Annotated in this window: 404 protein-coding genes, 3 tRNA genes, 3 rRNA genes, 1 other RNA gene, 10 pseudogenes and 1 riboswitch (1 of these 422 cut by a window edge); of the genes and pseudogenes, 180 read left to right on the top strand and 241 right to left on the bottom strand. The window is 67.8% G+C overall.

Annotated features, from left to right (window positions below; genetic code table 11):
• Positions 1-479 precede the first annotated feature (479 nt).
• The 5 genes from BJQ95_RS03745 (at position 480) to tyrS (ending at position 5,062) form a co-directional block, all read left to right on the top strand.
• On the top strand, positions 480-716 hold the full coding sequence (locus BJQ95_RS03745) for a hypothetical protein (RefSeq protein ID WP_130177565.1): 237 nt from the start codon (positions 480-482) through the stop codon (positions 714-716).
• 272 nt (positions 717-988) lie between these two features.
• Positions 989-1,879, top strand: a complete 891-nt coding sequence (locus BJQ95_RS03740) for a dienelactone hydrolase family protein (RefSeq protein WP_130177564.1) — start codon at positions 989-991, stop codon at positions 1,877-1,879.
• 332 nt (positions 1,880-2,211) lie between these two features.
• Entirely contained in the window at positions 2,212-2,787 is a 576-nt protein-coding gene (locus tag BJQ95_RS03735) for a helix-turn-helix domain-containing protein (protein ID WP_205750104.1), read from the top strand.
• The gene (locus tag BJQ95_RS03730) at positions 2,787-3,407 is read left to right on the top strand and encodes a DUF6036 family nucleotidyltransferase (RefSeq protein ID WP_130177562.1); all 621 of its coding nucleotides are present in this window, start codon (positions 2,787-2,789) and stop codon (positions 3,405-3,407) included. The genes BJQ95_RS03735 and BJQ95_RS03730 overlap by 1 nt, the downstream gene beginning before the upstream one ends.
• A 440-nt stretch (positions 3,408-3,847) precedes the next feature.
• The gene (gene tyrS, locus BJQ95_RS03725) at positions 3,848-5,062 is read left to right on the top strand and encodes a tyrosine--tRNA ligase (RefSeq protein ID WP_130177561.1); all 1,215 of its coding nucleotides are present in this window, start codon (positions 3,848-3,850) and stop codon (positions 5,060-5,062) included.
• Between the two features lie 234 nt (positions 5,063-5,296).
• On the opposite strand, the gene BJQ95_RS03720 is transcribed toward tyrS, so the two are convergent.
• Positions 5,297-6,541 carry an IS256 family transposase gene (locus tag BJQ95_RS03720; protein WP_256041350.1) on the bottom strand — a complete coding sequence of 415 codons (1,245 nt, stop codon included), beginning with the start codon at positions 6,539-6,541 and terminating at the stop codon, positions 5,297-5,299.
• A gap of 1,345 nt (positions 6,542-7,886) precedes the next feature.
• Here BJQ95_RS03720 and BJQ95_RS03715 point away from each other — a divergent pair.
• From BJQ95_RS03715 to BJQ95_RS03695, 5 genes are all read left to right on the top strand, one after another.
• Positions 7,887-8,363 (top strand): hypothetical protein, encoded by a 477-nt coding sequence (locus BJQ95_RS03715; RefSeq protein ID WP_205750046.1) that lies wholly within the window; start codon positions 7,887-7,889, stop codon positions 8,361-8,363.
• Between the two features lie 148 nt (positions 8,364-8,511).
• Positions 8,512-9,924 (top strand): DDE-type integrase/transposase/recombinase, encoded by a 1,413-nt coding sequence (locus BJQ95_RS03710; protein ID WP_165384866.1) that lies wholly within the window; start codon positions 8,512-8,514, stop codon positions 9,922-9,924.
• A complete protein-coding gene (locus BJQ95_RS03705) occupies positions 9,921-10,733 on the top strand; it encodes an ExeA family protein (protein WP_130176659.1) in 813 nt (270 codons plus the stop codon). The genes BJQ95_RS03710 and BJQ95_RS03705 overlap by 4 nt, the downstream gene beginning before the upstream one ends.
• 213 nt (positions 10,734-10,946) lie before the next feature.
• Positions 10,947-11,645: an alpha/beta fold hydrolase gene (locus BJQ95_RS03700; protein WP_130177184.1), complete on the top strand. Its 699-nt coding sequence runs from the start codon at positions 10,947-10,949 to the stop codon at positions 11,643-11,645.
• 781 nt (positions 11,646-12,426) lie between these two features.
• Entirely contained in the window at positions 12,427-12,906 is a 480-nt protein-coding gene (locus BJQ95_RS03695; RefSeq protein ID WP_130177185.1) for a hypothetical protein, read from the top strand.
• 812 nt (positions 12,907-13,718) lie between these two features.
• Here the strand turns inward: BJQ95_RS03695 and BJQ95_RS03690 are convergent.
• The 3 genes from BJQ95_RS03690 to istA form a co-directional block, all read right to left on the bottom strand.
• Positions 13,719-14,318: a hypothetical protein gene (locus tag BJQ95_RS03690; protein WP_130177186.1), complete on the bottom strand. Its 600-nt coding sequence runs from the start codon at positions 14,316-14,318 to the stop codon at positions 13,719-13,721.
• Between the two features lie 494 nt (positions 14,319-14,812).
• Positions 14,813-15,565: an ATP-binding protein gene (locus BJQ95_RS03685; RefSeq protein WP_256041514.1), complete on the bottom strand. Its 753-nt coding sequence runs from the start codon at positions 15,563-15,565 to the stop codon at positions 14,813-14,815.
• Positions 15,562-17,133: an IS21 family transposase gene (gene istA, locus BJQ95_RS03680; protein ID WP_256041513.1), complete on the bottom strand. Its 1,572-nt coding sequence runs from the start codon at positions 17,131-17,133 to the stop codon at positions 15,562-15,564. The genes BJQ95_RS03685 and istA overlap by 4 nt, the downstream gene beginning before the upstream one ends.
• Positions 17,134-17,720: 587 nt before the next feature.
• Here istA and BJQ95_RS03675 point away from each other — a divergent pair.
• On the top strand, positions 17,721-18,161 hold the full coding sequence (locus BJQ95_RS03675; protein WP_130177843.1) for a hypothetical protein: 441 nt from the start codon (positions 17,721-17,723) through the stop codon (positions 18,159-18,161).
• A gap of 349 nt (positions 18,162-18,510) precedes the next feature.
• Positions 18,511-19,320, top strand: a complete 810-nt coding sequence (locus BJQ95_RS03670; protein WP_130177842.1) for a hypothetical protein — start codon at positions 18,511-18,513, stop codon at positions 19,318-19,320.
• 143 nt (positions 19,321-19,463) lie between these two features.
• Here the strand turns inward: BJQ95_RS03670 and BJQ95_RS03665 are convergent, their stop codons facing one another.
• Both BJQ95_RS03665 and BJQ95_RS03660 read right to left on the bottom strand, forming a co-directional pair.
• Complete coding sequence (locus BJQ95_RS03665; RefSeq protein ID WP_130177841.1) at positions 19,464-20,339, bottom strand: nucleotidyltransferase; 876 nt, start codon at positions 20,337-20,339, stop codon at positions 19,464-19,466.
• Entirely contained in the window at positions 20,332-20,856 is a 525-nt protein-coding gene (locus BJQ95_RS03660) for an SLATT domain-containing protein (protein ID WP_130177840.1), read from the bottom strand. Before BJQ95_RS03660 ends, BJQ95_RS03665 begins: the two co-directional genes overlap by 8 nt.
• Before the next feature lie 276 nt (positions 20,857-21,132).
• Here BJQ95_RS03660 and BJQ95_RS03655 point away from each other — a divergent pair, with 276 nt between their 5' ends.
• The 7 genes from BJQ95_RS03655 (at position 21,133) to BJQ95_RS03625 (ending at position 28,777) form a co-directional block, all read left to right on the top strand.
• Positions 21,133-21,702 (top strand): RNA polymerase sigma factor, encoded by a 570-nt coding sequence (locus tag BJQ95_RS03655; RefSeq protein ID WP_130177839.1) that lies wholly within the window; start codon positions 21,133-21,135, stop codon positions 21,700-21,702.
• Positions 21,699-22,481 carry a hypothetical protein gene (locus BJQ95_RS03650; protein ID WP_130177838.1) on the top strand — a complete coding sequence of 261 codons (783 nt, stop codon included), beginning with the start codon at positions 21,699-21,701 and terminating at the stop codon, positions 22,479-22,481. The genes BJQ95_RS03655 and BJQ95_RS03650 overlap by 4 nt, the downstream gene beginning before the upstream one ends.
• A 170-nt stretch (positions 22,482-22,651) precedes the next feature.
• Positions 22,652-23,059 (top strand): hypothetical protein, encoded by a 408-nt coding sequence (locus BJQ95_RS03645; protein WP_130177837.1) that lies wholly within the window; start codon positions 22,652-22,654, stop codon positions 23,057-23,059.
• 741 nt (positions 23,060-23,800) lie between these two features.
• Positions 23,801-25,045 (top strand): IS256 family transposase, encoded by a 1,245-nt coding sequence (locus tag BJQ95_RS03640; protein ID WP_256041348.1) that lies wholly within the window; start codon positions 23,801-23,803, stop codon positions 25,043-25,045.
• Between the two features lie 841 nt (positions 25,046-25,886).
• Positions 25,887-26,330: a MarR family transcriptional regulator gene (locus BJQ95_RS03635; protein ID WP_130176908.1), complete on the top strand. Its 444-nt coding sequence runs from the start codon at positions 25,887-25,889 to the stop codon at positions 26,328-26,330.
• Positions 26,331-26,340: 10 nt separating this feature from the next.
• On the top strand, positions 26,341-27,579 hold the full coding sequence (locus tag BJQ95_RS03630) for an epoxide hydrolase family protein (RefSeq protein ID WP_130176909.1): 1,239 nt from the start codon (positions 26,341-26,343) through the stop codon (positions 27,577-27,579).
• A gap of 403 nt (positions 27,580-27,982) precedes the next feature.
• Positions 27,983-28,777 (top strand): putative protein N(5)-glutamine methyltransferase, encoded by a 795-nt coding sequence (locus tag BJQ95_RS03625; protein ID WP_130176910.1) that lies wholly within the window; start codon positions 27,983-27,985, stop codon positions 28,775-28,777.
• A 361-nt stretch (positions 28,778-29,138) separates the two neighbouring features.
• On the opposite strand, the gene BJQ95_RS03620 is transcribed toward BJQ95_RS03625, so the two are convergent.
• Positions 29,139-30,272, bottom strand: a complete 1,134-nt coding sequence (locus BJQ95_RS03620; RefSeq protein ID WP_256041512.1) for a hypothetical protein — start codon at positions 30,270-30,272, stop codon at positions 29,139-29,141.
• 186 nt (positions 30,273-30,458) lie between these two features.
• Positions 30,459-31,848, bottom strand: a pseudogene (locus tag BJQ95_RS03615) (IS1380 family transposase).
• 565 nt (positions 31,849-32,413) lie between these two features.
• Between BJQ95_RS03615 and BJQ95_RS03610 the strand changes: the two are divergent.
• Complete coding sequence (locus BJQ95_RS03610; protein WP_130177986.1) at positions 32,414-32,770, top strand: hypothetical protein; 357 nt, start codon at positions 32,414-32,416, stop codon at positions 32,768-32,770.
• Between the two features lie 237 nt (positions 32,771-33,007).
• On the opposite strand, the gene BJQ95_RS03605 is transcribed toward BJQ95_RS03610, so the two are convergent.
• Complete coding sequence (locus BJQ95_RS03605) at positions 33,008-34,159, bottom strand: epoxide hydrolase family protein (RefSeq protein ID WP_130177987.1); 1,152 nt, start codon at positions 34,157-34,159, stop codon at positions 33,008-33,010.
• Between the two features lie 114 nt (positions 34,160-34,273).
• Between BJQ95_RS03605 and BJQ95_RS03600 the strand changes: the two genes are divergently transcribed.
• Entirely contained in the window at positions 34,274-34,873 is a 600-nt protein-coding gene (locus tag BJQ95_RS03600; protein WP_130177988.1) for a TetR/AcrR family transcriptional regulator, read from the top strand.
• 199 nt (positions 34,874-35,072) lie between these two features.
• Here BJQ95_RS03600 and BJQ95_RS03595 read toward each other — a convergent pair whose 3' ends face one another.
• From BJQ95_RS03595 to pgi, 7 genes and pseudogenes are all read right to left on the bottom strand, one after another.
• Entirely contained in the window at positions 35,073-35,471 is a 399-nt protein-coding gene (locus BJQ95_RS03595) for a hypothetical protein (RefSeq protein ID WP_130177989.1), read from the bottom strand.
• A gap of 287 nt (positions 35,472-35,758) precedes the next feature.
• Positions 35,759-35,923, bottom strand: a complete 165-nt coding sequence (locus BJQ95_RS03590) for a hypothetical protein (RefSeq protein ID WP_165384947.1) — start codon at positions 35,921-35,923, stop codon at positions 35,759-35,761.
• 134 nt (positions 35,924-36,057) lie between these two features.
• Entirely contained in the window at positions 36,058-36,252 is a 195-nt protein-coding gene (locus BJQ95_RS03585; protein WP_130177990.1) for a hypothetical protein, read from the bottom strand.
• Between the two features lie 576 nt (positions 36,253-36,828).
• Entirely contained in the window at positions 36,829-37,626 is a 798-nt protein-coding gene (locus BJQ95_RS03580) for an MIP/aquaporin family protein (RefSeq protein ID WP_130177991.1), read from the bottom strand.
• On the bottom strand, positions 37,623-37,937 hold the full coding sequence (locus BJQ95_RS03575; RefSeq protein WP_130177992.1) for a hypothetical protein: 315 nt from the start codon (positions 37,935-37,937) through the stop codon (positions 37,623-37,625). The genes BJQ95_RS03580 and BJQ95_RS03575 overlap by 4 nt, the downstream gene beginning before the upstream one ends.
• A gap of 446 nt (positions 37,938-38,383) precedes the next feature.
• Positions 38,384-38,914, bottom strand: a pseudogene (locus BJQ95_RS03570) (DNA polymerase IV); the annotation flags it as partial.
• 71 nt (positions 38,915-38,985) lie between these two features.
• The gene (pgi, locus tag BJQ95_RS03565; protein WP_130177993.1) at positions 38,986-40,701 is read right to left on the bottom strand and encodes a glucose-6-phosphate isomerase; all 1,716 of its coding nucleotides are present in this window, start codon (positions 40,699-40,701) and stop codon (positions 38,986-38,988) included.
• A 169-nt stretch (positions 40,702-40,870) separates the two neighbouring features.
• Between pgi and BJQ95_RS03560 the strand changes: the two genes are divergently transcribed.
• From BJQ95_RS03560 to BJQ95_RS03545, 4 genes are all read left to right on the top strand, one after another.
• A complete protein-coding gene (locus BJQ95_RS03560) occupies positions 40,871-41,593 on the top strand; it encodes a GAF and ANTAR domain-containing protein (protein ID WP_240694776.1) in 723 nt (240 codons plus the stop codon).
• Positions 41,586-42,317: a GAF and ANTAR domain-containing protein gene (locus tag BJQ95_RS03555; RefSeq protein ID WP_240694771.1), complete on the top strand. Its 732-nt coding sequence runs from the start codon at positions 41,586-41,588 to the stop codon at positions 42,315-42,317. The genes BJQ95_RS03560 and BJQ95_RS03555 overlap by 8 nt, the downstream gene beginning before the upstream one ends.
• A gap of 37 nt (positions 42,318-42,354) precedes the next feature.
• The gene (locus BJQ95_RS03550) at positions 42,355-43,011 is read left to right on the top strand and encodes a YigZ family protein (RefSeq protein WP_130177996.1); all 657 of its coding nucleotides are present in this window, start codon (positions 42,355-42,357) and stop codon (positions 43,009-43,011) included.
• A gap of 104 nt (positions 43,012-43,115) precedes the next feature.
• Positions 43,116-44,138: an NYN domain-containing protein gene (locus BJQ95_RS03545; RefSeq protein WP_130177997.1), complete on the top strand. Its 1,023-nt coding sequence runs from the start codon at positions 43,116-43,118 to the stop codon at positions 44,136-44,138.
• Here the strand turns inward: BJQ95_RS03545 and BJQ95_RS03540 are convergent.
• The gene (locus BJQ95_RS03540) at positions 44,101-44,505 is read right to left on the bottom strand and encodes a hypothetical protein (protein WP_240694772.1); all 405 of its coding nucleotides are present in this window, start codon (positions 44,503-44,505) and stop codon (positions 44,101-44,103) included. The two genes, BJQ95_RS03545 and BJQ95_RS03540, sit on opposite strands and share 38 nt — an antisense overlap.
• Before the next feature lie 72 nt (positions 44,506-44,577).
• The gene (locus BJQ95_RS03535; RefSeq protein ID WP_240694773.1) at positions 44,578-45,063 is read right to left on the bottom strand and encodes an SDR family NAD(P)-dependent oxidoreductase; all 486 of its coding nucleotides are present in this window, start codon (positions 45,061-45,063) and stop codon (positions 44,578-44,580) included.
• Between the two features lie 87 nt (positions 45,064-45,150).
• Between BJQ95_RS03535 and BJQ95_RS03530 the strand changes: the two genes are divergently transcribed.
• From BJQ95_RS03530 to trxA, 3 genes are all read left to right on the top strand, one after another.
• On the top strand, positions 45,151-45,705 hold the full coding sequence (locus tag BJQ95_RS03530; protein ID WP_130177998.1) for a TetR/AcrR family transcriptional regulator: 555 nt from the start codon (positions 45,151-45,153) through the stop codon (positions 45,703-45,705).
• A 185-nt stretch (positions 45,706-45,890) separates the two neighbouring features.
• Entirely contained in the window at positions 45,891-47,936 is a 2,046-nt protein-coding gene (locus tag BJQ95_RS03525; RefSeq protein ID WP_130177999.1) for a glucose PTS transporter subunit IIA, read from the top strand.
• Positions 47,937-48,103: 167 nt separating this feature from the next.
• Positions 48,104-48,478 carry a thioredoxin gene (gene trxA, locus BJQ95_RS03520; protein WP_130178000.1) on the top strand — a complete coding sequence of 125 codons (375 nt, stop codon included), beginning with the start codon at positions 48,104-48,106 and terminating at the stop codon, positions 48,476-48,478.
• A gap of 93 nt (positions 48,479-48,571) precedes the next feature.
• On the opposite strand, the gene BJQ95_RS03515 is transcribed toward trxA, so the two are convergent.
• The 3 genes from BJQ95_RS03515 to BJQ95_RS03505 all read right to left on the bottom strand — a co-directional run bounded on the left by BJQ95_RS03515 (position 48,572) and on the right by BJQ95_RS03505 (position 50,266).
• Entirely contained in the window at positions 48,572-48,754 is a 183-nt protein-coding gene (locus tag BJQ95_RS03515; protein ID WP_130178001.1) for a hypothetical protein, read from the bottom strand.
• Between the two features lie 144 nt (positions 48,755-48,898).
• On the bottom strand, positions 48,899-49,570 hold the full coding sequence (locus BJQ95_RS03510; protein WP_130178002.1) for a hypothetical protein: 672 nt from the start codon (positions 49,568-49,570) through the stop codon (positions 48,899-48,901).
• Between the two features lie 24 nt (positions 49,571-49,594).
• Complete coding sequence (locus BJQ95_RS03505; protein ID WP_130178003.1) at positions 49,595-50,266, bottom strand: hypothetical protein; 672 nt, start codon at positions 50,264-50,266, stop codon at positions 49,595-49,597.
• 53 nt (positions 50,267-50,319) lie between these two features.
• Here BJQ95_RS03505 and BJQ95_RS03500 point away from each other — a divergent pair, with 53 nt between their 5' ends.
• On the top strand, positions 50,320-51,204 hold the full coding sequence (locus BJQ95_RS03500) for a neutral zinc metallopeptidase (protein WP_256041511.1): 885 nt from the start codon (positions 50,320-50,322) through the stop codon (positions 51,202-51,204).
• Between the two features lie 38 nt (positions 51,205-51,242).
• Here BJQ95_RS03500 and BJQ95_RS03495 read toward each other — a convergent pair whose 3' ends face one another.
• The 3 genes from BJQ95_RS03495 to BJQ95_RS03485 form a co-directional block, all read right to left on the bottom strand.
• Positions 51,243-51,428: a DUF1508 domain-containing protein gene (locus BJQ95_RS03495; protein ID WP_130178004.1), complete on the bottom strand. Its 186-nt coding sequence runs from the start codon at positions 51,426-51,428 to the stop codon at positions 51,243-51,245.
• A gap of 57 nt (positions 51,429-51,485) precedes the next feature.
• Complete coding sequence (locus BJQ95_RS03490; protein ID WP_130178005.1) at positions 51,486-51,686, bottom strand: TetR/AcrR family transcriptional regulator C-terminal ligand-binding domain-containing protein; 201 nt, start codon at positions 51,684-51,686, stop codon at positions 51,486-51,488.
• 163 nt (positions 51,687-51,849) lie between these two features.
• On the bottom strand, positions 51,850-53,847 hold the full coding sequence (locus BJQ95_RS03485) for an AarF/ABC1/UbiB kinase family protein (RefSeq protein WP_130178006.1): 1,998 nt from the start codon (positions 53,845-53,847) through the stop codon (positions 51,850-51,852).
• A 264-nt stretch (positions 53,848-54,111) separates the two neighbouring features.
• Between BJQ95_RS03485 and BJQ95_RS03480 the strand changes: the two genes are divergently transcribed.
• Positions 54,112-55,752, top strand: a complete 1,641-nt coding sequence (locus BJQ95_RS03480) for an ATP-binding cassette domain-containing protein (protein ID WP_130178007.1) — start codon at positions 54,112-54,114, stop codon at positions 55,750-55,752.
• A gap of 27 nt (positions 55,753-55,779) precedes the next feature.
• Here the strand turns inward: BJQ95_RS03480 and BJQ95_RS03475 are convergent, their stop codons facing one another.
• The 3 genes from BJQ95_RS03475 to BJQ95_RS03465 form a co-directional block, all read right to left on the bottom strand.
• Positions 55,780-56,157: a hypothetical protein gene (locus tag BJQ95_RS03475; protein WP_256041510.1), complete on the bottom strand. Its 378-nt coding sequence runs from the start codon at positions 56,155-56,157 to the stop codon at positions 55,780-55,782.
• Positions 56,158-56,265: 108 nt separating this feature from the next.
• On the bottom strand, positions 56,266-57,048 hold the full coding sequence (locus tag BJQ95_RS03470; protein WP_130177202.1) for a hypothetical protein: 783 nt from the start codon (positions 57,046-57,048) through the stop codon (positions 56,266-56,268).
• Between the two features lie 10 nt (positions 57,049-57,058).
• Positions 57,059-58,045 carry a DMT family transporter gene (locus BJQ95_RS03465; protein ID WP_240694682.1) on the bottom strand — a complete coding sequence of 329 codons (987 nt, stop codon included), beginning with the start codon at positions 58,043-58,045 and terminating at the stop codon, positions 57,059-57,061.
• A gap of 84 nt (positions 58,046-58,129) precedes the next feature.
• Between BJQ95_RS03465 and BJQ95_RS03460 the strand changes: the two genes are divergently transcribed.
• Positions 58,130-58,729, top strand: coding sequence for a hypothetical protein (locus BJQ95_RS03460; RefSeq protein ID WP_130177203.1), 600 nt, complete (start codon positions 58,130-58,132; stop codon positions 58,727-58,729).
• 4 nt (positions 58,730-58,733) lie between these two features.
• Here the strand turns inward: BJQ95_RS03460 and BJQ95_RS03455 are convergent, their stop codons facing one another.
• The gene (locus BJQ95_RS03455) at positions 58,734-59,069 is read right to left on the bottom strand and encodes a metal-sensitive transcriptional regulator (protein WP_130177204.1); all 336 of its coding nucleotides are present in this window, start codon (positions 59,067-59,069) and stop codon (positions 58,734-58,736) included.
• Positions 59,070-59,186: 117 nt separating this feature from the next.
• Here BJQ95_RS03455 and BJQ95_RS03450 point away from each other — a divergent pair, with 117 nt between their 5' ends.
• Positions 59,187-59,429: a heavy-metal-associated domain-containing protein gene (locus tag BJQ95_RS03450; RefSeq protein WP_130177205.1), complete on the top strand. Its 243-nt coding sequence runs from the start codon at positions 59,187-59,189 to the stop codon at positions 59,427-59,429.
• Between the two features lie 29 nt (positions 59,430-59,458).
• Positions 59,459-61,678, top strand: a complete 2,220-nt coding sequence (locus BJQ95_RS03445) for a cation-translocating P-type ATPase (RefSeq protein WP_256041606.1) — start codon at positions 59,459-59,461, stop codon at positions 61,676-61,678.
• Here the strand turns inward: BJQ95_RS03445 and BJQ95_RS03440 are convergent.
• Complete coding sequence (locus BJQ95_RS03440; protein WP_130177206.1) at positions 61,619-62,134, bottom strand: hypothetical protein; 516 nt, start codon at positions 62,132-62,134, stop codon at positions 61,619-61,621. The genes BJQ95_RS03445 and BJQ95_RS03440 overlap by 60 nt on opposite strands.
• Positions 62,135-62,160: 26 nt before the next feature.
• On the bottom strand, positions 62,161-63,717 hold the full coding sequence (locus BJQ95_RS03435) for an MFS transporter (RefSeq protein ID WP_130177207.1): 1,557 nt from the start codon (positions 63,715-63,717) through the stop codon (positions 62,161-62,163).
• A 104-nt stretch (positions 63,718-63,821) separates the two neighbouring features.
• Here BJQ95_RS03435 and BJQ95_RS03430 point away from each other — a divergent pair, with 104 nt between their 5' ends.
• The gene (locus BJQ95_RS03430) at positions 63,822-64,355 is read left to right on the top strand and encodes a TetR/AcrR family transcriptional regulator (protein WP_130177208.1); all 534 of its coding nucleotides are present in this window, start codon (positions 63,822-63,824) and stop codon (positions 64,353-64,355) included.
• Positions 64,356-64,416: 61 nt separating this feature from the next.
• Here BJQ95_RS03430 and BJQ95_RS03425 read toward each other — a convergent pair whose 3' ends face one another.
• Positions 64,417-65,205: a gamma-glutamyl-gamma-aminobutyrate hydrolase family protein gene (locus BJQ95_RS03425; protein WP_240694684.1), complete on the bottom strand. Its 789-nt coding sequence runs from the start codon at positions 65,203-65,205 to the stop codon at positions 64,417-64,419.
• Positions 65,206-65,353: 148 nt separating this feature from the next.
• Here BJQ95_RS03425 and BJQ95_RS03420 point away from each other — a divergent pair, with 148 nt between their 5' ends.
• Positions 65,354-67,507, top strand: a complete 2,154-nt coding sequence (locus BJQ95_RS03420; protein WP_256041509.1) for a YgcG family protein — start codon at positions 65,354-65,356, stop codon at positions 67,505-67,507.
• Between the two features lie 278 nt (positions 67,508-67,785).
• Positions 67,786-68,883: a type I restriction endonuclease gene (locus BJQ95_RS03415; protein ID WP_130177338.1), complete on the top strand. Its 1,098-nt coding sequence runs from the start codon at positions 67,786-67,788 to the stop codon at positions 68,881-68,883.
• Positions 68,884-68,938: 55 nt separating this feature from the next.
• Here BJQ95_RS03415 and BJQ95_RS03410 read toward each other — a convergent pair whose 3' ends face one another.
• From BJQ95_RS03410 to BJQ95_RS03395, 4 genes are read right to left on the bottom strand one after another with little or no spacing between them, the layout of a single operon-like run.
• Positions 68,939-70,048 carry an FAD-dependent oxidoreductase gene (locus BJQ95_RS03410; protein WP_130177337.1) on the bottom strand — a complete coding sequence of 370 codons (1,110 nt, stop codon included), beginning with the start codon at positions 70,046-70,048 and terminating at the stop codon, positions 68,939-68,941.
• Positions 70,045-70,380: a hypothetical protein gene (locus BJQ95_RS03405; RefSeq protein ID WP_130177336.1), complete on the bottom strand. Its 336-nt coding sequence runs from the start codon at positions 70,378-70,380 to the stop codon at positions 70,045-70,047. Before BJQ95_RS03405 ends, BJQ95_RS03410 begins: the two co-directional genes overlap by 4 nt.
• On the bottom strand, positions 70,377-71,708 hold the full coding sequence (locus tag BJQ95_RS03400) for a M20/M25/M40 family metallo-hydrolase (RefSeq protein WP_130177335.1): 1,332 nt from the start codon (positions 71,706-71,708) through the stop codon (positions 70,377-70,379). The genes BJQ95_RS03405 and BJQ95_RS03400 overlap by 4 nt, the downstream gene beginning before the upstream one ends.
• A complete protein-coding gene (locus tag BJQ95_RS03395) occupies positions 71,708-72,259 on the bottom strand; it encodes an alpha/beta hydrolase (RefSeq protein ID WP_130177334.1) in 552 nt (183 codons plus the stop codon). Before BJQ95_RS03395 ends, BJQ95_RS03400 begins: the two co-directional genes overlap by 1 nt.
• A 158-nt stretch (positions 72,260-72,417) precedes the next feature.
• Between BJQ95_RS03395 and BJQ95_RS03390 the strand changes: the two genes are divergently transcribed.
• From BJQ95_RS03390 to BJQ95_RS03365, 6 genes are all read left to right on the top strand, one after another.
• Positions 72,418-73,149 (top strand): PspA/IM30 family protein, encoded by a 732-nt coding sequence (locus BJQ95_RS03390; RefSeq protein WP_130177333.1) that lies wholly within the window; start codon positions 72,418-72,420, stop codon positions 73,147-73,149.
• Between the two features lie 70 nt (positions 73,150-73,219).
• Positions 73,220-73,879 carry an NADPH-dependent F420 reductase gene (locus tag BJQ95_RS03385; RefSeq protein ID WP_130177332.1) on the top strand — a complete coding sequence of 220 codons (660 nt, stop codon included), beginning with the start codon at positions 73,220-73,222 and terminating at the stop codon, positions 73,877-73,879.
• 74 nt (positions 73,880-73,953) lie between these two features.
• Positions 73,954-74,787: an arginase family protein gene (locus BJQ95_RS03380; protein ID WP_130177331.1), complete on the top strand. Its 834-nt coding sequence runs from the start codon at positions 73,954-73,956 to the stop codon at positions 74,785-74,787.
• A 96-nt stretch (positions 74,788-74,883) separates the two neighbouring features.
• On the top strand, positions 74,884-75,669 hold the full coding sequence (locus BJQ95_RS03375; RefSeq protein WP_130177330.1) for a crotonase/enoyl-CoA hydratase family protein: 786 nt from the start codon (positions 74,884-74,886) through the stop codon (positions 75,667-75,669).
• A gap of 171 nt (positions 75,670-75,840) precedes the next feature.
• Positions 75,841-77,334, top strand: coding sequence for an NAD(P)/FAD-dependent oxidoreductase (locus BJQ95_RS03370; protein WP_130177329.1), 1,494 nt, complete (start codon positions 75,841-75,843; stop codon positions 77,332-77,334).
• Entirely contained in the window at positions 77,334-77,744 is a 411-nt protein-coding gene (locus tag BJQ95_RS03365; RefSeq protein WP_130177328.1) for a Fe-S oxidoreductase, read from the top strand. The genes BJQ95_RS03370 and BJQ95_RS03365 overlap by 1 nt, the downstream gene beginning before the upstream one ends.
• On the opposite strand, the gene BJQ95_RS03360 is transcribed toward BJQ95_RS03365, so the two are convergent.
• The 4 genes from BJQ95_RS03360 to BJQ95_RS03345 form a co-directional block, all read right to left on the bottom strand.
• Positions 77,704-78,657, bottom strand: coding sequence for a siderophore-interacting protein (locus tag BJQ95_RS03360; RefSeq protein WP_130177327.1), 954 nt, complete (start codon positions 78,655-78,657; stop codon positions 77,704-77,706). The two genes, BJQ95_RS03365 and BJQ95_RS03360, sit on opposite strands and share 41 nt — an antisense overlap.
• Positions 78,658-78,934: 277 nt before the next feature.
• On the bottom strand, positions 78,935-80,440 hold the full coding sequence (locus tag BJQ95_RS03355) for a catalase (protein WP_130177326.1): 1,506 nt from the start codon (positions 80,438-80,440) through the stop codon (positions 78,935-78,937).
• Positions 80,441-80,454: 14 nt separating this feature from the next.
• On the bottom strand, positions 80,455-80,928 hold the full coding sequence (locus BJQ95_RS03350; RefSeq protein WP_130177325.1) for a Fur family transcriptional regulator: 474 nt from the start codon (positions 80,926-80,928) through the stop codon (positions 80,455-80,457).
• Between the two features lie 78 nt (positions 80,929-81,006).
• Complete coding sequence (locus tag BJQ95_RS03345) at positions 81,007-81,498, bottom strand: MarR family winged helix-turn-helix transcriptional regulator (RefSeq protein ID WP_130177324.1); 492 nt, start codon at positions 81,496-81,498, stop codon at positions 81,007-81,009.
• 61 nt (positions 81,499-81,559) lie between these two features.
• Here BJQ95_RS03345 and BJQ95_RS03340 point away from each other — a divergent pair, with 61 nt between their 5' ends.
• The gene (locus BJQ95_RS03340) at positions 81,560-83,626 is read left to right on the top strand and encodes an MMPL family transporter (RefSeq protein WP_130177323.1); all 2,067 of its coding nucleotides are present in this window, start codon (positions 81,560-81,562) and stop codon (positions 83,624-83,626) included.
• Here BJQ95_RS03340 and BJQ95_RS03335 read toward each other — a convergent pair.
• Positions 83,623-85,053, bottom strand: coding sequence for an amidase (locus tag BJQ95_RS03335; protein WP_130177322.1), 1,431 nt, complete (start codon positions 85,051-85,053; stop codon positions 83,623-83,625). The genes BJQ95_RS03340 and BJQ95_RS03335 overlap by 4 nt on opposite strands.
• Positions 85,054-85,265: 212 nt before the next feature.
• Between BJQ95_RS03335 and BJQ95_RS03330 the strand changes: the two genes are divergently transcribed.
• Complete coding sequence (locus BJQ95_RS03330; protein ID WP_240694697.1) at positions 85,266-86,090, top strand: SDR family oxidoreductase; 825 nt, start codon at positions 85,266-85,268, stop codon at positions 86,088-86,090.
• A gap of 9 nt (positions 86,091-86,099) precedes the next feature.
• Here the strand turns inward: BJQ95_RS03330 and BJQ95_RS03325 are convergent, their stop codons facing one another.
• The 4 genes from BJQ95_RS03325 to BJQ95_RS03310 are packed head-to-tail and all read right to left on the bottom strand — an operon-like array spanning position 86,100 to position 88,773.
• On the bottom strand, positions 86,100-86,678 hold the full coding sequence (locus BJQ95_RS03325; protein ID WP_130177321.1) for a GNAT family N-acetyltransferase: 579 nt from the start codon (positions 86,676-86,678) through the stop codon (positions 86,100-86,102).
• A 25-nt stretch (positions 86,679-86,703) separates the two neighbouring features.
• Positions 86,704-87,471 (bottom strand): uracil-DNA glycosylase, encoded by a 768-nt coding sequence (locus BJQ95_RS03320; RefSeq protein ID WP_130177320.1) that lies wholly within the window; start codon positions 87,469-87,471, stop codon positions 86,704-86,706.
• Between the two features lie 25 nt (positions 87,472-87,496).
• On the bottom strand, positions 87,497-88,228 hold the full coding sequence (locus BJQ95_RS03315; RefSeq protein WP_130177319.1) for a Type 1 glutamine amidotransferase-like domain-containing protein: 732 nt from the start codon (positions 88,226-88,228) through the stop codon (positions 87,497-87,499).
• Entirely contained in the window at positions 88,225-88,773 is a 549-nt protein-coding gene (locus BJQ95_RS03310) for a phosphoribosyltransferase (protein ID WP_130177318.1), read from the bottom strand. Before BJQ95_RS03310 ends, BJQ95_RS03315 begins: the two co-directional genes overlap by 4 nt.
• Positions 88,774-88,861: 88 nt before the next feature.
• Between BJQ95_RS03310 and BJQ95_RS03305 the strand changes: the two genes are divergently transcribed.
• The 3 genes from BJQ95_RS03305 to BJQ95_RS03295 all read left to right on the top strand — a co-directional run bounded on the left by BJQ95_RS03305 (position 88,862) and on the right by BJQ95_RS03295 (position 91,582).
• Complete coding sequence (locus tag BJQ95_RS03305) at positions 88,862-89,128, top strand: hypothetical protein (RefSeq protein WP_130177317.1); 267 nt, start codon at positions 88,862-88,864, stop codon at positions 89,126-89,128.
• A gap of 87 nt (positions 89,129-89,215) precedes the next feature.
• Positions 89,216-90,772, top strand: a complete 1,557-nt coding sequence (locus tag BJQ95_RS03300; RefSeq protein ID WP_256041428.1) for an IS1182 family transposase — start codon at positions 89,216-89,218, stop codon at positions 90,770-90,772.
• Positions 90,773-90,982: 210 nt separating this feature from the next.
• Positions 90,983-91,582 carry a molybdenum cofactor biosysynthesis protein gene (locus BJQ95_RS03295; protein WP_240694680.1) on the top strand — a complete coding sequence of 200 codons (600 nt, stop codon included), beginning with the start codon at positions 90,983-90,985 and terminating at the stop codon, positions 91,580-91,582.
• Here BJQ95_RS03295 and BJQ95_RS03290 read toward each other — a convergent pair.
• The 5 genes from BJQ95_RS03290 to BJQ95_RS03270 all read right to left on the bottom strand — a co-directional run bounded on the left by BJQ95_RS03290 (position 91,515) and on the right by BJQ95_RS03270 (position 96,802).
• Positions 91,515-92,360: an NAD(P)H-binding protein gene (locus BJQ95_RS03290; RefSeq protein WP_130177199.1), complete on the bottom strand. Its 846-nt coding sequence runs from the start codon at positions 92,358-92,360 to the stop codon at positions 91,515-91,517. The genes BJQ95_RS03295 and BJQ95_RS03290 overlap by 68 nt on opposite strands.
• Before the next feature lie 28 nt (positions 92,361-92,388).
• Positions 92,389-93,579 carry a bifunctional 2-methylcitrate synthase/citrate synthase gene (locus tag BJQ95_RS03285; RefSeq protein ID WP_130177198.1) on the bottom strand — a complete coding sequence of 397 codons (1,191 nt, stop codon included), beginning with the start codon at positions 93,577-93,579 and terminating at the stop codon, positions 92,389-92,391.
• A gap of 69 nt (positions 93,580-93,648) precedes the next feature.
• On the bottom strand, positions 93,649-94,557 hold the full coding sequence (prpB, locus tag BJQ95_RS03280) for a methylisocitrate lyase (RefSeq protein WP_130177197.1): 909 nt from the start codon (positions 94,555-94,557) through the stop codon (positions 93,649-93,651).
• The gene (locus BJQ95_RS03275; protein WP_130177196.1) at positions 94,557-96,092 is read right to left on the bottom strand and encodes an MmgE/PrpD family protein; all 1,536 of its coding nucleotides are present in this window, start codon (positions 96,090-96,092) and stop codon (positions 94,557-94,559) included. The genes prpB and BJQ95_RS03275 overlap by 1 nt, the downstream gene beginning before the upstream one ends.
• Before the next feature lie 26 nt (positions 96,093-96,118).
• On the bottom strand, positions 96,119-96,802 hold the full coding sequence (locus BJQ95_RS03270) for a GntR family transcriptional regulator (RefSeq protein ID WP_256041508.1): 684 nt from the start codon (positions 96,800-96,802) through the stop codon (positions 96,119-96,121).
• Between the two features lie 89 nt (positions 96,803-96,891).
• Between BJQ95_RS03270 and BJQ95_RS03265 the strand changes: the two genes are divergently transcribed.
• The 3 genes from BJQ95_RS03265 to BJQ95_RS03255 all read left to right on the top strand — a co-directional run bounded on the left by BJQ95_RS03265 (position 96,892) and on the right by BJQ95_RS03255 (position 100,967).
• Positions 96,892-98,862, top strand: a complete 1,971-nt coding sequence (locus BJQ95_RS03265; RefSeq protein WP_256041507.1) for an AMP-binding protein — start codon at positions 96,892-96,894, stop codon at positions 98,860-98,862.
• Between the two features lie 111 nt (positions 98,863-98,973).
• Positions 98,974-99,321 (top strand): DUF485 domain-containing protein, encoded by a 348-nt coding sequence (locus BJQ95_RS03260; protein WP_130178607.1) that lies wholly within the window; start codon positions 98,974-98,976, stop codon positions 99,319-99,321.
• Complete coding sequence (locus BJQ95_RS03255; protein ID WP_130178608.1) at positions 99,318-100,967, top strand: cation acetate symporter; 1,650 nt, start codon at positions 99,318-99,320, stop codon at positions 100,965-100,967. Before BJQ95_RS03260 ends, BJQ95_RS03255 begins: the two co-directional genes overlap by 4 nt.
• A gap of 94 nt (positions 100,968-101,061) precedes the next feature.
• On the opposite strand, the gene BJQ95_RS03250 is transcribed toward BJQ95_RS03255, so the two are convergent.
• Positions 101,062-101,874 (bottom strand): SDR family NAD(P)-dependent oxidoreductase, encoded by an 813-nt coding sequence (locus BJQ95_RS03250; RefSeq protein ID WP_130178609.1) that lies wholly within the window; start codon positions 101,872-101,874, stop codon positions 101,062-101,064.
• A 29-nt stretch (positions 101,875-101,903) separates the two neighbouring features.
• Between BJQ95_RS03250 and BJQ95_RS03245 the strand changes: the two genes are divergently transcribed.
• The 8 genes from BJQ95_RS03245 (at position 101,904) to BJQ95_RS03210 (ending at position 111,171) form a co-directional block, all read left to right on the top strand.
• Positions 101,904-103,010: an acyltransferase family protein gene (locus BJQ95_RS03245; RefSeq protein WP_130178610.1), complete on the top strand. Its 1,107-nt coding sequence runs from the start codon at positions 101,904-101,906 to the stop codon at positions 103,008-103,010.
• Between the two features lie 132 nt (positions 103,011-103,142).
• On the top strand, positions 103,143-104,471 hold the full coding sequence (locus tag BJQ95_RS03240) for a bifunctional o-acetylhomoserine/o-acetylserine sulfhydrylase (RefSeq protein WP_130178611.1): 1,329 nt from the start codon (positions 103,143-103,145) through the stop codon (positions 104,469-104,471).
• 66 nt (positions 104,472-104,537) lie between these two features.
• Entirely contained in the window at positions 104,538-105,731 is a 1,194-nt protein-coding gene (locus tag BJQ95_RS03235) for a homoserine O-acetyltransferase (RefSeq protein WP_130178612.1), read from the top strand.
• Positions 105,732-105,776: 45 nt separating this feature from the next.
• A complete protein-coding gene (locus BJQ95_RS03230) occupies positions 105,777-107,264 on the top strand; it encodes a DUF4389 domain-containing protein (RefSeq protein WP_256041506.1) in 1,488 nt (495 codons plus the stop codon).
• Positions 107,251-107,925: a hypothetical protein gene (locus tag BJQ95_RS03225; protein WP_130178613.1), complete on the top strand. Its 675-nt coding sequence runs from the start codon at positions 107,251-107,253 to the stop codon at positions 107,923-107,925. The genes BJQ95_RS03230 and BJQ95_RS03225 overlap by 14 nt, the downstream gene beginning before the upstream one ends.
• 57 nt (positions 107,926-107,982) lie before the next feature.
• The gene (locus BJQ95_RS03220) at positions 107,983-109,152 is read left to right on the top strand and encodes a sensor histidine kinase (protein ID WP_130178614.1); all 1,170 of its coding nucleotides are present in this window, start codon (positions 107,983-107,985) and stop codon (positions 109,150-109,152) included.
• On the top strand, positions 109,149-110,444 hold the full coding sequence (locus BJQ95_RS03215; RefSeq protein WP_130178615.1) for a hypothetical protein: 1,296 nt from the start codon (positions 109,149-109,151) through the stop codon (positions 110,442-110,444). Before BJQ95_RS03220 ends, BJQ95_RS03215 begins: the two co-directional genes overlap by 4 nt.
• Before the next feature lie 121 nt (positions 110,445-110,565).
• Positions 110,566-111,171 carry a DNA-binding response regulator gene (locus tag BJQ95_RS03210; protein WP_130178648.1) on the top strand — a complete coding sequence of 202 codons (606 nt, stop codon included), beginning with the start codon at positions 110,566-110,568 and terminating at the stop codon, positions 111,169-111,171.
• A 49-nt stretch (positions 111,172-111,220) separates the two neighbouring features.
• Here BJQ95_RS03210 and BJQ95_RS03205 read toward each other — a convergent pair whose 3' ends face one another.
• The 4 genes from BJQ95_RS03205 to BJQ95_RS03190 all read right to left on the bottom strand — a co-directional run bounded on the left by BJQ95_RS03205 (position 111,221) and on the right by BJQ95_RS03190 (position 115,061).
• Positions 111,221-112,498: an MFS transporter gene (locus BJQ95_RS03205; protein ID WP_130178616.1), complete on the bottom strand. Its 1,278-nt coding sequence runs from the start codon at positions 112,496-112,498 to the stop codon at positions 111,221-111,223.
• Between the two features lie 57 nt (positions 112,499-112,555).
• Positions 112,556-112,867, bottom strand: a complete 312-nt coding sequence (locus BJQ95_RS03200; RefSeq protein ID WP_130178617.1) for a thiamine-binding protein — start codon at positions 112,865-112,867, stop codon at positions 112,556-112,558.
• 2 nt (positions 112,868-112,869) lie between these two features.
• Positions 112,870-114,084: a glycosyltransferase 87 family protein gene (locus BJQ95_RS03195; RefSeq protein ID WP_205750194.1), complete on the bottom strand. Its 1,215-nt coding sequence runs from the start codon at positions 114,082-114,084 to the stop codon at positions 112,870-112,872.
• 134 nt (positions 114,085-114,218) lie between these two features.
• A complete protein-coding gene (locus tag BJQ95_RS03190; protein WP_130178618.1) occupies positions 114,219-115,061 on the bottom strand; it encodes an ADP/ATP-dependent (S)-NAD(P)H-hydrate dehydratase in 843 nt (280 codons plus the stop codon).
• Positions 115,062-115,083: 22 nt separating this feature from the next.
• Here BJQ95_RS03190 and BJQ95_RS03185 point away from each other — a divergent pair, with 22 nt between their 5' ends.
• On the top strand, positions 115,084-116,220 hold the full coding sequence (locus BJQ95_RS03185; protein ID WP_240694868.1) for an NADH:flavin oxidoreductase/NADH oxidase: 1,137 nt from the start codon (positions 115,084-115,086) through the stop codon (positions 116,218-116,220).
• A 25-nt stretch (positions 116,221-116,245) separates the two neighbouring features.
• Here the strand turns inward: BJQ95_RS03185 and BJQ95_RS03180 are convergent, their stop codons facing one another.
• A complete protein-coding gene (locus tag BJQ95_RS03180) occupies positions 116,246-116,623 on the bottom strand; it encodes a VOC family protein (protein WP_130178619.1) in 378 nt (125 codons plus the stop codon).
• A gap of 143 nt (positions 116,624-116,766) precedes the next feature.
• Between BJQ95_RS03180 and BJQ95_RS03175 the strand changes: the two genes are divergently transcribed.
• Entirely contained in the window at positions 116,767-117,609 is an 843-nt protein-coding gene (locus BJQ95_RS03175) for a Cof-type HAD-IIB family hydrolase (protein WP_130178620.1), read from the top strand.
• Here the strand turns inward: BJQ95_RS03175 and BJQ95_RS03170 are convergent.
• The 3 genes from BJQ95_RS03170 to BJQ95_RS03160 form a co-directional block, all read right to left on the bottom strand.
• Positions 117,606-118,664 carry a hemolysin family protein gene (locus BJQ95_RS03170; RefSeq protein WP_130178621.1) on the bottom strand — a complete coding sequence of 353 codons (1,059 nt, stop codon included), beginning with the start codon at positions 118,662-118,664 and terminating at the stop codon, positions 117,606-117,608. The two genes, BJQ95_RS03175 and BJQ95_RS03170, sit on opposite strands and share 4 nt — an antisense overlap.
• The gene (locus tag BJQ95_RS03165; protein WP_130178651.1) at positions 118,661-120,031 is read right to left on the bottom strand and encodes a hemolysin family protein; all 1,371 of its coding nucleotides are present in this window, start codon (positions 120,029-120,031) and stop codon (positions 118,661-118,663) included. The genes BJQ95_RS03170 and BJQ95_RS03165 overlap by 4 nt, the downstream gene beginning before the upstream one ends.
• A 132-nt stretch (positions 120,032-120,163) precedes the next feature.
• Complete coding sequence (locus tag BJQ95_RS03160; RefSeq protein WP_130178622.1) at positions 120,164-121,603, bottom strand: GuaB1 family IMP dehydrogenase-related protein; 1,440 nt, start codon at positions 121,601-121,603, stop codon at positions 120,164-120,166.
• 135 nt (positions 121,604-121,738) lie between these two features.
• Between BJQ95_RS03160 and BJQ95_RS03155 the strand changes: the two genes are divergently transcribed.
• Complete coding sequence (locus BJQ95_RS03155) at positions 121,739-125,488, top strand: multifunctional oxoglutarate decarboxylase/oxoglutarate dehydrogenase thiamine pyrophosphate-binding subunit/dihydrolipoyllysine-residue succinyltransferase subunit (RefSeq protein ID WP_130178623.1); 3,750 nt, start codon at positions 121,739-121,741, stop codon at positions 125,486-125,488.
• A 132-nt stretch (positions 125,489-125,620) separates the two neighbouring features.
• Here BJQ95_RS03155 and BJQ95_RS03150 read toward each other — a convergent pair whose 3' ends face one another.
• The 3 genes from BJQ95_RS03150 to BJQ95_RS03140 form a co-directional block, all read right to left on the bottom strand.
• A complete protein-coding gene (locus BJQ95_RS03150) occupies positions 125,621-127,843 on the bottom strand; it encodes an MMPL family transporter (RefSeq protein ID WP_130178652.1) in 2,223 nt (740 codons plus the stop codon).
• Between the two features lie 129 nt (positions 127,844-127,972).
• Positions 127,973-128,236, bottom strand: coding sequence for a GlsB/YeaQ/YmgE family stress response membrane protein (locus BJQ95_RS03145; protein ID WP_088455336.1), 264 nt, complete (start codon positions 128,234-128,236; stop codon positions 127,973-127,975).
• A 104-nt stretch (positions 128,237-128,340) separates the two neighbouring features.
• Positions 128,341-128,796, bottom strand: a complete 456-nt coding sequence (locus tag BJQ95_RS03140) for an Asp23/Gls24 family envelope stress response protein (RefSeq protein ID WP_130178624.1) — start codon at positions 128,794-128,796, stop codon at positions 128,341-128,343.
• A 159-nt stretch (positions 128,797-128,955) separates the two neighbouring features.
• Here BJQ95_RS03140 and BJQ95_RS03135 point away from each other — a divergent pair, with 159 nt between their 5' ends.
• On the top strand, positions 128,956-129,285 hold the full coding sequence (locus BJQ95_RS03135; protein ID WP_130178625.1) for a hypothetical protein: 330 nt from the start codon (positions 128,956-128,958) through the stop codon (positions 129,283-129,285).
• Here BJQ95_RS03135 and BJQ95_RS03130 read toward each other — a convergent pair.
• Positions 129,282-129,524 (bottom strand): zf-HC2 domain-containing protein, encoded by a 243-nt coding sequence (locus BJQ95_RS03130; protein WP_130178626.1) that lies wholly within the window; start codon positions 129,522-129,524, stop codon positions 129,282-129,284. The genes BJQ95_RS03135 and BJQ95_RS03130 overlap by 4 nt on opposite strands.
• Positions 129,521-130,135 carry a sigma-70 family RNA polymerase sigma factor gene (locus BJQ95_RS03125; protein ID WP_205750195.1) on the bottom strand — a complete coding sequence of 205 codons (615 nt, stop codon included), beginning with the start codon at positions 130,133-130,135 and terminating at the stop codon, positions 129,521-129,523. Before BJQ95_RS03125 ends, BJQ95_RS03130 begins: the two co-directional genes overlap by 4 nt.
• Before the next feature lie 160 nt (positions 130,136-130,295).
• Here BJQ95_RS03125 and aroA point away from each other — a divergent pair, with 160 nt between their 5' ends.
• From aroA to bcp, 3 genes are read left to right on the top strand one after another with little or no spacing between them, the layout of a single operon-like run.
• Positions 130,296-131,657 carry a 3-phosphoshikimate 1-carboxyvinyltransferase gene (gene aroA, locus BJQ95_RS03120; RefSeq protein WP_130178627.1) on the top strand — a complete coding sequence of 454 codons (1,362 nt, stop codon included), beginning with the start codon at positions 130,296-130,298 and terminating at the stop codon, positions 131,655-131,657.
• A gap of 10 nt (positions 131,658-131,667) precedes the next feature.
• The gene (rsgA, locus tag BJQ95_RS03115; protein WP_130178628.1) at positions 131,668-132,732 is read left to right on the top strand and encodes a ribosome small subunit-dependent GTPase A; all 1,065 of its coding nucleotides are present in this window, start codon (positions 131,668-131,670) and stop codon (positions 132,730-132,732) included.
• Between the two features lie 17 nt (positions 132,733-132,749).
• On the top strand, positions 132,750-133,223 hold the full coding sequence (gene bcp / locus BJQ95_RS03110) for a thioredoxin-dependent thiol peroxidase (RefSeq protein WP_130178629.1): 474 nt from the start codon (positions 132,750-132,752) through the stop codon (positions 133,221-133,223).
• Between the two features lie 385 nt (positions 133,224-133,608).
• Here bcp and BJQ95_RS03105 read toward each other — a convergent pair whose 3' ends face one another.
• Positions 133,609-134,049 (bottom strand): hypothetical protein, encoded by a 441-nt coding sequence (locus BJQ95_RS03105; RefSeq protein ID WP_240694869.1) that lies wholly within the window; start codon positions 134,047-134,049, stop codon positions 133,609-133,611.
• Positions 134,050-134,231: 182 nt separating this feature from the next.
• Here BJQ95_RS03105 and BJQ95_RS03100 point away from each other — a divergent pair, with 182 nt between their 5' ends.
• Positions 134,232-134,480, top strand: a complete 249-nt coding sequence (locus BJQ95_RS03100) for a WhiB family transcriptional regulator (RefSeq protein ID WP_035837005.1) — start codon at positions 134,232-134,234, stop codon at positions 134,478-134,480.
• Positions 134,481-134,567: 87 nt separating this feature from the next.
• Here BJQ95_RS03100 and BJQ95_RS03095 read toward each other — a convergent pair whose 3' ends face one another.
• Positions 134,568-136,061, bottom strand: a complete 1,494-nt coding sequence (locus BJQ95_RS03095; protein WP_130178630.1) for a sensor histidine kinase — start codon at positions 136,059-136,061, stop codon at positions 134,568-134,570.
• 99 nt (positions 136,062-136,160) lie between these two features.
• Here BJQ95_RS03095 and BJQ95_RS03090 point away from each other — a divergent pair, with 99 nt between their 5' ends.
• Positions 136,161-136,667: a hypothetical protein gene (locus BJQ95_RS03090; RefSeq protein ID WP_240694870.1), complete on the top strand. Its 507-nt coding sequence runs from the start codon at positions 136,161-136,163 to the stop codon at positions 136,665-136,667.
• Positions 136,664-138,367: a DUF5671 domain-containing protein gene (locus BJQ95_RS03085; protein ID WP_130178631.1), complete on the top strand. Its 1,704-nt coding sequence runs from the start codon at positions 136,664-136,666 to the stop codon at positions 138,365-138,367. Before BJQ95_RS03090 ends, BJQ95_RS03085 begins: the two co-directional genes overlap by 4 nt.
• On the opposite strand, the gene BJQ95_RS03080 is transcribed toward BJQ95_RS03085, so the two are convergent.
• Both BJQ95_RS03080 and BJQ95_RS03075 read right to left on the bottom strand, forming a co-directional pair.
• On the bottom strand, positions 138,355-139,755 hold the full coding sequence (locus tag BJQ95_RS03080; RefSeq protein ID WP_130178632.1) for a regulator: 1,401 nt from the start codon (positions 139,753-139,755) through the stop codon (positions 138,355-138,357). The two genes, BJQ95_RS03085 and BJQ95_RS03080, sit on opposite strands and share 13 nt — an antisense overlap.
• Positions 139,756-139,757: 2 nt before the next feature.
• A complete protein-coding gene (locus BJQ95_RS03075) occupies positions 139,758-140,414 on the bottom strand; it encodes a hypothetical protein (RefSeq protein ID WP_130178633.1) in 657 nt (218 codons plus the stop codon).
• Positions 140,415-140,551: 137 nt separating this feature from the next.
• Here BJQ95_RS03075 and BJQ95_RS03070 point away from each other — a divergent pair, with 137 nt between their 5' ends.
• On the top strand, positions 140,552-140,875 hold the full coding sequence (locus BJQ95_RS03070; protein WP_370688366.1) for a helix-turn-helix domain-containing protein: 324 nt from the start codon (positions 140,552-140,554) through the stop codon (positions 140,873-140,875).
• 19 nt (positions 140,876-140,894) lie between these two features.
• Here the strand turns inward: BJQ95_RS03070 and BJQ95_RS03065 are convergent, their stop codons facing one another.
• A complete protein-coding gene (locus BJQ95_RS03065) occupies positions 140,895-141,488 on the bottom strand; it encodes a hypothetical protein (protein WP_130178634.1) in 594 nt (197 codons plus the stop codon).
• Positions 141,489-141,693: 205 nt separating this feature from the next.
• Between BJQ95_RS03065 and BJQ95_RS03060 the strand changes: the two genes are divergently transcribed.
• Positions 141,694-142,191, top strand: a complete 498-nt coding sequence (locus BJQ95_RS03060; RefSeq protein WP_240694871.1) for an Rv3235 family protein — start codon at positions 141,694-141,696, stop codon at positions 142,189-142,191.
• A 52-nt stretch (positions 142,192-142,243) separates the two neighbouring features.
• Here BJQ95_RS03060 and secA read toward each other — a convergent pair whose 3' ends face one another.
• From secA to mtrA, 6 genes are all read right to left on the bottom strand, one after another.
• Positions 142,244-145,060, bottom strand: coding sequence for a preprotein translocase subunit SecA (secA, locus tag BJQ95_RS03055; protein WP_130178635.1), 2,817 nt, complete (start codon positions 145,058-145,060; stop codon positions 142,244-142,246).
• 102 nt (positions 145,061-145,162) lie between these two features.
• Positions 145,163-145,867: a ribosome hibernation-promoting factor, HPF/YfiA family gene (gene hpf / locus BJQ95_RS03050; RefSeq protein WP_130178636.1), complete on the bottom strand. Its 705-nt coding sequence runs from the start codon at positions 145,865-145,867 to the stop codon at positions 145,163-145,165.
• Between the two features lie 100 nt (positions 145,868-145,967).
• On the bottom strand, positions 145,968-146,693 hold the full coding sequence (locus BJQ95_RS03045) for a ComF family protein (protein ID WP_130178637.1): 726 nt from the start codon (positions 146,691-146,693) through the stop codon (positions 145,968-145,970).
• Between the two features lie 92 nt (positions 146,694-146,785).
• Positions 146,786-148,468 (bottom strand): LpqB family beta-propeller domain-containing protein, encoded by a 1,683-nt coding sequence (locus BJQ95_RS03040; RefSeq protein ID WP_165384995.1) that lies wholly within the window; start codon positions 148,466-148,468, stop codon positions 146,786-146,788.
• Positions 148,461-150,104 carry an MtrAB system histidine kinase MtrB gene (mtrB, locus tag BJQ95_RS03035; RefSeq protein WP_130178639.1) on the bottom strand — a complete coding sequence of 548 codons (1,644 nt, stop codon included), beginning with the start codon at positions 150,102-150,104 and terminating at the stop codon, positions 148,461-148,463. The genes BJQ95_RS03040 and mtrB overlap by 8 nt, the downstream gene beginning before the upstream one ends.
• A 25-nt stretch (positions 150,105-150,129) precedes the next feature.
• The gene (gene mtrA, locus BJQ95_RS03030; RefSeq protein ID WP_130178640.1) at positions 150,130-150,810 is read right to left on the bottom strand and encodes an MtrAB system response regulator MtrA; all 681 of its coding nucleotides are present in this window, start codon (positions 150,808-150,810) and stop codon (positions 150,130-150,132) included.
• A gap of 132 nt (positions 150,811-150,942) precedes the next feature.
• Between mtrA and BJQ95_RS03025 the strand changes: the two genes are divergently transcribed.
• Genes BJQ95_RS03025 through BJQ95_RS03005 form a run of 5 tightly spaced genes read left to right on the top strand, consistent with a single transcriptional unit; the run spans position 150,943 to position 156,345 of the window.
• Positions 150,943-152,136, top strand: a complete 1,194-nt coding sequence (locus BJQ95_RS03025; RefSeq protein ID WP_130178641.1) for a hypothetical protein — start codon at positions 150,943-150,945, stop codon at positions 152,134-152,136.
• A 41-nt stretch (positions 152,137-152,177) separates the two neighbouring features.
• Positions 152,178-152,795 (top strand): DUF4129 domain-containing protein, encoded by a 618-nt coding sequence (locus tag BJQ95_RS03020; protein ID WP_240694872.1) that lies wholly within the window; start codon positions 152,178-152,180, stop codon positions 152,793-152,795.
• On the top strand, positions 152,792-154,021 hold the full coding sequence (locus tag BJQ95_RS03015) for a DUF4350 domain-containing protein (protein WP_130178643.1): 1,230 nt from the start codon (positions 152,792-152,794) through the stop codon (positions 154,019-154,021). The genes BJQ95_RS03020 and BJQ95_RS03015 overlap by 4 nt, the downstream gene beginning before the upstream one ends.
• Entirely contained in the window at positions 154,018-155,019 is a 1,002-nt protein-coding gene (locus BJQ95_RS03010) for a MoxR family ATPase (RefSeq protein ID WP_130178644.1), read from the top strand. The genes BJQ95_RS03015 and BJQ95_RS03010 overlap by 4 nt, the downstream gene beginning before the upstream one ends.
• Positions 155,020-155,037: 18 nt before the next feature.
• Entirely contained in the window at positions 155,038-156,345 is a 1,308-nt protein-coding gene (locus BJQ95_RS03005) for a DUF58 domain-containing protein (protein ID WP_130178645.1), read from the top strand.
• A gap of 34 nt (positions 156,346-156,379) precedes the next feature.
• Here the strand turns inward: BJQ95_RS03005 and BJQ95_RS03000 are convergent, their stop codons facing one another.
• Positions 156,380-157,375: a stage II sporulation protein M gene (locus BJQ95_RS03000; RefSeq protein ID WP_130178646.1), complete on the bottom strand. Its 996-nt coding sequence runs from the start codon at positions 157,373-157,375 to the stop codon at positions 156,380-156,382.
• Between the two features lie 17 nt (positions 157,376-157,392).
• Between BJQ95_RS03000 and BJQ95_RS02995 the strand changes: the two genes are divergently transcribed.
• On the top strand, positions 157,393-158,247 hold the full coding sequence (locus BJQ95_RS02995; protein ID WP_256041505.1) for an RDD family protein: 855 nt from the start codon (positions 157,393-157,395) through the stop codon (positions 158,245-158,247).
• 363 nt (positions 158,248-158,610) lie between these two features.
• On the opposite strand, the gene rrf is transcribed toward BJQ95_RS02995, so the two are convergent.
• From rrf to BJQ95_RS02975, 4 genes are all read right to left on the bottom strand, one after another.
• Positions 158,611-158,727: ribosomal RNA gene (gene rrf, locus BJQ95_RS02990) — 5S ribosomal RNA — on the bottom strand.
• Positions 158,728-158,850: 123 nt separating this feature from the next.
• Positions 158,851-161,979 (bottom strand): 23S ribosomal RNA (locus BJQ95_RS02985).
• Positions 161,980-162,451: 472 nt separating this feature from the next.
• A 16S ribosomal RNA gene (locus tag BJQ95_RS02980) occupies positions 162,452-163,974 on the bottom strand.
• Together the 16S, 23S and 5S rRNA genes form the textbook arrangement of a ribosomal RNA operon.
• A 603-nt stretch (positions 163,975-164,577) precedes the next feature.
• Positions 164,578-164,817, bottom strand: coding sequence for a DUF3499 family protein (locus BJQ95_RS02975; RefSeq protein ID WP_130176692.1), 240 nt, complete (start codon positions 164,815-164,817; stop codon positions 164,578-164,580).
• Positions 164,818-165,000: 183 nt separating this feature from the next.
• Here BJQ95_RS02975 and BJQ95_RS02970 point away from each other — a divergent pair, with 183 nt between their 5' ends.
• The 3 genes from BJQ95_RS02970 (at position 165,001) to BJQ95_RS02960 (ending at position 168,009) form a co-directional block, all read left to right on the top strand.
• Complete coding sequence (locus BJQ95_RS02970) at positions 165,001-165,309, top strand: hypothetical protein (protein ID WP_370688365.1); 309 nt, start codon at positions 165,001-165,003, stop codon at positions 165,307-165,309.
• A gap of 180 nt (positions 165,310-165,489) precedes the next feature.
• Positions 165,490-166,176 (top strand): hypothetical protein, encoded by a 687-nt coding sequence (locus BJQ95_RS02965; protein ID WP_130176999.1) that lies wholly within the window; start codon positions 165,490-165,492, stop codon positions 166,174-166,176.
• A gap of 246 nt (positions 166,177-166,422) precedes the next feature.
• On the top strand, positions 166,423-168,009 hold the full coding sequence (locus BJQ95_RS02960) for a glycosyltransferase family 39 protein (RefSeq protein WP_165384958.1): 1,587 nt from the start codon (positions 166,423-166,425) through the stop codon (positions 168,007-168,009).
• Here BJQ95_RS02960 and BJQ95_RS02955 read toward each other — a convergent pair.
• Positions 167,997-169,400, bottom strand: a complete 1,404-nt coding sequence (locus BJQ95_RS02955) for a glycosyltransferase family 87 protein (RefSeq protein ID WP_130178153.1) — start codon at positions 169,398-169,400, stop codon at positions 167,997-167,999. The genes BJQ95_RS02960 and BJQ95_RS02955 overlap by 13 nt on opposite strands.
• A 109-nt stretch (positions 169,401-169,509) precedes the next feature.
• Between BJQ95_RS02955 and BJQ95_RS02950 the strand changes: the two genes are divergently transcribed.
• Together BJQ95_RS02950 and BJQ95_RS02945 are read left to right on the top strand one after the other, a co-directional pair.
• On the top strand, positions 169,510-170,790 hold the full coding sequence (locus tag BJQ95_RS02950; RefSeq protein WP_130178154.1) for a molybdopterin-dependent oxidoreductase: 1,281 nt from the start codon (positions 169,510-169,512) through the stop codon (positions 170,788-170,790).
• The gene (locus BJQ95_RS02945) at positions 170,787-171,275 is read left to right on the top strand and encodes a hypothetical protein (RefSeq protein ID WP_130178155.1); all 489 of its coding nucleotides are present in this window, start codon (positions 170,787-170,789) and stop codon (positions 171,273-171,275) included. The genes BJQ95_RS02950 and BJQ95_RS02945 overlap by 4 nt, the downstream gene beginning before the upstream one ends.
• On the opposite strand, the gene BJQ95_RS02940 is transcribed toward BJQ95_RS02945, so the two are convergent.
• From BJQ95_RS02940 to BJQ95_RS02930, 3 genes are read right to left on the bottom strand one after another with little or no spacing between them, the layout of a single operon-like run.
• A complete protein-coding gene (locus BJQ95_RS02940) occupies positions 171,224-171,907 on the bottom strand; it encodes a bifunctional 2-polyprenyl-6-hydroxyphenol methylase/3-demethylubiquinol 3-O-methyltransferase UbiG (RefSeq protein WP_130178156.1) in 684 nt (227 codons plus the stop codon). The two genes, BJQ95_RS02945 and BJQ95_RS02940, sit on opposite strands and share 52 nt — an antisense overlap.
• Positions 171,904-172,545 carry a DUF2064 domain-containing protein gene (locus tag BJQ95_RS02935; RefSeq protein ID WP_130178157.1) on the bottom strand — a complete coding sequence of 214 codons (642 nt, stop codon included), beginning with the start codon at positions 172,543-172,545 and terminating at the stop codon, positions 171,904-171,906. Before BJQ95_RS02935 ends, BJQ95_RS02940 begins: the two co-directional genes overlap by 4 nt.
• A complete protein-coding gene (locus BJQ95_RS02930; RefSeq protein ID WP_240694791.1) occupies positions 172,542-173,210 on the bottom strand; it encodes a glycosyltransferase family 2 protein in 669 nt (222 codons plus the stop codon). Before BJQ95_RS02930 ends, BJQ95_RS02935 begins: the two co-directional genes overlap by 4 nt.
• 109 nt (positions 173,211-173,319) lie before the next feature.
• Between BJQ95_RS02930 and BJQ95_RS02925 the strand changes: the two genes are divergently transcribed.
• Entirely contained in the window at positions 173,320-174,081 is a 762-nt protein-coding gene (locus BJQ95_RS02925) for a response regulator transcription factor (RefSeq protein WP_130178158.1), read from the top strand.
• Complete coding sequence (locus tag BJQ95_RS02920) at positions 174,078-175,229, top strand: cell wall metabolism sensor histidine kinase WalK (RefSeq protein WP_130178159.1); 1,152 nt, start codon at positions 174,078-174,080, stop codon at positions 175,227-175,229. The genes BJQ95_RS02925 and BJQ95_RS02920 overlap by 4 nt, the downstream gene beginning before the upstream one ends.
• A gap of 18 nt (positions 175,230-175,247) precedes the next feature.
• Here BJQ95_RS02920 and BJQ95_RS02915 read toward each other — a convergent pair whose 3' ends face one another.
• The 6 genes from BJQ95_RS02915 to BJQ95_RS02890 form a co-directional block, all read right to left on the bottom strand.
• A complete protein-coding gene (locus BJQ95_RS02915) occupies positions 175,248-176,348 on the bottom strand; it encodes an NAD(P)-dependent oxidoreductase (protein WP_240694792.1) in 1,101 nt (366 codons plus the stop codon).
• 23 nt (positions 176,349-176,371) lie between these two features.
• Positions 176,372-177,829, bottom strand: a complete 1,458-nt coding sequence (locus BJQ95_RS02910) for a DUF5719 family protein (protein ID WP_130178160.1) — start codon at positions 177,827-177,829, stop codon at positions 176,372-176,374.
• On the bottom strand, positions 177,819-180,905 hold the full coding sequence (locus BJQ95_RS02905; protein ID WP_130178161.1) for a glycosyltransferase family 2 protein: 3,087 nt from the start codon (positions 180,903-180,905) through the stop codon (positions 177,819-177,821). The genes BJQ95_RS02910 and BJQ95_RS02905 overlap by 11 nt, the downstream gene beginning before the upstream one ends.
• A 112-nt stretch (positions 180,906-181,017) precedes the next feature.
• Positions 181,018-181,353, bottom strand: a complete 336-nt coding sequence (locus BJQ95_RS02900) for a WhiB family transcriptional regulator (protein WP_130178162.1) — start codon at positions 181,351-181,353, stop codon at positions 181,018-181,020.
• Positions 181,354-181,501: 148 nt separating this feature from the next.
• A complete protein-coding gene (galE, locus tag BJQ95_RS02895; protein ID WP_130178163.1) occupies positions 181,502-182,467 on the bottom strand; it encodes a UDP-glucose 4-epimerase GalE in 966 nt (321 codons plus the stop codon).
• Positions 182,468-182,517: 50 nt separating this feature from the next.
• Positions 182,518-182,661 carry a hypothetical protein gene (locus BJQ95_RS02890; RefSeq protein WP_165384959.1) on the bottom strand — a complete coding sequence of 48 codons (144 nt, stop codon included), beginning with the start codon at positions 182,659-182,661 and terminating at the stop codon, positions 182,518-182,520.
• An 87-nt stretch (positions 182,662-182,748) separates the two neighbouring features.
• On the opposite strand from BJQ95_RS02890, the gene BJQ95_RS02885 reads away from it, so the two are divergent.
• Positions 182,749-183,825 carry a GlxA family transcriptional regulator gene (locus BJQ95_RS02885; RefSeq protein ID WP_130178164.1) on the top strand — a complete coding sequence of 359 codons (1,077 nt, stop codon included), beginning with the start codon at positions 182,749-182,751 and terminating at the stop codon, positions 183,823-183,825.
• Here BJQ95_RS02885 and manA read toward each other — a convergent pair.
• Positions 183,753-185,036 (bottom strand): mannose-6-phosphate isomerase, class I, encoded by a 1,284-nt coding sequence (manA, locus tag BJQ95_RS02880; RefSeq protein WP_130178165.1) that lies wholly within the window; start codon positions 185,034-185,036, stop codon positions 183,753-183,755. The two genes, BJQ95_RS02885 and manA, sit on opposite strands and share 73 nt — an antisense overlap.
• Before the next feature lie 125 nt (positions 185,037-185,161).
• Between manA and BJQ95_RS02875 the strand changes: the two genes are divergently transcribed.
• The 5 genes from BJQ95_RS02875 to BJQ95_RS02855 all read left to right on the top strand — a co-directional run bounded on the left by BJQ95_RS02875 (position 185,162) and on the right by BJQ95_RS02855 (position 191,392).
• The gene (locus tag BJQ95_RS02875; protein WP_130178166.1) at positions 185,162-186,340 is read left to right on the top strand and encodes an acyl-CoA dehydrogenase family protein; all 1,179 of its coding nucleotides are present in this window, start codon (positions 185,162-185,164) and stop codon (positions 186,338-186,340) included.
• A 60-nt stretch (positions 186,341-186,400) separates the two neighbouring features.
• Positions 186,401-187,189: a polyprenol monophosphomannose synthase gene (locus tag BJQ95_RS02870; RefSeq protein WP_130178167.1), complete on the top strand. Its 789-nt coding sequence runs from the start codon at positions 186,401-186,403 to the stop codon at positions 187,187-187,189.
• Positions 187,190-187,276: 87 nt separating this feature from the next.
• Positions 187,277-188,758, top strand: a complete 1,482-nt coding sequence (locus BJQ95_RS02865) for an NAD(P)/FAD-dependent oxidoreductase (RefSeq protein WP_240694793.1) — start codon at positions 187,277-187,279, stop codon at positions 188,756-188,758.
• Between the two features lie 4 nt (positions 188,759-188,762).
• Positions 188,763-189,206 carry an SRPBCC family protein gene (locus BJQ95_RS02860; RefSeq protein ID WP_205750145.1) on the top strand — a complete coding sequence of 148 codons (444 nt, stop codon included), beginning with the start codon at positions 188,763-188,765 and terminating at the stop codon, positions 189,204-189,206.
• Positions 189,207-189,466: 260 nt separating this feature from the next.
• On the top strand, positions 189,467-191,392 hold the full coding sequence (locus BJQ95_RS02855; protein WP_256041504.1) for an HNH endonuclease signature motif containing protein: 1,926 nt from the start codon (positions 189,467-189,469) through the stop codon (positions 191,390-191,392).
• 48 nt (positions 191,393-191,440) lie between these two features.
• On the opposite strand, the gene BJQ95_RS02850 is transcribed toward BJQ95_RS02855, so the two are convergent.
• On the bottom strand, positions 191,441-191,740 hold the full coding sequence (locus tag BJQ95_RS02850; protein WP_130178670.1) for a metal-sensitive transcriptional regulator: 300 nt from the start codon (positions 191,738-191,740) through the stop codon (positions 191,441-191,443).
• Positions 191,737-192,048: a rhodanese-like domain-containing protein gene (locus tag BJQ95_RS02845; RefSeq protein WP_130178669.1), complete on the bottom strand. Its 312-nt coding sequence runs from the start codon at positions 192,046-192,048 to the stop codon at positions 191,737-191,739. The genes BJQ95_RS02850 and BJQ95_RS02845 overlap by 4 nt, the downstream gene beginning before the upstream one ends.
• Positions 192,049-192,153: 105 nt before the next feature.
• On the opposite strand from BJQ95_RS02845, the gene BJQ95_RS02840 reads away from it, so the two are divergent.
• Complete coding sequence (locus BJQ95_RS02840; RefSeq protein ID WP_130178668.1) at positions 192,154-193,467, top strand: O-antigen ligase; 1,314 nt, start codon at positions 192,154-192,156, stop codon at positions 193,465-193,467.
• Entirely contained in the window at positions 193,464-194,765 is a 1,302-nt protein-coding gene (locus tag BJQ95_RS02835) for an O-antigen ligase (RefSeq protein ID WP_256041503.1), read from the top strand. Before BJQ95_RS02840 ends, BJQ95_RS02835 begins: the two co-directional genes overlap by 4 nt.
• Before the next feature lie 22 nt (positions 194,766-194,787).
• On the opposite strand, the gene BJQ95_RS02830 is transcribed toward BJQ95_RS02835, so the two are convergent.
• On the bottom strand, positions 194,788-196,467 hold the full coding sequence (locus BJQ95_RS02830) for a hypothetical protein (RefSeq protein ID WP_130175982.1): 1,680 nt from the start codon (positions 196,465-196,467) through the stop codon (positions 194,788-194,790).
• 379 nt (positions 196,468-196,846) lie between these two features.
• On the opposite strand from BJQ95_RS02830, the gene BJQ95_RS02825 reads away from it, so the two are divergent.
• The 4 genes from BJQ95_RS02825 to BJQ95_RS02810 are packed head-to-tail and all read left to right on the top strand — an operon-like array spanning position 196,847 to position 201,974.
• Positions 196,847-197,716, top strand: coding sequence for an ABC transporter permease (locus tag BJQ95_RS02825; RefSeq protein WP_130175983.1), 870 nt, complete (start codon positions 196,847-196,849; stop codon positions 197,714-197,716).
• Positions 197,700-198,449, top strand: coding sequence for an ABC transporter ATP-binding protein (locus BJQ95_RS02820; protein ID WP_130175984.1), 750 nt, complete (start codon positions 197,700-197,702; stop codon positions 198,447-198,449). The genes BJQ95_RS02825 and BJQ95_RS02820 overlap by 17 nt, the downstream gene beginning before the upstream one ends.
• Positions 198,450-198,453: 4 nt before the next feature.
• Complete coding sequence (locus BJQ95_RS02815; RefSeq protein ID WP_130175985.1) at positions 198,454-199,737, top strand: hypothetical protein; 1,284 nt, start codon at positions 198,454-198,456, stop codon at positions 199,735-199,737.
• Entirely contained in the window at positions 199,737-201,974 is a 2,238-nt protein-coding gene (locus tag BJQ95_RS02810; RefSeq protein WP_130175986.1) for a YfhO family protein, read from the top strand. The genes BJQ95_RS02815 and BJQ95_RS02810 overlap by 1 nt, the downstream gene beginning before the upstream one ends.
• Positions 201,975-202,156: 182 nt before the next feature.
• Here the strand turns inward: BJQ95_RS02810 and BJQ95_RS02805 are convergent, their stop codons facing one another.
• From BJQ95_RS02805 to BJQ95_RS02770, 8 genes are all read right to left on the bottom strand, one after another.
• Complete coding sequence (locus BJQ95_RS02805) at positions 202,157-204,478, bottom strand: hypothetical protein (RefSeq protein WP_130175987.1); 2,322 nt, start codon at positions 204,476-204,478, stop codon at positions 202,157-202,159.
• Between the two features lie 176 nt (positions 204,479-204,654).
• Positions 204,655-205,563: a glycosyltransferase family 2 protein gene (locus BJQ95_RS02800; protein WP_130175988.1), complete on the bottom strand. Its 909-nt coding sequence runs from the start codon at positions 205,561-205,563 to the stop codon at positions 204,655-204,657.
• Positions 205,551-207,233 carry a glycosyltransferase gene (locus BJQ95_RS02795; RefSeq protein ID WP_130175989.1) on the bottom strand — a complete coding sequence of 561 codons (1,683 nt, stop codon included), beginning with the start codon at positions 207,231-207,233 and terminating at the stop codon, positions 205,551-205,553. Before BJQ95_RS02795 ends, BJQ95_RS02800 begins: the two co-directional genes overlap by 13 nt.
• Before the next feature lie 83 nt (positions 207,234-207,316).
• Positions 207,317-208,540, bottom strand: coding sequence for an acyltransferase (locus BJQ95_RS02790; protein ID WP_130175990.1), 1,224 nt, complete (start codon positions 208,538-208,540; stop codon positions 207,317-207,319).
• Between the two features lie 27 nt (positions 208,541-208,567).
• Positions 208,568-209,734, bottom strand: coding sequence for a UDP-galactopyranose mutase (gene glf, locus BJQ95_RS02785; protein WP_130175991.1), 1,167 nt, complete (start codon positions 209,732-209,734; stop codon positions 208,568-208,570).
• Between the two features lie 48 nt (positions 209,735-209,782).
• Positions 209,783-210,628 carry a glycosyltransferase gene (locus tag BJQ95_RS02780; RefSeq protein ID WP_205750007.1) on the bottom strand — a complete coding sequence of 282 codons (846 nt, stop codon included), beginning with the start codon at positions 210,626-210,628 and terminating at the stop codon, positions 209,783-209,785.
• Positions 210,625-211,596, bottom strand: coding sequence for a glycosyltransferase (locus BJQ95_RS02775; RefSeq protein WP_130175992.1), 972 nt, complete (start codon positions 211,594-211,596; stop codon positions 210,625-210,627). The genes BJQ95_RS02780 and BJQ95_RS02775 overlap by 4 nt, the downstream gene beginning before the upstream one ends.
• On the bottom strand, positions 211,593-213,812 hold the full coding sequence (locus BJQ95_RS02770) for a hypothetical protein (RefSeq protein WP_130175993.1): 2,220 nt from the start codon (positions 213,810-213,812) through the stop codon (positions 211,593-211,595). Before BJQ95_RS02770 ends, BJQ95_RS02775 begins: the two co-directional genes overlap by 4 nt.
• A gap of 232 nt (positions 213,813-214,044) precedes the next feature.
• On the opposite strand from BJQ95_RS02770, the gene BJQ95_RS02765 reads away from it, so the two are divergent.
• The 3 genes from BJQ95_RS02765 to BJQ95_RS02755 are packed head-to-tail and all read left to right on the top strand — an operon-like array spanning position 214,045 to position 216,936.
• Entirely contained in the window at positions 214,045-214,917 is an 873-nt protein-coding gene (locus tag BJQ95_RS02765; protein ID WP_130175994.1) for a glycosyltransferase family A protein, read from the top strand.
• 40 nt (positions 214,918-214,957) lie between these two features.
• Positions 214,958-215,971 (top strand): glycosyltransferase, encoded by a 1,014-nt coding sequence (locus tag BJQ95_RS02760; protein WP_240694548.1) that lies wholly within the window; start codon positions 214,958-214,960, stop codon positions 215,969-215,971.
• Positions 215,968-216,936 carry an NAD(P)-dependent oxidoreductase gene (locus BJQ95_RS02755; protein ID WP_130175995.1) on the top strand — a complete coding sequence of 323 codons (969 nt, stop codon included), beginning with the start codon at positions 215,968-215,970 and terminating at the stop codon, positions 216,934-216,936. Before BJQ95_RS02760 ends, BJQ95_RS02755 begins: the two co-directional genes overlap by 4 nt.
• Here the strand turns inward: BJQ95_RS02755 and rfbA are convergent.
• Both rfbA and BJQ95_RS02745 read right to left on the bottom strand, forming a co-directional pair.
• On the bottom strand, positions 216,933-217,799 hold the full coding sequence (gene rfbA, locus BJQ95_RS02750; RefSeq protein WP_130175996.1) for a glucose-1-phosphate thymidylyltransferase RfbA: 867 nt from the start codon (positions 217,797-217,799) through the stop codon (positions 216,933-216,935). The genes BJQ95_RS02755 and rfbA overlap by 4 nt on opposite strands.
• Positions 217,800-217,802: 3 nt before the next feature.
• The gene (locus BJQ95_RS02745; RefSeq protein WP_130175997.1) at positions 217,803-218,411 is read right to left on the bottom strand and encodes a dTDP-4-dehydrorhamnose 3,5-epimerase family protein; all 609 of its coding nucleotides are present in this window, start codon (positions 218,409-218,411) and stop codon (positions 217,803-217,805) included.
• A gap of 74 nt (positions 218,412-218,485) precedes the next feature.
• Here BJQ95_RS02745 and rfbB point away from each other — a divergent pair, with 74 nt between their 5' ends.
• The 3 genes from rfbB to BJQ95_RS02730 are packed head-to-tail and all read left to right on the top strand — an operon-like array spanning position 218,486 to position 221,471.
• Positions 218,486-219,472, top strand: a complete 987-nt coding sequence (gene rfbB / locus BJQ95_RS02740; protein WP_130175998.1) for a dTDP-glucose 4,6-dehydratase — start codon at positions 218,486-218,488, stop codon at positions 219,470-219,472.
• Positions 219,473-219,474: 2 nt separating this feature from the next.
• Positions 219,475-220,329, top strand: coding sequence for a dTDP-4-dehydrorhamnose reductase (rfbD, locus tag BJQ95_RS02735; RefSeq protein ID WP_130175999.1), 855 nt, complete (start codon positions 219,475-219,477; stop codon positions 220,327-220,329).
• A complete protein-coding gene (locus tag BJQ95_RS02730) occupies positions 220,326-221,471 on the top strand; it encodes a glycosyltransferase family 1 protein (protein ID WP_130176000.1) in 1,146 nt (381 codons plus the stop codon). Before rfbD ends, BJQ95_RS02730 begins: the two co-directional genes overlap by 4 nt.
• Before the next feature lie 23 nt (positions 221,472-221,494).
• On the opposite strand, the gene BJQ95_RS02725 is transcribed toward BJQ95_RS02730, so the two are convergent.
• From BJQ95_RS02725 to BJQ95_RS02715, 3 genes are all read right to left on the bottom strand, one after another.
• Complete coding sequence (locus tag BJQ95_RS02725; RefSeq protein WP_130176001.1) at positions 221,495-222,859, bottom strand: LCP family protein; 1,365 nt, start codon at positions 222,857-222,859, stop codon at positions 221,495-221,497.
• On the bottom strand, positions 222,856-223,323 hold the full coding sequence (gene purE / locus BJQ95_RS02720) for a 5-(carboxyamino)imidazole ribonucleotide mutase (protein WP_130176028.1): 468 nt from the start codon (positions 223,321-223,323) through the stop codon (positions 222,856-222,858). The genes BJQ95_RS02725 and purE overlap by 4 nt, the downstream gene beginning before the upstream one ends.
• An 86-nt stretch (positions 223,324-223,409) precedes the next feature.
• Complete coding sequence (locus BJQ95_RS02715) at positions 223,410-224,546, bottom strand: 5-(carboxyamino)imidazole ribonucleotide synthase (protein ID WP_240694549.1); 1,137 nt, start codon at positions 224,544-224,546, stop codon at positions 223,410-223,412.
• A 139-nt stretch (positions 224,547-224,685) separates the two neighbouring features.
• Here BJQ95_RS02715 and BJQ95_RS02710 point away from each other — a divergent pair, with 139 nt between their 5' ends.
• Positions 224,686-225,240: a GtrA family protein gene (locus BJQ95_RS02710; RefSeq protein WP_205750010.1), complete on the top strand. Its 555-nt coding sequence runs from the start codon at positions 224,686-224,688 to the stop codon at positions 225,238-225,240.
• Here the strand turns inward: BJQ95_RS02710 and BJQ95_RS02705 are convergent.
• A pseudogene (locus tag BJQ95_RS02705) lies at positions 225,239-225,631 on the bottom strand (PH domain-containing protein); the annotation flags it as partial. The gene BJQ95_RS02710 and the pseudogene BJQ95_RS02705 overlap by 2 nt on opposite strands.
• Positions 225,632-225,638: 7 nt before the next feature.
• Positions 225,639-226,466 (bottom strand): biotin--[acetyl-CoA-carboxylase] ligase, encoded by an 828-nt coding sequence (locus tag BJQ95_RS02700; protein WP_130176003.1) that lies wholly within the window; start codon positions 226,464-226,466, stop codon positions 225,639-225,641.
• A gap of 177 nt (positions 226,467-226,643) precedes the next feature.
• On the opposite strand from BJQ95_RS02700, the gene BJQ95_RS02695 reads away from it, so the two are divergent.
• The gene (locus BJQ95_RS02695) at positions 226,644-228,242 is read left to right on the top strand and encodes an acyl-CoA carboxylase subunit beta (protein WP_130176004.1); all 1,599 of its coding nucleotides are present in this window, start codon (positions 226,644-226,646) and stop codon (positions 228,240-228,242) included.
• 11 nt (positions 228,243-228,253) lie between these two features.
• Positions 228,254-228,493, top strand: a complete 240-nt coding sequence (locus BJQ95_RS02690) for an acyl-CoA carboxylase epsilon subunit (RefSeq protein ID WP_130176005.1) — start codon at positions 228,254-228,256, stop codon at positions 228,491-228,493.
• Between the two features lie 240 nt (positions 228,494-228,733).
• Here the strand turns inward: BJQ95_RS02690 and BJQ95_RS02685 are convergent, their stop codons facing one another.
• The 4 genes from BJQ95_RS02685 to BJQ95_RS02670 are packed head-to-tail and all read right to left on the bottom strand — an operon-like array spanning position 228,734 to position 233,144.
• Entirely contained in the window at positions 228,734-229,795 is a 1,062-nt protein-coding gene (locus tag BJQ95_RS02685; RefSeq protein ID WP_130176006.1) for a hypothetical protein, read from the bottom strand.
• On the bottom strand, positions 229,792-231,105 hold the full coding sequence (locus BJQ95_RS02680; protein ID WP_130176007.1) for a sensor histidine kinase: 1,314 nt from the start codon (positions 231,103-231,105) through the stop codon (positions 229,792-229,794). Before BJQ95_RS02680 ends, BJQ95_RS02685 begins: the two co-directional genes overlap by 4 nt.
• On the bottom strand, positions 231,092-231,799 hold the full coding sequence (locus BJQ95_RS02675) for a response regulator transcription factor (protein WP_130176008.1): 708 nt from the start codon (positions 231,797-231,799) through the stop codon (positions 231,092-231,094). Before BJQ95_RS02675 ends, BJQ95_RS02680 begins: the two co-directional genes overlap by 14 nt.
• 31 nt (positions 231,800-231,830) lie before the next feature.
• Positions 231,831-233,144, bottom strand: coding sequence for a class I SAM-dependent RNA methyltransferase (locus tag BJQ95_RS02670; protein WP_130176009.1), 1,314 nt, complete (start codon positions 233,142-233,144; stop codon positions 231,831-231,833).
• Positions 233,145-233,185: 41 nt separating this feature from the next.
• Between BJQ95_RS02670 and BJQ95_RS02665 the strand changes: the two genes are divergently transcribed.
• Positions 233,186-233,845, top strand: a complete 660-nt coding sequence (locus BJQ95_RS02665; protein ID WP_130176010.1) for a nucleoside triphosphate pyrophosphatase — start codon at positions 233,186-233,188, stop codon at positions 233,843-233,845.
• A 102-nt stretch (positions 233,846-233,947) separates the two neighbouring features.
• Positions 233,948-235,711 carry a biotin carboxylase N-terminal domain-containing protein gene (locus tag BJQ95_RS02660; RefSeq protein ID WP_130176011.1) on the top strand — a complete coding sequence of 588 codons (1,764 nt, stop codon included), beginning with the start codon at positions 233,948-233,950 and terminating at the stop codon, positions 235,709-235,711.
• A 148-nt stretch (positions 235,712-235,859) separates the two neighbouring features.
• Here BJQ95_RS02660 and BJQ95_RS02655 read toward each other — a convergent pair whose 3' ends face one another.
• Positions 235,860-237,299 (bottom strand): NAD(P)H-quinone dehydrogenase, encoded by a 1,440-nt coding sequence (locus BJQ95_RS02655; RefSeq protein ID WP_130176012.1) that lies wholly within the window; start codon positions 237,297-237,299, stop codon positions 235,860-235,862.
• A 70-nt stretch (positions 237,300-237,369) separates the two neighbouring features.
• On the opposite strand from BJQ95_RS02655, the gene BJQ95_RS02650 reads away from it, so the two are divergent.
• Both BJQ95_RS02650 and BJQ95_RS02645 read left to right on the top strand, forming a co-directional pair.
• Complete coding sequence (locus tag BJQ95_RS02650; protein ID WP_130176013.1) at positions 237,370-238,203, top strand: purine-nucleoside phosphorylase; 834 nt, start codon at positions 237,370-237,372, stop codon at positions 238,201-238,203.
• 194 nt (positions 238,204-238,397) lie between these two features.
• Positions 238,398-240,131, top strand: coding sequence for a phospho-sugar mutase (locus BJQ95_RS02645; RefSeq protein WP_370688386.1), 1,734 nt, complete (start codon positions 238,398-238,400; stop codon positions 240,129-240,131).
• Positions 240,132-240,178: 47 nt separating this feature from the next.
• Here the strand turns inward: BJQ95_RS02645 and BJQ95_RS02640 are convergent, their stop codons facing one another.
• Genes BJQ95_RS02640 through BJQ95_RS02630 form a run of 3 tightly spaced genes read right to left on the bottom strand, consistent with a single transcriptional unit; the run spans position 240,179 to position 242,081 of the window.
• Positions 240,179-240,451: a PTS sugar transporter subunit IIB gene (locus BJQ95_RS02640; protein WP_066593010.1), complete on the bottom strand. Its 273-nt coding sequence runs from the start codon at positions 240,449-240,451 to the stop codon at positions 240,179-240,181.
• A complete protein-coding gene (locus tag BJQ95_RS02635; protein ID WP_130176014.1) occupies positions 240,448-240,930 on the bottom strand; it encodes a PTS sugar transporter subunit IIA in 483 nt (160 codons plus the stop codon). The genes BJQ95_RS02640 and BJQ95_RS02635 overlap by 4 nt, the downstream gene beginning before the upstream one ends.
• A gap of 29 nt (positions 240,931-240,959) precedes the next feature.
• On the bottom strand, positions 240,960-242,081 hold the full coding sequence (locus BJQ95_RS02630) for an adenosine deaminase (protein ID WP_130176015.1): 1,122 nt from the start codon (positions 242,079-242,081) through the stop codon (positions 240,960-240,962).
• 184 nt (positions 242,082-242,265) lie between these two features.
• Here BJQ95_RS02630 and BJQ95_RS02625 point away from each other — a divergent pair, with 184 nt between their 5' ends.
• Positions 242,266-243,168: a DUF559 domain-containing protein gene (locus BJQ95_RS02625; RefSeq protein ID WP_240694551.1), complete on the top strand. Its 903-nt coding sequence runs from the start codon at positions 242,266-242,268 to the stop codon at positions 243,166-243,168.
• 169 nt (positions 243,169-243,337) lie between these two features.
• On the opposite strand, the gene BJQ95_RS02620 is transcribed toward BJQ95_RS02625, so the two are convergent.
• From BJQ95_RS02620 to BJQ95_RS02590, 7 genes are all read right to left on the bottom strand, one after another.
• Positions 243,338-244,654, bottom strand: a complete 1,317-nt coding sequence (locus BJQ95_RS02620; protein ID WP_130176016.1) for a thymidine phosphorylase — start codon at positions 244,652-244,654, stop codon at positions 243,338-243,340.
• Positions 244,651-245,040, bottom strand: a complete 390-nt coding sequence (locus BJQ95_RS02615) for a cytidine deaminase (protein WP_240694553.1) — start codon at positions 245,038-245,040, stop codon at positions 244,651-244,653. The genes BJQ95_RS02620 and BJQ95_RS02615 overlap by 4 nt, the downstream gene beginning before the upstream one ends.
• Before the next feature lie 59 nt (positions 245,041-245,099).
• Positions 245,100-246,398, bottom strand: coding sequence for an ABC transporter permease (locus BJQ95_RS02610; RefSeq protein ID WP_130176018.1), 1,299 nt, complete (start codon positions 246,396-246,398; stop codon positions 245,100-245,102).
• A complete protein-coding gene (locus BJQ95_RS02605; RefSeq protein ID WP_130176019.1) occupies positions 246,395-247,657 on the bottom strand; it encodes an ABC transporter permease in 1,263 nt (420 codons plus the stop codon). Before BJQ95_RS02605 ends, BJQ95_RS02610 begins: the two co-directional genes overlap by 4 nt.
• Positions 247,654-249,171, bottom strand: a complete 1,518-nt coding sequence (locus BJQ95_RS02600) for an ABC transporter ATP-binding protein (RefSeq protein ID WP_130176020.1) — start codon at positions 249,169-249,171, stop codon at positions 247,654-247,656. Before BJQ95_RS02600 ends, BJQ95_RS02605 begins: the two co-directional genes overlap by 4 nt.
• A 175-nt stretch (positions 249,172-249,346) precedes the next feature.
• Entirely contained in the window at positions 249,347-250,447 is a 1,101-nt protein-coding gene (locus tag BJQ95_RS02595; RefSeq protein WP_130176021.1) for a BMP family protein, read from the bottom strand.
• A gap of 208 nt (positions 250,448-250,655) precedes the next feature.
• Entirely contained in the window at positions 250,656-251,777 is a 1,122-nt protein-coding gene (locus BJQ95_RS02590; RefSeq protein WP_130176022.1) for a mannose-1-phosphate guanylyltransferase, read from the bottom strand.
• A 78-nt stretch (positions 251,778-251,855) separates the two neighbouring features.
• Between BJQ95_RS02590 and BJQ95_RS02585 the strand changes: the two genes are divergently transcribed.
• The 10 genes from BJQ95_RS02585 (at position 251,856) to BJQ95_RS02540 (ending at position 261,364) form a co-directional block, all read left to right on the top strand.
• Positions 251,856-253,010 carry a glycosyltransferase family 1 protein gene (locus BJQ95_RS02585; RefSeq protein ID WP_130176023.1) on the top strand — a complete coding sequence of 385 codons (1,155 nt, stop codon included), beginning with the start codon at positions 251,856-251,858 and terminating at the stop codon, positions 253,008-253,010.
• Between the two features lie 178 nt (positions 253,011-253,188).
• The gene (gene sdhC, locus BJQ95_RS02580) at positions 253,189-253,605 is read left to right on the top strand and encodes a succinate dehydrogenase, cytochrome b556 subunit (protein WP_130176024.1); all 417 of its coding nucleotides are present in this window, start codon (positions 253,189-253,191) and stop codon (positions 253,603-253,605) included.
• A 12-nt stretch (positions 253,606-253,617) separates the two neighbouring features.
• Positions 253,618-254,070 (top strand): succinate dehydrogenase hydrophobic membrane anchor subunit, encoded by a 453-nt coding sequence (locus BJQ95_RS02575; protein ID WP_130176025.1) that lies wholly within the window; start codon positions 253,618-253,620, stop codon positions 254,068-254,070.
• 41 nt (positions 254,071-254,111) lie between these two features.
• Positions 254,112-255,911: a succinate dehydrogenase flavoprotein subunit gene (gene sdhA, locus BJQ95_RS02570; RefSeq protein WP_256041501.1), complete on the top strand. Its 1,800-nt coding sequence runs from the start codon at positions 254,112-254,114 to the stop codon at positions 255,909-255,911.
• Positions 255,911-256,672 (top strand): succinate dehydrogenase iron-sulfur subunit, encoded by a 762-nt coding sequence (locus BJQ95_RS02565; RefSeq protein ID WP_130177064.1) that lies wholly within the window; start codon positions 255,911-255,913, stop codon positions 256,670-256,672. Before sdhA ends, BJQ95_RS02565 begins: the two co-directional genes overlap by 1 nt.
• Positions 256,673-256,763: 91 nt before the next feature.
• Complete coding sequence (locus BJQ95_RS02560) at positions 256,764-257,840, top strand: YihY/virulence factor BrkB family protein (protein WP_130177065.1); 1,077 nt, start codon at positions 256,764-256,766, stop codon at positions 257,838-257,840.
• A gap of 44 nt (positions 257,841-257,884) precedes the next feature.
• A complete protein-coding gene (locus tag BJQ95_RS02555) occupies positions 257,885-258,742 on the top strand; it encodes an exodeoxyribonuclease III (RefSeq protein ID WP_130177066.1) in 858 nt (285 codons plus the stop codon).
• Positions 258,743-258,794: 52 nt separating this feature from the next.
• Positions 258,795-259,799, top strand: coding sequence for a tryptophan--tRNA ligase (trpS, locus tag BJQ95_RS02550; protein ID WP_130177067.1), 1,005 nt, complete (start codon positions 258,795-258,797; stop codon positions 259,797-259,799).
• A gap of 52 nt (positions 259,800-259,851) precedes the next feature.
• Complete coding sequence (locus tag BJQ95_RS02545) at positions 259,852-260,544, top strand: GNAT family N-acetyltransferase (RefSeq protein WP_256041500.1); 693 nt, start codon at positions 259,852-259,854, stop codon at positions 260,542-260,544.
• 73 nt (positions 260,545-260,617) lie between these two features.
• Positions 260,618-261,364 carry an HAD family hydrolase gene (locus tag BJQ95_RS02540; RefSeq protein ID WP_130178888.1) on the top strand — a complete coding sequence of 249 codons (747 nt, stop codon included), beginning with the start codon at positions 260,618-260,620 and terminating at the stop codon, positions 261,362-261,364.
• Between the two features lie 327 nt (positions 261,365-261,691).
• Here BJQ95_RS02540 and glpK read toward each other — a convergent pair whose 3' ends face one another.
• The 3 genes from glpK to BJQ95_RS02525 all read right to left on the bottom strand — a co-directional run bounded on the left by glpK (position 261,692) and on the right by BJQ95_RS02525 (position 265,938).
• The gene (glpK, locus tag BJQ95_RS02535; RefSeq protein ID WP_130178889.1) at positions 261,692-263,209 is read right to left on the bottom strand and encodes a glycerol kinase GlpK; all 1,518 of its coding nucleotides are present in this window, start codon (positions 263,207-263,209) and stop codon (positions 261,692-261,694) included.
• Between the two features lie 88 nt (positions 263,210-263,297).
• Positions 263,298-264,062, bottom strand: coding sequence for an MIP/aquaporin family protein (locus BJQ95_RS02530; protein ID WP_130178890.1), 765 nt, complete (start codon positions 264,060-264,062; stop codon positions 263,298-263,300).
• Between the two features lie 142 nt (positions 264,063-264,204).
• Entirely contained in the window at positions 264,205-265,938 is a 1,734-nt protein-coding gene (locus BJQ95_RS02525; protein WP_240694895.1) for a glycerol-3-phosphate dehydrogenase/oxidase, read from the bottom strand.
• Between the two features lie 246 nt (positions 265,939-266,184).
• Here BJQ95_RS02525 and BJQ95_RS02520 point away from each other — a divergent pair, with 246 nt between their 5' ends.
• The 5 genes from BJQ95_RS02520 to ribH all read left to right on the top strand — a co-directional run bounded on the left by BJQ95_RS02520 (position 266,185) and on the right by ribH (position 270,878).
• Complete coding sequence (locus BJQ95_RS02520; RefSeq protein WP_130178923.1) at positions 266,185-267,087, top strand: sugar-binding transcriptional regulator; 903 nt, start codon at positions 266,185-266,187, stop codon at positions 267,085-267,087.
• A 74-nt stretch (positions 267,088-267,161) separates the two neighbouring features.
• A riboswitch (FMN riboswitch) is annotated at positions 267,162-267,293 on the top strand.
• Between the two features lie 81 nt (positions 267,294-267,374).
• A complete protein-coding gene (gene ribD, locus BJQ95_RS02515) occupies positions 267,375-268,463 on the top strand; it encodes a bifunctional diaminohydroxyphosphoribosylaminopyrimidine deaminase/5-amino-6-(5-phosphoribosylamino)uracil reductase RibD (protein ID WP_240694896.1) in 1,089 nt (362 codons plus the stop codon).
• An 8-nt stretch (positions 268,464-268,471) separates the two neighbouring features.
• Positions 268,472-269,149 (top strand): riboflavin synthase, encoded by a 678-nt coding sequence (locus BJQ95_RS02510; protein ID WP_130178891.1) that lies wholly within the window; start codon positions 268,472-268,474, stop codon positions 269,147-269,149.
• Complete coding sequence (ribA, locus tag BJQ95_RS02505) at positions 269,146-270,408, top strand: GTP cyclohydrolase II (RefSeq protein WP_130178892.1); 1,263 nt, start codon at positions 269,146-269,148, stop codon at positions 270,406-270,408. The genes BJQ95_RS02510 and ribA overlap by 4 nt, the downstream gene beginning before the upstream one ends.
• Complete coding sequence (gene ribH / locus BJQ95_RS02500) at positions 270,405-270,878, top strand: 6,7-dimethyl-8-ribityllumazine synthase (RefSeq protein ID WP_130178893.1); 474 nt, start codon at positions 270,405-270,407, stop codon at positions 270,876-270,878. The genes ribA and ribH overlap by 4 nt, the downstream gene beginning before the upstream one ends.
• A gap of 31 nt (positions 270,879-270,909) precedes the next feature.
• Here the strand turns inward: ribH and BJQ95_RS02495 are convergent, their stop codons facing one another.
• A complete protein-coding gene (locus tag BJQ95_RS02495) occupies positions 270,910-271,485 on the bottom strand; it encodes a glycerol-3-phosphate responsive antiterminator (protein WP_130178894.1) in 576 nt (191 codons plus the stop codon).
• A 275-nt stretch (positions 271,486-271,760) separates the two neighbouring features.
• Here BJQ95_RS02495 and BJQ95_RS02490 point away from each other — a divergent pair, with 275 nt between their 5' ends.
• The 4 genes from BJQ95_RS02490 (at position 271,761) to BJQ95_RS02475 (ending at position 276,885) form a co-directional block, all read left to right on the top strand.
• Positions 271,761-273,206, top strand: coding sequence for an FAD-binding oxidoreductase (locus BJQ95_RS02490; protein ID WP_130178895.1), 1,446 nt, complete (start codon positions 271,761-271,763; stop codon positions 273,204-273,206).
• Positions 273,207-273,300: 94 nt separating this feature from the next.
• Positions 273,301-274,089 (top strand): SDR family oxidoreductase, encoded by a 789-nt coding sequence (locus BJQ95_RS02485; protein ID WP_130178896.1) that lies wholly within the window; start codon positions 273,301-273,303, stop codon positions 274,087-274,089.
• A 28-nt stretch (positions 274,090-274,117) separates the two neighbouring features.
• Positions 274,118-275,572 (top strand): FGGY-family carbohydrate kinase, encoded by a 1,455-nt coding sequence (locus BJQ95_RS02480; protein ID WP_130178897.1) that lies wholly within the window; start codon positions 274,118-274,120, stop codon positions 275,570-275,572.
• Positions 275,569-276,885 (top strand): nitrate/nitrite transporter, encoded by a 1,317-nt coding sequence (locus BJQ95_RS02475; protein WP_130178898.1) that lies wholly within the window; start codon positions 275,569-275,571, stop codon positions 276,883-276,885. Before BJQ95_RS02480 ends, BJQ95_RS02475 begins: the two co-directional genes overlap by 4 nt.
• Before the next feature lie 50 nt (positions 276,886-276,935).
• Here BJQ95_RS02475 and BJQ95_RS02470 read toward each other — a convergent pair whose 3' ends face one another.
• Positions 276,936-277,310, bottom strand: a complete 375-nt coding sequence (locus BJQ95_RS02470) for a response regulator transcription factor (RefSeq protein WP_130178899.1) — start codon at positions 277,308-277,310, stop codon at positions 276,936-276,938.
• A gap of 126 nt (positions 277,311-277,436) precedes the next feature.
• Here BJQ95_RS02470 and BJQ95_RS02465 point away from each other — a divergent pair, with 126 nt between their 5' ends.
• From BJQ95_RS02465 to BJQ95_RS02455, 3 genes are all read left to right on the top strand, one after another.
• Entirely contained in the window at positions 277,437-279,140 is a 1,704-nt protein-coding gene (locus BJQ95_RS02465; RefSeq protein WP_130178900.1) for an ATP-binding protein, read from the top strand.
• Positions 279,141-279,262: 122 nt separating this feature from the next.
• Entirely contained in the window at positions 279,263-280,624 is a 1,362-nt protein-coding gene (locus BJQ95_RS02460; RefSeq protein ID WP_130178901.1) for an MFS transporter, read from the top strand.
• Between the two features lie 304 nt (positions 280,625-280,928).
• Positions 280,929-282,890 carry an ABC transporter ATP-binding protein gene (locus BJQ95_RS02455; protein WP_130178925.1) on the top strand — a complete coding sequence of 654 codons (1,962 nt, stop codon included), beginning with the start codon at positions 280,929-280,931 and terminating at the stop codon, positions 282,888-282,890.
• Positions 282,891-282,929: 39 nt separating this feature from the next.
• On the opposite strand, the gene BJQ95_RS19470 is transcribed toward BJQ95_RS02455, so the two are convergent.
• Together BJQ95_RS19470 and BJQ95_RS02440 are read right to left on the bottom strand one after the other, a co-directional pair.
• On the bottom strand, positions 282,930-283,598 hold the full coding sequence (locus BJQ95_RS19470; RefSeq protein ID WP_370688364.1) for a glycosyl hydrolase-related protein: 669 nt from the start codon (positions 283,596-283,598) through the stop codon (positions 282,930-282,932).
• Positions 283,599-283,832: 234 nt separating this feature from the next.
• Entirely contained in the window at positions 283,833-285,719 is a 1,887-nt protein-coding gene (locus tag BJQ95_RS02440; RefSeq protein ID WP_130178903.1) for a phosphoenolpyruvate carboxykinase (GTP), read from the bottom strand.
• 181 nt (positions 285,720-285,900) lie between these two features.
• Between BJQ95_RS02440 and BJQ95_RS02435 the strand changes: the two genes are divergently transcribed.
• The 4 genes from BJQ95_RS02435 to BJQ95_RS02420 all read left to right on the top strand — a co-directional run bounded on the left by BJQ95_RS02435 (position 285,901) and on the right by BJQ95_RS02420 (position 291,036).
• Complete coding sequence (locus BJQ95_RS02435; RefSeq protein WP_130178904.1) at positions 285,901-287,343, top strand: helix-turn-helix domain-containing protein; 1,443 nt, start codon at positions 285,901-285,903, stop codon at positions 287,341-287,343.
• A 66-nt stretch (positions 287,344-287,409) separates the two neighbouring features.
• Positions 287,410-289,707 carry a bifunctional diguanylate cyclase/phosphodiesterase gene (locus tag BJQ95_RS02430; RefSeq protein WP_130178905.1) on the top strand — a complete coding sequence of 766 codons (2,298 nt, stop codon included), beginning with the start codon at positions 287,410-287,412 and terminating at the stop codon, positions 289,705-289,707.
• 85 nt (positions 289,708-289,792) lie between these two features.
• A complete protein-coding gene (locus tag BJQ95_RS02425) occupies positions 289,793-290,728 on the top strand; it encodes a hypothetical protein (RefSeq protein ID WP_130178906.1) in 936 nt (311 codons plus the stop codon).
• Positions 290,728-291,036, top strand: a complete 309-nt coding sequence (locus BJQ95_RS02420; RefSeq protein ID WP_130178907.1) for a transcriptional regulator — start codon at positions 290,728-290,730, stop codon at positions 291,034-291,036. Before BJQ95_RS02425 ends, BJQ95_RS02420 begins: the two co-directional genes overlap by 1 nt.
• 88 nt (positions 291,037-291,124) lie before the next feature.
• Here the strand turns inward: BJQ95_RS02420 and BJQ95_RS02415 are convergent, their stop codons facing one another.
• From BJQ95_RS02415 to BJQ95_RS02345, 15 genes are all read right to left on the bottom strand, one after another.
• Positions 291,125-291,415: a hypothetical protein gene (locus tag BJQ95_RS02415; protein ID WP_130178908.1), complete on the bottom strand. Its 291-nt coding sequence runs from the start codon at positions 291,413-291,415 to the stop codon at positions 291,125-291,127.
• Between the two features lie 372 nt (positions 291,416-291,787).
• The gene (locus BJQ95_RS02410) at positions 291,788-292,771 is read right to left on the bottom strand and encodes a nucleoside hydrolase (RefSeq protein WP_205750222.1); all 984 of its coding nucleotides are present in this window, start codon (positions 292,769-292,771) and stop codon (positions 291,788-291,790) included.
• Between the two features lie 266 nt (positions 292,772-293,037).
• Positions 293,038-293,823, bottom strand: coding sequence for an SDR family NAD(P)-dependent oxidoreductase (locus tag BJQ95_RS02405; RefSeq protein ID WP_130178910.1), 786 nt, complete (start codon positions 293,821-293,823; stop codon positions 293,038-293,040).
• Positions 293,823-295,085, bottom strand: a complete 1,263-nt coding sequence (locus BJQ95_RS02400) for a thiolase family protein (RefSeq protein ID WP_130178911.1) — start codon at positions 295,083-295,085, stop codon at positions 293,823-293,825. Before BJQ95_RS02400 ends, BJQ95_RS02405 begins: the two co-directional genes overlap by 1 nt.
• A 9-nt stretch (positions 295,086-295,094) precedes the next feature.
• The gene (locus tag BJQ95_RS02395) at positions 295,095-295,709 is read right to left on the bottom strand and encodes a hypothetical protein (RefSeq protein ID WP_130178912.1); all 615 of its coding nucleotides are present in this window, start codon (positions 295,707-295,709) and stop codon (positions 295,095-295,097) included.
• Positions 295,710-295,808: 99 nt separating this feature from the next.
• A complete protein-coding gene (locus BJQ95_RS02390) occupies positions 295,809-297,077 on the bottom strand; it encodes an ammonium transporter (protein ID WP_130178913.1) in 1,269 nt (422 codons plus the stop codon).
• Positions 297,078-297,235: 158 nt separating this feature from the next.
• Complete coding sequence (locus BJQ95_RS02385) at positions 297,236-298,033, bottom strand: RNA methyltransferase (RefSeq protein WP_130178914.1); 798 nt, start codon at positions 298,031-298,033, stop codon at positions 297,236-297,238.
• Positions 298,034-298,136: 103 nt separating this feature from the next.
• Positions 298,137-299,618: an NAD-dependent succinate-semialdehyde dehydrogenase gene (locus BJQ95_RS02380; RefSeq protein WP_130178915.1), complete on the bottom strand. Its 1,482-nt coding sequence runs from the start codon at positions 299,616-299,618 to the stop codon at positions 298,137-298,139.
• Positions 299,619-299,845: 227 nt separating this feature from the next.
• Positions 299,846-300,694 (bottom strand): anti-sigma factor domain-containing protein, encoded by an 849-nt coding sequence (locus tag BJQ95_RS02375; RefSeq protein ID WP_130178916.1) that lies wholly within the window; start codon positions 300,692-300,694, stop codon positions 299,846-299,848.
• Positions 300,681-301,256: a sigma-70 family RNA polymerase sigma factor gene (locus BJQ95_RS02370; RefSeq protein ID WP_240694897.1), complete on the bottom strand. Its 576-nt coding sequence runs from the start codon at positions 301,254-301,256 to the stop codon at positions 300,681-300,683. The genes BJQ95_RS02375 and BJQ95_RS02370 overlap by 14 nt, the downstream gene beginning before the upstream one ends.
• A gap of 162 nt (positions 301,257-301,418) precedes the next feature.
• Positions 301,419-302,309 carry a class F sortase gene (locus BJQ95_RS02365; protein WP_165385012.1) on the bottom strand — a complete coding sequence of 297 codons (891 nt, stop codon included), beginning with the start codon at positions 302,307-302,309 and terminating at the stop codon, positions 301,419-301,421.
• Between the two features lie 28 nt (positions 302,310-302,337).
• Positions 302,338-303,168, bottom strand: a complete 831-nt coding sequence (locus BJQ95_RS02360; protein ID WP_130178919.1) for a DUF4397 domain-containing protein — start codon at positions 303,166-303,168, stop codon at positions 302,338-302,340.
• Between the two features lie 372 nt (positions 303,169-303,540).
• Positions 303,541-304,137, bottom strand: a complete 597-nt coding sequence (locus tag BJQ95_RS02355; protein ID WP_130178920.1) for an isochorismatase family protein — start codon at positions 304,135-304,137, stop codon at positions 303,541-303,543.
• Positions 304,138-304,161: 24 nt separating this feature from the next.
• Positions 304,162-305,877, bottom strand: coding sequence for a D-alanyl-D-alanine carboxypeptidase/D-alanyl-D-alanine-endopeptidase (locus BJQ95_RS02350; protein WP_256041499.1), 1,716 nt, complete (start codon positions 305,875-305,877; stop codon positions 304,162-304,164).
• A gap of 396 nt (positions 305,878-306,273) precedes the next feature.
• A complete protein-coding gene (locus tag BJQ95_RS02345) occupies positions 306,274-307,260 on the bottom strand; it encodes a Gfo/Idh/MocA family protein (RefSeq protein ID WP_130179277.1) in 987 nt (328 codons plus the stop codon).
• Positions 307,261-307,320: 60 nt separating this feature from the next.
• Between BJQ95_RS02345 and BJQ95_RS02340 the strand changes: the two genes are divergently transcribed.
• Together BJQ95_RS02340 and BJQ95_RS02335 are read left to right on the top strand one after the other, a co-directional pair.
• Positions 307,321-307,491 carry a multidrug transporter gene (locus BJQ95_RS02340; protein ID WP_130179276.1) on the top strand — a complete coding sequence of 57 codons (171 nt, stop codon included), beginning with the start codon at positions 307,321-307,323 and terminating at the stop codon, positions 307,489-307,491.
• 53 nt (positions 307,492-307,544) lie between these two features.
• Positions 307,545-307,790 (top strand): hypothetical protein, encoded by a 246-nt coding sequence (locus BJQ95_RS02335; RefSeq protein ID WP_130179275.1) that lies wholly within the window; start codon positions 307,545-307,547, stop codon positions 307,788-307,790.
• Positions 307,791-307,799: 9 nt separating this feature from the next.
• Here BJQ95_RS02335 and BJQ95_RS02330 read toward each other — a convergent pair whose 3' ends face one another.
• Both BJQ95_RS02330 and BJQ95_RS19465 read right to left on the bottom strand, forming a co-directional pair.
• Positions 307,800-308,366 (bottom strand): SGNH/GDSL hydrolase family protein, encoded by a 567-nt coding sequence (locus tag BJQ95_RS02330; protein WP_370688385.1) that lies wholly within the window; start codon positions 308,364-308,366, stop codon positions 307,800-307,802.
• A 25-nt stretch (positions 308,367-308,391) separates the two neighbouring features.
• Positions 308,392-308,709: pseudogene (locus tag BJQ95_RS19465) on the bottom strand (hypothetical protein); the annotation flags it as partial.
• 140 nt (positions 308,710-308,849) lie between these two features.
• Between BJQ95_RS19465 and BJQ95_RS02325 the strand changes: the two are divergent.
• The 6 genes from BJQ95_RS02325 to BJQ95_RS02300 all read left to right on the top strand — a co-directional run bounded on the left by BJQ95_RS02325 (position 308,850) and on the right by BJQ95_RS02300 (position 315,198).
• Complete coding sequence (locus tag BJQ95_RS02325) at positions 308,850-309,704, top strand: MurR/RpiR family transcriptional regulator (protein WP_130176302.1); 855 nt, start codon at positions 308,850-308,852, stop codon at positions 309,702-309,704.
• A 143-nt stretch (positions 309,705-309,847) separates the two neighbouring features.
• A complete protein-coding gene (locus BJQ95_RS02320; protein WP_130176303.1) occupies positions 309,848-310,546 on the top strand; it encodes a tyrosine-protein phosphatase in 699 nt (232 codons plus the stop codon).
• Positions 310,539-311,345 (top strand): metallophosphoesterase, encoded by an 807-nt coding sequence (locus tag BJQ95_RS02315; protein ID WP_130176304.1) that lies wholly within the window; start codon positions 310,539-310,541, stop codon positions 311,343-311,345. The genes BJQ95_RS02320 and BJQ95_RS02315 overlap by 8 nt, the downstream gene beginning before the upstream one ends.
• Before the next feature lie 7 nt (positions 311,346-311,352).
• The gene (locus BJQ95_RS02310) at positions 311,353-312,393 is read left to right on the top strand and encodes an ABC transporter substrate-binding protein (protein ID WP_130176305.1); all 1,041 of its coding nucleotides are present in this window, start codon (positions 311,353-311,355) and stop codon (positions 312,391-312,393) included.
• Complete coding sequence (locus BJQ95_RS02305) at positions 312,377-314,095, top strand: iron ABC transporter permease (RefSeq protein ID WP_130176306.1); 1,719 nt, start codon at positions 312,377-312,379, stop codon at positions 314,093-314,095. Before BJQ95_RS02310 ends, BJQ95_RS02305 begins: the two co-directional genes overlap by 17 nt.
• Before the next feature lie 14 nt (positions 314,096-314,109).
• Entirely contained in the window at positions 314,110-315,198 is a 1,089-nt protein-coding gene (locus tag BJQ95_RS02300) for an ABC transporter ATP-binding protein (RefSeq protein ID WP_130176307.1), read from the top strand.
• A gap of 37 nt (positions 315,199-315,235) precedes the next feature.
• On the opposite strand, the gene BJQ95_RS02295 is transcribed toward BJQ95_RS02300, so the two are convergent.
• The 14 genes from BJQ95_RS02295 to topA all read right to left on the bottom strand — a co-directional run bounded on the left by BJQ95_RS02295 (position 315,236) and on the right by topA (position 333,115).
• Complete coding sequence (locus tag BJQ95_RS02295) at positions 315,236-316,435, bottom strand: acyltransferase (RefSeq protein ID WP_256041497.1); 1,200 nt, start codon at positions 316,433-316,435, stop codon at positions 315,236-315,238.
• 150 nt (positions 316,436-316,585) lie between these two features.
• Positions 316,586-317,776 carry an acyltransferase gene (locus BJQ95_RS02290; RefSeq protein WP_256041496.1) on the bottom strand — a complete coding sequence of 397 codons (1,191 nt, stop codon included), beginning with the start codon at positions 317,774-317,776 and terminating at the stop codon, positions 316,586-316,588.
• A 56-nt stretch (positions 317,777-317,832) separates the two neighbouring features.
• On the bottom strand, positions 317,833-319,344 hold the full coding sequence (locus tag BJQ95_RS02285) for an O-antigen polymerase (RefSeq protein ID WP_130176309.1): 1,512 nt from the start codon (positions 319,342-319,344) through the stop codon (positions 317,833-317,835).
• Positions 319,345-319,363: 19 nt separating this feature from the next.
• The gene (locus BJQ95_RS02280; protein WP_130176310.1) at positions 319,364-321,568 is read right to left on the bottom strand and encodes an acyltransferase family protein; all 2,205 of its coding nucleotides are present in this window, start codon (positions 321,566-321,568) and stop codon (positions 319,364-319,366) included.
• Between the two features lie 184 nt (positions 321,569-321,752).
• A complete protein-coding gene (locus BJQ95_RS02275) occupies positions 321,753-322,238 on the bottom strand; it encodes an aminoacyl-tRNA deacylase (RefSeq protein WP_130176311.1) in 486 nt (161 codons plus the stop codon).
• A 47-nt stretch (positions 322,239-322,285) separates the two neighbouring features.
• Positions 322,286-323,575 (bottom strand): alpha-amylase family glycosyl hydrolase, encoded by a 1,290-nt coding sequence (locus BJQ95_RS02270; RefSeq protein ID WP_130176312.1) that lies wholly within the window; start codon positions 323,573-323,575, stop codon positions 322,286-322,288.
• 182 nt (positions 323,576-323,757) lie between these two features.
• Positions 323,758-324,831, bottom strand: coding sequence for an acyltransferase family protein (locus BJQ95_RS02265; RefSeq protein ID WP_130176313.1), 1,074 nt, complete (start codon positions 324,829-324,831; stop codon positions 323,758-323,760).
• A 278-nt stretch (positions 324,832-325,109) separates the two neighbouring features.
• Positions 325,110-325,182 (bottom strand) — tRNA-Thr (locus tag BJQ95_RS02260).
• A gap of 52 nt (positions 325,183-325,234) precedes the next feature.
• Positions 325,235-325,873 carry a TetR/AcrR family transcriptional regulator gene (locus BJQ95_RS02255; protein WP_130176314.1) on the bottom strand — a complete coding sequence of 213 codons (639 nt, stop codon included), beginning with the start codon at positions 325,871-325,873 and terminating at the stop codon, positions 325,235-325,237.
• A 3-nt stretch (positions 325,874-325,876) separates the two neighbouring features.
• A complete protein-coding gene (locus tag BJQ95_RS02250) occupies positions 325,877-327,379 on the bottom strand; it encodes an alpha/beta hydrolase (RefSeq protein WP_130176348.1) in 1,503 nt (500 codons plus the stop codon).
• Positions 327,380-327,453: 74 nt separating this feature from the next.
• A complete protein-coding gene (locus BJQ95_RS02245; protein ID WP_130176315.1) occupies positions 327,454-328,701 on the bottom strand; it encodes a DNA polymerase III subunit delta' in 1,248 nt (415 codons plus the stop codon).
• A 307-nt stretch (positions 328,702-329,008) separates the two neighbouring features.
• Positions 329,009-329,440 (bottom strand): VOC family protein, encoded by a 432-nt coding sequence (locus tag BJQ95_RS02240; RefSeq protein WP_130176316.1) that lies wholly within the window; start codon positions 329,438-329,440, stop codon positions 329,009-329,011.
• Between the two features lie 13 nt (positions 329,441-329,453).
• On the bottom strand, positions 329,454-330,077 hold the full coding sequence (gene tmk / locus BJQ95_RS02235; RefSeq protein ID WP_130176349.1) for a dTMP kinase: 624 nt from the start codon (positions 330,075-330,077) through the stop codon (positions 329,454-329,456).
• An 8-nt stretch (positions 330,078-330,085) separates the two neighbouring features.
• A complete protein-coding gene (gene topA, locus BJQ95_RS02230; RefSeq protein WP_130176317.1) occupies positions 330,086-333,115 on the bottom strand; it encodes a type I DNA topoisomerase in 3,030 nt (1,009 codons plus the stop codon).
• Between the two features lie 263 nt (positions 333,116-333,378).
• On the opposite strand from topA, the gene BJQ95_RS02225 reads away from it, so the two are divergent.
• Positions 333,379-333,639 (top strand): hypothetical protein, encoded by a 261-nt coding sequence (locus BJQ95_RS02225; protein ID WP_130176318.1) that lies wholly within the window; start codon positions 333,379-333,381, stop codon positions 333,637-333,639.
• Here BJQ95_RS02225 and BJQ95_RS02220 read toward each other — a convergent pair.
• From BJQ95_RS02220 to BJQ95_RS02200, 5 genes are all read right to left on the bottom strand, one after another.
• Positions 333,636-333,974: an Rv3654c family TadE-like protein gene (locus BJQ95_RS02220; RefSeq protein ID WP_240694585.1), complete on the bottom strand. Its 339-nt coding sequence runs from the start codon at positions 333,972-333,974 to the stop codon at positions 333,636-333,638. The two genes, BJQ95_RS02225 and BJQ95_RS02220, sit on opposite strands and share 4 nt — an antisense overlap.
• 127 nt (positions 333,975-334,101) lie before the next feature.
• The gene (locus BJQ95_RS02215; protein ID WP_130176319.1) at positions 334,102-334,515 is read right to left on the bottom strand and encodes a TadE family protein; all 414 of its coding nucleotides are present in this window, start codon (positions 334,513-334,515) and stop codon (positions 334,102-334,104) included.
• The gene (locus tag BJQ95_RS02210; protein ID WP_130176351.1) at positions 334,496-334,648 is read right to left on the bottom strand and encodes a DUF4244 domain-containing protein; all 153 of its coding nucleotides are present in this window, start codon (positions 334,646-334,648) and stop codon (positions 334,496-334,498) included. The genes BJQ95_RS02215 and BJQ95_RS02210 overlap by 20 nt, the downstream gene beginning before the upstream one ends.
• 447 nt (positions 334,649-335,095) lie before the next feature.
• On the bottom strand, positions 335,096-336,202 hold the full coding sequence (locus BJQ95_RS02205; RefSeq protein ID WP_130176320.1) for a type II secretion system F family protein: 1,107 nt from the start codon (positions 336,200-336,202) through the stop codon (positions 335,096-335,098).
• Complete coding sequence (locus BJQ95_RS02200) at positions 336,199-337,356, bottom strand: TadA family conjugal transfer-associated ATPase (protein ID WP_130176321.1); 1,158 nt, start codon at positions 337,354-337,356, stop codon at positions 336,199-336,201. Before BJQ95_RS02200 ends, BJQ95_RS02205 begins: the two co-directional genes overlap by 4 nt.
• Before the next feature lie 729 nt (positions 337,357-338,085).
• Here BJQ95_RS02200 and acs point away from each other — a divergent pair.
• Both acs and BJQ95_RS02190 read left to right on the top strand, forming a co-directional pair.
• A complete protein-coding gene (gene acs / locus BJQ95_RS02195) occupies positions 338,086-340,047 on the top strand; it encodes an acetate--CoA ligase (protein ID WP_130176322.1) in 1,962 nt (653 codons plus the stop codon).
• A gap of 119 nt (positions 340,048-340,166) precedes the next feature.
• The gene (locus BJQ95_RS02190; RefSeq protein ID WP_130176323.1) at positions 340,167-341,489 is read left to right on the top strand and encodes an acyltransferase; all 1,323 of its coding nucleotides are present in this window, start codon (positions 340,167-340,169) and stop codon (positions 341,487-341,489) included.
• 85 nt (positions 341,490-341,574) lie between these two features.
• Here BJQ95_RS02190 and BJQ95_RS02185 read toward each other — a convergent pair whose 3' ends face one another.
• The gene (locus tag BJQ95_RS02185) at positions 341,575-342,045 is read right to left on the bottom strand and encodes a RidA family protein (RefSeq protein ID WP_256041495.1); all 471 of its coding nucleotides are present in this window, start codon (positions 342,043-342,045) and stop codon (positions 341,575-341,577) included.
• Between the two features lie 2 nt (positions 342,046-342,047).
• Positions 342,048-342,215: a hypothetical protein gene (locus tag BJQ95_RS02180; protein ID WP_165384846.1), complete on the bottom strand. Its 168-nt coding sequence runs from the start codon at positions 342,213-342,215 to the stop codon at positions 342,048-342,050.
• A 51-nt stretch (positions 342,216-342,266) separates the two neighbouring features.
• On the opposite strand from BJQ95_RS02180, the gene BJQ95_RS02175 reads away from it, so the two are divergent.
• The 6 genes from BJQ95_RS02175 to BJQ95_RS02150 all read left to right on the top strand — a co-directional run bounded on the left by BJQ95_RS02175 (position 342,267) and on the right by BJQ95_RS02150 (position 350,673).
• The gene (locus tag BJQ95_RS02175) at positions 342,267-344,816 is read left to right on the top strand and encodes a transglycosylase domain-containing protein (RefSeq protein ID WP_130176324.1); all 2,550 of its coding nucleotides are present in this window, start codon (positions 342,267-342,269) and stop codon (positions 344,814-344,816) included.
• Positions 344,813-345,781, top strand: a complete 969-nt coding sequence (locus BJQ95_RS02170; protein ID WP_130176325.1) for a metallophosphoesterase — start codon at positions 344,813-344,815, stop codon at positions 345,779-345,781. The genes BJQ95_RS02175 and BJQ95_RS02170 overlap by 4 nt, the downstream gene beginning before the upstream one ends.
• Positions 345,782-345,856: 75 nt before the next feature.
• A complete protein-coding gene (locus BJQ95_RS02165) occupies positions 345,857-348,385 on the top strand; it encodes a transglycosylase domain-containing protein (RefSeq protein ID WP_130176326.1) in 2,529 nt (842 codons plus the stop codon).
• 75 nt (positions 348,386-348,460) lie between these two features.
• Positions 348,461-348,534 (top strand) — tRNA-Pro (locus BJQ95_RS02160).
• A 67-nt stretch (positions 348,535-348,601) separates the two neighbouring features.
• On the top strand, positions 348,602-350,083 hold the full coding sequence (locus tag BJQ95_RS02155; protein WP_130176327.1) for an MFS transporter: 1,482 nt from the start codon (positions 348,602-348,604) through the stop codon (positions 350,081-350,083).
• Positions 350,084-350,202: 119 nt separating this feature from the next.
• On the top strand, positions 350,203-350,673 hold the full coding sequence (locus BJQ95_RS02150) for a VanZ family protein (RefSeq protein ID WP_165384847.1): 471 nt from the start codon (positions 350,203-350,205) through the stop codon (positions 350,671-350,673).
• 3 nt (positions 350,674-350,676) lie between these two features.
• Here the strand turns inward: BJQ95_RS02150 and BJQ95_RS02145 are convergent, their stop codons facing one another.
• Positions 350,677-351,720, bottom strand: a complete 1,044-nt coding sequence (locus BJQ95_RS02145) for an LCP family protein (RefSeq protein WP_165384848.1) — start codon at positions 351,718-351,720, stop codon at positions 350,677-350,679.
• Between the two features lie 165 nt (positions 351,721-351,885).
• On the opposite strand from BJQ95_RS02145, the gene BJQ95_RS02140 reads away from it, so the two are divergent.
• Positions 351,886-352,290 carry a hypothetical protein gene (locus BJQ95_RS02140; protein ID WP_130176330.1) on the top strand — a complete coding sequence of 135 codons (405 nt, stop codon included), beginning with the start codon at positions 351,886-351,888 and terminating at the stop codon, positions 352,288-352,290.
• A gap of 390 nt (positions 352,291-352,680) precedes the next feature.
• Here BJQ95_RS02140 and BJQ95_RS02135 read toward each other — a convergent pair whose 3' ends face one another.
• From BJQ95_RS02135 to BJQ95_RS02110, 6 genes are all read right to left on the bottom strand, one after another.
• Positions 352,681-353,451 (bottom strand): HAD-IIB family hydrolase, encoded by a 771-nt coding sequence (locus BJQ95_RS02135; RefSeq protein ID WP_130176331.1) that lies wholly within the window; start codon positions 353,449-353,451, stop codon positions 352,681-352,683.
• Positions 353,452-353,456: 5 nt separating this feature from the next.
• Entirely contained in the window at positions 353,457-354,770 is a 1,314-nt protein-coding gene (locus tag BJQ95_RS02130; RefSeq protein WP_130176332.1) for a UDP-glucose/GDP-mannose dehydrogenase family protein, read from the bottom strand.
• A 128-nt stretch (positions 354,771-354,898) separates the two neighbouring features.
• Positions 354,899-355,468, bottom strand: a complete 570-nt coding sequence (locus BJQ95_RS02125) for a hypothetical protein (protein WP_130176333.1) — start codon at positions 355,466-355,468, stop codon at positions 354,899-354,901.
• A 218-nt stretch (positions 355,469-355,686) separates the two neighbouring features.
• Positions 355,687-356,682: a GDP-L-fucose synthase gene (locus BJQ95_RS02120; RefSeq protein ID WP_130176334.1), complete on the bottom strand. Its 996-nt coding sequence runs from the start codon at positions 356,680-356,682 to the stop codon at positions 355,687-355,689.
• Positions 356,679-357,737, bottom strand: a complete 1,059-nt coding sequence (gene gmd, locus BJQ95_RS02115) for a GDP-mannose 4,6-dehydratase (protein WP_130176335.1) — start codon at positions 357,735-357,737, stop codon at positions 356,679-356,681. Before gmd ends, BJQ95_RS02120 begins: the two co-directional genes overlap by 4 nt.
• 129 nt (positions 357,738-357,866) lie before the next feature.
• Positions 357,867-359,156: a glycosyltransferase family 4 protein gene (locus tag BJQ95_RS02110; RefSeq protein ID WP_240694587.1), complete on the bottom strand. Its 1,290-nt coding sequence runs from the start codon at positions 359,154-359,156 to the stop codon at positions 357,867-357,869.
• A gap of 294 nt (positions 359,157-359,450) precedes the next feature.
• Between BJQ95_RS02110 and BJQ95_RS02105 the strand changes: the two genes are divergently transcribed.
• Together BJQ95_RS02105 and BJQ95_RS02100 are read left to right on the top strand one after the other, a co-directional pair.
• The gene (locus BJQ95_RS02105; protein ID WP_370688363.1) at positions 359,451-360,056 is read left to right on the top strand and encodes an acetyltransferase; all 606 of its coding nucleotides are present in this window, start codon (positions 359,451-359,453) and stop codon (positions 360,054-360,056) included.
• 40 nt (positions 360,057-360,096) lie between these two features.
• Complete coding sequence (locus BJQ95_RS02100; RefSeq protein ID WP_130176336.1) at positions 360,097-361,230, top strand: glycosyltransferase; 1,134 nt, start codon at positions 360,097-360,099, stop codon at positions 361,228-361,230.
• A gap of 88 nt (positions 361,231-361,318) precedes the next feature.
• On the opposite strand, the gene BJQ95_RS02095 is transcribed toward BJQ95_RS02100, so the two are convergent.
• The 10 genes from BJQ95_RS02095 to BJQ95_RS02050 form a co-directional block, all read right to left on the bottom strand.
• A complete protein-coding gene (locus tag BJQ95_RS02095) occupies positions 361,319-361,693 on the bottom strand; it encodes a hypothetical protein (RefSeq protein ID WP_130176337.1) in 375 nt (124 codons plus the stop codon).
• Complete coding sequence (locus BJQ95_RS02090) at positions 361,690-362,625, bottom strand: polysaccharide pyruvyl transferase family protein (protein WP_130176338.1); 936 nt, start codon at positions 362,623-362,625, stop codon at positions 361,690-361,692. Before BJQ95_RS02090 ends, BJQ95_RS02095 begins: the two co-directional genes overlap by 4 nt.
• Complete coding sequence (locus tag BJQ95_RS02085) at positions 362,622-363,752, bottom strand: glycosyltransferase family 4 protein (protein ID WP_130176339.1); 1,131 nt, start codon at positions 363,750-363,752, stop codon at positions 362,622-362,624. Before BJQ95_RS02085 ends, BJQ95_RS02090 begins: the two co-directional genes overlap by 4 nt.
• Positions 363,749-364,879: a glycosyltransferase gene (locus BJQ95_RS02080; RefSeq protein ID WP_130176340.1), complete on the bottom strand. Its 1,131-nt coding sequence runs from the start codon at positions 364,877-364,879 to the stop codon at positions 363,749-363,751. The genes BJQ95_RS02085 and BJQ95_RS02080 overlap by 4 nt, the downstream gene beginning before the upstream one ends.
• Positions 364,876-366,000 (bottom strand): polysaccharide pyruvyl transferase family protein, encoded by a 1,125-nt coding sequence (locus tag BJQ95_RS02075; RefSeq protein WP_130176341.1) that lies wholly within the window; start codon positions 365,998-366,000, stop codon positions 364,876-364,878. Before BJQ95_RS02075 ends, BJQ95_RS02080 begins: the two co-directional genes overlap by 4 nt.
• Positions 365,997-367,226 (bottom strand): oligosaccharide flippase family protein, encoded by a 1,230-nt coding sequence (locus tag BJQ95_RS02070; RefSeq protein ID WP_165384849.1) that lies wholly within the window; start codon positions 367,224-367,226, stop codon positions 365,997-365,999. Before BJQ95_RS02070 ends, BJQ95_RS02075 begins: the two co-directional genes overlap by 4 nt.
• Before the next feature lie 88 nt (positions 367,227-367,314).
• Entirely contained in the window at positions 367,315-368,706 is a 1,392-nt protein-coding gene (locus tag BJQ95_RS02065; protein WP_240694588.1) for a sugar transferase, read from the bottom strand.
• Between the two features lie 349 nt (positions 368,707-369,055).
• Positions 369,056-369,730: a hypothetical protein gene (locus BJQ95_RS02060; RefSeq protein WP_165384850.1), complete on the bottom strand. Its 675-nt coding sequence runs from the start codon at positions 369,728-369,730 to the stop codon at positions 369,056-369,058.
• Positions 369,727-371,148 (bottom strand): polysaccharide biosynthesis tyrosine autokinase, encoded by a 1,422-nt coding sequence (locus BJQ95_RS02055; RefSeq protein WP_130176345.1) that lies wholly within the window; start codon positions 371,146-371,148, stop codon positions 369,727-369,729. The genes BJQ95_RS02060 and BJQ95_RS02055 overlap by 4 nt, the downstream gene beginning before the upstream one ends.
• Positions 371,149-371,429: 281 nt before the next feature.
• Positions 371,430-371,648: a hypothetical protein gene (locus BJQ95_RS02050; RefSeq protein WP_130176346.1), complete on the bottom strand. Its 219-nt coding sequence runs from the start codon at positions 371,646-371,648 to the stop codon at positions 371,430-371,432.
• A 184-nt stretch (positions 371,649-371,832) separates the two neighbouring features.
• Here BJQ95_RS02050 and BJQ95_RS02045 point away from each other — a divergent pair.
• Positions 371,833-373,090, top strand: a pseudogene (locus BJQ95_RS02045) (IS110 family transposase).
• Positions 373,091-375,369: 2,279 nt separating this feature from the next.
• On the opposite strand, the gene BJQ95_RS02040 reads toward BJQ95_RS02045, so the two are convergent.
• From BJQ95_RS02040 to BJQ95_RS02015, 6 genes and pseudogenes are all read right to left on the bottom strand, one after another.
• Positions 375,370-376,020, bottom strand: a complete 651-nt coding sequence (locus BJQ95_RS02040; protein WP_130176938.1) for a response regulator transcription factor — start codon at positions 376,018-376,020, stop codon at positions 375,370-375,372.
• A gap of 221 nt (positions 376,021-376,241) precedes the next feature.
• Positions 376,242-376,844, bottom strand: a pseudogene (locus BJQ95_RS02035) (thymidine kinase); the annotation flags it as partial.
• Between the two features lie 34 nt (positions 376,845-376,878).
• Complete coding sequence (locus tag BJQ95_RS02030) at positions 376,879-378,267, bottom strand: hypothetical protein (RefSeq protein WP_130176936.1); 1,389 nt, start codon at positions 378,265-378,267, stop codon at positions 376,879-376,881.
• The gene (locus BJQ95_RS02025) at positions 378,264-379,595 is read right to left on the bottom strand and encodes a sensor histidine kinase (RefSeq protein ID WP_256041494.1); all 1,332 of its coding nucleotides are present in this window, start codon (positions 379,593-379,595) and stop codon (positions 378,264-378,266) included. The genes BJQ95_RS02030 and BJQ95_RS02025 overlap by 4 nt, the downstream gene beginning before the upstream one ends.
• A 173-nt stretch (positions 379,596-379,768) precedes the next feature.
• The gene (locus BJQ95_RS02020) at positions 379,769-380,863 is read right to left on the bottom strand and encodes an Rv2578c family radical SAM protein (RefSeq protein WP_130178306.1); all 1,095 of its coding nucleotides are present in this window, start codon (positions 380,861-380,863) and stop codon (positions 379,769-379,771) included.
• Between the two features lie 328 nt (positions 380,864-381,191).
• Positions 381,192-382,622: a malate:quinone oxidoreductase gene (locus BJQ95_RS02015; RefSeq protein WP_240694817.1), complete on the bottom strand. Its 1,431-nt coding sequence runs from the start codon at positions 382,620-382,622 to the stop codon at positions 381,192-381,194.
• Positions 382,623-382,843: 221 nt separating this feature from the next.
• Here BJQ95_RS02015 and BJQ95_RS02010 point away from each other — a divergent pair, with 221 nt between their 5' ends.
• From BJQ95_RS02010 to BJQ95_RS02000, 3 genes are all read left to right on the top strand, one after another.
• The gene (locus BJQ95_RS02010; RefSeq protein WP_130178304.1) at positions 382,844-383,839 is read left to right on the top strand and encodes a glycoside hydrolase family 6 protein; all 996 of its coding nucleotides are present in this window, start codon (positions 382,844-382,846) and stop codon (positions 383,837-383,839) included.
• A gap of 95 nt (positions 383,840-383,934) precedes the next feature.
• Entirely contained in the window at positions 383,935-384,894 is a 960-nt protein-coding gene (locus tag BJQ95_RS02005) for a response regulator transcription factor (RefSeq protein ID WP_370688362.1), read from the top strand.
• 146 nt (positions 384,895-385,040) lie between these two features.
• Positions 385,041-386,597 (top strand): IS1182 family transposase, encoded by a 1,557-nt coding sequence (locus BJQ95_RS02000; RefSeq protein WP_256041428.1) that lies wholly within the window; start codon positions 385,041-385,043, stop codon positions 386,595-386,597.
• Positions 386,598-386,871: 274 nt separating this feature from the next.
• Here the strand turns inward: BJQ95_RS02000 and BJQ95_RS01995 are convergent, their stop codons facing one another.
• Together BJQ95_RS01995 and BJQ95_RS01990 are read right to left on the bottom strand one after the other, a co-directional pair.
• Positions 386,872-387,234, bottom strand: a complete 363-nt coding sequence (locus tag BJQ95_RS01995) for a hypothetical protein (protein WP_130178779.1) — start codon at positions 387,232-387,234, stop codon at positions 386,872-386,874.
• Positions 387,231-388,676 carry a glycosyltransferase family 2 protein gene (locus BJQ95_RS01990; RefSeq protein ID WP_240694881.1) on the bottom strand — a complete coding sequence of 482 codons (1,446 nt, stop codon included), beginning with the start codon at positions 388,674-388,676 and terminating at the stop codon, positions 387,231-387,233. Before BJQ95_RS01990 ends, BJQ95_RS01995 begins: the two co-directional genes overlap by 4 nt.
• A 116-nt stretch (positions 388,677-388,792) precedes the next feature.
• Here BJQ95_RS01990 and BJQ95_RS01985 point away from each other — a divergent pair, with 116 nt between their 5' ends.
• Positions 388,793-389,392, top strand: coding sequence for a hypothetical protein (locus BJQ95_RS01985; protein WP_130178780.1), 600 nt, complete (start codon positions 388,793-388,795; stop codon positions 389,390-389,392).
• A 102-nt stretch (positions 389,393-389,494) separates the two neighbouring features.
• Here the strand turns inward: BJQ95_RS01985 and BJQ95_RS01980 are convergent, their stop codons facing one another.
• The 11 genes from BJQ95_RS01980 to BJQ95_RS01930 all read right to left on the bottom strand — a co-directional run bounded on the left by BJQ95_RS01980 (position 389,495) and on the right by BJQ95_RS01930 (position 405,268).
• The gene (locus BJQ95_RS01980) at positions 389,495-390,673 is read right to left on the bottom strand and encodes a GGDEF domain-containing protein (protein ID WP_256041493.1); all 1,179 of its coding nucleotides are present in this window, start codon (positions 390,671-390,673) and stop codon (positions 389,495-389,497) included.
• A gap of 31 nt (positions 390,674-390,704) precedes the next feature.
• The gene (locus BJQ95_RS01975) at positions 390,705-392,366 is read right to left on the bottom strand and encodes a cell wall metabolism sensor histidine kinase WalK (RefSeq protein WP_130178174.1); all 1,662 of its coding nucleotides are present in this window, start codon (positions 392,364-392,366) and stop codon (positions 390,705-390,707) included.
• Between the two features lie 16 nt (positions 392,367-392,382).
• Positions 392,383-394,803, bottom strand: a complete 2,421-nt coding sequence (locus BJQ95_RS01970; RefSeq protein ID WP_130178175.1) for a bifunctional diguanylate cyclase/phosphodiesterase — start codon at positions 394,801-394,803, stop codon at positions 392,383-392,385.
• A 36-nt stretch (positions 394,804-394,839) separates the two neighbouring features.
• Positions 394,840-395,937, bottom strand: a complete 1,098-nt coding sequence (locus BJQ95_RS01965; RefSeq protein ID WP_370688361.1) for an aspartate-semialdehyde dehydrogenase — start codon at positions 395,935-395,937, stop codon at positions 394,840-394,842.
• Positions 395,938-396,243: 306 nt separating this feature from the next.
• Entirely contained in the window at positions 396,244-397,539 is a 1,296-nt protein-coding gene (locus BJQ95_RS01960) for an aspartate kinase (protein ID WP_130178150.1), read from the bottom strand.
• Positions 397,540-397,777: 238 nt separating this feature from the next.
• Positions 397,778-398,377 carry a recombination mediator RecR gene (gene recR, locus BJQ95_RS01955; RefSeq protein WP_088455142.1) on the bottom strand — a complete coding sequence of 200 codons (600 nt, stop codon included), beginning with the start codon at positions 398,375-398,377 and terminating at the stop codon, positions 397,778-397,780.
• Positions 398,378-401,191, bottom strand: a complete 2,814-nt coding sequence (locus tag BJQ95_RS01950) for a DNA polymerase III subunit gamma and tau (RefSeq protein WP_240694720.1) — start codon at positions 401,189-401,191, stop codon at positions 398,378-398,380.
• A 254-nt stretch (positions 401,192-401,445) separates the two neighbouring features.
• A complete protein-coding gene (locus BJQ95_RS01945; RefSeq protein ID WP_130177569.1) occupies positions 401,446-402,204 on the bottom strand; it encodes an ABC transporter ATP-binding protein in 759 nt (252 codons plus the stop codon).
• Positions 402,201-403,214, bottom strand: a complete 1,014-nt coding sequence (locus BJQ95_RS01940; protein ID WP_240694721.1) for an iron chelate uptake ABC transporter family permease subunit — start codon at positions 403,212-403,214, stop codon at positions 402,201-402,203. Before BJQ95_RS01940 ends, BJQ95_RS01945 begins: the two co-directional genes overlap by 4 nt.
• Positions 403,204-404,223: an ABC transporter permease gene (locus BJQ95_RS01935; RefSeq protein ID WP_256041492.1), complete on the bottom strand. Its 1,020-nt coding sequence runs from the start codon at positions 404,221-404,223 to the stop codon at positions 403,204-403,206. The genes BJQ95_RS01940 and BJQ95_RS01935 overlap by 11 nt, the downstream gene beginning before the upstream one ends.
• 28 nt (positions 404,224-404,251) lie before the next feature.
• Positions 404,252-405,268 carry a siderophore ABC transporter substrate-binding protein gene (locus BJQ95_RS01930; RefSeq protein ID WP_130176870.1) on the bottom strand — a complete coding sequence of 339 codons (1,017 nt, stop codon included), beginning with the start codon at positions 405,266-405,268 and terminating at the stop codon, positions 404,252-404,254.
• 67 nt (positions 405,269-405,335) lie between these two features.
• Here BJQ95_RS01930 and BJQ95_RS19460 point away from each other — a divergent pair.
• A pseudogene (locus tag BJQ95_RS19460) lies at positions 405,336-405,482 on the top strand (substrate-binding domain-containing protein); the annotation flags it as partial.
• On the opposite strand, the gene BJQ95_RS01920 reads toward BJQ95_RS19460, so the two are convergent.
• Positions 405,436-406,518, bottom strand: a complete 1,083-nt coding sequence (locus BJQ95_RS01920; RefSeq protein WP_370688360.1) for a DUF2382 domain-containing protein — start codon at positions 406,516-406,518, stop codon at positions 405,436-405,438. The pseudogene BJQ95_RS19460 and the gene BJQ95_RS01920 sit on opposite strands and share 47 nt — an antisense overlap.
• A 108-nt stretch (positions 406,519-406,626) precedes the next feature.
• Complete coding sequence (locus tag BJQ95_RS01915) at positions 406,627-407,205, bottom strand: hypothetical protein (protein ID WP_130176871.1); 579 nt, start codon at positions 407,203-407,205, stop codon at positions 406,627-406,629.
• 390 nt (positions 407,206-407,595) lie between these two features.
• On the opposite strand from BJQ95_RS01915, the gene BJQ95_RS01910 reads away from it, so the two are divergent.
• From BJQ95_RS01910 to BJQ95_RS01890, 5 genes and pseudogenes are all read left to right on the top strand, one after another.
• Positions 407,596-408,315: a hypothetical protein gene (locus BJQ95_RS01910; RefSeq protein WP_130176872.1), complete on the top strand. Its 720-nt coding sequence runs from the start codon at positions 407,596-407,598 to the stop codon at positions 408,313-408,315.
• Entirely contained in the window at positions 408,308-408,724 is a 417-nt protein-coding gene (locus tag BJQ95_RS01905; protein ID WP_130176873.1) for a phage holin family protein, read from the top strand. Before BJQ95_RS01910 ends, BJQ95_RS01905 begins: the two co-directional genes overlap by 8 nt.
• Positions 408,721-409,296: a DUF3618 domain-containing protein gene (locus BJQ95_RS01900; protein ID WP_130176874.1), complete on the top strand. Its 576-nt coding sequence runs from the start codon at positions 408,721-408,723 to the stop codon at positions 409,294-409,296. The genes BJQ95_RS01905 and BJQ95_RS01900 overlap by 4 nt, the downstream gene beginning before the upstream one ends.
• A 47-nt stretch (positions 409,297-409,343) precedes the next feature.
• Entirely contained in the window at positions 409,344-410,411 is a 1,068-nt protein-coding gene (locus BJQ95_RS01895; protein WP_130176875.1) for a YihY/virulence factor BrkB family protein, read from the top strand.
• A 68-nt stretch (positions 410,412-410,479) separates the two neighbouring features.
• Positions 410,480-410,667 (top strand): annotated as a pseudogene (locus tag BJQ95_RS01890) (manganese catalase family protein); the annotation flags it as partial.
• Between the two features lie 34 nt (positions 410,668-410,701).
• Here the strand turns inward: BJQ95_RS01890 and BJQ95_RS01885 are convergent.
• From BJQ95_RS01885 to ffs, 11 genes and pseudogenes are all read right to left on the bottom strand, one after another.
• On the bottom strand, positions 410,702-411,028 hold the full coding sequence (locus BJQ95_RS01885) for an ATP-dependent DNA ligase (protein WP_130176876.1): 327 nt from the start codon (positions 411,026-411,028) through the stop codon (positions 410,702-410,704).
• Between the two features lie 44 nt (positions 411,029-411,072).
• Positions 411,073-411,246: pseudogene (locus BJQ95_RS01880) on the bottom strand (SDR family oxidoreductase); the annotation flags it as partial.
• Between the two features lie 205 nt (positions 411,247-411,451).
• Entirely contained in the window at positions 411,452-412,333 is an 882-nt protein-coding gene (locus tag BJQ95_RS01875; protein WP_370688359.1) for a DUF2382 domain-containing protein, read from the bottom strand.
• Between the two features lie 96 nt (positions 412,334-412,429).
• Complete coding sequence (locus BJQ95_RS01870; protein WP_205750063.1) at positions 412,430-413,083, bottom strand: hypothetical protein; 654 nt, start codon at positions 413,081-413,083, stop codon at positions 412,430-412,432.
• A 343-nt stretch (positions 413,084-413,426) separates the two neighbouring features.
• On the bottom strand, positions 413,427-413,834 hold the full coding sequence (locus BJQ95_RS01865) for a YccF domain-containing protein (protein ID WP_130177191.1): 408 nt from the start codon (positions 413,832-413,834) through the stop codon (positions 413,427-413,429).
• A gap of 189 nt (positions 413,835-414,023) precedes the next feature.
• Positions 414,024-415,217 (bottom strand): acetate/propionate family kinase, encoded by a 1,194-nt coding sequence (locus BJQ95_RS01860; RefSeq protein ID WP_130177190.1) that lies wholly within the window; start codon positions 415,215-415,217, stop codon positions 414,024-414,026.
• Positions 415,214-417,430 (bottom strand): phosphate acetyltransferase, encoded by a 2,217-nt coding sequence (pta, locus tag BJQ95_RS01855; RefSeq protein ID WP_130177189.1) that lies wholly within the window; start codon positions 417,428-417,430, stop codon positions 415,214-415,216. The genes BJQ95_RS01860 and pta overlap by 4 nt, the downstream gene beginning before the upstream one ends.
• 2 nt (positions 417,431-417,432) lie before the next feature.
• The gene (locus BJQ95_RS01850) at positions 417,433-419,913 is read right to left on the bottom strand and encodes a phosphoketolase (RefSeq protein ID WP_130177188.1); all 2,481 of its coding nucleotides are present in this window, start codon (positions 419,911-419,913) and stop codon (positions 417,433-417,435) included.
• A 70-nt stretch (positions 419,914-419,983) separates the two neighbouring features.
• Positions 419,984-421,537, bottom strand: coding sequence for an MFS transporter (locus BJQ95_RS01845; protein WP_256041491.1), 1,554 nt, complete (start codon positions 421,535-421,537; stop codon positions 419,984-419,986).
• Positions 421,534-422,121 carry a transcriptional regulator gene (locus tag BJQ95_RS01840; protein WP_130177595.1) on the bottom strand — a complete coding sequence of 196 codons (588 nt, stop codon included), beginning with the start codon at positions 422,119-422,121 and terminating at the stop codon, positions 421,534-421,536. Before BJQ95_RS01840 ends, BJQ95_RS01845 begins: the two co-directional genes overlap by 4 nt.
• A 62-nt stretch (positions 422,122-422,183) precedes the next feature.
• Positions 422,184-422,280: signal recognition particle sRNA small type (gene ffs, locus BJQ95_RS01835), an RNA gene on the bottom strand.
• Positions 422,281-422,400: 120 nt separating this feature from the next.
• Between ffs and BJQ95_RS01830 the strand changes: the two genes are divergently transcribed.
• Positions 422,401-422,488 (top strand) — tRNA-Ser (locus BJQ95_RS01830).
• Positions 422,489-423,770: 1,282 nt separating this feature from the next.
• Here the strand turns inward: BJQ95_RS01830 and BJQ95_RS01825 are convergent.
• From BJQ95_RS01825 to BJQ95_RS01815, 3 genes are read right to left on the bottom strand one after another with little or no spacing between them, the layout of a single operon-like run.
• The gene (locus BJQ95_RS01825; protein WP_256041490.1) at positions 423,771-424,007 is read right to left on the bottom strand and encodes a hypothetical protein; all 237 of its coding nucleotides are present in this window, start codon (positions 424,005-424,007) and stop codon (positions 423,771-423,773) included.
• Entirely contained in the window at positions 424,004-424,717 is a 714-nt protein-coding gene (locus BJQ95_RS01820) for a TrkA family potassium uptake protein (RefSeq protein WP_240694674.1), read from the bottom strand. Before BJQ95_RS01820 ends, BJQ95_RS01825 begins: the two co-directional genes overlap by 4 nt.
• A complete protein-coding gene (locus tag BJQ95_RS01815; RefSeq protein WP_130177122.1) occupies positions 424,710-426,077 on the bottom strand; it encodes a TrkH family potassium uptake protein in 1,368 nt (455 codons plus the stop codon). Before BJQ95_RS01815 ends, BJQ95_RS01820 begins: the two co-directional genes overlap by 8 nt.
• Before the next feature lie 140 nt (positions 426,078-426,217).
• Here BJQ95_RS01815 and BJQ95_RS01810 point away from each other — a divergent pair, with 140 nt between their 5' ends.
• Positions 426,218-426,808: a hypothetical protein gene (locus tag BJQ95_RS01810; RefSeq protein WP_130177121.1), complete on the top strand. Its 591-nt coding sequence runs from the start codon at positions 426,218-426,220 to the stop codon at positions 426,806-426,808.
• Between the two features lie 15 nt (positions 426,809-426,823).
• On the opposite strand, the gene BJQ95_RS01805 is transcribed toward BJQ95_RS01810, so the two are convergent.
• Both BJQ95_RS01805 and BJQ95_RS01800 read right to left on the bottom strand, forming a co-directional pair.
• Positions 426,824-427,606 (bottom strand): GNAT family N-acetyltransferase, encoded by a 783-nt coding sequence (locus BJQ95_RS01805; protein WP_130177120.1) that lies wholly within the window; start codon positions 427,604-427,606, stop codon positions 426,824-426,826.
• Positions 427,607-427,792: 186 nt separating this feature from the next.
• Complete coding sequence (locus BJQ95_RS01800; protein ID WP_130177125.1) at positions 427,793-429,166, bottom strand: FAD-binding oxidoreductase; 1,374 nt, start codon at positions 429,164-429,166, stop codon at positions 427,793-427,795.
• Between the two features lie 181 nt (positions 429,167-429,347).
• Between BJQ95_RS01800 and BJQ95_RS01795 the strand changes: the two genes are divergently transcribed.
• Positions 429,348-429,638 (top strand): hypothetical protein, encoded by a 291-nt coding sequence (locus BJQ95_RS01795; RefSeq protein WP_130177119.1) that lies wholly within the window; start codon positions 429,348-429,350, stop codon positions 429,636-429,638.
• A 113-nt stretch (positions 429,639-429,751) separates the two neighbouring features.
• Here BJQ95_RS01795 and BJQ95_RS01790 read toward each other — a convergent pair whose 3' ends face one another.
• On the bottom strand, positions 429,752-429,892 hold the full coding sequence (locus BJQ95_RS01790) for a hypothetical protein (RefSeq protein WP_165384890.1): 141 nt from the start codon (positions 429,890-429,892) through the stop codon (positions 429,752-429,754).
• Positions 429,893-430,213: 321 nt separating this feature from the next.
• Between BJQ95_RS01790 and BJQ95_RS01785 the strand changes: the two genes are divergently transcribed.
• Entirely contained in the window at positions 430,214-430,606 is a 393-nt protein-coding gene (locus BJQ95_RS01785) for a hypothetical protein (RefSeq protein ID WP_130177118.1), read from the top strand.
• 72 nt (positions 430,607-430,678) lie between these two features.
• Entirely contained in the window at positions 430,679-432,331 is a 1,653-nt protein-coding gene (locus BJQ95_RS01780) for a DUF222 domain-containing protein (protein ID WP_130177117.1), read from the top strand.
• 167 nt (positions 432,332-432,498) lie between these two features.
• On the opposite strand, the gene BJQ95_RS01775 is transcribed toward BJQ95_RS01780, so the two are convergent.
• The 4 genes from BJQ95_RS01775 to BJQ95_RS01760 form a co-directional block, all read right to left on the bottom strand.
• Positions 432,499-433,773 carry a saccharopine dehydrogenase family protein gene (locus tag BJQ95_RS01775; RefSeq protein WP_130177116.1) on the bottom strand — a complete coding sequence of 425 codons (1,275 nt, stop codon included), beginning with the start codon at positions 433,771-433,773 and terminating at the stop codon, positions 432,499-432,501.
• Positions 433,774-433,913: 140 nt separating this feature from the next.
• Positions 433,914-434,669 carry a phosphatase PAP2 family protein gene (locus BJQ95_RS01770; RefSeq protein ID WP_130177115.1) on the bottom strand — a complete coding sequence of 252 codons (756 nt, stop codon included), beginning with the start codon at positions 434,667-434,669 and terminating at the stop codon, positions 433,914-433,916.
• A gap of 91 nt (positions 434,670-434,760) precedes the next feature.
• A complete protein-coding gene (locus BJQ95_RS01765; RefSeq protein WP_370688384.1) occupies positions 434,761-435,999 on the bottom strand; it encodes a multidrug effflux MFS transporter in 1,239 nt (412 codons plus the stop codon).
• Positions 436,000-436,270: 271 nt separating this feature from the next.
• The gene (locus BJQ95_RS01760) at positions 436,271-437,458 is read right to left on the bottom strand and encodes an ROK family transcriptional regulator (RefSeq protein ID WP_130177113.1); all 1,188 of its coding nucleotides are present in this window, start codon (positions 437,456-437,458) and stop codon (positions 436,271-436,273) included.
• A gap of 166 nt (positions 437,459-437,624) precedes the next feature.
• Between BJQ95_RS01760 and BJQ95_RS01755 the strand changes: the two genes are divergently transcribed.
• Positions 437,625-438,470, top strand: coding sequence for an NAD(P)-dependent oxidoreductase (locus BJQ95_RS01755; protein WP_130177124.1), 846 nt, complete (start codon positions 437,625-437,627; stop codon positions 438,468-438,470).
• 73 nt (positions 438,471-438,543) lie between these two features.
• Here BJQ95_RS01755 and BJQ95_RS01750 read toward each other — a convergent pair whose 3' ends face one another.
• The 3 genes from BJQ95_RS01750 to BJQ95_RS01740 all read right to left on the bottom strand — a co-directional run bounded on the left by BJQ95_RS01750 (position 438,544) and on the right by BJQ95_RS01740 (position 439,991).
• Positions 438,544-439,221 carry a glycoside hydrolase family 1 protein gene (locus BJQ95_RS01750; RefSeq protein WP_130177112.1) on the bottom strand — a complete coding sequence of 226 codons (678 nt, stop codon included), beginning with the start codon at positions 439,219-439,221 and terminating at the stop codon, positions 438,544-438,546.
• Positions 439,221-439,484 (bottom strand): LacI family DNA-binding transcriptional regulator, encoded by a 264-nt coding sequence (locus tag BJQ95_RS19455; RefSeq protein WP_130177111.1) that lies wholly within the window; start codon positions 439,482-439,484, stop codon positions 439,221-439,223. Before BJQ95_RS19455 ends, BJQ95_RS01750 begins: the two co-directional genes overlap by 1 nt.
• Before the next feature lie 267 nt (positions 439,485-439,751).
• On the bottom strand, positions 439,752-439,991 hold the full coding sequence (locus tag BJQ95_RS01740; RefSeq protein WP_130177110.1) for a hypothetical protein: 240 nt from the start codon (positions 439,989-439,991) through the stop codon (positions 439,752-439,754).
• Between the two features lie 242 nt (positions 439,992-440,233).
• On the opposite strand from BJQ95_RS01740, the gene xylA reads away from it, so the two are divergent.
• Together xylA and xylB are read left to right on the top strand one after the other, a co-directional pair.
• Entirely contained in the window at positions 440,234-441,424 is a 1,191-nt protein-coding gene (gene xylA, locus BJQ95_RS01735) for a xylose isomerase (protein ID WP_256041489.1), read from the top strand.
• A gap of 1,120 nt (positions 441,425-442,544) precedes the next feature.
• On the top strand, positions 442,545-443,960 hold the full coding sequence (xylB, locus tag BJQ95_RS01730; RefSeq protein ID WP_130177900.1) for a xylulokinase: 1,416 nt from the start codon (positions 442,545-442,547) through the stop codon (positions 443,958-443,960).
• A 364-nt stretch (positions 443,961-444,324) separates the two neighbouring features.
• Here xylB and BJQ95_RS01725 read toward each other — a convergent pair whose 3' ends face one another.
• Positions 444,325-445,431 carry a glycerate kinase gene (locus BJQ95_RS01725; protein WP_130177899.1) on the bottom strand — a complete coding sequence of 369 codons (1,107 nt, stop codon included), beginning with the start codon at positions 445,429-445,431 and terminating at the stop codon, positions 444,325-444,327.
• A gap of 146 nt (positions 445,432-445,577) precedes the next feature.
• On the opposite strand from BJQ95_RS01725, the gene BJQ95_RS01720 reads away from it, so the two are divergent.
• The 3 genes from BJQ95_RS01720 (at position 445,578) to BJQ95_RS01710 (ending at position 448,449) form a co-directional block, all read left to right on the top strand.
• Positions 445,578-446,900, top strand: a complete 1,323-nt coding sequence (locus BJQ95_RS01720) for a GNAT family N-acetyltransferase (protein ID WP_130177898.1) — start codon at positions 445,578-445,580, stop codon at positions 446,898-446,900.
• Positions 446,901-447,060: 160 nt separating this feature from the next.
• Complete coding sequence (locus tag BJQ95_RS01715; RefSeq protein ID WP_130177897.1) at positions 447,061-447,966, top strand: thioredoxin domain-containing protein; 906 nt, start codon at positions 447,061-447,063, stop codon at positions 447,964-447,966.
• Between the two features lie 129 nt (positions 447,967-448,095).
• Entirely contained in the window at positions 448,096-448,449 is a 354-nt protein-coding gene (locus BJQ95_RS01710; RefSeq protein ID WP_130177896.1) for a CHY zinc finger protein, read from the top strand.
• 21 nt (positions 448,450-448,470) lie between these two features.
• Here the strand turns inward: BJQ95_RS01710 and BJQ95_RS01705 are convergent, their stop codons facing one another.
• From BJQ95_RS01705 to BJQ95_RS01695, 3 genes are all read right to left on the bottom strand, one after another.
• A complete protein-coding gene (locus BJQ95_RS01705; RefSeq protein ID WP_130177895.1) occupies positions 448,471-449,262 on the bottom strand; it encodes a M23 family metallopeptidase in 792 nt (263 codons plus the stop codon).
• Positions 449,263-449,557: 295 nt separating this feature from the next.
• Entirely contained in the window at positions 449,558-449,812 is a 255-nt protein-coding gene (locus tag BJQ95_RS01700) for a hypothetical protein (RefSeq protein WP_165384938.1), read from the bottom strand.
• Positions 449,802-450,161, bottom strand: a complete 360-nt coding sequence (locus tag BJQ95_RS01695) for a metalloregulator ArsR/SmtB family transcription factor (RefSeq protein ID WP_130177893.1) — start codon at positions 450,159-450,161, stop codon at positions 449,802-449,804. The genes BJQ95_RS01700 and BJQ95_RS01695 overlap by 11 nt, the downstream gene beginning before the upstream one ends.
• Positions 450,162-450,257: 96 nt before the next feature.
• On the opposite strand from BJQ95_RS01695, the gene arsB reads away from it, so the two are divergent.
• Positions 450,258-451,340 (top strand): ACR3 family arsenite efflux transporter, encoded by a 1,083-nt coding sequence (arsB, locus tag BJQ95_RS01690; RefSeq protein ID WP_130177892.1) that lies wholly within the window; start codon positions 450,258-450,260, stop codon positions 451,338-451,340.
• Between the two features lie 55 nt (positions 451,341-451,395).
• Here arsB and BJQ95_RS01685 read toward each other — a convergent pair whose 3' ends face one another.
• From BJQ95_RS01685 to BJQ95_RS01675, 3 genes are all read right to left on the bottom strand, one after another.
• Positions 451,396-451,596 (bottom strand): Hsp20/alpha crystallin family protein, encoded by a 201-nt coding sequence (locus BJQ95_RS01685; RefSeq protein ID WP_130177891.1) that lies wholly within the window; start codon positions 451,594-451,596, stop codon positions 451,396-451,398.
• An 84-nt stretch (positions 451,597-451,680) separates the two neighbouring features.
• The gene (locus BJQ95_RS01680; protein ID WP_130177890.1) at positions 451,681-452,049 is read right to left on the bottom strand and encodes a GNAT family N-acetyltransferase; all 369 of its coding nucleotides are present in this window, start codon (positions 452,047-452,049) and stop codon (positions 451,681-451,683) included.
• A gap of 43 nt (positions 452,050-452,092) precedes the next feature.
• Positions 452,093-452,665 (bottom strand): MarR family winged helix-turn-helix transcriptional regulator, encoded by a 573-nt coding sequence (locus BJQ95_RS01675; protein WP_130177889.1) that lies wholly within the window; start codon positions 452,663-452,665, stop codon positions 452,093-452,095.
• 128 nt (positions 452,666-452,793) lie between these two features.
• Between BJQ95_RS01675 and BJQ95_RS01670 the strand changes: the two genes are divergently transcribed.
• Positions 452,794-453,225, top strand: coding sequence for an Ohr family peroxiredoxin (locus BJQ95_RS01670; RefSeq protein ID WP_130177888.1), 432 nt, complete (start codon positions 452,794-452,796; stop codon positions 453,223-453,225).
• A gap of 158 nt (positions 453,226-453,383) precedes the next feature.
• On the opposite strand, the pseudogene BJQ95_RS01665 reads toward BJQ95_RS01670, so the two are convergent.
• Both BJQ95_RS01665 and BJQ95_RS01660 read right to left on the bottom strand, forming a co-directional pair.
• A pseudogene (locus BJQ95_RS01665) lies at positions 453,384-454,641 on the bottom strand (IS110 family transposase).
• A 230-nt stretch (positions 454,642-454,871) separates the two neighbouring features.
• Complete coding sequence (locus BJQ95_RS01660) at positions 454,872-455,513, bottom strand: ScbR family autoregulator-binding transcription factor (protein WP_130177950.1); 642 nt, start codon at positions 455,511-455,513, stop codon at positions 454,872-454,874.
• Positions 455,514-455,731: 218 nt separating this feature from the next.
• On the opposite strand from BJQ95_RS01660, the gene BJQ95_RS01655 reads away from it, so the two are divergent.
• A complete protein-coding gene (locus BJQ95_RS01655; protein ID WP_130177951.1) occupies positions 455,732-456,025 on the top strand; it encodes a PLDc N-terminal domain-containing protein in 294 nt (97 codons plus the stop codon).
• A 70-nt stretch (positions 456,026-456,095) separates the two neighbouring features.
• On the opposite strand, the gene BJQ95_RS01650 is transcribed toward BJQ95_RS01655, so the two are convergent.
• A complete protein-coding gene (locus BJQ95_RS01650) occupies positions 456,096-456,641 on the bottom strand; it encodes a universal stress protein (protein WP_130177952.1) in 546 nt (181 codons plus the stop codon).
• A gap of 138 nt (positions 456,642-456,779) precedes the next feature.
• Positions 456,780-457,600, bottom strand: partial view of a protein kinase gene (locus BJQ95_RS01645; protein ID WP_240694766.1) — the 3' portion only. Its footprint extends 619 nt past the window's final position; the window shows 821 of its 1,440 coding nt (coding positions 620-1,440); the start codon falls outside the window, past its right edge; it ends in the stop codon at positions 456,780-456,782.

Below are 457,600 nucleotides of genomic sequence, written 5' to 3'. Positions count from 1 at the left end.
AGGAGTAGATCGCCGTGGGGACAGCTCCTGAACGGGTGAGCTCGCTCAACAGTCGTCGCCCCGGGTGGTAGAACCCCCACAGAAGTATCACGCAGAGCACTACTCCACCGACCAAGCCGCCCAACACCGCCGGCAACCTAGATCCCGCTACTGACGGTGAGTGGTTCAAGATCGCCGTGATGACCTGCAGCAATGGCACAGTGATGAGAGCTGCAAGCAGCCCCATAACAGCCCACGATCGTCTGCGAGCGGGGATTCGCGCGTTGTCACCCATTTGCTCACTGTAGCCGCGCACGTCCCCTACCCAAGGAAAGGCGCCTCGCAAGCCTCGCGGGACGCTGACAGTGGACAGACTAGATGCGCATGGTCTCGTATCCCATGTGTTGGAAGACCATCACCGCAGTAGCGGACCATGTGGACGCAAAATTTGATCGGCCGATCCTGCCCCTGAGGGCGATTGTGCGTAGGGTTACTCGAATATGGACATAGTTCAGCTTCTATCAAGTGCGTTCGCGCTCCTCCTGGTCGTGGTGGGAGTGGCAGTGGTGTGGGCCGTCATCTGGCAGCTCCTGAAGATCAGACGAGCCGCCCGCACCGCGCGCAAAGAACTAGACATCGAAAACCGCATTCGGTTGAACATGAAGGCACAAGGATTCAACGAGAACGAAATTCGCGACGCAGTCCAACACTTGGGGTCCGGCCACCAAAGTAAGTGAAAGCAGCTCGACCTCCGTCCTTCAGAACGGGCACTGACCTGAGGTGTCTCATAAGTTCGATGCCTCGAAACCCATGGGATACGAGACACGGAACCCGCCCTGGATCGACCCGGGAAATCAGCTCGATGCGCCCGATCCAGAATGTCGCTACAAAGCGGGAAGGTCACATCAGTACATCAAAGGCCGTCGGCCTGGGCAGAGCTCAAAAACGGGCAGGATTCGGCGGCGAAGGGCCAGCGCGCTAAATGCTCCCTAGTGGGTAGGTTATTTCCATGGCCGAATTACCGCATGATCGCCGCGCCATCCGGGACCTGTTGGAATTTGATGAGCCTGAACAGTACCGACCGCTGTCAGTCCAACGGCGGCCAATTGCTGGCCCCGCCGGCATGTATTGGGAACGCGTCGAGATTGTCAGCGCCGACGGTGACGTGATCCCGTGTTTTTTGCTCATACCGGAGGAGCCAACAGGCTCAAACGTGATCGCGCTGCACCAGCACGCCGGGTCTTTCGCGCTCGGAAAGAGCGAGGCCGCGGGACTGAACGGTGATCGGATGCTTGCCTACGGACCTCGACTCTGCAAGCAAGGAGCGCGGGTTCTGATCCCTGATCTCCTCGGATTCGAGGAACGACAGCGGGCGTGGTCATCGGACCCTGCCGCAGACGAGAGTCTCGACGCTCTTCTGCGGATCTCGAACGGAGGCAGTCTCCAGGCAAAGCACACCCGCGACATCGCAACCATCACAACCTGGATGATCGAATCTTTCGGTGACGATCAAGGAATTGGCGTTATGGGACACTCGCTCGGTGGCCAGGTCGCACTCTTCAACCTCGCCGTGGATCCGCGTCTCACCATTGGCGTAGTGAGTTGCGGTCTCGGCACTCTCGCGTCGTTCGAAGCCCACCACATCAAGCACAATCCAGCGTGGTTCGTCCCTGGACTCGCTACCGCCGGCGACGTTCCGTGCGTTGCCGCGGCCCTCCACCAGCAGCAGGTGTTGGTCACGGCGGGAATCGACGATCCGTTGTTCCCGCTCGAGGGGGTGCATGCTGTTCTCGCAGCTTTCGAAGCAGGAGTCTGCACCGCTGAATTGTTCGTTGGTGGGCATGAACTACCGCCCCGGTTAGAGGCGCTCGCGATCCGACATCTGACTGCTGAATGCTGATTGCTACAGACGTCGCAAGCCCATGGAGGTCGGAGAGATGTCCGCACAGCAGAGCCACTCTCTCTACGGCGTGCCGCGCAGCACGCTTGAAGGTTGTCTCATAACCGATTTGTATCAAGACCTATGGGATACGAGACAGTGCGATCGGCGATCGCGAGAGGCGACGGGTGAGGCATCGCATATCGCAGGGTTGCGAGACCGCAGAAGACGTGCTCGAACTCGTGCGTATGGAACCCCTGACCATCGACACCACCGAACAGCGAGCCCTGCCTGCCCGGAGCTGAACTTCACATGGTAGGCTTTTTACTAATTAGTAAAAGGTGGTGGGTGTTGTGACGGCAACGATCCTCGCGCGCTCCGCACGAGCGGCCAGCGGTCTCAGCCAGAGCGAACTCGCTCAGCGCTCCGGGATTGCCGGATCCTCCCTGTCCCTCATCGAGCACGGCAAACGCGAACCAACGGTCGCAACGCTGGAATTGCTCCTGCGCGCCACGCGTCACACCGTGGTCACGATTCCCACCGTGCGAAGCGACGCGGCCCACATCGCATCAGACATCAGCATTGCCCTCGCCGGCGCCAGCGAAGCCTCGGCATTCCGGCGCTTCCTGCAGCTCGCCGATAACCTCACCGCCGAGAGCGGCGCCACACGCGTCGGCCTCACCCTAACCGAGCCCTCTCCGACGGGATCGGAGCAGTGGGACACCGCTATTGCCGCGCTTTGCGAGTACCGTCTCAACGCGAACTCTCTCCCGGTCCCTGACTGGGTAGGCACCAGGACGGGGAACCCGAATGCGCGCTGGGCGCCACGGACCAGTGACTACGACATTCCGGCCGACCCGGCACAGGTTCCGATCGAGTTCCTCAGCCGCGGCATCCTGATCGAGGCCGCAACTCTGGAGAGCATCTAATGCCCGGAGATCAACTTGACCGCGACGATCTCATTAGCGGCATCAACGCGGTCATTGCAAAGCTCCGTGCGGCCAGCCAGCCGGCAGGGATCCGCATTGTCGGGGGTGCAGCGCTCGCGCTGCGCTACTTCGATCGCCCTACTACTGCCGACATAGACGCACAGCTACACCCCGAACCACCCATCCTCGCAGCAGCCATGGAAGTCGCGACCGAAAACGGTTGGCCACACGATTGGCTCAACAGCAACGCCACCATCTTCATCCCCGCCTACGGTGCCGACCCCGAATGGGAAGTTCTCTACGCCAGCGAGGACATCACCGTGGAAGTCGCCTCGCCACGCGCCCTGCTCGCCATGAAACTGAACGCCTCACGCCCCGGCCGCGATGTGCAAGACATTTCCAACCTCCTCGCCATCTGCCACATTCCCGATCTCGACGCGGCTGAAGAGCTCCTCAACGAGTTCTACCCCGGCGACGGACTCCCCGACAAAGCCCTCCGGCTCCTGAAACCCATTTTCGCCCATGGTCTCCCCGACATCCCCGACGTGCCACCCGCACCCTCGCTTGGCGGGCCACACCCGCCGCACTGCGAACCGTCTCGTAACCGAAGTGTGTCATAACCCGTGGCTTACGAGACAAAGAAGATCGCCTGTTCAGCGACGAGCGGCGGGTGACTTGTCGCGCATCTGGACCTGTCTCGCATCGGTAGGGTTTCGAGACAGCAAGATGACGATCTCGAGCGCATGACGCCCGCCATCGGGCCTAGTGTCGGGATTGTCAAATGGGTACCGTCACAATTGGGCGGTGCCGGAACCACGAGTCTCCGCGCGAGTACCCGTTGGCGGTCCGGCTTGCGGGCGGGCCGCGGACAGGGTCTGCTAGGTTTGCATTGTGATCTCGCGACGCTTCACCTATTTGCCGGCTCTGGTAGAGCCGGTGTCGCATAGCGCCTGATCACTTCTAGCCAGAGCCCCGAGCCAAGGACAACCGTCCTTGGCTTTCTTGTTCCCGGGAGGCTTCTGGCACGGAATCGCCCTCCGGATGTCCGTGAGGAAAGACGATGACCAGCCCGCTTGAGATCCTGAGACCGTTGCGCCGAAACATTGACTCGATCATCGGCGAGGACGAACTCCTTGCCCAGCTTTCTAGTGGAAAATCCCTGCGAATCAAGTACGGTGTCGATTGCACGGCACCTGATTTGCACTTGGGGCACGCCGTCAATCTATGGATGATGCGGCATCTGCAAGAGCACGGGCACCGTGTGGTATTCCTGCTGGGAGATACGACAACGCAGATCGGCGACCCCACCGGGAAGAGCGAGACACGGCCGGTTCTATCGCGGGACGAGATAGACAGGAATGCGCTCGCGTTCATCGAACAAGTAGGTCTTGTGCTGCGCACTGAACCTGCCCTGTTCGAGGTGCGTCGGAACTCGGAATGGTTCGATGCTATGCCGGTGACGGAGCTGTTGTCGCTGTTCAGCATGACCACCCATGCACGGTTGATGAGCCGTGACATGTTCCGCGAGCGGATGGCAGCGGGACGGGAGATCGCTCTTCATGAGCTGACATACCCGGTGTTGCAGGGTTACGACAGTTTCGCCATGGCCAGCGACCTGACAATCGTCGGATCCGACCAGCTATTCAACGAGATGATGGGGCGCCATTACCAGCAGCGTCTGGGTGCGGTCCCGCAGACGCTGATCACTACCCGGATCACGCCCGGCCTAGACGGTGGGCCAAAGCAGTCGAAGTCGCTGGGCAACTACGTGGCGCTCCTCGACGATCCAGCGGAGAAATTCGGAAAGCTGATGAGCTTGCCGGACACCCTTGTCGAGGAGTGGGCTGCCGCATACACCGATATGACGGAGGAGCAGATCGAGCGTCTCTCCGCAGCAGTCGCGATGCGTGGCGCCAACGCACGGGACGCGAAGCTGCAACTCGCTGAACAGATCGTCTGCCGTTACCACGGCCGCGAGGAGGCGATCCGAAGCCGGGAAGCATTCCTGTCGACGTTCTCAGACCGCAATGAACCCGATCAGATGCCTGTGCTCACCCTTCCGACGCGCTCGGTGCGCCTCCTCGACCTACTCTGTCTCGCCCGTCCTGATCTCAGCAAAAATTCCCTCCGCCGGCTCGTTTTGCAACGTGCGGTTCGCGTCAATGGGAACGTCATGCTTGAAGAGGGCGGCAAAATCGTCCTTGAACCCGGGTCCGTGCTCAAGATAGGTCCCCGAACCTGGTGGCGGATCAGCACAAGAGCGAACGAGAACTAAGGGTTCGGCTTGCGGGCACCGATGCCGCCACTCTTCAGCAAAAGCCACACGGTTGAACTGTCTATTAACCTCAGTGTGTCGAAACAGATGGGATACGAGACCCGGAAACCTCTCCCGTTTACGAGCAAGTGAAGGGCGACTTGTCTCGCATCCAGACCTGTCTCATATCCGTAGGGGGTCACGTCCCGCTGAGTGGTGGAATTTCTCAACACCGTGCGGGTCAGTGGTTCTAGTCTAGGCGGCGGCGAGTTCTGGGAGGATCACCGCCTCGTCTATGACCTCGATGGGATTGTTCATGGTGGCCAGCTCGAGCATCGAGGCCTCGGAGAAGTAGCGTCTTTCGCCGGCTTCCCACTCGTCGTGCTGCTCGATCAACACCGACCCCGCCAAGCGCAGCAGCGCGGCGGCGTTGGGGAACACGCCGACGACGTCGGTGCGGCGTTTGATCTCCTTGTTCACCCGTTCCAACGGATTAGTGGACCAGATCTGGCGCCAGTGCCGCCGCGGGAACGCGGCGAAGGCGAGCAGGTCGGGTTGCGCGTCGACGAGCATCGCGGCGACCTTCGGGTGCGACCGACTGAGCATCGTGGTGACCTCGCGGAACTGCTTCTCGATGTGCTCACGGTCGGGTTGGGCGAAGATGGTGCGGATGATCGAGGCCACCATGTCCTGGGATCCTTTCGGGATCACGGCGAGGACGTTGCGCATGAAATGGACTCGGCATCTCTGCCACCCGGCGCCTTGGAACACGGTGCTGATGGCCTTCTTGAGCCCGGTGTGGGCGTCAGACATGACCAGCTTGACCCCGTCGAGACCGCGGGTCTTGAGCGACCGTAGAAACGACGTCCAGAAGCCCTCATTCTCGCTGTCACCCACGTCGAAGCCCAGTACTTCCCGGCGGCCGTCGGCGGCGACCCCGACCGCGACGACGATGGCTTGGGACACGATCCGGTGGCCGACCCGGGCTTTGCAGTAGGTGGCATCGAGGAACACGTAGGGGAAGTCCTGGGCGGCCAAGGTGCGGTCGCGGAACTCGGCCACCTCCGCGTCCAGGCCCGCGCAAATCCGAGACACCTCGGACTTGGAGATCCCGGTGTCCGCGCCGAGGGCCTTGACCAGGTCGTCGACTTTGCGGGTTGAGACGCCGTGGACGTAGGCCTCCATCACGACCGCGAACAACGCCTGGTCGACCCGTCGGCGCCGCTCGAGCAGGGCAGGGAAGAACGACCCGGCACGGAGCTTCGGGATCTTCAGGTCGAGGTCGCCGGCGGTGGTCGTCAACGTCCTGGATCGGGTGCCGTTGCGGTGGGTGGTGCGGTCGCCGGAGCGCTCGAACGGGGCGGCGCCGATGAACGCGGTCGCTTCCGCATCGATCAGTTCCTGGTAGAGCTTTTCGGTCGCGGATCGGATGCGATCGGTGACATCGGTGAGTTTGAGTTCTCCCAGCAGGTCGAGCAGGGCAGACTGGTCTAGAGCCATCGTGGTTTGTGTCTTTCTGTGAGTAGCTTTGATCGGTTCTCACTGACCATCCCACGGTGGCTCTTCACGTTGACGAAGCAACACTCAAGAGCGGGAAACCACACCACTCACGGGGACGTAACCCCGTAGGGTTACGAGACACGAGGATGACATCTGCAACATTCTCGGCGACACATTGCGCGCTGAGGCTTCATTCCGAGGGAGTTCCAACGTTCTTACACGGCCGGTACTCTGTCCCTAATTCCGGAGGCGAACATGAAGTTCAAAGTAGTCAGCGTGCTAGCAGCCCTCAGCGTTGCTCTCGTCGTACTCAACGGTTGCGCGGGAACACCCGGAGACGATACCTCGAGCGCTCCGGACTGCGGAGGTTCGCGTTGGTCAGCTGCCGTCACTGAAGACGCGGTTGGCGAGTCGAGTGCTCGCGAGGCATTACAGGAGTGGGTGGAGCGAGCCGAGGGACTTTCTACGAATCTGCCCGCCCCGGACTGGGTCGAAACGAGCTCATCGGACAACCGTGTGCGCTTCCAAGGAGAACAAGATTGGGCCGCCGCTACTCATCTCCCGGGTGGATGGTTGGTGATCGAAGGGGGTACGTGCGGTTAGTGGGCCATCCTATGAGCGCCATAGTGCGAGATACGGGCAGTGTCTCGCAACCGATCCGTCTCGGATGGCATGGGTTATGAGGCGGATTAGTCGTTGTCCAACCTCAGCAGGGAACCACCATTTAGTACGCGTTTGACGACTTCCATCGACAAAGAGGTCTGCACCGCAATTTCGTCGCTTGTCATTCCGGTCCCTGCGCAGTCTCGGAGCGCCGCCTCCACCTGCGTCGCCGCCGTGTCCACAGCGATCAATTGGGACTGCATTTCGACGAGCACCGCCCGAGCGTCGTCTAGTCGGTTATCCCTCATGGGCTGACGAACGGGGCGGCTCAGACCACAGGCTAGCCGAATCCCTGGGGGTGTTGTACGTCTCGCGGGGTGACGATGTAGGCGTCGTCGCCGGTGACGATGTGTTTTAGCGCGACCGGATTTGGTGTCTGCTCGTCGGCGGCGTCAGGCTGACGATGTCCGGATAGACGAAGGGCCCGGCGTGCGATCTTTGCGGATCACGCCGGGCCATTCTGACGCGTAAAGGCGCGCTGATGCTCACGGTAAGTCATGATTCTGTTGTTGTCGAGTTGGACCTGCGGGTCGGGCGCGTGGTCTGCCCGGATTGTGGTGGCCGATTACGTCCGTGGGGGTGGGCCCGGGCGCGTGTGATCCGCGATGGCCTCGTCACGGATTGGGCTTGTCGTCGCCTTCGCCCGCGCAGGTCGAGGTGCGCGGTCTGCGGCGGCACGCATGTGCTGCTCGAGGTGCGGTTGGCCGTGCGGCGGGCCGATGCGGCCGAGGTGATCGCGGCGGCGGTCGAGGCGAGGACAGTGCTGGGTTGGGGCCACCGGAAGATTGCCGCGGGCTGCGGCAGGCCGGTCTCGACGGTCCGTGGTTGGTTGCGCGCTTTCGCCGCCTCGGCCGGTGCGATCGGCGAGCGGTTCACGGGGTTGTTGGTGCGGGACGCTCCCGATTCGGTGGTGCTGTGGCCCAAACCGGCCGGCACCGCTCGGGGTGAGGCGTTGTCGGTGTTGATGGCGTATGCGGAGGGACTGGGGCGTCGGTTTGCCGCGACCGTCACGGTGACGTGGATCCAGGCGGGTATCGCTACGACGAACGGGCGGCTGTTTTGCTCGAGCTGGTGGGCTGGCGCTCCCAACACCAACAGGCCCTTATGCCAGACCGGGGCGGCGGGAAGGGTGGCAGGAGCGCCTGCCATATCCCTGTGATGGGCGTCTTCACTGTTTGAGAGGACCTTTCATGCCCGCAACACCGCCGACCCTCCCTCCGACGCTGCCACCGGCAGTGCCGCGGGTTTCCCCGGCACGCCCTGCCGTGTCTTTGCTCGTGCCGGCCGGGTCACCGTCGGAAACGGCAGTGCGCCGCGACCGGACGGAGAAGATCGCCCTGTTCCGGTATCAGCTCATCCGCGCTGCCGCCGATGCCAGCGTCACGACGCGGCAGCGCGGTCCGATGGTGCGGGACCTCGCGGCGATGGTGCATCCGGGGCCGTTTGGCGGCACGGTGACGGTTTCTAAAGACACCATCGACCGGTGGATTCGGGCCTGGCGGGCCGGCGGGTTCGACGCGTTGAAACCCCGCGGCCGCGCCCAGGGCGCCGTGACGCCGGCGCAGATCCTGTCCTTGGCCGCGACCCTGAAACGCGAGCGGCCCGCCCGCACCTCAGCGCAGGTGCGCCGCATCATGATCGATACCCTCGGCGACGCACCTTCCGAGTCGACGTTGCTGCGGCACTTCCGCACGCTGGAACTCCCGACCGGAGTCCGCGAGGTCTTCGGCCGGTTCGAAGCGGACTACCCCAACGAAATGTGGGTCGGTGACGGCCTCCACGGCCCCCGGATCAACGGGCGGAAAACGTATCTGTTCGCGTTCCTCGATGACCACACCCGCCTCGTCACCGCGGCCCGGTGGGCCTACGCCGAAGACTCCGTCCGCCTCACGGCGGCCCTCCGCCCGGCGTTGGAATCCCGCGGTATTCCGGGCACGATCTATGTCGACAACGGGAGCGCTTTTGTTGATGAGTCCCTCTCTCGGACCTGCGCACGCCTGGGAATACGGTTGACGCATTCGAAGCCGTATCGTCCGCAGGGCCGCGGGAAGATCGAGCGGTTCTTCAACACCGTCAACTCGCAGTTCCTCACCGAGATCACCGTCGTCGACACCGCGACCGGCGTCGTCGATGCCGGGGTGGGCAGCATGGTGACGTCATTGGATGAGTTGAATGCGTTGTTCAGCTCGTGGGTGGAGATGGTTTACCACCAGGCCACACACTCCACGACGGGGCAAACACCTTTGCAACGCTGGGACGCCAGCTGGGCCGGCCGCAAACCGGTGCGGAAATCGCGGGACGAGATCGCGGAAGCGTTCCGGTGGTCGACGATCCGCACCGTGACGAAGTCCGCGACGGTGTCGTTGCAATCCAACACTTACCAGGTTGATCAGCTCCTCGTCGGCAAACGGGTGGAGCTGGTCTATGACCCCTTCGACCTCGCCGGGCTGATCACCGTCTCCGCCGGCAACGGCGTCCCGGCCGGCATCGCCGTCTTGAGCGAGATCCGGCGGCACGTGCATAAAAAGGCCGCCACGGCCGCTGCCGACAGCATCGAGACCGGTGCGAAGAACGCCGTCTCCGGCATTGACTACCTCCGCCTGGTCGAGACCCGTCACAAGGGCACCATGGCGGGCGAGCCGATCAGTTTCGTCAAAGCGTCCACCTCGAAACGGGCCGCGGTCGTCTTCGTGCCGAGCGTCCAGGAGGCCGTCCGATGAGTATTGACACCCTGCAATCGCACTACGGTTTCACCCGCATGCCCTTCGCCCGGGACATTCCGCCGCAAGCCTTGCACCCGCACCCTTCGCACCGGGAAGCGATTGCCCGCATCGATTGGTGCGTCAGTCAACGCCAACTCGGCGTGATCAGCGGTGAAGTCGGCGCCGGGAAAACCATCGCCGTTCGCGCTGCCCTCGCTCAACTGGAGCCCTCCCGGCACCAGGTGATCTACATTCCCGATCCGACGATCACGATGCGCGGCATTCATACTCGCATCGTCACCGCGCTCGGCGGCACCCCCGCGTTCTTCTCCGGAGTGCTCGCCTCGCAAACTGCGGCGCTGCTCGCCGGGGAGCTCGACGAACGCGCCCGCCTGCCCGTGGTCGTGATCGATGAAGCACACCTGCTCACCAACACCGATTTGGAAGCCCTTCGCATGCTCACCAACAGCGATATGGACACGGGCTCGCACTTCGCGATGCTGCTCATCGGCCAGCCGACGCTGCGGCGCAGGCTCAAGCTCGCGGTGCTCTCGGCGCTGGATCAACGCATCTCCACGCGCTACACAATCACCGGGATGAACGCAGGCGACACCACGGATTACGTCCGTCAGCACTTGAAGTTCGCGGGCCGGTCCGACCCGCTCTTCTCCGACGACGCGATCCATGCCATCCACCTCGCATCGCGCGGTTATCCGCGGGCGGTGAACAACCTCGCCGTTGCCGCTTTGATCGCGACCTACGCCGCCGATAAAGCGATCGTCGACCTGGCCGCCGCGCAATCGGCGATCACCGAGAACAGCGAGTGAGCCCGCGTCACGGCTGACGACCACCACGTCACCATCCTGACGAAAGCCCTGCCGGAATCCTCCGGCGGGGCTTTTTCATGACCCGGCATCGTCACCAGAGATGACGCCGACATCGTCAAATAACGCGACGGGCGACAACAGTTTCGGCGAATGACGGCGTGACCATCTCCTACTCGGTTTGCGACGGGACTAGCCCCGCCGTTGTGATTTTGCATGGCCCCGCCGGGAGCAGTCGGGAATTCGTACCAACGGCGCGCGCTGTCGGGTCGGAAGGTCGTTCTGATTGATCAGCGCGGCCACGGGCTCGGCACGCAACTCCCTGCGGACACCTCCCGAGAGGCGTTCGTTGATGATGTAGTCCGAGTCCTCAAGGCCGAACAGTCCGATGCCGTCGACCTTGTAGGTCAGTCAATGGGAGCGCATACCGCGATGCTCGTCGCGTCCGCTCGCCCAGACTTGGTGCGCCGCCTGGTGCTCTTGGAAGCGAACGAGGGCGGAGGATTCCCCGAAGACCACGCTGCATTGGGCGACTTCTTCCGCTCGTGGGAGGTGCCTTTCACGACTCGTGAATCGGCTTCCTCAGCGCTGGGTGTTGGTCCCCTTACTCAAGCATGGGCGGCAGATCTGCAGGAACGTCAGGACGGTTTCTACCCACGCTTCGACCCCGACGCCATGGTCGCAGCCATTTCCGCGGTAGCGGACCCACGCTGGGAGGAATGGCAAGCGGTGGCCGCGCCGACACTCGTCGTTTGCGCCGACCAGGGCATGTTCACGGACGAGCAGAAAAGCACCTTTGTGTCACGCGGCGCGAACGTCTTGCGTGTGGACCTTGCCGATGCCTCGCACGATGCACACCTTGATGCATTCGACCAATGGATCGTCGCGCTGCGCGACTTCGTCAACGCACGCTAAGGATTCCTGCCCTCCCCTGGCCGGGGGCGGCTACAGACGACAGCGTCGCGTATCTTACGTGTCTCATATCCCATGGGATACGAGACACAGAGAGTCGACTGCTGACGCCCGCCGATATCGTCGACGAGCTCCTCCCTGATACGTGTGGGGATGGGCCCGCATGGATAGTTGGAGTTGACGGTTACCCTGACTGAAAAGTGAGACCCGTGTCAGGCTTGGAAAGATGTTTCTCGTAACATAAGCGCCTCAAAACCCGCGGGATGTGAGGCAGCAAGCCCACTCCGCCGTCTCGGCAGTTGGCAACGATTTGCTGGCACGCGAAAGGGTGACAGTCCGTTCCCTATCCCGCGGTACCTGATGCGTAGAATGCCGTCAACGACTTGCATCCGGCTGGCAGGTCGCCGGCAACGTCAGCTTCTCCCCCGGAAAGAGCAATAATGTCTCCCAACACGTAACCCACCCCCTCCCAATTCAGTGTGGTGCCGTCCCAACTCGCAGTGCTTGGGAAGACTGGGACGGAAGTCCTGTTGATCGTCACGCACCCATCTGTGATGGTCAGTTCGCCCTTCAGGAGCGCCTCGTTACCTGCGCCGGCCGGACCAGAACCAGTCGTTGCAATCATGGTGGTGACTGTTCCGTCGGGGGTTACGGTGTCCCCTGAAGTAACGGCGCAACCCGCCAACGCGAATGCAACCCAGCTGCCTCGTATCCCATGGGCTGCGAGCCTGTTAGGTTCAGGTCCATGCGCAGCGGAGGTGGCTTAGTGTTCTACCGTGACGGGATGAGGGTGTCAGAGCGTTGGGGAGCCGGGATATTGCTTGCGACCACGATTCTGCTTGCGGGATGCGTGGAGTCAACGGATAGCGATTCGGCCACCGTCACGGACGCTAGCCCCACAACGTTCAGTGATGCGCGCATCATTACAGGCAGCATTCCTGGAGAGTACGAGTACAAGGATGTTGCTGGCACGGTCGCGGTGGTAGATGGCTGCGTAGCCCTGGAGCTGTCAGACGGTGCGGTTCACCCGATAATTTGGCCGCTCGGTTACCAGTATCTGCCCGACGAAGCTTCTGTCATTAGCGTGCATGGAACCGTCGCTCTCGGCGAAAAACTGACTGAGAGTAGGGGCTACCTCATTGATCGCGAGGTAATCGACGAGTTCCCAGATCCTGCGCGGTTAACGGGTTTCGATGAGTGCGACTCGAATGCGCCGACATTCCTTGTGCTGGTAAATGTAGAAGACTTTGACACCCCTGAGTAGCGCGCCCGGCGCTTGCCAATCGGCTACACGGCGAGATTTCTTGCAGCCCGCTGTTGTCCCATAACCGAACTGCCTCGAAACCCATGGGATATGAGACGTAAGGGATCACCTGTCACACGACGAGCCGCTAGCTGATTTGTCTCGCATCCTCACCTGTCTCGTATCGGTAGGGTTTCGAGACAACACGATGACGTCTGCAACCGTCCCTGCGAGGCATTGCGCAATCAGGCTTCGTGCCGAGGAAGTTCCAAAGTCCTTGGACGACCGGTACTCTGTCCCTAATTCCGGAGGTGACATGAAATCCGAAGTCGTCAAAGTGCTGTCAGTCCTCAGCGTTGCTCTTGTGGTGCTCAACGGTTGCGCGCGAACCCCCGGAAACGACACGCCAAGCGGTCAGGACTGCGGAGGCTCGAGGTGGTCAGCTGCCGTCACTGAAGACGCGGTCGGCGAGGTTAGTGCTCGCGAGGCATTGCGGGAATGGGTGGAGCGGGCCGAAGGACTCTCTACTGATCTGTCCGCCCCTGATTGGGTCGAAACAAGCTCATCGGATAGCCGTGTGCGCTTCCAGGGAGAACAAGATTGGGTCGCTGCCACTCATCTCACGGGTGGATGGTTGGTGATCGAAGGGGGTACATGCGGTTAGTGGCGCAGCCTATGAGAGCCCTGGTTCTAAAAGCGGGCTGTGTCTCGCAACCCATCTGTCTCGGATGGCATGGGATACGAGACACCGAGTGTGGTCATCGGAGCCGCGAGAGGCTCGGCGTGAGATGTCTCGCATCTGTGGCGGTTCGGGACATCCAAGCTGAGGATAGTCAGTTGAAAGTGTTCAATGCGCGCCGGTAGCTGTCACTGTTCGCACGCGTTCCATCAGTCATGAGAAGCGCGTTGTCGCTGATCCTGTGCGTGAACTCACCCGAACATGGGATGGTCACGATCTTCGTCAGGCCCGCATGCCACGCGGAGATCAGCGGCGGTAGATCGCGTCGCTCCGGGGAGTCTTCGATTCGCGTCGACATCGCTGCCAGTTGAGCATCCATCCCAACTTGTGACCAGGCGCTGTACGAGTCATTCTCGAACGCGCTGTCTCCGAACTCGTCGCGCCAGCTGGGTCCGACAATTCGATGCAGAAGACTGGCACGTTCGGACGAACCGTTTGCAGTGGCTTGAAGCTCAACGAATAGTCGTGAATCAATGTCTCGACCCGCGTGCGCCACGACAGCATGCCAGATGCGGGGCCAGGCGCTCGCCCACTCATCGCGAGTATCGGTACTCAACGCAGCATCCTGAACGGGTGCGGGCGTGTTCAACAGGAGCGGAGGGAGGTCTTCATCTTGAAGTTGAAGCGCATGCGCTTCCCTGATCCATAGCATTTCCAGGAGGGCGTGAGGACGATCCTCAACGGTGAGCAACATGTCGTGCGGCCACGGGTCTCCAGGTATCGGTGCGTTTGATCGCATAGGCCTCACTCTCGGTTGCGTCCATCTTGGCCGTCCCGCGTGAGCGAAACAACGACTTTCGTGCCCCCGGAAGATGCACACGTGTCTCGTAAGCTGCACGTCTCGAAATCCATGCAACACGAGACAGAGTCACGTGGAATGACCGTCGGCAGCGGCTTCTATCCATCAGAGCGAGCCGCGTCCTATTGTTGGCGAGTGAGCGATGATTCGCGGGTCATTGATCCGGTTACGCAGGTTGAACTACTGGTGCCTGCCTACGGCACTCCGGGAAGAGCAATTCGCCGGGCCGCTCTAAAAAGAGACGGACTTCTGCGGGCGATTCGGTTCTATCCTGAGTATTTGCGGGTTTGGGGGCCAGTGAATATTGCCTTCGGGGGCCACCGGTATTGCCTTTGGGGGCCACGCAGTCGCGCGGTCGGGGGCCAGTGGCGCCCGACCGCGCGAGTGTTTTATGCCGTGAGCTGGCCGGCGGTGTGTTCTCTCATGTTGTGGCCGCCGGTCTCGACCCAGATGGTGTTGTGCACGATGCGGTCCATGATCGCGTCGGCGTGAACCCCGGAACCGAGACGCTGATGCCAATCCTTCTGGGCGTACTGGGTGCAGAACACCGTTGAGGCCTGGTCGTAGCGCCGCTCCAGGAGCTCCAACAGCATGCTCCTGGTGCTCTCGTCGGGCTCGTCCAGGAGCCACTCATCGATCACCAACAGCGAGAACGCGGCGTACTTGTTCAGGAACTTCGTCGACCCGGACGGCTTATCGCGGGCCAGCTGCCAAGCCTCTTCGAGCTCTGGCATCCGGATGTAGTGCGCTCGCACCCGGTGCCGGCAGGCCGCTTTCGCCAGCGCGCAGCCCAGATACGATTTCCCCGACCCGGTGAAGCCCTGGAACACGACGTTCTGCTGCCGGTCGATGAACGAGCACGTGCCCAGGCCGGCGATCATCGACCGGTCGAGGCCGCGTTCCTCGACGAGGTCCAGGCGACGCAGGTCCGCGTTCGGGTAGCGTAGGTTCGCCCGGCGGATCAGGCCCTCGACCTTGGTTTGGGTGAAGACGGAGTGGGCGTCATCGACGGCCAGTTTGATCTTTTCCTCGAACGCCAAACCCAGCGTCAGGACATCGTCCTGGGCGTTGAACGCGTCCAACAGAGTGGTCACGCCCATCTCGCGGAGTTTCCGTTTGGTCTCGATATCGAGCCGGCTCATCGTGCACCGCCTCCGGCGTAGTAGTCGGCCCCGCGGACATATCCGCCCGGTTCGGGCTCGGTGGGCTCGAAACGGGGAATCCTGCGGGTGCCTGTCTTGTCTTGCCCGGTCTCCAAGATCGGCTGCAAGTGCGCATACCGGGGCGAGCGAACACGACCCTCCAGGGCGATCTGACACGCTCTTTCCACTCGCTCGCTGGAGTAGCGCCGGCTCAGCCGCAGCACGGCCAGGGCGGCGTCGAAGCCTTGCTCCTCCACCGGCACGGCCTCGAAGATCCTGTTCACCACGGTCACCATGTTCGGGCCGACCCGCTCCGCCCAGGCCCGGATCCTGACAGTGTCCCACTCCCGATATTTCTCGCCCTGGGGCTGGTCGGCATCGTTGGTGCGGTATTCGTTCACGACATGATCGCCGAACAACAGATGGCTGGTGAGCCGCTCGTGATTCCGGTAAACCTCCAGCACTTGGGCGGTGATGCGCAGGTCGACGGCCTGTCCGATATGCGCGTAGGGGGCGGAGTAGAAGTTCTTCTCCCAAACCACATGCCCGTTCTTCTGCACCCGGCGCCCGATGATCCACCGGCTGATCTCATACGGAGCCGCCGGCAACGGCCGCAGCAACGCTTTTTCCTCGCTTTCGAACACACTCAGGCGCGAACCAGCACGCTTCTGGAACGGCTCCCGGTTGTAAGCATCAATGCGTTCGCGGATCGCGGCCCTCAACTCGGGAAGGGTTCCGAAGCTCTGGTTCCGCAACCCGGCGATGACCCAGGTCGCAACATGAGAGACGGTGTTTTCCACGGACGGTTTGTCTTTTGGTGACCGGGGGCGTCCCGGCAGCACCGCGGCCGAGTAATGCGCGGCCATCTGACGGTAGGCCTCGTTCAACACGACCTCACCCTCGCGAGGGTGCTTGATCACGCCAGTCTTCAGATTGTCGGGCACGATCCTAGGAACCGTTCCACCGAACCACTCAAACATCGCCACGTTCGCCAGCAGCCAGGTGTCTTGGCGCATATCCAGCGCTGGCTCGACGAACGCATACCTCGAGAACGGCAGGCACGCGACGAACAAATACACCCGCGACGTCTCGCCCGTGACCGGGTTGACGAGCTGCATCGTGGGCCCCGACCAGTCGACCTCGACCGTCCGCCCGGCCTTGTGGCCCACCCGGGACGCCGCCCCAGTGACCAGAGCATGGGCCGCGTAGGACTTGCAGAACCGGTCGTAACCCATCGCCGGCTGCCCCGTCGCTTTGCACCGGTCGACGTACTCGCCATGGAGCAGCTTCAGCGTCACCCCGACCTTGGCGAGCTCTCTATGCACCCCGTCCCAATCAGGCTGCACGAACACACTCTCGTGCTCGCCCCGACCAGGGAACAGCAGCGCATACACCTCGGCCTCGCTGCGGCCGGCATGGCCGTCATTGCCAATGCCAGCCTTCTCGGCGGCATCGAACACCGCCAAGACACTCTTGCGCGACATGCCCTGCGCGATCGCGATCGCCCGCCCCGTCATACCTTCGGCTCTGAGCTGAAGCACGAGCTTCGCGTTGATCCTTCGTACCATTGTTGATTACTCCTTCTGCCGGGTGCCTATACACGCGGCGGAAGGAGCTAAGCAGATGGCCCCCAACAGCAATATTCAGTGGCCCCCAAGCACGCTACCGGCCACACCGTCCGGTGGCCCCCAACGTCAATAACGGTGGCCCCCAGAAGCGCTAATACTCACTATCCCGATTACACGCATCCATGGCCGTTGTGGGACGAAAGCCGTGACGTTTCCGCGGAGGATCTCGGGCTAAGCGATGCACTTCGGGAAGACCTACTTCGCTGGGGCGACGAGTGGGAGACGACGTACCGGCATGACACCGGCTGGCCGAGCGTCGCTGCACGAGATGTGTGGATGAACGAAGGGGATGACCTTGCCGAACGCGTCCAGCGTGAGGTCTGGGACATCGCCGATGTGAGAGCCGAACACCGGGGATTTGAGGAATTTCGACCTTGACGAGAAAGCCACCTACCGCGGTGAAGCTCTAATCCGGCCTCGTGCGGACCGTCGGTGTCTCGATACCGTTGTGGCTCATACTCCATGGGATACGAGACGCTGGGATCCCGGATATCCTTCAAGCGCAGGCTCCGTCAGGAAGGCCCATCATGGCCAACGACAACACCCTTCTGAAGACCCGTTCTGGAATTGAAGCGCTCCTCACGCTATTCCGGACCGAAACGACGCTTTTCCCGTCCAACACGGCGATTGTGCTCGAAGCTACGGCTATCCCTTCCACCGGGACACAGGACTTCGATGCTATCTACGAGCAGGCACTAGAGAGCCATCTCGATGCAGCGGCCCGCCTGGGGATTCGCTACGCCGGGGCGCCTCCTATGTCGGGAGCTCACGTAATGCTGGGCGAGATTCGAGTGGAACCCCCAAACGCGATGCGGACGATCGGGCGATCGATCCAGTCCCTGGGTGGCACCGGTACGGAATGGACAGCTCGGTGGACGTGGGACCTCTCCGGTATCGAATCTATAGACGGGGAATTGCTGGTTCAGACAGAGGTTGACGCAGTCACGTTGCCCTTGCCCCGAAAGTGACCGGATGGATCCCGCCCGCTTGCCAGTGGATCTGTGCCGCGTCTTGCAACGAGCGCGGAACGGCAGGAAGAACGGTGCAAGCGCGAAAGGTCTGAAACCTAAGCGACTTGAATCAATTAGGCTACGAGACGTAGGAGATCGCCTTTGCAGGCGCCGAACGGCAGGTGACTTGTCTCGTATGTGGCGATGTCTCGAATCTGTAGGGTTTCGAGACACTGAATTGCGTTGCGAGCAACGCGCCCCTTGGAATTTATGCAGGACGGGCCAAACGGGCATCGGGCGTCGGTGGCTGGGTGGTGGGCGAGCCGCGGAGACCACTAGCTTGGTCTTCAGACTCTGGATGGGGATCATGGACGCCGAACGGCCAAAGATGACGACTATAAATGGGAAATTTCGTCCGCCAACCGACGGAACGGCGCTTCCTACGCTGACATTTGCGTTGTCCGATGAAGCCGCGCGGGCGACCGCGCCCTCTGAAGCTCTTGGCGATTTCATGAGGGCTTGGGCGCCACCCGGGACAGATACTTGGTATGTACTGAAGATCGATCAGGCGCAGGACAGCGGACGCCAGAGCATCGAAGCTTCCTTGGTCGTTCCAAGTGTCAATGCCTGGCAGTTGGGCGAGGCGCGGCTTTCTCGAATTGGCGGGCGGTCGCCGGAAGACGTCAATTTCCGCCATCAGCTCTATATGCGTATCGGTGCGGCAGCGGTAGCGGGCGGGCGCATCGAGGCAGCTATGAAGCGGCTGCTTCTACACATGTCGGGCAGTTTAGAACCCACCTTCGCCGACTCGGATGACCCGTGGAAGACGCTCGATAGGAAACTACGGAACGCAGCCACAGCGTTGGGGGAACGCGCAGCAGACGTTGTCAAAGTCCTGGACTGGGGACAAGCGAATAACATTCGTGACATCCGGAACGACATCATTCACGCCTACTGGTGGGATTACTCCGATGTTGGTATTACTCGCGGTCGTGTCTATCAGGACGGCACGAGCGAACTAATTCAGATAACGCCGGAGCAGCTTGACGAGGACTGTCAGAAGCTTCACGACTACGCTGAAACGCTTGACTCCGCGATGGATGGACTTTGGCTCAACATCTACCTACCCCGACTCAACGAGGAAGCTGCGGAAACCCTTGAGCAGGGCGGGAAATAGCTTCGCTGACGCAGAGTCTGCACGAACGCCGCAGTAGACCATCCGCATTGCGACTCAGACGCTGGCGCTTGGCGACCCCCGTACGGCACGAGGCGCGCAGCGCGCTTCGTGGTGACTGATCGGGCGACCACGTCGCTGGCGCGTCAGTAGAACTGCGACGGGAAGGTCGTACCGACGAAGACGTAGGCGAGCTTCGTGAACGCCGCCGAGCGTCTGCCGGCCTTCTCTAGCTCGATGGCATCCTCAACGCGCTTTGCATCGGAAGTCAGCGTCGTTACGGCTGTCGAGCGGTAGGTCTCCGTTGATGCCGCACGGAACCGGCCCGTGAGCCCGGTGGGGTCATTCATATCAGCCAGGCCGTTATTGGCGAGGCCGCGGATCAAATACGCAAAGTCGAGGTAGGGAATGAACGACGACTCTCCGGCCATTCGTTGTGCGGCTCGCATCTCCAGGTAGAACGACGAGACCTTGGCGCCGCTCGGATTGGCGTACTTCCAGGTCTTCATCAACCGGGCAAGGCCCTTTGCGCCGCCGGAGGGGGATCTGTTTATGTCCGTCACATACGAGAGATGCGCGGACGGTGCGGTCTCCATCCACCCGCCGCCCGGAGCGGGAATGCTGTAGACGACGTGGTCGCCGCTCGCGCGCAGATAGTAGCCGGGAATGACCTCCCAACGCTCGTCGCCGCTCGCGAAGTTCACGACAACAGCGGGACGGCTGACGCGCACTGGTGTCAGCGGAAACGACTGCGCAAGAGTACTTCGCACGCGTTCGAGCGCGGTGTCGGAGCTTGCAGGTCGGCCTCCTCCGAGGCTCACGAGGACATCAACATCCGAGTGCCCTCGTACCGCTGTTCCGTGGCGGAAGGACCCTGTTTCTCGCAGTCCGAAGTTCTCCAGTTGGGAGAGGGATTTCTCGATGGATGCGCGGTGCTGAACGGCGGCTGACCGCTCGCCATCCGTCGGCACCTTCCTCGACAGCAAAGCCTCGAATGCAGTCGCAACCGTCCGCTCAGGCATTGGCGGCGATTTCCTCGAAAGACGCCGTCTGTCCGCCTGCTTTGATGTTGCGCCCTGCCTTTCGGTAAGCCCGCGGGGAGATGGGCTCGGCGGACCTGTTCTGCTCATCCATGCGCTCCGTCAGGCCCTGCAGGATGGCTCGACCTTCCTCGATGTCCATCCACGGGGTGTCGACCAAACGCGCCCGGCGGGCAGCATTCTGAATCTCGAGGTATGCGTTTGCGGCGGCGGTGGCCGCCGTCGCGCGTTGAGAGGCATTCACGACAGTGAGCACTGCGCCCCCGGCAGCTGCGAACAGCGCGAGCACTCCGCCGAGGACGTCCAGTCCGGACCCAGAGAGAACCAACGCTCCCGACACAGCAGCTGATCCTGCCGCGAGCGACCCGAGCCAGAGGTTGAGTTTTTGCCAGCCTTTCGCCTGCTCGAACTGGCCCTGCGCGCTCCACATCGTGCGGTCCTCGACCTCTGAGAGCTCACGCAGTAGAGCCTTGCGTCGTACGCTCTCGTCGGTCTCCATAGCGAGAGCGTATCGGCATCGCCCACGTACTCCCGCGTCGCCACACTTGAATCCGTCCGCTCGCAAGGAAGTCGACATGTCTCGCAACCCATGTGCCTCGAAACCCATGGGATATGAGAGGCAGGAAGCCGCCTCTAACGTGACGAGCGGCACGTGACGTGTCGCGCATCTGGACCTGTCTCGCATCGGTAGGGTTTCGAGACACCGGATAGAGTTCTGCCCGCTAATGCGATCTCCGGTCCGGAACCAATACGCGAGTGCTGGACACTACAGAGTATGAGCAACACCGACGCCGATGAATGGGCACGAGCCCTTGGCGGCAACGCTGAGGCGTTCGGTCGGGTTTTCGACCGGCATCAGGATCGTGTGCTGCGACACAGCTTGCGGTTGGTGCCACAGAGGACTGACGCCGACGACGTTGTGGCGATCGTGTTTCTCGAGGCGTGGAGGAAACGCCGCACGGTGCGCTTCATCGACGGATCACTACTTCCGTGGCTTCTCGTCACCGCAACGAATGCAGCCCGAAACGTCGAAAGGGGGCACCGGCGCTACCGCATCCTTCTTCAACGATTGCCACAAGTAACGGCGATCAGCGATCACCTCGCCATCGGCGACACCGAAGTTGAGGTGGCGCTGCGCAGCATGTCCCTCTCAGACCGGCAAATCATCACTCTGTGCGTTTTGGAGGGCTTCACGGAGCCGGAAGCGGCCCAAGCGTTGGGAGTCGCCCGGGGCACCGTCAAGTCCCGCCTCTCCCGCGCTAAGAAACGACTCGCGGCAATGATTGCTCCGCCCACCAGCGCAACTCGCCACCCCGCCCCACCATCGGAAAAGGTGCTTCCATGAACACACTCGCCGATCAGGAACTGGCCCGAAAAGCCGCAGTGCGTCGATCTCTGCTCGAAGCTGTCGAAGCCACCACCGCTCCTGGCCGTTCAACTCGCCTTCGTACAGGACTTATTGCGGCCGGCTCGGTTGCCGCCGCAGGGCTCCTCGCTGTAGGTGTTCTGGCGATCGCATTGCCAAGCGTGACCGCTGCACCAACCGTCGTAGCCGCGCCCAGCTTCGACTTGGATGCGCTCCCAGCCGCAACAGGCGGCGGCACGTCGGACTTCGTCGTGTTCACCTCCCCAGCCGAACTTGCAGCTGTCTCATCACTGATCGTTCAAGGGACAGTTCGCGAAGTCATCGAAGCTGATATTCCAGCCGAGATTACGGACCCGTGGGGATCCGCAAGCACGATCGTCCTCGTCCTGGACGTGACATCGGTCCTCAAAGGAAGCCTCGATCTTCGCTCCGATGGCACTTTCCAGCTCGCGATACCGGGCTACTACGCCAACGCCAATGGCACATCACTGGCGGAATGGAACGCGTTGTTCCCTGCCGGAACCGAAGTTGTTGCGTATCCAGAGCGAGCCTGGGCCCATTCTTGGGGCTTCGGCAACGTCCCACCCGCAGAGGTGGATCCAACCGAAGAACCGATGTACCTGCAATGGCACCCTCAGGGCTTCGCCGTTCACATCCCCGGAAGCAATGAAGTCGCGTGGCCCCTTCTGCACGACGAAAAGGTCGGGAGATTCGAGGACGCCCTCCCCGGCGGCACCCTCATTGGCACGGTCAGGTGAAACTCCCGGATCCGTTTACGGACGCCTCCGCGACTTAACCAGGAGTCTCGAAACCGAAGCGTCTCCAAATCCATGGGATACGCGACAGAGCCGCGTGGAATGACCGTCGGCAGGTGTCCCTTGTCAGCGGCTTCTAGCCATCAGAGCGGGCCGCGTCCTATTGTTGGCGAGTGAGCGATGATTCGCGGGTCATTGATCCGGTTACGCAGGTTGAACTGCTGGTGCCTGCCTACGGCACTCCGGAAAGAGCAATTCGCCGGGCCGCTCTAAGAAGAGACGGACTTCTGCGGGCGATTCAGTTCTATCCCGATTGGCCGCATCCATGGCCGTTGTGGGACGAGAGCGGTGAGGTTTCCGCGGAGGATCTCGGGCTAAGCGATGCACTTCGGGAAGACCTACGTCGCTGGGGCGACGAGTGGAATACGACGTACCGGTATGACACCGGCTGGCCGAGTGTCGCTGCGCGGGATGTGTGGATGAACGAAGGGGATGCCCTTGCCGAACGCGTCCAGCGTGAGGTCTGGGACATCGCCGATGTGAGAGCCGAACACCGGGGATTTCAGGAATTTCGACCTTGACGCGAAAGCCACTTACCGCGGTTGAAGCTTTCATCCGCCTATCCCGGACCGTCGGTGTCTCGAAACCGTTGTGACTCATATCCCATTGGATACGAGACGTCGGAGGTCGCCCGTTCCCGCGACGCGCGGCACGTTGACTTGTCGCGTATCTGGACCTGTCTCGCATCCGTAGGGTTACGAGACAACCATTCGCAATTGTCGGCTTGTGGTTTTCCAGTGGTTGTTTGACTCGTCGGCACCGTCCAGTCGGGCCGGGTAGCGCGAGCTATTACTGAAACACCGTCTCCAACAGCGGCTCCGATCTGGCCTGGCTGGAGCCGAAGCTGGTGAGGAGCTGGTGCGCACTACCGGCGATTGCGATGGCCAACCCCGAGATTGCGATTTCCCTGATGACAGGACCAGCGAAGGGCTTTCGTCCGCGAACACTCCTATGCCGTGATGAGACCAAAATCGAGCTACTTGTTGTTGCGAGCGAGCCGTAGCATGAGGGTTCCTGGATCGAATTCTGATCCGGCAGGAGCGAATCCAACTCGTTCGTAGAGGGCTCGCGCTGGATTCCCTTGCTCCACGCTGAGGCTTACTCCAGGCAGGTCTCTGACGCGTGCCTCCTCGAGGAGGGGTTACGTCCCCGTGAGTGGTGTGGTTTCCCGCTCTTGAGTGTTGCTTCGTCAACGTGAAGAGCCACCGTGGGATGGTCAGTGAGAACCGATCAAAGCTACTCACAGAAAGACACAAACCACGATGGCTCTAGACCAGTCTGCCCTGCTCGACCTGCTGGGAGAACTCAAACTCACCGATGTCACCGATCGCATCCGATCCGCGACCGAAAAGCTCTACCAGGAACTGATCGATGCGGAAGCGACCGCGTTCATCGGCGCCGCCCCGTTCGAGCGCTCCGGCGACCGCACCACCCACCGCAACGGCACCCGATCCAGGACGTTGACGACCACCGCCGGCGACCTCGACCTGAAGATCCCGAAGCTCCGTGCCGGGTCGTTCTTCCCTGCCCTGCTCGAGCGGCGCCGACGGGTCGACCAGGCGTTGTTCGCGGTCGTGATGGAGGCCTACGTCCACGGCGTCTCAACCCGCAAAGTCGACGACCTGGTCAAGGCCCTCGGCGCGGACACCGGGATCTCCAAGTCCGAGGTGTCTCGGATTTGCGCGGGCCTGGACGCGGAGGTGGCCGAGTTCCGCGACCGCACCTTGGCCGCCCAGGACTTCCCCTACGTGTTCCTCGATGCCACCTACTGCAAAGCCCGGGTCGGCCACCGGATCGTGTCCCAAGCCATCGTCGTCGCGGTCGGGGTCGCCGCCGACGGCCGCCGGGAAGTACTGGGCTTCGACGTGGGTGACAGCGAGAATGAGGGCTTCTGGACGTCGTTTCTACGGTCGCTCAAGACCCGCGGTCTCGACGGGGTCAAGCTGGTCATGTCTGACGCCCACACCGGGCTCAAGAAGGCCATCAGCACCGTGTTCCAAGGCGCCGGGTGGCAGAGATGCCGAGTCCATTTCATGCGCAACGTCCTCGCCGTGATCCCGAAAGGATCCCAGGACATGGTGGCCTCGATCATCCGCACCATCTTCGCCCAACCCGACCGTGAGCACATCGAGAAGCAGTTCCGCGAGGTCACCACCATGCTCGCCCGGTCACACCCGAAGGTCGCCGCGATGCTCGTCGACGCGCAACCCGACCTGCTCGCCTTCGCCGCGTTCCCGCGGCGGCACTGGCGCCAGATCTGGTCCACTAATCCGTTGGAACGGGTGAACAAGGAGATCAAACGCCGCACCGACGTCGTCGGCGTGTTCCCCAACGCCGCCGCGCTGCTGCGCTTGGCGGGGTCGGTGTTGATCGAGCAGCACGACGAGTGGGAAGCCGGCGAAAGACGCTACTTCTCCGAGGCCTCGATGCTCGAGCTGGCCACCATGAACAATCCCATCGAGGTCATCGACGAGGCGGTGATCCTCCCAGAACTCGCCGCCGCCTAGACTAGAACCACTGACCCGCACGGTGTTGAGAAATTCCACCACTCAGCGGGACGTGACCCGAGGAGGCTGATGAGGAGCAACGTGCCGACACCGACGCCACGTTGGCTGGCTGAAACCCAAATGCTTAGCTCTGGGAACGCTGCGTCTACGAATCCGTACCCGGGGTCTGTGGCGGTGAAGCACCGAAGCCACGCCACACCAACTGGCAATTGTTCTGCGGTCTCCGCGACGAAGCCGAAATCCCCGGCCCCCGGCCATGGGGAGAAATAGTGAGTGAAGTCAGGCGTATGCATGACCTGGTCGAGGGTGAACCGGTCGCCCGACCAGTTCACGTTCCCGTGGGTGGCCGACGCGAGCAAATTCTCCTCATCGGCTCGGAGTGAGCGAACAGAAACTCGATCGTCTTGCCTAGCCGTCATGCGAGCCACCCTATCGGCACTCTGGCAACCCGCGTCGATGACCGCGTCACCACGCGGCCCCCTCTCGACTCCAGCCCGTGAAGGCTCTCCACTCTGTGCGACCGTCCCCGTCAAGCGTAGGTCCTTGCAGTTATAGCGCCGTGGTCGCGTTCCTTGTGAACTAAGCGGAACCTCGATAGAGGGCGCCAGGTGACTTGTCTCGGATCTAGACCTGTATCGAATCCGATGGGATATGAGACGTAAGGGATCACCTGTCCCACGACGAGCGGCTAGCTGATTTGTCTCGCATCCTAACCTGTCTCGCATCGGTAGGGATGCGAGAGGTCGCGCTCACCGCGATTCTCAGAACGCTGAGTCCGATGGGTGCCCCGAAGGAGACGACCGCCTACCGGAATTGCATCAAACATTGATATAATGCCGCGGTGGGTGAACAAGACGTCGGTGTGCTGGCGACCTCGATCGCGGACTTCAACTCTGTGTTCATTCGGCTGCCTTTGCAGGGGCAGCTGAGCTTCTCGTCCCTGTCGGTGCTGCACACGCTCTCGCGCCGTGGGCCGAGCCGGTTGAGCGATCTGGTCGAGAGCGAGCAGATCAAGCAACCCGCACTGACCGCCGCGACGGCGAAACTCGAGCGGGAGGGTCTCGTCGCCCGGTCGCCGGACCCTGTGGATCGCCGGGCCGTTCTGATTTCTCTCACTCCCGAGGGCGCCGCGATCGTTGCCGAACGACGCGCGGGACGTGTCGAACGGCTCGAACAGCTTGTCGCGCGCCTGCAACCCACAGAGCGGGCGCAGTTGCTGTCGATCGCCCCGGTACTGGACGAGGTTGTGCGGCTCTCCCAGCTCACCCCCACCACGAACGATTGAGGAGAAGACGATGAGCGCAGCAATTGCCCGCCTCGCACAAGATCCGATCGCCGTCACAGACGATGTCCTGGACGATCTGCGGTCACGCATCCGATCCACCAGGTGGCTGACCGATGACGGCAACGAGGACGGGCATTACGGCGTGCCCCGAACGACACTGCAGGAGCTTGCCGAGTACTGGGCCGACGGGTACGACTGGCGCGCAGCAGAACGAGCCATGAACGCCTACGAGCACTACCGCGTCGACGTCTCCGGGGTTCCCATCCACTTCATGCGCAAAGCCGGGGTGGGTCCAGCGCCCACACCCCTAATCCTGAGCCACGGGTGGCCGTGGACGTTCTGGCACTGGTCGAAAGTCATCGACCGACTCGCAGACCCCGGCGCGTTCGGCGGCGACCCGGCCGACGCGTTCGAGGTCATCGTGCCCTCCCTGCCAGGGTTCGGATACTCCACGCCAACCGCTCCTGACATGAACTTCTGGAAGATCGCGGACGTCTGGCACAACCTCATGACTGAAGTGCTCGGTCACCAGAAGTACGCCGCCGGCGGCTGCGACGTCGGCGCACTCATCACCGGCCAGCTCGGCCACAAGTACGCCGACGAGCTCTACGGAATCCACATCGGTTCCGCCCTCAAACTCGACTTCTTCAACGGCGACCGCGCGTGGGATCTCTCGGGTGGACGGCCCATTCCCGAGGACATGCCCGCTCCGCTTCGAGCGCGTCAAGTTGCGATCGAGCGACGAAACGCCGTTCACCTCGCCGCCCAAGTCCTCGCCCCCAGCACCCTCGCCTACGGGCTCTCAGACTCTCCTGTCGGGATGCTCGCCTGGATACTCGAACGGTGGGACAAGTGGTCGGATGACGACGGCGACGTCCTCACCGTCTTCGATCGAGATGACATCCTCACTCACGCCACCATCTACTGGACCGGGCAGAGCATCGGCAGCTCGATGCGCACCTACGCGAACAACAACCGCTACCCGTGGACTCCCTCGCACGACCGCGTCCCCGTCATCGAAGCACCCACCGGTATCACCTTCGTCGACTACGAAAACCCGCCCGGAATCACGACCTCCGAAGAACGCATCGACTCATTCCTCGCCAGCGATCGAGCCGCCTGGTACAACCACACCAGCATCACCGGCCACCCCAAGGGAGGACACTTCACACCTTGGGAGATCCCCGAAGACTGGGCCAACGATCTAGTGAAGACGTTCCGAGCGCTACGGACCGACCGGCCCTCCTGAGACTCTGCGGGCGTAGTCACTCACGCCGACCAACGCGAGGACCAACAGTGCAGACGGCCTTGATGATGTGTGCAGGGGACCTCGAGAACTGACAACAAGTGGTGTCAATAAATGCGGATTGAACTTCAACTAGACGGGTTTCGCGGCACCATCTGACGTCAAGCTGGCGTGTACCTCAGAAATACAGTTCGCAATTTCGCGGCGGAGGACCGACCTGCCGTTGCTCCAAACCCGTCTTGTTTTGCTCGAACCTGCTATCGTGACGGAATCCACAACACACACCGAGGAGGTGAGACCCATCAACGCTTCAAACCAGGTCGGGTGCTCTCTTCTCGCGGCCGAGCGGATGACTCGGCAGACGTGACACACAGAGCGCCCATAGGCATTCCGAAAGGCGCTCTTCATGTCAACTTCTCAATCAACTACCTCTGAGTCAGCTGTCGTTTCCAGGCTTCGAGCCGCAGGCTGCGTATTCGCTGAAGACGAAGCCAGACTTCTCCTCTCTGCCGCCGCTACTCCTGTCGAACTGGCAAGAATGCTCGACAAACGAGTGGCCGGGTTTCCACTCGAACACATCCTTGGTTGGGTGGAGTTCTGCGGCCTTCGGATAGCTGTGGATACTGACGTCTTCGTGCCCCGACGTCGCACCGAATTTCTCGTCCATGAGGCCAGAGCGCTCACTGCGCCGGGGTCCGTCGTGCTCGACCTTTGCTGCGGCGCTGGCGCGCTGGGTGTCGCGCTGAGCGCAGCGGTAGGCGAGATTGAGTTGCATGCTGCGGATATCGAGCCGGCCGCTGTCGCGTGTGCCCGCCGGAACCTAGCCGCCCAAGGCGGGCGGGTGTATGGAGGGGACCTCTTTGAGCCACTGCCCCATGTGTTGCGGGGAAGTGTCGACATCTTGCTCTGCAATACGCCCTACGTGCCCACCGAGATGATCGAGCTGATGCCTCCGGAGGCACGGCTGCATGAGCCTCTTGTGACGCTCGATGGCGGCGCGGACGGACTTGACGTTCAGCGGCGCGTGGCGGCGGACGCGGCGCAGTGGCTCGCGCCGGGCGGCCACCTCTTCATCGAGACAAGCGAAGATCAAGCAGCTCGTACCGCCGAACTGCTCGAACGCAGCGGGCTGGTGCCGCGGATAGCTACTTCCGACGAGCTATATGCCACAGTCGTGATCGGGACGAGGCCACGCTTTTAGGGCGGATGAGTCGCCCGCTATGGACTCTTCAGGAGAGTTCCTTCCGGTGAGCGCGGCGTGGTGCCCTGTGGGGGCTGGGGCTTAGCGACAGACACGGATGCGAAATGGCCGGCATCTATCGCTCCGACTAACAGGCGCGCTCACTCACCGACGACTTCGGACACTGACAAACAGGGTGAATTCGACGCGCAGACAACCTTGCGCATTGGTGCAGGCGGACACGAGAACTGACACCAATGTTGATGGGGCCTAAGTGACGGTCGTGAGACGTCTCATATCCCTAGGGATACGAGACTGGGACACACGTCAGAGTCCGTAATCCACCAAGTGGCGATCGCGAGAATACCGCCAGCCGTTTCTTTCACCGGTGGGAGCTGCGCGTGCCAGGGCTTACGAGCCAGCCGCAGGCAGCCATCACAAGCGGTGTGGCCACCACGAGGGTAGTCAGCGCCCACCATGGCGCGGAGAACACGCTCCCGGATCCAGGTAGATTCATCGAAAATGCCGTGAGCACGCCGATCACCGCACCAGCCCAAGTGCCGGTGGCCACCACGGTCGTTCCTTGCCATGCTGCTGTCGCGCGCAGCGTTTTGGTCGATGCGCCAACCGCGTGCAGGGTCAAAGCGTCACGTTTCCCTTCTGTCCGCGAGAGCGTCAGCGCGACGATGGACGCCGCCAAGACGATGCTTCCGCTCAGTGCGAGGGTCAGCCACCCCATTGCCGGATCGGCGGTCGGACCCGTCTCGAGGTGAACCAACAGCCCGCGGGTTCCCGCGAGGTCAGCGAGCTTACGATCAATCGCAGCCAGTTCGAGTTCCGTAGGTTCGCGAGTTGTCATGGCCACAACCTGGCTGGACTCTGTTTGCAGCCCTAGGCGGGATGCCGTCTCGTGGGTGACGATGACGCCGAACGGGAGGACCTCCGCAGCTTTTTCGACAACCGCCTTGATGTGCACCGTCGTTGACTCGCCAGAAGCGGAGGGGTTCAGGTTCAGCTTGACCGTGCCGGTGGCATCGACGAACTGCGAGTGCAGCGAAACCGCCTCGCCATTGGCCAAGGCTGTCTGGGCGGCCTGACTGGGTTCGGCATCGAGGATGGTGGCGAGTGTCAACGCGTCACCGATGATGACGGGAGCCGGTATGGCACCCAAATCGGCTCCCTCCGTGTACCAATCACGGCAAAGCGGGTCGGGCGCCAAGGGCGTGAAGCGGTCATTTCCGGGCAGGTTGCTGACGCAGCGGTTGGCTTCCGGTGTGACCACCGGCGACGCTGGTGTCGTTGTGTTCCCGGTGGTCGCGAGGACCTGGGGAGTCTCGATGATCGACAGCCGGTCTATCGGCAGCCCGTCCGTGAACACCGCTGCGACTGACTCCGCCAGCGCCTCGCGATCCGTACCCGGGTCGATCGTGGGGCCAAGCGTGGTGCCTTGGTCGCCCGGGTACGAGATCAACGCTGTCTGGACGCCACCGGGCATCATCAGGTAGGGATATGTCATCCGGCTGGTGGTGTCGGATGAGCTTTGGGAACACATCACTAAGCCTCATTCCACCGACCGGGTGAGGTTGGGAGTCGTTTTCTGATTTGAGTTGCGGCGGCGTGCTGGGGCGTGGTTGTGCGCTGAGCCTCGCTGCTCGTGGTGTTCCACTTGGGTTCCAGGTTGGGCCGGGTCGGGGCGGGCGGGTCAGGTCGGGGTGGGGCTCGGTGGTGCGAAGGCGTGGTCGAAGAGGTGGGTCCAACCGGTTTCCCAGGGCCAGTTTTCGGGCAGGTGCAGTGTGATGCGCCGGGCTGAGGAGGCGATCCTCGCGGGGATGTTGATCAGTTTCCGGCGGATGGTCGCCGTCCTCGCCCGGGCGAGGCCGGTGCCGGCGGTTACCGCGGTGGCGCGGGTGAGGTTGAAGGCGATGACGGCCAGGACCAGCCAGGCTGCGTTGGCGGCGAATACACCGGAGGGCAGGTGGGCCAGGGCGCCGCTCTTCAGGTCGGAATTCACGAGCTCGATGGCCGCGTGGGCGCGGTGGGTTTTATCGGCGGTGACGGTGTCCAGGGTGCTGGTGGTGAAGAACGCGTGGAAGCGGTGCAGGTCGAAGAGAGTGGCCTGGCCGGCGAGTTTGTGCTTGTTCAGTTCCGGGATCCGGCGCACGACCAGCCGGCCGCTGATGTGGTCCGCTTTCTTCCGTGAGCTGAATGCAGTGTAGGGAATCTCGGCGACTTCAGCGTCGGAGATCCAGGTTCGGGTGTCCTCGTCGAAGATCGCATGGGTGGACTTGATCGGCGTCCACCCGGTCGCCGGGATGGCCGCGATGCGCTTCCTGACGGCGGAATCCAGGCGGGCGGTGACGGAGACGTCCGCGCCGCCGGCCAGGGCGGCGTGGATGGCCGCGAAGGTGTAGAACGCGGAATCGGCGCGGAACAGGATCCGGGCGGTGTTCATCCCAGGCAGGCGGCGGAGAGCGGCGAGGGCGTCCCGGATCAACCGGGTCGCGCCGTGCGGGGACGAACAGGCACCCCGACGCAGACGCTGGGCGAGGATGATCGGGGCGCCGGTGACTGTTTTCAGTGTCGCGAGGATCGCGTTGAGCCCGCGGACCCCTGAGTAGCCGAAGCTGGCGCCCTGTTTCTGGTGCCCGTGGACCTCGATTGGAGCCCACATCCAGAAACACGTAGTTGTCAGGTTCCGGGATGATCAGCGGGCTCAGGGCCGCGAGGCTAATCAGGAACCGAGACGCGATCGCATCAAGCTGACGCACATGGCCAAACGTGAACGCGCGCAGGAACGACCCGAGCGTTGACGGGGCGTAGAGGTGGGCGAAGAGTTTCCGCATCCCGCCGTGGCGCAACACGGCGATATCGTCGATGGAGTCCGCGCCAGCCACCATCCCGGCAACCAGCGAGGCGACCTTCAGGCCGGCGTTCGCGCCCTTGTCGGTGGGCACGCTCAACCACTTGTCGGCCAGGCGCCGCAGGCCTGCTTTCTCGGCCAGTTTCATCGCGGGCACCAAACCCGCAGAAGACACGAGATTGGAATCGTCAAAGGACGCGGACACGGCCCGGGTAGTGTGCGAAACTTGCATCTACGAGATGCCCTTCTGAATCAGTCGAATTGCTCTGTAGTAAGTACAATTTACCCTGATAATACGGGCATTCTCTGTTTAACGCGCCGCTAGATCCCGATCCCGATCGGTGGATTCAGGCTAAGGAACCGGCCGTTTCAGCACGTCCTTCCGGCCGTTTCATCACCTCCAGCCTGCCGTTTCAGCACCGGCCCGTGGCGGCCCGTGCGACTCGGAACAGTGATGGTCGTGTGCACCTGCCGCAGCAGCTAGTTCGGCGCGAGAGCAGGGCTGGATGGAGCGGCGGCCACGCTTGGGGCGTCCAAGGAGACGCCGTTAGAGATCGCTACTGACGTTCAGCTCAGCAGATTCCCGGTCGCTCAGATGGCAGGAAAGTTATCGCGCATTTGGCCGGTTTCCAACTGACGAAACACAACTTCATACGGGGGTGTGGTCAGGACCGGTTGGCGTCACAGTCGAGAGTCGGTCAGGTCGGCCGGAAGAAGTCGATGAGTCGTGGGAGGACATTGCGGAATTCTCGGCCATCGTCGACGACGGCCCACTCGTTCTCTGCGGGTTCTCTGAGATGCCGATGCCGGACTGGCCACGGCTTGACGGCTTCGGCCCCGGCACCTACCGGATCCGTGTGCATGCTCGCGGTCGAGACATTGCCGACGACGCTGCGGTATTGGAGGCGACCGAAGAGTACATGATCGTCACCTGGCTGGAAAATGAGAGCCCTGCTTCGCTGATCGCGCTCGCGTCGCGGGTCGGCAAGTCGTGGATCGTCGCCGCAGAGGCACGCCCATTTAGCTCGTTCGCCGGCGGAATGCATGCAGGGACTGTGCCATCGTCACCAGCTCCCACCGGGATTCAGCCTCCGACCCCATTAGCCATCAGGTCTAACCCTGAGCAAGATCCCGGCCAAACGGGCGGCAGCTGAGCCACCGGCAAGATCCGCACATGCAGTTCAAGGGTTTCTGTCGGGCGGTCAGGTCTTGTTCGTTGTGGCGCGGTGTGAGACGTCTCGCATCCGTAGCGTTTCAAGCCAGCTGCTCAGCATCAGGAACTCGGCGACTTTCCGGCGCCAACGATGGATGTGCAGGATTTTGTGGTGACGGGTCCAGTTGATACACGTTCCCCGCGCGCGACTCGACCGACGATTCGGGGTCGGCGCACGCTACGAGCGGAGGCTTCTAAGTCCGATGCGTATTTCGTTGACCATGATCTCGGGCTGTTCGAAGGCTGCGAAGTGCCCGCCCGCATCGGCTTCGCCGTAGTGGATCAGGTCGCTGCAGGTATCTTCGATCCAGGTTCGGGGCAGGCGTGGGATGTCCGCCGGGAAAACTGTAACTGCGACCGGCAGCGACAGTTTGGGGCCGGCCATGCTGCCACCCTTGTTCTCCCAGTAAATGCGTGCAGATGACGCGGCACTGTTGGTAAACCAGTAGAGCGAAATCGCGTCCAGGATCTCATCAGTGGTGAGGGCATCCTCGGCGAGGCCGTTGTTGTCGGTCTTGGATTGGAACTTGTCGTATATCCAGGCCGCCTGACCCGCCGGCGAGTCCGCGAGAGCGATTCCGATGGTCTCCGGCTTCGTGCCCTGTAGGTGATTTGCACCACCCATATCGCCCGTGTACAGGGCGAGGGTGTCCACGGCGTATTGCTCTTCCGGCGATAATTTCTCGGGGATTACGGCCGGAAACGCATACGGGCTGTTCAAGTGAATCCCGAGCAGACCTACGGGCCGCATGGCCCCGAGGGCGGAGGTGACAACTGCACCCCAGTCGCCGCCCTGGGCGGACCACTTCTCATAACCGAGACGCTTCATAAGTTCTACCCACGCGGTTGCGATGCGCGTGACATTCCACCCTGTTTCAGTCGGCTTCCCGGAGAATCCGAATCCGGGCAGCGACGGGATGACGACGTCAAAGGAGTCTTCGATGTTTCCGCCGAATGCGACCGGGTCGGAGAGCGGGCCAATCAGTTTCAGGAACTCGACGATCGAGCCTGGCCACCCGTGCGTCAGGATGAGCGGCATAGCATTCGGATTCTTAGACTTGACGTGAATGAAGTGGATGTCCAATCCGTCGATCTCTGTGAGGAACTGCGGAAAAGCGTTGAGCTCCGATTCGAATCGGCGCCAGTCGTACCCTTGCTCCCAGTAGTTGATGAGCGCTTTCATGTTGTTCAGACGGACTCCCTGCGACCAGTCAGCGACAGTTTCCTGATTGGGCCAGCGACTTCTCGCCAGCCGCAGCTTCAGATCCTCGACCTCCGAGTCCGGGATCGCGACGGCGAAGGAGCGGACGAGTGTTGACGATGCGGTCATGATCTGGTCTCCTATGGCGGGTGATTCACTGTGCCGCGATCGGCTGCACAGGGGTGTGCAATACCACCGCTTTGCAATCTACTTCATTGCACACCACCGTGCAATGATTGAGCTATGCAGATTGAGTCCACCCGTGCGCGCTCCATGAACGAAACACGCAACCGCATCCTTGACGTCGCGCTCGACGTCTTGGGACAGAATCCAGACGCCGGAATGGGCGACATCGCCACCGCTGCCGGCGTCGTCCGCCGCACCGTGTACGGTCACTTTCCCACTCGCGCGGATCTCGTACGGACCCTCACGCAACGGGCAGTGAGCGAGATGACCGCCATGCTCACCGAGGTCAACGCCTCCGACGCCGCAACCGACGCAGCGTGGGCCGATTTTGTGACCCGCCTCTGGCCACTCGCGCATCGATACCGCGTTTTGGTGGCGCTTCGACGCGGAGAGTACGGCGCGGAGATCCACGCACTCCTCGGCCCATTGGACGAGACCCTTGCCGAGCTTGTGCAACGAGGCCAGGACAGCCAGGTATTCGGACGGCACCAGCCCGCGGACATCCTCAGCCAGATCGCCTACACCGCCGTGTTCTCCATCGCGGCCAACGATCGCTCGAGCGGGACACTCGGCGCCCGCGCGGCAACCATTACGAGTCTGCTCGTGCTTGGAGTGCCCGAAGCGCGCGCCACAACACTCGCTGATCGCCGACCGTGACGCACAGCATTCGACCAGCACCGTCGAGGAGGCCCCAACAGAACTGTAAAAGTTCCGCTCGTAGGCGCTCTGCGGCTTCACTCATTGTCTCGTAACCGAAGCGTCTTGAAACCCATGCGATGTGAGACAACAAGCGCACTCCGCCGTCTCGGCAGTCGGTATCGATTTGCTGGCACGCGAAGGGGTGACGGCCCGTTCCCTATCCCGCGCCACCTGATACGTAGAATGCCGTCAGCGACTTGCATCCGGCTGGCAGGTCGCCGGCAACGTCAGTTTCTCCTCCGGAAAGAGCAATAATGTCTCCCAGCACGTAGTCCGCCCCCTCCCAATTCAGCGTGGTGCCGTCCCAACTCGCAGTGTTTGGGAAGACTGGGACGGAAGACGTGTTGATCGTCACGCACCCATCTGTGATGGTCAGCTCGCCCTTCAGGAGCGCCTCGTTACCTGCGCCGGCCGGACCAGAACCAGTCGTTGCAATCATGGTGGTGGCCGTTCCGTCGGGGGTTACGGTGTCCCCTGAAGTAACGGCGCAACCTGCCAACGCGAATGACGCGATTGCAAGCACAAGAAGAGACCTGACCAGTTCGTACTTCATCACGTCGTTGCTCCTTCTCTGTACACGCGCTTTGAGGCCGGCGCGGCTCGCCCTGGGCGAAGCTAACAAGCCCGCATATCAGCCAGGTAAATCTGATCTGAACGTTGCTCGAAGATGCTGACCGAGGAGTCCTGTGGCGGAGATGCCTTGGAGCAAGATGTCTCGTAACCGGGCTGCCTCACATCCCATGGGTTGTAAGACTCAGGCAACGCCCCTTGGCGCTGCCGGCCACTGCTGTCACGCCTCATATCCAAAGGGATTCGGGACCTAAGCAGAGTCCTCCATCGCGCTCAGCTTTCGTCGCCCGTGATGAATGCTGATACTAGGCCGCCGAGAACAAGAACCGCGCCTAGACCACCGATGACGAACGGGAGCACGAAGGACGGTGGCGAGGTCTCGAGCCTGCCGGCCTCGTCCAGCCATGTGCCGTACTCCGTGCCAAAGAGAATAAGCACGACGAGTATGACTAGTCCGATTGCCGCGCTTACCAAACTCCAGGGTCGCGCCCCTGTGTCGCCCGTCGTGTTTTTCCCGATGGCACGGACATGCCCGGTGACGAGGGCTCCCGCATCAACCGTCCCTCGGGGGGTTACTTATGCGGATGAGCGCTCATGGTTCTCTTCTTACGCAACACAACGACAAGCGCTCCCCCGATGACGAGCAGGCCACCAACTGCGCCAAGTAGTCCAAGCGGCACGCTGGTCGACAGATACGCAGCACCTGCGATGACGAATGCGACGCCGATCAAGGCCAGGACACCCTGGAAGACTAATGTTTCGCGCATGAGCTATCCCCTGAATCGCGCGGTTGAGGTGCACATAAGTGACAGCCTCGCACAAGCTCATCCCGCCAGGCTACCGTCTACCGAGCCGTTACTCGAGCAAGGAATGCCGTCGCCGCCCCAGTCGGGGCGTAGCGCGGTCGCATCCGCTGGCAGCCTGACAGTGCAGCCCCATTACTTTCTTCGTAGCCCTTGATCGTGTCGTTCTGTGAGGGTGTTGGCCTGTCAGGCCCGGCATGGTTCTTGCCCCCAGTCGTCCATGATCCGGGGGGTGTGTTGTCACCGGGCCTGACTGGCATCAGGTGATCGCTGATAGGGGCTGGACCGGGAGCGGTTCCGGTCAACTTTGTGGAACCTGAGACGGAGGATTCGTGATCGAGAACTACGACAGCGTCGACGTCTTCATCGGCGTGGGCATCGGCAAGGGAGAGTACCACGCGGTCGCCCAGATGACTTGTCTCGTATCTGGACCTGTCTCGCATGGGTAGGGTTGCGAGCCATCGTGCGTGGTATGGATGTAACGCTGCGCGGCTAGCTGGCGGGGTCAAGGCGAGTCCTGCCTGAGAACAACGCGGCAAGCTAGTCGGTCTTGCTGACTTCGGTGAACAGGGCGCCCTGGGCAGCGCCGGAACCGGAGGCCCCGCCGCCCTTGCCCCGCAGCACGAAGGCCACACCGACCGCGACGATAGCGCCGACGATCGGGCCGGCTACGTAGACCCAGAAGTCGGTGAAGTTGCCACTGGCGAGGTCAGGGCCGAACGTGCGGGCTGGGTTCATCGACGTTCCCGAGATGGGGCTGCCCCACAGCCCGGCGAGGGCGATGTAGGCGCCGACCCCGAACGCGCCGAAGAGGCCGACGTTCTGCGCGCCGGAGGCGGTGCCAAGGATGACGCTGACGAGGCCGAGCGTCAGAAGGGCCTCCATCCAGAACGCCGCTCCGGCCGAGTAGTTCGAGGCCGGGTAGTTCGAGCCGAAGCTCGACGACACCCCGATGACGGCGGTCAGGAGCAGGCTGGCGAGCGTCGCGCCGATGAGCTGGACGAGTATGTAGCCCGGAAGGCGGCGCCACGGGAAGTCGCCGCGCAACGCGAACGCGATGCTGACGGCCGGGTTCAGGTGGGCGCCCGAGACCTTGCCCATGAACAGAATGACGCCGAGCACCATCAGCCCAGGCGCCACGACAGCGGCCTGCCGGCTGATCACCCCGGGGAACGCCTCACTCATCATGCCGCCACCGGCGGCGACGATCACGAGCAGGAAGGTGCCGTACAGCTCAGAGAACAGCCGACGCCACTCCTGTTTGGGGTCGGAGAAGTTCTGAATCCGGTCCAGGACACTCTCGGGCGCTACCTGCCCAACTGTGGTATTTGGCGTCATCGCAGCGTCCCGTCGGTGTGCGAGGTGAGTGCCCAGTGCTTGAGGAGTTCGTGCGCCAGCAGTCCCTTGTACGGCTGGACTTGGGCGAGGGCGGGATGCGCCTTGACCTGTTCGCCCCACTTTCGGAACACGATGTCGAACTTCGGCGGCAGAGGCTGCTCCAACCACAACGCGTCATCGTTGTCGAACGCAGCGATACAGTCAACGACCTTGACGAAATCGTCACCCGGCGTGATTGCCCCATCAACGAAATCCAGAATCGCCTTCTTCGCAGGACCCTGGTTCGAACTTGCCAACACAGATTCAGCCATATCGGCACTCCTCAATGCGTCCACTTGGCGCGTCCAGTTGGCACTCAGATAGGGCCAGACCACATCATTTCCGCCTGGAAGCGCCCCTGCATCACCCACCAAGGATGATTGGTGACCGGATCATGAGAATGCGTCTCGAGCCGTAGAGCAGAAATAGGGGGGCCTAATTAAGTAGCCGAGGTTCATACGGATCTAGGCCGACTCGGCTACGAAGCGAATAATTGCAGTTTCTGGCTCACTGACGCTGAGTTATTCGGCCTTACCGAGATCGAGATTCCCGACGGCTCCCCTGCGCCGGCTGGCGCATGGAGCCGCCCGGTCACCCGACGAGCGGTAGGCGACGTGTCTCGTATCTGGACCTGTCTGAAGTGGCTTCGTTCGTGGGACCGTACCCTCGGCACTGAATATCGACACTCTTCAAAGCGACGACTGTCCGTTCTGTTCTCGCCTATCCGTCTCGCTCTCTTCGTCGGGTCTGTGTCCAGCCAGTTCTCCGCCGTGAGACGGAAGACGCCGGCCGGCTTACCGAATCCGGTGGCGACCTTGGCCCGGACCAGGGTGTCGCCGATGCCCACACTGCAGTGCAGGCGAGTGCGTTCCAGGACAGCTGCCTGCACCTGTCGGGCGTAGGCTTCCGGATCCTCTGTTTCGGTGCCGAGGAAGGCCTCGTCCCATCCCAGCACCTGCACGGTGACGCCGGGCTGCGCGCGCAGCGTGGCCATGACCGTTTCCGACGCTGCGAGGTAAGCCTCTGCATCGACGGGCAGGATCACGGCGTCGGGCACCTTCCGGGCCGCAATGCGCAAGGGCATCCCGGACCCCACCCCGAAGGCCCGGGCCTCGTAGGAGGCGGTCGACACCACGGCTCGCTCCGTGGGATCGCCCCGCCCGCCGACAATGATCGGCTTGCCCGCCAGCTCAGGTCGACGGAGCACTTCGACAGCCGCGATGAACTGGTCAAGATCGACGTGCAGCACCCACCGGATTCCGCTCACGACACCAGTGTGCCCCGAACGCCCCAGGCGGGCACGGGTCAGTCGAGTACGGGTCAGTCGCGCAGCTCGAGGTACTTGGCGATCAGCGACTTAGTCGACGAGTCCTGGGACGCCAGAGTCTCGGCGTCGCCCTCGACTGCGGGGGCAATCTGCACGGCCAGCTGCTTGCCGAGCTCGACTCCCCACTGGTCGAACGAATCGATGCCCCAGATGGTGCCTTCCACGAACACGATGTGCTCGTAGAGCGCGATCAGCTGTCCCAGCACGCTCGGCGTGAGGGCCGGTGCCAGGATCGACGTGGTCGGCCGGTTGCCGGCGAAGGCACGAGCCGGCACGACGGACTCCGTGGTGCCCTCCGCACGCACCTCGTCAGCGGTCTTGCCGAAGGCGAGCGCCTTGGTCTGAGCGAAGAAGTTCGCCATGAACAGCGCGTGCACGTCCTGGCCGGGCTTGTCGGCAGCCGCGTCCTTCAGGGGATGAGCGGGGTTGGCGACCGCGATGAAGTCCGCCGGAACCAGTCGGGTGCCCTGGTGGATGAGCTGGTAGAACGCGTGCTGACCGTTGGTGCCCGGTTCGCCCCAGAAGATCTCGCCGGTGTCGGTCGTGACGGGCGTGCCGTCCCACCGCACGCTCTTGCCGTTCGACTCCATCGTGAGCTGCTGCAGGTAGGCCGGGAAACGGTGCAGGTACTGGGCGTACGGGAGTACCGCGTGGCTCTGCGCCTTGAGGAAGTTGGTGTACCAGACGTTCAGGAGGCCCATCAGCACGGGCACGTTCTGCTCGAGGGGCGCGGTGCGCATGTGCTCGTCGAGCGCGTGGAATCCGGACAGGAATTCGCGCCAGTTGTCGGGGCCGATGGCGATGACCACGGAGGTGCCGATGGCGGAGTCGACGGAGAACCGGCCACCCACCCAGTCCCAGAAGCCGAAGGCGTTTTCGGGGTCGATGCCGAACGCCGCGACCTTGTCCAGAGCGGTCGACACGGCGACGAAGTGCTTGGCGACGGCGTCGGAGCGGGCGGCGTCGGTGTCGTCGATCGCGCCAGCATCCAGAAGCTGGTTCCACAGCCACTCCCGGGCCAGCCGGGCGTTCGTGAGCGTCTCGAGGGTGCCGAAGGTCTTCGAGGCAACGATGAACAGCGTGGTCTCGGGGTCCAGACCCGCGGTCTTCTCGTAGACGTCGGTGGGGTCGATGTTCGACACGAACCGCACCTCGAGGCCGGCCTGCACGTAAGGCTTCAGCGCTTCGTAGACCATAACGGGGCCGAGGTCGGAACCGCCGATCCCGATGTTGACGACAGTGCGAATGGGCTTGCCGGTGACGCCGGTCCACTGACCGGACCGCACCTTCTCGGCGAAGGCGTACACCTTGTCGAGCGTGGCGTGAACATCAGCGTCAACGTCCTGGCCGCCGACCTGGAAGCCCTGTGCGGGCACCAGGCCGGCACCGTCCTTGGGACGTCGGAGGGCGGTGTGCAGAACCGCGCGGTCTTCGGTGACGTTGATGTGTTCGCCGGCGATCATGGCCTGGAACCGGCCCGTGACGTCGGTCTCCTTCGCGAGCTGCAGGAGCGGGGCGAGGATCTCGTCGGTTAGGAGGTTCTTGGACAGGTCGACGGTGAGGTCGCCCGCCTGCAGGGTGAATCGATCGGCTCGCCCCGGGTCTGTGGCAAACCAGCCGCGAAGATCGGGCGAAAAGCCGTCGGCGATGCTGGAGAGCTGCTTCCAGGCGTCGGTTGACGTCGGATCAACGGGGGCAGATGCGGTCATGAGTTCTCCTGAATGCCGAAACGATGAAGCTGAAGAGTGCCCGCGGCTCCCGCAGCGCAGCGAGGCGGACCGCTCTCAAGCCTATTGCGCGGCGCCATGATCGGAACGCACCGTCGCGCTCCTCACGGGTCGCGCGTACTGTGGCGACAAACGGGAGGAGTTGAGTGCGATGACCCACGATCTATTCCAAGTTGCGTCGGATTCCCTTTCCGACAGCCGGGGGCAGATCTCTGACTTGGCGCGGCCGTTTTTGGGGTTCCTTCCTGTCTCGGGCGCCTCGATCTCGACCTTTGGATCGTTCCTTGGCGCCGAAACGATCTCGGCCACGGACGCCAGGGCCGGGCGCGTGGACGAACTGCAATTCGACCTGGGTGAAGGTCCGTGTTGGGACGCCCTGGTCAATCGGCGGCCCGTGCTCGAACCCGACATTGCTCAGACGAGCAGCACCTCATGGCCGGCATTCCTGACCGCGATTCGTCAGGAGGAGATCGGGGCGATCTTCGCTTTCCCGCTTTTCTTCGGACCGCTCGAAATCGGTGCTCTGGACCTCTACTCCTTGGCGCCTGTCTCGCTCAGCCCACAGCAGCAAGGGCAGACGCTGGTTCTCTCCGCCATCGTCAGCCGGATCGTCCTGCGCCACGCCATCACCGGTGACGACCTGCCGGCTGAGACAACGACGTACTCCCGACGATTGATCCACCAGGCGACCGGCATGGTCCTCGCCCAGCTCGGAACGACCGCCGAAGACGCCCACCTGATCCTCCAGGCCCGGGCGTTCGCGGAGAATCGCCCGATGCGCGAAATCGCCCAGGACGTCATCGAGCGGCGGATTCGGTTCGCCGCGCTCTCCGAGCCGGGTGAGGCACCCCTGAATGAGGCACCCCGTGAATGAGACCACACACCTGGACGAAACCGTTCGCCTGGAACGGCTCTTCGACGCTTTTGCGACGTTTGCGGACACCCTGGTGGCCGGCTATGACGTGCTCGACCTGTTGCAGACCCTTGTGGAGACCTGCCACGACCTCCTCGATGTCGACTCGGCCGGAATTCTCCTGGCAAACGCCCACAACAAGTTGGAGGTCGTCGCCTCCACCAGCGAGGCCAACACCCTCGTGGAGATCATGCAGCTGGACGCCGACGCCGGGCCCTGCCTGGAGTGCTTCCGCACCCGGGCCGTCGTCTCGGTGCCCGACATCAACGTCGGGTCCTCCCGCTGGGCCGACTTCTGCGCCACTGCCCGCGCCCAGGGCATCCACTCGGTCTATGCGATCCCGCTGCGCCTGCGGGAAACTACCATCGGCACCCTGAACCTGATGCGGAACGAGCGTGGGGAGCTCAACCAGCGGGACATTCGAGCCGCCCAGGCCCTGGCCGACGTGGCGACCATCGGCATCCTGCAGGAGCGCACGATTCGGGATGCCTCGAAACTGCGCGACCAGCTGCAGGAGGCGCTCTCGAGCCGCATCATCCTCGAGCAGGCCAAGGGCGTCGTCGCCGAAACCGCCAACGTGTCCGTCGAGGCGGCGTTCGCTCTCATCCGCAGCCACGCCCGCTCGCACCAGACCTCGCTGACCCTGGTCGCCCGGCAAATAGTCACCCGAGATCTTCGCTTCTGAGCCGGGGCCGACCCGACAACTAGGCGAGACTGGGCAGATGGGCGATCTCACTGTGCGCGGCGGCGCGGGTAGCGTCGTCGAAGCCGAGATCACCGTCAAACGATCCAGATTCCTCTGCCGCCTGATCAGGGTTGAGACGGAGGATGCCGCGCGTGCGGCCATCGACAGCGCACGCAAGGAACACTGGGGTGCGCGCCATCACTGCTCCGCACTGGTGATCGGGCCAAGCGGCACTCCCGAGCAGGTGCGCCGCGCACACGACGACGGCGAACCCTCAGGGACCGCGGGGCGCCCCATGCTGGAGGCGCTGTCCGGGCGAGGAATCATCGACGCTGTAGCCGTGGTCACTCGCTACTTCGGCGGCACGCTCCTCGGTGCCGGCGGTCTCGTGCGCGCCTACTCGGATGCGGTGCTCACCACGATCGACCGCGCCCAGTCCCTGGGGATGCTCGTGGAACGCGAACGGCGAGAGTTGTTCACGCTCACCCTCCCCCATGCCGAGGCCGGCCGCATCGAGGCCGAGTTGCGCCAGCGCGGTGTGCTGATCCTGGGCACGGACTATGGACAGAGCGCCCTGCTGCACATCAGCGACGATGACGCCGAACGGCTCACTGAGATCGTCGCCCACGTCACGGCGGGAAGCGCAGAACTGCAGAGCGTCGGCCGCGAGTGGGTCGACGTCGAACAGGCCTGACGCACCCGGTACCCGGTTCCGAGTTGCCCTCGCCGCACCGCTCGCACCAGACTGGAACCATCGGATCGCTATTGAGTTTTCCGCCTGTGGCTAAGGAGATCACCATGACCGAACCGAACGACGCCCGCGTCGGCCTGTACATCGACTTCGACAACATCGTCATTTCGCGCTACCAGCAGCTGCACGGCCGCAACGCCTTCCAGCGCGACGGCATCCGCAACTTCGACAAGACCAACCGGGATGCCGACCCCGAGGTCGCCGCCCGCCTCGCCGCCGCCACGGTGGACTTCAACGCCATCATCGACTTCGCCGCGTCGTTCGGCACCCTCGTAGTCAACCGCGCCTACGCCGACTGGTCCGTGCCCGTGAACGCGAGCTATCAGCGCCAGCTGATGTCCCGCGCGGTGGACCTCACCCAACTGTTCACCACCACGACGCGGGGCACGAAGAACGGTGCCGACATCCGTCTGGCTGTCGACGTGGTGGAAGACCTCTTCAGGCTGCCCGACCTCACCCACGTGATCATCATCGCCGGCGACTCGGACTACATCGCCCTCGCCCAGAAGTCGAAGCGACTGGGCCGTTTCGTCGTCGGCATCGGTGTGGCCGGGTCGACCAGCACGTCGCTCGCTGCCGCGTGCGACGAGTTCGAGGACTACGACTCGCTGCCTGGAATCGTGAAGGTCACCGCGAGCGCCGACGCCGAGACTCCCCGTGCCGGCAAGGCTAAGGGCAGCCGCCGGGCAGCCGAGCCCGTGGAGGTGGAACCCACCCCGGCGGCCGGTACGACCCGCAAGCTCACGACGATCCCGATGTTCTCGCACACTGATGACTCCCCCTACGACGAGCCGGAACCGGCCGAGGACATCGACCCGCAGTCGCTGGCGACGGAGCTCCTGGTTCGCGCACTGCAGATCGGGCACGCCAAGGGCGACGACGACGAATGGCTGAACACGGGCACGGTCAAGAACCAGATGCGCCGGATGGATCCGTCCTTCAACGAAAAGCCGCTCGGGTTCCGCTCCTTCACGGACTTCCTCTCCTCTCGCAGCGACCTGGCCGAGCTGGCCGAGGACGGCTCGCAGCGACTTATCCGGCTGCGGCCCGAGGCGAACTCGCCGCGCTGAGCGGGATCGCGGTGCCGGCGAGCTCCTCGAGTTGCCGCCAGACCCGCGCGGCGAGATCGCTGGGCGGTGTGGCCGTGCGGGCAAATGGCGGCACCATCATGGGAACACCACGGAGACGACCGCTCGGCGCGTAGTACTCGCCGCCGTGTACAGCCGGGTCGGTGAGCGCCCGCACCGAAGCCCATGCCGCGGTGTCCTTGCCCTGAGCCCACGGGGTGTACGGATTGCGCTGGTACGGCGTTGTCGTGTCCCGGATCCCGGGCCTCAGCGGGGTCTTCGCATCGACGCCGACACCCGGTCGGGTGACCACCGAGACGACGGGCAGGCCGGCCGCGCGCAGCCGCCGGTCCAGTTCGAAGGCAAACACCTCGGTGGCCGTCTTCGCCTTCGTGTACGCCCCGATCCCGGTCCAGGGGACGCGGACGAGATCGTCCAGGTCCTAGCGGACGAGGCCGACGAACCCGGTGGAGGCGTGCACCACCCGGCCGACCTCGCCGTGGGCCGTCGCACTTGCCACGAGCGCGGGCAGCACTCCGGCGAGCAGCCGAACGTTGGCGGCGACATGGGTACCCAGCAGGATGGGCAGGCCGTCTGCTGTGCGGCTAGCGCGACTCATGGTCATGGCGCCGCCGTTCAGCAGGATGCCGTCCAGTCGGGGTAGTGCAGCCAGTTCGGCCGCGGCCCCGTCGACGGAGGCGAGCGAGCCCAGCTCGATCACGACGGAGTCCACCGATGCATCCGGGACCTGGCCGAGGATCGCATCCCTGGCGACCCGAAGTTTCGAGGCGGAACGTGAGGCGAGCACAACGTTCGCACCGGCCGCGGCCAGCTGCTCCGCGGCGAAGTAGCCGATACCGGCGGTCGCGCCGGTGACCACGATGGTGCGGCCGGTTTGGGTGGGCAGATGGGTTGGGTTCCAGTTCATTCGGTCCTCGTCTCTAAACGGATTCGCTATCCGATTGGACGCTAGCACATAGACGGATGACTCATCCGTTTCGGTTACACTCGATGCATGACCGCTCTTCGCTCCGATGCCGCCCGCAGCCGCGCACGCATCCTGGAGGTCGCCAGACGACACGATGCCAACACCCTTCGGCTGAACGACGTCGCCCGGGAGGCCGGCGTGGGCGTCGGAACGGTCTACCGGCACTTCCGCAATGTGAGCGCCCTCGCAGAGGCCTTGTCTGCCGACACCATCGACCGGATGCTCGAGATCTCGCGCCGCGCTGCAGCCGAACCGAATCCCGGCGAGGCCTTCTCGCTTTTCGTCCGCTCGGCGCTCACCCTGCAATTGGAGGACGACGGTCTGCAAACAGTGCTGCTCTCCGTTGAGGACGAAACCGAGGCGGTGCGCTCGGCGAAACAGGAGATCTTCGGCACCTTCTCCACGCTGCTGGATCGGGCCAAAACTGTCGGAGCGGTTCGGGGAGATCTCACACTTGACCAGCTGTCGCACCTGGTTTGCGGTATCGAGCACGCGGTGCGCCTTGGCACCCCGGCCGATCGCGCCCCGCTTCTTGATATCGTTCTGACCGGCCTCCGCCCGGCCACTGAGTACTCCGTCTGAGAACACCCAGGCGGGCCCGAACCCCCACTACACGGGACCTATGGCCCTGCGAACTCGATCCCGACCGTGTAAATTCAACTGGTGTGTGAAATTTAACAGGATATTCTCAGTCGGCTAACCCGGTTCGACTGAGCTGTACCAAGCGGGAACCACGCGTTTGGCATCCACACTATAAGGAGATTCTGGTGGCGTTCTCACCCGCTAAAGACATTATTGAGAGCATCGGAGGAGCCGCGAACGTCGTCGCGCTCACTCACTGTGCAACCCGGCTGCGCTTCACCCTGAAGGACGCATCGGGAATCGATCTGGCGACTGTGGAGGGTATCCCCGCAGTCCTGGGAGCCGTTCCCCAGTCCGGAGATCGATTCCAGGTCGTCATCGGCGGCGCGGTCGAGACCGTGTACAACGAGATCCTGGCGCTGCCCGAGATGAAGAAGATCGGCACCGGCGAAAGCGCCGACGACATCAAGGCCGCCGAGCGCGCCAAGGGCCCCCGCGGCAAGTTCGCCGGGCTCGACACCTTCTTCGAGGTCCTCTCCGACTCCTTCCGGCCGATCCTGGGCGCACTGCTGGGCGCGTCGCTGTTCATCACGTTCATGGCACTGATGGCCACGCTCGGCGTCATCCCCGCGTGGAACGCTCCGGGCGTAACCCTCGAACCGGGCTGGGCCTTCATCAACCTGATGTGGCAGGGCGTCTTTGTCTTCCTGCCGCTCATGGTGGCCTACAACGCCTCCAAGCGCCTCGGCGCCGACCCGTGGGTCGGCTTCGGCATCATGGCCGTCGTCATGCTCCCAGGCTTCTCCGCCCTGGCCGCCACCGATGGTGCCCAGACCGTCTTCGACGGCAAGGCTGCCATCGTGTCGGTCTTCGGCCTGCCGCTGACGGTCACCGACTACAGCTCGCAGGTCTTCCCGCCGCTCTTGATGGCGGTCGTTCTCGGCCTGCTCACCAAGGGCCTGAAGAAGATCATCCCCTCCAGCGTCCAGCTGATCTTCGTGCCGTTCCTCAGCATGCTCGTGATGATCCCCGTCACGGCCTTCCTCATCGGCCCGATCGGTGTCTTCGGCGGAGCGGCCATCGGCGAGTTCCTCAAGTCCATCAACGACTTCTCCCCTCTGATCTTCGCGATCGTCATCCCGCTGGCCTACCCGTTCATGGTTCCGCTGGGCCTGCACTGGCCGTTGAACGCGGTCATGCTGCTGAACATCCAGTCCCTCGGCTATGACTTCATCCAGGGCCCGATGGGCGCCTGGAACTTCGCCTGCTTCGGTGCCACCGCCGGTGTACTCTTCCTCGCCATCCGCGCCAAGAACAGCCAGATGAAGCAGACCGCGACGGGTGCTCTTGCAGCCGGGCTCCTCGGTGGCATCTCCGAACCGTCCCTGTACGGCATCCACCTGCGGTTCAAGCGCATCTACCCGCGTATGCTCGTCGGTTGCCTCGTCGGCGGTGTCATCATCGGCCTCGGCGGTGGCGTCACGACCAACGCGTTCGTGTTCACGTCGCTCCTGACCATCCCGGCGTTCAACAACATCCCGCTGTACGCACTCGCCGTTGCCGCGTCGTTCTTCACCGCGATGATCCTCGTGATCCTCTCCGGCTACCTCTCGCCCGAGCAGAAGGCCGAAGCGGCCGCTCAGCTCGCAGCCGACACCGCCATGGAAGAAGCCAAGCACGCTCCTGTCGCTCCCGTCGCGACTCCGGTTGCCGTCGCATCCAGCACCGCTACGGCACCTGCCGCCGGAGGCACGGCGACCATGGTCGCCACCGTCCTGGCCACGATCGGTTCGCCGGTCGCCGGCATCGTCGTGCCGCTGGCCGACGTTCCCGACCCGGTGTTCAGCAAGGGCATCGTCGGACTCGGCGTTGGTGTCGACCCGACCGGAGACACCGTCTTCGCGCCGGCCGCGGGCAAGGTCCTGGTCGCTCAGCCGACCGGCCACGCCTTCGGCCTGATGCTGGACGGCGGCATCGAAATGCTCATTCACGTGGGCATCGACACCGTCAACCTCGCCGGCAAGGGCTTCGACGTCAAGGTCAAGGCCGGCGACAGGGTTGAGGCGGGTACCCCGCTGGTGACCTTCGATCGTGCCGTGATCGAGGAAGCCGGCTACTCGCTGGTGACCCCGGTGCTGGTGACCAACCCGAAGAAGTTCGGCTCGATCGACCAGGCCGCAACCGGCCAGGTCGCCGTCGGAGACGCTCTGATCACGGTGACTGCCAAGTAACACCTCGCACGCAACACCCCGCATGCCACTCCAGGTGGGCAGAGATTCTTCTGCCCACCTTTTGTGTTGCCTGCTGCCAGCCATGTTGCACCTCGCCATGGAATACGAGGGAGGCGGCAACCGTTGTTACGAGTTAGTCCTCGACAAACTTCAGCAAGGAGACCCCTATGAGCACCATTGACGTGACCGAGGCCACCTTCGGTGAAACCCTGTCAGCCAACGACATCGTTCTGGTGGACTTCTGGGCCGACTGGTGCGGCCCGTGCAAGCAGTTCGCGCCCACCTATGCGGCCTCCTCCGAGCAGCACCAGGACGTGGTGTTCGCCAAGGTCGACACCGAAGCCGAGCAGCAGCTCTCCGCAGCGGCCGGCATCCAGTCCATCCCCACCCTGATGGCCTTCCGTGAGGGCGTCCTCGTGTTCTCCCAGCCCGGGGCCCTGCCGCCCGCGGCCCTCGAGCAGGTTGTCACCGGGGTCAAGGCGCTGGACATGGCCGAAGTGCACCGGCAGGTGGCGGAGCAGAAGGCCGCCAAGCAGGCCTAACCGGGCGATGTCGCACAGGCGCGGCCCCGGCGAACACCTGTCGAAGTCGATGGCCACCACGATGGCACCGCGCGCGAACCGTCGTCACGGCGCTCATTTCGCCTCGTCGGTCCAGAGCCCGGGCACCACGATCGCGAGCTTGCACCGCGGGCAGCGGTGGCAGGATTCCAGGCCCTCGGCGGTGTCCACACCGTCCTCGGTCATTTCGGTGCCGCAGGCCGGGCAGAGCGGGCCGGGCTCGTCGAGGTCGATGTCGGTTAAGGCGTCCACGTCCATCGGTCCAGTGTGCCGTGCTGCGTCGCGGTGTGACAATCGAACGTTGATAAGGACATCGGTCGAAAATAAGGACCCAATGTCCGATCCCGTCCTTATAAACTCACTTCTTCCTTACTTCGAGGCGCCCAATGACGCGAGCCTGGACTAGTCCGCCAGCACCGCGACCAGCACCAGCGCCCGCAGCGTCGGCTGCTCCGCCCAGGTTCCGGCGAGCACCTCGTGGGTGGCCGCGTCGGCAGCCAGGTTCGCCAGCACGTCCGCGTCGCCGAGCACCCGGGCCACGACGATCCGCAGCGATCCCGCGGTCACGGTCGTCGCGCCGGGTTCCTGGTGGATGCTGATCTCGGCGACAGCGGGCGGCGTCACGCCGGTGCTGCCCAGTGTGCCGCTGCCGGCGACGACGGCGGTGGGCTCGCGCACGACCAGCTGTCCGTCGATCTCGACGTTCAGCTCGGCCTGTCGGCCGCCGGTGAGGGCGGCGTTCGCGACAGCGGCGAGGTAGGCCGGGTCACCGGTGGCGTCGTAGACCCACCGTTCCCCCAGCACCGAGTGCTGCATGGTGGTGATGAGTGATGTCTCCGCGCCGGCCAGCGGGGCATCCCGGTAGGTCACCGGCACCTGCAGCACCGGGCCGTCGCCGGCCGTGATGAGGAGGGTCTCGATGCCGACCTGTCCCTCCGGGTCGTCAAACCTGTAGGCGGCGAGGTTCGTCACGTTCACGCCGGCCTCGCCGACGAACCAGGGCTGAGTGGGCGCCCAGCTCGTGAGTAGATCGATCTTCGTCGGAGTGATGTCAGCTTTATGAAGGAGGGCCATGACTCCGATCCTACGGCGACCGGATCAGCCGGCGTCCTGCAGGGCAGAGCGCAGGGCGGACTGCACCGCGAGGACACCCTGACCGAACTGCTCGTCGAAGAACCGTTGGATCGACCCGTCGTCGTAGATGACCGAGACCCAGAGGTAACCGTTCTGAGTCCAGTTGGAGAGGATCGGCATCTCGGACCAGTCCGAGGCTGTGGCCGGGCTGTAGTCGGCGGCGTTCAGCTCATCCTGCAGGCGCAGAAGGGTGCTCTCCTCGCTCGGGCCGGGGGTGGCCTCATCGAGCCGGGGGTCCACCTGGGCGAGCGGGTCGTAGAGCGACAGCGGGATGGGCGGTTGGGTCACGGTGAACGCGGCGGCGTCCCAGGTCCCCGTGATGGCGTAGCTGCCCCAGGTGACGCCGGATGCCGTCTCGGATTGGTCTGCAACAGCCCAGTCCCAGCCGAGGATGGGCGGTCCGCCGCACTGGGGTGGGTAGGAGTCCGCGACTCCGCCCAGGCACAGCTGGGGCTCCTCGCCGTCTTTCTGCAACACCGTGGCCTGCGCGAGGACCTCTCCGGCGGCGGCGGGGCGGGGAAACTTCCCCGGGGTGGCCGCGGAGCCGGCTCCTGGCGTGTCGCTGCCGGCGCATCCGCCCAGGGTGAGCAGGGTGGCGGTGACGCCGGCGAGCAGGAGGAGCCCGGAGATTCTCATGACCGAAGTGTGACAGGCGGGCGCGGCCGGCGGCAATCATTTATTGTCGAGGAATGACTTTCAACGACGACGCCACGTACTCCGGAAAAGGGGTGCGCAAATCCGGCCGCCGCACCGGCCTCGCTGTCGGTGGCGGAGGCCTGGGCCTCGTGGCCATCGTGCTGCTCTCCCAGCTGCTCGGCGTCGACCTGTCCGGCCTGCTCGGGGGCGGCACGGCCGGCGGCAGCAGCGAGGGCGAAACCACCGCGCTCACCGGCTGTTACACCGGGGCGGACGCCAACGACGACGTGGAGTGCCGGGTGGGCCTCACCCGCGACTCGCTGGAAGACTACTGGTCCGAGCAGGCGCCGGCCTTGGGCGTCGGCTACGTCTCCCCCAACATCCAGCTGTTCAGCGAAGGGGTCGACACCGCTTGCGGCGCGGCCACCAGCGCCGTGGGGCCGTTCTACTGCCCCGCCGACCAGCTGATCTACCTGGACACCGCGTTCTACGACACGCTGCGCACCGAGTTCGACGCATCGGCGGGGCCGCTTTCGCAGCTTTACGTAGTGGGCCACGAGTGGGGCCACCACATCCAGAACCTGGCCGGCACCTTCGCCACCGCCGATACCTCGCAGGCCGGCCCCGCCTCCGACGCCGTGCGCGTCGAGGTGCAGGCCGACTGCTTCGCCGGGGCGTGGCTCGGCTCCGCGGCGGAGACCACGGATGCCGACGGCGTGCGCCTGCTCGAACCGATCACCGAGGCTCAGATCGCGGATGCGCTCAACGCGGCGTCCGCCATCGGCGACGACCGCATCCAGGAGAAGACCCAGGGCCAGGTGAACCCGGAGACCTGGACCCACGGCTCGGGCGAGATGCGCCAGAGGTGGTTCCAGACGGGGTACACGAACGGGGCCGAGGCCTGCGACACCTTCTCAGTGGCTGACGCCGAACTCTAAGCCGAGCTGGGCCCTAAGCCGAGCTGGGCGGCACGCCGCTACTTGGGTTCGGTCAGGTCGATGACCCGGCCCTTGGCATCCGCCTTGACGATCTCGATGCCCTTGAGGGCGTCCGCCTTGGTCTGGTAGCTCTCCGAGGTCATCAGCACCTGGCCGTTGTGGGCTTTGAGCTTGAAGACATAGCCACCGGATCGGTCTGCAGTCAATTCATACTTGCCGGACATGACACACTCTCTTCGTCGAGATAGAACTCTGCCGGCTAAAGGGCCGGTGGCGCAACCTTACCGCGCGGCGGGGTTGTCCCCGGCGCGCAGGCTGAGCGCGGGCAGCAGGCACAGGGTGTCGATGTCGCAGCCGGGGGCGACCTCGCCGCGATCGATGGCCGGCTGAATGATGAACCGGTTGGCCGCGGCCCGCGGCTTGATGAGGGCATCGTTGGCCGCGTCGGCGAGATCGGGCGTCGCGAAATTTTCCGTCGCCACGGCAGACTCCCGGATGATTCCGGGCATCCGCCGGGACCGGACGGCAAAATTGCAGGAGTTATGCGCTCCGAGCGCACGAAAGCGATGCCGACGCGGCCGCACCCCGCCCAGCGGTTGGGTCACGACAAGCCGCTCGCCCAGCAGTAGCCAAGCCAGGCGATGCTCACACATGCGGGCCGCGCAGGAACAACTGGCGCAAGGCCCTGACGAGCAGGATGAAGCCGACCAGCCCGATCGAGGCGCCGAGGAACGCGAACAGCCGCACCCCCGTGACAAGGTCGGGCCCGGTGTCGGAGACCACGAGCACGATCCCCAGGCTGACGGCGGCGATGCCGATCAGGACTCCCACGGCTTCGGTGACCACCGAACCGATCCACCACCTGTCGTCCGCCTCGGCGAAGGCGCGGATCCGCACGCTGAAGGTGCCCTTGGCCAGGGACGAGCTGATGGTTTCCAGCCGGCGCGGAAGCCGGCGCGCCGTGGCCTGCAGCACGGCCGCCTGCGACTGCAGCGAACCGAGCAGGGACCGGGGCGTGACCAAGCGCCGCAGGAAATGCGGCACCCTGGCCAGCGCCGTCTCCACCATGTCGAAGTCGGGGTCGAGGATGTCCAGACAGCGCTCCAGGGTGATCAGGGAACGCAACGCCAGACCCAGCGAGGTCGGCACGGCCAGGTGGTGGTCGCGGATCGTGTCGAGCATCGCGGCGAAGATGGAGCCCTCCGCGCTGTGCCGGGTCAACGTGAGCATCCGGCCCAGGTCGCGTTGCAGCGACAGGATGTCGGCATCCGCCGGCGCTTCCACCACCAGGAGCAAGGCGTCCGTCGTGGCGATGTCGTCGTCGTTCGCCGCCGCCAGCAGCAGCGTCACCAGGCCCTCGCGCATGCTGCGCTCCAGCACACCGACATTGCCGAAGTCGATCATCCCCAGCATGCCGTCCGCCCGGAGCATCAGGTTGCCGGGGTGCAGGTCGGCGTGGAAGATCCCCGTCACGATCACCTGCTCGAGCACCGCGTCCAGGAGCGCCGAAGCGAGCGCGCCACGGTCCTCAGGGTCCATCCGGGCCAGCCGCTCCCCCGCGGCATTCAACGGAACACCGTCGATGAGATCCATGGTGAGCAGCCGGCGAGAGCTGGCCTCCGGGTACACCCGGGGCACGACGAGTACATCCTGGGCCGCCGATGACGCGACCACACTGCCGATCTGCCGGGTGCTGCTGAATTCGATGCGATAGTCGAGCTCATCGCGGAGCGACCGTCCGAAGCCCTCGGCCAGGGTGACCGCCCCGAAGTCCCGCCCCCAGCTGGTCTGGTTCTCGATGCGCTGAGCGAGCCTGACGATGATGTCGATGTCGGCGGCGACCTGGGCCGCTGCCGCCGGCCGCTGCACCTTGAGCACCACCCGGGTACCGTCGAGCAGGGTTCCGGCGTGCACCTGGGCGACGGATGCCGCCGCGAGCGGCTGTTCGTCCACCTGCGCGAACACGCTCTCCAGCGGGCCGCGGATCTCGGCCTCGATGACTCTGCGGATCGCGGGCCACGGCAGCGTCGCCGCGCCGGACTGCAGCGAGGCCAGTGCCTGGGTGTAGCTGGCCGGCAACAGGTCGCGCCGGGTGGAGAGCAGCTGGCCGAGCTTGACGAAGGTGACGCCGGCCTCGTTGATCGCCGAGACCAGGGCATCCTGCGTGCGCCCGCCCTTCTTGGCCGCGCGGGGCGCGCCGCCGGGGCGTTCACTGAGGATCCAGCCGATGCCGTGTTTGGAGAGCAGGGTGAGGATCTGCAGGTACCGTTTGGTGCGCCGGCGCCGGTGCAGGGCCGCCCGGAACGCGTCGATCGGGTTGGCGGCGGTGGTGGGCCAGAGCGCCTCGGTGGCCACCAGGATCGCCATACCGAACGCGAATACCCAGCCGAACGCGAGCGCGATGAAGAGCAGCACGACCAGGATCGGCACCCTGGGGGTGCCGTCGTCGGTGATGACACGGGCCTGGGACGAGACGAAATAGGCGAACGGCCAGCACCCGACGAAGACCAGCAGCCCCACCAGGAAGGTGCGCAACCACCCCACGGTGGTGCCGAGTAGCGAGCGGGTGGCAAAACCGATGGCAACGGAAAAGACGAGGGCGATCGGGATGATGACTACCCACGCCCAGAACGATTCCAACAACCCGTGCCCCGCAATCTCTCGCTGTTGGCGCTCAGGCTACCGCGCTGTGCCGGGAGAGTCGTGGGCCGGCGAGAATCGGCCCATCCGCTTGCACATCGTCGACCGCGGGTGCCAGACTGAACGGGCTCCACCCCGTGCCCTCCCCCAGAGTCAGGTTCGACCCGTGAAGATCATCGTCGGTTTCGCGCTCACGCGCTGACACCCGTTGATCTGCCGCGCCCGCGGCTTGCGGAGTCAGTGCCCACACTGACGACGGGGAGCACCATGGCTACGGCCCACAATTCACCTATCCTTCTGACGGATGTCGGCCTTGACTGGCCCGACGGATCCATCGCCCTGACCGGCATCACCGCCGCCTTCGGCCGCGGCCGCACTGGACTGGTCGGCGCCAACGGCTCGGGCAAGTCCACCCTGCTGCGGCTGATCACCGGCGACCTGCAGCCCTCCACGGGCAGCGTCCGGCGCTCTGGGGACGTCGGCCACCTGCCGCAAACCCTCACCCTGGGCGTCGCGGTGACCGCGGCCGACCTGCTCGGGGTGCGCCCGAAACTCGATGCCTTGCGTGCCATCGAGGCGGGCGATGTGGCCGAACGGCATTTCGACGTGCTCGGCGACGACTGGGACATCACCACCACAGCCGGTGAGGCGCTGCGCTCGGCAGGTCTCGGGGAGGCCGACCTGGAGAGACCGGTCGGGGAGATGTCCGGCGGGGAGGCGATCCTGGTCGCCATCGCGGGACTGCGCCTGGGGGCCGCACCGATCACGGTGCTCGACGAGCCCACCAACAACCTCGACGGCGCTGCCCGGCAGCGGCTGGCCACCCTGGTGCGCTCGTGGCCGGGCACTCTGATCGTGGTGAGCCACGACATCGCCCTGCTCGAGCTGATGGACGACACCGCCGAGTTGCACGGCGGCGCCCTCACGGTATTCGGCGGCCCGTACAGTCTGTTCCTCGACCACCTCGACAGGCAGCAGGCCGCCGCGCAGCAGGCGCAGCGTTCGGCCGACCAGGTGGTCAAGAAAGAGAAGCAGCAACGCGTCGAGGCCGAGACCAAGCTTGCCCACCGCAGTCGGTTCGCGCGCACCGAGTTCGAGAACAAACGGGTTCCCAAGATTGTGATGGGGCTGCGCAAGTCCGCCGCGCAGGTGTCAGCGGGCAAACTGCGAACCGAGTCCGACGGCAAGGTACAGGATGCCCGGGCAGTTGCCGCCGAAGCCGCGGCCGTGGTGCGCTCCGACGACGCCATCCACGTTGACCTGCCCGACCCGCAGGTACCCAACAGCAGACGCCTGGCCGAACTGCACGGCATCGACCGCGTTTTTCTGCTGCACGGCCCGGCCCGGGTGGCGCTGACCGGCCCGAACGGCGTGGGCAAGACCAGCCTGCTCGAGTCCCTGGTGCACCCGGGGACCGCCAGGGCCGGGCTGGCCACGGCGATCGCGCACACACGCCGCATCGGCTACCTCAGCCAGCGCCTGGACGGGCTCGACGACACCGCCAGCGCACTGGAGAACCTCGCCGCGGCCGCCCCGGCGGTGCCGGCCGGGGAGCTGCGCAATCGGTTGGCCCGGTTCCTGTTGCGGGGGGATGCCGTGGCCAGGCCGGTGCGGAGCCTCTCTGGTGGGGAACGGTTCCGGGTGTCGCTGGCGCGGCTGCTGCTGGCCGACCCGCCCGCGCAGCTGATTGTGCTGGACGAACCGACGAACAACCTCGACCGCCAGAGTGTCGACCAGGTGGTCGGCGCCCTCGGCGGCTACCGGGGCGGCTTGCTGGTGGTCAGCCACGACGAGGCCTTCCTGGCCAGGCTCGGTATCACCGACTGGCTCAGCCTGGATGCGAGGGGGCGGCTGGCCGAGAGGGCGGCTGGCCGAGGGGGCCCGGGAGGTGTAGGCGGGGCGGTGTAGGCGGGGCGGTGTAGGCAGGTCGCCGGCTTACGCGGCGGTCCGGGCGAGCACTGCGAACGCCGAGGTGGCACGCGGGTTGTCGGCCGGGCACTCGCTGCGGAACCGGCGGGTAGCCACACCGGCCTCGTAGGAGGCGAACTCGATGTCGAAACCGGACCCCAGCTGCACGGCCAGCCGCATCGCCAGCCGGACACCGGTGGCCGTGAACTCGCTGGCCAGCTCGGCGCTGTGCCAACCGAAGTCATCGGTGAGCGCGTCGTAGTAGCCGATCTCCCAGCGGATCAGGTCGTCGACCAGGGCAGGGTCAAGGTGGGTGGCAGCGTACGCGACAGGATGGGGGCACCAGAGCACGGTGCCGGCGTAGTCGGGCAGCAGTCGCACAACCATCGCTGACGCAGCGTGCATGATCGCGCTCCCCCCGGCTACTACACTCTCGACTTCCCCGTCCCTACAATTTCAGGTGCAAGCCGCAGACGCAATTCCGGGAATCCGCACAGCTGGATTGCGGCGAGGTCAGCGTCCGCTGGTGCTGACCACAGCGGCATCGCCGCACGACGAGGTCTGCGCCTCGGCCACCCGGGGGTCGTCTGCCGCAAGCGAGGCCGATACGGCGGTGTAACCGTTGATGGCGGTCAGCCCGTCGGCCGACACCGAGATTCCGGTGGCCAGCAGGGAGTAGCTGTCGTCGCGGTTCTGGGTGACCTGCAGGCCGTTCAGCTCGAGTCCGTCATCCACTTCGAGGCAGCCCACCCCGGTGCCGTTGTTGTGGCTGTTCTGCATGTCAAAGGTGTACGGGCGGGCGTCCACACCGATGGGGGTGACGAACCCGCACTCCACGATGGCGTGCAGGGTGGCCCCGCGGCTGTCGTCAAGCACGGTCACCACAACACCGTTGTGCAGGGCCGCGGTCCAGCCGCTGTGCCGTCCAGGGCCGGCGAGGTCGTCGGGCAGGGTGAAAGTGGCGCCGGAAGCTGTGGTGATGCCGTAGGTGAACGGCGAGGTCGTCTCGTCAAACCAGGCGGTGTCGTTCTCGCCGTCGTCGTCGATGTCGGCGATCTGCGCGCTGGTCGCACCGGCCGGCATCGCCTCGGCCGTGGCCGGGCAGCCGGTCGGTTCGGCGACGGCGGGGTCGGCCGAGGATTCGGGCAGCTCGGCGGAGTTGCCGGCGTCGCTCGGTGTCACGACGCCGCTCTGCGCCACGCCGGAGGACGCACACCCGGTGAGAGTGAGCGCCAGGAAACCGGCGACGACGAAAAACCGACCGACGATCTTGGTTTTCGAGTGAACGGTTGACATCAGCACGATGCTACCGACGTTGTCTGGGCGGCCTCCGTGTTTCGGGCGTGCTTTCGGAGGCGATTGCCAGCGTGGACTCCGGCCGGTGCCTGGAGAGCCCCAGGACACCGTAGGCGGCGATGGCGCCGGCGATGACGAATGCGATCAGGGCGTAGAGCGGGGCCTCCGACGCCTCACCGAGTACGACGATGCCGATGCCGACCGCTACCAGGGGGTCCACCACCGTCAGTCCGGCGATCACGAGGTTGGGCGGACCCGTGGAGTACGCCACCTGCACGAACACGCCGCCCACGATCGCGGCGGTGAGCACGCCGCCCACACAGAGCAGAGTGAGCAGCGACAGGTCACCGGCCACCAACTGGGTGATGGTGAGCTTGGCCAGGGTGGCGACGAAGGCGTAAAGCACGCCGGCGCCGAGAACGTAGGCCACGGCGGTGAGGCGGGCGTGCAGCAGCGTGAAAATGAGCCCGCAGGCGATCAGCACAGCACCGAGCAGGATCAGGATGATCACCACCTGCGGCGGCTGGATGGGCCGGTCGGTGGCGTACACGGCGGCGATGGAGACGAAGATCACGATGCCGCCCACCGACAGGGCCACCGAGCGCAACACGGTACCGTCCAGCCGGGTGTGCGCGAGCCGGGAATCCACCACGGTGGACAGCACCAGTGCCGCCACGCCGAGCGGCTGCACGACGAGCAGCGGGGCCAGGCCGAGGCTGGTCAGCTGCAGCAGGATGGCGAAGCCGAGCAGCAGGGTGCCGAGCAACCAGGACGGCCGCCGCAGCAGGGCCAGCAGCTGGCCGAGGCTCATCTTCTGCTGGTCGCCGGGGCGCATCCTGGAGGCCTTGCCCACCCCGCGGTGTTGCAGCTGCGCGCCCAGGGCCAGGAAGACGGTGCCCGCCAGAGCGACGGCGATGCCGAGGTTCTTGCGGGCGACCGGGTCGAGAAACTGCGCCATCGTATCGGTGACTTCGGTGGGCATAAGGGGGACGGGCACATCCAGACCCTATTTCAGTGCGGCCACCGGCGACAATTCGGTCGGGGCTATCTCGCGGTCGGCGGCAGGTGTTAGCGTGCCGGCATGAAGCAGAAAGAGCTCTTTCTCCAGGCGGATGCCGCGTTGCGCTCCGTCATCGACCGGATCACCGCCGACCAACTGAACGAGCCGGCCCCGACCGACTGGGCGGTGACGCCGAACCCCACCCTGCGGGACGTTCTGGCCGCGCACGCCCGCGACGAGGCCTGGCTGCCCGATGTGCTGCGCGGCCGCACCATCGAAGAGACCGGCGACAGCTACGACGGCGACCTGCTCGGCGACGACCCGATCGGCGTCTACGACCGGCTGAACGACCTGGCCACCGCCGCGGTCAGAACAGAGCTCGACCCGGAAAAGGTCGTTCACCTGAGTTACGGGGACTTCTCGGTGCGCGAATACCTCGAGCACGTCAGCATCTACCGGGCGTTCCAGGCCTGGTCCATCGCCCGGCAGCTGGGCTGTGACTACGAACTGCCGGCGGGATTGGTGGTGAGTCTCGAGGAGATCATCGGCCCGCAGATCGACGGGTTCCGCGCGATGGGCGTGTTCCCGGCCGAGGTGCCGGTGCCCGACGGCGCCGACCGGGAGACCCGGCTGCTGGGCCGGGTGGGCTATTGGGTGCCCCCGCGCGACGGCGCGAAATGAATCCTTAGGAACGCACCAGCCGAGCGATCGCGTCGCCGGCTTCCTTCAGCTTGAGTTCGGCTTCGTCGCCGCCGACCGCGACGGCGTCGACGACGCAATGGCTGAGGTGGTCGTTCAGCAGGCCAAGGGCCACCGACTGCAGGGCGCTGGTCATGGCCGAGACCTGGGTGAGGATGTCGATGCAGTACTTGTCGTCGGTGACCATACCCTGCAGGCCGCGAGCCTGGCCCTCGATGCGGCGCAGGCGCTTGAGGTAGTCGTCCTTGTTGGAGATGTAGCCGTGCGGGCCGTCGTGCGTGTGGTCTGCGGTCTGGTCGGCGGGGTGGTCTGCGGTCGTCATGGTGCGCTCCTGGCTGTCGGGACCTTATACCCCCTCACGGTATCACGATTATGCGCTAGAGTACCCGGAGGGGGTATCCCCGTTCGCTCCAGCACCACAGCAGGGAAGGTTCGCATCATGGCTCCCATCAGCACCGACTACCTCGTCACCGGAATGACCTGCGGTCACTGCGTCGCCAGCGTCATCGAGGAGGTGTCCCTACTGCCGGGGGTCAGCGCCGTCACCGTGGACCTGGTCGTCGGCGCCGCCAGCACCGTGCACGTCACCAGCGCCGCCGAGCCCGCTCAGAGCGATATCCGGGCCGCCATCGACGAAGCCGGCTACCAGTTGCAGGACACCACCGACGGCGCCGCCGCGTGAGCGAGCCCGTCGACCTCGTGGTCGGCGGCATGACCTGCGCATCCTGCGCAGCCCGCATCGAGAAGAAGCTCAACCGCCTGCCCGGCGTCGAGGCCACCGTGAATTACGCCACCGACAAGGCCACCGTGCGCCTGCCGGAGGGCACCAGCATCGACGACGCCATCGCCACCATCGAGGCCACCGGTTACACCGCACACCTGCCCGCGCCGCCGGTCGCCGTGCCGCCCGCCGAGACGCCCGCCCTGGATGCGGACACCCTGGCCCTCCGCCAGCGCCTGCTGATCTCGAGCCTGCTGGCGATCCCGGTGGCCCTGCTCTCGATGGTGCCCGCCCTGCAGTTCACCAATTGGCAGTGGCTCGCCCTCACCCTTGCCGCGCCCGTGGCGGTCTGGGGGGCCTGGCCGTTCCACCGCGCCGCCGCCCTGAACGCCCGGCACGGCGCCGCGAGCATGGACACCCTGATCAGCGTCGGTGTCCTCGCCGCGTTCGGTTGGTCGCTCTATGCCCTGTTCCTCGGCGATGCGGGCCAAGCCGGCATGACCATGCAGATGGACCTGAGCATGACGGCAGCCGGCTCCGCCGAGATCTACCTCGAGGTCGCGGCCGCCGTCACGGTCTTCATCCTCGCCGGTCGCTACGTCGAGGCCCGCGCCAAGACCCGCTCCGGCGCGGCGCTCACCGCGCTGGTGAACCTGGGCGCCAAGGATGTCGCGGTGCTCCGTGGGGCCCGGGAAGAGCGCATCCCGATCACTGAGCTCAGTGTGGGCGACGTGTTCGTGGTGCGGCCCGGCGAGAAGGTCGCCACCGACGGGGTCGTCGTCGACGGCGCCTCGGCCATCGACACCAGCCTCCTGACCGGCGAGACTGTGCCCGTAGAGGTGGGGCCGGGCGGCACCGTGGTGGGCGCCACCGTCAACTCCGGCGGCCGGCTCACCGTGCGGGCCACCCGGGTGGGCGCCGACACCGAGCTGGCCCGCATCGGCCGACTGGTGGAGCAGGCCCAGACCGGCAAGGCGCCCGTGCAGCGGCTCGCCGACCGGGTATCGGCGGTGTTCGTGCCCGTCGTCTTTGTCATCGCTCTGGGCACCCTGGCCACCTGGCTGGCGGTCGGCGCCAGCGCCGAGCAGGCCTTCACGGCCGCCGTGGCCACCCTGATCATCGCCTGCCCGTGCGCGCTGGGCCTGGCCACCCCCACCGCGCTGCTGGTGGGCACCGGCCGCGGCGCCCAGCTGGGCATCCTCATCCGCGGGCCGCAGATCCTGGAGTCCACGCGCAGGGTGGACACCATCGTGCTCGACAAGACCGGCACCGTCACGACCGGGCGGATGGCGCTGGTCGGGGTGCACCCGGGCGCGAGCCCGGCCGCCGCGACCGAGGCGGCGGTGACCGAGGCCGAACTGTTGAGGTTCGCGGGAGCGGCCGAGGCCGGCTCCGAGCATCCGATCGGCGTCGCCGTCGTGAACGGGGCCGTTCAGCAGGTCGGTCTGCTGCCGGCCGCGACGGAATTCATGTCAGCGCAGGGTTTCGGCGTGCGCGCCGTCGTCGACGGGCACCCGGTGCTCGTGGGGCGGCCGCGCTGGCTTGCCGACGAGTGGCAGGTGACCCTGACGGGCGAGCTGCGGGCCGTGCTGGACGGGGTCGAGGGCGCCGGCCAGACCGCCGTCGCCGTGGCCTGGGACGGGGTGGCCCGGGGCATCCTGGCCGTCGCGGACGAGGTGAAGCCGTCCAGTGCCGCGGCCGTGGCGCAGCTGGTGGCCCTGGGGCTCACCCCGGTGCTGCTCACCGGCGACAACCCCGCCGCGGCCGGTTCGGTGGCCGCCAAGGTTGGCATCAGCGAGGTCTTCGCCGGGGTGCTGCCCGCCGAGAAGGTGGCGCGGGTGCGTGCCCTGCAGGCCGCGGGGCACGTCGTGGCGATGGTCGGTGACGGTGTGAACGACGCGGCGGCGCTGGCCGCCGCCGACCTCGGCATCGCGATGGGCACCGGCACCGATGTGGCCATCGAGGCCAGCGACATCACCCTGGTGCGGGCCGATCTGCCGGCCGTGGCCGACGCCATCCGGTTGTCCAGGCGAACGCTGGGCACCATCAAGGCCAACCTGTTCTGGGCGTTCGCCTACAACGTGGCCGCGATCCCGCTCGCCGCGCTGGGCCTGCTCAACCCGTTGATCGCCGGCGCGGCGATGGCGCTGTCATCGGTCTTCGTGGTGAGCAACAGCCTGCGCCTGCGCGGGTTCCGCGCGTCGAACTAGCGCGCCGCCGGTCGCGCCGTGCCTGGCGCCCGGCAGCCGCCAGGCCAGCACGGCGGTGACCGCGCCGACGATACCGAACACCGCCTGCAGCGGCTGGAAGCCGATCAGCGAGAACTGCACGATCTCGAACAGCACCAGGCCGATGCCGGCGGCCAGCGACAGGTAGCGGGCGTAGGGGCCGCGGCGCCACTGCCAGACCGCGGTGACCGCGAACCCGAGGCCCACGAAGAGCGCCAGCGCGGCGCCGGGCAGCAGCCAGTCGCCGAACCCGGTGCCGTCCAGGGCCGCCGGATCGGCCGTCAGCAGCGAACCGTCCGGGGCCAGCATCAGCAGCAGCCCGCCGCCCAGAGCGGTCGCGCTCGTGACGGACTGGAGGGTGATCAGCGTTTTCTCTGACGCAGAGCGGGTCAGGGGTCGACCGGAGGCCTGGATGCGGTGGGTGCCGGGTGCCGTCATGCCCCGAGTATCGCCCGGCGGGGCGGTTAGCGCGAGGGGCGGCGGGGCCGCATGCTCCGCTGCACCACCACGGCGGCGACGAGCATCAGCACCACAGCGATGATCGAGGTGACCCCCACTCCGCTGTCGAACGCGGCCCTGGCCGACTCGGTGAGCGCGAGGGCGTCGGCTGTGGGAAGTTCGCCGGCCACGCCCAGCGCACCACCGAGGGTCTCGCCGGCCTGCGCGGCAGCTCCGCGGCCGAGGCCGTCCGGCAGCACCACGCTGGCGCGGTAGGACGCCGCCAGGATCGCGCCGAGCACGGCGGTGCCGAGCACGGCGCCGAGCTCGTAGGCGGTCTCGGAGACCCCGGCCGCGGCACCGGCCTTGTCCGGCGGCACCGAGCTGAGGATGGTGTCGTTGGAGATGGTCTCCGCGGCGCCGACGCCCACCGAGAGGATGCCGAAGGCGAGCGTCAGGACGCCCGCGGTGAGGTTCTCCCGCAGCAGCACGATCAGGCCGAAGCCGGCCGCGGAGAGCAGGATGCCGCCCACGATCACCAGGCGCGGCGGGACCCGCCGCACCACGTAGGCCGCGGCCAAGCCGGCCACGACCGACAACACCGCGCCGGGCAAGAGCAGCAGGCCGGCATCGAGCGGGTCGAGGCCGAGCACCAGCTGCAGGTGCTGCGAGACGAAGAACAGGAAGCCGACCAGGCTGAACACGGCGAGGAAGTTCGCCAGCACCGACCCGGCGAACGGGGCGTGGTGGAACAGGGTCAGGTCGAGCAGGGGGTTGTCGATCCGCAGCTGCCGGCGCAGGAACAGCGCCCCGGCCACCAGCGCCAGGACCAACGCGGCGACACCGACCAGGGTGACGCCGTCGTGGGTGAGGGTCTTGATCGCGAACACCAGCGGGGCGAGGGTGAGCAGCGACAGGGCCACGCTGACCACGTCGATGCGAAGCGGCGCCGGGTCCTTCGACTCGGGGATGAGAACGCCCGCGAATGCCACGAGCGGCAGCAGGAACGGCACCGCGATGAGGAACACCGCACCCCAGCTGAAGTGCTGCAGCACGATGCCCCCGACGATGGGGCCGAGGCTGGACCCAGCCGCGAACGCGCCGGCCCACACCGCGATGGCCAGGGTGCGTTGGCGGGCATCCAGGAAGAGGCTGCGCAACAGCGACAGGGTGGAGGGCATGATCATCGCGCCGAAGAAACCCATCACCGCCCGAGCCGCGATAAGCAGCTCGGCGGTGGGCGCGAACGCGGCGGCCACCGAGACCGCTCCGAAGCCGGTGGCCCCGATCAGGAGCAGTTTGCGGCGGCCGACGCGGTCGCCCAGGGTGCCCATGGCCACGAGCAGGCCGGCGAGCACGAGTGGGTAGATGTCCACGATCCAGAGCAGCGTGGTGCTGCTGGGGCGCAGATCGAGGCTGATGGCCGGCAGCGCAAAGCTGAGCACGGTGTTGTCCACCGAGATCAGCAGCACCGGCAGCATCAGCAGCACCAGGCCCAACCATTCGCGGCGGCCGGCGCGGGGTGTTCTCGCCTCGGCGATGGCGGGCTGGTTAGAGGTGGGGATGCTGTTTGTGATGCTCATGTTGACCTGGCTGAAGAACGGGGTTCCGAAGAACGGCGAGTTTTACTGCACCACTGGGTACAGCAGAATATGACTATACCACCAAGTACAGTAAAGTCGCGGTCATGGCCCTACACCGCGACAGCGCCCGTGAGAGCATCCTCACCGCGTTCCAGGAACTGCTCCTCGACAGGAGTGGCTCCGGCTCCTCGCTGGACGCTGTCGCTCGGGCGGCCGGCGTCACCAAGGGCGGGCTGCTCTACCACTTCGGCTCCCGCGAGGGCCTCGAGACGGCGCTCATCGACCGGCTCGAAACCCTGGCCGCCGCCGAGTACGACCGGATGCGCGCGGCCCCGCAGGGTGCCGCCGCGTACTACGTGAGCCTGGCGGAGTACGTCAACAGCCCGCTGGACCGCGCGACCCTGGCCGGCGGGGCGCTGGCTCGCGGCAACCCGCGCGCCCGCGCGGTGATCGTGGAGATGCGCCGGCGCTATTTCGGCATCCTGAACGACGACCTGCGCGACCCAGACCTCGCCCGCGCGACGATGCTCCTGGCCGACGGCCTGTACTACGACGCGACGACGATCGGCGAACCCTTCGAACACGAGCTGGACCTCCCCGCGTTCCTGGCCCGCCTCACCCCGCGAACTGTGAGTTAAGCACCTCAAACTCGAGGTTTTCGGGGCTTAACTCACGGTTCGCGAAAGGGCGTGGGTGGGGTTAGGCGGCCCGGGCGAGCTCGGTGGCCTGGGTCTGAGCGGTGACCGCGCGGTAGAGGGACGCTAGGAGGAGGGGCAACTGGGTGGCGGGCGCATCCGGGGCCTCCGGGTGCCACTGCACGCCGGTGATCGGCAGGGTGTCGTGCTCCACGGCCTCGACGAGACCGTCGGGGGCGGTGGCCACCGGCGTGAGGCCCGCTCCGAGCCGGCCGACGCTCTGGTGGTGGGCGCTCTGCACCGAGATGCGGGTGTCGCCGAGCGCTGCGGCGAGCGTGCTGGTGGCGCTCAGGGCGACGTCGTGGGTGGAGAGGATCTCGTCGATGGGCACGCCCACGTTGCGGTGGATGCCGTCGTCGAGGTGCTGCACCAGGTCGCCGCCGAGGGCGACGTTGATGATCTGCAGTCCGCGGCAGATGCCCAGCACCGGGGTGCCCCGGTCGGCGGCGCGCTGCACGAGGGCGATCTGGCCTTCGTCGGCGTCGCTGAAGTGGGTGGTTTCCCCCTCGTAGCCGGCCTGGCCGCCATAGAAGCGCGGGTCGATGTCTTCGCCGCCGACGATCACGAGGGCGTCGGCCGAGTCGGTGAGGTCCAGCAGTGCCGCGGGGTCGAGGTCCGCGGCGGCCAGTCGCACGACGGTCCAGCCTTCGGCGGTTCCGGCATCCACGACGGTGGCATTGAGGGTCTGCACCTTGGCGTGGTATGCGGGGCGATCGGGCCGGCTGCGGGTGACCTCGACGACGGCGAGGGTGGGGCGCCGGGCCGTCATGGTGGCGAGCTTCGGGGTGGTCATGACTCGCCTTTCGTGACGGGATCGTGTGGTGGGGTGCGGGTTCCAGTGTGCCGGAGCGGGGGCTCCGGCATCCGTTGGGCGGTAACAGAGCGCAACAGAGCACCGCGTTCTATGCTCGACAGGTCACAGCATCCGAGGAAGTGGACCAATGCAGCCCAGCCGCACGCGCAGACGACCGACTCTCACCCGGATGGGCGCGGGTGTGCTGCTCGCGGCGGTCGTCGCTGTGTTGGGCGCGGGGCTCGGCGCCGGGCTCGGCGGGGCGGCACCCGCCCGGGCGGATGATCCGGTGACGTTCGAGGAGAGCCACATCGTGGACACCGTCGGCGCGCTCGGCGACCGGGAACCCGAGGTGGTCGCCGCCCTCGACGCCCTGTTCGCCGGCACCCAGATCGACCTGTTCGTCGCCTATGTGTCCAGCTTCGACGGCGTAGGCGACACGTCGACGTGGGCCGACCAGACCGCGGTGGACAACGGGTTGGGCGACAACGACGTGCTGCTGGCCGTGGCGACGGATGACCGGCAGTATCAGTTGTCGGTCGCCACGGACTTCGCGCTCGACGAAGCCCAGCTCGCCGAGGTGCAGAACACCGCCATCGAACCTTCGCTGCGGGAAAACGACTGGGCCGGCGCCGCCATCAACGGCGCCACGGCCATGCAGCAGAGCGTGGCGGGTGAGCCGTTGTCGGCCCCGGTCATCACGCCGGGTGACGCCAGCCCGAGCTCCGGCGGCGGATTTCCGCTCTGGATCGCGGTGCTGCTGGTGCTCGCCGTGGTCGCGGCGGTTGTCACGGTCGTGATCCTGGTGCTGCGCCGGCGGGGCACCTCGCCCGGGATCGGCCAGGGGCAGGCGGCCGCCGAGGTGCCGACGGCCGAGCTGAAACGGGAGGCGTCGAGCGCGCTGATCGAGACCGACGATGCGATCAAGACCAGCGGGCAGGAGGTCGGTTTTGCACTCGCCCAGTACGGTGCGGCGGCCGCCGAGCCGTTCCAGGCCGCCGTGAGCGGCGCGGCCGGCAAACTCGGCCAGGCGTTCTCCCTGCAGCAGCGCCTCGACGACGCCGAACCCGACACCGAGGAACAGGTGCGCGCCTGGTACCGCCAGATCATCGCCCTGTGCGCCGAGGCCAACCGGGCCCTCGACGAGCAGGCCGCCGCGTTCGACGAGTTGCGGCAACTGGAGGCCAATGCCCCGGCAGCCGCGGCAGCGCTCGAGACCGAGTTGGCTGCGATCGACGTCAGACTGGACCAGGCCGAGACCAGGGTGGCCGACCTCGCCGTCCGGTACACCGCCGCCGCCATCGACACCGTCGCCGACAACCCCGACCAGGCGGCCGAACGGCTCACCTTCGCCACCAACGCGCTGGCCGAAGCCCGCACCGGGATCACCGCCGGCGACGCGAGCGCCGCGGCCGTGGACATCCGTGCGGCGGAGGAGGCCATCGACCAGGCGAAACTGCTGGTCGACGCCGTCGACAGGCTCGCGGCCGACCTGCAGCGGGCCGAGTCCGGCATCCCGGCAATGCTCGCCGACCTCGACACCGACCTGGTCACGGCGCGGGCTCTGCCCGCGGCGGGCGACGCCTCGGCCGCCGCGGTGCCCGGTGTGATCGCGCGGACCGAGCAGACGATGGCAGAGGTGCGCGCCGGCCTGAGCGCGCCGCCGGTGAATCCTCTCGAACTGCTGCGGACTCTCGAGGCCACGAACGCCACCATGGATGCCACGCTGCAGGGCGTGCGGAACGCCCAGGTGCAGGCCCAACGTCTGCAGGCGGCGCTGGCCCAGAGCCTGCAGGCCGCCCAGAGCCAGGTGTCGGCGGCGGAGGACTTCATCACCGCGCGGCGGGGCGCTGTCGGCGCGGAGGCGCGCACCCGGCTCGCCGAGGCCGGCCGGTTGACCGCGCAGGCCGACTCGCTGGTGGCGAGCGACCCGGCCGCCGCGTTGGCGGTCTCCCAGCGGGCCGGTTCGCTGGCCGCGGAGGCGACGGCCATGGCCCGGCGGGACGTCGACAGCTTTTCCAACAACGACGACGACTTCGGCGATTTCTTCGGCGGCGGTGGGGCCAGCCGCCGCGGCGGCAGCAACGGGTCGATGGGCGCCGTGCTCGGCGGCATTCTGATCGGGCAGGTGCTCGGTGGCGGGGGCGGCTTGTTCGGTGGCGGTGGTGGCGGCGGCTTCGGCGGGATGGGCGGCGGCGGCCGGCGCAGCAGTGGCGGCGGCTTCGGCGGGGGCGGCCGGAGCCCCGGCAGCTTCGGCGGCAGCGGCACCCGCGGCCGGCGCGGCGGTGGCGGGCGGTTCTAGCCCGCCCCGCGCCTACGCGGGTGGTGACTTGCCAGTTGGCGCCCCTTGCTGGGCACTGACGGGACCGTAAATGGCAACTCAGCGGCGTCTGCCCCGGTGAGATACCACTTGGCGCCCTCTCCAGAGCCCGCAATCGGCATCAAGTGGCAACTCGATATTCAGCAGCCCCCATCCCCCTGACTGGGCATCCCACTTCGGGGGGAAGCACCGGGAAACTGGGCAGCCCGCCGACGGCCGGCCGCTATCGTCGGAATAACTTGGACCACACGGGGAGAACCATGGAATTTGCAGAGTTGCTTGCGGCACTGGCGCTGAAAGTCCGGAACCAGCGAGAAGCGATCCAGACAGAAGAAGCCACCAAGAACGCCTTCATCATGCCGTTCATCAGCACCATCCTCGGCTATGACGTATTCAACCCTCTCGAAGTCGTCCCGGAGTTCACCGCGGACGTCGGGGTGAAGAAGGGCGAGAAGGTCGACTACGCGATCATGCGTGATGGTGAAGTGCAGATCCTCATTGAGTGCAAGAAGTCCAAGGAAGCGCTGAAGATCGAGCATGCTTCCCAGCTGTTCCGCTACTTCGCCGTCACCAACGCGCGCATCGCCGTGCTCACCAATGGTGAGACCTACCAGTTCTACACCGACCTGGATGCGCCGAACCGAATGGACGACAAGCCCTTCTTGGTTCTGGACCTGCTCGATATCGACGAAACACTGCTCCCCGAGCTGCGCAAGCTCACCAAGGATGTTTTCGACCTCGACTCGATCATCAACGCCGCCGAAGAACTCAAGTACATCGGCCAGATCAAGCGAACAATCGCAGCCCAGTTCAAGGAGCCGCAGGACGAGTGGATCCGATTCTTCACCACGCGCGTGTATGACGGAGCATTCACCCAGAAGGTGCGGGAACAGTTCACGACCCTGGTCACCAAGGCGACCAAGCAGTTCCTGAACGACCAGGTCAACGACCGGCTCAAGACCGCACTCGGCTCGTCAGCGTTCTCTCCCCTTCCCGTATCCGCTGAGGCCACAGGGCTTACCAGCCAGCCCGTCGCCACCGACGACCTCGACAGGGACACCGAGATCGACACCACCCTCGAAGAACTCGAGGGCTACCAGATCGTCAAGGCCATCGCTTGCAGCGAAGTCAAGCCCCAGCGGGTCATGCACCGGGACGCGAAGTCCTACTTCGCCGTGCTGCTCGATGACAACAACCGCAAGCCGATCGCTCGTCTGCATTTCAACGGACAGAAGCAGAAGTACCTCGGCGTTTTCGACAAGGACAAGGTGGAAACGCGTCACGCGATCAGCACGCTGGACGAGATCTACCTGCACGCCGGAACCATCCGCGAATCGGTGAAGAACTACAACGCATAGCCAACAAAGGTGACCGAGAGCACCGCATACCGACGGACGCCCATTGCGCGGGCGGCTACCGGCCGAGGGCGAAGAAGGGCGGGGCGGGCACGTCGACCGTGAGGTCGGCGAGGATGCGCCCGACGGTGGGGGTGAACTTGAAGCCATGGCCGGAGAAGCCGGCGCCGACGATCAGCGGGCCGCGCCGGTCGAGCACGAAGTGGGAATCCGGGGTGGTCGTGTAGGTGCAGCTGATCTCGGCGAAGCTGTCGGGATCGGCGCCGGGCAGCCACTCGCGGGCGTAGCGGCGGAGGGCCAGCAGCTGCTCGGGCTCGGCGGTGAAGTCGCGGTGGTCGGGGTCGACGACGGGGCCGACACCGTGCCAACCTGCCTTGATGCCCTCGCCGGGAGTGTGCATCCCGTAGACCGGTGAGCGCCAGTACTCGTAGCCGAGCGCGCCGGGCCGGTAGCCGTGGTTGAAGCCCGGCCAGGTGAAGCTGGTGTCGATCGCCGCGAAGTGCGCCGGCTGCTCCTGGGTGACGACCAGACGCGGCAACGGCAGCAGGCCGCCCAGCAGCGAGGTGGTCCAGGCGCCGACGGTGAGGATCACCCGGCGGGCCCGGAACTGTTCGGTGTCGGTGTCGACGAGCACGCTGTCATCACCCTGCACCGTGAGCCGGGTGACGGGCATGCCGTGCTCGACGCGCGCACCGTGCGCGGCAGCGGCCTGCTGCAGCGCGTCGAGAGACGCGTTCGCGTTCAGCCGGCCGGACTCCGGCGTGTACAGCACCTCGGTGTCAAAACGGATGCCCGGCCAGCGCTCCCGCGCGGCCTCGACGTTCAGCAGCTCGGGGTCGAATCCCACCCCGGACAGGGCCGCGTGAACCTCGGCGAATGGTTGACCCTCGCCGTGGTTGACCAGGCCCACCTGCTCGAGCAGCCGGGTGTCGGTGTCGTCCTCGAGCTCCCGCCAGAGGCGCAGCGCCTCGACGAGCATGGCCACGTAGGTGGGGTCCGAGTAGCTGAGGTTGAAGTTGCGGGAGGCGCCGTGCGAGGCGCCGTTGGTGTGCCCGCGCTCGAAACGCTCGAGCAGGGTCACGTCGCGCCCCCGGCGGGCCAGCTCCCAGGCGGCCGCCGAGCCCATGGCGCCGCCGCCGATGACGAGGGTGTCGACGCGGGTGCTCACGGCAGCATCCGTTCGGAGCAGAGCGAGAACCAGATCGTCTCGTAGGGCGGATAAATCGGGATGGGATTGCTGAGGCCACGGCCGCGGTACTCGGCCCGGGTGACGAGCCGTTTGAGTTCATATTCCGTTCCGAGCATGCGCAGGGCGGCGTGGGCGGCGTGGGCGGCGGGTACGTCGTCGACGGTGGCGATCAGGGTGACGCCCATGGTGGCGTACCGGGGCATGATCTCGTCGTCCATGGCGCCGCGGAGAGCGACAGCCCGCGGGTCGGCCCAGTCGACGACGCGCAGCCGCACGGTTCCGGTTGCCACGGTCTTTGCGGGCACGGTCATCCGAGCACCTCGCGCACCGTGAAGTCGAGGGCGGCGACGGTGAGGGCGATCGAGGCCACGTCGATGCGTTCGTCGTTGCCGTGGAAGAGCATCCGGAAGGTGCCGTAATCCCAGCGCGGGCTGAGCAGGCCGAAGCCGTACGCGGGGATGCCGCGGCGCCGGTAGAACCGGGCGTCGGAGCCGCCGACGCTGAGCACCGGTAGCAGATCGGCGTTGGGGTAGGCGCGGGCGACCGCGGCGCTGAGCGCGGCGAACAGCGGGGTGTCCACGGGCGAGCGGGTGGCCGCTTCGAACCTGTCGCCGACGATCTCGATGTCGACCATCAGCTCGCCGAGCGCGTGGCGCAGGTAGCCATCAACGTGGCCGGCGTCGATGCCGGGCAGCACCCGGATGTCGAGGTCCACGGTGGCCAGCGACGGGATGACGTTCTCCTTGTTGCCGGCGCGGATGATGTTGGGCGAGATGGTGGTGTGGCTGGAGGCGTGCGCGAAGCCGGCCAGGGTGCCCAGCTCGTGCACGGCGTCGTCGATGCGGGCCGGGTCGGTGAGCCTCTCGGCCAGCTCGACGGGCACCCCCAACACCTCTACGTAGTGCCGCCAGTCGGCGGTGATCTGCACGGGCGCCTCGAAACGGGCCAACCGGCTCACGGCCTCGGCGGCGATCACGGCCGCGTTTCGGGCGCCCCACGGCGCCGAACCGTGACCTGGCGTGCCGTGCACCACCAGCCGGCGGCCGGCGATGCCCTTCTCCCCCACGGTGGTGGTGATCGACGGCCGCACACCGACGGGCGCCCCGCCGGATTCGGTGAGCACGAAGTCGGCGTCGATGAGGTCGAGCCGGTGCTCGGTGAGCCAGCCCACCCCGTACCGGCTGCCGCTTTCCTCGTCGGCGACGGCCGCGAAGATCAGGTCGCCGCGCGGCCGGAACGGGCCCATGGCGATGTCGCGGATCACGACGGCGTAGCTGGCCGTGAGGTAGAGCATGTCGAGGGCGCCGCGCCCCCAGATCTCCCCGTCGATCAGCTCGGCGGTGAACGGGTCCCGGCTCCACCCGGCCAGGTCCACCGGCACGACGTCGGTGTGGCCCACCAGCGCCAACGACGGGGCCGCGGTGTCGGTGCCGCGGAGGCGCGCGATCAGCGACGCCCGCCCCGGATGCGGCTCCACCACCTCGAGTTCGAGCCCGGAGCCGGCGAAGAAACCCTCCAGCGTGCGCACGCTGCGTGTTTCCCCGCCGGAGTCCGCGGTGCCGTCGTTCACGCAGGCGTTGCGAATGAGGTCGCGCAGCAGGTCGACGGTCTGGCGGGTGAGCACCTCCGGGTCGGTCATCAGCGCACCATCCCGGCCAGGCTCTCGGCGAACTCGTCGAGCAGGGCCCGACCGGCCGGCCAGTCGCCGAGCTTGCTGGCGATGTTGATGTGGCCCCGGCTGCCCACCTCGACGAATCCGGCGCCCCACACCGCGGCCAGGGTGCGCGCGGTGCCGAGGGCGCAGAACGGGTCATCGGCGCTGGCGACCACCAAGGCCGGGGTGCCGAGCGTCTCGGGTTCGGCGGCCTGGAAGGTGGGGGCGGCCGGCGGGAACCGTGGCCCGGACCGGTCGGGCGGCGCCACCAGCAGGGCGCCGCGCACCCGGCCGGGGTTCTGGGCCAGCCAGGTCGCAGCAGCCAGGCACCCCAGGCTGTGCGCCACGATGATCGTGTCCGGCGTGGTCACGGCCGCATCCACCGCGCCGACCCAGTCCTGAAGGTCCGGTTCGTCCCACGAGACCGGGCGGATGCGCACCGCATCCGTCTGCGTCGCCTGCCAGCGGCTCTGCCAGTGCTTCGCGGTGGAGTCGTTGATGCCCGGCACAATCGTCAGGCTCAGGGGGGTCGGCATGGTGATGATCCTCGACAGTTGTTCGGCTGGGCGTTTCGGCTTGTGAACACACACTATCCGGCGGATATCCTTGCCGGCCGGACTGGTGCTCACACAGGCACATGTGGAGGTGAACGCGGTAGTTTCTAAGCGTTGACACCCTTCGAAAGGACACTCATATGACCAAGCAGTCGATCTTCGGCCGCATCGCCCAGCTCACCCGGGCGAACATCAACGCCCTGCTGGACTCCGCGGAAGACCCCGAGAAGATGCTCGACCAGATGGTACGGGACTTCACCAACAGCATCGCCGACGCCGAGAGCGCCATCGCCGAGACCATCGGCAACCTGCGCCTTCTCGAAGACGATCACCGCGAAGACGTGCAGGCCGCCGGCGAGTGGGGCCGGAAGGCGCTGGCCGCCAGCCGCAAGGCCGATGAGCTGCGCACAGCGGGCAACACCGTCGACGCCGACAAGTTCGACAACCTCGCCAAGGTGGCCCTCGGCCGTCAGCTGCAGTCCGAGAAAGAGGCGAAGGACGCCGAACCGCAGATCCAGAGCCAGACCGCAGTGGTGGAGCAGCTCAAGACCGGCCTGAACACCATGAAGACCAAGCTGGGCCAGCTCACCGCCAAGCGCAGCGAGCTCATCGCCCGCTCCAAGACCGCGGCCGCGCAGTCGCAGGTGATGGACGCCGTGAAGAGCATCGACATGATGGACCCGACCAGCGAGGTCAGCCGGTTCGAGGACAAGATCCGCCGCGAAGAGGCCAAGGTGCGCGGCGCCAGCGAGCTCGCCGCCTCCAGCCTCGACGCGCAGTTCGAGAGCCTCGACGACCTCGGCGAACTCACCGAGGTGGATGCCCGCCTCGCCGCGCTCAAGGCCGGCTCGCCCTCCTCGATCGAGCAGTAACAGTTCGCACATCCTCACCATCCGGAACGGCCTCGGGAACATCCCGGGGCCGTTTCAGGTTGCCACCAGCATGACTACTCTCGGAATCATCGGTGCCGGTAATATCGGCAGCCAACTCGCCCGCCTCGGTGTGGCCAATGGATACGACGTCGTGGTGAGCAATTCCCGCGGCCCCGCCACGCTTGAGACGCTGATCGACGAGCTGGGCCCGCGCGCCCGCGCCGCCCGGCCCGCGGAGACCGCCACCGCCGGTGACCTGGTCATTGTGACCATCCCGCTGCACGCCATCAACACCCTGCCGCTGCCCGAACTGGCCGGCAAGCTCGTGATCGACACCAACAACTACTATCCCCAGCGGGACGGCAACATCGCCGCCCTCGACGAAGAGACCACGACCACCGCCGAGCTGCTACAGGCGCTGCTGCCGGACTCCAGGGTCGTCAAGGCGTTCAACCACATCTATGCCACCGACCTCACCACGGATGGCCTGCCCACCGGTACCGAGAACCGGCGCGCCCTGGTCATCGCCGGCAACGACCCCGACGCCCGCGAAACTGTCACCGCGCTGCTGGACACGTTCGGCTTCGACACCGTCGACCTCGGCCCGCTCACCGAGAGCTGGCGCATCCAGCGCGACACCCCCGGCTACGGCCCGCGGATGGACGCGTTCGAGCTGCGCGAAGCGGTGAGCGCGGCCATCCGCTACCGGGACATGCCTCAGGCCGACTAGCCGGATCGGCCCGGCCCCGCACCCGCGCGACCTGGCAGATGCGCCGGGGCGGGGCCGAGGAGCATACTGGGGTGGTGTCCCCCAACTACGTGGTCGTCCCGCAGTGGCAAGGTTCAGTTTCCCCGCGCGCAATGCGCCTCGTCGACGGGGCCGAGGCGATCCAGGGTGACCTGCCGTTCTCGGTCACCTATCCCGTCGAGGTGCCCGCCGAGGCGGGTGATGCGTTGGACACCGGCATCCACCGGTTCTCGTCGTTGCTGACCGTGCACGACCGGCAGCTGGCGGTGCTGCGCGCCAGCTCGGAGCCGGTGCTCACGATCGGCGGCGACTGCGGGGTGTCCTTCGGCGCCGTCGAACACGCGTCCCGCCGGCACCCCGGCGACGTGGCGCTGGTCTGGTTCGACGCGCACCCCGACCTGCACACCAGCGTGTCGTCGCAGTCCGGCGGCTTCGGCGGCATGGTGCTGCGGGCCATCCTCGGCGACGGCGTCGACGGTCTTGCGCTCGACCCGGATGCCCGCCTCACGCCGGACAGGGTGGTGCTGGCCGGGGTGCGCGACATCGACCCCGCCGAAGACGTTTTCATCACCGAACAGGCCATCCCGCTGGTGTCGGTGGAGAATCTCGGCACCCCGGAGGCCCTGGTGGCCGCCGTGAAGCGCACCAATGCTGCCCACATCTACCTGCACATCGACCTGGACGTACTCGACCCGGCCACCATCGTAGGGCTGTCGAACATCTACCCGTTCGGCCTGGCCGTGGAGTCGCTCACCGCGGCGATCACGGCGCTCCGCGCCGAGTTCGCCCTGGCCGGAGCCACCATCGCCGGCTTCGCGCCGTCCTCCCCCGAGGCCGCCACCGACGACCTGCCCAGCATCCTGCGCATCATCGGCGCCCTCACCCGCTGACTGCCCCCTCGCGAACTGTGAGCTAAGCCCCGAAAACTCGCGTTTTTGGGTGCTTTTCTCACGGTTCGCGGGCCAATCGATCGAAGGAGAACATCCATGGACGAAGCACGCGTCGTGACCGAACGACGGGGGCACCTGCTGTTGATTGGGCTGAACCGAGCCGAGAAGCGCAACGCGGCGGATTTCGCCATGCTGCAGCAGCTGGCGCTGGCCTACGGCGAGCTTGAGCGGGACCCCGAGTTGCGCGTGGGCGTGGTGCATGCCATCGGCGAGCACTTCACGGCCGGGCTCGATCTGGCCGATGTGGGCCCACGGCTCGGGCCGCACGGCATCAACATCGTGCCGGAGGGCGGCATCAACCCCTGGCAGGTCGACGGCACCGCGCTGAGCAAACCCGTCGTGATCGCCGTGCAGGGCACCTGCCTCACGCTGGGCATCGAGCTGATGCTGGCCAGCGACATCGTCGTCGCCGCGGAGTCCACCCGGTTCGGCCAGATCGAGGTGAGCCGGGGCATCCTGCCGTTCGGCGGCGCCACCCTGCGCTTCCCCCGGACCGCCGGCTGGGGCAACGCCATGCGCTGGCTGCTCACCGGCGACCTGTTCGACGCCCGCGAGGCGCACCGGATGGGCCTGGTGCAGGAGATCGTGCCGAACGGCCGTGAACTGCACCGGGCCATCGAACTCGCCGAGCGCATCGCCGCCCAGGCCCCGCTGGCAGTGCAGGCCACCCTGGCCAACGCCCGCCTGGCACTCCGCGACGGGCCGGCGGCGGCCGAGGCCGAACTGCAGCCCGCCCTGGCCCGCCTGGCCGCCAGCACGGATGCCCGGATCGGCATGGAGGCGTTCCTCTCCCGCACCCCCGCCGAGTTCCAGGGCCGCTGACGGCCACTCCTCCCTCGTCGCCGGGCGCATAACTCCTGCAATTCTTCTACCCGGCCGACAGCGCATCCCGGAATGACGCGGATGCGCGCAGCGGCGCCGAAATTCTGCAGGAGTTCTGCTCACCCGGCCTTGGTCTGGATTCTTTGGAGGTGCGGTCGGTAGGCTGCGACGATGAGCGACACGACCTCGACAGCACCCACTCCAAGCACCACCCGCAGCTATGACGTCATCGTGATCGGCGCCGGCGCCGTGGGCGAGAACGTGGCCGACCGCACCGTGCAGGGCGGCCTGAGCACCCTCATCGTGGAGGCCGAGCTGGTGGGCGGCGAGTGCTCCTACTGGGCCTGCATGCCGTCCAAGGTGCTGCTGCGCAGCGGCGCCGCCCTCGCCGCGGCCCGCCGGGTGGCCGGCGCGGCCGAGGCAATCACCGGCCGGCTCGACGTGGCGGCGGTACTGAAGCGCCGCACCTCGTTCACCCACGACTGGAACGACGACAGCCAGGCCGACTGGCTCGACTCCGCCGGCATCGACCTGCTGCGCGGGCACGCCAGGCTCAGCGGCATCCGCGAGGTCACCGTCGACACCGCGGAGGGCCCGGTGATAGTCACCGCGAAACACGCCGTCGTGCTCAGCACCGGCTCGAGCGCCCTGCTGCCCGACATCGACGGCCTGGCCGACGTGTCTCCGTGGACCAGCCGGGACGCCACCTCGGTGAGCGACGTCCCCGGCCATCTCGCCATCATCGGCGGCGGGGTGGTGGCCGTGGAGATGGCGGCCGCGTACCGGTCCCTGGGCGCGAAGGTCACCCTGCTGGTGCGCAGCTCCCTGCTGCGCGATCAGGAGCCCTTCGCCGGCGAGATGGTGGCCACGGCCCTCGCCGACGAGGGCGTGGACGTGGTCACCGGCGCGAGCCCCATCGCCGCCCGGCGCACCGAGACCGGCGAGGTGGCCCTGGTGCTCGCCGACGGCCGCACGATCACCGCCGACGAGGTGCTCGTGGCCACCGGCCGGGTGCCGCGCAGCCAGGACCTCGGTCTGGCAACCGTGGGTCTCATCCCGGGCGAGTGGGTGGCTGTGGACGACACCCTGCTCGTCACGGGCGACTCCCCCGCCCTGGCGGGCGACTGGTTGTACGCCACCGGCGACCTCAACCACCGGGCCCTGCTCACCCACCAGGGCAAGTACCAGGCCCGCGCCGCGGGCGACGTCATCGCGGCGCGCGCCGCCGGCCACATCGTCGACGACGCCCCGTGGGGCACCCACGTGGCCACGGCCGACCACGCCGCTGTGCCACAGGTCACCTTCACCGACCCCGAGGTGGCCTCGGTCGGCCTCACCGCGGCGGCGGCGGAGAAGGCGGGTTTCCACATCCGGGTGCTCGACTACGACCTGGCCGGGGTCGCCGGCGCGAGCGTGCTGGCCGACGGGTACACCGGTCGGGCGCGCGCCGTCGTGGACCTCGACAGCGAAAAGCTGCTGGGGGTCACGTTCGTGGGCGCCGGCGTCGGCGAGCTGCTGCACGCGGCCACCATCGCCGTGGTGGGCGAGGTGCCGATCAGCCGGCTGTGGCACGCCGTGCCCAGCTACCCCACGCTCAGCGAGGTCTGGTTGCGCCTGCTCGAGGCCTACGGCCGTCCGCCGGCGGTCGACAACCGGGGCGTGTGATGCGGCGGCTGTTGTTCGACTCCCCGCTCAGCCGGGCGGGGTACCTCTACGCCACGGCGGTCGGCCTGGTCTGGGGCGCCGTCTGGAGCACCGGCCGCATCGAACGCGTCAACGGCCTGTTCGTATTCCGCGGCCTGCCCGCCTGGGCGTTCGGCCGCGGCGGCGCCTGCGTGGGCGGCGTGTACCTCACGAACCAGAACGTCACCGCGGATGTGCTCGAGCACGAGGCCGTGCACAAGGCACAGTGGCAGCGCTACGGCATGCTCTTCCCGGTGCTGTACTTCATCGCCGGGCGCGACCCACTGAAGAACCGGTTCGAGATCGATGCCGGGCTGGAGAAGGGCGGCTACTTGCGCCCCACGCGTGCGGTCACGCGTGCTCCGCGCGACCGTCGCGCCAGTACCCCATGAAGGCCACCTGGCGGCGGTCGATGCCGACCTCGGAGACCAGGAACCGGCGCAGGCGCTTGATCACGCCGGCCTCGCCGGCCAGCCAGGCGTAGAGCTCCCCGCCCAGCGCGGCACCGTCCAGGGCCGACCCGTCGGGCACCTCCCAGAGGATCGACTCGTCGATGTCGATGTCGGGCAGCTCGGTGCCACTGTGGTGCGCGGTCATGAACCGGGCGGTCCAGCCTTTCACCGCGGCCTCGAGCGCTGCGCCGTGCCCGGCGCCGTTGCGGGGCAGCCAGGTGACCGTGACGCCATCCGGAGCGTTGGTGTCGTGGGCGTCGCCGGCCTCGGGTACCTCGATGTAGGCGCAGCCGCGCGCGGTGCGGGGCAGCGCGGAGAGGATCGCACAGATGGCCGGGGCGGCGGTCTCGTCGCCGGCGATCAGCACGGTGTTGGCGTTGCCCGGCGCCCATTCGATGCCGACCACCGGGTTGTCACCGTCGGCGACCGGTCCCACGATGGCGACCTCGTCGCCGACGATCGCAGCGCGCACCCAGCGCGAGGCGGGGCCGGCGTCACCGTGGGTGACGAAGTCGATGTCCACCTCGCGGTGCTCGGGGCGGGCGTGCCGCACCGTGTAGGTGCGGATCGGGTTGCGGCGCTCGTCGGGCAGGTCGCGCCAGGTCTCGTACCAGGAGTCGTTCCGCGGGAACGGTGAGACGCCCACACCGGGCAGCGGCAGCACGATCTTGATGCGCTGGTCGAGGCCTGCGGTGCCGAATTCGTGCAGATCGGGCCCCGTGAAGGTCACCCGGGTGAAGTTGGTCGACAGCCGTTGCAGCCGGGCGACCGAGACAGCGAACGGGCGGTAGCTGGGGCGCGGGGCCCGCACGCGTGCGGCGGCCGGCGCGGGAGCGACTGTCGAAGTAAGCATGGCCTAAGTATGGCATGCCTAACCTCATTTGCACCCGGGGGGGCGATCGAGCCTCCCGCCCCCGTTGATCGAGCTTGTCGAGATCCCGTGAGCCATCCTCTGAACGCAGACAGGCTCACCGGGTCTCGACAAGCTCGACCAGCGAACGGGGGCTCGACCAGCGAACGGGGGCTCGACCATTGAACGGGGGCTCGTCCGATGATCGGGGTGCGAAACGCGAATGGGTCGCGCGGCCGACCAGAGTCGACCGCACGGCCCAGGAGCGCAGTAGCGCTTGCTACTCGCCGACGCCGACGGGTTCGGCGGCCACGTTGGCCGAGGTGGCCTCGGCGTCGCCGTCGGCCAGGTTCAGCCTGAGGCTCGCGCCGAGGGTGGCGTCCACGCTGGTCCAGTACGCGATGGCGCGTTCCTTGACCTCGGGGCGGGTGACGCCGCCGACGGCACCGGTGATGGTCTCCAGGAACCGGGCCTTGGCCGCGTCGTCGAAGACGTCGCGGTAAAGGGTGCCGGCCTGGCCGAAGTCGTCGTCCTCGGAGCGGAGTGTGGCGGCGCTCCGCACCAGCGCACCATCGTTCTCCCAGCTGCCGTCGCCCGCGAGGGCCTCGTCGGCGACGGGGCCACCGAGCGAGTTGGGCGCGTAGTTCGGGGCGCTGGCCTCGCTGAAGTGGTACCGGGCGGCGCCATCCTGCGAGTAGTTGTTGACCGGGGCCTGCGGGGCGTTGATCGGCAGCTGGTTGTAGTTGGTGCCCACGCGGTAGCGCTGGGCATCCGGGTAGGAGAAGATGCGCGCCATCAGCATCTTGTCGGGGCTGGCTGCGATGCCGGGTACGAAGTTGGCCGGCGAGAACGCGGCCTGCTCGATCTCGGCGAAGAAGTTGCCCGGGTTGCGGTTGAGGGTGTGCGTGCCCACCTTGATCAGCGGGAAGTCACTGTGCGGCCAGACCTTGGTGAGGTCGAACGGGTTGAACCGGTAGGTCTTTCCCTCGTCGTACGGCATGACCTGCACGTGCACGTCCCAGGACGGGAAGTCGCCGGCGTCGATGGCCTCGTAGAGGTCGCGGCGGTAGTAGTCGGCGTCGGCGCCGGCGATGAGCTCGGCCTCGGCGCCTTCCATCTCGATGTTGCCCTGGTTGGAGGTGAAGTGGTACTTCACCCAGAAGCGCTCACCGGCGGCATTGATCCACTGATAGGTGTGCGAGCCGAAGCCGGGCATGGTGCGCCAGGAGCGCGGCAGGCCGCGGTCGCCCATCAGGTAGGTCACCTGGTGAGCGGACTCGGGCGAGAGGGTCCAGAAGTCCCACTGCATGTCGGCGTCGCGGAGGCCGGAGCCCGGCAGGCGCTTCTGCGAGTGGATGAAGTCGGGGAACTTGATGCCATCACGGATGAAGAACACCGGGGTGTTGTTGCCGACGATGTCGTAGTTGCCCTCGGTCGTGTAGAACTTCACCGAGAAGCCGCGCACGTCGCGCCAGGTGTCGGGCGAGCCCTGCTCGCCGGCGACGCTGGAGAAGCGCTGCAGGGTGTCGGTACGGGCGCCGGGCTGGAACAGGGCGGCACGGGTATAGGCGGATACGTCGCCGGTGACCTCGAAGACGCCGTGCGCCCCGCCGCCCTTGGCGTGCACGATGCGCTCCGGGATGCGCTCGCGGTTGAACTGGGCGAGCTTCTCGAGCAGGTAGCGGTCGTGCAGGGCGGTGACGCCGTCGGCGCCGGCGGTGAGGGAGTGCTCGTCGCTGGGAACCGGGGTCCCGGTTTGGGTGGTGGTGGGGGGCAGTGTCGTCATGGTGCTCCTTTGTTCTACAGCGGGGAAGGTGAGGAAGATGTGGCCGCCTGGCAGTCGGGGCACAGGCCCCAGTACGTGACCTCGGCGGTATGCACGGTGAACCCGGAGGTGCTGGACGGCGTCAGGCAGGGGGCCTCGCCCACGACGCAGCCGACATCGCGCACGGCACCGCAGCGCGTGCAGACGATGTGGTGATGGTTGTCGCCGACCTGACGTTCGAAAAGCGCCGGCGAGCCGGCTGGCTCGATCTTGCGAGCGATCCCGGCGCCGGTGAAGGCCGCGAGCACGCCGTAGACGGCCTGCAGCGATGTTCCCGGCAGCTCTGCCCGAACCGTGGCGAAGAGGCGCTCCGCGGTCGAGTGCGGAGCCTGGTCGAGAACCCGCAGCACCGCCAGCCGGGGAGCGGTGACCTTCAGACCGGAGGCACGGATGCTGTCGGCGAGCGGCCCCGGCGGCTCTGCCGCTCGCGTCCGTTCGTTGTCACCCATTCGCCCACGCTACCAATTGTTTTGATTGAATCAAAACATTGTGCTTGTGTCGGCGTGGCCGGGTGCCGAGGTCGACCCTCAGGATGGCGAGTCGAGGGACGACCGGTAGACGCCGATGACCCGGGTCAAATAGGCCCCGACGATCTGTCGCTCATCGTCGGAGAGCTCCTGGGTGAGAGCCGCAACGCCCCCGATCACCGGGTGCAGTTGCTGGAAGGCGCGCGCGACCGACTCCTGGGCGGGAACCACGACAACCTTGCGCCGGTCTGACGTGTGCGGATGACGCTGTGCGTGACCGAGTGCAACCAGCCGGTCGATGACCAGGGTGGTCGCCGCCGTGGAAATGTCCAGACGGCGAGAGAGCTCCCCCGGGGTCAGCTCCCCCTCCTGGATGAGGTGTTCCATCGCGGCCAGGTCGGTGGTGTTCACCTCGAGTGCCTGCCCGACCTGGCGCTCGAAGGCGCGCGACAGCTGCACAATCTGGTGCAGGGCGGCACCGATCGCATCCGAATCCGGCTGGCCGGAGACCCCGGAGGCCACGCCGGGAGCGAGGTTGCGACGCTCTTCCATAGAGGAGATACTATTACGCAGATCACTAGGAAACCTAGCAATCAATACTATTGGAGGAATTGTGCTCGCGATTCAGCGCTTCATCACAGGCCGGCGCACCGCCTGGGTCGTGCTCGTTGCGACGATCGTCGCGGTCGGACTGCTTTTCACCCTCCTCCCGTCGGACGATTCCGAGGAATTCCCCACCTCGGGGCTCCCCACCTCCAGCCAGGCGGCCCAAGTGGACGCTCTCCTCGCCGACTTCCCGTCCGCCGAGCAGACCTCCGCAATCGTGGTGTGGAGCAGGGACGGCGGCGAGCTCTCCGAAGCCGACCTTGCGGCCATCACCGCTCAGGGCGCTGCTTTGGCCGAGCAGTCGATCGCCCCGCAGGCCACCACACCGCGGTTCAGCGACGACGGAAAAGCTGCCATCAGCATCGTTCCGCTGAATGCGGACGAGGCCAACGCCGATATCGGCCAGACCGCCACCGACATCCGTGACACCGCATCCGCCGATTTGCCGGACGGCCTGGACACCTACGTCACCGGGGCTGTCGGATTCCAATCCGACATCACGAACGCCTTCGCCGGTGCCGACCTGCGACTCCTGCTCGTCACCGTGATCGTCGTGGCCGTGCTCCTGATCGTCACGTACCGCAGCCCGGTGCTCTGGATCGTCCCCCTCGTCGTCGTCGGCGTGGCGGACGGTCTCTCCACCGTCGTCGTGGGTGCCCTCGCCGAGCCGTTCGGCATCACCCTCGACCCCTCCGTCGCCGGCATCCAATCCGTGCTGGTCTTCGGCGCGGGCACGAACTATGCCCTGCTGCTCGTGGCGCGCTATCGGGAGGAACTTCTGCGCACCGAGAACCGCAACGCCGCCATGCTCGCCGCCGTGCGCGGTGCCGGCCCGGCCATCGCCGCCAGCGGCGGCACTGTCGCGCTCAGCCTGCTCACCCTGCTGTTCGCCGAATTGTCGGGCAACCGGGCGCTCGGCTTCGCCTGCGCCATCGGCGTCGTCATCGCCATCATCTTCGCCCTGGTCGTGCTGCCCGCCGCCCTTGTGGTCTGCGGCCGCGGCCTGTTCTGGCCGTTCATCCCCCGCTACGTACCCGGCGCCGAGGCCGAGGCGCGCACCGGCTTCTGGACCCGCCTCGGCCGCGGCGTGCAGCGTCGTCCGCTCGTGGTCACCGCCGCATCCGTCGCCGGTATCGCGGCCCTCAGCCTGGGCCTGATCGGTGCGTCCGTTGGGCTGTCGCAGGCCGACCAGCTGCTCGGCAAGCCCGAGTCGGTGCAGGCGCAGGCCATCGTGGAGGAGTCATTCTCCGCCGGCCTGACCAGCCAGACCATCGTGCTGGTTCCGGATGCCGCGGCCACCGAGGCCAGCGCGCTCGCCACCGAGACGTCCGGGATCGAGTCCGTGCTGCCCGGCGAGAGCGCGAACGGCCTCACCCGACTGAACCTGTCCCTGGCCAGCGAACCGGGCAGCGACGAGACCTTCGCCATCATCGACACCCTGCGCGGCACCTACGCCGACGCGTCGGGCGACGTGTCCGAGGCGCTGGTCGGCGGCAGCGATGCCACGGCGTTCGACAACAAGACGAGCGCCCAGAACGACCAGGCGCTGATCATCCCGATGATCCTGGCGATCGTGTTCGCCATCCTTGCCCTGCTGTTGCGGTCGCTGGTGGCGCCGGTCCTGCTGATCCTGAGCGTGCTGGCGACGTTCTTCGCCAGCCTCGGCGCCTCCAACTGGATCTTCCAGAACCTGATGGGGTTCCCGGCTTTCAACACCAACGTGGTGCTGTTCGCGTTCTTGTTCCTGGTGGCCCTGGGTGTGGACTACAACATCTTCCTCACCACTCGGGCCAGGGAAGAGAGCATCCGCTTCGGCACCAGTGAGGGCATGGTGCGGGCGCTGTCGTCGACGGGCGCGGTCATCACGAGCGCCGGCATCCTGATCGCGGCGGTGTTCGCCGTGCTGGGTGTTCTCCCCGTCGTGGCCCTGACCCAGATCGGTGTCATCGTCTGCATCGGTGTGCTTCTGGACACCCTCGTGGTGCGCACCCTGGTGGTGCCCGCGCTGGTCTTCCTCACCGGCGACCGGTTCTGGTGGCCGTCGCGTCCGGCCGCGAAGGCGCCGCGGGTCTAACGGGCCGCCGGCGGCACCCGGTCCTGCCAACGTAGCCGGCGCTCCAGTTGCGCGCCGAGAGCGAGCAGGGTGGCCTCCCCGCCGGGGCGTCCGATGAGTTGCACACCCATCGGCAGGCCGTCCGTGGTCTGTGCAACGGGCAGGGTGATGGCCGGCAGGCCCGCGACGTTCACCATCGAGGTGAACGGGGTGTACTGCACCTGCTGGGCGAAGTTGCGTTCGCCGTCCTCGGCGTCGTACCAGCCCACGGGCCGCGGGGGGAGCGCCAGCGCCGGAGTGAGGACGGCGTCGAACCGGGCCAGCTGGCGGATGAGTGAGCGCTCGTACGCCGCGAGGGTGGCCAGCGCCTCGGCGACGTCGCGGCCGGTGAGCGCCCGGCCGCGGTGCATCAGCCACCGGGTCAGGGGTTCGAGCAGCGCCTCCTGATCGGCGGTCTCGGCGGGGATCCGAGCGGCGCTCAGCTGCCAGAGCGCCCGGAACGCGGGCGCATAGCTCGGATCGGGGGTGAGGGCGGTCTGTTCGATACCGTGCCCCATGGCGGCGAAACCGTCCACGGCCGCGGTGAGCGCGGCCAGAGCCTCAGGGGCCAGGCTGATCTCGTACGCGTCATCCCAGGCCGAGGTGGTCATCACGCCCAGTTGGTAACGACCCTCGCCGCGGACGGCGGCGCCGAGCAGCTGCTCGTCTTCGCCGGGCGCTCGTACCGCGAACGGATGCTCGGCCCGGCCGCCGCCCGGCGCGATCATGGCGTCCAGCAGAAGGGCGGCATCCGCCACGGTGCGCGCCAGCGGGCCGGCCACCGGCAGGCCACCGGGCACCTCGAGGCCGCTGGCCGCGGGGATCCGGCCGCGGGACGGCTTGAGGCCGACGAGCCCGCACGCGGCGGCGGGGATGCGCACCGAACCGCCGCCGTCGCTGCCGGGGGCGAACGGCAGCATCCGGGCGGCCACGGCCACGGCGGCGCCGCCGCTGGAGCCGCCGGCGCCGAGCGCGGGGTTCCACGGGTTGCGGGCGGGGGCGCCGGCCACCGGCTCGGTGTAGGAGGGAAGGCCGAATTCGGGGGTGGCGGTCTTGCCCAGGCTCACGCCGCCGGCGGTGTCCAGGGCCTGCACGAGCAGGTCACTGGTCTCGGGGACGTTGTGCAGCATCAGCCGGGAGCCGAGCCGGGCGGGCACGCCGGCGCGCAGCTGTAGGTCCTTGTCGCCGAACGGCAACCCCCACAGCGGTGCGGTCTTGGGCACCTGCGTCTGAACGAACCGGGCCCTGGCCCTGGCGTTTTCCGCGGTCACCGTGACGAAGGCGCCCAGGCCGGGGTTCAGCCGGTCGATCCGGGCCAGGTAGTGCTCGGTGAGCTCGGTGGGGCTGATCTCACCCTGCTGCAGCGAGCGCCACTGGTCGAGGGCGGTCAGTTCGAAGAGGTCGGCCATCCCCCGAGCCTAACCACGCCCCTGCCCCGCCGGCCCGGGTTGTCCGCCCGGTCGCCCGCCTAACTGGTCCCGCTCCGGACATCTGCGTCCGGTGTGCCGGGCCCAGATGTCCGTTTCGGGAGCAGTTGGTACGGCGGATGCAGCAGCACGGCGGGTGCCGGGACGACGGACTGACTCTGGCCGCCCCGGCCCGGCCCGGGTAGCCTCGAAGAATGACCCGCACCACCGTTGCCACGCAGTACAACCCGATGGGCACGACGGCCCTGATCACCGGGGCATCCAGCGGGCTCGGTGTGGGGTTCGCTCACGAGCTCGCCCGTCGCGGCGCCGACCTCGTGCTCACGGCCCGGCGGCTCGAGCGACTCGAAGCCCTCGCGGTGGACCTGGCCGAGAAATACGGCACCGTGTCCACGGTGATCCCGCTCGACCTGGCCGAATCCGGTGCCGTCCCCGAGCTGGTGCGCGACCTGACCGACCGCGAGATCCGGGTGGCCACCCTGATCAACAACGCCGGCTTCGGCCACTTCGGCACCCTGGTGGATGCGCCGGCCGACCGGGTGCACGACCAGGTCGCCGTGAACGTGGCGGCGCTGACCGATCTCACCCACGCCCTGCTGCCGGGTCTGCTATCCGCGGCGCTCGCGCATCCGCACGGCGCGGCGCTGGTGAACGTGGCCAGCACGGCGGCGTTCCAGCCGGTGCCGCGGCTGGCGGTGTACGCCGCCGCCAAGGCCTACGTGCTCAGCCTCACCGAGGCGCTCTGGTACGAGACCAGGGCCACCGGTCTCAAGGTCACCGCGCTGTGCCCCGGCCCCACCGAAACCGAGTTCTACGCCGTCGCCCGGCGGTCGCCTGGCGGACCGCGCCGACTGATGAGCGTGGACGAGGTGATGGGTGCGGCGTTCGCGGCGCTCGACATGCCCCGCACTCCCCCGCACGTGGTCGCGGGCACCCAGAACCGGATCACGGCCTGGCTGGCCGGTTCGGCGCCGCGGCGCGCCGTCGTGACCGTGACCGGACGGCTGTCGCAGCGCTGAGCCGGAGGGCTACTTCAGACTCTTCTGCAGCAGCACGGTGCCAAGCCAGCGCTCGAACTTGAAGCCGACCTTGCCCATCCGGCCGATCTCCTCGAAGCCGAAGTCCTGGTGCAGCTTGATCGAGGCCTCCGCACCCTGGTCGGCGATCACGGCGATGATCTCCTTGAGGCCGGCGGCCTGTGAGCGTTCGATCAGTTCGGCCAGCAGCACCCGGCCCAGGCCCTTGCCCGTGGATGCCGCGCCGAGGTAGATCGAGTTCTCCACCGTGAACCTGTACGCCTTCTTCTGCTTCCACGGGCTCACCAGGGCGTAGCCGAGCAGCTGGCCGGCCGGCGATTCGGCCACGATGAACGGCATGCCGAGCTTGGCCAGATAGTGGAACTTGTCGCGCCACTCGGCCAGCGTCATGGCATCCTCGTCGAAGGTGACGGTGCTGTTGGCGACGTAGTAGTTGTAGATCTCGCGAATGTCAGGCAGGTCGGTTTCCACGGCGTCCCGGAGTGCGAACTCGAACGGAGCCTCGGGGGCCGTCGCCGGCGTCAGGTGACGCGGCAGCCGTCGACGCGGCTGGTATTCCTCTTCAAGCACCGGTGGTGTCCTCTCGTAACCCTGTTCAGATTACCGTCAGTGACCAGTCAACGGGGGCAGCGCCCTGCTCCGCCAGCAGGGCATTCGCCCGGCTGAACGGGCGCGAACCGGTGAAGCCGCGCCGGGCCGACAGCGGGCTCGGATGCGCCGACACGATGGTGGGTGTTCGGCCGAGCAGCGGGCTCAGGGTCTCGGCGTCCTTGCCCCAGAGGATGGCGACGAGCGGGGTGCCGCGGGCGGCGAGTGCCCGGATGGCTTGGTCGGTCACGGCCTCCCAGCCGTGCCGCCGGTGCGAGCCGGCCGCGCCGGCCCGCACGGTGAGCACCCGGTTGAGCAGCAGCACGCCGTGCCGGGTCCAGGGGCTGAGGTCGCCGTCCGGCGGTGTCGGCAGGCCGAGGTCGGCCTGAAGTTCGGTGAAGATGTTGGCGAGGCTCCGCGGCACCGGGCGCACATCCGTCGCCACCGAGAACGCCAGGCCCACCGGATGCCCGGGGGTCGGGTACGGGTCCTGGCCCACGATGAGCACCCGCACGTCGTCGAACGGTTGCCGGAACGCGCGCAGGATGTTCTCCGGCGCGGGCAGCACCTGCTCACCGGCCGCGGCCGCCGCTCGCGCGAAGGCGAGCGGGGCCGCGAACGGGGCGACGGTGCTGACATCGACCGCGCTGAAATCGGCAGCGCTGACATCGGCCGCGCTGACATCGGCCGCGCTGACATCGGCCGCGGCAGAGCCGGTCACGGGCAGGCCGAACGCTCGCGCCCAGCCGGGCTCGATCAGTGCCGGTTCGGTCATTCGGCGTGTGGGGGCGGTTCGTCGTTCAGGAGCCGAAGGTGCTCACCAGCACCCCGCCCTCTGACTCGCTGACGGTCCAGACGCTGCCGGAGCCGGCCACACCCAGGGTGCCCTGCCCCACGATCAGCACGGTGCCCTCGTCCACGGCGAGACCGCCGCGGATCAGGCCGGCCTCGGTGGCGGCGACCATGCGGCCCAGCGTGCCCCACTGGGCGGCGTGCACGTCCACGGTCACGTCGAGCAGGCCGATGCCGTTCTCGATGCTGATCTCGTCGAGCTCCTCCGAGGCGTCCTGGGGGCTGACCGGCACGCCGCCGATCTGCCAGCCGCCGAGGACCGCGCGTTCTGCGGCGATCATGGCGCCGGCGGAGTAGCCGAGGTAGGGGATGCCGGCGGCCACCTGACGGCGGATCTCCCCGGCGATGGGGGCGACGGCCGTGAGGTAGGCGGGGGTCAGGCCGCCGCCGATCACGATGCCGTCGACATCCGCCACCGCGAGCATGGGGGCCTCGTCGGCCAGGCCGAGCACGGTCAGATGCGGGTCGATGGGCCCCGCGGCGCCCAGGGCCGCGACCAGTTTGGCGGCGTGGTCGTCGCCGTCGCCGTTCCGCACCACGATGATCGCCAGGCGCGGCTCGTCCCGGCCTGCCGCCGTTCCGCGCAGCGCGGCCTCGGCCAGGAACGGGCCGTAGACCACGGCGTCGCTGTCGGTGTCGTTCTCGGCAGCCCAGCCGCCGCCGACGAGGTGGATGCTCATGCGTCCACCACCGAGGTCAGCGGGGTGGCCGTCACGGGCGGCAGCGACGACCAGGGGAAGACGATCCAGCCGTCGGTCTCGCGCCAGGTGAAGTCGGGCACGTGCACGGTGCGTGGCTTGGTGTACAGGGTTGCGGAGCGCACCTCACCGGCCGATTCCTTGAGGATGCCGACAACAAGGGCCAGGGTGTGGCCGGAGTCGGAGACGTCGTCGACGAGCAGCACGCGCAGGCCGGCGAGCGCCGGGGCGTCGAGCATCGGCCCGCTCAGCACGGGCTCCGGCAGGCGCTCGTCGATGCCGGTGTAGAACTCCACGTTGATCGAGCCGCAGTTCTTGGTGCCGAGGGCGTAGGAGATCGCCCCGGCCAGCAGCAGGCCGCCGCGAGCGATGGCGATGACAACGTCGGGCTGGAAGCCACTGGCCAGCACGGTGGAGGCCAGCGACCTGGACGCGTCAGCGAATTCGGTCCACTCCAGCACCTCGCGGGGCGGATCGACGGGCGGATCGATGGTGGCGGGGGTCTCGGTGTGCTGGTCCAGTTGCATTTGTCAATGGTAGAACCTCGAGCGCCCGACGTGCGCGGACCAAGGACCCGGTTCAGCGACGGGCCCCCGGGTAGCGCAGAATTGACTCATGATCACACTGCAGCAGGATGCCGACGGCTTCGTCCGCATGAACCGGCACTTCCCCAGCAAGACCCCCCTCGCGATTCTCTTCACCGACGGCAGCACCGGCGAGTACACCGGCGCCCGGCTGAACGAGCTGTACGACGCGGCCCTGGCCACCTTCCGCGCCGAGAACCGTCTCGACGCCAAGGGATTCTCCCGCAGCCCGGCGAAGACCGTGCACCCCACCAACAATGTGGGGTTCGTGCCGGTCACCGCCGGGATGGCCCCCTAGGAGGCCGCTGAACAACTTTGGGTGCGGGTGTCGCTTATTTAAGGCGCGCCTGCGGCGGGTCGGCTCTTGGTCGTTAAGACTGGGGTGATGCAGGGTTGTGATGATGGTCAGCGTGAGATTTACGATGTCGATGCCGTAGCGGGGCACTTGCTTCCGCCTGGATCGGTGTTCGCTTTCCTCGCAGCGCACCGTCGGGAGCTGTTTCCCGATGATGCGTTTGCGGACTTGTTTTCCTCGCAGAACGGCCGCCCGTCAATACCGGCGGACGTGATCGCGTCGGTGATGGTGTTGCAAACACTGCACAACCTTTCCGACAGGGAAGCGGCCGAGGCGTTGACGTATGACCTGCGGTGGAAAGCCGCCTGCGGGTTCGCGCTGACTGAAACCTCTTTCCACCCGACCGTGCTGGTCTATTGGCGCAAACGCTTGGCTGCCAGTGACCGGCCGCACCGCATTTTTGAGGCCGTGACCGCGGTCATTGCCCAGTCCGGAGCATTGTCGGGGCGCAAACGCCGGGCGTTGGACTCAACAATTTTGGAGGATGCGGTTGCCCGGCAGGACACCGTCACGCAGCTGGTCGGACAGATCCGCCGTGTTGGCCGGGAGATCCCCGGCGCGGACGTGAGCGTCGCCGGCTTGACCGGCCATGATTACTCCCAGCCGGGCAAGCCCGACATTGCGTGGGACGACCGCGACGCCCGCGACGAGCTCGTCTCCCGCCTGGTCACCGATGCTCTCGCTCTGCTGGGCAGCATCAACGTCCATATCCTCAACAAGAAGCAGCAGGAAACCGTCGCGCTGCTTGCCTTGGTCGCCGGCCAAGACGTGGAACCCGCCGACGGGTCCGACGGGACCGACGGGCGGTGGCGGATCGCCCGCCGGGTCGCTCCCGACCGGGTGATTTCCACCGTCGATCCTGATGCCCGCCATGCGCACAAGAGCCGCCAGAAAAAGATCGACGGCTATAAAGCCCACGTCAACGCGGAGCCCGACACCGGGTTGGTGACGGCGGCAATGCTCACGAAAGCCTCTGGTTCGCAAAACAGCGACGCGGCTCGCGGCGGCGAGCTGCTCGCGGCCGACGTCAGCATCGGTGAGCAAAACATTGACGTGCTGGGTGATTCGGCCTATGGCAGCGGCGGGCTCCTGACCGAGATTCATGCCGCTGGGCACCGGCCGATCATCAAGCCGATGCCGCTGGGCCGAGCCGTTCCGGGCGGATTCACCATCGATGACTTCACCGTGGATGAAACCCTGCAGACCGTGACCTGCCCGGCCGGGAACGTCCGGTCGCTCAGCCCGAAACGACGGGCCAGTTTTGGTAGTTCGTGCAAGGCCTGCCCGCTGATGGCGCAGTGCACCACCGCGAAGTCCGGCAAGAAGATGCAGATTCATCCGCTGGATCAGGTTCGCCGGGAGCACCGCGTCACCGCTCAGGACCCGGACTTTCAAGCCCTTTATCGCCAGCACCGTCCAATGATTGAACGGACGCTGGCGTGGATGACGCGCGGGGCCCGGCGGGTCCGCTACCGCGGCGTTGCCAAGAACAATGCGGGGTGGGTGATCCGTGCTGCCGCGATCAATCTCAAACGGCTCCTCAACCTCGGTTTGACCAGCCAGAACGGGGTTTGGGCCCTTGGATAACACCCCGACGCACAAGGACCACCTCGGCGCACGGTCCCAGGCGGCAGAGCCGCCCACTACGGCCCCATCGATCAGCCCCGACGCGAGATCCCACCATCGTGGCCGATCGCTCAGTCGACCGCACAAAGCCCCACAGCGGAGCAAAAAAACACTCGAAGAACTCGCCGAGGCAACTGGACCCCTAATATTCAGCGCCCTCCTAGCGAGCTGATGAGCGTCCTGCCGTACAGCGCCGAGGTGGAGATCGTGCTGCTGTTGGCGTCCCCCGTGCACCGGTACGAGGGGCGCCCGGCCGACGGGCCGCTGCCGGTGGTGGGCGAGGAGAGCCGCGCACGTCTCGAGGTGCGGGCGGGCCTGGGCATCGTGGGCGACCGGCACTTCGGCCGGCGGGCGCACGTGCAGGCGTCGGTCACGGTGATGAACGCCGAGGTACTCGACCTGGTCGCCGCCGAGCTGGCGCTGCCGCACCCGCTGGATCCGGTTGCCACCCGGCGCAACATCCTGCTGCGCGGCGTCGAGATCGACGCTCTGCGCGGGGCGACATTCTCGCTCGACAGCGGCGACGGTCCCGTTCAGTTTCGGGCGCACCGGCCGGCGAACCCCTGCGCGTGGATGGATGTGGTGCTGGCCCCCGGCGCCCACCGTGCCCTGCGTGGGCGCGGGGGCCTCCGCTCTGAACCGCTGACCGACGGGATGCTGCGGCTCGGCCCGGCAACGATGCGGTGCAGCGTGCCGCTGGTGGCTACGGGTGCCGCACGCCCTGCCCGGCCAGAACGGCCCGGTAGCCCTCCCGGTAGCTCGGGTAGCTGAAGCTGAAGCCGGTCTCGAGGATGCGCCGGTTGCTCACCCTCTTGTCGCCGCCACGCCTGCTGCCGGTCTCGACGATCTCGGGCACGGGCAGACCGAGTTCGCCGGCGAGGAAGGCCAGCACCTCCACGACGGGTACCGGTGTCGAGTCGACGCCGAGATAGAGCCGGTCCGGCCCCGTGGCGCGACAGACCAGGTGCACGATCATCGCGGCGGCGTCGTCACGGTGGATCCGGTTGCTCAGCCGGCCGCGCTCGGCCACGCTCGCGCGGCCCGAACGCACCTGATCGATCAGGCGTTCCCGGCCGGGGCCGTAGATGCCGCCCAGGCGCAGCACGACCGCCGACGGGATCCGGCTGCGCAGCAGTTGCTCGGCCTCGGCCAGGATCGAGTCGGTGCCGGGCCCCGGGTTCGCGGGGGTGTCCTCGTCGACGGTACTGCCGTCGTCCACGTCGTAGACCGCCGTGGAGGACACCATCAGGAACCGTCGCGGGGACACCCGCGCGGCGTCCAGCGCGTCGAGCAGGTTGGCCAGGCCGGTCACATAGGCGGCCCGGTAGATGGCCGGGTCCGGGTTGCCCGCGGCCACGGTCACGATCACGACGTCGGTGTCCGGCGGCACGTCGGGCTGCTCACGGCTCAGGTCGACGGACTGCCCGTTCAGCGCGGCCGGGAGCACTCTGGCGTTGCGGCGGAGGCCCACCACGTGCTGGCCGAGCGCGACCAGGCGCAGGCCCACCTCGGTGCCGAGGTCGCCGCATCCGGCAATCAGTACTGTCATGCCTCCAGTATGGAGCTGCCGGCGCGGCTCAGAGCACCTCGCCCGCCGCGGCCGGCGGAACGTGTCGCTCCGGCGTTCCGGTGTAGAACGACAGCGGTCGGATCAGCGCGTTCGCGGCCAGCTGTTCCATGATGTGCGCGGTCCAGCCGGTCACCCGGGCCGCGACGAAGATCGGTGTGAAGGTGGCGGTGTCGAACCCCATCAGGTGGTACGCCGGGCCGGCCGGGTAGTCCAGGTTGGGCAGGATGCCGGTGCGCGCGCTCATGCCGTCGGCCAGCGCGTCGTACAGGGCAAGCAGGTCGGGCCGGTCGTAGTGCTCGATCAGGGTGAGCAGGGCCGCGTGCATGGTGGGCACCCGGGAATCGCCGTGCTTGTAGACCCGGTGGCCGAAGCCCATCACCTTGCGCTTGTGCGCGAGGGTGTCGTCGAGCCAGAGCCCGGCGCGCTCGGCCGACCCGTCGCCCAGGCCGATCTCGCCGAAGATGTGCATCACGGCCTCGTTAGCGCCGCCGTGCAGCGGACCCTTGAGCGCCCCGACCGCCCCGGTCACGGCCGAGTAGAGGTCGGAGAGGGTGGAGGTGATCACTCGGGCCGTGAAGGTGGACGCGTTGAAGGAATGCTCGGCGTACATGATCATCGACACGTCGAAGGCCTCGACGACCTCGACCTCCTGCACCTCGCCGAAGGTCATGTAGAGGAAGTTCGCCGAGTAGCCCAGGTCGTCGCGCGGTTCGACGAGGTCGAGGCCGTGCCGGCGACGCTGGTCGTAGGAGACGATGGCGGGCAGCTGCGCGAACAACCGCAGCGACTTGGCCAGGTTCGCCTCCACCGACGAGTCCGGGGTGCTGAGGTCGTTGGCGCCGATCACGCTCACCGCGGTGCGCACCACGTCCATCGGGTCGGCGGAGGTCGGGATTTCATCGATCACCCGGCGCACCGAGTGGTCCAGGCGCCGCAGCGACCGCTCAGCGCTCTCGAATTCGGCCAGTTGCGCGTCGCCCGGCAGTTCCCCATACCAGAGCAGGTAGGCGACTTCCTCGAAGCTCCTCTGCGCGGCCAGTTCCTGCACCGGATAACCGCGGTAGAGCAGCGAGTTGGAGTCGGGGTTGACCCTGGACACCGCCGTCGTGTCGGCCACCACCCCGGCCAGGCCGCGGTGGATCTCCGGCCCGGCCTGCTGGTGCACCGCGGGCGGGTTGATGGGCTGGTTGATGGTCATTTCGCTCCTTTGCGTCCTGAAGTAGCCGTGCTGGTTCTGCTGGTGTGGTGTTGCTGGTGTGGTGCTGGGCTAGCCGTCGTGACCGCCCAGAGTGAAGTTGAAGATCCCCGAATCGAAGCGATTGTAAGCCTCGTAGTCCAGCAGCTGATAGAGCTCCGCACGGGTTTGCATCGCAGGCAGGGCACTGGTCAGGGAGCCTTCGGCGATGATGGTGTCCAGACCCCGCTCGGCCGCGCCCATCGCCAGGCGCAGCAGCGACACCGGGAAGATCACCAGGTTGATGCCGACGCTTTCGAGCTGGTCCACCCGGAACAGTTCGCTCTTGCCGAACTCAGTCATGTTGGCCAAGATCGGCACGTCCACCGCGGCCCGGATGGCTTCGAACTCGGCCAGGGTGCCCAGGGCCTCGGGGAAGATCGCGTCGGCGCCGGCATCCGCCAAGGCCTTCGCCCGGTCGATCGCCGCGTCCAGTCCGTCGACGGCGCGGATGTCGGTGCGCGCCATCACGAGCAGGTTCGCATCCCGCCGGGCGTCCACGGCAGCACGGATGCGCTTGAGGGCTGTGTCGGTGTCCACGACCTGCTTGCCGTCCAGGTGCCCGCAGCGCTTGGGGTTGACCTGGTCCTCGATGTGCAGACCCGCCACGCCGGCGTCCTCGAGGGTCTGCACGGTGCGGGCCACGTTCATCGGCTCGCCGAAGCCGGTGTCGGCGTCCACCAGGGTGGGAAGGTCGGTCATCCGGGAGATCTGCTGGCTGCGCCCGGCGACCTCGGTGAGGGCGGTCAGGCCGATGTCGGGCAGGCCGAGGTCGGCGGCGAGTACGGCGCCGGAAATGTAGACGCCCTCGAAGCCCTTGGCCTGGATCAGCTTGGCGGAGAGCGGGTTGAACGCGCCGGGGAAGCGCAGCAGGCTGCCGCCGGCGAGGTCGGCGCGGAGCTGAGCGCGCTTGGCCGCGGGGGTGAGTCCGGAGTAGAGCATCAGAAGATTCCGTTCAGGCTGGGCAGCGGGTCGAAGAGGCCGGGTCTGGCCACCAGGGTGAGCGTGCCGAGTTCGGTGCCGGTGAGCTCGGGCAACCGCTGGGCGAGGCCGAGGAACCGTTCAATCTCGGGTTCGGCCAGGGCAGCACCGGCGAGCAGCCGGAACTTGGCGACGTAGTCCTCCCGCACGAACGGGCGGGCGCCGAGCGGATGCGCATCCGCCACGGCCAGTTCGTCGACCAGGCGGGTGCCGTCGACCAGCAGGATCTCCACCCGGCCGCCGAACGCCTTCTCGGCGGGGTCGGTGGAGTGGTAGCGGCGGGTCCACTCGGCGTCTTCGCTGGTGGTCACGGTGTTCCACAGGGCCACGGTGTCGGCCCGTCTGGCCCGCTGGGGCCGGTAGGAGTCTTCGTGGTGCCAAGCGCCGTCCTGCAGGGCCACGGTGAAGATGTACGGCACCGAATGGTCCAGGGTCTCCCGGCTGGCCCGCGGGTCGTACTTCTGCGGGTCGTTGGCGCCGGAACCGATCACGTTGTGGGTGTGGTGCGAGGTGTGGATCACGATCGACCGGATCGCGCCGGGCGCCAGGATCTCGGGATGCTCACGGTGGAGCTTCCGGGCCAGGTCGATGAGCGCCTGGGCCTGGTACTCGGCGGAGTGTTCCTTGGTGAAGCTGTCCAGGATCGCGCGCTTGGGCTCGCCGCCGGCCGGCAGTGACACGTCGTAGCCGGCATCCGGCCCGTCGAGCAGCCAGGCGATCACGCCGTCCTCGCCCTCGTAGATCGGGGTGGGGCTGGTCTGGCCGCGCATGGCCCGGTCCACGGCCTCAACCGCCATCTTGCCGGCGAAGGCCGGCGCGTACGCCTTCCAGCTGGAGATCTCGCCCTTGCGGGACTGCCGGGTGGCTGTGGTGGTGTGCAGGGCCTGGCCGATGGCCTGGAAGATCGTGTCGGGATCGAGCCCGAGCAGGGTGCCGATGCCGGCGGCGGCCGATGGGCCCAGGTGGGCGACGTGGTCGATCTTGTGCTTGTGCAGGCTGATCGAGCGGGCCAGGTCGATCTGCACCTCGTAGCCGGTGGCGATGCCGCGCACCAGGTCGCGCCCGGTGAGGCCGCGCCCCGCGGCCAGGTGTTGGGCCACGGCCACGATCGGCGGGATGTTGTCACCGGGGTGGGAGTACTCGGCGGCGAGGAAGGTGTCGTGGTAGTCGAGCTCCCGTACGGCCACGCCGTTGGCCCAGGCCGCCCACTCCGGTGAGACCTTGCGGCCGCTGACTGGTCCGAACACCGTGGCGCCGTCGCCGCCGGCCGAGCGGGGATGCGCCAGCGCCTGCGAGCGGGCCGCCGCGACGGGGTCGCGGGTGAGCGAGGCGGCGGCCACGGCGGCGTTGTCGATCACCCGGTTGATGATCATCTCGGTGACGGCGTCGTCGATGGGAACCGGGTCCGCCGCGCAGGCGGCGATCTTCCACGCCAATTGCTCGGTCCGGGCGGGGCTGCTCTCGCTGGGGTGCACGCGCACGTGGGTTGTCTGCACAGGATGGTCCTTTCGAATCGGGGAGGTCAGGAAGTCGTCTCGGTCGCCGCGAGCACCGCGAGCACACTCGCGAGGCTGAGGTGCAGGTGCACGTGGGTGGCGTGCGCGGCGAGCGCCGCATCCCCGCCGATGATCGCGTCGAGGATCAACAGGTGTTCGGCCGCGGCGGCCCGCAACCGCACCGGGTTGCCCCTGGCCACCCGGCGGATGCGGGCGAGGTGGGTGCGCACGGTGTCGAGGGCGCCGACGAGGAAGGAGTTGTCGACGGCGGTGTCGATGGCGGCGTCGAACTCGTCGATCAGGGCGTAATACTCGTGGATCCCGTTCTCACCGGCCTCGAGCAGGGCGGGAGCTGCGACGAACCGCTCGCGCATCGCGGCGAATGCGGAGCGGTCAGCACTGCGGGCGGCCAGGGTCGCTGCGCGCTCCTCCAGGGCCTCGCGCAGCTCGTAGAGATCGTTGATGGACTCGACCGACATCTCGGTCACCGAGAAGCCCCTGCCCCTGCGGCCGGCGACGAGGCCGTCCGCCACGAGCCGCGCCACCGCCGAGCGGAGCGGAGTGCGGGACACGCCGAGCCTGGCGGCCTGTTCCACCTCGAGCAGCACGGTGCCGGCCGGCAGTGTGCCGTCCAGGATCTCATCGCGCAGCATCCGGTAGGCCCGGTCGCTCGCCCGCTCCGGGGCGGACTTCACGGTCTCTGTATACACAAGCGCATTCTATTCCCCTATTGGACAGTTTGTGCAAGACTTACCGCACCTTGTGTATACATGAGAGCTTCAATGGAGAGGTTCGCACCATGACCGAACGCACTGGCACCACTCTCTACCGCGATGTCTGGCGGCGCAGCATCGACGAGCGCGAAGGCTTCTGGCTGGATGCCGCCCGCCAGATCGACTGGGTCAGTCCGCCGTCCGCGGCGCTGACGCAACGCTCCCCCACCGATTACAGCTGGTTCGCCGACGGCACCCTCAACACCAGCTACAACGCCCTCGACCGGCACGTGCTCGCGGGTCGCGGCGACCACACCGCGCTGATCTACGACTCGGCGATGACCGGCACCAAGGCCCGGATCAGCTACAGCCAGCTCCTCGACCGGGTGGCCAGGTTCGCCGGGGTGCTGCGGGCCAACGGCGTGGGCCGGGGCGACCGGGTGGTGGTCTACCTGCCGATGATCCCCGAAGCCGTCGTGGCCATGCTCGCCTGCGCCAGGATCGGGGCCGTGCACTCGGTGGTCTTCGGCGGCTTCGCGGCCAGCGAGCTCGCCGTGCGGATCGACGATGCGCGACCCACGGTGATCGTGACCGCGTCCGGCGGCCTGGAACCGGGTAAGACGGTGCCGTACCTCCCGCTCGTGAACAAGGCCCTCCAGCTGAGCGCCGGCTCGGTCCACACGGTGATCGTGCGGCACCGGGACGCGATCCCCGGCTCGGCCGCTGACTACGCCGACGACACGTCCGTGCGCTGGCTGGACTGGGCGGCGGCCGAGGCCACGGCGACCCCGGCAGAGCCGGTCACCGTGCGCAGCTCAGACCCGCTCTACATCCTCTACACCTCCGGCACCACCGGAAACCCGAAGGGCATCATCCGCGACAACGGCGGCCATGCCGTGGCGTTGACCTGGTCGATGCGCGGGATCTACGACATCGGCCCCGACGACGTGTTCTGGGCCGCGTCAGACGTGGGCTGGGTGGTCGGCCACTCCTACATCGTCTACGCGCCGCTGCTCGCCGGGGCCACCACGGTCATCTACGAGGGCAAGCCGATCGGCACCCCGGATGCCGGCGCCTTCTGGCGGGTGGTGTCGGAGTACCGGGTGAACGCGTTGTTCACCGCGCCCACGGCGATCCGGGCGATCCGACGGGTCGACCCCGAACTGACCGAGCTGGACCGCTACGACGTGTCCAGCCTCACCGCCCTGTTCCTGGCCGGGGAGCGCCTGGACCCGGAGACCTTCCACTGGATCAACGACGGCCTGCACTGCCCGGTCGTGGACCACTGGTGGCAGACCGAGACCGGCTGGGCGATCTGCGCAAATCCGCGCGGCATCCAGGAGCTGCCCACCAAACCCGGCTCCACCGCTGTGCCGGTGCCCGGGTACGACATCGCCATCCTGGACTCGAAGGGGCAGCCGATCACGAAGCTCGGCAAGGACGGCAACATCGCCATCCGGCTGCCGCTGCCACCGGGCTCCCTGCTGGGCATCTGGGGCGGCGCGGAGCGGTTCGCCGACGCCTACCTCACGGCCTTCCCCGGCTACTACGCCACCGGCGACTCCGGGCACCTCGATGCGGACGGGTACCTCTACGTGATGGGACGCACCGACGACGTGATCAACGTCGCCGGCCACCGGCTCTCCACCGGCTCCCTCGAGGAGGTGCTCACCCGGCATCCGGCCGTCGCGGAGTGCGCGGTGCTCGGCGTGCACGACGCGCTGAAGGGCCAGCGGGCCGCCGGTTTCGTCACCCTCAAGGCCGGCTGGGTCGTCGAGCACGACCTGCTCACGGCCGAGCTGGTCAACCTGGTGCGGGAGCACATCGGCCCGGTTGCGGCGTTCCGGGACGTCACCATTCTGGACCGGCTGCCGAAGACCCGTTCGGGCAAGATCCTGCGCAAAACCATCCGCCAGATCGTCGATGGCGAGCCGTACAAGATCCCGCCGACCATCGAAGACCCCACCGTGCTCGACGCCCTCGTGCGCGCCGTCCACCCGGCGCCCGCCGTCCCCGCCGTCCCCCTGATCCCCCTGATCCCCCTGATCCCCGACTAACTGTTCCCCGTGCGGACAATTGCACCCGGCACACCGGGACCAGTTGTCCGCATCGGGAACAGTCTCGCCCGTTTCATCAGCAATCCCCATTCACCGGAGCAAAGGAGCCCCATGAAGGAATCACTGAAAGACACCAGGCCGGAGGGTTCGATCGACTATGTCGCCTTCGAGACCTCCGACCGCTTCGTCAACCTGCAGCGCCGGCGCCGGAGGTTCGTGGTTCCGCTGGCGGTGTTCTTCCTGGTCTGGTACTTCGCGTTCGTGCTGGTGGCCGCGTACCTGCCCGACGTGATGGCGATCAAGGTCGCCGGAAGCATCAACCTGGGCCTGGTGCTAGGCCTGGGCCAGTTCGTCACGACGTTCGCCATCACCATCTGGTACGTCGCATTCTCCAACCGCGTTCTCGACCCGCTGGGCGCTGAGCTGCGCGCCGAGCTCGAGCAGGAGGCCGCCGCATGAGCGCCCTGGGCGTCACCGCTGCCGGCGTCGCGGCCGCGGTCGAACAGGCCACGACCGACCAGGCCGAGACCAATCCGGTCCTGAACATCTCGATCTTCCTGGCCTTCGTGGCCGTCACCCTGGTGATCGTGATCCGGGCGGGCCGCAACAACCGCACCGCCGCCGACTACTACACCGGCGGCCGGTCCTTCACCGGGCCGCAGAACGGGTTCGCGATCGCCGGCGACTACCTCTCGGCGGCGTCGTTCCTCGGCATCGTCGGCGCCATCGCCGTGAACGGCTACGACGGGTTCCTCTACTCGATCGGCTTCCTGGTGGCCTGGCTGGTGGCCCTGCTGCTGGTGGCCGAGCTGATGCGCAACACCGGCAAATTCACCATGGCGGATGTGCTGTCCTTCCGGCTGGCCCAACGGCCGGTGCGCGTCGCCGCGGCCACCACCACGCTGGCGGTGTGCTTCTTCTACCTGCTCGCCCAGATGGCCGGCGCCGGCGGGCTCGTCTCGCTGCTGCTGGGCATCAACGACAAGCTCGGCCAGTCCATCGTCGTCACAGTCGTCGGCGGCCTGATGATCATGTATGTGCTGATCGGCGGCATGAAGGGCACCACATGGGTGCAGATCGTCAAGGCGTTCCTGCTCATCATCGGCGCGGGCGCCATGACGGTGTGGGTCCTGGTGATCAACGGGTTCAACCTGTCCACGCTGCTCGATGCGGCCGTCGCCAACGCCGCGGTCACCCCGGCCGATTCGATCCTGGCGCCCGGCCTGCAATACGGCGGCAACCCGCTGGACTTCATCTCCCTGGCGATCGCGCTGGTGCTCGGCACCGCGGGCCTTCCGCACGTGCTGATGCGTTTCTATACGGTGCCCAGCGCCAAGGAGGCCCGCCGTTCCGTGGTCTGGGCGATCTTCCTGATCGGGGCGTTCTACCTGTTCACCCTGGTGCTCGGCTTCGGTGCCGCGGCCCTCGTGGGCGCCGACACCATCCTCGCCTCCCCCGGCGGGGTCAATTCGGCGGCGCCGCTGCTGTCGCTGGCGCTCGGTGGCCCGCTGCTGCTCGGCTTCATCTCGGCGATCGCGTTCGCGACCATCCTCGCCGTGGTGGCCGGCCTCACCATCACCGCGGCCACCTCGTTCGCGCACGACATCTACGCGAGCGTCATCAAGAAGGGCAAGGGCAACCCCGACGGCGAAGTCAAGATCGCCCGGCGCACCGTCGTGGTGATCGGCATCCTCGCGATTGCCGGCGGCATCGGCGTGCAGGGGCAGAACATCGCGTTCCTGGTGGCCCTGGCATTCGCCGTCGCGGCGAGCGCCAACCTGCCCACGATCCTGTACTCGCTGTTCTGGCGCGGCTTCACCACCCGCGGCGCACTGTGGAGCATGTACGGCGGCCTGGGGTCGGCGATCCTGCTGATCGTGTTCTCGCCGGTGTTCTCCGGCACGCCCACGTCGATGTTCGGTGAGGGTGTGGACTTCGCGATCTACCCGCTGAACAACCCGGGCATCGTCTCGATCCCGCTGGGCTTCTTCCTCGGCTGGCTCGGTTCGGTCACCAGCACCCGCAGGGAGGACCCGAAGCTGGCCGCCGAGATGGCGGTGCGCTCCCTCACCGGGTTCGGGGCCGAGAAGGCCAGCGAGCACTGACCCTCACCAACTGTTCCCCGTACGGACAAGTGCGCCCGGTGTGCCGGGACCATTAGTCCGGACGGGGAACAGTTGCAGCCGGGCCGGGCCGGGGCTAGGCGCGCGGCGCCAGCGGTCCGCGGGCAACCAAGGTCGTTGAGGCCTGGGCGATGGGCTTGACCACCACGAGGTCCAGGTTCACGTGCGCGGGCAGCCCGACGGCGGCCACGACGGTGGCGGCGACGTCGTCGGCCAGCAGCGGGTTCACCACGTCGGTGTACGCCGCGGCCGCCTTGTCGGGGTCGCCGCCGAAACGCACCAGGCCGAATTCCTCGGTCTGCACCATGCCGGGCGCGATCTCGATCACCCGGATCGGCTCACCGTTCAGCTCGAGCCGCAGCACCTCGGTCATGGCGTGCGCGGCGAACTTGGCGGCGTTGTAGCCGCCGCCGCCGAGGTACGCCGTGTGCCCGGCGGTGGAGGTGATGTTGACGATGTCAGCGGATGCCGCGGCCGAGCTTCCCGCGGCGGCGGCGGCATCCGTTTCGGCGGCGATCGAGGCGCGTAGCAACGGCAGCAGGGCGCTGGTGACCCGCTTCACGGCGAGCACGTTGATCTCGAACATCCAGGCCCAGTCGTCGATCGAGCCGGCCTCGACCGAGTCGAGTCCCTTGGCGCCGCCGGCGTTGTTGACCAGGGCGTTCACCGGGCCGGATGCGGCGAGGTAGTCCCGCAGAGCGTCCACCTCGGCCTGCACGGTGAGGTCGGCGGCGAACACGGCCGCGCCGGTCTCCGCGGCGAGGGCGGCGAGCCGGTCGGCGCGGCGGGCCACGCCCACCACATCCCAGCCGTGCTCGCGGAACAGCCGCACGGTGGCCGCTCCGATTCCGCTGCTCGCACCGGTGACCACGACTCTTTTTTTGCCCATTGCCCCATTCTGCCCGGAGAATGGACCCGATGAGTTCGCCGACGAAGACCCCCGCCCCACCTGGCCCGCGCAAGCACAAGCGCCGCGTGCCGTTGTGGGACAACGCCCGCTGGATCGCGATCACCCTGATGGTGATCGGCCACGCCATCCTCAAGCTGATCGGAGAATCCGACCCGGCCTACGGTGTCTATCTCTTCATCTACGCCTTCCACGTTCCGGTGTTCGTCGCCGTCAGCGGCTATTTCGCCAAGTCCGGTCCGCCGGGTCCGCGCCAGATGCACCGGCTGATCACCGACGTGGTCTTCCCGTACCTGATCTTCCAGACCATCTGGACGCTGGTCAGCTGGGCGCTCAGCGGCACCCTCAAGGTGGACTACGCCGCCCCGGCCTGGACGCTGTGGTTCCTGATCGCCCTGACGATCTGGCGCGTGGTGCTGCCGTACCTGGTGCTGATGCGTTACCCGCTGCTGATCAGCATCGCGATCTCGGTGGGCGCCGGGTACGTCGGCGACATCGACAGCACCTTCTCGCTCTCGCGCACATTGGGGCTGCTGCCGTTCTTCGTCTTCGGCTGGAAGCTGCGCCAGTGGCCGCTCACGGCCAGGTGGATGCACCTGCACCCGGCCGCGGTGTGGCGTTGGCGCTCCGGCGCGATCGCTCTGTTCGGCGCCCTCGCCCTCGCCATCACGGTGAACATCGGCGGGGTGCGGGACCTTCGACTGCGCAGCTTCACCCTGTACGACGAGGCTTACTGGCAGTTCGGCTACGACCAGTTCTGGGCCGGGGTCATCCGGCTGGGCCTGATGATGGCGTCCTTCGCCTTCATCCTGGCCTTCCTCATGCTGATGCCGCGCCGGGCCACCTGGTTCACGCCGCTGGGCGCCGCCACCATGTACATCTACCTGCTGCACTCCTTCCTGCTCTACCCGCTGCGCGAGACCGGGGTGCTCGACGGTCCCCAACCGCCGTGGATGCTGCCGGCCGTGATCCTGCTGGCCATCGGCATCTCGGTGCTGCTGTCGCTGCCCGTGGTGAAACGCGTCTTCAGGCCGCTGGTGGAGCCGAGGCTGCGCTGGTTGTTCAGGCAGGAGCCGTCCACCCACACGGGCACCATCGTGCTGCCGCACGACAGATGACGTTGTGTTTCACGGATCGTTGTCGCCGGGACGCGCCGGTCTATGGTTGCAGCAGAGCAGCGGGGCATCTGATTCCGCGCACCGTCGATTCCTCGGGCTTGCCGGCTCGAGCACGAACAGGGAGACCGACCCATGAGCGATTCCGCCGACTGGAAGTTCGAAACCAAGCAGGTCCACTCCGGGGCCCGCCCTGACCCCGTGACCAACGCCAGGGCCACACCGATCTACCAGACCACCTCGTACGTCTTCAACAACGCCGAACACGCCCAGAACCTGTTCGCGCTGGCCGAATTCGGCAACATCTACACCCGCATCCAGAACCCGACCCAGGCCGTGGTCGAGGAACGCGTCGCCGCCCTCGAAGGCGGCACCGGCGCCCTGCTGGTGGCCTCGGGCCAGGCGGCCTCGACCTTCGCGGTGCTCAACATCGCCCAGGCCGGCGACCACATCGTGTCGTCCAGCTCGATCTACGGCGGCACCTACAACCTCTTCAAGTACACCCTGGCGAAGCTCGGCATCGAAACCACCTTCGTCGAAGACCAGGACGACGCCGCCGCGTGGGCCCGGGCGGTGCGACCGAACACCAAGTTGTTCTTCGCCGAGACCATCGGCAACCCCAAGATCAACGTGCTCGACATCGCGCTGGTCGCCGACGTGGCGCACGCCAACGGGGTGCCGTTGATCGTGGACAACACCATCGCCACGCCGTACCTGATCCGCCCGTTCGAGCACGGCGCCGACATCGTCGTACACTCGGCCACCAAGTTCCTCGGCGGCCACGGCACCATCATCGGCGGCGTCGTCGTCGACGGCGGCCTGTTCGAATGGTCGGCCAACGTGGAGAAATTCCCCGGGCTCACCGAACCCGACCCGTCCTACCACGGCGCCAGCTACACCGCCGCGGTCGGCGACGCCCTCGCCTTCATCATCAAGGCCCGGGTGCAGTTGCTGCGCGACCTGGGCAGCGCGATCGCCCCGGCGAGCGCCTGGCAACTCATCCAGGGCATTGAGACGCTGAGCCTCCGCATCGAACGGCACGTGTCCAACGCACAGACCATCGCGGAGTTCCTCGAGAACCACCCCGACATCGCCTCGGTCAACTACGCCGGGCTGCCGTCCAGCCCCTGGTACGCGACCGCGAACAAGTACGCCCCGCTGGGCGTCGGCGCGGTGCTCTCGTTCGAACTCAAGGGCGGGGTGGATGCCGGACGGGCGCTGGTGGACAACCTCAGCCTGTTCAGCCACCTGGCGAACATCGGCGATGTGCGCTCGCTGGTGATCCACCCGGCGTCGACCACGCACGCCCAGCTCACCCCGGAGCAGCAGCTCACCGCGGGTGTGACGCCGGGCCTGGTGCGCCTGTCGCTGGGCATCGAGAACGTCGTCGACCTGCAGGCCGACCTGGAAGCCGGCCTGGCCGCCGCCCGCGCCGTGGTCACGGCGTCCCGCTCGAACGCCTAGGCCGCTCCCGGCCCGCATGACGTAACATTCGGCGGCCACGGCCGAACCTGGCCACAATGGAGCCGTATGGAATGGCAATACTCCGCGGACTCCGTCCCGTCCAGCCTCGTCACCGACGCGCAGGCGCGCTCCGTGCTGGGCAAGCCGCCCGTGACGGGTGCCTGGCGCGACGGCGACCCGGTGGGCGGCCGCCGGTTCGTCGACATCGGCGCCCTCGACCTCGAGGTCGGCGGGCGCCTGCCCGCGGTGCGAATCGCCTACGAATCCTGGGGCGAATTGAACGCAGCCGGGGACAACGCGGTACTGGTGTTGCACGCGCTCACCGGGGACAGCCATGTCGTCGGCGCGCCGGGGCCCGGGCATCCGACAGCCGGCTGGTGGAGCGGCATCGTGGGCCGGGGCCTCGCGATCGACACCGACCGCTGGTTCGTGGTGGCGCCGAACATGCTCGGCGGCTGCCAGGGCAGCACCGGGCCCGCCTCCTTCGCGCCGGACGGCTCGGAGTGGGGACCCCGGTTCCCCTACCTGACCATCCGCGACCAGGTGGCGGCGCAGGTGGCCTTCAGCGACCGCTTGGGCATCACCACCTGGGCTGCCGTCATCGGCGGTTCCATGGGCGGCATGCACGTGCTGGAGTGGGGCATCGACCACCCCGGCCGGGTCGCCCGGCTCGGTATCCTCGCCGCGCCGCCGATCACGACGGCCGACCAGATCGCACTGAACTCGGTGCAGATCGAGGCGATCCGCACTGACCCGCTGTTCCGCGCCGGCGACTACTACGACGCCGAGGCCGGTGACGGCCCGAGCCGGGGCCTCGCCCTGGCCAGACGGATGGCACTGCTCAATTACCGCAGCCCGTCCGAGCTCAATGTCCGCTTCGAGCGCACCTGGCAGAGCGACATCACCCCGCTGGGCGCCCACGGCCGGTTCGCCGTGGAGTCCTACCTGGACTTCCACGGCAACAAGTTCACCCGCCGGTTCGACGCGAACAGTTACATCACCCTGGTCGAGGCGATGAACTCGCACGACATCGGCCGCGGCCGGGGCGGCGTGACGGCTGCCCTGGCCCGGATCACAGCACGTACCCTCGTCGTGGGCATCGACAGCGACAGGCTGTTCCCGCTCGACGGCCAGCGGATCATCGCGGCCGGCCTCGGCCGCGGCGGCGAACCCGTCGTCCTCGAGTCCGGCTACGGCCACGACGGGTTCCTGATCGAGAACGCGGCCGTCGGCGCGACACTGAGGAGCCTGCTGGGCTGAGCCGGAGGGTTGACAGTCCCCTGGTTCGGGAGAACTCTGACTGCCATGAAACCAGGACCGCTCATCATGCTGCTGATCGGCACAATCCTTGCGCTGATCGGCCTCGGAATGACGATCACCGGCACCGTCGCTGCCGTCGCCGCCGGCGTGCAGGGCGAGAACGGATACTTCTCGACCCGCACCGTCCCCCTGGTCGCGGACTCCTACGCGCTGACCAGTCCCCCGGTCGGACCGGTCACAACCACGGGAACGCCCCCGCCGTTGAACCTCGACGTCGCCCGCATCCGCTTGGTCGCGACGGGCGCCAACGACGACCCCGTGTTCCTCGGGATCGCTCCGCAGGCCGATGTCGACGACTACCTGGCCAACGTGGCACACACCGAGGTGCGCGGCGTCGAGTCCACACCGTTCCGCGCGCGTTACGGCGAGATCGCCGGGACCGATCGCCCCGAACCGCCCACGGATCAGGATTTCTGGACCGTCAGCGCGTCAGGGCCGGGCAGCCAGGAGATCACCTGGCCGGTGCAGCCGGGGTCCTGGGCCATCGTGGTGATGAACGAAGACGGCAGCCGCCCCGTCGCCGTGCAGGTCAGCGCGGGTGTGCGCTCCGGGCTCCTGGCGCCGGCGGCTCTCACCCTGCTGGTGATCGGTATCCTGGCGTTGGTGATCGGCCTGGTCCTGGTGATCCTCGGCGTGATCGGCCTCGGCCGGAACGGGCCGGCGCCGTCCAGTCGCGCCGACGCGGCAATGCCCCCCGGCGCATCCACCGGCCAGCCCGCCGCCGATCCCGACCGGCCGGGCGCGGACTATCCGGCCCGCCTGAACGGGTGGCTCGACCCCGGCGTCTCCCGGGCGCTCTGGCTGGTGAAGTGGATCCTGGTCATCCCGCACCTCATCGTGCTCTTCTTCCTCTGGTTCGGGCTGTGGATCGGCACCATCGTGGCCGGGTTCGCGATCCTCTTCACCGGGCGGTACCCGCGGTCGATCTTCAACTACAGCGTGGGCGTGCTGCGCTGGAACTGGCGGGTGGGTTTCTACTCGTACTCCGCTCTCGGCACCGACAGGTACCCGCCGTTCACCCTCGCGGCCACCGACTACCCGGCCGACCTCGAGGTGGACTATCCAGAGCGCCTGTCGCGCGGTCTGGTGCTGGTGAAGTGGTGGCTGCTCGTGATCCCGCACCTGTTCATCCTGGCGATCATCGCCGGCGGAAGCTGGGGCTGGACCGCGAACGGGATGAACGGCTGGGGCGCCGACGCCGGCACCGGCTTTTCGCTCCTGGGCATCCTGGTGCTCATCGCCGCCGTGATCCTGCTCTTCAGCGGACGCTACCGGCGTGGAATCTTCGACCTCATCCTCGGCCTCAACCGCTGGCTGTACCGGGTGATCGTCTACATCACCCTGATGCGTGACGAGTACCCGCCGTTCCGGCTCGACCAGGGCCCGATCGACCCGGGCTCAGTTCCCCTGCGCACCGTGACATCCGGCCCCGGCCCATCCGGTTTCCCCGTCGCTCGCGATGACGGTCGATAGGGCGTTCCCCGGCCCCCGGCCCCCGGGCGGCCCCGACCGGGCCGACAGGTTCCTACGCAGCTGGCTGCTCTGGGTCAGCCTCGGCGAGACCGTTGGTTTCCTCGCCCCGGTCCTGGCGCAGCTGGCCTTCGGCGGCTCAGCCGTGGTGGCACCCGCGCTGATCCTGGCCGGCGCGATCGAGGGCACAGTGCTCGGGTGGACCCAGTCGACGGTGCTCCGCAGCCGGCTGCCGGCGCTGTCCAGGCAGCGCTGGGTGGGCGTAACGGCGATCGGCGCTGCGGCGGCCTGGTTCGTCGGGCTGTTGCCGGCCGAGTGGGCCGATGTCTGGCAGCGCTGGCCGGCGGCCGGGCAGGCCGCCGCCGCCGCCGTGGTCGCCACCGTCCTGCTCTGTGCTCTCGGCTACGCCCAGTGGTTCGAGTTGCGCCGGCACCTCAAGGGCGCCGGGTGGTGGATCCTCGGCAGCGCCGCCGCCTGGTGCGCCGGCCTGGCCGTCTTCTTCGCCGTCGCCACCCCGCTATGGCAGCCGGGCCAATCCGAGGGCCTTATCCTGTTCATCGGGGTGCTCGCGGGCGCCCTGATGGCGCTCACCATGGCCCTGGTGAGCGGCCTGGTTTTGCATTTGCTTCTGCGTCAGAAAGAAAGTCCTAGTCAACCGGCGTAAACCGGCACCCGGGCCGATAGGGTGACCTGTAGAGCACTCATGAGGAGCACTGCATCCATGCCACGCATTGCCAGAGAGCGCGATCGAGTCCTTCGGCGGTCCGCCCGGGCGACCGGGCTGACCGCTTCGGTGATGTCGCTGGCCTACCTGGCCGTGCCGGGCGGGCTCGATGCCCCGGTGATCCTGTTCTCCGCGACCCTGATCCTCCTGATGATCGGCTGCCAGTATGTTCTCGGCCAGAGCGGCGCCCTGCGCTGGGTGCTGTGCATCGTGCTGCTCGGCAACGCCGTGATCCTCGTCATCGGGCTGACCACGCGGGTGGATGTGGGCCTTACCGCCGTCGGGGAGTCGCTGATCGGCACCATCGCCGCCGCCGCGATCAGCTGCGTCGCCCCGGTGCTCGTGGTCGGTCCGCAGCGCCAGCTGGTGCTCTTCGGGTCGTTCGGCGTGACCGTAGCCGCGGTCGCGCTGGTCACCATCACCGCCGGCGGCTCGGTACTCCCCCTCGCCCTGACCGTGTGCGGGTGGACCGCCCTGTCGCTGGGCGGCTGGTGGATCGCACAAAGCGTGCCTCGAGTGCTGCAGCGGGTCGCGGCGATCGGGCGGGCGCACCAGGCCGAACGACACGCGAGCGAACTCGAGGCGCAACGCCGGCAGGGCGCCAGACTGCTGCACGACACCGTGCTGGCCACCCTCACCCTCCTCGCGCATTCGGGCGTCGGGGTCAGTCCAGCCGCCCTCCGCCAGCAGTCGGGCGACGACGCCCGCCTGCTCCGCCAGCTGCGCCTGGGCGCTCTGCCCACCCCCAGCCGGTCCGGGGTGTACACCCTTGAGCCGGCCAACACCTCGATGCTCGGCAGCACCCTCGAGTCGGTGAAGCAACGGTTCGGCCGGATGGGACTCGAGGTCGACTGGCACGGCAGCGGCCAGGTACTGCTGCCCAGTGACGTGCTCGATTCATTCCTCCTCGCTCTCGGCGAGTGCCTCGAAAACGTGCGCAGGCACTCCGGCGTCACCCGCGCCGACGTTACGATCTCCGACGACGACACCACGGTGCGCGCCATGGTGACGGATGCCGGCCGGGGGTTCGACCTCAGTGCCGTCGGCACCGAACGGCTCGGTTTCGCCGAATCCGTCGTCGCGCGGCTGCGGGATGTCGGCGGCAACGCCCGGCTGTTCTCCTCCCCGGGCTCCGGCACCACTGTCGTCCTCGAGGTGCCCAAATGACCACGCCGCCCGCCCCCGCGACCGCGGGCCCCACGGGCCCCGCAGGCGGATCCTCGTCGGCCAAGGCCTACCGACAGCTGCTCGAAGAGCAGCGCGACGAACGCCGCCGCACCTTCCGCCGCCCGCAACGCACCGTCGACACCACCAGGGCCAACCGCACCGACCTCGGCAGCCGGCACCTCGGATTCGGCATTTCCCTCGGCGGCGGCGTCGTGGCCATGTTCCTGCTCTGGCGGTTCGCGATGCAGTGGGACGGCTACCCGGACCCGTTGCCGACGCTGGCGGCCTGGATCGTCTTGCTGCTCGCCACCGTCGCCACCCTGGTCGTGGTCAACCGGCTGCCGGACCGGATGCCGACCTGGCTGTTCCTGGCCGCCCTCGCCGCCGGCGAGGTCGTCGTCGGGCTCGACCTGGCCGGCTACGGCCACGGCGGCGCCGGCGGCACCTACCCCACCGCGGCGGCCGCGGTCGGTGCGCTCTTCGCCGTCCTGGTGTCGGTGCGGCGCGGCCGCGAGATCGTGGCTGCCACCCTCGTCCTCGGCGCCGTGATCGCGGCAGGTTCGGTCACCGCGGCACGCACCGATCCCGAGGTCGTGGCCACCGCCATCCTCACCATCGGCCTGTGCATGTTCCCCCCATTGCTGGGGGTGTCGATCGTGCGAGGCTTCCGCCGCATGGTGCAGCGTGAGCTGGACCTGGTGCTCGTGCAGAGCACGATCAGCCAGCCGTCCTCCGCGGTCGGCATGCTCGCCTCGGAGGAGCTGGCCCGCATCGACCTGGACGCCGAGACGCTGCTCGACGACGTTGCGACGGGGCGCACGGCTCTGCCGCTGAGCGCGGCGAAGTCTGCGGCGGCGACCTCCCTGGCCACCCAGTTGCGCCTGCACCTGATCGAGGGCCGCCGGGAGACCTGGCTACACCACGCGCTGACGGAGTCGGAGTTCCTCGGTCCCGCAGTCAACCTGGACGACCCCGCCGGGCTGGCCGGCCAGCTCTCCCCTATGCAACGGGATGCCCTGCTCCTGGCGATTTGGCTTCTGATCAGCGACACCGAGGGCGCTGAGCCGACGGTTTCGCTCGTTTTCGGGCCCTTTGGCCGTACTCATGGCCACATTATCGGCGAGATGCTTCGATTTCCGATCAAAATGATCATCGAGGGGGTCCCCCGGCGACGGGTGGACCCGGAGACGTGGCAAGCTATCCGAGTAGTGGGCCCTCACATCGATTCCGTGCGAAGTGGGCAACTCCACGTCGACATCGAATGCAGTATCGACAATCCTGCGGACGCGTAGCCGTGCACTATGCACGGAAGCGCCCCGACAGGGCAACACGCAACAGGAGGCAGCAGTGACGAACGCAGCAGTGACGCTCATCGAAAACCCCATCCGGTTGGCCCTGGTCGACGACCACCGGATGCTGCTGGGGGCGCTGACCGAATGGATCAGAGGCGCGGCAGACGACATCAACATGGTGGCCGCCGTGACCACCTGGCCGGAGCTCCTCACCCACCCGGAGTTCCCCGTGGATGTGGTCCTTCTCGACCTGGACCTCAAGGACAACATTCCGGTCTCGCTCAAGATTTCCACCCTGAAGACGGCCGGGGTGAAGACCGTGTTGATGAGCACCTACTCCGAACCTGCCCTGGTGCGCGAGGCCCTCGCCGCCGGCGCCCTGGGCTACCTCGTCAAAACCGAGGAAGCCAGTACCATCGTCGAGGCCATCCACGCCGCTCACGTCGGGGAGTCCTATATCTCGGCCGAACTCGACCTCGCCCTGCACGCGGGGTCCGCCGGCAGCTCGCCGCGGCTGAGCGCGCAGGAACGCCGGGTGATGGCGCTGTACGGCGCCGGCGAGCCTGTGAAGGCCGTCGCTCACCAGCTCGGCATCTCTGAGGAGACCGCGAAGTCGTACCTCAAGCGGATCCGCGAGAAGTACCGTCTGGCCGGGTTCGATGTCGGCACGAAGGTGGCGCTGCGCAAGCGCGCCATCCACGACGGCATCCTGCTGCAGTCCGACTGAGACAGCACTGCCGGGTCACCGCACAATCACGGCCGGGTCGGCGCAACGCTCAGTCCGTGCCGACCACCGTGATCAGCGAGGTGCCGTACGGCACGTGCAGGCCACGCTGCCGACGTGACCGGTCGATCGCGAAGGTGACCACGGCGAGCGCCAGGCCCACCAGGCTCAGGCCGAAGCCGACCCAGATCGGGGCGAGGTAGCCCAGGCCGCCGGCGATGACGATGCCGCCCAGGAACGCGCCGAGCGCGTTGCCGAGGTTGAGCGCCGAATGGTTGAGGGCCGCGGCAATCGACTGGCTGTCGTGGGCCACATCCATCAGCCGGGTCTGGATGGTCGGCGATAGCGCCGACGCCGACGCGCCGACCAGGAACACGCCGATCAGCAGGCCGGCCAGGTGCTGGGCCGAGAACGCCAGCAGCAGCAACGCTGCGAGCATCACGGCGAAGAACGTGTACATGCTGCGCCGCACACTGCGGTCGGCGAACACGCCGCCGGCGAAGTTGCCCACCGTCATGCCCAACCCCACCACCACGAGCACGAGCGGCACCGCGAGCGCCGGCAGCCCGGTGACCTCGATCACCAGCGGCGCCACGTAGGTGTACACGGCGAACAGGCCGCCGAACCCGACGGCTCCGATCAGCAGTGCGAACCAGACCTGCAACCGGCCGAAGGCGCGCAGTTCGTTGCGCATGGTGGCACCGGGATTGCCGGCCTGGAACGGCACGGCGACGATCACGGCGACGAAGGTCAGCGCGAAGAGCGCAGCCACGGCGATGTAGGCGACCCGCCAGCCGGCAACCTGGCCGAGCCAGGTGATCGACGGCACCCCGATGACGTTGGCGATGGTGAGGCCGGACAGCACGATCGCGACCCCGCGGGCCCGCTTGCCCGGGCCCATCAGCTCGGCTGCGACCAGGGACGCGATACCGAAATAGGCGCCGTGCGGCAGCGCGGCGACGAACCTGGCCAGGAGCACCAGGCCGAAGGTGGGCAGCAGTGCCGAGGCGATCGTGGCGAGAGTGAAACAGGCCAGCAGTACCAGCAGCAGCTGCTTGCGCGGCCACCGGGCCGCGGCCGCCGCGATCGTGGGCGCCCCGACGACGACGCCGAGCGCGTACGCGGAGATGAGCCAGCCTGCCTGGGCGTTGGCGGCATCCGGCGACGAGGCGTAGAGACCGGGCAGCAGGTCGGCGGCCAGGTTGGGCAGCAGCCCCATGGCCACGAACTCGGTGGCGCCGATCGCGAAGCCGCCGAGGGCCAGGGCCAGGAGGGCGAGGCGAACGCGAGCCGGCGACAGGCGCGTCGCATCGTCGGTGAGTGAGGGCATCCCCTCAGAATACGGGCCGGTCGTGTCGGCGGCGTTACGCACCGGCCGGTCGGGATGTCACGCCGCTCCGCCGGCCTCACCCATGGCCGCTTCGAGGCGGTCCAGCTTGGCGGTCAGCTCACCCGAGTAACCGGGCCGGATGTCGGCCTTGAGCACCAGCGACACCCGGGAGCCGAACGCTCCCACGGCATCCGTCGCCGCTTTGACCACGGCGAAGACCTCGTCCCAGTCGCCTTCGATCGTGGTGAACATCGAGTCGGTGTGGTTGGGCAGGCCGGACTCCCGCACCACGCGCACGGCGGCGGCGACGGCGTCGTGCACCGAATCGGTCGGGCCGCCGGAGGGGGCGACGGAGAAGGCGACAAGCATGGTTACTCCTTGAGGATCGAACGGTGCGTGAGCGCACCGGGTGCGGCGTGAGGGGTCTCTGACAGTGTTGCCGCTGACCTGCCGAGCCGCCAGATACGGCGCACCATCCAGCCCAGCAGAACCAGCTCCAGCAGGTTCCGCAGCGACAGGATCAGCACCATCACCGGGGTGGTGGCGAGCAGGTCGTTGTAGAAGTACGGGTAGACGATCTGGGTGAGCGCGACCATCCCGAGGGCCACCAGCGCCGGGCCCCGCCAGTCTCGCGGGGCGGCGACCAGGCCGAGGATCAGCGGCGCGGCCAACCAGATCATGAACTGCGGCGAACCCACCTTGTTGACCGCGATCAGGGTGAGCACCAGGGCGAGCAGCAGCGGGGGGAAGAGCAGGTCGGCCGCGGCGCCGGCCCGTTGGGCGCGCCAGCCGAGCAGCAGCACCGCGGCGACGCAGAGGGCCAGCAGCGGGGTCAGCACCGCGGCAACGACGTCGGTGCCTGTTCCGATCACCTGGTAGGTCAGGATCTGCTGGTCGTAATAGACGAGGGTGCCGGGGATGCCCAGGGCCGACTGCCACAACCACCAGGACGCCACCGGCGCTTCGATCTGGATGCCCCGGTTGGTCTGCTCGGAGATGAAACTGAGAATGGTGAGCCCGCTGCCGGCGGCGAGGGCCACCCCGATGATCAGCGCGGAGGTGCCGGCGAAGGCCGCCAGCACCTGCCAGCGCCGCTTCGAGGCCACCACCAGCGCGATGATCGCCGCGACCGGCCAGACCTTGACCCAGGTGGCCACCGTCAGCAACACCGCGCCCCAGACCGGCCGGCTGCGGAGCCACAGCAGCCCCAGGATGGCCAGCGGCGCGGTGACCGAGTCGATCCTGGCCAGCGCGACCGGGCCGAGCAGCAGCAGGAACAGCAGCCACCACCAGGCGGCCGTGGCCGCCGCATAACTGGGCCGGCGTCCGATCAGCACACCGAAGGCGACCCCGTTGACGAGGCTCACCAGTCCGAGCCAGGTGAGCGCGTAGAGCGGGGCACCGAAGAGAAGTGCCGCGAGGATCGGGGCCAGGGCCAGGATCGGGTAGACGAAGTCGGTGTCGATGCCCAGCCTGACGGCGCCGGAGGCAGTGGACTCGGCCCAGCCCAGGTACACCCGTTCCACATCGCCGAGCGGCCAGCCGATGCCGCTGAGGTTGAGCAGGATGAGAATCGCGTGCACCACGGCGAAGCCGCACCACAGTGCTACCGGGCGCAGTGCTACCGGGCGTGGTGCTACCGGCCGTGGTGCGACGGGGCGACGCGGGGATTCGGGCACGCTCCACTGTGGCACAACGTCCCGGCTCCTCGGCACGCCGGTCAGGCCAGCAGCGCCGCGATGGTCGCCGGAACGGCCGCGGCGATGTCCAGCGCAAGAATCGGGCCACCGCCGGACGCCCGGTCCGCGGCCGCGCCGTGCACGAACGCGGCCGTGGCGGCGAGCGCGGCGAGCGCGTCAGCATCCGCGTCGATGCGGGCGGCGTTGGTGGCCAGCAGGGCGCCGAGGATGCCGCCCAACACATCGCCGGAGCCCGCCGTCGCCAGCCAAGCCGGCGCGCCGGACACCGTCAGCCGAATACCGGATGCCGAGGCGACGTGGGTTGTGCTGCCCTTCAGCAGCACCGTGACACCGAGCAGGCCGGCGGCACGGACCGCCCACTCGCCCGGCTCAGCCGCGATGTCCGCCACGGCAACGGTCTCCCCCGAGCGGGCCAGCAGCCCGGCCAGCTCCCGGTAGTGCGGGGTGATCACCCTGGCTCCGGTGCCGGCACCGACAAGGTCCAGCGCGCCGGCGTCCAGGAGCGTCGGCAGACCCTGCCTGAGGGCCTTCTGCAGCTGCTTGGTAGTCTCGGCGCTGCGGCTGTCGGCGTCCATTCCGGAGCCGAGCAGCCAGGCCTGCACCCGGCCGTCGGCCGTCACGGCCTCGGGGCGGCGCTGCAGCACCAGGGCGCCGACCCGGCGGGGCCCCAGGTAACGCAGCATGCCCACCCCGGTGCGGCTCGCGGCCTCGACGCCGAGCACCGCGGCACCTGGATACTCGGTGGACCCGGTGCGCACGCCCAAGACCCCCCGGCTGTACTTGTCATCGGTCGCCTGCGGCACCGCGATCCAGTCGCGGGCCTGGGCGGCCTCCCATTCCAGCCATCGTCGCGGTTTCGCCATGCCCTCACGATAGGTTGTTTCGGTGTCCGATATCAGAGCAGCCCTCTCCCCCGCCGCACCCGGTTCCGCCCAGGCGGTTTCACTCTTCGACCCGATCAGCCTGCGTGAGGTCACCATCCGCAACCGGCTCTGGGTCGCGCCGATGTGCCAGTACTCGGTCGACGGCCGTGACGGCGTGCCCACCGATTGGCACCTCGTGCACCTGGGTTCGATGGCCGCAGGCGGCGCCGGCCTGATCGTCACCGAGGCCACCGCGGTCAGCCCGGAGGGCCGCATCACCGACCGGGACACCGGCATCTGGAACGACGCTCAGACCACAGCGTGGGCTCGCATCGTCGACTACCTGCACCGTCAGGGCGCCACCGCGGGCATCCAGCTCGCCCACGCGGGCCGCAAGGCATCCACCTGGCCGGCCTGGGGAACACCCCGGCGCGGCAGTGTGCCCGCCGACCAGGGCGGCTGGCCGGCGCTGGCGCCGTCGGCCATCCCCTTCCCCGGCTACGCGGAGCCGGTTGCGCTGGATGCGGCCGGGATCGAGGGCGTCATCGCCGAATTCGCCGCCGCCGCCCGCCGTGCCCTGACCGCGGGCTTCGACGTGCTGGAACTGCACGCGGCCCACGGCTACCTGCTGCACCAGTTCCTCTCGCCGCTGAGCAACCTGCGCACCGACGAGTTCGGCGGGTCGCTTCAGAACCGCGCCCGACTGTTGCTGCGTGTCGTCGAGGCCGTGCGGGCCGAGGTCGGCGAGAGCGTTCCGTTGCTGGTGCGCTTCTCCGCCACCGACTACGCGGTTGACGGCTGGACCGTTGACGAGACCGCGGTCGTCGCCGGATGGGCCGCCCAGGCCGGTGCCGACTTCTTCGACGTGTCCTCAGGCGGCAACGTCACCGGTGTGCAGATTCCGCTCGCACCCGGCTACCAGGTGCCGTTGGCACGGTTCGTGAAAGACCACGCCGCCGTGCCGGTCAACGCCGTCGGCCTGATCACAACGGCCGGGCAGGCGAACGACATCATCGCCTCGGGGGCGGCGGATGCGGTGATGCTCGGCAGGGAGTTCCTGCGCGACCCGCACTTCGCTCTGCGTGCCGCCCACGAGCTGGGGGTGCACCTGGACTATTGGCCCGGCCCGTATCTGCGGGCCACCTGGCCGGAGGCCTAAGCGACCCCCGGCCCGGCGCGCTCGTCTAACCGTCCTGCGCGACGCAGAGGATGTTGCCCTCCGAATCCTTGAACCAGGCCGCGCGTTCCGCACCGGTGGTGGCGATCCCGTCTTCGGTCTTCAGCCCGGGCATATCGTACTCCTCGAACACCACCCCGGCCTGGCGCAGCTTGGCGACCTCGGCCTGCACATCGGGGGTCACCCAGAGCAGCACGGTGTTCTTGGCCGTTCCGGCGTTCTCGGTTTCATACAGCAGCACGGCCGCGCCGGCTGGGGTGCGGTAGCGCAATTCACCCTCGCGCTCCTCGGCCGGCTCGAGGCCCAACTTGTCCTTGTAGAAGGACTTCGCCCGCTTCAGATCCTTGGCCGGAAGAACCGCGGCGGCTTCCAATTGACTCAACATGAGACACCTCATTCCCTTTCTGCCGATCAGGGTACGCCGCCCGTCCCCCGCCAGCGAGGGCTGCGGTCACGGCGTAGCATGCAAGAGGAGCCCGTCGCCCGGTGTCTTCCCCACCGAAGACCACCAAGAGGACTGCTCCCCCAATGATCCACCCGACGGAACCGGCCGACATCCGCCTGATCGCCTCCGACATGGATGGCACCCTGCTCGACGCCGACGGGGCCGTCCCGGCGAACTTCTGGCCGCTGCTGGAGCGCATCCTGGCGGCCGGGATCCTGTTCTCCCCGGCGAGCGGGCGGCAGTACCAGACCCTGCAGGCCGTCTTCGGCGACCGGGACGGCCTGGTCTATATCGCGGAGAACGGCACGAACGTCGTGCGCGACGGCGTCAGCATCGCCCGGCAACCCGTGGTCGGCTCGATCATCCTGCCGATCGTCGAGTGGGTGCGGGCCCAGGCGGCCGCGGGGGCCGACCTCGGCATCGTCGTGTGCGGCGCCCGAAGCGCCTACATCGAACGCACCGACGAGGACTTCGTGGCCCAGGTGCGCCCGTACTACGCGGCGTTGACCACGGTCGCCGACGTCACGATCGCCGCCGACGGTGACGACGTGCTCAAGCTGGCGATCTTCGACGCCGGCCGCGCCGAAGCCCGCACCGGACCGGCCGTTCTCGCTCTGGGCCTGCCCGCCGACGTCGTCAGCTCCGGCGCCGACTGGGTCGACATCATGCGTCCGGGCGCGAACAAGGGCCAGGCGCTCATCCACCTGCAGCAGCACCTGGGCATCAGCCGGGAGCAGACCATGGCCTTCGGCGATTTCCTGAACGACGCCGAGATGCTCGACGCCGCCGGGCACTCGTACGCCGTCGCCAACGCCCACCCGAGCATCCGCGCCCGGGCCAGGCACCAGGCCCCGTCGAACCTGGACGAGGGTGTCATCACCAGCATCCTCGCGGCGCTGCCGACGCTGGCACCGGCGCCGTCCTAGAGCCGCCGGGTGGCGTCCTGCACTTCGCCGACGAGCTCCTCGATGATGTCTTCAAGGAAAAGCACCCCGGTGGCGTCACCGGTCGCGGTGAACGTGCGGGCCAGGTGCGCTCCGGAGCGCCGCATGGTGGCGAGGGCATCCTCCAGGTCGGTGTCTTCGAAGATCGACACCAGTTGGCGGATGAGCTTGGCCGGGATCGGGTCCGTGTAGCCGTTGGTGCCGCTCTCGACGGGGTCCACGTTGAGGCCCAGCACGTCTTTCAGGTGGATGTACCCGGCCGGTTCGCCGCCGGCATTGTCGAGGACGTATCGGGAGAAGCCGTGCCGGGTGACGGCCTTCTCCACGTCGGCGGGCGTGGCCGACTCGGGCAGACTGACCAGCTGGTCAAGCGGCACCGCGATGTCCCTGGCCTTGCGGGTGGTGAATTCGAACGCCGCGGTGAGGGCCCCCGAATCGTCGGTGAGCACACCCTCCCTGGTGGACTGCGTGACGATGGTCGCCACCTCGTCGAGCGTGTAAGTGCTCGTCGCCTCGCTCTTGGGCGCCACGCCGAACAGGCGCAGCACCCCGTTCGCCGTGGCGTTCAAGGCCACGATGACCGGCTTGACCAGGCGGCCGAAGAACACCAGCGGCGGGGCCAGGATCAGCACGGCCTGGTCGGGGACCGAGAACGAGAGGTTCTTGGGCACCATCTCGCCGAACACGACGTGCAGGTACGACACGATCAGCAGCGCGATGACGAACGCGATCGTGCCGATCACCTCCTCGGGGAGCCCGGTGAGCTCCAACGGGATCTCCAACAGGTGGTGGATCGCCGGCTCCGACACGTTCAGGATCAGCAGCGAACACACGGTGATGCCCAACTGCGAGGTCGCCAGCATCAGGGTGGCATGCTCCATCGCCCACAGCGCGGTCTTGGCGCTGCGCTTGCCGGCCTCAGCGAGGGGCTCGATCTGGGAGCGCCGTGCGGAGATCACCGCGAATTCCGCCGCCACGAAGAACGCGTTGCCGAGCAGCAGCACGAACAGCCAGCCGAGTCCGGCCCAGTCGCTCATCGGCCGCCCTCCCTGGTGGTCTGGGTCGAAGTGGTCACTGCTGCCTTCTGGATGGTGCGCACGGCGCCGGTCGCGGGTGCGCCGGGCTCGACGGGGTCTGGGGTGTAGCGCAGGCGGTCGATGCGGCGGCCGTCCAGCCGCTCCACCCGCAGCTCGCCGGTGCTGATGCGCACGATGTCCCCCACGACGGGCAGTCGGCCGAGTTCGCTCATCACGAAGCCGGCGACGGTCTCGTACGGGCCGTCCTCCGGCACGATCAGCCCGGCGCGCTCGTGGAGTTCGTCCGGCCGCAACATGCCGGGGAAGGTCAGGGAGCCGGTCCCGCGCACGATGCCGGCCCTGGTACGGTCGTGCTCGTCGGCCACCTCGCCGACGAGTTCCTCGACCAGGTCCTCCAGGGTCACGACACCGGCGGTTCCGCCGTACTCGTCGACCACGACCGCCATCTGGAACCCGCGGCCGCGCAGCTCGCCGAGCAAACCGTCCAGTTTCATGGTCTCCGGCACCCGCAGGGCCTCAGACTGCAGGGCCGACACCGGCACATCCGAGCGTCGTTTGCGGGGCACGGCCACGGCCTGCTTGACGTGCACGATGCCCACGACGTCGTCGGCGCTCTCGTCGATGACGGGGAAGCGGGAGTAACCGGTCTGGCGGGTGAGGTCGATGACGGCCTGGGCGCTGGCGTTGCGCTGGATACTGGCCAGGCGGGGTCTGGGCGTCATGACGTCGGAGGCGGTGTGCCCGGCGAACAGCAGGGTGCGGTGCAGCAGGGTGGCGGTGTCTTCTTCAAGGAGGCCCGCGCTGGCGGACCGGCGGACCAGTGAGGAGAGTTCCTCGGCGGTGCGGGCCCCGGAGATCTCTTCCTTGGGCTCGATGCCCACCGCTCGGAGCAGCCCGTTGGCGCTCTCGTTCAGCACCGTCACCGCGGGCCTGAACACCGTGGTGAACACGGTCTGGAACGGGATGACGACTTTGGCGGTGTGGATCGGCAGGGCCAGGGCGAAGTTCTTGGGCACCAGCTCACCGATGATCATCGAGATCAGGGTGGCGAGCACGATGGCGACGGTGGATCCCACCACCGGAACCACGGCGGCAGGGAGGCCGGCCAGGCCCAGCGCCGGCGCGAGCAGGGAGCTGATCGCCGGCTCCATGGCATAGCCGGTGAGCAGCGTCGTCAGGGTGATGCCCAGCTGGGCGCTGGAGAGGTGTGTCGAGGTGATCTTGAGCGCGGCGATGGTCATCGCCAGGCGGGTCTCGCCGCGGCTCTGGCGCGCCTCGAGTTCGGAGCGGTCGAGGTTGACCAGCGCGAATTCGCTGGCCACGAACAAGCCCGTGCCCAGGGTCAGGATCAGGCCGATCCCGAGCATGACCCACTCAGACACGGGCAGCACCGCCGCGGGTCACGGGCGAGGGTTTATGGTCGGGTGAATTCGCAGAAGGGGGGTCGTCCATTAGAGGATCAACTATACCGGCAGTGCCTGTGCGGTTTCACGGGAGTGTCACCAGGAAACCACTAGCGCCTTCCCCTCTTCGTAGCCTGCTGCGGACTGGATTCCGACCTTCGCCCGGTCGTGGAATTCGGCCACGCTGGCCGCCCCCGCGTAGGTGAACGAACTGCGCACGCCCGACGTGATCATGTCGAGCAGGTCTTCAACCGAGGGGCGCAGCGGGTCGAGGTAGATCTTCGACGACGAGATGCCCTCGGCGAACAGGGTCTTGCGGGCCAGTTCGTAGGCGTCCAGGCGGTCGAACCGTTCGCGCACGGCCTTCGTCGATGCCATCCCCCAGCTTTCCTTGTAGAGGGCGCCGGAGGCGTCGGTGTCCAGCCTGCCCGGCGCTTCGATGGTGCCGGCGAACCAGGAGCCGATCATCACCGAGGCGGCCCCAGCGGCGAGCGCCAGCGCCACGTCGCGCGGGTAGCGCACCCCGCCATCCGCCCAGACGTGCGCGCCGAGTTTGCCGGCGACCTCGGCGGTCTCGATCACGGCGGAGAACTGCGGACGGCCGACGGCCGTCATCATGCGGGTGGTGCACATGGCACCGGGACCCACGCCCACCTTGATGATGTTCGCGCCGGCGCCCACGAGGTGCTCGACGGCGTCGGCGGTGACCACGTTGCCGGCCACGATCGGGATGCCGAGATTGAGTGCCGAGACGGTCTTCAGGGCGCGGAGCATGCCGTCCTGGTGGCCGTGCGCGGTGTCGAGCACCAGAACGTCCACCCCGGCGGCGGCCAGGGCGCGGGCCTTGGCGGCGACGTCGCCGTTGATGCCGACGGCGGCCGCGACCAGAAGCCGGCCCGAGCTGTCGACCGCGGGCTGGTACAGGGTGGCGCGCAGGGCGCTTTTGCGGCTCAGGGTGCCGATCAGCTTGCCGCGGCGGAGCACGGGCGCGAAGTCGAGGTCGGCGGCGGTCATCACATCGAACGCCCGACGGGGCCCGTCGATGTCCTCGGCGTCGAGCGACGCGAGCGGACCGTGCAGGAGGTCGCCCAATCGCGCATCCGGCAGCGCAGAGCCGAGCCTGGCCGCGTCGATGCAGCCCAGGTAGGCGTCGTGCCCGTCGTTGATGACCAGGCCCTGGCCCTCCACCGGCGGAACCTGGCGCAGCGCATCGGCCACCGTGGCGTCCGGCGCGAACACGAACGGGGTGTCGAACTGTACGGGCTGGGACTTCACCCAGCGGATGGCCGCGTCCAGATCCTGCAGGTGCATGTCCTGCGGCAACACGCCGAGGCCGCCGCGCCGGGCAAGCGATGCCGCCAAGCGGGGTCCGGTCACCGAGTTCATGTTCGCCGAGACGATCGGGATGGTGGCCGCGGTGCCGTCGCCCGGTGCGAGTGATACGTCCAGGCGGCTGTTGATCGCCGACTGGCTGGGCACCAGGAAGACATCGGAATAGGTCAAGTCGTGGCGGGGTACCGCTCCATAGAACTGCATGTTTTTAACGCTAGTCCCCGCAAAGCCGTACCGGTGCAGCACCTCGATGGGATTAGTCTTGATATCAACACACTGACCCGGCGGTTGTGATCGCCATGGACAATCAGAATCAACGAAGAGAGTGGGCGATCAGCTGTGTCGAACCAGTTGACCGGCGGTGGGTCCGAAGAAACGGCCTCTGCTGAATTCGGAGCCAACGAATGGCTCGTAGACGAATTTTACGAACGTTACCTCATCGACAAGAACTCGGTGGATCAGTCGTGGTGGCCGATCCTGGACAGCTACCACCAGACGGCGACGGCGTTGAAGCAGGCTGAGGGCGCCGCCCCGGCGTCCGATGGTGCCGCGGCGCCGGCCGCCGAAGCGCACCCGATCACCGCGCCGATCCCGGTCCTTGGCGGCCCGCGCACGGCCCGCACCACGTCGATCGCCCCGAAGCCTGAACCCGTTCCGGCCGACGCGCCGATCACCACCCCGCAGCCCGTGATCTCCGATGCGGCCCCCGTGGTGCCGCAGGACGTCGTCACTCCCCTGCGCGGCATGGCCAAGAGCCTGGCGGCCAACATGGCCACCAGCCTCACCGTGCCCACCGCCACGAGCGTGCGCACCATCCCGGCCAAGCTGCTGATCGACAACCGCATCGTGATCAACAACCACATGAAGCGGGCCCGCGGCGGCAAGGTGTCGTTCACCCACCTGATCGGCTGGGCGCTGATCCGGGCGCTGAAGATGTTCCCCAGCCAGAACGTCTACTACGACGAGGTCGAGGGCAAGCCGTCGGTGATCGCCCCGGCCCACGTAGGCCTGGGCATCGCGATCGACCTGCCCAAGCCCGATGGCACCCGGTCGCTGATGGTCCCGGCCATCAAGCGGGCCGACACCATGACCTTCGGCGAGTACCTCACCTCCTACGAGGACCTGGTCGGCCGTGCCCGCAAGGGCAAGCTCACCGCCGACGACTTCTCCGGCGCCACGGTGTCGCTGACCAACCCCGGCGGCATCGGCACCGTGCACTCGGTACCGAGGCTGATGAAGGGCCAGGGGTGCATCATCGGCGCCGGCGCGCTGGACTACCCGGCCGAGTTCATGGGCGCGAGCGTCAAGACCCTCACCGGCCTGGCCATCTCCAAGACCATCACCCTGACCAGCACCTATGACCACCGGGTCATCCAGGGCGCCGGCTCGGGCGAGTTCCTCAAGATCGTGCACGAGCTGCTCATCGGCCAGTACAACTTCTACGAAGACATCTTCGCGGCGATGCGCATCCCGTACGACCCCATCCACTGGGCCCCCGACATCAGCGTCGACCTGGCCAGCGCCGTGGACAAGACCGCCCGCGTGCAGGAACTGATCAACGCCTACCGGGTGCGGGGCCACCTGATGGCCGACATCGACCCGCTCGAGTACCAGCAGCGCACCCACCCGGACCTCGACATCGCCAGCCACGGCCTCACCTTCTGGGACCTGGACCGTGAATTCATCACCGGCGGCTTCGGCACCAAGCGCACCATGCTGCTGCGCGACATCCTGGGGGTGCTCCGCGACTCGTACTGCCGCACGACGGGCATCGAGTACATGCACATCCAGGACCCGGCCCAACGCAAGTGGGTGCAGGAGAAGATGGAGAAGACCTACGTCAAGCCCACCCACGATGAGCAGATGCGCATCCTCGGCAAGCTCAACGAGGCCGAGGCGTTCGAAACGTTCCTGCAGACCAAGTACGTCGGCCAGAAGCGCTTCAGCCTGGAGGGCGGCGAGTCCACCATTGCCCTGCTCGACCAGATCCTGCAAGGGTCGGCGGACGCCGGCCTGGACGAGGTCTGCATCGGCATGGCCCACCGCGGCCGGTTGAACGTGCTCACCAACATCGCCGGCAAGACTTACGGCCAGATCTTCCGTGAGTTCGAGGGCACCCAGGACCCCCGCAGCGTGCAGGGCTCCGGCGACGTGAAGTACCACCTCGGCACCGAGGGCACCTTCCGCGGCACGAACGGCGAGGAGGTGGCCGTATACCTGGCCGCCAACCCGTCTCACCTCGAGGCCGTCGACGGTGTGCTCGAGGGCATCGTGCGCGCCAAGCAGGACCGCAAACCCATCGGCACCTTCTCGACCCTGCCCGTCCTGGTGCACGGCGACGCCGCCATGGCCGGCCAGGGCGTGGTCCTGGAGACCCTGCAGATGTCGCAGTTGCGCGGCTACCGCACCGGCGGCACCATCCACCTCGTGGTCAACAACCAGGTCGGCTTCACCACGCCTCCCGGTGAGGGCCGCACCTCGGTGTATTCCACCGACGTGGCAAAGACCATCCAGGCGCCGATCTTCCACGTGAACGGCGACGACCCCGAGGCCGTCGTGCGGGTCGCCGAGCTGGCGTTCGCGTACCGGCAGGAGTTCAAGCGCGACGTCGTGATCGACCTCGTCTGCTACCGCCGGCGCGGCCACAACGAGGGCGACGACCCCTCGATGACGCAGCCGTTGATGTACAACCTGATCGAGGCCAAGCGCAGCGTCCGCAAGCTCTACACCGAGGCGCTGGTCGGACGCGGCGACATCACCCAGGCGGAGTTCGAAGCGGCCCACGCCGACTTCCAGGACCGCCTGGAGCGGGCGTTCCTGGAAACACACGCCGCCCAGACCTCCTCGATCCCGATCATCACTCCCGGTGAAGCGGCCGCGGCGGCGCGGGGGCTCTCCGGCAACGGCGCGCCGGACGACGCCGTCGGCGAACCCGAGACCACCGGGGTTCCCGAAAGCACCGTGCACCTCATCGGCGACACCTTCAACAACAAGCCCGCCGGATTCACCGTGCACAACAAGCTGCAGCAGTTGCTGCAGAAGCGCCTGGACATGAGCCGGAACGGCAACATCGACTGGAGCTTCGGCGAACTGCTCGCGCTCGGGTCGGTGCTGCTGGAGGGCACCCCGGTTCGTTTCGCCGGCCAGGATGCCCGCCGCGGCACCTTCGTGCAGCGCCACGCGGTACTGCACGACCGGATGAACGGCCAGGAGTGGTTGCCGCTGGCGAACCTGAGCGAGAACCAGGCCAGGTTCTGGATCTACGACACCCTGCTCAGCGAATACGCGGCTATGGGCTTCGAATACGGCTATTCCGTGGAGCGGGCCGACGCGCTGGTGCTCTGGGAGGCCCAGTTCGGCGACTTCGCCAACGGCGCCCAGACCATCATCGACGAGTTCATCTCCTCGGCCGAGCAGAAGTGGGGTCAGCGCTCCAGCGTCGTGCTCCTGCTTCCGCACGGCTATGAGGGCCAGGGCCCCGACCATTCGTCCGCCCGGATCGAGCGATACCTGCAGATGTGCGCCGAGAACAACATGACCGTCGCCCGCCCGTCCACGCCCGCGTCGTACTTCCACCTGCTGCGCCGCCAGGCGTACATGCGCCCGCGGCGTCCGCTGATCGTCTTCACACCCAAGTCGATGCTGCGCCTGCGCGGGGCGACCAGCCCGGTCGCTGACTTCACCAGCGGCAGGTTCGAACCGGTCATCGACGACGCGCGGATCCAGGACAAGGCCGCCGTGAAGCGGGTGCTGTTCATGGCCGGCAAGCTCTACTACGACCTGTTGGCCGACCTCGAGAAGAACCCGAACCCCGAGATCGCGCTGGTCCGCCTCGAGCAGTTCTATCCGCTGCCCGGTGCCGAACTCAAGCAGGTCACCGAGCAGTACCCGAACGCCGAACTGGCCTGGGTGCAGGACGAGCCGGAGAACCAGGGCGCCTGGCCGTTCTTCTACCTGCAGACCAACAAGCTCGGCACCCGGCCGATCCGGCTGTTCTCCAGGGCCGCGTCGGCCTCCCCCGCCGCGGGTTCGGCCAAACGGCACGCCGCCGAGCAGACCCAGCTGATCGCGAACGCCCTCACCCTCTAGCGACACCGCGCAAGGGGAAGGGCCGCTCCCCACGGAGCGGCCCTTCCTCTTTCTCGTTCCCACCTCTGACTCGCCCTTTTTGGCTAGTGCGGGAGGCTCCCCGCTAGCAAATATGGGCGAGTCATGGGGTGGTTAGACGCGCTCGCGCGGGGCCGCGGTGGCGAGCTTGCTCGGCCACCAGATCTTCGGGCCGATGTCGTGGGCCAGCGCCGGGACCAGCAGCGACCGCACCACAAAGGTGTCCAGCAGCACCCCGAACGCCACGATGAACGCCAGCTGGGCCAGGAACAGGATCGGCAGCACCCCGAGCGCGGCGAACGTCGCGGCCAGGACCAGGCCGGCCGAGGTGATCACCCCCCCGGTCGCGACGAGTCCGCGCAGGATGCCGGTGCGGGTGCCGAACCGGATCGATTCCTCCCGCACCCTGGTCATCAGGAAGATGTTGTAGTCGATGCCGAGCGCGACCAGGAAGACGAACCCGTAGAGCGGGACCACCGGGTCGGCGCCCGGGAAGCCCAGCACCCCGTCGAACACCCAGGAGGACACTCCCAGCGCGGCGGCGAACGAGAGCACAACGGTGGCCACCAGCAGCACCGGGGCCAGGATCGACCGCAGCAGCAGCATCAGGATGACCAGGATGACCCCGAGGATGATCGGGATGATCAGGTTGCGGTCGTGGATGGCGGTGTCGGTGGTGTCAACGGCGATGGCCGTCGTACCGCCGACCAGGACGGTTCCGGGGACGTCGTCGAGGGAGACCCTGAGCTCACGTACCGTCGCCTCGGCGGGGGCGGAGTCGCCCGCGTCGGTGAGGGTGGCCTGCAGCAGGATGTCGCCGTCGATCACGGTCGGCTCGCCCGCCGGGGTCCCGGGAGGGCCGAAGGCCTGCACGCCGTCGGTGGTGACCGGCAACGAACCGCTGACCGAGTCCGTGGAGAGCACCGTGACGGAGTCGACCCCGTCGTTGGCCAGCAGCACATCGGTCATCGCCTGCAGTTCGGACTCCGGTCCGATCACGACAGCCGGGGTGCCGGAGCCGCCGGGGAAGTGCTCCCCGACCACGGCCTGGCCGTCCCTGGCCTCGGAGGCGCCGAGCACGAATTCGCTCTGCGAGACGCCGTCGGCCTTGAACTGCAGCGCCCCGATCGACGCGATCGCCAGCAGCACGGTGCAGGCGATCCAGATGAGCCTGGCCCGCCGGTTTACCAGCCGTGCCAGCCACGGCCAGACGCCCTTGGCGTTGGCGCCGTCCAGGCCGGGGTGGGCGGAGCCGAGCTTCGGGCGCACCGGCCAGAAGGCGGCACGACCGGCCCACAGCATCAGCGCAGGCAGCAGGGTCAGCGCGGCGAGGAGCGCGAAAGCGATCCCGATCGCCGCAACGGGTCCGAGCGCCTTGTTCGAGTTGAGGTCGCTGAAGAGCAGGCAGAGCAGGCCCACGATCACGGTGCCACCGGCGGCGAGGATCGGTTCGAAGGAGCCGCGCAGGGCGACGAGGGTCGCATCCCACTTCCTGGCGTTGTCGCGCAACGCCTCGCGGAACCTGGCCACGTAGAGCAACGAGTAGTCCGTCGCGGCGCCGATCACCAGGATGAACAGGATGCCCTGAGTCTGCCCGGTCAGGATCAGCACGTCGGCGCCGGCCAGGGCCACCACCACGAGAACGGACGCGCAGAGGGCGGCGAGGCTGGTGAACAGTACGATCAGGGGCAACAGGGGCGACCGGTAGAGGATCACCAGGATCACCAGGACGGCCGCGAGCGCGGTGAGCAGCAGGATGCCGTCGATGCCGGCGAACGCACCGGTCAGGTCCGCGATCAACCCGGCGGGCCCGGTCACGTAGGTGTCGATGCCGTCGATCGGGTTGTCGGCCAGATAGGCGCGGATCGACTCGACGGTGTCGGCGGGTTTGATCTGAGTGTCCAGGGTGAGAATGGCCTCGGCGGCCTCGCCGTCCTCCGAGAAGGTCGCCGGCGACGCACTGTCGGTCACAACCCCGTCCAGCTGGGCCAGGTCGGCGATCTGAGCGCTGATGGCGCTCTGGTCGGCCTCGGTGAGCCCACCGACACGCTCATAGACCAGCACCCCGGGCAGTACATCGTCGCCGCGGAATTCGGCCTGCAACGACTGGACCTTGGTCGCGTCGGCGCTGGCGGGCAACTGCTGCACCTGGTCGTTGGTCGACACGTCGCTGATCCGGCCGAACGAGGCGCCGCCGGCACCGAACATGACGAACCAGACCAGGATCAGAATCGTGGGAATCAGGATGCGCAACCACAGCGGCACCCGGCTTCCGGAGCCGGATCGGGCCGGCGGGAGTCCGGTGTCTGGGCGCGGTCCGGGGTCAGTGGTCTTCATCACAGTGCCGAGACTAGGCCGGTCCGGGCGGCGCAGTCGTCGTCCGAAAGTTTGAAGATACGCCGACAGGCGGCACCCGCACCCGAAGGTGCGGCGTGCCGCCTTTCGCGGACGGGAATCCCGGTGGGATTACGCCTTGCGACGGCCTACGGCGAAGCCGTAGATCAGGAGAACGATGATGGATCCACCGATGGCAAGAAGCCAGGTCTGGATGGAGAAGAAGTCTTCCAGCGGTGCGCCGAAGAGCGCGCTACCGAGGAACCCGCCGAGCAGTGCGCCGACAACGCCGAGCAGAAGCGTGATGAACCATCCGCCGCCCTGGTTGCCCGGGAGGATCAGCTTGGCGATGGCGCCCGCAAGGAGGCCGAGAAGAAGGAATCCGAAGAACCCCATGGAGTGTCTCATTTCTGTTGGTGTGGGTACTGCTGGTGTTTCGAAACTGGCTGTGCAGTCCGACCTGGCTCTGGCGAGCCGGGCTTGATTACGCGGCCGGGAGCCTAGGCGACGTCAGTGTCGTCCGGCTCCTCGGCCACGTAAATGTCTGTGATGGTCACGTTCACTGTCGATACCGCGATTCCCACCAGGCCTTCGATGGCACCGGTCACGGTGGCGCGGATCTGATCGGCCAGGGCCGTCAGGGGCACCGGGTAGCCGGCGACGAGGGTGATGTCGACGGCGACGTCGGTGTCGCCCATCGTCACGGAGATGCCGGGGTTGACGTCGGCGTTGCCGACGGCATCGAGGATCGCCCCGAGTGCCCTGGTCGGCGCGGTGCCCAAGGAGTGCACACCGGGGATCTCCCGCACGGCGAGGGCGGCGACCTTGGCGATGACGCCGTCCTTGATGGTCGTGACTCCCTCACCCACCCGGTCCCCGGCGCCGTCGCTGACCTCTGGGGCGTTCGCCGGCAGGGCGGTCGCCGCGTTCGGCTGTGCGGGGGTGTTGCTGGACATCCGGGGGGCTCCTTGATCGACGGCGATGAGGGCAGAATCTGCATCGTCTTAGTTACGACGCGACCAACCGCGGATTCGTCACGAAATTGGCAGGAAAGTTTTTCGCCGCCGAAGATCTACAATAATCTGGTCCCCCCCGTTCCCGAGACTGGAGACGCCATGAGCACCACCACGAAGCCCACCGAGGAACTGGCCGCCGTTGTCGAACAGGTTCCCGGCGTCGACGAGTTGTACCCGGCAGCGCCCATCCTGACCACCCTCGTTCACCAGGTGGTCGGTGCGCTCACTGCCAGGCCCACGAGTCCAGAGCTGATCACGCTCACCGAAACCGCCGAGGGCCTCACAGCATCCGTCGCCATCGGGATCTCGGACGCTGACGCGGCGACGGAAGTCTGCCGTAGGGTCTACGACACCATCGAGGAGTACTTCGTCGCGTCCGGCGACCCTGCCGTGACGTCGATCGAAGTGAAAGTGGCGCGAATCGGCTAGTGGGCCGACTGGATGGCGCGCAACCGCTGCAGGACTTGGTCGCGCAGGTCTTCCGGTGCGGTCTCCTTGCAGGCGCGCTGCATCACGTCGGTGAGGGTGCGGCCCACGTGGTGCTCGCTCCGGCAGTCCTGGCAGTGCTCGAGGTGCTCCCGGATGTCGAGGGCGTCCTCCTTGCGGAGTTCGTTGTGCAAATACTCTTCGAGTTCGGCTTTGGCCTTCTCGCAACCGCAATCGGTCATTTTCCTGTGCTCCCGGATGTCTTCTTGATCGGTGCGCTCTGACCCGTGCCGAGGCCGCGCTCCTGGGCATACCCGGCCAGGAGCTCGCGCAACAGTCGGCGGCCGCGGTGGAGGCGGCTCATCACGGTACCGATGGGTGTTTTCATGATTTCGGCGATCTCCTGGTAAGAGAAGCCTTCGACGTCGGCGAAGTACACCGCCAGCCGGAAGTCCTCCGGGATCGATTGGAGGGCGTCCTTGACGGCGCTGTCAGGCAGGTGGTCGATCGCTTCGGCTTCGGCGGAGCGGCTCGACGTCGCCGTCGTGGATTCCGCGCCGCCGAGTTGCCAGTCCTCGAGGTCGTCGATGGTGCCCTGGTAGGGCTCGCGCTGCTTCTTGCGATAGGTGTTGATGAAGGTGTTCGTGAGGATCCGGTACAGCCACGCCTTGAGGTTGGTGCCCTGCTCGAACTGCTTGAACGACGCGAACGCCTTGACGAAGGTTTCCTGCACGAGGTCCTGGGCGTCTGAGGGGTTTCGCGTCATGCGCATCGCCGCTGCGTACAGCTGGTCGATGAACGGCATGGCCTGTGCTTCGAACAGGTCCCGCATGTCAGTCGTATCTGTTGTCATCACGGACAATTCTAAGCGATCGACCTCCACGGCTGCCGCGAGGGCGGGTGCTGCGAGAACGGGGGCTGCAAGGTTGCGCTCCATGAGCATGGCTGCTGCCATCTGCTGACCTCCTGGGTGCGATCCTGTAAATCGGTATTCCCGACTATTCTGATAACCGATGTTGATCTCGAGATATTCCAAGCCGGAGTTCGATCCCTACGGCGACAGCTCGCCCGAAGAGACGGATGTCCTCTGGGCGGCTCCCGTCGCGCCCGGGGCGCTGACCGCCACCCTGTCGCTGCCCGGCTCCAAGTCGCTGACCAACCGCGAACTCGTCCTGGCGGCCCTGGCCGACTCTCCCTCAGTGCTCCGCTTCCCGCTGCACTCGCGTGACAGCGACCTCATGGTCGCAGCACTCCAGCAGCTCGGCACGACAATCGAGTCCGTCGACGGCGACGGCGAATACGGCTCCGACCTGCGCATCACACCGGGTGAGCTGTTCGGGTCCACCACCATCGACTGCGGCCTGGCCGGCACGGTGATGCGATTCCTGCCGCCCGTCGCCGCGCTGGCGCTGGGCCCGACCACCTTCGACGGCGATGCCGGCGCAAGGCGCCGCCCGATGGCGACCACCATCAGCTCGCTCAGGGCCCTCGGCGCCGACATCAACGACGACGGCCGCGGAGCGCTGCCGTTCACCGTGCACGGCACCGGCGGCCTGGACGGCGGCGAGATCACCATCGACGCGTCCTCCTCCAGCCAGTTCGTCTCCGGGCTGCTGCTCGTCGCGCCCCGCTTCGCGAACGGCCTGCGACTGCGCAACTCCGGCGAGCGCCTGCCGAGCCTGCCGCACATCGAGATGACGATCCACACCCTCGCCCGGCGCGGCGTCAGAGTCACCAGCCCCGAGGTCGGCGTCTGGAACGTTGCGCCCGGCCCGATCCGCGGCACCGAGGTCGACATCGAACCCGACCTCTCCAATGCCGCACCGTTTCTCGCCGCGGCGCTGGTCGCCGGCGGCAGCGTGACCATCACGGGCTGGCCCGCCGTGACCACCCAGGTCGGTGCGCACCTGGCCGAGCTGCTGCCGCTCTTCGGCGCCACCGTCACCCTCGACGGCGACAGGCTCACCGTCACGGGCACCGGCCGCATCAGCGGCGTCGACCTCGACCTGTCCACGGGAGGTGAACTGGCCCCCACCCTGGTCGGCCTGGCCGCCCTGGCCGACTCGCCGAGTACCATCACCGGCATCGGTCATATCCGCCACCACGAGACCGATCGGCTCGCTGCCCTGGCCACGGAGATCAACAACCTCGGCGGCCACGTCACCGAACTGCCGGACGGCCTGGCCATCGAGCCGCGACCGCTGCACGGCGGCACCTGGCACAGCTACGACGACCACCGGATGGCCACCACCGGCGCCCTGCTGGGGCTGGTCGTGCCCGGCGTCGAGGTGGAGAACATCGGCACGACCGCCAAGACCCTCCCCCAGTTCGCCGAGCTGTGGCACTCTCTGGTGTCCGGCGCGGGCACTCAGTGATGGGCACCGCGTGACGTGGTGGTCGAGCCCGGACGACGACGAGCCGGAGTTCGACGAGTCCAGTGTGCGCATCCGCCCGGGCCGCAAGGGCACCAAGCCGCGCACCAAAACCCGCCCGGAACACGGCGACGCTCTGACCGGACGCATCCTGTCGGTCGACCGCGGCCGGTACACGGTGATGCTCGACGAGAACCAGCCCACCGAACGCCGGGTCACCGCCGCGCGCGCCAGCGAGCTGCGTAAACACGCCGTCGTCACCGGCGACCGCGTCGACATCGTCGGTGACACCACGGGCGCCGAGGGCAGCCTGTCCCGCATCGTGCGCATCGTGCGCCGCGAGACCCTGCTCCGCCGCAGCGCCGACGACACGGATGCCGTGGAGCGCGTGATCGTCGCCAACGCCGATCAGATGCTCATCGTTGTGGCCGCCGCGAACCCGGAGCCACGCATCCGCCTCGTCGACCGCTACCTCGTTGCCGCCTACGACGCCGGGGTCTCCCCCATCCTCTGCATGACCAAGACCGACCTGGCCGACCCGGCCGAGTTCCTGAGCAACTTCGCCGGTCTGGACCTGCCGGTGTTCCAGAGCCGCGACGACGCCATGCCGCTCGAGGCCATCTCCGCCGCGCTGGTCGGTCACGACACCGTCTTCGTCGGCCACTCCGGGGTCGGCAAGTCCACCCTGGTGAACGCTCTGGTGCCCGACGCGCACCGCGCCGTCGGTGTGGTGAACACCGTCACCGGGCGCGGCCGGCACACGTCGTCGTCGACGATCTCGCTGCGGCTCGAAACGGATGCCGGCCGAGGCTGGGTGATCGACACCCCCGGCGTGCGCTCCTTCGGCCTGGGCCACATCAACACCGACAACATCCTGCGCGCCTTCACCGACCTGGCCGTCATCGCCGAGAAATGCCCGCGCGGGTGCACCCACCTGCCCTCCTCGCCCGATTGCGCCATCAACGAGGCCGTTGCCGCCGGAACCCTGGGCGACACCGGGAAGGCGCGCCTGGACTCCCTCCAGCGCCTCCTGGCGACCTTCGCCGCCGCGCCGGCGCACCGGCCGGGTGAGAACTGACCGGGTAGCGTGGTGGAATGACTGATTCCACCCGGCTCGCAGCCGGCGACACAGCCCCCGACTTCACCCTCACCGACCAGAACGGCAACTCGGTCAGTCTGGCCTCCGTGCGCGGCCAGAAGGTTGTGATGTACTTCTACCCCGCCGCCATGACGCCCGGCTGCACCACCCAGGCCTGCGACTTCCGGGACAACCTCGGCTTGCTCGGGGCGGCCGGCTACCAGGTGCTCGGCCTGTCGAAGGACACCCAGGCCCAGCTCGCCCAGTTCGCCGAGAACGACCACCTCACTTTCCCGCTGCTCAGCGACGAGGACCTCGCCGTGCACCGCGCCTACGGCGCCTGGGGTGAGAAGAACCTGTACGGCAAGATCGTCACGGGCGTGCTGCGCTCGACCTTCGTGCTCGACGAGGCCGGCCAGGTCGCCCTGGCCCTGTACAACGTGAAGGCCACCGGGCACGTGGCCAGCCTGCGCAAGAAGCTCGGGATCTAGCTCGCCGCCGGCGCCCAGACCGCCCGCACCCGCAGCATCCCCTTCGCCGTCCGACTGGTTCACAACTCCTGCAATTTCTCCCACACCCCGTCGGCCAGCCCCGTGATTCGGCGGGTGCCGCGTCCGGCTCGGCAGAAATTGCAGGAGTTGCGCTCGTCGCCACCCGGTTTGGCCGACCGATCCAGAAGTGCGTCGGATACGTCCGATCGGATCCCAGGTGCGCGACCGTAGGTGCCGCGCATCCATAACTCCTGCAATTCGACCCGCCTACGGCCAGCAGATGCCGGGATCACGGGCCCGTGGGCGGGTGAAGCGAAATTCTGCAGGAGTGGTGCGCGCCGCCGCGATTCTGGCGGGGCGGCTGCCTCTCGGCGGGGCTCGGGATCTAGCGGGGTTCGCCGGGCCGGGTGGCCTCGAGCACGCTGCGGGTGAAGAGCAGCACGATCACGAGCACCGACGGGATCAGGAGCGCCCAGCCAAGGTCCGGCCTGGCGTAGAAGCCCTGGAAGCAGCCGATGGCGATGAAAACCTGTACCAGTTGCCAGGTCACCGCGGCGGCCCTGATCCAGGACCGTCCCCGGAGGGTCGCCACCGTTATGGTGGACACCCAAGCGGCCGCGACAACGGTGAGCACGAGAATGGCCACGGCGCTCGCGAACGACGTCGGCTGGTCGGTCAGAAGCTCCATGATCAGCCAGACGACGGCCCCCCAGAGGAGGGCAGCTTCGGCGGCCAGGAGCAGCACCAGGGTGATGAGCGCGCGGGACCGGCGGGCGGGCCGGGGCTCGTCCAGGCCGTCCTGGCTGGGGTCGAACGGTTGTCTCACAGCGATATCCCATACAAAACTATTGATTTGACCTCCCTATTATGCGACCATATTTAAGGCCCGGTTGACGCTCACAGGGTGGTGAGCAGATCTCTTCGCAGATCCGACCTTCCTGAAACCTGGCCTTCCCCGCATCTTCGGCCGATCGGCCAGGCATCCCCCCGCAATAAAGGAGCACCCCTATGGATTGGCGCGACAAAGCAGCCTGCCTTACCGCCGACCCGGAACTTTTCTTCCCGGTTGGCAACACTGGCCCCGCAGTAGACCAGATCGAGAAGGCCAAGTCCGTGTGCGCCCGCTGCAACGTCACGGAAGTGTGCCTTCAGTACGCGCTCGAAACCGGGCAGGACTCCGGAGTCTGGGGCGGCCTGAGCGAAGACGAGCGCCGCGCCCTCAAGCGCCGCGCCGCCCGCGCCCGCCGCGCTTCCTAGAGACCGTCTCCCCCACTTCGAAACGGGCGAGCAGCCGTAGCTGCTCGCCCGTTTCGCTGCGTGCGGGGCGGATCAGTCCGGGGCGGATCAGTCGAATTCCATGAAACGCAGCGGAATCTCGATGGTGACCTCTGTGCCGCTGTCCATCATGGTGTGCCAGTCGATCGTGCCGCTGAGCTCACCCTGAATCAGGGTACGCACGATCTGGGTGCCCAGCCCCGACCCGACCTTGCCCTCCGGCATGCCCGACCCGTTGTCGCGGACCCGCACCGTGAGGGTCTCTTCGTTGCGCTCGGCCTCGATGGCGACCTCGCCCTCCCGGCCGGCGAGCCCGTGCTCGACGGCGTTCGTGACGAGCTCGGTCAGCGCCAAGGCCAGCGGCGTCGCGTAGGCACTGGGAAGGATGCCGAAACTCCCGGATGACGTGGGGTGGGCGGTGGTGTTGTGCGCGGATGCCACCTCGGCGATCAGCAGCAGCACCCGGTCGAACACGGTGTCGAAGTCCACGTTCTGGCTGAGGCCTGAAGACAGCGTGTCGTGCACCACGGCGATGGCCGCGACGCGGCGCATGGCCTGATTGAGGGCCTCACGGGCGGTGTCGGAGTGGGTGCGCCGCGCCTGGATCCGCAGCAGCGACGCCACGGTTTGCAGGTTGTTCTTCACCCGGTGGTGGATCTCCCGGATGGTGGCATCCTTGGTGATCAGTTCGCGCTCCTGGTGCCGCAGCTCGGTGACGTCGCGGGAGAGCACGATGGCACCGATGCGTTCACCGCGGTTGCGGATGGGGATCGCGCGCAGCGACACCGTCACTCCGCGCGCCTCGATGTCGGTGCGCCACGGTGCCCGGCCGGTCACGACGAGGGGCAGCGACTCGTCGACGACGGCCTTGCCGCTGAGCAGGCTCGTGGTCACCTCGGCGAGCGACTCGCCCTCGAGTTCGTCGGCGAAGCCCATCCGGTTGAACGCCGACAACGCGTTGGGGCTGGCGAAGGTGGTGACCCCGTCCAGGTCCAGGCGGATCAGGCCGTCCGAGGCGCGGGGTGCGCCGCGCCGCGGACCGGTCGGGGCACCCAGGTCGGGGAAGTCGCCGGAGGCGATCATGGCGAACAGGTCGTTCGCGCAGTCATTGAAGGTCAGCTCCTGCCGGCCGGGGGTGCGCGTCTCGCTGAGGTTGGTGTGCCGGGTGAGCACGGCGATGGGTTCGGGGGTGATCTCGGCGCCGCTGGAGCTGATGCGCCGGCGCACCGGGATGGCCCGAACCCGGGTGGGGGTCTCTTCGTACCAGTCCGGCGCCGTGGTGTCGATGATCTTGGCGGTGTCGAAGGCCTCGGTGACCTGCTTGCGCCATTCGGCCTTGATCTCGTGGCCCACGAAGTCGCGGTAGAACAGGGTCGCGGCGCTGGACGGCCTGGCGTGGGCGACGGCGACGAAGCTGCCGCCGAGGGTGGGCACCCAGACCACGATGTCGGCGAAGGCGAGATCGGCCAGCAGCTGGCCGTCGGCGACGAGCATGTGCAGCCAGTCGACGTCCTCCGCACTATTGCGGCCCTGGGCAAGTACGAGATCACTGAGCGTCGACACGTGACCAGCCTACGGCCGCGGCGGGCCCACTGCTGCCGTGGCTACGGCAAAGCCGGGCGGATGCTGGTGCCGCGGCCGCGGATGCGCCATGCTCGCGATATGACCACCGCAGATCCCGCCCAAGAACCCGGTCCGGCACCGAAGCCGGCCGCCCGGCGCGACCCGGCACTGTTGGTGGTCCTCGGCCTGATCGCCCTGCTCGTGGTGGTCGCGCTGATCGTGGTCTTCACTCGGGGCCAACCCGTTCCGCTCGACGTCGCCACGCCGGGCGGGGTCGTGCAGGCCTACTCCACCGCCGTGCTGGACGGCGATGAGACGACGGCATTGCGCTACCTCACCGTCGGCGCGCGGGCGGACTGCGACCGTACCTCGACGCCGGCGACCGACGACATCCGCATCACCCTCGTCGACACCGTCGAGCGGGAGTCGAGCGCCGATGTGCGGGTGCTGATCGTCACCTCGTACGAGAGCGGCCCGTTCGGGGCGTCGGAGTACGAGTCCGAGGAGGCCTTCGACCTCGTCGAAACCAACGGGGATTGGCTCATCGACCAGGCGCCGTGGCAGCTCACCGTCTGCCAACCCACCAGCCGGGGAGACGACACGTGACCGAGACAGCACACCAGCGGCCCGCACGGCCATCCGCAGCACCGATCGTGCGCCGGGTCGTGGTGTACACGATCCTGTTCGTGCTGGTCGCGCTCACCGCGAGCGGGCTCGGCGACCTGCTCAGCCGGCTGTTCGACGTGGTCACCGGCGAGCTGCTCGCCGGCTCTGACACCACGGGCCTCGCCGTCTCGCTGACCTTCACCTTGATCGGAGGACCCCTGGCCGCGGTCCTGGGCTGGTTCGCCTGGCGGCGCCTGGCCGATCCGGCCGAGCGGGATTCCCTGGCCTGGGCGCTGTATTTGGTCGGCGTCACCACGGTTGCCCTGGTCGTCTCGGCCACGGCGCTGCTCTCAGCCGTCGCCGCCACCGTGACCGGCGATCTGTTCACCGCCGAGGCCGCGACCGGACTGGTCTGGGCCGCAGTGTGGGCCGGGCACAGATTCGTACTGCGCCGAACCCACCGGCGGCCCACCCGGCTACCCGGCACCGCCGCGGTGCTCGGCGGCACCTTCGGGCTGCTGATCGGGGCCGGCGGTGCGATCACCGCGCTCACGATCCTCCTCGACTACGCCATCACCAGCGGCCTAAGTACCGCCGGCGCCGCCGCGTCTGCGGGAGATCCGTGGTGGACCGGCGCCGTGCAGGCGCTGGTCTGGGCGGCCGGCGGCGCGCTGGTGTGGTGGTGGCATTGGCTGCGCGAGGGCGGACGCAGCACCGGAACCGCCCTCGCCGCGGTGGCCCTGGTCGGCGTGGGTATCTTAGGCGGGGCCCTGCTGGCGCTGGCCGGCACCGGCACCGTGCTCTTTGTGCTGTTGCGCCTGGCCTTCGACCGGTCCGACTCGCTGCCAGGGCTCTTCGAACCCCTCGGCGTGGCGTTCGCCGCCGCCCTCGTCGGCAGCCTGATCTGGGTCTACCACCGCGGAGTCGTGTCCCGGCGCACGACCGCCGTCAGGGAGGCGAGCACCCTTGTGACCAGCGGGGTCTCCCTGGTCGCCGCGGCCACCGGGGTCGGCGTCATCGTGAACGCGCTGCTGGCCACGGTGACCAGCCCGCTGGCCGGGCCCGATCCCCGCACCCTGCTGCTCGGCGGAATCAGCTCCCTGCTGGTCGGCGGACCGCTCTGGTGGTTCACCTGGCGCCCGGCCACCGCGACCGCGCCGGAACGGCGCGGCTCCCCCGGCCGTAGCGTGTACCTCGTCGTGGTGTTCGGTATCAGCGCCGTCGTCGCCCTGGTCACGCTCCTGGTGATCGGTTTCCGGCTCTTCGACACGGTTCTCGCCGGCAACCCCGGGCTTCTGGACCGCATCCGCGCGTCCCTGGGGTTACTCGTGGCCACCGGGCTGGTGGCGGCCTACCACTTCAGCGTCTGGCGGCGGGACCGGGCGGAGCTCGCCGCGGCCGCGCCCGCCGCCGCACCCGCCGCTGTGCCCGCCGCTGCCCGGCCCGCCGGCGCAGCGCGGGCGATCGGCGAGGTGGTGCTGGTCATGGGCCCGGGGGCGGCGCCGGTGGTTGACCACCTGCGCCGGCTCACCGGGGCACCCGTCGAGTACTGGCAGCGTTCCGGTGCGGCGACCGTGTTGCCGGATCCCGGCCAGGTCGAACAGGTCATGACCGGCGTCAGCGGCGACCGGATGCTGATCATCGTCGGCGAGAACGGCGCCGTCACCGTGATCGAGCTCGTTCCGGCTCAGGTGGCCTGAACCGGTCGTCGCCAGTCAAACGCGCGTCGCCACTGACGGCGGGGGTGCGCATCCGGAACCGGAAGCAGCTCGTCTCGCACAAAACCGAGGATGCCCAGCCGGGCCGGCGACCGCGGGGCCGCATCCCGCAGGGTGCGGCCCGTCAGCACCGCGGAATCGACGCCGGCCTGGTCGTGCGGCACGAGGACGGCCGCGTCGATGCCACCGAACCTGCGCAGCGCACTGCTCACCTGGCCGGCCGGCGCCGGGCCGACGGCGCTGGCGCGGACCCGGTTCATCACGACGTGCACCCGATCGGTGGTGATCACCTCGGTGAGGTCACCCCAGGCCCGCAGGAACCTGGCCAGGCCGACCGGGTCGGCCAGTCCGCAGGCCACGACCCGGTCGGCGATTCCCAGCGCGGCCAGGGTTGCCGCATTGCGGCGGGGCGCGAACAGATCGCTGGAGATCTCCTCGTCGCTCTCCAGGCTGAATCCGGTGTCGAGCACCACGTAGTCGACCCACCGCTGCAGGGCCGTGATCGTGTCGCTGACCCGCTCGGCCGACAACTCCGGCCACCTCGACGGGCGCCCGATTCCGGTCAACACCCAGAACGCACCCCGCGGCGAGTTGTAACGGTGGGCGATCCGCTCAAGCTCCACCGTGGTCAGGGTGCCGGAGCCGCTCAACCGGCAGGCCGCGGCGAAGCCCGGCGCTTCGTCCAGGAGGCCGAGGCTCGGCGCGATCGAACCGCTGTAAGTGTCAACGTCAGCGAGCACCACGGTGTGTCCCGCGGCCGCTATCTCCGCGGCGATGTTGATCGCCAGGGTGGTGCGGCCCGGCGCCCCAGCCGGACCCCAGACCGCAATGACCGTGCCCGTTCCGGTGAGCCCGGCTCCGGGCTCGTCCGGTGCGGACGCGGCTGCGTCGGTCTCGAACGCCTCGGCCTCGGCGGGCTGCCGCCGGCCCGCCCGCCGCGGCTCCTTCGCCCGTCGCCCAGGCCGTGACCGCCTGGCCGCGACGGGAGGCGCGGCGTCGGCCGGCGGGTCGTCGTCGATGCGCAGGGGAATGTCACCGCCCAACGTCAACACCCTGTCGATGTCGGTCCAGGGGGCGTTGGCGTCGACGACCTCGTGCAGACCCAGCTCGGCCGCGTAGCGGCGTTCGGCATCGGTCGCGGCGAGGGCGACCACGCGGATGCCGTTCGCGTCGCTGACCGCGAGCAGCTCAGCGGTCAGGGTGCCGGCAGTCGCTCCCACGACCAGGGCGTCGGGGGAATGCCGCTCGATCGCGGCGAGCAGTTCGCGCACCGTCGCCGGACGGGCGACGATGACATGCCCGTGCTCGATGATATCGGCGAGCAGCCGGTCTTCGGTGTCCCGGTCCAGGGCGAGAGCGATGAGCGACACCGTCAGCCTCCGATCGGGGCGTTCACGGCCACGAGCGAGAGCGCGTCTTCGTTGGCGATCGCTTCGAGAACGGCCGCGACCTTGTCTTTGGGCACCAGAACCTCCACAGCCCGGCCGCCGCCGGACTGGATCAAACCGGTCGGCTCCAGGATCCGGACGATGGCGGCGCGACCGACGAGCACGGCCGGAGGGCCGAACACCCCGCTGTCGATCTCGCCCGCTGACCACACATCCACGACCGAGCCGGCCTCAAGCCCGGTCGAGAGCCTCCCCCGCAGTTCGAGGACCAGACTCGTCACGCCCTCGCCCGCCCGGGAGCCGACGGCAGCCGCCGGGACCAGCTCACCGGCCGTGACGGTGCGGGTCACCAGCAGTCCGTCGGCCGGAAGCCGGGCGGGGGTGAGGTAGAGTTCCCCGGCGGCCCCGAGCCGCACGTCGGTCTCGACCAGGTCGGCGGCATCCAGACGGTCTCCGACGGCCAGCGACACCCGCGCCGCGTACACCGCGACGGTCCGGTCGCTGCCGGCCACGACGACCCCCACCCCGACGATGGAGGCCACGACGAGGATCAGGCCCAATCCGAACCGCGGGTCGAACCAGAACCGGGTTCTCGTGGGGGTCGTGGGCCTGCCGGGGCCGGCCGGCTGTCCTCGTCTCATGCGCACCTCGTCCGCTGTCCGTCTCGTCTATTCGGGCTGGCTACCATCGTGGCGGGCACGGCCGGTGCGCGCTGAAGTTATCCACAGGTCGTCCGGTGGCCGGGCGGGAATCCCCAACACGACGGATAATCGTTCGCATGAGCGATCCCGTCTCCTCCGCATCCGTGGGCCGATTCCTGACCCTCGCCGACACTGCCCAGATCCTGAACCTCTCCGTCCCCGCCGCGCTGGATCTGGTGCGCTCCGGCGAGTTGCCCGCCATCCGCATCGGCGCCACGGGCGCCTGGCGGGTGGAACGGGTCGTCCTCGAGTCCTACATCGAGGCGAAATACGAGGAGGCCCGCCGGCTGTCGCTCTGGGAGCAATCCGACTTCGCGAACATCCCGGAGCTGTCGGCCGGCCGGATCCTGCGTCCGGATGCGGCGGCAGACCCCACCGGGCCGGACGACGGCCAGCCCTGAACCGCCAGCCCTGACCCGCTCAGTCCAGGCGCACCAGGTGGATCTGGTTCAGTGGCACGATCCGGTACTGCTGCACCTCACCGGCCCGTCTGAGGGTGCCTGCCGCGTGCACCGCCAAGTCCACGTGATCGCGACCCACCCGGTCGATGGTCCCCGTGACCGGCCCCACCCCGGTCCAGATCTCGAGGCTCTTCCGCCGACGGCAGAGGTCGCGCAGCACAAACGGCAGGCCGATGCGGTCCACGAGCCTGGCCTGCACCCCGCTCTCCGGCGCCAGCGACTCCGCTACCTGGTCGGGGTGCAGGACTATCGCGCCGATGGCCGCCAACGGGAGGATGCACTGGGGGGTGCCGGTGCCGGCCTCGAGCAGGTCAGCGGCCAGCCAGTCCCGGCCGAACGTCGTCGGTCGCACCGTGAGCGCCTGGCCGTCGACCATCACCACCCGGAGTACCCGTGAGGACGCCGGGCCGTTCGCCACGCCCGTGAGCCGCTGCCGGAGCGCCAGCCGGCCCAGCCGCAACCGTTCCTCCTCGGCGCGCAGCTCGAGGTCCTCGGCGTTCAACTCGTTCTCGAGTTGACCTTCGAGGTCGTCGAACAGATTGTCCCAGCGCACACCCCGAAGGTAGTCGGCCGCCGAGCCCGACGCTGACGTTATCCACAGCCGCCAAGACAAGCCTAGACAGACCGGTTTTCGGGTGGTTGAGTGTCGGCCAAGACCTCGGCATCCTCGGGGTCCGGTCCGCTGTTCCACCCGCTCGACAGCCACGCCAGCCCGCTCTCTTCGCCGACACCACGGATCCATGCATCTGGAGCAACCCATGAGCGATCCACTTGCCGTGCCAGACCCGCGCCGCTCACCGCCCGCGCACGGGCCGAATCACCACGGGACCCCGCCGGGCGCCGCCGACGGTGTCGACCCCGCCGAGGGGTACCAGGCCGACGACTTCTTCGACCACCAGCCGAGTTCCCGCGCCACGCTGCCCGATCCGGAGCCATTGCTGATCAACCTGACCCGTTGTGTCATCGAGGTTCTGGCCGGCGCCCGGGAGCTGGACCAGCTGGCCCGGTGGGTCAGCGACGACGTCTACCGGCACCTGCTCAAACGGGTGGTGCTGTCGGCCAGGGCCCGCGCGGTGAAGGGACAGCGCGCCCAGCGACCTGCCATCACGATCGGCCGGGTGAGCATCAACGAGCCCAGGGACGGAATCATCGAGGCCGTCGTGATCGTGCACAGCAAGGTGCGGGTGCGCGCCGTCGCCGTGCGCCTGGAGGGACTGGACAACCGCTGGCGGGCCAGCGCCATCAACGTGCTCTGATCGGATGTCCAGAGCAGGTCAACGACGCCGGCCCGCAGGTTCGCTCGGCTGTCTACTTCTTCTTGCCCTGGGTGCGTCGCTCGGCGCGGTTGTTGGCCGCCGGCTTGTCGGACTCGGGGCGCTGGCCGAAGGCGCCGCGCTGCGGCGGGCCGGTGGGTGCGGCCGGTTCGGCGTCGGCGGGTGCGGCGGTGACGGCCGCACGGCGGGCACGGTCGGTCGCGGCCTGCTGGATCTGGCCGCGCTGGTTGCGAACCTCGACCCCGCCGGAGTCGCTCGGGGCGGTGAAGCTCAGCTTCTCCTCCGAGGACTCGGCCGGCGGGGTCAGCCCCTTGGCCGCGACGATCGGCGCGTCGACGGTGCCGGCCGGCTGGGAGACCTCGACCTCGAGGTTGAACAGGAAGCCGACGGTTTCCTCGCGGATCTGGCCCATCATCTGCTGGAACATGGCGAAGCCCTCACGCTGGTACTCGACCAGCGGGTCACGCTGCGCCATCGCGCGCAGGCCGATGCCGTCCTTGAGGTAGTCCATCTCGTAGAGGTGCTCGCGCCAGCGACGGTCGATGACCGACAGCACGACGCGGCGTTCCAGCTCGCGCATCGCGGGTGAGCCGAGCGATTCCTCGCGGCGGGAGTAGGCGACCTTGGCGTCGGAGATAATCTCCCGGCGCATGAAGTCCCGGTTGATCTTGCCCTTGTTGCCCACCTCCGAGATGACCTCGTCGATGGTGAGACCCACCGGGTAGAGCGTCTTCAGTTCGGTCCACAGGGCGTCGAAGTCCCAGTCGTCGCCGTTGCCCTCACCGGTGTGCACATCCAGCACCTCGTCGATGACGTCTTCGAGGAACCGTTGGGTGCGTTCGTGCAGGTCGTCACCCTCGAGGATGTGCCGGCGGTCGCCGTAGATCGCCTCGCGCTGGCGGTTGAGCACGTCGTCGTACTTGAGCACGTTCTTGCGGATCTCGGCGTTGCGACCCTCGACCTGCGACTGGGCGCTGCGAATGGCGCGGCTGACCACCTTGGATTCGATGGCCATGTCGTCGGGGACGCCCTGGCGGCCCATCAGGCTCTCGGCAGCGCCGGCGTTGAACAGGCGCATCAGGTCGTCGGTGAGCGAGAGGTAGAACCGGCTTTCGCCCGGGTCGCCCTGGCGGCCGCTGCGGCCGCGCAGCTGGTTGTCGATGCGTCGCGACTCGTGGCGTTCGGTGCCGAGCACGTACAGTCCGCCGGCGGCGATGACCTTGTCGGCTTCCTCCGACACCTCGGCCTTGACTGCGGCGAAAACGTCGTCCCATTCCTTCTCGTACTCGTCGGGGGTCTCCACCGGGCTCAGGCCCTTGGCGTTCATCGCGGCGACGGCGAGGAACTCGGCGTTGCCGCCGAGCATCACATCGGTGCCACGGCCGGCCATGTTGGTGGCAACGGTGACCGAGCCCAGGCGCCCGGCCTGGGCGACGATGGCAGCCTCACGGGCGTGGTTCTTGGCGTTCAGGACCTCGTGGCGAACACCCTTCTTCGCCAGCAGGCGGGAGAGGTACTCGCTTTTCTCGACGCTGGTGGTGCCCACCAGGACCGGCTGGCCGTTGGCGTGGCGTTCGACGATGTCTTCGACGACCTGGCCGAACTTGGCCTCTTCGTTCTTGTAGATCAGGTCGGACTGGTCGATGCGCTGCATCGGCTTGTTCGTGGGGATGGCGACGACGCCGAGCTTGTAGGTGCTCATGAATTCGGCGGCTTCGGTCTCGGCGGTTCCGGTCATGCCGGAGATCTTCGAGTACAGGCGGAAGTAGTTCTGCAGGGTCACCGTGGCCAGGGTCTGGTTCTCGGCCTTGACCGCCACGCCCTCCTTGGCCTCGATCGCCTGGTGGATGCCCTCGTTGTAGCGGCGGCCCATCAGGATCCGGCCGGTGTGCTCGTCGACGATGAGCACCTCGCCGTTCATGACGACGTAGTCCTTGTCCTTCTTGAACAGGGCGTTGGCCTTGATGGCGTTGTTCAGGAACGAGATCAGCGGGGTGTTCGCCGACTCGTAGAGGTTGTCGATGCCGAGGTAGTCCTCGACCTTTTCGATGCCGGGTTCGAGCACACCGACGGTGCGCTTCTTCTCGTCGACCTCGAAGTCCTCGTCGACGACGAGGCGCTTGGCGAGGCTGGCGAACTCGGTGAACCAGCGGTTCGCCTCCCCCGACGCGGGGCCGGAGATGATCAGCGGGGTGCGTGCCTCGTCGATGAGGATCGAGTCGACCTCGTCGACGATGGCGTAGTAGTGACCCCGCTGCACCATGTCGGTGGCCTGCCACGCCATGTTGTCGCGCAGGTAGTCGAAGCCGAACTCGTTGTTCGTGCCGTAAGTGATGTCGCAGGCGTACATCTCGCGACGCTGCGCCGGGGTCTGGCCGGAGACGATGCATCCGGTGGTCATGCCCAGGGCGCGGAACACGCGGCCCATCAGCTCACTCTGGTAGCTGGCCAGGTAGTCGTTCACCGTGATCACGTGCACACCACGGCTGGTGATGGCGTTCAGGTAGGCGGCGGTGGTGGCGACCAGGGTCTTGCCCTCACCGGTTTTCATCTCGGCGATGTTGCCGAGGTGCAGGGCGGCGCCGCCCATGAGCTGCACGTCGAAGTGGCGCAGACCCAGGGTGCGGGTCGAGGCCTCACGCACCGCGGCGAACGCCTCGGGCAGCAAATCGTCCAGCGACTCACCGCCCGAGTAGCGCTCACGCAATTGCACGGTTTCGTTCTTCAGCTCCTCATCGCTGAGGGTGCTGAAGTCGTCTTCCAGCGCATTGATGGCCTTTGCGTAGCTCTCGAGCCGACGCAGAATGCGCCCCTCGCCAACACGAAGAACTTTTTCCAGTATTCCGGCCACGAATGCACTCCACTAGTCGTCACGGCGTGGGTGAACACGCCTGTCGTCCGGTCGGACGCACGTAGCGCCGACCTAGCCGGCAACTATAGCAATGCTAGTTGGTCAGGAGCTGGACTGGCTGGACACCGCGGCCAGCACCCCGGCCTGCTCGGAGTTCGGATCCAGTTCGATGACGCCGTAGTCCCAGCCCTTGCGCCGGTAGACGACGCTGGGCCGGTGGGATTCGGCGTCCTGGAACAGGTAGAAGTCGTGGCCGACCAGTTCCATGAAGTACAGGGCGTCGTCCACCGTCATCGGGGCAGCGGAGAAGACCTTGCGCCGGATGACCACCGGGCTGTAGACCTCGTCGACCTCGTCGGCCACCTCGGCCTCGTCGGACACCACCTGGATCGCCCCGGTCCGCACCCGCTCCAGGGTCTCACCGTCGGCTGGGACGATGTCGATCACGGCAAAGCCGGTGGACGAGGCATCGTGCAGCGACGTGGGGCGGTGGGCCCCTCCGCGGTGCACCTTGCGGCGGTCCTTGGCCCGGCGCACCCGCTCGAGGAGTCGGCCGAGTGCGATGTCGAAGGCTGCGTACTTGTCGCCTCCTTCGGCTTCGGCCCGAACGACGGGCCCTTTGCCGATGAGCGTGAGTTCCACGCGGTCGTTACCGGCGGCGCCGCTCTTTTCGGTGTGACGACTGACCTTGATTTCCAGGGCGAGGGCCTTATCGGCGAGGCCGGCGATCTTCTCGGCCTTCTCCGTCGCATATTCCCGGAAGCGATCAGTGATCCCCAGGTTCCGTCCAACAATGTTAGTTTCCATGACGACCTCCAGATCTGGCGAACCGCCCCTGATCCGGGCGATTGGTACGCGCCTTTGGCACCAACCGTAGTCGCGCCGACCGGATATGTCACAGCTTTTGTCAATCAGTTTCCCGTGAACGGTAGATGTCGGGATGGCGCCGGCGGGTTTGGGCGACTGTGGCCGCCCCGACCACCTCGCCGCCGGCCTGCCGAATGGCTCGCCGCGCCTCCAGCAGAGTGGCCCCGGTTGTGACGATGTCATCAACGAGCACGATCCGGCTCCCCACGAGAGACCGGGTGGCCCGCAACGAGCCGCTGCGGTTGTCCAGCCGCTGCTGCCGGCCCAGCCCGACCTGGTCCGCCACGGTACCGCACGGCCGAAGGGCCGCTGTCGCTCGCAGGCCTGCCCGGCGCAGCAGCAGGTCGACGGGATTGAAACCACGCGCCCGCCAGGCGCGGCGGGAGGACGGCACCGTGACCAGCAGGATGCCGCCGTCGGCCGGTTCAGGAGGTGCGGCCGGCTGGGCGGCCCGCACGGCCGCCGCCACCGCCAGGCGGAGTGCCGCGGCGAGCGCCGGCGCGGCATCCGTTCGCCCCCCGTCCTTGTACGCGACCAACACCCGGCCGACCACGTCGGAATAGTCCAGTGCCGACCAGACCGTGAGGTCCTCACGGTACGCGGCCGTCGGCGTGCCCGTGAGGGCGCCCGAGCAGGCGGTGCAGAGCGCCCGGTCTGCTCGGCCGCAGCCGCTGCACTCGGTGGGCATGAGTACCGCCCAGGCATCGAGGATGGCGTCGCGGGCGAACGCGCGCACCGCCTCCAGCACCGGTTGGCCACTGATCATCCCGCCAGCGTCGCGCGCTCGCGCCATCCAGCCGGCCCGGCCGGCACTCCTGTGCGTCGGCACGGACGGGACCTTGGTGTGGAGGAGCGCTGTCAGCCGCCGGTGCCCTGCTGGGTCGCCACGAGCGTGACCGCGTCGATGCGTTCCTGCCAGCCGATTCCGCGCTGCACCAGAAGCGAGCCGTCCACCGACAGTGCCCTCAGGTCGCGCAGCAGATTGCTCCCCGTGATGGTGCTGATTCCCGCCGACGATTCGAGCTGCACACTGGCGCCACCGATCTCGTGTGCGGTAATGCGGTTTTCGCCGTCCGGCTGCAGGCTCAGGTACGCCACCGTGGCCTGGTCGATCCAGGTGGCGTCGACCGGGGTCCCGGTGTCTGCGGCCAGCTGCACGGGGTCGCCCAGGCCGACCGGGGCGCCGTTCTCCCGCAGCACCGCGGCCATCACCAGGCGCAGTTCGCCGGCTGCGCGGAGCAGCGCGATCACCCGGGTGCCGTCTCGGGAGACCTTCAGCGCCGTGATCGCCGACGCATCCTGCCAGGGTGTCGGAACGGCCTGCGCGGCGCCCTGGGTGTTGTACACGAAGAGTTCGTTCGGCCGGTCCGTCGGAACCGACCAGACGTACCCGGAGCCGTCGATGGACGGTGCGAGGAGGTTCAGCCGGGGATCCAGTTGCCTGGCGTCCTCGCCCACCCTGACCCCGTAGACCCCGGATCCGGTGAGGACCGCCGCCGCTGTCTGCGAGGGTGACAGGGTGACCGCGCTGGGGGTGAGGGCGGCGATGGACTCCGACAGCCCGGAGAGCAGGCTGATGGTCTTCCCGGTCGCGGCGAGGAAGCCGAATTCACCGTCCCGCAGCACCAGGGCCCGCGCATCCACCCGGGGATTCACCTGGGGTTCGTTGCCCCCGAGCGCGGCGATGTCCTGAGAGTTGCGGTTGATCGTGATCGTGACGGTGAGACCGGCCGGCAGGCTGTTCTCCAGTTGGCTCTTCATCCGCTGCAGGGCCACCGCGTCGGCGTTCAACGCTTCGCTGTTCAGGTCCACCTTGGCGTCCCTGGCCACGACGGTGACGGCGTCCGCGGTGAGGGCAGTGCCCTCGGGGAAGGCCGACGTCACCGCGCCGGCGAGCCATTCGCTGGGTCCGCTGAGCACACCATTGACGATTTTGGTCGGCATGGAAGCCCCGCGCGGGTACCAGCGCACGTCGGGCACCAGGAACTGGTAGTCCGGGTCGAAGAAGTACAGCGACTGCGCACTGAAGACGTCCTCGAAGGTGCTCTGGTCGAGCACGGTGCCGTTGGGGGCCGCGCTGATCCGCCACTCGCCGTCCACCTGCGCGAATTCATAGCGGAGCTGCACATTCGCCGACGCGACATCCTCGTGGTACTCGCCGATCGAGTTGACCTCGGCCACCGGCCGTACCGACACGAGCATCGCGGTCTCGTCGACGGGGGCGATGATGCGGCCGGAGCCGTCCTCCACGGTGACACCGCTGTCGGACTTCCAGGTGTCGCTGAAATCGGCTGTCAGGAATTCCCTGGCGATCTCGTAGTTGTTGTCAGGGCTCGTGGCGGCGCCGATGAATCCGGTCAGGATCTCTTCCATCGACGCCCCGTCGCGTGGCCGGTCGGGGAGGAAGACCGGGGCCGGGTTCTCGCCGGCCACCACGTCCTGCCCGGCCTGCACGACGCCGTTGCGAGGGATGCTCGAGCACCCGCCGAGCAGCAGGGTCAGCGCGGTGACGACGGCGAGGAGCCTGCCCGGGCTACGCATGGTGGTCTCTCCTCGGTTCGGCGTGCGGCGACACGAACCCTGTCGTCTCGGCATCCGCCGGCGGCAGGGGGTTGGGCGAAACGGTCAACGTGGCGCCGGCGGTGCGGGGCAGGGTCAACCGGAAGCAGGACCCGGCGCCGGGGCTTGACCAGACCTGCAGCCAGCCGCGGTGCACTGCGGCGTCCTCGAGGGAGATCGCCAGGCCGAGCCCGGTGCCGCCGATGGTGCGCTTGCGGGACGGGTCCGCACGCCAGAACCTGTCGAACACGTGACTGATCTCGGCCTGGGTCATGCCCATCCCGTGGTCCCGCACCGACAGCGCCACCGCGGATTCGTTGCTGTCCACCGACACGACGATCGGTTTGCCCTCGCCGTGTTCGATGGCGTTCCCGATGAGGTTGTTGACGATTCGGCGCACCCGGCGGGGATCCATCTCGGCGGCCAGGTGCCCGCCTGGCGCGACCAGCCTGAGGTCGCTGCCCTTGGAGTCACCGAGCGAGCGCATACTGTCGATGACGTCCTCCGCCAGGTGGACGAGGTTGGTGGGTTCGGACTCGAGCTGGACGGAGCCGGCGTCGTAGCGGCTGATCTCGAGCAGGTCGGCGAGGAGCAGCTCGAAGCGCTCCACCTGGGCGTGCAGCAGCTCCGCGGTGCGTTCGGTGGCCGGCGGGAACGTGGCCCGCTGGTCGTAGAGGAGATCACCGGCCAGTCGGATGGTGGTCAGGGGGGTGCGGAGCTCGTGGGAGACGTCGGAAACGAAACGCTGCTGCACCTCGGACAGGTCGGCGAGTTCCTTGATCTGGCTTTGCAGGCTGTCGGCCATGCCGTTGAACGACCGGGCCAGAGTCGCGATCACGTCCTCGCCCTTTTCTGGGATACGAACGCCCAGGTCACCGGAAGCCAGCTTCTGACTGGTCTCCGCCGCGACCTGGATCGGCGAGACGACGAAGCGCACGACGATCCAGGTGACCGCGCCGATCAGAACGATCAGGGCCAGCCCGGCACCGCCCAAGGTGCGCTGGACGAAGAGCAGGGTCGATTCGGCGTCGGCGAGACTGTAGCCGATGTATAGCTCGTACCGGCCGGCAACGGGGACGGTGATCTGTGAGCCGACGACGATGCCGGGGATGGATGAGCCGTCGTCGGAGGCCAGCGTCACCGACTGCCAGAACTGCCCGTCCACGTCGTCTTGCACGGTATCCCGCAGATCCGATGAGATGACGGCAGTGTTGGTCCCGAACGTGGACGAGTCCTGGGGTGCGACGGTAGACGATTCCTGCCCCGGCACCCTGAAGACGGCGACCAGCCGGCTCGATGACGCCGCGGAGATCGACGTGCGTGCGGACTCCAGCAGGGTCTGCACCTGCACCCTGTCCGCGGCATCCGAGGAGTCCAGGATGCCCTGGGCGGCCCCGGTGGCCCGGTTGGAATCGACCAGGACCTGGGTCAACCGGGACTGGAACAGGTCGTTTCCCACGCTCACCGACATGTAGACGCCCACCAGCCCGATGGCGGCACCGGACGCCGCCACCGTGATGGCGACGGTGCGGAACTGCAGGGAGGACCGCCAGCTGCGCCGCAGTCGCCGGGTCAGGCGACGCCACGATCCCCAGGACCGCCAGTCCACCCTGTCCATATCGAACCGCGCCGCCACCGTGTCCCTAGCCGGCCGCGCCGGCGCGGTAGCCGACACCGCGCACCGTCATCACGATGCGGGGGTTGTCAGGGTCGTCCTCGACCTTGGCGCGCAAACGCTGCACGTGCACATTGACCAGCCGGGTGTCGGCCTTGTAGTGATAGCCCCACACCTGTTCGAGGAGCATCTCGCGGGTGAAGACCTGCGCGGGCTTGGAGGCCAGCGCCAGCAGCAGGTCGAACTCCAGCGGGGTGAGGTTGATGCTCTGGTCGCCGCGCTTCACCTCGTGACCGGCCGCGTCGACGACGAGGTCGCCGATCTGCAGGTTGGCGGGAGTCTCCACCGGAACCGGACGCAGCCTCGTGCGAATCCGGGCCACCAGTTCCTTGGGGTTGAACGGCTTGACCATGTAGTCGTCCGCGCCGGACTCCAGCCCCTTGACCACATCGGTCGTGTCTGACTTCGCCGTCAGCATGATGATGGGGGTGCCCGATTCGGCCCGGATCAAGCTGCAGACCTCGATGCCGTCCAGGCCGGGCAGCATGAGATCCAGGAGGACCAGGTCGGGCACGACGCTGTGGAACGCGTCGAGCGCCTGCGCCCCATCCGCGCAGAAGTGCGGCTCGAAGCCTTCACCCTGCAGCACGATGCCGATCATCTCAGCGAGTGCGGGGTCATCGTCGACAACCAGAATGCGTGAGTTCATTGATCCGTTTTCCGCCCGGTCACCGGCAATAACGCGCACGACACGGGCAATCTCTGGCACAAGAGTAGTCGACACGGCTCCGAGATGGCGCACAGGCCACACAGCGCAGTCCGGGTATGCCAGCATGGAGGCGTGACGGACCCTGACTGGCACCCCCCGACCAACTCCCCCGACGTGCCTCGCTACGGCGAATACGCCCAGGGGGGCACACCCGGCGCTGCCCAGCCGGCCCCGGTCGGCGGCTATCGGCCCGGCACGCCGCCCGCCTGGACCCCGCCGCCCAAGCCCGGCCTGATCCCGCTGCGCCCGCTCGGTTTCGGCACCCTACTGGGGGCGCCCTTCCAGGTCTTGCGGCGCAACCCCAAGGCCACCTTCGGCAGTGCGCTGATCGTGCAGGGCGCCACGCTCCTGGTCACCCTCCTGGTCGTCGGCGTAGTGAGCTTCTTCGCCCTCAGCCGGGTCGCGTCGGCGCCGATCGACGAACAGGATGCCGTCGAGGCCGGCGCGATGCTCACCATCGTGCTGTCCGCCCTCGTGCCGGTCGCCCTGGCCATCGTCGCATCCGCGCTTCTGCAGGGTGTGATTGTGCTCGAGGTTGCCCGGGCCACGCTGGGCGAGAAACTGCGCCTCGGCACGCTGTGGCGCCGGGTGGGCCGGCGGGTGTGGCCGCTGGTCGGTTGGACCCTGCTGCTCAGCGGGGCACTGCTGGTCGGCGTGCTGCTCATCGGCGGGCTGGTGTTCGTGTGCGTGCTCCTCGGCGGCGGCTGGATCGCTTTGGCCGTGATCGTCGGAGTCTTCGGCGGGCTGGGGCTCGTCGCACTTGGAGCCTGGGTCAGCACCAAGACGGCCGTCGTACCGAGCCTGATCGTGCTGGAACAGCTGAGCATCCGGCAGTCGATCCGGCGCTCGTGGTCGCTGACCGGCGGATTCTTCTGGCGCACCCTGGGCGTGTTGCTGCTCATCTCGGTCATCGTGAACGTGGTCGCACAGGTGGTCACCACCCCGCTGTCGCTCCTGTTCGGCGTGGTGCTCAGCCTGATCGACCCGAACGCCGCCTTCGAGTCCTACATCCCGGCCGGCGTGCTCTACATCCTCACGTTGCTGATCGGTCTGGTCATTGGCGCCGTCACCGCGGTCGTGCAATCGGCCGCCGTCGCCCTTATCTACATCGACCTGCGGATGCGTAAGGAAGGCCTCGACCTTGAACTGCAGCGTTTCGTCGAGGCGGCACCGGGCACCGAGGCAACCGATCCCTACCTCGCCCACACCGCGCCAGCTGCCGCCGACGCTGCAACCCGCCCCGGCCCGGGGTCGCCCTGGGCATGATCGCGGGGTGGGGGCTGGTCCGGCCGGGAATGGATATCCCGGTGGAACCCAGCGCGCCCGACGCGCAGCAATGGCTGCGCGACGAACTCGCCAAGGCGCCGTACCAGGCAGCCCAGCCGACCTGGTTCGACCGGCTTTCCCAGGCCATCCTGGACTGGTTCTCCTCCCTCACCTTCGGCGGCGACGGCAGCAACGGCTGGATCCCGCTGATCGCCACAGTGCTCGGCATCGCCCTGCTGGTCGCCGCGATCCTCGTGTTCGGGCTGCCCCGGCGAGCCCGCCGCCGCAAGAGCGCCGCCGGATTGTTCACCTCCGACGATCGCCGCACCGCAGACCAGCTCCGCAAATCCGCCGCTGCGGCGGCATCGGCCGGCGACTGGACCCTCGCCAGCGAGGAAGCCTTCCGGGCCATCGCGCAGGGTCTGGCGGAACGCACGGTCCTGCGGCCGACGCCGGGAACGACGGCGCACAGCGTCGCCGAACTCGCTGCCGCGGCGTTCCCGGATGAACGGGCCCGGCTGCGCAACGGCGCGAACGTGTTCGAAAGCGTGCGCTACCTCGGCGGCACGGGAACCGAGCAGGGCTACACCGACCTGGTCGCCCTTGACGCCGCTCTGCGGGCCGCCCGGCCGCGTGCGGTGACTCCGGTGGCCCCGTGAGCCGGGTGTCGAGCACGCCCACGATTCGCGGGGCGCTGCGTCGTTCCTCGTTCTGGGTCATCGCCGGAGCCGGCGCCCTGCTGGTCGCCGTCATCGGTTTCGTCGTCGCCGGGGCAGGGGGCACCGCCGGTCCGCGGCTCGGGGCCGAGAACCCCGCCCCGGCCGGCGCGATGGCCGTCGTCGAAGTGCTCCGGCAGCAGGGCGTGACCGTCGTACCCGTCGACACCCTCGACGAGGCCGACGCCGCGACCGCCGCGGCGGGGACGGCCACCCTGTTCGTCTCCGACGAGTCCGGCTACCTCAGCTCGGACCAGCTCGGCCGGCTGGGCACCCTGGCCTCCCAGACCGTCATCGCCGACCCCGACTTCCTCGCCCTGCAGGCCCTGGCTCCCGAGGTCGGCTTCGGCGGCGTGTCAACGGCGGATGCGCCCGCTGCCCAGTGCACGGTTGCCGCCGCCGAGCGAGCCGGAACGATCTCACCAGGCGGCAAGACCCTCGGACTGCCCGCCGACACGGCCGGCTACGAGGGCTGCTTCCCCGGCGACAACAACACCTACTCGGTGATCGAACGGGTCACCGATGCGGGCACCATCACCCTGGTCGCCGACACCGCGGTGTTCGCCAACGACGAGATCGCCACCTACGGCAACGCCGCCCTGGCGCTCAATCTCCTCGGCAGCACCGACACCCTGGTCTGGTACCTGCCGACCCTGGCGGACGTGCCCGTCACCGGCCCGCCCTCCCTCGGCGCGCTCACCCCGGGCTGGGTCACGCCGGTGATACTCCTGCTGGCGGCCGTGACCATCGCCGCCATGGTCTGGCGCGGCCGCCGGTTCGGGCCACTGGTCGCGGAGAACCTGCCCGTCGTCGTGCGGGCCAACGAAACCATGGAGGGCCGCGCCCGGCTCTACGCCAGGGCCAACGCGCGGCTGCGCGCCGTTGACGCTATCCGGATCGGTGCGGTGGGCCGGATGGCCCAGACCGCCGGATTGCCCAGGACCGCCCCGGTCGACCTGGTGATCCGTACCGTCGCCGCGCTCACTGCCCGACCGCCGGACCAGGTGCACGCCGTGCTTCTCGGAGAGGTTCCGGGCAGCGACGCCGCCATGATGGACCTCTCCGACGCCGTCGACGAGTTGGAACGCGCCACCACCCTCGCTGCGCGCCCGCCAGGTGCCGGGCCCTCCCCCACAGCTCCCCCGTCAACTGGAAGAATGGAACCATGACCAGTCACGCCTCGACATCCGCCGAGATCAGCCCCGCCGACGGCTCGACCGACAGCCTGCGCCGGGCCCTCACCCAGGTGCGCACCGAGGTGGGCAAGGCCGTCGTCGGGCAGGACGGCGCCGTCACCGGGCTGATCATCGCCCTCCTCTCCCGCGGCCATGTGCTCCTGGAGGGTGTCCCCGGGGTGGCCAAGACCCTGCTGGTGCGGTCCCTGAGCCACGCCCTGAGCCTGGACACCAAACGGGTTCAGTTCACCCCGGACCTGATGCCGGGCGACGTGACCGGGTCGCTCATCTACGACGCGAAGGCCGGGGAGTTCGAGTTCCGCAACGGGCCTGTCTTCACCAATATCCTGCTCGCCGACGAGATCAACCGCACCCCACCCAAGACCCAGTCCGCCCTGCTGGAGGCCATGGAGGAACGCCAGGTCAGCGTGGACGGGCTGTCCCTACCGCTGCCGGAACCCTTCATCGTGGCCGCGACGATGAACCCGATCGAATACGAGGGCACCTACACTCTCCCGGAGGCTCAGCTGGACCGGTTCCTGCTGAAGCTTGTGCTCGACATTCCCGAGCGCGACGTCGAGCTCGAGGTGCTTCGCCGGCACGCGACCGGTTTCAGCCCGCGCGACCTCACCGCAGCCGGGGTCACCCCGGTGCTCGGCGCCGCCGAACTCGCCGCCGCCCAGGCCTCCGTCGCTGCCGTCGGTGCGAGCCCCGACGTCCTGGCATACATCGTCGACCTGGCCAGGGCCACCAGGCATAGCCCGTCGGCCAAGCTGGGGGTGAGCCCCCGGGGCACCACCGCCCTGCTCGCCGCGGCCAAGGCCTGGGCCTGGCTCAGCGGCTACGAGTCGATCACGCCCGACCACGTGCAGGCCATGGTGCTCCCGGTCTGGCGGCACCGCATCCAGCTGCGCCCGGAGGCAGAGCTCGAGGGGATCACCGTCGCCACGATCCTGCACGGCGTGCTGCAGCAGGTCCAGGTTCCGATCTAATCCGATGACTCGCACCCGATGACACTGACCGGCCGGTTTGTCCTCCTCGTCGCCCTCGGCGTCGTGCCCATTGTGCTGCTCGGCGGGACCACCGCCACCGCTGCGGCCGTCCTGGCCGGCTGGCTGCTGCTCGCCCTGACGCTCGGGAGCATCGACTTGGCCCTGGCCGCGTCACCGCGGAGGCTGTCCCTGGAGCGCGTGTTGCCGGCCAGGGTCCGGTTGGGTGAGGCGGTGACAAGCGAGCTCTACCTCAGCAACGAGGGTTCCCGCCGGCTGCGCGGCGTCGTGCGGGATGCGTGGCAGCCGTCGGCCGGCGCGGGCAACAACCGCACCGCGGTGCTCCTGCCCCCGGGGGAACGGCGCCTGGTCGAGTTGACGCTGGTGCCCACCCGGCGCGGCGAACGCACCGCGTCCCATGTGACGGTGCGCTCGACGGGCCCGCTGGGCCTGTGGGCCAGGCAGGCCACCCTCATCGCGCCCGCACGCATCAGGGTGCTGCCGCCGTTCCACTCCCGCAAGCACCTGCCGAGCCGAATCAGCCGACTCAAGGAGCTTGACGGCAGAACCAGCGTGCTGGTGCGCGGACAGGGCACCGAGTTCGACTCCCTGCGCGAGTACGTACGCGGCGACGACGTCCGGTCCATCGACTGGCGTGCCACGGCCCGCCGCAACGACGTCGTGGTGCGCACCTGGCGACCCGAACGCGACCGCCGCATCGTCATCGTCATCGACACCGGCCGCACCTCTGCCGCCCGGGTCGCCGACGAGCCGCGCCTGGACACCGCGTTCGAAGCTGCGTTGCTCCTGGCCGCGCTGGCCTCCAGGGCCGGCGACCGGGTTGACTTCCTGGCCTGGGACCGCCGGGTGCGGGCCAGGGTGCAGGGCGCGTCGGGAGCGGAGCTGCTGAGCCGCATGGTGGACGGCATGGCGCTGATCGAGCCGGAGCTCATCGAGATGGACTGGACGGCGTTGCCCGGGCAGATCCGAGCGGTCACCGGCCAGCACGCCCTGGTGGTCCTGCTCACCCCGATGGATGCGCCCGGAGCGTCCACCGGGCTGCTGTCGGTATTGGGTCAGCTGACCGCCAGGCACACGGTGCTGGTGGCGTCGGTGACGGACCCGACGGTCGTTGGGCTGACCCGCAGCCGCAGCACCCGCGAAGACGTCTACCGCGCCGCGTCGGCCGAACGCACCCTGTTGGACCAGAAGAGGGTGGCGGCCGCGGTGCGCCAGCTCGGCGCCGACGTTGTCACCGGCGCCCCCGACGAGTTGCCACCGGCGTTGGCCGATCGGTACATCGCGCTCAAGGCGGCGGGCCGGCTCTAGCCGGATCGCCAGGGTCAGCCGGGGTCAGATGGACTCAGCCGGCGAAAACCCGGGCGCTGCCCGCTTCGAACTCCGCCAGGTCGCCGGTCTCGCCCGCGCGCACGGCTCGTCCGCCGAGCACCAGCATGTAGGCGAGGAAAGCGAGCAGGGCCGCGGCGCCGATGCCGATCTTCACCGGCCAGGGCCAGGGCGCCGGGGTCACGAACCCCTCGAGGATGCCGGATACCAGCAGCACGAACACCAACCCGATGGCCACCGTGAACAGGGCCCTGGCATCCTCGGCCAACGCCTGGCCGCGGGTCCGGGCGCCCGGCGCGATCCAGGCCCAGAAGATCCGAAGCCCAGCGGCCGCCGCCACGAAGATCGCCGTCAACTCGAGCAGGCCGTGCGGGGCGATGTAGAGGAAGAAGGTGTCACCCTGGTCGTACGCGAACATGACAGCCGCGGTGACGCCGAGGTTCTGGGCGTTCTGCAGCACGATATAGGGCACGTAGACGCCCAGGATGCCGAAGGCCACACACTGCGCCGCGATCCAGGCGTTGTTGGTCCACACCCGCCCCGCGAATGAGGCAGCCGGATTCTCGGAGTAGTACGACACGAAGCTCTGGTTGGCCAGCTGCTCGAGCTCGGCGGGGGACCCGAAATTGGCCAGCACGTCGGGAGTGTTCGTGGCCCAGATCGCATACAGCGACGCGACGACGACGGTGACCACGGCCACCGCCAGGGTCAGCCAGCGCAGCCGGTACAGCGCGGCCGGCAGCTGGATGAGGAAAAACCGCGGTATCTGGGCGAGCACGTTCGTGCCCGCCCCGGTGAAGCGGAGCCTGGCGCGCGACAGGATCACGGAGAGCCGGTCGCCGTGCATCGTCGACCCGGCCGCCGTCTTGATGACAGACAGCTGGGTGGCCCCGGCCTGATAGGCCTGGATCAGTTCGTCCGACTGGGCTCCGCTGAGCTGCCGCCGGTGGCCGAGCTCGGCCAGGCGGTCCCATTCGGCGCGGTGCGCCGCTGAATACGCGTCAAGATCCATCTGCTTCAATAGTAGACATGGCGGAGCCTTGGAAAGCAGCCGATCACGGTGAAGATTCCCTGATCGAGCGCGAACTGGTGACCGGTGAGGCCGTCGCCCTCGATGTGCGGCCGGCCAGCGTGATCCTGCGCAGCGCCGGGACGATGATCGACTGGGTCGCCTATGTCGGCTTCTTCCTCCTGATGGCCCTCCTGGTTTCAGTGCTGTTCGGCGACGGCGTCGACGAGGCCCTGGCCCAGGCGCTGGCCATTTCCGGCCTGGTCTTCTCGCTGCTGATCGTGCCGATGCTGGTCGAGACCCTGTCGCACGGACGTTCGTTGGGACGCTGGGCCGTCGGCGCACGCATCGTCCGCGACGACGGCGGGGCCACCGGGCTGCGGCATTCTTTCATCCGCGCTCTGATGGGCGTGATCGAGATCTTCCTCACCTTCGGCGGCCTCGCGGTCACCTGTGCGCTGCTCAACTCCCGCTCCAAACGGCTCGGTGACCTCCTGGCGGGCACCTACAGCCAGCACGAACGCGTGCCCAGGTTCAGCGAGCCCAGCTTCGTGCTGCCTCCGGTCCTGGCGTCCTGGGCCGGGACCGTGGACGTCGCCCGGCTGCCCGACCGCCTGTCCCGACGGGTGGCGCAATTCCTCAGACAGGCGCACCAGCTCTCCCCGGACACCCGGGTGCGGTTGGCGGAGAGTCTCGCCGCCGAGGTGGCACCGTTCGTGTCCCCGGTGCCGGCCGTGCCGCCGGAGTACCTGCTCATCGGGGTCGCGGAGGTGCGGCGCAACCGTGAGTACACCGGTCACCTCCTCGAACGCGGACGCCTCGACAAGCTGGCCCCGGTCCTGACCGGCCGTCCCCACGACTTCCCCGACCGCTGACCCGCCGGATCCCCCGCCTTCCCCCACCCAAGCCCGCCTCCCCTCCCGCGAGCTGTGAGTTAAGCCCCGAAAACGAGCGTGGTGTGGTGCTTTTCTCACGGTTCGCGGATGCCCCGTCTCGCGTCGACCTCGGTGGTCGAGCTCGTCGAGACCAGGTGACGGGAGTGCGGGGCCGGAGCCGGCGGCGTGCGTGTGCGCGGGTCGCCTCGCGGGGTCTCGACGAGCTCGACCAGCGGGAGGGGTGCGTGTGCGCGGGTCGTGTCGCGGGGTCTGGACGAGCTCGACCAGCGGGGGTGGGTGCGGGTGGGGGTTAAACGCAGGAAAGCCACCCCGGTGGGGTGGCTTTCCTGTTTTCTAAGTTAAGTCCGGCGGTGTCCTACTCTCCCACAGGGTCCCCCCTGCAGTACCATCGGCGCAAAGAGTCTTAGCTTCCGGGTTCGGAATGTGACCGGGCGTTTCCCTCTTGCTATAGCCGCCGAAACACCTGGTGATGGTGAATCGATTCTATATTCTTCAGTTATAGAGCCCTCCGTGGAGGGCGTTGTTCTCGACCGTACATCGAGAACCACATAGTGGACGCAGAACAGCTTATTCAAACTGTGTGTTATCAAATTATCGGCTTATTAGTACCGGTCAGCTCCAAGAGTCTTTAGTCCTCTCTTCCACATCCGGCCTATCAACGCAGTAGTCTAGCTGCGAGCCTCTCCCCCTAAGGGATGGAAATCTCATCTCGAAGCCGGCTTCCCGCTTAGATGCTTTCAGCGGTTATCCGTTCCGAACGTAGCTAATCAGCGGTGCTCCTGGCGGAACAACTGACACACCAGAGGTTCGTCCATCCCGGTCCTCTCGTACTAGGGATAGATCTTCTCAAATTTCCTGCGCGCGCAGCGGATAGGGACCGAACTGTCTCACGACGTTCTAAACCCAGCTCGCGTACCGCTTTAATGGGCGAACAGCCCAACCCTTGGGACCTACTCCAGCCCCAGGATGCGACGAGCCGACATCGAGGTGCCAAACCATGCCGTCGATATGGACTCTTGGGCAAGATCAGCCTGTTATCCCCGAGGTACCTTTTATCCGTTGAGCGACAGCGCTTCCACAAGCCACTGCCGGATCACTAGTCCCGACTTTCGTCCCTGCTCGACTTGTCAGTCTTACAGTCAAGCTCCCTTGTGCACTTACACTCGACACCTGATTGCCAACCAGGTTGAGGGAACCTTTGGGCGCCTCCGTTACTTTTTAGGAGGCAACCGCCCCAGTTAAACTACCCACCAGGCACTGTCCCTGAACCGGATCACGGTTCGAAGTTAGGTATCCAATATGACCAGAGTGGTATTTCAACGTTGACTCCACCTGAACTAGCGTCCAAGCTTCACAGTCTCCCACCTATCCTACACAAGCCACACCGAACACCAATACCAAGCTGTAGTAAAGGTCACGGGGTCTTTCCGTCCTGCTGCGCGTAACGAGCATCTTTACTCGTAATGCAATTTCGCCGAGTTCGCGGTTGAGACAGCTGGGAAGTCGTTACGCCATTCGTGCAGGTCGGAACTTACCCGACAAGGAATTTCGCTACCTTAGGATGGTTATAGTTACCACCGCCGTTTACTGGGGCTTAAATTCTCAGCTTCGCCTTGCGGCTAACCGTTCCTCTTAACCTTCCAGCACCGGGCAGGCGTCAGTCCGTATACATCGTCTTGCGACTTGGCACGGACCTGTGTTTTTAGTAAACAGTCGCTTCCCACTGGTCTCTGCGGCCTTCGAACGCTCCAGGAGTAAATCCCTTCACGCCTCAGGCCCCCCTTCTCCCGAAGTTACGGGGGCATTTTGCCGAGTTCCTTAACCACGATTCTCTCGATCTCCTTAGTATTCTCTACCTGATCACCTGAGTCGGTTTGGGGTACGGGTGACTAGAACCTCGCGTCGATGCTTTTCTTGGCAGCATAGGATCACTGATTTCACCCTCACGGGCTACCCATCGGGTCTCAGCCTTATATGAGAGACGGATTTGCCTATCTCTCGGCCTACATCCTTAGACCGGGACAACCATCGCCCGGCTCAGCTACCTTCCTGCGTCACACCTGTTAATACGCTAACCGCACCAGCATAGGGTCGCACGCTAGGCCTCACGCTTCACCCCGAAGGGATCCATCTAGAGGATTCAGATGCTTAGCATTACTGGATTAGCTTGGACGGTTCTTCGTCAGTACGGGAATATCAACCCGTTGTCCATCGACTACGCCTGTCGGCCTCGCCTTAGGTCCCGACTTACCCAGGGCGGATTAGCCTGGCCCTGGAAACCTTGATCTTTCGGAGGACGGGTTTCTCACCCGTCTTTCGCTACTCATGCCTGCATTCTCACTCGTGTAGCCTCCACGGCTGGTTTACACCGCCGCTTCGCTGGCCACACGACGCTCTCCTACCCATCAACACGGCTGAACCAACACCCCTTGGGTGCGGCTTACCAAAAATATCAATGCCACAACTTCGGTGGCGTGCTTGAGCCCCGTTACATTGTCGGCGCGGAATCACTTGACCAGTGAGCTATTACGCACTCTTTCAAGGGTGGCTGCTTCTAAGCCAACCTCCTGGTTGTCTATGCAACTCCACATCCTTTCCCACTTAGCACGCGCTTGGGGACCTTAGATGGTGGTCTGGGTTGTTTCCCTCTCGACGATGAAGCTTATCCCCCACCGTCTCACTGCTGCGCTCTCACTTACCGGCATTCGGAGTTTGGCTAACGTCAGTAACCTTTTAGGGCCCATCGGCTATCCAGTAGCTCTACCTCCGGCAAGAAACACGCAACGCTGCACCTAAATGCATTTCGGAGAGAACCAGCTATCACGAAGTTTGATTGGCCTTTCACCCCTATCCACAGCTCATCCCCTCCATTTTCAACTGAAGTGGGTTCGGTCCTCCACGACGTCTTACCGTCGCTTCAACCTGGCCATGGATAGATCACTTCGCTTCGGGTCTAGGACATGCGACTGAATCGCCCTATTCAGACTCGCTTTCGCTACGCATTCCCCTCTCGGGTTAAGCTCGCCACATATCACTAACTCGCAGGCTCATTCTTCAAAAGGCACGCTGTCACCAGAATCAGACTGGCTCCAACGGTTTGTAAGCAAACGGTTTCAGGTACTATTTCACTCCCCTCCCGGGGTACTTTTCACCTTTCCCTCACGGTACTTGTTCACTATCGGTCATGTAGGAGTATTTAGGCTTATCAGGTGGTCCTGACAGATTCACACGGGATTTCTCGGGCCCCGTGCTACTTGGGATACTCTTCGGGCGATTGCTGCATTTCGACTACGGGGTTCGCACCCTCTATGACCAGGCTTTCAATCCTGTTCGTCTATACAACGTTCTAACCCTCACGCTTCGGCAGAAGCAGCAGAAAAGTCCCGCAACCCCGACCATGCAACACCTGCCGGCTATCACACATGATCGGTTTAGCCTCTTCCGGGTTCGCTCGCCACTACTAACGGAATCACTATTGTTTTCTCTTCCTGTGGGTACTGAGATGTTTCACTTCCCCACGTTCCCTCTACCCGCCCTATATATTCAGGCGGGAGTCACCAGGTCACCTCACGGGCCTGGCGGGGTTTCCCCATTCGGACATCCTCGGATCACAGTTCGTTTATCAACTCCCCGAGGCTTATCGCAGATTACTACGTCCTTCTTCGGCTCTACATGCCAAGGCATTCACCGTTTGCTCTTGAAAATTTGAAATCACATGAGTTTGAATCGATTAAGTGCCACGAACAAAGTTCGTGACCGAAATTGACCAATGATCACACACTCAAAAAGTGTGTTGATCTTTGTAATTTGACCCCGAAGGGTTCAAATTTAAGATGCTCGCGTCCACTGTGTAGTTCTCAAAGTACGGGCGGTACCCCTCCAAGCCAGCGACCCCGAAGGATACGACTGCTGACAAGAAAAGGTCCAGAGGAAAAGTCCAACCGTGATCTCGACAAGCTCGATCAACGATTGTTCCGGTCCCTCAGGACCCAACAGCGTGCATATGCAAACCCGCCTGACCCAACCCTTTCCATTCACCGAAGTGAAGTACTGAGATCGAACCGATTGGTTCTGCATCAATGTCAATGTTCCACCCATGAGCGCCATCGAAGAACATTCGTCTTCGTATGACTTGGCACCGTGAATCTCCCTGTATACAGAGGAGAGGTGCTGTGCTCCTTAGAAAGGAGGTGATCCAGCCGCACCTTCCGGTACGGCTACCTTGTTACGACTTAGTCCTAATCACCGATCCCACCTTCGACAGCTCCATCCCTTACGGGTTTGGCCACTGGCTTCGGGTGTTACCGACTTTCATGACTTGACGGGCGGTGTGTACAAGGCCCGGGAACGTATTCACCGCAGCGTTGCTGATCTGCGATTACTAGCGACTCCGACTTCATGAGGTCGAGTTGCAGACCTCAATCCGAACTGAGACCGGCTTTTTGGGATTCGCTCCACCTTGCGGTATTGCAGCCCTTTGTACCGGCCATTGTAGCATGCGTGAAGCCCAAGACATAAGGGGCATGATGATTTGACGTCATCCCCACCTTCCTCCGAGTTGACCCCGGCAGTATCCCATGAGTTCCCACCATTACGTGCTGGCAACATAGGACGAGGGTTGCGCTCGTTGCGGGACTTAACCCAACATCTCACGACACGAGCTGACGACAACCATGCACCACCTGTATAGAGACCTTGCGGGGCAACTGTTTCCAGCCGTTTCCTCTATATGTCAAGCCTTGGTAAGGTTCTTCGCGTTGCATCGAATTAATCCGCATGCTCCGCCGCTTGTGCGGGCCCCCGTCAATTCCTTTGAGTTTTAGCCTTGCGGCCGTACTCCCCAGGCGGGGAACTTAATGCGTTAGCTGCGACACGGAGACCGTGGAATGGTCCCCACATCTAGTTCCCAACGTTTACGGCATGGACTACCAGGGTATCTAATCCTGTTCGCTCCCCATGCTTTCGCTCCTCAGCGTCAGTTACGGCCCAGAGATCTGCCTTCGCCATTGGTGTTCCTCCTGATATCTGCGCATTCCACCGCTACACCAGGAATTCCAATCTCCCCTACCGCACTCTAGTCTGCCCGTACCCACTGCAGACCCGAGGTTGAGCCTCGGGATTTCACAGCAGACGCGACAAACCGCCTACGAGCTCTTTACGCCCAATAATTCCGGACAACGCTTGCACCCTACGTATTACCGCGGCTGCTGGCACGTAGTTAGCCGGTGCTTTTTCTGCAGGTACCGTCACTTTCGCTTCTTCCCTACTAAAAGAGGTTTACAACCCGAAGGCCGTCGTCCCTCACGCGGCGTTGCTGCATCAGGCTTGCGCCCATTGTGCAATATTCCCCACTGCTGCCTCCCGTAGGAGTCTGGGCCGTGTCTCAGTCCCAGTGTGGCCGGTCACCCTCTCAGGCCGGCTACCCGTCGTCGCCTTGGTGAGCCATTACCTCACCAACTAGCTGATAGGCCGCGAGTCCATCCCAAACCGAAATTCTTTCCAACTCCTAGCCATGCGGCTGAAGCTCGTATCCGGTATTAGACACCGTTTCCAGTGCTTATCCCAGAGTTTGGGGCAGGTTACTCACGTGTTACTCACCCGTTCGCCACTGATCAGAAGAAGCAAGCTCCCTCATCACCGTTCGACTTGCATGTGTTAAGCACGCCGCCAGCGTTCGTCCTGAGCCAGGATCAAACTCTCCGTAAATGTTCAATAGCCTCACCGAGCAAGCTCAGTGGGCACATCTAGTGTGTCTAGCCGCCGGAATAGGCGAACAAGACACAAGTTTGAAACTGACAGAACAAATCATTACTGACTTGCTTTGTTGTTTAAATGTTTTCCAAAGGAATCTCCTGGCCCTTCACCGCTAGAAACGGATCCAAACCACGAGGTTTTTGGCATTTGACATTGTGCACGCTGTTGAGTTCTCAAGGATCGGACGCACCCGACTTCAAGCCTGAAAGGCTGTCGCTCCGGGGCAACTGTACTATCCTAGCCTCGGCTCGAATCACTGTCAAATCGGCTGAGTGGCGTGTTTTCGGCAAGCTACTGCCTGAAGACAATCCGCTCGATCAATTCGAGGATCGAACAAAGAGCTGATTCCCGGCCATGACGAGTCGAAACCTCGAAAACGAGTTAGTTTGTCGTGACTGAGATTTGGTCCCGCTTGAGGCCAGAAGCGCTACGGCTTTCCGAACCTGTGGGGTGACGTGAGATGACATTACGGGGATTCCGAGAGGGCCGCAAATCACCTCTGACGCCCGGGCGTGTCGGCCCTTGACGGCGTGAATCGGGGTCTCCCCACGAGGATCAGGTGGGGTACGGCGCGGTCCGGGCGGCATCCTCGACGGAGGTGAGGCGATGCCGAATCATTTGCCAACCCTGAGGCGGAGTGGTCAGGCGCGCGTGGCGTGCGCACAAGTCATAGGTATGCGGTTCGTGGCTGCCTGCGAGCGGACCGAGCACGGCCATGGAGTCGGCGTACGAGAACGTCAGGGTCGCCACGGCTTCGTCGCGGCAGGATATTCGTGAGCACGGTCTTACTGACATGGTGATTGAAGGATACCGCCGATGCCCCGCACGTAGACTGACGGTATGCCTCGTTCACGCCGCGCAACCGTGCAACCGGCCACATCCCGGGGCCGGGGCCGGGACCGGCACGGCCGCGGCATCCGGAGTTCTGCCACTGGTCCCTTCCTCCCGCCGTTGAGGACACGGATCGACACCTTTGACATGACGATTGCGTCGACTGTCGACTACTTGCGGATGGTCTGGCCCACCGAACTGGCTGACGTCAGCTTCGAAGTGGCTCCGGGGCCCATGGACGTGATCTCCGGTGTCGGGGTCGAGCGCTACGCCGTGGATGCCCGTGCCCGCCGCATCACCTTCTTTCGGCTGCCCATCCAACGGTTGAGCCGGCTGCACCGCATTGACGAGCTCCATCAGCGCATGGTCATTGAGAGCTGCGTGTTCCGTGGTGTGGCCGAGTTGCTGGGCAAAGACCCCTGGGATCTCGCGCCCGACCGGTTCCGACACTTCTAGGGGACGCTCCCCAGCACCGCCCAGGTCGCGCTTGTCCCCGGACAGGCGCGATTTTTGTTGCCGCTGATCTTTTTTCCACCAAGACCAAACCTTTTCTGCCGGGGGGCCGAATCACCTGCATACCAAGCAACACCCCGCACCACCACCCCACACCACCACCCCACAGCAAAGGATCACATCATGCGCAGCTTCACCAAGACCGCACTCGGACTGACCACCGCCGGCCTGCTCATCACCGGCCTCGCCGCCTGCTCCACGGACGAAAGCACGGCGTCGACGCCGTCCTCCAGCTCCTCCAGCAGCAGCTCCTCCGCCGAAGCCACCCCCACCCCGCTGGCCTCGATCCCCGCCCTCACCGGCGTCGACACCTCCGTCCTCCTCGACGCCGACTTCGCCGCCGCCCTCACCAGCCTGGGCCTGACCCCCGGCACCGTCGGCACCGCCACCCTCGAAGAAGGCAGCCTGCACTTCCCCATCACCGGCGGAAACGTGGACTACTACGACCCGGCCGAGGACTTCCGCCCCTACGTCCAGGGCAACATCGAGCACGAAGGCAGCGGCTTCTCCCTCACCGCCGGCGACACCGTCGTCGAACTGACCAACTTCACCATCGACCCCGGCACCTCGGAGCTCTTCGGCGACGTCACCGCCAACGGCGAGTCCGCCGCCACCCAGGTCAAGCTCTTCGACCTCTACGGCGGAACCCTCGAGCCCCTCCAGATGGACGGCGACAACGCCATCCTCACCGGCACCACCGTGCACATCTCCGCCGACGCCGCCGCCCTGCTGAACACCACCTTCAACACCGACGCCGTCGCCGACCAGCTCCTCGTGGGCATCGCCACCATCACCGTCAACACCAAGTAACCACCCGCACCACACCGCAGCACCGCCGCAGCACACGAACAACGGCCGAGCACCCGCTCGGCCGTTTTTCGCGCCCCCCAGAAGCTCGCGAAAGTGGACGCGGACGGACTCGCCCCGGGAGATCACTCGGGACTTCACGACGATGACCCCTCCGGGTAGATTCCCGGAAAGGTCGCCTACCCTCGACAAGGGGTCGCGGTGGCCCCCGGCCGATATGACTGGGTACGAATGGGAGAGAGCTCGACCATGACCACCCCCACCTCGACACTGCGCCGCGCGGCCACGCCGGCCGCCGGCCGCATCCCGGTGCGTGCCTCGGGGCGCGACGCGCTGCTGGTCGGGCTGTTCGGCACCCTGCTCACGCTCGCCTGGTCCTGGCAGCCGTCGATCTGGTTCGACGAAGCTGCGACGGTTTCCGCCACCATGCGCAGCTGGCCCGAGCTAGCCCGGATGCTCCTGAGCATCGATGCCGTGCACGGCCTGTACTACGCGGGCATGCATCTCTGGCTCGATCTCGTGGGCTATTCGCCGTTTGCGTTGCGGTTGCCGAGCGCCGTCTGTGTCGGGCTCGCGGCCGCGCTGACCGTCATACTGGTTCGTTCCCGGGCCAGCCGTCGCGCCGCCGTGCTCGCGGGTGCCGCCTTCTGCCTGCTGCCCCGGGTGACCTGGATGGGCGCAGAGGGCCGGTCCTACGCGCTGACCGCCGCCCTCGCGGTGGCGCTGACCCTGATCTTCCTGGCGGCCTGGCGTCGCGGCCCAGCGCCCCGGCGCATCCGCCTGCTCTGGTGGACCCTCTACGGCGCCGTCGCCGTCATCGCCACCGTCACCTTCATCTACCTCGCCTTCCTGGTCGGCGCCCACGGCCTGACCGCTCTGTGGACAGTGTGGGCCGGCCGGCGTCGTGACCGGGCAGCACGATCGTCGATGCTCGGCTGGGCCGTGGCCTCCGTCGCGGCCGCCGCACTGCTGCTGCCCTTCGCCCTCGGCGTGGTGGGCCAGTCCGGCCAGGTGAGCTGGATCGCCCCGATCAGCTGGGGCAGCTGGAACGGCGTATTCGTCACCCAGTGGTTCTACCTGAACCGGCCGTTCGCGGTCGCGGCATGGGCCCTGGTGATAGTCGGTGTCGTGATCCTGGGGCGCGCCGCCCACCGACGCCGCGCGACCGGACCGACTGTGCCGCGAGTGCAGGCAGGGAACCCGTCGCTGTTGGCCATCGCGGTGCCCTGGCTGGTCGTGCCCACGCTCGGGGTCATCGTCGCGTCGGCGATCGCCACACCGTTGTACTCGCCCCGCTACCTCACCTTCAGCGCACCGGCCGTGGCGATTCTGATCGGGGTGGCCCTGGATGCGCTGCGGCGCCGATGGTTGATCGTGGCCGCCCTGGTGGCGCTCGTCGGCCTGGCCGCACCCCAGTTCGTCGCCCAACGGCAGCCGGAGGCGAAGCAGAATTCGTCGTGGAGCGAGGTCGCCGAGCTCATCTCGGGCGAGCGGGCCGCCCACCCGGACGAGACCGCCGCCATCATCTACGGGCCGGTGCGCCAGCATCCGTCTGCGACCACCCGGGTGATCGCCTATTCGTATCCGGATGCCTTCGACCGGTTGATCGACGTGAAGCTGAAGACCCCCGCCGCCCAGTCCGGCGGGCTGTGGGAGACCCGCTACCCGCTGGACGCCGTGACCGACCGGTTCGACGGGGTCGACGCGGTCTGGCTGGTGACCAGCGACAAACAGGACTGGCGACCGAGCGTGACCGAGAAGCTCGCCGCCCTCGGCTACAGCCTCGACGAGGAATGGGGTCTGACCGGCGTGAACGTTTTGCGTTACGTGCGCTGAGGGTTCCTGCGGGTGGTGACGAGACGGGTGAGCGATCCCCGCCAACGCCCCAAAGCTCCCGGCCCGGCCCTCTGCACCGATACGATCACGATCAGCATCAGCGCGATGGCCAGCGAGACCCGGGTGACCGTGAGCGAGGGCACCAGCAGACGCACAGTCAGGGCCAGCGGGATCGCCAACCACTCCCAGCGGCCGCTGAGCGCGATGAACGGCAACAGCAGCAGCGCGTACCAGGGGTAGCGCGGGCTGAGCACCAGGAGGGTGCCGCCGATCATCAGGAGCTGGCCGAGCCACGGTCGCTCCGGGTCGGTCGTCCAGATGGTGACGACGGCCAAGCCGGCCAGCAGGATCGCCGCCACGACGATCGCGGAACTGCCCGGCGCGATCAGGGAGACCAGCGCGAACCTGGACCCGTCCTCGTAGCCTTCCTCGGTGAGATAGCCGGGCAGATAACCGAGCACGCCGATGCCGGTGGCCAGCACGTACGGCAGATAGAGCAACAAGAAGGTGGCGACGGCCGCGACGACGACCTTCCAGCCCTGCCGTTTGAGCATCGCGGGCGCGGCGATGGCGGGGATGAGCTTGACGCCGATGGCCACCCCGAGCAGGATCCCGCCACGAACGTACTTGGTGCTGCTGACCCAGAACGCTGCGGCGAGGACGAAGGCCACCCCGAGCAGGTCCACGTGCGAGTTGGTGATGCCCTCGGTCGCCACCAGCGGGCACCACGCCCAGAGCGCCGCGTGGCGTTGGTCGATGCCGCGGCGGCGCATGCCCACCAGCAGCATCCCGGTGATGCCCACGCACAGCAGCAGGCCGGTCAGTTGCAGCGGCCAGTAGCCGGCGTCGGGTCCGACGACGGCGCGAACGGCGGCGAAGTATATCTCGGCCGCCGGCGGATAGATGGTGGGCACCGTGGTGCGATTCAGCGCGGAACAGAGCGGCAGCCCGGTGTCCCGCGGCACGGTTTCGATGCGCTCGCCCACACACTCGGCCCCGCTATCGCCGGCCACCGGGGCGGGGAACAGCCAGTCCGGCCGCAGCCCGTCGACCCGGTCGTCCGACGGCACGTAGGCGTACGGCGAGATCCCGGCGTTCTGCACGATGCCGTCCCACGCGTAACGGGCGGAGTCGGTGCTCGTGTTGGGCGGGCCTGCCATCGCGGCCCCACCGATCACAACGGATCCGGCAAGCACGAGCACCACGACGGCGCGCCCCTTGACCCCGCGCAGCGCCACCACTGCGGCGGCGAACAGCAGCCAGAGTGCCGCGGTGCCCAGAAGCAACGGGACCGTGTCCCGGTGCGGCCTGAACAGGTCGAAGGCCACCACGAGAGCCGCGGTGAGGGCGGCGCTGGCGGCCAGGAGGATCGAAACGATGGCAATACGCACACAGCCATCCTCCCCGAGCGCGGACGCCACCCCGACCGGAGGGTGTCGGCGTCATCGAACCGTAATGATTCCGCCGGCTCCAGCCGCGGCCGAAGTGGTGGAATGGACTATGCGCCGATTGATGTACGAGGCCAGGACCCAGCTCGCCTCCCCGGTGCGAAACCCGCGGATGGCCACCGTGATCGGCCGCCTGCTCGGACTGGCTTTCCTGGTCTGTTTCGGCACCGGCCTATACAGCCATTTCCTGCAGCAACCGTTGCCCTGGATGACGTTCCCCACCCGGCCGGCCGGGCTCTACCAGGTGACCCAGGGCACCCATATCATCGCCGGGATCGCCTGCTTCCCCCTGCTGCTGGCCAAGCTCTACGTGGTCTTCCCCCAGCTGTTCCAGTACCCGCCGGTCACCTCGTTCGCCAACTTTCTCGAGCGGGCCTCGATCGCGCTCTTCGTGGGTGCCTCGCTCGTGGAGATCACGATCGGCCTGCTCAACACGTATCAGTGGTACCCGTTCCCCTTCCCGTTCAAGCAGGTGCACTTCGCCCTTGCCTTCGTGATCATCGGCTCCCTGGCCGTGCATATCGGTGTGAAGCTGCCTCTGATCGCGGCGCACTGGCGCGCCACGCCGGTGCCGGCCCCCGAGGAGCGGCACCCCGTCGACACCGGTATCGTCGAGACGCCCACCGGCCCTGACGCCGAGAATGCGCCGTCCTCAACCGAGGGCCTGCCCCGCACCCGCGGCCTGACCGGGCGGGTGCTCTCCTACATCGACCGGACCCCCGAGCTTCCGGCTCGCACCAGCCGCCGCGGCTTCCTGACCACCGTGGCGCTGTCGGTCACGGCCGTGGTCGGCCTCACGGCCGGGCAGACCTTCGCACCGCTGGACGCGGCCAACCTGTTCGGACCGCGCAAAAAAGGCGTCGGTCAGCAGGGCGTCCCCGTGAACCGCACCTCCGCCCAGGCCAAGGTGTCCACCACGGCCCTGGCGGCCGACTGGGTGCTCACCCTGGCCGTCGGCGGCACCGAACGTTCGTTCAGCCGTGCCGAGCTGGTCGCGCTCCCGCAGACCGACGTGGAGCTGCCCATCGCCTGTGTGGAGGGGTGGAGCCAGATGGCATCCTGGCGGGGTGTGCGCCTGCGCGACCTCGTCGACCTGGCCGGCGGCTCCCCCGACGCCGACCTCAGGCTGATCAGCCTCGAGCAGCGCGGCGGCTTCAAGCAGACCGAGATGGGCAGCGAGTATGTGCGTGACTCGCTGACCCTGGTGGCCCTGGAGCTGAACGGCGAGACCCTCGACCTCGAGCACGGCTACCCGGCGCGCATGATCGCGCCCGGCCGGCCGGGCGTTCTGCAGACCAAATGGCTCAGCCGGATCGAGGCGATCAACGCGTGACGACCACACTATCCCCGGCCCCGCCGACGAGGCGGATGCGCGCGGCGCGCGTCATCCTCATCGCCGTCGGCGTGTTCGGCCTCGCCTTCGGAGCCTACGTCCTGGTCGACACCGTGGCACTGCGGCGACTGCCGGGGCTTGCCCTCTGGATCGGCGCGGCCATTGTGCTGCACGACGCCGTGATCTCCCCGCTGGTGTTCGGGTTGGGCGTCCTCACCCGCCGCGCCGGGCACCGGCTGGCCGGCAGCATCATCGTGACCGTGCAGGCCGCGATCGTTCTCGGTTCGTTGATGACGCTCATCGTGCTGCCGGCCATCGTGGCGCAGGATCTGGGACCCAACAATCCCAGCATCCTGCCGCTCGACTACGCGCTGAACCTGGGCCTGTTCTGGCTGGCGCTCGCGGTAGCCAGCGTGCTGGTCTCGCTCTGGTTCTACCTGCGCACCAGGCGGGCGAACCAGCGTCCGTCCCGAATCCAGTCCTGATCCACCCGGAGACCGGCCTTCTCGGCGCGCGCACGGAGCGGCACGATGCCGATCTCGGCCCACGGGAACGCTCCGCTGCGCCGACCCTGGCCGTCTTCGAGGGTGCCCTCGAAGGCATGGTCGCGATCGGGTTCCTGGCTGACTTCGACCACGAGAGCGCCGTCCTCGGCGAGCAGTTCGGCGCACCTCGCTAGAAGCGCCCCGGCGTCGCCGCCGATACCGATGTTGCCGTCCAGGAGTAAGGCCGTGCCCCAGCCGCCTTCGAGTGGCATCGAGGCGAAAACCGACCGGTTGAGCACGGTGAGACCGGCCGCGGTGGCGATGCGCACGGCTGTCGGTGACACGTCAACGCCGAGGGCCGACAGGCCGAGGTCCATGGCGGCCCTGACCATCCGGCCCGGTCCGCAGCCGATGTCGAGCACCGGCCCGGCGGCGCCGGTCAGCACGTCGAGGTCGGTGGCGTCAGCGCCTGCGCTCCAGCGGCCGGCATCCATCGGGGCCGCCGTCGGGGACTGCGCCGTGCTGCCGTGCAGGTACAGCACCGCGGACTCGTTCTGCAGTGCAGCCGCATACGGTTCGGTGCCGCCGGCGCCGAAGGTGGGACTCTGGGTGCGGCCGGAGAGCAGGGTCATCGCTCCGCCCCGTTCCGCCGGCTGACACCGAATCCGGCCAGCGCTGCGGCGAAACGGCCGTGCGGCGCGAGGGCGGCCACGTGGTGGGCGTCCTCGATGTGATCAACGTCGGTGAGGGTGGGCAGGAAGCGCACCCGGAGGCCGGCGGCGCGGAGCCTGGCGAGTTGGTGGTCGCCGGTGAAGCTTTCCGACATCGGCACCCCCCTGATGAGGTCGCCGTCAGGGTTCCGCAACGCCAGCGCCCAGAATCCACCGTCGGCGGCGGGGCCGAACCAGGCATCGACGTCGTCAGGCCAGTCCGCGAACAGCGGGGCGAGATCGGCGGCCGACACCTGGGGGGTGTCCATCCCGATCAACACGGCGGGTTCGCTGCAGCCGTCGAAGATCGCGCCGAGGCGTTCATCGAGGCCTCCGGTGACTTGGGGCACCACCTCGTAGCCGGCAGCGGCATCGGGGGCGACGATTCCGTCGAAGGCGAGCACCCGCCGGGTGGCGGGCAGAACGGCCACGGCTTCAAGGGTGTCATCGAGGCTGGCCGCGGCCAGCTCGGCAGCCTGGTCAAGGCTGAGCGGCGGGTGCAGCCGGGTCTTGACCTTGCCGGGCAGGCATTCCTTGGCGATGACGATCAGGGTGGTCATCGGCCGGCGTCCTTCAGGAGGCGCGACATGTCGGTGATGGCCGTGAGGGTGCCGCGCACGGTGCCGGTCACCTTACTGCGGCCCACCCTGGGGGCGTACGGGGTGTCGACTTCGCGGATGCGCCAGCCCTGTACGGCGGCCTTGAGGAACACCTCGAGCGGGTAGCCGCTGCGCCGGTCCTGGAGATCGAGGGACAGGAGGTCTTCTCGCCGTGCGGCCCGCATCGGGCCCAAGTCGTAAATGTTCACACCTGTTATTCGGCGCAGTCGCCAAGAAAGAGTGGAATTGGCTATCCGGGCGTGCAACGGCCACGACCCGGCGGTCGTCGGCCGGCGCCGGCCGAGCACCAGATCGGCGTCCCCGGCCGCGATGGGATCCACCACGAGGGGCAGGTCCTGCGGATCCATCGACGCGTCGGCGTCGCAGAACGCGACGATCGGAGCGGTCGCCCGCAGCAATCCGGCATGGGCGGCTGCCCCGAAGCCCCGGCGGGCCTCGAACACGACAGTGGCCCCCGCCGCTGCAGCGATCCTCGCCGAATCATCCGTGCAGCCGTTGTCGACGACTATGGCCCGGTAGCCCTCCGGCAGCCGGCCCAGCAACCAGGGCAGGGCCCCGGCTTCGTTCAGGCACGGCATGACGATGTCGACCAGGTATTCACTCACCCCTCGACACTAGGTCGGCCGGCCGACCGACACTCCGAGGGAAACGTTACGGACCTGTGAAGGATCCGGGCGGGAGGCGCCGGGCGGCCGGAGCGCCTATCCTTCAAGTGTGAACCCAACGCCTGCGACCGGGACCCCGGACATTCCGCGCCGCATCCTGGTCATCGATGACGACCCGACGGTCGCCGAGATCGTGTGCCGCTACCTGGTGGCTGCCGGCTTCATCGCGGACCAGGCGCACGACGGCCACAGCGGTCTCCGCCAGGCCGAGGAGCAGCGTCCCGACCTCGTGGTGCTTGACCGGTTGCTGCCCGCGCTGGACGGCATCGAGGTGTGCCGCCGCATCAAAGCCGCCTGGGAGACGCCCGTGATCATGCTGACCGCGCTGAACCAGGAAGAGGACCGGATCGACGGCCTGGAGGCGGGCGCAGACGACTACCTGGCCAAGCCGTTCTCACCGCGTGAGCTCGTCCTGCGGGTGCAGTCGGTGCTGCGGCGGAGCGTGCCGGAGCCGGTCCGCGGCGGCTCTGTGCAGGCGGGCCCGTTCACGTTGGACCTGGCGGCGCACGAGGTGCGGATGAACGGTGACGCCCTGGTGCTCACGGCCAGGGAGTTCGATCTGCTCGCCCACCTGATCGGCCGCCCCTACCGGGCGCTGAGCCGGGAGGAGCTGCTCAAGTCGGTGTGGGGCTGGGACTTCGGCGACCTGTCAACGGTGACAGTGCACGTGCGACGATTGCGGGAGAAGATCGAGGCCGACCCGACCCGACCGCGGCTGTTGAAGACCGTGTGGGGGGTCGGTTACCGGTTCGACCCTGAGCCGCTGGACGCCGCCCCGTCCGGCGACCAGGATGCCGGGGCGCGCCGATGAACGTCAACGGGCTCGTCAGCGTACTCGTCATCGCTCTGGCCTGCGCCGTCATCGTCGGGACGCTCGGCCTGCTGACCCTGCACCTGCTCGCCAGGTACTCCATGGTGCTGCAACTGGTCGTGGTGGCCCTGGCCACCATCGTGTCGGTGGTGAGCGGGATGGCCGCGGCAGCGTCCCTGATGTACGTGTCCGACCACGACCTCACGGTGTTCTACTTCGTTGCCGCGGTGGCCGGAAGCGTCTCACTGCTGATGGCGGCCCTGCTCGGGCGGTGGATCGCGCGCGACAGCCGGCACCTCACGCTCGCGGCGGCGAGCCTCGGCCGGGGCGAGCCGATCTTAGCGACGGAACGGCACAGCAACACCGAGTTCGCGACCCTCGCCGACCAGCTCGCGGCGACCGGCGCACGACTGCAGGAGTCCAGGGACCGCGAGAGCAAGAACGAGGCGTCCCGCCGGGAGCTCGTCGCCTGGATCTCCCACGACCTGCGCACGCCGCTGGCCGGCATCCGAGCCATGGCCGAGGCCCTTGAGGACGACATGGTCGAGGACCCGGCCCGCTACTACGGCCAGATCCGCAGCCAGGTGGACCGGCTGAACGGAATGGTCGACGACCTGTTCGAGCTGTCCCGGATCACGTCGGGCACCCTGCGGCTGACCATGGCGCGGGTTGCGCTGTACGACCTGATCAGCGACACCGTCGCGGATCTCGGTCCGGTCGCCAGGTCAAAATCGCTCGACCTGCGTTTTGAGGGTGCCATGGGCCTGACGATCCTGGCCGACCCGCGGGAGCTGGCCAGGGCGGTGGGCAACCTGGTGATGAACGCCGTGCAGCAGTCGGCTCCCGGCGGCGCCATCGTGGTGTCGGTCACCGAACACGTCGACGGCCGCGCCGTGATCTCAGTGCAGGACTCGGCCGGCGGCATCGAGCCGGCGGATCTGGGCCGGGTGTTCGAGCCCGGCTGGCGGGGCACCGAACCGCGCACCCCGGACGCCGAGTCCGCCAGCCAGGGCCGAGCGGGTCTCGGCCTGGCCATCGTCGACGGCATCGTGGCGGCGCACCACGGTGAGGTCACCGTGCAGAACACGCCGGGCGGCTGCCGGTTCGACGTGCTGCTGCCGGCGCACCCCGAGCCCGTCGAGGTCTGACCCCCGACCGGGGCCGGCTCAGAGAACGGCCGCCCGCAGCGGTGCCGTGGCGAATTCGCGCATCCCGTCGGCGAAGCTCATCGAGGGGCTCCAGCCGAGTTCGGTGCGCAGCCGCTCTGACGACGCGGTGATGTGCCGCACATCCCCGAGCCGGTACTCCCCGGTCACCACGGGCGCCGGCCCGTTGGCGGCGCTGCTGAGGGCCTCAGCCATGTCGCCGATGGTGTGCACGGTGCCGCTGCCCACGTTGAACGGGCGGAAGGTGCCGGCCGGCGAGCCGTCGGTCCAGTCGATCGCGGCGAGGTTGGCCGAGGCGATGTCCCGCACGTGCACGAAGTCCCGCCGTTGCCGGCCGTCCTCGTAGACCGTGGGCGCCTCGCCGCGCGCCAGGGCAGACCGGAACAGGGACGCGACACCGGCGTACGGGGTGTTCTGCGGCATCCCCGGGCCGTAGACGTTGTGGTACCGCAGCGCGGCCGCCCGGCCAGTGGTGCTGCGGCTCCAGGCTGTCGCGAGATACTCCTGGCCCAGCTTGCTGCTCGCGTAGACGTTGCGGGGGTCCAGCGGGTCGTCTTCTGCGACCAGAACGGGTTCCAGTTGCTCCCCCGTGACGGCATCGGTCGGGTCGAAGCGGCCGGCGTCGAGGTCGGTCGCATTCCGCGGCCCCGGACGAGCGAAACCGGTGGAGCTGCGGTAGCTGCCCTCGCCGTAGACGACCATTGAGGAGGCCAGCACCAACCGGTCGATCCCGGCGGCGGTCATGCCCGCCAGCAGCACCGCGGTGCCGACCTCGTTGCTGTGCACGTAGTCCGGTGCGTCGGAGAAGTCGACGCCAAGGCCCACCTTGGCGGCCTGGTGGCAGACCACGTCGATACCGCGCAGCGCATCCGCGACAGCCCCGGGGTCCGTGACATCGCCGACCACGAACTGGACGCGGGGATCGACGACGGGGAGTCCGCCGTGCACGTCCCGGCGGAGGGAATCGAGCACCCGCACCTGCCAGCCGCGGGCGAGGGCGGCATCGACGATGGCTCCGCCGATGAATCCGGCGCCGCCGGTGACAAGGAGGTGGTGGTCGCCGGCGGGCCCGCCGCCCGGCGCGTTGATGCTCTGGGTCACGGTGGGCTCCTTCTGTGGCGAGGTCAGTGCGAGTAGACCGGGATGGCCGCAGCCAGCGGCCCGATCGGGCTGAGGGTGAACGAGGAGGCTCGGCCGTCGCCAGAGTAGCTGACCGAGGCGGCGATGCCCTCTCCCCCGCTGAGCAGGTAGGTTTCGGAGGCGGCCACGGGCACCACGACGGACTGACCGGCGGCAACGCTGATTTGCACCTCCGCCGACCGGGACGCGGGGGTGAGGGTCAGTTCACTGTCCGACCCGGAGGTGTTGGCCAGGTGCAGGGACGGCGAGGAGCCGCCAGCGACGCTGACCACGAAGTCACCGTCCTGCGAGGCGGCCGCTGACGCCCAGGCGAAGTCGGCGCCGGCGCTGCCGGCCGCCGTGGTGACAGCCGCGGCGACCACGGGCTGGTCGGAGTTCAGCTTGACCGTGTAGTTGCCGGCGACGACGCCGGTCAACGGGATCTCGGTCGCGATGCCGGCCTGGATCTCGGTCTCCAGGGAGGTGCCGGTTGACGTGCCGTCTTCGCTCTGCACGCCGACGCTGACGGTCGCGTCGGTGGTGCCGGGAACCAGGACGCGCACCGTCGGGGTGTCGTCGGACACCGCGCCGACATCGACCGAGGTCTCGGCGGCCAGGTCGGAGACGACGACGCCGGGGATGGTCTGGACGGTCGCCGGGGTGGCCGTCGGCCCGCTGAGCTCGACCCCGCCGGGCTGGATCCCCCTGATCAGGCTCTGCTGGAGGGTCGCGGCGACCTGACCGCCGGTGGCCGTGACGTGCACGACCGGGGATCTGAGGTTGGGGGCGAGCCCCGCGAGGGACACGATCCGCTGGCTCCCCGGCTGCACCAGGATGCCCGTGGAGCCCGGGGCGTCCACCAGGCCGGCTTCGCCGTAGACGGTGAGGTCGACGGAGGCGACGACGGTGGTGGGATTGCTCAGCAGGACCAGGCTCGTGCGGCCGACATCCGTCGACCCGCTCACCAGCCAGGAGTCGCTGGACGCTTCGGTGCAGGCGGCCGCAGCCAAGCCGCCGAGGGTCTCACTGGTCGCGGTCTGCGATTGGGAGCCGGCGACGAGCGGGGCCTCGGTGGCGCCGTCTTCGATGGGCACGCTCAGCACGCTCGGGGCGCCGTCCCGTTCGGCCTGCGAGTTGTCGGCCGCGGCCAGGTCGGTGCGCTTCACCGGCACCTCGTCGGCGTTGGTCCCGGCTCCGCGAGCGGCGTACACCGCGGAGTACGAGCCGACCGAGGTCGCGGCATCCGCCTGCGTGGAATCCTCGGCGAGGGTGAGGAGGGGGCCGGGGCAGACCCGCATCTGATCGCTGGCGACCGGGGTCACCAGGGTGGACGGGGCCTCCCGCACAAGGGTCGGCCACGGCACGATCGCTGCCCCGCCGACGGCGACGACAACGATGCCGATGCCGATCAGGCCGGCGGCGTACCTGGCGCCGAGAACCGCCACTCTGCGCTTAGTTGCCATGGTGAGCATCCTTCGGTCTGCTGGTGTCCGCCTGCACCGGCGGTTCGGCCGGCACCGGCGGTTCGGCCGGGCTCGTCGGCTCGGCCGGGGACGGTGTCGCCGACCGCTCGACGCCGGGGCCGACTCCCTTGGCGCGCCGGCCGACGGGACGTTTCACGCGCTTGGGCCGCGCGGGCTTGGACGGACGGCCTTCCCGGGTGGGCTTGGGCGGTTTGCTCAGCCTGGATGCGCGTCGGATCGCATCCCGGTGCGCCTGCCGGACGGCCTCGCGGCCGGCCCCGGTGGGCACCGAGAGCAGCACGGTCGCGCCGATCACGAACACGGCGATCAGCCCGGTCACCAGGCCGAAAACGCCGCCGGCATTCGCGGGGATCTGCCCGTTGACGGCGGCATCCGTCGGCGCGTCCGAGCGCCACAGCCGACCGAACGCCGTGTCTCCGACGGGCGCGAGGGCCGCGTTGCCGTCGAGGGAGGTCGTGGTGCGCGTGAGCGTGTCGCTGGCCGCTTGGGTGATGGTGGCGGTGTCGCCCCAGCCGACGGGTTCTTCCGCGGCAGGCAGCAGCAGCACGAAGCGGATGCCGAACTTGGCCAGGTCCGCCGACGCGTCAAGGCCGCTCTGCGACGCGAGGTTGCCGGCCAGGGTCGCCAGCTCTTCCTGTTCAGCGGTGACCGTGCCGGCCGTGCTGTTCAGCGTGGACTCGACATCCAACCGCAGCCCGGAGCCGCGGACGATGGTGGCGAGGATGCCGCCATCCGGCTGCGGCACGATCTGCAGGGTGCCGACTCTGGACTCGACGGCGGCCTCGGCGGTCACGAAGGCGGGCTGGCTGCGGCCGATGCCCTCCTCGACGACGGAGGTGCCGAGCGGGAGCGCTGCGGCCAGCGGCAGGGACACCACGGCCAGGGCGATGGCGGTGGCCACGAGCGGCGCGATGGCTATCCGGTGCAGACCCCGGCCGGCGAAGACGACGGCACCGACGAGGCCGAGCCAGTACAGACTGAGGCCGGCACCGGGCCAGATGCCCACGGCTTGCGCGCCAAGCGCCGCCACCGACAGCGAACCGGCCAGGATCGCGGTGCCCAGCCCGAGCAGGGCCGCGACCAGGGCCAGCGCCGCGCCGCGGGCGCCGGGCAGGAGCAACGCCATCAGCGCGAGCACGGCCATCGGGACCAGCAGTAGCGGAATGAGGTATCCGGCCACGGCGGCATCGCCGCCCCACAGCGGCAGCAGCTGTTTCCAGCCGCCGAAGTCGCCGGCCGGGAAGCCGAGGATGAACTGCCAGATCGGCACGACTGTCGTCGGCACCGGAACACCGGGGTCCGCCAGCAGCGCCAACCAGTTGCCGCGCAGGGCCTGGTTCCAGAGCAACGGGATCGCCAGCGCAAGCGCCGGCAACGGGATCCCGACAAAACGCATCACGCTGCGGCCGCTGACGAGCACGCAGATCAGCCAGCCGACCAGCAGCGCCGGGGCGAGGGACGGCGCGCAGGCGACGATCGCGGCGAACAGCAGGGCAGCCGATCCGGATGCCGACCAGGACCGTGCGGCTGCGAAGCCGGCGAAGAACAGCCACGGCAGCAGCAGGTGCACGATGATCGCGGCCGGACGGCCGGCCGCGATCGCGGTGAGGAAGGTGGGCGAGAGCGCCCAGAGCACAGCGGCGATGGCGCGGAGCGAGCCACGGTGGGTGAGCCGGGTGGTGGCCATCCAGGCGCCGATCGCGGCGAGCGGGAGGGCCAGCAGGTAGACCAGTACCAGGGCGAACGACGGCGACCAGAAGCTCAACGTGCCGAGGATCGCGAGAACAACCGCGAACGGGTCGGCCGCACCGGTGAAGCCCAGCCCGATGTCACGCCAGCCGTAGCCGACGTTGGCCCAGAGGTCACCCACCGTCGCCGAGAGCGGGAGCAGGCCGCCGCCGGTGAGCGACTGGGCGCCGAGCAGGGGCGCCACGATCGCGACGCCGACGACGGCGGCGGCCAGCAGGGTCCAGGCCCCGCCGCCGGCGAAGAAGCGCACCTCTGGTCGGTCGCCGCGGGCGCCGGTGAGGGCCGCTTCCCTGGTGAGGGCGTGCCGACGGCGCACCTCGGCGGCCGACACGCGCAGGGAGAAGATCGAGGACCAGCCGAGGGTGCGGGTGGCCGCCAGCCGGCGCCGGGCCGTGCTGACCCGGCCGCCGCGGAAGGCGGCGGCGAACGCCGCCGAGAACTCGCCGAGGATCGCCCCCGGTTCCTTGCGCAGCAGGTCGCCGATGGCGCGGAGGAAGGCGAGGGGGATCAGGGAGATCCAGTGCACCGGCAGCGCCCAGGCCGGGGCGTAGACCAGCCGGCGGTGCAGCTGGGCCGACCGCTCGGCGCGCACCCGGCGCCGGCTGGCGCGTCCGCGGGAGGAGCCGTCGGGTCCGGCCACGCCGTCCCCGGCCGAGCTGACCCGCGCGGCGGCAACCACCGAAACGCGGTAGCCTGCCAGGCGCACCCGCACGCAGAAATCGAGTGAATCGTCAACGATGGGCAAGGCCGGGTCGAAGCCGCCGAGCTTGTCCCAGACGCTGTGACGCACGAGCATACCGCCGGCGCTGACGGCCAGAACGTCACTCATGCCGTCGTGCTGTTCCTGGTCGAGTTCGCTCTCGACTAGCGTGACCGTGGCGCCGTACGGGGTCATCGACTGGCCGAAGTCGTGGATGTAGTCGTCGGCGACCCACTCCATGACCTTGGGTCCGGCCACCGCGACGGAGGGAGCGATCTCGAGCTCCCCGACGAGGTTCTGGAGCGCGCCGACCGCCGGGGCGCTGTCCTGCGCCAGGAGCCAGAGCAGCTGGTGGTCACCGTCCGGCGGGCTCATCACCTGGGTCGCGACGTTGATCGCGGCGCCGAACGACAGGTTGGCGTCCGCTGAAATCAGGTGAGTGGGGCCGAACGCCGCCAGCAGCTCCGAGGTGGTGTCGCCGGAGCCGCAGTCCACAGCAATGACGGTGTCAGGCTGCCGGGTCTGTCGACGAAGGGCCTCGAGAGTTCGCTCGAGGTGCGAGGCGCCGTTTCGGGCGACGATGATGGCGGTGACTCTGGCTTGCATATCAGAAGACAGCCTAGGTCGGTTATCGGTGAAGATCGCTCAACCGGTCGGGCGCGCCCCGAAACCAGCCGACCGACCTCGCGGGCCGACCGGGCTGCCGGCTCGCACCGGATCAGCCCGCGCGCTTGCGGAGTTTGCGTCGCTCGCGTTCGGACAAGCCGCCCCAGATTCCGAAGCGTTCGTCGTTGGCAAGGGCGTACTGCAGGCACTGGGGGCGCACCTCGCAGGACGAGCAGATCTTCTTGGCGTCCCTGGTCGAGCCACCTTTTTCCGGGAAGAAGGCTTCAGGGTCGGTCTGGGCGCACAGGGAATCGGACTGCCAGGCGAGCGGGTTGTCATCCGCGCCCTCGACAATCGACGGTTCCTTGCGAACGCCGGGCACGCCGAGGCGTACAGGATCGACGAACCAGTCCTCAGGCACCCCAGAACGATATTCAGACAACGTCATATCGCCTCCACCCATCAGCTCATGCACGATTTCGCGCTAAAGCTAATTACACCGGTGTAGTTCACTTCCGTCAAGTCGCAGATCGTAAACCCTCAATACGGGCTGGAGGGTTCAGACTCGCCGCGCCTGTCCGAATCGTGTCGTTCGATCAGACGACGGATGCCTGCCGGGATTCCCAGGCGCTCTGCACCATGTCCGCAAGGCTGTGGCGCATCTTCCAGTCCAGGTCTCGCGCCGCCAGCTCGCCCGACGCGACGATGCGGTCGGGGTCTCCGCTGCGACGCGGACCGATGACCGGGGTGAACGCGATGCCGGTGACGGAGGCCACCGTGCTCATGATCTCACCGACCGAGACGCCGTCCCCGCTGCCGAGGTTGTACACCGGCTCGATCGGCAGGCCCTGGTCCAGTCTCCGGGCGGCGGCGACGTGCGAGACGGCGAGGTCGGCGACGTGGATGTAGTCGCGCACGCAGGTGCCGTCGGCGGTGTTGTAGTCGTTGCCGTTGATACGCGGAGTGCGGCCGTCGATGAGGGCCTCGAACACCATCGGGAAGAGGTTGTGCGGGCTGGTGTCGCGGAGCTGGGCACTGCCAGAGCCGACCACGTTGAAGTAGCGCAGCGAGGTGTGCGCGAGTCCGGCGGCGACGGCCTGGTCGCGCAGCAGCCACTCGCCGATCAGCTTCGACTCGCCGTAGGGCGACTCGGGGCTCTTCGGGGTCTCTTCGGTGACGAGGTCGGTGAACGGAGTGCCGTACACGGCGGCGCTGGACGAGAAGACGATGCGGCCGACGCCGGCCTCCTGCATGGCGGCGAGCAGCAGGGCGGTGGCCGTGACGTTCTGCGCGTAGGTGTGCAGCGGCCGGGTCACCGAGACGCCGGCGTACTTGAATCCGGCGACGTGGACGACGCCGCTGATGGTGTGCTCGGCGAACGTCTGGGCCAGCAGCGCAGTATCCAGCAGGGTGCCCTCGACGAACGGGACCCCGGCCGGAACGAAGTCAGCGTGACCGCTGGACAGATCGTCCAGGACGACAACGTCGATTCCCTCGGCCAGGAACGCGCGGACGACGTGGGAACCGATATAGCCGGCCCCTCCGGTTACAAGCCAAGCCATATGGTGCCCCTGCGCTCTCGAGGCAGCCGGATGCTGCCGATTCCCCCACACTATCGTCCGCGGGTGAACGGTTCGGGATGCCGGTTGCGCCGAGCCAGCTCGGCGTCACCGAAGCCATCCGAGCGCACAGCGTGGATGCACGCCACCACGGCCCAAACCGACAGGGCCAGCAAGAAGAACAGGAACAGGATCATGGCACTAACGGTAGGTCTTGCGACTTTCTGCCACGAGTGGCAGAGTTGCCACTTACCGACACATTCCTGCCATCATCCCGGAGAACCATGCTGAAGAAGATCGTCTGCGTCGCCATCCCCGGAATGGCCCCCTTCGAGTTCGGGGTCATCTGCGAGGTGTTCGGAATCGACAGGTCCGCGCACGGCGGTCCGGTCTTCGATTTCCACGTGGTCACGGCCGTGCCGGGGGCCCTGCGCACCAAGATCGGTTTCGATATCGTCGTGCGCGACGACCTGACCGCCGCGGCGGATGCCGACCTGATCGCGATCCCCGCCTACGAGGCCGGCAGTGAGATCCACCCCGACGTGCTCCGAGTGGTGCGGGAGGCCGAGGCGCGGGGCGCCTGGGTGCTCAGCGTGTGCAGCGGCGCCTTCATCCTCGGCGCCGCCGGCATCCTGGACGGCCGGCGCAGCACCACCCACTGGATGTACGCCGACGCCCTCGCCCAGGCCTATCCGAACACCACCGTCGACCCTGACGTGCTCTTCGTGGACGACACCCACGTGGTCACCGGCGCCGGGACCGCCGCCGGCATCGACGCCGCGCTGCACGTGGTTCGCCGGGAACTCGGCGCCGCGGCCGCGAACGTGATCGCCCGTCGCATGGTGGTGCCGCCGCAGCGCGACGGCGGTCAGTCCCAGTTCGCCCAGGCGCCGATCCCCGAACAGCGCAGCGACTCCTTCGCCACGATCACCGACTGGATGCTGCAGAGCCTTGACCAAGAACTCACCGTCGACCAGCTCGCCCGGCGTGCGCTGATGTCGCCGCGCACCTTCGCGCGCCGGTTCAGGGCCGAGCTCGGCACCACCCCGACGGCCTGGTTGAACCGGCAGCGCCTGATCATGGCGCAGCAACTGCTCGAGCAAACCGACGAGACGCTCGACCTCATCGCCGCGCAGACCGGGTTCGGGGCCGCGAGCGTGATGCGGCACCACTTCGTGCGCAGCCTGCAGACCACGCCGACGGCGTACCGCCGCACCTTCGGCGCACGCCGGCCCGCCCCGGACGACCAGGTTCCCGTCGTCGGCGACTCCGGTTCGCACCGACCGGACTACGGCGTGGTGGCCAGGAACACCTCGCCGGAGCCCGCGAAGGTGACGGTGCCCTCGTCCGGGGTGATGTAAACGGATTCTCCCCTGGCCAGCGAGATCGACGACGTTGCACCGGCGACCAGGAACCGGCCGGCGGTGCAGATGGCGATGGCGGGTCCGGTCAGGGTCACCTGCCGCATCGGCACGCCGCCCTGACCGGATTCGGTGGTGGACGCATCCGCCGGCACCGAGATGTGCGCCAGTTCGAAGTCGGGCACGTCGGGTCGGTAGACGGCCACACCGTCGGCCTGCAGCTCGGGGGCCAGGTAGGGCACCGGCAGCGGCGCGAAGTCGAGCACGTCGAGCAGTTCGTCGACGTCGATGTGCTTGGGGCTGAGCCCGCCGCGCAGCACGTTGTCGGAGGCGGCCATCACCTCGACGCCGAGCCCGGACAGATAGGCGTGGATGTTGCCGGCCGGCAGGAAGAGCACCTCGCCGCGCTTCAGCGACACCAGATTGGTGAGCAGGGAGATGACGATGCCCGGGTCGCCCGGGTACGCGGCCGAGAGCGAACGGACCATGTCGAATTCGGCGGCGAAGCTCACCCTCGCGCCGCCTTCGATCAGGAACGCGGCCTGCTCGGCGAGCGTCACCACCCGTTCGACCAGCCAGGACACCTCACCGGTGTCGCCGCCGCGGCCGTCGCGCAGCAGCCAATCGACGACGTCGTGGATCGCCTCGTCACCCACCAGGCGATTCTCCAGGCCCAGCAGTGCCGCGGGCTGCGGGTCATCCATGGTGGCGTCCAGCGCGCGCAGCTCGGCGAGGATGGAGCGGATCTGCCGCGGGTCGCGGAAACCGCACAGCGCCTGGAACGTGTCGCTGAGCGCGAAGATGATCTCCGGCTTGTGGAACGGGTCCCGGTAGTTGCGGTCGGCGGCGTCGATCGGGATGCCGGCGGCGTTCTCGAGCGCGAACCCGGCGGCTGCGCGATCCGGTGACGGGTGTGCCTGCAGGGAGAGCGGGCTGTGGGCGGCGAGGATCTTCATCAGGAACGGCAGCCGCGCCGATCCGGCGTGCGCGGCGCCGAGCGCGGCGGCCGGGTCCCGGTCGATCCATTCGGTGAGGGTGGCCGCTCCCCCGGTGAGTGCGGGGTCGGCGATCACCGAGGGGCTGCCGGGGTGGGCGCCGAGCCAGAGCTCGGCCTCCGGACCGCCGGAGGCCGGCCGGCCCAGGAGCGCGGCGATCGCAGACGGCGAACCCCAGGCGTAATCGCGCGGTGTGTTGCTGATGCCCACAAACATGCATGGCTCCTAAACCTCGGGTTTAGACCAAACTACCAACAGCTTTCGTTCACACGGCGCCCCGTCCTAGGCTGAACGTCCCGGTGCCAAGGCGCGCACCGGGCATCATCGTGCAAGGGAGCCAGATGACCTTCGAACCGCTCAGCAGTGATTTCTTCGGGTACGAGAACCTCCTCGAGGAGGCGGAGAAGGCGGCGCTGGCGCGCATCCGCTCCTATCTCGAGTCGGATGTGCGGCCGGTCGTGAACGGATGCTGGGAGCGGGCCGAGTTCCCGTCCGAGATCATCAAGCCCCTCGGCGCCCTCGGCGCGTACTCGTTCGGCTGGGAGGAAACCCGTCCGTTCGAGAACTCCGCGGTGTTCCGCGGTTTCGTCGCGTTGGAGCTCGCGCGGGTGGACGCATCCGTCGCCACCTTCGTGGGCGTGCAGAACGGGCTCGTCGCCGGGTCGATCGCCGCGTGCGGATCGGCGGCGCAGCGTGCCCTGTGGCTGCCGCGCCTGGCCAGCGGCGAGATCGTCGGCGCCTTCGCCCTCACCGAACCGCTGAGCGGGTCTGACTCCGCGCAGGGGCTGCGGACGACGGCGACCCTGACCGGCGACACCTGGGTGCTCAACGGCCAGAAGCGCTGGATCGGCAACGCCACCTTCTCGGACATCACCATCGTCTGGGCCAAGGACACCGCGGACGGCGCCGTCAAGGGCTTCATCGTGCCGACGGATACCGCGGGGTACACGGCCACCAAGATCGAGGGCAAGATCAGCCTGCGGTCGGTGCAGAACGCCGACATCACCCTGGCGAACGTGGCGGTGCCCGAGCACAACCGGCTGCAGAAAGCGAACTCGTTCCGCGACACCGCCCGGGTGCTGCGCTTCACCCGCGCCGAGGTGTCCTGGGCGGCCGTGGGCCTGGCCATCGGCGCCTATGAGGCCGCGGCGGCCTACGCCGTCGAGCGGGTGCAGTTCGGCAAGCCGATCGGCGGCCACCAGCTGGTGCAGGATCTGCTCGTGAAGAGCCTGGGCAACATCACGGCCAGCCTGGGCATGGTGGTGCGGGTCTCCCAGATGCTCGACGACGGCACTCAGCGTGACGAGCACTCTGCCCTGGCCAAGTCGTATACGACGTCGCGGATGCGGGAGACCGTGTCGTGGTGCCGCGAGCTCTTCGGCGGCAACGGCATCGTGCTGGACTACGACATCGCCAGGTTCTTCGCCGACGCCGAGGCCATCTACTCCTACGAGGGCACCCAGGAGATGAACACCCTCATCGTGGGCCGCAGCATCACCGGTCTGGCCGCGTTCGTCTGAGCGCCGCATCCGTGAGGGTCTCAGAGGGATCGGACAGGCGGACAAACTAAGCTCTTCCGCATGCCAACCACAGCTAACGCCCGCGCTGGCTTCGGAAGTCTGGTGATCATCCCGACCTATAACGAGCTCCAGAATCTGGAGAGCATCGTGACACGCCTACTGGCGGCGACGCCCGGAGCCCACGTTCTGATCGTCGACGATGGCAGCCCGGACGGCACCGGGGAGCTGGCCGACCGGATGGCTGGGGCGGACGACCGGATCAAGGTCGAACACCGCACCGGCAAGCTGGGACTGGGTTCCGCGTACGTCCTGGGCTTCGGGTGGGGGCTTGAGCGGGGCTACGACTACTTGATCGAGATGGATGCCGACGGGTCCCATCCGCCGGAGCGGCTGCCCGACATGATCGGTCGGGTCGCCTCCGGCGCCCCTGGAGCCCCGTCCCTCGCCGTCGGTTCGCGCTGGGTGCCCGGCGGCAGCGTGGTCAACTGGCCCTGGCATCGGCAGCTGCTCAGCCGGGGCGGGAACGCCTATGCCCGCCTGATGCTCGGGCTCGCTCTCAAGGACATCACTGCCGGGTTCAGGGTCTATTCGTCGGCGACGATCGCGGCGATGGACCTCGGGGATGTGTCGTCGAAGGGCTACTGCTTCCAGGTCGACATGACCCTGCGTGTGCTCGACCAGGGCCGTTCGGTCGTGGAATTGCCCATCGAGTTCCGCGAGCGGGAGGCCGGCGAATCGAAGATGAGCCAGGCCATCGTCGTGGAGGCGATGCTGCGGGTCACCCAGTGGGGGGTCAGCCGTCGGGTCGCGAAGCTCCGTTCCGGCCGGTCGCAGGCCACGGTCGGCTGACCGGCCCGGTTCGCTGGACGATGTCGGCGCCCTGCGCGAGACTGTCCCCATGACCACGACGACTGGGCAGCGGATGACGGTGACACGGTGACGGTGCGCCGCGGCGCCCCCGAGGTCGACGCGATCGTGGTCGGCTCCGGACCGAACGGGCTCGCCGCCGCGGTGACGCTCGCCAGGGCCGGGTTGTCGGTGCGCGTCTATGAGAAGTCCGCCAGCGTCGGTGGCGGGGCAGCGACGGCGGAGCTGACCCTGCCGGGCTTCCACCACGACGTCTGCTCCGCCGTGCATCCGCTCGCGCTCGCCTCCGAGTTCTTCGCGCGGTTTCAGCTCGCGGACCGGATCGGGCTGGTCGTCCCTGAGGTGTCCTACGGACATCCGCTGCCGGGCGGCACCGCCGGGCTGGCCTACCGGAGCCTGCCCCGCACCGTCGCCGAGCTGGGCCGGGACGGCGCGGCCTGGAACCGGTTGTTCGCTCCCCTGGTGGCCCGCTCCGAGCAGGTGGCGGAGTTCACCGGCGGGCAGCTGCTGCGGCTGCCGAAGCATCCACTCACCGCGTTCCGGTTCGGGGTGCGAGCGCTGGAGCAGGGCAGCCCGTTCTGGAACCTGCGCTTCTCGGGCGAGGCCGCGCCCGCTCTGCTCACCGGCGTGAGCGCACACACGATCCGGGCGCTGCCGAGCATCGCCACCGCCGGAGCCGGTCTCACCCTGGCCACCTACGCGCACGCCGGCGGCTGGCCGATCCCGGTGGGCGGCAGCGGTGCGATCGTGACCGCGCTGGTGGACGACTTGCTCGCTCACGGTGGCGAGATCGTGACGTCGACCGAGGTGCGACGGTTGAGCGATCTGCCGCCGGCCCGCGTGGTGATGCTGGACCTGACACCGCGGGCGCTGTTGCGGCTCGCCGAGGGTGAGCTGCCCGCCGGGTACGCCCGCCGGCTGCGGGCCTTTCGATACGGCAACGGCGTCGCCAAGGTGGACTTCGCCCTGTCTGATCCGGTGCCGTGGACGGCAGCCGGGCTGCGGGCGGCGGGCACCGTGCACGTCGGCGGCACCCGGGCGCAGATCCGGCGGGCGGAGAACACCGTCGCGCGGGGCCGGCACGCCGAAGACCCGTATGTTCTGGTCTCCCAGCCCAGCGGCATCGACCCCAGCCGCGCCCCGGCGGGCCGGCACACCCTCTGGGCGTACACGCACGTTCCGGGTGGGTCCACCGTCGACCAGACCGAAGCGATCGTGCGGCAGATCGAGCGCTACGCTCCGGGCTTCCGTGACACGATCCTGGCCAGCGCGAGTCGCACCGCGACGGAGGTGGAGCAGCACAATCCCAACTACATCGGCGGTGACATCTCGGCCGGCGAGGTAAGCCTCACCCAGCTCGTGCGTCGGCCGGTCCTCTCCCCCGACCCGTGGCGCACACCGTTGGCCGGCGTGTACCTGTGCTCGTCGTCCACCCCTCCGGGTCCCGGCGTGCACGGGCTGGCCGGCTGGCACGCGGCCCTGAGCGCTCTTCGACACGACCTCGGGGTGCCGACGGCACCCGATCTCTCCCCGACAACCGGAAATAGGTGACACTGTGGCCGAGAACTACCGCACCATGAACTGCCCGCCCGAGAACGTGTTCGCCGTTCTGGCCGACGGTTGGCTGTACCCGAGCTGGGTCGTCGGGGCCTCCCGGATGCGGGATGTCGACGCGGCGTGGCCGACCGTGGGAAGCGCCATCCATCACTCGGTGGGCGTCTGGCCGGCCCTGATCGACGACACGACATCAGTTCTGGAGTGGGACCCGCCGCGGCACGCGCTGTTCAAGGCGCGCGGCTGGCCGATCGGCGAGGCGCACGTGGCCGTGGACGTCAAACCACGCGGCAACGGCTGCGTCGTTCGCATCAACGAGGACGCCACCGCCGGCCCGGGTCGGTTCGTGCCCGCCGCGCTGCGCGGGCCGGCCATCAAGCTCCGGAACGCCGAGACCCTGCACCGCCTCGCGCTCCTCGCCGAGGGCGGCGCCGGGTTCTCCTAGGCGCCCGACCGTGGGTCGATCCGATCCACGCGGCGACCCCGACCGTACAGATCGTGAATCTATCCCGACGACGCCCGCGCCTCGTTGGTCGAGCCTGCTAGAACCCCGCAATCCGATCCCGACAACGCCCCACCCCGTTTGTCGAGCCTGCCGAGGCCCCGCGATCCAGCCCCCATAAATGCAGAAAAAGATTCGAAATTCACCTGTGGAGAAGTTGACATTTCTTCACTATTAACTCTGATTCGTGGGAGAATGGGGTTATGGACGACGAGCTACATGGCTCCACCGCACCGACGGGAACTCCTCCGGCCGGCCCGAATCTCCACGACTGGAACACCGCTCTGGCCGCTCCGGCGCCGGATGCTGCCGGCCCGGATGCCGCCAGCCTGAGTGGCACCACCGACACTGAAGGCGGCCCTGAGTCCGGCCCCGCGGCAGCCGCGCCGCGCCAGTCTCGGGCCCGTACTTCCCGCGGGACCCATCCCGGTCAGCCGCGGAGTGGCCCGAGCGTGGGGCAGCCCGTGTGGCGGGATCCGGCGGAGCTTCCCGGGGTTCAACATGCTCACACGGGTGCGTTCGGTGACAAACTCCGGGTCCTCGAAGACGCCGCGGGGATGGTGCAGGCCGTGCTGGCGTCGATCGACCTGGACGCCCTCAGCGACGCGGAGGTGGTGGCGTTCACCCAGATGGTCGAACACGCCGGGCGGCCCGTGGACGCGGCGCGGATCGGTGCGGCGACCGTGGTCGGCTACCGGTCCCGGCCCGGGCTGGGCCGGGACTCGATGGCCTGGCGGTTGGGCGCGTCACACCAAAACGACCTGCTCACCCGGCTGACCCTCGCGTCACGGCAGGAGATGAAACGGCGCCTGGCGTTGGGCGAGAAGGTCGCCCCGAGAGTCCTGGGCGGTCAGGTCCTCGAGCCGGAGTTCCCCGCGGTCGCCGCCGCGCTCACAGCCGGCGAACTCGGGGTAGATGCAGCGGAGGCCATCGTGAAAGGGCTGACCGACTACAAAGTGCACGGCCGCTTCGACGCCGACCAAGCCGACGTCGAATCCGCCGAGATCACCCTCGTCGAACGGGCCACCGGGTCGGTCTTCGACCGCATCCCCGGCCCTGGCGACCCGAAAACCGGGACGGACTCAGGCCCGGACACCGATACAGGCACGGGCACGGGCACCGACACCGACACAGGCACAGGCACAGGCACAGGCACAGGCACCGACGCTGAGTCCGGCGCTGATGGTTACCGCACCGGGTTCACCGGTCCGATCCGCCGGCTCCGTGACTCCGACGGGTTCACCTACCCGGCCGATGACCTCCGACCCCTGGCCGTTCGGATGCAAGCGCTGCTCAACCCCGACGGGCTCGCCCCGAACGAGACCACCCTCGAAGCCAGATCGACCCTCTCCTTCGGTGAGCTCACCCGGGGCCTCCACCCGCTCCGCGGTGGCGTGACGCCGGAGTTGAAGGGTGTGATCCAGAACCTGTTCAACACCTTCCAATCCGCCCGCTCCGCACCCGCCTTCCCCTCCGCCGAGGAACAACGGCGCATCGAGGCCGGAGAGTTGGTGCCGGGCGAGCTGATCGACGAACGCACCGGCGGCGAAAAGCGCGCCGACATCCTCCGCGGCATCCTGGTCCAGGTCGCCCAAGACCCCCGCACCCCCACCATGGGCGGCATGCCACCCACCGTGATGGTGCACGTGAACGCGGCCGACCTGCTCAAGCAGGCCGGGGTGGGCTGGATCGACGGGGTCGACGGGCCGATCTCGATGAGAACCATCACCCAGATGATCGACAACGGCGGCTTCCAACCCATCTTCTTCGGCAGCACCGGCGCCGTCCTCGGCCTGGGCAGCAAGGCCCGCTGTTTCAGCCCGATGCAACGCAAAATGATCACCGCCAGAGACGGCGGCTGCATCATCCCGGGCTGCGACTGCCCACCCCAATGGACCGAAGTGCACCACGTCACCCCCTGGCAAACCGGCGGCAAAACCACCGTGTCCAACGGGGTGCTGCTCTGCTGGTACCACCACCACACCATCACCACCGCCGGATGGAAGATCCGGATGGTCGCCGGGCTACCCCAGGTGAAAGCACCACCCTGGATCGACCCGACCGGGAAATGGCGCACACCCGAAAAACACCGCGCCCACGACCCCGAAACCCGACGGCACAACGAGTAGACGCGCCATGGCACAGCCGAAGGATCCGGCGCGGTGGGTTCCGGCAGGTCAGGCGAGGGCGAGGAAGAGCTTCTCCAGCTCGTCCACCGTGAGGGAGTCGGCGTTGTCGGGGTCTGCGACGCAGTCGCGCATGGCCGACGAGACGATCGTGAAGCCGGCCCGGTCGAGGGCGCTCGACACTGCGGCCAGCTGGGTGACGACATCCTTACAGCTGCCACCGGCCTCAACGGCATTGATAACCGCGCTCAGCTGCCCCTGGGCGCGACGCAGCCGGTTGAGCACTTTTTTCTGGTTTACGGCACGTTCGTCGGCGGTCACGACGGCGGTCACGGGAACCGACGCGGTCATGACCGGGTCCCGTCCACGGTCGAGGGCAGACCGGCCTGCTGCCAAGCGGTCATGCCACCGGTCACGTTCACGGCTTCGACGCCGTTGCGCTCGAGGAATGTCGCGCCCTGCTGGCTGCGGCCGCCGGCGGCGCAGATGACGTAAACGGGGGTCTCGCGCGGAACCTCACCCAGCCGTTCGCTGAGCTCGCCCAGGGGGATCAGGATGGCACCGGCCGCGTGGCCGGCATCGAATTCGTAGGGTTCGCGCACATCGACCACGATGGGGTCGGCAAGGGCGGCGAGTTCGGTCACCGAGATGTCGGTCATGTGGAGGTCCCTTCGGGGGTGAGAACTGCGGTACAGCTGTATACCCCATAGGGTATCAGACGATCGGAGCAGGTTGAGGGGAGGTCGCCCCAGTACCCTAGACACATGCCCGCCGTTCAGAGCCGTCTCACCGTTCGCCTGTTCGCGACCCTGGTGTTCTTCAGCGTCCTGGCTGGCCAGTTCTGGCGGAACCTGCTCGGCTGGTGGGGGTTCGGCGCGATCGCCGTGTTCATCCTGGTCACCAGCATCGGTCTCATCGTCTCGCTCAGGCCCGAATGGAGCTGGCGTGGCTTCCCGAAGTCCCTGGCCGCGTTCATGCTCGTCGCCACGGTTTCCCTCGCCTGGTCAGCGTATCCGGGGGCGAGCGCGATCGGCATCACCCTGCAGTGGATCACCACGATCACCGCTCTGTTCCTGGCCCTGTGCCTCACCTGGGCCGAACTGCTGCGCACGCTCGCTGTCGCCCTGCGGTGGATCCTGGGCCTGTCGATCCTCTTCGAGGTCGTCGTCGCCGTGTTCATCGGCCACGCCGTGCTGCCGTTCTGGGTGGAATACAGCGGCAAGATCCCGGCGGCGTTCTACTGGTCGCGCGGACTTCTGCTGGACGGCGGTCCGATCGAGGGAATCGTGGCCAGCCGCAACCTGCTCGGCTTCATCGCCCTGCTGGCCCTGATCGTGTTCGCCGTTCAACTCGTCGCCGGCACCGTGGCCCGCGGTCGGGGCATCGCCTGGGTGGTCGTAGCTCTGGTCGTGCTGTGGTTGACCCGGTCGGCCACGGTATCGGTCGCCCTGCTCGCCGTCATTCTTGCCCTGGCCTTCACGCTGTGGGCCCGACGGCTGCCGCCCATGGGGCGGCGCCCGCTCTATCTGACCGCCGCCGGAGTGCTGGCCGCCGCGGTGGTCGGGCTTGTGGCATTCTCGCCCGCCTTGCTGACCCTGCTCGGCAAGAGCGAGGACCTGACCGGTCGCTTCGACATCTGGGGCCGGGTCGTCGGCCTGGCCGGCGAACGGCCCGTGCTGGGCTGGGGCTGGGTGAGCTACTGGGCGCCGTGGGTCGAACCCTTCGACGGCCTCGCCGTGCGCAAGGGCGTGCAATACCTCCAGGCGCATAACGCCTGGCTGGATGTCTCGCTCCAACTGGGCATCCTGGGCCTGATCATCTTCGCCGCACTCACCCTCTCGACCCTGTGGCGGTCCTGGTTCCTCGCCGTCGACCGGCCCCGGCTCGGTGTCGCCGATTCGGAGCCGTACGCCATCTCCTCTCTCCTGCCGCTCCTGCTCACGGTGGCGCTGCTCGCGCAAAGTCTGGCCGAGAGCCGGATCCTCGTCGAATCGGGCTGGGTCCTCCTGGTGATCTTGGCCGTTCGGTCCAAGCGTCCCGGCGCAGACGCGGAACTGCTCGGCCTGGGCCGTCGATGACCGGACCCGCCCGCCCGCCCTACCTTCCGGTTGCCGTCACCGCGGTGCTGGCCTCGCCGCGATTCAGCGCTACCGTCACGCACCTGATCATCGGCTTCGCCTTCTCGACGCACCTGGTGCGCAGTCTGGTCGGCTGGCCGGGCCTTCTCGCCGCGCTGGTCTGCCTGGTTGTGCTCGCAACGGCGTCGATGATCGCCCGGCGGCACAGCATCGAATGGCACGGGCTGCTGCCGCTGTCGATTCTGTTCTTCCTGGTCTGGTGCGCCCTGTCGGTGCTCTGGAGCGAGTATGCGCTGTACACCGTCGCCGGCATCGCGTACCAGCTGGCCTTCGCCTTCCTCGCGATCTACGTCGCCCTGGTGCGCGACACCATCCAGATCGTCCGAGCGACGGGGGATGTGCTCAGGCTGCTGCTCGGCCTGTCCATCGTCCTCGAGGTGGTGTCCGGCCTGCTCTTGGATCTACCGATCGTGTTCCTGGGCATCCAGGGCAATATCGGCCTGCTCGGGCCCATCCAGGGCGTTTTCGGGTCACGCAACGTTCTCGGCCTGGTGTCCCTGATCGCCGCGATCAGCTTCATCATCGAGCTGCGGTCCCGCTCGGTGCGGCCGGGCCGGGCCGCCGGGTCGATCGCGCTGGCGTTCCTGGGCCTGGTGCTCACTCACTCCCCGGTTTTCGTGGTTGTCGCGAGCGCCGTCGGCATCGCCGCTCTCGCGCTGTACTGGCTGCGCCGTACCCCCGCCGAGAACCGGTGGCTGCTGCAGCTGAGCCTGCTCGGCACCACGGTGCTCGCAGCGCTGTTCGCCTTCGTCGGCCGCACCCGCATCATCGACCTGCTCAATGCCGGCAGCGAGTTCGAAACCCGCTCGTCGCTGTGGCGGGAGATGTGGCGCCTGGTTGAGCTGCATCCGCTCGAAGGCTGGGGCTGGACGGGAATCTGGCCCCAGGGTGTGAGCCCGTACGGCTGGCTCGAATTCGTCACCGGGAGCCGGCACTCCTCGGCCCTGAACGCGTTCCTCGACGTGTACTTCCAGGTCGGCCTGGTCGGATTCCTGTCGTTCGTGGTGCTGGTGGCGCTCGCCTTCATCAGGTCCTGGCTGCTGGCCTCCAACAAGAAGCCCGTCGTCTACGTCTGGTCGCCCCTGGTCCTGGTGGTGCTCCTGGTCACCTCGGCGGCCGAGAGCACGGTGCTGGTCGAATTCGGCTGGCTGCTGCTGCTGATCTGCTCGGTGAAGGCCGCGCAGGGCCAGAGCTGGCGGCGGTTGTTGTCGCCGAGCCCCCGCAACGAGCTGGGCTAGCCTGCCGGACCGCCCCGGCGGCTCACCGGATGATGGAGATGGTCAAAGTGCCGGTTGTACCGTCGGATGCCACATACGTCCGGCTCGACTGCGACACCAGGATGTCGCCGTACTGTGCCGTCCAGTCGTTCGAGCAGCGCCCGTCTGTCAGCACATGGGTCGCGTTCGCCTGCACTGCCGCCACCGGGTCGAGGGCAGTTCCCGCGGCGACGATGGCGTTGACCGCGCCGAAGTCCTCCGGCCACGCCATACCGTAGTGGAAGTACGCGATGGGGACCCCCGCGGTGACCTTGACCACCCGCGGATCCAGGCAGGGACCGACAATGAGCAGGGTCCCCGGATTAACCGAGGCCGATTCCCTCGCGAGGCCGGCCGCGACCTGGTAACGGTCGGAGTCGGTGTCCATCAGCGCCCTGGCTTGAAAGGAGCTGGCGAAGCGGACAAAGTCCCCCATCGACAGGATCGCCAGCACGGCCACGAGTGTGAGCCCGGCCGCTCCCACCCAGCGCCCCGCCGATGAGGTGCGCAGGTCCCGGACCACAAGGACCAGAACCGGGAGGATCGTGGCGGCGATCAGGAAGAACATGTCGATCCACAACCGGTACGGTTCCGCGTTCGCGCCCCACAGGTCGTTCGCCGCGAGCAGCAGCCAGGCTGCCGCGCCGCCGAGTGCGTAGGCCGCCCATTCGGGTTGCCGCCGGATCAGGCCCGCGATCGCTATCCCGACCAGCGGAACGATCAACACGGTGGCGCCCAGAAGGCCGGCGTCGGCGGGAACCCCGAGCTGGGAATTCGACGCGACCCGGTACACGAGGAACGGGTCGCTGGCAGCCAACCCGGCAACCGTCGCGACGATCTGCGGCGAGGCGCCGAGCCCCGCGGCAGCGAAGAACAGCACTATGACCCCTCTCGTCCGGACGATGAGCACCCCCAGTCCGGGAGCCATCGGCAGCAGGCCGAACACCAGGGCGGGCAGCTGGCCGAACTCGGCAGCGACCTGCGGCCCCCACACGACGAGCAGCGGGATCAGGCCGATGCTCACGACGCCGAGAATCAGCCACCGCCCGGCGACGATGGCCAACACGGCGAGGACCCCGGCGAGGAGGTACACCGTGGCGATGAAGGAGTAGGTCTGCACGTTTGCCAGCAGACCTATCACCAGGCTGAGGCCGATGGTCGCCCACAGGCGCAGCCGCCGTCCGTGCGGCCGCCACCAAAGCCAGCCGAGGCAGAGCAGCACCATCCCGGCGATGGACAGGGAAACGGCTTCGCCGTTGAGGGGATGCAGCACCGCGAACGGCCCCCAGAGCACGGCATGGGATGCCAGCTCGGTGTACCAGCCGTCCCCGCCGAATGCGGCGAAGGTGCCCAGTATGAACGGGATCGGGGCCAGCAGGCCCATCCACCAGCGGTTTCCGGCTGCGATGAGCACCGTGGCGAGCACGGCGACCAGCGCAAGCTGCGCAAGCATACCGGTGATGTTCCACGCGATGATCGGCGTCAGCCCGAACGTCCGCGCCACCAGCCCGGCGAACTCGTAATACGCCCGCGGGTAGGTGTTCAAGCCGGTCTCGGTGTCCGGTTCGACGTCCTGGAACTGCCCCTCGGAAAAGTTCGTGACGATTGCCAGATAGCCCAGTTGATCGTGCTCGAAGAAGGCGCGAAACCGGTTGATCGACGAGCCTGGATTCGCCAGATACATGCCGGCTTGCGTAGCCAGGAATACGGCAACCGCCCCCACAACACACGCTGCTGACGCCAGCCGCCCCATGACCGATGCCCTCGCTGACCTCGTTGTGTCCACTGGTTCGCCCTTCCGGTGCCCCGTGTAATGCTGTGACGGTGAACCTACTGGGCGAGCGAGATCCCCGCTCCCCCCTTGAACGGGATTTCAGGAGCGGGGACCAAGAAGTCTAAGCTGGCACTTCACGAATCCGTGGAAACGCGCTACGGCTCACCAGCCCCGCCGCCCGCACCATCCGCTGAACAAGTGCAGCTACAATCTTGCGAGCACTCCGGCCGCCTCGCGCGGGCGTGAGAAAGCAGTCCCTGACGCAGTCAAGTGATCGGAACAAGTTCGAGTGAGTCAAAAATTTCCTGCTGACCTGAGCGAGTTCACCGTCCCCGGCCACAGCCGCGGAATCGTCGACGCGCTGTCGTACCGGTACCTCCTGCGGCTGCTGATCCGGAAGGGAACCCTCACCCGTTACCACGGCTCGGTTCTCGGTTGGGTGTGGTCGTACGTCAAGCCCGCCGCCCAGTTCCTGGTGTTCTACCTGGTCTTCGGTTTTTTCCTCGGCCTGAACAAGGGGATCGACAACTTCCCGATCTACCTCTTCTCCGGCATGATCGCGATCAACCTGTTCGGCGAGGCCTTCGGCAACGCGACCAGGTCGATCGTCGACAACACCGCCCTGGTCCAGAAGATCTACCTGCCCCGGGAATTGTTCCCGATCTCGGCCGTGATCGTCGCCTTCGTGCATTTCCTTCCGCAGGTCCTGATCCTGGTTGTCGTCTGCCTGATCGCAGGCTGGGTTCCCACCCTGATCGGGATCGCGAGCATCATCCTGGGCATGCTCATCGTGGTCACCCTGGCCATCGGCCTTGGACTGTTCTTCGGTGCCATCAACGTGGCGTTCCGCGACGCCCAGAACCTTGTCGAACTGATCCTCCTCTTCGCGACCTGGACTTCTCCGGTTCTGTACGCATGGACGATGGTTGCGGACAAGGTCTCTCCCTGGGTCTTGAACCTCTACCTGGCCAACCCTCTCACCTCCGCCGTTGAGTTGTTCCACGCCGGCTTCTGGTTCAGTACCACCACGGGCTCCCTGCCCCAGCCGCCGCACCTGGCCGCGTTCAGCCTGATCGGTCTTCTGATTTCCCTCATCATCCTTGCTATCGGGCAACTCGTCTTCAAGCGTCTGGAGGGGCACTTTGCCCAGAACCTCTGATCCGGCCCTGCCGCGCATCATTATCGACAGCGTGGACAAAACCTTCATCCTGCGGCACACGCACTCGTTCAAGGAATCGTTCATCGCCAAGCTTCAGAAGAAGAAGACGACAACGAGTTTTGCTGCGCTCTCCGACATCGGTTTCACCGTCCACGAGGGCGAATCCGTGGCCCTGCTCGGTTACAACGGCTCCGGCAAGTCCACCCTGCTCAAGCTCATCTCCGGTGTCATGCGGCCGGACTCAGGCCGGATCCTCACCCGCGGCCGCGTCGCCGGCCTGATCGAGGTCGGTGCCGGGTTCCACCCCGACCTCTCCGGCCGGGAGAACGTGTACCTGAATGCCGCGATCCTCGGGATGCACAAGGACGAGATCGACCGCCGCTTCAACGACATCGTCGATTTCTCCGAGATCGGCGAATTCATCGACACCGAGGTCAAGCACTACTCGTCTGGCATGTTCGTCAGACTGGCGTTTTCCGTGGCGATTCACACCGAACTGGATATTCTGCTGGTCGATGAGGTGCTGGCCGTCGGTGACGCCCCCTTCCGCGAGAAGTGCAAGCAGAGGATCCTGGAGCTCACCAAACAGGGCAAGACCATGCTCGTGGTGAGCCACGATGTCGATATGGTCACCCAGGTCTGCAAGCGGGGAATCGTGCTCCGCGACGGCAAGGTCTGCTTCGACGGCGCCGTCAACGACGCCGTCGCCTCCATGCAAGGGAATGGTGCGTGACGCAGTGACGGACCGCAGCGCCGACGAGGATGTGAAGCAGAAGTCGTCGGGCTTCATCCTCATCGTCGCAGCCACCGGCATCGTGGGCGTTGCGGGATACGTCATCACCTGGCTGGTGCCCGCGATGATCGGCGTCGGCCCGTACGCCGTGTTCGCGGTGTTCTGGTCGTTCATCTTCCTCGTCGCCGCTGCCCTGACGGGCATCCAGCAGGAGGTCACCCGGGCGACGCATCCGCGCGACCCCGCCAACACCGGCTACCGCAACCGGGCCGGTGTTTTCGCACTGGCCGCGTTCCTGGTCGTTCTGGTGCTCGTGCTGGGCACGGCCCCGCTGTGGCAGGCCCAGGTCTTTCCGGTCGACGGTTGGTCGCTGGTCGTGCCGTTGGCTGTCGGTGCCGCCTTCTACGTGCCGCTGGCGGTACTGGCGGGGTCGCTGTACGGCATCGGGCACTGGAACGCCCTGTTCGGCCTGATCGTCGTCGAAGGCGTGCTACGGCTCGTGCTGGTCGGGATGGCGCTCGCTTTCTTTCCCGGTTCAGTTCCGCTGGCCTGGGCCGTGGCCATCCCCTTCCCCGTCGCCGTGCTGGTCGTCTGGCCCTTCTCCAGGGCCCGCGTCGTCGGCAAGACCCAGCTGGACGTCGCGCTGCCCGCCCTCACCTGGAATGTCGTGCGCACCATCGTCGCGGCGGCGTCGATGGGGCTGATGGTCAGCGGTTTCCCGCTCGTGCTCAGTCTCACCTCCACCACGGTTCCCGCCGCCGAACTCGGTCTGGTCATCCTCGCGGCCACCCTGACCCGGGCTCCGCTGATCGTCGTGGGCATGGCCCTGCAGAGCTTTCTCATCGTCTTCTTCCGCGGCCGACTGGATCGGTTCTGGAGATCGCTTCTGCAGCTGGAGGCCCTGGTCCTGGGCCTGGGCGCCGTGTTGGCCGTTCTGGGATTCCTGGTCGGTCCCGCCGTCTTCGCGTTCCTGTTCCCCGGCCAGGGTGTCCCTGAAGCCTGGGTCATCGCGACCTTCGTGGCGTCCTCCGCCCTCGTCGGGGCGCTGTGCGTGAGCGCTCCCGCGGTGCTCTCCCGCAATGCACACAGTGCCTTCACCGCCGGCTGGGTGGTCGCGGCCGTCACCACCGTGCTCTGCCTGCTGCTGTCCCTCGACTTCCTGGAGCGCACGATGCTGGCGCTTCTCGTCGGCCCCGCGGCCGGCGTTCTCGTGCACGGCGTGTACCTCGCCGTGGCGCGGAACGGCGAGACCGCACCTGTCCCCCCCGATGAATTGGTCACCGACTGATGTCAGACCCTCCCCTGCCGACCACCCCGACGAAAGACACCGCCGCTATGACCCACACCGGCCCGCACAGGCTCGCCGATCTCAAGTGGATGGCGCTGACCGCACTGACCGTCGGTGTGCTCGCACTCGTTCCCCTCATCTGGAACCGACGCTTCTACTTCCAGGACGACTCGGAAAACGGCGCCTTCGGCGTGTGGTACCACATCGGTCAGAACCTCCTGGCCGGAAAAATCCCGGTCCTCAACCCGTCGGTGTGGTCCAGCGGCAACTACCTGGCGGAGGGCCAGTGGGGCACGTGGAACCCGCTGATAATGCTCATCGGCATCGGCGCGTACCTCGGTACCAACGCGGTGGTCTTCATGACCGTCCTGAAGGTCCTGCTCCTGGTCATCGCCGGCAGCGGCGTGTACCTCCTGGCCCGGTCCTACCGCGTCGCTCCCCCGCTGGCCTACGTCGCCGGCTTCGCCGTCACCCTCAACGGCTTCACCATCTACTTCGACGCCCCGTCCTGGGTGACCGGCCTGCTGGTCTGGGCGCTGATCCCCTATTTCTGGGTCGCCCTGCGGCGGCTCACCCAGCACTCGGCGAACCCGCTGCTCGCCTTCCTGGTCGGCTACCTCATCGTCACCGTCGGCTACGTGCAGGGTGTCTTCGCGATCGGCTTCGTCCTGCTCGCCGTCGGCGTTGACAGCCTCATCCGCCGCCACTGGGCCAAGGCCCTGCGCGTCGTCGGCGTCGGCGTCGCGCTGGTGCTCGTCGCCGTCACGGTCTTCCTGCCCGGCGCGTTGACGGGGTCGGTCACCAACCGTGCCGTGAACATCGTCGGCAACGACGGCATGATGAGCGTGGACCTGGGCGGCATTTTCAGCTCCACCATCGCCACGGGCTACCCGCAGGTCAGTTCCTGGTGGTGGTCCGGACCCACCGCGACTAGCCCGGTCGTCTACATAGCGTGGTTCCTCCCTGTGCTGTTCTTCATCGATTGGCGGAAGGCCCTGAAGAACCGCGCACAGGTGCGGGACCTGACCATCATGCTGGGCCTGTCCCTGTTCTACGTGCTCCTGCCGACCGTGATCGGCCCGCTGCGCTACCCCGTTCGCTTCATGCCCTACTTCGCCCTCACACTGATCGTGCTCACCATCGTCGCCCTGAGCCGGGCGTCCATGCCGCGGCCGGGGCGCAACCGGTTCTTCGGTGCGGCCGCCGTGATCGCCGCCGCTGTCTATCTGTCCTGGGCGCAGCTGCCGCCGCACTTTCTCGCCCTGGTCTTCAGCGGCCTGGTCGCGCTCCTCGGTCTCGGCGCGATCTGGTGGTTGATGCGCCGGGCACGCCCCGAGCACACCCCGGTCTGGACGAGCGTGGCGGCCGTCGCTGTCGCCGTCAGCCTGGTGCTGACACTAGCCCAGCACTACGACACGCGCTCGAGCCCATTGTCGATGAATAACGTGCCCGCCGACACGAGCATCCCCAAGGGTGTGCTTGAGGGCATCGAGGGCGATGTGCTCGTGGTGGGTGACCCCCTCATGTACGGAGCCGATCCCGCGGCCTGGCAGGAAACCCTGATGGCCAACATGTGGTACCTCAGCCCCGCCCAGGTGCAGAACCGGTACCAGCTCATCGGATTCGCGTCGTACAACTCGGCGCTGTGCCTGCAATACCTGGGCGGCACCTGCCCCGAACTACTCACCACCCTCTTCGAGCCACGCGAGGAGACGGGGATGCTGCTGGTCGACCAGCTCTCGATCGACAACATCCAGATTCTCAAGGACGCCTTCGATGACGGCGAATGGCGCACCCCTCCCGCCGGGTGGAGCATCGATCGCGACACCGGGCTGACCGTTGTCTGGAGCCGGGACGAGCCCGTCGGTCCCGCCGGTGGCGTGGTGTGGAGCAGCGAGGGCACCAGCGTCGAGACGCTGTCCCAGACCGACACCTCCGTCACCATGAAGGTGCTCTCAGCGCCCGCTGACGGGGGCACCGTGGCCCTGAGCCGCCTGGCCTGGCCTGGATACTCAGCGGAGAACGCCACACTCACCACGGCGCCCGTGGACGGCTTCCTTCTCGGGCTGGACATCCCGCAGTCGTCGGTCGGCGAGGTCGTCACCGTCACCTTCCAGCCGCCGGGCTGGGCGTTCGAGCTGACCGCCTGGCTGACCGCCCTGACGGGCATCCTGATCTGGACGATCCTCGTCGTGGTCGGCCGTCTGCGCCGCCGCTCTGTGCGCACCGCCGGCTAGCGCGGTAGCACCGGTCGTTCCCACTGGCTCGCAATACGCGGGCGAGGCGCCTCTCTGCGGGTGTTGCGCGCCGCGGCACGGCCCTCGCGCGACAGTGCTGCCGGGTGCGCGACAGCGGTGCGGGCACGCAAGAGCCCCGGCTGGAAATCCAGCCGGGGCTCTTGACGGTGCAGTGCGACCTGCTAGATGCCGGGACCCACGGGGATGTCGGACAGCCCGTTCTTGGCGTCAACCAGCACCGTCACCGACGGGCCACCGTTGAGCTCGACGGCCTTGCTCCAGGAGGAGATCGGCCGGCGCGTGCCCGATTCGATGACGTAGACGGTCGACTCGTTGGCCGTCTTGACAAAGACCCGCGCCAGCGGCGTCGACGTCTTCGTCAAGACGCTGCAGGTTCCCGACCTGAGCTCGGTGGCGGCCATTCCGGTCGCAGCCGTTCCGGCCAGGACGTTCAGGCGGCCGCCGGCGGCGAAGTAGTTGGCGCCGTTGCAGGTCACCAGCCGGGTCAGCGTGGTCGTCGCGGTGTACTTCGCCATGGACTGGTCGGACGCCGTCGACCACGATTTCACCCCGAGGGCGGCCGTCGTGGCGAAGGACGCCACGGCGACCTTCCGGTCAGCGCCGTCGATCAGGTAGATCGTGGGGTTCCCCGCCGTACGCGCCACCGACGCCGGTGCCAGGTAGGGAGCGCCGACCGGGATCCTCTTCAGGGTTTCCGCCGTGAGCGACAGGATCTGCGGCGTCGAACCGCCGTTGAGGGCGACCAGGGCCGACCAGGTGGGAACGGCGGAGGCCGTGCCCGACCTGATCCCGTAGACCACCGGGCTGCCGGCACCGATCACGAACACCTGGCCGGGGATGGCCGCGCCCACCCTGAGCTGCTTGCAGGAGGTATCGGACACGTCGCTGGCCAGCAGGCCCACCGCGGCCGACCCTGCCTGCAACTCGTACCGGCTGCCGCTGGCCACGATGTACGGCTTGGCCGCGCAGTTGACGACCTGCGTCAACGCGCTGCCCGTTGCGTAGGCGTCGAGGAGCTTCTTGGGAACGGTTTGATAGCCGGTGGAGCCGAATTCGGCGGCCAGACCGAAGCTGGGGACCGGCCTCTTCTGGTCATAACCGTCGATCATGAACACGCTGGGCGACTCGACCGACTTGAACAAACCGAGGGGCCGCAGAATCGTCTTCAGCTGCGGCAGCGCCGCGGCCGCCGTCGGCGACATCACGGCGACGTACGGCACCGCACCGCCGTTCAGCTTCAGCACGGTGGCCCACTCGGTGATCGGACTCTTGCCCTGCGCTGTGCGGACGTAGACCGTGCTCGAGTCGACGACGAAGAAGTTGGACATGTCGGCACCGGCCGGCAGCTTCGAAATCTGGGATGGACTCAAGTTGGTGACGGCGCCACAGCTTAGCCCATACGCTGCTGCCATGTCACAGCTGGGGAAACGGTGCCGTTGCCCCTTCTGGAAGTAGAAGACATCACCCGTCGTCGAGTCACGCACCAGAGTGCTGGCCTGCACCGACGATGTCGCGAAGCTGTTCAGGTAGTTCGTTGACACGATCTGGACGGGGCCGAGTGCGGCCAGCTGGTTGTAGACGCCCATGGAACCGACGGGGTATTTGACCCCGCCGGAGAGCAGGTACAGCGACGCGTTGTCAGACGTGCGGGCGAAGTCGCCGCCGCCGGTCGTGCTGCCGAACCAATCGGAGAACATCCGGAAGAAGTTGCGGTTGCCGTAGGCCGAGCATCCGTCGCCGGTGCCGTACATATTGGCCAGGGCCGCGGAGTTCGGCCGGTACGGGGTGTAGTTGTACAGACCGGCCGTAGCCTGGTTTTCGATGTACACCTGAGAGGAGCCACAGGCGCCGTTGGGACTCCACTGGATGGTGTTCCACCGGCCGGCGACGAAGTTCCGTCCAGACGGTGTGGCCTGGTACTTCTTGTACTGGAAAGCCGCCTGGTACAGCTGATTGAACAGCCCGTAGTAGCTGGGGTCGCAATCGGCCGTGTCCGGGCAGGCGTATCCGGTTGCCGACCGGTACTGCCGGGCCGTTGGCCAGGTGTCGGAGACCAGGCCTTGTTCCTTCTCGAGCAGGACAAGCAACACCTGAGGGTTGACGCCGCACACCGAGGCGACCTGCCAGATGATCTCAGCGGCACTCTGGCTTGCCGGACCGGGGTAAACGGCGCAGCCGGCGGCCTGGGCCGGCTTGAAGGCGGAATCCGAGCGGTAATCCTTGAGGCACGTGTAGCCCGAGCGGCAGGTGGCAACCTTGGAATTCAGGAACGCTTGGACCTGACCGACCGACATCGACTTCGAGTTATAGAAAACCGCATCGGAGATGATGTTTCCTGCGTTGAATGACGCGGACGCCGCCTGTGCACTCACGGGCGCCTGGAAGAAGGTAAGCAGCGGGGCCAGCAGGAGCACGGCCAAGGCCGAGGCTGCGAGGGCCCTCCACCTCCGGCGCAACGGAGCGTTGGGTGTCAGTGCGGTCATGATCGGGGTTCCCTACGTTTGCCGGCGACAGTCAACAGGCACACCGCACCGACAGATCAGGACGTCAGAAAACCCCCCAGGCCACCGAACGCATCACGTCCCGCGTACTTATTAGATCGCATCCTTGCCCCCGGCGCAGCAGACGCGCCGGGGAAGATTTCCCGGCAGGGGCCCGATCAGCCCTGCTGAGGTGATGTCAGGGGGAACGCGATCGCCGGATTGAACCTGATTCCGGCCAGGAGGCGGCCGTACATCCGGCGCTGCAGCGAACCGGCGACCCGGCCGCGTCGCATCATCAGCGCCACCCGGGCGCACAGGTACAGGTACGCGAAGAGACTCTGGTGGTGCAGCCTGAACGACGCCTCGTTGCGGATGCCGTAGGCGAATTTCCACGCATTGGCGTCGTCGATCAGGCCGAAGTTGACGCCCTTGTTGTCGCCCATGTCGTGCACCACAACACTGTCGAGGACCTGAACGCCCGGGCAGGTGCGGGTGATGCGCAGGGTGTATTCGTGGTCGTCGAACCAGATGAAGTACTCCGAGTACGGCAGGCCGTGCTTCTCGATCACCCAGCGGGGGATGAGCACAGACACGAAGGAACAGCTCTTGACCATCACGGAACGCTGGCCCTTGGATACGAGTCTGGCCCAGTCCCAGGTGGGCTCGGGGTTGTTCATCTCGCAGATGGCACCGTCGATGTAGTTCACCAGCGAGCAGGAGAACGGCACATCAGGACCGAGCTCCGCGACGGCGTTGGCGAAACCGTCACGCAGCTTCTCGAGGGCGTCAGGCTGCGGGTAGCAGTCGTCGTCCATGATCCAGACGAAATCCGCGCCGAGCTCGTAGCCGCGTTCCATTCCGGCCGAGAATCCGCCGGCGCCGCCGGTGTTCGTGGGCAGGGACATCACCTCGAGTGGGATGCGGGTCGTCAGCTGGCCGAGGTACTCCGCGGTGCCGTCGGTCGACGCGTTGTCCACGATGATGAGGCGGGTGGGCGCGAATGTCTGGGCTTCGATGGAGGCGATCACCGTCTTGAGCTTTGCGAGCCTGTTGAAGGTGACAACGACAGCGCTTACTTGATCCATTTCTCGAACAACTTTCCGGCCCAATCATGGGCGCTTTCGTACTCGGTGAATTCCTGGGCAAGGGCGACCTCTCGGCGCCAGACATCTGCGCGATACTCCTCTGACAGAGCCATCCGCGTGACGATGTCGCTCGCCTCCGTGAGGAACAGCCCGGGATCGCGGGAGACGAGGGCGTCGGGCACGATGACCGTGCGCTGGGAACCGACATCGGTAGAGATCACCGGCACGCCTGCTGCCAGTGCCTCCAGCGTGGTGAGGGTGAGTCCCTCGTTCTGCGAGCTCAGCACGAGGCAGTCGATCCGCGCGAGGGTGTTGCTCACCGGGGCCGCCTCGTCCACCCATTCGACGAGGCCGGACAGATTGTGTCCGTCGATGTCCCGTCGGACAAAATGCTCGAGTTCGCCGCCGCCCTGGATCACCACTCGTATGGTCAGCCCCTCGACATCCTGGAGCTCCCTGACCAGCTTGGTGAACAGGTAGGGGCGCTTTTGCGCGGCGAAGCGGCCGATGAAGCCCAGCGTGAGAACGGACTCGTCGACGCGTGCACGAGCCTCCTCGGCGACCGAACCCGTCGTTGTCAGGCCGATCAGGGGCGCCAGCGCCACCTTCGCCGGCTCGACGCCCTGCACGCGAACGAACCAGTCCTGCAGCTGCGGCGAGATCACGTGGTGCACCTCGATGTGCTCGTCGAGTGCCGCGCCGATCGCCGGGTAGCCGCCGCCGTTGTACTCAAGGATGTGGTGGGTCGAGGCAACGTGCACGCCGGGGATTCGGGCGCGCAGCCAGGGCAGCCGATCGTACAGCCACCGGCTGTGGTGCACGAATACCCCGCGGATGTCGAAGTTCGTGGCGAGGGCTTCGAGCACCGGCTCGGAGTGTTCGGGCTGTTCGACGGGGTGGGTGAGCGCGAGGACGATGGCGCCGTCCAGCTCGGCCCGGGTGATCCACGGGTGCGTGGACGGCACGTCGGTGATGACAATGGGGCGCAGGCCCCTGGCTCGGGCGAGGGCGATTGACTCCATCGCCCAGCGCTCTGCCCCGCCCAGTTCGAGCCAGTGCAGGCCGAAGATGACGGCAGGTTCGCGTTCTGCTCCGGTTCCGCCGGTCGGCACGCCGGTCAGGTCTACGACCCGGCGCTCCACGACGAGGGAGTTCAGCGAGGACTCGCGTCCGCGAAGCAGCCACTGTCGCAACCGGTCGTATTCGAACGGGTACCGCCGTTCGATTCCTCCGCGCAGTCGCCAGTACAGGCTGGCCCGGCCGACCACAGCAGCGGTGCCTGGTTCGCGTTCCGGATCGAGGACGATGTTGCGCACACCGGTCTCCGGGTCGCCCAGCCAGCCCTTTCGGTGGTGCGTGTAGTGCGGGTGCGGCGAGCCGGCCACCGTGCTCACGATGCTGAACTCGGCCACCTTGCGGGCTTCGGCGCAGACCTTCTGGTGCCGGGTTCCGGCATCCGTGAGGTGCGCCATGTCACCGGGGCGGGCGATGTGCACCACGATGCGCAGGAGAACGCCCGGATTATCGAGAGCATGGAAATTCGCCGCCGAGACCAGCAGCGCCAACTGGCGTTCGGTCAGCGCAGACCCGAGCTGCTCGGCCGCTTGGGCTGACAGGTCGGCGCTGAACAATGCGGGGCGGCCGAAGGCCGTCGTGAGGAGGTCAGACATGGTGAAGAGGATACTTTCACTTCGCTTGGCTGGCAGAAACAGATGCTCGGTGGTGGCGCCATCGATTCCCGCAGCCGGCCGGATCAAGCACGTGGTGCCTCGATGCCGGCCTGTTTGATGGGCACGTCGTCAACGGCGCGTTCGGGGATGTTCTGGAGGGACATGCGCCGCATGGCGCGACGGGCAGGCTCCTCGACCCACTTCCACAGGACGAAGCCGAAAATCGTGGCAAGCGCCGGAACCAGGAAGATGAGGATCTTGCTCGCAAGTGTACCTTGCGCCAGGAACGGCAGCCTTTCCTGGGCCGTCCAGACGATTTCAATCAGTGGCATATGCACCAGATACACGCTGTAGGACGCCATCCCGCCGATCACCAGCCAGCGGTGGCCGAGGAGGCGTATGAGGCCCTCGCGACCCACCACGATCGCGCCGACGAAGACCAGCAGGGCGGGGACCACGAGCACGCCCCAGCGCTCGTTCACCCGGCCGTTGAGCAGGTACGCGACGATCAGCACCACAACAATCAGGGCCGGCGCCAGCCAATTCGCGATGCGCTGCGCACCCGGCCGATTCTGTACCCGCTCAAGTGCGTAGAACAGCAATCCGCCGGCTACAAACTCGCAGAGGATGCGGATCAGCCACATCCAGGGGGCGTACAACGATCCGAGCGCGAGGGCGAACAACACCACCGGCATCACGGTGAGCACCGCGAGGATCCCCAGGCCGCGGGAACCGAGCACCCTGGACAGGCGGAAGAGCAGCAGGGCCAGGACCGGGAAGAGCAGGTAGGCGAGCGCTTCGACGGACACCGACCAGGCGGCGCCGTTCCAGGTCAGCCTGTTGAAGTCGGCTTCGGTCCACTGCACGACGAGGGTCGACTGGCGAAGGAAACTCCACACGCTGAAATCCCGCGGCGCGACCGGATCCGTGGCGCCGAAGATCAGGAAGCTGCCGTGCCACACCGAGACGAAGGCCAGCATGACGAAGTACGCCGGCCAGATCCTGGACAGTCGCGCCCACCAGAACTTGACGCTCGCCTTGCGGTCGAGGGAGCCGCCCATCTTCCGCCCGTAGTTCAGCGTGATGACGTAGCCGCTGAGGATGAAGAACAGGTCCACGCCGTAATCGCCGTGGGTGATGATCGGAGCGAAGGCGGCGTAGACCGCCGGGAACTCGGCGGCGATGCTGAACCGGATGTGGAACAGCACCACCCAGAGCGCGGCGAGGATCCGCACACCGGTCAGCGCATGGATCTGCCTGATGGGGGCGGCGCCGACCGGAGTATCGGCGAGGGAGGTTCCGGACACGTCAGTCTTCCGTGTGGCGCGGCCGGGTCAGGCCGTCGCGTCCGTCGCGAAAAGCGGACGGAGCTTGTTCTCGAAGGTGGACAGTGCGGCACCGATCGCCATGTGCATGTCGAGGTACTGGTAGGTTCCCAGCCGGCCGCCGAAGATTACGTTGGGCTGCTCGGCAATCCGCTCCCGGTAGCGCAGCAGGCGCTCGCGGTCCGCAGCGGTGTTCACCGGGTAGTAGGGCTCGTCGGCTTCCTCCGCGAAACGCGAGAACTCGCGCATGATCACGGTCTTGTCGTTGGGGTAGTTGCGCTCGGGGTGGAAGTGCTTGAACTCGTGGATGCGGGTGTACGCGACGTCGGTGTCTGCGTAGTTCATCACCGGGGTGCCCTGGTAGTCGCCGGTCTGGATGACTTCCTCCTCGAAGTCCAGGGTGCGCCAGGACAGCGGTCCCTCCGAGTAGTCGAAGTACCGGTCGACGGGACCGGTGTAGACGACGGGGACCGTGCCGACGGTGTCACGGATGTTGATGTCCTGGTTGAGGTCGAAGAAATCCGTCGACAGCCGCACCTCGATGTCGGGGTGGTCGGCCATGCGCTCGATCCAGGCCGTGTACCCGTCCACGGGCAAACCCTCGTAGGTGTCGCTGAAATACCGGTTGTCGTAGTTATACCGAACGGGCAGCCGGCTGATGACCTCTGCGGGCAGTTCACGCGGATCGGTCTGCCACTGCTTGGCCGTGTAGTCGCGGATGAACGCCTCGTAGAGGGGACGGCCGATCAGTGAAACGGCCTTGTCCTCGAGGTTGGCCACCGTGGCGACGGCGCCCTCAGCTGCCTGCTCGCTGATCAGCGCGCGGGCCTCGGTGGGCGAGTAGGCGCTGTGGAAGAACTGGTTGATGGTGCCGAGGTTGATCGGCAGCGGGAACACCTCGCCCTTGTGCGTGGTGTACACCCGGTGCCGGTAGTCGGTGAAGGAGGTAAAAGTGTTGACGTAGTCCCAAACCACCTTGTTCGAGGTGTGGAAGAGGTGGGCGCCGTAGCGGTGCACCTCGATTCCGGTTTCGGGTTCGACCGAACTGTATGCGTTGCCACCGATGTGGTCGCGTTTGTCGATGACGACAACCCGCAATCCCAATTCATTGGCGCAGCGTTCGGCTACCGTGAGGCCGAAGAAACCGGCTCCGACAACCACTAGGTCAACATTCATAACACCTATCCTCACTTACGCCCGGCCACTTCGGACCAAACTTCGATCCTACTGGGGCGTGTCTGTGTGCTTGCTCACGGCCATTTGGCGGTACACCGCTCGGCGGATGACGACGGGAACGAAGCGGTATCCGCCGCGCACGATGACGTTGCGCAGGAACTGGCCGGGGGTGACGAACCCGTCGGCCAGGAGCCGGCGCTGCAGGGCCAGTTCGCTCCGGAACAGGGACAAGCCACCGCGCCGGTTGTAGGCACCGGAGTCGACCCTGTACATGACCAGGGGTTCGGGCAGGTTTCGCACGGTGGCACCGGCCATTATCATCCGGGCGAACAACCAGTAGTCCTCCATCAACGGAAGATGACGGTACCCGCCGGAGGCCTCCACGGCCGACTTGCGGTACACGACGGTGGGGTGGTTGAACGGGTCACGGAATCGGGCCTGGCGGGTGATTTCCACCTGCCCGACCGGCGGCACCCGGCGGCCGAGAATCTTGTCGAGCTCGTTGAATTCGAGCATGCCCGTGCCGACCAGGTCACAGCCCTCTTCGATCGCGGGCAACTGCCTGGCGAATCGTTCCGGCAGCGAGATGTCGTCGGCGTCCATGCGCGCGACCACGTCGAACCGGCAGGCGGCAAGCCCGCGGGTGAGCGCGACGGCCAGGCCCACGTTCACGTCCAGGTCGACGCGGCGAACCATTACCGGGGAGGCATTGATGGCGGTATCGATAGCCTCGGCCAGCGCGGGGCTGATCGGTCCGTCCCGCACCAGGACCACCTCGGTCGGACGACGGGTCTGGTCGGTGACGGCGCTGGAGAACGCCCGGGTGAAGTACTCGGGACGGTCCCCCAGGTAGACGGGCAGCAGCAAGGAAAAGGGCAGGTCAGAACTCGTCACGACGATGCCCCGGCCCGCCCGGTCTCCGCGGCCGCGACGGATTCGCTCACCCGGCCGAACCCGGCCAGCACCTCCGCATTCGTGGCCGGCCGGCTAGTGAGCCCTTCGCGCAGGCCGTCCCGCAGGCCCTGCCGAAGCGTGGCCCGGTCTGCGGAGTGCACGAAGGTGCTCACCCAGTTGCGTGCCGTCGCCCCGGCGTAGATCAGCCGTTCGAAGCCGGACAGTGCCGGTGAGAGGCGCAGCAGCCATAGCTTGTTACGCACCTCCAACCGGAAGCGCGGTCCGGGGTCGATGTTCGTCGATCCGAAGACCTTGGTCTTGTGCACGACGATGCTGCGTCGGCAGATGTACCCCGTCGCCCCGCGCAGGATGCGGGCGGTGTACTCGAAGTCGTCGTTCCAGAGGAAGTACGCGGCGACCGGCAGGCCGTGCTCCCGGATGGCGCGCGCATCGATCATGACCGAGACGAACGACGCCGACCGGACCGGGTAGCAGTCGAACTGGCGGGCGCGCTCCAGGGAGCGACGCGAGGCGAACGGCCGTGCCCGCGGCATGTTCATCGGGTGTTCTCGGCCGTCGGTCCAATGTACCGTCGACGCGAGGATCCTGGTGGTCGCCGGAGCGTGTGCGCGTGCGATCAGGAGTTCGGCGAGTGCGGTCTCGGTGGGGACGGTGTCGTCGTCCATCAGCCAGACTAGGTCGGCTCCGAGCGGACCTACGGCTTCGGCCAGGCCGGCCGTGAAACCGCCGGCGCCGCCGGTGTTGCGTTCGAGCACCACTAGGGTCACCTCGGGGTGCGCCGCTCGAACGGACTCGGCCGTGCCGTCGGTGGAGGCGTTGTCGATCACCAGCACCTCGTCGGGCCGCCGGGTCTGACCGGCCAAGGCGGCCAGGCTTTCCAGGAGCAGGTCACGCCGGTTGAAGGCCACGACCACGACCACGACTTTTTCGGCAGGCGTATTCGTCATGACTTCTCAACTTTCAGTGGTTCGCGTAGTTCTGTGACCCAGGTCGGCCGCCCCGGACGTGATCCCGCCCGGTCTCGTCCCCACAGCCTGAGCACTCCCCAGCCGAGCAGGAGCACAACCAGTAGAACGCCGGAGAGGACCTGCACCGGCCAGCCCGGCGCCCGGAACGACACGGTCACTACTTCGCCGACGGAATCGGCGGGGATGTCGATTCCCATCATGAAACCGTTGACGAGCTCGTCCGACACGGTTCCGCCGTCGACCTCGTAGCCCGGCCAGGAGATCCGGCTCAGGGCGACCTGGCCGCCGTCGGCACCGACTGCGTCGACGCGGAAGGAGACTCCCATGTCGTCCTCATTCAGCACGGTCACCGAGGTTTCGTCGGCGCTCCAGACGACGCTGCCGGCGCCGGGAACAGGGGTGTCCCGGACGATCAGCTTGGTCAGCGGGGTGTCCTGTGCCACGTGCCAGCCATCGGGCGTCTCGGCCCAGAGCTCTTCCGGAACCGAACTCTTCACAATCAGGACCGAGCTGACGCCCAGGTCGTCGACCAGGTTCTGGCCGGTGTCGGTGCCCGCCGTGAACAGCTTCGGCAGCAGGTCGGCGCAGGTGACGCCCTGATAGGCCATGCACAGCGCATCTCCGTATCCCGGGTAGAAGACCGAGGTGTAGGCGTTCTGCACGGGGGCATCCGGGATGTACCAGAGGTTGGCCACCGTGGTTTCGGCCCAGTCGCCCTGCTGGATCTGGCCGTTCAGCGGTCCGCCGACGACGAGGACGTCCCCCTCGGCGTCGGTGAGCAGGTCCCGGTAGCTCTGCACCGCGCTGGGCACCTGGTAGTTGAGCAGCGGACCGCTGGTGTGCTCGACGTGCTGGGGGTAGATGACGCCGAGGGTGACGAGCACCGCCAGCCCGGGCAGCAGCCAGGCACGCCCGGCTCGCGCCCGGTCCCGCCACGGTGAGGACAGGCCAGGCAGGCCACGCGGTGAGGTGATCCGATAGAACACCCAGAGCACGACGATGACCGCGAGGGTGGCGAGGACGACCGCCCGCGCGTACTGCGGGCCCTGGAACACCGTCAGCAGGCCCCCGAAAACCGTGTAGGCGCACGCGGCCAGGAAACGCCGGCGCGAGATGACCTCGACCCGGGCCAGGGACAGTCCGATGGCGAGGATCAGGAGCATCGAGAGGGCCAGGTAAGGCATCATCCGCAGGGGAATGCGGAGCGGCCCGACGTCGCTGGGCAGGAGTACCCCGATCAGTGCGACGCCGAATAAGATCACGACGCTCAGCCGGGTGGCGAGTACCGGCATCAACCGTTTCCACGCGACGAAAGCGAACAGCGGGAGCATCCAACTGATGTAGACCAACGGTGCGGAGGGGAAGAAGGAACCGAAGAAGCCGACCTGCGGAATGCCGACGGGCGTGTTCGCGGCCACCAGCCCGCTCAGGTCCACCGTCAGGAGCCCGGTGTTCATGACACCCTTGGTCCGCCCGGAGGTGCCCGCGGTCAGGAGACCCGGCAGGTGCACGATGACGGCGAACAGCCCGGCGCCGGTCGCGATCAGGAAGGCTCGCACGATTGAGGCCCGGTGGCGGGCGATGAACGCCTCGGCAATCGTCGCGGCGAGCGCGACGGCCAGGAAGATCGTGGCGTGCACGTAGCCGATTCCAACCGTACCGATGCATGCCAGAAGCGCCAGCGTGGGCGACTTGGCCGAGAACACGGCCCGCCGGGTCAGCGCCCAGGCCAGCGCCCACAGGCTCCAGGCCAGCAGGCCGTTCACCCAGGTGGTCGCGTCTAGGTAGAACGTGACTCCGGTGAACGGCAGCGCGACGGCCACGGCTGCGGCCCAGCCCCGGCTGGACTGGAAGGTGCGGGCCAGCAGGTACGCGCCCAGCGAACCCGCGACCAGGCAGACGACCTTGACCACGGTGGAGAAGATCAAGGCGCTGCCCGCCCAGTGCGACCAGAGGCCGATCAGCCAGAGGACCGGGCTGAAGATGCCCCAGGCGCCTTCGGCGAGGTAGTTACCGGACTGCCAGACCAAGGGGTTGATCAGCGACCAATTCCCCTCGAGAATGCGGGTGCCGATCTCGTACCACTGGCCGAAGGCACCGGACTGGGTGTCGTCGATGAAGTAGTAGCCGCGGTTGACCAGCAGTGGGAGAGCGGCCCCGAGCAGTACGGCGACGACCACAACAGCGGGCCACACGAATCTCGACTTCACCAACAGAATGCCCTTTTCTCGCCCTGATCAGGATGTGACGGTCGTCACTGTGCGCGCCCGCAGGGGTGTTTGCAGGCCCACTCCGCGCGAACCGCCTCCCCATTCTCGCCCAGGGTCGCCCCTCGCGGGGACAGAGCTCCCTCAGGAGCACCCGGTATCGTGAAGGCTCAGCACTACGAAGGATGCGAGTCACACCTAACCTATGACACACGATGCGATGTTCCCTGATGATCAGCCTCTCGTCTCGATCGTCATCCCTGCCTACAACAATGCGGCCTACCTCGACGAGACCATGAAGAGCGTGCTGGGCCAGACCTACACCAACCTCGAGGTGATCGTCTCCGACCACGCGTCCACCGACGACACCTGGGCCGTCATGCAGCGCTACAGCTCCGACCCCCGGGTGACGCTGCTGCACACTGAAGGCGGCGGCGGTGCCCTGCGGAACTGGAACCGGGTGAGCCAGGCGGCCACCGGCGAGCTGATCAAACTCGTCTGCGGCGACGACCTGCTCTACCCCACCATCGTCGCCCAGCAGGTGGCCGCGCTCATTGCTGAGCCCGGCGCCGTGCTGGCCTCCTCCCCGCGGGACATCGTCGACGCCAACGGTGCTCCGGTGCTCAAGAACCGCGGCCTGGCCGGACTGACCGGTGTGCACGACGGTGCCGTCGCCGTGCGCAAGACCGTCACCCAGGGCACCAACATCTTCGGTGAGCCCGGCTGCGTGCTGATGCGCCGCAGCGTCCTGGAGAAGGTGGGCTGGTGGGATTCCCGCTGGCCGTACCTGATCGACGAGACCTCCTATTCGATGGTGCTGCTGGAGGGAAAGTTCGTCGGCGTGCCCGGCAGCCTCGCCGGTTTCCGCATCTCCGACAGCCAGTGGAGCGTGCGCCTGGTCGCCGAGCAGGCCGAGCAGGCGATCGGCTTCCACAACTGGCTGGCGAAGACCCGCCCCGATGTCATTTCCGCCACCGACCGGATGATCGGCAACACCCGCGCCAGGGTGATGGCCCAGGCTCGCCGGCTCGCCTACATCTGGCTCGGCCGGCGCATGTCCAAGGCGGTGACGACGGATGCCGCAGCCAACTGACCCGGCCGACGAAACGGGCCGTGTGGTAGGTTCTGAACCCGTGACACTCCCCTCAGAACCCGACATCGCCGACCACAGCATCTCGATCGTCATCCCCGTCTACCAGGGAGAACGCACCCTCACCGGCGTGCTCGACGAGATCGAACCGCTGACCAGGCTGAGCATCACCCCCGACGGGTACAGCTTCCAGGTCGAAGAGGTCCTGCTGGTCTTCGACCACGGTCCGGACGACTCCGCGTCGATCATCCGCAGCATCACCGACCGGTTCCCGTTCGCCCGCGGGATCTGGCTGAGCAAGAACTTCGGTCAGCACGCGGCCACCCTCGCCGGCATGGCGTCCTCCGGCGGCGACTGGATCGTCACCCTCGACGAGGACGGGCAGCACGACCCCCGCGCGATCGGCGGGATGCTCGACACCGCCATGCGCGAGCAGGCCAGCGTCGTCTACGCCAAACCGACCAACCCGGCCCCGCACGGGCCGGTGCGCAATGCCGCCTCGAAGACGGCCAAGTACCTGCTCACCAAGCTCTCCGGCACCGGCGCCGCCGCCGACTACCAGAGCTACCGGCTGATGCTCGGCAACATCGGCCGCAGCGTCGCCGCCTATGCCGGCTCCGGGGTGTACCTCGACGTCGCCATCGGCTGGGTCGCCTCCCGCGTCACGACCTCCCCGGTCGAACTGCGCGAGGAAGGCGAACGCAGCTCGGGCTACTCGGCCCGCCGGTTGTTCTCGCACTTCTGGCGCATGATCCTCACCACCGGCACGAGGGGGCTGCGGATCGTCAGCGGCCTCGGCGTGATCTTCGCCGTGATCGGCGTGATCTTCGCAATCGTCATCTTCATCCAGCGCCTCGCCGGTGACATCGCGATCCAGGGCTGGGCGTCGCTCAGCGTGCTGGTGTTGCTGAGCGCCGGGTTCATCCTGTTCTCCCTGGGCATCATCGCCGAGTACATCGGCATCAACGTGAACATGGCCATGGGCAAGCCGCCGTACCTGATCACGACCGACCCGGCGGATGGGCCTCTCGGGCGGACCCGCAAAGCCGCCAATTGACCACCTACGTCTGGGTAATCGGGGCCAGGGGCCTCCTGGGCAGCGCCACGGCCGCCGCGATCACCCGCCGGACCGGCTGGGAGCTGCTCGGCACTGACCCGCTGCCCTGGGCGGATGACGAGGCCCTCTCGGCCGCCGCCGCCGCGACGGCGACCCGACTGTTGGACACCGCCGCGACCGAACGTGCGAACTGGGCGGTGCTCTGGATGGCCGGCAACGCCGTCACCTCCACCCCGCCGGAGGCGATCAGCCGGGAACTCAGCCAGCTCAAGCTGGTGCTCGACGCCGTCGGCGGCGCGGCCGCGTACCAGGGCACCTCAAGCTCCGGCGCCGTGTTCTACGCTTCCTCGGCCGGCGGCGTGTACGGCGGTTCGGCGCATCCGCCGTTCGACGAGCACAGCACACCGGTACCGATCTCCGGCTATGGGCGCTTCAAGCTGGACGCCGAGGCGAGCCTGTTCGATTTCTCCCGCGCCACCGGTGTCTCGGTGCTCGCCGGACGGATCGCGAACCTGTACGGGCCGGGGCAGAAGCTGGGCAAGATGCAGGGACTGATCTCCCACCTGGCCAAGGCCCAGTTCTCGCCCAAGCCGGCGTCGATCTTCGTGCCGCTGGAGACCATGCGGGACTACATCTTCGTGCGTGACTGCGCCGAACTCGTCGTGGACTGCGTCGCCCGGCTGACCGCGGTCACCGAGGCGACCGGGCGCACCGAGGCGATCAAGAACCTCGCCTCCGGCCAGGCCGTGACGATCAGCAACCTGCTCGGCCAGATCCGCAGCCTCGCCAAGGGACGGCCGAACGTGATGCTCGGCTACTCGGCTGAGGCCTCGATGCAGGGCCTGGACCTGCGCATCACCTCGACGGTGTGGCCGGACCTGGACCGACGGCAGCTGACCAGCCTGCCCGCCGGCATCAAGGCCACCATGGACGACGTCCTGGCCCACATCCAGTCGGGCGGCTAGTCGGTCTTGAGCAGCCCTCTCAGGTACACGCCGTAGCCGCTCTTGGCGAGCGGGGCGGCGAGGCGGGCGAGCTGGGCGTCGTCGATCCAGCCGGCGCGCCAGGCGATCTCTTCGATGCAGCCGATCTTGTGGCCCTGGCGGTCTTCGATGACGCGCACGTATTCGCTGGCCTGCATCATGGATTCGAAGGTTCCGGTGTCCAGCCAGGCGGTGCCGCGGTCCAGGACCTGCACGTGCAGGTTGCCCTGGTTGAGGTAGCGCTCGTTGACGGTGGAGATCTCTAGCTCGCCGCGGGCGGAGGGTTCGATGGACTTGGCGATCTCGACGACGGAGTTGTCGTAGAAGTACAGGCCAGGCACGGCGTAGTTGCTCTTGGGCTTGACCGGCTTCTCTTCGATCGACACGGCGGTGAAGTCGTCGTCGAACTCCACGACCCCATACGAGGTGGGGTCTGAGACGTGGTACGCGAAAATCAGGGCGCCGTCGATGTCGGCGTTGTTGCGGAGCGCCGTTCCGAGGCCCGCACCGTGGAAGATGTTGTCGCCGAGGACCAGGGCGACGCTGTCATCGCCGATGAAATCCTCACCGATGATGAACGCCTGCGCGAGGCCGTCCGGGGACGGTTGCACGGCATACTCGATGTTGATGCCGAGGTCGGACCCGTCGCCCAGCAGCGCCCTGAACTGGTCGTTGTACTCCGGGGTGGTGATGATGAGGATGTCCTTGATGTCGGCCATCATCAGCGTTGACAGCGGATAGAAGATCATCGGTTTGTCGTAGATCGGCATCAGCTGCTTGGAGATACCCTTGGTGATCGGCCACAGGCGGGTGCCTGAGCCTCCGGCGAGAATGATTCCGCGCATGGTCTAGTTCCGTTCGTTGAGCGTCTGGTAGTAGGCGCGGGCGGCGTCCCAGGTGGGCAGCAATCCGCTCGCGGTGGCCTCGGCGAGGCTCGGGGCGTCGGTGTCCTTCGGGGATAGCACCAGTTCTCCGGCGTCCTTCGGGAAGACCAGGCCGACCTCGGCGTCGAGCGGGTTGATGCCGTGTTCGGCGCCGGCGGTGTAGGTGGAGGAGACCAGGTAGCTCACGGTGGCCTTGTCGGTCAGGGCGACGAACGCGTGGCCGAGGCCCTCGGCGATGTACACGGCCTTGCGGTCCACGTCGTCCAGCAACACCGAATCCCACTGCCCGAAGGTGGGCGAGCCGACCCGGATGTCGACGATGAAGTCGATGATCGCACCGTGCGTGGCGGTGACGTACTTGGCCTGGCCCGGCGGGACGTCGGCGAAGTGGATGCCGCGCACGACGCCCCGGCTGGAGACACTGGTGTTGGCCTGACGCAGGTCCAGCGGGTGCCCGAGCGCCTCGGACAGCTTGTCGAACCGGTACCACTCGAGGAAGACTCCCCGGTCGTCCCCGAACTGCTTGGGGGTCACCTCGTAGGAATCGGGGATGGAGAGTTCACGAATCTGCACGTTCGCCAGCCTAGCAATGCGCGTCCAGTACAATCGCGTAGGCACCTTTACGCAAACGGAATGGTTACCAATACATGAAAATCCTCGTTACCGGCGGCGCCGGGTTCATCGGCTCGAATTTTGTTCGCCGAACCCTGCAAGACGCTTATCCCGGCCTGGAGGGCGCTGAAGTCGTCGTCCTGGACGCCCTCACCTACTCGGGCAACCTGGAGAACCTGGCCCCCGTGGCCGATTCGCCCCGGTACTCCTTCGTCGAGGGCGACATCCGTGACGGCGCCCTGCTCGACACGCTGTTCCCCGGCCTGGACGCCGTGGTGCATTTCGCCGCCGAATCCCACGTAGACCGCTCCGTGCGAGACGCGTCGATCTTCGTCGAGACCAACGTGCTCGGCACCCAGCAGCTGCTCGACGCGGCCCTGCGCAACGACCTGCCCCGGTTCGTGCACGTGTCCACCGACGAGGTCTACGGCTCCATCGCCGAAGGCTCCTGGAACGAAGAACGCGCCCTCGAGCCCAACTCGCCGTACTCCGCGTCGAAGGCCGGCAGCGACCTGCTCGCCCGCAGCTACCACCGCACCCACGGCCTGAACGTGTCGATCACCCGCTGCAGCAACAACTACGGCCCGTACCACTTCCCCGAGAAGGTCATCCCGCTGTTCGTGACCAACCTCATCGACGACCTGCACGTTCCCCTCTACGGCGAGGGCAACAACATCCGCGACTGGCTGCACGTGGACGACCACACCCGCGCCATCGCCATGGTGCTGGTCAACGGCCGCGCCGGCGAGATCTACAACATCGGCGGCGGCACCGAACTGACCAACGTCGAACTCACCCAGCTGCTGCTGGACGCCACCGGTACGGACTGGTCCTACGTGGACCGGGTCGCCGACCGCCTCGGCCACGACCTGCGCTACTCCGTGGACATCTCCAAGATCCAGGCCGAACTCGGCTACTCCCCCGAGGTGCCCTTCGAAAAGGGCCTGGCCGACGTCGTGCAGTGGTACCGCGACAACCGCACCTGGTGGGAACCCCTCAAAGCCCGCGCGGCGCTGAGCTGAGCATGACCCGCTATCTGATCGCCGGCGCGGCCGGGATGCTCGGCCGCGACCTGCAGGACGCCCTCACCGGGCGCGACGTCACCGCCGTCGACCGCAGCGAGCTGGACATCACCGACCTCGCCGCCGTTCAGAAGGCCGTGACTGGCCACGACGTGATCATCAACGCGGCCGCGTACACCGCGGTGGACGCCGCCGAAGACAACGAAGCTGCCGCCTACGCCGTGAACGCGCTGGGCCCCCGCAACCTCGCGATCGGCGCCGCGGCCGTCGGCGCGAAGCTCGTACAGATCTCCACCGACTACGTCTTCGACGGCACCGGCAGCAGCCCCTACCCCGAAGACACCGAGATCGACCCGATCAACGCGTACGGCCGCACCAAGGCCGCCGGTGAACAGTTTGTGCTCGCCGAGCACCCCACCGGCAGCTACATCGTACGTACTGCCTGGCTCTACGGCGCCCATGGCCCCAACTTCGGCCGCACCATGCTCACCCTCGCCGCCAATCGCGACTCCGTCTCCGTGGTCGCCGACCAGTTCGGCCAGCCCACCTGGACCGTCGACCTGGCCGCGCAGATCGTGGCACTGCTCGACGCCGATGCCCCCGCCGGGATCTACCACGGCACCAACGCCGGGCAGACGAACTGGTTCGGCTTCGCCTGCGCCGTCTTCGAAGCCGCCGGTCTCGACTCCGAACGGGTGCTGCCCACCGACAGCACCCAGTTCGTGCGCCCCGCCCCGCGGCCCACCTATTCAGTCCTCGGCCACGACTCCTGGAGCCGCGCCGGACTCGCCCCCATGCGGCCTTGGCCCGACGCACTCAAGGACGCAGCCGAACACGGCGCGTTCACGCCCTCATGATCACCCTCAGGGTCATCGTGGACCAACTGGTCTCCCCGGTGCCGGGCGGACTCGGCCGCTACACCGAGGAACTGACCCGGTCACTGATCGCGACAGCGCCGGCGGGCTGCGTGGTCGAAGGCATCGTCTCGGCCACCTCGGCCGAACACTACGACCAGATCACCGCGGCCCTGCCCGGCCTGGCCGGCCTGCACAAGACCGCCCTGGCCCGCCGCGAGCTTTCCGCCGCCTGGCAGCTGGGCGTGGCCACCTCGGCCGGCCACGGCCTCGTGCACGCCCCCGGGTTGTTCGCCCCGCTGCACCGCCACGACCGGGCCAAGGACGAGACCCAGGTCGCCGTGACGGTGCACGACGTGCTCGCCTGGACGCATCCGGAAACGTTGACCCCGACCACCGTCGCGCGCGCCAAGCTGATGCTCAAACGCGCCCGCAAGCACGCGGACGCCATCGTGGCGCCCAGCCACGCCCTCGCCGACCAGCTCCGCGAGATCATGGACTTCGGCGATCGGGTGCGGGTGATCGGCGGGGCCGTCAGCAGCAGCCTGACGCTGCCGACGAATTCCGCCGCCGCCGAGAACACGGCGGTCGAGCTGAACTTGCCCGACGAGTACATCCTCACCGCCGGAACCCTCGAACCGCGCCGCGCCGTGACCGCGCTCATCGAAGCCCTCGGGCGTCCGGGCGCCGTCGACCTGCCGTTGCTTGTTGTCGGCCCGGACTCGTGGGGGGAACTCACCCTCGCCTCGGTGGCCGACGAGGCTGGCCTCGCCCCCGACCGGGTGCGGGCCCTGGACGGCCTAACCGACCAGCAGCTCGCCCTGGTGATGTCCCGGGCGTCGGTCTTCGTCTACCCCAGCCTCGAAGAGGGCTTCGGCCTGCCGATCATCCAGGCGTTCCACTTCGGCACACCGGTCATCCACTCGGATGCGCCGGCGCTGGTCGAGGCCGCCGGCGACGCGGGCTTCGTGGTGGAACGTGACGACCCAGCCGGGTACCCCGAGCGGCTCGCCGCCGCGCTGGACCGGGTGCTCGGCGACCCCGCGCTGGCCAACCGGCTGCGCATCTTCGGCAGCGACCGGTCCAGGGCGTTCAGCTGGCGGGATACCGCCGAGCTGGTCTGGCAGCTGCACGCCGACCTCTGAACCAACCCGGACCGAGCCGCCGCTCAGGGGGCTGGCGTCTCCGTGACCGGGTTCAGCGCGGCATCGATCAGGCCGGCGATGTAGTCGTAGTCGGGGTCTGTCGGGTCGACGCCGTTGTCGGGCACCAGTTCGACGGCTCCCACCGGGAGCTTCTGCGTCTTGCCCGCGAGGGTGGTGAAGTAGCCGAGCATCCCCTGCGGCACGTCGGTCTTCACAACTTCCTCGCCAGCCCGCGCCACTCCCTCGAATTTGGTGAGCACATTCGCCGGGTTGAACTGCTGCAGGATGGCGCCCTGCAGCACCCGCTGCCGCGACATGCGGTCGTAGTCGCTGGTGCCGTGCCTGGCCCGGCCGTACCAGAGTGCGGTGAACCCGTCCATGTGCTGCGGTCCGGCCTCCACCCAGCCTTCGACGTCGCTCAGGTCGTCTTCCTGGCCGCCGATGGGCAGCCGTTCGGCCACGTCGATGTCGACACCACCGAGGGCGTCGATGAGCTGGGAGAAGCCCTGCATGTCGATCAGCACGTAGTACTGAATGGTGAGGCCGGTGATGCCGCTGGCGGCGTCGCGCATGGCCTCGATGCCGGGTTCGCTACCCTCGGCCACGGCGTTGGGGTACATGTCCGGGCTCTTGAGCTCAACCTCGGTGTAGATCGAGTTGAGCTGGCAGACATCCACATCGCAGACGCCGTCGTACCCGTAGCCGTCCGGATACGACGCGTACAGCGGAGAATCCGCCGGGAACGGCACGTACTCAAGGTCGCGGGGGATGCCGATGATGTCGGCCTTGCCGGTCTCGGCGTCGATACTGACCACCGACGTGCTGTCCGGGCGCATGCCCAACCGGTCGGCCCCGGCATCGCCGCCGAGCAGCATGATGTTGTACCGGCCGTCCACGGGCGGCTCGCTCGGGCCCTTGGCGAAGACCGTCGACAGGAAGTCGCTGGTCGTGGTGGCCACGTAGGCGCCGTAGCCGGCCGAGCCGCAGACGGCGACCATCACGACGGTCGCGAGCCCGGCGATGAACGGGCGGGCCTTGGGACGGGCCTTGACGAGTCGGGTCAGCCGGATGGTGTCGAAGGTCAGGATCAGCCACACGATGGCGTAGAAGACCATCACGGCGGCGAGGATCCACAACCCGATCGAGTTGGTGGCCACGGTGAGCACGAACTCCGGGTTGAGCGCATAGACGACACCGGCGACGATCGCCAGACCGAGGAAGGTCAGGGTGGCGCGCAGCCCGAAACGACCGAGGCCGCGGCTTCCCGCGAGCACCTGGGCGGAGCCGGGGAGGATGATGTTGAGCACCACGAGCCACCAGGCCCGGCGGGTCATGACCTGTCGGGAGCCGGAGTTCGGGTACCGGATCGGGCTGCTGGCGCTCGTCATAGTCTCGCTTGCAGGGCCGTGTTCTTCTGCTCCACCTGCTCGGCCAGCTGATCGGCGTAGTCCTGAAGCTTGAGGCGCAGCGCGTCATCCGCGGTCGCCAGGATCTTGATCGCGATCAGGGCCGCGTTGCGGGCGCCGCCGATCGACACCGTCGCGACGGGCACGCCGGCCGGCATCTGCACGATCGACAGCAGCGAGTCCAGGCCGTCCAGGCGGCCGAGCGGAACCGGGACGCCGACGACGGGGAGCGTGGTGACCGCGGCGAGCATGCCCGGCAGGTGTGCGGCGCCGCCGGCGCCGGCGATGATCACCTTGAGGCCGCGGCCCCAGGCCTCGGAGCCGTAACGGATCATCTTCTCGGGGGTGCGGTGTGCGGACACCACCTGCACCTCGTGGGCCACACCGAACTCGGTCAGCATCGCCGCGGCCTCGCTCATCACGTTCCAGTCGGAGTCCGACCCCATCACGACGCCGACGAGCACGGCTGCGGAGGGGGCGGACTCGGGGTCGGACGTCACGAGGTTCTCTGGCACGGTGATGATCTTAGGCTTCAGTCCTGGAAAAACGCCGCAGTGGCACGCGCCTGGTAGGTGACCGAGTCCAGATCGGGCCCGGATGCGGTGACGTGGCCGATCTTCCGTCCCGGCCGCGGGTCCTTGCCGTAGTTGTGCACCTTGACCGTGGGCTGCTCGGCGAACGCCGCGGGGTAGCGGTCCGCCATGCTGCCCTCGGCGGGACCGCCGAGGATGTTCACCATCACCGACCAGGGCTCCCGGAGCCCGGTGCCACCCAGCGGCAGGTCAAGCACGGCGCGCAGGTGCTGCTCGAACTGGCTGGTGGTGGAACCGTCGATCGACCAGTGGCCGCTGTTGTGCGGCCGCATCGCGAGCTCGTTGACCAGCAGCCGGCCGTCGGTGGTTTCAAAGAGTTCCACGGCGAGCACACCGGCGACGCCGATGCCCTCCGCGACCCGCTCGGCGATGTCAGCGGCGACCTCGCTGAGCCGCCCGGCCGATTTCGGGGCCGGCGCGATGACCTCAGCGCAGACGCCGTCCAGCTGCACGGTCTCCACAACGGGCCAGATCGACATCTCCCCGGACGGACGCCTGGCGACGACCTGCGCCAGTTCCCGGCGAAAGTCGACAAGCTCCTCGACCAGCAGGTCACCACCGTTGGCGTCCTCGGCGAGCGCGAGGAACCAGTCGTCGGCCTCGTGGGCGTGGGACACCACCCGCACCCCCTTGCCGTCGTAGCCGCCCCTGGCAGTCTTCACGACGGCCCGGCCGCCGTGGTCGGCGAGGAACCGGGCCAGAGCGTCGGCATCCGCCACTCGCGCCCAGTCGGGAACGGGCAGGCCGAGCTCGGTGAGCCGCTGGCGCATCAGCAGTTTGTCCTGGGCATAGAGCAGAGCGTCCGGTCCCGGGTGCACACGGACGCCCCGGCTGACCAGTTCGCGGAGGATCACCTGCGGAACGTGTTCGTGGTCGAAGGTCACGACATCGACGCACTCGGCGAACGCGAGGACCGTTGCCAGGTCGCGATAGTCGCCCACCGACACCGCGGCGAGGCTCGCGGACATGCCGTCGGTCTCGGCCAGGACCCGGAGGTCGATGCCGAGGTTCACCGCGGCGGGGATCATCATGCGGGCCAATTGGCCTCCGCCGATCACACCAACGATCGTGCTCATCTGTTCACCAATTTCTGTGCGACCGTTCATCCGAGGGGCCTGGAACTCTCAGGATGGGGATCATGCCGGGACCTAGACTGCGAAAGAAGCGCGTTATCTCGCTACACGTTCCATTTTCACCTATCGGCCGGACGGATGCATGTCGAGACCAACCTTCAGCAGGCATCGGGTGGTTGCCTTCGCGGCACAGCTCGCGAAATTCGGCATGGTCGGACTCGTCGGCTTCGCGGTGGACATCACGGTCTTCAACCTGCTTCGGGCGACGATCTTCTCCCCCGAGGCCCTGGTCTCCGGCCCGATCTGGGCGAAGGTCGTCTCGACGGTCCTCGCGATCCTGGCCAACTGGGTCGGCAACCGCTACTGGACATTCTCCAAGGACCGCCGCTCCCAGACCCTGCGGGAGGGCCTGGAGTTCTTCGCGGTCAGCCTCGTCGGCATGGGCATCGGGCTGGCCTGCCTGTGGGTGAGCCACTACGTTCTCGGCTACACCAGCGTCCTGGCCGACAACATCTCGTCGAACGTCATCGGCCTGCTGCTCGGCGCGATCTTCCGCTTCACCCTGTACCGCTACTGGGTGTTCTCGCCGTCCCGCCAGGCAGCGGCGCCGGCTCCATCAGGTCCTGCAATACCTGTTGCACCAGATCGGCGTGAGGCACGTCACGCAACGACAGCGGACGCTCCAGGCCGGAGTTGATCCGCACGGTCCCCGACCGGAACATCGACTGCACCCAGTTCCTCCGCACGCTCACGTCATAACCTCTGCTGTGCAGCAGCTCCTGGCGCACGTGCACGAAGATGCCGTGCACAAAGATGATCCGCCGGCTCGTCACCGTGTACCGCCGGGTGAGCCAGGCCACCAGTGGCAGCAGCCAGAGCAGGACCACGATCAGGCCGGCCCCGACCAGCAGCAGATCGTTCTGCCACTGCTCGGCCAGGCTGCCGTGGTAGTAGCCGGTGACGCCGCAGACGCCGATCAACAAGAGGCTGGGCCAAAAGAGCACCCGTGCGTGCGAACGCAGCCGGGCGATGACCACCTCGGGCGGCGCCGTCGGCACGGCGGGCAACGAGCTGGCTGGGTTGGTCATATACCCATTAATACCTCAGATGGGTCACGTCCCCCGCGGCGACGGCCTGCAGTTCCCCGTTCGTCTGGTCCTCGACGATCAGCCGGCCGTCCGGATCCAGACCGACCGCCGTTCCGACCAGGTCGTGGCCGCCGGGCAGTTCGACCCGGACCGCGGTGCCCAGGGTGCCGCACAGAGCGGTGACCTCGGCGTGCAGGCCGCTGGCCACCGGATCGGCGTCGGCGGCGAGGAAACTTGCGGTGAGGGTGCGCAGCTCCGTCAAATAGGCGGCGAGCACGGCATCGGGGTTCGGTACGGCGCCGGTCACCAGCATCAGCGACGTGGAGGTGAGGGTGGGCAGGTCGTGCTCGTCCAGGGCCAGGTTCAGGCCGGCGCCGATGCACAACCCACTGGCATCCGGCAGCAGCTCAGACAGGATGCCGGAGACCTTGTAGCCATCGATGAGCACGTCGTTCGGCCACTTGAGCGCCACCTCGTGCCGTGGTTCGTCATCGTCGCCGGGCGCTGCGGCCTGCACCACCGAGCGCACGGCCAGGGTCATGGCCGCCCCGGCGAGCAGCGGAAACCAGCCGAACCGATTCGGGGGCAACGGCCCGGTCGCCGGCCGCGGCCGGAGCAGCACCGAGACGGCCAAGGACTTGCCGCTGGGGGCCAGCCAGGTGCGGCCCAGCCGGCCGCGGCCGCTGGTCTGGGTGTCGGTGACGATGACAGACAGGTCCGGCCAGGCCGCAGCATCCGGGCCGCTCGCCGCGGTCACCAGCACGTCATTGGTCGAGCCGGCCTCGGCCAGGTACTCGAACCGGGCCCCGATGCCGCGGCTGATCGGAAAATCCATGCTGACGCCTCTTCTCACACCCCGCAGGGATCATAACTCCTGCAATTCTGCCCAGTTTGGCCCTGAACCGCAGAATCAGCCCCGGCCGGGCCCGAATTGCAGGAGTTATGCCGCCGAGGCGGTGCCGAGGACTCTGGACCCCGGGGGCACTGCGGGTGGGCCGGTAGAGTAAGCGGCGTGACTGAGAACCCGACCGGACCTGACCTGTACACAACGGCGGGTAAACTCGCCGACCTGAAACATCGCTATCACGAGGCCGTGACCGCGAGCGGCGAGGCCGCCATCGAAAAACAGCACGCCAAGGGCAAGATGACCGCCCGCGAGCGGGTGGCCGAGCTGCTTGACGAAGGCTCGTTCGTCGAGCTGGACGAGTTCGTGCGGCACCGCACCGTGGCGTTCGGCATGGAGAAGAAGCGTCCGTACGGCGACTCCGTCGTCACCGGCACCGGCACCATCCACGGCCGTCAGGTGGCCGTGTACTCCCAGGACTTCACAATCTTCGGCGGGTCGCTCGGCGAGGTCGCCGGCGAGAAGATCATCAAGGTGATGGACCTGGCGCTGAAGACCGGGGTGCCCATCATCGGCATCCTCGACTCCGGCGGAGCGCGCATCCAGGAGGGCGTCGTGGCCCTGGGCAAGTACGGCGAGATCTTCCGCCGCAACACCGCGGCCTCCGGAGTGATCCCGCAGATCTCGATCATCTGCGGGCCCGCGGCCGGCGGCGCGGTGTACTCCCCCGCCCTGACCGACTTCGTGATCATGGTCGACAAGACCAGCCAGATGTTCGTCACCGGCCCCGACGTGATCAAGACCGTCACCGGTGAAGACGTGGGCATGGAAGAGCTCGGCGGCGCGCTCACCCACAACTCGGTCTCCGGCGTGGCGCACTACCTGGCCAGCGACGAGTCCGACGCCCTGGACTACGCACGCACCCTGCTCGGCTTCCTGCCGGACAACAACCTCGCCGAACTGCCCGTTTTCGACAGCGAGGTCGAGCTCGAGACCACGGATGCCGACCTCAAGCTCAACACGCTGATCCCGGATTCGCCCAACCAGCCCTACGACGTGAAGACCGTTATCGAGCACATCGTCGACCACGGCGACTTCCTCGAAACCCAGCCGCTGTTCGCGCCGAACATCGTGGTGGGCTTCGCCCGCATCGAGGGCCGCAGCGTCGGCATCGTCGCCAACCAGCCCAACGCGATGGCCGGCACCCTGAACATCCCCGCCGGCGAGAAGGCCGCACGGTTCGTGCGGTTCTGTGACGCGTTCTCGATCCCGATCCTCACCCTCGTCGACGTGCCCGGCTTCCTGCCAGGCACCGACCAGGAATGGACCGGCATCATCCGCCGCGGCGCGAAGCTGCTCTACGCCTACGCTGAGGCCACCGTGCCACTGATCACCGTCATCCTGCGCAAGGCCTACGGCGGCGCCTACATCGTGATGGGCTCCAAGCAGCTCGGCGCCGACATCAACCTGGCCTGGCCGACCGCCGAGATCGCGGTGATGGGCGGCCAGGGCGCCGTGAACATCCTCTACCGGGCCGAGATCAAGAAGGCCGAAGCCGGCGGCGAGGATGTCGCCGCCGTGCGCAGCCGACTGGCCAACGAGTACACCTACAACGTGGCCAGCCCGTTCCTCGCCGCCGAGCGGGGCGAGCTCGACGGGATCATCGAACCCGCCGCAACCCGGGTGTCCGTTGTGAAGGCACTGCGGGCGCTGCGCACCAAGCGCGCCACCCTGCCGCCCAAGAAGCACGGGAACATCCCGCTGTAGGCGGCGCCACCATGACCGACTCCGAGAACACCGCCGGCTTCGACCCGGCTGAGCTCACCTTCGTGACGACGGGGGTCTCCGAACAGGAGGCCGCCGCCGTCACGGCCGTTCTGCGAGCCCTGCTGCGCGCCGAATCCGACGACCTGCGGGCCACACCGAACGGCGCCGCCAGCCCGTGGCAGGACAGCCAGAGGGCCGTCCGGCCGTCGCTGCCCCGCGGCGACGCGCGTTGGCGCGGCTTCACGGCCTGACCGTCGCCAAAGCCCGCAGCGAAGCTGTCCCCCTAAATGACGACTTTTCACGGGGGCGACGGGACAGCATGATTGATATCGCTGGGTGTTGCTCTCGAGTAACACGACCAATCATTCGCCGACTAGGGTAAGCAGGCGAATGTGTTGGGGGCGCGTCTAGGCGACATTCGGGTTGTCGCCTTGACACGGAAATGTCGGAAGGGGATCTGTCTTCGGATGGGTCCCCTTTCGCATGTCCGCTCAGTGCCGCCGGGTCGCCCGCCCGGTCGCGACGTCCTGAGCGTGGTTCGCCCGCGGGATCTCCATCCAGAGGTCCACCTCTTCGTCCGGCGAGTCCTGGCCGAGGGCGCTGAGCCTCGGGTCCGGGCTGTTGATACCCACGACGGTCACCGCCGTGCCCGACCCGTCCGCCGCGGTCCTGGCGATGATCGTGGCCGCTGTCGTGGCAGCCATGGCGTCGGCCAGGGTGTTCAGCACGACCTCCAGGTCGACGCCGGTGAGGTCGTCGATGCCGCCCTCGTCGAGCAGGGTGACGATGGCGCCGCGCCGCCTGGCCGCCATCACCTCGCGGCGTACGGCATCGTTGAGCAGCTTGCGCCCGCGGATCTCATCGCGGATCGCGGCCTCCAGGTATCGGCACTCCTGACGTTGCCCGTCGCTGAGGCTGCCGCCCTCCTGCGCGATGCGGCGCAACATCGGCGCTGCGAGCCGGATGGTCTGGGCCAGGCGGACCTGCCGCTCGTACAGGTGCGCCTCCTGCGCCGCCTGCCATTCGGTGGCCTCCCGTTCGGCGAGGCCGTACTGCCGGGCGTCCCGACCGGCCTTGGCCAGCGCCCTGGCCAACGAAACCGCCACGAACACCCACACGGCACTGCCGATCACACCCATCGACGCGAGCGCGCCCGCACCGGCCCAGACGATGGTGTGGGCGATGAGGAAGCCCGTGCCCACCCAGGCCAGGGTTGACCGCCTGCGCGTGGCTGTGATGGTCATCAGGGTGCCGACGGCGGCCACGTACCAGGTGGCGTAGCCGTTGTCAGACGCCGACCCATCCAGCTGGCTGCCGACCAGGAGCGGAACGGCGATGCACACGGCGACGTTGAAGAACGCCAGCCAGAGCGACATCCGTGCCGGGCTGGTGGGCCACAGGCTCAGCACTGTGGCCAGGGCGTAGAGCAGGACCGCGAGCAGCGGCGGCACCGGCGAGGTGGGCGCATCCAGCGAATACAGCGCCAGGATCACGTGATACGTCGAGAACAGGGCCGCCAGGGACAGGATCAGCCCGCGAGGAACCGTGATCATGCGGCGTCACCGGGCTCGCCGAGCGGCCACTCGATCAGGATGGAGGTGCCCCGGCCCGGGCCGCTCTGCACCTGCACAACGCCGCCGGCGGTGGCGACCCGTTCGCGGATCGAGATCCGCAGGCCCAGGCGCTCGCTGGGCACGGCGGCGGGGTCGAAACCCACCCCGGAGTCGGCGACTTCGATGACACAGCCGCCGAGCAGGTTGATGTTCATCCGCACCGATCTGGCCACCGCATCGCCGCGGGCGCCGGCGCCGGCGTGCTGGATGCTGTTCACGATCGCCTGGGCGCTGGCGGCGTAGAGCGCCTCGCTGGCGTACGCGGGCAGACTGAGGTCCTCGGCGTCGCAGTCGATGAACTCGATCGGCTCGTCGAACCTGTTCGCGAGGGTGCGGATACGGCCTTTGAGGTCGCTGAACGGCACCATGTTGTCGTCGGCGGCGGGGATGGAACTGGCCTCACTCAGCCGCACCATGGCTTCCTGCGCCATCGTGGCGGCAAGTTGGGCGGCCTTGGGGGTTCCGGCGGCCGCGGCGGAGAGCAGGGCAGCGAGCACGCTGTCGTGCACGATGGAGTCCACCTGCACCCGCTCCACCTCCGTGGCGTGCTGGCGCACGGCCGAGGAGTAGGTGGAGAGGGCGTTGACCTGGGCGGTGTCGACGGCCGCAGTGGCCTGACGGAGCATGGTGATGATGATCAGCACCACCTGGCCCAGGAGGATCGCGTAGAACGCGTCGAGGGCGCCGAGCAGCGGCTCCGCGCCACCCCCGGCGGGCAGCACCCGCACCACACCGTAGGCGATCGGGGCCAGCAGCGTGTAGATCATCGCCCACCACAACGGGAAGGACACCGCGGCGCAGGCCGTGGCGACGGTGCACAGGTACCAGAGCCAGGACTTGCCGTCCAGGACGCCGTCGGGGGTGTTCAGCAGCGCGGGCCAGGCGAGAAGTGCCGCGAGGTACAGCACGGCGAACACACCGCTGGTGACCCTGATGAATCTCTTCACCAGGGTGGCGATGATCGCCAGGCCCAGGCCGCCGTACATCGCCACGGTAAGGGTGATGCCCAGGCCCGGCTTCAGGCTGTCCAACTGGCTGAGCATCGCCGGGTAGGTCTGCAGGGCGAAGATCAGGCCGACGCCGCCGACGGCGCGGGAGACGACGCGCTCGATCTGCGCGCGGCTGATGGGCTTGCGCGGTTGCTTGGATTCGTTGAGAAGGTCAGCGCCCAGCTGGTCGGGCCCGTTTCGCCCCGGTGAGAGCCTGAAGGACCTGACCGGCAGGACCTCCGCCGGACTAGGAGCGCCCATCCCCGCCTTCCGGGTCGAGGCCCGGCAGGATGCCGTCTTCCACAGCCCTGCGCAGCAGGTCCACCTTGGTGGGGGCCGGGCGGCCCACCTCGACGTACTTCACCCGGATGCGGTCCAGGTATTCCCGGGCTGTGGAGTGCGCGATGCCCAGCTGCATCGCCACCATCTTCAGCGGCAGACCGGAGGCGTAGAGGTGCAGCACGTCGCGTTCGCGCCGGCCCAGCTGGGCCTTGGCGAAGTCGCGGTCGGCGTCGATGGCCGTGGCCCACTCGAGGTTGTTGAGCACGTCGCCGCGAGCGACGGAGGCGACGGCGGCCATCACCGTGGTGGTCGGGCTGGACTTGGGGATGACGCCGGCCGCGCCGGCGGCCAGGGCCTCGCGGACCAGGGCGACCCGGTCGGCGATGCTGTGCACTAGCACCGACGCCCCGGTGCCGCGGGCCAGGTGCACATTGTCGGTGACCAGGGACCCGTCGCCGAGGGAAAGGTCGAGGACGATCACGTCGACCTCACGCCCGGCGATGCCGTCAACGAGCTCACGCACTGTCGCAGCGGCGAAGACCACCTTGTAGCCGGTGTTCTCGCAGGCGGCCTTGATGCCCAGCCGCACCGACTCATGGTCGTCGGCGATGCCCACCCGCACGGGATGGTGGGCCAGGTCGGGTGCTGCGGCGGGCTCGGTCACGGTTGTCATCTTTCGTCTACGTTCTTGGTGCTAAGACTAGCTATCTGGTGAGCAGGGCGACGGCTTCGACGTGGTGGGTATTGGGGAACAGGTCGAAGGCGCGCAGGCTCCGCAGGGTGTAGCCGTGCTCGCTGAACAGGGCGACGTCGCGGGCCAGGGCCACCGGATCGCACGCGACGTAGACCACCTGGGCCGGCCCGAGGTGCACCAGGGTGTCCACGACTTCCCCGCCGGCGCCGGAGCGCGGCGGGTCCAGGACCACGGTGGCGGCCCGTTGACGGCCGCGCTCGGCCTCGCCGGCCTCGCGGGTGAGGCCGGTCAGGAACTTGTCCACCCTGGCGGTCTGGGCGGTGGCGCCGACCCACTCGGCGAGGTTCGCGCTGGCGTTCTCGGTGGCCTGGGCGTCGCTCTCCACCGAGGTGATGCGAACGTCGGAGCCGAACCTGTCGCCGACGGCGGCGGCGAGCAGGCCCACTCCGCCGTACAGGTCGAGGTTGGCGGCCTTGGGGTCGAACAGGTCGGGGTCGATGGCATCTTGCACGGCCTGGAACAGGGTCTGGGCGGCGCGGGCGTGCACCTGCCAGAACCCGGCTGCGTCGAGCCGGAATTCGCGGTCACCGACGACCTCGGTGATCGGCTTGGGCGCGGTGCGGCGCCGGCGGCCCTTGTCATCCTGCTCGGCGACCAGGATCTGCACCGGGCCCACGCTCGGGGCGACGACGTCGACGGATGCGGCGCCGGCGAACAGCTTGTCCAGCGGCGCGGCCATTTCGAGGGCGTGCACGGCCAGCGGCAGGTCGTCGACGGGGATCACCCGGTGCGAGCGGGAAGCGTACGGGCCGACGATGCCGTTCTCGGTCACGTGCAGGCGCACCCGGGTGCGCCAGCCGGTGCCGTCCATGGCGTCGCCCGGTGAGGCATCCGCGGCGACCGGAACCGGCTCGACGGTGACATCACTGTCGACCCCGGCCATCCGGTGCAGGGCGTCGGTGAGGACCTGGCGCTTGAGTTCTCGCTGGTGGCCCAGCTCGATGTGACCGAATTCGGCGCCGCCGGCGCGGTCGGCCGGATCCCGGTCGATGGCGGCCGCAGCCCAGATGTGCGGCTGGCGTTCGGGGGCCGCGTCGAGGACCTCGACGGTCTCGGCACGCCAGAAGCTCTTCTTGTTCGCGTCGGTGAGACGCACGCGCACCCGCTCCCCCGGCAGGGTGTCACTGACGAAGATCACCCGGCCCTCGTGCCGGGCAACGAAGATGCCGCCGTGGGCTACGTTGGTGATATCGAGGTCGAGTTCCGTGCCGATCTCGCCTTCTGGAATGCTCTGACTTGCCTGACGATTAGTGTTGGTGCCCATTGAATGAGCATCCCACACCTGATGAGCCACCGAAGGGTTTCATGCGCCTGTATCTCGCCTCCACGTCCCCGGCCCGACTGTCGCTGTTGCGCGCGGCGGGCATCGACCCGGTGACGATCTCTCCGCACGTCGACGAGGATGCGGTCGCCGCGGCCGAGGCGGCCCGCACCGGCGCCGCCCTCACCCCGCACCACGTGGTGGAGCTGTTGGCCAGGGCGAAGGCCGAGGCCGTAGCCGCCGACGGTGCCGGGCACGGCATCGACGGCTTGGTTCTCGGCGGGGACTCGGTGTTCGTGCTCGACGGCGTGATCTACGGCAAGCCGCACACCGTCGACCGGGCCAGGGAGCGTTGGCACGGACAGCGCGGACGCACCGGGCAGCTGTATTCCGGCCACTGGCTGATCGACCACAGCATCGAACGGCCCGGCCGGGGCGTCGGCGCGGTGGCCGTGGCCGACGTTACGTTCGCCGACGACATCCCCGATGCGGAGCTCGACGCCTACATCCAGACGGGCGAACCGCTCTTCGTCGCCGGCGCGTTCACCATCGACAGCCTCGGCGCGCCGTACATCAGCCGCATTGAGGGCGACCCGTCCACCGTCGTGGGGCTGTCGCTGCCCACGCTGCGCCGATTGGTGCTCCAGCTGGGCTATGACTGGCCAAGTCTGTGGAATACGGGTACTTCGGCCCTACCGGACTGACCGTTCTTGCGGGGTCTTTGTAGGCCGACGCAGTGTTCTCCAGTCGGTTTTTGTGGGAAAGAACCAAAATTGCGGGGGTTCTGACCAATAAGCTCAGTACCTATGTCGCGTATAACGAAGGTCCTCATCGCTAACCGGGGCGAGATCGCCGTCAGAGTGATCAGAGCAGCGAAGGACAGCGGCATCCTCTCGGTCGCCGTGTATGCCGACCAGGATCGGGACGCCCTGCACTCCCGCCTCGCCGACGAGGCCTACGGGCTCGACGGCACAACGAGCGCCGAAACCTACCTGGTGATCGAGAAGATCCTCTCCGTCGCCCGCCGCTCCGGCGCCGACGCCGTGCACCCCGGCTACGGCTTCCTGGCCGAGAACGCCGCCTTCGCCCGCGCCGTGATCGACGCCGGCCTGATCTGGATCGGCCCGTCCCCCGAGGCCATCGAACAGCTCGGCGACAAGGTGTCGGCCAGGCACATCGCCGAGAAGGTTCACGCGCCGATGGCGCCCGGCACCCTGAACCCCGTCGCGGACGCATCCGAGGTGCTCGACTTCGTCGACCAGCACGGCCTGCCCGTCGCCATCAAGGCGGCCTTCGGCGGCGGCGGCCGCGGCCTCAAGGTCGCCCGCACCCGCGAAGAAGTGCCGGAGCTCTTCGACTCCGCGGTGCGCGAGGCCGTCACGGCATTCGGCCGTGGCGAGTGCTTCGTGGAGAAGTACCTGGACAAGCCCCGCCACGTTGAAACCCAGTGCCTGGCGGATGCGCACGGCAACGTCATCGTGGTCTCCACCCGGGACTGCTCCCTGCAGCGCCGCCACCAGAAGCTCGTCGAAGAGGCACCGGCGCCGTTCCTCACCGAGGCGCAGACGACCGAGATCTACCGGGCGTCCAAGGCCATCCTCAAGGAGGTCGGCTACGTCGGCGCCGGCACCTGCGAGTTCCTGATCGGCCAAGACGGCACGGTCTCCTTCCTCGAGGTGAACACCCGCCTGCAGGTGGAGCACCCGGTGTCCGAGGAAGTCACCGGCATCGACCTGGTGCGCGAACAGTTCCGGCTCGCCGAGGACGGCGTGCTCGACTACGACGATCCCATCGCCGTGGGCCATTCCTTCGAGTTCCGCATCAACGGCGAAGACGCCGGCCGCGGCTTCATGCCCGCGCCCGGACCCGTGCACGTGTTCAAGGCCGCCGGCGGCCCCGGCGTGCGCGTCGACAGCGGCGTGCAGTCCGGCGACGAGATCTCCGGCTCGTTCGACTCGCTGCTGGCCAAGCTCATCGTCACCGGCGCCACCCGCGAACAGGCCCTGGAGCGCGCCCGCCGCGCCCTGGACGAGTTCGAGGTGGCCGGCCTGCCCACCGTGCTGCCGTTCCACCGCATGATCGTGCGCGACCCGGCCTTCGCCCCGGCCGACGGTGCCCCGTTCTCGATCTACACCCGCTGGATCGAAACCGAGTTCGAGAACACCATCGACCCCTGGAGCGGCACCGTCGAGGACCGTCCCCGCTCCGACGCCAGGCACAGTGTGGTCGTCGAGGTGGACGGCCGCCGCATCGAGGTGAGCCTGCCCAGCAAGCTGCTGCCGGGCACCGCGTCGGAGAAGACCGCCGGGCCCGCACCGCGCCGCCGCACGGCCGCGCACTCGGTCAACACCGCCACCGGGGATGCCGTCAAGGCGCCCATGCAGGCCACGATCGTGAAGATCCTCGTCGCCGAGGGCGACACCGTCGTCAAGGGCGACCTGCTGCTGGTGCTGGAGGCCATGAAGATGGAACAGCCGCTCACCGCGCACAAGGACGGCGTCATCGGCGTCATCGGCGCGAACGTCGGCTCGACGGTCTCCTCCGGCCACCTGCTCATGACGGTCGGCTGAGCCGCCCGAGCCCGCGCCGGCTGCCCGGCGCGCGCGGCCCGGAGCCCGCCAACTGGTGCCGCAACGGACAATTGGGCCCGGTGTGCCGGGCGCAATTGTCCGTTTGGGGAACAGTCGACCCTGCGGGTGACCGCGCAGCGCCTGCGGGTCAGTAGTGCACCTTGTGCATGGCACGCGCGGCATCCGTGATGGAGCCGGTCAGCGACGGGTAGACGGTGAAGGCCTCGGCGACCTCGTCGACCGTGAGGCCGTGTTCCACGGCGAGGGTGAGCGGGAAGATCAGCTCGCTGGCCTTGGGGCCCACGATCACGCCGCCGATGACGGTGCCGGTGCCGCGGGAGGCGATCAGCTTGACGAAACCGTCGGTGATTCCCATCATCTTGGCGCGCGGATTGCCCTCAAGCTCGATCTTGTAGACCTCGCCGCGGCGCAGGCCCTCCTCGATCTCCTTCTGGGCCCAGCCCACAGTGGCGATCTCGGGCTGGGTGAAGATGTTCGCGGCCACGTTGCGCACCTCGATCGGCTTCACAGCGTCGCCCATCGCGTGGTAAACCGCGGTGCGGCCCATCATCGACGCGACGGAGGCCAGCGGCATCTCGGTGGTGCAGTCGCCGGCGGCGTAGATGTTCGGGATCGAGGTGCGCGCGACCCGGTTGACCCGGATGTGACCGGACTCGTCCAGCTGCACACCGGCCTCGGCCAGGCCGAGGCCGGTGGTGTTGGGCACGGCGCCGACGGCGATCAAGCAGTGGCTGCCCTCCACGGTGCGGCCGTCGGCGAGCGTGACGAGCACGCCGGTGTCGGTGCGTTCGGCCGAGGCGGCCCTGGACTTGCTGAGCACCACCATGCCGTTGCGGGTGAACACGTTCTCGATGACCGCGGCGGCGTCGGCATCCTCGCCGGGCAGCACCTGGTCACGGCTGGAGATCAGGGTGACCTCGGCGCCCAGGGCGCGGTAGGCGGAGGCGAACTCGGCCCCGGTGACGCCGGAGCCGACGACGATGAGGTGTTTGGGCACCGACTTGAGGTTGTACAGCTGGGTCCAGGTGAGGATGCGTTCTCCGTCGGGCATCATGCCGGGCAGGGTGCGCGGGCTGCCGCCGACCGACAGCACAATGGTGTCGGCTTCGATCCGGTCGAAGTCGGTGCCGGAGCCGTCGTCGCCGGTGGAGACGATCACGGCGTCCCGGCCGTCGAGCCGGCCGTGGCCGCTCAGCAGCTTCACGCCGGCCTGCAGGAGAGTCGCGCGCATATCTTCGGACTGCTCCCTGGCCAGGGCCAGCAGCCGTTTGTTCACGGCGGCGAGGTTGATCGCGACCTCGGGGTGCAGCGGCTTGCCGTTCTCGCCGCGCACGAAGAACTGCACGCCGAGGTCGTTAGCCTCCCGGATCGAGTTCGAGGCTTCCGCCGTGGCGATCAGGGACTTCGACGGCACGACGTCGGTGAGCACTGCGGCTCCGCCGACCCCGACCCGTTCGATGAGGGTGACCTCGGCGCCCTGCTGCGCGCCGGCCAGGGCCGCTTCATAACCGCCCGGGCCGCCGCCGATGACCGCGATGCGCTGTTTTCTCTCGAACTCGTAAGACATTCACTTATTCTGTCGCGCCGCCCCCGCCGGGCCAAACCACAGCCGACGTCCGTGCACTTAGAGTAGGGAGATGCTCACGACCGAGATCAATCCTCTTGACGCGCCCGGAACCGACCCGTTTGACGTGGCCAGGCTCGCCGCTTCGGAAATCAGCGCCGCCACCGGCGTCGCGCACCACGACATCGCCCTCACCCTGGGAAGCGGTTGGGGCAAGGCCGCCGACCTGATCGGCGAGACCACCCACACGATCCCGGCCCAGGAGATCACCGGTTTCAGCGCCCCCGCGCTGGCCGGGCACGCCGGTACGCTGCGCTCGGTGCTGCTGCCCGGCGGCAAGCGCGCCCTGGTCATCGGCGCCCGCACGCACTACTACGAGGGCCACGGCGTGCGCCGGGTTGTGCACAGCGTGCGCACCGCCGCCGCCACCGGAGCGAAGACGATGATCCTCACCAACGGGGCCGGCGGCATCCGCGAGACCTGGGCACCCGGCACCCCGGTGCTGATCAGCGACCACATCAACCTCACCGCGGACTCGCCGCTCGAGGGCGCCACCTTCATCGACCTCACCGACCTGTACTCGCAGCGGTTGCGCGACCTGGCCCGTGGCATCGACGCCACCCTGGACGAAGGCGTCTACTGCCAGTTCCGCGGCCCGCACTACGAGACGCCCGCTGAGGTGCAGATGGCCAAGGCCATCGGCGGCCACATCGTGGGCATGTCCACCGCCCTGGAGGCCATCGCGGCCCGGCAGGCCGGCATGGAGATTCTCGGCATGTCGCTGATCACCAACCTGGCCGCCGGCATCCAGAAGTCGCCGCTGAGCCACGGCGAGGTGCTCGAAGCCGGCCAGCAGGCCGAGGCCGCCATCAGCGCCCTCCTCGCCAAGATCGTGGCCGCACTGTGAGCCTGACCGACGGTCCGGCCGACCCGACCCCGACCGGCGACACCCGCCGTCGCGGCGCGCACGCCGCCGACCCGTCCGAGCCCGCCGCGGCTTCGCCCGCGGCGCCCGACGTCGCCCCGCCCGACGAGCGCGAGCCCCAGACCGCCGTGCTGGACACCGTCGAGGGATCGGATGAGATTCCGGCGGCGACCGCGGTGCTGGACACCGTCGTCGAGGACGACCCCCGCGACCCGGTCAACGCACTGATCGTGACCGCCACCGCCTGGCTCGCCCAGGACCCCGACCCGGAGACCCGCGCCGAGCTGCGCCTGCTCCTGCAGCAGGCCCAGGACCGTGAACCGGCCGCCGTCGCCGACCTGCACTCCAGGTTCGACGAGCGCCTCGCGTTCGGCACCGCTGGTCTCCGCGGCGAAATCGCGGCCGGGTCCAACCGGATGAACCGGGTCCTGGTGTCCCAGGCCGCCGCCGGCCTGGCCGCCTACCTGCTCACGCAGGTCGAGACCGTCCGCCCCGGCGGCATCCCGTCGGTGGTCATCGGCTTCGACGGCCGTCGCAACTCGCACGTCTTCGCCACCGACACCGCGTCGGTCATGGCCGGCGCCGGCGTCCGCGCCATCCTGCTGCCCCGACTGCTGCCCACCCCGGTGCTGGCCTTCGCGGTGCGGCACCTCGGCGCCAGCGCCGGTGTCATGGTCACCGCCTCGCACAACCCGCCCAACGACAACGGCTACAAGGTCTACCTTGGCGACGCCAACGACGGCTCGCAGATCGTCTCACCGGACGACGTGGCCATCGCCACCGAGATCCAGCGGGTGGCCGACACCCTGCTGGTCTCCGACCTGCCCCGCGCCGCCTACGAGACCGCGCCGGAGTCGGTCGTGCAGGCCTACGTCGACGCGACGGCCGGCATCGCCACGCCCCCGCGCGCCCAGGTCAACGCCGTCTATACGGCGCTGCACGGCGTGGGCTGGGACACCACCCGCCGGGTGCTCGACGCCGCCGGGTTCGCCCTGCCGACCCTCGTCGACGCGCAGATCGCCCCCGACTCCGCCTTCCCCACCGTCGCGTTCCCCAACCCTGAGGAACCCGGCGCGATGGACCTCGCCTTCGAGACCGCCCGCGAGGTGGGCGCAGAGCTCATCATCGCCAATGACCCGGATGCCGACCGGCTCGCCATCGCCATCCCGGACGCCGACGCGCCGGAGGGCTACCGGCGCCTGAGCGGCAACGAGGTCGGCGCGATCCTCGGCTGGCGTGCGGCGGAACTCGCCGCAAACGCCCCCGGCGACGGCGGCCCGGACGGCACCCTGGCCTGCTCGATCGTGTCGACGCCGGCGCTCAAGGCCGTCGCGGACGCGTACGGCCTGAACTTCGCCGACACCCTCACCGGGTTCAAGTGGGTCTCCCGAGCGCCCGGCCTGCTCTTCGGTTTCGAGGAGGCCCTGGGCTACCTCGTCAACCCGGGCACCGTGCGCGACAAGGACGGCATCTCCGCCGCCGTTGCCCTGCTGTCGCTGGTGAGTGACCTCAAGGCCGACGGGTCGACGCTGGCACAGCACCTCGACGCGTTCGCCGAGAAGTTCGGTTACTTCGCCTCAGGCCAGATCTCGGTGCGGGTGACCGACCTGTCCGTAATCGACCGGGTCATGGCCCGGCTGCGCCAGAGCCCGCCGGCGATGGTCGGTTCGAGCACCGTGGACCACATCGACGACCTCAGCGGCGGCTTCAACGGCCTGCCGGCCAGCGACGTGCTGCGCATCGTGCTCGCCGACGGATCCCGGGTGATGGTGCGGCCCAGCGGCACAGAGCCCAAGCTCAAGGTGTACCTGGACACCAGCTGCGCCGTCGGCACGCTCGCCGAGCGCACCGAGACGGCCCGCACGGCCCTCGCGGACCTGGAGCGGGGCATGCGCGCGCTGATCGTCTAGTCCGGGTGGGGCGGATGCTGCCGGGCGCAGCATCCGCCCTGCCAGCGTTAACCCAGCGCGGTTTCGAGCTTGGCGGTGAGTTCGTCGAGGTCGAAGAAGTTGTCGATGATGATGACGTCGGCGTTGGTCTTGCCGATCGACGGCACCAGCTCGCTCGACGTGAGGATGACCTGCGCGTCGGCGGCGGCGAGCTTCACGCTGGCGATGTCGGCGGCGGTCACATCGGCTTGGATGTCCAGGCGTTCGAGGGCGCGTTCGGCGTTGACCTTGAGGATGGCGGACGTGCCGATACCCACTCCGCACAGTGCGACGATCTTCATGATGGTTCCTCCGTGCTGGCGTCTTCGCCGGTTGGTGCCGTGATACCCAGAAGCGAGCGTACGGATGCTGCGTCGAGCGCCGCTGCCAGCGCCGAGATGATGCTCGCGTCGTTGAACACGTTGGCCAGTTCGGCGACGAAGTGCACGTGCTCATCGCCCGTCGTCACCGCCAAGCCCAGGATCACGTTCACGGGATCGTTGTGCGGATGCCCGAAGACCACCGGGTCGGCGAGGGTCACCACGCTCAGGCCCTCGGTGAGCACATCCGGGCCGGGACGTGCGTGCGCCAGGGCCAGCCCGGGCGCGATCACCACGTAGGCGCCGAATTCCTCGATCACACCCACCATGCGTTCGGTGTAGCCGGGGCCGGTGGAACCGGACCTCTCCAGCGCAGCGCCGGCGGCGGCGACGGCGGCCCGCCAATCGGGAACGTGCAGGCCGACGTCGATCGCGTCGAGGGGAAGTGGGGGGAGGGACATGGCAGCTTTCTGTCGTGGGCTTCGACGGGTCAGGTGTTGGAAAAACCGGCGACGATGGCGTCGGCGAGCTCTTCGCGCTCCTCCAGCGGCAGGAAAGCCGCGGAGGCCGCGTTGAGCTGCAGGGCCTCGAGGTCGTCGAGGTCGTAGCCGAAGGCATCCGTGAGCAGCGCCAGCTCACGGCTGAGGCTGGTGGCACTCATCAGCCGGTTGTCGGTGTTGACGGTGACCCGGAAGCCGAGCTGGTAGAGCAGGTCGAACGGGTGGTCGAGGATGTCATCGCCCCACGCGGCGATTGCGCCGGTCTGCAGGTTCGACGAGGGGCTGAGCTCCAGCGGGATCTCCCGGTCGCGCACCCACTGGGCCAGCGGGCCGAGGGTGACGTAGGTGTTCTCCTGGTCCTCCCGGCCGATTTCGATGTCTTCGGCCAGGCGCACCCCGTGGCCCAGGCGCAGCGCGCGGCCGTCGAACAAGGCGCCGCGGATGCTGTCCAGCCCGTCGGCCTCGCCGGCGTGCACGGTGACCGGGAAGAGGTTCCGGGCCAGATAGTCGAATGCGGCGGTGTGGTTCGCGGCGGGAAAGCCCTCTTCCGCTCCGGCGATGTCGAACCCGACCACGCCGAGGTCGCGGTGCCGCACGGCGAGTTCGGCGACCTCGAGCGACCGGTCGGCGTGCCGCATCGCGGTGATCAGCTGGCCGATCTTGATGCTGATGCCGGCCTGGGCGACCCGGTCGATGCCGGCCGTGATGCCCTCCTGCACGGCGTCGACGGCCTGGTCGAGGCTGAGGCCGCCGGCGAGGTGCTGCTCGGGCGCCCAGCGCACCTCACCGTAGATCACGCCGTCCAGGGCGAGATCTTCGACGAATTCCCTGGCCACCCGCACGAGGGCGTCATGGGTCTGCATGACGGCAACGGTGATGTCGAAGGTCTTGATGTAGTCCACGAGCGAACCGGAGGTGGCCTGGCCGACGAACCAGTCCGCGAGTCCGGCCTCGGTGGTCGCGGGCAACTCGAGGCCGATATCCGCGGCCAGCTCGAGAATCGTGGCCGGCCGCAGCCCGCCGTCGAGGTGGTCGTGCAGGGACACTTTGGGCAGGGCGTTGATGCTGACGCCGCTGCCGGGCAACAGGTAATCCTCGGAGCTGGTATTCACTCCCCCAATCTATCGCTCCGCCGCCGTGCGCGTCCCGACGCCGCCACATCCGCCCCCTAGCGAGAAGGCACTTGCGGCCAGTCTCTGCGCCCCGGACCAGTCCCAACTGCCTTCTCGCGCCATTTGGAAGGGGTGCTGGTGGATAACTCTGACGCGGACGAACGGAATCTGGCACGGTGCTGGGATGTCTCGTCGATCGGAGCTCCCCCGCGACCTCCCGCTGGACGGTTTCACGCTGGCAGAGGCCCGCGCGGTGGGCGTCAACCGAAATCGCACCAGAGCCCGGGACTTGGAGACCCCGTTCCGTGGTGTGCGGGCCGCTGCAGGCAGCCGGGCAGAGACGGGCGGGCTGATCCGCGCCTATGCCGCACGGATGCCCGCCGGGCACTTCTTCAGCCATGCGACGGCGGCGCGTCTGCTCGGGTTTCCGCTGCCGCCGCGGCTGGAGAACGACCCCCGGCTCCATGTGAGCGTGCTTGTCCCCGAACGCGCGCTGCGGATGAGGGGTGTTGTCGGGCATACAGTGCACCAGCGCCCCGGCCTGTGGATCGTCAACGGACTCACGACGACCGACCCGGTGACCACTTGGTGCGATCTGGCCCTCAGCCTCGGCCTGGACGACCTCATCGCGGTGGGTGATTTCCTCCTGGCAAAACTCGTTCCGCCGGCCGCCAGGTCCGAGCTCGCGGCCGCTGTCGCGGACAGGGCCGGCCGTCGAGGAGTACAGCGGCTGCGCGAAGCCATGGAGCTGGTGCGGCCCCGGGTGGAGTCGAGGCGGGAGACCTATCTGCGCCTGATGGTGGTGCGGGCCGGCTTCCCCGAACCCGACACGAACGTCACGCTGCCCCTGCGACCGGGACGCAAAGGTGCACGAGGAGACCTCGTCTACCTGAAGTACAAGATCCTTGTCGAGTACGACGGTGAACAGCATCGCACTGACGACGCCCAGTATGCCAGGGACGTGGAACGTCTCGACGACCTCGCCGCCGACGGCTGGCGAGTCATCCGGGCCACGAAGGCGACGCACCCAGCCGAGGTGCTGGCCCGCCTGGACGAGGCCCTGCGCGCCAGAGGCTGGCGCCCGTAGCCCCACTCGAAGAACACCACCGCGAGAGGGCAGTTGGGGCTAGTTCTTGGCGCGCACACTGGCCCCAACTGCCCTCTCGCGAAATGGTGATGGCGCGAGAGGGCAGTTGAGGGCAGTCGCGAAGCCGAGCACTAGCCCCAAGTGACTTCTCGCGAGGGGCGAGGGGGAGCTAGTTGCCGATGCGCTCGGCGATCAGGGGGCCGCCGTCGAGGATCGGCTCACCGGGATCGCCGATGCGCCAGGCGCCCTCGACGGCTTCGAGGGCCCGACTGAAGCGCTCCGGCTCGTCGGCGCTGAGGGTGAACAGCGGCTCGCCCTTCCGCACGGTGTCGCCGGGCTTGGCGTGCAGGTCGATGCCCGCGGCATGCTGCACGGGGTCCTGCTTGCGGGCCCGGCCGGCGCCGAGGCGCCAGGCGCCGATGCCGAACGGCAGCGCCTGCTGCTCCACGAGCACGCCGTCGCGGTCGGCGAGCACCGTGAGGGTCTCCTTCGCCACGGGCATCGGCGCGGTCGGGTCGCCGCCCTGGGCGCGGATGACCGCGTTCCACTTGTCCATCGCACGGCCGTCTTTCAGGGCCGCCTCCACATCCACGTCGACGATGCCGACCAGGGCCAGCATCTCGCGGGCCAACGCCACGGTGAGCTCCACCACGTCGGCGGGGCCGCCGCCGGCGAGCACCTCGAGGGATTCGCGCACCTCGTTGGCGTTGCCGATGGCCAGGCCGAGCGGCACGTTCATATTGGTCAGCAGAGCGGATGTCGCCACCCCGGCGTCCTCACCGAGCGCGACCATGGTGCGGGCCAGTTCGCGGGAGCGCTCGATGTCCTTCAGGAACGCGCCGGAGCCGAATTTGACGTCGAGCACCAGCGCACTGGTGCCCTCGGCGATCTTCTTGGACATGATCGACGAGGCGATCAGCGGGATCGCCTCGACCGTGCCGGTGATGTCACGGAGGGCGTAGAGCTTGCCGTCGGCCGGCGCCAGGCCGCTGCCGGCGGCGGAGATGACACCGCCGACATCCTGCAGCTGCTGGAACATCTCTTCGTTGCTGAGGTTGGCGCGCCAGCCCGGGATGGACTCGAGCTTGTCCAGGGTGCCGCCGGTGTGGCCGAGGCCGCGGCCGGAGAGCTGCGGCACCGCGGCGCCGAAAACCGCCACGAGGGGCATCAGCGGCAGGGTGATCTTGTCGCCGACACCGCCGGTGGAGTGCTTGTCGGTGGTCGGTTTGCCCAGCCGATCGAAGCTCATCCGTTCGCCGGAGTTGATCATGGCCATGGTCATGTCGCGGATCTCCCGGCGGGACATGCCGTTGAGGAAGATCGCCATGGTCATCGCGGCCATCTGCTCGTCGCCGACGTAACCGCGGGTGTACGCGTCGATCAGCCAGTCGATCTGCGGCGTGGACAGCTCGCCCTTGTCACGCTTGGCGTGGATCAGGTCGACGGCGTCGAAGGCCTCGATGGTGCGGGTGGGGGTGGAGCTCATGAGTTGTCTTCCCTGTAGGCGGCGAGTTGGCGGGGCCCGAAGGCGTCCGGCAGGACCTCGTCGATGGTGCGCACGCCGGAGACGGTCTCCAACAGCATGCCTGGTGCCGAGTGTTCGTAGAGCAGTTGGCGGCAGCGCCCGCACGGCATCAGCGTGTTGCCGTTGCCGTCGACGCAGCTGAACGCGACGAGCTGGCCGCCGCCGGTGAGGTGCAGCACCGACACCAGCGCGCATTCTGCGCACAGGGTGAGGCCGTAGGAGGCGTTCTCCACGTTGCACCCGCTGATCACCCGGCCGTCGGTGACGAGGGCGGCGGCCCCGACCGGGAACTTCGAGTACGGCACGTAGGCGTGGGTCATCGCCTCGGCGGCCGCGGTGCGCAGCATGCCCCAGTCGATGTCGCCGGAGGTCGGGGTCACGTCATGGGTGGTCACTATGGTCTCCATCACGATTTTATGTATGGTTTGCCGGATGCCGCCGGGCCCCTGGACTGGCCCACCAGGCCGGCCACGGCGAAGATGGTGACCAGGTAGGGCAGCATCAGCATGAACTCGCTGGGTACCGGGGACCCGATGATGCTCAGCACGTTCTGCAGGTTGCTGGCGAAGCCGAACAGCAGCGCCGCGAGGGTGGCCCTGATCGGGTCCCACCGGCCGAAGATCACCGCCGCCAGGGCGATGAAGCCGGCACCGGCCGTCATCTCCTTGCCGAACGCGCCCACCGAACCCAGCGTGAAGTACGCGCCACCGAGACCGGCGACGGCGCCCGCGAGGGAGACGTTCCAGAACCGGGTGCCGGTGACGTTGATACCCACGGTGTCTGCGGCCTGCGGGTGCTCGCCCACGGCGCGAAGACGGAGGCCCCACTTGGTGTGGAAGATGCCGTAGTACACCGCGGCGACGGCGATGTACATGATGTAGACGATCAGGGTCTGCCGGAAAAGCACCGGACCGATGATCGGGATCTCGCTGAGCAGCGGGATGTTGATGCGCTCGAACTTGGGAGGCTGGTTGAGGGCGGCCGCGTTCGGGGCGAGCACCTCGGAGAACAGGAACCCGGTGAGGCCGGTGACGAGCACGTTCAACACCACACCGACGATGACCTGGTCGACGAAGTACTTGATCGAGAACGCCGCGAGAACGAAGGAGACCAGCACGCCGGCCACCATCGCGGCGAGCAAGCCGAGCAGCGGCTGCTGGGTGATGGAGGCGACGATCGCGGAGGTGAACGCGCCGGCCAGCAGCTGGCCCTCGATCGCCACGTTGACCACGCCGACGCGCTCGGAGATGACACCACCGAGGGCACCGAAGATCAGCGGCACGGCCAGGCTCAGCGAGCCGAACAGCAGCCCGGGCACCGGGATGCGTTCGTCGGCGGAGGCCCAGGTGAGGAACCCGATGAGCAGCAGCACCGCGAACACGGAGATCAGCCAGAGCGGCACCTTGCGGCGGGTTTGCACCATCCAGGTGCTGACCCCGGTGATGGCGGCCAGGATGATGCTGATCACGATGCCGGTCGGCAGGGTGGGCAGCAGCACGTCGGGCAGCTGGATCAGGTCGCTGGAGGTAGAGAGCACCATGGTGCTGGTGCCGGTGCGGCCGAAGACCACCATCAGCAGGAAACCGAGGATCGTGAAGATGCCGAGGATGATCGGGACCTTCCAGCTCTTGATCACCGTGGTCGCCGGGCCCTCGTCGGGGCCGGTGGGCTGGGTGGGCTGGTTCACTGGCGCGATGGTGCTCATTTCGCCGCCACCTCCTGGGTCACGTTGGGGAGCGGTCTGCGGCGGGGTGCCCCGGGGGCGGGGAGCCTGAAGATCGCGCGCACCAGCGGCGGCGCGGCGATGAAGAGCACGATGAGCGACTGCACGACGAGCACGATGTCGATGGGCACGCCCTCGGCGGCCTGCATCGAGAAGCTGCCCGCCTTGAACGCGCCGAACAGGATGCCCGCCGCGAACACGCCCCACGGCTTGGACCGGCCGAGCAGCGCCACGGTGATGGCGTCGAAGCCGATCCCCGAGTCGATGCCGGCGCCGAAACCGCTGGTCGTGGTGCCGAGCACCTGGTTGATGCCGGCCAGGCCGACGAGCCCGCCGGAGAACAGCATCGCGTAGACGTACATGCGCTGCACGCTGATGCCGGCGACCTTGGCCGCGTTCGGGTTCTCACCGACGGCACGGAACTTGAAGCCCAGGTTGGAGCGGCTGAGCAACCACCAGGTGAACACCGTGGCGCCGATCACCAGGATGAAGCCGAAGTGCAGGTTGTAGTTCGGGCCGAGCAGGTCGAAGAAGACCGCGGTGTCTTTCGTGGCCGGGCTCTTCGGGTTGTTCGAGCCGGGGGTCCTGAGGAATCCGTCGCGCAACAGGAAGCTGACCAGATAGAACGCCACATAGTTGAGCATGATCGTGGTGATCACCTCGTGCGCCCCGGTGCGGGCCTTGAGCAGGCCGACCAGTCCGCCCCAGAGAGCGCCGCCGAGCACACCGGCGATGAGAGCGGCGATCATGTGGATACCGGCCGGCAGCTCCAGCGCGAAGGCGACCCAGCCGCCAAGGGTCGCGGCGATGAGCATCTGACCGCGGCCGCCGATATTGAACAGGCCCACCCGAAAACCGAGCGCGACGCCCAGGCCTGCCGCGATCAGCGGGGTGGCGTAGGTGAGGGTCTCGGTGAACGGCTTGATGCCGTCGGCGAAGCTGGGCCGGCGGAAGTTGTACACCGAGCCCTGGAACAGGGCCGAGTACGCTCCGGACACCGCGTCCCAGACGGCGAAGAGCATATCGCCCGGCCGGGAGAAGAAGTAGCCGGCGCTCTCCTGTACGTTCGGGTTGGTCAGCGCGATCATCACGGCGCCAACGAGCAGGGCGAGCACCACGGCGAGCACTGAGATGATCGCGTTTCCGGTGGTGATCTCGCGGAAAATACCGTGCCAGCGCGACGGTTCGTCGGGCTCGGTGACCGTGGTCGGGGTCACGGTCGGCTGCTGAGCGGCGCTCATGCTGCGACTCCTTCTGCGGGGGTTTCGCCCGCCATCATGAGACCCAGAACGGATCGGGGGGTGTCGCCGGGGACGATGCCGACAATGCGGCCGCGGTACATCACCATGATCCGGTCGGCGAGGGCGGCGACCTCGTCGAGTTCGGTGGAGATCACGATCACCGGCGTACCGGCGTCACGGGTGGCCACGATGCGTTCGTGCACGAATTCGATCGAGCCGACGTCGAGGCCGCGGGTGGGCTGCGCTGCGACGAAGAGCCGCAGGTCACGGCTGAGTTCGCGAGCGAGGACAACTTTCTGCTGGTTTCCGCCGGAGAGCCGGCCGACCGGCGTCTCGATGCCCTGGGACCGCACGTCGAATTCCTTGACCTTGGTGCGAGCGAAATCGGCGAGGAAGGCCAGCTGCACGTTGAAACGCTTGACAAAAGGAAGCTTGTTGGAGCGGTCCAGCATCAGGTTCTCAGCGATGGTGAACGCACCGACCAGACCGTCTCTGGTGCGGTCCTCAGGCACGAAGCCGACCCCGGCATCGAGCACCTGACGCACGGAATGGCCGCGCAGGGACTTGCCATCCAGGGTGATGTCGCCCACGACGCGGGGCTGCAGGCCCATCAGGGCCTCGGTCAGCTCGGTTTGCCCGTTGCCCTGAACGCCGGCGATGGCGAGGATCTCGCCGACCTTGACGTCGAAACTGACATCGTTGACCAGCACCTGGCCCAGGGCGTCGATCACGGTGAGATTCGTGACGACCAGCGCGGGCGCGCCGGGGGCGGCGGGCGCCTTGTCCACGGTGAGGTCGACCGCGCGGCCCACCATCAGGGTGGCGAGTTCTTCGTTGCTCGCGGTCGGCGGCGCGTCACCGACGACCTTGCCCAGCCGGATGACGGTGATCCGGTCGGCGACCGCTCGCACCTCGCGCAGCTTGTGGGTGATGAAGACGATGGAGGTGCCCGCGGCTTTGAGCTGGCGCATGATGTTCATCAGCTCGTCGGTTTCCTGCGGGGTGAGCACGGCGGTGGGTTCGTCGAAGACGAGCACCTTCGCGTCGCGGGAGAGAGCCTTGATGATCTCCACCCGTTGCTGAACACCGACGGGGAGGTTCTCGACCAGGGCGTCGGGATCGACGTCGAACCCGAACCGGTCGGAGATCTCGCGCACTCGGGCGCGTGCGGCCGCGAGGTCGAGGGTTCCGCCGACTCGAGTCTGCTCGTGGCCGAGCATCACGTTCTCGGCAACCGTGAACACGGGAATCAGCATGAAGTGCTGGTGCACCATGCCGATGCCGGCGTTCATGGCGTCGCCGGGGCCGGCGAAGCGCTGAGGCACGTCATCGAGCAGAATCTCGCCCTCTTCGGCCCGGTAGAGGCCGTAGAGCACGTTCATCAACGTTGACTTGCCGGCTCCGTTCTCGCCGAGCAAGGCATGGATCTCTCCCTCCTCGATGGTGAGGTTGATGTCGTCATTGGCAACCAGGGCACCGAATCTCTTCGTAATGCCGCGAAGTTCGAGCTTCATAGTCTTCGATTCTATTGAGATGCTGCCCGGCTGCGCGCCTGCCGGGAGTATGACGCACAACGAAATGGGGAGGCCAACGTGTCGTTGGCCTCCCCGTTGCGGTACTGCTGTGCGGTAGTGCTGATTGCGCGTTAGTGCTGTGCGGTGTTACCGGTGTGGTGCTCCCGGCGACGGGTTACTTGGGCGTCGCGTCGCTGGTCACAACGATCTCGCCGCTGATGATCGCGGCCTTGAGGTCGTCCAGCTCGGTGACCAGGGCCGGGTCGACCTTGGACTCCCAGTCGTGCAGCGGGGCCAGGCTGACGCCGTCGTTCTCGAGGGTTCCGACGTACGGGTCGGAGGAGAAGTCGCCCCCGGCCGCGTCGGTGATGATCTGGTCGGTGGCGTCCGTCATCGACTTCATGATGGAGGTCAGGTACAGCGCCGCGAACTCGGGCGTGGTCTCGAACAGGTCGCTGTCGACTCCGACGATGGCAACGTCCTTGCCGGACTCGGTGATGGCCTGCGCGGTGCCCTGGAAGAGCGGGCCGGCGACCGGGAGGATGATGTCCGCACCGGCGTCGATCAGGCCCTGGCTGAGCGTCTTGCCCGCGCTGATGTCATCGAAGCCACCGGCGAACAGGCCCTCCTGGGTGTCCTTCGACCAGCCGGTGAGCTTGACGTCGGTGCTCTTTTCGGTGTTGTAGTACGCAATACCGTCGGCGAAACCGTCCATGAAAATGGTGACGGACGGAAACTGCATGCCACCGAAGGTGCCGACGGTGCCGGTCTTGGTGGTGCCTGCAGCCAGGTAGCCGGCCAGGAACGCGGCCTGCGCGGTGTCGTAGAGGACCGGCTTCACGTTGTCGAGCGTCAGCGGGCTGAAGTCGTCGTTGGAGAGGGCGGAGTCGATGATCGCGAAGTCGATATCGGGGTTGGCCTGCGCAGCGTCGCGGGTGGCGTTGGCCAGGGCGAAGCCGACGGTGAGGATGAAGTTGCACCCCTGGTCGACCATGCTGGTCACGTTGCCGGAGTACTGGTCTTCGGAGGTGGACTCGGCCTGCTTGAACTCAACACCGAGCTCCTCGGAAGCCTGGGAGATACCCTCAAAGCTGGACTGGTTGAACGACTTGTCGTCGAAGCCGCCGAAGTCGGAGACGACGCAGGGCAGGAAGTCCGATGCGGCGTCGTTGGAGCCGGCGTCGTCGGTGGGGGCCGGCGCACACGCCGCGAGCAAAGCGAGAACGCCGAGTGAGGCAAGGCCGCCGAGCGTTGCCTTGCGGGTCGTGATTGTCAAGATTGACCTCCAGATGAGGCCCGGCGTGGGATCGCACGGGCTGCTATATGGAGTACACGTTACTCAGATAGGCCCTGCTCAGATGAGCAAACCGACACTGTAGCCAAAAGGTTATCAAGCCGCGACATTTCCGGAAATCCGGACGACACAAATAGTCATCTACCGGGCCTATTCCTGAGAAAGCCTCGCGGCTCTGCCCGCTCGTCGGCTACAGAACGTCGGAGCTGCCCGACAGCCGAAGGGCGTCGACGACGGCCTTGACCTTCTGGGCGTTGGCGCTGGTGGTCACCAGCAGCGCGTCGGGGGTGTCGACCACCACGATGTCGTCCACACCGATCAGCGCGATCATGCGCTTCGTGTGGCTGACAACGATGCCGCTGGAGGAGTCCGCGAGCACCCTGGCACCCTCGCCGAGAATCGCCAGGTCCCGCTTGCGGCCGTTGGCGTGGATCTTGGCGATCGACGCGAAGTCCCCCACATCATCCCAGTCGAACTGGCCGGGGATCACGGCCAGGCCGCCCTTCGCGGCGACCGGCTCGGCGACGGTGTAGTCAATGGCGATCTTCTTGAGCTTGGGCCAGACCTGGTCGACCACGGCACCACGGCGCGGGGTGTCCCAGGCCTCCGCCAGTTCGAGCAGGCCGGCGAGCAGTTCCGGCTCGGACGCACCGATCTCCTCGAGCAGCCGGTCGGCGCGGGCGATGAACATGCCCGCGTTCCACAGGTATTGGCCGCTGGAGAGGTACCGCTTGGCGGTGGCCGGGCTGGGCTTCTCCACGAACGAGTTGACCGACTGGGCGCTCGGGGCGCCGGGGATGCTCAGGTTCGCGCCGGTCTTGATATAGCCGAAGCCGATCGCCGGCTCGGTGGGCTGGATGCCGATGGTGACGATGAGGCCGGTGTCGGCGGCGGCGATCGCCTCGACGACGGCCTGGCGGAAGGCCGCGGGGCCCTTGATCACGTGGTCGGCGGCGAACGAGCCGATGATCACGCCGGGTTCACGGCGTTCAAGGATCGCGGCGGCCAGGCCGATGGCGGCAGAGGAATCCCGAGGTTCGCTCTCCAGGACCACATTGAGGTCGGCCAGTTCCGGCAGCTGTTCCTCGACAGCGGCCCGGTGCGCCCGCCCGGTGACGACCATGATGCGCTGGTCGCCGGAGAGCGGGGCCAGCCGGTCCCAGGTGGCGCGGAGCAGCGTCTGCCCGCTGCCGGTGAGGTCGTGCAGGAACTTGGGCGCGTCGGCGCGCGACAGCGGCCAGAGCCGTGAGCCGATCCCGCCGGCGGGGATCACACTGTAGAAGCGGTCGAGGGCAGCGCTGGAGTGGGACATTCGGCCAGACTACCGGTCCCTCCGCCGTGTTCATCCAGGGTTCACCGCACGGATGTGCGCTCTGCCTACTCTGGCGGCATGAGGGTTGCCGTCGTCAGCGAAAGCTTCCTCCCCACGGTCAGCGGGGTCACCACGAGCGTCTGCAAAGTGCTCGGCGAATTGCGCCGCCAGGGCCACGATGCGCTGGTGATCGCTCCGGCCGGCGCCCCGGCGTCGTTCGCGGGTTTTCCGGTGCACACCGTGCCTGTGCTGTCCTACCGGCAGTTCCCGGTGGGCCTGCCGAACCCGAGGGTGTTGGGGCTCCTGTCCGACTTCCAGCCCGACGTGCTGCACGCCGCGTCGCCGTTCCTGCTCGGCGCGCAGGGCATCGCCTCCGCCCGGCGGCTGGGCGTGCCGAGCGTCGCCGTATTCCAGACGGATGTGGCCGGCTACGCCAGCCGCAACCACCTCGGCCAGGCCAGCAAGCTGGCCTGGCGGTTCGTGAAGTGGGTGCACGACGGTGCCGACCTCACCCTGGTGCCCTCGACGGCGTCGATGCGGGACCTGCGCCGCATCGGCGTGCAGCGCCTGGACCGGTGGACCCGCGGCGTGGACCTGGACGGCTACCACCCCAACAACCGGCGGGACCCTGAGGTGGCGGCGTTGCGGCGGCGGCTGGCCCCGAACGGCGAGGTGGTGGTCGGCTACGTCGGCCGGATCGCCCCGGAGAAGCAGGTGGAGAGGTTCCGGGCCCTCCGCGGCCTGGCCGGAATCAGCATCGCCCTGGTCGGCGACGGACCGTCCACTCCCCTGGTGACCCGTGCCCTGGCCGGCCTGCCGGTCACCTGGCTCGGCCGGCTCGCCGGCGCCGAGCTCGCCGCGGCCTACGCCAGCTTCGACCTGTTCCTGCACGCCGGCACCGAGGAGACCTTCGGCCAGACCCTGCAGGAGGCGCACGCGGCGGGCCTGCCCGTCGTGGCGCCTCGCGCCGGCGGCCCGATCGACCTCGTCGAGCACGGCACCGACGGCTTCCTCTTCACCCCCGACGACGAACGGGACCTGCGCCGGCACGTGGCCGCGCTCGTGACGGATGCCCCGCTGCGGCACCGTATGGGCGAGGCGGGCCGGCGCGCCGTGCTCGGTCGCAGCTGGGAGAACGTCTGCGCCACCCTGTTCGACTACTACCAGCAGGTCATCGACGAGAGCCTCGCCCGCCGGGCAGAAACCCTGGTGCCGGTGGCCCAGCGCCGTTGAACGCACATCCATTCACCTGACAGGGCCCAAAGCCTCTGGTCATCGCGGCGGGCAACCCGCGGCTTAGGCAGCCCTAACCAGACTTGTGTCGTCATCGAGACATAGAATGAGGGTACGTGTTTGTTCAACGATGACACCTCGTTCGCAGGGGTCACGACTCAGCCAGGGAGGGTTGGTCATGCCACAGAATTCGGCAGGGGCCCTGACAGCTCAGCGGAAGACGACCTCGCGTCGCCCGGCCGGAACGCTCTACCGTGGCCGTGAGGGCATGTGGTCCTGGGTGTTGCACCGGATCACCGGGGTGGCGATCTTCTTCTTCCTCCTCGTGCACATCCTCGACACCGCTCTCGTGCGGGTCAGCCCCGAGGCCTACAACGCCGTGATCAGCCAGTATCAGACCCCCATTATGGGCCTGGGCGAGGCCGGCCTGGTCGGCGCGATCGTGTTCCACGCCTTCAACGGCCTGCGCATCATCGCCATCGACTTTTGGAACGCGAAGTACCAGCGAGTGCTGTTCTACGTCGTGATCGGGCTCTGGGTGATCACCATGATCGGCTTCCTGCCCCGCCACCTCATCAATGTGTTCAGCCACTAGGAGGAGACGATCATGACATCGACACTCGCCGCCCCCCGCAGCCCCTACGCCCGCGCCCCGCGTAAAAACGGTGTGAACTGGGAGAAGTGGGGCTGGATCTACATGCGCGTCTCCGGCGTTGTGCTGGTCGTGCTGATCTTCGGTCACCTCTTCGTGAACCTGATGGTGGGCGAGGGCGTCAGCGCGCTGAACTTCGCCTTCGTCGCCGGCAAGCTGACCAACCCGTTCTGGCAGTGGTGGGACGTGTCGATGCTCTGGCTCGCCCTGATCCACGGCGGCAACGGCATGCGCACCCTCGTGAACGACTACGCCACGACCCGCGTCAGCCGCGGCATCCTCAAGTCGGCGATCCTCGCCGCCGTGGTCATCCTGATCGTGCTCGGCACCCTCGTCGTGTTCACCTTCGACGCCTGCCCCGCCGGAGCGCCCGCCGACCTTCTTCCCACTTTCTGCCAGGCCCTCTAGGCCCCCAAGGAGCTGCAAAAACTTCCATGACGGATGCACCTGTGACCACCCCCGTTGAATCCACCATCGTCGACGGGGTGCACTATCACCAGTTCGACATCGTCATCATCGGGGCGGGAGGGGCGGGCATGCGGGCCGCCATCGAGGCCGGACCGAACGCATCCACCGCGGTGATCTCCAAGCTCTACCCCACCCGCTCGCACACCGGTGCGGCGCAGGGCGGCATGGCCGCCGCCCTGGCGAACGTGGAGGAAGACAACTGGGAGTGGCACACCTTCGACACCGTCAAGGGCGGCGACTACCTCGTCGACCAGGACGCCGCGGAGATCCTCGCGAAGGAAGCCATCGACGCGGTCATCGACCTCGAGAACATGGGCCTGCCGTTCAACCGCACCCCCGAGGGCAAGATCGACCAGCGCCGCTTCGGCGGCCACACCCGCGACCACGGCAAGAGCCCGGTACGCCGCGCCTGCTACGCCGCCGACCGCACCGGCCACATGATCCTGCAGACGCTGTACCAGAACTGCGTCAAGCGCGGCATCAACTTCTTCAACGAGTTCTACGTGCTCGACCTGATCATGACCAACGTCGACGGCGTCGACCAGCCCTCCGGCGTGGTCGCCTACGATCTCTCCTCCGGTGAGCTGCACGTCTTCTCCGGCAAGGCGTTCATCTTCGCCACCGGCGGTTTCGGCAAGATCTACAAGACCACCTCCAACGCGCACACCCTCACCGGCGACGGCGTGGGCATCATCTGGCGGAAGGGCCTGCCGTTGGAGGACATGGAGTTCTTCCAGTTCCACCCGACCGGCCTGGCGGGCCTGGGCATCCTGCTCACCGAGGGCGCGCGCGGTGAAGGCGCGATCCTTCGCAACGCCGCCGGCGAACGGTTCATGGAGCGCTACGCCCCCACCATCAAGGACCTCGCCCCGCGCGACATCATCGCCCGGTGCATGGTGAAGGAGGTCGCGGAGGGCCGTGGCGCCGGCCCCAACAAGGACTACCTGTACCTGGACTGCACCCACCTGGGCGCCGAGGTGCTCGAGACCAAGCTGCCCGACATCACCGAGTTCGCCCGCACCTACCTCGGCGTCGACCCCGTCACCGAACCGGTGCCGGTGATGCCGACCGCGCACTACGCGATGGGCGGCATACCCACCAACGTGAACGCTGAGGTGCTGCGCAACAACACCACCGTCGTTCCCGGCCTCTACGCCGCCGGCGAATGCGCCTGCGTCTCCGTGCACGGCTCCAACCGGCTCGGCACCAACTCGCTGCTGGACATCAACGTGTTCGGCAAGCGCGCCGGCAACAACGCCGTCGAATTCGTCAAGACGGCCGAATTCGTGCCGCTGCCCGAGGACCCGGCCAAGTTCGTGCGGGAGCTCCTGGCCACCATCCGCACCTCCACCGGCACCGAGCGCATCGCGATCATCCGCCGCGAGCTGCAGGAGATCATGGACGCCAAGGCCCAGGTGTTCCGCACCGACGAGTCGCTGCGCGAGGTGACCGAGACCATCCACGCCCTGCGCGAGCGGTACAAGAACATCGGCGTGCAGGACAAGGGCCGCCGGTTCAACACCGACCTGCTCGAGGCCGTCGAGCTGGGATTCCTGCTCGACCTGGCCGAGGTTGTCGTGTTCTCGGCCCGCAACCGCAAGGAGAGCCGCGGCGGCCACATGCGCGACGACTATCCGCTGCGCGACGACGTGAACTACCTGCAGCACACCATGGCCTACCTGTCGGGCGACGCGCTGTCCGCGGATGCTGCCGACCACATTTCGCTCGACTGGAAGCCCGTGACCATTACGCGCTACCAGCCGATGGAGAGGAAGTACTAGTGAGCACCCCCACCCTCGAGAAGCCCCCAGCGGTTCCCGAAGAGATCCAGTCGTTCACGGTCACCCTGTCGGTGCGCCGGTTCAACCCGGAGACGGACGAAGATCCGCACTGGGAGAGCTACGACGTCGAAATGTACGCGACGGACCGCATCCTGGACGCGCTGCACAAGATCAAGTGGGAGCAGGACGGCTCCCTGAGCTTCCGCCGTTCCTGCGCCCACGGCATCTGCGGCTCCGATGCCATGCGCATCAACGGGCGCAACCGTCTGGCCTGCAAGACCCTCGTCAAGGACCTCGACATCACCAAGCCGGTGACGGTGGAGGCCATCAAGGGCCTTCCGTTGGAGAAGGACCTGATCGTGGACATGGAGCCGTTCTTCGCGTCCTTCCGCGAGGTGCAGCCGTTCCTGATGGCGCAGAACGTGCCCAAGGACGGCAAGGAGCGTATCCAGACCGTCGCCCAGCGCGAGCGATTCGACGACACGACCAAGTGCATCCTCTGCGCGGCGTGCACGTCGAGCTGCCCGGTGTTCTGGACCGACGGACAGTACTTCGGCCCGGCCGCGATTGTGAACGCACACCGGTTCATCTTCGACTCCCGCGACGAGAACGCCGCCGTGCGCCTGGACATCCTCAACGACAAGGAAGGCGTCTGGCGCTGCCGCACGACCTTCAACTGCACCGAAGCCTGCCCCCGTGGCATCCAGGTGACCCAGGCCATCGCCGAGGTCAAGCAGGCCATCATGCGCGGCAAGCCGTAACACCTTACGGATTCCTCACGAGCGGCGGCCACTGGCCGCCGTTCGTCGTTTTCGCGCCCGGTGAGCCGCGCCCGCTGGCTAGGCTGGGTCGATGAAGATCGGCGACCTCGTCAAACGCGTCATGGCCTCAAGGCCGGCGCGCGTCTACACCCACTTCGGCCAGAGCCGTGGACCGGTTCTGGCCGCCGGCATGGCCTACCAGGCGATCTTCGCGATCTTCGCCGCGCTCTGGCTGGTCTTTTCGGTGGCCGGGATCTGGTTGGCAAGCAATCCCGCACTGATGGACCAGTTGTTCGTGATCATCAACCAGTCGGTTCCCGGGCTGATCGAAAAGGGCGGGGTGGTCGACCCGGCCGACCTGGGCAACACCGGGGCGCTCACCTGGAGCAGCGCCATCGCCCTCATCGGCTTGCTCGCCACGACTCTCGGCTGGTTGAACACCACCTCGCAGGCCGTGCGTGGTATTTTCGGGATGGGTCAGGAGGCCACCTTCTTCGTGCTGGTGAAACTGCGCGAGCTCGGCCTCGGCCTGCTGTTCGGCCTGGCCCTGATGGTCTCGGCCGTCATCTCGCTGGTGTCCTCACAGCTGCTCGAGGTCGTGCTGGGCTTTTTCGGCCAGGGCCGGGAGTCCTTCTGGTTCCAGGCCTCCAGCCAGGCCGTCGGTCTGCTGATCGTGCTGATCATCGACACCATCACCCTGGCTGCCCTGTTCAGGGTGCTCTCCCACGTGCGCATCCCCTGGAAGAACCTGCTTGTCGGGTCGTTGCTCGGCGCGGTGGCGTTGGGCGTGCTCAAGGTACTCGGCGCCGCCCTGCTCGGCGGTGCGGCCCGCAACCCGCTGCTGGCCGGCTTCGCGGTGATCATCGGTTTGCTGATCTGGTTCAACCTCACCTCCACGGTCACGCTGATCTCCGCCGCGTGGATCGCGGTCGGCATGCAGGACGCCGGCATCCCTCCGCGCACCCTGAGCGCCGATGAAGCGAAGAAGCTCGCCGAGGAGAAGGAAGCCGAGGCCAAGAGCCTCATCGCCGAGGCCGAACTGCGCGACGCGCAGGCGGCGTTGGCGGACGCATCCTGGTACCAACGGCCCGGACGCAGGCGACGGCTGCGCCGCGCCCAGACTCGGGCCGAGAAGAACGCATCGAGCACCACCGCCGCCGTCGAGTGAGCCGGTCCGGCCCCGGCGTCGGGGGCACTCGGTAGAATCGGCGCATGCCGTCTTCTCCCGCATCAGAGTCCGTCCGCCCCCTGCGCATCGCCAGCATCAACACCAACGGCATCCGCGCCGCCTACCGGAAGGGCATGGGCGACTGGCTCGCCACCCGGGACGTCGACATCCTCGCCATCCAGGAGGTGCGTGCGTCGACCGAAGACATCGAGGGACTGCTCGGCCCGGACTGGAGCATCCTGCACGACGCCGCGTCGGCCAAGGGTCGCGCCGGCGTGGCCATCGCCAGCCGCAAGTCCGCGTCGATCCACCGGGTCGAACTGGGCCACCCCGACTTCGACAGCGCCGGCCGCTGGCTCGAAGCCGACTACGAGGTCAACGGCAAAATCGTGACCGTCGTGAGCACCTACGTGCACTCCGGCGAGGTGGACACCCCCAAGCAGGTCGAGAAGTTCACCTTCCTCGACTCCATGCTCACCCGGCTGCCCGAACTGGCGGCGCACAGCGAGCGGGTCGTCGTGCTCGGCGACCTCAACGTGGGCCACCGCACGTTCGACATCAAGAACTGGAAGGGCAACGTCAAGCGGGCCGGCTTCCTGCCCGAGGAGCGCGCCTACTTCGACCGCATCCTGGGCGCCGAGGACGACGCCGACTACAACAACGGCGCGGGGCTGGGCTGGGTGGATGTGGGCCGGAAGGCTGCCGGCGAGATGGACGGACCGTTCACCTGGTGGTCCTGGCGCGGCCAGGCGTTCGACAACGACACCGGTTGGCGCATCGACTACCAGCTCGCGACGCCCGCGCTGGCGGCATCCGTCGTCAACTACACGGTCGACCGGGCGGATGCCTACGACCAGCGCTGGAGCGACCACGCCCCCGTGGTCGTCGACTACGCCATCTGACTATTGTTTTTGCCGCCTGCGCGGCCTCGAACCTGACGAAATGACTTCTCTCATGACCAAGACCCGCCTCTACTCCGGCATGCAGCCGTCCGCCGACTCGTTGCAGATCGGCAACTACATCGGTGCGCTGCTGAACTGGAAGAAACTGCAGCAGAACCACGACGCGTTCTTCTCGATCGTGGACCTGCACGCCATCACCGTGGCGCAGGACCCGGCCAAGCTGCGGGAGAACACCCGCGCCACCGCCGCGCAGTACATCGCGGCGGGCATCGACCCGGCCGAGTCGACCCTGTACGTGCAGTCGCACGTGGCGGCGCACGCGCAGCTGGCCTGGGCCCTGAACACGCTCACCGGGTTCGGCGAGGCCAGCCGGATGACCCAGTTCAAGGACAAGTCGTTGAAGCAGGGCGCCGACGCCACCACGGTGGGCCTGTTCGCCTACCCGGTGCTGATGGCCGCCGACATCCTGCTGTTCCAGAGCGAGATCGTGCCGGTGGGCGAGGACCAACGCCAGCACGTTGAGCTCACCCGCGACCTGGCGGCCCGGTTCAACTCCCGGTTCGGCGACACCTTCACGGTGCCGGAGGCCTCGATCATCCGCGACACCGCGAAGATCTACGACCTGCAGAACCCCACCTCGAAGATGTCGAAGTCGGCCGAGTCGCACGCCGGTGTGATCTGGATGCTCGACGAGCCATCCGTCACCGCGAAGAAGATCATGCGCGCCGTCACCGACGCCGAGGGCGGGGTGGTCTTCGACCGGGAGAACAAGCCCGGCGTGGCCAACCTGCTCACGATCTACTCCGTGATGGCGGAGCGTTCGATCGAGTCGCTCGAAAACGAATACGCGGGCAAGGGCTACGGCGACTTCAAGAAGGGCCTGGCCGAGGTGGTCACCGAGACCTTCGGCGCGATTCGGCGACGGGTGCGGGAGCTGCTCGACGACCCGGCCGAACTGGACCGGATCCTGGCCGCCAACGCCGACCGTGCCGCCGCGGTGGCCGACGTCACCCTGGCGACCGCGTTCGATCGGATGGGTTTCCTGGCCCGCCGCTGAGGCGCGCTCTGGTGGTGTGCTGATGCGTCCGGTCGGGCTGTCCTCTAGTGTGTTGCGGCTGGATACGCCGCAGGGCGCCGACGTGCCGCGGGTGTTCGAGTACTGCCAGGACCCGGTGATGCCCGAGTACCTGGCCCGGCTGCCCCGGCCGTACCGGCTCGCGGACGCCGCCGACTTCGTCACCGGCTATGTGCCGGCCTCGTGGGCCGGGGACCAGGAATACACCTGGGCGGTGCGCGGGCCGGCGTCGCCGGAGCTGCTCGGCGTGATCAGCCTGAGCGTGCCTGTCGCGGCTGGGGTTGATGCGGCTGCGGCTGCGGCTGCGGCTGGGGCTGGGGCTGGGGCTGGGGCGGCTGCTGGGGCGGCTGGGGCGGCTTCGGCTGCGGCTGCTGCGGCTGGGGCGGCTGCGGCTTCGGCTTCGGCTGCGGCGAGCCGCGCCAGTTCGATCGGGTTCTGGCTGGGACCGGCGCACCGGGGCCGGGGCCTGATGGTCGAGGCGCAGCGGTTGGTGCTCGACTGGGGCTTTCGCACCGGCCTCTGCGACACCGTGCACTGGGAGGCCGTGGCCGGCAACCTCGCGTCGGCCCGGGCCGCCCGGAAGGCCGGGTTCCGCTACACCGGGCTCGGACCGGCCGGGATCGCGTACCGCGACGGTACGCATCCGCCCTCGTGGAAGGCCGTGCTGCACGCCACCGACGACCGCACACCGCCCGCGGGCTGGCCGGCCGAGGTCGCGGGCGCGTGAGCGGTGCCGTGCGCTCCTGCGGGCGACTGTGGCCGGTGAGGCTGCTGTGACCGGTGGGGCGGGTGCGGCTGGTGTGACTGGTGTGACGCTGGTGCTGTTCGATCTGGACGACACCCTGTTCGCGCACCGGGAGGCCGTGGCCGCCGGCATTCTCGGCCACGTCGCCGCGCAGGGCGGCCGGGGTGCGGCCGCCGACCCGCACGACGTCGTGGTGCTGTGGAACGCCCTTGAGGAGCAGCACTACCACGCCTATCTCGCCGGTTCGCTCGACTTCGCCGCACAGCGCGGCGCCCGCGCCCGCGACTTCGCGGCAGCGCACGGGGTGCAGCTCACGGCGGCGGAGGCCACCGCCTGGTTCGAGGACTACTTCGTGCACTACCGAGCCCACTGGCGCCTGCACGCGGATGCGCTGCCCTGCCTCGACGAGCTGGCCCGGCGCATCCCCGGGGTGCGATTCGGTCTGATCACCAACGGGGAGCTGGCCTACCAGCGCGTGAAACTGGCCGACACCGGTCTGGACGCCCGGGTGGAGCACGTGATCACCTCGGCCGAGTTCGGCCTGGCCAAGCCGAGGCCGGAGATCTTCGTGCACGCCTGCGCCCTGTTCGGCGCCGACCCGGCCCGCTCGGTGTACGTGGGCGACCGCCTCCGCACCGACGCGATCGGGGCCGCCGCAGCGGGCCTCACCGGGGTGTGGCTGGACCGTCTCGGCTCCGCAGGACCTCCCCCGCCGGAGGCCGACCGCGCTGAGGCCCGCGCGCTGGGCGTCATCCGTCTCACCGGCCTCGCGGAGTTGCCCGCCCTGCTCGCCGCGCGGTAGCCGAAGCCCGGGCCGATGCGCGGCTCTGTGGGCGGTAAGTGCGCCCACAATCGTGTGAGGCGGGGCAGGCGTCATTCTGCGGGGTACACGCCACTCTGCGGGGCAAGCGCCGCTCTGGCCCCGAGCCCGCACAACGGCGTGGCACCCGCGCAAGGGCCCTATGCGGGGTGGGCGCCGCTATGCGGGTGGCGCGCCACCCGCATAGCGGCGCCGCACCCGCACAACTCAGAGGAGAGGCGGATGCGGCGTCGAGGTGGTGCCGTCGGGAACGGGCTACCGGGGGTTCACGGCGGCTACCGGACCTGGGCAGCTACCAGTCTTGCCTGGCTACAGGACGTCTTCGTCGACCCAGTCGAGGGTCTTGGTGACGGCCTTCTTCCAGTTGCGGAGCAGCCGGGCTCGCTCGGCTTCCTCCATGTCGGGCTCCCATCGGGCGTCTTCCTGCCAGTTGGAGCGCAGTTCGCCCAGGCCACCCCAGAAGCCCACCGCCAGGCCGGCCGCGTAGGCCGCGCCGAGCGCGGTGGTCTCGGCGACGACCGGGCGCACCACGGGTACGCCAAGGATGTCGGCCTGGAACTGCAGCAGCAGGTTGTTGGCGGTGGCGCCGCCGTCGACCTTGAGCTCGGTCAGCGGCACGCCCGAGTCGGCGTTGACCGCGTCGATGACCTCGCGGGTCTGGAACGCGATGGCCTCCAGCGCCGCGCGGGCGATGTGGCCCTTGTTCACGAACCGGGTCAGGCCCACCAGCGCACCGCGGGCATCCGAACGCCAGTACGGCGCGAACAGGCCGCTGAACGCCGGCACGAAGTAGGCGCCGCCGTTGTCGTCGACGGTGCGGGCCAGGGTCTCGATCTCACTCGCCGACGAGATCAGCCCGAGGTTGTCGCGCAGCCACTGGATGAGCGACCCGGTGACGGCGATCGAGCCTTCCAGCGCGTAGTGCGGTTCGGCGTCGCCGAGCTTGTAGCCCAGCGTGGTGAGCAGGCCGTTCTTGGAGTGGATGATCTCGGTGCCGGTGTTGAAGATCAGGAAGTTACCGGTGCCGTAGGTGTTCTTGGCCTCGCCCTGGTCGAACGCGGCCTGGCCGAACGTGGCCGCCTGCTGGTCGCCGAGGATGCCGGCGATGGGCACCTCGCGCAGCAGGCTGTGCTCGTTGACCATGCCGTAGACCTCGCTGGAGGAGCGGATCCCGGGCATCATCGAGCGGGGAACGCCGAAGATCCCGAGGATCTCGTCGTCCCATTCGAGGGTCTCCAGGTTCATGAACAGGGTGCGGCTGGCGTTGGTGACGTCGGTGGCGTGCACCCCGCCCTCCAGGCCGCCGGTGAGGTTCCAGAGCACCCAGGAGTCCGTGGTGCCGAACATCAGGTCGCCGGCCTCGGCCTTTTCGCGGGCGCCCTCGACGTTCTCCAGGATCCAGGCGATCTTGGTGCCGGAGAAGTAGGTCGCCAGCGGCAGGCCGACGGTGGCCTTGAACCGGTCGCCCCCACCGTCCGCGGCGAGCCGGTCGACGATCGGCTGAGTGCGGGTGTCCTGCCAGACGATGGCGTTGTAGATCGGCAGGCCGGTGGTGCGGTCCCAGACCACGGCGGTCTCCCGCTGGTTGGTGATGCCGACGGCCTCGATGTCGTGCCGGGTGAGGTTGGCCTTGGAGAGGGCCTGGCCGATGACCTGGCGGGTGTTGCCCCAGATCTCCATGGGGTCGTGTTCGACCCAGCCGGCGCGCGGGAAGATCTGTTCGTGCTCGAGCTGACCGGTGGAGACGATCGAGCCGGAGTGATCGAAGATGATCGCGCGGGTGCTCGTGGTGCCCTGGTCGATGGCGAAGATGTACTTGTCACTCATGTCGGAACTCCTGTGTTGGGACGTGGTTGTTGAGATTGAGTTGTTGAGATCGAGTTGTTGAGATCGATGGGTGAATCGAGGGGCGGGATCAGGTCAGGATGGGCAGCAGCACCAGCGATGCCCAGCCGGCCAGCACACCGCCGATGACGGGTCCGACGACGGGAACCCACGAGTAGGACCAGTCGGACCCCCGCTTGCCCTTGATGGGCAGCAGGGCGTGGGCGATGCGGGGGCCCAGGTCTCGGGCCGGGTTGATGGCGTAGCCGGTCGGCCCGCCGAGGGAGGTGCCGATGACGATCACCAGCAGGGCCACCGGCAGGGCGCCGAGGGCCGCGAGGCCGCCGTTCTCACCCTGGCGACCGCCGCCGAACGCGATCACCACGAACACCAGCACGAAGGTGCCGATGACCTCCGTGACCAGGTTCCAGCCGTACGAGCGGATGGCCGGACCGGTGGAGAAGACGCCGAGCTTGTTCGCCGGCTCCGGCTCCTGGTCGAAGTGCTGCTTGTACGCCAGCCAGACCACGACGGCGCCGATGATGGCACCGATCATCTGGGCAGCGATGTACACCAGCACCGAGACGACGTTCACCGGCACGCCGGAGCCGAATTCGGTGGCTCCGGAGGAAACCAGGCCCAGCGTGACCGCCGGGTTCAGGTGCGCACCGGAGTTGTACGAGACGATCACACCGGCGAAGACCGCGAGGCCCCAACCGATGGTGACCATGAGGAACCCGGCGCCGAAGCCCTTGTTCTTCGTGAGGGCGACGTTGGCGACAACGCCGCAGCCGAGGAGCACCAGGAGGGCTGTGCCCACCAGCTCCGAGAGGAATACAACACCGAGATTGTCCACATTGACCTTTCGTGTTTTTTTCGTACCCGCGGGAAATTGTGCGGTCCTGACACGTTACCGAGTCAAAAACCGCAAAAAGGTAGCCCCACGCGCACGTTTGTGCAGATTGAGAGGTGGGGAAGCCCCCCACCTCCCGTCTGGTCTACGGGGCCGGAACGGCCTCGGACGCGCCCATCAGGTCGACGCCGTGCACCTCGGCAAGCTCCTGGCCGGCCTGGGTCACCTCGTCGGCGGTGCGCGCGGCGTCCCAGCCGAGCACGGGGGCCAGCACGCCGGCCAGTTCCTCAAGCAGGGCCACGCTGAGCCCGCCGACGAAGGCGAGGCTGGTGCGGCGCAGCAGCAGGTCGATCAGGTGGGTGACCGACTCCTCGCGCGCCAGGTACTCGATCTCGCGGCGGGTGTAGAGCGGGTTGTGCGCCAGGGGCGCATCCGCCGCTTCGGTGAGGAAGTCGATGATCGCACCGGCGCGGGTGCCGTACCGGGTGAGCAGCGCCTGGGCGCGGTCTCGGCCGACCTCGTCGCCGTGGGCGGCCAGCCACACGGTGTGCGCGGCTGCGGTGGCCGGGTAGCCCTTGCCGCCGCCGATGGCGAGCCCGACGGTGGACACCGTGCGGGACTGGCCGAGCAGGCTGAGGATGTCGCCGCTGAGGTGCTCGGCGAGGGCGCGGAAGGTGGTCCACTTGCCGCCGACCAGGCTGAGCAGGGTGCCGGGGCGTGCGCCGAGCGGGGTGGACTCGATGCGGTAGTCGCGGGAGACGAAGCCGGGGGCCTCGTCGTCGTGCCGGGGCAGCGGCCTGACGCCGGCGAACCTGAACACGATGTGCGAGCGGTTCACCTCGATGTCGGGGAACACGTGCTTGACCAGGTCGAAGAAGTAGTCGATTTCCTCTTCGGTGGTGCGGATCGGCTGGCTCATGTCGTGCTCGAGGTCGGTGGTGCCCAGGAGCACTCGGCCCGCGAGCGGGTAGATCAACACGATGCGGCCGTCGTTGTTCTCGAAGAAGATCTCGCCGCCTCCGGTGGCCGCGTAGAGCTCGGGGTGGTCCAGCACGATGTGGGAGCCCTTGGTGCCGCCCATGTAGCTGCTGGCCGCACCGAGCGCCGAGTTGGTCAAGTCGGTCCACGGGCCGGAGGTGTTCACGACCACGTCGGCGGCGAAACTGAATTCCTCGCCGGTGACGGTGTTGCGCAGGCGCACGCCCTCGGCATCCATGCCCACGGCTTCGACGTAGTTGGCGGCGCGCGCGTGTGGGCCGGTGTCCAGGCCGTCGCGGAGCACATCGAGTGCGAGGCGCTCGGGGTCGTGCATCGACGCGTCGTAGTACGTGGCGGTGTACTTGAGGCCGGGATTCAGTCGCGGCAGGCGTTCGAGCGACTTCTTACGACCGTGGAACTCGTGCTTGGGCACCGAGCCGCCGTCGCGGGAGAAGGAGTCGTACAGCACCAGCCCGACCTTGATCAGCAGCGCGCCGCGTTCCTGCGCCTTGCCCTGCTTGTGGGTGAGGAAGCGCAGCGGGGCGGCCAGCACGCCGGAGAGGGCGGAGAACATCGGCACAGTGGTCTTGAGCGGCTTGACGTAGTGCGGCGCAATCTTCAGCAGGCCGTTGCGCTCGGTGACCGACTCCTTGACGAGCCGGAACTCGCCGTTTTCCAGGTACCGGATGCCGCCGTGGATCATGTGCGACGACGCGGCGGAGGCGCCGGAGACGAAGTCCCCCCGGTCGACGATGGTGACGTCCACGCCCTGCAACGCCAGGTCGCGGAACGTGGCGATGCCGTTGATGCCGGCACCGATGATCAACACCTTCGCACTGGGGCGCTCGGCGAGGGCGGATCGGGCGGAATCAGCGGGCGAGGAGAGAGGGATGGACTGCACTGTTCACTACCTTTGTTCGTCATTCGGCCGGGCGGGTGACCGGGTGGTGTCCGGCCGAATTGGTGCGGATGGCCCATCCGGGTTTGCGCGGGGGCCGTCCATATGGATTAATCAAGCTTGAGTAGATCAATCACATCTGGTCAAGCCGAGTGAACAAACGTGCAAGGAGGGGCCGTGAGCCTCGTCGACGAGTCAGCGCAGTCCGATCGGGTGCGGGATGCCCTCACTGCCGCGCACCTGTACTACATGCAGGACCTGACGATGGATGCCATCGCCCACGAGCTGCACACCTCCCGTTCGTCGGTGTCCCGACTGCTCAGCCACGCCCGCGCGACCGGCCTGGTCGACATCCAGATCCGCTCCCCCCTTGACGCGCCGAGCCGCCTCGAACTGCTCATCCAGGAGCGTTTTCAGATCACCGCGCACGTCGTTCCGGTGCCCGATCACGCCTCGGATGTGGACAGATTGGAGCGGGTGGCGCTGTCGGTTGCACGGATTCTCGGGCAGTTCTTCGACTCGAACATGGTGATGGGCATCGCCTGGGGGTCGACGATGAACGCCATCAGCCGCCACGTCACCCCCAAGCAGACTCACGGCTCCCAGATCATCCAACTCAACGGCGCCGGCAACATGCGCACCACCGGCCTCAGCTACGCCAGTGAGATCCTCGGCCGGTTCGGTTATGCGTTCGGTGCGCACGTGCACCAGTTCCCGGTGCCGGCGTTCTTCGACAGCCCGGCCACCAAACAGGCCCTGTGGCGCGAACGCAGCGTGAGCCGGTTGCTCCAGATGCAGGCCCGGATGGACGTGGCGCTGTTCGGCCTCGGCTCGCCGTTCTCCGAGGTGCCCAGCCATGTCTACGCGGGCGGCTACCTGGAGGAGGCGGACTACGCCTCGCTCAGCCGCTCCGAGGTGGTGGGCGATGTGGCCACCATCTTCTTTCGGGCGGACGGCTCCACCGACGGGATCCCGCTGAACACCCGCGGCACCGGGCCGGATTTCAACGTGCTCCGGCGCACTCCGCGCCGGCTCTGCGTGGTCTCGGGAACGGCGAAGCTGCCGAGCCTCCGCGGGGCATTGAAGGCCGATCTGATCACCGACCTGTTCGTCGACGAGAGCACCGCCCGGGCCCTGGTCGCCACCATCTGACGGTGCCGAGACGTCGTCAGGTTACGTCGGGAATACCGCACCGGCCTGCGCGTTGAGATATAACTGAAGTAAGAAACGTGCTCCGGGGTCGGTGAGAATCCGAACCGGCGGTGAAAGTCCGCGAGCCGGGACCTGATCGTTGGGTACCGGTTGAGCTGGTGAAATTCCAGCACCGACGGTTAAAGTCCGGATGGGAGGCGCACGGATCGATGGTTCATTGTGGACCGTCGACGGCTTTCGCGTACGCGAAAACCCCCTCCCGGAGCGTCACAACGACGGGACAGGGAATGCACCAGCAGCACACGCTCGAGCGCTCGATGCGTCGAGCCCTGCAGCTGGCGGCCAACGGCCCGGCCGACGGGGTGAACCCCCGCGTCGGCTGCGTGATCCTGAGCCCGGCCGGCGACGTTCTCGCCGAGGGCTGGCACCGCGGCGCCGGCACCTGCCACGCCGAAGTGGACGCCCTCGCCCAGCTGGCCTCCGGCGCCGCCCGCGGCACCACCGCCGTGGTCACCCTCGAACCCTGCAATCACACCGGACGCACCGGCCCGTGCGCGCTCGCGCTCATCGACGCCGGCGTGGCCCAGGTGGTCTACGCCGTCGCCGATCCCGGAGCGCACTCCGCCGGCGGCGCCGAGCGGCTGCGCGCGGCCGGCGTCGATGTCACCGGCGGCCTGCTCGCCGCCGAAGCCCAGGCCTTCCTGGCCGATTGGCTGGTGTCGGCGCGCCTCGGCCGCCCGCACGTGACCGTGAAATGGGCGTCCAGCCTCGACGGCCGCGCCGCCGCCGCCGACGGCTCCAGTCAGTGGATCACCGGACCGGCCGCCCGCGTGGACGTGCACCAGCGCCGCGCCGGCGCCGACGCGATCCTCGTGGGCACCGGCACCGTTCTGGCCGATGACCCGGCCCTGACCGCGCGGGCCGCCGACGGCACCCTGCTCGCCCACCAGCCGCGACCCGTGGTGGTGGGGCGCCGCCCGGTGCCGGCCGGCGCGGCCGTGCACCGGCATCCGCTCACCCCGTGGTTTCTCACCGAACACGACCTTCCCACGCTCCTCGGCGACCTGCGCGAACGCGGCATCCGCCGGGTCTTCGTGGAGGGCGGACCCACCCTGGCCAGCGCCTTCGTGCGCGCCGGCCTGGTCGATGACTACCTGATCTACCTGGCGCCCACCCTGCTCGGCGGAGACAGGCTCGCTCTGGCCGACATCGGCGTCGCCGGCATCAACGAGCAGCGCCGGCTGCGGATCGGCGCGCTGCACCACGTGGGTGACGACCTGCTGCTGGTCGCCCACCCTGCACTGCCGCCGGCCCCGCCCGACGAGACCCACCCCACCGATCAGACCACCAGGGCCACCCCGGCCCGGACGAGCTAAGGACCAGTATGTTCACCGGAATCATTGAGGAACTCGGCACCGTCGAGCGCATCGAGCGCACGGCGGATGCCGCCCGCCTCACCATCCGCGGGCCGTTCGTGGTCGTCGGAGCCGGGCACGGCGACTCCATCTCGGTGAACGGCGTCTGCCTCACCGTGGTGGAGCAGACCCCGGACACCTTCACGGCCGACGTGATGGCGCAGACCCTGTCGATGTCGACCCTCGACGGCGTCGCCGCGGGCTCCCCGGTGAACCTGGAACGCGCCGCCCTGGTGGGCGGTCGGCTCGGCGGACACATCGTGCAGGGCCACATCGACGGCACCGGCAACGTCCTGGCCGTCGTGCCCGGCGAGGCGTGGCGCATCGTGCGATTCAGCCTCAAGGCGGCGTTGGCGCCGCTGGTGGTCGACAAGGGCTCGATCGCCATTGACGGCGTCTCCCTCACGGTGAGCAACATCTCCCCCGCCGACCTGGCCGACCAGTGGTTCGAGGTGTCCCTGATCCCCGAGACACTCGCCGCCACGACTCTCGGCGCACTCACCGTGGGCGATCGGGTGAACCTCGAAACCGACATCATCGCCCGGCACGTCGAACGGATGCTCGCCCTCGCGGCCCGCACCATCGCACCGCCGGCCCCCTCAACCGAACCATCCGCACCATCCGCAGTCCTAAGGAGCACCCCATGAGCCTCGCCGACATCCCCACCGCACTGGCAGCACTCCGGCTCGGCAAGCCCGTCATCGTCGCCGACGACGAGGGCCGCGAAAACGAGGGCGACGTGATCATCTCCGCCCAGCTGGCCACCCAGGAATGGATCGCCTGGACCGTGCGCCATTCCAGCGGATTCATCTGCGCGCCGATGACCAACGACATCGCCGACACCCTCGACCTGCCCGTGATGGTGCTGAACAACGAGGACCCGCGCGGCACCAACTACACCGTCACCGTCGACGCCGCCGACCGCCTCAGCACCGGCATCAGCGCCGCCGACCGGGCGCACACCCTGCGGGTGCTCGCCGAGCCCAGCTCCACGCCGGCCAGCCTCAACCGGCCCGGCCACATCCTGCCGCTGCGGGCGATGGACGGCGGCGTGCGCGAGCGCGACGGCCACACCGAGGCGGCCGTCGACCTGATGAAGCTGGCCGGGCTGACCCCCGTGGCCGGCATCGCCGAGATCGTCGCCGAAGACGGTGAGATGATGCGCCTACCCGGCCTGCTGGTGCTCGGCGAGCGCGAGGGCGTTCCGGTGATCACCATCGCCGACCTCATCGACTACCTGCAGAAATTCCACTGCGACGACGACCTCGCCTCGGTCAGCCCGATCCGCGAATCGCCGCGGGTGGACTTCGAGGTGGAGACCACCGTGCCCACCTCGCACGGCGCCTTCCAGATTCGCGCCTACCGCGACCGGATGACCGGGGCCGACCACGTGGCCATCGTCTCCGGCACGCCCCGCAACGGATCACTCGTGCGGGTGCACTCCGAGTGCCTCACCGGCGAGGCGTTCGGCTCGCTCAAGTGCGAGTGCGGACCGCAGCTGCAGGCCGCGCTGGACACCATCGAACGGGAGGGCGGCGTGGTCGTCTACCTTCGCGGCCAGGAGGGCCGCGGCATCGGCCTGATCAACAAGCTCCGCGCCTACAAGCTGCAGGAGGACGGCCTGGACACCCTGGACGCAAACCTGGCGCTGGGCCTGCCGGCGGACTCCCGCGACTACGGCGCGGCCACGGCCATCCTCGACGAGCTGGGCCTCGGCTCGGTGCGGCTGCTCACCAACAACCCCGAGAAGGTGCGCCAGCTCGAGGCACACGGCGTGACCGTCACCGAACGGGTACCCCTGGTCGTGGGCGTCGGCAGCCACAACGAGGACTACCTGGCGGCCAAACGCGACCGCATGGGCCACGAAATCTCAGCACACCAGATCGTGAAAGGACTCGCACTATGAGCGGAGCAGGCTCCCCCGACATCTCTGTCGACGGCACCGGGCTGGAGGTCGTCATCATCGCCGGCCGCTGGCACGACGTGATCACCGACGGCCTCATCGCGGGGGCCACCCGGGTGCTCGAGGCATCCGGGGCGACCTACTCCCTGGTGCGCGTGCCCGGCAGCTTCGAGCTCCCGGTGGCGAGCAAGGTGGCACTGGAGAACGGCGCCGACGCGGTGGTGGCGCTCGGCGTGATCATCCGCGGCGGCACCCCGCACTTCGAGTACGTCTCGGCGGCGGCCACGGATGGCCTCACCCGGGTGGCCCTGGACACCGGCAAGCCGGTGGGCTTCGGCGTGCTCACCCTGGACGACGACGAGCAGGGCTTGGACCGGGCCGGCCTGCCCGGATCCAAGGAGGACAAGGGCGAAGAGGCCGCCACCGCGGCCCTGGCCACTGCTCTGGTGCTCAAGGAACTGCGCGAACGTTAGGCCATCCCTGCACCACCTGGGTCGTGGTCGGCTACATCAACCACACATCGCGGTTCGACGACGCGATGGCGCCGGCACCCGCGGCGAGTGCCGCCATCACATCTGCCTTGTCACAGACCAACCCACCCGCGATCAGCGGGAGGTCGGTGTCGGCGCGCACCCAGGAAATCACCCGCGGCATGCATCCCGGCAGGATCATGATGGCGTCCGGTTCCGAGATCTTCACCTGCTTGGAGACGTTGTTGTAGCTGAACGAGTCGACAAGGAAAAGCCGGTGAACGGCCATCAGTCCCGCTGCCTTGGCCGCTCGGACCATGATCGATTTCGAGCTCAGGACCCCGTCGACATCGGTGTGCGCTTTGAGGAAGTCGACGGCAATGGGCTTGCTTGAAAAGCCGTCAAGCAGATCGACATCCACGAAGACCGTTTTCCCGGCATTCTTCAGGGTCGCCACGATCTTGTGAATCGTCATGACCGAACCGAAGAGAACAAAGACGACAGGGCAGGGTGCGGTCAGGACCGCTCGCAAGCCGTCGTCGTCCTTGATACTTGCGATGACTGGATGAAGCGACAGGACGTCGCTGATCGAGGGCGATTCGTCAGGCATGCGCTGAACTCTACCCCGCGGTTCCGGCCCGGTTCCAGTCGATTCCTGCCGGACGCCGGCGCTGAGGATGAGTGGCCGTGTTAGGCTTCACAACAACTTACAACTTCATACAGGTTCCGGACCGCGTTCGGAACTGTTGCTAGAACCCAGAGAACAGCGACCCCCTCATCTGAGGGGATCGCTGTTCTTTTTTTGTCGTTAACCACGAAGGGGTGGACACCTTGCTCAACCTCCGAAATCAGGAACACCTAGAACGAACGGAATCAGTCGAACCGATGCGCCTCACCCGTGAACAGATTGTTAGTGCCTACGTTGAAATCCTCGGCCTCGACCGGGTAATCACCGACGAGCAGACCCTGAAGGACAACAGCGCCGATCGGTATTACAAGGTCGAGAACATCTTCGGGATCTACGCCCTTCCTCTCCCTGCGGCCGTGGTGAAGCCCGGCACCCCGCAGGAGGTGGCAGAGGTGCTGAAGTTCGCCAACGACAACGGCATCAACGTTGTCCCGAAGTCGGGCGGATCCGCAACCGAGGGCGGCCTGGAGACGGTCATCGAGAACTCCATCGTGGTGGACGGCTCGGGCATGAACCAGATTCTCAACGTCGACACCGTCAACATGCTGGCGACTGTTCAGTGCGGCGTCTGCCTCGAGGACCTCGAGAACGAGCTCCGCGCGATCGGTTACACCACCGGGCACTCGCCGCAGTCCAAGCCCCTGGCTCAGTATGGGGGGCTCGTCGCCACCCGCTCGATCGGGCAGTTCTCGACCCTGTACGGGGGAATCGAAGACATGCTTGTCGGCGTTGAAACTGTCTTCCCGAATGGTGAGATCTGCCGCATCAAGAATGTGCCGCGTCGGGCGGCCGGGCCCGATATCCGTCACCTGGTGATCGGCAACGAGGGGGCCCTCAACTACATCACCGAGGTCACCGTCAAGATCTTCCGCTACTACCCGGAGAACAACAAGTTCTACGGCTACCTGCTCGATGACATGAAGACCGGTCTGGAAATTCTGCGCGAGGTCATCACGCAGGGCTACCGACCGTCTGTTGCGCGCTTGTACGACACCGAGGATGGCCTCTACCACTTCAAGCATTTCTCCGACGGCCGCTGCGTCCTCATCTTCGTCGCCGAAGGCCCTCAGCCGATCGCTGACGCCACGGGAGCCGCCATCGAAGAGATCGTCTCCAGCTTCGGCTCCGCCGATCGGGTCGACGACAAACTCATCGAGGACTGGTTCGACAACCTCAACTGGGATGTCTCGAAGATCGAGGAAGAACGAATTGAGATTCGGGACACCCTGATCAACGGTTTCACCACTGAGATTTCCGGCAACTGGAGCGTCATCCACGACATCTATGTCAATGCGCTCGCCCGCATCCGGAACGAGATATCGGCCGAGTTCAGCTTGCTCGGCGGACACTCCAGCCACAGCTACCTCAACGGAACGAATATGTACTTCGTCTATTACTACAAAATCGACGTTGACCCCACCGAGGAACGCGCCACGTACCACGACCCGATTCAGAACATCATCGTCGAGGAAACCCTCAAGCTTGGCGGTTCGATGTGCCACCACCACGGCGTCGGAAAGCACCGCACGCACTTCCTCGCCGAGGAATACGGCTCCTCGCTGTACATGCTCGAGACACTCAAAACCGCGTTCGACCCGAACGGGATCATGAACCGCGGAACCATTTTCCCGCTCACCAAGTAACTTCCCCCTTTCCGGCGCGGGTGCGCCAGGACGCACACAACGACCGTGGCTCCTGGCGCACTCGCGCATCCCCAGATAGAAAACGAGAAACCGCATGACTGACGTCAATATTTCTGACTTCCAGCTGGACTTCTTCTCACTCACAGGCAAAACCGCCATCGTCACCGGCGGAAACACCGGCCTGGGCCAGGCCTTCAGCCTCGCTCTGGCGAAGGCCGGCGCGAACGTGTTCGCCGTCAGCATCATGGCTGACGACGGCGCAACCGGGGCCCTGATCGACGCGGCCGGCGCGAAATACGCCTATCTCATGTCTGACATCACGGTCGAGGGAAACCCTCGAAAAATCGTCGAGGCCTGCATCGAAGAATTCGGCGCCGTCGACATCCTCGTGAACTGCGCCGGTCGCAGTATCAACGAACCCGACGTCACCAAATACACCCGCCAGCAGTGGGACCCGATGGTTGCGCTCAACCTCACCGCAGCGTTCGAGATGTCGCATGAATGCGCCAAATACATGATCCCGCAGCGCAGCGGCAAGATCATCAACATCTGCTCGGTCTTCACCTTCCTGGGTGGCCAGTGGTCGCCCGCGTACGCCGCGACGAAGCATGGCATCGCGGGATTCACCAAGGCCTACTGTGACGAATTGGCACAGTTCGGAATCCAGGTGAACGGCATCGCCCCTGGGTATTACGCAACCGAGCTCACCAGCGACACCCGAGCGGACCCGCACGCCAACCAGCGGGTCCTGGACCACATCCCCGCCAACCGATGGGGCCAGACCCAAGACCTGATGGGTGCGGCCGTGTTCCTCGCCAGCCGCGCTTCTGACTACGTGAACGGGCACATCCTGAGCGTCGACGGGGGCTACCTGGTGCGCTAAGCGCCGGCAACTGAACATGAATCTCACAATGACGAAGAAGTACATTCTTGGGATTGACGGTGGCTCGCAGAGTTCGAAGGTGGTCATCTTCGACACTGACGGGCGCGTTGTCTGCGAGGCCAGCCAGGCCCTGCAACCCCTCTACACACCCGAGCCGGGCGTCGTCGAACATCCGGACGACGACCTCTACGATTCAATCGTTGCCGCGGCGTCGCGTGTGATGAAGGAGTTCCGTGGCGATCCGGCCGACATCATCGGGGTGGGCCTGTGCACCATCCGGTGTTGTCGGGCGCTCACCCGCCGGGACGGCACGTTGGTGGAGCCGGTGCAGAGCTGGATGGACGAACGCCTGGCCAGGCCCTATGAACACACGAACGACGAGGTGGCCTATGTGACCACGACATCGGGCTACCTGATGGGGCGCCTCACCGGTCAACTCACCGATACCGTTGCCAACTACATCGGCCCCTGGCCCATGGACGTCCGGACCTGGGACTGGTTCAGCGATCAGGAGACTTTCGACTCCTTCAACGTCAGCCGGGACATGTTGTACCGGCTGCAGATGCCTGGCGACGTCGGCGGCTACGTGAACGAGAGGTTCTCGGCCGTCACCGGAATCCCGCAGGGACTTCCGGTGGTTCACACGGCCAACGACAAGGCCGCAGAAGCGCTGGGAGCCGGGTTGAGCGATGAGACGACGGGCCTGGTTTCGCTGGGCACGTACGTCACCGGAATGGTCGTGGGCAACGAATACGTTGCCGATTCGGCGTCCTACTTCTCCAATTTCGCGTCGGAACCGCATCGGTACATCTACGAGTGCGGCGGCATCCGCCGTGGCATGTGGACCGTTTCGTGGCTCCGCAACCTGCTCGGAGATGAGATCAGAGCGGGCGCCGCCGCGGCAGGGGTGTCCGGAGATGAACACCTCAACACACTGGCGGCGCAGGTTGCCGCCGGCAGCGACGGCCTGCTGTGCGTCCTCGATTGGCTCGCGCCACCGACAGAGCCCCACAGAAAAGGGATGTTCGTCGGCTTCGATGAGCGCCACGGTTACGCCCATATGTACCGGGCAATACTCGAAGGCATCGCCTTCACCATGAAGCAGAACATGACGGCCATGGAGGAGGAACGACGAATCAGCATCCAGACGTTGGTCGTCTCAGGTGGTGGTTCCTATAGCGACCTGTGCATGCAGATCTTTGCCGACGTCTTCGGCATTCCCGTGGTGCGCAACGAGGTGCGCAACGCTGCCGGCCTCGGCGCCGCCATCTGCGTCGCCGTGTCCAGCGGTCTGTATCCCACCTTCAGCGATGCCTCCCACGCAATGGTGCATCGCGAAGCCCGCTTCGAGCCGAATCCCCGGAACGTCAACCTCTATGACCAGCTCCGAGGGGTTTCCGCCGAACTCCGGGAGCAGACCGACGCCATCCTTTTCCGCACACGCCGTATCCTTCTCGATCACACAGAGGCAAATCGCACATGAAAAACTCCGGTCAATCAAAGAAGATTTTCCAGCTCGTCCTGCTGATCCTGGCCGGAGGTTCCATCTATCCGCTGGTATACCTCCGTCAGAACTTCGAAGCGACGATTCTGCAGGTCTTCGACATGTCCAACGCCGAGTTGGCCAATCTCTACTCCATGCTCGGCATCATCTTCGTGGTGGGCTACCTCCCCAGCGGGTGGCTGGCTGACAAGTTCCCGACGAAGTACATGATCACCTTCTCGCTGGCGCTCACAGCGCTCACCGGACTGTTCTATGCCCAGATCCCGGACAAGTCGACGCTGGTCTTCGTCTTCCTGGTGTGGGGATTCGCCTCGGTCTTCACGTTCTGGAGCGCACTGCTGAAGGCCGTCAACCTACTCGCCGAGAAGAACGAAGAAGGACGATTCTTCGGCGCCCTTGACGGCGGTCGAGGGGTCGTCGAAGCGGCCTTGGCTACGGTCGCCGTTGCCATCTTCGCGGTTTTTGTCGGCGACAACGGATCGAACCTGACTGACACCACAGCAGGCTTCCAGGCCGTGGTCTACATGTATTGCGGCGTACTTATTGTGCTTTCAGTAGTTCTTTTCTTCGTGCTGTCCAGCGACGAGAAGATGGCGGCCGAGGTGAGCCAGGCGGAACCAACCGAATCAACTTTTTCCGCCGTTCGCCGCATCCTGAAGATCCGCGAAGTGTGGGTCCTGATGTTCGCGCTGTTCTGCGGCTACACACTCTTCTGGGCGTATTACTACTTCTCGGGCTACCTCACCACGAATCACGGGGTAACCCCCGTTGCCGCGGGCGTGGTGACCGTCGTTGTGATGTGGATGCGACCCATCGGTGGCTTCGGCGGCGGGTACCTCGCCGACAAACTGGGCAAGTCGCGGGTGTTGTCGGCGGCGATGCTGATTTCCGTGATCGGGCTCATTGCCCTGGCCCTGATGCCCGGTGGCACTGCCATCGGACTGGTCTACGTGATGGTGGTGCTCGTCGGCCTCTTCGTATACGTCATCCGCGGTGTGTACTGGTCACTGCTTGAAGACTGCCGTGTCCCGGTGGCGGCAACAGGGATCGCGATCGGGCTGATCTCCCTGGTCGGATACCTTCCCGACATCGTCCTTCCTCAGATCAGCGCGGCAATTTACACCGCGTACGGTGATGATGTCGCCGGCGCGAACAACGTGTACTTCCTCATCACGGCCGGCGTCGGCCTGGTCGGGGCGATCGCCGCGGGGTACTTCGCTGTTCTGGTGAGAAGGCGCAAGACTGCCGAAGCCGAGCAGCCGGCCGTTCTCGAAACCGCCGCCGGAATCTGATCTGGGCGCCCCGGCCGCCGACCGTCCAGAGCACCGCGCCGGTGCTGGGCTCAGACGGCCGGGGACATCAGCAGCGCGGAAACCCGTTCGAGCAGGTCGTTGGCGCGGAACGGTTTGATCAAATACGCGTCCGCACCGGTCTCCATCGCCAGCGCGATGTCACTGTCTTGAGACTTCGCGGTGAGCAGCAGGATGCGGGGCTGGGTGAGCGTGGAGTCCGCACGCACCTGGGCGCACACCTCGATACCCGTCAGCTTGGGCATCATCCAATCCAGCACGATCAGGTCGGGGAATTGCGCTCGCGCGGCTGCGAGGCCCTCCTCGCCGTCGCCGGCCTCGGTCACCTCGTGTCCGGCCCGGCGCAGTTTGTGGCCGATCAGCGCCCTGACGTCTTCGTCGTCCTCGACGATCAATATGCGTGGCATCCGGCGTGTCCCCTGGTTCGGCGTTCGATCTCGCGCGTCTGTCACCCGCAGTGGGTACACGGCGCGCTACGTTGACACTAGCCAATCGCGCCGCGGTCGGTTTGACGAAGGGGAGACACCACGCCGGTGAACAACCTCGTCGCCATGCTCTGGGCGGCACCGCGGCACTGGCGCTACACGGCCATTCTTCTGATCCTGCTCGCGGCCTACGGCCTCGGACTGGCCTCCCTCGCCGCACCCAACGCCCAGTTCGGTGTCGCCGCCTGGTGGCCCGCCGCGGCGGCGGCCGTGCTCGCCATGTTGGTGGCCAGGGGCTGGGAGCGCGCTGCGGTGGCCGTGCTGGTGGTACTGGTCAGCGTGGCCTCGAATCTCGGCGGCGGCCGCTCCCTGCCGGTGGCTCTGGGATTCGGCCTGGCCAACGCTCTCGAGGCGGTGGTGGTCACCGGCATCCTGGCCAACCGTGACGAACCCGCCCGGCTGCACACGGTGAGTGACGTGCTCCGGTTCACGGTCGCGGTGTTCTGCGGTGCCGTGACGATCGGCCTCATCGCGGCGAGCACTCTGACCGTGTTCACGTCCGCCACATTCGGCACGGTCCTGCTCTCGGCCATCCCCTCACACGCGTTCGCGGTCTTTGTCCTGATCCCGCTCGCCCTGGTGCAAAGTGGCCGGGGCCGGGCGGACCGTCGCCTGGAGCTGCTCATCCAGGTGGGCTTCATGCTCCTGGTGCTGGGCATCGCGTACGGGCCGGGCCGGTCGCTGCCGATCTCGTTCCTGATCCTGCCCCTGCTCACCTGGGCGGCGTTCAGGTTCGGCATCAAAATCGTGGCCTGGGAGCTGTGCGGCACGGCGCTGGTCGCGTCGGGTCTGACCTCGATGGGGATCGGCTCCTTCACCACCGGTCAGGCCGGCAGCGGCATCGGCACCGCCGGGTCCTTCGTGCAGATCTTCCTCGTCACCTACGCCGGCTCGGTGCTGCTGCTGGCCGCCGAACTCGCGCAGCGGGACGGCCTGCTCGACCGGGAGCGGGAGGTGGTGAACGCACTACGCGACCTGAACCGGCAGAAGGACGACTTCGTGTCGTCGGTCAGCCACGAGCTGCGCACCCCGATCACGAGCATCCTGGGCTTCGCGGAGGAACTCGAAGACACGACCCTCGACCCCGACCAGGCCCGGTTCACCCGGGTGATCGTGCGTAACTCGCATCGTCTGGCCCAGCTGGTGGAGGACCTGCTCGACCTTTCCAAGATGAGCACCGAGTCCGACGCCGGCCAGTCCGAACCCGTCGACGTAGCGGCGCTGGTGGCCGAATGCGTCGAGGAACTGGCACCCCAGGCGCAGACCGCCGAGGTGAGCCTGACCGTCGAATTCGGTGCTGGGCCGTTCAACGTGCACAGTTCGGCCTCCGACCTGCGCCGGGTGCTCACCAACCTGGTCTCCAACGCGGTCAAGTTCACACCCCCGCACGGCCAGGTCTGGGTCGGCTGCTCCGCCGGTGCCGACGGGATGCTGCTGACCGTCAGCGACAACGGCATCGGCATCCCTCCGGCCGATATCGAGAAGGTCTTCGGCAGGTTCTTCAGGTCGGCCAGCGCCGAGTCGCTGGCCGGAACCGGTCTCGGACTGCCCCTCACGAAGGGACTCGTGGACAGGCTCGGCGGCACGATCGATCTGCAGTCCGACGGCCGCACCGGCACCCACGTCACGGTCGCACTGCCCCGCGACCCGGCGCTTGCGGGCCGCAGCGCCGCCGGCCGCGCCGGCACCGCCACCGTTCTCCGCCGGCCCCGGCGCGGATTCGTCGGACGCGATGCGCCGAATGTAGGGTGAATCAGGCCGCCACAAGCGGCCGATCTCTGTGTGAGCGTTACCCGTCCGCCCCAGACGACTGACCGGGTCTCTGGCCGAGACTGAGCCACACCATTTACCTTCGTTCGAAAGCGCCAGCCCCCATGTCAGCATCCACAGCGGCGGCCACGCCCGTCGCCCCCGCGCCCGCGCCCACGAATCCTCGCAGCCGCGTCATCCTGGCCAGCCTCATCGGCACCACGATCGAGTTCTACGATTTCTACGTCTACGCCACCGCCGCGGTCCTGGTCTTCCCGCACCTGTTCTTCCCCTCCGGCAACGAGACCGCGGCCCTGCTCGCCTCCTTCGCGGTGTTCGGCGCCGCCATGGTGGCCCGCCCGCTCGGCGCCCTGTTCTTCGGCCACTTCGGCGACCGGAAGGGCCGCAAGGCGACCCTGGTCGGCGCGCTGCTCACCATGGGCATCGCGACGTTCCTGATCGGGCTGCTGCCCACCTACGCGATGGTCGGCTGGCTCGCCCCGGCGATGCTCGTGATCCTGCGCCTCGCCCAGGGCTTCGCGCTGGGCGGCGAGTGGAGCGGCGCGGCCCTGGTGGCCACCGAGAACGCACCGAAGGGCAAACGCGCCTGGTACGGCACCTTTCCGCAGGTCGGCGCCCCGCTCGGCTTCATCATCGCCAACGGCCTGTTCCTGTTCATCGCGGTACTGCTGCCCTCCGACGACCCCACCCGGCCGTCCGACGCGTTCCTCGAGTGGGCCTGGCGCATCCCGTTCCTGTTCAGCGCGTTCATGGTGATCGTGGGCCTCTGGGTGCGGCTGCGGCTGGTGGAGAGCGATGCGTTCACGAAGATCGTCACCACGAAGAAGGTGGCCAGGCTGCCGCTCGCCGCGGTGTTCAAGTCCAACTGGCGTGAACTCATCCTGGGCACCTTCATCATGCTGGCCACCTACGTGCTGTTCTACCTGATGACCACCTTCAGCCTCAGCTACGGCCGTGCCGCAACGGATGCGCCGGTGGCGGGCCTGGGCTACAGCTACACCACGTTCGTGCTGATGATGATCGGCGGGGTGCTGTTCTTCGGCATCTTCACCCTCGCGTCCGGCCCCTGGGCCGACAGGTTCGGCCGCCGCCGCACGCTGCTCTGGGTGACCGCGGGCATCGTGGTGTTCGGGTTCCTGTTCGTGCCGCTGCTGGGCGCGGGTTTCATCGGCGTGATGGTGTTCCTGGTGCTCGGCTTCACCCTGATGGGCATGACGTTCGGCCCGATGGGCGCGCTGCTGCCCGAGCTGTTCCCCACCCACGTGCGGTACACCGGCTCCGCGTTCGCGTACAACATGAGCTCGATCCTCGGTGCGGCAGTGGCCCCGTTCATCGCGGTGTGGTTGTGGACCCTCGGCGAGGGCAGCCCGTTCTGGGTGGGCATCTACCTCTCGGTGATGGGCCTGATCACCCTGCTGGCGCTGTACCTGAGCCGCGAGACCCGCGACCTCGACATCGAGCGCTGACCCGCGCTCCCTTCCCTGCTCCGCGACTCTCGCCTCCGACGCCGCAGCCGCCGCTTTTGAGCTGCGCGGGTGCGGCGCCGCTGTGCGGGTGGCGCGCCACCCGCACAGCGGCGCCCGACCCGCGCTCGCGAAATCGCCCTGGCGCTGGAGGTTTCGCGCCAGGCCGTGCACAAGAAGTACGGTCGCCGGTAGTGCCGTCGGCGGCGCCCACATACGCACCCACGCCGGTTAAGCTCGACTGGTGAGTACGACTACCCCCGGAACCGCATCGTCCGACACCCCAGCCCCGAAATCGCGCTCCCGCATGGGCCGCCGCGGCTCCCCGGCCGAGGGGCCGCGGGCATCCGTGCGTCAGCTGCTGCCCTACCTGGCCGAACACAAGGCCGTGCTCAGTGTGGTCGTGGTGCTCAGCGTGCTCGGCGCCGCCGCCAGCCTGGCCCAGCCGCTGCTGGTAAGCCAGGTCATCACCCTCGTCGAGGCGGGCGACCCGCTCGACGGCATCGTCGGCGCTCTGGTGGCTCTTGTCGTGGTGTCCGCGCTGATCAGCGGCTACCAGCATTACCTGCTGCAGCGCACCGGAGAGGGCGTGGTTCTCTCCAGCCGCAAACGCCTGATCGCCCGGATGCTGAACCTGCCGATCAGCCAGTTCGACGCCCGCCGCACGGGAGACCTGGTCTCCCGGGTGAGCTCGGACACCACACTGCTCCGCGCCGTGCTCACCCAGGGCGCCGTGGAGGCCATCGGCGGCTCGCTGACCTTCATCGGTGCCATCATCGCGATGCTCATCATCGACCCGGTGCTGCTGGGCCTGACCGTGCTCGTTATCGCGGTCTCCGTGGTCACCGTGGTGCTGCTGTCGCGCCGCATCCGCACCGCCAGCCTGGCCGCGCAGACCAAGGTCGGCGACCTGGCCGCGAGCGTGGAGCGCGCCATCAGCGCGGTGCGCACCGTGCGCGCCGCCAACGCCACGGCCCGCGAGATCAGAGTGGTCGAGAAGGACGCCGAGGGCGCCTGGCAGATGGGTATCAAGGTCGCCAAGATCTCCGCCCTCGTGGTGCCGATCGCCGGCATCGCCCTGCAGGTGTCGCTGCTCGTGGTGCTGGGCGTCGGCGGGTTCCGGGTGGCCGATGGAAGCATCACGGTCGCCAATCTGGTGGCGTTCATCCTGTTCCTGTTCATGATGATCATGCCCCTGGGCCAGTTCTTCGGCGCGATCACCTCGGTGAATTCGGCGCTGGGCGCGCTCGGCCGCATCCAGGAGATCATCGACCTGCCCAGCGAAGACCAGTTCGACCGCGACATCGCGCCGCTGGCCATCGTGGTCGGCGCCGCGAACTCCCGGGTCAACCCGGATGCTCCGGCGATCTCATTCGAGGATGTGCGCTTCCACTACGCACCGACCGTGCTCGCCGCGACGGATGCCGTCACGGGCGAGCAGCTGCCCGCCGTGCGTCCAGGCCCGGTTGCGCAGGCGGTTCTCGCGGCCGAGGACGGCAGCACCCCCGAGGCCACAACCGAGTTCGCCGGCGCGGGCGCGACCGGCTCGAACGCCGACGCCGCAGGTCTCGCCGGGCCCGCCGCGCCCAAGCCGGTGCTGCGCGGGGTCTCGTTCAGCGCCCCGCGGGGCCTCCGCACCGCCTTGGTGGGCCCCTCGGGAGCCGGCAAGAGCACCATCCTCGCCCTGATCGAGCGGTTCTACGACGCCGATTCGGGCGTGGTGCGGCTCGGCGGCCTGGACATCCGCAGTCTGGACCGCACCGACCTGCGCAGCCAGATCGGCTACGTGGAGCAGGATGCCCCGGTGCTGGCCGGGTCGCTGCGGGACAACCTCACCCTGGCCACGCCGGACGCCACCGACGAGCAGTGCGTGGCCGTGCTGCACGCCGTGAACCTCGGTGAGGTGCTCGATCGCGACCCGGCCGGGCTCGGCGCGGCGGTCGGCGAGGACGGCGTCAAGCTCTCCGGCGGCGAACGCCAGCGCCTGGCCATCGCCCGGGCGCTGCTCGCGGCGCCGCCGATCCTGCTGCTGGACGAGTCGACCTCGAGCCTGGACGGCAGGAACGAGCAGCTGATGCGCGAGGCCATCGACGCCGTGGCGGTGGACCGCACTCTGATCGTGATCGCACACCGCTTGTCGACCGTGGTCGATTCCGACCAGATCGTGGTGCTCGACCACGGCGAGGTCGTGGGCACCGGCACGCACTCCGAGCTGGTGGTCTCGACGCCGCTGTACCGCGAACTCGCCAAGCACCAGCTGCTGGTCTAACCCGCGCCCGCAAGTCGTTCGGGATTCCCGCTCTTCGTTTCATCCGCGAAAGGGCGAGCGAGCGAGGAGCGCCCAGGGGCGGCGGAAGCGCAGGGTGACGATCTCGAACGGGCGCAGGGTGAGGATGAGCTCACGCGACGCCTCGGGCGGGGCCGGAACGTCGGAGTCCTCCGCCAGGGGCCGCCCAGCGGCGAGCTCGGCGCGGGGCTCGGCCAAGGGGCGTTCGAGCAGATCGGTCTCGACCACATCCGTCGCCTCGAAGTGCCGGATGAGCCGCGCCGTCGACCGGTTGCCGTGCGCTTCGGAGAGCCGCACGATGAGGTCGCCGCTGTGGTCCTCGGCCAGTTTGACCGCCTCCACCACCACGGCCGGGTTGTCGATGCGCAGCAGGGGTTCGATGCTCGCGGCAGCCACCCCGGTCACGGTGCGCAGCGGCTGGTTCAGCCGGTAGCCCTCGGACACGGCCTCGGGGATGCCCGCGGCCGGGCGCACCGACACCCGCAACTGGTGCGGGCCCTGGTCGGAGGACGGATCGGGGTAGAGCGGGGCGCGCAACAGGCTGAGCCGCACCGTCGTTCCGGCCCGCCCAGCGTCGCGCTCGGGGCCGCGCGTGGCGGTGGCGCCCGCAGCAGCAGCAACACTCGCGCGCCCCTCGGCGTCGGGCGGGGTGCGGTCGATCGCGTGCCCGTAGGTGGAGTCGTTCGCCACCGCCACCCCGTAGCCGGGCTCCCCCACGTGCACCCGCCGGTGCGCGACCGTCTCGAACCCGCGGGGCGGGGCAGGTTTGAACTAGGCGGGGCACGCGCCGTTACGCGGGTGGCACGCCACCCGCGTAGCGGCGCCTGACCCGCTTGGCGGCATCTGGTCGCCCGCAGCGCACCGGTGCGCGGGGCACGCTCCGGTGCGCGGGGCACGCGCCACCAGGCGGGGCAGGCGCCGCGCCTAGGGTGCGAGGTGGTAACGCAGGCTCGCCAGCTCAGATTGCAGCGCGGGCGGCACCCTGCCGCCGAACCGGTCGAAGAACTCCTCGGTGAGGTCGCACTCGGCCAGCCAGGAGGCCGGGTCGATACTGAACAGCTGGTCGAGGGCCTCCTCGGTCACGTCAAGCCCGTCCAGGTTGAGGGCGCCGGCCACCGGCATCCGCCCGATCGGGGTGTCGACGGCGTCGGCCGCACCCTCGACTCGCCGGATGATCCACTCGAGCACCCGGGAATTCTCACCGAACCCGGGCCAGAGGAAGCTGCCGTCCTCGCCCTTGCGGAACCAGTTGACCTGGAAGATCGCCGGCGCCTTGCTGCCCAGACCCCGGCCGACCCGCAGCCAGTGGGCCCAGTAGTCGGCCATGTTGTAGCCGCAGAAGGGCAGCATCGCGAACGGGTCGCGGCGCAGCTCACCCACGGTGCCCTCGGCGGCGGCGGTCTTCTCCGACGAGATGGTGGCGCCCATGAACACGCCGTGCTTCCAGGAGCGGGCCTGGGCGACCAGCGGCACGTTGGTGGCGCGGCGGCCACCGAACATGATCGCGTCGATCGGCACCCCGCCGATATCTTCCCAGCTGTCCGCGATCGACGGGCACTGCGCCGCCGGCACGGTGAACCGCGAGTTCGGGTGTGCGGCGGGCCGGCCACTGTCGGGCGTCCAGGAGTTGCCCTCCCAGTCGGTCAGGTGCGCGGGCGGGGTGTCGGTCAGGCCCTCCCACCAGACGTCGCCGTCGTCGCGGAGGGCGACGTTGGTGAAGATGGTGTTGCCCCACACCGTCTGCACGGCGGTGGGGTTGGTGGTCTCGCCGGTGCCGGGAGCCACGCCGAAGAACCCGGCCTCGGGGTTGATCGCCCAGAGCCGGCCGTCGTCGCCGGGCCGGAGCCAGGCGATGTCGTCGCCGATGGTCTCCACCGTCCAGCCGGGGATGGTCGGCTGCAGCATGGACAGGTTGGTCTTGCCGCAGGCCGAGGGGAAAGCGGCGGCCACGTGGTACGTGCCGCCCTCGGGCGCGGTGACCTTGATCAGCAGCATGTGCTCGGCCAGCCAGCCCTCGTCACGGGCCATCACCGACGCGATCCGCAGCGCGAACGACTTCTTTGACAGCAACGCGTTGCCGCCGTAACCGGAGCCGAACGAGAACACCTCACGGTCCTCGGGGAACTGCACGATGTACTTGGTGTCATTGCTGGGCCAGGTGACGTCGGCCCGGCGAACACCCTGCGCGTCGATGAGCGGGAACCCCACGCTGTGCACGGTGCGCACCCACGGTGTGCCGGCCTCGATCAGGCGCAGCACGGCCGCGCCCATCCGGGTCATGATGCCCATGTTCAGTACCACATAGGGCGAGTCGGTGATCTCCACGCCGAGCTGGGAGATGGGGCCGCCGAGCGGGCCCATCGAGAACGGCACGACGTACATCGTGCGGCCGCGCATGCTGTCGGCGAAGACGCCGTTCAGTTCGGCGCGCATCTGGCCGGGTTCGGCCCAGTTGTTGGTGGGGCCGGCGTCCTCGCGCAGCGCGGAGCAGATGAAGGTGCGGTCCTCGACCCTGGCGACATCGTTGGGGCTGGTGCGGGCAAGGAAGCTGTTCGGCCGCCACTCCGGGTTCAGCCGGATGAGCTTGCCCTCGGCGACGAGCTGCTTGGAGAGCTGGTCGGCTTCCTGGGCGGTGCCTGTGCACCAGACGATCGCGTCCGGCCGGGTGAGCCGGGCAACCTCGTCGACCCAAGCCTGCAGGGCGGGGTCGGTGGTGCCGGTGGGCGCGCCGTACGTGGTGGCCGCGGTGGTTTCGCTCGAGTGGGCGGCGTGGGCCCGGATGTCGCTGCGAACGGGGTGGGTGACGGTCATTGTCTGGCCTTCCTCAGGATGCGTGATTCACCGGGCAAAATACTCACGGACGGCTGCCGCGGTGGGTGAAACCAGGGCAGGAACGCTAATTTCGTCCTGTTAATTAAGAATGCGACCGGATTCGGTGCAGAAACCGAAATACTCGTGTTAAGAAATCCAGTTCTTTACGTATGCTTAAGGAATGCCAACGCCGGCCTCCGACCTCGTCACCCTGGGTCATCGCATCCGTCACTTTCGCAGTGAGCGCGCTCTGACGCTCGATCAGCTCGGTGAGCAGGTGGGCCTGGCGGCCAGCCAGCTCTCGCTGATCGAGAACGGCCGGCGCGAGCCCAAGCTCTCCACCCTGCAACAGCTGGCCCAGGCGCTGGGCGTTCCGCTGGCAGACCTGCTCAGCGGCGAGGCGCCGAACACCCGCGCCGCGCTGGAGATCGAGCTGGCCCGGGCCCAGAAGAACCCGCTCTACGGGGCCCTCGGCCTGCCGCAGGTCAAGATCACCAAGGGCATGCCGTTGCCGGCGATCGAGTCGCTCGTGGGCCTGCACCGCGAACTCGCCCGCCGGGCCAGCGAGGCCATCGCCACCCCGGAGGAGGCCCGCCGGGCCAACACCGAGCTACGTGAGCGGATGCGCGAACGCGGCAACTACATGCCCGACATCGAAAAACTCGCTGAAGAACAGGTCAGAGCCTCCGGGCATGTCTCCGGCGCGCTCACCCACCGCGAGGTGAGCGTCATGGCCGAGCAACTCGGGTTCACCCTGATCTACGTGAACGACTTGCCGCACTCCACCCGGTCGGTGACCGACCTGGCCAACCACCGCATCTACCTGCCGCCGGCGTCGATTCCCGGCGGGCACGGGCTGCGCTCGATGGCGTTGCAGGCGATGGGGCACCGGCTGCTCGGCCACGAACGCCCGGCCAGCTACGCCGAGTTCCTCTGGCAACGGCTGGAGATCAACTACTTCGCCGCCTGCTGCCTGATGCCGCTGGAGGCGACCCGCTCGTTCCTGCAGACCGCCAAGCGGGAGCGGGTGCTCTCGGTGGAAGACCTGCGCGACGCGTTCGGGGTCACCCACGAGGCCGCGGCGCTGCGGCTGACCAACCTGGCCACCGCTCACCTGGACATGACCGTGCACTTCCTGCGGGTCTCCGGCGACGGCGCCCTGCAGAAAGGCTACGAGAACGACGGCCTGCCGCTGCCGGCCGATGTGACCGGATCGATCGAGGGCCAGCTGGTCTGCAAGCAATGGAGCGCCCGCAGCGCGTTCACGCACACCAACCGCACCACCGAGTTCTACCAGTACACCGACACCCCGGTGGGCACGTTCTGGTGCGCCACCCAGACCGGCACCACCGCGGATGGCGAGTTCTCGATCAGCGTCGGCGCCCCGTTCGCGCAGGCCCGGTGGTTCCGCGGCCGGGAGACCACGCAGCGGGCCGTATCCCGCTGCCCCGACGAGTCCTGCTGCCGGCGTCCGTCCGGTGCGGTGGCCGCCCGCTGGAACGGCCAGGCCTGGCCGAGCGCCCGGCTGCACGCTCACGTGCTCTCCCCGCTGCCCTCCGGCACCTTCCCCGGCGTCGACGACACCGAGGTCTACGAGTTCCTCGAGGCGCACGCCGACCAGTAATCGAGCTGGACGACCGATCGCGGCACCGATTCGGCTATCGTGAACAGACGACATTTGGGGGACGCCATGGAGGCGAGAACACCTGCGCCGCAGGGCGAACAGGCACGGTCGGGCCGCAGCGTCGACGCGTGGCCGCTCTGGATCATGGCCCTCCTGCTGGTGGTGTTCTTTTCGGCCATCATGCTCCGAACCGACACCGAGTTCAGTCCGCTGGTGGACGGCTGGCTGGGGTTGCTCGCCATGGTGGTTCCAGTCCTCGTGTGTCTGAGGGCCCTCCGCCGCACCCGGTTTCGCCAACTGGAGCTCGTGCTCGCCGCAGCAGCGGTGACCTCGTGGGCCGTCGGAAACATCTACTTCGTGCTCGCCGCGGGCTTCACGGTGACTCTGCCCTATCCGTCGCTGGCCGACGTGGGGTTCCTGAGCTTCTACCCTCTGATGCTGGCTGCGCTGGTGGTGCTGGTGGGCCGGAAAGCGCGGGAAATGGCCTGGCCTGTCGCCCTGGACGGCGCTCTGGGCAGCGTCGCCGCCGCGGCCGTGCTGACGGTGTTGCTCAATCCCATCCTGGGCCCCGTCGCCGACCGGCCTCTGTCGTTGGCCACGGCGGTCGCGGTTGCCTATCCCCTGGGCGACCTGCTTCTGGTGGCCGCCTTCGTCGGGATCGGGGCGTCCCAGGCACGGAACGCGGGTGCCCGGTGGCTGCTGCTCGTGTTCGGCCTGATGACTTTTGCCGCCACCGATGTCGCCTACGCCCTGTTGGAGCTCACGGACCTGTATCTCGTGGGCACTCCCCTCGACATGGGCTGGGCCGTCGGCCTCGCCTTCCTCGCGTGGTGGATCGACGGTGCGGCCCGCACGGCCAAGACCCGAGCCGACCCGGCGTGGTCGATACCCGCCCAGACCGTGCCGGTGTTGGCCACGGCCGCGGCGTTGGGCGTGCTGGTCCTGGCCAGCGAGGTGGAGATCCCGCCGCTCGCGGTGGGGCTGGCCAGCCTGACACTGGTGCTGGCGGCCGTTCCCCTGGTCTTCCGGCAGCGGATCCGGCTCGCGGACATGCGCCGCCAGGCCATGACCGACGAACTCACCGGCCTGCCCAACCGGCGGGCGCTGTACGCCGAGGTGCCCGCCCGGCTGGCCGCCGACCCGGATCGCCACAGCGCACTGCTGGTGCTGGACCTGGACAAGTTCAAGGAGGTCAACGACAGCCTCGGGCACGACGTCGGCGACGGCCTGCTCAGGATGGTCACCGATCGCCTGTCGGTGCAACTGCGCCAGACGGATCTGCTGGCCCGGCTGGGCGGCGACGAGTTCGCCATCCACCTCGACGGCTGCGACATCGGCGAGGCCGAGAGTGTCGCCGTGAAGCTGCGCGCGGCACTGACCGAGCCGTTCACCCTGGCGGGCATCGCCCTGCAGGCCAGCGCCAGCATCGGGATCGCACTGTTCCCCTCGCAGGGACAGGACCTGACCGTTCTGCTGCGCAAGGCAGACATGGCGATGTACCGGGCGAAGTCCACGCGCACCGGGCACCACGTCTACGTCGACGACGACAGCCACGGCGATGAGCGGTTGCGCACCCTGGCAGAGCTGCGCACGGCTCTGCGCGAGGACCAGTTGCTGCTGCACTACCAGCCCAAGATCGACCTCGCCACCGGCGCCGTCTGCGGGGTGGAGGCCCTCGTGCGGTGGGACCACCCGGCGCGCGGCCTGCTCTACCCGGATGCGTTCCTCGGGCTCGTCGAGGAGGCCGGGCTGATGCCGGCGATGACCCAGATCGTGTTCGAGAAAGCCCTGGCCCAGGCCCAGGCCTGGCAGGAAAGCGGCCGCGCGCTGTCCGTGGCCGTCAATCTGTCGGCAAGCTCTCTCGTCGACGTCGACCTGCCCGACCGGATCGGTGACATGGTCAGCGCACGCGGGTTGGCGCCATCCGTCCTCGTGCTCGAGATCACCGAAGACTTCCTGATGGCAGACCGGGACCGGGCACACGCCATCCTCACCCGGCTGCGGGCCCTCGGCATTCGGATCGCCGTTGACGATTTCGGCACCGGCTACAGTTCGCTGGCGTATCTGCGAGATCTGCCCATCGACGAGCTCAAGCTGGACAAGTCGTTCGTGATGCCGATGGCCGACGATCCGCGCGCGACCGCGCTGGTGGCTTCGACCATCGATCTTGCGCACAGTCTCGGCCTGCGGATGGTTGCCGAAGGAGTCGAGAGCGGCGTCGCGTACGCCGAGCTCGCCGGTTACGGCTGCGACGTGGCGCAGGGCTTCTACCTGTCTCGGCCGGTCCCGGCGGCGGAGCTGGACGCCTGGCTGGCGAAGCGAGAGCCGACCATCGGGCTGCGCAAACCGGTGGCGTTCAGCTAAGCGCCCGGCGTCATCCACTTGCGAACTGGAAAGTGGATGCTAGATTGACAGTGCGGCGAAGACGGTCGCGCCGATCGGGGGATTCATGAGCGACCAGCACAGCACCGACCCACACAGCGGCGACGAGCCCAGCGGCGACAGCGCACAGCCGGGCACGGATGCCGCGGCGACGCTGCTGCGGGCCAGCGACGCGGTCGGCTACCGCGTTCGCGCGGCCATCGATGCCCGCACCAGGGCCATCGTGGATGCCTGGATGGCCGTGGCCGTTCTGACCTATTCCCTCGCCTTCGCCCTCTCAGGCGTCGGCGGCGCAGATGGGATGGGCCTCATCGCCGGAGTCGTCCACACCCCCATGGACGGAGTCAACGTGCCGTTCCTGATCCTCGCGGCGTTCCTCGCCGCCGGCACCCTGACCGACGGACTCACACAGAGCCTGCACCAGCCACTGCAGCCGCGGTCCAGGTTGCGCCGGTTCGGCTCCTCGCTGGCCAGCGTCCTCCCGCTTCTGACCCTGCTGTGCCTGGCCTTCATTGCACCGACGACTCCGTGGCCGCTCGCCCTGGCGATCGCGTGCAGTGCCGCGGTACCCGTGGTCGTTCTGGCGGTTCGCTCGGCGCTGCGCGCCAGACTGGCCGGGGTCCGGCGCCCCGAGGCGTCGCTGTCGGCGCTGCTGAGCCCGACCGGCCGCGCCGCCACCGCCGTCCTGGGCCTGTGGCTGGGCGCGATCGGCCTGTTGACCGGCACCCCGTTCGGCGTCGCCGGCATCGCCGCGGCCGGCGCCTTCTTTCTCGCGATGCTCGCCACCCGCACCACCCGCGTCGGTCTGGACCGGCTCGCCGAAGACTGGGGTCGCACCCAATGGACCGCCTTCGGCTGCTCCTACCTGCTGATGCTCAGCCTGTCCGTGGTGCTGCCGCGCACCACCTGGGACCTCGACATCGTCAGCAACGTCGGCGGCATCCTCATCGCGGCACCGCTGGTGATCGCCGCGTTCCGGCCCGCCCCCATCTGGGAGACCTGATGGCGGCACGCCACCCCCGGCACGACCTCGACGACGCCCTGCTCACGCCGCTGCGCTTCTCGGTGATGGCGGCGCTGCGGCCCGAGGTCGAGATCGACTTCGCCACGCTGCGCGACCTGCTCGAGACCGGCGACTCGGCGCTGAGCAAGGCCATCAGCATCCTCAGCGCGGCAGGCTACCTTGCCGTGCGCAAGGGGTATGTGGGAAACCGGCCGCGCACCTGGCTCACCGCCACGGCCGCCGGAATCGTGGCCATGCGCATCCACGTCACCGCTCTGCAGGCCATCGCCGCCGGGCTGCCCCGGTGAGGCCCCGAGCCACCGTGGGGGCCGGGACGCTCAGGGAATCCACGACACTGGTCTTTCCCCCGATGGCGCACTGGCTGCTCTGGTCAGGCTAGGCCGACACCAGCCGGTTGTGCCTCAGCATCACCGCGACAGGGGCGACCCAAGCGGGGATGATCGCGAGCAGGCCCGCATAGCCGATCTCCCGGCTGAAGGTGAGGACTCCGAGCACCACCAGACCTCCGCCGAGCCCGCGCAGCACGTTCGCTCGTCGCACGCGGATGGGCGGGCCGACCAGCAGCGGGAATCTGTCGAGGGGGTTCGCCTCGGCGTCGATCATGGCGGATTTGGTCAGCAGCACGGATCCCACTGCGACCAGCAGCACCCCTAGGACGATCTGCATCACACACCCCCGCGCCCGGCCGGCGGATGCGAATCTCGCCGGCGCCGCGCCGTCTACCCATCGTGGCACAGCCCCGGCGCGGGAGCATCCGTTTGGCGCGGCGGCAGGTGTTCGGCACGGCGGCACGTGTTCAAACCCGTGCCGGCGAGAACACCGCGGGCAGCGAGAATCTGCCCAGGAAATTCGCAACGACCTGCGCCCGCTGCTCACCGTCGCCCTGGAGCCCCGCCCTGGCCGCCGCGCGCGCCGCCGCGGACTCCGTTGCGCGGGTCAGGCGCCGTTTCGCGGGTGGCGCGCCACCCGCGAAACGGCGCGCTGCCCGCGCACCTCCCTCCGGGACACCCGGACCGGCGTGGTCAGCCGGCGGGGCAGTCAGCCGGCGGCGTGGCCGGCGGCGTGGCCGGCGAGCTTGGCTGTGAAGTCGGCGAAGAGCAGCCGCAGGTCCAGCCGGGTGTACACCCGCATCGGCCGGGGGCCCTGCCGCGGAATGAAGTCGTAGGACCCGTCGGCCCGGATGCGCGGTACCGTGCGGGTGACGTAGGCGCTCGAGGAGGGATCAGGCTCGAAGGACGACTGCAGCGCGGTCAGGAGCACGAGCGGACTGTCGCCGAGGATGTACGTTTCGCCGGTGTGCAGGCCGTGGCTGCCGGCCATCACGGCGACGCGGGCGAGGGCGTCGTAGAGGTGCGCGCCGATGGCGCCGTGCGGACGCAGATCCGTGAGCAGTTCGGCCCAGGAGAACAGCGTCTGCCGGTACGCGTCGCGCGGCACCTGCCAGATAGGCATGAACGAGTCGAAGATCACCCGGGCGGCGGGGATGTCGATGGCGAGGTTGTACTCCGGGCCATGCGAACCGGGCGGCGGCACCGCCAGGCCGTCGTGCTCGGGGCCGCCGATCCAGATCAGGGTGAGCCTGGTGGCGATGCGCGGCTCGAGCAGGTAGGCGCTGGCAATCTCGGTGAGACCGGCCCCGCAGGCCACGAACAGCGGCAGGTCGGTGTCGGTGCGCATGGCCTCGGCGATGATGGCATCCGTTGCGGCCGAGCGGAGGGGCGAGAGCGGGTCGGTCATGCCCTGGTTCGACCCGGTCAGGACCGGAATCGTGCCGGTTCGGCCGAGCATCTCGAGCACGGTGGTGGCGGCCGTCGCGGCGTTGTCGGCGGTGTGCTCTGACGGGTCGAATGGGTCGCCGGGCCTCAGGTGCGAGCCGATGATCGCGCGGATCTCCACCGACGGCGACAGCACGTGGTGGGCGAGCTGCACGAGTCCGTCGGGATCACCGGAGAAGTCGTTGTCGATGATCACCCGGGCGCGCGGTTGCACGACCCGACGCAACTCGGTCTCGAATGATGTCAACGCCGGCACCTTCCCTGTGTGGTTTCTGACCCGTGGGGTTTTTCTGAAGAGTGTAGGGCCTCATTGGTGGGCTCTCAACACAGCCTGGCCTCCTGGGAGTGGCGGGCTCGTGACGGTTGGCTGCTCCCCGGGGACAGGCTGGTTCCCGCGGCACCTGTATCCCCCGCGGCACGTGCAACTCCCGGCGGCACGCGCTAGAACACGTGCCCCGGGACCGACACGCGCGACCAGGAGCGGGCGAGGCTCGTCCAGGGGTGGCCCCACCGTTACTGGGGCGCCAGCCGGATGCCGCCGTCGAGGCGGATGGTCTCGCCGTTGAGCATCGGGTTCTCCACGATGTGGCGCACCAGGGCGGCGTACTCGGCCGGGTCGCCGAGCCGGGCCGGGTGCGGCACCTGGGCGCCGAGCGAGGCCCGGGCCTCGGCCGGCAGACCCTGCAGCAGCGGGGTGTCGAACAGGCCAGGCGCAATGGTCACCACGCGGATCAGCGAGCGGGCGAACTCCCGAGCCAACGGCAGGGTCATCGCCGCGACCCCGCCCTTCGACGCGGCATACGCCGCTTGGCCGATCTGCCCGTCGAAGGCGGCGACGGAGGCCGTGTTCACGATCACGCCGCGCTCCGGAGTGCCGGCAGCGGTTCCGTCCCCGGCCACGAGCGGCTCAGTGGCCTGCATCGCCGCGGCGGCCAGGCGCACCACGTTGAAGGTGCCGAGGAGGTTCACCCGCAACACCAGCTCGAAGTCGGCCAGGGGCAGCGGTCCCTGCCGTCCCACGGCGCGGGCAGCGGGTGCGACGCCTGCGCAGTTGACCACGACGCGCAGCGCGGCCAGGGCGGCGGCGGCATCCACCGCGGCCTGCACATCGGCCTCAACGGTTACATCCCCGGAACGGAATATAGCCCCGTTTAGCTCCGCCGCCCGTTCCGCCCCCGCCGAGCCGGGCAGGTCGAACAGCACCACCTGCGCGCCGGCCGCGTGCAGCGCCCGCGCGGTGGCCAGGCCGAGGCCGGAGGCGGCGCCGGTGACGAGGGCGGAGCATCCGTCAATGCGCATCAGAGCCGTTCGATGATGGTGGCGTTGGCCATGCCGCCGCCCTCGCACATGGTCTGCAGCCCGTACCGACCGCTGCCGGCTTCGAGGCTGCCGAGCAGGGTGCCGAGCAGCCGGGTGCCCGAGGAGCCGAGAGCGTGGCCGAGGGCGATCGCGCCGCCCTGGGCGTTGAGCTTGTCGAGGTCGGCGTGCAGTTCCCGCTGCCAGACCAGCGGCACGCAGGCGAAGGCCTCGTTGACCTCGTAGGCGTCCAGGTCGTCGATACTGAGACCGGTGCGGGCCAGGATGCGCCGGGTGGCAGAGATCACGCCGGTGAGCATCAGCAGCGGGTCGCTGCCGGTGACGGCGAAGCTGTGGAACCGGGCCCGCGGGGTGAGGCCGAGCGCGGCGGCACGGCTGGCGCTCATGATCAGCGCGGCGGAGGCGCCGTCGGTGAGCGGTGAGGAGTTGCCGGCGGTGATCTGCCAGTTCACCTCGGGGAACCGCGCGGCGAGCTCGTCGGTGCGGAACGCCAGCGGCAGGTCGGCGAGGGTTTCGACGGTGCTGCGGCGGCGGATGGTTTCGTCGCCGACCACCTGGCGGCCGTCGGCGAGGGTCACCGGCAGCAGCGCGGCCTCGAAGTCGCCCCGGTCGGCGGCGGCCGCGGCGAGGCGGTGCGACCGGGCGGCGTACTCGTCGACTTCGCTGCGGGTGAGGCCCCAGGTGGCGCTGATCAGCTCGGCGGAGACGCCCTGGCCCACCAGACCCTGCGGGTAGCGGGCATGCATCAGGCGTCCGTGCGGGTCCTGGCCGGCGATCGCCGACCAGGCCGTGGGTGAGCCCCAGCCCTCGGTGCGGCCGGCCGCGTCGGAGCCGCCGGGCGGGGTGGGTCCCCCCGCAGAACCGAGCGGAATGCGGCTCATCGATTCGACGCCGCAGGCGATGACGATGTCGTAGCTGCCGGCGATCACGCCCTGCGCGGCGAAGGTGGCGGCCTGCTGGCTGGAGCCGCACTGCCGGTCGATGGTGGTGCCGGGCACCGATTCGGGAAACCCGGCGCTGAGCAGCGCGGTGCGGGTGATGTTGGTGCTCTGCTCGCCCACCTGGGTCAGGCATCCGCCGATCACGTCATCGACCAGCGCCGGGTCGAGGTTGTTGCGGTTGACCAGGTCTTTCAGAACCCCGCCGAGGAGGTCGGCCGGGTGCACCCCGCTGAGCGCACCACCGGGCTTACCCCGGCCGGACGGCGTGCGGACAACATCGACGATGACGGCATCAGTGCTCATGCCCCCAGCCTATGGCTCCGGCTGCGATCCCGGCCGATGCACGGTGAGCAGCTGTGCAGACGCGGCCTGCAGAGGATGGCTCCGGCCGGGATCCAGCAGCAGCGCCGTCCCGGGTGCGACCTCGACGCCGTCCACCAGCACGCTCCCCCGCAGCGTCAGCAGCAGCTGCGTTCCCGCGGTCAGGACGGTGTCGGTCTGGGTCGTGCGGATGGCGAACTCTGGTGGCTCGCTGGCGGCGGCGAAGGTCAGCACGATGAGCGAACTCGCCCCAGGGGGGCGCAGCTTGGGCCGCTCGAAGTACACCATGGCGGACAGCACCGGCATGACATGGTCACGCCGGAGCACCCGGCTCGACTCGGTGTTGCGCACCGCGACCTGGGGCCCGGCGAGCCCGACCACGAAGTGATGGGTGCCGGCCGGCCCGACCAGCAGGCCCGTGGAGTCCTTGATCTCGAGCACCCGGAGCTGCCAGCGCAGCGTGAGGTCGGGGTCGAGGTCGGCCCAGACCTCGCGGGCGCTGCCTCTGCCCTGGTCCAGGCTCTGGCGGGGCAGGTCGGCGAACCGGATGCTGCGCGGCGGCACCCGGCCGGCGTCGCCGCTGTCTTCTTCGGCTGCGATGCTCATCGGCCGGCCGACACAGAAATGTGCTGGAGGGCTCGTAGATCAACCATCCAGCACATCTCGGTATTAGGTGGGACTTGGCTGCTCAGAGGCCTCGGTGACTCAGTTCTTGGCGTCGGTGAGGACGTAGCCCTCTTCGCCGTGCATGACCGAGTCGATGCCCGCGATTTCGTCTTCGTTCTTGACGCGGAAGCCGATGGTCTTCTCGATGACGAAGGCGATGGCGAAGGCGAGGACGAACGAGTAGATGAGAACCGAGAACGCCGCGATGGCCTGCACCAGCAGCTGGGTGCCGTCGCCGCCCAGGAACAGGCCGGTGCCGTTGGCGAAGAAGCCCAGGTAGAGGGTGCCGATGAGGCCACCGACGAGGTGGATGCCCACGACGTCGAGCGAGTCATCGAAGCCCAGCTTGAACTTGAGGTCGACGGCGATGGCGCAGACGGCGCCGGCGATCACACCGAGCAGGATCGCCCAGATCGGCTGCAGCGAGCCGCAGGCGGGGGTGATAGCGACAAGACCCGCGACGGCGCCGGATGCGGCTCCGACCGAGGTGGGCTTTCCATCCCGAACCTTCTCGACGACCAGCCACGCGAGCAGGGCTGCGGCGGGAGCGGCGATGGTGTTGACGAATGCCAGCGCTGCGATGCCGTCCGCGGCCAGCTCGGAGCCGGCGTTGAAGCCGAACCAGCCGAACCAGAGGAGCCCTGCGCCGAGGAGCACGAAGGGCGGGTTGTGGGGAACGTTGACGCCCTTTTGGAAGCCGACGCGCTTGCCCAGTACCAGGGCGAGGGCGAGGGCGGCGGCACCGGCGTTGATGTGCACAGCGGTTCCACCGGCGAAGTCGATCGCGCCGAGGCCGAAGACGTCCTGCAGGCCGTGGGTGATCCAGCCGCCGTAGGAGAAGCTGCCGTCCTCGGCCAGGCCGAAGTTGAAGACCCAGCTGGCGACGGGGAAGTAGACGACGGTCGCCCAGATCGCGGCGAAGATCATCCAGGAGCCGAATTTGGCGCGGTCGGCGATCGCGCCGGAGATCAGCGCGACCGTGATGATGGCGAACGTGGCCTGGAAAGCGACGAAGGCGAGCGGCGGGTAAGCGGCGCCTTCGGGGATCTCCAGGGCGGCGGTCAGGCCGATGTTGGACCAGTCGATCGCCCACGGCGCCACGGTGCCCTCGGATCCCGGGAACGCGATCGCGTAGCCGTAGATCACCCAGAGCACACCGATCAGCCCGAGCGCGCCGAAGCTCATCATCATCATGCTGATGACGCTCTTGGCCTTGACCAGTCCGCCGTAGAAGAACGCCAGACCCGGAGTCATCAACAGGACGAGCGCTGCGGAAATCAGTATGAAAGCAGTATTGCCTTGATCCATCGTGAAATACCTCTCTGCACGGACGCAGGAGTCGCGTCGGGTAGAAGCCACATTGGCAGGGCTCTGTTACACCGTGAGCAACACTTTGTTTCGAACAGGTTCCAGAGAGCGGCCGCGTGTAAACAACAGATGACGGCGGGCTCCGAGTTCCGCGACAGTCAGCTGGAAAGTGCCCACATCGCGACGGCGCTGGCCGCCGCCACATTCAGGGAGTCGATGCCGTGTTTCATCGGGATCTGCACCACGGAGTCCGCCGCGGCGAGCGCCTCGGCCGTGAGACCCTCCCCCTCCGCGCCGAGCAGCAGCGCCAGGCGGGCGTGCTGTTCGCCATGGAAATCGCGGAGGCTCACGGCATCCGGGGTCAGCGCCAGCGCGGCGACGTGGAAACCGAGCTCGTCGAGCAGCTGCCGGGTGCTGTTCCAGTCGCCCACCCGGGTCCAGGGCACCTGCAGGACGGTGCCCATCGACACTCGGATGGCGCGGCGGTAGAACGGGTCCGAGCAGCGCGGGGTGACCAGGACCGCGTCGGCCCCGATCGCGCCGGCCGAGCGGAAGATGGCCCCCACGTTGGTGGGGTCTGTGACGTTCTCGAGAATCAGGATGCGCCGGGCGTCCGCCAGCAGCGAGGCGGGTTCGGGTAGCGCGGGCCGGTGCATCGCCGCGATCAGGCCGCGGTGCAGCACGTACCCGGTGAGCTCCGTCAGTAGCTCCCCCGCGCCCACGAACACCGGCACCTCGTCGCCGACGAGCGCCCTGGCCTCATCGAGCGTGTTCGCCAGGGTGAGCACCGAGCGGGCACGGTGCCCCGCGCCGAGGGCCCGTTCGAGCACCAGCGCGGACTCGGCGATGTACAGGCCGTGCTCGGTGTCGCGCGCCTTCTTGAGCGCCACATCCGTCGACTGGGTGTAGTCGCTCAGCCGGGGGTCGCTCAGGTCATGGATCTCAACAATTGGCACCCCCCGAGCTTAACGACCCTGCCACGGCCCGCGAACTGTGAGCTAAGCCCCTAAAATCGCGGGTTTTCGGTGCTTAACTCACGGTTCGCGGATGGTCGCGGGACTAGTCGTAGTCGATGAACGGGTCGGGGGTGAGGGTGTACTTGGTGGAGAGGTACTCGTGGATGCCCTCCGAGCCGCCTTCCCGGCCCAGACCGGACTGCTTCACCCCGCCGAACGGGGCGGCGGCGTTGGAGACCACACCCATGTTCAGCCCCATCATGCCGGTCTGCAGCTTCTCGATCATCCGCTGCCCGCGGGCGAGATCCTGGGTGAACACGTAGCTGACCAGCCCGTACTCGGTGTCGTTGGCGATCCGCACCGCGTCGTCCTCGTCGTCGAACGGCACAATCGACAGCACCGGCCCGAAGATCTCTTCGCGCAGGATGGCGCTGCCCGGCTTCACGCCGCTGATCACGGTGGGTTCGTAGAACGTGCCCGCCCGGTCCAGGGCCCGACCGCCGGTGAGCAGCGTCGCGCCGCGGCCGATGGCGTCCTGCACGAGCGTGTCGGCCTTGGTCACGGCATCTGCGTTGATCAGCGGGCCGATCTTGACCCCGGTTTCGGTGCCGCGGCCGACGGTGAATTCGCTGACGGCCTCGGTGACCCGGCGGGCGAATTCCTCGGCCACGTCGCGGTGCACGATGAACCGGTTGGCGGCCGTGCAGGCCTGGCCCACATTGCGGAATTTCGCGGCCAGGGCGCCTTCAACGGCGCGGTCCATGTCGGCGTCCTCGAAGACCAGGAACGGCGCGTTGCCGCCGAGCTCCATCGAGGTGCGCAGCACGTTCTGCGCGGACTGCGCGATGAGCTTCTGGCCGACGCCGGTGGACCCGGTGAAGCTGAGCTTCCGCAGCCGGGGGTCGGCGATGATCGGCCCGGACACGGCCGCCGAGGTGGAGGTGGTGAGCACGTTGACGACGCCGGCGGGCAGGCCGACCTCCTCGAACAGCTTGACCAGGTACAGCGTGGTGAGCGGGGTCAGCTCGGCGGGCTTGATCACGACGGTGCACCCGGCCGCGAGCGCGGGAGCGATCTTGCGGGTCGCCATCGCCAACGGGAAGTTCCACGGGGTGATCAGGAAACTGGGTCCGACCGGGTGCTGCGACACGATCATACGGCCGGTGCCTTCGGGGTTGGTGCCGTACCGGCCGGTGATGCGCACGGCCTCCTCGCTGAACCAGCGCAGGAATTCGCCGCCGTAGGCGACCTCACCGTACGCCTCGGCGAGCGGCTTGCCCATCTCGAGCGTCATCAGCAGCGCGAATTCGTGTTTGCGCTCCTGAAGCAGTTCGAAGCTGCGGCGCAGCACCTCGCCGCGCACCCGCGGCGGGGTGGCCGCCCAGGCATCCTGCGCTTCGACGGCGGCGTCGAGAGCGGCCAGGCCGTCGGCGACACCGGCGTCGGCGATGGTCTTGATCACCTTGCCCGTGGCCGGGTCGTGCACGGTGAGGGTGTTCCCATCGGCGGCGGGCACCCATTGCCCGTTGATGTACAGCTCGTTGGGTACGTGCTGGAGCAGCTCTGCTTCGGTTACGTGCGCCACAAATTCCTCCTGAAGTCGTCACCGTCAAACCTACTCGCGTGCCGCCGGAGCGTGCCGCGCTGGTAGGGCCAGCCCTGTTTCGGTTGGTCAGGTGCTCTGCCGGCGGGCAGGATGCCCAGGCAGATCCAGGTGATCATGCCGAACCCGGCGACTCCGGCCGCGGCGGGCAACGACGGATGCCGCCGGTGCTGCAGCACGGCAGGCTCACCCACCACAGCCGACGGGGGCTAGAGGGTGTTCAGGGTGCCGCGCACGATCGAGTCGCCCGAGTGGGCCGGGTTGCCGTCGGCGAGTTCGGCCGAGACATCCACCACCGGGAACTCGGCCAGGTCGACGCCCGCCGGGATGCTGAACCGGCCGGAGGACCCGTCGAGCAGCCCCACACTGACCAGCCCGGTGGCGTCGGCGGTGAGCAGCCACACCTCGCGCAGCCCGTCGGCGCCGGCGTCGTCGGCCAGGTCCACCACCACCTCACGGCGGCCGTCGTCGGACTCTTCCACCAGAGCACTGCCGCGCGCCGTCCAGCCGGGCAGCGCGTCGAGCTGCGCCTGTGCGATCACGGTCTCCGGCGCCGGAGCGCTGGTCGACTGCCACCACGCTCCAGCGGCGACGCCGCCCACGAGGCCGACCGCGCAGGCCGCGGCGGCCACGGGCACCCATGTGCGTTGACGCCGGCGCAGATACGTGACCGGCGCCCGGTCGGCCGGGGCGGGTGCGGCCGGGTCGGGTACGGCCGGGTCGGGCGCGGCCGGGTTCTGGTCGGCACGTGCCGCTTCCAGACGCGCCGGTTCGGAGCCGGCCAGCGCGCTGCCGGCCAGGTCGAGCCCGGCCAGTCGCGGCGGTGCGGCCACCGCGTCGGAGAGGCCGAGGGCCGAGTGGATGCGCCCCCACACCGCATCCGCGGGGGTGACGAGGTCGACGCTGCCGGCGCTGCGGCCGATCAGCACGGTGCGGCGAAGCGCATCCAGCTCACCAGAGCAGCCCGGGCAGGCGGCCAGGTGCTCGCGTTCGGCGGCGCTGAGCTCGAGTTCGGCGAGCGCGACAAGGGCGAGCGTGTCGCGGTCAAGATGCGTCATCGTTCGCCTCCAATCTAGTGCGCAAGCGGGTGAGGCTGCGGCGGATGTGACTCTTCACGGTGCCGAGCGGCAATCCGAGGCTATCGGCGATCTGCACGTGGGTGAGGTCCTCGTAGAACGCGAGTCGCATCACCCGCTGCGGCACCGGTTCGAGGCGGTTGAGCTCCTCACCGATCAGCAGCCGTTCGGCCACGTCGGCGGACTCATCGACGATGTAGAGCTCGGCCTCGTCCACCAGCGTCTGTTCGAGGCGCCTTCGGCGAGCACGGGCCTCGTGAGCATCGGCAATGGCGTGCCTGGTGATTCCCACGATCCAGGCGGGTAGCGCCGCCCGGGCCTCGTTGAACCCGGCCCGACCGCGCCAGGCGGCGATGAACACCTTCTGGGTGACGTCTTCGGCCTCGCCGGCGTCGCCGAGCGAGCGCACGGCCAGGGTGTAGACCAGCGACGACCAGCGGGCGTAGGCCTCAGCGAGGGCGTTTTCGTCGCCCGCGCGAAAGCCCGCGACCAGGTTGGACTGGTCACGCTCATCGTCGGTGCTGTTCGGATAGGGTGCGCTCACGTGGACGTGCTGCCTCCGGGATCGGTACCGCGTCGTGCGGGTGTCCATCTCAGCACTCACGGCTCGACCAGGCCGACCCGCAAGTGCGACCAGCATAACCACGCCCGGCCGATCCGAGCACACCCCGTTCGGGTTGCTTTCGGCACAGGATCCCACAGCGGTTCATGGCGCCGGCACCGCCGTCACGATCACATTCGACAGGTACCGGCGGGCCTCGTAGTCGAACTCGCCGCCGCAGGTCACCAGGATGAGCCGGGACTGGCCCGTGCGGTCGAACACGCTCGACCACGGTACCGAGGTCTTCTCGACAATGTCGACGGTCGCGACGGCGTACCGCTGCGTCGCGCCGTCGGCGGTGTCCACTACGATTTCGGTGCCAGCCGGGGCATCGGCAAGTTGGGCGAACGGACCGATGTCGTAAACCAGAGAATCCACGTGCGCGGCGACGACGGTGGCTCCGGCAGGACTGGCGGGGCCGGCACCGTACCGGTACCAGGCGGCGACCGCCGGGTTGGCCGGCAGGGCCATCGCCGACCCGTCGCCCAGTCCCACCGCTTCGATCGCCATGTCGATGCCGATCGAGTCCGCCCGCACCCGCACCGGGGCGCTGACCGGGGCGGGCAGCGCAGCGAGCGACGTTGACTGGCGGGGCACCTCGGGTACCTCTGCCGGCGACACCGGGGCCGGGGAGGGCACCCGGGACGGCGACTCGGACGCGTCTCCATCGCCGGCGCCTGTGCCGGCGCCGAAGCGCGAGCCGAACTTGGACCCGGTGTCAGGCCCGGGCGCTCCCCCGGGCAGTCCGGTTGCGGCCGGGCCGCCCAGGCCGGTGAACCCACCGGCGGCAGGATCAGTGCCGCCGATGATGGTGAGCGGCGCCGCGCAGCCGCTGAGCAGGCCCAGCATCAGCGCACCCGCCAGCACCGGGCCGAATCCGACCTGCCGGTACTCGGCGGGGCGGTCTGGCCGGCCTGCCCAGGCGGTTCCTGAACGCCGGAGCTGCGCCGGACGTGCAGCGCGGGCCACGGTGGGCCACCCGAACAGGCTCACCATGACCCGCACCATCCTTCCGTGCGGCCCGTTAGCGCCGGGCCTCGGCGCGCCGGGTTCCGTAGAGCGCTACCGCTCCGACGCCCAGCAGCAGGGCGAAGGCCGCGCCGCCGAACAGCCAACCGGAGCTGTCCGCCGGCTGGTTGGTGGCCACCAGGCCGGCGCTGCCGGCCGGGACCCCGTCGGGGTTGGAGTGCAGTCCACCGACAGTCTGGACGGCGAGCGCCAGGTTGTTGTCGGTCAGGCTGCCCCAGGCGTACACGATGGTGTTCGTGCCCTCGGCCACGTTCACGTCGGCCGGGCCGATCACCGGGTCAGTGGTTCCGGTTGCGGCCACGGACGCCGACACCGTACCGGCCGGCAGGGTGAGCAGCGACTCATCGGGGTTGCTCAGGTTGGTGATCACCGGGGTGCCGCCGGCGAGGATATCGACGGCAGGAGCCGCGGCCACGTGGCGAACCGTCAGCCGGCCCTCGCCGGCGCCGACGGTGCTGATGTCGTTGGTGAACAGGGTCGCGGTGGGCGCCCCGGCCGCGTCGAGGTGCGCGGCGGCGGTGTAGTTCTTACCCGCCTCCAACGGAAGGTCGACCGGGCCGATGGCCGGCGAGCTCGCGTCTGCGGCATCCGATGCCGTGATCGCCACGGTGTACGTGCCGGCGGGCAGCTCGAGCGGGCCGGCGAGGTCGCCGGGCTCGAAGTTGTCCAGGGTGAGGTCGCCGTTCACGTACACGTCGACGGTGAGGCCAGGGACCGCGTGCAGCACGGAGAGCTGGGCGACATCGGTTGCGGCGTTCGCCGGGGCGATTCCCGCCAGGGCTACAAGGGCGCCGGCTGCGACGCCGACGGCAAGGGTCTTGCGCATGGTTTCCTCCAGTCAGAATTACAAGAGCGGGAACCTGTCGGTTTCCCGTTACCCGTTACTTCAGGAAGTCACCCCGGTTCGGATGCACCCAGTAGATAATTTCTCAAACGAATTCGTGCGGTGCACCGAGTCGCGCCAGAATCCCCCTTTAGGCGCTCCCACGGGGGGGGGCGTTGCCGCAACTCGGCAACGCGACCGGCGTCGACTTGCGCCAGATTGCCCCTTCGGGCACCTCAACGGGGCACTTTGCGGCGACTCGCGCGACGCCTCCTCGGGCAGACACCCGCGCGAGATTCCAGTAGGGCAGGTCGACCACGGATGTGTCCCCGGCGAAGACCGGGACAAGCTACGGGCTGGATGCGCCCGTCGGGCTCAGGCCTGGTCGACCAGTTCCGAGGTGGCCAGCACTGCGCCGGCGTGGGCGAGCTCGGCCAACGCCTGCTCGCTCGAGCCCGGCGCCACCCCGGCGACGAGGTCGGTGAACACCCGCACGTGCTGGCCATGCTCGAGGGCGTCGAGCCCTGAGGCCCGCACACAGTGGTCGGTGGCCAGGCCGACCAGGTCGACATCCGTCACCCCCGCGGCGATCAGCAGCTCACCGAACTTGGTGCCGGCGTCGTCGACGCCGTCGAAGATCGAGTAGCCGGGCTGACCCTGGCCCTTGCGGATGTGCACGGTCGACTCCGGCATCACCAGCGCGGGGTGGTACTCGGCGCCGGCGGTGTCGGCCACGCAGTGCACCGGCCAGGTGTCGACGAAATCGGGTTCGGCGTCCGAGGCGAAATGGCCGTTGTTGCCGCCGTCGGCGTCGTGCCAGTCGCGGGACGCGAAGATGTGCCCATAGCTGTGCGGGTGCGCCGCCAGCAGGGCGCTGATGTCCCCGGCCACCGCAGCCCCGCCCTCGACGGCCAGGGCTCCGCCCTCGGTGAAGTCGTTTTGTACGTCGATGATGATCAGTGCGCGGGTCACGGCGGCACTCCTGTCAGTTGAGGATCAGTTGTTCGAGAGGTTGTTCCCGCAGCGGAAGAACCCCGTCGTGATGGTGTCGATCGCCTGCTTCGCATTATCACCCACATCACCCAACGCGTATACGGCGAAGGTGAGGGTGCTGCCGTCGACGGCGTTGATGATGCCGGAGAGGGTGTAGCCGGTGTCGATCCAGCCGGTCTTTGCAAAGACGGCGCCATCGGCATCCGCGTTGCTGCCGCTGAACCTGTCGCTGTAGGACAGCGAGCCCGAGCCGCCACCGGCGACGGGCAGGCCATCGAAGATCACGCCGAGGCTGCCCTCGCGGGCGTTGATTTTCTGGAACAGTTTGGTGAGGTAGGCGGGTGAGACGGCGTTGTTGTCGGAGAGGCCGGATCCGTCGGCGATGCTGATGCCCGCGGTGTCGATGCCGTATTCGGCCAGACCGGCCAGTACGGCGGGCTGGATGGCGCCGAAGGTGTTGCCGGCGCCGCCCTCCACGGCCACCAGGCGGCCGAGCATCTCGGCGATGGCGTTGTCGGAGACGATCAGCGACTGCTGGATCAGGGTGGAGACGGGTTGGGACTGCACCCAGGCGAGCGGGCTCGCGCCGGCCGGGGCGGTACCGAGACTCACGCTCACGTCGCCGCCGAGCTCGTCGGCGAACGCGGCCCCGGCCCGGGCGACAGGGTCGTCGCTGCGGGCGGAGGTGCTGTTGTAGGGGTTGTCACGGTCGGCATCCACCTGCAGGGCGGTGATCAGCGGCATGTAGCCCTCGGTCTGCTCTTTGCGATCCCAGCTGGGCTCCCAGCCCGGGTCGCCGAAGTAGGAGGAGTCCAGCACAACCGAGGTGATCGCGGTGTCGCCCATCGCGGCGCGGGTCTGCTCGGCGAGGGCGTCGAGGTGCGCGGCGCCGTCGTAGAACGACTCGTCGCCGGTGGGGGTGCTCGAGAGGGTGAGGTCGCCGCCGCCGACCAGCACCACCTGGCCGGGTTCGCTGCCGGCCACCACGGTCGTGGTGGCGCGGTAGTCCGGGCCGAGCACGCTCAGTGCGGCGGCTGAGGTGAGCACCTTGAGCACGCTCGCGGCCCGGGATGCGGTGCTGCCGCCCCGGTCGAAGAGGATCTCGCCGGTCTCGGCGTTGACCACCTGGGCCTGGAACTCGCCGAGCCGGGAGTCCGCGGCGAGATCCGCGACCGAACAGGTGCGCAGCGGGCCGGCGACGGTGGCCACTGCTGGGGCGGGCCGCAGTGCCGGGGCGGTCGGGGTGGGCGTGGGGGTCGGTGTCGCGGATGCGGTGGGGGCGGCCAGCGCCACCGGCTCGGCGGTGCCGCCGCTGCCCGCGCCCGCCCACACGGCGCCGCTGCCGAGCAGCCCGAACGCCACGGCCGCGGCGATGACCAGGCGGAGGCGCCGGGCTGGAGATGGGGCTGCGTCGGGTGCGGCGGCGTCGGGTGCGGCGGCGTCGGGTGCGGCGGCGTCGGGTGCGGCGGCGTCGGGTGCGGCGGCGTCGGGTGCGGCGGCGTCGGGTGCGGCGGCGTCGGGTGCGGCGGCGTCGGGTGCGGCGGCGGCGGGTGCGGCGGCGGCGGGGAGGGGTGCAGCGGGGAGGGGTGCAGCGGGTGCGGCGGCGGCGGGTGCCGCCGCATCCGTCTCGCCCGGGTGTGCACCGAGAAGCTCAGTCGGCTGCATTGCCTCGCCCGAGGGTTCACCCTGCTCGGGCACGGTTGGGTCTGGTGTATCCACCAACGCATGTTACCGAGCGAGGGTGGGAACCCAGTCAGTGGGCGCACTGTGGGTGGCGCACTGTGGGTGGCGCACTGTGGGTGGCGCACTGTGGGTGGCGCACTGTGGGTGGCGCACTGTGCATGGAGCGCACTTCGGGATCGAACGCCCGTGCACCAACACGAAGGGCGCCAGGACAAACACACCATTCACGCGTCCGCGCTGCGCCTGCCGGTCGGTCCGCCTCCCGCGGCACGGGTTAGTCCCGGCGGCACGTGTTCCAACCTGTGCCGCCGAGAACAACGCGTGCCGCGAGAAGAAAAGCGTGCCGCGGCGTGAATGGTGTGCCGCGACACCACAGGTGCGCACCGCTGAGCCGCGCGTCGGCCACCCGGCGGGCGGGCGAGCGGATGCTCCTCAGTCGCCGAGGTAGACCAGGCCGATCTGCGCGCGGATGGCGTCGAGGGTCTCCATGATCTGCACGGACTCGGTCGCGGTGAGCAGGTCGCTGGTCAGCAGGCCGGCCGCGACGAGCCGTTCGGCCTCCGCGGCCTGGAAGTGCATGCCCCTGCCGACGATCGACGGCGTCTCGTAGGACTCGACGACCTCATTGGCACCGTTGTAGACGCGAAACGAGGTGGGCGAGTACCAGACCTCGTCGATGTCGATGCGCCCCGCGGTGCCCAGCACGCTGGCGGTGTTAGGCCCTTTGGTGTCGCTCGCGGCGAGCAGCGAGGCGATCTGGCCGCCCGGGTAACGGAAGATCGTGGCGACCTGGGCATCCACCCCGGTGTCCTTGAAGGTGGCCGACGCGAGGATGGTTTCGGGCGGGCCGAACAGCGCCGACGCGAACGACACCGGGTAGATGCCGAGGTCGAGCAGCGCGCCGCCGCCGAGCGCCAACGAGTTGATGCGATGGTTGGGGTCGTCGGGCAGGTCCTGGGTGTGGTCGGCGATGAGGGAGTGCACGTCGCCGAGGGTGCCGGCGGCGAGGATCTCGCGGATGCGCGCCATGTGCGGCAGGAACCGGGTCCACATGGCCTCGAGTACGACCAGCTTCTTGCTCTCGGCCAGAGCCACCACGGCGCGGGCCTCGGCGGCGTTGAGGGTGATCGGCTTCTCGATGAGCACGTGCTTGCCGGCTTCGAGGGCCAGGGTGGCGTTGGCCGCGTGGAACGGGTGCGGGGTCGACACGTAGATGATGTCGACCTCGGGGTCGGCCACGAGGTCCTCGTAGCTGGGGTGCGCGGTGGGGATGCCGAATTCGGCGGCGAAGGCATCCGCCGATGCCTGGCTGCGGGAACCCACGGCCTGCACGGCGAACCCGTTCTTCACGAGGTCGCCGGCGAATTGGTGGGCGATTCCGCCCGTGGCCAGGATTCCCCAGCGGAGTGCATCAGTCATGCTGCGAGCCTAGCGACTCCGCTCGCCTGCACACTAGAACGTCGTGTTATTGTGCCGGTCATGGATGAAAAGACCTTCGAAGAGAAGCGCCACGACCAGCTCACCACCGCCCCCAAGGCCAGCGAAGCGGATGCGGCGAAGTGGGTGACCGTGGACGAGCAGGCCGACGGCGTGAAGCGCATCGCGGTGGCCGATACTGCCGCGGTGCGGCCGGGCAGGACCGAAGGGTAGGCCGACACCTGGCGTTTGCCGAGCGGTCACCGGGGCCGCGTACGCTGACGCCCGTGAGCGAGAATCTGCTTCTGGCCCGGCGCACGACCCCGCCGTCGAGTGCCGCGTCCCATCCTGTCATTCCGCTACCGACACGGCCGGACCGGCCACACCCGCAGCTGAAACGGCTGCCGCCCGCGCCGCCGGAATTCGCCCTCCGCAACTCCCCCACCGACCTGCTGTTCCGGGCGCTCTGGCAGCTCGTGGGTGTCTTCGTGTTCGTTCTCCTGCTGGTCAAGGACCGCCGGCTGCCGCGCTGAGGCGCGAATTCAGTCGGCGGGGGTCAGGGCCGTGGCCAGCACCCGGTCCGCGATCGCCCGGTGGCCGGCGTCGTTAACGTGCACGCCGTCGGCCACCACCATCGAGGCCCGGATGACAACGGGGTCCAGCAGGCTCACGTACTCGGCATCCACCCGTTGTGCGGCGATTTGCACCCAGCCGTCGAGGTCGGTGATCATCGCGGTGGCCGGCTCGGCGGTGGACGGCCCCACCGCGATGAGGCGTGCGTTCGGCAGCCCCGCCCGGATGAGCCTGAACGTCTCGGTGACGGCGGCGTGCACAAACTCCGGGTCGGTGCCAAGCGCCCACCGATCGTTCTGGCCGCCCGCGATGACGACGATGTCGGGTGCGGCGGCGATGACGTCAGCAACCCGGTCGGCGTAGGTGGGGCAATGCTCCTGGCCGCAGCTGGTGACCCCGGCCGTGGTGACGTAGCCGGTGCCGCCCTGACCCTGGTTGATCTCGGTCCAGCCGGCGTCGTGGGCCACTAGAGTCGACCACTTGGTCGTCGGAGCCGAAGCGCCGAACCCCTGGGTGTAGGAGTCGCCGAGGAACACGGCAACGTTGGTCTCGGACGCCGCCGGCGTGGGCAGGTCCGTGGGCGCTGCCGACGCGGTGGGCGTGGGGGATGCTGTGGGCGCCGGGGATGCGGCGGGCAGGGTGGGCAGCAAGGGTGCGCTGGATCCGGCGCCCACGCCAATGACGCCGGTCACCAACGCGGCGATGCTGCCGAGAACGACCAGAAGGAACGCCGCGGGCAGCAGCACGCTCCGACGGCGCTCGGTGACGGCCGGTCTCGTCGGGGCGCTCTCGTCGACCATGGTCCCAGCTTAGGAGACGGCGACAAGCACGACCCCCAGCGGGGAAACGACCGCGAGCCGTGAGAAAAGCACCAGCCAGGGCTCCAGGAAGGTGCTTTACTCACCGTTCGCGAGGCTAACGCGACGTGGGCCGTTCGGCCGCGATGACTATGCTTCGGGCACGATCACAGCCGCCACCTCGGCCAGGATCACGGACACGACCTCGCACTGGAGCACCCAATGGCCGGCATCGACGACCCCACCCCCCGATCTCCCGGCGGTACGGTGCTGCTGCGCGTGCGCGCGGCACTGCCGCTGCTCGGTCCGAGCGAACGCCGGGTGGCCCAGGTGATCCTCGACAGGCCAGAGGCCGTGACGGAGTGGTCGACCGCCGAGCTGGCTACGATCGCGGGAACCTCCGCGGCCACCGTGGTCCGCGCCTGCCAGAACCTCGGCTTTCGCGGATTCCAGCACCTGCGCCTCGAGGTGGCCAGGGCCGCACCGTGCGAGCGCACGCCGACGCTCGACGCGCATCCGCTGGCCCGCGTCTTCGATGACGCTGCCGACGCCATCAGCCTGAGCCGGGCCAGCGTCGACCTGGCCGGTATCGACGCGGCCGTGGAGGTGCTCGCCCTCGCCCGTCGGCTGGTGCTGGTCGGGACCGGCTTCTCGGCCCCGCCGCTGCAGGATGCGGCGATGCGCTTCGCCACCCTGGGGCGCCCCGTCGAGGCCCCCAGCGACGTGCTCGGTCAACAGTTCGCGGCCCGGTCGCTCACCAGCGTCGACGCGTGCCTGACAGTGAGCTACTCCGGTGCCAACGCGCACACCCTGCGGGCCTGCCGGGCGGCGAAGGAGGGCGGCGCCAGGGTGATCGCCGTCACCAGTTTCCCCCGCTCGCCACTCACCCAGCTCGCCGACATCTGCCTGGTCACCGGACCGGTGACCCGCACGCACGACGTTGACCCGTTCCTCAGCCGGCTCAGCCACTTACTCGTGCTGCATACCCTGCACACGGCGCTGCAGGCGCGGCCCGGCAGCACGGCCACCGGCCCGATGCGCGAGGTCGTCGCCGAAGCGCTGATCGACGAGACCTGACCGGATGCCGACCCCGGCGGCGGCGTCGACGGATGTTGCCGCCCCAGTCGCCTACCGTCAACCAGTCGTTCACCCGCGCCACGCAGCCTTGCTCTGTAACTACGTTTCATGGCTGGTGAAACGCTGGAATCAGATGGAGCGGTATGTCGGGCATCACGATCCACGGCACCTACAACGCGCGCTGGAGCGACGCCGGCACACCCGGCGCCCACCGGCTGGCGCGGGCAGCGGCCCTGGATGCGGTGGGCCCGCCCGGTGCCGCGCAGCTCACCGCCCTGGGTGTGGCCCGGGTCGTCGACCTGCGCGAGGACACCGAGGGCACAGCCCCCGCCCACGGCGTTCCCGTTGTGAGGGTCCCGTTGTACAGGCTGCCGGACGGCCCTCCCCAGATCGGTGCCCTCGAGGCGGTCTACGATTTCCTACTGCGTGAACGCGGCACCGAACTCACCCGTGCGGTCATCGCCATCGCCACCGCACCCGGGCGAGTGCTGGTGCATTGCACCGCGGGCAAGGACCGCACCGGCCTGGTCGTCGCGCTCGCCATGCTGGCCGCCGGACACACCGAAGCGGCCGTCGTGACCGACTACTCACTATCGATGGGTGTCGTGGGCACCCGCCGCGCCGACCACGTGCGAAGCGTGCTGGCCCGTCTCAACCTCGACCCGGCCGCGTACCGGGATGCCCTGCGACTGCACCTCGACAGCCCGCCGGCCGCGATCGAACGCGTGCTGGGCACCATCCGCTCCCTCGGCGGGGCGGCCCACTATCTGGTGCGGCACGGGGCCACCCCCGTGCACCTGCGCGCGCTGCGACGCGACATTGGGGCGTCTGCGGATGCGTGAGCGCTCGAAGTTCACCATCCTGCATCTCAGTGATGTGCACGCCACCACCGGCGAACTGCTCTACGGCCAGGTCGACGGCCTGGCCCGGCTTCGCCAGGTGGGCGAGTACGTCGTGGCCGCTGGGGTCACGCCAGAGGCCGTCGTGGTCACCGGCGACCTTGTGCAGCGCGGCCACAGCGCAGCGTACGAAAATGTTGACCGGGCCCTCCGCGACCTCGGCGAGAGGGTGGGCGCCCCGGTTTTCACGGTGCTGGGCAACCACGACTCCCCCCGCCACGCCGCCGGCCTCACCGGCCACATGCAGGGTCATTACAGGGCCACCACCGTCGGCGATCTGCGCCTGGTGCTGCTGGATTCGAGCAGCGGTTCTCTCGACCCCGACCAGCTGGTCTGGCTCCGGGGCGTGCTCGCCGTCCCGTTCGGTATGGGCACCGTCGTTGCTCTGCACCACGCCCCGATCCCCTCTCCCCTGCCCACCCTGTCGAAGATCGGTCTGCGCGACCCGCGGCTGCTCGCCCATGCGCTGCGCGACTCCGACACGCGGCTGATCCTCGCCGGGCACTATCACCACCCGATGAACGGCCTCTTCCACGGCCTGCCGGTCGCCGTGGGCCCGTCGCTGGCGTATCACCAGGTCATGAACGCCGGTCCGGCCACCGTGAGCGGCCATGACTTCGCCATGTTCTCGCTCGTGCAGGTCACCGCCGACCAGATCAGCACCGCCCCCGTGAGCCTACAGGCCGGGCATCCCCTCTTCTCCACTACCGTTCCCCCTCTCACCAGCACCTCACACCGATAGGAATCCCATGTCACGCACAACTCAGGTCACCGGCGCCGCCACCCTCGTGGTCCTCGGCCTCGCCCTGGCCGGCTGCTCCACCGCCGATGCCTCGGCCGAGACCGCCCCGTCCGCCACCGCGGCCGAGGCCCTCGCCCCCGCGACCATCACGGTGTACACCTCCGAACCGCAGGAGAAGATCGACGCCATCGTCGCGGCGTTCAACGAGGACCAGCCCGACGTGACCGTCGAGGTCTTCCGTGCCGGCACCGGCGACCTCACCGCCCGCATCGAGGCCGAGCGCACCACCGGCGACGTGCAGGCCGACGTGCTGCTGGCCGCCGACTCCGGCACCTTCGAGACCTACAAGAGCGAAGACCTGCTGCTGGCCTACTCGCCCGCCGGCGTCGAGTCGCTCAACCAGGACGTCGTCGACCCCGACGGTTTCTACGTGGGCACCCGCATCATCCCCACCGTCATCGCCTACAACACCGGCGTCATCGACAGCCCGCCCACCTCGTGGGCCGACCTCACCGACCCCGCCTACGCGGGCCTGATCAGCATGCCCAACCCGGATGTCTCCGGCGCGGCCGCCTATAACGCCGCCGTGTGGCTCGACAACGCCGACCTCGGCGAGGCCTGGCTCACCGACCTGGCCGCCAACAAGCCGGTCATCGCCGACAGCAACGGCCCGGTCTCGCAGGCCGTCGCCGCGGGCACCCAGCCCGTCGGCGTGGTCGTGGACTACCTGGTGCGTGAGCTCAAGGCCGCCGGCTCCCCCATCGACGTGGCCTACCCGTCAGAGGGCGTGCCCTACGTCTCTCAGCCGGTAGGTATCTTCGCCAGCACCGACGAGCAGGCCGCCTCGGAGGCGTTCGTCGACTTCCTGGTCAGCGCCGAGGGCCAGACCCTCGCCGTGGAGCAGTCCTACCTGCCCGTGCGCAATGACGTCGGCACGCCCGACGGAGCCCCGGCCATGGACGACATCGAGATCCTCACGCCCGACCTCGACGTGATCAACGACACCAAGGCCGCCGCCGTCGCGCGGTTCAATGAGCTCTTCCAGTAAAGCCCCTGGCGCGGGCCCGGTCGTTCTCGACCGGGCCCGTTCCCGGCTCCCCCAGTTCTCGCCGTCGCTCCTGCCGCCCCGAGCGGATGCCCGGCGCGCCGTCGCCGGCATCGAGCTGCTGCGTCTGGCCCTCTGGCTGGTCTCCGCCGCCGTGATCCTCGTGCCGCTCGGAGCGATCGTGGTGCTCGCGTTCTCTGCAAACCACCTGCCGTTGCTGCTCGGCGGCGACATCGTGCAGGCCGGTTTGAACAGTCTGATCTCCGCAGTGGTCTCTGCCACCGTCGCTGTCACGGCCGGTACCGCGCTCGCCCTGCTCCTGGACCGTAGCGACCTGCGCGGCCGCAAAGTGCTGCGGCTGTTCGCGCTCACCCCACTGCTGGTGCCGCCGTTTGTCGGGGCGATCGCCTGGATCGGCATCGCCGGTCCCACCGGCCCGGTCAACGTGCTCTGGACCGCCTGGTTCGGTGGCCCGCTGTGGAACATCTACGGTGGAGACGGCGTGATCGTGCTTCTCGCCATCCACTCCTACCCGGTCGCGTACATGATCGTCTCGGCGGCGTTGCGGCGCGTGCCCACCGACCTCGAGCAGGCCGCACGCATCTCGGGCGCTTCCGCCATCCGCGCGGTGCGCACCATCACAATCCCGCTGCTGCGCCCCGCGATGCTCTCTGCGTTCACTCTCATCGCGGTGTCCAACCTGGCCGACTTCGGCATTCCGTCGATCATCGGGCTGCCCGAGCGCTACGTCACCCTCTCCACCCTGATTTACCGGTACATCCAGTCGGGCACCGTGGACTCGCCGCTCGAGGTGATCTCCACCATCGGCGTGGTTCTGCTGGTCGTCGCCGTGCTCGCCATGGTCGTGGACCTGATCGTGTCCCGGTCACGCTGGGAATTGGACGGCTCCGCGTCGGCCGTGCAGCTACTGCCGCTCGGGGTCGCCCGGCTGCCGCTGAGCGTCGCCGCGTGGCTGGTGGTGCTCGCGATCACCCTGCTGCCGCTGGCCGCGCTACTCAGCCAAGCGCTGCTGCCGGCGCCCGGCGTGCCGCTCACCTGGGCCAACCTCACCCTGGACAACATCGTGCGCGCGACCAGTGCACCCTCGGCGCTCACCGGCGCGGTGAACTCGGTGGTGCTCTCGGTGCTCGCCGGCGTGATCTGCGCGGTGTTGGGCCTGGCCATCGGCACCGTCGTGACGCGAACCCGTGCCCGTTCGAACACCGCGCTGAAGACCGTCGTGATGCTGCCGCAGGCGATCCCTGGGCTGGTCATCGCAGTGGGCTGGCTCATCATCGCGCCCCGGGTCGGCCTGTTCAACACGCCGTGGCTGATCCTCTGCGCCTACGTGATGGCGTTCATCGCGATCGTGGTGCAGTCGGTTTCTGCGCCGCTGACGGCCACCCCGATGACCGCGGAGGAAGCCGCCCGCATCTCCGGGGCCAGCCGGCTGCGGGCCCTGTTCGACATCTCCTGGCGGATGGCGGTTCCGGCCGCGATCGCCGGCGGGGTGCTCGTGGTGCTCACCGCGGTGCGGGAGCTCACGATTTCGGTGCTGCTGCTCGCGCCCGGCGCGCAGACCCTCGGCGTGAACATCTTCAGCCTGCAGCAGGCCGGCGCCTATAACGCCGCGTCGGCGCTTTCCCTGATCATCACCGTCGTCGGCCTCGCCGGCCTCGGACTGGCCGCCCGCCGCGCCCACTAGCCCAAAGGACCCGCATGTCTTCAGTCACGCTCACGAACGTCGGCCTCGTCTACCCCGATGGAACCGTCGGCCTCGACGCCATCGACCTCTCCATCGCCGACGGCGAGTTCGTGGCGCTGGTCGGTCCGTCCGGCTCGGGTAAAACCACCCTGCTGCGCGCCATCGCCGGGTTCCTCACGCCCACCCGCGGGTCGATCCTGCTCGACGACACCGTCGTCGCCGACTCCCGCCGGTCGGTCGAGCCGGAGAGGCGCGGGCTGGGCATGGTGTTCCAGCAGCACGCCGTCTGGCCGCACTGGAGCGTCGAACGTAATATCGCCTACCCGCTTGTGCTGGCCAAGGTGCCGCGGGCCGAACGGGCAGCCCGGGTCGCCGAGGTCATGAAGCTGGTGGGCCTGGCCGGCTTCGAGAAGCGCAACCCGGCCACCCTGTCGGGCGGACAGCGCCAGCGGGTGGCACTGGCCCGGGCCATCGTCGGTCGCCCGCGGGTGCTGCTGCTCGACGAGGCTCTGTCGGCGCTGGACGAGCCGCTGCGCGACAGCCTGCGGCTGGAATTGCAGTCGCTCACCCGGTCGATCGGACTCACCGTCGTGCACGTCACCCACGACCGTGAGGAGGCCCTCGCCCTAGCCGACCGGGTCGTTGTTCTGGACGGCGGCAGCATCCAGCAGGTCGGCAGCCCGGTGGAGTTGGTCACCCGGCCGGTCACCGCCGAGGTGGCCCGGTTCCTCAGCGATGCCACCCTGTTCGTTGGCGAACGCACGGCGGCCGGGTTCACCGCCGACGGGCATCCGTGCACGGTGCCCGGATCGGTAATCGAATGCGGCGGCGCAGCGATGGGCGGCGGCACGATCGCGGTGCTACCCGAGGACATCACGCTCTCGCCGGGCACGGGTGCCGAGATGGATGCTGTGGTGGCGTCGTCTTTGTATGGGCGGGCCAGCAATGACGTGGTCGTGCACTGGCACGGAATCAGCGTGCGTTGCCGGGTGCCCGGCCGGCGCTACCTGGTGGGCGAACGCGTAATCGTCGGCATTCGCCGGGCGATGTTCTATGACCGTGGCAGGATCTCGTCGGTGACATCGGCGACCGTGGCGCCGTAGGCGGCGACCAAGGCGCCGGCATCCGAGCATCGGCGCCCTATCGCAGGGGCAGGCTGTACTCCAGCCGTTTGCGCAGTCGGCCGCAGGGTCGTTCCACGGAAACAAAAACCACCTGCGCCAGAAGGATAGTGAGAATCAACGACACCAGGTCCACCACGGCCGGCACGGTGATGAAGGACTGGTCGACGAGGACGAGCACAAGCCGGTGGAAGAGATAGATGGAAAACGACAGGGCACCGATCTTCTGGACCACCGGATGATTCAGGATCCGGCCGACAGTGCTGTGTGGGTGCACGATGATGTACCAGAAGATCGGCACCAGGCACAGGCACTGGATGGTGTCAGCGATGCTGAGGCGGAACTCCAGCTGCGGGACGAGTGCCACGGCCACGAAAACCACCACGGCCAGCGGCGCGATCCAGCGCCGGACGTGCCAATCGGTGCGTGCGCCACCGGGAAGACGGTCACCCAGGGCCGGGTTGAGAAGCAGCGCCATTGCGCTGCCGAAGATCAAGCTGTCGATGCGCGTGTCGGTTGACACGTAGAGGCGATCGAAGCTTGCTCCGGTGAGGCCGAGGTAGATACGCCATACCGGGACCGCGCTGGCGACGACGACGAGGATCCAGCCGATCGCACGAACGGACAGTTTCCTGCGAAACAGGACCAGCAGCACGGCGGGCACGACGAGGTAGTAGTGCTCCTCGACGGACAGCGACCAGAGCTGAGTGGACTCCGGCGGCAGTCCGTCACGTCCGAACAGCACGATGTAGTAGTTCGTATAGTTCAGAAATTCCGCCAGCACTCCCCATCCAGTGGTCGACGACACCACGATGCCGGTGGCGCCGAGCGCCACTGTCACGATGATCGCCAGAAAGGCCGGCGGCAGGATCCGCAATGCCCGGCGCAGGTAGAAGCGCCTCAGCGACACCGTGCGAGTCTTCGCATACTCACGCCGGAGAAGCGTGGTGATGAGGTAACCGCTGAGGAAAAAGAAGATCGTGACTCCGACATGACCCGGCCAGGCCGCCGGCGCCAGATAGCCGTGCCCGACGAAGACGACGAGAACCGCGATCGCGCGGATTCCGTCCAAGGACGGGATGTGGAACGCTCCGGCACGGGGCCCGAACGTCCCGCTCGTCCCGCCGCCCGACGGGTCGATGGTCTTCACGTAGCCCATCCGATGCGGCGACTCGCGCCGACACGCGCCCGGAGACGCGGTCGCGCACTCGTCAGCCATCCAGCAAATGTGGTCATGTTTCCCCCGCAACGTGGGGCTACCCCCCGAACGAGTGTATCGGGACCAGGTTTCGGCCCGATGACACTGCCCTGACGAGTCTCCTGACCCCGTGAGCGAGGGATCGGTTGCCGAGAAGGCACGCGAATTCATCTATCGCGTCCTGGAGCGTCGCCGATCCTGCATGGGGACGGCCGCGGAGGCGTCGGTCGGTAAGTGCTCGGATAGTTCCACCTTGGCGTGGCGCTGTCGGGTGTTGAGGAAGTTCCTTTCAACCAGCACGAAGAACACGTAGCAGAGCGCGACGACAACCGGCGCGACGGCAAAGGTCATGAGCGCCCAATGGGCAGCGATCGGAAGCCCCAAGGGCATCAGGAGCAGGTTGGCCAGGGCCAGCAGTGGACTGTGCAAGAGATAGATGCTGTACGAGAAAAGGCCCAGACGAATCATCGGTTCAGACTGGAAGGGCCTGACGATCAGGGGCGTCGCTCCAGCAACGGACCTCTGGCCGGCCCAGGCCAGGCCGGTCGCTACGGCCCCTCCCGCGCAGATCTCGATGAGGCCGAGCGAGCGGATGTCGAAGACCCGGGTCGCGGCTATCGCCATCAGGGTGAGCACACCGAAGACGATGAACAGCGGACCGGCCCAGCGATTCCGGGTCTGACTCATCGTCACCTGAGCCGACCACATCCCCATCGCGAAGATGCCGACAAGCCACGGATGCGCCCACACGCCGATTCCGGTGAACACGGGCGACACCGACACGATGACAACGCCCGCGACAACCCAACCCGGGCGAAAGCGCCGCCAGAGCGGGAGTAGGAGGAGCGGGAAGAGCAGGTAGATCTGTGCTTCGACCGCGACGCTCCACAGCGGACCGTTGATGGCACCGATCCACTCCGCGGAGAAGTCGTGGACCAGCAGAAAGTGACTCACGACGCCGGGCACCGTCATGGGCAGCTTGGTATCCCACTGTGTTCCAGACGGCTGCTGCATGACCGGAATCAGGAGTATCAGGAGAATGCTGATGATGAGCGCGGCGTAGTACGGCGGAGCCACCCTCCGAGCACGGCGGGTCAGGTAGCGCATTGTGCCGCCGCGCAGCCTGTTCCCATTGGACAGTGTGGGAAGCATGAGTACATACCCGGACAGGACGATGAAGACGGGCACCCCGAGGTAGCCCCATCCGACGATCAGGTCCACGACCCGCAACTCCCACGTCGTTTGGTTCGACAGCCCCGTGAAGAGGAATGCGTGATAGAGCACGACTGCGATAGCAGCACATCCTCTGATGCCGTCCAGATACGGAAACTCTGGACGCGACGACCCCTCGATGTTCCCCATCCCACGAGCCTAACCAGTGGCCCCCGGATGGGGTTGCCAACCGGTCGACGGGAATGTTACATTCTGGGAAACTCCTGAGCGCGGATCAGACCGCGACGGTCTCCGGTCGTGCGAGCCTGTGGCGTTCCCCGTCTCGAAACGAACCAGATGCTGAAGACCATCACCGCGAGCATGCTGGTTGCCTGGAGGAGGGAACCTCGAAGCAGAATCAGCAGATAGAACGAGAGAATTGCGACAGCGACACCGGATACCCCGGAGGTGGCGAGATCGAACTGGGTGGTGCGGTCCGCTTTCTTCAGAATGAAGCCAAGCAGCACGAACAGAATGACAAGACCTGCCCACCCCCCACTCAGATAGGCCTCGGCCCAAAACGGCGCTGACAGGTTTTCGAACCGATACCCGCGGAACTGGGCGATGAAAACTCCGGTGTCGATCGGTTTGTCGGGCCAGATCGACCGCGGGACCCAGAAAACCAGAGGACCCAGAAGCTGTTTGCCCCACAGGATCCCTTCAACTGACACGTAGTTGACCGCGTTGTTGATCTGGGCAAAAGAATCGTAGTCACCGCTGTTCACAAACGCGCCTGCACCGAGTTGGCTGCTGGTCTGGGTCGCTTCGCGACGGAAGATTGAGAACAGTGGGAAGCCGAACAGGAGCACTCCGGTGAGGATCGACATGGTCCAGCGGATGCGCGCCCTGGTCGCGAATGCTCCGATCAGAACCAGGAGGCTGAAGGCCATGGTGCCGAAAAGGTACCGGGATGAGCTGAAGACATTGATCGCAAAGACCACGGCGAAGGCGGCCATCGGCATCATCAGGGTGAAGCTGCGTTTTGCGATGCCTGCCGCAACCTCCGCTCGTCGGTAACGCGCCATCGCATGCACACACACCAGCAAGGGGATGGAGGCCGACGCGGCGATTATCGTGGACAACGTCGGCTCCGGAAAAACGACACCGCGCATGAGCGCCATCGATTCCCGGCTGGTGAAGAAGGTCGCTGGACCGATCCGGGCCACGTAGAACACCCACATGGCGAACCCTCCCAGCGCGAGCAGCGTTATCCGGGCGCGGGAGAACTCCCTCGGCACCGGACTGGCGCGCCGCGACCGGCTTGAGACGCCCGGGGTCGTCGGCCCTGTCCGCCGGGAGACGAAGAGCGCCCCCACCTCGGTGGCGACCAGGCCGAGCAGGATGATCACCAGCGACTCTGTGTTGTATTCGAGGCTGATATCGGGAGTTGTGCCCGGCGACCGGCTCGCGAGAACCTGCGCAAACGCGGGGACGGCCAGAAAGACGTACACGAAGAGCCAGAAGGCGAAAGCGAACAGGGTCGGCAGCCCGCGACCGATGACGAACGCCAACCGGGTACCGCTGTAGACCAGGATGATCAACGCCAGCACAGCGTCGCCGACCACGGCCTGATCGGTGGGATACGGGATCGTGGTCATGAGGTAGATCGGCATCAACCCGGCAAAGACGAGGGTGAGCAGGGTCGCGGTGAAGCCGTAGCCGATGGGCTGCGAGCGGTGTGCCTGCGGCGCCGGCTGCCGCAATGAAACGACCGTCATCGGCTCTGCCCCGCCAGACCTAGACAAGCCCGAGCTCCTGGAGTTTCGCGATGATGACCGGGGCAAGGCTCTCGCTGTAGGTTTTTGTGAGGTGCGCAGAGTCAGCGTAGATGGACGTGGTGCCGACAAAGGCGGGGCATCGGTCGGTCACGCAGAACCAATCCCTGGTGTCCACGAACTCCACGCCGGCTTCAGCTGACGCGGCGGCCTCGGCATCCAGCATGTTCTTCCAGTTGGGCTGCAGGTTCCCGGTGCAGTCTTTCGGGCTGGACACCGGGGTATAGCACTGCGTCATGTTCCCAGCCCCGGGAGGAGACATGAGCACCACCTTTTTCGTTTCGGCCGGCAGAGTGCTCAGTGCCTGGCCGAAACCCGCCTTCCACTCCGCGTTGGCCGCATCGCCACGATTTTGGCTGGTGAGTCGGTTCAGGCCGTGGAAAGAGTCAGACATGATGACAAGATCCGGCTGGATCTCCTGCACCTTCTCGGCCACCCACTGGTGCTGGCTGTCACAGGCCTCGTAGCGCGGCCCGCCTGTCTCTTCGCTGGAGGTGACTGGCATCAAGCCCACCGGACACTTTTCCCGAGTAAGCGGCTGCACCGAGTAACCGAGCGGCTCGAGTGCAGCAACGATGCCAGGAAGCCAACTCGTGGCGATGGAATCTCCCACGACGACCGCGGTCTTGGTCGGTTCGGCGGCACCGTAGGTGCAATCGTTCACCGTGTCTTCGCCGACGTTGAGGCAGTTGTCCTCAATCCACTGTGGAACACGCAAGTTCACCGACCCGTCGGCGGGCGGATCGAACGCAGGCCAGGAGTCGCTGGTGAGCGCCGCGGTCAAACCCGCAGTGAGTTCACCGGCCGGGCCGGCCGGCACCTGCTCCTCCGTGCCGCCGTCAGCGCCCTCCGGCTGGCCCTGGGCCTGTGCCGGGCTGACAAACGCGCTGGTCGGTGGGTCCCGCGGCACGAGAGCCACCCACGCCAGGGTGAGGCTCACCACGGCGACCAGGGCAACGCCGATCACCACCGGGGTACGTGACGTACTGGCAGCGCGCTCCTTCCGGCGTTTGGTGCTTTCAATAGCGGATCGCTCCTCCGCTGACACTGGGCGAAGCCACGTCGATCTGAGTACGGCCTGTTCGACGAAGTGGTAGGACAGCACCGTCAGAATGGCCATCAGCACCAATGCCGTGACCGCGTGTTCGATGGTGCCCTCAACCAGCACCGAGCCCAACATGATGACGACCGGGAAGTGCCAGAGGTACAGGCTGTAGGAGATGTCCCCCAGGTACCGCGACACCGGGTTGGTGAGCGGCCAGAGGTAGCGCACCTCACCGTTCGTACCGGCCAGAATCACCAGGGCGGTGGAGAGCACCGGCACTGCGGCCCAGGGGCCGGGGAACGGCAGCGCGTCGGTGATCAGGAAGATAGAAGCGAGGATCCCGACAAGTCCCAGCCAGCCCAGGATGGGCCGCAGCCACGACGGGATCGATGACAGGCGCCCGGCAAAAATGGCCAGCAAGGCCCCGATTCCGAGTTCCCAAGTGCGCGAGAAGGTTGAGAAGTACGCCCAGGTGGGATTCGTCGCGGTTTCCCAGACCGACCACGCGAAGGTGGCGACGACGATGGCCAGCATCACGATGCCGACCACGCGGCGTGCCACTGTGGGATCCCATTTGGTGGCCTTGCCGCCGAGCGCGAGGATGAGGAGCATCAGCCACGGCCACACGAAATAGAACTGTTCTTCAACCGACAGCGACCAGAAATGCTGCAGGGGCGAGACCGGGCCGCCGGCGAGGAAGTAATTGGTGCCATCCGCGGCGAAGTGCCAGTTTCCGAGGAAGATGAACGACCAGACGGCATCTCCGAGCGTCTGGTCGAAACGACCGACGTTGAAGATTAAGAAGGAGATGGCGACGGTGGTTGCGAGTACAAGAGTGGCGGCCGGAAGGATGCGGCGGACCCGACGCTTGTAGAACCCGCTGAACGAGATCGTGCCCGTCTGGTCGTGTTCGCGCAGTAGCAACCCGGTGATCAGGAAACCGGACAACACGAAAAACACGTCGACGCCGACGAAACCACCGGTGGGCCACTGGAAAAGGTGGTCGGCGATGACGGCAACGACGGCAATCGCTCGCAGCCCCTGGATATCCCGCCGCAGCTTCTTCTTCGGTGTCGTCGCGGTGACCGGCGCGGTGGCCTGCTTGACGTGCACTGTGCTCATGGATCCCCCAAAAATCTTCGTGGAGGCTACCCCCCGAACGAGTGTAGCCGCACGATGTTTCCGCTGCGTGACACGAAGGACGGCTTCGGCCTGCAGCAGGCCGGTGCCCCCGCTGACGTCTGCGCCCGGTGCACGCTGGGCGCAGCGCGCAGAAGTCCGTTTCGGCAACAGTTCCAGGGGCTCGCTAGGAGCGCGGCGTGAGCTCGTCGGTGATGTCGGCCACCGTGGCGTCGTAGGCCGTGATCAGCGCGTCCGCGTCGACGAACGCGGAGTAGCCGTGCTCCCCCGCGCCCATGGCCACCCGGGTGCCGCGCATCCGCTCGTCGGCGAACACCGGCCAGGCGGTGCTGCTGCCCAGCGGGGTGATGGTGCCACGCGCGTATCCGGTCGCGGCCAGCGCGAGGTCCTGGTGCGGCAGCGACAGCTTGTTCACACCCACGAGGGCGCGCAGCTTGGCCCAGCTGATCTGCCGGTCGCCGGGCACGAGCACGAAGATGTAGTCGCCGTCGTGGCGTTTCACCACGAGGGACTTGACGATGCCGGCAGGATCGAGCCCCAGCAGCCGGGCGGCGCTTTCGAGGCTGTCGGCGGCGGGGCGCTCGACGATGTCGATCTCGAGTCCGCGCGCCCGCGCATCCGTTTCGACTCGTTCGCGCCCTGTGTGACCCATGCCTCGAGTCAACCATGCGCGCGGGTGCCGGTGCCAGCGACCAGGCGTCAGCCGAAGATCGCCCAGCCGTGCGGCGGCACCGTGTGCCCGGCCGGGGTGCGGTCGGCGGTGCCGGCGAGACGCTCAGCGGCATCCGTGGTCACCGGCAGGGTCTCGTCGCTCAGGTTGAGCGCCACGACGAGGCGGTGGACGCCGTCGGTCACTTCGTACACGTAGCCGGTGTTGGCCAGAGCCGATGGCCGGCTCGTTGCAGCGTGTAGCCACGGATGCCGGCGGCGCAGGCCGATCAGTTCCTGGTGCAGCGTGAAGGTGGTCGCGCCGACGGGTTCCTGGTCCGCGGGCGGCAGCTCGGCCGGAGTCGCCGGGTAGGCGGGCCGGATCGCGTCGTCGCCGCCGGCGCGCTGCTCCTTCACGGCGCGGAGGCCCAGTTCGTCACCGTAGTAGATCGCCGGGGTGCCGCCCAGGGTCAGCAGCAGCACCAGGGCGTGCGGGTGGTGGCGCTCGTCGGGGATCTGGCTGGCCAGCCGGGTCACGTCGTGGTTGCCCACGAACGTGTACGGCACGAAGTCGCCGAGAAAAGCGGTGTGCCGGGTGAGCGCCCAGTCCAGTTCGAAGAAATTGCGCTCGCCGATCGCGTGCCAGATGGCCTGCCACAGCTCATACTGGGTGACGGTGTCGACCCCGGATGCGCTGACGAAGCCGGCGTAGTCCCCGTGCAGCACCTCGCCCATCACGTACGCCTTGGGGTGCCGCTCGCGCACCCGCGGCAGCACGCCCGCCCAGAACTCGGTGGGCATCGCGTACGCCGCGTCGAGCCGCCAAGCGTCGATGCCGCGGTCGAGCCAGTAGGTCATCACGTCGGCGACCAGGTCGGCGACGGCCGGGTTGTCGTGGTTGAGCGTCACCAGGGCGTCGTGCCCCTCGAAGGCCACCAGGTCGCCCGCGCTGTGGCGGAACAGGGCGTTCTCGGGCGCGGCCGGATCGGCGAGCGCTGCGACCAGCGGAGCGAACTCGCGGCCCACGTGGTTGAACACGCCGTCGAGCATCACCCGGATGCCGCGCCGACGGCACTCGGCGATGAGGTGCTCGAGGTCGGCGGTGTCGCCGAGCCGCGGGTCCACCTGGAAGTAGTCGGTGGTGTCGTAGCCGTGCGTGCGTGAGGCGAACACTGGGCCCAGGGCCAGCCCATTGGCGCCGAGGTCGAGCAAATAGTCCAGCCACGACTCGATCTGCCGCAGCCTGTGCGTGAACGTGCGGTCGGCGCCGGTGGTGTCCGCGCCGACGAAGCCCAGCGGGTACACGTGCCACCAGATCACGTGTTCGGTCCAGTCAGCCACGTCTCGACCCTATCGCGCCCCTCGAGTCCTCCCGGAAGGCACCCATGGTCGCACAACGCTCTCGGCTATTCAGGTGCCGGCGATCAGATCCATCAACGTCAAGCGGAGCGCGCGGCGTGGTCCACCTCAGCTGCGGGTCTCCGGTCTCAGGAGCGGCTAAATCGGCAATGAGCGCCCAACTGTCAATTCGAGACCGTTGGGTCCGGCGACGCTATCGGCCTGCTCAGCGGCCAGAACCGGTCAAACATTCCCGCCAGCCATTGCGGAGTCTCGAACAGCCAGTTTGCGCCCAGATACGCAACGCATCGCGCCATGAGCCACGCCATAGCCAGCCCGAACAATGCGATCGGGAGAGGTACCCACATCGCCGCACTGGAGTCTCCGCCTGGCCAGATGAGGGTGAGTATCCAGACGGCGAAGAAGATCCACAGCGTGTGTGAAAGATAGATCGGCAGCGTCTGCCCACCCAACCGCCGCAACCATCTATGACGCTCTAGCCCACGCGCCAGTGCAATCCCTGCCCCTAAACCAAGAACTCGCATGGCGAAGGAGATCACCGGCGCGTCGGCTAGCCCCCAGTGTGCGAGAGCCACGTAGGAAGCTGCCCATCCGGCGACGACAGCAATCCCCGATGCCACCGACAACGCGTTGCCGAATGCGAGAATCCCCGATCGACCGTAACAACCGACGAGGAAGAAAAAGTAGAACGTGGGTACGCCATCCCAGCCGTTGTTGCCGATCGGATCGTCCAGGGCGAACCAGAGGAGAGAAGCGACACCTGCGACGGCGAGCTGGATCGACGTCGGAATGCCGACGGAGCATCTGGCGAGTACAAAGTAGATCGCAAGGACAAAAATGAACCAACCGCCAACGGGCCAGACCAGGTGAAGTGGCAACTGCAGAATGCCGGTCTCGCTGTCCACTCCAGGGATCAGATTGAGAACGGTCCATCGGACAATCACCCACAGAACGAATACCCAGGCGAAAAGTAGTATTTTTTTCTGGAAAACGCTCCGCCAGCGACCGGTGACATACTTTCCGGCGAAGAGTCCCGCGGCCAGGAAGAACAACGGCATTCGCATCGTTCGGAGCATTTCCGTGGCCGCCAACCAGCCGGGAGCGGCCAGTCCCTCTGCAGCCGAATAGATGATGGCGTGATGGAAGACCACCAGCACGATCGCCATACCTCTGGCGGCATCAGGCCACTGAATTCGCTGTTGTGCGGCCACCGCTATCGGTGCTCTGCTCGCGCCCACGACTCTCCTTCGGTCTGCGGGAGAGTACCCCCCGAACGAGTGTAACGGGGTGTCGTTTCGCACGAACGGCAAGCCGCGAGCCCGGGAATGGGCTCGGAAGCCTGCTGTCGCGCGTCGATCCGGCGATTGGTGGGCTCAGGCGGCGCTGTTGGATCATTCTGATAAGCGACGAATAATTCGTGTCGATCGCGGAGATCCTCAGACAGGCACTCAGAACAGGGTGCACGCTCTGGTCACAACGACGAGTCGGGATAGCCCAGCATCCCTGCGATTCACTGGGCCGCCTATCAGAATCGAACTGATGACCTATTCATTACGAGTGAATCGCTCTACCAACTGAGCTAAGGCGGCGTGAGACCGAAGACTTCCTTGCGAATGTCGCGCGGTGACACAGCATCCAAGCTTAGTCGGTCGGGGAGGTCACGGTGTACAGCTCCCGGAAGGATTTGGCGACCCAGGCCGAGAGCGGGGTGCAATCATCCGCTTCGGCCCAGCACCGCCAAGCATGCCGGGTGGCGGCCATGGCGATCAGGGTGAGCAGTAGCGCCCGCTGGGCCAGGGCCCGGGGGGCCTCGCCGAGGTTCGGGTCGTCGGCGGTGAGCCGGCGCTCCACGATCTGCTGCAGGCTGGCTTCGAAGTTGCGCAGGGTGGCCATCCGCATGGTGAACAGGTGACTGTTGTCTTTCATCACCGCGCGACGTAGCTCGTGGATTTCGCGGTCGCCGTCGGTGTTCTGCAGGCTCCGGCCGATGAGGGTGGCCAGGTCGTTCATGACGTCGCCACCGTGGCCGCCGGTGATGAACCGTTCGATGTCGGCGTCGCAGGCCAACTCCAGTTCGTCGCCGACCAGGGCGGAATCCTTGGAGGCGAAGTAGTTGAAGAAGGTCCGCGGCGAGATCTCGGCCACCCGGCTGATCTCGTCGATGGTCACCTTGTCGATGCTCCGTTGGGCACAGAGGGTGAGCACCGCTCGCTGAATCTCCCGGCGGGTGGCCAGGCGTTTCCGCTCGCGCAGACCCGGTTCGTCAGGTGCGGCGGCCATGACTCAACACATCGGGTCGGCCGTGGGCACGGTGCCGTCGATGAGGTAGCTATCGACGGCGTCGTTCACGCAGGAGTTGGACTTGTTGTATGCGGTGTGGCCCTCGCCCTCGTAGGTAACGAGCTGGCCGCTGTCGAGCTGCTCGGCCAGGTTCTGCGCCCACACGTAGGGGGTGGCCGGGTCGTTGGTGGTGCCCACGACAAGGATCGGGGCGGTGCCGGGGGCGTGGATCTCCTGGCGTTCGCCGGTGAAGGCGTACGGCCAATTGGCGCAGGAGATGTCGCCGAAGGCCATGTACTTGCCGATGATCGGGGCGATCTGTTCGATCTGGGCGGCTTCGGCGCGCATGGCTGCGGGGTCGTCGTTGTAGGCGTAGTCCACGCAGTTGATGGCCATGAACGCCTCGGTGGAGTTGTCGGCGTAGCTGCCGTCTGGGTTGCGGCCGTTGTACCCGTCGGCGAATTGCATCGCGCCGTCGGCGCTGCCCTGCAGCACACCCTCGAACATGTCGCTGAGGTTGGGCCACGCTGTGGCCTGGTACAGCGGGTAGATGATCGCGGTGAGCAGCGCGTTTGCGCCGAGCTGGCGGCCGTCGGTGGCGGCGATCGGGCTGGCATCCACCGACGCCAGGAGGGCGCCGATCGTGGCCATGGCGTCGTCGACGGTGCCGTCGAACGGGCAGGCCGAGCCGGCCAGGCAGTCGGTGAGGTAGGCGCGCAGCGCGTTCTCAAAGCCCAGCGCCTGGGTGCTGGTCACCTCGAAGTTGCTGGTGGACGGGTCCAGCGCGCCGTCCAGCACGAGTCGGCCGACCTTGTCAGGGTACAGCTCGGCGTACGTGGCGCCCAGGAAGGTGCCGTAGGAGAAGCCCAGGTAGTTCAGTTCGGTGTCGCCGAGCACGGCGCGCATCAGGTCGAGGTCGCGGGCGGCGCTCTGGGTGTCGACCTCACCGAGCAGTGCCCCGGTCTTGTCGGTGCAGGCGGCCGCGAAGGCGGTGGCGCTGGTTTCCAGTTCCTGGATCCAGGCGTCGCTGCCGCGTTCGGCGTCGGCGATGCCGTACAGGTACTCGTCCATCTGGGCGGGTTCGTAGCAGGCCACGGCCGAGGACCTGCCGACCCCGCGCGGGTCGAACCCGACGATGTCGTAGCGTTCCTGCAACGCCGCGCTGGTGGCGTAGTCGACAGATTCCTTGACGAAGTCGTAGCCGGAGCCGCCTGGGCCGCCGGGGTTGACCAGCAGTGAACCAAGCCGGTCGCCGGTGGCCGGCTGGCGCACCAGGGCCAGGTCCACCGAGCCGGCGGCCGGGTCGTCCCAGTCCAGCGGGGTGGACACCGTGGTGCATTGCATGCCGTTGTCGCAGTCGGACCAAGCCAACACCTGGCTGTAGAACGAATCGAGCGACGCGTCGACCTTCTCGCCGGTGGGCGTGGAGGTGGACGGTGCGGGCTGCGGCATGAACCACGGTACGCAGCCGGTCAGGCCGAGCGCCACTGCCACCGCGGCCGCCATGGTCGTGAATACGCGAGAGCGCTTGGTCACTGGGTTCCTCTTCTCTGGTGCATCGTCAACCGGCTGCTGCGCCGTCACCGTCGGATCATCGATACCAGCATGGCCTCGAGGGCCAACGCCGGCGCCACGTTCGCTTCAATTCTCAGTCTGGCCAGGGCGATCGCATCCATCGTCGCCACCGTGGTCGCCGGCGGGCAGGCCCCGGCGGCGCGGCGCAACTCGGGCAGCAGTTCGAGGTTGATGATGGTGCTGTCCCGGCCCAGCTGCATCATCATCACGTCACGGTAGAGCGAGGTGAGGTCCACCAGGATACGATCGATGCCGTCGCGCAGGCTGCGGGTGGCGCGACGCTTCTGGTCGTCTTCGAGGTTCTTGATCTGGCTGCGCAGCGCTGGTGGCACCGACTGGCCGGGTTCCACGCCGAGCGAGCGCAGCACGCCCTCACGTTCGGCGGCGTCCCGCTCGATGGTGATCGCCTTGGCGTCGTCACCGGCGATGGCGAGCAGCCGGGCGGCGGCGTTGACCGCGCTGGACACCCCGGTGAGGCCGAGCGCGGCGCGGAGGGTTTCCTCGCGTCGGGTGCGGGCCTCGGCGTTGGTGGCCAGCCGCAGGGCCATGCCGATGTGGCTCTGCGCTTCACGGGCGGCCCGTTCGGCGACGGCCGGTTCCACCCCGGTGCGACGGATGAGCAGCTCGGCGACCGCGTCTATGCTCGGCACCCGCAGACGCACGGTGCGCACCCGGGAGCGGATCGTGGGCAGCAGGTCCGCCTCGCTGGGGGCGCAGAGGATCCACACGGTACGCTCCGGTGGCTCCTCGAGCGCCTTGAGCAGCACGTTGGAGGTGCGCTCCACCATGCGGTCGGCGTCCTCGACGACCACGACCCGGTAGCGGCCCACCGACGGGGAATACTGGGACCGGGCCACGGCTTCCTTGACGGAGTCCATCTTGATGATGACGCCCTCGGTGCTGAGCACGGTGAGGTCGGGGTGGGTGCGGGCGTCGACGAGCCTTTTCGTGGACTCGTCGCCCTGCACGGTGCCGGGGCTGAGCAGCGCGGTCGCGAACGCGAACGCGAGGTTGGAGCGACCGGAGCCGGGCGGCCCGGTGATCAGCCAGGCGTGGGTCATCGACGAGGAGGTGCTCGGGGCCGTGGCGGGGCCGGTCCGCGCGGCGGCGGCATCCGGGCGACCGGCACCGGCGGGCGCATCCGCGTCAGAATCGGGCCGATCCAGTGTGGCGACCGCTCCCGGGCGCTCGGCGGCGGCGCGGAAGATGGCGATCGCCTCTGCTTGACCCGTCAGGTCGTCCCACACTGCCATTCACCAAGGCTACCCGGAGCCGGTGACAAGACAGTGCCTCCTACGAGCTTGCACCGACTTGCCCGTTGACGCCCCCACACTGCCCACGAAAGGGCATCAACTGGAGACTCACCCGGGTGCGCGCCCACGAGTTGCCAGTTGAGGCCACCTCAACAGTCTGGAACGGCGCGAACTGGCTTTTCACCTGCTTGCCACTCGCAATGCAACCTCGCAAGATCGGCCAAGGCACCCCGTGCAATGAGCCGAAGCGGCAGGGCGCGGGTGATCCGGCACGGCGCGGTGCGGCAGCGTCTAGGAGGCGGGCGCGTCAGCCGAGGCTGACAGTTCCGTCTTCGCCGATCTGCCAGCCGGGGTTGTGCGCGATCTCCCAAATGATGCCGCCGGGGGCTCGCACGTGGGCGTGGAAGATCCCGCCGAAGGCGCCCGGCCGAGGCGCTTTGATCACAGTGCCGCCGACGGCGGTCATAGCGACGACGACGGCGTGCACTTCGGCTGGGCTGTCCACGTTGTGCGACAGGGTCACCCCCGAAACCGACCCGTGGCTCGGCCCGGTGCCCAGGTCCTCGGCAAACTTGTGGGCGTCGAAGAGGCCGAGCACGGCGCCAGGGGCCACCTGGAAGAAGATGATCTCGCCGGGCACGTCGATCAGCGGCACCCAGCCCAGGGCAGCGACGTAGAACACGCGCGCCGCATCCAGATCCGGTGTGGCGACGGTGATGAAGTGCACGTTCTGCTTCATGGGCGCGCGGCGTTCAGCTGAGCAGGGCGGCGACGCGGGTACGGATGAGCGCGGCCAGCTCGTCGCTCGGCAGCGACGCATCCAGCACCAGGAAACGGTTCGGTTCGGCGGCGGCGAGGTCGAGGAAGGCGGCGCGCACCCGGGCGTGGAACTCGCCCTTCTCGGCTTCGAGGCGGTCGAAGACCTTGTCGGCGGCGTCGAGGCGTGTGCGCGCGGCGTTCTCGTCGAGGTCGAGCAGCAGCGTGAGGTGCGGCAGCAGCCCCTCGACCGCCCAGAGCGAGAGGTCGCGCACCTCGGTGCCACCGAGCACCCGGCCGGCGCCCTGGTAGGCCACGGAGGAGTCGAGGTAACGGTCCTGCAGGACGATCTCACCGCGGGCCAGGGCCGGGCGCACCAGCGTGGCGACGTGCTGAGCCCGGTCGGCGGCGTAGAGCAGGGCCTCGGCGCGGGGCGACACCTCACCGCGGTGATGCAGCACGATCTCTCGGATGGCGACGCCCACCTCGGTGCCGCCGGGTTCGCGGGTGCGCACCACCGTGCGCCCCTGGGCCTGAAGCCATTCGCCGAGCAGCTGCGCCTGGGTGCTCTTGCCCGACCCGTCGCCACCCTCGAGGGTGATGAACAGGCCGGGCGTCACGGCATCCGTCACGACTGCGAAGCCTGGGCTGCCTTCGCGGCTGCGGTGGCCGCCCGGGTGGCGGCGGCCTTCGCGGCGGTCGCGGCCTTCTGCTCCGGGGTGCGCTCTACGCGCACGGCGGGGCCCAGGCCGGCCGTGGAGGTGCCGGTCTTCTTGGCCGGAGCCCGCTTGGCGGCGGTCTTCGTCGTAGCGCCGGCCTTCTTGGCCGGAGCTTTCTTGGCAGCGGGCTTCTTGGTAGCCGGCTTCTTGGCGGGAGCCTTCTTCGCAGCGACCCCACGCTTGACGACGGGACCCTTGGCGCGCTTGTCGGCGAGCAGCTGCACGGCACGCTCGTAGTCGACCTCTTCGACGCTCTCGGCCTTGGGGATCGTGGCGTTGGTGATGCCGTCCGTCACATAGGCGCCGAACCGGCCGTCCTTGATCTTGATGGCCTTGCCGCTCTCCGGGTCGGGCTCGTCGAAGTCCTTCAGCGCGCTCGAGGCCCGGCGGGCGCCGTACTTGGGCTGCGCGTACAGCTCGATGGCGCCGGCCAGGTCGATCTCGAAGATCTGGTCTTCGCTGGTGAGCGAACGGGTGTCGACCCCCTTCTTGAGGTACGGGCCGAACTTGCCGTTCTGGGCGAGGATCTCGGTTTGCGTCTCGGGGTCGAGGCCCACGACGCGGGGCAGGTTCAGCAACGCCAGCGCGGTATCGAGGTCGACGGTGGCCAGGTCCATCGACTTGAACAGCGATGCCGTGCGGGGCTTCACCGCGGCGGCGGCCTTCTTGGCCGGAGCCTTGCGCTTGGGCTTGGTGGCGGCGGCAGCGGAGGCGGCCGGCGCTCCGGAGTCGGCCAGCGAGGTGACTTCGCCGGTGAGCGGGTCGATGGACTCGCCGGGTCCGTCGGTGTCGGCGGGCGGCTCGAGTTCGGTCACGTACGGGCCGAAGCGACCGTCCTTGGCGACGATCTCCTTGCCGTTGTCGGGGTTCACGCCGATGACGCGGTCGGTGACGACCGGGGCATCCACGAGTTCACGGGCCTTGGCCGGGGTGAGCTCGTCGGGGGCCAGGTCCGGCGGGATGTTCACCCGACGGGGCGTGGCATCCGGGTCGGCGGTGGGGTTGGCGACCTCGAGGTAGGGGCCGTACTTGCCGATGCGCAGGGTGATGTCGTCGACGATGTGGATCGAGTTGATCGTGCGGGCGTCGATCTCGCCGAGGTTGTCGACAACCTGGCGCAGGCCCCGGTGCTTTTCGGACCCGAAGTAGAAGCTGGTCAGCCAATCCACCCGGTCCGCGGTGCCGCCGGCGATGCGGTCGAGGTCGTCTTCCATTTCGGCGGTGAAGTCGTACTCCACCAGGTCGGAGAAGAATTCCTCCAGCAGGCGCACGACCGAGAACGCGATCCAGTTGGGGATCAGGGCCTGGCCGCGCGGGGTGACGTAGCCGCGGTCGGTGATCGTGGAGATGATCGACGCGTAGGTGGACGGGCGGCCGATGCCGAGCTCTTCGAGCTTCTTCACCAGGCTGGCCTCGGTGTAGCGGGCCGCCGGGGTGGTTTCGTGGCCCTTGGCCTCCACCTCGACGAGGGTCAGCGACTGACCCTCTTCCAGCGGCGGCAGCTTCGACTCGGTCGGGTCGGTGGGGGCGTTGCGCTCTTCGTCCTTGGACTCCTCGTACGCGAGCATGAAGCCGCGGAAGGTGATCACGGTGCCGCTGGCGGCGAACTCGGCGAGCGCCTCAGTGGCGGCAGGGTGCGCAGCCTGGCCGGTGGGGCCCGCGGCGATGGTCACCGACGCGGTCGAACCGGTCGCATCCGCCATCTGGCTGGCGACGGTGCGCTTCCAGATCAGGTCGTACAGCTTGAAATCGTTGCCGCGCAGGCTGCTGGACAGCGACGCCGGGGTGCGGAAGGTGTCACCGGACGGGCGGATGGCCTCGTGGGCCTCCTGGGCGTTCTTGCTCTTGCCCTTGTACAGGCGAGGGTTCTCCGGCACGGTCTCCGCGCCGTAGAGCGACGCGGCCTGCTTGCGCGCTGCGGTGATCGCCTGCTGCGACAGCGACGGCGAGTCGGTACGCATATAGGTGATGTAGCCGTTTTCGTACAGGAACTGGGCCACGCTCATGGTCTGCCGGGCGGTGAAGCGCAGCTTCCGCGCCGCCTCCTGCTGCAGGGTGGAGGTGGTGAATGGTGCGGCGGGGCTGCGGCGGTAGGGCTTGGAGGCGACCTTGGTGACCGTGATCGGCACGCCGGGCACCTTGAGGGCGTCGACGAGGGCAAGGGCGGATGCCTCGTCAAGGGTGGCCGCGACGACCTTGGGCTTGAGCTTGCCGGTGTCTTCGAAGTCGCTGCCGGTGGCGATGCGTTCACCGCCGAGGCGCACGAGCTTGGACTGGAAGCCGTTCTCGGCGGAAGCGCCGGGCGCGAGCTGGGCAATGAGGTCCCAGTAGCCGGCGGAGACGAAGGCGAGGCGTTCGCGTTCCCGGTCGACGACGAGGCGAGTGGCGGCGGACTGCACCCGGCCGGCGGACAGGCCGGGGCCCACCTTGCGCCAGAGCACGGGCGAGATCTCGTAGCCGTAGATGCGGTCGAGGATGCGACGGGTTTCCTGCGCGTCGACGAGGGCGGTGTCGAGGTCGCGGGTGTTGTTGGTGGCCGCGATGATGGCGTCCTTGGTGATCTCATGGAACACCATCCGCTTGACCGGCACCTTGGGCTGGAGGACCTGCAGCAGGTGCCAGGCGATGGCCTCGCCTTCGCGGTCCTCATCAGTTGCGAGGAGGAGTTCGTCGGCGTTCTTCAGAGCTCGTTTGAGGTCGCTGACGGTTTTCTTCTTGGCGTCGGAGACCACGTAGTACGGTTCGAAGCCGTTGTCGACGTCGACGGAGAACTTGCCGAGCGGGCCCTTCTTGAGCTCCGGCGGCAGATTCTTGGGCTCGATCAGGTCTCGGATGTGTCCGACCGACGACAAAACCTCGTATCCGTCGCCCAAATAGGCGGCGATCGACTTCATCTTCGTCGGCGACTCGACAATGACCAGCTTCTTAGTGCCTGGCACCAGACTCCTCTTTATAGGTAACGGTCTGTGTAACGACCAAGCCACACCATACACACAGGAATCGAGTGCGCGCCGACCACCACGGCGCCGGAGCGCCCCGAATCGCCTCCACGGTAGCTCGCCTGCGGCGCAGTGCAAGGGCTGAAACGGATGTGCGCACATCTTCCCTATCCGTGTGGCACGGCCGCGCGACACGCGCCCGGCCCGACCCAGGTTTGCGGATTGGGGGTTGCCTCCGCAGGGCACAGACGCACAATAGAGACATGGTTACTGCAGCGCAGGGCACGTACACCGCAAAACTGACGGACGGCCCCCTCGAAGGAAAGACCGTCACCACCGAGTTCCTCGAGTCGGGGGATCCCCGGCCGCGGCTCGAAATCCCCGCCGACTCGCACGGCAAGCGTTACCTCTATGCGCGAGCAGCCGGCCTGGAGTTCGATTCCGCCGAGCATCCCGACCAACCGTCCGCTGTGGACTACCGCTACCTCGAAGCGCTCTTCGACACTCCCCCGGCGTCCAGCTAGGGTGCCGGCCCGGCTCGCGCCCTTGAGCTGATCGGGAACACGCCCACCGTGCGAGCAACCGTCACGGTGGCAATCAGTCCGTCGACCGTGCAGGCGGCCAGGCGGGCCCCGTTCAGCTCTGCGGCCCGCGCCGCCGTGTCGCAGGGCACCCCCGGGATGAGGCCGGAGGCGATATCGGCCGCGGCGAGCGCCGCCGCATCCGCGGCACCCTGCACGGATTGATGGGCCGGCAGCAGCGCCAACACCGGTACGAGCACGGCGGTCAGGGTGACGAGCGCGCCGACTAGCGCGACCGCGAGCACCGAACCGGAGCCGCGTTCGGAGCTGCCCGGCACGAGGGACCGCGCCGGTCCCCGCGTCGCAAGTCGGCGGGTCAGAAGTCCCCGCATCACGGGTCGGCGCTCGCTGGTCGGCGCGTCACGGGTCGGCGCGTCACGGGTCGGCGCGTCACGGGTCGGCGCGTCACGGGTCGGCGCTCGCGGTGTCGCTGGCAAGGGCGCAGGACCGTGCGCCGAGGGTGAGGCCCGCGGCGGCGAAGGGCGCGAAGGCGCTCGGCGCGCTGAGCCTGGCGCAGACGAACTCCCCCTGCCGCTCCTCGGCGAGGACCGCGCCTGGGGCCACGGCGACCAGCAGCCCGGTCGCCGAGCCCGCACCGTCGCCGCGGGCCAGCAGTCGGGCCACGTCGGCTGCGGCATCCGACATGCGCACCTGCTGGCCCATCACCTGCACGGCGCCCAGACACAACGCCAGCACCATGAGCACGGCGGGGAGCGCTGCGGCGAACTCGGCGGTGATGCTGCCCCGGTCGCGGGGCTGCCCGCCCGCCGACCAGTCAGGGCGGAGTGCGCCGGAGCGCTCAGCCCACCGTGAGCGCACTGCGCACCAGGTCGGTGAGGATGCCGCGCACCTCGTCGCCGCGCAGGATCACGATGAGCAGGCCGGCAAACCCCACCGCGGCCATGGTCGCGACGATGTATTCGGCCGTGGCGGCACCGCGGTCTTCCCTCATGCGCCGGAGGGCGCGAAAGGTGTTGGAGCGCACCGTGCGGGTGCGCACGAGTCCGTTGCGGATCCCGGTGCCCACGCTGGGATGGTGCCCTGGCGATGCGGCGACGCGGGCGGCCGTCTCGTCCTTTCCGGTGTTCGCCTTGGCTTGAACGTCGTGCTCGATCGGCGGTACAGAAGAGCTGGTGAGGATAGACATGGTGAATCTCCTTTCGCGTGCGATACGCGGTGCAAGCGGCGCGAGTGCAGCCAGCCTGCCCTGGCGCAGCCGTCCGCGCAGGCGGGGTCGGCCCTGCGGTGCACAGTTCGTCGACACGCCAGGCTGTGGAGGAGGGCCATCGGTGAACACCGAGAGCGTCAGGTGAGTGATCCACCTCGTCCGTGGTCGCCCAGCGGGGGAGCACCGACACCTCCCCACCCGGACTCGCCCCGGGCGGGAGCGCCGACGCCGTCAATCGAAGCTGCCGAGGGTGGCGGAGAGGACGCTGAGCAGTAGCGGCGCCACGCCCACGAGCATGAACGCGGGCAGTACGCAGACGCCGAGGGGAATCATCACGACCACGGCTAAGGTCTCGGCGCGCTGGCGACCGTCGGTTCGGGCGTCCCTGCGCAGCTGCTCCGCCTCGCTGCGCAGCAGTTCGGCGGCGGGCACGCCGGCGCGGGCGGAGAGGGTGAGCACCCGGTCGATCACCGCATCGGTGGCGGTATGGTCGACGCCGGGGGTGCGCAGCCCGAAGCGTTCGGCGCTGTGCCTGGCGGTGCGGCGGGCGCCGTCGAGGGAGCCGCCGCCCGTCATGCCGATGGCGGTGAGGTCGAGCTCCAGCCCCGGCGCGGGGCCGCCAGCCTGGGCGCGGCGCACCAGTCGACGGTTCCAGCGGGCAGCGGCGAGCATCAGCACCGAACCCGTGGACAGGCAGGCCAAGCCTGGACCGGTGAAGAACAGGGTGCGCAGGGTGTCGAAGCCCATCAGGCTGCCGAACAGCAGCGCCACCAGGGGTAGCACCATCACCAGGTGGGCGGTGGCGCGCGGGCCGGTGAGGGCCACGGTGAGGTCGCGGTGCAGCTGGCCGAGCTCCCGGAACGCGGCGGCGAGGTCGCGCAGGCAACCCGACAGGGGCGCGCCGGCGCGGGTGGCGACATCCCACGCCGCGGCGAGCGCCCGCCAGGCGTCGGCAAGCTGGTCGGGCAGCCCGGCGGCCGCCTCGGCGAGGGCGTCGGCGACGTTGTCGCCGTTGCGCGCGGCGCGGCCCGCGGCGGCCAGGATACTGTGCTGCGCCCGGTCGGTCTCGGCCTGAGCCCGCGCTCGGCGGGACAGCAGTGGCCGGGCTGCCTCGACCGGCGTCGCCCCATGCGAGGGTTCCGCCCCGGCTGCTGGCTCGGTCCGTGGCGGCCAGGCGTCGGCGGTTGGCGACGACCGCTCAGGTGCAGCGGGCGGCGCGGACGGCAGCAGGTAGTCCCAGACCGACACCGGCGACACCCCGGCAGCCAGCAGCACCGCGAGCCGCTCGGCCACCCGGGCCACTTCCTCGATCGGCGGGATCTGTGGCGGGCGGCTCATGCGGGCACTGTGCTGAGCCGGTCGGCCGGGTCGAGCACGAACCTGCCTACCTGCGCGAGCCGCCGGAGTCCGCCGCGCCGTTCCAGGTGCAGTACCAGATTGATCGCGCTCACGGTCTGCCGGGCGACAGCTGCGGGGCTCATGCCCGCCAGCGCGCCGAGCGCCTCGAGCCGGGCGGGCACGTCGGCCAGCGAGTTGGCGTGCAGGGTGCCGGCACCGCCGTCGTGGCCGGTGTTCAGCGCGGCCAGCAGCTCGCGGATCTCCACGCCCCGGCATTCGCCGAGTACCAGCCGGTCCGGGCGCATCCGGAGGGCCTCACGCAGCAGGCTGTCCAGGCCGATGCGCCCGGCACCCTCGAGATTGGCCTGGCGGGATTCCAGGGCCACGACGTGCGGGTGCGCGATGCGCAGCTCCGCGACGTCCTCGATGGCCACGATTCGCTCGGCCGCGGGCGCCTCGCCCAGCAGTGCGGCGAGCAAGGTGGTCTTGCCGCTGCCGGTGGCGCCGGTGACCAGCAGGTTCTCTCGGTCGTGTACCGCCGCGCGCAACCGGCCGAGCTGGGCGGTGGCGGCGTTCCCCTGGCCGAACAGGCCTCCGGCCGCGAGCGCATCGAGGCTGAGGCGCTCGGCCCGCGGCAACCGGATCGACAGCAGGGTCCCCGTGCTCGACACCGGCGGCAGCACGGCGTGCACCCGGATGCCGTCGGCCAGCCGCACGTCGACGCAGGGGCTGGCTTCATCGATGTGCCGGCCGCCGAGGGCGATCAGCCGCACCGCCAGGTCCCGGATGCCGCGCTCGTCGCTGTGCCAGTCCGGCGCGGGCACCAACCCGTCACCGGCGTCCAGCCAGAGGCCGGCATCACCGTTGACGAAGAGGTCGGTGACGGCGGGGTCGCGGGCGAATCGAGTGAGCGGGCCGAGCAGCGAGAGGTCGATGCGGGCGGGCGGCACCGGAGTCCGAGCGTGGCCCCAGGCTGGGTCGCGACCACGACCCAGCGCGGGGTCCCGGATGCTGACGTCGGGGTCGCTGATGTCGGGTTCGCACGCACGGCCGAGTTCGGTGCCGCTGACGGGGCCCGGATGCGGGCCGGCGCTGACGATGAGGGTGCTGGACCGGTTGAGAAAGGATGGCACCGCGACGTAGGGCTCTGGCATGCGGGCACGCTACCGCCGGGCGCGCTTTGGTGCGGGCGGCATCCGTTTTGGTTCGGCGACGTCGTCGAGGGCCGACTGTGGAGGAGCGGCAACAGCGATCGCTGGGCACGATGGCATGGCGGCGTGGGGACTCATCGCTGGGGCTCGACGATCGCGACCAGGGCATGGGGCCACGCACACCTCGAGGATCCGGGGCTGATACAACTGTTGCCCGACCGGACTCCCGCGCCTGGCGTGCGGGGCGCAGATGTCCGAACGGGCAACAGTGTGCCTGGAGGGGCTCATGCAGCGGTGACGCGGTACGGCTGGTCACACAGGTGCCCGGTTCGCATGGGAGATGCGAGAGCCGGGCGGGGAAAGCGCGTGTGCCGATGCAAGACACCGGACGTGCTGTTAAAAGAGGGGGGGCGGCACCTATTGGGGGGAACAGGTGCCGCCTCGGCAGTGCATCGATTGGGGGGAACCAACGCACTACAGGTCAAAACTTTCGTTCAGACATTGATAATCATACTGGGGAAAAACAGATGCGCAAGTCCTCCGGGTCCCCCTAAATGAGGACATAAAAAGAAGTGCCAGTGAGAACCGTTTTTCCAAAATACCCCGGGCAGAAATTCGGTGCTTCTTCCGCGAGAAATTGCTCTCTAAACGGCTGGGTGCGCCGTGTAGGGTTCAGGGACGGGGCAGCCGCGGCGCCCCACACCGCCTGAAGTCGCAAAGGAGCGAACCATCATGAGCGTGCAAATCGACCATCTTCTCCACGAAACCCGCCGATTCCCGCCCTCGCCAGAATTCGCCGCGTCTTCGGTGGCCACCGAGGCGCTGTACACCGATGCCACAGCAGATCGCCTTGGTTTCTGGGCCGAGCAGGCTCGCGACCTGCTGCACTGGCACAAGCCGTTCACCCGCACGCTGGACTGGACCAATCCCCCGTTCGCGAAATGGTTCGACGACGGCGAGCTCAACGTGGCGTACAACTGCCTCGACCGGCACGTGCTCGCCGGCAACGGCGACCGCATCGCGCTGCACTGGGAGGGCGAGCCGGGCGACTCCCGCGCGATCAGCTACGCGCAGCTCACCACCGAGGTCAAGCGGGCCGCGAACGTGCTCCTCGGGCTCGGCGTGCGGGCCGGTGACCGGGTCGCGATCTACCTGCCGATGATCCCCGAGGCGGTCGTGGCCATGCTCGCCGTCGCTCGGATCGGCGCCGTGCACTCGGTGATCTTCGGCGGCTTCAGCGCCGAGAGCCTGCGCTCCCGCATCGACGACGCCGAAGCGGTGGTCGTGATCACCGCCGACGGCGGCTACCGCAAGGGCCGCGCCACCCCGCTCAAGCCAGCGGTCGACGCCGCCCTGGCCAGCAATGATTCGAGCGTGCACACCGTGCTCGTGGTGGAACGCACCGGCGGCGACGTGGAGTGGAACGAACGCGACAAGTGGTGGCATGAGGAACTCGCCGGCGTCCCCGACGAGCACGAGGCCCAGCCGTTCCCGGCCGAGAACCCGCTGTTCATCCTCTACACCTCTGGCACCACCGGCAAGCCCAAGGGGATTCTGCACTCCAGCGGCGGCTACCTCACCCAGGTGGCGTTCACCCACAAGAACGTCTTCGACCTCAAGCCCGAGAAGGACGTCTTCTGGTGCACAGCCGACGTGGGCTGGATCACCGGGCACAGCTACGTGGTTTACGGACCGCTGGCCAACGGCGCCACCCAGGTGCTTTACGAAGGCACCCCCGACACCCCGCACCCCGGCCGGTGGTGGGAAATCATCGAAAAGTACAAGGTGAGCATCCTCTACACGGCGCCCACCGCCATCCGCACGTTCATGAAGATCGGCCGGCAGGAGCCGCAGAAGTTCGACCTGACCAGCCTGCGCCTGCTCGGTTCAGTGGGCGAGCCGATCAACCCGGAGGCCTGGATGTGGTACCGCGAGGTGGTCGGCAACCAGCTCGCCCCGGTGGTGGACACCTGGTGGCAAACGGAGACCGGCGCGATCATGATTTCGGCGCTGCCCGGCCTCACCGAGGCCAAGCCGGGCGCGGCCCAGGTCGCCATCCCGGGCATCTCCATCGACGTGATCGGCGAGGACGGCGAACACGTGGGGCACGGCAACGGTGGCCTGCTCGTGGTCACCGAACCTTGGCCGTCGATGCTGCGCGGCATCTGGGGCGACCCGGAGCGGTACATCGAGACCTACTGGGAGAAGTTCCAGGATGCCCCGGACGGGCCGCTGTACTTCGCCGGCGACGGCGCCCGGCTCGACCGTGACGGCGATATCTGGCTGCTCGGCCGGGTGGACGACGTGATGAACGTGTCCGGGCACCGACTGTCCACGGCCGAGATCGAATCGTCGCTGGTGGCGCACGGCGTGGTCGCCGAGGCCGCGGTGGTGGGCGCACACGACGACACCACCGGGCAGGCCGTCGTGGCGTTCGTGATCATCAAGTACAGCCAGACGGATGCGGCGAGCCACGCCGACATCAGCGCCGTGCTGCGTGCCCACGTGACGTTGCAGATCGGGGCGATCGCCCGGCCGCGCGAAATCCACATCGTGACCGAGCTGCCCAAGACCCGCTCGGGCAAGATCATGCGGCGCTTGCTGCGCGACGTCGCGGAGGGCCGCGAGATCGGCGACACCACCACGCTCGCCGACACCTCGATCATGCAGATCATCTCGGCAAGCATGCGCTAATTCCCCCACGCGAACTGTGAGTTAAGCACCTTCCGGGGGCCCGGATAGGTGCTTTTCTCACAGCTCGCGGATGTGGGGCGTTCGGGAAACGTTCACGAACGGCACCTACGGTGGGCCGAATGTCTCGAGATATCTCCCGCGACCGCATGGGCGGGCTCGACGCCCTGCGCGGGGTCGCCGCCGTGATCGTGCTCGTGCACCACGTGTCGATGACCGCGCCGTCCATCTCGGCCGCGTACTCCTCGAGCGCGAACGTGGCGGTCTTCTCCCCCGCCTGGTGGGTCACGCAGTCGCCGCTGAAGATCCTCGTCGCCGGCCCGGAGTTCGTTCTGGTGTTCTTTGTGCTCAGCGGTTTCGTGCTCGTGCTCAGCCCGCTGCGCCGCTTCCCCTGGGTCCGTCGGCCCACCCCCGCCGACACCGGAGGCCCGGTCGGCGCCGACTCCCCCACAGCGGAGACCGCCTCCGCAGCTTCCGTCACGCCCGCATCCGCCGCAGCTCGCGCCGGGCATCCGGCCGCCGCGGAGGCGCAGATCGCCGGCTACGACTGGCTGGCCTACTACCCGCGCCGCATCGTGCGGCTGGCGATCCCCGTGCTCGTGTCGGTGGTCCTGGCCGCGCTGTGGATCCTGATCGTGCCGCGCACCGTGAACGGCGACGGCGGCGCGTGGATGGCGAAGCAGGGCAGCCCCGACCTCGGCCTCGGCAACCTGCTGCGCGAGGCCAGCATCGTGGGCATCACCGGCCGCCCCGACGTCAACCCGCCGCTCTGGTCGCTGGCGTGGGAGATGTGGTTCTCCCTGCTGCTGCCGGTCGGCGTGATCCTGGCCGTGGCCACCCGCCGGTGGACCCTGGCCTGGGTGGCGGTGCTGCTGGCCGTGGCCACCGCGGGGTACCTGCTCGGCATCGAAGGGCTGATGTACCTGCCCGCGTTCGGCCTGGGCGCGCTGCTCGCCGCCAACCACGGCGCTCTCCTGGCCGGCACCACCCGACTGGCCCGGCGCCGCGGCGGCACCCTGGTCTGCGCCGCGCTCACGGCTCTCGGGCCGGTGTTGCTCATCGGCTACTGGCTGCTGCGGCCGGTTCTCACCGAGCCGTGGAACGATGTGGCGCTGGCCCTGCGGGTGCCGGGCGCTGCGCTGATCGTGGCATCCGTGGCGCTCTGGCCGCCGGTGCAGCGGATGCTCAGCGGCCGCCTGCTGGCCTGGCTCGGCACGATCAGCTTCAGCCTGTACCTCGTGCACTTCCCCGTGGTGGTGACGTTCGGGCAACTGTTCGGGCCCCAGCACTGGTGGTGGGGCGCACTGATCTCGGTGCCGCTGAGCCTCGTGCTGGCCCAGCTGATGTACCGCTGGGTGGAACGGCCCGCGCAGACGCTGGCGACCCGGGTAGGGGCCGCGTTCTCGGCCGGGCATCCGCGCCCCGAAAGTGTATCCGCGGCGTAACAAACGCTCGCGAACTGTGAGTTAAGCCCCAGAAATCCGAGGATTCTGGGGCTTAACTCACAGTTCGCGAGATGGCGAGTGCGGGCTAGGCGAAAGAGACGATGAGCTCCACCTCGACGGGCGAGTCCAGCGGCAGCACGGCCACGCCCACGGCGGAGCGGGCGTGCACGCCGAGGTGTCCGAAGATCTCGCCGAGCACCTCGGAGGCGCCGTTGACCACACCGGGCTGGCCGGTGAAGTCGGGGGCGGATGCGACGAAGCCGGTGACCTTGACCACCCGGGTGATCCGGTCCAACGACCCGATCACGCTCTGGATGGCCGCGAGCGCGTTCAGCGCGCACTGCCGGGCGTACTCGCGCGCGTCGGCGGCCGGCACCAGGCCGTGGCCGTCACCGACCTTGCCGGTGGCGGGCAGCGCACCGGACACCATCGGCAGCTGGCCGGAGGTGTACACCAGCGACCCGCTCACAACGGCGGGCACGTACGAGGCCACCGGCGGCACGACCGACGGCAGATCGATGCCCAGTTCGGCCAGACGAGCCGCTATCTGGGACATGGTCATGCTCCTTCCGCGCCGGCGACCGGACGCTTGAGGTAGGCGACGAGTCCTCCCTCGGGGCCGGTGACGACCTGCACGAGTTCCCAGCCTTCCGACCCCCAGTTGTTGAGGATGGCGGCTGTGTTGTGGATCATCAGCGGGGTGGTGAGGTACTCCCAGGCAATCATGCGGCTCCGATTCAGGCGGTTTTTCAGGCTTTGTCCCTTACGCTCAATTGTATGTCTGCCAAAAATCGTACGGTTAGTGGAGCCCTCGGCGGCCTCCTGGGCTTTATCGGGATGAGCGCCGTCGCCGGCGTCCTCGTCACGGTCGCCGTCACCCCCGCTCTCGCCGTTTCGGGCATGACGGCCACCAACACGATCAACGTGTTCGAGAGCCTGCCCAACTATCTCAAGGTGGATCAGCTCTCCCAGAAAAGCACCATCTACGCCCTCGACGGCAACGGCTCCCCGTTCGCGCTGGCCTCGTTCTACGACCAGAACCGGGTCGAGGTGCCGATCGACAGCATGAGCCAGTTCGTGCAGGATGCCGCGGTTGCCGGCGAGGACCCCCGCTTCTACGAGCACGGCGGCGTTGACCTGCAGGGCACCATCCGCGGCGCCCTCTCCACCGTCACCGGCGGCGGCACCCAGGGTGGTTCATCCATCACCCAGCAGTACGTCAAGAACGTTCTCGTGCAGAAGTGCGAGGTTCTTACCGCCCAGGACGAGCTCGACGCCTGCTACGACGAGGCCACCGAGACCTCCCCGGAGCGCAAGCTCAAGGAGATGCGCCTGGCCATCGGTGTGGAAAAAGAATACAGCAAGCTCGAGATTCTGCAGGGTTACCTCAACATCACCCTGTTCGGCGGCAGCGTGTACGGCATCGAAGCCGCCGCCGGGTACTACTTCAACACCACCGCGGCGAACCTCACCCCGTCGCAGTCGGCCAGCCTCATCGCGATCGTGAACAACCCGGAGAAGTTCCGCCTGGACACGCCGGAGAGCGAAGCCAACGGCGCCGCCAACGGGTACGCCGCCAACAAGGAACGCCGCGACTACATCCTCGGCGAGATGCTCCAGTACAAGAAGCTGAGCCAGGCGGACTACGACGCCGCCATCGCCTCGCCCATCGAGCCCACCATCACCGAGCCGAGCACCGGATGCCAGACCGCCGGCGGCAGCGCCTATTTCTGTGACTACGTCACCCACGTGCTCAAGAGCGACCCCACCTTCGGCGAAGACGAAGACACCCGCATGATGAACTTCCGTCGCGGCGGCTACGACATCTACACCACCCTCGATCTGGACCTTCAGCTGGCCACTGAGAACACCATGACCGAGAACGTGCCCCAGACCTTCGGCGGCTGGGACGTGGGCGCCGTGGCCACCAGCGTGGAGGTGGGCACCGGTCGGGTGCTCACGATGGCGCAGAACAAGACCTACAGCCAGGACCCCGAAGTGCAGGCCCTCGGCGCCCAGTACTCCGGCATCAACTACAACACCGACTTCAGCCAGGGCGGCTCCTTGGGATTCCAGCCTGGCTCGACCTACAAGGTCTTCACTCTCGCCGAATGGCTGAAGGAGGGTCACGCGCTCAACGAGCGGGTCGATTCGGCCCGCAAGTCAGATTGGGGCACCTTCCAGGACTACTGCAGCGGCCCGCAGACCTTCCCCGGTTACAACCCGAAGAACGACGCGAACGAGCCCGGCACCAACTACAGCGCCCTGCAGTCGACCATCGACTCCATCAACACCGGCTTCCTGGGCATGGCCAAGAAGCTCGACCTCTGCAAGATCCGCGACACCGCCGAATCGTTCGGGGTGCACCGGGGGGATGGCGACCCGCTGGAGAAGGGTGCCTCCTCGGTGCTCGGCACCAACGAGGTCGCACCGCTGAGCATGGCGGTGGCCTTCGCCGGCATCGCCAACAAGGGCAACACCTGCTCGGCGGTCGTCATCGATCGCATCGTCGGCCCTGACGACACCGAGATCGCCCCGCCCGCCTCTACCTGCACCCAGTCGGTCGAGCCGTCTGTCGCCGCCGGCATGGCGTACGCCATGAAGCGGGTGCTCACTGAGGGCTCCGCCGCCCAGTCCTACGGCGACACGTCCCCTCGGGTGCCGATGATCGGTAAGACCGGAACCACCGACGGCGCCAAGGACACCTGGATGAGCGGCGCGAGCTCCAAGGTCGCCACCGTCGTGGGTGTCGTCAGCGTCACCGGCGATGCCAACCAGCGCTCCAGCAAGTACGCCTTCGACAGCGGTTCCGCCGCCACCGCCCGGCACCGGATGTGGCCGGAGATCATGAGCGTCGCCAATGCCAAGTACGGCGGAGACGAGTTCGACGAGGCGTCCACCAACGTCATTCAGGGGGCACAGGTCGCCGTTCCCGACGTGCGTGGTCAGTCCGTGGAGGATGCGAAGAGTGCGCTCGAGGGGGCCGGCTTTGAGGTCGCCGACGGCGGCGTGACCGATTCAGAGCTGCCCGCGGGCACGGTCGCCCGAACCGATCCGGCTGGGGGATCCCAGGCCAGCAGTGGCGCGACAATCACGGTGTATTCCAGTAACGGCGCCCAGGGGCTGCTGCCGGATGTCGCGGGGCAGACCCTCGACCAGGCCAGGGCCACGCTCGCCGGCTTCAACGTCGTGGTTACCGACCAAGCCGTCACCGACCCCGGCCAGAACAACAAGGTGCTTTCGATGAGCCCGGCGGCCGGCACGGCCGCCACCACGGGCAGCACCGTCACCGTGGTGGTCGGCAAGCAGCAGGGAGCGGCAGGTTGAGCACCGCACGCGCCGTCGTCGCCTCGGCTTCAGCCGTAGCGGCGGCCGGGCTGGCCGCTTTCGCCTGGGGCTCGCTCATTGAGCGCCGCCGGTTCACCCTGCGTGAGGTCACCGTTCCGGTGCTCGCGCCGGGCTCCGACCCGATCAAGGTGCTGCACCTGTCCGACCTGCACATGGCTCCGTGGCAGCGCGACAAACAGGACTGGGTGCGCGGCCTGGCCGCGTTGAAGCCCGACCTGGTCGTGAACACCGGCGACAACCTGGGTCACGAAGACGGCATCGCGGGTGTGGAGTACGCCCTCGAACCGTTCACGGGCATCCCAGGCATCTTCGTGAACGGCTCGAACGACTTCTTCGGCCCACAGCCGAAGAACCCGTTGAAGTACTTCGGCGGCCCGTCGACGCTGCGCACCCGGCACGCAGAGCTCGACACCGACGACCTGCACCGGGTGTTCGCCGACCTCGGCTGGACCGACCTGAACAACTCCGCCGAGGCGCTGGACATCAACGGCACCCACTTGGAGATGTTCGGGGTCGACGATCCGCACATCCGCCGCGACCGGCTGGACCTGATCACCGGCGCCATCGACGAGATGCGCGGCAACGACCCGCTCACCGAGGAGACCTGGCCGGACCCCGAAGAACCGACCGGCCCGCGCTCCACGCTCACCGTGGGCGTCGTGCACGCGCCCTACCAACGGGTGCTCAACTCGTTCGTGAACCACGGCGCCCAGCTGATCCTGGCCGGCCACACCCACGGCGGCCAGGTCTGCGTGCCCAAGTTCGGCGCATTGGTAACCAATTGTGACCTTCCCCGCCGACAGGTGAAGGGCCTCAGCCTCTGGAGCGTGGGGCTGCGCACCTCATACCTCAATGTCTCCGCGGGACTGGGCACATCCATCTACGCTCCGGTGCGGTTCGCCTGCCCGCCCGAGGCGACGCTGCTGACCCTCACCGCCGCCTAGCCGCCCCCCGGGACCCCTCGTCCTGGGGTGACCACCACCGCTTTCCCCCACCCTTGATCCTCTAAGCTCACGCTTATGGGGGAAAACAAAAGAACTTTTTCCGGCGTCGTTGGGGGACTCGTCGGATTCGTGGCCATGAGCGCCGTCGCCGGCGTGCTAATCGCTGTCGGGATCACGCCGGCCCTCGCGATCTCGAGTTTGGCCACCAGCACCACGATCAACGCCTTCGAGAACCTGCCGAATTACCTGAAGATCGACCAGCTGTCCCAGGTGAGCACCATCTACGCCATCGACGGCAACGGTGCGCCCTACGAGCTCGCGTCGTTCTACGACCAGAACCGGGTCGAAGTCCCGCTCGAGGCCATGAACCTCTTTGTGCAGGATGCCGTCGTCGCCGGTGAGGACCCCCGGTTCCGTCAGCACGGCGGCGTGGACCTGCAGGGCACCCTGCGCGCGGCGCTGGCCAAGTTCACCGGCGGGCCCACCTCGGGTGGGTCATCGGTGACCCAGCAGTACGTCAAGAACGTGCTCGTGCAGAAGTGCGAGGTCATGCCCGATCCGGACGAACTTCAGGCCTGCTTCGAGGAAGCCACCGACCCCACCGAAGAACGCAAGCTGAAGGAGATGCGGCTGGCCATCGGGGTGGAGAAGGAGTACAGCAAGGACGAGATCCTGCAGGGCTACCTCAACATCACCGGCTTCGGCGGCACCGTCTATGGCATCCAGGCCGCGGCCGAGTACTACTTCTCCGCCAGCGCCGCCACCCTCAGCCTGCCGCAGGCGGCCAGTCTGGTCGCGATCGTGAACAACCCGGAGAAGTTCCGCTTGGACGAGCCCGAAAGCGAAACCAACGGCGCCGCGAACGGGTACGCCGCCAACAAGGACCGCCGCGACTACATCCTGCGCGAGATGCTCAAGCACCAGAAAATCAACCAGGCCGACTACGACGCCGCCGTCGCCAGCCCGATCGAACCGGCTCTCACCGAGCCCAGCACCGGCTGCCAGACCGCCGGCGGCGCCGCGTACTTCTGCGATTACGTCACCTACCAGCTCAAGACCGACCCCACCTTCGGCGAAAATGAAGACAGCCGCATCACCAACTTCCGTCGCGGCGGCTACCAGATCTACACCACCCTCGACATCGAACTGCAGATGGCAAGCGAGGCGACCATCGCCGAGAACGTGCCGATGACCTTCGACGGATGGGACGTGGGCGCCGTGGCCACCAGCGTGGAGGTGGGCACCGGCCGGGTGCTCACCATGGCGCAGAACAAGAAGTACACCCAGGAAGAGGTCGCTCCCGGCCCGGAGTACACCGGAATCAACTACAACACTGACTTCACCCAGGGCGGTTCGCGGGGCTTCCAGCCCGGCTCGACCTACAAGGTGTTCACCCTGGCCGAATGGCTCAAGGAGGGCCACCCGCTGGGCGAGCGGGTCGACTCCGCTCGCAAGGCCAATTGGGGCACCTTCCAGGACTACTGCGACGGCGCCCAGAGCTTCCCCGGCTACAACCCGCGGAACGACTCCAACGAGTCCGGCCGCAACTACTCGGCGCTGGAATCGACGATCGACTCGATCAACACCGGCTTCCTCGGCATGGCCAAGCGGCTTGACCTCTGCAAGATCCGCGACACCGCCACGTCGTTCGGGGTGCACCGGGCGGACGGCGACCCGCTGCAGAAGGGCGCCTCCTCGGTGCTCGGCACCAACGAGGTCGCCCCGCTGAGCATGGCGGTGGCCTTCGCCGGCATCGCCAACCAGGGCACCACCTGCTCCCCCATCGTGATCGACCGCATCATCGGTGCGGACGGCGTGGAGATTCCCGCGCCGGTGTCCACTTGCACGGAGTCCGTGAAGCCCGAAGTGGCCGCCGGCATGGCATACGCCATGGAGCGGGTGATGACCCAGGGTTCCGCCGGGGAGTCGAACCGCAACACGTCGCCGCGGCTGGACATGATCGGTAAGACCGGTACCACCGACGGCAGCAAGGACACCTGGATGAGTGGCGCGACCACCGAGGTCGCCACCGTCGTGGGAGTGGTGAGCGTCACCGGGTTCGACACCAACCAGCGGAGCGTCAGGTTCGACAGCGGGTCCGCCGCCACGGCCCGGCACCGGATGTGGCCCGACATCATGAGCGTCGCCAACGCCAAGTACGGCGGCGAAGAGTTCGACGAGGCCGCGAACAACCTCATCCGCGGTGTGCAGGTCACCGTGCCCGACGTGCGCGGCCAGAGCGTGGATCAGGCCCGCAGCACCATCGAGGGCGCCGGCTTCGGCTTCCTCGACGGCGGGCAGACCGACTCCGAGCTGCCCGCCGGCACCGTGGCGCGCAGCGACCCCGCCGGCGGCGCAACCACCAGCACCGGCGCCACCGTGACGGTGTACTCCAGCAACGGGTCGCAGATCCTGCTGCCCAACGTGGTCGGGCAGACGCTCGACCAGGCCAAGGGCACGCTCAGCGGTTTCGGCGTGGTGACCAGTGAGCAGCCGGTGACCGACCCGGGCCAGAACGGCAAGGTGCTGTCCCAGGCCCCCGCCGCGGGCAGTCCGGTCATCCCGGGCGGTACCGTGACCGTGGTCGTCGGCAAGATCCCGTAACGGCTGTTCGTCGGTCGAGCGTGTCGAAACCCCGGGACCCGATGGGGTTATACTTGTCGAGGTCCACAGGGCCATCGGGGTATGGCGCAGCTTGGTAGCGCGCGTCGTTCGGGACGACGAGGTCGCAGGTTCAAATCCTGTTACCCCGACAGAAACAAACCCCCACTCGTTGCGAGTGGGGGTTTTTCTGTTCCTTTGCGCCCGGAAAGGCCCGCCATGACTGACTCCCCCAGCACCGCCTCGGCCCCGGTGGTCACCCGCCGAGCCTGGCAGGCCCTCATCGTGCTGCTCGCGGGGATGTTCATGGCGCTGCTGGACACCACGATCGTGAACGTCGCGTTGCCGAGCATCCAGACCAGCCTGAACGCCTCGGAGGCGACGCTGTCGTGGATCATCTCCGGCTACGCCCTCGCGTTCGGCCTCGCGCTCATCCCGGCCGGTCGCATCGGCGACCGGATCGGTCACAAGTGGGTGTTCTTCACCGGGCTGGCGCTCTTCACCGTAGCGAGCCTGGCCTGCGGCCTGGCGCAGAACCAACTCCAGCTCATCGTGGCCCGGGTGCTGCAGGGCCTGGCCGGCGGCATCTTCGTCCCGGCCGTGACCGCCGTCATCCAACTGATGTTCCCGCCGCGTTTCCGCGGCAAGGCGTTCGCCATCATGGGGTCGGTCATCGGCGTATCCACGGCACTCGGCCCCATCGTGGGCGGCCTGATCATCGAGGCCTTCGGCGTGGAGAACGGCTGGCGCTTGGTGTTCTGGGTGAACCTGCCGATCGGCGTGGCCGCCCTCATCGCCGCGGCGGTACTGCTGCCCTCAGGCACCGGCACCAAGGCCACCACGGGCGCGCAGGCATCCCGCATCGACTGGGTGGGTCTGCTGCTCGTGTCGGCCGGCCTGGTGGCGTTGCTGGTGCCGCTGATCGAAGGCCAGGACCGCGGCTGGCCGCTCTGGACTTACCTGGTGCTCGCCGCCGGCGCCCTGCTCATCGTGGCGTTCGGCGCCTGGGAGGTGCGAGTGAGCAAGCGCGGGCAGAGCCCGCTCGTGCCGCCGCACCTGTTCTCGCACCCTGCGTTCACCGGCGGTGTGATTCTGGCCCTGGTGTACTTCGCGGCCTTCACCAGCATCTTCTTTACCATCTCGATCCTCTGGCAGGCGGGCCTCGGCCACACCGCGCTGGAGTCCGGCCTGGTGTCCATCCCGTTCGCGATCGGCTCGATCGTCGCATCGTCGCAGAGCAACCGGCTCACCCAGCACCTGGGTCGCACCGTGCTCGTCGCCGGTGTGGGCCTGGTCACCATCGGCCTGGTCTGGATCTGGCTGGTGCTGCTCGTCACCGAGCCGGCCAACCTCACGAACTGGATCCTGCTGCCGCCGCTATTCATCGCGGGCCTCGGGAGCGGCTGCTTCATCGCCCCGAACGTGTCGTTCATCGTCGCCACCGTCGACTCTACCGAGGCCGGGGCGGCCAGCGGTGTTGTCGGCGTGATGCAGCGGGTGGGCAGCGCCGCGGGTATCGCCGTGGTGGGCAGCGTCTTCTTCGGCACCCTGGTGGTGGCCGGCCCCGGCCCGGATGCCGTTGCCACCGGCTTCACCGACAGCGCCACCCTGGCCATGGCGGTCAGCGCCGCACTGAGCGTGGTGGCCCTGCTGCTGGTGTTCCTGCTGCCCAAGCGCGTCGAGGGTCCCGGCGGGCGCTGAGCGCGCACCTGTTGCTCCCAGCCGGGGCTCGTTACGCTTGGAGCTTGGTCCGTTGACGGTGATGTCCTCCCGCGATGCACCCTGCCGGAGGCCGTTGCCCGCTGCCCGTGGGAGGTCACGTGAACGCTCTGGCACAACGCCGCCACGCCACTCTGCGCACGGCGGCCCGCTGGCTGGCCGCCACGTACCTGCTCACGCTCACGCTGATCGCGTTCTGGCCCACCCCGGTGGACCGCGGCGCGCACGGCACCATCGTGACGGTGCTGGCCCGCCTCCACGCTCACGGCGTGCCTCACTGGCTGAATTACACCCTGGTCGAATTCACCGCGAACTTCGCCCTGTTCCTACCCGTGGGGCTGCTGGGCGTGGTTCTGCTGGGCTCGGCGCGCTGGTGGCTGGCGATCCTGGCCGGTTTCACCGCCAGCAGCCTCATCGAGCTCGGCCAATTGGTCTTCCTGCCGGCCCGCTATGCCACCAGTATCGACGTTCTCGCCAACAGCGCCGGCGCGGCCCTCGGCGCCCTGCTGGCCTTGGCCCTGCTCGCCACCGTCACCGCCCGCTCCCCCGGCCGTCCCAGTCAGCTGAACTGACGCTCACCCAGCGGCCTGCAGCGGCCTCACCAGCGCCGCCACGGTATCGGAGCGGTAAGCCTCCTGCAGAGCCGGCAGCGCCGCCCAATCGAGGTTCACGATCGACTGCCCGTCGGCGGAGGTCCCGGTGCCCGCTGTGGGGATGGTGAAGAAGCTCACGTCGCCCTCCCGCACCTCACGCAGTTCCACGCCCAGGCTCACCAGGTCGGTGGCCGAGAGCTCCTCGTCGATCGCCAGGTTCGGGCTGACCGCCTCCACCACCCCGCCCATCGTGGCCGGGCTCGCCAGCACCGACTTCTGCATCAGGCCGCTGAGCAGCGCGCGGATCAGCAGCTGCTGGTTGCGCACCCGCTGGAAGTCCCCGTCGGTGAACGCGTAGCGCTCCCGGGCGAAGGCCAGCGCCTCGGTGCCGTCGAGGTGCTGCGTCCCCTGCGGGAACGTGTGCCCCGCCAGGTGGTACGAATCGAAGGCGATGGGGTTGTCGATGTCTACGCCGCCGAGCGCATTTGTCAGCGCGGCGAACCCGGCGAAGTCCACCACCGCCACATGATCGATGCGCGAGCCCAGCAGCCCCTCCACCGTCTGCACCGCTAGCGGTACCCCGCCGAACGACAGCGCCGCGTTGATCTTCGCCTCACCGAAGCCGGGCACCTCCAACCAGCTGTCCCGGGGAATCGACATCACCGACAGCGTCTGGCGGTCGGCCGGCACGTGCACGATCACGATGGTGTCGGAGCGTTGCCCGCTGAGGTTGGCGATCGACCCGGTGCTGGCGCCCCGACTGTCGGAGCCCAGCAGCAGAAAGTTCAACGCGGAGGCCGCCGCGCCGGTCGCCACCGGCGGCCGCACCGACTCATCGGCCGGGAACGCCTCGGGGATCTTCTCCACCGCCTCGAAGCTTTGAGAGAGGTTCCACACCGTGACCGCGGCCCCCCCGAGCACCACCACCGCGAACACGCTGAACACGTCGAAGACGATCCGCCAGGCCCGGCGGCCGGGAGCAGGCGGAGCCTGACGGCGCGTTGGCGCGTTCTGCACTTCGGGCATCGGGTTGCCTCCTGCGGACCGGTGGAGTTGCGGTGCGCACACCATAGACCGCCGGTTCAGGCCCGGATAGTGTCCCCCATTGTGCCGACACCCGAAGGGGGGTCACTCCTGCCCCCGGTGCCCACTCGATTCGCGGCTCCCAGCCGGGCTGACTAGGCTCAGCCAATGCGCACACTAGCTTCCACCATCCTTCTCTGCGTCGTCATCCTGCTCACCGGTTGCACCGTCGCCGGCACTCCCTCGGCCGCGCCGACAACTGGCCGAACACCCGTTGCAACCACGACTGCCACGCCAACGCCAACGCCAAGCGCGCTCAGCGAACCCGAAGAGGTCGCCAAGCAGACCACCACCGTGGTGAGCCTGTACAGCCAGCTGGTCTGCACGAATCTGGCCGAGCGTCCCGACCTGGATCTCAATGCCGCCGTCGATCAGCTGCTTTCCGGCTATGCCACCGAAGGGCTCTCCGAGGAGTCCCGTCTAGAACTCGCGCACAACGTGCTCGAGCAGTCGGCCGCCAAGGACTGCCCCGACCAGGCCCAGCGCATCCAGGATGGTCTCGCCGGCCAGTAAGGAGCCCCCACCCGGGGGTGCGCCGCACCGCCCTCTCCACGCCTGCCAGCACCGGTCACCGCTCACCACGGGGGATGCCCCGGTTCGGAGCCCGAAAAGAACCAGACCCGTCGAGCAGATCGTCACGGCCGCCGGGGCATCGCCCCCGGGCCCTGGCCGGGGTATGGTGGCCAACGTTCGCATCCCTGACCCGGCCGCGATCACACGCCGGACCCGCCGGCGTGGCAAACATGCTCCCCGAAGAGGATGTGCCCATGCCGGCTACCCGTTCCAAGCTGCGCCGCTGGTTCCAACGCGAGATCGACCAGCCGCTCACCGCGATGTACGCGCGTATCGACGATCATCTTCTTTCAGCCAGCTCAGACGATGCCCCGCCGCCACCGTCCGAAGCTACGGGGAAACGGTCTCCAACGTCGGAATGAGCTTGTCGAGAAAGGCGACGGTGTCCTCCCAGTCCTCCACGGCGACGCAGTCGACGCCCATGGCCTTGACCGGATAGTCGTTGCCGTTCTCGTCGAGACGGTCTCCGACGAAAAGCATGTCGGCCAACGGGATTCCGGTGAGATCGGCGAGGCGGTTCATGCCGTACGCCTTGTCGATGCCGCGGCGAGTGATGTCCACCGAGGTGGAGCCCCCTGAGCGTACCTCGAGGTCGGGCAGCAGGGCCTGCACGGCCTCGCGCAGAGCCGTCTTCTTGGTGCCGTCAGCATCCCACTGGGTCTTGGCCGCCACAGGGGCTGCCTGGCCGAGGGCTGAGAAGGTGATCTGCGATCCGCGGTCTTCAAGGATCGGGCCCCAGGTGTCGCTTTCCCAGTACCCGAGCGCCCGCGCGGTCTTTTCCGCAGCGGTCAGCGCACGGTGTTTCTGGTCGTCTGTGAGGTTTTCCGCGTAGATCTGCTCCCAGCCGTCGTTCTGGTGGCGGTAGTACTGGGTACCGCAGGTAGGCATCAAATGCAGGCGGGTCAGCGCTGCGGCGTCGACATCGGTGAGCTTGTCGATGACCTGCATGGTGAACTGGGAGAACTGTCCACCGGAGATAACGCACACCTGGGCCACATCGAGCAGGCGCACCAGCAGTGCGGCCATTTGCGGGTTCATCGGTGACTTCGAGGGTGCCAGGGTGTCATCGAGGTCGAAAGCGACCAAGCGGGGGCGCGACATGGCCATTAGGGTCGGCCCAATCCGTAGTAGGTCCAGCCGGCTGCACGCCACTCGGCTGCGTTCAGGGTGTTGCGACCATCGATGATCGTCCGAGTCTCCACCAGTGTGGCGGCCCAGACCGGGTCGATGGCCTTGAATTCCGGCCACTCGGTGACGAGCACCACTGCGGCCGCGCCACGCAGGGTCTCTTCGATCTCGCTCGAGTAGCTGAGCTGCGGGTGCCGGGCGCGCGAGTTCTCGATCGCCTGCGGGTCGGTGGCGACGACGTCCGCGCCGAGGCCGCGCAGCTGCACGGCCACATCGAGGGCCGGGGAGTCGCGCACGTCGTCGGAGTGCGGCTTGAAGCTGAGCCCGAGCACGGCGACCTTGGCCTTGTACACAGGACGGTTCAGCGCTGCAACGGCCAGGTCCACAACTCGCTGCCGGCGGCGCAGGTTGATGGCATCGACCTCCTTGAGGAAGGCCACGGATTCGCCGCGGCCGAGCTCTTCGGCCCGGGCAGTGAACGCCCGAATGTCCTTGGGGAGGCAACCGCCGCCGAAGCCGACTCCGGCGTTGAGGAACCGGCGGCCGATGCGTGAGTCATAGCCGATCGCGTCGGCGAGCTGGGTGACGTCGGCGCCGGATACTTCGGCGATCTCGGCCATGGCGTTGATGAAGCTGATCTTGGTGGCCAGGAACGCGTTCGCGGCGACCTTGACCAGCTCGGCTGTGGCATAGTCGGTGACGACCAGCGGGGTCTTGGTGGCCATTGCCGACACGTAGACCTCATTGAGCTGAGCGACAGCGCGCTCTCCGGCTTCCCCAGCGGGAACGCCGTAAACGAGCCGGTCCGGGGCGATGGTGTCTTGCACAGCGAACCCTTCGCGGAGGAACTCGGGGTTCCAGGCCAGGGTCGCGCCAGATCCGGAGGCCGCGACGACCGCGGCGAGCCGTGCTGCAGTGCCCACAGGCACGGTGCTCTTTCCCACGATAAGGTCACCCGCGTGCAAGTGCGGCAGCAGCGCCTCAACCGCCGCGTCCACGTAGCTGAGATCGGCGGCGTTGCTGCCCTTCTTCTGCGGGGTACCGACGGCCACGAAGTGCACAGAGGCGCCTGCCGCATCCGCGATGTCGGTACTGAAGCGCAACCGGCCCGATGCTATGGCGGAGGTCAGCACCTCGGGCAGGCCGGGCTCGAAGAACGGAGTTCTGCCGGCGGACAGCGCCGCGATCTTGGCCGCGTCGACGTCGATGCCAACAACCTCATGGCCCAGCTCAGCCATAGCTGATGCGTGGACGGCGCCGAGGTAGCCACAGCCGATGACTGATATTTTCATTCTTCATTCCCCATAGGACAAGCCTAACGGCAGCCCCTGGGCTGCCGTGTCGGCGACGATTGGTTTTCGAGTTGGCGGCGAACAGTACCGGGTGAGCTCACGGCCTGTCCGGTCGCTCGGGCTGTGCGCTATACGGTTGCGCGCTGGCGGCGAACGACGCCGAGCACGACGACCAACGCCACACCGAGGAGCATCGTGCCGACTGCACCCCAGATGACGAGCACGGGCCCGTTGTAGCCGCTGCCGGTGAGCCCGCCGCTGGTCGCGCGGATGCTTGCGCCGGCGCTCGCAGCGGCGTCAGTGTGTGAGACGGTGAGGCTCGACGTGCCAGTGGTTCCAGAGGTGAGACCGGTTGCGGTGATGGTATAGGTCCCTGAGGCATCTTTCGGCAGGGTGACGTCCAGAGCGACGGAGCCCGTGTCGGTGCCCGTCTTGACCATGCTCGGCGAGTTCACGACCGACTTGATGGTCGCGAGAGTGGCATCCAGCGCGGTTTCGCCGGAGAGAGTGAAGGACACCTCTTCATCAGGGGTGAAGGACCCGTCGGTGAAGCTGACCCTGACGGTGGCATCAGGCGTGATGTCACCCGCGACGCTGATGTTGTCGTCAGGCACGTAGCCGGTGGCGTTGGCCGGGGCCGGTAACGCGAAGACGACGAGAACCGCGAGAGCGGCTGCCACTAAGGACGGCTTGAACATGGTTGTACCCCCTGTTGCTGTGCGATGAATGTGCCGACACTGGCGATGCTTCGATCGAAGCGGCCCCCTCCCCGAATGGGGGGCATAAACCAACACTAGAGGAAATTATCAGCGGATATCCAGTTGGCGTGTTTCATTTCTGTGAACTGTGGGTGTCAATTGCACCTCAACGAATGACTGGAATCTTCCCGGCCAATCCGCCTTTCGGCGGTGAGCGGCTACTCCCGCAGGGTGGTGGCGCGGTCGCGGTACCACCGCACGGTGGAGCGGATGCCGTCTTCGAGGCCGATCTTGGCCGTCCAGCCTGCGTGGGCGAGTTTGCTCACATCCAGCAGCTTCTGCGGGGTGCCATCTGGCTTGTCGGTGTCCCACTCCGTGGTGCCGGTGAAACCGACCACACGGGCGATCGTCTCGGCGATCTCGCGGATTGTGACGTCACTGCCGGTACCCACGTTGACCTGTTCGGGCCCGTCGTAGTGCTCCAGCAGGTGCAGGCACGCCTCAGCCATGTCGTCCACGTGCAGGAACTCCCGCCGCGGCGTACCGGTGCCCCAGTTCGTGACACTGGTCGCACCGGATTGGGCGGCTCCGTCGTAGCGGCGGATCAGCGCCGGCAACACGTGCGAACCCGTGGGCGAGAAGTTATCGCCGGGCCCGTAGAGGTTCGTGGGCATCGCCGAGATCCACGGCAGTCCATACTGCCTGCGGATCGCCTGGATCTGCAGGATCCCGGCGATCTTCGCGATGGCGTACGCGTCGTTGGTGGGCTCGAGGTGCCCGGTGAGGAGGGTGTCTTCCCGGATCGGCTGCGGCGCCAAGCGCGGGTAAATGCAGGACGACCCCAGAAACAGGAGGCGTTCCACACCGTACTTGAGGGCGGCGTCGAGCACGTTGACCTGGATGCGGAGGTTGTCGCTGAGGAAGTCCACTGGGTAGGTGCTGTTGGCCAGGATCCCGCCGACCTTCGCCGCCGCCAACACCACATACCGAGGAGTGGTCTCGGCGAAGAACGCGAACACCGCGTCACGGTCCTTCAAGTCCAGCTCGGCCGAGCCACGCCCGACGAGGTCGGTGAAGCCCTCCGCCTCCAGTCGCCGCCAGATCGCGGAACCGACCAGACCGCGGTGCCCGGCCACATAGAACCGGGCATCCCGGTCCAGCGCGGCCGGGGTGAAGTCGACCTGGTCGCGGGTGTCCGTCGCGGCGCCGCTCACGCTACTTCACTTCCCACTTGAGGCGCCTTGGTGCCCCAGCTGGTCAGCTTGACCTCATCGATCCACGGCCGACCCGAGTGCGACAGCGCGGCGATGTCGGCGTCGACCATGATCCGGGCCAGCTCGGCGGTATCCACTTCGGCCTTCCAGCCGAGCTTGTCCTGAGCCTTGGACGCGTCGCCGACCAGAGCGTCGACCTCGGTCGGGCGCAGGTAACGTTCGTCGAACTTGACGTGATCTTCCCAGTTCAGGCCGGCGTGGCTGAAGGAGGTTTCCACGAAGTCCCGCACGGTGAAGTTGCCGCCGGTGGCGAGGACGAAGTCGTCCGGTTCGTCGGCCTGCAACATCCGCCACATGCCCTCGACATACTCGGCGGCGTAACCCCAGTCCCGGATCGAGTCCAGGTTGCCCAGGTACACGTGGTCCTGGGTGCCGGCCTTGATCGCAGCGACGGCCCGGGTGATCTTGCGCGTCACGAACGTTTCACCACGGCGCGGGGACTCGTGGTTGAACAGGATCCCGTTCACGGCGAACATGTCGTACGCCTCCCGGTAGTTCTTGGTCACCCAGTACGAGTACACCTTCGCCGCACCGTAGGGGGACCGCGGGTAGAACGGGGTGTCCTCGTTCTGCGGCGGCGGCGTGGCACCGAACATTTCCGAACTGGACGCCTGGTAGAACCGCGGGTGAATACCCGCCATCCGGACGGCTTCGAGCAGACGGATGGTGCCCATCCCGGTCGTGTCACCGGTGTGTTCCGGCTCATCGAACGACACCCGCACGTGCGACTGGGCCGCCAGGTTGTAGACCTCGTCCGGCTGAATCTCGGCCAACAGGGTCACCAGACGCGAGCCGTCGGACAGGTCACCGTAGTGCAGGAAAAGTTTGGCCGTCGGGTCGTGCGGATCCACGTAGAGATGATCGATCCGTGACGTGTTGAACGTCGATGCGCGACGGATCAGACCATGCACCTCGTACCCTTTGGCGAGTAGCAGCTCCGCCAGATAGGAACCGTCCTGACCGGTGATTCCGGTAATGAGCGCGCGCTTAGTCATTTGATCCCCCAGGGGTGTCGGGCAACAGCGATCGGACATGACGTCCGTCGTCGATGCCGGGCTGTTTCACTACAAGGCCGAGCATATGGATTCGGGTGCCGTGACGCAAACGGGGGGTACCCGGGAACGTCATCTACGGGTGCCGCTACGCGCCGTGAGGGTGCGAAGCCAACTCGCGAACCGGTCGATGGCCGCAGCCTCACCGAGCACCTGTGTGCGGTAACGGAACCCGTTCGCGCCCAGGTGTCGGGCCAGATCCAGGTCGGACCCTAGCGCGAGTGCGGCCTCCAGGAGCGCCTGGGGGTCTCCGGCAGCCACTATCCGGCCCCCTTCCGCGGCTTCGATCTCGCTAGCGGTGAGCCCGTCCGGGTCGGTTGCCCCGATGACCGGGCGGGCTGCGTTGAAGTATGAGGTGAGCTTGCTGGGTACCGCCATCTCCGACACCCCGGGCTTCTCATTCACGAGAAGCACGTCCGCGGCCGAGAGCGCGTCCTGGAAGCCGGCGTCGTCGAGCGACCCGATGAACTGCAGCCGGACGATCGTCGCGCCAAGCTCCTGGAGCTCATCACGCTGGCTCCCGTTGCCCAGCAGCACAAAGCGCACCGGGCTGTTCTGTTCGTCGGCGAGCCGGGCGGCATGCACGACGTTCTCAAGACCCTGCTTGACCCCCATGTTGCCGGCATGCAACACGATGGTCTCGTCATCGGCCCAGCCGTGCCTGGCCCTGGTGGCGGCGACATCCGTGGGCGCGCCCGGGTCAAGGTGGGTCCAGTTGCGGACAATTTCGATGTTCCCAGGGTCGACGCCGAGACGACGACTGAGGTGCTCGCCGAACCTGTCATGGATCACAACGACCCCGGCGGCGGCCTTCAGGGTCGTCTTCTCCACCCAGGTGATGAACTTCGCAACAGGGCCATTTCCCATGCCGGTCTCGGTGATCCCGAGGCTGTAGATGTCCTGCACCCACACGTTGACCAGGGGCCGGTTTGGGCTCAGCCGGGCGCGCAGCATGCCGATCGCCGTGGAGAACAGCGCCGGCGAGACCATGACGACCACATCGGGCCGGCCCCACCGCGCGAAGAGCAGGCGCAGGCCGAAGGAAAGCTCGGACACGAGCCGGTTCACCCCGCCGGGGCTGGCCGGCACATAGTGCTTCAACCGGGTGACCGGCACCGCGTCGATGACTTCCGTGCTGGTCCAGCCGCCGTACCCGTCGTGGATCTTCCACTCCGGGTAGTGCGGGTGGGCGGTGAGCGCGCTCACCGCAATGCCGCGTTGCGCCAGGCCACGTGCAAGGGCGCTGGTGTACGGCGAGATGCCGGTGGTCTCCGGGGTGTAGTTCAGCCCGATCACCAACACCCTGAGCGCATGGCTCTCGGCCGCATCGACCGTGGGCTGCGGGATATCGACACGGGTCACAGTGGAGCTGCTTCCGCATTCGCGGGACAACGCGCCGCGAACTGCGCGAGCCCAAGCTTAATAGTTTTCACGAAAATCCCCCAGGTGGATCGATGTCTCGCACCGCGGCGCCCAAACGGGTCACACCCATTCAGGTGACAGTCGCAGTGTGGGATCCCAGCCTAACCACGACAGCGCCCCCCCACCCAATGCGGGGAGGTCGGGAGGGTAAATTGCGGGTTTCGGTCAGGTTAAAAGCGGGCGCGACGACGCCACGTGCACCCCGGACGGGGTACAGAGGCGACACAATGGGGGGTGGGCAATTGTGCGGAGGACATCGTGGGGCTCAAGGAAACGAACCAGTCGGGTAGTGCGCGGGTGATCAACTTGGCTGACGCGCCAGGCGAGAAGGCGGCGTGGGACAGACCGAAAGCGCAGGTCTACCTGTGGGCGATCGTCGAGCTCCTGCTGGTCACCAACCCCTGGCAAATCAGTTCATCGCTGCGGATCCGCGCCCTGCGCCTCTTCGGCGCGGAGATCGGCGACGGCGTCATCTTCCGGCCCCGCACCCGGGTCAAGTTTCCATGGAAACTGCACATCGGCGACCGCTCCTGGATCGGCGAAGGCGTGTGGTTCCACAACCAGGATCGCATCTTCATCGGCAGTGACGTCATCCTCTCCCAGGAGACATTTCTCACGACAGGAAGCCACGCCCACCGGCGAGACATGGCGCTGATCACCCGCCCGATCAGTATCGGAGACGGTGCCTGGGTGACGTCGCGGTGCATTGTGCTCGGCGGCAGTGACGTCGGCCCCTCGGCCCTCATCCAGCCGGGCACGACCGTGCAGGGCATCGTTCCGGAAAACACCATCTGGGGCAGCACTGACAAGCCGGGTCCCCTCGGCACCCGCTTCAGCTGAGACACCGCTCCATGACAACCACTGCCCCGATGAGGAACCCGTGCGCATAGCCCAAGTCGTCACCGTCGTCACGCCGGAAGGTGCCTACGGCGGCCCCGTACGAGTCGCCGTCAACCAAGCGAAGGCGCTGATCGCGCTGGGCCACGAGGTGACGATATTCGCCGGGACCCGCGGATTTCAGATTCCACCGACCGACATAGACGGTGTGCCTGTGCGTCTCTTCAGGACCGTCCAGGCCATTCCGCGTGCCGGTTTCGCCGGCATGTCTTCCCCCGGCTTGCTTCGGGCGGTTCACCGGGAGGTTCGGCGGTTCGACATGTGGCACATCCACCTGGCTCGGGACCTCGTGACCCTGCCGGCTGCCGCCATGGTGAGGCGCGCCCAGGCGCCGTACCTGGTGCAATGCCACGGCATGATTGATGAAAGCGGCAACCCACTGGCAGTGCCGCTTGACGCTGCACTGACTCGGCCGGTCTTGCGTGACGCCCGTCGAATCCTCTCGTTGACGCCCAGGGAAGAGTCTGACCTGCAGAAGGTCGGCGGCCCCAACCTGGTGATCAGCCGGATTCCGAACGGTGTTCCGCTCTCGCACCCACCGACCCCCGGCTCCTCGGGTCGCCGCGAGGCGCTTTTCCTCGCCCGCCTGCAGAAACGCAAGCGCCCTCAGTTTTTCGTTGAAGCGGCCGTGCAGATCGCCCATCGCTCCCGCGATGTGGAGTTCACCCTGATCGGACCCGATGAGGGCGAGGGCCGCGCAGTCCAGGACCGAATCAACGAGTCCGGCCACGCCGACCGCATCGTCTGGAGCGGTGCGCTTCCCCCCGAAGCGACCCTGGAGCGGATGCGCTCCGCCAGCGTCTATGTCTTACCGTCGGTCGATGAGCCGTTCCCGATGTCCGTGCTCGAGGCGCTCTCGGTGGGCCTCCCGGTCATCATCACCGACACCTGCGGGTTGGCGCCGTTCGTGCGGGCTGCCGAGGCCGGCATCGTGGTTGACGACAGCCAGGAGAGTCTCACGTTGGCGCTGGAGTCCCTCCTGAGCGATGAGGCCCTGGCGCGTCGCATGGGTGACAACGGCCGCGAGCTGATCGAACGGGACTTCTCGATCGACTCGGTGGCCGCCCTGCTGGCCGGGCACTACGACGACGCACTGTCGGCAGCCGCGCGCTCCTAGGCGCACCCTATCCGGCCCACGTTCTCCGCGATCGGCAAGCACCTCTAGACGGGCGTCTGAGCCCGAGTAGAGGTGATCGCCCGTCGAACTACGAGACCGGGACGCGGCCCATGATGGCGGCGATCCGGTACGCGAGAGCGCCTGGTCCAGGCAGGATCGTGAGGCGGGTGACACCCTCATTGAGCAACGTGCGACGGAGTCGCCATGGCTCGATAAGACGGCCGAGGCGCAGCCGCAGCTTGCCCCTGCGATCGGTCACGCTGAAGTCACGGGTGATGAGGATCGGCTGCCCGTCCGCCGCGAGCACGTGCAGGTATTGGTCGGCGTTGAAGACCAGCACGAAGTCGAACGTCGATAGGTCGGACCCGATCGCGTCGGCCGAGCCGTGCGCCGAAGCCCAGGTGCGCGGAACGGCGCACGCCAGAACAGTCGTCGCCGTGCGGGTTGGGGTCAGCTTGCTCATGCGAGGCTCCAAGTCTTCGTCCAGGATTCGATCGCGTCGGCGGGGAGCTCGATCGCGACGGGGCTCTGCCCGTCCAGGGCGTGTTCGATGTCACGGAATGCGTGCCGGGACGGCGCACGGAGGCCGACCGAACGGCTGATCTCACGCGCGCGGTTGTCGATGCTGAGAATCAAACTCGGCACGCCGAACTGCAGTGCACGGATTCCGCCGTGGAGGCGGAGACCGACGTAGGCCGTGTCCGGCTGCTGGAGCTCGTGGTCGAATGCAGCCAGGCTTGGATCGATGAAAGTGGGCGCGCCGGGCGAAATCGATTCGATGTAGCGACGATCACCCGGGCCCTGTGGCCAATAGAGCACGTCGTGGCGCGACTCGAGCAGGTCGATCAGCCGGCGGTCGGCGAGCGGGTCCTGGTTGTAGTCGGTGAAGGTGGCGATAATCCGTTTCTGTGTCGACGGCAAGGGCTGCTCGCCGACCCGCCATAGCGTGGGGCAGGAGATGTGCGCAGACGCCACGCCTGCCGCAGCCAGGCGCTTGGCCGAGTACGCGTCTCGTACGCCCCACGTTCGTCCGCCGCCCATGGACTTCATCCAGCGGGCGCTGACAGGGTCGATCGCGCCAACCTGGTACTGCCACCAGCCGGCACCGAACACGGTGAGCTTGCCCTTGGCCAGCTCGATGTCGGCGCGGTCCCATTCCCAGCTGGTACGGAAGCGCATGTGGTTGGACAGCAGGTTGGTGCCGCAGACGACAACCTCGTCGGCGGACCGCAGGGCGTCCCGCGACGCATCCGATAACGGTCCGTGCATGGGAATCACCTCGACATGGGTGGAGCGGCTCAGCGGGGTGATGAATTCCCGGTGGATGGCATCCGAAATAATCTGGTCGCCCAGATTCGTGGAGGTCATCCCGGGGTCTACTACTACAACGCTCATGGGCGTAATCCTCCTTGTGTTCTCAGGCCGAGGGCGGTGTGCGCCTCAACCATCTGTCTGCCGACCCGGGACCACCGTGCTTCTGTGGCCGCCCAGTCGCGAGCGTTTCCGGCCAGCTCCCGGTTGCCGGCCACTGATTCGAGGGCGGCCTGACCGTCGACGGTGTCGTCGGTGAAGTCGACCGAGTGCAGCACCCGCAGCGGGCCGAGTTCGTCCGCAGCGTGAATGCTGTCGGAGATCAGGCTGGGTACTCCGGCTGCAGCAGCCTCAAGCAGCATGATGCTGCAGGACTCCCACCGGGACGGGTGCACGTAGGCGAGACACCTCGCGAGCAGCTCGTCCTTTGCCGCACCCGACACGCGTCCGCTGATGTCGACGCTGTCCTCGAGTCCGAGCCGATCGACCAGGGCCACAGCCTCGGCGCGACCGTTCTGGAAGTCCGGACCGACCAGCCGGAGCTTCGGGCGCGGCAGCGGCAGCCTCGCCCAGAATTCCAGCAGGTTGTCGATGCCCTTGTGGAACAGATCAAACCGGCCAATCCAGAGAAAATAGTTGCCGGCGCCGGTCCACATCGCGTCGGCCGGAACCTCGGTCGTGCCGTTGGGTACGGTGATGAATCGCGTGACGGAGGACGCGAACTCTTTGACGACGGTTTGCTCTCCGGGGTAGAAGACGTGCACTGCGCTGGCCCGGCCCAGCAGCCAGCGGTCCATGCGGGCGCGAATGCCGAGCACATCGCGTTGGTTCGCAACAATCTGCTGTTCGTAGACGCCGTGGGGCATCACCACGATTCGCGCGCCGCGGATCCGGGCGATGGCTCCCGCCACGACATTGCTGAGCACCCACCCTTCGTGGAGAACAAGGAGGTCGCCGCGCTTCAGTTCCCGCACCAATCCGATGGGCACCCAGGTTCCTCGGTTCCTGCCCCAGTGCGGAATGGTCTTCACGACGCCCTCGAACGCGAATTCGTTACGGTCACCGCCGGTGGGTTCGGCCGCCAGGATGGACACGTCGTCGCCGGCGGCGAGGGACGCCTCTGCCCAATGATTGAGCGAATCGGTCACGCCGGAGGGGTGTTCAAGATATCGCGCGTAGTAGTGCAGCACGCGCTGGGTGCCGGCGCTCATCGATGTTCCTCCAGTTGGGCCAGGATGACGCCGCTGATGATGTCGGCCGCGGCCTCGATGGAGGGCACGTCCGACGGCGGAATCTGGATCGGGGTGGGACCGGACAGCCACGCGGTGGCGTATGCCTCCGAGGTCGGCGCGGTTTCGATGACGTCGATGCCGGGCCGCAGATAGTCGAATTCCGGTGCGTGCGCGCTGGCGGACGTGGTGAGGATGGGCAGGCCCATGATGAGCGCGTCGACGGCGACGAGGCCGACCCGACCGGGATTCAGAAGCAAACCGGCCTGGCTCGCGGCGGCGGCGTACTGTGCGGGCTCAGCCTGGCCCAGGAGCACCACCCTGCCGGTCTCGGCCGCGAGAGCCTCGAGCCTGGCGGCATCTTCTCCCCAGCCGGCGACGACCACCCAGCGGAAAGGGTCGGCCGCGAACACTGTCCGGGCGGCGTCCACGAGCAGATCGATATTCTTGTGCCGGTTCAACGCGCCCAGATAGAGGTCGATCTGGGCGTTGCCCGGTATTCCGTGAGCGGCGCGGAACTCATCCTGGCGGTGGGCGGTCACAGCGGCCAGGGCGGCGCGAAGCTGGACTGTGTCGGTCGCATTGTGGAAAGCGGTCACCTGGTTCTGACGAGCCCGGCCCTCGCCGGTGACATGTCGGCGGCCTCGCTCGGTGTAGGTCAGCACGTGGTCCGCCCACCGGTTGAGCTGGTTTTCCAGCGCCACGGCAAGCCGGTTCTGGTCGGTCGTGTCCGAGGTACCGTGACCGAGGGTGACCACCCGACGGCCGGAGGCTATGGCCAGCCAGGCGTTCATATTGGACACCTGCATCTCCGTGACCAAAAGTACTCGGCGTGCCCGCCATCGCCGCGGCAGGGTGCGGAAGATGAGCTTGGGCAGCCGACGGTGCAGGGTGAGCGTGCGCGTCGGCACCTGCGTGGCCCACACTGTCTCTACACCGTCGCCACGGCCGGCTCGGATGCGCAGCTGTTCTGCATCGCCGCCGTAGAACACGCGGCATTCGACGCCTTCACTCTTGAGGTTGTCGACGACCCTGGCCCACAGGGGTACCCGGTAGCCGGGAACGTAGGGCTGGGTTATCGCTACGAGCGAGCGGCGCGGCCGGCTCATGCCCGGACCCCGGCAACCGGGGCGACTGCGACGACACCGAGAAACTGAGAAAACTGCCGCTGGATGCCGGCCAGTGCAAGACGGGCCTGTTCGGCCTCAACCTCGACCGCTCCGGCGGGGCCCACGATATCGGCGTTCGCCCAGTCCACGTCGCTGGGCCCATCGAAGTCGGGACTGGTGGTGCGCAAATCCACCCACGGCCGCAGGGTGGACGTCAGTTTGTCGGATCCGCGGTCGAGCACCGCAATCGGTGCGGCGCCGTGCTGAATTCCGAAGATGAGCGCGTGCAGCCGGTTGCTCAGCACAGCGCCGGCCTGGGCATACGCGATGCGGGCCCGTTCGAGCTGCTCGGCATGCGAATGGTTCCCCCACAAGACGGTGGGCACGTCGAGTTCACGGCCGAGGGCGCGATGCCGGTCGTCGTCACGCTTGACCTGCGTGACCAGAACCGGGGTCAGCCCTCGGTCCCGCAAGTGGCCGACGACGACCCTCAGGCCATCCACCGCGATGGGGCGATCGCCGCGCAGGGAGATCACGACGTTGGTTCGGCCACGAACGGTGGCAGCGTCGCTGAAGGTGTGCGCGAACGCGAGGTCGGGTGCACCGGCCAGCTCTTCTCCCAGCACCTGCGCCGACCGGGTGTCCCGCACGACGTAGAGCTGGAACATCGCCACGACGGCGGCTTCAACCCGTCGGGCCACACGACCATGTCCACGAAGAGACCGCCCGACCGCCAGCACGGCACCGCCTGAGCTCCTGACCGCGGCGACATTAGCCAGGTTGATCAGCGATTTGCTGATCGCCCTTATGCTCGGTCCGAATACCTGGGGTCCCGGAGCGAAGACGATCGACGCTCGTCGGCGCACGAGGTATTGCCAGAGCAGAGCCTGATACTGCACGGGATTGGTGACGAACCGGACTCGTTCGTCGATGTCGAAGGCCTCGAGGTAGGCCGGCGGCATTGTGCCTGCGAAGGCGATGACGTCACTGTCCGTGGCACGGATCCATCCCAGCGCGGCGTTTCGTATTTCGATGTCACCGAGGTTGTCCCACTGCGCGGCGACACTGTAGAACACCGTGCGGCGCGGCCGCGGGGAAGACCGGGTTGCTGATGAGCTCATCGGTTGGGCTCCTTTCGAAGGATGAAGGTTGTCAGGCGGGTCACCAGGACGGCGCTCTGTACCACGTAGGAAAAGGCCAAGCCGCACGCGGCGCCCGCGGCGCCCCACATCAACCCACCGATTCCGACGCCGATGAGGCAGACGAGCGTGGTCAGCACAGCGGTGCCCGCGACGAAGTGCTTGAGGCCCACTCCCTGCAGGAGAGAACCGAGCAGTGACGCCGCGGCAGCAAAGACCAGACCCACGGCTGTGATCTGCAGGGCCAGGATGGCTCCCGTGTACGCCTCGCCGAGCACGATGGGCACGACATACGGCACGGCCAGTCCGAGGAGCAGGTAGAAGAGCCCGAGCCCGCCCACGACGATGGCGACCAGCTTGAGAAGCCCGCGCATCGTGCTCGAGTTGCGGGTAGACGAAGCCGGCAGGAGCACCGAGGCCAGCGACGTGGGCAGGATGCGCAGTGGACTGGTCAGGCGAGCGGCCGCCGCATAAAAACCGGCCTGCGCGGTGCCGGCGACAAAGCCGATGATCGTGGCATCGAGGTTGCGCGCCTGAGTGGCGACAGAATTGATCCAGTAGGGCCAGGACAACCGGAGCAAAACGCGCGCGGCGACGCGGTCGGTGGACTCGAGCAGCCTGCCCACGACGACGTGGGCGAACACCCAGGACGCGCAGGCTGCGGCGGCTGAGGATATGCCAAAGGCCAGGACCGGGTCGATCGGCGTCCACAGGGTGAATCCGATGAACAACGCCAGATTTCCCATCCGCCGTGCTACCAGGTTGGCCGTGTTGATGCGGGCATCACCGTCGGCGAAGACCACGCCCAGCCAGGCATCCGCGTTTCGCTCGGCCGCAGCCCAGAGGCCGAGGGGCAACAACAGGAAGAACCGCGAGTCGGCCACGACTCCGAGCAGCCCGGTGACGGCTATGAGCAACACCCCCATGATGAGGGAGAGCGAGTTGTTCAGGCGCAGCGCGGCGGCCACGATAGCGGGGTTCGCCCGTTTGGCGCGCTCGCGAATGACGAGGGTCGGCAGGCCGAAGTCGAAGAAGGTCTGCGCCAGCGTCATCACCCCGTATACCGCTGCGAAGAAGCCGAATTCTGCCGGCGCCACCGCACGAACGAGCACAAGCATGATGATCGCCTGGATCAGGGCCGCCAAAATACGACCGCCGGACACCCAGGCGAATTGACCGCCCACGCGATATCGGCGAGCTGTGCTCACGGGCGGGCCCTCCTGTTCATGGTTCGAAGTGCCTGTCAGGTCGGCCCCAGCGTCCGATGCGGATGATCGGCCCGTGGGGCTGACGCGGCTAATACGCGCCCTCGCGCGCCAGTACGGCCTTCGCCGTGCGCCAGAGGATGGCGACATCGCCCGTCATCGACCAGTTCTCGACGTAGTAGAGGTCGAGCCGCACGGTGTCTTCCCATGACAGGTTGGATCGGCCGCTGACCTGCCACAGGCCGGTGATGCCGGGTTTGACCAGGAACCGCCGGTGCACGTGGTTCTCATACTTCGACACCTCCTTCTCAAGCGGTGGGCGAGGGCCGACGAGGGACATGGTGCCGCCGAAGACGTTGAACAACTGGGGCAATTCGTCGAGGCTGAATCTGCGCAGGAACTTGCCGATGGGAGTAATGCGCGGATCGTCCTTCATCTTGAACATGACGGCGTTGCCCTCGGAGAGGTCCTGAAGGCCGGCCAGCTGTGTTTCGGCATCCGTGACCATCGAACGGAACTTGAGCATGTAGAAGGGCTGGCCGTTGATGCCGACCCTCTCCTGCCGGAACAACACCTTCCCTGGTGTGCTGAACCGAATCGCCATCGCAATGATGACCAGGAAGGGCGACAGGCAGAGGATCAAGGCTGCGCTGCCGAGCAGGTCGAACCCCCGCTTCGTGTACAGCTTCATGCCCTCGTACCGAGGGGTTTCCACGTGAATGAGCGGAAGTCCGGCCACCGGCCTGGTGTGAATGCGTGGGCCACCAATGTCGGTGAGGCTCGGCGCTACGACCAGGTGCTGTCGACCCGGTTCCAGGCTCCAGCTGAGTTCTCGCATCCGGGCAGGGGGCAGTTCGTCGCTGCTTGTGACGACCACGGTGTCCGCGTTGACAGCGGCCATCGCCGCCTGCAGCTTGTCGATGTCGCTGAAGACGGGAATGTCGGTGCCGGGAAGGCGCTCCGCCAGAGGGCCGCTCAGGATGCACGCGCCAACGACGTAGTAGCCCGCGGATGGTTGTCTGGCCAGTTCACGGGCAAGGTGGGTCGCCGTGGCTTCGGAGCCGACCAACAGCACGCGCGACGAGAAGCGCCCGTCGAAGCGCTGAACTCCCAGCCACTGGCGCCACATCCAGCGCGAAAGCAGCAGCACTATGAGGCCAAGCGGGAAGGCGATCAGGATATAGCCGCGCGCGATGTCGATGTGGAACAGGAAGGCGATGATGGCGACCAGGCCGAAGAGTCGCACGGTGGCGTTCGTCACCTGCTTGTACTCCTGGGGGCCGGTGCCGAGTACCCGGTAGCCGCGGCTTCCATAGATGCCCAGCACCAGCATCCACGCGGCGATTATCGACACTGAGAAGACCGTGTAGCTCACGGCGACTTCGTTGAACCGGCCACGGAACTGAACGTCGGACGCGGTGACACCGAACCAGGCGATCTGCACGCCGAAGACGACCCACACGAGTACGAGACAGTCGGTCACAGCGAGCCGAACGGCATACGTGTCGCGCCAGTCGCGGTTAACGGACGGCGTTTTCGGGTCCGAGAGCCCGGCCACCATCTCTGTTTTACTCATATTCCCCCCGTGACGCTCCGAGTCATTACCCGACGCGCCCTCATCCAGTGATCGCTTCACCCCAGCGTTTGCCGGACCCAGGAGTGCCGGCGGCTTGAGCGGCGGCGACAGTGCCAGGCAAGGTCTCCGCTGGTGTGTGCACCTGGAGACAACCTGTCGGGGTGGGCGAGTGCTTTGTCCGGCAGGGCGATCAGCTGCACTCCCGCACATTCCAGGAGACCGACCGTCGTTTTAACGTACCCCATTCGGGTTACGTCTAGATTAACTGCGCCGCCGACCCGAACGCACCCGAGATCGTCGTCACGGCACGGTTGACAATCAAGCCGACGCTGTCGTACACGCCCATGGCTCGGCGGTATGGGTCGTCGATGTCGTCATCGGCGGGCCGCTGGGGGGGCGGCGAGAACCCCCGGGTTGCGGCGACCTCGGCGACGAGGGCGCGCAGGATGCGGGCTGTACCTGCCGGGTCCGGGCGGCCAGACTCGCCATCGGCAGCCGATCCGCCCGACACCTGTTGCGACGAGACCATGGGCGCGACAAGTCGGGCCAGCTGGGTGAGGGTGAAGCTGTACCGCACGGCACGCGGATACAGGGCGGCAACGGCACTGCGGTGCTCGCGGGTGGCCGTAAGCACAAGATCCGCCTCGGAAATGAGCGATGCGGTGAGCTGACGGGCCACGTGGCCGTCGCCCGCTCCCCCGTACCGACGGGAGACATGTGCCGCTTCCGGGGTCATGGCGTCACCGGCCATGGCGCGGCTGCCTGCGCTGTGGACCTTGACCGATACGCCCAGCTCTCCCAGGCGCGCTCGCAGGAGTTGCTCCGCCAGAGGAGACCGGCAGATGTTTCCTGTGCACACGACCAGCACAGTGAACGGTGTCGGAGTGTCGTTCGGTGCCACGCTCAGCCCCCCCACCCTGGTGGTCTTCACACGCTCACCTTCGGTGCCGGTGCGGGCGTCGAAACTTCGGCCACCTCGGTTCCGTTGCCATATCCGTAGCCGTGGCCGTAGCGGCCGTACCCGTAGGCGTCCGGTCCCTTCGTCGGCACCATGGTGAGCACCAGTCCGGAGACCGGCGCACCCACATTGCGGAGCGCGCTGAGGGCGCCCTGGAGCTGGTTCTTATGAGTACGTCCAGCGGCGACCACGACGATCGTGCCTCCGACGCTCTTGGCCAGGATGGCGGCGTCGGTGACGGGAAGAAGCGGCGGGGTGTCGTAGATGACCACATCGAACATCTTGTTGAACTCACCGATGAAGTGGTTCATGCGAGCCGAGCCGAGCAGCTCGCTGGGGTTCGGCGGGATCTGCCCTGCCGGGAGGACGAACAGCTCGCCCTTGCCCCACGGCTGGATCAGGTCTTCGAGCTCCGCGCGGTCGATGAGCAGGTCGGTGAGCCCGACAGCACCCTCAACACCCATGTACTCGGCAACCGTGGGCCGGCGCAGGTCGGCATCGACAAGGAGAACGCGCGAGCCGGCATCCGCCAAAGCGATGGCCAGGTTAGCGCCGGTGGTGCTCTTGCCCTCACTCTCGATGGACGACGTAACCACGAAGCTGCGGTCCGCCCGACCCACGTCGAGGAACTGTAAATTGGTGCGCAGCGTGCGGAACGATTCGGCACGGGGGCTGCGTGGGTCGGAGTGCACGATAAGAGGCCGGTCATGGGCGCGGGGGTCGAACACGATGCCCCCCAGGATCGGGACGTCGGTGACTCCTTCGACGTCGCGCTCGTTGCGGATGCGGGTCTCCAGCGTTTCGCGGAGCACGGCCACGGTCAGTCCCAGGGCCAGGCCGAGAATGGTACCGAGCACGATATTCAGGGGCACGTTCGGGCTCATCGGCCTCGCCGGAACGGTGGCCTCCTGCGCGGGGGTGAGTTTGACCGGGGACAGAGCGTCGACGGCGTCGGGGGACTCGATTTCCTCCACCACCGCTGCGAGGCTCGCCGAGACGGCGTTCGCGGTTTCAGCCGCTCGCGCCGGATCCGTATCGGAGACGTTGATGGTGATGATCGAAGTGTCCAGAGGTGCCGAAGCGGTGACCCTACCCGCGAGCTGATCGCTCGTGATGCCCAGCCCAAGGGTCTCGATCACCGGCAGGAGCACGATCGGTGTGGACACCAAGCTGGAGTAGGTCTTCACCCGCTGCACGGTGAACGTGCTGCCCTGCTGGAGTTCGCTGGTGGTCCCCGCTCCCTGGGTGGAGACGAACACCTTCGCTGTCGCGCTGTAGCGAGGGGTCAGAGTGAGCGAGTATGCGGCGGCGGCACCGACTCCGACCAGGGTCAACAAGACGATAACCACCCAACCTTTGCGCAGGATTCGAATGTAGTCGCGAAGTTCCACTCAGGAGCCTTTCATTGACGTGCATGTGGAGGCCGAATACCTGCGCCCCCCTTTATGGTGTCATACGATTACGTCGCCGCAATCACCGGTCGATTTCCATCGCGCGACATCTGGCCTGTCGGCGTGGCCCGCACGAGGGACGAATCAATGTCGGTGACCGCTTGCCCGTTGGCCAGGACGGCTCCGCCCACAACGGCACTCCATCGAGCTCCGGGCGAGCATCCTTTGCGCGGAGCGTGTGGATGCATGGAGCGCTGACACTCTGATTCGGGGTGCGATGGTCAGGCGCGGCGCAGAGTGCCGTCGGCGGCGACGGCCAGGAGGCGCGGGGAGCCAGACTCGATCACGAGGGTTGCGAGATCCGGGCGGCCGGGCGGCAGGACTCGAACCGTGACCTTGCCGGAGTCGACGGAGTCGAGCACGTCGGCGAGAGTGCGGGCCAGGTCAGCCAGCGCTTCGGGCGGGCTCTCGCCGCTGTCGTCCAGGACGACGACCTCCACCCCCGTTACCTTGTAAGTAGCCCTTGAAGCTTGCTTCTGAAGGGTGTTGGCCTGTTAGGCCCGGCATGGTTGTTGCCCCCAGTCGTTAATGATCCGGGGGGTGTTGTCACCGGGCCTGACTGGCATTGGGTGATCGCTAATAGGGGCTCGACTGGAACTCGTTTCTGGGTCGAACGTAACGTGGATGCCGAGACTTGATGCCGTGGACAGGCCAACTAATCCGCATGGCTGACGGGAAACTCATGATTGAGAATTACGACAGCGTCGACGTGTTCATCGGTGTTGACGTTGGAAAAAGCGAACATCACGCGGTCGCTCTGGACCGCTCTGGGAAACGCCTCTATGACAAAGCGCTCCCCAATGACGAGGCAAGACTGCGCGCCGTGATCCAGAAACTCAAGGTCCGCGGGCAGGTCCTCCTAGTCGTCGACCAGCCCGAAACAGTCGGCGCTCTGCCCGTCGCCGTCGCTTATGCCGAAGGCATCCTCGTGGCCTATTTGCCCGGGCTGGCTATGCGTCGAATCGCCGACTTGCACCCCGGTGAGGCAAAGACGGATGCCCGCGACGCGGCCATCATCGCCGAAGCTGCCCGCACCCTCCCGCACGCTCTGCGCCCGCTGCGCCTTGAAGACGAGCAGATCGCTGAACTATCGATGCTGTGCGGATTCGACGATGACATCGTCGGCCAGATGACCGCCACCAGCAACCGGATCCGGGGGCTGCTGATGCAGATCCACCCAGCGTTGGAGCGGGTACTGGGCCCGCACCTCGACCACCCGGCCGTCCTGGATCTCCTCCAGAAATACCCGACACCGACAGCACTGACGGCCGCCGGGAGGGTCCGGGTCGGCAACCGCCTCATCAAGCTCGCGCCACGGATGGGCCGCCGCTTAGCAGAGGAAATCTTCCAGGCGCTCTCCGAGCAGACCGTCATCGTTGGTGGCACCCACGCCACACGCGCCGTGCTGCCGCGCCTCGCCGAGCAGCTCAGCACGCTCCACCGCCAACGCACCGAAATTGCCGTCGAGGTCGCCGAGCTCGTCGACGCCAACCCACTGGAACCGATCATCACGAGCATGCCCGGGGTCGGTGTGAGGACCGCCGCCCGTGTCATCACCGAGATCTCCGGCAAGGAGTTCGCCACCGCCGGCCACCTCGCTTCCTACGCCGGCCTGGCGCCGGTCACCAGACGCTCCGGATCATCCATCCGAGGCGAGCACCCCTCACGGCGTGGCAACAAAGTCCTCAAACGCACGCTGTTCCTCTCCGCCTTCGCGGCCCTCAGCGACCCCGTCTCACGCACCTACTACGACCGCAAGATCGCCCAAGGTAAACGCCATAACCAAGCCCTCATAGCCCTCGCCCGCCGACGCTGTGACGTGCTCTACGCCATGCTCCGCGATGGCACGCTCTACGAAAACAAAACCCCCATCAAGACTTGACGAAACACATAGGGGCACCCCCCGTTGCCGGGCGGTGCTCACGGCGGTGATCACGGGTTCCAGGAACAGGGCGCGGCCACGGATGGCGTCGCGGAGGCTGGCCTCGACGAGGAGGCACTGGGCGCGCTCCTCGTCGGTCAGGGCGTGCGTCTCGGCCAGGCGCAGCAAGGTGGGCCGGGCCAGGGCATTGACCCGGCGCAGCTGCGCCTTGCGCTCACGGATGGCCGCGACGGTGGTGGCGTCGTGCCGGGCGCGGGTCAGGTCGACCTGGTTGAGCACCCGGAGGGCCCGTTCGGAACGGCCGAGCCCCACCACGAAGAGGGTGCCGGCGAGCAAGGTTCCGGCATGCCGGCTGACCAGTTCGCCGCCGAGTAGGCCCGACTGACCGGTGTGGACGGCCCAGCCGACCGCAAAGAGGGCCAGGACCAGGTAGCCCACCCAGGCCGACCAGATGTGGCCGCGGGCGGCGAGCACCACCAAGATCAGGGTGATGGCGCCGAGATGCCAGTGCGCGAACGGGACGTCGTTCTGGCCGGGGAGGTAAACGAACATCACGACCGCGCCCGCGCCGCTGAGTCCGAGGGCCAGGGCGACCTGCGTGCTGGGGTAGGGACGGTTGAGGGGGCGCATCAGGGCGACGGCGGAGAACACGATGGCGAGGTAGGCGCCGAACATGAGGGCGATGGGCCGCCCGGGCACGATGTCGATGATGGCGAGTAGGCCGTGAACGAGGACGAAAAGTGCCAAAATCAGCTTGGCCAGGGGGGTGGTGAGGTCGAAGGTGCGGGCCAGAGCGGCTTGGTCGGTTTCGTGCGGGGTCGGGTCGGGCTGCGGGATGGACTCGGGGCGGCGTTCGGTGGCTCGGCGGTCGTGACGGCGGGTCTCGACACGCTCGACCAACGGGACAGCCTCGGCCAGCGGATTCGGCTCGACCAGCGAGTTCGGCTCGACCAGCGAGTTCGGCTCGGTGGGGTCGAGTGACCGGCGGTCGGGGGCCCAGGCGACGACGACCTCGGTGCCGCGGCCGGGGGCTGAGCGCACGTGGGCCGCGCCGTCGGGCAGGCGCTCCATGCGGCCCAGGATGCTCTCGGCGATGCCCAGCCGATCCGGCGGCACCAGCGCGGGGTCGAACCCGGCCCCGTCGTCGCTGACGGTGACCTGGAAGCCGTCGGTGGTGGACAGGATCGAGACCGCACGGTGCACCGCTCGGATCATCGGGTAGTGCCCGGCGGCGGAGGCGACCGAGTTGCGCAGGGCCTCGCCGACGGCGCCGAGGATGGCCGCCACGGCCACCGATGGCACGGTGCGTTCGATGTCGACGTGCTGGCCGGCGCGAGGCGGGATGTCGACCCGCAGCGCGGCATTCGGGGCGATCTGCTGAACCAGCCGGCCGATGCGGCGGACGGCCTCGGAGACCAGCACCACCGGCTGAACGGGCGGGAAGCTCAGCGCGTCGAGCTGGCTGAGGGTTTTCGACGCGTGCCCGGAGACCACCTCCGGCGGGGTGCGGCCCAGGCCCGCCATCAACAGGGTGGAGATGACGCTGTCGTGTACGAGCGCATCGATGGTCAACCGCTCCTGCCGGCCGGCGACCTGCGCGGCGCGGAGCGCTTCGGCCTGCCGGGTGAGCAGGGCGGCATTGTCGACGCGGGTCGCGGACCGGCGGGCAGCGAGGGTGAAGGCGACGAACACGCTCACCAACAGCAGGGAGTAGAGCCCGTCGGCGAGGCCGACGAGGGCCGGGTAGGCCTCGGCCGAGGTGCGGAACCGCACCATCCCGCTCAGGGTGCAGGCCAGCAGAGTGAACCCCCAGGCCACGCTCTCACGGGCAAAAATGGCCACAGCCACACAGGGCACCCCCGTGAAGGTGATCACCCAGGAGATGTCGGCGCCGGCGGGCATCGGTTCGGCGGTGAGGAGGAACCGGAGACTCAAGATCAGGACGAAACAGAGCGCCGCGGCGGCGACGATGACCTGCAAGATGCGCGGCGTGGCCCACCGCACGCTGACGCCGAGAGCGATGGGCAGACCGAACGACACCGCGAAGCCGGCCGCGGCCGCCGGCGCGCTCGGGTTGCCGGCCTGGGCCAGGAACAGGGGGATCGCCAGGAGGCCGAAGATGCCGGCCGCGGCGGCCACGGCGATGCAGAGCAGCCGGGTGAGGTTGGCGGTGGCGGTGTGAGTGGGGTCGGGGGTCCCGACGGACTCAACCAGAGGAAGGGGGTCGGTCTCGACAGGCTCGACCAGCGCGGTTGGCTCGACCAGCGGATCCGGGGTGCTCATGAGTGGCCGGGAACCGGCAGGATGCCGTCTTCCAGGGCGCGCTTGTACAGGTCGATCTTGGTGTTCGCCGGCCGGCCGACCCGTTCGTACTTGGAGCGCACCCGACGGATGTAGTCGACCACGGTGAGCTCGGACAGCCCGGTGTGCGAGGCCACCAGCGGCGCCTTGGCGCCGGCGGCGTAGAGCGAGAGCACTTCCCGCTCGCGGGGGCTCAGGCCGGCATCGGAGAGGTCGGGGGCGCCATCCAGGGCCGCCGCCCACTCGGTGGACGCGATGGTGTCGCCGGCCGCCGCGCGGGTGACCGCGTCGAGCAGCACGCCGGTGGGCTCGGATTTGCGCACCACACCGAGCACCCCGCTGCGGGCGGCGGCGCGCATCAGCTGCGCGTCGTCGCCGCCGGTGAACGCGAGCACGGCCACGCCGGTGGCCCGCAGCCGGTCGACGTTGCCGGTGACGGTGGAGCCGTCGGCCAGGCGGAGGTCGAGGATCACGAGGTCGATGGGGGTCTCGCCCACCTCGCTGAGCAGCTCGGTGACCGTGGCGACGGTGGCCACCACCTCGATCTCGGGGAGGGTGGCGAACAGGCTGGCGAACCCGCGCACCACGATCTCATGGTCGTCGATCAGCGCGACCCGGTACCGGTTCATTCTGTGCCTCTCGTGCAGACCCGAAACGGGTGCCCCTATAAATAACGGCTTTCGCCTGCGAGGCCGCGTGCCTAGGGTAATGAAGGGGAACGAGCCGGGGGGCTCGCTGGGGCGCTCTCGACCGGATGATTCGCATTCTGCGCATCCGTATCGGTTGAGCGCCCCGGCGCCTGGCCCTGGTCGTGGCCGTCGTTCCGGCTGACGGGTTCGCGGCGGCGGTTGTTGAGCACGCCGTGGCTCTCCTCGAGGTAGCAGGAGCCGCAGAGCGACTCGTAGGCGACCTCGACGCCGTCGATGGCCACCTGGTCGCCGTCGAAGACGAAGACGCCGTCGACCTTGCGCCCGTTGAACACGGCCTTGCGGCCGCACCGGCAGATGGTCTTGAGCTCTTCGAGGCTGTGCGAGACCTCGAGCAGCCGGCGGCTGCCCGGGAACGCGACGGTCTGGAAGTCGGTGCGGATGCCGTAGGCCAGAACCGGGATGTTCTCGATGATCGCGATGCGAAGTAGGTCGTCGACCTGGGTTTCGGTGAGGAACTGCGCCTCGTCGACGAGCAGGGCGCTGACGTCGAGTCCGGTGTCGGTTTCGGTGTGGGCGCGGTGTTGCTGGAACAGGGCGTAGGCATCCGTCTCGGGGGTGAGCAGGAAGTCGACGCCGCGGGTGACGCCCAGCCGGGAGAGGACGCCGCGGTCGCCTTTGGTGTCGATCGACGGTTTGGCCAGCAGTACCCGGTGGCCGCGCTCCTCATAGTTGTAGGCGGCTTGGAGCATCGAGGTGCTCTTGCCGCTGTTCATCGCCCCGTATCGGAAATACAGTTTCGCCATAACCGCCGGTACCGCCTTTTTGTACGTTGAGGTTTCAGCGTACTTGGCGGGGCGCTTTCTGAGCACGCACCCCTGCGGGGGTGGCCGGGGTGGACGGCGCCTGTGGGGCTGCGGATGCGTCGTTGGGGTCGCGGACGCTGTCGTACTCGATCGTGAGCGAGGGCCTGCGCACGGTGACCCGCACGTTGTCGAAGACCACCCGGATGACACCCAGGTACGGGCGGAGCAGGGCTTTTGCTTTGCGCGGCGGCAGGTCGAGGGCGGCCTGGATGGTGATGGTGTCCACCTGGGCCGGCGCCGCGGCGGCGGGCGCGGGCTTGGCCGCGGGCGTGCGGGGCAGGCGGGGCACGGATGCGGTGTCCTGGGCCATGGTGGGGAGCGCCTGCGCCGGTCTGGCCTTGCTCGGGGCGGACCTGACCGGCGGGGCGGTGCCGGTGATCTGCACGACGAGGCTGTGCGGGTCGAAGCCGGGCGCCGCGCAGAGGGCACCGATCAGGGCGGCGGTGGCGGCGCGCTGTTCGGCACGGAACGCGGTGGCACGGTGCTCGGGGTCGGCCACGACGAGCAACCCGGGGGTGCCGCGCTCGGTCAGGGCGGCGCGTTCCCGGGTGGCCACGCTGTCCAGCCAGGTGCGGTCGATCTCGGCGACCAGGGTACGGCGCACCTCGGCGGCGAGCTGGCCGGCCTGGGCGATGTCCAGGGCGGTGACGGTGCCGCGTTCGAGGAGATCGGCGAGGAACGGGATCACACCGGATTTCAGGGCGGCGACCTGCTGTTCCACCACTGCCCGGGCCATTTGGCCGCGGGCTTCTTCGGTGCGGGCGACGATGGCGCGGCGGGCATCCGTCTGCCAGGCCAGGATGGAGCGCACAATACGGCGGGAATACGCGGCGCCGGCGGCGGCGGGAGCGAGGATCTGGGTGGCCGAGACGATCGCGTATACGGCGACGGGCACGGTGACCTTGAACGAGTCGGCCTGCGGCAGGGTGATCACGATGGCGACAATGCTGGCGACGGCGCCGGAGAGGGCGATCTGCCGCCAGGGCCGGTAGGGGGCCAGCGCCAGGAGCAGGAAGCCGATACAGACCGGGCCGAAGTCGTCTTGCACGAGCAGGTTGGAGCCCCAGCGGCTGAACTGTTCGAAGAGGTAGCCGAGCAGTGCGAGGGCGGCCATCACGAGGTGCATGCGGCCGTTGAACGGGGCGTTGGCCGGCTGGGCGGCGATCACCAGGGTGCCGGCGGCGGCGCCCATGGCGAGCACGGCGAGGGTGGCAAGGAGCGGGTTCTGGATCTGGTTCTGTTGCAGGACCGTGGCGATCACGGAGTAACAGAGCACGATCGCGGCGATCAGGGGGGCCAGCGGCCAGGCGGCGAGGGTGCCCAGCGGATCGAGGCGCTGCTGGGTGGAGCGTCGGCGGGTCACGGGGTGGGCTCGGGGGTGGGGGCATCCGGGAGTTGCCCTGCTGCGAACGAGGTGCCCCGGTCTGCCGGGACGACTGGTCCGGACGGGGGCAACTCGGCGGCGGCTTCTTCGGAGGCTGCGGCGATGGTGCTCGCCACTACGGGCGGGGCGGGCAGGGTGAGCAGCACCGAGGTGCCGGCGCCGGGCCGGGACCAGATCTGCACGGAGCCGCCGAGCCGTTCGATGCGCTTGCGTACAGATTGGCGCAGGCCCAGCCGGTCGCTGCCGGTTTCGGCCTCCATGAAGCCGCGGCCGGCATCGAGCACCATCACCGAGACGTTCTGGTCGTCGGCGTCGATGACCACCTCGGCGGTGACGATGCCGGCGTGCAGCAGCACGTTGACCAGGCATTGCTGCACCGCCAGGCCCAGCTCCCGGTCACTCTGCGGGTCGAGGCGGGCGAGTGACTCCTTGTCGCCGGTGATGTCCACGACCAGACCACGGTCACGCATGCGGTCGATGGCGCGGAACACGGCGCTGGACAGCCATCCGTCATTGCCGGCGGATGCGGCGGTGCGTTCGTCGACGTGGGTGAGCCAGTCACGGTCGGCGAGGGTCTGCAGGGTCTCGCGGAGGCCCGCCTCGAGGCCGCGGGTCATGGGGCCGGGTTTGGCGCGGGCCACCGACACCAGCTGGTTGAGGGTGGTGTCGTGCATGAGGGCGATGGCACGCACGTCGAAGTCGTGGCGCAGGATGCGGGACTCGTCGTCTTGCACGGCCCGGTGGATGGCCGGCTGGGCGGTGCGCCCGGTGCGGCGGGCGAGTCCGTCGAGCAGCATCACGCCGACCAGAAACAGGTAGGTGACGATGCTGAACACGTCGGGGCGGTCGGGCACCGGGGTTTGCGAGACGGCGAGGGTGGCGGCGACCTCGGCGAGGAGGAAACCGACCGTGCTCCACAGCACGCCGATCAGCGCGCCGGAGCCGGCGCCGCCGACCATGATCAGGGCCATCTTGGGCAGGGAGATCAGGAACATGTCCGAGGACGGGAAGACGCCGGGCATGCCCAGCACCGCGCTGGTGAACAGGTAGGTGCACACGGCGCCGAGCAGCAGGTAGGCGAGGGTGAGCGGCACCGTGCGCCAGCGGGCGAGCAGGGCCAGCAGCGCGCCCATGCCGAGGATCGCGGCGACGGTGACCTGTAGCCGGTCGGTGGGCGGGAACACGCTCAGCGCCAGCACCGAGAACAGGGCGCCGGCCAGGCAGACGAGGCCGAACCAGTGCGACGCCCGGGCCAGGGCACGACTGAGCGTGGCCTTGACCAGGTGGCCGGGTAGACCTAGTGACATTGCGCCCTCTCCACCGCTGATTATCGCAGTTGTGCGGCAGAGTGTGCGTCGGTACTCCCCCTCCGTTGAGTAGGCGAGTGTCCCGTTGATCGAGCCTGTTGTGCCGCTGTGCGGGGTAGGCGCCGCTATGCCCGTGGCGCGCCACCCGCCTGGCGGCGCCTGACTCGCGCAGCTCAGAACAGGGTGGGTGTCAGGTCGAGCGGCAGCTCGGCGGCGATCAGGGAGGGCGGGACGACCGGGCCGCCGGGTTGGGCGGCGCGGGAGGGCGCCGCGGTCAGGGCCGTCGAGAGGATGCCGCCGGTGGCCGGATCCTCGGTGCGGCGCTGCAGCCCGTGCGCGCGAATCAGCGGCTGGATGCGCTCGGCCAGCCACTGGCGGTACTCCTTGGGCGCGTAGGCCCCGCGTTTGTAAAGCTCGTGGTACTTGGGCATCAGCTCGGGGTGGTCCTGTTCGAGCCAGTGGAAGTACCACTCCTTGACGCCCGGCTTGAGATAGAGGGCGCTGTAGAGCACCCCGGTGGCGCCGGCGGCCTTGGCCTGCCGCATGGCCTCGTCGAGGTGGGCGCGGGTATCGGTGAGGAAAGGCAGGATCGGCATCATGAAGACCGAGCAGTCCATGCCCTTGTCGCGAATGGCGCTGACCGTGGCCAGCCGGGCCTTGGTGCTCGGAGTGCCCGGTTCCACGGCCTGCTGCAGGGCGTCGTCGTAGATCGCGATCGACATGGCGAGGTCTACCGGCACCCGCAGGCTGGCTTCCTGGAGCAGGTCGAGATCGCGGCGCAGCAGGGTGCCCTTGGTGAGGATCGAGAACGGGGTGCCGGAGTCGGCGAGCGCCGCGATGATGCCGGGCATCAGCCGGTAGCGTCCCTCGGCCCGCTGGTACGGGTCGGTGTTGGTGCCCAGGGCCACCGGATGCTTGCCCCAGGTGGGCTTGGTGAGCTCTTTGCGGAGCACCTCGGCCACGTTGACCTTGACGATGATCTCGTTGTCGAAGTCCTTACCGGCGTCGAGGTCGAGGTAGTTGTGGGTGGGGCGGGCAAAACAATATGCACACGCATGAGAACAGCCCCGGTACGGGTTGATGGTCCAGCCGAACGGCATGGCGCTTTGGCCGGGCACGCGGTTGAGGGCGGACTTGGCGAGCACCTCGTGGAAGGTGATCCCGTCGAATTCGGGGGTGCGGACGCTGCGCACCAGGTTGTTCAGGCGGGCGAGGCCGGGCAGCGCGCCGGCCTGCTCTGTCGTCAGTTCCTGTCCACTCCAGCGCATGCATCCAGTCGAACACATGTTCGAGTGGGATGCAAGCGCAGGCGGGCCGGTCATCCGCCAGCGCCGTAACGGGCGCGGGTGTGACATAACTCCTGCAATCCTCGCGAAAACCAGCCCAAACGGCCGGTTTTGGGCCTCTTCAGACGAAATTGCAGGAGTTATGCGCTACGGGTGCCGCCAAGCCGGCTCGGCGGGGGGCGCATCCGTCGGGCGGGGCGTTGGGGACCACGCACGATAATAAGGCCATAGTCCGTTTACGAGGATGCTTTCGCCGATTGCGTCCTCCTAAACTCACTGTTTCCTGTTTTCCGGGCGATCCCCGGAGAACCTACGCGGTGAGGTGCAGGGTTGCCGCGGTGGCGGCCAGGGAGGCGGCTGCGGCTGCGGGGTCGTCGGAGAGCTTGGTGCCCAGACTCGGGACCATTTCTCGCAGCTGCGGCTCCCAGCGGGAGTACTCGCCGGGGAAGCAGCGCGCCAGCAGGTCCACCATGATCGGGGCCGCGGTGGAGGCTCCGGGCGAGGCGCCGAGCAGCCCCGCGATGCTGCCGTCGGCGGAGGTGATGACCTCGGTGCCGAACTGCAGGATGCCGCCTTGCGCGGCATCCTTCTTCATCACCTGCACGCGCTGACCGGCGGTGATCAGCTCCCAGTCCTCGGCCTTGGCGGTGGGCATGAATTCCTGCAGCGCGCCCAGTTTGGCCTTTCGGGAGGCGAAAACCTCACCGATCAGGTACTTCATCAGGCCGAAGTTGTTCTTGGCCACGGCGAGCATCGGCACGAGGTTGTGCGCGCGCACCGAGAACGGCAGGTCGAACCAGGTGCTGGTTTTGAGGAACTTGGGGCTGAAGCCGGCGAACGGGCCGAACAGAAGCGAGGTCTCGCCATCCACCACCCGGGTGTCGAGGTGTGGCACCGACATCGGCGGGGCGCCCACGGCGGCCTTGCCGTAGACCTTGGCCTGATGCTGGGCCACGACCTGGGGGTTGGCGGTTCGCAGGAACTGGCCGCTGATGGGGAAGCCGCCGAAACCCTTGATCTCGGGGATGCCGCTCTTCTGCAGCAGGGCGAGGGCGCCGCCGCCGGCGCCGACGAAAACGAATTTGGCCTCGACGGTGTTCGTGTACCGGCCTACCAGGCTGAGCAGCTTGAGCTTCCAAGAGCCGTCGTCCTGCTGCTTGAGACTGGTGACCTGCTGGTTGAGGTGCACCTTCACGCCGCGCTTCTTGAGCGAGTCGAAGAGGTAGCGGGTGAGGGCGCCGAAGTCCACGTCGGTGCCGGATTCGATGCGGGTCGCGGCGATCTTCTGGGTGGCGGCGCGCTTCGTGGTGAGCAGCGGGGTCCAGGTCTCGATCACGGCGGGATCTTCGCTGTACTCGAGGCCGGCGAACAGCGGCTGGTCGGCGAGCGCGTCGCGGCGTTTGCGCAGGTAGTCCACGTTGGCGGCGCCGTGCACGAACGTCATGTGCGGGGTGGAGTTGATGAACTTCTCCGGCTCGGGCAGCACCCCGGTTTCGACCAGGTGCGCCCAGAGCTGGCGGCTGATCTGGAACTGCTCGTTGATGGCCACGGCCTTCTCGGCGGTGACGGAGCCATCGGCCGCCTGCGGCATGTAGTTGAGTTCGCAGAGCGCCGCGTGCCCGGTGCCGGCGTTGTTCCACGGGTTCGAGCTCTCCTGGGCGAGCTCGCCGAGGCGCTCGTAGACCTGGATGTTCCAGTCGGGCTGCAGTTCGGCGAGCAGGGTGGCCAGGGTGGCGCTCATGATTCCCCCGCCAATCAGGGCGACATCGACCTTTTCTGAATTCACGTTCTTACTCTAACCCGGCGCGCGGGCGGCTTCGGCGGGGTGCGGCTGCGGGCGCGGCAGCCGGCCGGGGTGCCGCGGGCGAGCATCCGCGGCGCCGTGTCGGGATTACTCACAAGGGTGACCCACCGGGGTGACCCATAGGGGTGACCCATAGGGGTGACCCATAGGATGGCCCAATGGACTCCACCGGAAGCCGTCTGGGCATTTCCCTGGGCATCATCGCCCTCGCCGCGCCCATCGTGGCCCTGGGCCTGTTCATCGGGACCTTCGCCGTTCCGGTGACCAGCGCCGCCCACAGCAACCCGCTCGCCGGGCTCTCCCTCTATACCAACCCTGATTCGACCGCGAACGGGGCCGCCGCCGCCGCCGCGACCGCCGACCCGGACTCCGCCGAGGCCGCCACCCTGGCGCGGATGGCGGAGCAGCCCGCCGCGATCTGGCTGCTGCCGGAGAAATACCCGATGGACACCGTGCAGGCCGACGTCGCCGCGATCGTGGACGCCGCCGTCGCCACCGGGCAGACGCCGGTGTTCGTCATCTACGGCATCCCCGACCGCGACTGCGGCAACTTCTCCGCCGGCGGCCTCTCGGAGACCGACTACCCGACCTGGGTTGCCTCGATAGCGACGGCGCTCACACTCACGCCATCCGTGGTGATTCTCGAACCGGATGCCCTGTCACTGGCCACGGAGTGCGGCAACGTCGACCAGCGGGTGCAGCAGATTCAGCAGGGCATCAGCACCTTCGCGCCCACGCTCGCCACGGTGTACCTCGACGCGGGCCACTCCGACTGGCTCGACCCGGCCACCGCCGCTGACCTGCTCAACCGGGCCGGCGTGCAGAACGTGCGCGGTTTCGCGACGAACGTCTCCAACTACAACGACTCGGCCGCGGAGCAGGCCTTCGGCGAAGCGGTGTCCGCCCTGACGAATGGCGCCCACTTCATCGTCGACACCTCGCGCAACGGCCGCGGCGGCAACGGAGAGTGGTGCAACCCCACCGGCCGGGCGCTGGGCACCACCCCGGAGGCGACCACCGATGGGGGCCTGCGCGACGCGAACCTGTGGGTGAAGGAACCCGGCGAGAGCGACGGCACCTGCAACAACGGGCCGGCCGCGGGCGAATGGTGGAACGAGCGAGCCCTCGAACTCGCGGCCGCCGCCGGCTGGTAACGGGCCTCCGGGCTCGCCCTGGTCGAGGTGATGGATGCTCAGACCACGTCATATACTCAGGTATGTCGTCAGCCGGGGAAATTCGCAGGGTAGCGGTGATTATTGAGGACGACGCAGACATCCGCCATCTGCTTGAAGCCGTACTCACGCAGGCCGGATTCGACGCAATCGCGACGAGCAACGGTCTGGACGGGGTGCGCGCGGTTCGCGCCTATGACCCGATCGTCACGACTCTCGACGTGAGCATGCCCGGCATGGACGGCTTCGAGACCGCCAAGCGGATTCGCGCGTTCAGCGCCACGTATCTTGTGATGCTCACCGCCCGCGACGAGGAGATCGACACCCTGCAGGGCCTCGAGGCCGGCGCCGATGACTACCTGACCAAGCCGTTCCGGCCGCGTGAACTGCGCGCCCGCATCGACGCCATGCTGCGCCGGCCCCGCCTGGCGCTGCCGCCGGACGGCACCGAGCAGGAACCGGTCGCGACGGTGGCGCCGGTCGCGTACGCCCCGGCCGCGCCGGTGGCCGCCGAGCCCGCGTTCACCCCCGCCTATGTGCCGCCGGTGATGGCGCCTGCTCCGCCCGCCGCCGACCTGCCGCCGAGCCTGGCCCCGGTTTCGGTTCCCGGCACGCACACGGGCGCGCACGCCGCACCGGTGGCGCAGGCGACCTCCGCCGCCTCCGCCAGCAGCGACGAGCGGGCGGACGACTGGCTGGAACACAACGGCCTGCGGCTCAGCAACGACATGCGCCTGGCCATGCTCGGCACCGTGGAGCTGGACCTCACCCGCACCGAGTTCGACCTGCTGGCCGCGTTGCTCGAATCGAAGCGGCGGGTGCGCAGCAAGGCCGACCTGGCGCTGCTGCTGCGCGGCGAGAGCTACGTGACGTCCTACTACGTGAACGAGGCCGACAAGCGCGCCGTTGAGGCGCACCTGAGCAACCTGCGCCGCAAACTTGGCGACAGCCTCACCTCCCCGCGCTGGCTCGAGACCGTGCGCGGCGTCGGCTACCGCCTCGCGGCGTCGGATGAGGCCGGGCGCGACACGTTCTAGGTCGCCCCTCCGCCCTGGGTGCGTTCGTTGCACCCCTGGTGGTGCACCGCGCCCGCTAGGAGGCCGCTGAACAACTTTGGGTGCGGGTGTCGCTTATTTAAGGCGCGCCTGCGGCGGGTCGGCTCTTGGTCGTTAAGACTGGGGTGATGCAGGGTTGTGATGATGGTCAGCGTGAGATTTACGATGTCGATGCCGTAGCGGGGCACTTGCTTCCGCCTGGATCGGTGTTCGCTTTCCTCGCAGCGCACCGTCGGGAGCTGTTTCCCGATGATGCGTTTGCGGACTTGTTTTCCTCGCAGAACGGCCGCCCGTCAATACCGGCGGACGTGATCGCGTCGGTGATGGTGTTGCAAACACTGCACAACCTTTCCGACAGGGAAGCGGCCGAGGCGTTGACGTATGACCTGCGGTGGAAAGCCGCCTGCGGGTTCGCGCTGACTGAAACCTCTTTCCACCCGACCGTGCTGGTCTATTGGCGCAAACGCTTGGCTGCCAGTGACCGGCCGCACCGCATTTTTGAGGCCGTGACCGCGGTCATTGCCCAGTCCGGAGCATTGTCGGGGCGCAAACGCCGGGCGTTGGACTCAACAATTTTGGAGGATGCGGTTGCCCGGCAGGACACCGTCACGCAGCTGGTCGGACAGATCCGCCGTGTTGGCCGGGAGATCCCCGGCGCGGACGTGAGCGTCGCCGGCTTGACCGGCCATGATTACTCCCAGCCGGGCAAGCCCGACATTGCGTGGGACGACCGCGACGCCCGCGACGAGCTCGTCTCCCGCCTGGTCACCGATGCTCTCGCTCTGCTGGGCAGCATCAACGTCCATATCCTCAACAAGAAGCAGCAGGAAACCGTCGCGCTGCTTGCCTTGGTCGCCGGCCAAGACGTGGAACCCGCCGACGGGTCCGACGGGACCGACGGGCGGTGGCGGATCGCCCGCCGGGTCGCTCCCGACCGGGTGATTTCCACCGTCGATCCTGATGCCCGCCATGCGCACAAGAGCCGCCAGAAAAAGATCGACGGCTATAAAGCCCACGTCAACGCGGAGCCCGACACCGGGTTGGTGACGGCGGCAATGCTCACGAAAGCCTCTGGTTCGCAAAACAGCGACGCGGCTCGCGGCGGCGAGCTGCTCGCGGCCGACGTCAGCATCGGTGAGCAAAACATTGACGTGCTGGGTGATTCGGCCTATGGCAGCGGCGGGCTCCTGACCGAGATTCATGCCGCTGGGCACCGGCCGATCATCAAGCCGATGCCGCTGGGCCGAGCCGTTCCGGGCGGATTCACCATCGATGACTTCACCGTGGATGAAACCCTGCAGACCGTGACCTGCCCGGCCGGGAACGTCCGGTCGCTCAGCCCGAAACGACGGGCCAGTTTTGGTAGTTCGTGCAAGGCCTGCCCGCTGATGGCGCAGTGCACCACCGCGAAGTCCGGCAAGAAGATGCAGATTCATCCGCTGGATCAGGTTCGCCGGGAGCACCGCGTCACCGCTCAGGACCCGGACTTTCAAGCCCTTTATCGCCAGCACCGTCCAATGATTGAACGGACGCTGGCGTGGATGACGCGCGGGGCCCGGCGGGTCCGCTACCGCGGCGTTGCCAAGAACAATGCGGGGTGGGTGATCCGTGCTGCCGCGATCAATCTCAAACGGCTCCTCAACCTCGGTTTGACCAGCCAGAACGGGGTTTGGGCCCTTGGATAACACCCCGACGCACAAGGACCACCTCGGCGCACGGTCCCAGGCGGCAGAGCCGCCCACTACGGCCCCATCGATCAGCCCCGACGCGAGATCCCACCATCGTGGCCGATCGCTCAGTCGACCGCACAAAGCCCCACAGCGGAGCAAAAAAACACTCGAAGAACTCGCCGAGGCAACTGGACCCCTAATATTCAGCGCCCTCCTAGTGCAGGCGCGCCGACCCACCCGAGGTGCGGTGGTGCACAGGGGGTGCGGCGACGCGCGGCAACGGGAGGCGTCAGCGCTGCAGCGCGAACATGGTGGCGAGGTCGGCGCAGGCCTGCTCGCCGACCTCGTTGAGGCGCCTGATGTGACGCATCGAGCCGGGGATGTCGCCGTCGCGCAGGGCATCGTGCATCATGGCGGCGGTGGCCTCCACCGTGATCGCCCCCACCATGGTGCTGCTCGAGCGGATGCTCAGCAACACCACGTGGGCTTCTTCGGCGTTCGGGTACTGCGCGCCCAATGCCGCGGCCAGGCGCTGGGACCGGCTGTGCCACAGGTGCACGAAGTCGTGCACAAAACGGCGCTGCAGGTCATGGTCGCCGCCTACCTGGGTCAGCAGCGCGCGCAACGCGGTGGCTTCGATGTGGGCGCTCAAACCTTGTAGCCGCGGTGGCGCTTGATCAGGGTGAAGAACATGGTCAGGGTCTGCAGCACTGTGGTCACTCCAAGGATCGGCCATCCGATCCACAGGATGGTGGACTGGATCACGATGGGCAGTTGCATCCAGATGAACACCATTGCCGCCGCGGCGGCGAGCCCCACTAGGAGGGGCACGAGGTGGGCGTTGCCTGAGCCGCGCTCGGCCTTGGCCTGCTCCGCCCAATTGTCGACCTGCTTGTTGCTGGCGAACTTGGTCCAGGCCCGCACGAAGTGGCCGATGCGCACCCACATGTAGATCTCGGCGGGGATGAAGCCGATGGCGAAGAAGATGTCTTTGCCGTTGCGATTCTTCATCGACAGTGCCGTGCGCAGGTTCAGCAGCAGCGCCACGATCGGCGGGACCAGCCAGATCGGGCTGAACACGAACGCGTTGATCGACAGCGACGCGAACAGCAGGATGAAGAACATAACCCGGGTGAGCACGTTGACGATCATGGAGAAGTTCTCGAGCCAGCGCAGCCGCAGGTTGGGGTGGAAGGGCTGGCCCTTGGTGTCGCCGCGCTGACCGGGCCACATGAGCTCGATGGCGCCGAAGTTCCACTTGACCTGTTGGGCATCCAGGCCGCGGAGGGTGGTCATGCCGCCCACGTTGGCGCGGGCCTGGGCGCTGATCTTGGTGAGGTAGCCGGCGCTCTTGATCTGCAGCGAGAGCAGGGAGTCCTCCACCTCGCTGTCCTTCACCCATGGCGTGGCCTGGTGGCTGTCGACCATCACCTCGCGCAGGGCCTTGATGGAGAAGATCGAGAACTGGCCGCCGAGCACGGCCATGTTGCGGCCGCGGAGCATGTTCTGCATGTTGAACGCGGCGAACTGGGCGCGCTGGCCGGCGATGAGGAAGCTGGGGATGATGCCGTTGATCACGGTGTCGTCGATGCTGTAGATCGCCGAGATGCCGCCGACCCGGGTGTCCGAGGAGATTTCGGCCTCGAGCTGCTCCACGGCGTTCGGCGAGGCGGTGGTGTCACCGTCGACGCCGAGCAGGAAGTCACAGCCCTCGATGAGCGAGAAGCCGTAGTTGAGCGCGCCGACCTTCTTGTCGGGGTTCTCGCCGATGTCGTGCACGAACACCTCGGTGAACTGCATGACGCCCTCGGTGACGACCTCGTGCGGGCCGGCGAACTTGCTGGCGATCTTGACGGTGTCGTCGGTGGTGTTGTTGACCACCACGTGGATGACGTCGGGCAGCCGGGTCTGGGCCAGGAGCGACTCGAGGACACCGCCGATGGAGTCGGCCTCGTTGTACGCGGGAACGATACAGCCGACCATGGGACGGGACGACGGTAGGCCCTGCACCATCGAGTTGAACTCGTTGGCATAGGCATCGGCCACCGGGTCGACGACCGGGATGATCTTGGCGTAATTGTTTCTCTCGTTCACAAAATCCACTCTGGCAGGCCGACACACGGTTTGACCCCCAATCAAGTCAAGGTTTTCACAAGATAAACTCAAGATCAGCGCAGCAGTCGCTCGCACAGAGCAAATCGGGGGATCCCATGCCGACGTCAATCCGCACCCGCCTGGCAGCCCTCACCTGTGCCGCCGGGCTCACGCTGACCCTTTCCGCGTGCGGGCAGGCGCCGTGGGCGGACCTGAATGCGGGCGCATCCGCCACCCCCACGGCACAAGCGACCATCACGGCGATCGCGAACGACCTGGCCACCGGCTCGACCCGGCACCAGCTCACGGCCGGGGATGCGGCGCTGACCGTGGACTACTCCTCGACCCTGAACATGGGCAAGTGGACCGCGGCCGCGAACAAGCCCGTGAGCTTCTCGCTCAGCGCCACGCTCGGCACCGACGACGGCCAGGACGTCTTCCTGTCCACGATGACCGTCGTAACGGCCGTCACCGGGCCCACGGGCCCGCTGGAGCCGCCCGCAACGTTCGTGGACCAGTCCACCCTGGCCCCCGGCTACCTCATGAAAGCGCCATACAGCTACGGCCAGACCTACGTGATGTCGGCCATCGACCCCGCGGCCACCAGCGTCACCCTGTCGTTCACCTACGAGCTGCTCATCCAGACGACGCCGACGGCGACCTCGTTCGCGAAGCAGACCGCCAGCGACCAGATCACGATCGCCATCGTTCCGTAGCCCTGGTCTCGCGAACCTACCCTCGCGAACTGTGACTTAAGAACCCAAGACTTGCGTTTTTGGGGGCTTAACTCACGGTTCGCGAAGGGGCGGGGCGCGGGACTAGAGGTCGCGGGCGGGGGCGGGCTCGGTCGTGACGGCGATGTCGTTGCCGCCGCGGCGCTTGACGACCTCGATGGACTGGCCGGCGGCCGTGCTGAGCTCGTCGAGGTCGTAGCCGTGGTCGAAGGTGTCCGCGATGCCGAAGCTCGCGGTGAGCCGGATCTGGTACGACTCCCCCAGCGGTCCGTCGACGAGGGCGTTCTGCATCCGCTGCACGATCGTGAGCGCCTCGGTGGCTGAGCCGACCGCGGCCAGCACGTAGAAGCGGCCGGCGGCGGGGTGCCCGATCAGCGACATCAGTGGCGCGCTGCCGCGGAGGGTGTCGGCGAAGCGGGCGATGGCGTCGTCGCCGGCGACGCGGCCGAAGGCCGTGTTGATCTCGGGGAGGTTGTCGATGTCGGCACCGATCACGGCCAGCCCGAGTTCGGCACGTTCGCCGCGCTGCAGGTGGTCGGTGGCCGCCTGCGAAAACGACGTGCCCGACAGCACGCCGGCTGCCGAGTGGATGCCAACGGTGATGTCGCCGACGGCGTTGCTGCCGACGCGTTCGGCGCGCAGGATCGACGTGGCGATGCAGGCGGTGACGATGAGGCCCATGTTGAGGATCGACGTGGTGCCGGAGCTGAAGTACGTGGTGAAGGTGGCGCTGTCGACGCCATCCGTGATGAAGGCGATGGCACGGCCGGAGTAGAACAGGGCCGCGATGAAGAGCACGATCGAGAAGATCCGCCCGTTGACGTTGCGGCGCAACCGGCCGCGGAGCGCCTCGGTGCCGCCCAGGGCGCCCATCAGCGCCACGATCAGCCAGAGCGGGCCGGCTCCGGCCCATTCGCCGCCATCCGCGCCGGGGATCAGGGTGATGACGGCCACGACCAACGCGAGGCCGCCGACAACGGCGAAGCCCGAGCTGCGGCCGTTGTAAACGCGGCTGCCCGACCAGAGCGCACCCACGGTCACCACCAGGGAGGCGTTGGCGACGGTGATCGACCACCACGCCTCGTCGCTGACCAGGTAGACGCCGTAGCCGACGGCGACCATGATGCCCGCCACGAACGCGAGGCTCCACAAACGGCCCGGGGGGTCGTTGCGGTTCAGCGCGGTATTGAAGATGAACGAGACCCCGCACAGGATCACGATCAACCCACTGATCATCTGCAGGGTGGGTCCGTCTAATTGCATTCTGTCCCCCGCCGAGCGTGCTCTGGCACGCTCAGCCTCTGTTCACCGGGAGCGTGGCGATTGCCGTCGTCCCCTTGCCTTTGGTCGACTCCAGGCGCAGATCGCCACCGTGTTCGCGCATGATGTCCCGGCTGATGCTCAGGCCCAGTCCCGTGCCGTGCACGCTGGAACCCCGCACCGAGTCGGCCCGATAGAACCTGTCGAAGAGGTTGCCCTGTTCCTCTTCGCTCATGCCCCGGCCGGTGTCGGCGACCCGCACTTCGATGCCGCAGGACACCTCGTGCACGGTGACGCTGACCTTGCCGGATTCCACGTTGTACTTGATCGCATTGGAGAAGATGTTGTCGATCACCTGGCGCAGCCGGAACGCATCCGCGATGACCGTGACCGGCGGCAGTTCGGCGATTTCGAACCGGATGTCGCGTTGCGCGGCGAGCGGCTCGGCCGACTCGACGGCATCCATGAGGACAGTGGACAGGTCGCAGGCGGCGACGTTGAGAGCCAGCCCCTCCTTGGACTCGCTGGCCGCGGTGAGCAGGCCCGAGACGATCTCGAGGAGCCGGTCGGAGTTCTTCGACGCGATCTCGAGCATCCGGCGGGTGTCCGGGTCGACTCTCTCGTCGTCGAGGGCCAGTTCGAGGTAGCCCAGGATGGAGGTGAGCGGGGTGCGCAGCTCGTGCGAGACCGAGGCGACGAGGTCGTCCCTGGCCTGCACCGCGCGCACTTCGGCAGTCACGTCGCGGGTCACCATGACGCCGCCGTCGTAGCGGCCGGCATGGTCGCGGATGGGCCGGGCCGAGACGAGCACGGCGGCCTGCTGCTGGTCGGGCGAACCCAGCCACACCGTGACCCGGTCCACCGTCTCACCGCGGATCGCCCGTTCGGTGGGCCGGTCGGGACCGTCGAAGGGGGTGACACCGTCTTCCTTGAAGACGATGCCGGCCAGGCCGACGCCGTCGCTGACGCCGAACCGGGTGAGCATGGAGCGCTGGGCCCGGTTGACGAAGTTGACCCGGCCGTCGCCGTCGTACCCGACCACGCCGAAGTCGACGGTGTTGAAGATCTCGTCGAGGGTCTGCTCCTGGCGCCGGGAACGTTGCAGGGCCGCCTCGAACAACCCGGCCTGCTGGGTGAGCAGCACCCGCTGGGCCAGCGCCCGCCGGTTGGAGGTATAGGTGACGGAGGCCACGAAGGCCAGCATGATCGTCACGACGGCCAGCAGCGGCGCCTGAGAGGTGGCGTAGCCGGTGGCGTTGAGCGGGTCGTTGAAAAACTTCAGCGGCAGCCCGGCCCAGAGAAGCAGGGTGGCGAAAATGACGCTGCCGGTGGCACCGGCCTGGCCGAAGTGGGTGGACATCCAGATCACCGGGAACACCAGCAGGAAGCTCACGCCCAGCTGCGGCTGCGCCTCGCGCGCCAGGGCAAGGCCGACGATGTCGAGAAGAGGGAGCACCACAATGTAGACCTTGGGCAGCCGCCGCCAGGGTACGGCCGCAGCCAGCCCGGTGGTGCCGAAGATGATCATGACGCCGAGGAAGTACAGCGGCTCCACGAACATGGCCGGATCGTTGGCCACCGTGACCGCCACGAGCAGCAGCGTGGCCGCGGCCAGGAGCAGCTGGGAGAGGAACACGGAGCGTTCGACACGCTCGCGCACGCCCACCCGCGGCGCCCTCAGACTCTGCTCGACCATACTGCGACCCTAGCGTTTACAGCGAAAGCTCAGACGCGGCGCGCACGGGCAGCACGGCGTCGGCACCGAACTCTTCGAGTCGGGCGAGAGTCTTCTCAAAACTGCGCGGCACGCCGTAATGGAACCCCTGGGCGCTGCGGATGCCCAGCGCGGACAGGTGGGTGGCCATGGCCTCGTTCTCCACGCCCTCCACGATCATCGAATACTCGAGGTTGTCGCCGAAGCCCTGCAGTGCGGTGAGCACCTCACGCTGGCGCACGTCGTCGAGGTCGTCGACGAGGCTCTTGTCGATCTTGAGGATGTCCATCGGCATCCGCACGAGCGCGTCGACCGAGGAGTCCTGGGAGCCGTAGTCGTCGAGGGCGATCATGATGCCGATGTCGCGAAGGTGGTCGGCCTGGGCGCGCACCGCGGTGGACACCCGGGCGACTGAGCGTTCGTTGAGTTCGAGACAGAGCGAGATGCCCGGGTAGCGGTTCGCGAGGTCTTCGACGAATCCGCCGATCCGCTGCGGCAGGATCTGGCCGGCCTCGACGTTGATGGTCATGCACACGATCCTTGGTTCGATCAACCGGAAGTCCGCAGCGGCGGCCATCGCCTTGAGCGCCACCTGGCGGGTGAGCGCGTCGAGCCGGCCGAGGCTCTTGGCCTTCTCCACCAGCGACGGCGGTGATAGCGGGCCGAGCTCGGGGTCGGTGTAGCGCACGAGGGCCTCGAAGGCCCAGATCTGACCGGTGACCAGGCTCACGATGGGCTGGAAGGCCAGTTCGAGCAGGTCTTCGTCGATGGCGCGGGCGACGATGTCGTTCATCTGCGACGAGCGGTGCCCGGAGATGTTGATGCTGCTCTCGTTGGCCGGGCCGCCGCGGCGGCGGGACTTCTTGATCGCGAGCATGCTGCGGTCGGCGTCACGCAGCAGCTGGTTGACATCCGTTTCGCGGTGCGCGGAGTAGGCCAGGCCGATGCTGAGGATCGGGTTGAGCACGGTGCCGCTGACCGCGAGGGGCTCACCGGTGGCCTCCATGATGCGTTCGGCGAGCAGCTTGGCCTCGGCCAGGGACGACAGCCGGGTGAGGATGACGACGAACTCGTCGCCGCCGACCCTGGCGACGACGTCGTAGGGGCGGATGACGGCGCTGAGCCGGCGGCCGAGTTCGCTGAGGATCTCGTCGCCGGCCTGGTGGCCGTACCGGTCGTTCATCCGTTTGAAGTCGTCGAGGTCGATGAACAGCACGGCCAGCGCCTCGGAGTAGTCGCGGTGGTCGTTGATGTTGGCGAGGGCGTCCTGGAAGGCGCCGTAGTTGGGCAGGCCGGTGAGCGGGTCGGTGTTGGCCCGGATGGTGAGGCCGCCGATGCTTTCCCTGGCGGTGAAGACCACGTCGGCGGTGTGGGCGAGGGCTTCGAGGGCGCGGCGGTCGTCCCGGGTGAACGGGTAGTCCATCACGTCGCGGCGGGCCACCAGGTACTGGCCGCCGAGCGCGCTGATCGCCAGCGGGGTGTCGATCTCGCCGTGTCCGGCCGGATCGTGGCGCACACCGGCGGACTCGACGCCGACGGTGTCGTGCACGGCGCGGAGGAGCACGGTGGCCAGGTCGGTGCTGGTGCCGGCCGGGGCGATGGTGATGGGGGTGGCCAGCCCACCGGTTGTGACGAACTGGTTCGTGGCGTTGAGGTCGATGACCCCGTCGACCACGCCGGCCAGGCGACGACGCATGGCCGTGGCCCGCACGATCAGGATCGCGCCGGTGCCGACGACGGCGAGCGGCACGAGGGTGACGGCCACGGCCAGGGTGTCGGTGCTCAGGTCGAAGAACGGATGCGTCCAGGCGGCGATCAGCGCACAGAGGCCGGTGTAGCCGCCGCCGATCAGAACCACCCGGAGCGCCGAGTAGTGCCGACCGGCGCCGATGTCGACGTGGGGGCGGTCGAACCGGCGGCGGAGTGCCTCCAGTGCGATGACCGTGACGAGGTAGGCGATGGCGCCGACGGCCGAGGCCCCGGGGTCGCCGGAGTCGAGGGCGTGCATCCCATCGTGGGCGCCGAAGAAGGCGGCACCGCCGGCACCGGTGAGGCCTGCCGCGTAGAGCGCGACCTCGGAGCGGCGGGCTCGCAGCCACACCTCGATGAGAACACCCAGGCAGACCAGGCCGACCGCTGTGGGCGTGTCGAGGACCGGCTCGAGGGCCAGCACGACCAGGATCGGCATGCTGACCACCGGGCTGCGGTGGGGCACCGTGCCCAGCCGCAGCCGGACGATGTCGATGGTGCCGGCGCAGGCCACCGCCATCAGCGCAATGAAGAGGTGTTCAGCGTTGCCGCCCAGCACCAACTTCGTCAGCGCGAAGCCGATGAAAATCAGCCCGGTCGCCGCGAAGATCGCGAATGCCACCCGGCCCACGGCCGTTGCCCCCTTTATGGTCTCCACAAGGTCTGACACTACTGGAGCGGACGAGGGCTGCGCGTCTCGCGGCAACTATCCGACGCGAGTTTTGGCGGTGAGTTTCGCGGCGATGAGCTCGGCGATCTGCACGGCGTTGAGCGCGGCCCCCTTGCGCAGGTTGTCGTTGCTGATGAACAGCGCCAACCCGCGACCGTTCGGCACACCCGGGTCCTGACGGATGCGGCCCACGAAGCTCGGGTCGGCACCGGCGGCCTGCAGCGGCGTGGGGATGTCGGTGAGCTGCACGCCGGGGGCGTCGCTGAGCAGCTCGGTGGCGCGGGCTACCGAGATGGGCTTGCCGAACTCGACGTTGATCGACAGCGAATGGCCGGTGAACACCGGTACGCGCACACAGGTGCCGCTGACAAGAAGCTCGGGCAGCTGGAGGATCTTGCGGCTCTCGTTGCGGAGCTTCTTCTCTTCGTCGGTCTCGAACAGTCCGTCGTCGACGATCGATCCGGCCAGGGGGATGACGTCGAACGCGATCGGGCGCTTGTAGACGGTGGGCGCCGGCATGCTCACCGAGGAGCCGTCGTGCACCAGCTGGAAGAGGTTGTCGTCGCTCGCGGCGGCGCGGATCTGGCTGGCCAGTTCCTGCGCGCCGGCCAGGCCGCTGCCGGAGACCGCCTGGTAGGTGCTCACGATGAGGCGTTCGAGGCCGGCCTCGTCGTGCAGCACCTTGAGCACCGGCATGGCGGCCATGGTGGTGCAGTTGGGGTTCGCGATGATGCCCTTGACGGCCTGGTCGATGGCTTCCGGGTTGACCTCGCTGACCACCAGCGGCACGTCGGGGTCCATCCGCCAGCCCGACGAGTTGTCGACCACGGTGACGCCGGCCGAGGCGAAGCGGGGAGCCTGCGCCCTGGAGAGAGTGGCGCCGGCGGAGAAGATGGCAACGTCGAGGCCGGTGGGGTCGGCTGTGGAGGCGTCCTCGACGACGATCTGTTCGTGCTTGAACGGGAGGGTGGTGCCGGCCGAGCGCGCCGAGGCGAAGTAGCGGATGCCGGCGACCGGGAAGTCGCGCTCCTCCAGCAGGCGACGCACGACAGCGCCGACCTGGCCGGTGGCGCCGACGACGCCGATGTTGATTCCCGCGCGGGTGGGTGCTGCGGTGGCTGCGGTGCTGGTCACTGTGTGTTCCTTACTCATTCTGGTCTCGTGCGGGGAGGTCTCGTGCCGGTCGACGCATAACTCTTGCAATTCTCCCCGAACGAGGCCGAATCGGGCCGGAACGGGAGTTTTTGGCAGAAAATGCAGGAGTTATGCCCGGTGGTGGCTGGCCGGATGTCTGGGGCGGGCGGCGGGCGGGGCCGCTCGAGACGAGCAAGTGTTCCCGATGCGGACAAATGGTCCCGGCGCACCGGGTGCAATTGTCCGCTCGGGGAACAGTTGGCCGCCGGGCGGGCGGGCGCTGCCGCGCGGGGCGGCAGGGCCGGGTTAGCGGCCGGTGCCGCCGTGCACGACGGCTTCGCCGTCGCCGTCGAGACCGAAGGCGGTGTGCACCACGCGCAGGGCCTGATTGATGGTGTCGGCGCGGGTGACGACCGAGATGCGGATCTCGCTGGTGGAGATCATCTCGATGTTGATGCCGGCCTCGAACAGCGCCTCGAACAGCTTGGCGGAGACGCCGGTGTTGGTGCGCATCCCGGCGCCGACCAGGGCCAGCTTGCCGATCTGGTCGTCGTACTGCAGCCCGGCGAAGCCCACGTTCTGCTGCTCGTTGGTGAGCGCGGTCAGCACCTGCTGACCCTCGGACTTGGGCAGGGTGAACGAGATGTCGGTCAATCCGGTGGATGCGGCGGACACGTTCTGCACGATCATGTCGACGTTCGCGTTGGTCTTGGCGACGATCTTGAAGATCTCCGCGGCCTTGCCGGGGATGTCGGGGACGCCGACGACGGTGACCTTGGCCTCGCTGAGGTCGGCGGCGACCCCCGCGATGATGGGCTCTTCCACTGGCTCTCCATTCGATAGTGCGGCGGCGTAGGGGCTGGTGGCGCCCGCGTTGTAGACAATGGTGCCGGTGTTGTTGTTGAACGACGACCGCACGTGCAGGGTGACTCCGTGCCGGCGGGCGTATTCCACCGCGCGAATGTAGAGCACCTTGGCGCCGGCGGCGGCGAGCTCGAGCATCTCTTCGCTGGACACCCGGTCGAGTTTGTGCGCCTTCGGCACCACGCGGGGGTCGGCGGTGAAGATGCCGTCGACATCCGTGTAGATCTCGCAGATGTCGGCGCCGAGGGCAGCGGCAAGGGCGACGGCGGTGGTGTCGGAGCCGCCGCGGCCGAGGGTGGTGATGTCCTTGGTGTCGCGGTTGAAGCCCTGGAAGCCGGCGACGATGACGATGGCGCCCTCGTCGAGCGCGTCGCGGAGCCGGCCGGGGGTGACGTCGATGATGCGGGCGGCGCCGTGCTGGGCATCGGTGATCATGCCGGCCTGGCTGCCGGTGAACGAGCGGGCATCGTAGCCCATGCTCTTGATCGCCATGGCGAGCAGCGCCATCGAGATGCGCTCACCGGCGGTGAGGAGCATGTCGAGCTCGCGGGGCGCCGGGATCGGGGTGACCTCGTGGGCGAGGTCGAGCAGTTCGTCGGTGGAGTCGCCCATCGCGGAGACGGCCACGACGATGTCGTTGCCGGCCTTCTTGGTGTCGACGATGCGCTTGGCGACGCGTTTGATGCTCTCGGCGTCGGCAACGGATGATCCGCCGAACTTCTGCACGATCAGGCTCACGTGGGCACTCCTGGCTTCCGGGTACGCGGAGACATCCCGCGCTCCCATCCTAAATGCGTTCGTATTCTCGGTCGTTCATGTGACGCTGCGCGCTGTCTCTCTCGCCCCACCGCGACAGCCGTTCGCGTGGGTGGCCCACTTTCGCTAGTGCGGAGCCACCTCAACTAGCGAAAACGGGCAAGTCATGCGGATGTGCTCGGCGGGATGAAGGGGTGGCGCCGGGCGGGTAGGGGCGGGGCTAGCTGGTGACGGTTCGGCGGCCCTCGAAGGCACGGCCGAGGGTGACCTCGTCGGCGTACTCGAGGTCGCCGCCGACGGGCAGGCCGGAGGCCAGGCGGCTGACCTTGATGTCCAAGGTGGTGAGCAGGCGCGACAGGTAGGTGGCGGTGGCCTCGCCCTCGAGGTTGGGGTCGGTGGCGATGATCACCTCCTGCACGGTGTTGTCGGCCAGGCGGGTCATCAGCTGGCGGATGCGCAGGTCGTCGGGACCGATGCCGTCGATGGGGCTGATCGCCCCGCCGAGCACATGGTAGAGGCCCTTGAACTCGCGGGTGCGTTCGATTGCGACGACGTCCTTGGCCTCTTCGACCACGCAGATCGAGGTGGGGTTGCGGCGCGGGTCGCGGCAGATCATGCAGGTATCCTGCTCGGAGACGTTGCCGCAGATCTCGCAGAACTTGACCTTGTCGCGCACCTCTAGCAGCACGTTCGCCAGGTGGGTCACGTCGAAATTCTTGGTCTGCAGAATGTGGAACGCGATGCGCTGCGCCGACTTCGGGCCGATGCCGGGCAGACGACCGAGCTCATCGATGAGTTCCTGAACGATGCCTTCGTACATTTAGTTGTCGTTCCTCTGTCGCGAGATCGGGTCGTGCGGCTGCTCCTCGATGAAGGTGGCGCCGAGGATCTCCCGCACCACGGCCTCACCGTAGCGCTGCTTCTCGGCGAACGCGGGCGACCGCCGCGCGGGCGCGCCGCGCTGGCTGGCGGGGGCGGATGCGGCTGGCGCGCCGGGTGCGGACGCCCCGGCAGTCGGTGCCTGGTCAGACGCCTGCTGGGCTCGAGGCTGCTGTGGCGCCGAGGGCTGCTGACGGTTCGGGCGGCCGCCGCGAGCCGGATCCACGGGTGTGGTGAAGTGCTGCGGGTCCGGCGGGAGGTCGTCGTATGGCGGCGGTTCTTCATCGAACGGCGGTTCGAAGTCGGGTTCGGGCGCAAAGTCGTAGCCCGGGGCCGACGGAGCCGACGCCTGCGGAGCAGCGGTGGGTGCTGACGACGCCGGAACGTCGAGCGCTGCGCTGGGGGCGGCGGCAGCGCTGGTGGCCGGGGCCGCGGCCGGAGCTCCAACGGAGACGGCCGCACCGTCGGTCGGCGGCGCCACCACTGGCTCGTCGGCCAGGGTTTCCGCGGCAGCCAGGGCGGCGGCGGATCCGGGGATGACGACGGTGGCCCATCCGGTGGAAGTGGCCGGCGGCGAGAGGGTGGCGGTGGCCGAGCGGGTTGCCGTCGCGGTAGCCGCTCCCGATGTGGCAGAGCCTGCACCCGCGCCGGAAGGGGCGTTGCTGGGCGATCCGCTGCCGGCGTAGCTGCCGAACGCGGACTCGGCGGACGACGTGGCGTCGGCTGCGGCGGGGCTCGGTGCGGAAACGCCCGATGTAAGCGAGTCGGCGGGAGCCGAGCCGGCCCGACCTGACCCGGAGGGAGCCGAGGCATCGGCGGAGGGTCCGGAAGAGTTCGCGCCGGGGCCGCCGACCGGGGCCGTCGACGGGGCACCGGAGCCCGCTGGTCGGGCAGCCGGTGACGCGTCGGCACTCACAGTCTGGCCGGCAGGAGCTCCGCCAGCGGAGTGGCCGGCGCCCGCGGCGGCGAACGTCTCGGAGTCGGCGCGGGCGATGAACTTCACTCGCAGGCCGAGCACCTTCACGATGGCGCCGCGGAGGAACTCACTGACACCCTGACCGGGAGCCTGCTGAGCCTTGAAGCCCTGCATGTCCTGCTCGCTGGGGAAGGACAGCACAAGAACGTCTTCGCCACGCAGCTCGAGCACTCGCGCGGTGTAGACCACGAGCCAGGCGCTGAGCTTGACCTCCTTGACGGCCTCGAGGATCTGCGGCCAGGCATCCTTGATCTGCGCCAGGCTGACCGGCCCGACGGGAACAACGGGGGTAACAATCGGCGCGGTCTCAGCGGCGGCTTCGGTGGCGCCCGCAACGGGCGCTGCCGGGGTGGCGCCTGGCGCTGCGGTTGGTGCGCTCACCCCGGCGGCGTCGGAGGACGTGGTGGCACCGGCGGCCGCACCGGCGGGGGTCTCGGCCGGGGTGGCAGCCGGGGATCCGGGCACGCGAGTGGCCCAGCCCGAACCGGCTGGAACTGCCGCGGCGGCAGCGGCGTCGCCCGCGGGACTGGCCGCCGACGCGGCGGCCGGCCGGCCGGCCGAGGTCGCGGCAGGCGGTCGAGTCGCCGAAGCGGCGCCACCCGAAGCAGCGCCAGCCGAAGCGGCGGATACGGTCGCAGTGGACGCATCCGTGCTGCCACCGTCGACGCCGATGCGGCGCTCGAGACGTTCGACGCGGGCGAGGGCGCCGCGGGTGCTGTCGTCGGTGGCGGGGATGAGAACACGGGCGATCATCAGCTCGAGGTGCAGGCGTGGCGAGGTGGCGCCCGTCATCTCGGTGAGGGCGGCGTTGAGGATGTCGGCGCTGCGGCTCAGCTCGGCGGGGCCGAACTTGCTCGCCTGCACCTGCATGCGGTCGAGCTCGTCTTGCGGCACGCCGCGGAGCACCGCGGCGGCGCCGGCAGCACTGGTTGCGGCCACGATGATGAGGTCGCGCATGCGCTCGAGCAGGTCTTCGACGAAGCGGCGCGGGTCCTGGCCGGTCTGGATGACCCGGTCGACGGCGTCGAACGCGGCCGAGGAGTTGCGGGCGGCGATGGCGTCGACGGCGTCGTCGAGCAGGGTGGCGTGCGTGTAGCCGAGCAGGGCCACGGCCCGCTCGTACTCGATGGCGTCGGTCTCGGAACCGGCCATGAGCTGGTCGAGCAGCGACAGCGTGTCGCGGGGCGAACCGCCACCGGCGCGCACCACGAGCGGCAGCACGCCGGGGGCCACGGTCATGTGCTCGCTGTCGCAGAGGGTCTGCACGTAGTCGAGCATGGGCGCCGGCGGCACCAGGCGGAACGGGTAGTGGTGGGTGCGCGAGCGGATGGTGCCGATGACCTTCTCGGGCTCGGTTGTGGCGAAGATGAACTTCACGTGTTCCGGCGGTTCTTCGACGATCTTCAGGAGAGCATTGAAGCCCTGCGGGGTGACCATGTGCGCTTCGTCGAGGATGAAGATCTTGTAGCGGTCGCGGGCCGGCGCGAAGATGGCGCGCTCGCGGATGTCGCGGGCGTCGTCGACACCGTTGTGGCTGGCCGCGTCGATCTCGACCACGTCGAGGGAGCCGCTGCCGTCGCGGGAAAGCTCGACACAGCTGGGGCACACGCCGCACGGGGTGTCGGTGGGACCCTCGGCGCAGTTGAGGCAGCGGGCCAGGATGCGCGCGGAGGTGGTCTTGCCACAGCCGCGGGGTCCGCTGAAGAGGTAGGCATGATTGACCCGGTTGGTGCGCAGGGCGGTCATGAGCGGGTCGGTCACCTGAGACTGACCGATCATTTCGGCAAAAGTCTCTGGCCGGTAACGGCGATACAGGGCGGTAACCACGAGGTCAATCGTACTTGGTGCCACCGACACACCGGGTGGGTCGTGCACAGGGCGGCTGTTCCTGGCACGGGATGCGGCATCCGCTCGGCACAGCGGTCGTGTGGCGCGCCGGATGCGGCACAACTGTGCCCGAATCGGACTAGTGCGCCCCGCGCACCGGGTGCACTAGTCCGATTCGGGAACAGTTACGGGACGGCGGGGTGCGGTTAGGAGTAGTACAGGGCCACCGGGCGGCCGTCGATCTCGCGCACGTCGACCTTGGTGTCGTAGACCGCCTCGAGAACGTCTGGCCGCATGATCTCGCCGGCCGGGGCATCCGCCACGACCCGGCCGTCGCGCATGGCGACGATGCGGTCGGAGTAGGTGGCGGCGAAGTTGATGTCGTGCAGCACCACGATGACGCGCTTGCCGAGCTCGTCGGCCATGCGCCGCAACAGCTTCATGATCTCGGTCATGTGACGCAGATCGAGGTTGTTCAGAGGTTCATCCAGCAACACATACTTGGTGTCCTGCGCGAGCACCATCGCGATGAACGCGCGCTGCCGTTGCCCACCGGAGAGCTCGTCGAGGAACCGGTGCCGATAGTCGTCGAGCTCGAGGTAGGCGATGGCCCGCTCCACGTGGTCGCGGTCGGTCACGGTGAGGCGGCCCTTCGAATGCGGGAAGCGGCCGAACTCGACCAGATCGTGCACGGTGAGGCGGGCGGCGATGTGGTTGTCTTGCCGCAGCACGGCGAGGGTGGTGGCCAGGTCGCTCGAGCGGGCCGCGGTCACATCCAGGCCGTCTACCGTGACGCTGCCGAGCTCGGGGCGGATGAGGCGCCCGACGACCCCGAAGAGGGTGGACTTGCCCGCGCCGTTGGGCCCGATCAGCGCCGTCACCCCCTCGGCACCGAACGAGATGCTCACGTCGTCGAGCACCGTCTGGGAGTTGTAGCGTTTGGTCACGCCATCGAGCACGATCATCGTGCCCCCTTTCGCAGAACCAGATAGAGGAAGAAGAGGCCGCCGGCGAACTCGATGATCATCGAGAGGCTGCCGCCGAGGGAGAAGACCCGCTCGAGGACGATCTGGCCGCCGAGCAGACAGATCACGCCGATCAGCACGGCCATCGGCAGCGTCCACCGGTGCAGGAAGGTGCCGGCGTAGGAGTAGGCGAGGTTCGCCACGATCAGCCCGAAGAACAGGATCGGCCCGACCAGGGCCGTTGAGGCGGCGATCATCACCGACACGATGGTGAAGAGCATCAGCACCGTGCGCCGGTGGTTCACCCCCAGCCCCACGGCGGCGGGCTCCCCCAGGGTGAGCACATCGAGGATGCCCAGCATCGGCCAGACGGCGACGCACGCGAGCACCACGATCACGCCGGTGAGCAGCAGCAGTGTCTCGTCGGGGCGGCTGAGCGAGGCGAACATCGCATCGGAGAGCACCTGGAAGTCCAGCGGATCGAGCATCCGCTGCATCCACTCGGTGAAGCTGCGAAAGAACGTGCCCAGCACGATGCCGACCAACAGCATCAGGTGCAACGAGCGGCGTTTGCCGCCGAACAGCCAGCTGAACAGAACCACACTGAAAGCCACCATCACCAGCACCTGCACCGCCCACAGGGTGAGCGGATCGGCGCCGAGGAACGATGCCGACCCGAAGAAGAACACGATCACCGTGGAGATGAGCACGTAGAAGGCGTCGAAACCCATGATCGACGGGGTGAGGATGCGGTTCTGGGTGATGGTGTGGAAGACCACCGTGGACACGCCGACCGCGGCGGCGACCAGCACCATGGCGATCACGGTGAGGCTGCGGATTCTGAGTGCGAAGGCCACCGACCCGGGCACATCCGTGAAGAAGTAGACGGCCACGAGCGCCAGCGCCGCGACCGCGAGCAGGGCCAACCGCACGCCGGGGCGGGCCCAGAGACCGGCGAGCCGCCCGGGCCGGCGGAGGCGGCCGGGGGCGGGGGCGGTGTCAGTGAGCACGACCCCTCCTTCGCAGCAGCAGCCAGAGGAACACGGCGGCGCCGATGATGCCGACGATGACCGACAGCGGGATCTCATAGGGGAAGCGCACGACCCTGGCGATGATGTCGCAGGCGAGCACGAAGATGGCGCCGAGGCCGGCGATCCACGGGATGGACCGACGAGCGTTGTCGCCGATGATCAGGCTGACCACATTGGGCACCACGAGGCCGAGGAACGGGATCACCCCGGAGGTGACCAGCACCGACGCGGTGATGAGCGCCACGATCACCATTCCGAGCGCTACGACCCGGCGGTAGTCCAGGCCGAGGTTGGTGGCGAAGTCCTCGCCCATGCCGATGACGCTGAACCGGTCGGCGGCGAACCACGCCACCACCACCATGGCGCCGGCGATCCAGACGAACTCGTAGCGGCCCTGCATGACCTGCGCGAAACTGCCCTGCGACCACTGGCCGAGCGACTGCAGCAGGTCGAGGCGATAGGCGAAGAACACCGTGACTGAGCCGACGACGCCGCCCAGCATGATGCCCACCAGCGGCACGAGCACCAGCTGGCGCACGGGCACCGCGCGCACGACCCGGAGGAACACCCAGGTGCCCAGCAGGCCGAACACCGCGGCGACGGCCATCTTGCCCACCACCGGCATCCCGGGCCAGAAAACGGTGCTGATCAGCATGCCGAGGGTGGCGAACTCGGTGACACCGGTGGTGCCGGGTTCGACGAAACGGTTGCGCACCAGCATCTGCATGATCAGGCCGGCGATGCCCAGCGACGCGCCGGCCAGGAGTACGGCGACGGTGCGCGGGATGCGGCTGGTCACGAGCAGGAAGGCCGCGTCGCTGCCCGGTCCCCCGGTGATCAGGGCCAGCGGCGAGACATCGGAGACTCCGATGAACAGGCTTGCGACACAGAGGATCACGAGCAGGGCGCCGATGAGCACCCCCACCCCGGTGCGCCACGGACGGGCGGGCACGGGGGTGGGGGTGCGGCGGGTGAGAAGGTCAGTCACTGCGTGTTCAGCCGGATGCGCCCGGGCGTCACTCGGCGATCTGCAGAACGTCGTCGATCATCAGCTGGGTGGTGGTGAGCCCACCGAACACGATGTACCAGGCCGTGGGGTTGAGGGAGACGATCTGGTCTTGCTCTGCCGCGGTGGTCTGCTTGACGATCTCGTTGTCAAGAACGGCCGCGGCCGCTTGGGCATCCTCGGTGCCGGTGGCGGCGTCACGGTCGACGACCCAGAGGTAGTCCGGGTTCTGCTCGAGCAGGAACTCGGACGAGACCGGCTCGCCGTGCGTGGCCGACTCGATGTCCTCGACGACCGGCGTGACGCCGAAGACGTCGTAGATGAGGCCACCACGGGCGTTTCGCCCGGTGGCGTCGTCGCCCGAGGGGGCCATGGCGTTGAGCTTGCCGCCGGAGACCATCAGGCCCAGGCCGGTGCCGGCATCCGCCGTGACGGCCTGCGCGTCGGCGATGCCCGCCTCGAGGTCGGCGAGGGCGGTCGCGGCCTCGTTCTGAGCGCCGAGCACCTCACCGAGAAACTCGGTGTTGCGCTCGAGGGTCTCGAGGAAGGACCCACTAATGCTCAGATCGACCGTGGGCGCGATCTGGCTGAGGTCGTCATAGAGCGCCGCCGAGCGCCCGCCGATGACGATGAGGTCGGGCTGCTGCGCCTCGATTTCAATCAGGTCGGCCTCGAAGAGGGTACCGACGTTGAACGCGTCATCGGCCAGATACGCCTGCAGATAATCGGGCACCGAATCCAGTGGTGCGCCGGCGATCTCGCCGCCGAGCGCGCCGATCGTGTCCAGGCTGGCCATGTCGAACACGACGATGTTCTGCGGGTCGGTCGGCACCTCAACGGTGGTCGCCTCGTAGGTGGCTTCTTCGTCTTCGTCGGCCGTGTTGCGGTCCCAGGAAAAGGACACCGACTCGGCCGCGGCCTCATCACCGGTGGTTCCCGCTGCGGTGTCTGTGGATGAGCAGCCGGCGAGAACCAGAGCGGATACGGCGACGAACGAAAGTGTTGCGAGTGGGCGCTGCAAAATCATTGGGGGGGGAGCCTCCTGAGGCACGCGGCATTTGAACATTGGTAAGGCTAACCTAACCTCTACCCGAATGTCCAATACGGCGCCGGCCGACGTGAGCGTGGTGGGCTTCGACGACATGCCTGAGGCCGATGCCTTCTGGCCGCCGCTGACCACCGTGCACCAGGACTTCAGCCAGGTGGGGCGGCTCTGCATCGAGAAGCCGCTGCGCCAGATCGACTCGCCCGGCGCAGCCGTGCCCGGCACCACCATCGTGCCCACCCACCTCGTGGTGCGCACGAGAACCGCGCCCCCGCCCGCTCTGAGTGCTCATAGGGGTTCTCCCCGGGGTTGCCGACCTTCAACGTTGCGACGCTTCGGGTCCGGGCACAGGCAGACTGCGCGGGAAGGACTGCCGGCGGCGGCTGGCCCGACCGGCACCAGACCCCGAGGCTGGACTGCCCCGGGGTCCGATGGTTGGTGCGGCTGTAAACGGTGTCGTCGCGGTCGCGGCGTCGCTTGCTGTCGATCTCTGACTCGTCGTAGTCGATCTCTTCCTTGCGCAGGTCTTCGGAGACCCGCTGATCTTCGGTGACCGTCTCGGTGCTCAAGCGAACCCGCTCCACCGGAACAGTCTCCTTGTCCACGACGACGCGTTCCGCGGTGAGTTGGACTTCGTGCTCGTCGTCGGTGAGGTCCGGGCCGGAGGTGGCGCTGCCGCGATTGGCGTCCGTGATGGGCTCGCGCTCGAGGGTGACCTCCTCGCGACTCACCGGCACCGTGACGGTCTGGTTTTCCGTCACCACATGCTTGCGCAGCCGGGCGCGGCCGGCGGACACCTGCTCGGTTCCGACGCGCATCTGCTCCTCGGATCGGGTCATCGCGTCGTCGGTGCCGGCGTTGGCCTCAGTGCCGGCGTCTTCGTAGGTTCCGGTCGGGTCGGTGCCCTGGCCGGCGCTCGACCCGCCGAGCCCGTAATACCGGTAGAGCGCGTTTTCATCGGCGCTCTCCAGCGAGCCGTCGGTGTCAATGCGGGGGGCGTCCTTCACGACATCCTTCTCGAAGCCGATGCGCAGTTCGTCGCCGGCCCACTCGGCACGCTCGAGCGGAGCGAAGGATTCGCGGGAGCCGAACAGTCCGGTCTTGACCGTGACCCAGGTGGGCTGGTCGGTGGACGAGTCCAGGTATACCTGGCCGACGGTGCCGACCTTGCGACCTTCGGTGTCGACGACGTCGGCACCGATGAAGGAATCGATGTTGTTGGTGTTGATCATTGTCTGTTCTCTCTTCCTATTTCACACGCCGAACGACCTGCCCGGCGATGGTGGGGCTGTGGATCGGATTGAGGACCACGCTGGTGCGAGGGTGCTGTGCGAGGTTCGCTAACGGCCGAGCCCGGCCTTGTCGACCTTGCGGTGGTAGCGCATGCCGGCGAGACCGCCGAGGATCGCGCCGCCGAGGCTGACGAGGGCGATCGCGATGGTCGTGATGATGCCTCCCAGGGCGAGATCGCCCTCATTGATGGAAATGCGGGGGAAGCTGTTCAGGTCGGCGAGGACGTTGAACTGGCTGCCCGCAATCGCGCCCACGATAGCCAGTACCACGGCGACGAACACGACGATGCCCAGGGCGATCGCGCCGATCAGGCCGACCGTCGCGGCATTCTCGGCCGCGGCTTGGGTGGCCTGTTCGGGGTCGGCCTGATTTCCGAGCCCCACTGCAGCGCCGGCGCCGGCGACCAGCGCGGTGAGCAGCACCGCCGCCCCTGTGGCAGTGAGCCAGCCGAAGAAGGCGGTGAAGAACTGCATGCCGCCGAACTGGTTCTTCTCCCTGGCGACGACATCTTCGCGCACTGTGTGGCCGCTGGTCGCCGCGCGGGCGGCAGGTTCGGTGCCGACGGGAGTAGGGTTCGCGTTCTGCGCCGACGGGTTCTGCATTGGTTCGTTCTGCGCTGACGACATGAGGTTCTCCTTCCAACGATGGTGCCGGGTTGGACCGACTGTGGCAGCGGGGCTGCACGTCGGATACACATCCGGGGCTATCTCGTAGACGAGAGAAACCGACGCGATGTCACGCGATTCGTTGAACTTTTGTCCAAGAAAGAGGCGGCGGACCATACCCGCCATGCGGGTTCATCGCTACCCCCCTCCAGCCACACCGGAGCGACGCCCGAGTCGTCTTAATAGACGATGAAATTCCTGAATCGTCACGGAAAAAAACAATCCGCGCGAGTTCTCTCAGAGTGCTTGAAATCCGCCTGTGACCATCACAAAGTATTTGCATAGCGAGGCAGACGTCGAGGGTCGACGTCGCACCCACGTCTCACCCACATCGATTTCTCAAGGAGAGCCATGTCGAACACCTATCCAACAATCACACCCGGGATCCCTGACCTTGGCACCAGCGCGGCGTCCGACAGCGGCCCCGATGCCCAGGAACGCGCGGCCGAAGTGAAGGACACTTCGGTCGCTGCCGGCCAGCACGTAGCCGGCGTCGCCAAGGACGAGCTGCACAAGGTCGGGAGCGAGACCAAGCAGCAAGCCAAGGACCTCTACCGCCAGACGCAGGGCGAACTCGCCGACCAAGCGGCCGCGCAGCAGAAGCGGGTCGCTTCCGGCATCCGCACCCTCGGCGACGAACTCGGTTCGATGGCCGACAAGTCTGACACCCAGGGCGTGGCTAGCGACCTCGCCCACCAGGCCGCATCGCGCGCCGCTGGGATCGCCGACTGGCTCGACCAGAGCGACCCGGGGGCCCTCCTCAACGAGGTCAAGGGCTACGCCCGACGCAGCCCCGGCATGTTCATCGCAATCGCCGCCGTCGCTGGCGTGGTCGCCGGCCGGCTGACCCGCTCGGTCATCGCCGAGGCCAAGGACTCCTCCGACACCGACTCGAACGGTACCGGCACCCCGGCCGCCACGACCACCGGCGTCGGCACCGACTACGACGTGGGAGCCACCACCGGAATCGACACCGCCTTCGACACCCCCACCACGCCGACCACCACGTCCGGCGTCGGCAGTCCGCTGGCGGCGGAGTACCCGCAGTACACGGAGAACCGCAATGAGTGAGCTGCCCACCCCCTCTGAACGCAAGGCTGCAGACACCTCACTCGGCGACCTGCTGAGCGAGGTCACCCGCGACGTCTCCGTGCTGATGCGCCAGGAGGTCGAACTGGCCAAGGCCGAGGTCAGGCAGTCAGCCACCCGCGCCGGCAAGGGAGCCGGGATGCTCGGCGGAGCCGGCTACGCCGGTCACCTCACCGTGCTCTTCCTGTCTTTCGCCACCTGGTGGGGACTCGGGCACGTCATCGACATCGCCTGGGCGGCCGTGATCGTCGCCGTCGTCTGGGGCATCGTGGCCGCGGTGCTCTTCGTGCTCGGCCGCAAAGAAATGAAGGCCGTCAAGGGCGCGCCCGAGACCGTCGACACCCTGAAGCAGATTCCTGACGCATTGAAACGAAACGAGGAAAACCGATGAGCACGTATGACACATCCAGCACCGACCCCGAGGTTCTGCGGAGCCAGATCGAACAAACCCGTCGGGGCCTGGGCGCCGACGTCGATGCCCTGGCCGACAAGGTCACGCCAGGCAAGATCATGGACCGCCAGAAAGACAAAGTCAAAGGCGTTTTCACGTCTGCAAAGGACAAGATCATGGGCACAGCTTCAGACGTCGGCGACTCAATCGGCGGAGGGGCTGACAGCGTGTCGGGCAGCGCGCACAACGCGGTCTCCCAGGTCAAGGGCAACCCGCTTGCGGTGGGCCTGATCGCGTTCGGTGTCGGCTGGCTGGCGTCGTCGCTGCTCCCCGCCAGCACCGTCGAGAAGAAGGTCGCGGCCAACGTGAAGGAGGCCGCGGAGCCGCTGGTGAGCGAGGTCAAGGACGCCGCGAAGGATATGGGCGCGAACCTCAAGCAGCCCCTCGCCGACGCCGCCGACGCCGTAAAAGACACAGCGACGGATGCCGCGGATACCGTGAAGTCCGAAACCACCTCGTCCGCCGACGAGGTGCGTGACACGGCTAAGCACGCCGGCCAGGGCACCGTCTAACTGCGGAGCCTGCACCATCCGTACTACGAGAACGAGGAGATGTTCCGGTGGCCCGCAACGACACCAGCGAGAAGGACGCCACCGCTCCCTCGCCCGACGATCCCCGCAAGCCGGATTCGCCGGGCGAGGTGAGCAAGCCGTCGTGGAAGTACGCGCTGAGAAAGACTCTGCGCGAATTCACCGCCGACCAGTGCACCGATCTCGCGGCGGCGCTGACCTACTACGCCGTGCTGGCGCTGTTCCCAGCGCTGATTGCGTTGATCTCGCTGCTGGGCGTTTTCGGCCAGGGAGAGCGGTCCGTCGACACCATCCTCAACCTCGTCAACCAGCTGGCTCCCGGCGGCACGGCTGACCTGCTGCGCGAACCGCTCGAGCAGTTCAGCTCGTCGCCGTCCGCCGGGTTCGCCCTGGTCTTCGGTATCGTGCTGGCCATCTGGTCGGCATCCGGCTACGTCGGCGCGTTCAGCCGGGCCATGAATCGGATCTACGAAATCGAAGAGGGCCGGCCGTTCTGGAAGCTGCGCCCGATGCAGCTGTTCGTGACGATCGTCACCATCCTCCTGATTTTGCTCATGCTCGTGATCCTGATCGTGTCCGGCCCCGTCACGGATGCCGTGGGTAGCGCCCTCGGACTCGGCGAGACCGTGCAGATCGTCTGGTCCATCGCGAAGTGGCCGATCCTGGCCCTGGCCGCGGTGCTGATCATCGCGATCCTCTATTACGCCACTCCGAACGCCAAGCAGCCCAAGTTTCGCTGGATCAGCCTGGGCGCGCTGCTTGCGCTGATCACCCTGGTGATCGCATCGTTCCTGTTCGGGCTCTACATCACCAACTTCTCCAACTACGACCGAACCTACGGGTCGCTGGCCGGCGTCATCGTGTTCCTCCTGTGGCTCTGGATCGCCAATCTGGCCCTGCTCTTCGGTGCCGAGTTCGACGCCGAACTCGAAAGGGGCCGCCAGCTCCAGGCGGGCATCGCCGCGGAGGAAGATATCCAGCTGCCGCCCCGGGACACCCGCAAGAGCGACAAGGCCGCCGAGAAGGAACGGTCAGACATCAGCGACGGTCGGCGCATCCGTAAGGACGCGAGCGAAAAAATGGACTCGAAGCCCTAACGCATTCCGGGTGAGGCTGTCCCACCACGTTCGATTTCCATTTCCGCACCATCTCTGACGGGACCGACATGTACTTCCACGTGCAACGGCTCATCAGCGACATCACCCGGGTTGAGCCGGATCCGGTCGCCGCCAACGCACTGAGGAAGGCCTCGGGGGACGGTTCGGCGAGATGCGCACCATGATGCAGTACCTCTTCCAGTCCATGAACTTCCGCGGCGTGGCGGCCAAACCGTACCGCGACTTGATCCGAGGCCGGTCACCGACCCCATGGACAGCCTGTCGGCGACTCAGCCGACGCGCAGGTGCTGCCGGGAAGCCTGCGTCCTCGGCTCGGTGCTGAGCACCAGACCCTGGCCGCTGTTGGCCGACGCAGTCAACGCGTCAATCCAGGCTCGGTTGATGCTGGGAGCCTCGCCCTCAACATACTTGAAGTGCAGCGGAATGCTGGGGTGCAGCCACAGGCTCGCCCGACCGGAGCCGCCGGTCGGCGGCTCGTGCCAGGACAGAAAGAAACTCTCGCCGCGGCGGAGTTTGGAGCCGATCACGATCTGCAGATGCACAAGCGCACGGTCATCGAAGTCGACGACGACACTGTTGTAAACGAGCTTTCCCATGATCTAACTCCTCACTCAATTGCCGGCTGTGATGCCCTCCGGCGTTAAAAACCTTTGCCGCCGGTGACCGGGACAAGGGCGCCGGAGATGTAGGACGCCTCCGGTGACGCCAGGAAGACGTACGTGGGCGCCAGTTCGGCCGGCTGCCCGGCCCGGCCCAGCGAGATGTCCTGACCGAAGGTCGGTAGTTTGTCGGGCCAGGAGGTGGCCGGGATCACGATGAAGATGCAATGCCCCTCCTCGCGGATGTCGCCGGGCAGCAGCAGGGCGGTGCGGCCGGCGGCGCGGACCAGGGCCGCGGTGTCCTCGGCATCCGCCTGCTCTTCTGGCACGATGCGCAGGGTCTCCGCCGTGGCCATGGGGCCCGGCGCGACACCGGGCCCCGGGGCCGAACTTCCCCGCGGCCCGATGCTTCGTGCGGATCTAGGCGGTGTCGTCGCGGGAGCGGCGGCTCTTGCGGTCGATGTCCGACTCGTCGTAGTCGATCTCTTCCTTGCGCACGTCTTCGGAGACCCGCTGGTCTTCGGTCACCGTCTCGGTGCCCAGGCGCACCCGCTCCACCGGAACGGTTTCCTTCTCCACCACGACGCGCTCCGCGGTGAGCTGAATTTCGTGCTCCTCGTCACTGAGGTCGGGGCCGGAGGTGGCGTCGCCGCGGTTGGCGTCGGTGATGGGTTCACGTTCGAGGGTGACCTCTTCGTGGCTCACCGGCACCGTGACCGTCTGGTTCTCCGTCACCACGTGCTTGCGCAGCTGGGCACGACCCGCGGAGACCTGCTCCGTGCCGACGCGCAACTGCTCCTCGGAGCGGGTCATCGCATCGTCGGTGGTGGGTCCCGAGGTGTCGTAGCCCTCGGTGCGGCGCGCGCCGGCCGTGTCGTGGTCGGCGGTGTCGTTACGAGTGCTGTCATAGTCGGCGGTGCGGCGGCCGCCAGCGGCGGCATCCGTGCGGGTTTCGGCGGATGCCGTGCCCTGGCCTGCGTTCGACCCGCCGATGCCGTAGTACCGGTAGAGCGCATCTTCGTCGGCGCTCTCCAGCGAGCCGTCGGTGTCGATGCGCGGCGCATCCTTCACGAAGTTCTTGTCGTAACCGACGCGCAACTCGTCGCCGGTCCAGTCGGCGCTCTCGAGCGGGGCGAAGGATTCGCTGGTTCCAAACAGTCCGGTTTTGACCGTGACCCAACTGGGCTGATTGGTAGATGAGTCCAGGTACACCTGGCCGACGGTGCCGACCTTGCGGCCCTCGGTGTCGACGACGTTGGCACCGATGAGCGAGTCGATGTTGGTGGTGTTGATCATTGTCATTTCTCTCTTCCTTCTTCGCTCGCCGAACGGGTTGCCCGGCGATGGTGGGGCGGTGGATCGAATTGAGGATCAGGGGTGGTGCAAGAGTGCTGTGGGCTAGCGGCCGAGGCCTACCTTGTCGACCTTGCGGTGATAGCGCATGCCGGCGAGACCGCCGAGGATGGCGCCACCGAGGCTGACGACGGCGATCGCGACCGCCGTGATGACGCTGCCCAGCGCGAGGTCGCCCTCGTTGATGGGGATCCGGGGGAAGCTGTTCAGGTCCGCGAGGATGTTGAACTGGCTGCCCGCGATGGCGCCCACGATGGCGAGGATCACGGCAACGATCACGGCCCACAGCCACACGGCGATGCCCTGCTTCGCGCCGCTGAACCGTGCCATCCGGCCGGCGACGTAGCCACCGCAGAAGTACGCCACGAAGACGACGACGCCGAGGGCGATGGCGCCGATCAGCCCGACGGTCGCGGCGTTCTCGGCCGCGGCATCCGTCGTCTGGGACGGGTCGGCCTGGGTGCCGAGCCCAACAGCGGCGCCGGCGCCCGCTACCAGGGCGGTGAGCAGCACCGCTGCCCCGGTGGCTGTGAGCCAGCCGAAGAAGGCGGTGAAGAACCGCATGCCGCCGAACTCTTCCTTCTGCTTCGCGACGACGTCCTCACGGACGGTGTGGCCGCTGGTGGCGGGGTGGGCGACCGGCCGGGTGTCACTGGACGCCAGAGGCGGCTGGCGGGATTCATTCTGTGCTGACGTCATGAGGTTCTCCTTCGAACGATGGTGCCGAGTGGAACGAGTGCGTCTCCGAGGCCTCAGGCCTCCGCCCGATTCGGGCTACCTCTCTCAGACGCACTGAGTACACGCATCGTCACGCTCGATCGCGACCAATTCTCACATTCTGCGCGAACGCACACCGAACCCGCACCGAACGGCCGAACCCGGCAGCCCCCGTCCAAATCCGCCTACCCCGTATAACTCCGGCGATTTTCGTCCGGGGCCAGCAGCGGATGCCGGAATCACGCGGCAGCGGGGCTCCGGGAATAATTCTGCAGAAGTTGCGCATCCACACACGGGGGGCCACCGCGGTGGGGGCGGTGGGGTGTCAGCCGCGGCGGGCGATCGCCCGGTCGAACTCGCCGCCGGTGGGCACGATCTCCTTGCCGAGTGGGGCGAGCGAGATGGGCACCATCTTGAAGTCGGCGATGCCCAGCGGGATGCCGATGATGGTGATGCAGAGCGCGATGCCCGAGACGATGTGCGCCAGCGCCAGCCACCAGCCGGCCAGGATCACCCAGATCACGTTGCCGAGGAACGAGAACGCGCCGCTGGTGGGCTTGGCGACCACCGTGCGGCCGAACGGCCAGAGCGCGTAAACGCCGATGCGGAAGGAGGCGATGCCCCACGGGATCGTGATGATCAGGATGCAGAGCACAATCCCCGCGGCAACGTAGCCCAAGAAGAGCCAGAAGCCCGAAAGGACGAGCCAGATCAGGTTGAGGAGTGTGCGCACGCGAAGATCGTAGCGCACTCACTCCGCGCCGTCCCCCAACCAGACTCGCCCATTTTGGCTAGTTACGAGCCGTCGGCACTAGCAAAAATGGGCGACCCCGAGGGAGGAACCTCTTGAGTCGCCCAGTTTTGCTAGTTGGCAGGCCCGCCGCACTAGCAGAAGTGGGCGAGTCCGGGGGTGGGGAGGGGGCTAGATGACCGCGCGGGTTTCGCGGGCGATCTCGAGCTCCTCGTTGGTGGGGATGACGAGCACGGTGACGCGGGAGGCATCCGTCGACACAACCCGGGCGACCCGGGAGAACGGGTCGTTGCGCTCCGGGTCGATCTCGATGCCGAGGCCTTCGAGGCCGCGCAGGGCGCCCTCGCGGATGATGCCGGAGTTCTCACCGACACCGGCGGTGAACACGATCACGTCAACGCCGCCCAGCTGGGCGATGTAGTTGCCCACGTAGCCCTTGATGCGGTGGTAGTAGACGTCGAGCGCGGCCTGCGCCACGGCGTCGCCGGCCACGGCGGCGTCTTCGACGTCGCGCATGTCACCGTTGCCGGTGAGGCCGAGCATGCCGCTCTTCTTGTTCAGCAGGGTGTCGAGCTCTTCGATCGACAGGCCCGCCTTGCGGTGCAGGTGGAACAGCACGGCGGGGTCGATGTCGCCGGAGCGGGTGCCCATCACGAGGCCCTGCAACGGGGTGAGACCCATCGAGGTGTCGATCGACTTGCCGCCGTCGACGGCCGTGGCCGACGCGCCGTTGCCGAGGTGCAGCACGATGGTCTTCAGCTCATCGAGCGGGCGGCCGAGGAACTCGGCGGCGGCCTCTGACACGTACTTGTGCGACGTGCCGTGGAAGCCGTACCGGCGGATGCTGTGCTTGGCGGCCAGCTCGGTGTTGATCGCGTAGGTGTACGCGGCCGGCTCCATGGTGAGGTGGAACGAGGTGTCGAACACCGCGACGTGGGGCACGTCGGGGAAGTTCGCCCTGGCGGCGACAATGGCCTGCACGTGGGCCGGGTTGTGCAGCGGGGCGAGGTCGGCGAGGTCGCTGATCTGCTGCTGCACGGCGTCGTCGATCACGGTGGGGCCGGTGAAGATGGCCCCACCCTGCACGACACGGTGCCCCACGGCGACGAGGTTGGCGCCACTGAGCTGCGGACCGTGTTCCTTGAATGCCGCGATCATCACCTCGAAGCCCGCGGTGTGGTCGGGGATCGGCAGGTTCGCCTCCTGGCGGCCGGCGTCGGAGGCGGTGTTGGTGTGGCGGGCGTGGCCGCTGGCCTCACCGATGCGCTCGACGAGTCCGCCGGCCAGTTCGGTCTCGGTGTCGATGTCGATCAGCTGGTACTTGAACGAGGAGGAACCGCTGTTGATGACGAGGATGGCGGTCATACGGCCGCCTCCACTGCTGCCAGCGATGCGGCCTGGATGGCGGTGATTGCCACGGTGTTCACGATGTCCTGCACGAGGGCTCCTCTGGAAAGGTCGTTGATGGGTTTGCGCAGGCCCTGCAGGACGGGGCCGATCGCCACGGCGCCAGCGCTGCGCTGGACCGCCTTGTAGGTGTTGTTGCCGGTGTTGAGGTCGGGGAAGATGAACACGTTCGCCTTGCCGGCGACCTCGGATTCGGGCATCTTCGCGGCGGCCACGGCGGCATCCGCCGCGGCGTCGTACTGGATCGGGCCTTCAACGGCGAGGTCGGGGCGACGCTCACGTACCAGCGCGGTGGCCTCCCGCACCTTTTCGACATCCGCGCCGCTGCCGGAGCCGCCGGTGGAGTAGGAGAGCATCGCGATGCGCGGCTCGATGCCGAACTCGATGGCGGTCTCCGACGCCGAGATGGCGATGTCGGCGAGCTGGGCGGCGGTGGGGTCGGGGTTGACCGCGCAGTCGCCGTAGACGAGCACCCGGTCGGCCAGTGCCATCAGGAACACGCTGGAGACCACGGACACACCGGGGCGGGTCTTGATGATCTCGAAGCTGGGCCGGATGGTGTGCGCGGTGGTGTGCGATGCGCCGGAGACCATGCCGTCGGCCAGGCCGAGCTGCACCATCATGGTGCCGAAGTACGAGACGTCGGTGACAACGTCGCGGGCCTGGTCGATGGTGACGCCCTTGTGGGCGCGGAGCCGGGCGTATTCCTCGGCGAAACGCATCCGCAGCACGTCGTCGAACGGGCTGACGACGGTGGCCTTGGCGATGTCCAGGCCCAGGCCGATGGCGCGCGAACGCACCTCGAACTCTTCGCCGAGGATGATCAGGTCGGCCACGTCGCGGGCCAGCAGGGTGGCCGCGGCGCGGAGCACCCGGTCGTCGTCGCCCTCGGGGAGCACGATGCGCATGCGGTTCTGGCGGGCGCGCTCGAGCAGGGTGTACTCGAACATCAGCGGGGTGACCACGTCGGCGCGGCTCACCTTGAGCCGGTCGAGCAGGGCGGCACCGTCGACGTGCTGCTCGAACAGCGCCAGCGCGGTGTCGTGCTTGCGCTGCGAGTCGGCGGCCAGGCGGCCGCGGGTGTGGGTGATGCGCAGCGCCGCCTCGTACGAGGCCAGGTCGGTGCGGATGATGGGCACCGACGGGGCGAGGCCCTTCATGAGCTGCTCGATCGACTCGGGCAGCGCGAAGCCACCGACGAGAACAACGCCGGCCAGCGACGGAAAGGTGGCGGACGAGTTGGCCATCAGGGCGGCCAGCAGCACCTCGGGGCGGTCGCTGGGGATGACGACGACGGAACCCTCGGTGAGGCGGGGCAGCACGTTGACCATCGACATGGCGGCCACGACCACGCTGAGCGCCTCGCGGGAGAGCAGCTCGGGGTCGCCCTGCACCAGGGTGCCGTGGGTGGCCTCGAGGATGGTCTTCATGCTCGGGGCCACGAGGAACGCGTCTTCGGGGATGGCCCAGACGGGCACGACGACGGCGTGCGACGCATCCGCGGTCTCGGGGGTGTTGTCGACGCCCTCGCGCACCGCGGCGATGAGGCCGTTGAGGTTGGCGGGGTCGGCGCGGTTGACCACGACGCCGAGCAGCGAGACGTGCTCGGAGGCGAGTTCGGTCAGGGCCACGTCGGTGAGCTGGCGGATGTCGTCGCTCGAGCGCGGTTCGCTCTGGCCGAGCTGGTCGCTCTGGCCCAGTCCCTCGCCCTGGCCGAAGGCCACCCGGCCGGCCAGCACCAGCAGCACCGGAACACCGAGGTTCGCGGCGATGCGGGCGTTGTAGGCCAGCTCGGTGGGGCTGCCCACGTCGGTGAAGTCACTACCGATGACCACCACGGCGTCGCACTGCGCTTCGACGGCCTTGTAGCGGGCCACGATGCGGGCGAGTGCGGCATCCGGGTCGGCGTGCACGTCGTCGTAGGTGACGCCGACGCACTCGTCGTAGCTGAGCGCCGGCTGGGCGACGGGGTGGTCGCCGACGGGCTTGCGGGCCTGCAGGTGGGTGAGCAGGAGTTCGAGCACATAGTCGGGCTTGTGCTTGGACCGGGCGATGGGGCGGAAGACGCCCACCCGCTCGATGGAGTGCAACAGGGTGTCGAGAACGCCGAGTGCGATAGTAGATTTGCCGGTATTTCCCTCGGCGGAGGTGATGTAGATGCTTCGAGCCACGGTTATACGTTATCCCCGCCGGTGGTGTCCAGTGTGCGTGCGGCGGCTGCCGCGGCATCGTTCCCAGCCCATACCCAGTCGGTCACCTCGGGAATGTCTTCCCCGTGATCGCGGGTGTACTGCCGGGCACGCAGGCGGGCATCCTGCATCTGCTGGCGAAGCAGTCCGGCACGGGCTCCGAGTCCGGGTACCCGGTCGATGACATCCATCACCAGGTGGTACCGGTCGAGGTCGTTGAGCATGACCATGTCGAACGGCGTCGTCGTCGTTCCGTTCTCCTTGTACCCGCGGGCGTGCAGGTTGGAGTGGCCGTGGCGCTTGTAGGTGAGCCGGTGGATCAGCCACGGGTAGCCGTGGTAGGCGAACACGATGGGCTTGTTGGCGGTGAAGTAGGCGTCGAACTCCCGGTCGGAGAGCCCGTGCGGGTGGTCGTCCTCGCTCTGCAGGCGCATCAGGTCGACCACGTTGACCACACGCACGCTGAGGTCGGGCATGGCCTCGCGGAGGATCTTGGCGGCGGCGAGCACCTCGAGGGTGGGCACCTCGCCGGCGGCGGCGAGCACCACGTCGGGTTCGGTGCCGGGCTTTTCGGTGCCGGCCCACTCGAAGATGCCCAGGCCCCGCTCGCAGTGTGCGACGGCCTGGTCCATGGTGAGCCAGTTCGGCGCCGGCTGCTTGCCGGCCACGACCACGTTGACGTAGTCGACGCTGCGCAGGCAGTGGTCGTAGATGGAGAGCAGGGTGTTCGCGTCGAACGGCAGGTACACCCGCACGACGTCGGCGCTCTTGTTCACGACGTGGTCGATGAAGCCGGGGTCCTGGTGGCTGAAGCCGTTGTGGTCCTGGCGCCAGACGTGTGAGGAGAGCAGGTAGTTCAGGCTCGAGATCGAGCGGCGCCACGGGATCTCCCGGGTGACCTTGAGCCACTTGGCGTGCTGGTTGAACATCGAGTCGATGATGTGGATGAACGCTTCGTAGCAGTTGAACAGGCCGTGCCGGCCGGTGAGCAGGTAGCCTTCCAGCCAGCCCTGGCACTGGTGTTCGCTGAGCATCTCCATCACCCGGCCGGCGCGGGCCAGGTTGGTGTCCCCCGGCAGGTACTCGGCGTTCCACTGCTTGTCGGTGGCGGCGTAGACGGATGGCGCGAGCCGGTTGGACGCGGTCTCGTCGGGTCCGAAGATGCGGAAGTTGTCCGGGTTGTCGCGGATGACGTCGGCGAGCCAGATGCCGAGCACCTTGGTGGCCTCGTCGATGGTGGCGCCGGGGGACGGCACCTCCACCGCGTAGTCGCGGAAGTTGGGAAGTTTGAGCTCGCGGCGCAGCAGTCCGCCGTTGGCGACGGGGTTGGCGCTCATCCGCAGGTCGCCGTGCGGGGCGAGCGCGGTGATGTTCGCGGCGGGGGCGCCGGCTTCGTCGAAGAGCTCCTCCGGACGGTACGAACGCAGCCAGGATTCGAGCACGTCGGTGTGCGACTGGGTGTCGCGGGCGTTGACCAGCGGCACCTGGTGCGAGCGCCAGGAGTCTTCCACCTGCACACCGTCGATGACGGGCGGGCAGGTCCAGCCCTTGGGGGTGCGCAGGATGATCATCGGCCAGCGCGGCCGGTTGGTGTCGCCGGCGCGGGCGGCGCGCTTGATGGCGGCGATCTCGTTGAGCACCTCGTCCATGGTCTGCGCCATGCGCTGGTGCACGGCCAGGGGGTCTTCGCCGTCGAAGCCGCCGGAGACGATGTGCGGGTTGTGGCCGTAGCCGCGCATGAGGTCGAGCAGTTCGTGCTCGGGGATGCGAGCGAGGATGGTGGGGTTGGCGATCTTGTAGCCGTTGAGGTGCAGGATCGGCAGGACGACGCCATCCTGCAGTGGGTCGACGAACTTGTTGGAGTGCCAGCTGGTGGCCAGCGGGCCGGTTTCGGCCTCACCGTCGCCGACGACGGCGGCCACGAGCAGGTCGGGGTTGTCGAACGCGGCACCGTAGGCGTGGCTGAGCGCGTAGCCGAGCTCGCCGCCCTCGTGGATCGAGCCGGGGGTCTCGGGCGAGGCGTGGCTGGGGATGCCGCCGGGGAAGGAGAACTGACGGAACAGGCCCTTGACGCCGTCGACGGTCTGGTCGATGCCGGAGTAGATCTCGGAGTAGGTGCCGTCGAGGTAGGCGTTGGCGACCATGCCGGGCCCGCCGTGGCCGGGGCCGGTGATGTAGAGGGTGCTGATCTCGCGTTCGCGGATGACCCGGTTCAGGTGGGCGTAGAGGAAGTTGAGGCCGGGCGTGGTTCCCCAGTGGCCGAGCAGGCGCGGCTTGATGTGCTCGCGGGTGAGGGGCTCGCGCAGCAGCGGGTTGTCGAGCAGGTAGATCTGGCCGACCGAGAGATAGTTGGCGGCGCGCCACCAGGCGTCCACGCTGGCAAGCGCTTCGGTGCTCAACGCGTGCGGCAGGCGGCTGGGCCAGGTGAATGCGGTGGGAGTTGCGGACGAGTCAGCCATGACCATCTCCAGGGATTGTGGGCGGCAGTTGCGCCTTTCAAGTTTAGGAGCGGGGGTGTGGGCCAGGAAGGGGACGTTAGTCCCTGTGAGCCTCCCGTGACAGGTCTAGGCTTCCGGGTTCGAGGTTCCGCCAGGATCCCCCCATCAGCGGGGCGAGCGTGACCAGGGCGTACACGGCGCCGACGGCCAGCAGAACCGGGGCCAGGCCGGCCGCCGTGACGGCGACGCCGGCTCCGAGGCTGCCCAACGGAAGGCCCAGCGAGACACCGGTGGTCATCGCGCCGAGCACCCGGGCGCGTAGCTGCCGCGGTACCCGTTCGTAGAGCACCGTCGTGATGAGCGGGTTGATCGACCCGGCCGCCAGACCGGCGACAGCGAGCACGGCCAGCAGCACCGGCACGGGCACGGCGGCGGCCATCGCGAGGTAGGGCGGGGCGCCGGCGAGTAGGAAGGAGATGACGAGCACCGGTCGGCGGGGCCACCGCTGGCCGAGCCAGGTGAAGAGTCCCGCCCCGGCGAGCGCACCGCCGGAGAACACGGCGACCATGACCCCGAAGATCGCGCCGTCCGCGCCGACGGTGCTGGCGTAGGCGGGCATCAGCACGGTGAGGCCGGCGGCGTCGAAGCAGTTGGTGACCACGATCATGAGCACCAGATTTCGCAGCAGTGGTCGGTGGTGCAGAAACCGGATGCCGGCGGCGAGGTCGGTCCAGTAGCCGCGCCGGGTGGCGGGCTGGGTAGGTGTCTCGGAGGGGCGGGCATGGTCGGGGCCCGGGGTCGACGGGGCGGGGGCGGCGGCCTCGGGATCCGCGGGGCGGGCATCCGCGTATCTGGGCACGCCCACCCCGAGCAGCAGCGCGGACACCGCGAAGGTCACCGCGTCGATGAGCAGCGCATTGAGCGGGCCCAGCCAGATAACGCACACCGCGGCCACCGAGGCGCCGATCATGGCGGCGCTGCGCGACACGGCCGAGTGGATGCCGGTGGCCCTGGCGACACTCAGTCCGGCGCCCTCGGCCAGGTCGGGCACCAGCGCCGACTTGGCGGTGTTGCCGGGGGTGTCGAGCAGACCGCTGAGAAAGACCAGGGTGAGCAGCACCGGGAACGGCAGACCGGTGGTGGCAGCGAGCACCGGGATGAGCAGGATGGTGGCCCCGCTGGCGAGGTCGGCCACGATGGCGGCGGTGCGGAAGCCGATCCGGTCCACCAGGACGCCGCCGAGGGCTCCCCCGACGATCACGGGCACCGTCGCGAACACCCCGGCGATCCCGGTGGCGAGCACCGAGCCGGTGTCGTGCAGCACATACAAGGGGATGACGATGACCGTGATGACGTTGCCGAGCAGGGAGAGTCCGTGCCCGCCCAACAGGGCGATCAGCGCGAGGAGACCGCGGCGTGGTGCAGGTCCGACAGCCTCGCTCGTCGGCCCCGGCCCGCCGGTCGAGTCCGGGCCACCGGGTCTCGACGAGCTCGACCAGCATGTGGTCGCGACCATCTCGTTGGTCGAGCTTGTCGACGTCGTGCTGAGCCCGTCGACGTAGACCGCGCTGGTCGAGCCTGTCGACGTCGTGCTGAGCTTGTTGACGTCGACCCTGTGCCACTGCCGTCCCTCCCGTCCGCCGGCGGTCACGGGCGCCGGCTCGCGTGCACGATGAACTGCACGGCCTGAACGCCCGGCCGGTCGCGATCCCCCGCGGCGTGCCACTTTCCCAGCACGGCCTCGAGTTCGGCGCTGGCCTCGGCCAGCTCGGCCACGGTGAGGTAGGCCACGGTGTCGCCGCCCGTGGCCGCGTCCACCCAGCCGCGCGGCTGCCCCTGCTGCGCGTCGACCGCGGCGTGCAGCGCGGCCGCGTACACATCGGCCACCTGGTGCAACATCGCGGCGGAGGCCAGGCGCTCGTCGGCGGGCGCATCCGCAGCACTCGGGGTGATGCGGGTGGCGTCGTGGGCGGCCCGCCACCAGCGCTCGCGGCGATCCGTGGCGAGTTCGGGCGCCTCCTCGACGAAGCCGAATTCGGCGAGCTTGCCCAGATGGTAGCTCAGGGTGCCCGGCGCCTCGTCCACGAGGTCGGCCAGGGCGCCCACGGTGCGCGGACCGTCGATGCGCAGTTCGCCGAGAATCCGTAGCCGGAGCGGATGCGCGAGGGCGCGCATCTGCTTGGCGGTCGTGAGCGAGACGACGGCAGAGTCTGGCAGGGCATCGGCGGTGGTCATGCTCTGAGTGTAATTGCACAAGAACTCTTGTGCAATGACTCTTGCGCGATTGCGTCCGGGCAAAGTAAAACTCCTCGCGCACCCACCAGAGCCCAGTTACCCTTGCTACGTTTCCGTCCTGGGGGAGTTGGCTGAGATAGCGCCACGCGAGGAGCCGTGACCAGTTTAGGGCGTGCGAGCCCCGCACCCAAACCCGCCTCAGGCACACCGTGTCACTCGGCACCCCCAGAAGCAGGTAAGATTTTCCCTGGTCGTTGTCTTCACGAATCGATCGGCTCAGGAGAATTCGCCTAGTGGCCTATGGCGCACGCTTGGAAAGCGTGTTGGGTGAAAGCCCTCGGGGGTTCGAATCCCCCATTCTCCGCCAGTTGTAAACGTGTTGGGTGAAAGCACAAAACCCACGCGCGGGGTCCGAATCCCCCACTCTCCGCCAGTTGTAAACGTGTTGGGTGAAAGCACAAAACCCACGCGCGGGGTCCGAATCCCCCACTCTCCGCCAGTTGTAAACGTGTTGGGTGAAAGCACAAAACCCACGCGCGGGGTCCGAATCCCCCACTCTCCGCCAGTTGTAAACGTGTTGGGTGAAAGCACAAAACCCACGCGCGGGGTCCGAATCCCCCACTCTCCGCCAGTTGTAAACGTGTTGGGTGAAAGCACAAAACCCACGCGCGGGGTCCGAATCCCCCACTCTCCGCCAGTTGTAAACGTGTTGGGTGAAAGCACAAAACCCACGCGCGGGGTCCGAATCCCCCACTCTCCGCCAGTTGTAAACGTGTTGGGTGAAAGCACAAAACCCACGCGCGGGGTCCGAATCCCCCACTCTCCGCCAGTTGTAAACGTGTTGGGTGAAAGCACAAAACCCACGCGCGGGGTCCGAATCCCCCACTCTCCGCCAGTTGTAAACGTGTTGGGTGAAAGCACAAAACCCACGCGCGGGGTCCGAATCCCCCACTCTCCGCCAGTTGTAAACGTGTTGGGTGAAAGCACAAAACCCACGCGCGGGGTCCGAATCCCCCACTCTCCGCCAGTTGTAAACGTGTTGGGTGAAAGCACAAAACCCACGCGCGGGGTCCGAATCCCCCACTCTCCGCCAGTTGTAAACGTGTTGGGTGAAAGCACAAAACCCACGCGCGGGGTCCGAATCCCCCACTCTCCGCCAGTGAAACGCCCGCTCTCGAGTGGGCGTTTCCGTTTCAGCTCACTCGCCTGCCCCCGCATCCGCCGCGTGAAGGCGGACTTTTTGGCGACACGACCAGTGGGCGGGCTGCCGACACGGCTGTTGCGAAAAACTGCGCCTTTCGCGCGGGCCGGGGGGTTCGGCAGTAGACGCGGCAGCCTGAGCCGCGTCACCCGCCGCGCTCGCGTCACCGCCGCCTAACTGTTACCCGTGCGGACGAATGGTCCCGGTACGCCGGGTGCAAATGTCCGCACGGGCACCAGTAGTCGCGCCCGGGCCGCAACCGGGCCGCGACAGGGCCGCGACAGGGGTCGCATCCGTTGTGCCCGCCATCGTGCGTACGGGGAGTCCGCACTCCCAACTGTTGCCGAAGCGGACTAATGCGCCCGGTACGCCGGGCGCATTAGTCCGCACGGGGACCAGTTGCGGCGGGCAGGCGTGGCGCGGGCAGGCGCGGGCAGGCGCGGCGCGGCTAGTCGCCGACGTGGCGGCGGGGGCGGGGCGGCGGGGGCGGCGGCACCTCTTTGGCGGCGACGACCTCGGCGAGCGCGAGCGACACCGTGCCGCGCTTGGTTTCCACCGTGCAGTGGGTGGTGTCGCAGGAGCGCAGGTAGCCGAGGGCATCCGTGTAGCCGCCGGCGATGCGGGTGCGCACCACGACCCGGGTGCCCGGCGCGGTGGCGGTGAGGAACTCGACCGGACCCGTCACGGCAGCCGGCTGAACGACTCGACGCGTTCGGTCTGGCCGGCCACCAGGATGATGTCGCCCTCGAGGATCACGGTCTCCATGGTGGCGTAGCTCCAGCCCTGGCCGGCCCGGTGATAGGCGGTGACGGTGACCCCGTGCACCGTGCGCACCTTGGTCAGGTTCAGCGGCTTGTCCAGGATCTCCTGGGGCGGGGCGGTCTTCACCAGGGCGAAGTCCTCGCCGATGTCGATGTAGTCCTGCATCACCCCGCGCACCAAGTGGGCGACGCGTTTGCCCATGTCCTTCTCCGGGGAGATCACGTGCTTGACGCCCAGCTGGCGCAGGATCTCGCCGTGCGGTTCGCTCACCGCCTTGGCCCAGATATTAGGGATCCCCAGTTTGATCAGCAGCGACGCCGTGAGGATGTTGGCCTGGATGTCGCTGCCGATGGCGACTACGACGCTGCTGAACTCCGGCACCGAGAGCTGCCGCAGGGTCTCCTCCTTGGTGGAGTCTGCCCGCACCACGTGGGTGAGCAACCGGTTGTGCGCCTGCACGATCTCCTCGTCGTCGTCGATACCGAGCACCTCGGTGCCGCTCTCCATCAGCTCCAGCGCGAGGGCGCTGCCGAACCGTCCCAGGCCGATGACCACGACGGAGTCCTCCTCGGCCAGGCGGGCGGGCTGCCGCTGGCCGAACAGGGAGAACGATGATGACCGGAATTTAGCCAATGATGGGCCTCTCCTTCGGGAGTTCGTATGCGACGGGGTGCTCGCGCAGGGCGAGGGCGGAGGCGAAGGTGATCGGTCCGAGCCGGCCGATGAACATCAGCAGGATCAGGATGACCTGGCCGGCCTGCGGTAGGTCGGCCGTGATGCCGGTGGACAGCCCGACGGTGCCGAACGCGGACACCGTCTCGAACAGCAGCACATCGAGGGTGAGGTCGGTGAGCACCATCAGACTGGCAGTGGAGACCATGATCACAAAAACGGCCAGGAGCACCACGGACATGGCTTGCCGGTGCACGGCCCTGGACAGTCTCTTGCCGAACACGTTCACCACGCCGTCGCCACGGACCTCGGCGACCAGGATGAAGTAGAGCACGGCGAAGGTGGTGATCTTGATGCCGCCGGCGGTACCGGCCGGCCCGCCGCCGATGAACATCAGCACATCCATGCCGAGCAGGCTCGCGGAGTCCATTGCCCCGATGTCGAGGCTGTTGAAGCCTGCGGTGCGCGTCTGCACTGATTGGAAGAAGCCGACGAGGATCTTCGCCGGCCAGTCCATCGGCCCCAGCGTGGCCGGGTTGGACCACTCGACGGCGGTGATGTACACCGTGCCGGCCACCAGCAGGGTCATGGTGCCGGCCAGGACGATACGGGTGTTCATGCTCCACAGCAGCGGCGACCGCAGGTGCTTGCGCAGCTGCACGATCACCGGGAAGCCGAGCCCGCCCAGGATCACGGCGGCCGCGATCGGCAGGCAGATGAACGGATCCACGGCGTACCCGATCAGGTTGTCGCTGAACAGCGCGAACCCGGCGTTGTTGAATGAGGACACCGAATGGAACACACCGAGCCAGATGGCCTGCCCGACCGGCTCGCCGTAGCCGAACAGGAACCGCAGGCTGAGCAGGACCGCCACGACGCCCTCCACGATGAGCGAGATGGTGACGACACCGAGCACGAGGCCCTTGACGTCCTCCAGGCCCACACTGCGCACTTCGGATGCCGCTGTGACACGGGAGCGCAACGACAACCGGCGCACCACGGCCAGGCCGATCACCGACGCGAAGGTCATCACACCGAACCCGCCGATCTGGATGAGGAGCAGGATGACCACCTGTCCGAACGGGGTCCAGAAGGTGGCTGTGTCGACCACGGTGAGCCCGGTCACGCAGACGGCGGACGTGGCCGTGAAGATCGCCTCGGCGAAGGTGGCCCCGCCTGGGCCGACCTTCGCGATCGGCAGCGAGAGCAGTCCTGCACCGAGCAGGACGGTGACGGCGAACCCTGCGGCCACGGCCTGGGCGGGGTGCAGGCGGAATCGCCGCCGGCCCAGCCCCGGCCTCGTCGTTGCGCGCGAGTTCACTTTGATACTCTAAGGCCGAGCGGCCGGACGCGGGAGTTTCCTCGGCATGTCTTCGGGCGTTATGGCCCCCGAAAGGTGTCTACCGGGGTGCCTGAGCATGGGGCATACTCTGTAGTACACCGGGTGAGGGGGACACAGGGGTGGCAAGAATCACGGGCACTGCTCTGCGTGCGCAGGCGCTGAGACCGCACGGCCATTTGCTGCGTCAGTCGACGCTATCGATTCTGGCGTTCTTCGCGCCCGTTTTCGCTGTTCTCTACTGGCTCACCATCCCCCTCGGGGAGTGGGTTCCGGTGCTTGTCGTCCAGCTGATCGTGATGCTCGCGGCCACCCTGGGGATCGTCGGGTTCCTCCGCACCTGTGTCTGGGTGGACGAAACCGGCATCTCCGAGCGGGGCTTCTTCGGCCAGGTGAACAGCTTCCCGGCCGAACAGGTCGCCAGCGTCGTGGTCCTCGAGCTGTACCAGAGCGGCGCGATCGACACGCATCCGCAGCTCTTCGTGACCGACGCCGACGGTCAGCTGCTGGTGCGGATGCGCGGCCAGTTCTACTCGCGCGGCGCGATGGAGACCGTCGCGGACGAGCTGGGCGCCCCGGTCGTGCGGGTGCCCGACCCGATGACCCTCACCGAGCTGAACCGGCTGCGCCCCGAGCTGCTGTACTGGTTCGAACGCCGGATCACCGGCCGGGTTCAGCACGACCCCGAGGCGAACTCGGGCCTCGGTCACTAACCCGACTGCACCCGGCTACGTAACCCGGTCGGTAGGGTCGGCGGTGAAGGCGTAGTCGTTGCCGGCCGTCAGCTCCGGCCGGAGCCCACGGCCCAGTGCCGCGGAAAAGACCAGCCGGGATTCCTCCCGGCGGCGGGCGGCGGCCACCGGATCGTCTGCCCGCAGCTGCTCGAAGTCCACGTCCAGCGGCCAACGGGCCACATCGGTCCAGGCCGGGGGCGGTTGCCCGGCGAGCGCCCGCAGCACCCGTGCGGACGTCAGGCTCCAGCGCACCTCGAATCTGTCGCTGCGGTCACTGCCCGAGACCACGTCGTCGAGCCGGCCGTAGAAGTCCGGCAGGAACCCGGTCACCTCCGCACCGAGCTTGGCCAGGTTGAAGTGGGCGTTGCGGCGGATCAGCGGATCGAAGGTCCAGCGCATCTCGGTGATGCCCTGCTCGAGGCAGAGTGCCCGCTGGAAGAGCTTGAGGGCGTAGCCGACGCCGCCGCCTCGGTGCCAGGGCACGACGGCCGCCATGTGCGAGTGCAGGTGCACCCCGCCGGTCCAGCCCAGGAAACCGAGCGTCGCGCCGACCGGCTTGCCGTTCTGAGTGGCCAGCAGCACGGTGTTGCCCGCGTAGTCGAGCGCGAGCAGCATCGCGCGGTCGGGGCTGCGCCCCAGGCCCCAGGTGCGTTCGAAGAGCCCGATCACGCCGGCGAGGTCCCGCGGCTCGGCCGCCCGCACGGTCACCGCAGCCGACGCCGCGGCCACGGTTGCCAGCCGGTACGCCTCGGTCACGGTTTGCTCGTCAACGCCCATGCCCCGAGTACACCACACGGCGGGCCTGAGATCGAGAGCGGGCGGTGGATGTGGTGGGCGGAACCCCGCACTCATCGCCGCCGGCCTCGGGCGCGCCGGATAAACAGGAGAAAGTGACTTTACAGGGACGGAATTGCACACCGCGTCCCAATAATCTGCCTATCTCCCGATAAACGTGCGTCGCGTTCAGTGTCCGCGGCCGGAGACCCTGTCGGCGAGGGTGGCCAGGGGCGAGCTGGTGGTGCGGCGGGCGAGTTCGGCCCGGTCGGCGCGGGTATAGGCCTGGTATAGCGCCGTCACGGCCAGCCAGCGCAGTGGTTCCGGCTCCCAGTTGCGCACCCGGTGGTTCACCCAGGGCAGCACGGTGAGCGCACTCTCCCGACCCAGGATCAGGTCGGTGAGGGTGCGGCCGGCCAGGTTCGTGGTGGCCACCCCGGTGCCCACATACCCGCCGGCCCAGGCCAGGCCGCTCCGCGGGTCGAGGCCCACGGTGGCGGCCCAGTCGCGGGGCACGCCCAGCACGCCGCTCCACGCGTGCGCGATCTGGGCATCCACCGCGCCGGGGAAGAACCGGTGCAGGATGCCGCGGAGCGCCTCGACCGTGCCCGCCGGCGTATGCCCGTCGGAGTCGGTTCTCGACCCGAACCGGTACGGCACCCCGCGACCGCCGATGGCGATGCGGTCATCCGCGGTGCGCTGCGCATACATGTAGGCGTGCGCCATGTCGCCCAGGGTGGCCCGGTTCTGCCAGCCGATGCCCGCCCACACGGCCGCGTCCAGCGGTTCGGTCACGATCAGCGACGAGCTCATCGGCAGCCAGGCCCGGTGCAGCCCGGCCAGGCCCGCGGTGAAGCCCTCGGTGGCGCGCACGATGAACTCGGCCGACACGGTGCCGCGGGCGGTGAGCGCGGCGTGCGGGGTGATCTCGGTGACCCTGGTGTCGTCGTAGATCTCCACCCCGAGCGCCAGAACGGCCCGAGTGAGTCCGGCCACGAGTTTGGCAGGTTGGATGCGCGCACAGTGCGGGTGCCACATCGCGCCGGTCGAGCCGGCCACGTTGATCTGCGCGGTGGCGTCGGCGGCACTGAACAGCTCGACATCCGTGTGCGGCCAGGCCTGCTCGGCACGCACCGCGGCCTCGAGCCGGTGCTGCTGCGGCCGGTTGTACGCCACGGTGAACTCGCCGCCCTTGACGATGTCGGCGTCGATGCCCTCGAGCGCGGCCACCCGGATCACCTCGTCGACGGTGTCGTTCAGGGCAGCCTGAAAGGCCGAGGCCGCGTCCCGGCCGTGGCTGCGGAGGTACTGCTCACGGCCGCCGGTGACCGAATTGGTGAGCCAGCCGCCGTTCCGGCCCGAGGCGCCGTAGCCGGCGAAACGCTGCTCCAGAATCACGATGCGCAACTCTGGGGCGGCCTTCTTGAGGTAGTACGCAGCCCAGAGGCCCGTGAAGCCGGCGCCGACGATGCAGACGTCCGCGCGGGTGGGGCCGGGCAGCGGCGGGCGCGGGGCCGGCCAGCCGATCTGGTTCCACCAGAAGGAGACGTCTCCGTTGATCATGCCCGCACCGCTCTCGTCGCCCACCTCGGTACGGCGAGCATAACTCCTGCAGATTCCTGGGCGCTCGGCAGACTGCCGCGGGATTGCGGCATCCGTCGTCATCGGCGCCCAAGAATTGCAGGAGTTATGCAAGGGTCGACGGGCGGGCGTCTCCCCGCCGGCGCAGCCCTCTGCTGGTCGGATGACTGATCCCCACCTGACCAGCCCATCCTTCTCCCCGGCCCCGTCGACGGGGCCTACCGGCCTCGGCACCGGCCGGGTGATCTTCGGCATCATCCTCAGCTTCCTGAGCCTGTTCTCGCTGCCGCGCGGCCTGTCCCTGCTGTTGCTCGCCATGGTGCGGCCGGGGGCGACGACGACGGCGCCGGCGGCATTGGGGATCGCGCTGGTCGGCGCCGTCTTCCTCACGGTAGGAATCCTGCTCATCGTCAGTGGCGTCAAGCGCCGCCGCCGGGCGCGCGCCGCACGCTGACCCGCGCCCTCCCGGCGAGGTCTCGGCGAAATCTCGGCCGATTCGGGCTGGTCCGGCCCATTCGCCCGCGCGTTCAGGTATTCCCGGCGGCACGCGCATTCGTACCGGAGACGCTATTGAAAGAGGAAGAGCAGCGTCGTGGCGCCGACCGTGATGGCGACCAGCGACAGGATCAGCACCCAGGTGAGCCCCTTGAGGCCGCGAATCTTGCCCAGGAAACCGACCGGGCGGCTGTCGTCGTCGTCGTCATCCATGCGCCAACCCTACCCAGGCCGTTCGGGAGCGGGCTGTGCGCGGTTGAAGCCACATCCGACTTGCCGCAAAACGCCTCTTCATCGCCCGCGAAGGGGAAAATTGCCGGATGTCGGTGTGAGCGACTGCGCCGACATACGCCAAATAGCCCCTTGAGCGGCCCGGAAGGGGTGCTTTGGCGCAAGTCGCGGTGACGTGCAGCCCGGCTTAAACCAGCTGTCGCGGCTGTCGCCGAGCGTGCCCTCCCTCGCCGACCACTCGTCGGGCTCGGTGGGCGCCCGGCTTCCCGCGGCGATGACGCCGCGACCATCGACGCCGGCCTGATGCTGCACGACCTCGGCCCCCACGCCCTCGGTGAAGGCCTGGACCTGCTGGAGTCGCCGTCGATCATCGCGGTGATCGCGACTGCCAACACCCCGCTCGGCTTCGTGGCCGCACACGAGCTGCTTAGTGCCGTACGGGAACGTTACGGCCAGGCGCGCCTGGCCCGGGTGACCGTCGTGACGATGGGAACCCGCGGCCGGTTCCGCACCAAACGGCTCACGGAGGCGCTGCACCTCACCTACGGTCGTGGCATCGCCTCGGTCATCCCCTACGACGCGTCACTGGCCGGCGGCGGCCGTATTCCCATTCACCGCCTGGCCAAGCGCACTGTCACCGCATGCGACCTGCTCGGCCGGAGGGTGCTGGCTTCGGCCGCCCACCACCGCCGTTGACCTGCGGGAAAAACTTCTCCACAGCCTCATTTTTGAGCAGACAAACGTTTGATAGTGAGCTATTCTCACTACATGTCCACCATCGCAGACATCTTCACCCCCCGCACCCGGCCCGAGCCGGCGTCCGGGTCGCTGGTGGCCGCTGGCTCGCTGGTCGCTGCGGTCCAAGCTGTGGAACACCTGGGCTCGTGCAGTGCGGACTACGACGCTCTGACGGACCAGGAGTTGCTCGCCGGCCAACAGGACCTGGCGACACTCCGCGGGCTGGTGGAGACCAGGTCGGTATGGATGGCGAAGTCCCTCGCGCACCGGTCCCGTCCGGAGCTCGGCCAACAGGGCCTGGCAGCCCAGCAAGGGTTCTTGTCCCCGACGGACCTGCTGCAGAACCTGACCGGGTCCACCCGGCAAGACGCCCGCAAACTCATCGACGTCGGCACCATGCTCGCCGACACCGAGGCCGCCCAGACCGCCGTCGACAGGGAAGGGGTAGGCACGCCTTTCGATCTGTTCGACGAAGAGAGCGATCCGTCCGGTTCGGAACCGGACTCCCCTCCTGACACTCCAGAGCCTTCCGTGCTGCCCTGGTACGCGCCCATCTCCCGCGCCGTCGCCACCGGCACCCTCTCCGTCGCCGCCGCGCACGCAATCCGCACCGGCCTCGGCGACATCGACACCGTCGTCACCACCGACAAGCTCGCCGACGCCGTCCAGACCCTCCTCGCGGAGGCGAAGACGATGACCGTGGACCGACTCCTCACCCGCTCCCGGCGGATGCGCGACAGCCTTGACGAGGCCGGAATCGCGGTGCGGGAACAGAAGGCCTGGGACGACCGCTACCTCCGGGTGTGGAAAATCGACACCGGCCAGGTTCACATCCACGCCCTCTTCCCGCCGGAGCAAGGCCAATACATCCTCGACGTCTACGACAGCCTCACCGGCCCCCGCCGCGGCGGCGTCCGCTTCGTCGACCCGGACAGGGCCGCCTGGGCCAAAGCCGTACAGGACGACCCGCGCACAACCGACCAGCTCACCGCCGACGGGTTCCTCGAGCTGCTCAAGGCCGGCAGCACCGTCAACCCGAACCGGATGCTCGGCGGCCGCACCCCCGCCGTCCGAATCCTCACCACCGCACCCACGCAGGCACCGGCGAACCAGCCCGTTGCGCAATCACCGGCACCGGCACCCGATCACAGGCCGAATCCGGCCCCGGGTTCGCCACCGACACACCCACCCGACCCAACCGGCGCCCTCGTCGCCATCCCCGACGGCGCCGGCCACGGCTTCATCGAAGGCAACCCGGCCCCGATCTCCCAAGAGTCCATCGACCGGCTCATCTGCACCAGCGGCACCATCGAGCTGGCCTTCGACACCGACGGGCAACCCCTGAACCTCGGCCGCGAAGAACGCCTCTTCAGCCAAGGCCAACGCACCGCCCTGGCCGCCCGCGACGGTGGCTGCAGGTGGGGCGACTGCGACAAACCACCCTCCCGAACCGAAGCGCATCACCTCGATCACTGGGCGCGTGATCAGGGAAACACTGACATCCATCTGGGCATCCTGCTCTGCCCTCCGCACCACCTGCTGCTGCACAATCAGGGCTGGCAGATCTTCGAAAACCACGGCGTCTACTGGCTCAGACCACCGGCATCCGTCGACCCAGAGCAGAAATTGATCCGGCTGCGCAGTAAGAGCGCCGCCGCCCTCGAACAGCACGACCAGCACTGAGCCCGCGCCACGGGGTCGACAAGCTCGACCAACGAGGGTCGCGACACATACGCACGTCGCGGGGTCTACTCCGACAGGCTCAGCACGGCGTCGACAAGCTCGACCAGCGAGAGGGTCGCGACACACACGCACGGCGCGATGTCTCACAGACTGGACCAGCGGAGCGGCTAGGCGGGGGTGCGTTCGTCCAGCCCCCAGGGCTGGCCGTAACCGGCCGGCTCGGGGGCGCTCATCAGGTCGAGGTAGGGCTTCGCGTCGAAGGCCTCGGGGCCGAGCACCCCGGTACCGGCCCACACCCCGGTCGCCAGCAGCTCCAGGGCGATCGCGGGGTTCAGGGCGGTCTGCCAGACCACGCACTGGGCGTCGTACTCCGCCATCGTCCACTCGTTATCGCTCACGTGATAGAGGTACACCTCGCGCGGCGCACCATCCGTGCCCGTGCCGGTCACCCACACGCCGGCGCAGGTTTTACCGGTCATGCGCGGGCCGATGGTGGCCGGGTCGGGCAGGCTCGCGGCCACCACGTCGCGCGGGGCGACCATCGCGGGGCCGTCCGCGGTGCGCACCCGCACCGGGTTCACGCTGTCCAGGCCGAGCAGGTGCAGGGTCTTCAGCACACCGATGAACTCCTCGCCGAGCCCGTACTTGAAGGTGACCCGCTTCGCATCCAGCCAGCGCGGCATCAGCAGCACCTCTTCGTGCTCCACGTTCACGCACTCCACCGGGCCGATGCCCTCGGGAAACTCGAACACCTCGGGCTCGCTGAACGGCGCCGTGGTGAACCAGCCGCGGTCCTTCTCGAAGATCACCGGCGGGTTCAGGCACTCCTCGATCGTGGTCCAGATGCTGAACGACGGCGCGAAGATCTCGTTGCCGGCCTCATCCCGCACGACCAGGTTGGCGCCGTCCCTGGTACCGAGCTCGTCGATCTCGCTGAACAGGTGGTCGGAGGCGTAGCGGGCGAACACGTCGCTGAGCCCCGGCTCCACACCCATGCCCACCAGCGCCAGACGACCGCTGGTCTCCCAGTCGGCGGCCTGCTCGAACTGGTCGTCGCCGAGCTTGATGCCGGTCTCGGTGTGCGGGTCGGTCGGATGCGGCTCGCTCAGGCTCATCGCCATGTCGAGGTAGTCGGCGTCCGCGGCGAGCGCGCCCGCGAAGATGCTCTGCACGAACTTGGGCTCCACGGCGTTCATCACGTGGCTGACCCCGTGCTCGCGCGCCACCCGGGCCACGACCTCCGGGTCGGATGCGTCGATCTGCGCCGCCGTGAACCGCTCAGCGGTCTCGGCGCCGTGCCGGGCCTCGATCGATGCGATCGTGCGCTCCGCCCGGCCCAGGTCGTAATCACTCACCACCACGTGCTCGTAGAAGGACCGACGGGCAATGATCTTCGCAAAGGCGTCACCGACGCCACCGGCACCAACGAGGAGAATTCTCATGATCCGACGCTAGCGCGCACCCGTCGTAAATGTCAGTCTGCGGCCGACATCCGTTCGCTCGGCCCCGCGCCCCGTTCGGCCAGGGACCGGGCGGATCGGTCAGGGCCGCGTCGTCCTCCGGTGCGTTCGTGCGGCATCGGTCACCGGTCGCCCCGGCCGGCCACCCCTGCCGTACGCGCCGCCGCCCGTCGTCTGGCTATGGTGTTCTCGCCGTCGAGTTTGGCCGCGAACGGTGCCCACAGCACGACGACCACGCCCGCACCCAGCAGCAGGCCCCCGATGGTGTCGGTGAGCCAGTGCGCGCCGAGGTAGGTGCGACTCACCATCATCGCCACCGTGTACGCGGCGCCGGCGATCCATACCCAGAGCCACGGGAAGATGATGCCGAGCGCCACCGCCATCGTGGCGGCATTGGCGACGTGACCGGAAGGAAACGAACCGAAGTCGGAGGTGATCAGCATGTCCTCAGGGCGGGCCCGGCCGAACAGGGTCTTCAACACCTGCACCAGACCGGCGCTGACGACGGTGGCGATAACAAAGTAGAGCGCCGCCCACGGCCGGCGCGACACCAGGAGGAGCACGACGATCGCAACCGGGATCACGAACACGCCGACGATGCCGGCGCCGAGGAAGTTCATCACCAGCGCCGGGACCTCCCAGACCGGGGAGCGGTGCTCGAGGATCTCCGCCATCCACTCGGCGTCCGCCTCGATCGGGCGGCCGTTGCCGCGGGTGAGGATCAGGGCGCCGAGCAGGAACGCGAGGAGAATGGCGACAGCGCCGCTGATCAGCGGCCAGCGCCGGGCGATTCGCCGGGCCGGCGCATCCGCCGCCACGTCGGCGAGGCTGGTCTCGAGTGGAGTGGGCTCAGTCTCGGGGTTGCGGGAGGGGTCCATCACCCCATGCTAGATCGACCGGCCCAGGACTTGCCCCGTGACGGGCCGGTGGGGCGAGGGAGTCGGGCGGTGACGAGGGTGTCGCGACCGATCAGTGCGAGAGCGCCGCGACAGATCGCGGCTGCACGATGAACCAGAGGCTGAGAAGCGAAATGATGGCGGCGACGCCCATGACCGAGGCCATCGGCACCGCGGTTCCGACGCCGAGCAGGCCCACGATCGGGGAGATCAGCCCGGCGATGCCGAAGTTGGCCGCGCCGAGCAGGGACGCGGCGGTGCCGGCCTCGCTGCCGTGAGCGTTCAATGCGATGACCTGCACGGTGGGGAAGGTGAACCCGCAGGAAGCGATGAAGAACCACAGCGGGATCAGGGTGCCCCAGAGGCCGGCACCCAACAGGTCGAGGGAGAAGATCGCCGCGGAGGTGAGCACGAGCATCGTGGTGGCACCGATCAGGATGTTCTGCGGCCCCACGTTGTACCGGTGCATCAGGCGGGAGCTGGTCTGGACGCCCACGACGATGCCGAGGGAGTTGACGGCGAAGAGCAGGCCGTAACCCTGGGCGCTGAAGTCGTAGACCTGCTGGAAAAGGAACGGTGAGGAGGAGAGGTACGAGAACAGACCGGTGAAGGTCATCGCGCCGATGATGAGCACACCCACGTAGGTGCGGTCGCTGAGCACGGCGCGGTAGCGCTGGCCGAGGCTCGAGTGGCCGGGCACGGTGCGGCGGCTCTGCGGCAGGGTCTCGACGATCCAGATCGCGACGGCCACCATCACGACGACGCCGTAGCCGGCGAGGACCCAGAAGATGCCGCGCCACGGCATTACGAGCAGGAGTTGGGAGCCGATGACCGGGGCGAGCACCGGCGCCAGGCCGCTGACCAGGGCCAGGCGGGAGAGCATCTTCACCAGCGGCTTGCCGCCGAAGAGGTCCCGCACCATGGCCATCGCCACGACGGCGCCGGCCGCTGCGCCGAAGCCCTGCAGCACCCGGAAGATCCCGAGGGTGACGATGTCGGAGGACAGGGCGGCGCCGACGCAGGCGAGCACGTGGAAGCCTGTGGCGAGCAGCAGCGGCAGCCGGCGGCCGACCTTGTCACTCCACGGGCCCACGATCAGCTGACCGAAGCCGAACCCGATCATGGTGCCGGTGAGGGTGAGCTGGATGGCGGCGGCCGAGACACCGAGTTCGCTCTCGAGGGTGGGGAACGCCGGCAGATACAGGTCGATGGTGAACGGGCCGAGAGCCGTCAGCGCGCCGAGGATGATGATGTAGACCACACGCTGCCCACGGGACAGTGCGTCACCGGGGTGCCGGGCGGTCGAGTGCAGTTGGGCCTCGGTGATGACGGGGATGACGGCAGTAGTCACGTAAAAGTGTCCTCGGTCGAAGTCGTGCTCAGGGGATGTGGGCGATCGCCCTGTTGCAAAAAGCGTGCGCTGGTCGGTTCTATTCCCCGGCCGGGGCATCCCGGCAAAGATTGCGCGGATCCGGCGTTTTCTGCATGTTTCATTTGAGCGACCACCCGGGGACCTGCCTGGCGGTGCTGGACGCCGGGATGCTACGGAGCCGAACTGAACCGATTCTGGATGCTCTGCCCGCTCAGCTGGTGACGGTGCCCGCCCCGGTCGGCAGCCCGGCCGGGTCGTCGAGCAGCCCCTCGAAGGCCAGCTCGGCCGCACCGATCATCAGCAGGTTAGAGCCGAGCTCGGCGGCGCTCAGCCGCACGGTGCCGAACGCGGCGCCCAACGAGTGTGAGGCGACGGCGGAGCGCAGCCGGTCGGCATCCACCGCCAGCAGCGCGGCGAGAAAACCGCCGAGCACCACCAGCTGCGGGTTGAGGATGTTGATCGCCCCGGCCAGCGCCACCGCGAGGTGGTCGATCTGCCGGTCGACCTCGGCGCGCACCGCCGGGGAGGTCGACGCCAGCAGCGCCTGCTCGAGTTCGTCGGCATCCGCCCCGGCCAGGCCGAGCACCTCGAGGAGCTCGCGCCGGGTGACCTCGGCTTCGAGGGTGCCACGGATGCCGGCGGAGTCGACCCGTTCGCTGTCGCTGACCCGGATGTGGCCGAATTCGCCCGCGTAGCCGGCGATGCCACCCGCCGCGGCTCCGCCCACGATCATGCCGCCGCCGATGCCGCTCGCACCGCCGTTGAGGTAGATGAGGTCGGTGATGCCCTTGCCGGCGCCGAAGAACCGCTCGGCCATGGCGCCGAGGCTGGCATCGTTGGCGGCGAGCACCGGGTAGCCGGTGGCGGCTTCAAGCATCTCGGCGAGGGGTGCGTCGATCCAGCCCAGGTGCGGCGCGTGCCGCACGAGGCCGTCGTCGGCGCGCACCAGCCCGGGCACGGCAACGCCGATACCCACCACCTTGAACTTGGCCTCGAGCTCGCCGCGCATGCCGTCGATGACGGCGGCGGCGATGTTCACGGCCTCGAGCACGCTCGGGGACTGGTCGGTGGGGTAGCGCACCCGGCGGTGCACCTGGCCGTCGAGGCCGACGATGCCGATCGTGACGGCGTCGATCTCCGGGTTCACGGCGAGCGCCACGACCTGCTCGCTGACGCTGACGATCGGGCTGGGCCGGCCGACCTGGTTGGTGGAGCTCGGTTCACGCTCAAGGACCAGCCCGCGGTCGACCAGTTCGGCGACGAGGGCGGCGATGGTGGACCGGTTCAGCCCGGTGACCCTGGTGAGTTGGGAACGCGACGCCGCACCGCTGCGGTGCACGAGTCGCAACACGACCGACAGGTTGTGTCGGCGCACATCGTCATGGCTGCTGCCCTGCACGGTTCCTCCGTCTGGCTGACGCCCGTTCGCTGAGCGCGAGTCACTCTGGACCCCAGAATACCCGGCAACCGTCCCACCCGTCCGTGATACGTTGCATCACGCTACAAATCGAGTCGAAGCCGGGCGCAGGCACGCCCAGAGAAGGATATCCATGGAATTCCCCAGCATGAGAATCGCCCTCACCGGCGGCAGCGGCAAGCTCGGCAAGACCGTGCTCGGCCGGCTCCGTGCCGAGGGCCATCAGGTGATCAACTTCGACCTGGCCGGTAGCCGGGAATCGGGTTTTGTGCGCATCGACCTCACCGATTACGGCCAGGTTGCGGATGCCTTCGCCGGGGTCAACGATCAGGTTGACGGCTTCGACGCCGTGGTGCACCTGGGCGCGATCCCCGCCCCGGGCCTGGTGCCCGACGTCGCCACCTTCCACAACAACATGCTCTCCAGCTACAACGTGTTCCAGGCCGCCCGCCGCAACGGGATCAAGCGCGTCGTTTACGCATCCAGCGAGACCGTGCTCGGCTTGCCGTTCGACACCGACCCGCCCTACATCCCGGTCGATGAGGAGTACCCGGCGCGGCCCGAGAGCACCTACTCGCTGGTGAAGCACCTCGAGGAGCAGATGGCGATCGAGCTGGTGCGCTGGGACCCGACGCTGTCGATCACGGCGTTGCGATTCTCCAACGTGATGGACCCGGAGGACTACGACAGGTTCGAGAGCTTCCAGGCGGATGCGACGTTGCGCAAGTGGAACCTCTGGGGCTACATCGATGGCCGCGACGGCGCCCAGGCGGTGCTCAAGGCATTGCAGAGCGCCCCGCCGGGCTTCGAGCGCTTCATCATCGCCGCCGCCGACACCGTGATGCGCCGCCCCAGCGCCGACCTCGCCGCCGAGGTCTTCCCCGACGTGCAGCTCACCCGCGAGGTCACCGGAACCGAGACGTTGCTCGGCATCGACAAGGCCCGCCGCCTCCTCGGATACTCCCCCGAGCACTCCTGGCAAGACCCCCGCTGACCCCCTTGCGAACCGTGAGTTAAGCCCCACAAACCCGGGGTTTTCGGTGCTTAAGTCACAGTTCGCGGGAGGGTTAGGGGAGGATGCGGGTGGCTACCAGGGCCGCGTACCAGTGCGCGCTGTCCTTGGGGGTGCGCACGAAAGTGTCATAGTCCACGTGGATGATGCCGAACCGTTTGGAACAGCCGTAGCCCCACTCGAAGTTGTCCATCAGCGACCACACCTGGTAGCCGCGGAGGTCGACCCCGCGGGCCATGGCCCGGTGCGCGGCGGTGAAGTGCCGGCGCAGGTAGTCGGTGCGCTCCACGTCGAGCACGCGGGGGCCGGCATCCGTCTGCACCACGGTGTCGGCGAACGCCGCACCGTTCTCGGTGACCATCAGCGGCTGCTCCGGGAATTCCTCGTGCAGGGCCACGAGGAGTTCCTCGAGACCGGCCGGTTCGATGTTCCAGCCCATCTCGGTGTACGGGCCGGGCTGGGCGAGGAACTCGACCCGGTCGGCGCCGGGCCAGGGTGAGGCTCCGACGTCCTTGTGGCCGTCGGCGTTCTGCCTGGGCGCCGTGCCGTCCCACAACCGCACCAGCGAGGTGGAGTAGTAGTTGACGCCGAGCACGTCCAGCGGCTGGTGGATGATCTCGGTGTCGCCGGGCAGGATGAACGCCCAGTCGGTGACGTCCCTGGTGTCTTCGAAGACGTCCGCCGGGTAGGCGCCGGTGAGCAGCCGGCCGACCTGCGTTGTGGTGCTGGTCATCAAAGAAGTGCCTTTCGGTCGGCAGCGACAACGGTAGTGCCACCGGCGAGCCGGGCGCGGAACGGCGCCGCCGAATCGCTGGTGACAACAGTGCTGTCGCCGTCGGTCGTGACCGTGATTGTGATGTAGCTGCCGTTGAGCATCCGCGCCCCGGCATTGGCTCGGTAGTCGAGTTCGAGAACGGCCTCGTCGATGCGCTGCTTGGTGGATGCCGCAATCGAGCGCTTGCCACTGAGCGCGTAGGACACCGTGCTGATGGACACCGGCGGCGCGTGCCGCGTCGTGGATGTTGGCTATCAGAACTCCATCGCCTGTCGGAACTACCGCACCGGGAGCGGTTTCGCGGCCGGGCCGCAGCCGCTTGCTCAACGTTTCGACTGACTCGCTAGGGAGCCTAGGACACACTTCCTCAGTTACGCCAGCTATTCGTTGTCATTGCCGACAAATTCCAGATCAGCGAGTTGTCCATTTGTGGACGAGTTGCTCCGCCGTGCTGGGGCAACTCGTCCGGAACGGGGCAGGTCGTGGGATCAGCGGCGGGCAGCGCGACCGCGCACGACGCCGGCCGGGTCCTCGAGCAGGCCGGCGAAGGCCAGCTCGGCAGCGCCCGCCATCATCGGGTGCGCCCCCAGGCCGGCACTCTCGATGGCCACGGCGTGGCTGATGCTGCTCAGCGAGCGCACGATCATCGCCGCGGTGAGCCTCTCCCGGCCGACCGAGAGCAGCGAACCCAGGCACTTGGCGTAGCAGCGCACGCCCTTACTGACCACCAGGGTCTTACCGCGCTCCCCGCGGCGGGAAGCCCGCGTTCACGTGGCATCTGTGAGAACAGATCGCATGGTTCGACGCGGTTTTTACCCCCTTGGGCCTGGATCAGTCCCCCGTGGCGGAATGTATCGTGGCCGGGCGTTGTGCAACGACGTAGGTAACGAACTGTACGAACCGGCTTGGCACGTGTAATATGTTGGTAATTGCAACAAATCGCCAATGAAGCTGAATCGGAGCACCGAACATGTCCCTCACCCCCACCCCCGCCGACAAGTTCTCGTTCGGCCTGTGGACCATCGGTTACAACGGGGCTGACCCGTTCGGCGGACCGACCCGCCCCCAGCTCGACACCGTTGAAGCCGTCACCCGCCTGGCCGAGCTCGGTGCCTACGGCCTCACCTTCCACGACGACGACCTCTTTGCCTTCGGCTCCACGGATGCCGCCCGCCAGAAGGAGATCGACCGTCTCAAGCAGGTCCTCGCCGACACCGGCGTCATCGTGCCGATGATCACCACCAACCTCTTCAGCGCGCCCGTGTTCAAAGACGGCGGCTTCACCTCGAACGACCGCGCCGTGCGCCGGTTCGCCCTGCGCAAGGTCATGCGCAACCTCGACCTCGCCGCGGAGCTCGGCGCCAAGACCTTCGTGATGTGGGGCGGCCGCGAGGGCGCCGAGTACGACGCTGCCAAGGACATCCGTTCGGCCCTCGACCGCTACCGCGAGGCCGTGAACCTGCTCGGCGACTACGTCACCGACAGGGGTTACGACATCCGCTTCGCCATCGAGCCCAAGCCCAACGAACCCCGCGGTGACATCCTGCTGCCCACTGTCGGCCACGCCATGGCGTTCATCACCACCCTCGAGCGCCCGGAACTGGTGGGCGTGAACCCCGAGGTCGGCCACGAGCAGATGGCCGGGCTGAACTTCACCGCCGGCATCGCTCAGGCGCTCTACCAGGGCAAGCTATTCCACATCGACCTCAACGGTCAGCGCGGCATCAAATACGACCAGGACCTGGTCTTCGGCCACGGCGACCTGCAGAACGCGTTCTCGCTGGTGGACCTGCTCGAAAACGGCGGCCCGAACGGCGGCCCCTCCTACGACGGCCCGCGTCACTTCGACTACAAGCCCAGCCGCACCGAGGACATCACCGGCGTCTGGGACTCCGCGGCCGCGAACATGCGCACCTACCTGCTGCTCAAGGAGCGCGCCGCGGCCTTCCGCGCCGACCCGGAGGTGCAGGAGCAGCTGGCCGCGTCCGGCGTGCCCGAACTGTCGGTGCCGACCCTGGCCGCCGGCGAGAGCTACGACGACTTCCTCGCCGACACCAGCGCCTACGAGGACTTCGCCCCCGAGGAGTACTTCGGCGGAAAGGGCTTCGGCTTCGTTCGTCTGCAGCAGCTGGCGCTCGAGCACCTGCTCGGCGCCCGGTAGTCGCGCAGGCGCGTGAGCGCGTAAGCGCGTAAGCCCGTAAGCGCAGCCGCGGGAGCGCGCCGCCGCGCAACGGGCCCCGCGGGAGCGCAGAGCCGCGCCGCCGTGGGAGCGCAGAGCGTCCCCACGGGCGCTATACCGCGGTGGGTGATGCCGAGGAAGCTCTCCCCGCGCAACGAGCCCCGGCCAGATCCTCGTGGCCGGGCCTTTTGCGTGCCGGCAGAGCGCGCGCGGAGGTATGCGGGTGCGGCGCCGCCAGGCGGGTGGCGCGCCACCGGCATAGCGGCGCCTGGCCCGCCCGCCGGGCCATGCGGGCCATACGAAGCTCGGCGGGACACGCGCCGACAAGCGAGGGGCAGGCGCCATCCGGACCAGAGCCCACACGAGCGCGCGCGGACGTACGTGTAGGTACGCGGGTGGCGCGCCGCCACGCGGGTGGCGCGCCACAGGCACAGCGGCGCCTGGCCCGCCCGCCGGGCCATGAGGGCTACACGCCGTCGTGCGGGTACGCCGGTTTGTTTTCGGTTTTGGCTTCTGGGCCGCCCTTGACCTTTTTCGGCCAGCAGGCCGTCGAGCTGGCCCTCTCGGACGCCGTGCTCTCCTCCGACGAGGTCATCCAGGTCGAGACCCGCGTCGTGCTGCGCGCGAGCAAGCCCCCAGCTCTAGCCGCGGGGCGGGCGCGGTCGCGGTCGCGGTCGCGCAAACATCACCCGCCGAGAAGGCAGCTGAGGCTGATGAGAGGGCGTCCGCACTGGCCGCAACTGCCCTCTCGCGCTACCACCTCCCGCCGAGAATACAGTTCAGGGCAGCACGTGGCACTCGCACTGCCCTCATCTGGCCTGTCGCGGGAGGGTCCCGGCTGGCGCTTCGGCCGGCCAGGCGGCATCCCACCGTTTGAACAAGCGCTCCCAACCGAATATGTTTGGACCCAGGACATTTCATGTGTGAACCACCCCGGACACACGAAGGCGAGGACGTCGCCCCGCCCGTGGGTGGTGGCACAACTCCTGCAATTCGCAGCGATGGCTGGCAACAGCCCCGGAATTCCGGGGTCGGCATCCGGCTCTGACCAGAATTGCAGGAGTTGTGCCCACCCACCGCGGTTTCGAGCTTGGAGCAGGTCATGACATTGGTTGCCGGAGTCGACTCGTCGACCCAGAGTTGCAAGGTAGTTGTGCGGGATGCCGCGACCGGAGCGCTGGTTCGCTCCGGCAAGGCCGCGCATCCGGTGGGCACCGAGGTCGACCCCGCCGCCTGGTGGGATGCCCTGCTCGCCGCGATCCAGGCGGCCGGCGGACTCGGCGACGTCGCCGCCGTGTCGGTGGCCGCTCAGCAGCACGGCATGGTCGTGCTCGATGAGGACGGCCGGGTCATCCGCCCGGCCCTGCTCTGGAACGACACCCGCAGCGCGCAGGCCGCCGCGGACCTGATCGACGAGGTCGGCGCCGCCGAGTACGCCCGTCGCACCGGTGTCGTGCCGGTGGCCTCGTTCACCGTCACCAAGCTGCGCTGGCTGCGGGATGCCGAACCGGCCAATGCCGCCAAGGTCGCCGCCGTCGCGCTCCCGCACGACTGGCTCAGCTGGCGCCTGCGCGGCTACGGCCCGGCCGGCGAGAGCGAGCTCGGCCCGGTGCTCACCGAGCTGACCACCGACCGATCGGATGCCAGCGGCACCGGCTACTACTCGGCCGCCGCCGACGCCTACGACCGTGAACTGCTCGTACGGGGCCTCGGCCACGACGCCGTGCTGCCCCTGGTGCTCGGCCCCGGCGACACCGCCGGCAGCACGGTGGCCCTGCCCGGCGTGCCCGCGGGCCTCGTCGTGGGAGTGGGCGCCGGCGACAACGCGGGCGCCGCCCTGGGCCTGGGGGCCGCGGCCGGCGACGTGATCGTGTCGATCGGCACCAGCGGCACGGTCTTCGCCGTCACCGCGGTGCCCAGCGAGGATGCCTCAGGCACCGTCGCCGGGTTCGCCGACGCCAGCGGCCTGCACCTGCCGCTGATCGCCACCCTCAACGCCGCCCGGATCCTCGACTCCATCGCGGGCCTCCTCGGCGTAGACCACACCGAGCTCGGTTCTCTCGCGCTGGAGGCCGACCCGGGCGCGGACGGCCTGGTTCTGCAGCCCTACTTCGAGGGCGAGCGCACACCCAACCTGCCCGACGCCACGGCCAGCCTGTTCGGCATGACCCTGGCCTCGACCACCCGGCCGAACCTGGCCAGGGCCGCGATCGAAGGGCTGCTCTGCGGGCTCGCCGACGGGTTGGATGCCGTGCGGGCACAGGGTGTCACGGTGGAGCGCATCCTGCTGATCGGCGGTGCGGCGCAGAACCCGGCCGTGCAGTTCATCGCCGCGCAGGTGTTCGACGCCCCGGTTGCCGTGCCCACTCCCGGCGAGTACGTCGCCGACGGTGGTGCCGCGCAGGCGGCGTGGTCGCTCACGGGCACCCGGCCGGCCTGGTCCCTGGCGATCGCGGCGACGCCCACCCCGGATCACCGGCCCGCCATCCGCGCCCAGTACGCCGCGCACTGGGCCTAATCCCGCCGGCCCGTCGGCCCGGTGCGGCGGCCCACCACCGCCCGCGGGTCGCACGCGCCCCGGCCACCACCCTGCAAAATCGGGAGTGTGGTTGCGTCGAGGGTGCCCTGGCAACCGTTTCACCGCTTTCGCGGGGTGGAGCGCGGGGTGAACGCCCGCTACCGCCTGCATTACAACGTTGCAACCGCCTCGCCTACGCGACACGGTTAGTCGGCCGGTGCCGCGCGCTCGGGTCGGCGCGACGCGACTGGCCCGGCGGCACGCGTCAGACCCGGCGGCACGCGTTCGAACACGTGCCCGCGGGACGAACCCTGGCCGCGAGCACAAAACCGTGCCGCGAGCGCCACCCGCAGCGCCGCACGACTCAGAGCGCGGCCGCCAGACGGGACCCCGCGGCCTCCAGCCACTCGAGAGTGTCGGCCATGGCGGCAGCAGAGCCGCCGGCCAGGTCGGTGAGGGACACCGCATCGGCGAACCGCCCCGGCGAGGCCGCGAGCGCGCCGGCCTCGATCGCGCCGGCCACGAGCAGGGCTAGCGCGCCGGCATCCGTGGCCAGGCCAGCCAGGTACCACGGCACCTTGCCCGCGGCGGACTGCAGGTCGAAACGGCCCTCACCGGTGATGACCACGGATGCGCCCCGCACGGCAGCCGGCACGCCCAGAGCCTGGCCCACGGCGGCCGATCCCGCCGCGAGCCTGGCACCCCAGGCCAGCAACCCGAACGCGGCGCCCCCGGCCGCCCCCGCGCCCGGGGTCGCCGGGTCGACGGCGAGCAGACCGGCCAGCCGGGCGAGGCCGGCCTCCAACTCGGCGACCTGCGCCGGCTCGGCACCCTTCTGCGGGCCGAACACCGCCGCCGCGCCACGCGCCCCGAGCAGCGGATTGGTGACGTCGCTCAGGATCAGCGCACCCCCCAGCGGCAGCGCCGGCAGAGCACCGAGGTCGACAGTCGCCAACGCGGCCAGGCCGGCACCGCCAACGGCAACCGGCCGGCCCGCCGCGTCGAGGAACACCGCACCCAGCGCGGCCAGAGCGCCCACCCCGCCGTCGGTGGACGAGCTTCCGCCGAGCGCCAGGTACAGCCGTGACACCCCGTGCGCCAGGGCGGCCGCAATCGCCTCGCCGAAGCCGGAGGTGTGCGCCTCCATCGGGCGGAGCGGATCGATCAGCGTGATGCCGCTGGTGCTCGCCAGTTCCACCACCCCGGTGCCGTCGGGCAGCAGCAGCCACTGGGACGCCACCGGCCGGTCGTCGGGACCGGACACCGACACGGGCATCCGCCTGGCGCCGGCAACGGCCAGCTCGAAGGCGTCGATGGTGCCCTCGCCGCCGTCCGCCATCGGCATCAGCACCAGGTCATCGCCGGGACGCACCGCGGCCCAGCCCGCGGCCAGCGCCCGGGCCACCTGGGTGGCGTCGGCCGTGCCCTTGAAGGAATCCGGGGCGATCAGCACACGTTCGACGCTCGTCATCCGGCCACCCTCGTCCCGTCCAGTCCGCACGCCACCGAGGAAAAGGTCTATCCAGCTTGATCGGCCCGGGCGCCCCTTGTCAAGCGGCAGGCACGGCACATTCCACCCGGGGTGGCCGCCAGTGCCCGCGTGACTAGGCTGAACGGGTGAATGCCTATGCCTCCGCGCCCGTCGACCCCGAATCCGCCGCGACCCTCGCCGAACGCGGCCTGCGACTGGCCGTGCTCGACGCCGCCGACGATGCTGGCCTCAAGCGCTGGCTGCTGGCGGATGCCCGCGGCTTCCACGAGGTCACTCCCACAGAGGGCACCCTCGAGGTGCAGGTCGAGGACATTGCCACCGACAGGGTCACCGGCGTCTGGGATGCCTCGCAGGCCGACCCGGACACCCCGGTCGCCACGGTGCGTTCCTGGGAGATGGGCCTGACCGTTCCCGGTGGCGCCGCTCTGGCCAGCTGGGCGATCAGCTCGGTCACCGTCTCGCCCACCCACCGCCGCAAGGGCATCGCCAGGGCCATGCTCACCGGCGAGCTCCGCACCGCGGTGCAGCTGGGCCTGCCGATCGCGATGCTCACGGTCTCCGAGGCCACCATCTACGGCCGCTACGGCTTCGGCCCGTCGGCTCGGCAGTCCTGCTACCTCGTCGACACCCAGCGCGCCCACTGGACCGGGCCCACCCCGGCCGGCCGGGTGCAGTTCGTCAGCCCTGAATCGCTGCTCGCCGACGGTCCCGCCGTCTTCGAACGCACCCGCGACCGCTCCCCCGGCGAGGTCGACCGCCGCGAGATCTGGTGGAAGCGCACGCTCGGCCTGCTGCCGAACGAACCCGACGCCCACAAGCGCGGTATTCGCACGGTGCGCTACGACGATGCCGATGGCGCCATCGCCGGCTTCGCCCTCTACGAGATCGCGATGCAGAACGTGAGCCAGCCCGGCCGGCTCAAGCTCGTCGACCTGGTCGCCGCCACCGATGACGCCTACGCCGCGCTGTGGCGGTTCGTGATCGAAATGGACATGGTCAGCGAGATCGAGGCTCCGCTTCGCAGCGTCTCCGAGCCGGTGGCCTGGCAGGTCTCCGACCACCGCGCCGTGCGCAAAACCAGCGAACGCGACCACCTCTGGCTGCGCATCCTCGACGTACCGGCGGCACTCGGCGCCCGCAGCTACGCGGCAGCGGGCGATTACCTGCTCGACGTCACGGACGACCTCGACTTCGCGGAGGGACGGTTCCTGCTCACCGTGGCCGCCGACGGGTCTGGGCGGGCGCATCCGCTCACCGGCGCCGCCCCCGCCGACGCCGTCGAGGTGGCCCTCTCCGCGGCAGACCTCGCGTCGCTGTATCTCGGCGGCACGAGCGCCGTCGACCTCGCCCGTGCGGGACGTCTCACCGAGAAGTCCCCGGATGCCGCCATCCGGCTGGACACGGCGCTGCACTCTGCCTACGCCCCACACCTGAGCACCTGGTTCTAGGTGCTCGTTCCCGACCGTCCCGATCTGGTCCTAGGCTCGACGTGGGCGCGCGGCCACGGTGGCCTTCCCAGCTTGCTCACAGCATCCGGCTATCGACCTCATAGGCTCGGTCGATAGCGTCAAGGCAGAAGCAGTCCCGACGAAACGGCACAGATAGTCCATGAACGCTAAAACCCCCGGCCAGTCACTCCCCCCGAAGAAGGACCGCCGCGAGGTGGCCCGCGAAACGGCCCGCATCCAGCGGGAAGACCAGAAGAAGCGCGATGCGCGCAACCGCTGGTTCCTGCGCGGAGGCATCGGCCTGGCCCTGGTGGCCGTGGCCGCCATCGTCGCGGTCCTGATCGTCGGCAGCATCAAGCCACCGTCGCCCGGTCCGCTGAACATGGCCAGCGACGGCATCCTGATGCAAAGCGACGGCACCACCGCCAGCGCCGTACCGACCGCCGCCATCGCCGCCGACGCCGAACCGGTGCCCACCGACGTGAGCGCGCTGACCGACACCGTGAACATCGCCGTCTACCTCGACTACCTGTGCCCGTACTGCGGCCAGTTCGAGACCACGAACGGCGCCCAGCTCGCCAGTTGGCTCACAGCGGGCAACATCACCCTTGAGACCCACCCGATCTCGATCCTCGATCAGTCCTCGAGCGGCAGCAAGTACTCCACTCGGTCCGCCAACACCGCCGCCTGCGTGGCCAACTACCAGCCGGACAGCTTCCTCGACGTGAACAGTGCCCTGTTCGCCAACCAGCCCACCGAGGGCACGACCGGCCTCAGCAACGCCGAGCTGGTCAGCCTGGTCGACGAGGCCGGCGTGACCGACAAAGCCGTGGCCACCTGCATCACCGACCAGGAGTTCAGCGGCTGGGTGGGCGACGCCACCGACCGAGCCCTGGACAACCCGCTGCCCAACACTGACATCGGCGCGCTCACCGGCACCCCGACCGTCCTCGTCCAGGGCGTCCAGTACACCGGCGACCTCGGTGACGCCGCGGCCTTCGAGGCGTTCGTCATGGAGCAGGCCACCGCGACGACCGACACCGGCGGCACCGACACGGGCGAGTAGAACCACCCCGCTCGGCTACTGTGGCCGGTGCGGACAATTGTGCCCGGCGTACCGGGCGCAGTAGTCCGCATCGGCCACAGTTGTCTGCGCTGACCACGGATGCGGCGGCGAAACCCTTCAGGAGGCGGCATGCTGCACAAGGACCCGGCCGACCGGCCGCGCGTTTACGGTGCCACCGTCGACGACAACACCCGTTGCGCGCACTACGCGGGGCCCACCGACATCGTCGCGATCAAGTTCCGCTGCTGCGACAGGTTCTACCCGTGCTTCCGGTGCCACGCGGACGCCGAATCGCATCCGGTCGCGCAGTGGGCACCGGCGGAGTGGACCGAGCGGGCCATCCTCTGCGGCGCCTGCGGACAGACCCTCACGATCGAGGCGTACCGGACCGTGTCGGCCTGCCCCGCCTGCGAGTCACCGTTCAACGACGGATGCCGCTTGCACGCCCACCTGTACTTCCAAGTGCCGCCGCCCGTCCGCTGACCCGCCGACGGCGGGGTTGGGCTACATGGGCCCCGCGTGCTCGGTGAGCCAGCCATAGGGGTCGATGGCTGTGACGCCGTCGAGGTGCAGCTCGAGGTGCAGGTGCGGCCCGGTGCTCTGGCCGGTGCTGCCCACGCTGCCGATGACCTGGCCGGCCACGACCGACTGGCCCACGCTCACGGCGGCGGACCCGGCTCGCATGTGTGCGTAGGTACTGGTGATGTTCTGACCGTCCACGACGTGGTCGATCATGACGTGCACGCCCAGGCCGCCGTCGTCGAACGACGTGACCGAGCTCACGACGCCGTCGGCGATCGCGCCGATCGGGGTGCCCTCACCGGGGTTCATGTCGAGGCCGTCGTGAAAGGTGGAGCAGCCGGCGCAGGGTGCGGCGCGCGGGCCGTAACCGTCGGAGATGCGCACCCCGCCGGGGAACGGCCAGCGCACGCTCGCCCCAGCGGGCGCGGCTGCCACGGCGGCAGGTGCGGCCTCGGCGACCGGCGCGACGACGACAGGGGGTGGCGGCGCGACCTCCTCGGCGGCGAAGGTGTCCACCTGCACGGCGACGGGCGCGCCGGCGGTCACGGTGATGTTCTGCTCCGGCTCGGCGGTGGGCTGGTTTCGGCCGGCACTGCCCCCGGCAATACCGGCGCCGTTCATCGAGCTGGCCGGGATGCCGTCGGCGTCCAGGTAGGCGGCCTGCGCGGGCAGCGCACCCATGGCCGTGAGCAGCGCGACGAAGGTCATCGCGGTGACCGCGGAGGCCTGCCGGCGGCGGGAGGGCGACGCGATGTATCCGGTGCGCCTACGCATGGGCCTCCCCGTCCGAATGGTGGGCAAGGGTGCGGGCTGCAAGAGTGGACATGGCGAAGCTTTCTGGTCGGAGCGGGATCAGGAGGTGGATCCACTAGACCTCGGAAGGGTTCACTCGCCGACAGCACCGTCGTGTTACGAGAATGGTGCTCAGCCGGGTAAGGCATGGAGCGGGCGGGAGCATGCCGCCAAATGGAATCCAGCACCGCGGCGACGTCGTCGGCTCCGGGCGTTAGAAAGTGACGTTACGTCAGGTTTCTGGGTAAACCGTGTGCATTCATGCATATGCACGGATTCAGGCGGCAGCGATTCGGGCGGCGCGAACGTCGGGCGCGCATCGGGCGCGGCTTATCGCGCGGGCGCCACGGTGCCAGAGCTGGCTGCGGAGGTAGGGGCGCTGAGCGCGCAGGGCGAGTCCGCCGATTGGCAGGATCACCGGGCCCGCCACACAGAGCACAGCGATCCATTCCCCGGCGGCCAGGCTCGCCCAGAGCCCGACGCCGAGAACCAGCACGCTCCCCAGCCAGGAAAACAGGAAATCAGACAGCAACGACCGACCGGGCCAGCGCGTCGAGAGCGCCGGGCACGAGCCGGTAGTACGCCCAGGTGCCACGCTTGTCTCTGGACAGGATGCCGGCATCCACCAGAACCTTGAGGTGATGGGACACCGTGGGTTGGCTGAGTCCGAGGGGTTCGGTGAGGTCGCAGACGCAGGCCTCGGCGTCGTCGTGCGCGGCCACCATCGAGATCAGTCGCAGGCGGGCCGGATCGGCGATGGCCTTGAGGGTCCTGGCGAGCTTCTCCGCGCCCTCCGCGGCGAGCGCCTCCCGCACGGGCGGCGCGCAGCAGTCGGCGGCGGCGGTCTCCGCGGGGCCCTGCAGCAGTTCAGCGTTCACCATTCCCCCATTCTGGCACGCGAATTGACATCCATCGATGCTATCGCCACACTCAATATCGACGTTCATCTATTTCTCAGCCGTGACCGATGGAGCACCATGACATCCACCGTCCAGACAGCCCCCACCGCCGCCCAACTCGGCACCACCGACAGGCTGTTGCCTGTCTGGATCCTGCTCGCCATGGGCCTCGGGCTACTGCTCGCCGTCCTGGCGCCCGGGGTGGGCGATGTGCTGCACGCCTTCTCGATCGGCTCGGTCAGCGTGCCGATCGCTGTAGGCCTGCTGGTGATGATGTATCCGGTGCTGGCCAAGGTGCGATATTCGGATGCCCGCGCCGTTGCCGGTGACCGGCGCCTGCTGGTCTCCTCGCTGGTGCTGAACTGGCTCGTGGGCCCGGCCCTGATGTTCGCTCTGGCCTGGGCCCTCCTGCCCGACCTGCCCGAGTACCGCACCGGCCTGGTCATCGTGGGCCTGGCCCGCTGCATCGCCATGGTGCTCATCTGGAACGACCTGGCCTGCGGCGACCGGGAGGCCGCCGCGTTCCTCGTGGCGGTCAACTCGGTGTTCCAGGTGATCGCGTTCGCGGCCCTGGGCTGGTTCTACCTGCAGGTGCTGCCGGCCTGGCTGGGCCTGGCCACCACGAGTGCCGACTTCTCGATCGGGGCGATCACCGTGAGCGTGCTGGTCTTTCTCGGCATCCCGCTGCTGGCCGGCTATCTCTCCCGGCGCATCGGTGAGGCCACCCGCGGTCGCGCTTGGTACGAGGGCCGGTTCCTGCCCCGGGTGGGCCCGTTCGCGCTCTACGGGCTGCTCTTCACGATCGTCTTGCTCTTCGCCCTGCAGGGTCAGCAGGTCATCGACCGGCCACTGGACGTGGTGCGCATCGCGCTCCCTCTGCTGGTCTACTTCGCGGTGATGTTCGGCGCGGGGTTCGTGGCCGGCCGGCTGGTCGGCCTGTCGTACGCGCGCACGGCCACGCTGGCATTCACGGCGGCGGGCAACAACTTCGAACTGGCCATCGCCGTGGCCATCGGCACCTTCGGCGCCACCAGCGGGCAGGCCCTGGCCGGCATCGTCGGCCCGCTCATCGAGGTGCCCGCCCTCATCGCCCTGGTCTACCTGTCGCTGTGGCTGCGCCCGAAGCTCTTCGGCCACGAGCCGGCGCCCACCGCGCGCTGACCCGCGAGTTGCCTCGCTCGTCCGGAGGGGAGCATCTCGGCGGCAGGCCCGCCGCTCAACCCCGCGTCACCTGAATCTTCGACGTGGTCTCGGGGCGCTCGGCAACGGGCACGCGCACCTCGAGCACGCCGTCGCGGTAGCTCGCCGACACGTCGGAGTCCTTACTCCCGCTGGGCAGCGGGATGTCGCGGGCGAAGGAGCCATAACGGAACTCGGTGCGGTAACCGCCCGTGCTACCCCACCAGCCATGATGCATCTCCTTGGGGTTCGGATCGGTTTTCGCTGCACACAGTACCCCCGCGCCGCGGCACCCGCAGGCCGGTACCGCCGGTGGCGGGCGCTAGATCAACTGCGCCGCACGCAGGTCGGCCTTCAGCCGCGGGGTCACCGGATCGACGAGGTCGTCGTACTCGCGGTGCCCGCGCAGATAGGCCGCCGTGAACGGGCAGAGGGCCACGACCCGCAGGCCGCGCGCCCGCACGTCGACCAGGGCTGCGGCCACCAGGGTCGACGCGAGCCCCTTGCCCGACTGGTCCATGCTGATCTCGGTGTGCACGAACACCCGCTGGTCGCCGTGGTCGGCGTAGACGGTGAAGCCCACTTGCTGCCCGTCGAGCAGCAGCACGTAGCGGCGCTCGGTCCCGACGAGTTGGACCGTGCGCTGCTCGCCCTCACTGTCCTGGTTGTCATCGTGCGTGGGGATGCTCATTCCCCCAGTCTGCCCACCGCAGCGACGGAAGCAACCCCTCGGGCTACTCGGTGATCGGCACCGCGCCGGCCACCGGCCCGGCATCCGCCCCGGCACCGGCACCGGTAGCGACCGGGGCGGCCGCGCGCCCCGCCCGCCGGTACGTCGAGCGCTTAGGCTGCTCCTTGAGCTGGCGGCGCACGTCGTCGAGGATCTCGGTCACGGTCATCAGGTCGGCGTGGCTGAGTCTGTCGAAGAGCATCTCCCGCACCAGATCGACGTAGCCGGGGATGCCCGTCCGCAACAGCTCGAGGCCCGCCGGGGTGATGTGGGCGATCACCGACCTGTCGTCGTCGGGCGCCGGCTGCCGCAGCACCAGCTCCTTCCGCTCGAGCTGACCCACCTGGTAGGTGAGTCCGCTGCGAGAGACGGTGAGCGAGTCGGCGATGTCGGTCATGCGGCGGCCGTCGGTGCCGGCCTCGCCGATGCGGAGCAGGATTTCGAACTGCGCGAGGGTGAGCCCCACCGAGTCCCGCAGATTCCGGTCGGCCGCGTACTGCACGATGTTCGACGTCTCGAACAGGGCTGCCCAGGCACGCATCTCATCGGCCGAGATGGATGGTTCGGGAATTCCCATTGGCGGGCCTCCGTTAGAGTGAGAAAGAAGTTGTTTCAAATACGAAGCACTTGGCGGCTCGGTGTCGAACGCTCTGCGTGTTGACGACTGAGTCCAGTGTGCTCCGCTCTACCCGAAAGAAGAGAATCATGACCAACGCCATTTACACAGCCTCCGCCACGTCCTGGGGCGGTCGCACCGGCAAGGTCGTCACCAGCGACAACAAGCTCGACCTCGACCTGTCCATCCCCAAGGACATGGGCGGTGACGACGGCCCAGGAACCAATCCCGAGCAACTCTTCGCCAGCGGCTGGGCGGCCTGCTTCCACAACGCCCTCAAGGCCACCGCCCGCCAGAACAAGATCGACGTCTCCGAGTCCGCCGTCACCCTCACCGTCAACCTGGTCGGCAGCATGGCCGCCGGCCTCGACTTCGAGGTCACCATCGAGGCGCAGATCCCGGGTGCAGACCCGGCCACCGCCCAGGCCGCGATGGAGGCCGCGCACGCGGTCTGCCCGTACTCGCGGGCCACCCGGGGCAACATCGCCGTGAAGCTCCTCGTCGTCACCGACGAGGACTAACCTCACCCTCCCCCAACTTGGGATGCTGAACGGCGCGGCACCCGCGCAGCGCCACAGGCGGGGCAGGCGCCGTTCTGCGCCTGGCGCGCCACCCGCACAGCGGCGCCGCACCCGCACACCTCCGAGACCCCCCCGGGGGGGTGCCCCTATGTGTTTCGTCAAGTCTTGATGGGGGTTTTGTTTTCGTAGAGCGTGCCATCGCGGAGCATGGCGTAGAGCACGTCACAGCGTCGGCGGGCGAGGGCTATGAGGGCTTGGTTATGGCGTTTACCTTGGGCGATCTTGCGGTCGTAGTAGGTGCGTGAGACGGGGTCGCTGAGGGCCGCGAAGGCGGAGAGGAACAGCGTGCGTTTGAGGACTTTGTTGCCACGCCGTGAGGGGTGCTCGCCTCGGATGGATGATCCGGAGCGTCTGGTGACCGGCGCCAGGCCGGCGTAGGAAGCGAGGTGGCCGGCGGTGGCGAACTCCTTGCCGGAGATCTCGGTGATGACACGGGCGGCGGTCCTCACACCGACCCCGGGCATGCTCGTGATGATCGGTTCCAGTGGGTTGGCGTCGACGAGCTCGGCGACCTCGACGGCAATTTCGGTGCGTTGGCGGTGGAGCGTGCTGAGCTGCTCGGCGAGGCGCGGCAGCACGGCGCGTGTGGCGTGGGTGCCACCAACGATGACGGTCTGCTCGGAGAGCGCCTGGAAGATTTCCTCTGCTAAGCGGCGGCCCATCCGTGGCGCGAGCTTGATGAGGCGGTTGCCGACCCGGACCCTCCCGGCGGCCGTCAGTGCTGTCGGTGTCGGGTATTTCTGGAGGAGATCCAGGACGGCCGGGTGGTCGAGGTGCGGGCCCAGTACCCGCTCCAACGCTGGGTGGATCTGCATCAGCAGCCCCCGGATCCGGTTGCTGGTGGCGGTCATCTGGCCGACGATGTCATCGTCGAATCCGCACAGCATCGATAGTTCAGCGATCTGCTCGTCTTCAAGGCGCAGCGGGCGCAGAGCGTGCGGGAGGGTGCGGGCAGCTTCGGCGATGATGGCCGCGTCGCGGGCATCCGTCTTTGCCTCACCGGGGTGCAAGTCGGCGATTCGACGCATAGCCAGCCCGGGCAAATAGGCCACGAGGATGCCTTCGGCATAAGCGACGGCGACGGGCAGAGCGCCGACTGTTTCGGGCTGGTCGACGACTAGGAGGACCTGCCCGCGGACCTTGAGTTTCTGGATCACGGCGCGCAGTCTTGCCTCGTCATTGGGGAGCGCTTTGTCATAGAGGCGTTTCCCAGAGCGGTCCAGAGCGACCGCGTGATGTTCGCTTTTTCCAACGTCAACACCGATGAACACGTCGACGCTGTCGTAATTCTCAATCATGAGTTTCCCGTCAGCCATGCGGATTAGTTGGCCTGTCCACGGCATCAAGTCTCGGCATCCACGTTACGTTCGACCCAGAAACGAGTTCCAGTCGAGCCCCTATTAGCGATCACCCAATGCCAGTCAGGCCCGGTGACAACACCCCCCGGATCATTAACGACTGGGGGCAACAACCATGCCGGGCCTAACAGGCCAACACCCTTCAGAAGCAAGCTTCAAGGGCTACTTACAAGGTAACGGGGGGGGCGGCGGATGCGGCGTCACAGCCGGCGGCCGCCCGGAGCCGCCTCAGCCCCAGGCGGCGGCCATCTCCTCCGGCAGGGCCGACAGCCGTTCCCACTGGTCGGGCACCACCAGGCTGGGCAGCACGAAAGACCACATCTCGATGAGGCGTCGCACCAGGTCGGCCCGGCCGGTGAGCACGCCGGAGACGACCTGCACGCCGGTGAACGCCGGACTGATGAAGTGGGCGGCGGCCGCGACGTCCACATCCGCGCGCACGTCGCCGTCGCGGATGGCGCGCTGCAGCAGCACCTCGCAGGCCGCCATCCAGTCCTCATACGGCGTGACAACCGGCGTCGACAAGTTGCTGGACTCCATCGTCAGTCGAATGCCGGCCCGGGAGACCGGATCGTCCCGCACCTGCTTGCCCAGCTCGAACGCCATCCGCAGCAGCACCTGCAGGCCGGGCTGATCGCTGTGCAGCAGCTCGTCGCCGAGTGCAAGCGCGCGTTGGTGCTGGGCGTCGATGACCGCCAGGGCCAGGGCATCCTTCGACGCGAAGTGGAAGTACAGCGCGCCCTTGGTCAGCCCGGCCGCGAGACAGATGTCCGCCATCGAGGCTCCGCCGTAGCCCAGGTCGCCGAAGACATCGGCGGCAGCCCGGATGATTGCCGCCCGGGTTTCCATGGCGCGGGCCTGCTGGGTCATGATGCTCCTCGAGTCGGAACCGGGACCGGAAGACGCGGCGCCGAGACCAATCCCGACATCTTCACGAATTAAATCATACCGTTTGGTATGCTTTGAATAGGCCGGGCGAATATTCCGGGGGGAACCTGTTCTCCCGGCCGACGACTACCGCACCACCGCTCCACCCGCCCCGCGTCGCCGCTGGGCACCATCTGCCGGGATCGAGGGGAAACCGACGAATGAACAGCACAGCTGCACTCAGCATCGCCTTGCCAGGGGCAACCGGGCGCACGGATGTCCTGGACGGCGGCGCGATCGACGGCGCCGCGCTCGGCGCGCTGATCGGCCTGGCGCTCATAGTCCTGGCCGCCCTGGGCGCCATCGTGCTCATCGTGGCCGCGCTCGTGCAGGTGGCCCAAGCCGTGCACCTGAGCGAACAGTCTCGCACCCGTTGGGTGCTGACCGTGGTCTTCGCCCCGGTGTTCGGGGCGCTGGCCTGGTTCGCGGTGGGCAACCGGCTGCAGGTCGGCTGAACGCACACGCGCACGACCGCACCCGCGCATCCGGAGCCGGCCGAGGTGTGTCGACCGGCTTCCGCCCAGGTCAGGACCGGGGCGGGGGTGGCACCACGAGCACCGGGCAGTCCGCGTGCCGCACGCACTGCTCACTGACCGAGCCGAGCAGCATGCCGGCCAGTCCCCCGCGTCCCCGGGAGCCGACAACAAGCATCCGGGACCCCTTGGAGACCTCGATGAGGGTCTTGGCCGGCCCGCCCAGCGCCACCCGGTATTCCACCGTGAGATCCGGATGCTTCGCGACGACGATCCGGGTATCGTTCCGGAGCCGGTCCCGCACGGCTTCGGCGTAGTCGGAGTACGAGGAGACGTAACCGAACTCCCAGTTCGCCGGCCGCGGGGCCGTGTCGATCGACCAGGCCCGCACAATGGTCACCGGCACCGAGAGGCCGGCGGCCAACTCCAGCGCCACGGTCAGGGCGTGATTCGCGTCGGCGGATCCGTCGTGGCCGACCACGATGCCCGTGGTGGGTCCGGGCTCCTGCGCCGGTTGCGCTGCCCCCTCGGCGTGCACCGCCCGGGCATCGCCGGCGCCGGCGCGCGGGTCGGTGTCTCTGCCTGTGTCAGCGTCCATGATGACCTCCTGCCGCGGAAGGCGGTGCATCCGACTTCAACGGTTCCCTCCCATTCAACCGTCGCCGGACGTTTGCCGGAAGAGCCCAACGGCATGTCGGGGAACGGATTTCCGATCCGACCAGCCCCGCAGCCTGTTTTAGCCGTGCAGGGCGCGGCGGTCGAGCAGAGCCTGGCGGCTGTCCAGGCGCAGTTCAAGCTCGCTCATCACCACGGCGGCGAGGTCCTCGAGGGTGGCCAGCTCGGCGGCCGTGAACTCCCGCGGTTCGTAGTCGATCAGGCAGAGGGTGCCGAGGTTGTGGCCGTCCCGGCTGGTCAGCGGCACACCGGCATAGAACTGCAGGCCCATCTCACCGGCAACCAGCGGGTTCGCGAGCGCCCGCGGGTCGATCCTGGCATCCGTCACCACCCAGGGTTCGTCGTGCAGGATGGCGGAGGCGCAGAGGCCCGCGTCCCGGTCGATCTGCTCGAGCGTCAACCCGTGCCGGGACTTGAACCAGATCCGGTCGTAGTCCACCACGCTCACCAGGGCGATGGGCACGCCGAAGATACGAGCGGCCATCGCGGTGATCCGGTCGAAGGTGCCGTCCGGTGGGGTGTCCAGCAGGTCGTAGCGCCGCACGGCGGTCATCCTGCCTTCCTCGTCCGCGGCCTCGGGGGCGCCGGGCCGGGTGGCAGGGCGCGTGGTGGGCTGGGTCGCCGGCAGCAGCACCGGGGCGCCGGCGCGGTGCCGGCCGGAGGCGCCGATGATCAGCTGGCGGAGGGCCAGCACCAGGTCGTGCACGAGCGGCCGGTCACGGGGGTCGCGGGCGGTCATCGCGCCGATCAGTCCGGCCCAGGCTGTCGGCACCGTGGCGGGGATCATCGGGTCGTTCAGCAGCCGGGCCAGGGCCGACGGCACGGCGGAGCCCGGGAAGGCGACCTCGCCGGTGAAGCACTCCAGCAGCACCAGGCCGAGAG

It is taken from the genome of Cryobacterium sp. SO1 (assembly GCF_004210215.2).
Taxonomy (GTDB): domain Bacteria; phylum Actinomycetota; class Actinomycetes; order Actinomycetales; family Microbacteriaceae; genus Cryobacterium.
This window is presented reverse-complemented; position numbering and strand designations above follow the sequence as displayed.

What these genes read in the sequence shown, in the direction of transcription:
- BJQ95_RS03745 (WP_130177565.1), top strand. Translation starts at nt 480, where the DNA reads ATGGACATAGTTCAGCTTCTATCAAGTGCGTTCGCGCTCCTCCTGGTC.
- BJQ95_RS03740 (WP_130177564.1), top strand. Translation starts at nt 989, where the DNA reads ATGGCCGAATTACCGCATGATCGCCGCGCCATCCGGGACCTGTTGGAA.
- BJQ95_RS03730 (WP_130177562.1), top strand. Translation starts at nt 2,787, where the DNA reads ATGCCCGGAGATCAACTTGACCGCGACGATCTCATTAGCGGCATCAAC.
- tyrS (WP_130177561.1), top strand. Translation starts at nt 3,848, where the DNA reads ATGACCAGCCCGCTTGAGATCCTGAGACCGTTGCGCCGAAACATTGAC.
- BJQ95_RS03720 (WP_256041350.1), bottom strand. Translation starts at nt 6,541, where the DNA reads ATGGCTCTAGACCAGTCTGCCCTGCTCGACCTGCTGGGAGAACTCAAA.
- BJQ95_RS03705 (WP_130176659.1), top strand. Translation starts at nt 9,921, where the DNA reads ATGAGTATTGACACCCTGCAATCGCACTACGGTTTCACCCGCATGCCC.
- BJQ95_RS03700 (WP_130177184.1), top strand. Translation starts at nt 10,947, where the DNA reads ATGGCCCCGCCGGGAGCAGTCGGGAATTCGTACCAACGGCGCGCGCTG.
- BJQ95_RS03695 (WP_130177185.1), top strand. Translation starts at nt 12,427, where the DNA reads ATGAGGGTGTCAGAGCGTTGGGGAGCCGGGATATTGCTTGCGACCACG.
- BJQ95_RS03690 (WP_130177186.1), bottom strand. Translation starts at nt 14,318, where the DNA reads ATGTTGCTCACCGTTGAGGATCGTCCTCACGCCCTCCTGGAAATGCTA.
- BJQ95_RS03685 (WP_256041514.1), bottom strand. Translation starts at nt 15,565, where the DNA reads ATGAGCCGGCTCGATATCGAGACCAAACGGAAACTCCGCGAGATGGGC.
- istA (WP_256041513.1), bottom strand. Translation starts at nt 17,133, where the DNA reads ATGGTACGAAGGATCAACGCGAAGCTCGTGCTTCAGCTCAGAGCCGAA.
- BJQ95_RS03675 (WP_130177843.1), top strand. Translation starts at nt 17,721, where the DNA reads ATGGCCAACGACAACACCCTTCTGAAGACCCGTTCTGGAATTGAAGCG.
- BJQ95_RS03670 (WP_130177842.1), top strand. Translation starts at nt 18,511, where the DNA reads ATGGACGCCGAACGGCCAAAGATGACGACTATAAATGGGAAATTTCGT.
- BJQ95_RS03665 (WP_130177841.1), bottom strand. Translation starts at nt 20,339, where the DNA reads ATGCCTGAGCGGACGGTTGCGACTGCATTCGAGGCTTTGCTGTCGAGG.
- BJQ95_RS03660 (WP_130177840.1), bottom strand. Translation starts at nt 20,856, where the DNA reads ATGGAGACCGACGAGAGCGTACGACGCAAGGCTCTACTGCGTGAGCTC.
- BJQ95_RS03655 (WP_130177839.1), top strand. Translation starts at nt 21,133, where the DNA reads ATGAGCAACACCGACGCCGATGAATGGGCACGAGCCCTTGGCGGCAAC.
- BJQ95_RS03650 (WP_130177838.1), top strand. Translation starts at nt 21,699, where the DNA reads ATGAACACACTCGCCGATCAGGAACTGGCCCGAAAAGCCGCAGTGCGT.
- BJQ95_RS03640 (WP_256041348.1), top strand. Translation starts at nt 23,801, where the DNA reads ATGGCTCTAGACCAGTCTGCCCTGCTCGACCTGCTGGGAGAACTCAAA.
- BJQ95_RS03630 (WP_130176909.1), top strand. Translation starts at nt 26,341, where the DNA reads ATGAGCGCAGCAATTGCCCGCCTCGCACAAGATCCGATCGCCGTCACA.
- BJQ95_RS03625 (WP_130176910.1), top strand. Translation starts at nt 27,983, where the DNA reads ATGTCAACTTCTCAATCAACTACCTCTGAGTCAGCTGTCGTTTCCAGG.
- BJQ95_RS03620 (WP_256041512.1), bottom strand. Translation starts at nt 30,272, where the DNA reads ATGACATATCCCTACCTGATGATGCCCGGTGGCGTCCAGACAGCGTTG.
- BJQ95_RS03610 (WP_130177986.1), top strand. Translation starts at nt 32,414, where the DNA reads ATGCCGATGCCGGACTGGCCACGGCTTGACGGCTTCGGCCCCGGCACC.
- BJQ95_RS03605 (WP_130177987.1), bottom strand. Translation starts at nt 34,159, where the DNA reads ATGACCGCATCGTCAACACTCGTCCGCTCCTTCGCCGTCGCGATCCCG.
- BJQ95_RS03600 (WP_130177988.1), top strand. Translation starts at nt 34,274, where the DNA reads ATGCAGATTGAGTCCACCCGTGCGCGCTCCATGAACGAAACACGCAAC.
- BJQ95_RS03585 (WP_130177990.1), bottom strand. Translation starts at nt 36,252, where the DNA reads ATGCGCGAAACATTAGTCTTCCAGGGTGTCCTGGCCTTGATCGGCGTC.
- BJQ95_RS03580 (WP_130177991.1), bottom strand. Translation starts at nt 37,626, where the DNA reads ATGACGCCAAATACCACAGTTGGGCAGGTAGCGCCCGAGAGTGTCCTG.
- BJQ95_RS03575 (WP_130177992.1), bottom strand. Translation starts at nt 37,937, where the DNA reads ATGGCTGAATCTGTGTTGGCAAGTTCGAACCAGGGTCCTGCGAAGAAG.
- pgi (WP_130177993.1), bottom strand. Translation starts at nt 40,701, where the DNA reads ATGACCGCATCTGCCCCCGTTGATCCGACGTCAACCGACGCCTGGAAG.
- BJQ95_RS03560 (WP_240694776.1), top strand. Translation starts at nt 40,871, where the DNA reads ATGACCCACGATCTATTCCAAGTTGCGTCGGATTCCCTTTCCGACAGC.
- BJQ95_RS03550 (WP_130177996.1), top strand. Translation starts at nt 42,355, where the DNA reads ATGGGCGATCTCACTGTGCGCGGCGGCGCGGGTAGCGTCGTCGAAGCC.
- BJQ95_RS03545 (WP_130177997.1), top strand. Translation starts at nt 43,116, where the DNA reads ATGACCGAACCGAACGACGCCCGCGTCGGCCTGTACATCGACTTCGAC.
- BJQ95_RS03535 (WP_240694773.1), bottom strand. Translation starts at nt 45,063, where the DNA reads ATGAACTGGAACCCAACCCATCTGCCCACCCAAACCGGCCGCACCATC.
- BJQ95_RS03530 (WP_130177998.1), top strand. Translation starts at nt 45,151, where the DNA reads ATGACCGCTCTTCGCTCCGATGCCGCCCGCAGCCGCGCACGCATCCTG.
- trxA (WP_130178000.1), top strand. Translation starts at nt 48,104, where the DNA reads ATGAGCACCATTGACGTGACCGAGGCCACCTTCGGTGAAACCCTGTCA.
- BJQ95_RS03515 (WP_130178001.1), bottom strand. Translation starts at nt 48,754, where the DNA reads ATGGACGTGGACGCCTTAACCGACATCGACCTCGACGAGCCCGGCCCG.
- BJQ95_RS03510 (WP_130178002.1), bottom strand. Translation starts at nt 49,570, where the DNA reads ATGGCCCTCCTTCATAAAGCTGACATCACTCCGACGAAGATCGATCTA.
- BJQ95_RS03505 (WP_130178003.1), bottom strand. Translation starts at nt 50,266, where the DNA reads ATGAGAATCTCCGGGCTCCTCCTGCTCGCCGGCGTCACCGCCACCCTG.
- BJQ95_RS03500 (WP_256041511.1), top strand. Translation starts at nt 50,320, where the DNA reads ATGACTTTCAACGACGACGCCACGTACTCCGGAAAAGGGGTGCGCAAA.
- BJQ95_RS03495 (WP_130178004.1), bottom strand. Translation starts at nt 51,428, where the DNA reads ATGTCCGGCAAGTATGAATTGACTGCAGACCGATCCGGTGGCTATGTC.
- BJQ95_RS03480 (WP_130178007.1), top strand. Translation starts at nt 54,112, where the DNA reads ATGGCTACGGCCCACAATTCACCTATCCTTCTGACGGATGTCGGCCTT.
- BJQ95_RS03475 (WP_256041510.1), bottom strand. Translation starts at nt 56,157, where the DNA reads ATGCACGCTGCGTCAGCGATGGTTGTGCGACTGCTGCCCGACTACGCC.
- BJQ95_RS03470 (WP_130177202.1), bottom strand. Translation starts at nt 57,048, where the DNA reads ATGTCAACCGTTCACTCGAAAACCAAGATCGTCGGTCGGTTTTTCGTC.
- BJQ95_RS03460 (WP_130177203.1), top strand. Translation starts at nt 58,130, where the DNA reads ATGAAGCAGAAAGAGCTCTTTCTCCAGGCGGATGCCGCGTTGCGCTCC.
- BJQ95_RS03455 (WP_130177204.1), bottom strand. Translation starts at nt 59,069, where the DNA reads ATGACGACCGCAGACCACCCCGCCGACCAGACCGCAGACCACACGCAC.
- BJQ95_RS03450 (WP_130177205.1), top strand. Translation starts at nt 59,187, where the DNA reads ATGGCTCCCATCAGCACCGACTACCTCGTCACCGGAATGACCTGCGGT.
- BJQ95_RS03445 (WP_256041606.1), top strand. Translation starts at nt 59,459, where the DNA reads ATGACCTGCGCATCCTGCGCAGCCCGCATCGAGAAGAAGCTCAACCGC.
- BJQ95_RS03440 (WP_130177206.1), bottom strand. Translation starts at nt 62,134, where the DNA reads ATGACGGCACCCGGCACCCACCGCATCCAGGCCTCCGGTCGACCCCTG.
- BJQ95_RS03435 (WP_130177207.1), bottom strand. Translation starts at nt 63,717, where the DNA reads ATGAGCATCACAAACAGCATCCCCACCTCTAACCAGCCCGCCATCGCC.
- BJQ95_RS03430 (WP_130177208.1), top strand. Translation starts at nt 63,822, where the DNA reads ATGGCCCTACACCGCGACAGCGCCCGTGAGAGCATCCTCACCGCGTTC.
- BJQ95_RS03425 (WP_240694684.1), bottom strand. Translation starts at nt 65,205, where the DNA reads ATGACCACCCCGAAGCTCGCCACCATGACGGCCCGGCGCCCCACCCTC.
- BJQ95_RS03420 (WP_256041509.1), top strand. Translation starts at nt 65,354, where the DNA reads ATGCAGCCCAGCCGCACGCGCAGACGACCGACTCTCACCCGGATGGGC.
- BJQ95_RS03415 (WP_130177338.1), top strand. Translation starts at nt 67,786, where the DNA reads ATGGAATTTGCAGAGTTGCTTGCGGCACTGGCGCTGAAAGTCCGGAAC.
- BJQ95_RS03405 (WP_130177336.1), bottom strand. Translation starts at nt 70,380, where the DNA reads ATGACCGTGCCCGCAAAGACCGTGGCAACCGGAACCGTGCGGCTGCGC.
- BJQ95_RS03400 (WP_130177335.1), bottom strand. Translation starts at nt 71,708, where the DNA reads ATGACCGACCCGGAGGTGCTCACCCGCCAGACCGTCGACCTGCTGCGC.
- BJQ95_RS03395 (WP_130177334.1), bottom strand. Translation starts at nt 72,259, where the DNA reads ATGCCGACCCCCCTGAGCCTGACGATTGTGCCGGGCATCAACGACTCC.
- BJQ95_RS03390 (WP_130177333.1), top strand. Translation starts at nt 72,418, where the DNA reads ATGACCAAGCAGTCGATCTTCGGCCGCATCGCCCAGCTCACCCGGGCG.
- BJQ95_RS03385 (WP_130177332.1), top strand. Translation starts at nt 73,220, where the DNA reads ATGACTACTCTCGGAATCATCGGTGCCGGTAATATCGGCAGCCAACTC.
- BJQ95_RS03375 (WP_130177330.1), top strand. Translation starts at nt 74,884, where the DNA reads ATGGACGAAGCACGCGTCGTGACCGAACGACGGGGGCACCTGCTGTTG.
- BJQ95_RS03370 (WP_130177329.1), top strand. Translation starts at nt 75,841, where the DNA reads ATGAGCGACACGACCTCGACAGCACCCACTCCAAGCACCACCCGCAGC.
- BJQ95_RS03365 (WP_130177328.1), top strand. Translation starts at nt 77,334, where the DNA reads ATGCGGCGGCTGTTGTTCGACTCCCCGCTCAGCCGGGCGGGGTACCTC.
- BJQ95_RS03360 (WP_130177327.1), bottom strand. Translation starts at nt 78,657, where the DNA reads ATGCTTACTTCGACAGTCGCTCCCGCGCCGGCCGCCGCACGCGTGCGG.
- BJQ95_RS03355 (WP_130177326.1), bottom strand. Translation starts at nt 80,440, where the DNA reads ATGACGACACTGCCCCCCACCACCACCCAAACCGGGACCCCGGTTCCC.
- BJQ95_RS03350 (WP_130177325.1), bottom strand. Translation starts at nt 80,928, where the DNA reads ATGGGTGACAACGAACGGACGCGAGCGGCAGAGCCGCCGGGGCCGCTC.
- BJQ95_RS03345 (WP_130177324.1), bottom strand. Translation starts at nt 81,498, where the DNA reads ATGGAAGAGCGTCGCAACCTCGCTCCCGGCGTGGCCTCCGGGGTCTCC.
- BJQ95_RS03335 (WP_130177322.1), bottom strand. Translation starts at nt 85,053, where the DNA reads ATGGCCGACCTCTTCGAACTGACCGCCCTCGACCAGTGGCGCTCGCTG.
- BJQ95_RS03330 (WP_240694697.1), top strand. Translation starts at nt 85,266, where the DNA reads ATGACCCGCACCACCGTTGCCACGCAGTACAACCCGATGGGCACGACG.
- BJQ95_RS03320 (WP_130177320.1), bottom strand. Translation starts at nt 87,471, where the DNA reads ATGACCGAACCGGCACTGATCGAGCCCGGCTGGGCGCGAGCGTTCGGC.
- BJQ95_RS03315 (WP_130177319.1), bottom strand. Translation starts at nt 88,228, where the DNA reads ATGAGCATCCACCTCGTCGGCGGCGGCTGGGCTGCCGAGAACGACACC.
- BJQ95_RS03310 (WP_130177318.1), bottom strand. Translation starts at nt 88,773, where the DNA reads ATGCAACTGGACCAGCACACCGAGACCCCCGCCACCATCGATCCGCCC.
- BJQ95_RS03305 (WP_130177317.1), top strand. Translation starts at nt 88,862, where the DNA reads ATGATCACACTGCAGCAGGATGCCGACGGCTTCGTCCGCATGAACCGG.
- BJQ95_RS03300 (WP_256041428.1), top strand. Translation starts at nt 89,216, where the DNA reads ATGCAGGGTTGTGATGATGGTCAGCGTGAGATTTACGATGTCGATGCC.
- BJQ95_RS03295 (WP_240694680.1), top strand. Translation starts at nt 90,983, where the DNA reads ATGAGCGTCCTGCCGTACAGCGCCGAGGTGGAGATCGTGCTGCTGTTG.
- BJQ95_RS03290 (WP_130177199.1), bottom strand. Translation starts at nt 92,360, where the DNA reads ATGACAGTACTGATTGCCGGATGCGGCGACCTCGGCACCGAGGTGGGC.
- BJQ95_RS03285 (WP_130177198.1), bottom strand. Translation starts at nt 93,579, where the DNA reads ATGACCATCAACCAGCCCATCAACCCGCCCGCGGTGCACCAGCAGGCC.
- prpB (WP_130177197.1), bottom strand. Translation starts at nt 94,557, where the DNA reads ATGCTCTACTCCGGACTCACCCCCGCGGCCAAGCGCGCTCAGCTCCGC.
- BJQ95_RS03265 (WP_256041507.1), top strand. Translation starts at nt 96,892, where the DNA reads ATGACCGAACGCACTGGCACCACTCTCTACCGCGATGTCTGGCGGCGC.
- BJQ95_RS03260 (WP_130178607.1), top strand. Translation starts at nt 98,974, where the DNA reads ATGAAGGAATCACTGAAAGACACCAGGCCGGAGGGTTCGATCGACTAT.
- BJQ95_RS03255 (WP_130178608.1), top strand. Translation starts at nt 99,318, where the DNA reads ATGAGCGCCCTGGGCGTCACCGCTGCCGGCGTCGCGGCCGCGGTCGAA.
- BJQ95_RS03250 (WP_130178609.1), bottom strand. Translation starts at nt 101,874, where the DNA reads ATGGGCAAAAAAAGAGTCGTGGTCACCGGTGCGAGCAGCGGAATCGGA.
- BJQ95_RS03245 (WP_130178610.1), top strand. Translation starts at nt 101,904, where the DNA reads ATGAGTTCGCCGACGAAGACCCCCGCCCCACCTGGCCCGCGCAAGCAC.
- BJQ95_RS03240 (WP_130178611.1), top strand. Translation starts at nt 103,143, where the DNA reads ATGAGCGATTCCGCCGACTGGAAGTTCGAAACCAAGCAGGTCCACTCC.
- BJQ95_RS03235 (WP_130178612.1), top strand. Translation starts at nt 104,538, where the DNA reads ATGGAATGGCAATACTCCGCGGACTCCGTCCCGTCCAGCCTCGTCACC.
- BJQ95_RS03230 (WP_256041506.1), top strand. Translation starts at nt 105,777, where the DNA reads ATGAAACCAGGACCGCTCATCATGCTGCTGATCGGCACAATCCTTGCG.
- BJQ95_RS03225 (WP_130178613.1), top strand. Translation starts at nt 107,251, where the DNA reads ATGACGGTCGATAGGGCGTTCCCCGGCCCCCGGCCCCCGGGCGGCCCC.
- BJQ95_RS03220 (WP_130178614.1), top strand. Translation starts at nt 107,983, where the DNA reads ATGCCACGCATTGCCAGAGAGCGCGATCGAGTCCTTCGGCGGTCCGCC.
- BJQ95_RS03215 (WP_130178615.1), top strand. Translation starts at nt 109,149, where the DNA reads ATGACCACGCCGCCCGCCCCCGCGACCGCGGGCCCCACGGGCCCCGCA.
- BJQ95_RS03210 (WP_130178648.1), top strand. Translation starts at nt 110,566, where the DNA reads ATGCTGCTGGGGGCGCTGACCGAATGGATCAGAGGCGCGGCAGACGAC.
- BJQ95_RS03205 (WP_130178616.1), bottom strand. Translation starts at nt 112,498, where the DNA reads ATGCCCTCACTCACCGACGATGCGACGCGCCTGTCGCCGGCTCGCGTT.
- BJQ95_RS03200 (WP_130178617.1), bottom strand. Translation starts at nt 112,867, where the DNA reads ATGCTTGTCGCCTTCTCCGTCGCCCCCTCCGGCGGCCCGACCGATTCG.
- BJQ95_RS03190 (WP_130178618.1), bottom strand. Translation starts at nt 115,061, where the DNA reads ATGGCGAAACCGCGACGATGGCTGGAATGGGAGGCCGCCCAGGCCCGC.
- BJQ95_RS03180 (WP_130178619.1), bottom strand. Translation starts at nt 116,623, where the DNA reads ATGTTGAGTCAATTGGAAGCCGCCGCGGTTCTTCCGGCCAAGGATCTG.
- BJQ95_RS03175 (WP_130178620.1), top strand. Translation starts at nt 116,767, where the DNA reads ATGATCCACCCGACGGAACCGGCCGACATCCGCCTGATCGCCTCCGAC.
- BJQ95_RS03170 (WP_130178621.1), bottom strand. Translation starts at nt 118,664, where the DNA reads ATGAGCGACTGGGCCGGACTCGGCTGGCTGTTCGTGCTGCTGCTCGGC.
- BJQ95_RS03165 (WP_130178651.1), bottom strand. Translation starts at nt 120,031, where the DNA reads ATGCTCGGGATCGGCCTGATCCTGACCCTGGGCACGGGCTTGTTCGTG.
- BJQ95_RS03160 (WP_130178622.1), bottom strand. Translation starts at nt 121,603, where the DNA reads ATGCAGTTCTATGGAGCGGTACCCCGCCACGACTTGACCTATTCCGAT.
- BJQ95_RS03150 (WP_130178652.1), bottom strand. Translation starts at nt 127,843, where the DNA reads ATGAAGACCACTGACCCCGGACCGCGCCCAGACACCGGACTCCCGCCG.
- BJQ95_RS03145 (WP_088455336.1), bottom strand. Translation starts at nt 128,236, where the DNA reads ATGGGGTTCTTCGGATTCCTTCTTCTCGGCCTCCTTGCGGGCGCCATC.
- BJQ95_RS03140 (WP_130178624.1), bottom strand. Translation starts at nt 128,796, where the DNA reads ATGTCCAGCAACACCCCCGCACAGCCGAACGCGGCGACCGCCCTGCCG.
- BJQ95_RS03135 (WP_130178625.1), top strand. Translation starts at nt 128,956, where the DNA reads ATGAGCACCACCACGAAGCCCACCGAGGAACTGGCCGCCGTTGTCGAA.
- BJQ95_RS03130 (WP_130178626.1), bottom strand. Translation starts at nt 129,524, where the DNA reads ATGACCGATTGCGGTTGCGAGAAGGCCAAAGCCGAACTCGAAGAGTAT.
- BJQ95_RS03125 (WP_205750195.1), bottom strand. Translation starts at nt 130,135, where the DNA reads ATGACAACAGATACGACTGACATGCGGGACCTGTTCGAAGCACAGGCC.
- aroA (WP_130178627.1), top strand. Translation starts at nt 130,296, where the DNA reads ATGTTGATCTCGAGATATTCCAAGCCGGAGTTCGATCCCTACGGCGAC.
- bcp (WP_130178629.1), top strand. Translation starts at nt 132,750, where the DNA reads ATGACTGATTCCACCCGGCTCGCAGCCGGCGACACAGCCCCCGACTTC.
- BJQ95_RS03100 (WP_035837005.1), top strand. Translation starts at nt 134,232, where the DNA reads ATGGATTGGCGCGACAAAGCAGCCTGCCTTACCGCCGACCCGGAACTT.
- BJQ95_RS03090 (WP_240694870.1), top strand. Translation starts at nt 136,161, where the DNA reads ATGACCACCGCAGATCCCGCCCAAGAACCCGGTCCGGCACCGAAGCCG.
- BJQ95_RS03075 (WP_130178633.1), bottom strand. Translation starts at nt 140,414, where the DNA reads ATGAGACGAGGACAGCCGGCCGGCCCCGGCAGGCCCACGACCCCCACG.
- BJQ95_RS03070 (WP_370688366.1), top strand. Translation starts at nt 140,552, where the DNA reads ATGAGCGATCCCGTCTCCTCCGCATCCGTGGGCCGATTCCTGACCCTC.
- BJQ95_RS03060 (WP_240694871.1), top strand. Translation starts at nt 141,694, where the DNA reads ATGAGCGATCCACTTGCCGTGCCAGACCCGCGCCGCTCACCGCCCGCG.
- hpf (WP_130178636.1), bottom strand. Translation starts at nt 145,867, where the DNA reads ATGGAAACTAACATTGTTGGACGGAACCTGGGGATCACTGATCGCTTC.
- BJQ95_RS03045 (WP_130178637.1), bottom strand. Translation starts at nt 146,693, where the DNA reads ATGATCAGTGGCCAACCGGTGCTGGAGGCGGTGCGCGCGTTCGCCCGC.
- BJQ95_RS03040 (WP_165384995.1), bottom strand. Translation starts at nt 148,468, where the DNA reads ATGCGTAGCCCGGGCAGGCTCCTCGCCGTCGTCACCGCGCTGACCCTG.
- mtrB (WP_130178639.1), bottom strand. Translation starts at nt 150,104, where the DNA reads ATGGACAGGGTGGACTGGCGGTCCTGGGGATCGTGGCGTCGCCTGACC.
- mtrA (WP_130178640.1), bottom strand. Translation starts at nt 150,810, where the DNA reads ATGAACTCACGCATTCTGGTTGTCGACGATGACCCCGCACTCGCTGAG.
- BJQ95_RS03010 (WP_130178644.1), top strand. Translation starts at nt 154,018, where the DNA reads ATGACCAGTCACGCCTCGACATCCGCCGAGATCAGCCCCGCCGACGGC.
- BJQ95_RS03005 (WP_130178645.1), top strand. Translation starts at nt 155,038, where the DNA reads ATGACACTGACCGGCCGGTTTGTCCTCCTCGTCGCCCTCGGCGTCGTG.
- BJQ95_RS03000 (WP_130178646.1), bottom strand. Translation starts at nt 157,375, where the DNA reads ATGGATCTTGACGCGTATTCAGCGGCGCACCGCGCCGAATGGGACCGC.
- BJQ95_RS02995 (WP_256041505.1), top strand. Translation starts at nt 157,393, where the DNA reads ATGGCGGAGCCTTGGAAAGCAGCCGATCACGGTGAAGATTCCCTGATC.
- BJQ95_RS02975 (WP_130176692.1), bottom strand. Translation starts at nt 164,817, where the DNA reads ATGTCAGTAAGACCGTGCTCACGAATATCCTGCCGCGACGAAGCCGTG.
- BJQ95_RS02970 (WP_370688365.1), top strand. Translation starts at nt 165,001, where the DNA reads ATGACGATTGCGTCGACTGTCGACTACTTGCGGATGGTCTGGCCCACC.
- BJQ95_RS02965 (WP_130176999.1), top strand. Translation starts at nt 165,490, where the DNA reads ATGCGCAGCTTCACCAAGACCGCACTCGGACTGACCACCGCCGGCCTG.
- BJQ95_RS02960 (WP_165384958.1), top strand. Translation starts at nt 166,423, where the DNA reads ATGACCACCCCCACCTCGACACTGCGCCGCGCGGCCACGCCGGCCGCC.
- BJQ95_RS02950 (WP_130178154.1), top strand. Translation starts at nt 169,510, where the DNA reads ATGCGCCGATTGATGTACGAGGCCAGGACCCAGCTCGCCTCCCCGGTG.
- BJQ95_RS02940 (WP_130178156.1), bottom strand. Translation starts at nt 171,907, where the DNA reads ATGACCCTGCTCTCCGGCCGCACCCAGAGTCCCACCTTCGGCGCCGGC.
- BJQ95_RS02935 (WP_130178157.1), bottom strand. Translation starts at nt 172,545, where the DNA reads ATGACCACCCTGATCGTCATCGCCAAGGAATGCCTGCCCGGCAAGGTC.
- BJQ95_RS02920 (WP_130178159.1), top strand. Translation starts at nt 174,078, where the DNA reads ATGAACGTCAACGGGCTCGTCAGCGTACTCGTCATCGCTCTGGCCTGC.
- BJQ95_RS02910 (WP_130178160.1), bottom strand. Translation starts at nt 177,829, where the DNA reads ATGGCAACTAAGCGCAGAGTGGCGGTTCTCGGCGCCAGGTACGCCGCC.
- BJQ95_RS02905 (WP_130178161.1), bottom strand. Translation starts at nt 180,905, where the DNA reads ATGCAAGCCAGAGTCACCGCCATCATCGTCGCCCGAAACGGCGCCTCG.
- BJQ95_RS02900 (WP_130178162.1), bottom strand. Translation starts at nt 181,353, where the DNA reads ATGACGTTGTCTGAATATCGTTCTGGGGTGCCTGAGGACTGGTTCGTC.
- galE (WP_130178163.1), bottom strand. Translation starts at nt 182,467, where the DNA reads ATGGCTTGGCTTGTAACCGGAGGGGCCGGCTATATCGGTTCCCACGTC.
- BJQ95_RS02890 (WP_165384959.1), bottom strand. Translation starts at nt 182,661, where the DNA reads ATGATCCTGTTCCTGTTCTTCTTGCTGGCCCTGTCGGTTTGGGCCGTG.
- BJQ95_RS02885 (WP_130178164.1), top strand. Translation starts at nt 182,749, where the DNA reads ATGCTGAAGAAGATCGTCTGCGTCGCCATCCCCGGAATGGCCCCCTTC.
- manA (WP_130178165.1), bottom strand. Translation starts at nt 185,036, where the DNA reads ATGTTTGTGGGCATCAGCAACACACCGCGCGATTACGCCTGGGGTTCG.
- BJQ95_RS02875 (WP_130178166.1), top strand. Translation starts at nt 185,162, where the DNA reads ATGACCTTCGAACCGCTCAGCAGTGATTTCTTCGGGTACGAGAACCTC.
- BJQ95_RS02870 (WP_130178167.1), top strand. Translation starts at nt 186,401, where the DNA reads ATGCCAACCACAGCTAACGCCCGCGCTGGCTTCGGAAGTCTGGTGATC.
- BJQ95_RS02855 (WP_256041504.1), top strand. Translation starts at nt 189,467, where the DNA reads ATGGACGACGAGCTACATGGCTCCACCGCACCGACGGGAACTCCTCCG.
- BJQ95_RS02850 (WP_130178670.1), bottom strand. Translation starts at nt 191,740, where the DNA reads ATGACCGCGTCGGTTCCCGTGACCGCCGTCGTGACCGCCGACGAACGT.
- BJQ95_RS02845 (WP_130178669.1), bottom strand. Translation starts at nt 192,048, where the DNA reads ATGACCGACATCTCGGTGACCGAACTCGCCGCCCTTGCCGACCCCATC.
- BJQ95_RS02840 (WP_130178668.1), top strand. Translation starts at nt 192,154, where the DNA reads ATGCCCGCCGTTCAGAGCCGTCTCACCGTTCGCCTGTTCGCGACCCTG.
- BJQ95_RS02835 (WP_256041503.1), top strand. Translation starts at nt 193,464, where the DNA reads ATGACCGGACCCGCCCGCCCGCCCTACCTTCCGGTTGCCGTCACCGCG.
- BJQ95_RS02830 (WP_130175982.1), bottom strand. Translation starts at nt 196,467, where the DNA reads ATGTATCTGGCGAATCCAGGCTCGTCGATCAACCGGTTTCGCGCCTTC.
- BJQ95_RS02810 (WP_130175986.1), top strand. Translation starts at nt 199,737, where the DNA reads ATGTCAGACCCTCCCCTGCCGACCACCCCGACGAAAGACACCGCCGCT.
- BJQ95_RS02805 (WP_130175987.1), bottom strand. Translation starts at nt 204,478, where the DNA reads ATGACCGCACTGACACCCAACGCTCCGTTGCGCCGGAGGTGGAGGGCC.
- BJQ95_RS02800 (WP_130175988.1), bottom strand. Translation starts at nt 205,563, where the DNA reads ATGGATCAAGTAAGCGCTGTCGTTGTCACCTTCAACAGGCTCGCAAAG.
- BJQ95_RS02795 (WP_130175989.1), bottom strand. Translation starts at nt 207,233, where the DNA reads ATGTCTGACCTCCTCACGACGGCCTTCGGCCGCCCCGCATTGTTCAGC.
- glf (WP_130175991.1), bottom strand. Translation starts at nt 209,734, where the DNA reads ATGAATGTTGACCTAGTGGTTGTCGGAGCCGGTTTCTTCGGCCTCACG.
- BJQ95_RS02775 (WP_130175992.1), bottom strand. Translation starts at nt 211,596, where the DNA reads ATGACGAATACGCCTGCCGAAAAAGTCGTGGTCGTGGTCGTGGCCTTC.
- BJQ95_RS02765 (WP_130175994.1), top strand. Translation starts at nt 214,045, where the DNA reads ATGTTCCCTGATGATCAGCCTCTCGTCTCGATCGTCATCCCTGCCTAC.
- rfbA (WP_130175996.1), bottom strand. Translation starts at nt 217,799, where the DNA reads ATGCGCGGAATCATTCTCGCCGGAGGCTCAGGCACCCGCCTGTGGCCG.
- rfbB (WP_130175998.1), top strand. Translation starts at nt 218,486, where the DNA reads ATGAAAATCCTCGTTACCGGCGGCGCCGGGTTCATCGGCTCGAATTTT.
- rfbD (WP_130175999.1), top strand. Translation starts at nt 219,475, where the DNA reads ATGACCCGCTATCTGATCGCCGGCGCGGCCGGGATGCTCGGCCGCGAC.
- BJQ95_RS02730 (WP_130176000.1), top strand. Translation starts at nt 220,326, where the DNA reads ATGATCACCCTCAGGGTCATCGTGGACCAACTGGTCTCCCCGGTGCCG.
- BJQ95_RS02725 (WP_130176001.1), bottom strand. Translation starts at nt 222,859, where the DNA reads ATGACGAGCGCCAGCAGCCCGATCCGGTACCCGAACTCCGGCTCCCGA.
- purE (WP_130176028.1), bottom strand. Translation starts at nt 223,323, where the DNA reads ATGGGGTCGGACTCCGACTGGAACGTGATGAGCGAGGCCGCGGCGATG.
- BJQ95_RS02715 (WP_240694549.1), bottom strand. Translation starts at nt 224,546, where the DNA reads ATGAGCACGATCGTTGGTGTGATCGGCGGAGGCCAATTGGCCCGCATG.
- BJQ95_RS02710 (WP_205750010.1), top strand. Translation starts at nt 224,686, where the DNA reads ATGTCGAGACCAACCTTCAGCAGGCATCGGGTGGTTGCCTTCGCGGCA.
- BJQ95_RS02700 (WP_130176003.1), bottom strand. Translation starts at nt 226,466, where the DNA reads ATGGATTTTCCGATCAGCCGCGGCATCGGGGCCCGGTTCGAGTACCTG.
- BJQ95_RS02690 (WP_130176005.1), top strand. Translation starts at nt 228,254, where the DNA reads ATGACCGACTCCGAGAACACCGCCGGCTTCGACCCGGCTGAGCTCACC.
- BJQ95_RS02685 (WP_130176006.1), bottom strand. Translation starts at nt 229,795, where the DNA reads ATGATCACGGTTCCTCGCGGGCTGATCCTGTCCCTGGCGGCCCTGTTC.
- BJQ95_RS02680 (WP_130176007.1), bottom strand. Translation starts at nt 231,105, where the DNA reads ATGGGCGCTCCTAGTCCGGCGGAGGTCCTGCCGGTCAGGTCCTTCAGG.
- BJQ95_RS02675 (WP_130176008.1), bottom strand. Translation starts at nt 231,799, where the DNA reads ATGACAACCGTGACCGAGCCCGCCGCAGCACCCGACCTGGCCCACCAT.
- BJQ95_RS02670 (WP_130176009.1), bottom strand. Translation starts at nt 233,144, where the DNA reads ATGGGCACCAACACTAATCGTCAGGCAAGTCAGAGCATTCCAGAAGGC.
- BJQ95_RS02665 (WP_130176010.1), top strand. Translation starts at nt 233,186, where the DNA reads ATGCGCCTGTATCTCGCCTCCACGTCCCCGGCCCGACTGTCGCTGTTG.
- BJQ95_RS02660 (WP_130176011.1), top strand. Translation starts at nt 233,948, where the DNA reads ATGTCGCGTATAACGAAGGTCCTCATCGCTAACCGGGGCGAGATCGCC.
- BJQ95_RS02655 (WP_130176012.1), bottom strand. Translation starts at nt 237,299, where the DNA reads ATGTCTTACGAGTTCGAGAGAAAACAGCGCATCGCGGTCATCGGCGGC.
- BJQ95_RS02650 (WP_130176013.1), top strand. Translation starts at nt 237,370, where the DNA reads ATGCTCACGACCGAGATCAATCCTCTTGACGCGCCCGGAACCGACCCG.
- BJQ95_RS02640 (WP_066593010.1), bottom strand. Translation starts at nt 240,451, where the DNA reads ATGAAGATCGTCGCACTGTGCGGAGTGGGTATCGGCACGTCCGCCATC.
- BJQ95_RS02635 (WP_130176014.1), bottom strand. Translation starts at nt 240,930, where the DNA reads ATGTCCCTCCCCCCACTTCCCCTCGACGCGATCGACGTCGGCCTGCAC.
- BJQ95_RS02625 (WP_240694551.1), top strand. Translation starts at nt 242,266, where the DNA reads ATGTCTCGTCGATCGGAGCTCCCCCGCGACCTCCCGCTGGACGGTTTC.
- BJQ95_RS02620 (WP_130176016.1), bottom strand. Translation starts at nt 244,654, where the DNA reads ATGAGCTCCACCCCCACCCGCACCATCGAGGCCTTCGACGCCGTCGAC.
- BJQ95_RS02615 (WP_240694553.1), bottom strand. Translation starts at nt 245,040, where the DNA reads ATGCTGCGCACCGCGGCCGCCGAGGCGATGACCCACGCCTACGTGCCG.
- BJQ95_RS02610 (WP_130176018.1), bottom strand. Translation starts at nt 246,398, where the DNA reads ATGAGCACCATCGCGCCAGTGAACCAGCCCACCCAGCCCACCGGCCCC.
- BJQ95_RS02605 (WP_130176019.1), bottom strand. Translation starts at nt 247,657, where the DNA reads ATGAGCGCCGCTCAGCAGCCGACCGTGACCCCGACCACGGTCACCGAG.
- BJQ95_RS02600 (WP_130176020.1), bottom strand. Translation starts at nt 249,171, where the DNA reads ATGAAGCTCGAACTTCGCGGCATTACGAAGAGATTCGGTGCCCTGGTT.
- BJQ95_RS02590 (WP_130176022.1), bottom strand. Translation starts at nt 251,777, where the DNA reads ATGTCCCACTCCAGCGCTGCCCTCGACCGCTTCTACAGTGTGATCCCC.
- BJQ95_RS02585 (WP_130176023.1), top strand. Translation starts at nt 251,856, where the DNA reads ATGAGGGTTGCCGTCGTCAGCGAAAGCTTCCTCCCCACGGTCAGCGGG.
- sdhC (WP_130176024.1), top strand. Translation starts at nt 253,189, where the DNA reads ATGCCACAGAATTCGGCAGGGGCCCTGACAGCTCAGCGGAAGACGACC.
- BJQ95_RS02575 (WP_130176025.1), top strand. Translation starts at nt 253,618, where the DNA reads ATGACATCGACACTCGCCGCCCCCCGCAGCCCCTACGCCCGCGCCCCG.
- BJQ95_RS02560 (WP_130177065.1), top strand. Translation starts at nt 256,764, where the DNA reads ATGAAGATCGGCGACCTCGTCAAACGCGTCATGGCCTCAAGGCCGGCG.
- BJQ95_RS02555 (WP_130177066.1), top strand. Translation starts at nt 257,885, where the DNA reads ATGCCGTCTTCTCCCGCATCAGAGTCCGTCCGCCCCCTGCGCATCGCC.
- trpS (WP_130177067.1), top strand. Translation starts at nt 258,795, where the DNA reads ATGACCAAGACCCGCCTCTACTCCGGCATGCAGCCGTCCGCCGACTCG.
- glpK (WP_130178889.1), bottom strand. Translation starts at nt 263,209, where the DNA reads ATGAGTGACAAGTACATCTTCGCCATCGACCAGGGCACCACGAGCACC.
- BJQ95_RS02520 (WP_130178923.1), top strand. Translation starts at nt 266,185, where the DNA reads ATGCAGGACCTGACGATGGATGCCATCGCCCACGAGCTGCACACCTCC.
- ribD (WP_240694896.1), top strand. Translation starts at nt 267,375, where the DNA reads ATGCACCAGCAGCACACGCTCGAGCGCTCGATGCGTCGAGCCCTGCAG.
- BJQ95_RS02510 (WP_130178891.1), top strand. Translation starts at nt 268,472, where the DNA reads ATGTTCACCGGAATCATTGAGGAACTCGGCACCGTCGAGCGCATCGAG.
- ribA (WP_130178892.1), top strand. Translation starts at nt 269,146, where the DNA reads ATGAGCCTCGCCGACATCCCCACCGCACTGGCAGCACTCCGGCTCGGC.
- ribH (WP_130178893.1), top strand. Translation starts at nt 270,405, where the DNA reads ATGAGCGGAGCAGGCTCCCCCGACATCTCTGTCGACGGCACCGGGCTG.
- BJQ95_RS02495 (WP_130178894.1), bottom strand. Translation starts at nt 271,485, where the DNA reads ATGCCTGACGAATCGCCCTCGATCAGCGACGTCCTGTCGCTTCATCCA.
- BJQ95_RS02490 (WP_130178895.1), top strand. Translation starts at nt 271,761, where the DNA reads ATGCGCCTCACCCGTGAACAGATTGTTAGTGCCTACGTTGAAATCCTC.
- BJQ95_RS02485 (WP_130178896.1), top strand. Translation starts at nt 273,301, where the DNA reads ATGACTGACGTCAATATTTCTGACTTCCAGCTGGACTTCTTCTCACTC.
- BJQ95_RS02480 (WP_130178897.1), top strand. Translation starts at nt 274,118, where the DNA reads ATGACGAAGAAGTACATTCTTGGGATTGACGGTGGCTCGCAGAGTTCG.
- BJQ95_RS02475 (WP_130178898.1), top strand. Translation starts at nt 275,569, where the DNA reads ATGAAAAACTCCGGTCAATCAAAGAAGATTTTCCAGCTCGTCCTGCTG.
- BJQ95_RS02470 (WP_130178899.1), bottom strand. Translation starts at nt 277,310, where the DNA reads ATGCCACGCATATTGATCGTCGAGGACGACGAAGACGTCAGGGCGCTG.
- BJQ95_RS02460 (WP_130178901.1), top strand. Translation starts at nt 279,263, where the DNA reads ATGTCAGCATCCACAGCGGCGGCCACGCCCGTCGCCCCCGCGCCCGCG.
- BJQ95_RS02455 (WP_130178925.1), top strand. Translation starts at nt 280,929, where the DNA reads ATGGGCCGCCGCGGCTCCCCGGCCGAGGGGCCGCGGGCATCCGTGCGT.
- BJQ95_RS02440 (WP_130178903.1), bottom strand. Translation starts at nt 285,719, where the DNA reads ATGACCGTCACCCACCCCGTTCGCAGCGACATCCGGGCCCACGCCGCC.
- BJQ95_RS02435 (WP_130178904.1), top strand. Translation starts at nt 285,901, where the DNA reads ATGCCAACGCCGGCCTCCGACCTCGTCACCCTGGGTCATCGCATCCGT.
- BJQ95_RS02430 (WP_130178905.1), top strand. Translation starts at nt 287,410, where the DNA reads ATGGAGGCGAGAACACCTGCGCCGCAGGGCGAACAGGCACGGTCGGGC.
- BJQ95_RS02425 (WP_130178906.1), top strand. Translation starts at nt 289,793, where the DNA reads ATGAGCGACCAGCACAGCACCGACCCACACAGCGGCGACGAGCCCAGC.
- BJQ95_RS02420 (WP_130178907.1), top strand. Translation starts at nt 290,728, where the DNA reads ATGGCGGCACGCCACCCCCGGCACGACCTCGACGACGCCCTGCTCACG.
- BJQ95_RS02415 (WP_130178908.1), bottom strand. Translation starts at nt 291,415, where the DNA reads ATGCAGATCGTCCTAGGGGTGCTGCTGGTCGCAGTGGGATCCGTGCTG.
- BJQ95_RS02405 (WP_130178910.1), bottom strand. Translation starts at nt 293,823, where the DNA reads ATGCGCATTGACGGATGCTCCGCCCTCGTCACCGGCGCCGCCTCCGGC.
- BJQ95_RS02400 (WP_130178911.1), bottom strand. Translation starts at nt 295,085, where the DNA reads ATGAGCACTGATGCCGTCATCGTCGATGTTGTCCGCACGCCGTCCGGC.
- BJQ95_RS02395 (WP_130178912.1), bottom strand. Translation starts at nt 295,709, where the DNA reads ATGAGCATCGCAGCCGAAGAAGACAGCGGCGACGCCGGCCGGGTGCCG.
- BJQ95_RS02390 (WP_130178913.1), bottom strand. Translation starts at nt 297,077, where the DNA reads ATGGATCAAGGCAATACTGCTTTCATACTGATTTCCGCAGCGCTCGTC.
- BJQ95_RS02375 (WP_130178916.1), bottom strand. Translation starts at nt 300,694, where the DNA reads ATGACGCATCTTGACCGCGACACGCTCGCCCTTGTCGCGCTCGCCGAA.
- BJQ95_RS02365 (WP_165385012.1), bottom strand. Translation starts at nt 302,309, where the DNA reads ATGGTGAGCCTGTTCGGGTGGCCCACCGTGGCCCGCGCTGCACGTCCG.
- BJQ95_RS02360 (WP_130178919.1), bottom strand. Translation starts at nt 303,168, where the DNA reads ATGCGCAAGACCCTTGCCGTCGGCGTCGCAGCCGGCGCCCTTGTAGCC.
- BJQ95_RS02345 (WP_130179277.1), bottom strand. Translation starts at nt 307,260, where the DNA reads ATGACTGATGCACTCCGCTGGGGAATCCTGGCCACGGGCGGAATCGCC.
- BJQ95_RS02340 (WP_130179276.1), top strand. Translation starts at nt 307,321, where the DNA reads ATGGATGAAAAGACCTTCGAAGAGAAGCGCCACGACCAGCTCACCACC.
- BJQ95_RS02325 (WP_130176302.1), top strand. Translation starts at nt 308,850, where the DNA reads ATGGCCGGCATCGACGACCCCACCCCCCGATCTCCCGGCGGTACGGTG.
- BJQ95_RS02320 (WP_130176303.1), top strand. Translation starts at nt 309,848, where the DNA reads ATGTCGGGCATCACGATCCACGGCACCTACAACGCGCGCTGGAGCGAC.
- BJQ95_RS02315 (WP_130176304.1), top strand. Translation starts at nt 310,539, where the DNA reads ATGCGTGAGCGCTCGAAGTTCACCATCCTGCATCTCAGTGATGTGCAC.
- BJQ95_RS02310 (WP_130176305.1), top strand. Translation starts at nt 311,353, where the DNA reads ATGTCACGCACAACTCAGGTCACCGGCGCCGCCACCCTCGTGGTCCTC.
- BJQ95_RS02305 (WP_130176306.1), top strand. Translation starts at nt 312,377, where the DNA reads ATGAGCTCTTCCAGTAAAGCCCCTGGCGCGGGCCCGGTCGTTCTCGAC.
- BJQ95_RS02300 (WP_130176307.1), top strand. Translation starts at nt 314,110, where the DNA reads ATGTCTTCAGTCACGCTCACGAACGTCGGCCTCGTCTACCCCGATGGA.
- BJQ95_RS02295 (WP_256041497.1), bottom strand. Translation starts at nt 316,435, where the DNA reads ATGGCTGACGAGTGCGCGACCGCGTCTCCGGGCGCGTGTCGGCGCGAG.
- BJQ95_RS02290 (WP_256041496.1), bottom strand. Translation starts at nt 317,776, where the DNA reads ATGGGGAACATCGAGGGGTCGTCGCGTCCAGAGTTTCCGTATCTGGAC.
- BJQ95_RS02285 (WP_130176309.1), bottom strand. Translation starts at nt 319,344, where the DNA reads ATGACGGTCGTTTCATTGCGGCAGCCGGCGCCGCAGGCACACCGCTCG.
- BJQ95_RS02280 (WP_130176310.1), bottom strand. Translation starts at nt 321,568, where the DNA reads ATGAGCACAGTGCACGTCAAGCAGGCCACCGCGCCGGTCACCGCGACG.
- BJQ95_RS02275 (WP_130176311.1), bottom strand. Translation starts at nt 322,238, where the DNA reads ATGGGTCACACAGGGCGCGAACGAGTCGAAACGGATGCGCGGGCGCGC.
- BJQ95_RS02255 (WP_130176314.1), bottom strand. Translation starts at nt 325,873, where the DNA reads ATGGCCGCCGCACCTGACGAACCGGGTCTGCGCGAGCGGAAACGCCTG.
- BJQ95_RS02250 (WP_130176348.1), bottom strand. Translation starts at nt 327,379, where the DNA reads ATGGCGGCCGCGGTGGCAGTGGCGCTCGGCCTGACCGGCTGCGTACCG.
- BJQ95_RS02245 (WP_130176315.1), bottom strand. Translation starts at nt 328,701, where the DNA reads ATGGCAGTGTGGGACGACCTGACGGGTCAAGCAGAGGCGATCGCCATC.
- BJQ95_RS02240 (WP_130176316.1), bottom strand. Translation starts at nt 329,440, where the DNA reads ATGAAGCAGAACGTGCACTTCATCACCGTCGCCACACCGGATCTGGAT.
- BJQ95_RS02225 (WP_130176318.1), top strand. Translation starts at nt 333,379, where the DNA reads ATGGTTACTGCAGCGCAGGGCACGTACACCGCAAAACTGACGGACGGC.
- BJQ95_RS02210 (WP_130176351.1), bottom strand. Translation starts at nt 334,648, where the DNA reads ATGAGGGAAGACCGCGGTGCCGCCACGGCCGAATACATCGTCGCGACC.
- BJQ95_RS02205 (WP_130176320.1), bottom strand. Translation starts at nt 336,202, where the DNA reads ATGAGCCGCCCGCCACAGATCCCGCCGATCGAGGAAGTGGCCCGGGTG.
- BJQ95_RS02200 (WP_130176321.1), bottom strand. Translation starts at nt 337,356, where the DNA reads ATGCCAGAGCCCTACGTCGCGGTGCCATCCTTTCTCAACCGGTCCAGC.
- acs (WP_130176322.1), top strand. Translation starts at nt 338,086, where the DNA reads ATGAGCGTGCAAATCGACCATCTTCTCCACGAAACCCGCCGATTCCCG.
- BJQ95_RS02190 (WP_130176323.1), top strand. Translation starts at nt 340,167, where the DNA reads ATGTCTCGAGATATCTCCCGCGACCGCATGGGCGGGCTCGACGCCCTG.
- BJQ95_RS02185 (WP_256041495.1), bottom strand. Translation starts at nt 342,045, where the DNA reads ATGTCCCAGATAGCGGCTCGTCTGGCCGAACTGGGCATCGATCTGCCG.
- BJQ95_RS02180 (WP_165384846.1), bottom strand. Translation starts at nt 342,215, where the DNA reads ATGATTGCCTGGGAGTACCTCACCACCCCGCTGATGATCCACAACACA.
- BJQ95_RS02175 (WP_130176324.1), top strand. Translation starts at nt 342,267, where the DNA reads ATGTCTGCCAAAAATCGTACGGTTAGTGGAGCCCTCGGCGGCCTCCTG.
- BJQ95_RS02165 (WP_130176326.1), top strand. Translation starts at nt 345,857, where the DNA reads ATGGGGGAAAACAAAAGAACTTTTTCCGGCGTCGTTGGGGGACTCGTC.
- BJQ95_RS02155 (WP_130176327.1), top strand. Translation starts at nt 348,602, where the DNA reads ATGACTGACTCCCCCAGCACCGCCTCGGCCCCGGTGGTCACCCGCCGA.
- BJQ95_RS02145 (WP_165384848.1), bottom strand. Translation starts at nt 351,720, where the DNA reads ATGCCCGAAGTGCAGAACGCGCCAACGCGCCGTCAGGCTCCGCCTGCT.
- BJQ95_RS02140 (WP_130176330.1), top strand. Translation starts at nt 351,886, where the DNA reads ATGCGCACACTAGCTTCCACCATCCTTCTCTGCGTCGTCATCCTGCTC.
- BJQ95_RS02135 (WP_130176331.1), bottom strand. Translation starts at nt 353,451, where the DNA reads ATGTCGCGCCCCCGCTTGGTCGCTTTCGACCTCGATGACACCCTGGCA.
- BJQ95_RS02130 (WP_130176332.1), bottom strand. Translation starts at nt 354,770, where the DNA reads ATGAAAATATCAGTCATCGGCTGTGGCTACCTCGGCGCCGTCCACGCA.
- BJQ95_RS02125 (WP_130176333.1), bottom strand. Translation starts at nt 355,468, where the DNA reads ATGTTCAAGCCGTCCTTAGTGGCAGCCGCTCTCGCGGTTCTCGTCGTC.
- gmd (WP_130176335.1), bottom strand. Translation starts at nt 357,737, where the DNA reads ATGACTAAGCGCGCGCTCATTACCGGAATCACCGGTCAGGACGGTTCC.
- BJQ95_RS02095 (WP_130176337.1), bottom strand. Translation starts at nt 361,693, where the DNA reads ATGAGCAAGCTGACCCCAACCCGCACGGCGACGACTGTTCTGGCGTGC.
- BJQ95_RS02090 (WP_130176338.1), bottom strand. Translation starts at nt 362,625, where the DNA reads ATGAGCGTTGTAGTAGTAGACCCCGGGATGACCTCCACGAATCTGGGC.
- BJQ95_RS02085 (WP_130176339.1), bottom strand. Translation starts at nt 363,752, where the DNA reads ATGAGCGCCGGCACCCAGCGCGTGCTGCACTACTACGCGCGATATCTT.
- BJQ95_RS02080 (WP_130176340.1), bottom strand. Translation starts at nt 364,879, where the DNA reads ATGAGCCGGCCGCGCCGCTCGCTCGTAGCGATAACCCAGCCCTACGTT.
- BJQ95_RS02075 (WP_130176341.1), bottom strand. Translation starts at nt 366,000, where the DNA reads ATGAGCTCATCAGCAACCCGGTCTTCCCCGCGGCCGCGCCGCACGGTG.
- BJQ95_RS02040 (WP_130176938.1), bottom strand. Translation starts at nt 376,020, where the DNA reads ATGAACCGGTACCGGGTCGCGCTGATCGACGACCATGAGATCGTGGTG.
- BJQ95_RS02025 (WP_256041494.1), bottom strand. Translation starts at nt 379,595, where the DNA reads ATGTCACTAGGTCTACCCGGCCACCTGGTCAAGGCCACGCTCAGTCGT.
- BJQ95_RS02020 (WP_130178306.1), bottom strand. Translation starts at nt 380,863, where the DNA reads ATGCGCTGGAGTGGACAGGAACTGACGACAGAGCAGGCCGGCGCGCTG.
- BJQ95_RS02015 (WP_240694817.1), bottom strand. Translation starts at nt 382,622, where the DNA reads ATGAGCGCCACCCTGGCCACCCTGCTCGCCGAACTGCAGCCCGACTGG.
- BJQ95_RS02010 (WP_130178304.1), top strand. Translation starts at nt 382,844, where the DNA reads ATGGACTCCACCGGAAGCCGTCTGGGCATTTCCCTGGGCATCATCGCC.
- BJQ95_RS02000 (WP_256041428.1), top strand. Translation starts at nt 385,041, where the DNA reads ATGCAGGGTTGTGATGATGGTCAGCGTGAGATTTACGATGTCGATGCC.
- BJQ95_RS01985 (WP_130178780.1), top strand. Translation starts at nt 388,793, where the DNA reads ATGCCGACGTCAATCCGCACCCGCCTGGCAGCCCTCACCTGTGCCGCC.
- BJQ95_RS01980 (WP_256041493.1), bottom strand. Translation starts at nt 390,673, where the DNA reads ATGCAATTAGACGGACCCACCCTGCAGATGATCAGTGGGTTGATCGTG.
- BJQ95_RS01975 (WP_130178174.1), bottom strand. Translation starts at nt 392,366, where the DNA reads ATGGTCGAGCAGAGTCTGAGGGCGCCGCGGGTGGGCGTGCGCGAGCGT.
- recR (WP_088455142.1), bottom strand. Translation starts at nt 398,377, where the DNA reads ATGTACGAAGGCATCGTTCAGGAACTCATCGATGAGCTCGGTCGTCTG.
- BJQ95_RS01950 (WP_240694720.1), bottom strand. Translation starts at nt 401,191, where the DNA reads ATGATCGGTCAGTCTCAGGTGACCGACCCGCTCATGACCGCCCTGCGC.
- BJQ95_RS01945 (WP_130177569.1), bottom strand. Translation starts at nt 402,204, where the DNA reads ATGATCGTGCTCGATGGCGTGACCAAACGCTACAACTCCCAGACGGTG.
- BJQ95_RS01930 (WP_130176870.1), bottom strand. Translation starts at nt 405,268, where the DNA reads ATGATTTTGCAGCGCCCACTCGCAACACTTTCGTTCGTCGCCGTATCC.
- BJQ95_RS01920 (WP_370688360.1), bottom strand. Translation starts at nt 406,518, where the DNA reads ATGATCAACACCAACAACATCGATTCCTTCATCGGTGCCGACGTCGTC.
- BJQ95_RS01915 (WP_130176871.1), bottom strand. Translation starts at nt 407,205, where the DNA reads ATGTCGTCAGCGCAGAACGAACCAATGCAGAACCCGTCGGCGCAGAAC.
- BJQ95_RS01910 (WP_130176872.1), top strand. Translation starts at nt 407,596, where the DNA reads ATGTCGAACACCTATCCAACAATCACACCCGGGATCCCTGACCTTGGC.
- BJQ95_RS01905 (WP_130176873.1), top strand. Translation starts at nt 408,308, where the DNA reads ATGAGTGAGCTGCCCACCCCCTCTGAACGCAAGGCTGCAGACACCTCA.
- BJQ95_RS01900 (WP_130176874.1), top strand. Translation starts at nt 408,721, where the DNA reads ATGAGCACGTATGACACATCCAGCACCGACCCCGAGGTTCTGCGGAGC.
- BJQ95_RS01885 (WP_130176876.1), bottom strand. Translation starts at nt 411,028, where the DNA reads ATGGGAAAGCTCGTTTACAACAGTGTCGTCGTCGACTTCGATGACCGT.
- BJQ95_RS01875 (WP_370688359.1), bottom strand. Translation starts at nt 412,333, where the DNA reads ATGACAATGATCAACACCACCAACATCGACTCGCTCATCGGTGCCAAC.
- BJQ95_RS01870 (WP_205750063.1), bottom strand. Translation starts at nt 413,083, where the DNA reads ATGACGTCAGCACAGAATGAATCCCGCCAGCCGCCTCTGGCGTCCAGT.
- BJQ95_RS01860 (WP_130177190.1), bottom strand. Translation starts at nt 415,217, where the DNA reads ATGACCGCCATCCTCGTCATCAACAGCGGTTCCTCCTCGTTCAAGTAC.
- BJQ95_RS01850 (WP_130177188.1), bottom strand. Translation starts at nt 419,913, where the DNA reads ATGGTCATGGCTGACTCGTCCGCAACTCCCACCGCATTCACCTGGCCC.
- BJQ95_RS01840 (WP_130177595.1), bottom strand. Translation starts at nt 422,121, where the DNA reads ATGACCACCGCCGATGCCCTGCCAGACTCTGCCGTCGTCTCGCTCACG.
- BJQ95_RS01805 (WP_130177120.1), bottom strand. Translation starts at nt 427,606, where the DNA reads ATGGGCGTTGACGAGCAAACCGTGACCGAGGCGTACCGGCTGGCAACC.
- BJQ95_RS01800 (WP_130177125.1), bottom strand. Translation starts at nt 429,166, where the DNA reads ATGATCAACGGAGACGTCTCCTTCTGGTGGAACCAGATCGGCTGGCCG.
- BJQ95_RS01795 (WP_130177119.1), top strand. Translation starts at nt 429,348, where the DNA reads ATGACTGATCCCCACCTGACCAGCCCATCCTTCTCCCCGGCCCCGTCG.
- BJQ95_RS01790 (WP_165384890.1), bottom strand. Translation starts at nt 429,892, where the DNA reads ATGGATGACGACGACGACGACAGCCGCCCGGTCGGTTTCCTGGGCAAG.
- BJQ95_RS01785 (WP_130177118.1), top strand. Translation starts at nt 430,214, where the DNA reads ATGCTGCACGACCTCGGCCCCCACGCCCTCGGTGAAGGCCTGGACCTG.
- BJQ95_RS01780 (WP_130177117.1), top strand. Translation starts at nt 430,679, where the DNA reads ATGTCCACCATCGCAGACATCTTCACCCCCCGCACCCGGCCCGAGCCG.
- BJQ95_RS01775 (WP_130177116.1), bottom strand. Translation starts at nt 433,773, where the DNA reads ATGAGAATTCTCCTCGTTGGTGCCGGTGGCGTCGGTGACGCCTTTGCG.
- BJQ95_RS01770 (WP_130177115.1), bottom strand. Translation starts at nt 434,669, where the DNA reads ATGGACCCCTCCCGCAACCCCGAGACTGAGCCCACTCCACTCGAGACC.
- BJQ95_RS01755 (WP_130177124.1), top strand. Translation starts at nt 437,625, where the DNA reads ATGAGAATCGCCCTCACCGGCGGCAGCGGCAAGCTCGGCAAGACCGTG.
- BJQ95_RS01750 (WP_130177112.1), bottom strand. Translation starts at nt 439,221, where the DNA reads ATGACCAGCACCACAACGCAGGTCGGCCGGCTGCTCACCGGCGCCTAC.
- xylA (WP_256041489.1), top strand. Translation starts at nt 440,234, where the DNA reads ATGTCCCTCACCCCCACCCCCGCCGACAAGTTCTCGTTCGGCCTGTGG.
- xylB (WP_130177900.1), top strand. Translation starts at nt 442,545, where the DNA reads ATGACATTGGTTGCCGGAGTCGACTCGTCGACCCAGAGTTGCAAGGTA.
- BJQ95_RS01725 (WP_130177899.1), bottom strand. Translation starts at nt 445,431, where the DNA reads ATGACGAGCGTCGAACGTGTGCTGATCGCCCCGGATTCCTTCAAGGGC.
- BJQ95_RS01715 (WP_130177897.1), top strand. Translation starts at nt 447,061, where the DNA reads ATGAACGCTAAAACCCCCGGCCAGTCACTCCCCCCGAAGAAGGACCGC.
- BJQ95_RS01710 (WP_130177896.1), top strand. Translation starts at nt 448,096, where the DNA reads ATGCTGCACAAGGACCCGGCCGACCGGCCGCGCGTTTACGGTGCCACC.
- BJQ95_RS01705 (WP_130177895.1), bottom strand. Translation starts at nt 449,262, where the DNA reads ATGCGTAGGCGCACCGGATACATCGCGTCGCCCTCCCGCCGCCGGCAG.
- BJQ95_RS01695 (WP_130177893.1), bottom strand. Translation starts at nt 450,161, where the DNA reads ATGGTGAACGCTGAACTGCTGCAGGGCCCCGCGGAGACCGCCGCCGCC.
- arsB (WP_130177892.1), top strand. Translation starts at nt 450,258, where the DNA reads ATGACATCCACCGTCCAGACAGCCCCCACCGCCGCCCAACTCGGCACC.
- BJQ95_RS01685 (WP_130177891.1), bottom strand. Translation starts at nt 451,596, where the DNA reads ATGCATCATGGCTGGTGGGGTAGCACGGGCGGTTACCGCACCGAGTTC.
- BJQ95_RS01680 (WP_130177890.1), bottom strand. Translation starts at nt 452,049, where the DNA reads ATGAGCATCCCCACGCACGATGACAACCAGGACAGTGAGGGCGAGCAG.
- BJQ95_RS01675 (WP_130177889.1), bottom strand. Translation starts at nt 452,665, where the DNA reads ATGGGAATTCCCGAACCATCCATCTCGGCCGATGAGATGCGTGCCTGG.
- BJQ95_RS01670 (WP_130177888.1), top strand. Translation starts at nt 452,794, where the DNA reads ATGACCAACGCCATTTACACAGCCTCCGCCACGTCCTGGGGCGGTCGC.
- BJQ95_RS01660 (WP_130177950.1), bottom strand. Translation starts at nt 455,513, where the DNA reads ATGACCCAGCAGGCCCGCGCCATGGAAACCCGGGCGGCAATCATCCGG.
- BJQ95_RS01655 (WP_130177951.1), top strand. Translation starts at nt 455,732, where the DNA reads ATGAACAGCACAGCTGCACTCAGCATCGCCTTGCCAGGGGCAACCGGG.
- BJQ95_RS01650 (WP_130177952.1), bottom strand. Translation starts at nt 456,641, where the DNA reads ATGGACGCTGACACAGGCAGAGACACCGACCCGCGCGCCGGCGCCGGC.